Annotated in this window: 447 protein-coding genes, 6 tRNA genes, 3 pseudogenes and 2 riboswitches (1 of these 458 cut by a window edge); of the genes and pseudogenes, 237 read left to right on the top strand and 219 right to left on the bottom strand. The window is 61.3% G+C overall.

The window, feature by feature from the left end; genetic code table 11:
• A protein-coding gene (locus K3752_RS13125) for an FAD-binding oxidoreductase (RefSeq protein ID WP_260063477.1) crosses the window boundary here: on the top strand, positions 1-18 show its 3' portion. 1257 nt of this gene lie to the left of the window's left edge; only the last 18 of its 1275 coding nucleotides appear in the window; the start codon falls outside the window, past its left edge; its stop codon occupies positions 16-18.
• Positions 19-22: 4 nt separating this feature from the next.
• Here K3752_RS13125 and K3752_RS13120 read toward each other — a convergent pair whose 3' ends face one another.
• Positions 23-727, bottom strand: coding sequence for an SDR family oxidoreductase (locus tag K3752_RS13120; RefSeq protein WP_260063476.1), 705 nt, complete (start codon positions 725-727; stop codon positions 23-25).
• A 104-nt stretch (positions 728-831) separates the two neighbouring features.
• Between K3752_RS13120 and K3752_RS13115 the strand changes: the two genes are divergently transcribed.
• A complete protein-coding gene (locus K3752_RS13115) occupies positions 832-1683 on the top strand; it encodes a LysR substrate-binding domain-containing protein (protein ID WP_260063475.1) in 852 nt (283 codons plus the stop codon).
• Here the strand turns inward: K3752_RS13115 and K3752_RS13110 are convergent.
• On the bottom strand, positions 1674-2576 hold the full coding sequence (locus tag K3752_RS13110; RefSeq protein ID WP_260063474.1) for a LysR family transcriptional regulator: 903 nt from the start codon (positions 2574-2576) through the stop codon (positions 1674-1676). The two genes, K3752_RS13115 and K3752_RS13110, sit on opposite strands and share 10 nt — an antisense overlap.
• A 75-nt stretch (positions 2577-2651) precedes the next feature.
• Between K3752_RS13110 and K3752_RS13105 the strand changes: the two genes are divergently transcribed.
• The 11 genes from K3752_RS13105 (at position 2652) to K3752_RS13055 (ending at position 14386) form a co-directional block, all read left to right on the top strand.
• On the top strand, positions 2652-5864 hold the full coding sequence (locus K3752_RS13105; RefSeq protein WP_260063473.1) for a reductive dehalogenase: 3213 nt from the start codon (positions 2652-2654) through the stop codon (positions 5862-5864).
• Positions 5865-5990: 126 nt separating this feature from the next.
• Positions 5991-6857 carry a xanthine dehydrogenase family protein subunit M gene (locus tag K3752_RS13100; RefSeq protein ID WP_260063472.1) on the top strand — a complete coding sequence of 289 codons (867 nt, stop codon included), beginning with the start codon at positions 5991-5993 and terminating at the stop codon, positions 6855-6857.
• Complete coding sequence (locus tag K3752_RS13095; protein WP_260063471.1) at positions 6854-7333, top strand: (2Fe-2S)-binding protein; 480 nt, start codon at positions 6854-6856, stop codon at positions 7331-7333. The genes K3752_RS13100 and K3752_RS13095 overlap by 4 nt, the downstream gene beginning before the upstream one ends.
• A complete protein-coding gene (locus tag K3752_RS13090; protein ID WP_260063470.1) occupies positions 7333-9588 on the top strand; it encodes a xanthine dehydrogenase family protein molybdopterin-binding subunit in 2256 nt (751 codons plus the stop codon). The genes K3752_RS13095 and K3752_RS13090 overlap by 1 nt, the downstream gene beginning before the upstream one ends.
• Positions 9581-9826 carry a MoaD/ThiS family protein gene (locus tag K3752_RS13085; protein ID WP_260063469.1) on the top strand — a complete coding sequence of 82 codons (246 nt, stop codon included), beginning with the start codon at positions 9581-9583 and terminating at the stop codon, positions 9824-9826. Before K3752_RS13090 ends, K3752_RS13085 begins: the two co-directional genes overlap by 8 nt.
• A 474-nt stretch (positions 9827-10300) precedes the next feature.
• Positions 10301-11527 carry an integrase family protein gene (locus tag K3752_RS13080; protein WP_260063468.1) on the top strand — a complete coding sequence of 409 codons (1227 nt, stop codon included), beginning with the start codon at positions 10301-10303 and terminating at the stop codon, positions 11525-11527.
• Positions 11524-12159: a hypothetical protein gene (locus tag K3752_RS13075; protein ID WP_260063467.1), complete on the top strand. Its 636-nt coding sequence runs from the start codon at positions 11524-11526 to the stop codon at positions 12157-12159. The genes K3752_RS13080 and K3752_RS13075 overlap by 4 nt, the downstream gene beginning before the upstream one ends.
• Positions 12160-12238: 79 nt before the next feature.
• On the top strand, positions 12239-12490 hold the full coding sequence (locus K3752_RS13070) for a helix-turn-helix domain-containing protein (RefSeq protein ID WP_170782303.1): 252 nt from the start codon (positions 12239-12241) through the stop codon (positions 12488-12490).
• Positions 12487-12780, top strand: coding sequence for a hypothetical protein (locus tag K3752_RS13065; RefSeq protein ID WP_260063466.1), 294 nt, complete (start codon positions 12487-12489; stop codon positions 12778-12780). Before K3752_RS13070 ends, K3752_RS13065 begins: the two co-directional genes overlap by 4 nt.
• A gap of 87 nt (positions 12781-12867) precedes the next feature.
• Positions 12868-13485 carry a hypothetical protein gene (locus K3752_RS13060; RefSeq protein ID WP_260063465.1) on the top strand — a complete coding sequence of 206 codons (618 nt, stop codon included), beginning with the start codon at positions 12868-12870 and terminating at the stop codon, positions 13483-13485.
• 457 nt (positions 13486-13942) lie between these two features.
• A complete protein-coding gene (locus K3752_RS13055; protein WP_260063464.1) occupies positions 13943-14386 on the top strand; it encodes a single-stranded DNA-binding protein in 444 nt (147 codons plus the stop codon).
• Positions 14387-14822: 436 nt separating this feature from the next.
• Here the strand turns inward: K3752_RS13055 and K3752_RS13050 are convergent, their stop codons facing one another.
• The 3 genes from K3752_RS13050 to K3752_RS13040 all read right to left on the bottom strand — a co-directional run bounded on the left by K3752_RS13050 (position 14823) and on the right by K3752_RS13040 (position 15661).
• Positions 14823-15074 (bottom strand): hypothetical protein, encoded by a 252-nt coding sequence (locus tag K3752_RS13050; protein WP_260063463.1) that lies wholly within the window; start codon positions 15072-15074, stop codon positions 14823-14825.
• Entirely contained in the window at positions 15064-15330 is a 267-nt protein-coding gene (locus K3752_RS13045) for a hypothetical protein (protein ID WP_260063462.1), read from the bottom strand. Before K3752_RS13045 ends, K3752_RS13050 begins: the two co-directional genes overlap by 11 nt.
• Positions 15331-15586: 256 nt before the next feature.
• Positions 15587-15661: transfer RNA gene (locus K3752_RS13040), tRNA-Thr, on the bottom strand.
• 83 nt (positions 15662-15744) lie between these two features.
• Here K3752_RS13040 and K3752_RS13035 point away from each other — a divergent pair.
• From K3752_RS13035 to K3752_RS12995, 9 genes are all read left to right on the top strand, one after another.
• Positions 15745-15900 (top strand): hypothetical protein, encoded by a 156-nt coding sequence (locus K3752_RS13035; RefSeq protein WP_170447007.1) that lies wholly within the window; start codon positions 15745-15747, stop codon positions 15898-15900.
• 6 nt (positions 15901-15906) lie between these two features.
• Positions 15907-17172, top strand: a complete 1266-nt coding sequence (gene murA / locus K3752_RS13030) for a UDP-N-acetylglucosamine 1-carboxyvinyltransferase (RefSeq protein ID WP_260063461.1) — start codon at positions 15907-15909, stop codon at positions 17170-17172.
• Positions 17172-17648, top strand: a complete 477-nt coding sequence (locus K3752_RS13025; protein WP_260063460.1) for a DUF2948 family protein — start codon at positions 17172-17174, stop codon at positions 17646-17648. The genes murA and K3752_RS13025 overlap by 1 nt, the downstream gene beginning before the upstream one ends.
• 1 nt (position 17649) lies before the next feature.
• Positions 17650-18171 carry a GNAT family N-acetyltransferase gene (locus K3752_RS13020; RefSeq protein ID WP_260063459.1) on the top strand — a complete coding sequence of 174 codons (522 nt, stop codon included), beginning with the start codon at positions 17650-17652 and terminating at the stop codon, positions 18169-18171.
• A gap of 58 nt (positions 18172-18229) precedes the next feature.
• Positions 18230-19531 (top strand): histidinol dehydrogenase, encoded by a 1302-nt coding sequence (gene hisD, locus K3752_RS13015; RefSeq protein WP_260063458.1) that lies wholly within the window; start codon positions 18230-18232, stop codon positions 19529-19531.
• A gap of 94 nt (positions 19532-19625) precedes the next feature.
• A complete protein-coding gene (locus tag K3752_RS13010) occupies positions 19626-20105 on the top strand; it encodes a UPF0262 family protein (RefSeq protein WP_093962859.1) in 480 nt (159 codons plus the stop codon).
• Positions 20106-20108: 3 nt separating this feature from the next.
• The gene (locus K3752_RS13005; RefSeq protein WP_170358064.1) at positions 20109-20567 is read left to right on the top strand and encodes a low molecular weight phosphatase family protein; all 459 of its coding nucleotides are present in this window, start codon (positions 20109-20111) and stop codon (positions 20565-20567) included.
• A complete protein-coding gene (locus K3752_RS13000; protein WP_170362805.1) occupies positions 20564-20962 on the top strand; it encodes a ketosteroid isomerase-related protein in 399 nt (132 codons plus the stop codon). The genes K3752_RS13005 and K3752_RS13000 overlap by 4 nt, the downstream gene beginning before the upstream one ends.
• Entirely contained in the window at positions 20955-21548 is a 594-nt protein-coding gene (locus K3752_RS12995; RefSeq protein WP_170529353.1) for a GNAT family N-acetyltransferase, read from the top strand. Before K3752_RS13000 ends, K3752_RS12995 begins: the two co-directional genes overlap by 8 nt.
• Before the next feature lie 55 nt (positions 21549-21603).
• Here the strand turns inward: K3752_RS12995 and K3752_RS12990 are convergent, their stop codons facing one another.
• The gene (locus tag K3752_RS12990; protein WP_170442441.1) at positions 21604-22779 is read right to left on the bottom strand and encodes a peptidase S41; all 1176 of its coding nucleotides are present in this window, start codon (positions 22777-22779) and stop codon (positions 21604-21606) included.
• A 195-nt stretch (positions 22780-22974) separates the two neighbouring features.
• Between K3752_RS12990 and K3752_RS12985 the strand changes: the two genes are divergently transcribed.
• The 6 genes from K3752_RS12985 (at position 22975) to K3752_RS12960 (ending at position 26098) form a co-directional block, all read left to right on the top strand.
• Complete coding sequence (locus tag K3752_RS12985; protein WP_260063457.1) at positions 22975-23850, top strand: carbon-nitrogen hydrolase family protein; 876 nt, start codon at positions 22975-22977, stop codon at positions 23848-23850.
• Between the two features lie 87 nt (positions 23851-23937).
• A complete protein-coding gene (infA, locus tag K3752_RS12980; RefSeq protein ID WP_005978431.1) occupies positions 23938-24156 on the top strand; it encodes a translation initiation factor IF-1 in 219 nt (72 codons plus the stop codon).
• 11 nt (positions 24157-24167) lie between these two features.
• A complete protein-coding gene (locus K3752_RS12975) occupies positions 24168-24746 on the top strand; it encodes a nucleoside triphosphate pyrophosphatase (protein ID WP_260063456.1) in 579 nt (192 codons plus the stop codon).
• Positions 24743-25765 carry a ribonuclease E/G gene (locus tag K3752_RS12970; RefSeq protein WP_260063455.1) on the top strand — a complete coding sequence of 341 codons (1023 nt, stop codon included), beginning with the start codon at positions 24743-24745 and terminating at the stop codon, positions 25763-25765. Before K3752_RS12975 ends, K3752_RS12970 begins: the two co-directional genes overlap by 4 nt.
• Positions 25762-25944: a DNA gyrase inhibitor YacG gene (locus tag K3752_RS12965; protein ID WP_170337460.1), complete on the top strand. Its 183-nt coding sequence runs from the start codon at positions 25762-25764 to the stop codon at positions 25942-25944. The genes K3752_RS12970 and K3752_RS12965 overlap by 4 nt, the downstream gene beginning before the upstream one ends.
• 79 nt (positions 25945-26023) lie before the next feature.
• A tRNA-Phe gene (locus K3752_RS12960) sits at positions 26024-26098 on the top strand.
• A 191-nt stretch (positions 26099-26289) separates the two neighbouring features.
• On the opposite strand, the gene K3752_RS12955 is transcribed toward K3752_RS12960, so the two are convergent.
• On the bottom strand, positions 26290-26730 hold the full coding sequence (locus tag K3752_RS12955; RefSeq protein WP_260063454.1) for a very short patch repair endonuclease: 441 nt from the start codon (positions 26728-26730) through the stop codon (positions 26290-26292).
• Between the two features lie 84 nt (positions 26731-26814).
• Between K3752_RS12955 and K3752_RS12950 the strand changes: the two genes are divergently transcribed.
• Positions 26815-28308, top strand: a complete 1494-nt coding sequence (locus K3752_RS12950) for a DNA cytosine methyltransferase (protein WP_260063453.1) — start codon at positions 26815-26817, stop codon at positions 28306-28308.
• 7 nt (positions 28309-28315) lie between these two features.
• Here K3752_RS12950 and K3752_RS12945 read toward each other — a convergent pair whose 3' ends face one another.
• The 4 genes from K3752_RS12945 to K3752_RS12930 are packed head-to-tail and all read right to left on the bottom strand — an operon-like array spanning position 28316 to position 35512.
• A complete protein-coding gene (locus K3752_RS12945; RefSeq protein ID WP_260063452.1) occupies positions 28316-30406 on the bottom strand; it encodes an AIPR family protein in 2091 nt (696 codons plus the stop codon).
• Positions 30407-30409: 3 nt separating this feature from the next.
• Positions 30410-31357 (bottom strand): PD-(D/E)XK motif protein, encoded by a 948-nt coding sequence (locus K3752_RS12940; RefSeq protein ID WP_260063451.1) that lies wholly within the window; start codon positions 31355-31357, stop codon positions 30410-30412.
• A complete protein-coding gene (locus K3752_RS12935; RefSeq protein ID WP_260063450.1) occupies positions 31350-34088 on the bottom strand; it encodes a Z1 domain-containing protein in 2739 nt (912 codons plus the stop codon). The genes K3752_RS12940 and K3752_RS12935 overlap by 8 nt, the downstream gene beginning before the upstream one ends.
• On the bottom strand, positions 34085-35512 hold the full coding sequence (locus K3752_RS12930) for an ATP-binding protein (protein ID WP_260063449.1): 1428 nt from the start codon (positions 35510-35512) through the stop codon (positions 34085-34087). Before K3752_RS12930 ends, K3752_RS12935 begins: the two co-directional genes overlap by 4 nt.
• 538 nt (positions 35513-36050) lie before the next feature.
• Here K3752_RS12930 and K3752_RS12925 point away from each other — a divergent pair.
• The 6 genes and pseudogenes from K3752_RS12925 to K3752_RS12900 all read left to right on the top strand — a co-directional run bounded on the left by K3752_RS12925 (position 36051) and on the right by K3752_RS12900 (position 40295).
• The gene (locus K3752_RS12925) at positions 36051-36194 is read left to right on the top strand and encodes a hypothetical protein (RefSeq protein ID WP_260063448.1); all 144 of its coding nucleotides are present in this window, start codon (positions 36051-36053) and stop codon (positions 36192-36194) included.
• A gap of 203 nt (positions 36195-36397) precedes the next feature.
• Positions 36398-36925: a hypothetical protein gene (locus K3752_RS12920; protein ID WP_260063447.1), complete on the top strand. Its 528-nt coding sequence runs from the start codon at positions 36398-36400 to the stop codon at positions 36923-36925.
• Between the two features lie 793 nt (positions 36926-37718).
• Complete coding sequence (locus tag K3752_RS12915; RefSeq protein ID WP_260063446.1) at positions 37719-38051, top strand: plasmid mobilization protein; 333 nt, start codon at positions 37719-37721, stop codon at positions 38049-38051.
• Positions 38051-38542, top strand: a complete 492-nt coding sequence (locus K3752_RS12910; RefSeq protein ID WP_260063445.1) for a hypothetical protein — start codon at positions 38051-38053, stop codon at positions 38540-38542. The genes K3752_RS12915 and K3752_RS12910 overlap by 1 nt, the downstream gene beginning before the upstream one ends.
• Entirely contained in the window at positions 38509-39117 is a 609-nt protein-coding gene (locus K3752_RS12905; RefSeq protein ID WP_260063444.1) for a hypothetical protein, read from the top strand. The genes K3752_RS12910 and K3752_RS12905 overlap by 34 nt, the downstream gene beginning before the upstream one ends.
• Positions 39118-39170: 53 nt before the next feature.
• Positions 39171-40295, top strand: a pseudogene (locus K3752_RS12900) (IS3 family transposase).
• Between the two features lie 64 nt (positions 40296-40359).
• Here the strand turns inward: K3752_RS12900 and K3752_RS12895 are convergent.
• The 5 genes and pseudogenes from K3752_RS12895 to K3752_RS12875 form a co-directional block, all read right to left on the bottom strand.
• Positions 40360-41319, bottom strand: a complete 960-nt coding sequence (locus K3752_RS12895) for a bifunctional 2-polyprenyl-6-hydroxyphenol methylase/3-demethylubiquinol 3-O-methyltransferase UbiG (protein WP_260063443.1) — start codon at positions 41317-41319, stop codon at positions 40360-40362.
• 114 nt (positions 41320-41433) lie between these two features.
• Entirely contained in the window at positions 41434-42543 is a 1110-nt protein-coding gene (locus tag K3752_RS12890) for an ATP-binding protein (protein WP_260063442.1), read from the bottom strand.
• Positions 42544-42836: 293 nt separating this feature from the next.
• A pseudogene (locus tag K3752_RS12885) lies at positions 42837-43184 on the bottom strand (integrase core domain-containing protein); the annotation flags it as partial.
• 105 nt (positions 43185-43289) lie between these two features.
• Positions 43290-43364: transfer RNA gene (locus K3752_RS12880), tRNA-Gln, on the bottom strand.
• A gap of 90 nt (positions 43365-43454) precedes the next feature.
• On the bottom strand, positions 43455-44444 hold the full coding sequence (locus K3752_RS12875) for an NADPH:quinone reductase (protein ID WP_260063441.1): 990 nt from the start codon (positions 44442-44444) through the stop codon (positions 43455-43457).
• 90 nt (positions 44445-44534) lie between these two features.
• Here K3752_RS12875 and K3752_RS12870 point away from each other — a divergent pair, with 90 nt between their 5' ends.
• A complete protein-coding gene (locus K3752_RS12870) occupies positions 44535-45443 on the top strand; it encodes a haloalkane dehalogenase (RefSeq protein ID WP_260063440.1) in 909 nt (302 codons plus the stop codon).
• A gap of 9 nt (positions 45444-45452) precedes the next feature.
• On the opposite strand, the gene K3752_RS12865 is transcribed toward K3752_RS12870, so the two are convergent.
• Positions 45453-45926 (bottom strand): SH3 domain-containing protein, encoded by a 474-nt coding sequence (locus tag K3752_RS12865; protein ID WP_260066315.1) that lies wholly within the window; start codon positions 45924-45926, stop codon positions 45453-45455.
• A gap of 182 nt (positions 45927-46108) precedes the next feature.
• On the opposite strand from K3752_RS12865, the gene K3752_RS12860 reads away from it, so the two are divergent.
• The 4 genes from K3752_RS12860 (at position 46109) to K3752_RS12845 (ending at position 53198) form a co-directional block, all read left to right on the top strand.
• On the top strand, positions 46109-47095 hold the full coding sequence (locus tag K3752_RS12860; RefSeq protein WP_260063439.1) for a D-glycerate dehydrogenase: 987 nt from the start codon (positions 46109-46111) through the stop codon (positions 47093-47095).
• Positions 47096-47233: 138 nt separating this feature from the next.
• On the top strand, positions 47234-49027 hold the full coding sequence (ggt, locus tag K3752_RS12855; protein WP_260063438.1) for a gamma-glutamyltransferase: 1794 nt from the start codon (positions 47234-47236) through the stop codon (positions 49025-49027).
• An 89-nt stretch (positions 49028-49116) separates the two neighbouring features.
• A complete protein-coding gene (locus tag K3752_RS12850; RefSeq protein ID WP_260063437.1) occupies positions 49117-50514 on the top strand; it encodes an FAD-binding oxidoreductase in 1398 nt (465 codons plus the stop codon).
• A 176-nt stretch (positions 50515-50690) separates the two neighbouring features.
• Positions 50691-53198 carry an FAD-dependent oxidoreductase gene (locus K3752_RS12845; protein WP_260063436.1) on the top strand — a complete coding sequence of 836 codons (2508 nt, stop codon included), beginning with the start codon at positions 50691-50693 and terminating at the stop codon, positions 53196-53198.
• Positions 53199-53238: 40 nt separating this feature from the next.
• Here K3752_RS12845 and K3752_RS12840 read toward each other — a convergent pair whose 3' ends face one another.
• From K3752_RS12840 to K3752_RS12825, 4 genes are all read right to left on the bottom strand, one after another.
• Positions 53239-53574 carry a carboxymuconolactone decarboxylase family protein gene (locus tag K3752_RS12840; RefSeq protein ID WP_170362836.1) on the bottom strand — a complete coding sequence of 112 codons (336 nt, stop codon included), beginning with the start codon at positions 53572-53574 and terminating at the stop codon, positions 53239-53241.
• Between the two features lie 69 nt (positions 53575-53643).
• Positions 53644-54297 carry a class I SAM-dependent methyltransferase gene (locus tag K3752_RS12835; RefSeq protein WP_260063435.1) on the bottom strand — a complete coding sequence of 218 codons (654 nt, stop codon included), beginning with the start codon at positions 54295-54297 and terminating at the stop codon, positions 53644-53646.
• The gene (locus K3752_RS12830; protein WP_260063434.1) at positions 54297-55361 is read right to left on the bottom strand and encodes an FAD-binding oxidoreductase; all 1065 of its coding nucleotides are present in this window, start codon (positions 55359-55361) and stop codon (positions 54297-54299) included. The genes K3752_RS12835 and K3752_RS12830 overlap by 1 nt, the downstream gene beginning before the upstream one ends.
• Positions 55358-56299, bottom strand: a complete 942-nt coding sequence (locus K3752_RS12825; protein ID WP_260063433.1) for an aldo/keto reductase — start codon at positions 56297-56299, stop codon at positions 55358-55360. Before K3752_RS12825 ends, K3752_RS12830 begins: the two co-directional genes overlap by 4 nt.
• 126 nt (positions 56300-56425) lie before the next feature.
• Here K3752_RS12825 and K3752_RS12820 point away from each other — a divergent pair, with 126 nt between their 5' ends.
• The 3 genes and pseudogenes from K3752_RS12820 (at position 56426) to K3752_RS12810 (ending at position 58754) form a co-directional block, all read left to right on the top strand.
• A complete protein-coding gene (locus K3752_RS12820; RefSeq protein WP_409233602.1) occupies positions 56426-56827 on the top strand; it encodes a hypothetical protein in 402 nt (133 codons plus the stop codon).
• A gap of 3 nt (positions 56828-56830) precedes the next feature.
• Positions 56831-58063: pseudogene (locus K3752_RS12815) on the top strand (HlyD family secretion protein).
• Between the two features lie 70 nt (positions 58064-58133).
• Entirely contained in the window at positions 58134-58754 is a 621-nt protein-coding gene (locus K3752_RS12810; RefSeq protein WP_170435388.1) for a CDP-alcohol phosphatidyltransferase family protein, read from the top strand.
• A gap of 53 nt (positions 58755-58807) precedes the next feature.
• Here K3752_RS12810 and K3752_RS12805 read toward each other — a convergent pair whose 3' ends face one another.
• The 7 genes from K3752_RS12805 to xdhA all read right to left on the bottom strand — a co-directional run bounded on the left by K3752_RS12805 (position 58808) and on the right by xdhA (position 68191).
• Positions 58808-59881, bottom strand: coding sequence for a BMP family ABC transporter substrate-binding protein (locus K3752_RS12805; protein WP_170337473.1), 1074 nt, complete (start codon positions 59879-59881; stop codon positions 58808-58810).
• Between the two features lie 32 nt (positions 59882-59913).
• Positions 59914-60834, bottom strand: a complete 921-nt coding sequence (locus K3752_RS12800) for an ABC transporter permease (RefSeq protein WP_260063432.1) — start codon at positions 60832-60834, stop codon at positions 59914-59916.
• Positions 60835-60836: 2 nt separating this feature from the next.
• Positions 60837-61919 (bottom strand): ABC transporter permease, encoded by a 1083-nt coding sequence (locus tag K3752_RS12795; protein ID WP_170337792.1) that lies wholly within the window; start codon positions 61917-61919, stop codon positions 60837-60839.
• Positions 61920-61981: 62 nt separating this feature from the next.
• Positions 61982-63499 carry an ABC transporter ATP-binding protein gene (locus K3752_RS12790; protein ID WP_260063431.1) on the bottom strand — a complete coding sequence of 506 codons (1518 nt, stop codon included), beginning with the start codon at positions 63497-63499 and terminating at the stop codon, positions 61982-61984.
• On the bottom strand, positions 63496-64431 hold the full coding sequence (gene xdhC / locus K3752_RS12785) for a xanthine dehydrogenase accessory protein XdhC (protein ID WP_260063430.1): 936 nt from the start codon (positions 64429-64431) through the stop codon (positions 63496-63498). Before xdhC ends, K3752_RS12790 begins: the two co-directional genes overlap by 4 nt.
• Positions 64431-66833, bottom strand: coding sequence for a xanthine dehydrogenase molybdopterin binding subunit (gene xdhB / locus K3752_RS12780; RefSeq protein WP_260063429.1), 2403 nt, complete (start codon positions 66831-66833; stop codon positions 64431-64433). The genes xdhC and xdhB overlap by 1 nt, the downstream gene beginning before the upstream one ends.
• Positions 66830-68191: a xanthine dehydrogenase small subunit gene (gene xdhA / locus K3752_RS12775; protein ID WP_260063428.1), complete on the bottom strand. Its 1362-nt coding sequence runs from the start codon at positions 68189-68191 to the stop codon at positions 66830-66832. The genes xdhB and xdhA overlap by 4 nt, the downstream gene beginning before the upstream one ends.
• Positions 68192-68536: 345 nt before the next feature.
• Here xdhA and dnaE point away from each other — a divergent pair, with 345 nt between their 5' ends.
• Positions 68537-72037, top strand: a complete 3501-nt coding sequence (dnaE, locus tag K3752_RS12770) for a DNA polymerase III subunit alpha (RefSeq protein ID WP_260063427.1) — start codon at positions 68537-68539, stop codon at positions 72035-72037.
• Positions 72038-72057: 20 nt separating this feature from the next.
• Here dnaE and K3752_RS12765 read toward each other — a convergent pair whose 3' ends face one another.
• From K3752_RS12765 to K3752_RS12755, 3 genes are all read right to left on the bottom strand, one after another.
• Positions 72058-76149, bottom strand: a complete 4092-nt coding sequence (locus K3752_RS12765) for a translocation/assembly module TamB domain-containing protein (protein ID WP_260063426.1) — start codon at positions 76147-76149, stop codon at positions 72058-72060.
• On the bottom strand, positions 76146-77840 hold the full coding sequence (locus tag K3752_RS12760) for an autotransporter assembly complex family protein (RefSeq protein WP_260063425.1): 1695 nt from the start codon (positions 77838-77840) through the stop codon (positions 76146-76148). The genes K3752_RS12765 and K3752_RS12760 overlap by 4 nt, the downstream gene beginning before the upstream one ends.
• Before the next feature lie 264 nt (positions 77841-78104).
• Positions 78105-79328: a urate hydroxylase PuuD gene (locus K3752_RS12755; protein WP_260063424.1), complete on the bottom strand. Its 1224-nt coding sequence runs from the start codon at positions 79326-79328 to the stop codon at positions 78105-78107.
• 95 nt (positions 79329-79423) lie between these two features.
• Here K3752_RS12755 and K3752_RS12750 point away from each other — a divergent pair, with 95 nt between their 5' ends.
• Entirely contained in the window at positions 79424-80338 is a 915-nt protein-coding gene (locus K3752_RS12750; protein ID WP_170337484.1) for a LysR family transcriptional regulator, read from the top strand.
• 4 nt (positions 80339-80342) lie between these two features.
• On the opposite strand, the gene uraH is transcribed toward K3752_RS12750, so the two are convergent.
• A complete protein-coding gene (gene uraH / locus K3752_RS12745; RefSeq protein ID WP_170337485.1) occupies positions 80343-80699 on the bottom strand; it encodes a hydroxyisourate hydrolase in 357 nt (118 codons plus the stop codon).
• Between the two features lie 202 nt (positions 80700-80901).
• On the opposite strand from uraH, the gene puuE reads away from it, so the two are divergent.
• The 3 genes from puuE (at position 80902) to K3752_RS12730 (ending at position 84298) form a co-directional block, all read left to right on the top strand.
• A complete protein-coding gene (gene puuE, locus K3752_RS12740) occupies positions 80902-82320 on the top strand; it encodes an allantoinase PuuE (protein WP_260063423.1) in 1419 nt (472 codons plus the stop codon).
• Complete coding sequence (locus tag K3752_RS12735) at positions 82317-82805, top strand: ureidoglycolate lyase (RefSeq protein ID WP_170449201.1); 489 nt, start codon at positions 82317-82319, stop codon at positions 82803-82805. Before puuE ends, K3752_RS12735 begins: the two co-directional genes overlap by 4 nt.
• Before the next feature lie 65 nt (positions 82806-82870).
• Positions 82871-84298 (top strand): uracil-xanthine permease family protein, encoded by a 1428-nt coding sequence (locus tag K3752_RS12730; protein WP_093962810.1) that lies wholly within the window; start codon positions 82871-82873, stop codon positions 84296-84298.
• Positions 84299-84338: 40 nt separating this feature from the next.
• Here K3752_RS12730 and K3752_RS12725 read toward each other — a convergent pair whose 3' ends face one another.
• The 3 genes from K3752_RS12725 to K3752_RS12715 form a co-directional block, all read right to left on the bottom strand.
• Complete coding sequence (locus tag K3752_RS12725) at positions 84339-85328, bottom strand: type I glyceraldehyde-3-phosphate dehydrogenase (RefSeq protein ID WP_260063422.1); 990 nt, start codon at positions 85326-85328, stop codon at positions 84339-84341.
• Positions 85329-85382: 54 nt separating this feature from the next.
• Positions 85383-85706, bottom strand: a complete 324-nt coding sequence (locus K3752_RS12720) for a hypothetical protein (protein ID WP_170337821.1) — start codon at positions 85704-85706, stop codon at positions 85383-85385.
• A gap of 110 nt (positions 85707-85816) precedes the next feature.
• The gene (locus K3752_RS12715) at positions 85817-86650 is read right to left on the bottom strand and encodes a bifunctional allantoicase/(S)-ureidoglycine aminohydrolase (protein ID WP_260063421.1); all 834 of its coding nucleotides are present in this window, start codon (positions 86648-86650) and stop codon (positions 85817-85819) included.
• 144 nt (positions 86651-86794) lie between these two features.
• Between K3752_RS12715 and K3752_RS12710 the strand changes: the two genes are divergently transcribed.
• Positions 86795-87184, top strand: a complete 390-nt coding sequence (locus K3752_RS12710) for a hypothetical protein (protein ID WP_170435362.1) — start codon at positions 86795-86797, stop codon at positions 87182-87184.
• A 7-nt stretch (positions 87185-87191) separates the two neighbouring features.
• Here K3752_RS12710 and K3752_RS12705 read toward each other — a convergent pair whose 3' ends face one another.
• Positions 87192-88127 (bottom strand): glyoxylate/hydroxypyruvate reductase A, encoded by a 936-nt coding sequence (locus K3752_RS12705; protein ID WP_260063420.1) that lies wholly within the window; start codon positions 88125-88127, stop codon positions 87192-87194.
• Between the two features lie 129 nt (positions 88128-88256).
• Here K3752_RS12705 and K3752_RS12700 point away from each other — a divergent pair, with 129 nt between their 5' ends.
• The 4 genes from K3752_RS12700 to K3752_RS12685 all read left to right on the top strand — a co-directional run bounded on the left by K3752_RS12700 (position 88257) and on the right by K3752_RS12685 (position 91942).
• Entirely contained in the window at positions 88257-89492 is a 1236-nt protein-coding gene (locus K3752_RS12700; protein WP_260063419.1) for an acyl-CoA dehydrogenase family protein, read from the top strand.
• Position 89493: 1 nt separating this feature from the next.
• Complete coding sequence (locus tag K3752_RS12695; RefSeq protein WP_260063418.1) at positions 89494-90309, top strand: thioesterase family protein; 816 nt, start codon at positions 89494-89496, stop codon at positions 90307-90309.
• A 68-nt stretch (positions 90310-90377) separates the two neighbouring features.
• Positions 90378-91025 (top strand): DUF1007 family protein, encoded by a 648-nt coding sequence (locus K3752_RS12690; RefSeq protein ID WP_260063417.1) that lies wholly within the window; start codon positions 90378-90380, stop codon positions 91023-91025.
• Positions 91010-91942, top strand: coding sequence for a nickel/cobalt transporter (locus K3752_RS12685; RefSeq protein ID WP_260063416.1), 933 nt, complete (start codon positions 91010-91012; stop codon positions 91940-91942). The genes K3752_RS12690 and K3752_RS12685 overlap by 16 nt, the downstream gene beginning before the upstream one ends.
• A 2-nt stretch (positions 91943-91944) precedes the next feature.
• Here the strand turns inward: K3752_RS12685 and truA are convergent, their stop codons facing one another.
• Positions 91945-92712 (bottom strand): tRNA pseudouridine(38-40) synthase TruA, encoded by a 768-nt coding sequence (truA, locus tag K3752_RS12680; RefSeq protein WP_260063415.1) that lies wholly within the window; start codon positions 92710-92712, stop codon positions 91945-91947.
• A 112-nt stretch (positions 92713-92824) separates the two neighbouring features.
• Between truA and K3752_RS12675 the strand changes: the two genes are divergently transcribed.
• The 8 genes from K3752_RS12675 (at position 92825) to K3752_RS12640 (ending at position 103443) form a co-directional block, all read left to right on the top strand.
• On the top strand, positions 92825-94237 hold the full coding sequence (locus tag K3752_RS12675) for a YcjX family protein (protein ID WP_260063414.1): 1413 nt from the start codon (positions 92825-92827) through the stop codon (positions 94235-94237).
• Positions 94234-94677, top strand: a complete 444-nt coding sequence (locus tag K3752_RS12670; protein ID WP_260063413.1) for a GNAT family N-acetyltransferase — start codon at positions 94234-94236, stop codon at positions 94675-94677. The genes K3752_RS12675 and K3752_RS12670 overlap by 4 nt, the downstream gene beginning before the upstream one ends.
• A gap of 3 nt (positions 94678-94680) precedes the next feature.
• Complete coding sequence (locus K3752_RS12665) at positions 94681-95670, top strand: YcjF family protein (protein WP_170337845.1); 990 nt, start codon at positions 94681-94683, stop codon at positions 95668-95670.
• Between the two features lie 60 nt (positions 95671-95730).
• Positions 95731-96441 carry a VIT1/CCC1 transporter family protein gene (locus K3752_RS12660; RefSeq protein ID WP_260063412.1) on the top strand — a complete coding sequence of 237 codons (711 nt, stop codon included), beginning with the start codon at positions 95731-95733 and terminating at the stop codon, positions 96439-96441.
• 107 nt (positions 96442-96548) lie between these two features.
• Positions 96549-99275, top strand: coding sequence for a DUF2339 domain-containing protein (locus tag K3752_RS12655; RefSeq protein WP_260063411.1), 2727 nt, complete (start codon positions 96549-96551; stop codon positions 99273-99275).
• A 166-nt stretch (positions 99276-99441) separates the two neighbouring features.
• Positions 99442-102360 (top strand): isoleucine--tRNA ligase, encoded by a 2919-nt coding sequence (gene ileS / locus K3752_RS12650; RefSeq protein WP_260063410.1) that lies wholly within the window; start codon positions 99442-99444, stop codon positions 102358-102360.
• 83 nt (positions 102361-102443) lie between these two features.
• Positions 102444-102899 carry a methylated-DNA--[protein]-cysteine S-methyltransferase gene (locus K3752_RS12645; protein ID WP_260063409.1) on the top strand — a complete coding sequence of 152 codons (456 nt, stop codon included), beginning with the start codon at positions 102444-102446 and terminating at the stop codon, positions 102897-102899.
• A gap of 76 nt (positions 102900-102975) precedes the next feature.
• On the top strand, positions 102976-103443 hold the full coding sequence (locus K3752_RS12640) for a hypothetical protein (RefSeq protein ID WP_170337856.1): 468 nt from the start codon (positions 102976-102978) through the stop codon (positions 103441-103443).
• A 30-nt stretch (positions 103444-103473) separates the two neighbouring features.
• Here the strand turns inward: K3752_RS12640 and K3752_RS12635 are convergent, their stop codons facing one another.
• The 4 genes from K3752_RS12635 to fsa form a co-directional block, all read right to left on the bottom strand.
• Positions 103474-104169: a phosphatidylcholine/phosphatidylserine synthase gene (locus K3752_RS12635; protein WP_093962794.1), complete on the bottom strand. Its 696-nt coding sequence runs from the start codon at positions 104167-104169 to the stop codon at positions 103474-103476.
• A gap of 92 nt (positions 104170-104261) precedes the next feature.
• A complete protein-coding gene (locus K3752_RS12630) occupies positions 104262-105182 on the bottom strand; it encodes a tyrosine recombinase XerC (protein WP_260063408.1) in 921 nt (306 codons plus the stop codon).
• Positions 105179-105886: a DUF484 family protein gene (locus K3752_RS12625; protein ID WP_260063407.1), complete on the bottom strand. Its 708-nt coding sequence runs from the start codon at positions 105884-105886 to the stop codon at positions 105179-105181. The genes K3752_RS12630 and K3752_RS12625 overlap by 4 nt, the downstream gene beginning before the upstream one ends.
• A 205-nt stretch (positions 105887-106091) precedes the next feature.
• The gene (fsa, locus tag K3752_RS12620; RefSeq protein WP_170337507.1) at positions 106092-106745 is read right to left on the bottom strand and encodes a fructose-6-phosphate aldolase; all 654 of its coding nucleotides are present in this window, start codon (positions 106743-106745) and stop codon (positions 106092-106094) included.
• Between the two features lie 91 nt (positions 106746-106836).
• Between fsa and K3752_RS12615 the strand changes: the two genes are divergently transcribed.
• The 4 genes from K3752_RS12615 to K3752_RS12600 all read left to right on the top strand — a co-directional run bounded on the left by K3752_RS12615 (position 106837) and on the right by K3752_RS12600 (position 111732).
• Positions 106837-109032 carry a primosomal protein N' gene (locus K3752_RS12615; RefSeq protein WP_260063406.1) on the top strand — a complete coding sequence of 732 codons (2196 nt, stop codon included), beginning with the start codon at positions 106837-106839 and terminating at the stop codon, positions 109030-109032.
• Positions 109033-109109: 77 nt separating this feature from the next.
• On the top strand, positions 109110-110342 hold the full coding sequence (locus tag K3752_RS12610) for an MFS transporter (RefSeq protein WP_170337509.1): 1233 nt from the start codon (positions 109110-109112) through the stop codon (positions 110340-110342).
• 68 nt (positions 110343-110410) lie between these two features.
• Positions 110411-111289: a 50S ribosomal protein L11 methyltransferase gene (locus K3752_RS12605; protein WP_260063405.1), complete on the top strand. Its 879-nt coding sequence runs from the start codon at positions 110411-110413 to the stop codon at positions 111287-111289.
• A gap of 98 nt (positions 111290-111387) precedes the next feature.
• On the top strand, positions 111388-111732 hold the full coding sequence (locus tag K3752_RS12600; protein WP_170366671.1) for a hypothetical protein: 345 nt from the start codon (positions 111388-111390) through the stop codon (positions 111730-111732).
• Positions 111733-111838: 106 nt separating this feature from the next.
• Here K3752_RS12600 and K3752_RS12595 read toward each other — a convergent pair whose 3' ends face one another.
• Positions 111839-112060 (bottom strand): DUF1127 domain-containing protein, encoded by a 222-nt coding sequence (locus K3752_RS12595; protein WP_093962786.1) that lies wholly within the window; start codon positions 112058-112060, stop codon positions 111839-111841.
• Between the two features lie 333 nt (positions 112061-112393).
• Between K3752_RS12595 and ruvC the strand changes: the two genes are divergently transcribed.
• From ruvC to K3752_RS12505, 18 genes are all read left to right on the top strand, one after another.
• Complete coding sequence (gene ruvC, locus K3752_RS12590) at positions 112394-112891, top strand: crossover junction endodeoxyribonuclease RuvC (protein WP_149775764.1); 498 nt, start codon at positions 112394-112396, stop codon at positions 112889-112891.
• Positions 112888-113559 carry a Holliday junction branch migration protein RuvA gene (ruvA, locus tag K3752_RS12585; protein ID WP_260063404.1) on the top strand — a complete coding sequence of 224 codons (672 nt, stop codon included), beginning with the start codon at positions 112888-112890 and terminating at the stop codon, positions 113557-113559. Before ruvC ends, ruvA begins: the two co-directional genes overlap by 4 nt.
• 4 nt (positions 113560-113563) lie before the next feature.
• Positions 113564-114583, top strand: coding sequence for a Holliday junction branch migration DNA helicase RuvB (gene ruvB / locus K3752_RS12580; protein ID WP_170366669.1), 1020 nt, complete (start codon positions 113564-113566; stop codon positions 114581-114583).
• A gap of 62 nt (positions 114584-114645) precedes the next feature.
• A complete protein-coding gene (locus K3752_RS12575; RefSeq protein WP_260063403.1) occupies positions 114646-115269 on the top strand; it encodes a hypothetical protein in 624 nt (207 codons plus the stop codon).
• On the top strand, positions 115266-115649 hold the full coding sequence (gene ybgC / locus K3752_RS12570) for a tol-pal system-associated acyl-CoA thioesterase (RefSeq protein ID WP_170449219.1): 384 nt from the start codon (positions 115266-115268) through the stop codon (positions 115647-115649). Before K3752_RS12575 ends, ybgC begins: the two co-directional genes overlap by 4 nt.
• 108 nt (positions 115650-115757) lie before the next feature.
• On the top strand, positions 115758-116453 hold the full coding sequence (tolQ, locus tag K3752_RS12565) for a protein TolQ (protein WP_093962778.1): 696 nt from the start codon (positions 115758-115760) through the stop codon (positions 116451-116453).
• Between the two features lies 1 nt (position 116454).
• Positions 116455-116931 carry a protein TolR gene (gene tolR, locus K3752_RS12560; protein ID WP_260063402.1) on the top strand — a complete coding sequence of 159 codons (477 nt, stop codon included), beginning with the start codon at positions 116455-116457 and terminating at the stop codon, positions 116929-116931.
• Positions 116932-116940: 9 nt separating this feature from the next.
• Positions 116941-118032 (top strand): energy transducer TonB, encoded by a 1092-nt coding sequence (locus tag K3752_RS12555; RefSeq protein ID WP_260063401.1) that lies wholly within the window; start codon positions 116941-116943, stop codon positions 118030-118032.
• Positions 118029-119348, top strand: a complete 1320-nt coding sequence (tolB, locus tag K3752_RS12550; protein ID WP_260063400.1) for a Tol-Pal system beta propeller repeat protein TolB — start codon at positions 118029-118031, stop codon at positions 119346-119348. The genes K3752_RS12555 and tolB overlap by 4 nt, the downstream gene beginning before the upstream one ends.
• Before the next feature lie 87 nt (positions 119349-119435).
• Complete coding sequence (gene pal / locus K3752_RS12545) at positions 119436-119939, top strand: peptidoglycan-associated lipoprotein Pal (protein ID WP_093962774.1); 504 nt, start codon at positions 119436-119438, stop codon at positions 119937-119939.
• A gap of 4 nt (positions 119940-119943) precedes the next feature.
• Positions 119944-120774 (top strand): tol-pal system protein YbgF, encoded by an 831-nt coding sequence (ybgF, locus tag K3752_RS12540; RefSeq protein WP_170529286.1) that lies wholly within the window; start codon positions 119944-119946, stop codon positions 120772-120774.
• 41 nt (positions 120775-120815) lie between these two features.
• Positions 120816-122024, top strand: a complete 1209-nt coding sequence (gene tilS, locus K3752_RS12535) for a tRNA lysidine(34) synthetase TilS (RefSeq protein ID WP_260063399.1) — start codon at positions 120816-120818, stop codon at positions 122022-122024.
• Between the two features lie 76 nt (positions 122025-122100).
• Positions 122101-124017 (top strand): ATP-dependent zinc metalloprotease FtsH, encoded by a 1917-nt coding sequence (ftsH, locus tag K3752_RS12530; RefSeq protein WP_093962771.1) that lies wholly within the window; start codon positions 122101-122103, stop codon positions 124015-124017.
• Positions 124018-124124: 107 nt separating this feature from the next.
• On the top strand, positions 124125-124721 hold the full coding sequence (locus K3752_RS12525; RefSeq protein ID WP_170401721.1) for an MOSC domain-containing protein: 597 nt from the start codon (positions 124125-124127) through the stop codon (positions 124719-124721).
• A gap of 144 nt (positions 124722-124865) precedes the next feature.
• A complete protein-coding gene (locus K3752_RS12520) occupies positions 124866-126542 on the top strand; it encodes a formate--tetrahydrofolate ligase (protein ID WP_260063398.1) in 1677 nt (558 codons plus the stop codon).
• Between the two features lie 57 nt (positions 126543-126599).
• The gene (locus K3752_RS12515; protein ID WP_170337522.1) at positions 126600-126905 is read left to right on the top strand and encodes a chorismate mutase; all 306 of its coding nucleotides are present in this window, start codon (positions 126600-126602) and stop codon (positions 126903-126905) included.
• Between the two features lie 53 nt (positions 126906-126958).
• Positions 126959-127849, top strand: a complete 891-nt coding sequence (folD, locus tag K3752_RS12510) for a bifunctional methylenetetrahydrofolate dehydrogenase/methenyltetrahydrofolate cyclohydrolase FolD (RefSeq protein WP_093962767.1) — start codon at positions 126959-126961, stop codon at positions 127847-127849.
• A 79-nt stretch (positions 127850-127928) separates the two neighbouring features.
• Positions 127929-128792: a LytTR family DNA-binding domain-containing protein gene (locus K3752_RS12505; RefSeq protein WP_260063397.1), complete on the top strand. Its 864-nt coding sequence runs from the start codon at positions 127929-127931 to the stop codon at positions 128790-128792.
• 12 nt (positions 128793-128804) lie between these two features.
• On the opposite strand, the gene pdeM is transcribed toward K3752_RS12505, so the two are convergent.
• From pdeM to K3752_RS12435, 14 genes are all read right to left on the bottom strand, one after another.
• Positions 128805-129467, bottom strand: a complete 663-nt coding sequence (gene pdeM, locus K3752_RS12500; RefSeq protein WP_260063396.1) for a ligase-associated DNA damage response endonuclease PdeM — start codon at positions 129465-129467, stop codon at positions 128805-128807.
• Between the two features lie 44 nt (positions 129468-129511).
• Positions 129512-131923, bottom strand: coding sequence for a ligase-associated DNA damage response DEXH box helicase (locus K3752_RS12495; RefSeq protein WP_260063395.1), 2412 nt, complete (start codon positions 131921-131923; stop codon positions 129512-129514).
• 52 nt (positions 131924-131975) lie between these two features.
• On the bottom strand, positions 131976-133283 hold the full coding sequence (locus K3752_RS12490) for an ATPase (RefSeq protein WP_093962764.1): 1308 nt from the start codon (positions 133281-133283) through the stop codon (positions 131976-131978).
• A gap of 117 nt (positions 133284-133400) precedes the next feature.
• Positions 133401-133946, bottom strand: a complete 546-nt coding sequence (locus tag K3752_RS12485; protein WP_170368829.1) for a prepilin peptidase — start codon at positions 133944-133946, stop codon at positions 133401-133403.
• Positions 133947-133949: 3 nt separating this feature from the next.
• Positions 133950-134801 carry a lipopolysaccharide assembly protein LapB gene (locus K3752_RS12480; RefSeq protein ID WP_170358176.1) on the bottom strand — a complete coding sequence of 284 codons (852 nt, stop codon included), beginning with the start codon at positions 134799-134801 and terminating at the stop codon, positions 133950-133952.
• Positions 134802-134830: 29 nt separating this feature from the next.
• A complete protein-coding gene (locus tag K3752_RS12475; RefSeq protein ID WP_409233601.1) occupies positions 134831-135412 on the bottom strand; it encodes a tetratricopeptide repeat protein in 582 nt (193 codons plus the stop codon).
• Positions 135413-135416: 4 nt separating this feature from the next.
• On the bottom strand, positions 135417-136400 hold the full coding sequence (locus K3752_RS12470) for a type II secretion system F family protein (protein ID WP_260063393.1): 984 nt from the start codon (positions 136398-136400) through the stop codon (positions 135417-135419).
• Positions 136401-136410: 10 nt separating this feature from the next.
• Positions 136411-137379: a type II secretion system F family protein gene (locus K3752_RS12465; protein ID WP_170362931.1), complete on the bottom strand. Its 969-nt coding sequence runs from the start codon at positions 137377-137379 to the stop codon at positions 136411-136413.
• An 11-nt stretch (positions 137380-137390) separates the two neighbouring features.
• Positions 137391-138842: a CpaF family protein gene (locus K3752_RS12460; protein ID WP_170582870.1), complete on the bottom strand. Its 1452-nt coding sequence runs from the start codon at positions 138840-138842 to the stop codon at positions 137391-137393.
• A gap of 27 nt (positions 138843-138869) precedes the next feature.
• Positions 138870-140105 carry an AAA family ATPase gene (locus K3752_RS12455; RefSeq protein ID WP_093962757.1) on the bottom strand — a complete coding sequence of 412 codons (1236 nt, stop codon included), beginning with the start codon at positions 140103-140105 and terminating at the stop codon, positions 138870-138872.
• Between the two features lie 197 nt (positions 140106-140302).
• Positions 140303-140932 (bottom strand): OmpA family protein, encoded by a 630-nt coding sequence (locus tag K3752_RS12450; protein ID WP_170458305.1) that lies wholly within the window; start codon positions 140930-140932, stop codon positions 140303-140305.
• A gap of 16 nt (positions 140933-140948) precedes the next feature.
• Positions 140949-142355, bottom strand: coding sequence for a type II and III secretion system protein family protein (locus K3752_RS12445; RefSeq protein ID WP_170458307.1), 1407 nt, complete (start codon positions 142353-142355; stop codon positions 140949-140951).
• Between the two features lie 196 nt (positions 142356-142551).
• Positions 142552-143433: a Flp pilus assembly protein CpaB gene (cpaB, locus tag K3752_RS12440; protein ID WP_260063392.1), complete on the bottom strand. Its 882-nt coding sequence runs from the start codon at positions 143431-143433 to the stop codon at positions 142552-142554.
• Positions 143434-143919: 486 nt separating this feature from the next.
• A complete protein-coding gene (locus tag K3752_RS12435; RefSeq protein ID WP_222457059.1) occupies positions 143920-144147 on the bottom strand; it encodes a Flp family type IVb pilin in 228 nt (75 codons plus the stop codon).
• Between the two features lie 338 nt (positions 144148-144485).
• Here K3752_RS12435 and K3752_RS12430 point away from each other — a divergent pair, with 338 nt between their 5' ends.
• A complete protein-coding gene (locus K3752_RS12430; protein ID WP_254430689.1) occupies positions 144486-145367 on the top strand; it encodes a lytic transglycosylase domain-containing protein in 882 nt (293 codons plus the stop codon).
• 50 nt (positions 145368-145417) lie between these two features.
• Here the strand turns inward: K3752_RS12430 and K3752_RS12425 are convergent, their stop codons facing one another.
• The 5 genes from K3752_RS12425 to tldD form a co-directional block, all read right to left on the bottom strand.
• Positions 145418-146044 (bottom strand): CoA transferase subunit B, encoded by a 627-nt coding sequence (locus K3752_RS12425; RefSeq protein ID WP_260063391.1) that lies wholly within the window; start codon positions 146042-146044, stop codon positions 145418-145420.
• Complete coding sequence (locus tag K3752_RS12420) at positions 146044-146748, bottom strand: CoA transferase subunit A (RefSeq protein WP_260063390.1); 705 nt, start codon at positions 146746-146748, stop codon at positions 146044-146046. The genes K3752_RS12425 and K3752_RS12420 overlap by 1 nt, the downstream gene beginning before the upstream one ends.
• Positions 146749-146862: 114 nt before the next feature.
• Positions 146863-149478: a type I DNA topoisomerase gene (topA, locus tag K3752_RS12415; protein WP_260063389.1), complete on the bottom strand. Its 2616-nt coding sequence runs from the start codon at positions 149476-149478 to the stop codon at positions 146863-146865.
• Between the two features lie 149 nt (positions 149479-149627).
• Entirely contained in the window at positions 149628-150758 is a 1131-nt protein-coding gene (gene dprA / locus K3752_RS12410; protein WP_260063388.1) for a DNA-processing protein DprA, read from the bottom strand.
• Positions 150759-150985: 227 nt separating this feature from the next.
• Positions 150986-152407 (bottom strand): metalloprotease TldD, encoded by a 1422-nt coding sequence (gene tldD, locus K3752_RS12405; protein WP_170358198.1) that lies wholly within the window; start codon positions 152405-152407, stop codon positions 150986-150988.
• A 176-nt stretch (positions 152408-152583) separates the two neighbouring features.
• Between tldD and coxB the strand changes: the two genes are divergently transcribed.
• From coxB to K3752_RS12350, 11 genes are all read left to right on the top strand, one after another.
• Positions 152584-153495, top strand: coding sequence for a cytochrome c oxidase subunit II (coxB, locus tag K3752_RS12400; RefSeq protein WP_170337536.1), 912 nt, complete (start codon positions 152584-152586; stop codon positions 153493-153495).
• Positions 153496-153577: 82 nt separating this feature from the next.
• Positions 153578-154534 (top strand): heme o synthase, encoded by a 957-nt coding sequence (cyoE, locus tag K3752_RS12395; RefSeq protein ID WP_170337929.1) that lies wholly within the window; start codon positions 153578-153580, stop codon positions 154532-154534.
• The gene (locus tag K3752_RS12390; protein ID WP_170337538.1) at positions 154531-154692 is read left to right on the top strand and encodes a hypothetical protein; all 162 of its coding nucleotides are present in this window, start codon (positions 154531-154533) and stop codon (positions 154690-154692) included. Before cyoE ends, K3752_RS12390 begins: the two co-directional genes overlap by 4 nt.
• Positions 154692-155267: a cytochrome c oxidase assembly protein gene (locus K3752_RS12385; RefSeq protein WP_093962748.1), complete on the top strand. Its 576-nt coding sequence runs from the start codon at positions 154692-154694 to the stop codon at positions 155265-155267. Before K3752_RS12390 ends, K3752_RS12385 begins: the two co-directional genes overlap by 1 nt.
• 22 nt (positions 155268-155289) lie before the next feature.
• On the top strand, positions 155290-156105 hold the full coding sequence (locus tag K3752_RS12380) for a cytochrome c oxidase subunit 3 (RefSeq protein ID WP_093962747.1): 816 nt from the start codon (positions 155290-155292) through the stop codon (positions 156103-156105).
• Positions 156106-156278: 173 nt separating this feature from the next.
• The gene (locus K3752_RS12375) at positions 156279-156956 is read left to right on the top strand and encodes an SURF1 family protein (RefSeq protein WP_260066312.1); all 678 of its coding nucleotides are present in this window, start codon (positions 156279-156281) and stop codon (positions 156954-156956) included.
• Complete coding sequence (thrC, locus tag K3752_RS12370; protein ID WP_260063387.1) at positions 156953-158341, top strand: threonine synthase; 1389 nt, start codon at positions 156953-156955, stop codon at positions 158339-158341. The genes K3752_RS12375 and thrC overlap by 4 nt, the downstream gene beginning before the upstream one ends.
• Positions 158338-159600, top strand: a complete 1263-nt coding sequence (locus tag K3752_RS12365; RefSeq protein ID WP_170358207.1) for a pitrilysin family protein — start codon at positions 158338-158340, stop codon at positions 159598-159600. The genes thrC and K3752_RS12365 overlap by 4 nt, the downstream gene beginning before the upstream one ends.
• Positions 159600-160184 (top strand): GNAT family N-acetyltransferase, encoded by a 585-nt coding sequence (locus K3752_RS12360; RefSeq protein ID WP_093962743.1) that lies wholly within the window; start codon positions 159600-159602, stop codon positions 160182-160184. Before K3752_RS12365 ends, K3752_RS12360 begins: the two co-directional genes overlap by 1 nt.
• Before the next feature lie 92 nt (positions 160185-160276).
• Positions 160277-161095: an MBL fold metallo-hydrolase gene (locus tag K3752_RS12355; protein ID WP_260063386.1), complete on the top strand. Its 819-nt coding sequence runs from the start codon at positions 160277-160279 to the stop codon at positions 161093-161095.
• Positions 161096-161133: 38 nt separating this feature from the next.
• Positions 161134-162552, top strand: coding sequence for an FAD-binding oxidoreductase (locus K3752_RS12350; RefSeq protein WP_260063385.1), 1419 nt, complete (start codon positions 161134-161136; stop codon positions 162550-162552).
• Between the two features lie 38 nt (positions 162553-162590).
• On the opposite strand, the gene K3752_RS12345 is transcribed toward K3752_RS12350, so the two are convergent.
• Together K3752_RS12345 and K3752_RS12340 are read right to left on the bottom strand one after the other, a co-directional pair.
• The gene (locus tag K3752_RS12345) at positions 162591-163073 is read right to left on the bottom strand and encodes a fasciclin domain-containing protein (protein ID WP_170337939.1); all 483 of its coding nucleotides are present in this window, start codon (positions 163071-163073) and stop codon (positions 162591-162593) included.
• 169 nt (positions 163074-163242) lie between these two features.
• Positions 163243-163782 (bottom strand): adenine phosphoribosyltransferase, encoded by a 540-nt coding sequence (locus K3752_RS12340; protein ID WP_170337941.1) that lies wholly within the window; start codon positions 163780-163782, stop codon positions 163243-163245.
• Between the two features lie 209 nt (positions 163783-163991).
• Here K3752_RS12340 and K3752_RS12335 point away from each other — a divergent pair, with 209 nt between their 5' ends.
• Entirely contained in the window at positions 163992-164165 is a 174-nt protein-coding gene (locus K3752_RS12335; protein WP_222457049.1) for a hypothetical protein, read from the top strand.
• A 6-nt stretch (positions 164166-164171) separates the two neighbouring features.
• On the opposite strand, the gene K3752_RS12330 is transcribed toward K3752_RS12335, so the two are convergent.
• Both K3752_RS12330 and K3752_RS12325 read right to left on the bottom strand, forming a co-directional pair.
• Positions 164172-164801, bottom strand: a complete 630-nt coding sequence (locus tag K3752_RS12330) for a LysE family translocator (RefSeq protein ID WP_170362961.1) — start codon at positions 164799-164801, stop codon at positions 164172-164174.
• Between the two features lie 62 nt (positions 164802-164863).
• Positions 164864-165736 carry an S-methyl-5'-thioadenosine phosphorylase gene (locus K3752_RS12325; RefSeq protein ID WP_170358215.1) on the bottom strand — a complete coding sequence of 291 codons (873 nt, stop codon included), beginning with the start codon at positions 165734-165736 and terminating at the stop codon, positions 164864-164866.
• Between the two features lie 216 nt (positions 165737-165952).
• Between K3752_RS12325 and K3752_RS12320 the strand changes: the two genes are divergently transcribed.
• Positions 165953-167587: a SulP family inorganic anion transporter gene (locus K3752_RS12320; protein WP_170358217.1), complete on the top strand. Its 1635-nt coding sequence runs from the start codon at positions 165953-165955 to the stop codon at positions 167585-167587.
• 15 nt (positions 167588-167602) lie between these two features.
• Here the strand turns inward: K3752_RS12320 and K3752_RS12315 are convergent, their stop codons facing one another.
• Positions 167603-168208 (bottom strand): flavin reductase family protein, encoded by a 606-nt coding sequence (locus K3752_RS12315; protein ID WP_260063384.1) that lies wholly within the window; start codon positions 168206-168208, stop codon positions 167603-167605.
• Positions 168209-168280: 72 nt separating this feature from the next.
• On the opposite strand from K3752_RS12315, the gene K3752_RS12310 reads away from it, so the two are divergent.
• From K3752_RS12310 to K3752_RS12290, 5 genes are all read left to right on the top strand, one after another.
• On the top strand, positions 168281-168775 hold the full coding sequence (locus tag K3752_RS12310; protein ID WP_170390634.1) for a GNAT family N-acetyltransferase: 495 nt from the start codon (positions 168281-168283) through the stop codon (positions 168773-168775).
• A gap of 63 nt (positions 168776-168838) precedes the next feature.
• Positions 168839-169588, top strand: a complete 750-nt coding sequence (locus K3752_RS12305) for an EcsC family protein (protein WP_170337549.1) — start codon at positions 168839-168841, stop codon at positions 169586-169588.
• A 112-nt stretch (positions 169589-169700) separates the two neighbouring features.
• Entirely contained in the window at positions 169701-170165 is a 465-nt protein-coding gene (locus tag K3752_RS12300; protein ID WP_170337953.1) for an NUDIX hydrolase, read from the top strand.
• Positions 170166-170237: 72 nt separating this feature from the next.
• Positions 170238-170693 carry a DUF1178 family protein gene (locus K3752_RS12295; RefSeq protein ID WP_170401798.1) on the top strand — a complete coding sequence of 152 codons (456 nt, stop codon included), beginning with the start codon at positions 170238-170240 and terminating at the stop codon, positions 170691-170693.
• A 3-nt stretch (positions 170694-170696) separates the two neighbouring features.
• The gene (locus K3752_RS12290; protein ID WP_260063383.1) at positions 170697-171335 is read left to right on the top strand and encodes an SDR family oxidoreductase; all 639 of its coding nucleotides are present in this window, start codon (positions 170697-170699) and stop codon (positions 171333-171335) included.
• On the opposite strand, the gene K3752_RS12285 is transcribed toward K3752_RS12290, so the two are convergent.
• A complete protein-coding gene (locus K3752_RS12285; RefSeq protein ID WP_170458336.1) occupies positions 171329-171685 on the bottom strand; it encodes a hypothetical protein in 357 nt (118 codons plus the stop codon). The genes K3752_RS12290 and K3752_RS12285 overlap by 7 nt on opposite strands.
• 166 nt (positions 171686-171851) lie before the next feature.
• Here K3752_RS12285 and K3752_RS12280 point away from each other — a divergent pair, with 166 nt between their 5' ends.
• The 6 genes from K3752_RS12280 to K3752_RS12255 all read left to right on the top strand — a co-directional run bounded on the left by K3752_RS12280 (position 171852) and on the right by K3752_RS12255 (position 180662).
• Positions 171852-173090: an aspartate kinase gene (locus tag K3752_RS12280; protein WP_170362969.1), complete on the top strand. Its 1239-nt coding sequence runs from the start codon at positions 171852-171854 to the stop codon at positions 173088-173090.
• A gap of 46 nt (positions 173091-173136) precedes the next feature.
• The gene (ptsP, locus tag K3752_RS12275; RefSeq protein ID WP_260063382.1) at positions 173137-175380 is read left to right on the top strand and encodes a phosphoenolpyruvate--protein phosphotransferase; all 2244 of its coding nucleotides are present in this window, start codon (positions 173137-173139) and stop codon (positions 175378-175380) included.
• 146 nt (positions 175381-175526) lie between these two features.
• On the top strand, positions 175527-176972 hold the full coding sequence (gene zwf / locus K3752_RS12270; protein ID WP_170337966.1) for a glucose-6-phosphate dehydrogenase: 1446 nt from the start codon (positions 175527-175529) through the stop codon (positions 176970-176972).
• A 1-nt stretch (position 176973) separates the two neighbouring features.
• Complete coding sequence (edd, locus tag K3752_RS12265) at positions 176974-178779, top strand: phosphogluconate dehydratase (RefSeq protein ID WP_260063381.1); 1806 nt, start codon at positions 176974-176976, stop codon at positions 178777-178779.
• 4 nt (positions 178780-178783) lie between these two features.
• Positions 178784-179419: a bifunctional 4-hydroxy-2-oxoglutarate aldolase/2-dehydro-3-deoxy-phosphogluconate aldolase gene (eda, locus tag K3752_RS12260; RefSeq protein WP_005977713.1), complete on the top strand. Its 636-nt coding sequence runs from the start codon at positions 178784-178786 to the stop codon at positions 179417-179419.
• A 52-nt stretch (positions 179420-179471) separates the two neighbouring features.
• Positions 179472-180662: an alanine--glyoxylate aminotransferase family protein gene (locus K3752_RS12255; RefSeq protein ID WP_170358242.1), complete on the top strand. Its 1191-nt coding sequence runs from the start codon at positions 179472-179474 to the stop codon at positions 180660-180662.
• Here the strand turns inward: K3752_RS12255 and K3752_RS12250 are convergent.
• The gene (locus K3752_RS12250; protein WP_260063380.1) at positions 180659-181768 is read right to left on the bottom strand and encodes a pyridoxal phosphate-dependent aminotransferase; all 1110 of its coding nucleotides are present in this window, start codon (positions 181766-181768) and stop codon (positions 180659-180661) included. The two genes, K3752_RS12255 and K3752_RS12250, sit on opposite strands and share 4 nt — an antisense overlap.
• A 144-nt stretch (positions 181769-181912) precedes the next feature.
• Here K3752_RS12250 and K3752_RS12245 point away from each other — a divergent pair, with 144 nt between their 5' ends.
• A complete protein-coding gene (locus K3752_RS12245) occupies positions 181913-182695 on the top strand; it encodes a crotonase/enoyl-CoA hydratase family protein (protein WP_170358246.1) in 783 nt (260 codons plus the stop codon).
• A gap of 27 nt (positions 182696-182722) precedes the next feature.
• Here K3752_RS12245 and K3752_RS12240 read toward each other — a convergent pair whose 3' ends face one another.
• Positions 182723-183889, bottom strand: a complete 1167-nt coding sequence (locus K3752_RS12240; protein WP_260063379.1) for a benzoate/H(+) symporter BenE family transporter — start codon at positions 183887-183889, stop codon at positions 182723-182725.
• A 128-nt stretch (positions 183890-184017) separates the two neighbouring features.
• A complete protein-coding gene (locus K3752_RS12235) occupies positions 184018-187179 on the bottom strand; it encodes a valine--tRNA ligase (protein WP_260063378.1) in 3162 nt (1053 codons plus the stop codon).
• Positions 187180-187324: 145 nt separating this feature from the next.
• On the opposite strand from K3752_RS12235, the gene K3752_RS12230 reads away from it, so the two are divergent.
• Together K3752_RS12230 and K3752_RS12225 are read left to right on the top strand one after the other, a co-directional pair.
• On the top strand, positions 187325-189616 hold the full coding sequence (locus K3752_RS12230; RefSeq protein WP_260063377.1) for a xanthine dehydrogenase family protein molybdopterin-binding subunit: 2292 nt from the start codon (positions 187325-187327) through the stop codon (positions 189614-189616).
• On the top strand, positions 189594-190673 hold the full coding sequence (locus K3752_RS12225) for a DUF2235 domain-containing protein (RefSeq protein ID WP_260063376.1): 1080 nt from the start codon (positions 189594-189596) through the stop codon (positions 190671-190673). The genes K3752_RS12230 and K3752_RS12225 overlap by 23 nt, the downstream gene beginning before the upstream one ends.
• A gap of 3 nt (positions 190674-190676) precedes the next feature.
• Here the strand turns inward: K3752_RS12225 and K3752_RS12220 are convergent, their stop codons facing one another.
• The gene (locus K3752_RS12220) at positions 190677-191321 is read right to left on the bottom strand and encodes an NUDIX hydrolase (RefSeq protein ID WP_260063375.1); all 645 of its coding nucleotides are present in this window, start codon (positions 191319-191321) and stop codon (positions 190677-190679) included.
• A 5-nt stretch (positions 191322-191326) separates the two neighbouring features.
• Positions 191327-191905 carry a GcrA family cell cycle regulator gene (locus tag K3752_RS12215; RefSeq protein WP_260063374.1) on the bottom strand — a complete coding sequence of 193 codons (579 nt, stop codon included), beginning with the start codon at positions 191903-191905 and terminating at the stop codon, positions 191327-191329.
• Positions 191906-192031: 126 nt separating this feature from the next.
• On the opposite strand from K3752_RS12215, the gene K3752_RS12210 reads away from it, so the two are divergent.
• Positions 192032-192835, top strand: a complete 804-nt coding sequence (locus tag K3752_RS12210; RefSeq protein ID WP_260063373.1) for an ABC transporter permease — start codon at positions 192032-192034, stop codon at positions 192833-192835.
• Here the strand turns inward: K3752_RS12210 and K3752_RS12205 are convergent.
• Positions 192832-194067, bottom strand: coding sequence for an MFS transporter (locus tag K3752_RS12205; RefSeq protein WP_260063372.1), 1236 nt, complete (start codon positions 194065-194067; stop codon positions 192832-192834). The genes K3752_RS12210 and K3752_RS12205 overlap by 4 nt on opposite strands.
• A 106-nt stretch (positions 194068-194173) precedes the next feature.
• Entirely contained in the window at positions 194174-195058 is an 885-nt protein-coding gene (locus tag K3752_RS12200; RefSeq protein ID WP_260063371.1) for a DMT family transporter, read from the bottom strand.
• A gap of 306 nt (positions 195059-195364) precedes the next feature.
• Between K3752_RS12200 and K3752_RS12195 the strand changes: the two genes are divergently transcribed.
• The 3 genes from K3752_RS12195 to K3752_RS12185 all read left to right on the top strand — a co-directional run bounded on the left by K3752_RS12195 (position 195365) and on the right by K3752_RS12185 (position 197949).
• On the top strand, positions 195365-196552 hold the full coding sequence (locus tag K3752_RS12195) for an aspartate aminotransferase family protein (RefSeq protein ID WP_170435244.1): 1188 nt from the start codon (positions 195365-195367) through the stop codon (positions 196550-196552).
• Positions 196553-196620: 68 nt separating this feature from the next.
• Positions 196621-197547 carry an ornithine carbamoyltransferase gene (gene argF / locus K3752_RS12190; protein ID WP_093963032.1) on the top strand — a complete coding sequence of 309 codons (927 nt, stop codon included), beginning with the start codon at positions 196621-196623 and terminating at the stop codon, positions 197545-197547.
• 57 nt (positions 197548-197604) lie between these two features.
• Complete coding sequence (locus tag K3752_RS12185; RefSeq protein ID WP_170458364.1) at positions 197605-197949, top strand: 5-carboxymethyl-2-hydroxymuconate Delta-isomerase; 345 nt, start codon at positions 197605-197607, stop codon at positions 197947-197949.
• Positions 197950-197963: 14 nt separating this feature from the next.
• On the opposite strand, the gene K3752_RS12180 is transcribed toward K3752_RS12185, so the two are convergent.
• The gene (locus K3752_RS12180) at positions 197964-198569 is read right to left on the bottom strand and encodes a ferric reductase-like transmembrane domain-containing protein (protein ID WP_260063370.1); all 606 of its coding nucleotides are present in this window, start codon (positions 198567-198569) and stop codon (positions 197964-197966) included.
• A 5-nt stretch (positions 198570-198574) separates the two neighbouring features.
• Entirely contained in the window at positions 198575-199063 is a 489-nt protein-coding gene (locus tag K3752_RS12175; protein WP_260063369.1) for a twin-arginine translocation pathway signal, read from the bottom strand.
• Positions 199064-199268: 205 nt separating this feature from the next.
• Here K3752_RS12175 and K3752_RS12170 point away from each other — a divergent pair, with 205 nt between their 5' ends.
• The 3 genes from K3752_RS12170 to K3752_RS12160 all read left to right on the top strand — a co-directional run bounded on the left by K3752_RS12170 (position 199269) and on the right by K3752_RS12160 (position 202250).
• Complete coding sequence (locus tag K3752_RS12170; protein WP_260063368.1) at positions 199269-200111, top strand: phytanoyl-CoA dioxygenase family protein; 843 nt, start codon at positions 199269-199271, stop codon at positions 200109-200111.
• Positions 200112-200213: 102 nt separating this feature from the next.
• Positions 200214-201176: a pirin family protein gene (locus K3752_RS12165; RefSeq protein WP_170417657.1), complete on the top strand. Its 963-nt coding sequence runs from the start codon at positions 200214-200216 to the stop codon at positions 201174-201176.
• 78 nt (positions 201177-201254) lie between these two features.
• Positions 201255-202250 carry a 2-dehydropantoate 2-reductase gene (locus K3752_RS12160; protein WP_260063367.1) on the top strand — a complete coding sequence of 332 codons (996 nt, stop codon included), beginning with the start codon at positions 201255-201257 and terminating at the stop codon, positions 202248-202250.
• Here the strand turns inward: K3752_RS12160 and K3752_RS12155 are convergent.
• The gene (locus K3752_RS12155; protein WP_149775687.1) at positions 202247-202702 is read right to left on the bottom strand and encodes an NUDIX hydrolase; all 456 of its coding nucleotides are present in this window, start codon (positions 202700-202702) and stop codon (positions 202247-202249) included. The genes K3752_RS12160 and K3752_RS12155 overlap by 4 nt on opposite strands.
• 71 nt (positions 202703-202773) lie before the next feature.
• Positions 202774-205224 (bottom strand): ATP-dependent helicase HrpB, encoded by a 2451-nt coding sequence (hrpB, locus tag K3752_RS12150; protein WP_260063366.1) that lies wholly within the window; start codon positions 205222-205224, stop codon positions 202774-202776.
• 126 nt (positions 205225-205350) lie between these two features.
• Here hrpB and meaB point away from each other — a divergent pair, with 126 nt between their 5' ends.
• The 4 genes from meaB to rpmB all read left to right on the top strand — a co-directional run bounded on the left by meaB (position 205351) and on the right by rpmB (position 208077).
• Positions 205351-206328 carry a methylmalonyl Co-A mutase-associated GTPase MeaB gene (gene meaB / locus K3752_RS12145; RefSeq protein WP_260063365.1) on the top strand — a complete coding sequence of 326 codons (978 nt, stop codon included), beginning with the start codon at positions 205351-205353 and terminating at the stop codon, positions 206326-206328.
• Between the two features lie 156 nt (positions 206329-206484).
• Positions 206485-206961 (top strand): hypothetical protein, encoded by a 477-nt coding sequence (locus K3752_RS12140; protein ID WP_260063364.1) that lies wholly within the window; start codon positions 206485-206487, stop codon positions 206959-206961.
• Between the two features lie 88 nt (positions 206962-207049).
• Positions 207050-207742: a Hint domain-containing protein gene (locus K3752_RS12135; RefSeq protein WP_260063363.1), complete on the top strand. Its 693-nt coding sequence runs from the start codon at positions 207050-207052 to the stop codon at positions 207740-207742.
• Positions 207743-207789: 47 nt separating this feature from the next.
• On the top strand, positions 207790-208077 hold the full coding sequence (gene rpmB / locus K3752_RS12130; RefSeq protein ID WP_039532366.1) for a 50S ribosomal protein L28: 288 nt from the start codon (positions 207790-207792) through the stop codon (positions 208075-208077).
• Positions 208078-208146: 69 nt separating this feature from the next.
• Here rpmB and K3752_RS12125 read toward each other — a convergent pair whose 3' ends face one another.
• Positions 208147-208557, bottom strand: a complete 411-nt coding sequence (locus tag K3752_RS12125; RefSeq protein ID WP_260063362.1) for a GNAT family N-acetyltransferase — start codon at positions 208555-208557, stop codon at positions 208147-208149.
• A gap of 531 nt (positions 208558-209088) precedes the next feature.
• On the opposite strand from K3752_RS12125, the gene K3752_RS12120 reads away from it, so the two are divergent.
• Together K3752_RS12120 and K3752_RS12115 are read left to right on the top strand one after the other, a co-directional pair.
• Positions 209089-209439, top strand: coding sequence for a hypothetical protein (locus tag K3752_RS12120; protein WP_170417678.1), 351 nt, complete (start codon positions 209089-209091; stop codon positions 209437-209439).
• A 43-nt stretch (positions 209440-209482) separates the two neighbouring features.
• Positions 209483-209956 carry a copper chaperone PCu(A)C gene (locus K3752_RS12115; RefSeq protein WP_260063361.1) on the top strand — a complete coding sequence of 158 codons (474 nt, stop codon included), beginning with the start codon at positions 209483-209485 and terminating at the stop codon, positions 209954-209956.
• A 101-nt stretch (positions 209957-210057) separates the two neighbouring features.
• Here K3752_RS12115 and K3752_RS12110 read toward each other — a convergent pair whose 3' ends face one another.
• Complete coding sequence (locus K3752_RS12110; protein WP_170443454.1) at positions 210058-210666, bottom strand: HdeD family acid-resistance protein; 609 nt, start codon at positions 210664-210666, stop codon at positions 210058-210060.
• A gap of 52 nt (positions 210667-210718) precedes the next feature.
• Entirely contained in the window at positions 210719-211414 is a 696-nt protein-coding gene (locus K3752_RS12105; protein ID WP_260063360.1) for an NAD-dependent deacylase, read from the bottom strand.
• 27 nt (positions 211415-211441) lie between these two features.
• Between K3752_RS12105 and K3752_RS12100 the strand changes: the two genes are divergently transcribed.
• Entirely contained in the window at positions 211442-211885 is a 444-nt protein-coding gene (locus tag K3752_RS12100; protein ID WP_260063359.1) for a low molecular weight protein-tyrosine-phosphatase, read from the top strand.
• On the opposite strand, the gene K3752_RS12095 is transcribed toward K3752_RS12100, so the two are convergent.
• The gene (locus K3752_RS12095; protein ID WP_260063358.1) at positions 211882-212844 is read right to left on the bottom strand and encodes a LysR family transcriptional regulator; all 963 of its coding nucleotides are present in this window, start codon (positions 212842-212844) and stop codon (positions 211882-211884) included. The two genes, K3752_RS12100 and K3752_RS12095, sit on opposite strands and share 4 nt — an antisense overlap.
• Before the next feature lie 67 nt (positions 212845-212911).
• Positions 212912-213223 (bottom strand): hypothetical protein, encoded by a 312-nt coding sequence (locus tag K3752_RS12090; protein ID WP_093962696.1) that lies wholly within the window; start codon positions 213221-213223, stop codon positions 212912-212914.
• A gap of 345 nt (positions 213224-213568) precedes the next feature.
• Here K3752_RS12090 and lepA point away from each other — a divergent pair, with 345 nt between their 5' ends.
• The 4 genes from lepA (at position 213569) to K3752_RS12070 (ending at position 217282) form a co-directional block, all read left to right on the top strand.
• The gene (lepA, locus tag K3752_RS12085; RefSeq protein WP_170390605.1) at positions 213569-215368 is read left to right on the top strand and encodes a translation elongation factor 4; all 1800 of its coding nucleotides are present in this window, start codon (positions 213569-213571) and stop codon (positions 215366-215368) included.
• Positions 215369-215484: 116 nt separating this feature from the next.
• Positions 215485-216105 (top strand): hypothetical protein, encoded by a 621-nt coding sequence (locus K3752_RS12080; protein ID WP_260063357.1) that lies wholly within the window; start codon positions 215485-215487, stop codon positions 216103-216105.
• Between the two features lie 286 nt (positions 216106-216391).
• The gene (locus tag K3752_RS12075; RefSeq protein ID WP_110644555.1) at positions 216392-216706 is read left to right on the top strand and encodes a hypothetical protein; all 315 of its coding nucleotides are present in this window, start codon (positions 216392-216394) and stop codon (positions 216704-216706) included.
• Positions 216707-216829: 123 nt separating this feature from the next.
• The gene (locus K3752_RS12070) at positions 216830-217282 is read left to right on the top strand and encodes a hypothetical protein (RefSeq protein WP_170358302.1); all 453 of its coding nucleotides are present in this window, start codon (positions 216830-216832) and stop codon (positions 217280-217282) included.
• Between the two features lie 954 nt (positions 217283-218236).
• Here the strand turns inward: K3752_RS12070 and K3752_RS12065 are convergent.
• The 4 genes from K3752_RS12065 to K3752_RS12050 form a co-directional block, all read right to left on the bottom strand.
• Complete coding sequence (locus tag K3752_RS12065; RefSeq protein ID WP_093962692.1) at positions 218237-218374, bottom strand: entericidin A/B family lipoprotein; 138 nt, start codon at positions 218372-218374, stop codon at positions 218237-218239.
• Between the two features lie 73 nt (positions 218375-218447).
• Complete coding sequence (locus tag K3752_RS12060) at positions 218448-219242, bottom strand: iron chelate uptake ABC transporter family permease subunit (protein WP_093962691.1); 795 nt, start codon at positions 219240-219242, stop codon at positions 218448-218450.
• Positions 219242-219985 (bottom strand): metal ABC transporter ATP-binding protein, encoded by a 744-nt coding sequence (locus K3752_RS12055; RefSeq protein WP_170337588.1) that lies wholly within the window; start codon positions 219983-219985, stop codon positions 219242-219244. The genes K3752_RS12060 and K3752_RS12055 overlap by 1 nt, the downstream gene beginning before the upstream one ends.
• Positions 219982-220461, bottom strand: a complete 480-nt coding sequence (locus K3752_RS12050; protein WP_170337589.1) for a Fur family transcriptional regulator — start codon at positions 220459-220461, stop codon at positions 219982-219984. Before K3752_RS12050 ends, K3752_RS12055 begins: the two co-directional genes overlap by 4 nt.
• A 91-nt stretch (positions 220462-220552) precedes the next feature.
• Between K3752_RS12050 and K3752_RS12045 the strand changes: the two genes are divergently transcribed.
• Positions 220553-221614 carry a zinc ABC transporter substrate-binding protein gene (locus tag K3752_RS12045; RefSeq protein ID WP_260063356.1) on the top strand — a complete coding sequence of 354 codons (1062 nt, stop codon included), beginning with the start codon at positions 220553-220555 and terminating at the stop codon, positions 221612-221614.
• A gap of 56 nt (positions 221615-221670) precedes the next feature.
• Here the strand turns inward: K3752_RS12045 and K3752_RS12040 are convergent, their stop codons facing one another.
• Positions 221671-222006 carry a helix-turn-helix transcriptional regulator gene (locus tag K3752_RS12040; RefSeq protein ID WP_093962687.1) on the bottom strand — a complete coding sequence of 112 codons (336 nt, stop codon included), beginning with the start codon at positions 222004-222006 and terminating at the stop codon, positions 221671-221673.
• Positions 222007-222359: 353 nt separating this feature from the next.
• Between K3752_RS12040 and K3752_RS12035 the strand changes: the two genes are divergently transcribed.
• From K3752_RS12035 to K3752_RS12010, 6 genes are all read left to right on the top strand, one after another.
• Entirely contained in the window at positions 222360-222992 is a 633-nt protein-coding gene (locus K3752_RS12035; protein WP_093962686.1) for an ATP-dependent Clp protease proteolytic subunit, read from the top strand.
• 136 nt (positions 222993-223128) lie between these two features.
• Positions 223129-224397: an ATP-dependent Clp protease ATP-binding subunit ClpX gene (gene clpX / locus K3752_RS12030; RefSeq protein ID WP_093962685.1), complete on the top strand. Its 1269-nt coding sequence runs from the start codon at positions 223129-223131 to the stop codon at positions 224395-224397.
• A gap of 64 nt (positions 224398-224461) precedes the next feature.
• Positions 224462-224824, top strand: coding sequence for a RidA family protein (locus K3752_RS12025; RefSeq protein WP_170435205.1), 363 nt, complete (start codon positions 224462-224464; stop codon positions 224822-224824).
• Between the two features lie 79 nt (positions 224825-224903).
• Complete coding sequence (locus K3752_RS12020) at positions 224904-225287, top strand: NADH:ubiquinone oxidoreductase subunit NDUFA12 (RefSeq protein WP_093962683.1); 384 nt, start codon at positions 224904-224906, stop codon at positions 225285-225287.
• Between the two features lie 11 nt (positions 225288-225298).
• Positions 225299-225751 carry an outer membrane lipid asymmetry maintenance protein MlaD gene (gene mlaD, locus K3752_RS12015; RefSeq protein ID WP_093962682.1) on the top strand — a complete coding sequence of 151 codons (453 nt, stop codon included), beginning with the start codon at positions 225299-225301 and terminating at the stop codon, positions 225749-225751.
• Positions 225748-226107 (top strand): DUF2155 domain-containing protein, encoded by a 360-nt coding sequence (locus K3752_RS12010; RefSeq protein ID WP_170358308.1) that lies wholly within the window; start codon positions 225748-225750, stop codon positions 226105-226107. Before mlaD ends, K3752_RS12010 begins: the two co-directional genes overlap by 4 nt.
• Here K3752_RS12010 and aat read toward each other — a convergent pair.
• From aat to K3752_RS11990, 4 genes are all read right to left on the bottom strand, one after another.
• Positions 226071-226703: a leucyl/phenylalanyl-tRNA--protein transferase gene (gene aat, locus K3752_RS12005; protein ID WP_170358310.1), complete on the bottom strand. Its 633-nt coding sequence runs from the start codon at positions 226701-226703 to the stop codon at positions 226071-226073. The genes K3752_RS12010 and aat overlap by 37 nt on opposite strands.
• Before the next feature lie 55 nt (positions 226704-226758).
• Positions 226759-228105 carry an acetyl-CoA carboxylase biotin carboxylase subunit gene (accC, locus tag K3752_RS12000; protein WP_170363005.1) on the bottom strand — a complete coding sequence of 449 codons (1347 nt, stop codon included), beginning with the start codon at positions 228103-228105 and terminating at the stop codon, positions 226759-226761.
• Between the two features lie 9 nt (positions 228106-228114).
• On the bottom strand, positions 228115-228612 hold the full coding sequence (gene accB / locus K3752_RS11995) for an acetyl-CoA carboxylase biotin carboxyl carrier protein (RefSeq protein ID WP_260063355.1): 498 nt from the start codon (positions 228610-228612) through the stop codon (positions 228115-228117).
• Between the two features lie 149 nt (positions 228613-228761).
• Positions 228762-229298 carry a LuxR C-terminal-related transcriptional regulator gene (locus tag K3752_RS11990; protein WP_093962677.1) on the bottom strand — a complete coding sequence of 179 codons (537 nt, stop codon included), beginning with the start codon at positions 229296-229298 and terminating at the stop codon, positions 228762-228764.
• A 220-nt stretch (positions 229299-229518) separates the two neighbouring features.
• Between K3752_RS11990 and K3752_RS11985 the strand changes: the two genes are divergently transcribed.
• The 5 genes from K3752_RS11985 (at position 229519) to K3752_RS11965 (ending at position 235431) form a co-directional block, all read left to right on the top strand.
• Positions 229519-230814: a helix-turn-helix transcriptional regulator gene (locus K3752_RS11985; RefSeq protein WP_260063354.1), complete on the top strand. Its 1296-nt coding sequence runs from the start codon at positions 229519-229521 to the stop codon at positions 230812-230814.
• Between the two features lie 78 nt (positions 230815-230892).
• Entirely contained in the window at positions 230893-231273 is a 381-nt protein-coding gene (locus tag K3752_RS11980) for a response regulator transcription factor (protein WP_093962675.1), read from the top strand.
• Positions 231270-231590 carry a hypothetical protein gene (locus tag K3752_RS11975; protein ID WP_170337599.1) on the top strand — a complete coding sequence of 107 codons (321 nt, stop codon included), beginning with the start codon at positions 231270-231272 and terminating at the stop codon, positions 231588-231590. Before K3752_RS11980 ends, K3752_RS11975 begins: the two co-directional genes overlap by 4 nt.
• Positions 231578-234256, top strand: a complete 2679-nt coding sequence (locus tag K3752_RS11970) for a sensor histidine kinase (RefSeq protein WP_170363008.1) — start codon at positions 231578-231580, stop codon at positions 234254-234256. The genes K3752_RS11975 and K3752_RS11970 overlap by 13 nt, the downstream gene beginning before the upstream one ends.
• A gap of 101 nt (positions 234257-234357) precedes the next feature.
• Positions 234358-235431: a FliM/FliN family flagellar motor C-terminal domain-containing protein gene (locus K3752_RS11965; protein ID WP_260063353.1), complete on the top strand. Its 1074-nt coding sequence runs from the start codon at positions 234358-234360 to the stop codon at positions 235429-235431.
• Positions 235432-235440: 9 nt separating this feature from the next.
• Here the strand turns inward: K3752_RS11965 and K3752_RS11960 are convergent, their stop codons facing one another.
• The gene (locus tag K3752_RS11960; protein WP_260063352.1) at positions 235441-235872 is read right to left on the bottom strand and encodes a TIGR01244 family sulfur transferase; all 432 of its coding nucleotides are present in this window, start codon (positions 235870-235872) and stop codon (positions 235441-235443) included.
• Positions 235873-236141: 269 nt separating this feature from the next.
• Between K3752_RS11960 and K3752_RS11955 the strand changes: the two genes are divergently transcribed.
• Positions 236142-236357 carry a hypothetical protein gene (locus K3752_RS11955; RefSeq protein ID WP_170337604.1) on the top strand — a complete coding sequence of 72 codons (216 nt, stop codon included), beginning with the start codon at positions 236142-236144 and terminating at the stop codon, positions 236355-236357.
• Between the two features lie 9 nt (positions 236358-236366).
• Here the strand turns inward: K3752_RS11955 and K3752_RS11950 are convergent, their stop codons facing one another.
• Entirely contained in the window at positions 236367-236585 is a 219-nt protein-coding gene (locus K3752_RS11950) for a hypothetical protein (protein WP_170339991.1), read from the bottom strand.
• 165 nt (positions 236586-236750) lie between these two features.
• On the opposite strand from K3752_RS11950, the gene K3752_RS11945 reads away from it, so the two are divergent.
• The gene (locus K3752_RS11945) at positions 236751-237017 is read left to right on the top strand and encodes a DUF2312 domain-containing protein (protein WP_093962669.1); all 267 of its coding nucleotides are present in this window, start codon (positions 236751-236753) and stop codon (positions 237015-237017) included.
• Between the two features lie 24 nt (positions 237018-237041).
• Here the strand turns inward: K3752_RS11945 and K3752_RS11940 are convergent, their stop codons facing one another.
• Positions 237042-237914, bottom strand: a complete 873-nt coding sequence (locus K3752_RS11940; RefSeq protein WP_260063351.1) for a hypothetical protein — start codon at positions 237912-237914, stop codon at positions 237042-237044.
• A 434-nt stretch (positions 237915-238348) separates the two neighbouring features.
• Here K3752_RS11940 and K3752_RS11935 point away from each other — a divergent pair.
• Positions 238349-238424: transfer RNA gene (locus K3752_RS11935), tRNA-Thr, on the top strand.
• 138 nt (positions 238425-238562) lie between these two features.
• Here the strand turns inward: K3752_RS11935 and K3752_RS11930 are convergent.
• Positions 238563-239417: a LysR family transcriptional regulator gene (locus K3752_RS11930; RefSeq protein ID WP_311201686.1), complete on the bottom strand. Its 855-nt coding sequence runs from the start codon at positions 239415-239417 to the stop codon at positions 238563-238565.
• A 151-nt stretch (positions 239418-239568) separates the two neighbouring features.
• On the opposite strand from K3752_RS11930, the gene K3752_RS11925 reads away from it, so the two are divergent.
• From K3752_RS11925 to K3752_RS11905, 5 genes are read left to right on the top strand one after another with little or no spacing between them, the layout of a single operon-like run.
• Entirely contained in the window at positions 239569-240981 is a 1413-nt protein-coding gene (locus tag K3752_RS11925; RefSeq protein WP_409233619.1) for an aldehyde dehydrogenase family protein, read from the top strand.
• Entirely contained in the window at positions 240981-241958 is a 978-nt protein-coding gene (locus K3752_RS11920; RefSeq protein WP_260063348.1) for a dipeptidase, read from the top strand. The genes K3752_RS11925 and K3752_RS11920 overlap by 1 nt, the downstream gene beginning before the upstream one ends.
• 44 nt (positions 241959-242002) lie before the next feature.
• Positions 242003-243640 carry a hypothetical protein gene (locus tag K3752_RS11915; protein ID WP_260063347.1) on the top strand — a complete coding sequence of 546 codons (1638 nt, stop codon included), beginning with the start codon at positions 242003-242005 and terminating at the stop codon, positions 243638-243640.
• Positions 243637-244266: a DUF3726 domain-containing protein gene (locus tag K3752_RS11910; protein ID WP_260063346.1), complete on the top strand. Its 630-nt coding sequence runs from the start codon at positions 243637-243639 to the stop codon at positions 244264-244266. Before K3752_RS11915 ends, K3752_RS11910 begins: the two co-directional genes overlap by 4 nt.
• 10 nt (positions 244267-244276) lie before the next feature.
• Entirely contained in the window at positions 244277-245287 is a 1011-nt protein-coding gene (locus K3752_RS11905) for an Ldh family oxidoreductase (protein ID WP_260063345.1), read from the top strand.
• 52 nt (positions 245288-245339) lie between these two features.
• Here the strand turns inward: K3752_RS11905 and K3752_RS11900 are convergent, their stop codons facing one another.
• The 8 genes from K3752_RS11900 to K3752_RS11865 form a co-directional block, all read right to left on the bottom strand.
• Positions 245340-246560: an aminopeptidase P family protein gene (locus tag K3752_RS11900; protein ID WP_170338068.1), complete on the bottom strand. Its 1221-nt coding sequence runs from the start codon at positions 246558-246560 to the stop codon at positions 245340-245342.
• Positions 246561-246723: 163 nt separating this feature from the next.
• Positions 246724-247935, bottom strand: a complete 1212-nt coding sequence (locus K3752_RS11895) for an ABC transporter permease (RefSeq protein ID WP_170338070.1) — start codon at positions 247933-247935, stop codon at positions 246724-246726.
• Between the two features lie 5 nt (positions 247936-247940).
• A complete protein-coding gene (locus K3752_RS11890) occupies positions 247941-249215 on the bottom strand; it encodes an ABC transporter permease (protein ID WP_170358337.1) in 1275 nt (424 codons plus the stop codon).
• A 73-nt stretch (positions 249216-249288) separates the two neighbouring features.
• Entirely contained in the window at positions 249289-250380 is a 1092-nt protein-coding gene (locus tag K3752_RS11885) for an extracellular solute-binding protein (protein WP_093962659.1), read from the bottom strand.
• Positions 250381-250483: 103 nt separating this feature from the next.
• On the bottom strand, positions 250484-251632 hold the full coding sequence (locus tag K3752_RS11880; RefSeq protein WP_174819681.1) for an ABC transporter ATP-binding protein: 1149 nt from the start codon (positions 251630-251632) through the stop codon (positions 250484-250486).
• A gap of 81 nt (positions 251633-251713) precedes the next feature.
• The gene (locus K3752_RS11875; protein ID WP_260063344.1) at positions 251714-252430 is read right to left on the bottom strand and encodes an aspartate/glutamate racemase family protein; all 717 of its coding nucleotides are present in this window, start codon (positions 252428-252430) and stop codon (positions 251714-251716) included.
• Positions 252427-253515, bottom strand: a complete 1089-nt coding sequence (locus tag K3752_RS11870) for a Xaa-Pro peptidase family protein (RefSeq protein WP_260063343.1) — start codon at positions 253513-253515, stop codon at positions 252427-252429. Before K3752_RS11870 ends, K3752_RS11875 begins: the two co-directional genes overlap by 4 nt.
• A gap of 53 nt (positions 253516-253568) precedes the next feature.
• Positions 253569-254612: a pyridoxal-phosphate dependent enzyme gene (locus K3752_RS11865; protein ID WP_260063342.1), complete on the bottom strand. Its 1044-nt coding sequence runs from the start codon at positions 254610-254612 to the stop codon at positions 253569-253571.
• Positions 254613-254849: 237 nt separating this feature from the next.
• Between K3752_RS11865 and K3752_RS11860 the strand changes: the two genes are divergently transcribed.
• Positions 254850-254935 (top strand) — tRNA-Leu (locus K3752_RS11860).
• 32 nt (positions 254936-254967) lie between these two features.
• Here the strand turns inward: K3752_RS11860 and K3752_RS11855 are convergent.
• Complete coding sequence (locus K3752_RS11855; RefSeq protein WP_093962654.1) at positions 254968-255465, bottom strand: hypothetical protein; 498 nt, start codon at positions 255463-255465, stop codon at positions 254968-254970.
• Positions 255458-256210 carry a response regulator transcription factor gene (locus tag K3752_RS11850; RefSeq protein ID WP_260063341.1) on the bottom strand — a complete coding sequence of 251 codons (753 nt, stop codon included), beginning with the start codon at positions 256208-256210 and terminating at the stop codon, positions 255458-255460. The genes K3752_RS11855 and K3752_RS11850 overlap by 8 nt, the downstream gene beginning before the upstream one ends.
• A gap of 604 nt (positions 256211-256814) precedes the next feature.
• Between K3752_RS11850 and K3752_RS11845 the strand changes: the two genes are divergently transcribed.
• From K3752_RS11845 to K3752_RS11820, 6 genes are all read left to right on the top strand, one after another.
• The gene (locus K3752_RS11845; RefSeq protein ID WP_260063340.1) at positions 256815-259169 is read left to right on the top strand and encodes a hypothetical protein; all 2355 of its coding nucleotides are present in this window, start codon (positions 256815-256817) and stop codon (positions 259167-259169) included.
• 133 nt (positions 259170-259302) lie between these two features.
• The gene (locus K3752_RS11840; protein ID WP_260063339.1) at positions 259303-261258 is read left to right on the top strand and encodes a type I secretion protein; all 1956 of its coding nucleotides are present in this window, start codon (positions 259303-259305) and stop codon (positions 261256-261258) included.
• 36 nt (positions 261259-261294) lie between these two features.
• On the top strand, positions 261295-263586 hold the full coding sequence (locus tag K3752_RS11835; protein ID WP_260063338.1) for a type I secretion system permease/ATPase: 2292 nt from the start codon (positions 261295-261297) through the stop codon (positions 263584-263586).
• A gap of 12 nt (positions 263587-263598) precedes the next feature.
• Positions 263599-264939 carry an HlyD family type I secretion periplasmic adaptor subunit gene (locus K3752_RS11830; RefSeq protein WP_170455989.1) on the top strand — a complete coding sequence of 447 codons (1341 nt, stop codon included), beginning with the start codon at positions 263599-263601 and terminating at the stop codon, positions 264937-264939.
• Positions 264940-265013: 74 nt separating this feature from the next.
• Positions 265014-265406: a rhodanese-like domain-containing protein gene (locus tag K3752_RS11825; protein ID WP_260063337.1), complete on the top strand. Its 393-nt coding sequence runs from the start codon at positions 265014-265016 to the stop codon at positions 265404-265406.
• An 85-nt stretch (positions 265407-265491) separates the two neighbouring features.
• Positions 265492-265671 carry a hypothetical protein gene (locus K3752_RS11820; RefSeq protein ID WP_260063336.1) on the top strand — a complete coding sequence of 60 codons (180 nt, stop codon included), beginning with the start codon at positions 265492-265494 and terminating at the stop codon, positions 265669-265671.
• 5 nt (positions 265672-265676) lie between these two features.
• Here the strand turns inward: K3752_RS11820 and K3752_RS11815 are convergent, their stop codons facing one another.
• On the bottom strand, positions 265677-266480 hold the full coding sequence (locus tag K3752_RS11815) for an alpha/beta fold hydrolase (protein WP_260063335.1): 804 nt from the start codon (positions 266478-266480) through the stop codon (positions 265677-265679).
• Between the two features lie 47 nt (positions 266481-266527).
• Between K3752_RS11815 and K3752_RS11810 the strand changes: the two genes are divergently transcribed.
• Positions 266528-266902 carry a hypothetical protein gene (locus K3752_RS11810; protein ID WP_260063334.1) on the top strand — a complete coding sequence of 125 codons (375 nt, stop codon included), beginning with the start codon at positions 266528-266530 and terminating at the stop codon, positions 266900-266902.
• Between the two features lie 72 nt (positions 266903-266974).
• Here the strand turns inward: K3752_RS11810 and glyA are convergent, their stop codons facing one another.
• Positions 266975-268270: a serine hydroxymethyltransferase gene (gene glyA, locus K3752_RS11805; RefSeq protein WP_170337640.1), complete on the bottom strand. Its 1296-nt coding sequence runs from the start codon at positions 268268-268270 to the stop codon at positions 266975-266977.
• Positions 268271-268438: 168 nt separating this feature from the next.
• Between glyA and K3752_RS11800 the strand changes: the two genes are divergently transcribed.
• The gene (locus K3752_RS11800; protein WP_170337641.1) at positions 268439-269200 is read left to right on the top strand and encodes an NAD kinase; all 762 of its coding nucleotides are present in this window, start codon (positions 268439-268441) and stop codon (positions 269198-269200) included.
• Positions 269201-269463: 263 nt separating this feature from the next.
• Here the strand turns inward: K3752_RS11800 and K3752_RS11795 are convergent, their stop codons facing one another.
• From K3752_RS11795 to K3752_RS11780, 4 genes are all read right to left on the bottom strand, one after another.
• Positions 269464-270903, bottom strand: a complete 1440-nt coding sequence (locus K3752_RS11795) for an amidase family protein (protein WP_260063333.1) — start codon at positions 270901-270903, stop codon at positions 269464-269466.
• Positions 270904-270993: 90 nt separating this feature from the next.
• On the bottom strand, positions 270994-272883 hold the full coding sequence (gene prpE / locus K3752_RS11790; protein ID WP_260063332.1) for a propionate-CoA ligase PrpE: 1890 nt from the start codon (positions 272881-272883) through the stop codon (positions 270994-270996).
• Between the two features lie 228 nt (positions 272884-273111).
• Positions 273112-273501, bottom strand: a complete 390-nt coding sequence (locus tag K3752_RS11785; protein ID WP_170401975.1) for a GFA family protein — start codon at positions 273499-273501, stop codon at positions 273112-273114.
• 46 nt (positions 273502-273547) lie between these two features.
• Positions 273548-275821 (bottom strand): NADP-dependent malic enzyme, encoded by a 2274-nt coding sequence (locus K3752_RS11780; RefSeq protein WP_260063331.1) that lies wholly within the window; start codon positions 275819-275821, stop codon positions 273548-273550.
• 143 nt (positions 275822-275964) lie between these two features.
• Between K3752_RS11780 and K3752_RS11775 the strand changes: the two genes are divergently transcribed.
• From K3752_RS11775 to upp, 6 genes are all read left to right on the top strand, one after another.
• Positions 275965-277050: a cupin domain-containing protein gene (locus K3752_RS11775; RefSeq protein ID WP_260063330.1), complete on the top strand. Its 1086-nt coding sequence runs from the start codon at positions 275965-275967 to the stop codon at positions 277048-277050.
• A 106-nt stretch (positions 277051-277156) separates the two neighbouring features.
• Positions 277157-277540: a cytidine deaminase gene (locus tag K3752_RS11770; RefSeq protein WP_170338105.1), complete on the top strand. Its 384-nt coding sequence runs from the start codon at positions 277157-277159 to the stop codon at positions 277538-277540.
• An 11-nt stretch (positions 277541-277551) separates the two neighbouring features.
• Entirely contained in the window at positions 277552-278859 is a 1308-nt protein-coding gene (locus tag K3752_RS11765) for a thymidine phosphorylase (RefSeq protein ID WP_260063329.1), read from the top strand.
• Positions 278856-280067 carry a phosphopentomutase gene (locus tag K3752_RS11760; RefSeq protein ID WP_170522876.1) on the top strand — a complete coding sequence of 404 codons (1212 nt, stop codon included), beginning with the start codon at positions 278856-278858 and terminating at the stop codon, positions 280065-280067. Before K3752_RS11765 ends, K3752_RS11760 begins: the two co-directional genes overlap by 4 nt.
• Positions 280064-281050, top strand: coding sequence for an adenosine deaminase (locus K3752_RS11755; protein ID WP_222456964.1), 987 nt, complete (start codon positions 280064-280066; stop codon positions 281048-281050). Before K3752_RS11760 ends, K3752_RS11755 begins: the two co-directional genes overlap by 4 nt.
• Entirely contained in the window at positions 281047-281679 is a 633-nt protein-coding gene (upp, locus tag K3752_RS11750; RefSeq protein WP_093962638.1) for a uracil phosphoribosyltransferase, read from the top strand. The genes K3752_RS11755 and upp overlap by 4 nt, the downstream gene beginning before the upstream one ends.
• A gap of 6 nt (positions 281680-281685) precedes the next feature.
• Here upp and K3752_RS11745 read toward each other — a convergent pair whose 3' ends face one another.
• On the bottom strand, positions 281686-282699 hold the full coding sequence (locus tag K3752_RS11745) for a hypothetical protein (protein WP_260063328.1): 1014 nt from the start codon (positions 282697-282699) through the stop codon (positions 281686-281688).
• A gap of 145 nt (positions 282700-282844) precedes the next feature.
• Here K3752_RS11745 and K3752_RS11740 point away from each other — a divergent pair, with 145 nt between their 5' ends.
• The 3 genes from K3752_RS11740 (at position 282845) to K3752_RS11730 (ending at position 285375) form a co-directional block, all read left to right on the top strand.
• Positions 282845-283780 carry a DMT family transporter gene (locus tag K3752_RS11740; protein WP_260063327.1) on the top strand — a complete coding sequence of 312 codons (936 nt, stop codon included), beginning with the start codon at positions 282845-282847 and terminating at the stop codon, positions 283778-283780.
• Complete coding sequence (locus K3752_RS11735) at positions 283777-284424, top strand: sulfotransferase family 2 domain-containing protein (protein WP_170358384.1); 648 nt, start codon at positions 283777-283779, stop codon at positions 284422-284424. The genes K3752_RS11740 and K3752_RS11735 overlap by 4 nt, the downstream gene beginning before the upstream one ends.
• Before the next feature lie 186 nt (positions 284425-284610).
• Entirely contained in the window at positions 284611-285375 is a 765-nt protein-coding gene (locus tag K3752_RS11730; protein ID WP_260063326.1) for a Hint domain-containing protein, read from the top strand.
• Between the two features lie 55 nt (positions 285376-285430).
• On the opposite strand, the gene K3752_RS11725 is transcribed toward K3752_RS11730, so the two are convergent.
• From K3752_RS11725 to K3752_RS11695, 7 genes are all read right to left on the bottom strand, one after another.
• Positions 285431-287632, bottom strand: a complete 2202-nt coding sequence (locus K3752_RS11725) for a 3-hydroxyacyl-CoA dehydrogenase NAD-binding domain-containing protein (RefSeq protein WP_260063325.1) — start codon at positions 287630-287632, stop codon at positions 285431-285433.
• A 23-nt stretch (positions 287633-287655) separates the two neighbouring features.
• A complete protein-coding gene (locus tag K3752_RS11720; RefSeq protein WP_170337662.1) occupies positions 287656-288867 on the bottom strand; it encodes an acetyl-CoA C-acetyltransferase in 1212 nt (403 codons plus the stop codon).
• 10 nt (positions 288868-288877) lie between these two features.
• Positions 288878-289516 carry a glutathione S-transferase family protein gene (locus K3752_RS11715; protein ID WP_260063324.1) on the bottom strand — a complete coding sequence of 213 codons (639 nt, stop codon included), beginning with the start codon at positions 289514-289516 and terminating at the stop codon, positions 288878-288880.
• 136 nt (positions 289517-289652) lie between these two features.
• Entirely contained in the window at positions 289653-289865 is a 213-nt protein-coding gene (locus K3752_RS11710; protein ID WP_005981899.1) for a hypothetical protein, read from the bottom strand.
• 56 nt (positions 289866-289921) lie between these two features.
• On the bottom strand, positions 289922-291703 hold the full coding sequence (locus tag K3752_RS11705) for an acyl-CoA dehydrogenase C-terminal domain-containing protein (protein ID WP_260063323.1): 1782 nt from the start codon (positions 291701-291703) through the stop codon (positions 289922-289924).
• Between the two features lie 46 nt (positions 291704-291749).
• A complete protein-coding gene (locus K3752_RS11700) occupies positions 291750-292151 on the bottom strand; it encodes a MerR family DNA-binding transcriptional regulator (RefSeq protein WP_093962630.1) in 402 nt (133 codons plus the stop codon).
• A gap of 283 nt (positions 292152-292434) precedes the next feature.
• Positions 292435-292803, bottom strand: coding sequence for a MerR family DNA-binding transcriptional regulator (locus K3752_RS11695; RefSeq protein ID WP_260063322.1), 369 nt, complete (start codon positions 292801-292803; stop codon positions 292435-292437).
• Positions 292804-292918: 115 nt separating this feature from the next.
• Between K3752_RS11695 and K3752_RS11690 the strand changes: the two genes are divergently transcribed.
• The 3 genes from K3752_RS11690 to K3752_RS11680 are packed head-to-tail and all read left to right on the top strand — an operon-like array spanning position 292919 to position 295180.
• Positions 292919-293338 carry a PaaI family thioesterase gene (locus K3752_RS11690; protein WP_170358398.1) on the top strand — a complete coding sequence of 140 codons (420 nt, stop codon included), beginning with the start codon at positions 292919-292921 and terminating at the stop codon, positions 293336-293338.
• 1 nt (position 293339) lies between these two features.
• Positions 293340-293858: a PaaI family thioesterase gene (locus K3752_RS11685; RefSeq protein ID WP_170358400.1), complete on the top strand. Its 519-nt coding sequence runs from the start codon at positions 293340-293342 to the stop codon at positions 293856-293858.
• A gap of 5 nt (positions 293859-293863) precedes the next feature.
• Positions 293864-295180 carry an MATE family efflux transporter gene (locus tag K3752_RS11680; RefSeq protein WP_170538923.1) on the top strand — a complete coding sequence of 439 codons (1317 nt, stop codon included), beginning with the start codon at positions 293864-293866 and terminating at the stop codon, positions 295178-295180.
• On the opposite strand, the gene arsC is transcribed toward K3752_RS11680, so the two are convergent.
• From arsC to K3752_RS11660, 4 genes are read right to left on the bottom strand one after another with little or no spacing between them, the layout of a single operon-like run.
• Entirely contained in the window at positions 295177-295518 is a 342-nt protein-coding gene (gene arsC / locus K3752_RS11675) for an arsenate reductase (glutaredoxin) (protein ID WP_170581280.1), read from the bottom strand. The genes K3752_RS11680 and arsC overlap by 4 nt on opposite strands.
• Positions 295515-296573: a quinone-dependent dihydroorotate dehydrogenase gene (locus K3752_RS11670; RefSeq protein ID WP_260063321.1), complete on the bottom strand. Its 1059-nt coding sequence runs from the start codon at positions 296571-296573 to the stop codon at positions 295515-295517. Before K3752_RS11670 ends, arsC begins: the two co-directional genes overlap by 4 nt.
• Positions 296570-297001 (bottom strand): DUF1330 domain-containing protein, encoded by a 432-nt coding sequence (locus K3752_RS11665; RefSeq protein ID WP_260063320.1) that lies wholly within the window; start codon positions 296999-297001, stop codon positions 296570-296572. The genes K3752_RS11670 and K3752_RS11665 overlap by 4 nt, the downstream gene beginning before the upstream one ends.
• Entirely contained in the window at positions 296998-297336 is a 339-nt protein-coding gene (locus K3752_RS11660; protein ID WP_170359235.1) for a DUF952 domain-containing protein, read from the bottom strand. The genes K3752_RS11665 and K3752_RS11660 overlap by 4 nt, the downstream gene beginning before the upstream one ends.
• Positions 297337-297443: 107 nt before the next feature.
• Between K3752_RS11660 and K3752_RS11655 the strand changes: the two genes are divergently transcribed.
• Positions 297444-299021, top strand: coding sequence for a bifunctional UDP-sugar hydrolase/5'-nucleotidase (locus K3752_RS11655; protein WP_260063319.1), 1578 nt, complete (start codon positions 297444-297446; stop codon positions 299019-299021).
• A gap of 63 nt (positions 299022-299084) precedes the next feature.
• On the opposite strand, the gene K3752_RS11650 is transcribed toward K3752_RS11655, so the two are convergent.
• Complete coding sequence (locus K3752_RS11650; RefSeq protein ID WP_260063318.1) at positions 299085-300737, bottom strand: tetratricopeptide repeat-containing sulfotransferase family protein; 1653 nt, start codon at positions 300735-300737, stop codon at positions 299085-299087.
• A 55-nt stretch (positions 300738-300792) separates the two neighbouring features.
• Here K3752_RS11650 and K3752_RS11645 point away from each other — a divergent pair, with 55 nt between their 5' ends.
• Together K3752_RS11645 and mnmH are read left to right on the top strand one after the other, a co-directional pair.
• A complete protein-coding gene (locus K3752_RS11645; protein WP_260063317.1) occupies positions 300793-301461 on the top strand; it encodes an SOS response-associated peptidase in 669 nt (222 codons plus the stop codon).
• Positions 301462-301512: 51 nt separating this feature from the next.
• Positions 301513-302565: a tRNA 2-selenouridine(34) synthase MnmH gene (gene mnmH, locus K3752_RS11640; RefSeq protein ID WP_260063316.1), complete on the top strand. Its 1053-nt coding sequence runs from the start codon at positions 301513-301515 to the stop codon at positions 302563-302565.
• Here mnmH and selD read toward each other — a convergent pair.
• From selD to K3752_RS11605, 7 genes are read right to left on the bottom strand one after another with little or no spacing between them, the layout of a single operon-like run.
• Positions 302556-304715, bottom strand: a complete 2160-nt coding sequence (gene selD / locus K3752_RS11635) for a selenide, water dikinase SelD (protein WP_260063315.1) — start codon at positions 304713-304715, stop codon at positions 302556-302558. The two genes, mnmH and selD, sit on opposite strands and share 10 nt — an antisense overlap.
• Before the next feature lie 4 nt (positions 304716-304719).
• Positions 304720-305106, bottom strand: a complete 387-nt coding sequence (locus K3752_RS11630; protein WP_093962618.1) for a Na+/H+ antiporter subunit G — start codon at positions 305104-305106, stop codon at positions 304720-304722.
• A 7-nt stretch (positions 305107-305113) separates the two neighbouring features.
• Complete coding sequence (locus tag K3752_RS11625) at positions 305114-305383, bottom strand: K+/H+ antiporter subunit F (RefSeq protein WP_093962617.1); 270 nt, start codon at positions 305381-305383, stop codon at positions 305114-305116.
• Positions 305380-305877 carry a Na+/H+ antiporter subunit E gene (locus K3752_RS11620; RefSeq protein WP_093962616.1) on the bottom strand — a complete coding sequence of 166 codons (498 nt, stop codon included), beginning with the start codon at positions 305875-305877 and terminating at the stop codon, positions 305380-305382. The genes K3752_RS11625 and K3752_RS11620 overlap by 4 nt, the downstream gene beginning before the upstream one ends.
• Positions 305877-307433, bottom strand: coding sequence for a monovalent cation/H+ antiporter subunit D (locus K3752_RS11615; protein ID WP_260063314.1), 1557 nt, complete (start codon positions 307431-307433; stop codon positions 305877-305879). Before K3752_RS11615 ends, K3752_RS11620 begins: the two co-directional genes overlap by 1 nt.
• Positions 307430-307789, bottom strand: a complete 360-nt coding sequence (locus K3752_RS11610; RefSeq protein ID WP_170337694.1) for a Na+/H+ antiporter subunit C — start codon at positions 307787-307789, stop codon at positions 307430-307432. Before K3752_RS11610 ends, K3752_RS11615 begins: the two co-directional genes overlap by 4 nt.
• Positions 307789-310662: a monovalent cation/H+ antiporter subunit A gene (locus K3752_RS11605; protein ID WP_260063313.1), complete on the bottom strand. Its 2874-nt coding sequence runs from the start codon at positions 310660-310662 to the stop codon at positions 307789-307791. The genes K3752_RS11610 and K3752_RS11605 overlap by 1 nt, the downstream gene beginning before the upstream one ends.
• A gap of 222 nt (positions 310663-310884) precedes the next feature.
• Between K3752_RS11605 and K3752_RS11600 the strand changes: the two genes are divergently transcribed.
• Both K3752_RS11600 and K3752_RS11595 read left to right on the top strand, forming a co-directional pair.
• A complete protein-coding gene (locus K3752_RS11600) occupies positions 310885-311355 on the top strand; it encodes a rhodanese-like domain-containing protein (protein ID WP_170402048.1) in 471 nt (156 codons plus the stop codon).
• On the top strand, positions 311355-312170 hold the full coding sequence (locus K3752_RS11595; protein ID WP_260063312.1) for a PHB depolymerase family esterase: 816 nt from the start codon (positions 311355-311357) through the stop codon (positions 312168-312170). Before K3752_RS11600 ends, K3752_RS11595 begins: the two co-directional genes overlap by 1 nt.
• Here K3752_RS11595 and mdoH read toward each other — a convergent pair whose 3' ends face one another.
• From mdoH to K3752_RS11560, 7 genes are all read right to left on the bottom strand, one after another.
• Positions 312171-314042, bottom strand: a complete 1872-nt coding sequence (gene mdoH / locus K3752_RS11590) for a glucans biosynthesis glucosyltransferase MdoH (protein WP_260066309.1) — start codon at positions 314040-314042, stop codon at positions 312171-312173.
• Entirely contained in the window at positions 314039-315538 is a 1500-nt protein-coding gene (locus tag K3752_RS11585) for a glucan biosynthesis protein (RefSeq protein ID WP_170390553.1), read from the bottom strand. Before K3752_RS11585 ends, mdoH begins: the two co-directional genes overlap by 4 nt.
• Positions 315535-316752 carry an OpgC family protein gene (locus K3752_RS11580; RefSeq protein WP_093962610.1) on the bottom strand — a complete coding sequence of 406 codons (1218 nt, stop codon included), beginning with the start codon at positions 316750-316752 and terminating at the stop codon, positions 315535-315537. The genes K3752_RS11585 and K3752_RS11580 overlap by 4 nt, the downstream gene beginning before the upstream one ends.
• 29 nt (positions 316753-316781) lie before the next feature.
• Positions 316782-318152 (bottom strand): tetratricopeptide repeat protein, encoded by a 1371-nt coding sequence (locus K3752_RS11575; RefSeq protein WP_260063311.1) that lies wholly within the window; start codon positions 318150-318152, stop codon positions 316782-316784.
• 180 nt (positions 318153-318332) lie between these two features.
• The gene (locus K3752_RS11570; RefSeq protein WP_260063310.1) at positions 318333-319517 is read right to left on the bottom strand and encodes a CaiB/BaiF CoA-transferase family protein; all 1185 of its coding nucleotides are present in this window, start codon (positions 319515-319517) and stop codon (positions 318333-318335) included.
• Entirely contained in the window at positions 319504-321123 is a 1620-nt protein-coding gene (locus K3752_RS11565) for a thiamine pyrophosphate-binding protein (RefSeq protein WP_260063309.1), read from the bottom strand. The genes K3752_RS11570 and K3752_RS11565 overlap by 14 nt, the downstream gene beginning before the upstream one ends.
• Before the next feature lie 79 nt (positions 321124-321202).
• The gene (locus K3752_RS11560) at positions 321203-321664 is read right to left on the bottom strand and encodes a DUF302 domain-containing protein (protein ID WP_260063308.1); all 462 of its coding nucleotides are present in this window, start codon (positions 321662-321664) and stop codon (positions 321203-321205) included.
• Between the two features lie 144 nt (positions 321665-321808).
• On the opposite strand from K3752_RS11560, the gene K3752_RS11555 reads away from it, so the two are divergent.
• Positions 321809-322153, top strand: coding sequence for a DUF1636 domain-containing protein (locus tag K3752_RS11555; protein ID WP_260063307.1), 345 nt, complete (start codon positions 321809-321811; stop codon positions 322151-322153).
• On the opposite strand, the gene K3752_RS11550 is transcribed toward K3752_RS11555, so the two are convergent.
• The 9 genes from K3752_RS11550 to cbiE form a co-directional block, all read right to left on the bottom strand.
• Positions 322141-322635 carry a hypothetical protein gene (locus K3752_RS11550; RefSeq protein ID WP_170338190.1) on the bottom strand — a complete coding sequence of 165 codons (495 nt, stop codon included), beginning with the start codon at positions 322633-322635 and terminating at the stop codon, positions 322141-322143. The two genes, K3752_RS11555 and K3752_RS11550, sit on opposite strands and share 13 nt — an antisense overlap.
• 64 nt (positions 322636-322699) lie before the next feature.
• Entirely contained in the window at positions 322700-323398 is a 699-nt protein-coding gene (locus K3752_RS11545) for a CbtA family protein (RefSeq protein WP_170337718.1), read from the bottom strand.
• Between the two features lie 4 nt (positions 323399-323402).
• The gene (locus K3752_RS11540; RefSeq protein ID WP_005981986.1) at positions 323403-323573 is read right to left on the bottom strand and encodes a CbtB domain-containing protein; all 171 of its coding nucleotides are present in this window, start codon (positions 323571-323573) and stop codon (positions 323403-323405) included.
• A gap of 35 nt (positions 323574-323608) precedes the next feature.
• Positions 323609-323818, bottom strand: a riboswitch (cobalamin riboswitch).
• 43 nt (positions 323819-323861) lie between these two features.
• Positions 323862-324605: a precorrin-6A synthase (deacetylating) gene (gene cobF / locus K3752_RS11535; RefSeq protein WP_170443311.1), complete on the bottom strand. Its 744-nt coding sequence runs from the start codon at positions 324603-324605 to the stop codon at positions 323862-323864.
• Positions 324598-325326, bottom strand: a complete 729-nt coding sequence (cobA, locus tag K3752_RS11530) for a uroporphyrinogen-III C-methyltransferase (protein WP_260063306.1) — start codon at positions 325324-325326, stop codon at positions 324598-324600. Before cobA ends, cobF begins: the two co-directional genes overlap by 8 nt.
• Complete coding sequence (locus K3752_RS11525) at positions 325323-326639, bottom strand: cobyrinate a,c-diamide synthase (RefSeq protein WP_260063305.1); 1317 nt, start codon at positions 326637-326639, stop codon at positions 325323-325325. Before K3752_RS11525 ends, cobA begins: the two co-directional genes overlap by 4 nt.
• The gene (gene cobM / locus K3752_RS11520; RefSeq protein WP_260063304.1) at positions 326632-327426 is read right to left on the bottom strand and encodes a precorrin-4 C(11)-methyltransferase; all 795 of its coding nucleotides are present in this window, start codon (positions 327424-327426) and stop codon (positions 326632-326634) included. Before cobM ends, K3752_RS11525 begins: the two co-directional genes overlap by 8 nt.
• Positions 327423-327791 carry a cobalamin biosynthesis protein gene (locus K3752_RS11515; RefSeq protein ID WP_260066307.1) on the bottom strand — a complete coding sequence of 123 codons (369 nt, stop codon included), beginning with the start codon at positions 327789-327791 and terminating at the stop codon, positions 327423-327425. The genes cobM and K3752_RS11515 overlap by 4 nt, the downstream gene beginning before the upstream one ends.
• Positions 327788-328987: a precorrin-6y C5,15-methyltransferase (decarboxylating) subunit CbiE gene (gene cbiE / locus K3752_RS11510; protein ID WP_260063303.1), complete on the bottom strand. Its 1200-nt coding sequence runs from the start codon at positions 328985-328987 to the stop codon at positions 327788-327790. The genes K3752_RS11515 and cbiE overlap by 4 nt, the downstream gene beginning before the upstream one ends.
• Here cbiE and K3752_RS11505 point away from each other — a divergent pair.
• Positions 328986-329735, top strand: coding sequence for a cobalt-precorrin-6A reductase (locus K3752_RS11505; protein ID WP_260063302.1), 750 nt, complete (start codon positions 328986-328988; stop codon positions 329733-329735). The two genes, cbiE and K3752_RS11505, sit on opposite strands and share 2 nt — an antisense overlap.
• On the opposite strand, the gene cobJ is transcribed toward K3752_RS11505, so the two are convergent.
• From cobJ to K3752_RS11465, 8 genes are all read right to left on the bottom strand, one after another.
• Positions 329708-330460 carry a precorrin-3B C(17)-methyltransferase gene (cobJ, locus tag K3752_RS11500; RefSeq protein ID WP_170438064.1) on the bottom strand — a complete coding sequence of 251 codons (753 nt, stop codon included), beginning with the start codon at positions 330458-330460 and terminating at the stop codon, positions 329708-329710. The two genes, K3752_RS11505 and cobJ, sit on opposite strands and share 28 nt — an antisense overlap.
• Positions 330457-331185 carry a precorrin-2 C(20)-methyltransferase gene (locus K3752_RS11495; RefSeq protein WP_170370782.1) on the bottom strand — a complete coding sequence of 243 codons (729 nt, stop codon included), beginning with the start codon at positions 331183-331185 and terminating at the stop codon, positions 330457-330459. Before K3752_RS11495 ends, cobJ begins: the two co-directional genes overlap by 4 nt.
• Positions 331182-331811, bottom strand: a complete 630-nt coding sequence (locus K3752_RS11490; protein WP_260063301.1) for a precorrin-8X methylmutase — start codon at positions 331809-331811, stop codon at positions 331182-331184. The genes K3752_RS11495 and K3752_RS11490 overlap by 4 nt, the downstream gene beginning before the upstream one ends.
• Positions 331811-332938 (bottom strand): precorrin-3B synthase, encoded by a 1128-nt coding sequence (gene cobG, locus K3752_RS11485; protein ID WP_260063300.1) that lies wholly within the window; start codon positions 332936-332938, stop codon positions 331811-331813. The genes K3752_RS11490 and cobG overlap by 1 nt, the downstream gene beginning before the upstream one ends.
• Positions 332935-336228: a cobaltochelatase subunit CobN gene (cobN, locus tag K3752_RS11480; RefSeq protein ID WP_260063299.1), complete on the bottom strand. Its 3294-nt coding sequence runs from the start codon at positions 336226-336228 to the stop codon at positions 332935-332937. The genes cobG and cobN overlap by 4 nt, the downstream gene beginning before the upstream one ends.
• Positions 336229-336234: 6 nt before the next feature.
• Positions 336235-337290, bottom strand: a complete 1056-nt coding sequence (gene cobW, locus K3752_RS11475) for a cobalamin biosynthesis protein CobW (protein WP_170366528.1) — start codon at positions 337288-337290, stop codon at positions 336235-336237.
• Positions 337291-337292: 2 nt separating this feature from the next.
• Positions 337293-337676, bottom strand: a complete 384-nt coding sequence (locus K3752_RS11470) for a DUF1636 domain-containing protein (RefSeq protein ID WP_093962591.1) — start codon at positions 337674-337676, stop codon at positions 337293-337295.
• Between the two features lie 81 nt (positions 337677-337757).
• Positions 337758-337963: riboswitch (cobalamin riboswitch) on the bottom strand.
• 72 nt (positions 337964-338035) lie between these two features.
• Positions 338036-338911 (bottom strand): LysR family transcriptional regulator, encoded by an 876-nt coding sequence (locus K3752_RS11465; protein WP_260063298.1) that lies wholly within the window; start codon positions 338909-338911, stop codon positions 338036-338038.
• Between the two features lie 108 nt (positions 338912-339019).
• On the opposite strand from K3752_RS11465, the gene K3752_RS11460 reads away from it, so the two are divergent.
• The 4 genes from K3752_RS11460 to K3752_RS11445 all read left to right on the top strand — a co-directional run bounded on the left by K3752_RS11460 (position 339020) and on the right by K3752_RS11445 (position 342581).
• Positions 339020-339976 carry an NAD(P)-dependent oxidoreductase gene (locus K3752_RS11460; protein ID WP_260063297.1) on the top strand — a complete coding sequence of 319 codons (957 nt, stop codon included), beginning with the start codon at positions 339020-339022 and terminating at the stop codon, positions 339974-339976.
• Positions 339977-340492: 516 nt separating this feature from the next.
• Positions 340493-341356: a hypothetical protein gene (locus K3752_RS11455; protein ID WP_260063296.1), complete on the top strand. Its 864-nt coding sequence runs from the start codon at positions 340493-340495 to the stop codon at positions 341354-341356.
• A gap of 188 nt (positions 341357-341544) precedes the next feature.
• The gene (locus tag K3752_RS11450; protein ID WP_260063295.1) at positions 341545-342009 is read left to right on the top strand and encodes a helix-turn-helix domain-containing protein; all 465 of its coding nucleotides are present in this window, start codon (positions 341545-341547) and stop codon (positions 342007-342009) included.
• Positions 342006-342581 (top strand): PIN domain-containing protein, encoded by a 576-nt coding sequence (locus K3752_RS11445; protein ID WP_260063294.1) that lies wholly within the window; start codon positions 342006-342008, stop codon positions 342579-342581. The genes K3752_RS11450 and K3752_RS11445 overlap by 4 nt, the downstream gene beginning before the upstream one ends.
• A gap of 54 nt (positions 342582-342635) precedes the next feature.
• On the opposite strand, the gene K3752_RS11440 is transcribed toward K3752_RS11445, so the two are convergent.
• Positions 342636-343232, bottom strand: coding sequence for a DUF6088 family protein (locus K3752_RS11440; RefSeq protein ID WP_260063293.1), 597 nt, complete (start codon positions 343230-343232; stop codon positions 342636-342638).
• A gap of 247 nt (positions 343233-343479) precedes the next feature.
• Between K3752_RS11440 and K3752_RS11435 the strand changes: the two genes are divergently transcribed.
• From K3752_RS11435 to K3752_RS11375, 13 genes are all read left to right on the top strand, one after another.
• Positions 343480-343734 (top strand): helix-turn-helix domain-containing protein, encoded by a 255-nt coding sequence (locus K3752_RS11435; RefSeq protein WP_260063292.1) that lies wholly within the window; start codon positions 343480-343482, stop codon positions 343732-343734.
• A gap of 298 nt (positions 343735-344032) precedes the next feature.
• Positions 344033-344230 carry a hypothetical protein gene (locus K3752_RS11430; RefSeq protein ID WP_054463755.1) on the top strand — a complete coding sequence of 66 codons (198 nt, stop codon included), beginning with the start codon at positions 344033-344035 and terminating at the stop codon, positions 344228-344230.
• A gap of 151 nt (positions 344231-344381) precedes the next feature.
• Positions 344382-347348, top strand: a complete 2967-nt coding sequence (locus K3752_RS11425) for an ATP-dependent DNA helicase (protein ID WP_260063291.1) — start codon at positions 344382-344384, stop codon at positions 347346-347348.
• Positions 347348-349111: a DNA methyltransferase gene (locus K3752_RS11420; RefSeq protein WP_260063290.1), complete on the top strand. Its 1764-nt coding sequence runs from the start codon at positions 347348-347350 to the stop codon at positions 349109-349111. The genes K3752_RS11425 and K3752_RS11420 overlap by 1 nt, the downstream gene beginning before the upstream one ends.
• The gene (locus K3752_RS11415; protein WP_260063289.1) at positions 349104-351758 is read left to right on the top strand and encodes a TnsA endonuclease N-terminal domain-containing protein; all 2655 of its coding nucleotides are present in this window, start codon (positions 349104-349106) and stop codon (positions 351756-351758) included. The genes K3752_RS11420 and K3752_RS11415 overlap by 8 nt, the downstream gene beginning before the upstream one ends.
• Before the next feature lie 481 nt (positions 351759-352239).
• A complete protein-coding gene (locus K3752_RS11410) occupies positions 352240-353118 on the top strand; it encodes an ArdC family protein (RefSeq protein WP_260063288.1) in 879 nt (292 codons plus the stop codon).
• 625 nt (positions 353119-353743) lie between these two features.
• Positions 353744-354052, top strand: coding sequence for a hypothetical protein (locus K3752_RS11405; protein WP_260063287.1), 309 nt, complete (start codon positions 353744-353746; stop codon positions 354050-354052).
• Positions 354049-354252, top strand: a complete 204-nt coding sequence (locus K3752_RS11400) for a hypothetical protein (RefSeq protein WP_260063286.1) — start codon at positions 354049-354051, stop codon at positions 354250-354252. Before K3752_RS11405 ends, K3752_RS11400 begins: the two co-directional genes overlap by 4 nt.
• Positions 354249-354473: a hypothetical protein gene (locus tag K3752_RS11395; RefSeq protein ID WP_409233600.1), complete on the top strand. Its 225-nt coding sequence runs from the start codon at positions 354249-354251 to the stop codon at positions 354471-354473. The genes K3752_RS11400 and K3752_RS11395 overlap by 4 nt, the downstream gene beginning before the upstream one ends.
• Positions 354460-354741 (top strand): hypothetical protein, encoded by a 282-nt coding sequence (locus K3752_RS11390; RefSeq protein ID WP_260063285.1) that lies wholly within the window; start codon positions 354460-354462, stop codon positions 354739-354741. Before K3752_RS11395 ends, K3752_RS11390 begins: the two co-directional genes overlap by 14 nt.
• Before the next feature lie 234 nt (positions 354742-354975).
• Positions 354976-355506 (top strand): hypothetical protein, encoded by a 531-nt coding sequence (locus K3752_RS11385; RefSeq protein ID WP_260063284.1) that lies wholly within the window; start codon positions 354976-354978, stop codon positions 355504-355506.
• Complete coding sequence (locus K3752_RS11380) at positions 355493-357301, top strand: relaxase/mobilization nuclease domain-containing protein (protein WP_260063283.1); 1809 nt, start codon at positions 355493-355495, stop codon at positions 357299-357301. The genes K3752_RS11385 and K3752_RS11380 overlap by 14 nt, the downstream gene beginning before the upstream one ends.
• On the top strand, positions 357294-359186 hold the full coding sequence (locus K3752_RS11375; RefSeq protein ID WP_260063282.1) for a type IV secretory system conjugative DNA transfer family protein: 1893 nt from the start codon (positions 357294-357296) through the stop codon (positions 359184-359186). The genes K3752_RS11380 and K3752_RS11375 overlap by 8 nt, the downstream gene beginning before the upstream one ends.
• Before the next feature lie 46 nt (positions 359187-359232).
• Here the strand turns inward: K3752_RS11375 and K3752_RS11370 are convergent, their stop codons facing one another.
• A complete protein-coding gene (locus K3752_RS11370; protein WP_260063281.1) occupies positions 359233-363387 on the bottom strand; it encodes an NACHT domain-containing NTPase in 4155 nt (1384 codons plus the stop codon).
• Positions 363388-363579: 192 nt separating this feature from the next.
• Entirely contained in the window at positions 363580-364551 is a 972-nt protein-coding gene (locus tag K3752_RS11365) for an HNH endonuclease signature motif containing protein (RefSeq protein WP_234170506.1), read from the bottom strand.
• A 270-nt stretch (positions 364552-364821) separates the two neighbouring features.
• On the opposite strand from K3752_RS11365, the gene K3752_RS11360 reads away from it, so the two are divergent.
• Positions 364822-365685 (top strand): OST-HTH/LOTUS domain-containing protein, encoded by an 864-nt coding sequence (locus K3752_RS11360; RefSeq protein ID WP_234170507.1) that lies wholly within the window; start codon positions 364822-364824, stop codon positions 365683-365685.
• A 101-nt stretch (positions 365686-365786) separates the two neighbouring features.
• On the opposite strand, the gene K3752_RS11355 is transcribed toward K3752_RS11360, so the two are convergent.
• From K3752_RS11355 to K3752_RS11280, 16 genes are all read right to left on the bottom strand, one after another.
• Entirely contained in the window at positions 365787-366785 is a 999-nt protein-coding gene (locus K3752_RS11355; RefSeq protein WP_234170508.1) for a type IV secretion system protein, read from the bottom strand.
• A 19-nt stretch (positions 366786-366804) separates the two neighbouring features.
• Positions 366805-366981 (bottom strand): DUF4177 domain-containing protein, encoded by a 177-nt coding sequence (locus K3752_RS11350; protein ID WP_171105361.1) that lies wholly within the window; start codon positions 366979-366981, stop codon positions 366805-366807.
• The gene (locus tag K3752_RS11345; RefSeq protein ID WP_260063280.1) at positions 366974-367969 is read right to left on the bottom strand and encodes an ATPase, T2SS/T4P/T4SS family; all 996 of its coding nucleotides are present in this window, start codon (positions 367967-367969) and stop codon (positions 366974-366976) included. Before K3752_RS11345 ends, K3752_RS11350 begins: the two co-directional genes overlap by 8 nt.
• Positions 367970-367971: 2 nt before the next feature.
• Positions 367972-369285: a TrbI/VirB10 family protein gene (locus tag K3752_RS11340; protein ID WP_234170510.1), complete on the bottom strand. Its 1314-nt coding sequence runs from the start codon at positions 369283-369285 to the stop codon at positions 367972-367974.
• Positions 369278-369973, bottom strand: coding sequence for a TrbG/VirB9 family P-type conjugative transfer protein (locus K3752_RS11335; protein ID WP_260063279.1), 696 nt, complete (start codon positions 369971-369973; stop codon positions 369278-369280). Before K3752_RS11335 ends, K3752_RS11340 begins: the two co-directional genes overlap by 8 nt.
• Before the next feature lie 3 nt (positions 369974-369976).
• Positions 369977-370627, bottom strand: a complete 651-nt coding sequence (locus tag K3752_RS11330) for a virB8 family protein (protein ID WP_260063278.1) — start codon at positions 370625-370627, stop codon at positions 369977-369979.
• Between the two features lie 4 nt (positions 370628-370631).
• On the bottom strand, positions 370632-371411 hold the full coding sequence (locus K3752_RS11325; RefSeq protein ID WP_260063277.1) for a type IV secretion system protein: 780 nt from the start codon (positions 371409-371411) through the stop codon (positions 370632-370634).
• A complete protein-coding gene (locus K3752_RS11320) occupies positions 371408-372502 on the bottom strand; it encodes a lytic transglycosylase domain-containing protein (RefSeq protein WP_260066306.1) in 1095 nt (364 codons plus the stop codon). The genes K3752_RS11325 and K3752_RS11320 overlap by 4 nt, the downstream gene beginning before the upstream one ends.
• A gap of 46 nt (positions 372503-372548) precedes the next feature.
• A complete protein-coding gene (locus K3752_RS11315; RefSeq protein WP_260063276.1) occupies positions 372549-372707 on the bottom strand; it encodes a hypothetical protein in 159 nt (52 codons plus the stop codon).
• Positions 372700-375066, bottom strand: coding sequence for a type IV secretion system protein B4 (locus K3752_RS11310; RefSeq protein WP_260063275.1), 2367 nt, complete (start codon positions 375064-375066; stop codon positions 372700-372702). Before K3752_RS11310 ends, K3752_RS11315 begins: the two co-directional genes overlap by 8 nt.
• On the bottom strand, positions 375056-375334 hold the full coding sequence (locus tag K3752_RS11305; protein ID WP_260063274.1) for a type IV secretion system protein VirB3: 279 nt from the start codon (positions 375332-375334) through the stop codon (positions 375056-375058). The genes K3752_RS11310 and K3752_RS11305 overlap by 11 nt, the downstream gene beginning before the upstream one ends.
• Before the next feature lie 7 nt (positions 375335-375341).
• Positions 375342-375632: a TrbC/VirB2 family protein gene (locus K3752_RS11300; protein ID WP_114885057.1), complete on the bottom strand. Its 291-nt coding sequence runs from the start codon at positions 375630-375632 to the stop codon at positions 375342-375344.
• Entirely contained in the window at positions 375632-376210 is a 579-nt protein-coding gene (locus K3752_RS11295; protein WP_260066304.1) for a lytic transglycosylase domain-containing protein, read from the bottom strand. Before K3752_RS11295 ends, K3752_RS11300 begins: the two co-directional genes overlap by 1 nt.
• 64 nt (positions 376211-376274) lie before the next feature.
• Positions 376275-376592: a hypothetical protein gene (locus K3752_RS11290; RefSeq protein WP_226892621.1), complete on the bottom strand. Its 318-nt coding sequence runs from the start codon at positions 376590-376592 to the stop codon at positions 376275-376277.
• A gap of 667 nt (positions 376593-377259) precedes the next feature.
• Positions 377260-377625 carry a GFA family protein gene (locus tag K3752_RS11285; protein ID WP_260063273.1) on the bottom strand — a complete coding sequence of 122 codons (366 nt, stop codon included), beginning with the start codon at positions 377623-377625 and terminating at the stop codon, positions 377260-377262.
• A gap of 704 nt (positions 377626-378329) precedes the next feature.
• Entirely contained in the window at positions 378330-378485 is a 156-nt protein-coding gene (locus K3752_RS11280) for a helix-turn-helix domain-containing protein (RefSeq protein WP_233486594.1), read from the bottom strand.
• 377 nt (positions 378486-378862) lie between these two features.
• On the opposite strand from K3752_RS11280, the gene K3752_RS11275 reads away from it, so the two are divergent.
• Positions 378863-379342 carry a hypothetical protein gene (locus K3752_RS11275; RefSeq protein WP_311201677.1) on the top strand — a complete coding sequence of 160 codons (480 nt, stop codon included), beginning with the start codon at positions 378863-378865 and terminating at the stop codon, positions 379340-379342.
• Here K3752_RS11275 and K3752_RS11270 read toward each other — a convergent pair.
• Both K3752_RS11270 and K3752_RS11265 read right to left on the bottom strand, forming a co-directional pair.
• Complete coding sequence (locus tag K3752_RS11270) at positions 379339-382185, bottom strand: UvrD-helicase domain-containing protein (RefSeq protein WP_260063271.1); 2847 nt, start codon at positions 382183-382185, stop codon at positions 379339-379341. The genes K3752_RS11275 and K3752_RS11270 overlap by 4 nt on opposite strands.
• A 40-nt stretch (positions 382186-382225) precedes the next feature.
• Positions 382226-382615 (bottom strand): Arc family DNA-binding protein, encoded by a 390-nt coding sequence (locus tag K3752_RS11265; RefSeq protein WP_260063270.1) that lies wholly within the window; start codon positions 382613-382615, stop codon positions 382226-382228.
• A gap of 33 nt (positions 382616-382648) precedes the next feature.
• Here K3752_RS11265 and K3752_RS11260 point away from each other — a divergent pair, with 33 nt between their 5' ends.
• Genes K3752_RS11260 through xerC form a run of 3 tightly spaced genes read left to right on the top strand, consistent with a single transcriptional unit; the run spans position 382649 to position 384087 of the window.
• A complete protein-coding gene (locus K3752_RS11260; RefSeq protein ID WP_260063269.1) occupies positions 382649-382843 on the top strand; it encodes an Arc family DNA-binding protein in 195 nt (64 codons plus the stop codon).
• Positions 382844-382867: 24 nt separating this feature from the next.
• The gene (locus tag K3752_RS11255) at positions 382868-383059 is read left to right on the top strand and encodes a hypothetical protein (RefSeq protein ID WP_260063268.1); all 192 of its coding nucleotides are present in this window, start codon (positions 382868-382870) and stop codon (positions 383057-383059) included.
• Positions 383056-384087 (top strand): tyrosine recombinase XerC, encoded by a 1032-nt coding sequence (gene xerC, locus K3752_RS11250; protein WP_260063267.1) that lies wholly within the window; start codon positions 383056-383058, stop codon positions 384085-384087. Before K3752_RS11255 ends, xerC begins: the two co-directional genes overlap by 4 nt.
• A gap of 68 nt (positions 384088-384155) precedes the next feature.
• Here the strand turns inward: xerC and K3752_RS11245 are convergent.
• A tRNA-Cys gene (locus K3752_RS11245) sits at positions 384156-384229 on the bottom strand.
• 227 nt (positions 384230-384456) lie between these two features.
• Here K3752_RS11245 and K3752_RS11240 point away from each other — a divergent pair.
• The 3 genes from K3752_RS11240 to K3752_RS11230 all read left to right on the top strand — a co-directional run bounded on the left by K3752_RS11240 (position 384457) and on the right by K3752_RS11230 (position 387517).
• On the top strand, positions 384457-385110 hold the full coding sequence (locus tag K3752_RS11240) for a protein-L-isoaspartate O-methyltransferase (protein WP_170338223.1): 654 nt from the start codon (positions 384457-384459) through the stop codon (positions 385108-385110).
• A gap of 95 nt (positions 385111-385205) precedes the next feature.
• Positions 385206-386624: a TolC family outer membrane protein gene (locus K3752_RS11235; RefSeq protein WP_170338225.1), complete on the top strand. Its 1419-nt coding sequence runs from the start codon at positions 385206-385208 to the stop codon at positions 386622-386624.
• A 74-nt stretch (positions 386625-386698) separates the two neighbouring features.
• Positions 386699-387517, top strand: a complete 819-nt coding sequence (locus tag K3752_RS11230) for a hypothetical protein (RefSeq protein ID WP_260063266.1) — start codon at positions 386699-386701, stop codon at positions 387515-387517.
• A gap of 3 nt (positions 387518-387520) precedes the next feature.
• Here K3752_RS11230 and K3752_RS11225 read toward each other — a convergent pair whose 3' ends face one another.
• Complete coding sequence (locus tag K3752_RS11225) at positions 387521-388978, bottom strand: cobyric acid synthase (RefSeq protein ID WP_260063265.1); 1458 nt, start codon at positions 388976-388978, stop codon at positions 387521-387523.
• Between the two features lie 158 nt (positions 388979-389136).
• The gene (locus K3752_RS11220) at positions 389137-389457 is read right to left on the bottom strand and encodes a DUF6280 family protein (RefSeq protein WP_093962585.1); all 321 of its coding nucleotides are present in this window, start codon (positions 389455-389457) and stop codon (positions 389137-389139) included.
• Positions 389458-389676: 219 nt separating this feature from the next.
• Here K3752_RS11220 and efp point away from each other — a divergent pair, with 219 nt between their 5' ends.
• Positions 389677-390240 carry an elongation factor P gene (gene efp / locus K3752_RS11215; protein ID WP_093962584.1) on the top strand — a complete coding sequence of 188 codons (564 nt, stop codon included), beginning with the start codon at positions 389677-389679 and terminating at the stop codon, positions 390238-390240.
• A 40-nt stretch (positions 390241-390280) separates the two neighbouring features.
• On the opposite strand, the gene K3752_RS11210 is transcribed toward efp, so the two are convergent.
• Positions 390281-391246: an ABC transporter transmembrane domain-containing protein gene (locus K3752_RS11210; RefSeq protein WP_170338230.1), complete on the bottom strand. Its 966-nt coding sequence runs from the start codon at positions 391244-391246 to the stop codon at positions 390281-390283.
• 106 nt (positions 391247-391352) lie between these two features.
• A complete protein-coding gene (locus tag K3752_RS11205) occupies positions 391353-392090 on the bottom strand; it encodes a folate-binding protein YgfZ (protein WP_260063264.1) in 738 nt (245 codons plus the stop codon).
• A gap of 138 nt (positions 392091-392228) precedes the next feature.
• On the opposite strand from K3752_RS11205, the gene K3752_RS11200 reads away from it, so the two are divergent.
• Positions 392229-392762 carry a glycosyl transferase gene (locus K3752_RS11200; RefSeq protein WP_260063263.1) on the top strand — a complete coding sequence of 178 codons (534 nt, stop codon included), beginning with the start codon at positions 392229-392231 and terminating at the stop codon, positions 392760-392762.
• On the opposite strand, the gene K3752_RS11195 is transcribed toward K3752_RS11200, so the two are convergent.
• Positions 392710-393579 carry a hypothetical protein gene (locus K3752_RS11195; RefSeq protein WP_260063262.1) on the bottom strand — a complete coding sequence of 290 codons (870 nt, stop codon included), beginning with the start codon at positions 393577-393579 and terminating at the stop codon, positions 392710-392712. The two genes, K3752_RS11200 and K3752_RS11195, sit on opposite strands and share 53 nt — an antisense overlap.
• 106 nt (positions 393580-393685) lie before the next feature.
• Between K3752_RS11195 and K3752_RS11190 the strand changes: the two genes are divergently transcribed.
• Entirely contained in the window at positions 393686-394456 is a 771-nt protein-coding gene (locus K3752_RS11190; protein ID WP_260063261.1) for an alpha/beta hydrolase, read from the top strand.
• A gap of 14 nt (positions 394457-394470) precedes the next feature.
• Here K3752_RS11190 and K3752_RS11185 read toward each other — a convergent pair whose 3' ends face one another.
• The 3 genes from K3752_RS11185 to parE form a co-directional block, all read right to left on the bottom strand.
• Complete coding sequence (locus K3752_RS11185) at positions 394471-394752, bottom strand: hypothetical protein (RefSeq protein ID WP_170337779.1); 282 nt, start codon at positions 394750-394752, stop codon at positions 394471-394473.
• A gap of 220 nt (positions 394753-394972) precedes the next feature.
• A complete protein-coding gene (locus K3752_RS11180) occupies positions 394973-396019 on the bottom strand; it encodes a GTP pyrophosphokinase family protein (RefSeq protein ID WP_260063260.1) in 1047 nt (348 codons plus the stop codon).
• On the bottom strand, positions 396019-397977 hold the full coding sequence (parE, locus tag K3752_RS11175; protein WP_260063259.1) for a DNA topoisomerase IV subunit B: 1959 nt from the start codon (positions 397975-397977) through the stop codon (positions 396019-396021). Before parE ends, K3752_RS11180 begins: the two co-directional genes overlap by 1 nt.
• 155 nt (positions 397978-398132) lie before the next feature.
• On the opposite strand from parE, the gene K3752_RS11170 reads away from it, so the two are divergent.
• The gene (locus K3752_RS11170) at positions 398133-398741 is read left to right on the top strand and encodes a carboxymuconolactone decarboxylase family protein (protein WP_260063258.1); all 609 of its coding nucleotides are present in this window, start codon (positions 398133-398135) and stop codon (positions 398739-398741) included.
• 45 nt (positions 398742-398786) lie between these two features.
• On the opposite strand, the gene K3752_RS11165 is transcribed toward K3752_RS11170, so the two are convergent.
• Complete coding sequence (locus tag K3752_RS11165) at positions 398787-399665, bottom strand: alpha/beta fold hydrolase (RefSeq protein WP_170338247.1); 879 nt, start codon at positions 399663-399665, stop codon at positions 398787-398789.
• A gap of 182 nt (positions 399666-399847) precedes the next feature.
• Here K3752_RS11165 and ppk2 point away from each other — a divergent pair, with 182 nt between their 5' ends.
• Both ppk2 and K3752_RS11155 read left to right on the top strand, forming a co-directional pair.
• The gene (gene ppk2, locus K3752_RS11160) at positions 399848-400729 is read left to right on the top strand and encodes a polyphosphate kinase 2 (protein WP_254430284.1); all 882 of its coding nucleotides are present in this window, start codon (positions 399848-399850) and stop codon (positions 400727-400729) included.
• 101 nt (positions 400730-400830) lie between these two features.
• Positions 400831-402183, top strand: a complete 1353-nt coding sequence (locus tag K3752_RS11155; RefSeq protein ID WP_170372187.1) for an MATE family efflux transporter — start codon at positions 400831-400833, stop codon at positions 402181-402183.
• Between the two features lie 15 nt (positions 402184-402198).
• Here the strand turns inward: K3752_RS11155 and K3752_RS11150 are convergent, their stop codons facing one another.
• Entirely contained in the window at positions 402199-402600 is a 402-nt protein-coding gene (locus K3752_RS11150) for a hypothetical protein (protein ID WP_170338253.1), read from the bottom strand.
• Positions 402601-402614: 14 nt separating this feature from the next.
• Positions 402615-403817 (bottom strand): pyridoxal phosphate-dependent aminotransferase, encoded by a 1203-nt coding sequence (locus tag K3752_RS11145; protein ID WP_260063257.1) that lies wholly within the window; start codon positions 403815-403817, stop codon positions 402615-402617.
• Positions 403818-403909: 92 nt separating this feature from the next.
• On the opposite strand from K3752_RS11145, the gene K3752_RS11140 reads away from it, so the two are divergent.
• The 3 genes from K3752_RS11140 to K3752_RS11130 all read left to right on the top strand — a co-directional run bounded on the left by K3752_RS11140 (position 403910) and on the right by K3752_RS11130 (position 405123).
• Positions 403910-404302, top strand: a complete 393-nt coding sequence (locus tag K3752_RS11140) for a helix-turn-helix transcriptional regulator (RefSeq protein WP_170337797.1) — start codon at positions 403910-403912, stop codon at positions 404300-404302.
• Positions 404299-404547 (top strand): succinate dehydrogenase assembly factor 2, encoded by a 249-nt coding sequence (locus K3752_RS11135; protein WP_170337799.1) that lies wholly within the window; start codon positions 404299-404301, stop codon positions 404545-404547. Before K3752_RS11140 ends, K3752_RS11135 begins: the two co-directional genes overlap by 4 nt.
• Positions 404548-404625: 78 nt before the next feature.
• A complete protein-coding gene (locus K3752_RS11130; protein ID WP_093962569.1) occupies positions 404626-405123 on the top strand; it encodes a MarR family winged helix-turn-helix transcriptional regulator in 498 nt (165 codons plus the stop codon).
• Here K3752_RS11130 and K3752_RS11125 read toward each other — a convergent pair.
• Genes K3752_RS11125 through K3752_RS11115 form a run of 3 tightly spaced genes read right to left on the bottom strand, consistent with a single transcriptional unit; the run spans position 405117 to position 406971 of the window.
• Positions 405117-405848: a DUF1194 domain-containing protein gene (locus K3752_RS11125; protein ID WP_260063256.1), complete on the bottom strand. Its 732-nt coding sequence runs from the start codon at positions 405846-405848 to the stop codon at positions 405117-405119. The two genes, K3752_RS11130 and K3752_RS11125, sit on opposite strands and share 7 nt — an antisense overlap.
• On the bottom strand, positions 405845-406546 hold the full coding sequence (locus K3752_RS11120) for a DUF1194 domain-containing protein (RefSeq protein WP_260063255.1): 702 nt from the start codon (positions 406544-406546) through the stop codon (positions 405845-405847). The genes K3752_RS11125 and K3752_RS11120 overlap by 4 nt, the downstream gene beginning before the upstream one ends.
• Entirely contained in the window at positions 406543-406971 is a 429-nt protein-coding gene (locus K3752_RS11115; protein WP_170337804.1) for a VOC family protein, read from the bottom strand. Before K3752_RS11115 ends, K3752_RS11120 begins: the two co-directional genes overlap by 4 nt.
• A 178-nt stretch (positions 406972-407149) precedes the next feature.
• Here K3752_RS11115 and thyX point away from each other — a divergent pair, with 178 nt between their 5' ends.
• Positions 407150-408061, top strand: a complete 912-nt coding sequence (thyX, locus tag K3752_RS11110; RefSeq protein WP_093962566.1) for an FAD-dependent thymidylate synthase — start codon at positions 407150-407152, stop codon at positions 408059-408061.
• Between the two features lie 58 nt (positions 408062-408119).
• On the top strand, positions 408120-408413 hold the full coding sequence (locus tag K3752_RS11105) for a hypothetical protein (RefSeq protein ID WP_260063254.1): 294 nt from the start codon (positions 408120-408122) through the stop codon (positions 408411-408413).
• Between the two features lie 82 nt (positions 408414-408495).
• On the opposite strand, the gene K3752_RS11100 is transcribed toward K3752_RS11105, so the two are convergent.
• On the bottom strand, positions 408496-408702 hold the full coding sequence (locus tag K3752_RS11100; protein WP_008758035.1) for a cold-shock protein: 207 nt from the start codon (positions 408700-408702) through the stop codon (positions 408496-408498).
• 213 nt (positions 408703-408915) lie between these two features.
• Between K3752_RS11100 and K3752_RS11095 the strand changes: the two genes are divergently transcribed.
• Positions 408916-409233 (top strand): ArsC/Spx/MgsR family protein, encoded by a 318-nt coding sequence (locus K3752_RS11095; RefSeq protein WP_260063253.1) that lies wholly within the window; start codon positions 408916-408918, stop codon positions 409231-409233.
• Between the two features lie 42 nt (positions 409234-409275).
• Entirely contained in the window at positions 409276-409644 is a 369-nt protein-coding gene (locus K3752_RS11090; protein ID WP_170337812.1) for a hypothetical protein, read from the top strand.
• Between the two features lies 1 nt (position 409645).
• Here K3752_RS11090 and K3752_RS11085 read toward each other — a convergent pair whose 3' ends face one another.
• The 5 genes from K3752_RS11085 to thrS form a co-directional block, all read right to left on the bottom strand.
• Positions 409646-410173, bottom strand: a complete 528-nt coding sequence (locus K3752_RS11085; RefSeq protein ID WP_170358500.1) for a DoxX family membrane protein — start codon at positions 410171-410173, stop codon at positions 409646-409648.
• Positions 410170-410934, bottom strand: coding sequence for a DNA-binding domain-containing protein (locus K3752_RS11080; protein WP_260063252.1), 765 nt, complete (start codon positions 410932-410934; stop codon positions 410170-410172). The genes K3752_RS11085 and K3752_RS11080 overlap by 4 nt, the downstream gene beginning before the upstream one ends.
• On the bottom strand, positions 410931-411788 hold the full coding sequence (locus tag K3752_RS11075) for a DUF692 domain-containing protein (protein WP_260063251.1): 858 nt from the start codon (positions 411786-411788) through the stop codon (positions 410931-410933). Before K3752_RS11075 ends, K3752_RS11080 begins: the two co-directional genes overlap by 4 nt.
• Positions 411789-411861: 73 nt before the next feature.
• Entirely contained in the window at positions 411862-412164 is a 303-nt protein-coding gene (locus tag K3752_RS11070) for a DUF2282 domain-containing protein (RefSeq protein ID WP_005982123.1), read from the bottom strand.
• A gap of 222 nt (positions 412165-412386) precedes the next feature.
• Positions 412387-414345, bottom strand: coding sequence for a threonine--tRNA ligase (gene thrS, locus K3752_RS11065; protein ID WP_260063250.1), 1959 nt, complete (start codon positions 414343-414345; stop codon positions 412387-412389).
• 219 nt (positions 414346-414564) lie between these two features.
• On the opposite strand from thrS, the gene K3752_RS11060 reads away from it, so the two are divergent.
• The 5 genes from K3752_RS11060 to K3752_RS11040 all read left to right on the top strand — a co-directional run bounded on the left by K3752_RS11060 (position 414565) and on the right by K3752_RS11040 (position 418161).
• Entirely contained in the window at positions 414565-415314 is a 750-nt protein-coding gene (locus K3752_RS11060; RefSeq protein ID WP_260063249.1) for an alpha/beta fold hydrolase, read from the top strand.
• Positions 415314-416306, top strand: coding sequence for a carboxylesterase (locus tag K3752_RS11055; RefSeq protein WP_170358508.1), 993 nt, complete (start codon positions 415314-415316; stop codon positions 416304-416306). The genes K3752_RS11060 and K3752_RS11055 overlap by 1 nt, the downstream gene beginning before the upstream one ends.
• A complete protein-coding gene (locus K3752_RS11050; protein WP_093962557.1) occupies positions 416306-416731 on the top strand; it encodes a VOC family protein in 426 nt (141 codons plus the stop codon). The genes K3752_RS11055 and K3752_RS11050 overlap by 1 nt, the downstream gene beginning before the upstream one ends.
• Positions 416732-416751: 20 nt before the next feature.
• Complete coding sequence (locus K3752_RS11045) at positions 416752-417366, top strand: hypothetical protein (RefSeq protein WP_170370989.1); 615 nt, start codon at positions 416752-416754, stop codon at positions 417364-417366.
• 84 nt (positions 417367-417450) lie between these two features.
• Complete coding sequence (locus K3752_RS11040; protein ID WP_260063248.1) at positions 417451-418161, top strand: alpha/beta fold hydrolase; 711 nt, start codon at positions 417451-417453, stop codon at positions 418159-418161.
• On the opposite strand, the gene K3752_RS11035 is transcribed toward K3752_RS11040, so the two are convergent.
• Both K3752_RS11035 and phaZ read right to left on the bottom strand, forming a co-directional pair.
• Positions 418158-418742, bottom strand: a complete 585-nt coding sequence (locus tag K3752_RS11035) for a DUF6151 family protein (protein WP_260063247.1) — start codon at positions 418740-418742, stop codon at positions 418158-418160. The two genes, K3752_RS11040 and K3752_RS11035, sit on opposite strands and share 4 nt — an antisense overlap.
• Positions 418742-420013, bottom strand: coding sequence for a polyhydroxyalkanoate depolymerase (gene phaZ, locus K3752_RS11030; RefSeq protein WP_170337826.1), 1272 nt, complete (start codon positions 420011-420013; stop codon positions 418742-418744). The genes K3752_RS11035 and phaZ overlap by 1 nt, the downstream gene beginning before the upstream one ends.
• Before the next feature lie 111 nt (positions 420014-420124).
• On the opposite strand from phaZ, the gene K3752_RS11025 reads away from it, so the two are divergent.
• The 3 genes from K3752_RS11025 to phaR all read left to right on the top strand — a co-directional run bounded on the left by K3752_RS11025 (position 420125) and on the right by phaR (position 423195).
• The gene (locus K3752_RS11025; RefSeq protein ID WP_260063246.1) at positions 420125-421927 is read left to right on the top strand and encodes an alpha/beta hydrolase; all 1803 of its coding nucleotides are present in this window, start codon (positions 420125-420127) and stop codon (positions 421925-421927) included.
• Positions 421928-422057: 130 nt separating this feature from the next.
• Positions 422058-422504 (top strand): phasin, PhaP, encoded by a 447-nt coding sequence (locus tag K3752_RS11020; RefSeq protein WP_170338288.1) that lies wholly within the window; start codon positions 422058-422060, stop codon positions 422502-422504.
• Between the two features lie 136 nt (positions 422505-422640).
• Positions 422641-423195: a polyhydroxyalkanoate synthesis repressor PhaR gene (gene phaR, locus K3752_RS11015; RefSeq protein WP_170363106.1), complete on the top strand. Its 555-nt coding sequence runs from the start codon at positions 422641-422643 to the stop codon at positions 423193-423195.
• A gap of 48 nt (positions 423196-423243) precedes the next feature.
• Here the strand turns inward: phaR and K3752_RS11010 are convergent, their stop codons facing one another.
• From K3752_RS11010 to K3752_RS10990, 5 genes are all read right to left on the bottom strand, one after another.
• The gene (locus tag K3752_RS11010; RefSeq protein ID WP_260063245.1) at positions 423244-424458 is read right to left on the bottom strand and encodes a DegT/DnrJ/EryC1/StrS aminotransferase family protein; all 1215 of its coding nucleotides are present in this window, start codon (positions 424456-424458) and stop codon (positions 423244-423246) included.
• Between the two features lie 111 nt (positions 424459-424569).
• Positions 424570-425874: an FAD-binding oxidoreductase gene (locus K3752_RS11005; protein ID WP_260063244.1), complete on the bottom strand. Its 1305-nt coding sequence runs from the start codon at positions 425872-425874 to the stop codon at positions 424570-424572.
• A gap of 12 nt (positions 425875-425886) precedes the next feature.
• Complete coding sequence (locus K3752_RS11000) at positions 425887-427245, bottom strand: glutamine synthetase family protein (RefSeq protein ID WP_170366502.1); 1359 nt, start codon at positions 427243-427245, stop codon at positions 425887-425889.
• Positions 427245-427925 (bottom strand): type 1 glutamine amidotransferase, encoded by a 681-nt coding sequence (locus K3752_RS10995; protein ID WP_260063243.1) that lies wholly within the window; start codon positions 427923-427925, stop codon positions 427245-427247. Before K3752_RS10995 ends, K3752_RS11000 begins: the two co-directional genes overlap by 1 nt.
• A 58-nt stretch (positions 427926-427983) precedes the next feature.
• On the bottom strand, positions 427984-429303 hold the full coding sequence (locus tag K3752_RS10990; RefSeq protein ID WP_170358523.1) for a glutamine synthetase family protein: 1320 nt from the start codon (positions 429301-429303) through the stop codon (positions 427984-427986).
• 274 nt (positions 429304-429577) lie between these two features.
• On the opposite strand from K3752_RS10990, the gene K3752_RS10985 reads away from it, so the two are divergent.
• A complete protein-coding gene (locus K3752_RS10985; RefSeq protein WP_170337839.1) occupies positions 429578-429865 on the top strand; it encodes a hypothetical protein in 288 nt (95 codons plus the stop codon).
• A 25-nt stretch (positions 429866-429890) separates the two neighbouring features.
• On the opposite strand, the gene K3752_RS10980 is transcribed toward K3752_RS10985, so the two are convergent.
• The 10 genes from K3752_RS10980 to secG all read right to left on the bottom strand — a co-directional run bounded on the left by K3752_RS10980 (position 429891) and on the right by secG (position 437588).
• On the bottom strand, positions 429891-430697 hold the full coding sequence (locus K3752_RS10980; protein ID WP_005982159.1) for an ABC transporter permease: 807 nt from the start codon (positions 430695-430697) through the stop codon (positions 429891-429893).
• Positions 430694-431581: an ABC transporter permease gene (locus K3752_RS10975; RefSeq protein WP_260063242.1), complete on the bottom strand. Its 888-nt coding sequence runs from the start codon at positions 431579-431581 to the stop codon at positions 430694-430696. Before K3752_RS10975 ends, K3752_RS10980 begins: the two co-directional genes overlap by 4 nt.
• Before the next feature lie 80 nt (positions 431582-431661).
• Complete coding sequence (locus K3752_RS10970) at positions 431662-432411, bottom strand: transporter substrate-binding domain-containing protein (protein WP_093962541.1); 750 nt, start codon at positions 432409-432411, stop codon at positions 431662-431664.
• A gap of 32 nt (positions 432412-432443) precedes the next feature.
• Positions 432444-433220 carry an ABC transporter ATP-binding protein gene (locus K3752_RS10965; protein ID WP_093962540.1) on the bottom strand — a complete coding sequence of 259 codons (777 nt, stop codon included), beginning with the start codon at positions 433218-433220 and terminating at the stop codon, positions 432444-432446.
• A gap of 128 nt (positions 433221-433348) precedes the next feature.
• Positions 433349-434092, bottom strand: coding sequence for a phosphate/phosphite/phosphonate ABC transporter substrate-binding protein (locus K3752_RS10960; RefSeq protein ID WP_260066301.1), 744 nt, complete (start codon positions 434090-434092; stop codon positions 433349-433351).
• A gap of 5 nt (positions 434093-434097) precedes the next feature.
• Positions 434098-434535: a TerB family tellurite resistance protein gene (locus K3752_RS10955; protein ID WP_093962539.1), complete on the bottom strand. Its 438-nt coding sequence runs from the start codon at positions 434533-434535 to the stop codon at positions 434098-434100.
• 20 nt (positions 434536-434555) lie between these two features.
• Complete coding sequence (locus tag K3752_RS10950) at positions 434556-435005, bottom strand: TerB family tellurite resistance protein (RefSeq protein WP_170340012.1); 450 nt, start codon at positions 435003-435005, stop codon at positions 434556-434558.
• Between the two features lie 39 nt (positions 435006-435044).
• On the bottom strand, positions 435045-435338 hold the full coding sequence (locus K3752_RS10945) for a DUF1330 domain-containing protein (protein ID WP_170363112.1): 294 nt from the start codon (positions 435336-435338) through the stop codon (positions 435045-435047).
• An 80-nt stretch (positions 435339-435418) separates the two neighbouring features.
• On the bottom strand, positions 435419-437062 hold the full coding sequence (locus K3752_RS10940; protein WP_260063241.1) for a CTP synthase: 1644 nt from the start codon (positions 437060-437062) through the stop codon (positions 435419-435421).
• Positions 437063-437222: 160 nt separating this feature from the next.
• Positions 437223-437588 (bottom strand): preprotein translocase subunit SecG, encoded by a 366-nt coding sequence (gene secG / locus K3752_RS10935; RefSeq protein ID WP_093962537.1) that lies wholly within the window; start codon positions 437586-437588, stop codon positions 437223-437225.
• A 150-nt stretch (positions 437589-437738) separates the two neighbouring features.
• Between secG and nthA the strand changes: the two genes are divergently transcribed.
• The 6 genes from nthA (at position 437739) to K3752_RS10905 (ending at position 441906) form a co-directional block, all read left to right on the top strand.
• Positions 437739-438353 (top strand): nitrile hydratase subunit alpha, encoded by a 615-nt coding sequence (gene nthA / locus K3752_RS10930; RefSeq protein WP_260063240.1) that lies wholly within the window; start codon positions 437739-437741, stop codon positions 438351-438353.
• Positions 438350-439027 (top strand): nitrile hydratase subunit beta, encoded by a 678-nt coding sequence (gene nthB / locus K3752_RS10925; protein ID WP_260063239.1) that lies wholly within the window; start codon positions 438350-438352, stop codon positions 439025-439027. The genes nthA and nthB overlap by 4 nt, the downstream gene beginning before the upstream one ends.
• Positions 439024-439350: a nitrile hydratase accessory protein gene (locus K3752_RS10920; protein WP_260063238.1), complete on the top strand. Its 327-nt coding sequence runs from the start codon at positions 439024-439026 to the stop codon at positions 439348-439350. The genes nthB and K3752_RS10920 overlap by 4 nt, the downstream gene beginning before the upstream one ends.
• A 218-nt stretch (positions 439351-439568) precedes the next feature.
• Positions 439569-440864, top strand: a complete 1296-nt coding sequence (locus K3752_RS10915; protein WP_170337852.1) for an adenylosuccinate synthase — start codon at positions 439569-439571, stop codon at positions 440862-440864.
• Entirely contained in the window at positions 440864-441106 is a 243-nt protein-coding gene (locus tag K3752_RS10910; protein ID WP_260063237.1) for a DUF2842 domain-containing protein, read from the top strand. The genes K3752_RS10915 and K3752_RS10910 overlap by 1 nt, the downstream gene beginning before the upstream one ends.
• An 86-nt stretch (positions 441107-441192) precedes the next feature.
• Positions 441193-441906, top strand: coding sequence for a YfaZ family protein (locus K3752_RS10905; RefSeq protein WP_260063236.1), 714 nt, complete (start codon positions 441193-441195; stop codon positions 441904-441906).
• 69 nt (positions 441907-441975) lie between these two features.
• Here K3752_RS10905 and K3752_RS10900 read toward each other — a convergent pair whose 3' ends face one another.
• Positions 441976-443712 carry a hypothetical protein gene (locus K3752_RS10900; protein WP_260063235.1) on the bottom strand — a complete coding sequence of 579 codons (1737 nt, stop codon included), beginning with the start codon at positions 443710-443712 and terminating at the stop codon, positions 441976-441978.
• A 124-nt stretch (positions 443713-443836) separates the two neighbouring features.
• Between K3752_RS10900 and K3752_RS10895 the strand changes: the two genes are divergently transcribed.
• Positions 443837-444544 (top strand): thiamine diphosphokinase, encoded by a 708-nt coding sequence (locus K3752_RS10895; protein ID WP_260063234.1) that lies wholly within the window; start codon positions 443837-443839, stop codon positions 444542-444544.
• Here the strand turns inward: K3752_RS10895 and K3752_RS10890 are convergent.
• The 3 genes from K3752_RS10890 to K3752_RS10880 form a co-directional block, all read right to left on the bottom strand.
• Positions 444489-445403: a DMT family transporter gene (locus K3752_RS10890; RefSeq protein ID WP_260063233.1), complete on the bottom strand. Its 915-nt coding sequence runs from the start codon at positions 445401-445403 to the stop codon at positions 444489-444491. The genes K3752_RS10895 and K3752_RS10890 overlap by 56 nt on opposite strands.
• Before the next feature lie 45 nt (positions 445404-445448).
• A complete protein-coding gene (locus K3752_RS10885; RefSeq protein ID WP_254432902.1) occupies positions 445449-445757 on the bottom strand; it encodes a GFA family protein in 309 nt (102 codons plus the stop codon).
• Between the two features lie 133 nt (positions 445758-445890).
• Positions 445891-447264, bottom strand: a complete 1374-nt coding sequence (locus K3752_RS10880; protein WP_260063232.1) for an L-serine ammonia-lyase — start codon at positions 447262-447264, stop codon at positions 445891-445893.
• A gap of 242 nt (positions 447265-447506) precedes the next feature.
• Here K3752_RS10880 and rpiA point away from each other — a divergent pair, with 242 nt between their 5' ends.
• The 6 genes from rpiA (at position 447507) to K3752_RS10850 (ending at position 453709) form a co-directional block, all read left to right on the top strand.
• Positions 447507-448292: a ribose-5-phosphate isomerase RpiA gene (gene rpiA, locus K3752_RS10875; protein WP_170438000.1), complete on the top strand. Its 786-nt coding sequence runs from the start codon at positions 447507-447509 to the stop codon at positions 448290-448292.
• Positions 448293-448411: 119 nt separating this feature from the next.
• Complete coding sequence (gene gor, locus K3752_RS10870; RefSeq protein WP_260063231.1) at positions 448412-449770, top strand: glutathione-disulfide reductase; 1359 nt, start codon at positions 448412-448414, stop codon at positions 449768-449770.
• Between the two features lie 72 nt (positions 449771-449842).
• Positions 449843-450991, top strand: a complete 1149-nt coding sequence (gene hflK / locus K3752_RS10865; RefSeq protein ID WP_170338334.1) for an FtsH protease activity modulator HflK — start codon at positions 449843-449845, stop codon at positions 450989-450991.
• Between the two features lie 3 nt (positions 450992-450994).
• Positions 450995-451891, top strand: coding sequence for a protease modulator HflC (gene hflC / locus K3752_RS10860; RefSeq protein WP_170338336.1), 897 nt, complete (start codon positions 450995-450997; stop codon positions 451889-451891).
• Positions 451891-452085 carry a DUF2065 domain-containing protein gene (locus K3752_RS10855; RefSeq protein ID WP_093962522.1) on the top strand — a complete coding sequence of 65 codons (195 nt, stop codon included), beginning with the start codon at positions 451891-451893 and terminating at the stop codon, positions 452083-452085. Before hflC ends, K3752_RS10855 begins: the two co-directional genes overlap by 1 nt.
• Before the next feature lie 130 nt (positions 452086-452215).
• Positions 452216-453709 carry a Do family serine endopeptidase gene (locus K3752_RS10850; RefSeq protein WP_409233599.1) on the top strand — a complete coding sequence of 498 codons (1494 nt, stop codon included), beginning with the start codon at positions 452216-452218 and terminating at the stop codon, positions 453707-453709.
• The last annotated feature ends 230 nt before the right edge of the window (positions 453710-453939 follow it).

Below are 453939 nucleotides of genomic sequence, written 5' to 3'. Positions count from 1 at the left end.
GTCAAGGCAAGGGTCTGACCAATCAGACCGAGCGGGTGATCCCGCCATCCACCCGGATGTTCTGCCCGGTGATGTAGCCGCCGCCCTCGGAGGCCAGGAACGCGATGACCGAGGCGATTTCGTCATAGCTGCGCCCGTAGCGGCCCATGGGGATCTTGGCCTTGAACTCCTCCTTTTCCGGCAGGCTGTCGATGAAGCCGGGCAGGACGTTGTTCATGCGGATGTTCTCGGCGGCATATCTGTCGGCGAACAGCTTGGTGAACGCCGCAAGCCCCGCCCGGAACACGCCCGAGGTCGGAAAGACCGGATCGGGCTCGAACGCCGCGAAGGTCGAGATGTTGATGATCGACCCGCCCCCCTGCGTCTGCATGGTCGGGGTGACCAGCCTTGTGGGGCGCACGGCGTTCAGGAAATAGACCTCCATCCCCTGATGCCAGTCCTCGTCGGTCAGCTCCAGCACCGGCGCGCGCGGGCCATGCCCGGCCGAGTTTACCAGCACGTCGATCCGCCCCCAATGGGCCATCGCCGCATCCACCAGCCTCTGCAGGTCGTCATTCGACTGGTTCGAGCCGGTTACCCCTACGCCACCCAGCTCGGCCGCCAGCGCCTCGCCCTTGCCGGACGAGGACAGGATGCCCACCTTGAACCCGTCCGCCGCCAGACGCCGCGCCGCATCCGCGCCCATGCCGCTGCCGCCGGCGGTGATCAGAGCCACTTTTTCCGTCATCTTCGTTCTCCGTTTCCATCTGCCGCCAAGATGAAGCGTGGCCCGCCGTTTGACCAATCAGTTCTTCTGCCCTAAGGCTGCAGAAAAACTATTGTGTGAGCGTCATGACTGCTCTTCCTCCGCTGAACGCCCTGCGCGCCTTCGAGGCGTCGGCCCGACACCTGAACTTCAGGCTGGCGGCGCAGGAACTGGGTGTCACCCAAGGGGCGGTGGCGCAGCAGGTCCGGGGCCTCGAGGCGCGGCTGGGCACCCTGTTGTTCGACCGTCTGCCACGCGGCCTGCGCCTGACCGAGGCCGGTCGGCGGTTCCACGCGCCCCTGCGCCGCGCTTTCCGTCTGATCGAAGAGGCGGTCGAAGACCTGTCCGGCCAGCGTCAGATCACCCTGTCGGTCACACCCAGCTTTGCTTCGAAATGGCTGGTGCCGCGGCTGGGCGATTTCACCGCTCACCACCCGGATGTCTCGGTGCAGGTCGATGCGCGCGAGCGGCTGGCCGATTTCCAGACGGACGGGGTGGACATCGCGGTGCGGCAGGGCCGCGCGCCATTTGGCGACGGTCTGGTGGCCGAGCCGCTGTTCCCCACCGAATTCGTCGTCGTCGGCAGCCCTGACCTGGCCGCGCAAGTGACATCGGCGCAGGACCTGCTGGCGCATGTAATGCTGAGCGATTCACACGGCCTGTGGCCCCTGTTTCTGGAACGCGCCGGCGTTCAGGGGCGCCCGAGGATGATGAATTTCAGCCAGACCAGCCTGGCCATCGACGCCGCCGTGGCCGGGCAGGGCTTTGCGCTGGCCAATGCGCCACTGGTCGCGGCCGAGCTGACGGCGCGACGGTTGGTGCAACCGCTGGCGCAGGTGCTGCTGGATGATCTGGGGTTCCATATCGTCACCCCGCGCAAGCCGCGGCAGCCGGATCTGGTGGCGCTGATGCGCGACTGGTTGCGGGCTCAGGCCTGAAGCGTGGCGGCAATCGCCGCGATCCGCCCCCGCAGCCAGCGATGGGCGGGATCGTTGGCGAACCGCTGGTGCCAGACCATGTAGATCGACACCGGCTGACAATCGAAGGGCAAGGGCGCGCAGTCCAGCGCCGCCAAAGGCCCTTGTTTCATCAGCGCCGTGTCGGTCGAGATCAGGTCGCTGCCTTTCACGAAGGCAGGGATCGCGTTGAAATGCGGCAAGGTCACGGTGGGCGGGCGGATCTGGCTCTGATCCACGCCGCGCATCACTGCTCGCGCGTTGCGTCCATCGGGAAACCGCACCTCGACATGATCCGAGGCACAATAGTCGGCCCAGTCGGCGGGCGGATCACGCCGCTCGGCGTCGTAGAACACCATCAGGGGGCTGCTCACCAGCAGCTTCTGAAAGATGTCGGGGCCATCCGGCGGCAGCGGGGTCAGCATCAACTGGCACCGGTCGCTGCGCAGCAGTTCAGGGTCGGGCACGCCCGAGGGCATGAACCCCAGCCGCAGCCGCACCCCATCGGCCCGCGCTGCGCGCAGCAAGTGCGGAAAGATCAGCTCGCGCGGCATGTCGTTGGTGGCGATCTGGACGGTGATCTCTTCGGACAGCGGGTCAAAGGGCCGCTCGTCGGTCAGGGCACGCATACCGTCCAGCACCCTCTGCACCGGGTCTTTCAGCGCCAGCGCCCGCTCGGTCGCGCGCAGCCCCTGGCCCGACCGCACGAACAGCGGATCGCCCAGCACCTGCCGCAGCTTGGCCAACGTGTGGCTGATGGCCGATTGCGTGACGCCCAGGCGGTCGGCGGCCTTGGACACTGAGTTTTCCTCGAGGATCGTCAGAAAGGTGCGCAGGACCTTGCCGTCCAGATCCGTGAAATCAATTTTCTTCATACCGTTTATGATCCGCCATGAATGGTGTTGCTGTTCATGCCGCGCTAGGGGAAGCTTGGCAACAGGAGGCACGCGATGGGGATCCGCTTTTTCTCGGACAAGAACCGACCCGTTCACATGGGTCCTTATCCGCTTGAGCGGCTGCGGCGACAGGATGCGCTGCCCGATCTGTCGGCGCTGGCGCCCATGCCGGTGCTGAGTTTCGACCGCCCCGAAAAGCCCCACAGCATCGTCAACGCAATGGGCGAGTTTCAGGCGATGCTGGACACCATCCGCGATGGTTTCGTCAATCCGGCCCGGGCCGAGATGCCTCACGATCCGGCTGAACGCGCCAACCACCTGAAGGCATTCGGCTATTTCAACGATGCATCGATGATGGGCTGCGGGCCTCTGCCGCCGCAGGCGCTGCTGGACCAGCCCCGGCGCAACCCTGATATCGACCGGTTGGCCCATGCGCTGCAGACCCGGCAGACGAAGACCCTGGCCTCGGGGATCGACGTGATCATGGCCGACCTGCGCGACAGCGTCGCGGCCCAGCCGGGGCCGATCACCGCCCATCGCCATGCCATCGTGTTCCTGTACGAACATCACCGCGACCCCGATCCGGCCGAGCCCGGCGCCGAGTGGATCCTGGATGCGCAGGATCACCGCGCCTGCCTGCTGGCCACCGAAAACGCGGTGGTGATCGCCAATTACATCCGTCTGTTGGGGTATGACGCGCGGGCGCATTCGGTGATGTCCTCGGACGTGGACCTGCCGCGCCTTGCCGCCGCAGCCGGGCTGGTCTGGGCCGAGGATGGCACCGCCGTGGCCCCTTGGCTGGGGCGCCGGTTCGGGCTGGCCGCCGTGACCACCGAGATGGAAATCGCCCATGATCGACCGCTGGCCCCGCGCGACCGGCAGCCGTGGTTCCGCACCCAAGGCCCCGCGTGGTGGCTGGGCGCGGGCTTTGCCAAAAGCGCGCTGGACCGCGACCCTTTCGCCCGCCGCCGCTATGTCGATGGCGCGCACCCGTTCGAGACGCTCAAACGCGTGGACAGCCCGACCACCTATATCGACGAGGCGAACGTGGCCCGCGTACCCAAACGCGCCGACATGTTCGCGCGGGCGCAGTTCGGCGACATGGGCAAACCGCTGCAGGACGCGGCCAAGGGCGGGCACTACGTCCGAAAATCCGCGCCCAGCTTTGCCCAACGTCGCGCGCTGGGGGCCTTCGTCCTGCTGCAGGATGGCGACAGCGCCGAGGTCGCCAGACCCACCGATGCCGAGCGCAACGCGGCGAACATCAAGGCGGCCAGCTATTTCCTGGGCGTCGATGCCGTAGGCCTCAGCCGCTGCCCCGAATGGGCGTGGTATTCCCACGACGCCACCGGCGAGGAAATCGTGCCGCCCCACGATCAGGCCGTCAGCATGATCATCGACCAGGGCTATGAAACGATGGAGGGCGCCTCCGGCGATGACTGGATCAGCGTCGCCCAGTCCATGCGCGCCTATCTGCGGTTCTCGCTGCTGGGCGGGGTATTGGCCCGTCAGATCCGCAACCTGGGCTACAAGGCCAAGGCCCATACGGTGATGGATGGCGAGGTGCTGCAGCCGCCGCTGCTGTTGCTGTCGGGGCTGGGCGAGGTCAGCCGCATCGGCGAGGTCATTCTGAACCCGTTCCTGGGCCCGCGCCTGAAATCGGGCGTGGTGACGACCGACATGCCGATGGCGCATGACAAGCCCATCGACTTTGGTCTGCAGCGGTTCTGCGAAAGCTGCAACAAATGCGCCCGCGAATGCCCCTCGGGGGCGATCACGGCCGGGCCCAAGCTGATGTTCAACGGCTACGAAATCTGGAAATCCGACAGCCAGAAATGCGCCACCTACCGGATCACCACGCCCGGCGGGGCGATGTGCGGGCGCTGCATGAAGACCTGCCCGTGGAACCTGGAAGGGCTGTTCGCCGAACGCCCCTTCCGCTGGGCCGCGATGACAATTCCCGCCGCCGCGCCCGCGCTGGCGAAACTGGACGATGCGCTGGGCCATGGCGGGCTGAACGACACCAAGAAATGGTGGTGGGATCTGGAGCTGCAGCCCGACGGCGCCTATCGCCCCACCGCGCACACGCTGAACCGGCGCGATCTGCAAAAGGATCTGGACCTGAAATACGAGGATCAGACGCTGGCCGTCTATCCCGCCCCGCTTGCGCCACATCCCTGGCCCTATCCGTTCGCAATGGATCGCGAGGCCGGGATCGCCGCCTATCAGGCGATGGTCACGGCCCAGGAATACAAAGCCCGGCTGGCCGCCGGCGACATGTCGGTGTTGCATCGCTACACGATCTCCGGCGACGCCCCGGTCATGCGGGTCGAGGTGACCAAGGTCGAGAAGATGACGCCGGATGTCAGCAAATACGAATTCTCGGCCCCGGACGGTGCGCCCTTGCCGGATTGGACGGCCGGCGCGCATCTGGACGTGTTGGTGGCGCCGGAATTTCTGCGGCAATACTCGATGTCCGGGGACCCGGCCGACCGCATGACCTATCAGATCGGGGTCCTGCGCGAGGATCAGGGCCGCGGCGGATCGGCCCTGCTGCACCGGATCTTCACGCCGGGCCGCAAGGTGTTCGTGTCAAAGCCGATCAATCATTTCCAACTGGATGAGACCGCCTCCCGCACTCTGTTGATGGGCGGCGGCATCGGCATCACCCCGATGATCGCCTTCGCGCATCGCCTGAACGCGCTGGGCCGCGATTTCGATCTGCATTATTCCGTCCCCTCACGGGAAAAGGCCGGGTATCTGGCCGATCTGGCCGCCGCGCCTTGGGCGGATCGTGTGCATCTGCATGTCTCGGACGAGGGCACCCGCGCCGACCTAGACACGATCCTGGCGGGCTATCGCGACGGCTGGCATGTCTATACCTGCGGCCCGGACCGCTACATGGAGGCGGTGATGCAGGCTGCCGAATGTCAGGGCTGGCCCGAGGAGGCCCGGCATCTGGAGTATTTCTCGGTGCCCGAGCAGCCCGACTATGAAAACCACCCGTTCACCCTGCGGCTGGCCCGGTCGGGGCGTGACCTTGAGGTACCCGCCGACAAGGACGCGGCGCAGGTGCTGAACGAGGCCGGCATCCATGTCGACGTGAAATGCGCCGACGGCATCTGCGGCGTCTGCAAATGCGGGCTGATTGCGGGCGAGGTCGAGCATCGCGATTTCGTCCTGTCGCGCAAACAGCGGGAATCGGCACTGATTCTGTGCCAGAGCCGCGCGGCCGAGCCGGGCGGGGTGGTCGAGATCGACCTCTGACCCCGGTCGGAAAGCGACATTTTCAGGCGAAAAAATAGGTCGCGCGGGCCATGGACGCCGCCGCGCGGCTGCTCTAACGTCGCCCCAAACCCAGTGAACCCTGACCAACAGGCGCGAGGTACAATCATGCAATATCACCGCCCCGCCAGCTTTGCCGAAGCTTCGGATCTGGCTGCCCATGCAACGGGCATCACGCGGTTTCTGGCCGGCGGCACCGACGTTCTGGTGCAGCTGCGGTCCGAGATCGTGACTCCCGACACCCTGATCGACATCAAGGCCATCGACGGTGTACACGCCATCACCCGCCACGCCGACGGCAGCTGGACGCTGGGCGTGGCCGTCACCGGCGCCGAGATGAGCGAACACCCCCAACTGGGCCGCGAGTGGCCCGGTGTGGTCGAGGCGATGGACCTGATCGGCTCGACCCAGGTTCAGGGCCGTGCCACGCTGACGGGCAACTTGTGCAACGGCTCGCCCGCAGCCGACTCGGTTCCGGCCATGGTGGCCGCAGGGGTTACGGCGACGGTGACCGGCCCGAACGGCGATCGGGTCATGGCGGTCGAGGACATTCCGACCGGCCCCGGCAAGACCTCTCTGGCACAGGGCGAACTGATCTCGGCCCTGCACATCCCGGCGCGGGGCGCGAGTGGCGGCGACGCCTATCTGCGCTTCATTCCGCGCACCGAGATGGACATCGCCGTGGTCGGCGTGGGCGTGAACCTGCGCGTCGATGGTGACACGATCACCGAGGCCCGCGTTGCGCTGGGGGCCGTGGCGCCCACCGTCCTGCTGGTCGAAGACTGCGCAAAGGCCATCATCGGCACCACGCTGGACGATGCCGCGCTGGCAGCGCTGGCCGCCGCCGCCTCGGCCGCGTGCAAACCCATCGACGACAAGCGCGGCACGATTGAATTCCGCACCGAAGTGACCGGCGTTCTGGCAAAACGCGCCGCGAAAATCGCCTATGCCCGCGCCAAGGGAGAGACCGCATGACCAAACATCACGTCACCACCACTGTCAACGGCGACACGGTCGAATACCTGTGCGACGCGCGCGAAACCCTGCTGGACTGTCTGCGCGACAAGCTGAACCTGACCGGGGCCAAGGAGGGCTGCGGCACCGGCGATTGCGGGGCCTGCTCGGTCACGCTGGACGGGCGGCTCGTCTGTTCCTGCCTGGTGCTGGGGGTCGAGGCCGAGGGCAAGCAGATCGAAACCATCGAAGGCATGGCCGAGGGTGAAACCCTGCACCCGCTGCAGCGCAAGTTCATCGACCATGCCGCGCTGCAATGCGGGGTCTGCACACCGGGCGTTCTGGTCGCCGCCAAGGCGCTGCTGGAAAGGAACCCCGACCCGACCGAGGAAGAGGCCCGCTATTGGCTGGCCGGCAACCTGTGCCGCTGCACGGGTTATGACAAGATCATCCGCGCCGTTCTGGACACGGCCGCCGAGCTGCGGGAGGCTTCGTAATGGCACTCGACGATCGCAAGTCGCACTTCACCTTCGTGGGCACCCGCCCGAACCGTCCCGACGGGTTGGACAAGGTCACCGGCCGCGCACGGTTCGGGGCTGACGTGACCGCGCCGGGCATGCTGTTCGGCGCCATCCTGCGCTCGCCCCACGCCCATGCGCGGATCGTCCGGATCGACACCTCGAAGGCCGAGGCGCATCGGGACGTGAAAGCCGTGGTCACCCGCGCCGATTTCGCCGATGTCCCGTTCAAGCCGGGGCTCGAGGGCGAATTCTGGAACGTTCTCGAAAACGTCATGGCCGGGGAAAAGGCGCTCTATGACGGGCACGCGGTGGCGGCGGTTGCGGCCAGCTCGGCGCTGGCGGCGCGGGATGCGCTCAAGCTGATCGAGGTCGAATACGAGGTCCTGCCCCATGTCACCGACGTGGACAAGGCGATGGCGCCCGACGCCCCGGTGATCCGCGAGGGCGCGGCCGATTATTCGGTACCCGAGGGCATGCACCCCAACGTCGTGCGCTACCACGAAAGCGGGCATGGCGATGTCGAGGCGGGCTTTGCCGAGGCCGATCTGGTGATCGAGGATCACTTCGTCACCGAGGCCACCCACCAGGGGTATATCGAACCGCACGCCTGCCTTGCCTCGCTGGGCGCTGACGGCAAGGGCGAGCTATGGTGCTGCACCCAGGGCCACTGGATCGTGCAGAAAACCTGCGCGGCATTGCTGGGGATCGAAACCGCGCAGCTGCGCGTGACCGCATCGGAAATCGGCGGCGGGTTCGGCGGCAAGACCACCGTGTTCATCGAACCGGTGGCGCTGGCGCTGTCGCGCAAGGCCAACCGTCCGGTCAAGATCGTGATGTCCCGGTCCGAGGTTCTGCGGGCCACTGGGCCGACGGCCTCGGCCTCGATGGACGTCAAGATCGGCATGAAGAAAGACGGCACCATCACCGCCGCCAAGGGCGTGTTCCGCCTGCAGGGCGGTGCCTTTCCGGGCGCGCCGGGCGACATGACCGCAATGTGCGCCTTTGCGCCCTACAACCTGACCAATGTGCGGCAGGTGGGGTATGACGTCATGTCCAACCGCCCGAAACAGGCCGCCTATCGCGCGCCGGGCGCGCCGATGGGGGCGTTTGCGGTGGAGTCCGTCATCGACGAGCTGTGCAAGAAACTGGGTCTCGACCCGGTCGAGGTGCGCCTGAAGAACGCCGCGCGCGAGGGCACCAAGGCCAGCTATGGCCCGACCTATGACCGGATCGGCTTGGTTGAGACACTCGAAGCCGCCAAGGCCCACCCGCATTATTCCGCGCCGCTGAAGCCGGGGCAGGGGCGGGGCATCGCCTGCGGGTTCTGGTTCAACCACGGGGGCGAGACGTCGGTGTCGCTGGCCCTGTCCGAGGACGGCTCGGCGCAGCTGATGGTCGGCACGCCCGATATCGGCGGCTCGCGCGCGTCGATGGCGCTGATGGCGGCCGAGGTGCTGGGCATCCCATACGAGAATATCCGCGTGACCATCGCCGACACCGCCACGCTGGGTTACAACGACGTCAGCCACGGCTCGCGCGTGACCTATGCCAGCGGTCTGGCCACGATCAAGGCGGCGCAGCACGCGGTCGAGAAACTGTGCGAACGCGCGGCGGCCAAATGGGGCATCCCCGTGGACGCGGTGAAATGGGAAAACGGCTGCGCGGTGCCATCCGGCCCCAACGCAGGCGATTTCGACCCGCTGCCGCTGGCCGAGATCACCGCCGACATGGGGCGTACCGGCGGCCCGATCTCGGGCCATTTCGAGGCGACCCCCGAAGGCGCAGGCGTGTCCTTCGGCACCCATATCGTCGATGCCGAGGTCGATCCCGAAACCGGCAAGACCTCGATCACCCGTTACACCGTCATCCAGGACGCGGGCAAGGCGATCCACCCCGCCTATGTCGAGGGCCAGTTCCAGGGCGGCGCGGCGCAAGGCATCGGCTGGGCGCTGAACGAGGAATACATCTATGGCGAGGATGGCCGGCTGCAGAATCCGGTGTTCCTCGACTACCGTATCCCGGTGGCCAGCGACCTGCCGATGATCGACACGGTGATCGTCGAGGTGCCCAACCCGGGCCACCCGTTCGGCGTGCGCGGCGTGGGCGAAACCGGCATCGTGCCGCCGCTGGCAGCCATCGCGAACGCGGTCTCGAACTCGGCGGGCGTGCGGATGCGGCAACTGCCGATGTCGCCGCCGCGCATTCTGGCCGCCCTCAAGGGCAATGGTTGAGGTCCATCTCTGGTCCGGCCTTCGGTCTCTGACCGGGGGCCGGGAAGTGGTCGAGGTCGAGGCCTCGAACACCGGTGAGCTTTTGCGCGAACTGGTGTGCCTTCATCCGCAACTGCAGGCGCCGATCGACGCGGGCGTGTCCGTTGCCGTCAATGGCCGGATCATTGCAGCGGGTCTGTCCGAACCCATTCCCGAAGGTGCCGAAGTCTATCTGATGCAGAGGTTGCGGGGCGGGTAGCCCCGTGAAATCGGCGGGGGAGGACCGGAAGCCCCGGCCTTGAATTCGGCGCTTCGGCCTCACCCCTGGTCCTACCGAAGTACCCCCTCGTTAAAAAAACACCATCAAACGGATCGGCAGGATTGATCCGCTATGTATTGCAATATTGGCATTAGTATTGCGGGAAGGTGTCAGATGTGTGTGATTTCCGGCCAAGTCTGGTTGACGTTGGGGAAGTCGCGCCTGCAAAGGTATTGCGGCGTCGTGCAGCGGAATCCCGGTAAAAGCTGGAAGATGGTGCTGCTGGAGAGAATTGAACTCTCGACCTCTCCCTTACCAAGGGACAGGTGGAAACAGACAGCGCCCGCCACAGCCCCAGAACCCCCTTTTAGCGCAGGCATTTGCGGTCTACATTGCGGACTGAGGGCGACACAGCCCCTCACTCTGGTGCGCCACATGTGCGCCACAGGCCAAACGATGACGACGGATGAGACCATGACGGATACCAGACAGCCCGCGCCCGTGGTGCGCCTGCACCCAGCGGGGCGCAGCAAACCCAAACGCTCTGAGCCGGTGAAATTGACCGCCCAGCGCATCGCCAGGATGAAACCGCGTGCAAAGCCCTATGACGTGCGGGATGCGCAGACACCGGGGCTGATTGTGCGCGTGCAGCCCAGCGGCTCGGCGTCCTACTACGTGAAAGCCCGCATCGGCTCAGGCCGGGGCGCAACGTCTCGCAATGTGCGGATTGGCTCGGTTGATGCGGTCCCGCTGCAAACGGCACGCACCGAGGCTCTGCGGCTGCTGGCAGAAATGCGGCAGGGGATCGACCCAACGGACAAAAGCCACGCGCTGACGCTCTCTCAGCTTATCAGCGCATACGATGATCGCCTGCGCGCCCGTCAGGTGGTAAAGCGCGCCGATGTGGTTTCCTGCCTGCAGCGCAACCTCAGGCGATACCTGAACCGCCCAGCGCTGGCCCTGACACGGGCGCAGATCGTGGGCGTGATGGATGCGATTGAGGCGGGCGGGCATCAAAGCGACTACCTGCGCAAATGCGCCTCTGGCCTGCTGACATGGGCGGCAAACGCGGGGCATGTCCCTGCAAACGTGCTGGCCGGGTATCGCAGGGACAGGGAAACCCGCACACAGAAACTCAACACGCGCCCGAAAGTGACGTTGACCACGCCAGAGGAGATCCGGGGTTTCTGGGTGGCCACGGGCAAACTGGCAAACCCGGTGCATCGGGATCTGCTGCGGTTCATGCTGCTGACCGGGCAACGGCGCAGTGAAACAGCGTGTGTGACGCGCGCCGATGTGGTTGGGGGTGTTTGGACCATCCCCGCCGCGCTGCACAAAATGGGCGAGGCGGTGCGGGTTCCGTTGGGCGCATCGTCGCTGGCCCTGCTGGATGCGCAGCCACAATTGGCGGGGGTCGGGCTGTACTTCCCCGGTCGGCATGGCAAACGCATCAGCGGGTTTACCCAGATCCTGACGCCGTTGCGCGAGGCGCTGGGCAATCCGGGGTTTGGGTTTCACGCTCTGCGGCGGACCTATCGCACGGGGCTGGAGGAATTGGGCGTACCTGAGCGCGTGGCAGAACTGATGATAGGTCATGCCCGCCCCGATCTGTTGGGCCGGTATTCAGAGGCTGATCTCTGGGCGCAGCGGGTCGAGGCGCAGGCCAGATGGGAACGCCATGTGCAGGAGGTGACGCAATGAGCGGGTCTGAGCGCATAGATCTGGACCTGCCGCCCACGTTTGACGCCCTGCGCGTTGGGGCGGCTTATGTGCAGCTGCGCAAAGCTCTGGCTCTGGCAAACGCAGCGTCAGATGCGACAGAGGGCAGGTTGCAGGCGCTGAACGCTGTGATTGGTTTCCTGCAGGATGGGTTTCCCGAGACAGCGGGCGGTGACACGCTGGCCGTGCTTAAGGGCGTGCGGGATGATTTGCTGCGCGACGTGGTTTCTGCGCAGACGCGGGTCGGAGGGCGGGCACCGGTTCCGGCTGATGTGGCGCGGGTCAGGTGTCATGCGATCGCCTGTGTGCGGTTTCTGCAGCGCACCGGCATGACCAAAACCAAAGCGCGGGTGGTGGTCGCTGACACGCTGAGAGGCACGGACTACAGGGCGGGCGGCCAGGCGCTGAAAAACTGGGAAAGCAAATGGATGCCAGAGCAGCATATCCCTGCGCATAGCGCGCTGGCTGCTGCGTCACCAGAGCGCGACGTGGAAGCGATTGAGGCGGCGCTGGTGGGCAATTGGTCCGGCGGGCTGGACCCCGTGACGATTGTGCGCAACGTCATGCGTGCGACGGTCGAGGCGGCGAAAAAAAACGCGCAGAAACCCGAATAGTTACCTTTCCCCCCTCCAAGGTAACCGCTTTTCCGGTCCAGCCTTTGTGCAGACGCAAACTGCATAGAGGAACCAAACCATGCGAGAGGAAATAGCACAGGTACTGCTGCCGGCTTTGGCCACGTCAGGCGGGCAGATTGAACCTGACGTGCTCTACACCAGCGGCCAGCTGGCCAACATCCTGAACGTCAGCCCACGCACGCTGGAGCGCTGGAGGGCGGAGGGCCGAGGGCCTGCCGTGACGCGGCTCTATCCTGGCATGCCGCCACGGTATCGGGGCCTGCACGTGCTGGAGTTTCTGCGCGGGCGTCATGTCGAGGGCGCGGCGTGACTGACACAGCATCAGAGATTGCCCGTCTGCAGGCTGAGAACGCGGAACTGCGCGCTAAGGTGCGTTTCCCCCTCTGGCCGTGCTGCCTGCATCCAGACGCGATGTATTCCACGGATGAGGCTGCAACGGCCATCGGCGTATCTAAGCGCACGATAGACCTTTGGTCGCGCCAGCCGAACGGGCCAAAGGTCACGCGCCTGCGGCCCAACCATCCCCGAAAGTATCGCGGCATAGACCTGCTGACCGCGCTGACCAGGGCGCAGGAGGGATCGAGCGATGTGGAAGGATGAAACGGGCAGGGAGACGAACCCCTGCCCGCGCGCCAAACGTTGCGCCGGAGCGCAGACGGTGCCGCGTCGAAACGCGACAGGTGCAATATGACGGTATCAGGACGCGGTGACAACGGGCGCAAAGCCCAAATGGTGCAGCTGGCCAAATACAATCGGCATGGCTGCCGGGTTCGCGCAAAGCCAAAATACAAAGCCGTGCTGCAACAGATAGCGTGGTGCCACGATACCGGAACCCGGTTCAGCAATGAGGAATGCGCAGCCCGCACCGGCTGGAGTGGTGCCACGGTTGAACGGGTGATTGCGGTTCTGGATGAGGCCGGGGTTGTGACCATCACCAGGGCCGGCTCCAAACATCGCCAGGTCAGGCTGGCCAGCCATTGGCTGGACCAATGGCGCGGGCGGTTTCCACAGGTGGCCAAACTGCGCGACGGAAAACGCGGGAATGAGGTGAAGGAACGGCGTAAATCTGGCGCGTTTGAAGGCGCGGCAGAAACAGCCAACCCCATCCGCGCGGAGGGGGTTGAACCGCCTAAAGCGGAGGGGGTTGCCCCCCCTGAACCGCCTAAAGCGGAGGGGCATAATAGTAATACGGGTGACGCACGCGAGACGGAGGCTCCAAACGGCACCGCAATTCACACCTCGCACGCGGATCAAATCGACCATCCCGGCAGCGCGTGGGAGCCCTACCCGTGGTGGGCGGAATGACGCACCCAGCCGCTCCAGCGCTGCGCTCCTCATGTGGCACGCCCAGCGCCTCAATCCTCGCGCTCTGTCCCTGTGTCGCCGGTTGCGCTGATGCTGGGGAAACGCAGGACGTGTGGATTGCCCTGCGCAACATCTCAACCGCCGCACTGGTGGCCGATGATGCGCAACGCCATCCGCACCCGCTGACCTGTCTCAGCACCGGTGCAACAGAACCCACGGGCGCAACATCGCCGTGTATTCCCTCAGGCCCATCACGGGGCCGGTGCAACGCTGCCACGCGCGCGACGTCTGCGTGTCTGGGCGGAGGGGAAGAAAAAAAAACGAACCACAACGTCAAACGGAGGAAAACCATGACGGACCAAAGCAACGAAACCCACGCAATCATACGCGGGCAATTCACAACGGCAGTCTCTCGCCTGCAGGCCGAGGATGAGGCCGCACAGGAGGCACGGGCGGCATGCTAAGCGTGACAATTGCAGGGCGCGTCTCAAAGGGCGCGAAACTCACAAAGGCGGGACAGAGCGACGTGTGCAATTTCCGCGTATCGGTTGGGCGGGGCGATGATGTGCAGATTGTGGGCTGCAGCCTCTGGGGCAAACGCGCCCTGGCCCTGGCGGAGCATCTGGTGCAGGGCGTGCCGGTCACGGTTTCGGGGGGTCTGTCTCTCGAAACCCACGATGGCAGCACATACCTGACCGTGCGCAGCGTGCAGGACATCGCCATTCTGGACACGGTGGACAACGTGCGGGCCAATCGCGAGCGATACCGCGCCAGGCGCCAGGATGAGCGCAGGCAGGCGGAAATGCCCCTCAGGCAGCCACGGGGCAGGCGCAACCCTGTCGCAGAGGGCGGAGGGCCTGACGGTGATCCGGTGATTGAGGAGCCCTGGCACGATGATTGAGCGCCCAGAGGCCCAATCCTGCGCCGTATGTGGGCGGTCGATTGAGGGGGAGCCAGAGCATCGCCTGCAGCTGCGCCGGGACAACCCCGGGTATCGCTGGATATTGGGTCTGCCTCTGCAGTCGAGGCGGCTGCATCCGTGGCGGCATGACCGCATCAATGTGGTGAGCATCTGCTCTGAGCCCTGCATGCAGCGTGCGGCCAAACGAAACGGGTCTGCCCAGGCGCTGGCGGATCGATGGCATGCGGAGCGAGAAAAAAAACAGACAGCCCGCGAGCGTGTGCGTGAGGGCCAGGCAAACGGGCAGCGCATCAGAACCTGCCCCTGTTGCGGTGAGGCGTTCCCCATCGTGCGCAGAACGGCTCAGTATTGCTCTGCGGCCTGCAGGCGTAGGGCAGCGCGGGAACGGAAACAGAGCGCCCCTCCGCCCGAGCAATCAGGCTGACCGGCGGGGTTTCCTCTGCGCCCAGCCCTGCCGCTCAGCGCGCCGGACAAAGCGCTGCAGGCGGGCCAGGCTGACACCGGCATAGTCAGCGACCAAACGCGCATCCGTGGTTTTGAGCCATGCCTGCGCCTCTGTCTGCACCCGGTCCCGCTCTCGGGCTGCCACGATACCTAAGCCCCAACCCTGCGCAGCTGAGACCTGAGCCAACAGGACGGACAGCCACAAACGCCGCTCAGGTGACATAATCAGACCATCCGGCTTTGCGGTTTGCACGGGGCTGCAGGCCGTGGGGATTGCTCATGCCGATCTGCACCAGCTTTGCGCATCCCAGCTTTCGACCAGCCTCTGCCAGTGCCGCACCTGAATTGACCGATCGGCTGCGTGCCGCTGCATCCTTCCAGGCGGTGATTTCCTGGGCGAGATCTGCGCGCTCTGTGCCTCTGAGTGACCGGAGACGCCTCTGCGCCGCCATGTATTCGCTGTGGCTGGATATGGTCATGCTCTGCCTCCCTCGTGTCTGGTCGCGATCCTGCCGTGATTTGCAACGCTGTGACAGAGACCGCACGGTAAGGATCGTAGGTGCGCACGCTAAGTACCGTAGTGGAACACCCTGCCCGGTTTTTTCCGCACCCGTCTGAAATCGCACAGAGAGTGCCTGAGTACTTCCAGCCGTTTTTTTTGGGGCGTGGTGCGCCACATGTGCGCCACGGTGCAGGGCGTGGTTTGTGGGCGTGGGCGCTAAGGTGCTGATTTCGTGGTGCTGCTGGAGAGAATTGAACTCTCGACCTCTCCCTTACCAAGGGAGTGCTCTACCTCTGAGCTACAGCAGCGCTGTGGGCGGGTGATTAGACTCAAACGAAACGGGGCGCAAGGGTCTCTGGACGGTTTTTTTCGCCTCCTGTAGAGAAAGATCATGGCAGAGAAAAAATCACCCAAAAAACACGGACAATCCGGATCCGCGCGCGAAGATCGGCTCAAGGCTGCCCTCAAGGCAAACCTGGCGCGGCGCAAGGCGCAGGCCAAGGCGCGCAGCGCACAGGATGACCGGCTGGGACAGCACAAGGACTAAGAGCAGATGGATTCGATTCTGGTAACGGGCAACGGGCCGCTTCACGGCCAAATTCCGATCGCGGGGGCCAAGAATGCCTGTCTGACGCTGATGCCGGCCACGTTGCTCAGCGAAGATCCGCTGACGCTGACCAACGCGCCGCGTCTGAGCGACATCAAGACCATGACCGCGCTGCTGCAGTCGCTGGGGGCCGAGGTGTCGGCCCTGCAGGACGGGCAGGTTCTGGCGATGTCCAGCCATGATCTGACCAGTCACACGGCCGATTACGAGATCGTGCGCAAAATGCGGGCCTCGAACCTTGTTCTGGGGCCGCTATTGGCGCGTTTCGGGCAGGCCGTGGTGTCGCTGCCGGGCGGTTGTGCCATCGGGGCGCGGCCGATGGACCTGCATGTCGAGGGGCTGGAAGCACTGGGCGCCGAAATCGAGTTGAAGGACGGCTACCTGAACGCCAAGGCGCCAGGTGGATTGAAGGGCGCGGTGCATGAAATGCGCTTTGCCTCTGTGGGTGCCACCGAGAACATCGTCATGGCCGCAACGCTGGCCAAGGGCACCACGGTTCTGAAAAACGCCGCACGCGAGCCCGAGATCGTGGATCTGGTTCAATGTCTGCGCAGCATGGGCGCGCAGATTCAGGGCGAGGGCACCTCGACCATTGAGATCCAGGGTGTCGACCGCCTGCACGGGGCTACGCACCAGGTGGTCACCGACCGGATCGAGCTGGGCACCTACATGCTGGCCCCCGCCATTTGCGGCGGTGAGGTAGAACTGCTGGGCGGCCGCCTGTCACTGGTCGAATCCTTCGTCGAGAAGCTGACGGCCGCCGGGGTGGATGTCGCCGAGACGAAAAAGGGTCTGAAGGTCTCTCGCAAGAATGGCCGGGTGCGCGCCGTGGACGTGGTGACCGAGCCGTTCCCGGGCTTTCCTACCGATCTGCAGGCGCAAATGATGGCGCTGATGTGCACGGCCGAGGGAACCTCGGTGCTGGAGGAGCGGATTTTCGAGAACCGCTTCATGCACGCTCCCGAACTGGTGCGCATGGGCGCGCAGATCGAGGTACATGGCGGCACCGCGACGGTGACGGGGGTCGAGCGCCTGAAAGGCGCGCCGGTGATGGCCACCGATCTGCGGGCCTCGGTCTCGCTGATCCTGGCCGGGTTGGCGGCCGAGGGCGAAACAACCGTCAGCCGGGTCTATCATCTGGACCGCGGATATGAGCATGTGGTCCGCAAGCTGGAAGGCGTGGGCGCGAAAATAGAACGGATCAAGGGCTGATGGCAGACGCAACATTCGAAGACGGGCGCGAGGCGCCGCTGAACCTTGGCGCATTGGATGCCGAGGACCTCAAGGTGATCGCAACGCTGACGCAGGATGCGGTTTTTCCGGTCAGCGAAATGACCTGGCAACCAACCCGCCGCCGCTTTGCCTTGCTGCTCAACCGGTTCCGGTGGGAGGACAAGGAAGCAGCCGAGCGCCTTGGTCGGGAATTCGAGCGGGTGCAGTCGTTGCTGGTATTCGACTCGGTCCTGTCGGTGTCCAGCCAGGGGGTTGATCGATCCGACAAGGACCTGATCCTCTCGGTTCTTGATATCGAGTTCCACCCTTCGGATGATGGCACGGGCGAGGTGCTGCTTGTGCTGGCCGGGGATGGCGCGATCCGACTGACGGTGGAAGCGGTTGATGCAACGCTCAAGGATGTGACGCGCCCCTATCGTGCGCCTTCGGGCAAGGCGCCTCGGCACCCGGACTGACATGCAGAACAAGCGTGGCATTTCGCAGGCGCTGTCTCCGGGGCAGGCCGGCGTGTCGCTGCGCCGGGCCACCGTGTTCGACGTGTTCGGGTTGAGTCAGGTTCTGGTCCGCTCCATCACCCGACTGTGTGAGGCCGACCACGGAAATCAACCAGACAAGATCGGGGCATGGACAGCCAACAAGGACCCGCAGTCCGTTCGCAACTGGATCATCTCCGGCACCCAGATCTGGCTGGCCGAGCGGAACGGAAATGTTGCCGCCGTCGGTGGGCTGCGCGCACCGGCCGAGATTTCGCTGCTTTATGTCGATCCTGACCACGCAAGGCAGGGGGTCGGTGCCGCGCTGCTGTCCCGGCTCGAGTCTGAACTGGCCCTGTCCGGGGCCACCACTGTTCATTTGATGTCAACCAAGACCGCGCTGGGCTTCTATCGCCGGTATGGCTGGGTCGCGGCGGGGCAGCCCGCGGACTGGAACGGCATTCCCCAATTTCCCCTGCGCAAATCGCTGCACCCCTCGGGCTGAGGGTTGAGGCCCGCCCCGGCGGGCGATAAGACCCGTTCAAACGCCCCGGAGTACTCAAATGCCCGTTTTTCTCGACACGACATCCGCCGATTTCGAATCCGGATTCCTGGCCCTTCTGTCCGCCAAACGCGAAGACAGCCCCGATGTCGACGCCGTAGTGGCGCAGATCATCGCAGACGTGCGGTCACGTGGCGATGCTGCGGTGATCGAGTTGACGGCGAAATTCGACCGGTTGCAGCTGACGCCGGACACGCTGGCTTTCAGCGCCGACGAGGTGACGCAGACCATCGCAACCGTCAGCGACGATGACCGTGCGGCGCTGGAACTGGCCGCCGCGCGCATCCGCGCCTATCACGAGCGCCAGATGCCGCAGGATCAGGAATGGACCGACGGGTCGGGCGCCACGCTGGGCTGGCGCTGGTCGGCGGTGTCTGCCGCGGGGCTTTACGTGCCGGGCGGGCTGGCCTCTTACCCCTCGTCGGTGTTGATGAATGCCATTCCGGCCAAGGTGGCCGGGGTCGAGCGTCTGGCCATCGCGGTGCCCACGCCCGACGGACAGGTCAATCCGCTGGTCTTGCTGGCCGCGCGCCTGTCGGGCGTCGATGAAATCTACCGCATCGGTGGCGCGCAGGCGATTGCCGCACTGGCCTATGGCACGGAAACCATCGCGCCGGTGGACAAGATCACCGGGCCGGGCAACGCCTTTGTCGCGGCGGCCAAGCGGCGGGTGTTCGGCAAGGTCGGCATCGACATGATCGCGGGGCCCTCCGAAATTCTGGTGATCGCGGACAAGGACAACGACCCCGACTGGATCGCGCTGGACCTGCTCAGCCAGGCCGAGCATGACGAAAGCGCCCAATCGATCCTGATCACCGACGACGCCGGTTTCGGCCGCGCGGTGGCCGAGGCGGTGGAAAAACGGCTGGAGACGCTCGAACGACGCGCGATCGCCGGGGCGAGCTGGCGCGACTATGGTGCGGTGATCACCGTGCGCGACTTGGACGAGGCCGCCGCGCTGTCAAACCGCATCGCTCCTGAACACCTGGAACTGTGCGTGGCCGATCCGGCGGCGCTGAGCCGCAAGACCATCCACGCCGGCGCCATTTTCCTGGGCCAGTACACGCCCGAGGCCATCGGCGACTATGTCGGCGGACCGAACCATGTGCTGCCCACCGCACGCTCGGCCCGGTTTTCGTCGGGGCTCAGCGTGATGGATTTCCTCAAACGCACTACGCTCAGCCACATGACCCCTGAGGCCCTGCGGGCCATCGGCCCGGCGGCCGAGCAGCTGGCGCGGTCGGAGAGCCTGGAGGCGCACGGGCTATCCGTGGGCGCGCGGCTCAAGCGGCTGAACGGTTGACGGCCATCTGACCTTGCGTCCGGCCCGTTTCCCGCGTTGTCCCGCGGGCATAGGTGCGCTAGGTCTGGCCTGACCTGAACGGAAGTCGATGACCATGACCCGCATTTCGCATATCGAACTGGACGATCGAAACCTGCCACCGCCCACGCCCGAGATCGAGCAGGAGCGCAAGGTTGCGATCTATGACCTGCTCGAGGAAAATTCGTTTGCCCTGCCCAAACGTGACGACCGGCTGGTGCCCGACGGCCCCTATCACGTGCAACTGTCGATCCGCGACAAGCGGCTGGTGTTCGACGTCACCACCGAAGACAGCCAGAAAGCCGCCGAGTTCCATCTGTCACTGGGTCCGTTCCGGCAGGTGGTCAAGGACTACTTCCAGATCTGCGAAAGCTATTTCGATGCGGTCAAGACCCTGCCGCCCAGCCAGATCGAAACCATCGACATGGCCCGGCGCGGCATCCACAACGAAGGCAGCCGGGTCTTGCAGGAACGGCTCGAGGGCAAGGCTGAGATCGACACCGACACCGCCCGCCGCCTGTTCACGCTGATCTGCGTGTTGCATTTCGGAGGCTGACGGGTGAAGCCTCTGCCGCATTCGGTCCTGTTCTGCTGCGACCACAACGCGGTGCGCTCGCCCATGGCCGAAGGCATCATGAAGAAATTCTACGGCACGGGCACATATGTGCAGTCGGCCGGAGTACACAACGACCTGGAAATCGACGGGTTCAGCATCGCCGTCTGCCAGGAGATCGACGTGGAACTGTCACGCCACCGGTCGCGGTCGTTCGACGAGATGCAGGAATGGGGGGATGACCTGGGATCATTCGACCTGATCGTGGCCCTGTCGCCTGCCAGCCAGCGCAAAGCGCTGGAGCTGACGCGGGTTTTTCACCTCGATGTCGATTATTGGCCAATAATGGACCCTACCGGACTGGGCGAGACGCGCGAGGAAAAGCTACACCACTACCGTCAGACCCGCGATCAGATCATCAAACACCTGAAGGATCGCTGGGGGGAACCTACGGAGATCGCATGACCCAGACCGTACAAGCCTATTTCGATGCCTTCAACGCCGGGGATGTCACCGGCATGCTGGCCTGCCTGTCCGACGACGTGGCCCATCACGTGAACGAAGGCAAGATCCGCGTCGGCAAAGAGAAATTCGCCGAATTCTGCGCGCATATGAACCGCTGCTATCGCGAGACCCTGACCGACATGGTGATCTTCGAGGCCCAGGGCAGCACCCGCGCGGCCGCTGAATACATCGTTAACGGCACCTATCTGGAAACCGATGCCGGCCTGCCCGCGGCCTCGGGCCAGTCCTACCGCCTGCCCGCCGGGTCGTTCTTTGACCTCAAGGACGGCAAGATCACCCGCGTGACCACCTATTACAATCTTGCTGACTGGGTGAAACAGGTGTCGGGTGGCTGAGGTCACGAAGGTCCGCGCGCTGACGGGGCCGGCGCTCGAGGCGGCGCTGGACGACGTGGCGCGCCTGCGCATTTCGGTGTTCCACGACTGGCCCTATCTTTATGACGGCGATCTGGGCTACGAGCGCAAATACCTGCAATCCTACCGCGACAGCGACCGGGCGATCGTCGTCGGCGCCTTTGACGGCGACAGGCTTGTGGGGGCCGCGACCGGCGCGCCGCTGGCCGACCATGCCGAGGATTTCGCCGCCGCTTTCGACGGCACCGGGCTGGACCTTTCGCAGATTTTCTATTGCGCCGAATCCGTTCTGCTGCCCGCCTATCGGGGGCAGGGCGTCGGACATGCGTTCTTTGACCTGCGCGAGGGTCACGCGAGGGACTTGGGCTTTGCCAGATGTGCCTTTTGCGGCGTGCAGCGTCCGGGCGACCACCCGATGCGGCCGGCCGACTATCGGCCGCTCGACCCGTTCTGGCGCGCGCGGGGCTATGCGCCCCTGCCCGGCGTGATCGCCCGGTTTTCGTGGAAGGATCTGGGCGAGGACTCGGAAACCCTCAAACCGTTGCAGTTCTGGATCAGGGATCTGTGAAGCCGCCGCAACGCGTTGTGTGTGCCCGCTGGCACGCGCGACGACAGCCGTTCGTCTAGCCGCGAAAATCTTCGAGGATCCGTCGATAGAACGCTCCCCGTGCTCCAGCGACCGAGGGTCCAGCGACACATTCCCGACCCAGGTTCAATTCTCCCACGGGCACGATTTGCCGCGCGATTTCGGGCGGTGTCGTTTCGTCAGACGTTCCCGTCCTCCAATCGTGAAAGGCGGAGGAGTATCGAACGACCGCTCCGCTCGCTGGCAAGTCAAGCAACCCACCTTCGGCAAAGAACGTCAGTCCGTCTCCCACTTCTTCCCCGATGAGTGTGAGCCTGTCACCCAATCGATGCTTGAGGATGGCGACAAACACGATCGCGGCGGAGAACGTGAATTTGTCGACAAGTACGACCACCCGCTGATTTGCGCTTTGCGCGATTGCGTCGATCAAAGGCATCGTCAGAAGAAAATCACCGCCGGTGTTTCCGCGAACGTCAATCAAAAGCGTTTTGTCAGAGCTAGCGCGCACGCGATCCGCTGCCTCGGATATGGCTTTGCGCAGCGCATCTTTGCCTGGGTCAAAGAAGCTCGGCAGTTGAATTGAAAGCCCAAGTGCCTGCCAATCCTCAATCTCCACAAAGCTCTCGGGTTCCCATGCTGGATCGGCTTTGCCGTGCTCGTTTCTCGGGTAGAGCGTCGACGCAGGAACGGTGTTTCCATTTGCTACTTTCAGATTGGTTGTCTGCCCGTTTTCGTCCTGCACGTGATACTCGGTCATACCGTCGTCGGACGAAAATCCCAGCCGTTCCAACGCGTGCGGCCAAGCCAGGATAATCGGACCGATGACCCGCTTCCTCTGGCGCGTTCCCGCCAGAAATTTGTCCGCCGCGGCCTCGATTTCGCTTACAGCTGCGCCATTGACTGCCAGCAGCTTGCCTTGTGGGGCGATCACCCTTGATGCCGACCCAAGGACTTGGACGGAACGCCCCACGCTCACAAACCGCAGAGGCAACACCGAGATTGCATCATTCGGGATCAGCCTTGTGTGCCCGTTGTTGGGAAGTGCCAGAAGGCGCATCGCCGACAGCAGAAATGCTTCGACCGAGCCCTCAAGTGCGTATCGCCGACTGTCGCTGACACAGCTGTCTATCGCCGCCCTTTCGATCCGCCGAAAACTGGGGTCGTTTGGCAGGACAGTCTCCAGAATGAGCTCCAGGTCATCGATCAGCGACATGGGTCACAGTGCGCATGGACGATCGGCAATGTCCAGATTGGGTGCGGATCCGGCGCTCTCCCGGCCCGGACCCTTGCTTTGAAAGGCTATGCAACGAACCAAAAGATTCTGGTGCAGCGCACAGCCCGATTGGCCTGTACACCGGGCAACAACGGCTATTTACTTCTTCGCAAGAACAGCATTGGAACCCGCATCATGAAAATCGCCACCGCCGCCTATAATCTCGACTGGCTGGACAGCTGGGCGCAGTACGAAGACAAGCTGGACGCTTGGGTTTCGCGGGCCGCAGGGCAGGGGGCTGAACTGCTGGTGTTTCCCGAGTACGGAGCGATGGAGCTTTCGACGCTGGCCGGGGCCGAGGTTGCGGGGGATCTCGAACGCTCGATCCGGGCGGTATCCGAGCGGATGGAAGATGTACAAATCCTGCATCGGCGCCTCTCGGCCCAGTACAATTTGTACATTCTGGGCGCATCCGCCCCGGTTCAGGCCGGCCCAGGCCGCCCGGTGAACCGCGCCGAATTCTACGCCCCCTCAGGCGCGCAGGATCATCAGGACAAGCAGATCATGACCCGGTTCGAGCGCGAAGACTGGGACATCGCGCCGGGCGGACCGTTGAAGATCTTCGAGACGGCGCTGGGCCGGATCGGCGTTCTGATCTGCTATGACAGCGAGTTTCCTCTGCTGGGCCGCGCCCTGTCAGAGGCCGACGTGATCCTTGTGCCGTCCTGCACCGAGGCCCTGTCGGGCTATTGGCGGGTCCGTATCGGCGCGATGGCGCGTGCATTGGAGAATCAATGCGTTACGGTCATGGCGTCGCTGGTGGGTAACAACGACTGGTCTCAGTCCGTGGACGCAAACACTGGGACCGGAGGCGTTTTCGGCCCACCGGACAAGGGCTTTCCACAAACCGGCGTGCTCTCGGAAGGCGTGCTCAACCAGCCCGGCTGGACCTACGCAGACGTCGATCTGTCGGCGATCGCCGAGGTTCGGGCGGATGGCCATGTCCTGAACCGATCCCACTGGACCGAGCAGACGCCCCGAGTCGAATCGGTCACAATGTCGCGGCTTTAAGTGATTCCACCCTTGAAATAAGGCCGAAATAGGCTCATTTAAGCGCCACCTGCGGATTCTGCAGGGCAACGCAAAGATGGAGACAACATGGCCAAGGAAGATACGCTCGAATTTCCCGGTGTCGTGAAGGAACTCCTGCCTAATGCGACGTTTCGGGTCGAGCTGGAAAACGGCCATGAGATCATCGCACATACGGCAGGCAAGATGCGCAAAAACCGCATCCGTGTTCTGGCCGGCGACAAGGTTCAGGTCGAGATGACCCCCTATGATCTGACCAAGGGTCGGATCAACTACCGCTTCAAGTAACGCCTGCCGCAATGGCGTTCATTCTAGGATCGGGCAGCCCCAGACGGCTGGACCTGCTGGCTCAGCTTGGCGTGCAGCCCGACGCCATTTCTGCCCCTGACATTGACGAAGACCCCCAAAGGGGCGAGCTTCCGCTGCCGTATTGCGCGCGCATTGCCCGCGAGAAAGCACATGCCGTGAAGGCGGCCCCGGACGATATCGTCCTGTGCGCCGACACGACGGTTGCGCTGGGTCGACGCATATTGGGCAAGCCCGAGGATGCGGGACAGGCAGCCGAATTTCTGCATGCCCTGTCGGGACGTCGCCACCGTGTGATCACCTCGGTCGCGGTGCGTCGCGGCGATCGGGTGTTGCAGCGTGACGTCGTCAGTCAGGTCAAGGTCAAGCGTCTTTCGGACTTGGAAATCAACGCATATCTCGCTACCGGCGATTGGCAGGGCAAAGCCGGTGCCTATGCCATCCAAGGGCCCGCGGGCGCTTTCATTCCTTGGATCTCGGGCTCGTTCACGGGTATCGTCGGGCTGCCCTTGTCTGAAACCGCAGGACTGTTGCAAGGCATCGGTTACCCCCTGTATCGCGAGGCATCATGAAAGGTCGAACGATCATTCTGGATCACATTCAAGGCCGCGAAGCCGCGGCCCTGATGGTGGATGGCAAACTGGATGATTTCCTGATCTCTGCCGATGCGCACGCCCCCGGAACCATCTACCGGGCCCGGGCCGAGCGGGCGATCAAGGGGCAGGGCGGGATGTTCCTGACAACGCCGGATGGTCCGGCTTTCCTTCGGCAGGTTAAAGGGTTGGCGCAGGGTGAGATGCTGTTGGTGCAGGTCACGGGTTATGCCGAGCCGGGCAAAGCCCTGCCAGTGACGAACCGCATCCTGTTCAAGAGCCGCTATGCCATCGTCACGCCGGACGCGCCCGGGCTGAACATCTCTCGCTCGATCCGCGATGATGATGAGCGCGACCGGCTGCTGGTGATCGCGCATGAGCAGATGGACGGCAGCCCCTTCGGTCTGATCCTGCGCTCCGGTTGCCAGGGCGCGGATGCCGATGAAATTGCCGAAGACATCGCCGCCATGCGAGCGCTGGCCGAGCAGGTCGTGAACGACACCGGAGACGCACCGGAAACGCTGTCCGAGGGCGACGGACCGCATGTCCTCGCCTGGCGCGAATGGGTGGAGCCGGCCGAGGTCTCGACCCAGGCGGGCGGGTTCGCGGACCATGGCGTGCTCGAGGCGCTGGACGCTGCACGTGGCGCATCCCATCCTTTGGCGGGAGGGGCGCATATGTATATCGAACCCACCCGGGCGTTGGTGGCCGTGGACGTGAACACCGGTTCGGATGGCTCGCTGGCTGCGGGGACAAAGGCCAATTTCGCCTGCGCCAAGGAACTGCCGCGTGCCCTGCGCGTGCGCGGGCTGGGCGGGCAGATCACGCTCGACCTTGCGCCGATGCCCAAAAAAGACCGGCGCGGATTCGAAGCCGCACTCCGCGCTGCCTTCAGGGCTGACAGCGAAGAAACGATCCTCGCCGGCTGGACGCCGCTGGGGCATTTCGAATTGCAGCGAAAACGCGGCCGTATCCCATTGTCGGAGGTCCTGAGATGAGCTGCCCGATCTGCGGAGAAGATACTGTCAAACAGTTTCGTCCGTTTTGCTCGAAACGCTGCGCCGACATCGATCTGGCCAAGTGGCTGAACGGCTCCTATGCGGTTCCGTCGCAGCGCGAGGATGACCTTGACGATGAGATTCAGGATGCTGTCGAAATCAAGGATCGCCCGCACTGAAAAAATCTGAAAAAGCCTCTGGACACCGCGTTTGGCAAGTCATAGAAGGCCTGCACCCAACGGCAAACGCCGTTCCCGTGCCCGGGTAGCTCAGGGGTAGAGCAGTGGATTGAAAATCCTCGTGTCGGTGGTTCGATTCCGCCCCCGGGCACCACTTCAAAGCCAAAGATATAAAACGTAAATTCTCCACTCTGAGCGATGCTCATTTGTGCCGGGATTGGTCGAATCCCGGCTTGGGGCAACGCTGGGGCAACAAATCCGCGTGATGCATCTCGGGGCAACGCACGGGCAGATGGGCCGTTCTTACGTGAACGACGTAAGCGTGAAGGCAAGGTGTTGACGTGATCAAAGCTCGCCGTGAATTTCGCCGCTCCATCGAATGAAGTCTGCCAACTCGCGTGTGAGTTGGTCGTCGACACCCGAGCCCACTGTACACTCCCATACGACGAGGGTCCGCCAACCCAGATCATGCAATCGCTGAATGGCCTCGGCGTCCCGTCGCACGTTGGCTGCAAACTTTTCCTGCCAGAACAAAACATTTGACTTGGGGGTGGCTGCTTTCGGGCATCCGGCATGCCGGTGCCAAAAACAACCGTGGACGAAAATCGCACTGCGCCACTTTGGCAGCACGATGTCAGGAGATCCCGGAAGCCTCCGTACATTCACACGGAACCGGAAACCCTGAGCATGCAAAGCTTTGCGCAACAGAATTTCGGGTTTCGTGTTGTTGCCGCGGATGCGTGACATCATCCGTGAGCGGGTCTTCCGGTCAACTGTATCGGTCATGTGCTCAACATATCGCCCACGGTCCGGATTTCGACCTGGAACATCTGTTGAAACCTGGTAGAACCTCCGAAGCAGAGGAAGAGCATGCCAGAAGATTTTGCCATCATCGACCTTTTTGCCGGTCCGGGAGGGCTGGGCGAGGGATTTTCTCAGGCTGGGCGCGACCCGGTCACGCCGATGAAGATCAAGCTGTCGGTCGAGATGGACGACCACGCGATTCAGACGCTCCAGCTGCGGGCTTTTCTCCGTTCGTTCGACGAGTTCCCGCAAGAATACCATGATGCCCTGAATGTCGGTTCGCCGCTGCCCGATTGGGCCGATCTCTACCCGACCAATTGGAACCTCGCGAAGGACGAAGTAAGGCAACGTGTTTTGGGGGATCCCGGGGTTTTCGAAGAACTTGCGGTCGAGCTTGACCGTACCCGCGAAGACTACAACGGCAACACGATCCTGATCGGCGGACCGCCGTGCCAAGCGTATTCACTGGTTGGTCGGGCGCGCAACAAGGGCAAGGCTGGATACGTGCCCGAGGACGACCACAGGCATTTCCTCTACCGAGAATATGTAAGCATTCTGGACAGGCTTCGCCCCGCGGCCTTCGTCATGGAAAACGTCAAGGGAATGCTGTCCAGCCAAGTGGACGGTGGCGGCATCTTCAGCAGGGTTCTCGACGACCTCGAGGTGGCCGGAGACGGCTACCACCTGCTGCCCCTTTCGAAACCCGTCCCTTCGGACGGTTCCCGAGCCGCTGCCCGGGATTTCCTGATCAAGGCCGAGGACCATGGCGTTCCGCAGGCGCGGCATCGGGTGATCATTCTCGGGGTTCGGAGCGACCTCGCCACGAAAATTGAACTCGAAGGACCCATCCTCGGCAGTCCGCAGTCCCCTGTGACGGTGGCTGAAGTTCTGTGCGATCTGCCACAAGTGAGAAGTGGCTTGAGCCGCGGCGATGATGCTGACGCCTGGCTGGCGGCCGTGCAGGCTCAGGCTTCCGCCATTGCGGCTTCGGACGCGGCGCCGCAGGAGGTCCGCGAAATCGCCCGCGCCGTGGCCGGGGCCAATAGATTGCCCCGCCTCCGCTCCAGCAGTCGGCGTAAACGCTCAGGTGAATTGCCCGCGCAGCTTGCGGATTGGCTGTTGGACGACCGTCTTGAGGCCACTCTCCAGCACGAGACCAGAGGGCATATTCCGGACGATCTGGGGCGCTATCTTTTTTCGTCGGCATTTACCCGGGCGTTCGGCAGGTCACCGAAGCTTGCGGAGTTCCCCGAGTTTTTGCAGCCGGCGCACCGAAATCGAGGGTCCGGCGATTTTGCCGACCGCTTCCGGACACAATGCGCGGACCGGCCCTCGACGACCGTCACCAGCCACATTTCCAAGGATGGCCACTATTTCATCCACCCCGATACCATGCAGTGCCGATCGCTGACCGTCCGCGAGGCTGCCCGTCTGCAGACGTTCCCGGACAACTACCTGTTCTGCGGTCCGCGCACCAAGCAGTACCATCAGGTCGGCAACGCCGTTCCTCCCTATCTGGCATTTCAGATCGCAAAGGCGGTGCGGCGGCTGCTGGGCTGACGGCAGTTTATTGCGCCGCAGCAGCCTCGGATTCCCTGAACCCGTTTTCCTTCAGTTTGTTCAGAACCTCGATCGCGAATTGAGACTGTTTTTCCGTCGGTATTCTCGTCGGCATCTTCGAGCAGACGTCCAGCACTCCGTATTCCGATGGCGACAGTAGCTTGTTGGAGCGCCCCCAGGTTTTCGCATCTGCCCAGAACTGAGCTCCGAGTTCAAAGACACGGGTCTGTGCCTCGACGCTTTTCGTCAGGTTCTCGTCATCCGACACGTCGTCATCTTCCGACTTGGCCTCTTCCGGCTCGATCAGAATGTCCTCGAACTCGTCCGGGTAGGACAGTTTCCGCTTGCGGAAGGCCTCCCAGCAGGCTTGCTTCTTCGCCCACTCACTCATGTTCCGAATGCCCTCGGGCGGGTTGGTGATCATTTCCTGCGCCTCGGCGGCTGCCACAAGCAGCGCACTTTCAAGCGCCGCGGGAACGTCTTGCGACCGCCAGACCCGGCTCAGGTCGACCACCAGGTCCCGCTCGGCCGCGTCATGTGCGACCTTGGCGATGGCATAGGTCACGATGTTGGCACGGTAGCCGCCTTCGTACCAGTCCTGGGCGGACACCAGCTTTTCCATCTTGCGGAAGATGATCGCCTTGGAAATTAGATGCCGATACCAGGCCTCGTTGATGCGCGCGCCGTTCTTGCCCCATGCCTTTTCAATGCTCTTGGCAAAGTCGGCAAAGTTCTTCTGTGCGCCCAACGACACCATGTGCGGCTTGCCGCTCCAAGTGTTCTCGAATTTGGCGAGGTCGGTCTTGGTGAAGAACTGGCGTCGGGGAAACTCGGCGTCCCATTTCTTCCGCTCCGCCGGGGTTTTCTTGCTGCGCTCGTCTGCGTACTGCCCCCTCGCCCGTTCGTAGAACCACTTGGTCTCGCGGTACCCGTTGACGCCGGCCGGCGCTAGGATTTTCCGCGAAAGCTCCTCGATCCTGATGTGGAAGGGGTGGTTGGCGAAGAAATCAGCGGCGTTCACCTTGTTCTGGCTGTTGGCGAATTCTGAGATGCGCGGAACGACCGTATCCGAAAGGATCGGTGGAACGACGCTCAATTTCATCTGGACGAAGACGTCCTTAAGACCCTCGCCGGCCAGTTTCCGCGCTGCGTGAATTGACGCCGTCGTCTGGCCACCGTTCACGATCTGAAGATTGTCGGCCTTGGTGATGACCAGCCCGTCTTCGGTCCTTGCAAGCTCCACGCCTTCGGCAGTCGCTGCCAAACCGTTGTTGTAAGCGAGGAACATATGGGGCTCTTCCAAGATGGTCTTTCGGATTCCTTTGTTCACGTTGCTCTTGGCCTGCAGAAAGCTGCGGACATTGGATTCAAGCAGGCGCGCGCCCCACTTGTCGTAGATGGCGGCCAGTTGGGCGCCTGGTATGACCGCGATGTAGCTTTCCAGTGCGGCATCGGATCCTGACGCTTTCAGAACCGGGATTCCGCCGCCGAAATTCTGATCGAAGTCGATGGTCAGGTCGGCGCGCGCCTTGCCCTGCTCGACGAAAGCCTGCAGACGCTTGAGATCCCAGACGTTGTAGGTGACCGGCTTGTCATCGATGGTGCCGGCGGGCATGGCGTCAACCTTGGCCCTGTTGTCCGAGTTCGTGACGAAGATCAGCTTGATCTTCTCGATGCCGTTCCAGCGGGTGCTGATCAAATCGGCCAATCCCGCTCCGAGGCTGGTTTCTTCCAAACTCTCTCTGAACGCCTCGTCCCGGGCGTGCCGGAGAAATTCGACCAATTTTTTGAACTGACCCTTGAGAACTCTGGCGTCTGTCAGCCTGATTTCGTCGGTAATTTTGAAGTCGCAGAGAATAAGCGAAAAAATATTGTCACTGGCTGCGGGGTCACCACCTGACCCGGTGACTTCGAGGTTTACGTTGTTTCGTCCAGTCCCGCTATAGTAGGCATAGTCGCACTGATCGATCTCGCCTGCCTCGGTCAGGATTTCTCCGACCTTCTCGAAAAACGCTTCCTGAGTGTACAGGCCCAACGCATCCGCGTCGCCTTGGATATCCGCGATGAAACTCTGGTGAAACTCTTCAAGATCCGACATTCGTCAACAACTCCGCAAAATCTCATTCAGGTCGTCTGACCGCTCAAAGGTTGCGCAGGCATCCAGACGGATCGCATAGCTCACCTCTTCGACGCCCGGCGGCAGAGGCGGCACCAACTTGGGGAAACCTTCTCCGACTTCGAATGTCCGCACCGCACCCAGATGCCAGCGGCGGTTTTCCTCGACCGTTTCGTCCTGATATCCGGTCGCCGCGAGCCTCTGCTCCCAAAGGTCCAGTGCGCCAATGTCCGCATCGAACAACTCGGCCGTGCTGCGGACGTGATCGGCCAGGTTTTGGCCTTCGTCTCCCAGCAGGGTGTCGACCTCGTGCACCCGCAGGCAGAACCTCGCGCCTTCGATGTCCGACAATTGCGCTTCCGATGAAATGCGCACCTTTGGGTGGGCGGCGCTGCGCCGTGCCTTGATCTCGAAATACAGTCCCGGAAGTTCGAAATCCTTGGCACTGTCCTCGGGACCCTTCCAGGCATCCACGGCCTTTAGCGGTCCGATGTGCTGAACCAGCTCTCTCAGGAAGGCAAGCTCGGCCACCAGACCACGCTGTTCTTCAAGGGACAAGCCGCGCCTGCCGCCGCTGCGTAGCAGGTGATGCCAGCGCAGTGTTCGACTGACTGCGCGCGACAGGGCGTGCTGCGGCTCGGTCGCCTGTTCGGCCGCGGCCGCGACGTCCCGGCACAACGTCTCGAACAGGTCGATGTGGGCCTTTTCCTGCAAGGTGATGCAGTAGGAGTTCCGGCCATCGACGACCCGATAGAATACCCCGATATGCTTTAGCTTGGGCAGCGGACGCACCTCGGAAATGTCATCTGACATCCGCAGGAGTAGGGCGGGCGCGTTGTCAGGCATGCGCACCCAAAAGAAATCATGACGGCCCTTGCTGTTGACGCGCCGCGCCTGGCTGGGGGGCAGTCCGTCCCATGGTGTCTCAGTCATCTTCGAAAGCTCCGTCATCCTCTTCATCCGATCCATAGATTTCGCGGAACTTCTGGGTGTTGATGATGTACTCCACCCGATCGCTCGGCTTGGCGGATTGGGGGAAGCTGATGCTCCAGCCGATAACGGGCCGATCCGGAATCCGGTCCAAGTGTGGGAGACCGCTTTCTTCCGGCGGCCGGACCTTGACGACATGGAGCACGAACAGCGGCTTGTCGCGAACCTGTCTGTATATTCTGTCCGGGAATGAGGGCTGGCGGGATTCAGGCTTTCCGTCCTCTTTCAAGCTCTGGAGGTATTCCTCTTCCGCCTGTTTCGCCTTCACCGGGTCGACACCGATCTTTTCCACGCCACGCGACGCGATACGTGCTCGTCTTTCACTCATTGAAAAAAGATGGTCAGCCAAGTCTTTGTAGCCGACCTTGCGCAATTGGGGCCCAACAATCCAACCGGCAAGCTCGAACGGCTCTGCGTCGCCGGAGACGCTTGTGACCAACACGTCCCACTCCAGTAGTTCATCATGCTTTCGTTCGCCAATGTAGGACCGAATAGGGGCGGTCTGCGTCAGGAACGCCTGTTCGTGGTTGCGCCACCCCAGCAGGAAGTCATCGATCAGATTCACCGAGACTCCTCGAAGAAGGAAACCACCGGTCACCTTTTCGGCTGACGACTGGCGGAAGCTTGCGCTGGCAAGATCCTCCAGAAGTTTTCGGGCGGCGTCTTCGTTGGCTGAAATATCTGCTGGTTTGGCGCTGATCTTGGCCGTCTCCACCCATGCGTTGGACAACCCGATGAGGACATGTTTCTGGCCCGATCCCATCTTGTTGCGCGCGGTCACCAGCAGTGACGCGGGATGGCTGCGCACGGCGAGACCGAAATCGGCGGGCGAGGCCTTGGCCTTTTCCATCTTCTTGAGTTCCAGATGCAGCTCTTCGCTGGCCTCGGCGATGTGGGCGTACCAGTCAATCGCCTCTGACGGCATCCAGATCCGACACAGATCCTCGTACCCGCCGCGATAGCCGAACCAACGGCCCATCTGCATCAGGGTGTCGTACATCATAGTGTTGCGCAGGAACCAAGTGACCGTCAGACCCTCTAGCGTAAGTCCCCGAGACAGAGAGAACCCCCCGACTGCGATCACGGTCTGACCAACGGAAGATTCACCCGAATAGTCCAGCCCATTGGAGCGGCTGTTGACCTCGACGACTTTGGCCGATGCCACGGCGTCCAGCATGGCGCCCTGGATCCGGCTCCAATCCGGTTCGGCTTCCGCGTATTCCCTTTGCCAAGTTTTCTGAAGGGCGGCGATCTGAGGGTCGCGTAGTCCGTCCATGCCACGCGATCCGTTGATCCGTAGGGAGTCGAGAACCGCACCCAAGTACTCGTGCAGACGATTCCGCAACCTGCCCTGAACGTCGGTGAATCGGCTGGCGTTGACGAGCATCGAACAATGAGAAGCTGCTTGACCGCGCAGGTTTCTGATGGTGCGAGCGATCAGAAACGCCCGAACCGCTTCCTTGAGGCTTTCATGCAGTTCATCCACCGTCTGGTCGATCTTGTGCTTGATCGGCAGGATGTCTTCGTTGTCGCGGATGGTGCGCAGCCAGACAGGATCGCCTTCGTCCGGGATGCCGTCGATGAAGATCTTTTTCGCACCGAAGTAGTTCGACGGGGCGTCCAGCCCGACGATGAAATGTTTGGGAAACAGGTCTTCCTTCAGTACGTCGTCGTACTGATCGGGATCGACGAAGATATTGGCGAAGGGCGTCGCAGTGTACCCGACGTAGCAGCTGCGGTGGAACATGTTCAGAAGATCGCGGATCTGACCGTTGATCTTCGTGATCTCTTCTTTGGAATACTTGGTGTTTATCGAAGCGTTGTCGGCCTCGTCGTCGATCAGCAGCATGGGCTGGTCGATCATCTGGTCGTCACCACGGGCGCTGTTCTCGCGCAGCCAGTCCAGCAGGTTCCTCAACGTATTGTGGTTCTTCTTGATCACAAGCACCACGGGAACCTTGTAGGAGTCGATCTGGCTGGTATTGGTGGACGCGGTGTCCTTCTTGAAGTCGAATAAGGTGTTGGTGAGGCTGACCGGAACCTTGCGGTCGTCGAAAAGCCCGACACCGATGGCCCGGTTCCCCTTCTTGCCCTGGGTTGCAAGGCGCCCCGTGTCGCGGCCGATGAAGCCCTCGTCGATCCGCTCCTGGGTCTGGTTGCGCAGGTTGTTGTGGATCCCGGCGATGACTACGACAAGACGATACCCTGCGTCGGCAGCCTTGCAGATGAGCCCGGAGTAGTTCGCCGTCTTGCCGCTCTGGACGTGACCAACCACCATGCCCCGGCGATCCCACTTTTCGGCCAGTCCCGGGTTGCCCAAACGACCGAGGATTCGGTCGGTGATCTGGTCCAGACCGGTGATGACGTCCTGCGGAAGACCGTTTTTGTGCAACAGCTTCTTGTAGCGGTCCCAGTAGTACGGATCGATGCTAGCCTTGGCCTCGTCCAACCAAGGGCGAAAACTCTCGTCGTCGACGGTCGCGCCAAGTCCCATGGTGATGCCGAACCGTTCTTCGATGTCGCGGGCAAGCTGTTCCAACGCCTCGGGGGCGGCGTTCACGTTGAGAGCGGCGTTCATTGTCTTGATGAAGCTTCGAAGATCGTCGCCGCTCTTGCGCTCATGCGCCAGAGACTGGGAAACGACGTCATCCAGATGCTTGAGTTGCGCGCTCACGAATTTTCTCCTTGCTCGATTTCTTCAACCAGTTGCCGGAGGGAATCCTTGTGATTCACGAATGGCTCAGTGGAACATAGGGTCTTGAGGACGTCAGAACCTGTCATGCCGATCTTCAGGAGCTCCCGAATGGCGGTCTCGGCCATTTCGGCCAGTTCGGCGAAATCCGATTTGTCCGACTCGACGCTTTCGGCACCTCCAAGCATGTCGGCATGCAGCGCGGCGACGGGCAGGCCTGACCCTAGAAGCGTGATGCAGGCCCGGAATCCGTGTCGGAACTCTTCGGGCAAAAGATCCGCAAAGCCTTGGATCGACGGGTGCTCGACGTTTGGTCGGTACACGATCCTGCCGTCCTTCTGGATGCGGTTCCACAGCGGCAGGTTTTCTTCTGACACCAGCTTGCGACCGCGACGTTGATACGTCCGCTTGGAAGTTCCTTGGAGCCTTTCGACGATCTTGCGGAGGCGCTCCCGGACTATGGGCGGCATCTGGGCTGACGCCTTGCGCACGTCGATCTTCCAGTCCGCGTCCATCGTGTTGGGAATGTCGACCCTGACGCGTGACAGTTTTGTCAATTCCGTCTGCCGGGCCAAGCCCAACCAACTGCCTGCGATGATCAGGCGCTTTTCCCGGTAGATGTAGAACCCCTGCGACCGCAGATGCCCCTCTGGCCCGCCCAACTCCTCCCATTCGGTCCTCGACATCATCTTGTGATGCGGCAGGGTATAGCATTGGGTAACGACCTCGCCCCTGACCAAAGGTAGTACTTCTTCCGGGTCGACCTGCGTTGCCTTGTGGGTCGTGGCAAAAGGGTCGATCGGCGCAAGAAGCCGACCGTTCAGCAAGAGCCTCAACTTGGGTCGGCTTCCCTCCATGTAGCGGTGGAAGCAAAGGCGCAGGTGCCGCTCCGCGCCTGACAGCGCCTTGTTGATTTCGGCGGACCGTTTGGCTGTGTCGTGCCGGAAATTCGTCGAGAGCCGGTCCAGCTTTCGCCAGAGGACTATGGTTCCGGTTTCGGGCAACCTGTCCACTGCAGGAATACCGTGAGGTTCATCCTCCAGATCAACGTTCCAGACATTCGTTTTCGCGACTTTGTCCAGATCCCAGGTAGCCCCCGACGTACGTCCGTCCCCACGGGAAATTACGGTAAGCTGGCGGCACTGCGAAAAGCTCGCGCTTTTCAACCCCAGCCCAAAGCGACCAAGATCGTGACCTTCACGCTCGGCCAGCGGGTTTTTTGAGCCCGGCCGCATGGCTTCGATGAGTTCCGCCTCGGTCATGCCGGACCCATCATCGACGATCGCTATCCAGGGCTCGTCAGTCGTCGTTTCGGCCAGAATTTCGACCCGCCCGGCACCAGCCGTGATTGAATTGTCGATGATGTCGGCCATGGCCGTTTCCAGGGTATATCCGAAATCCCGCATGCCTTCGATCAGCGATGCGGCATGTGGCGTGGCATCCGCCTGCCTTTTTCCTTTGATTTGCAATTTGCCTTGGACTGATTGCACGGCTTCTTCTCGCTGTCTGTCTTTTTTGTTTTGACATCTGTTTTTTCGTGTCCCGAATTGACACCAGTTCTCGCGGAAGGTGAAGAGGTCATTTCGGTTTCTCTCCCAACGTCGGATCGGGTCACCGTTGTCACAAAGCTCGCCCGGCGATCGCGCGTTCGGCTGCCTTCAATTGCGAAGATGGTAATGCACAGTATGTGAAACCACCTGCCTAAGGTTTGAATGTTCGCCATTTCCTTGCGATCTGGCGCCATATTCCGTGCAGGTTGAGATCAAGAAGCTTTTAAGTGGGGGCTTGGGTGGATGTCTCCGCTGACCACGTGATCCTCGGATCGCTGCAGGCAAATGAAGAGTATTCCGCGATATTCCCAACTATTCCACATGAGCCCGTATTACCCATGCAATTTGACATTTATCCGTTGAAGGACTGCAACTCAGAAAAAAGGAAGCGGATATGAAGAAGCCGAACCACAACGCCGACATCAAGAACCCGAACAAAGGCACCACGGGGCAGAACAAGACCCATGCCACAGCGCAGGGAAATCGCGGCAAGCAGCTGAACCCAAGCAACAAACTTGCAACTTCAAAAAAGCCGTGATCCAAACTGGCCGGGGCCGCGTGTCGGCCTCGGCCATTTCATAGAGAGCAATGACCGAGAAATCAAAATCAACCAAACCCAAGTTCCCAAAAACCAAAGAGCTTGTGCGTATCGCCTTGAATGATGGATTAACCTAAAAAAATATTGCAGACATGTGCAGAGTTAATCAGTCACAGGTGAGCAAATGGAATTCGGGCGAGCGATTGGCCACCCGTGATCAGGTAAGGGAGTTGCTCAAACTATCTGGCGACAAACTCCGACGCGTTCCATTCAAACTCTACCAGACAAGCAGCAATTCTGGTACTTCTGAGCAGTTCGCGCGTGTCGAAGGAAAGTTGATCCTGAGAGAGAAGTTCCGCGCGATATATGGTCCTGCAAAGCGTAATCGTGATGGTTGCACCGCACTGCGTATCTCTGTCCATCATCAAAAAGATGAACACTTTGTTTCTGTGGTCGAATACACCCGTGCACCTGTACCTGATCCGAAGCTGCGCCACCAAGTTCCCACGATCACGGATCGGCATGCATCGTTGTTTTTGAACGGAACGCTTGAGGAGGCGATTAAGGAGCGCAACACTGACGACCTGCTGAGTTGGGTATATAGACTCGGAAGGAGCAAACAATTCGACGATTTACCGGGGCTGGTCCAGCTTCCGTATCTAGTGACGGAATCGCTATTGAACCACGGGTTCAAGTTGCCAAGTATTGTGGAATTCAAGGTTCCGGAATAGTCTGGCGGTCCACAACCAGACGCCCAACCGGGCATTCCGGCACCGCCTGAAACGGAAAAGGTGCGTCAGGTTCGTAAGCAGTACTGCACGCCACGCGGTTGAGCCTTTTGCTTTCGCGTCGCGCACGAACCGTTTTGGACCGAACGGGACGACCCGAGCCAAAGCCTAACCCGCGATGGCAGGCTCCTCCCCAAGGGGCAAGGGGTGGGACAGCCGCCAAGCCGCGAGCCTGGCTCGCCGCTTGGCGGCAACTCTTTCCACCAAACTGTCGTTTTGGGCAGGTCAATCCTCATAACCACTCACGGCATAGTATCCGCCGCTAGAATGCACGCTGGTTCGTCTCATGGCGCGACCCCAATTACTTGGAGAATGGCCAACTGGTGTGTTGAGGGTGCGGCTGCGACGAGGGCCGGATCAATTCGTCACCAAGCTGCCTGACTGCAAGTTGCACCAACGGCAATTGCAGTTGGATCAGGAAGTGCTGCGCTGATCGACCTTTCACAGTGTTCCGAGATATCTCTGCTTCCAGTTCGGCTTCCAGATCGATGGCCGCCCTTGTACTGATGAACGGCTGCGGTACGCGGTTGGGTTTTATAGGCTCAACCATGTCTGGAAGGCGCGGTTCGACGGTGTCTCTGACACTGCATATTCTGTAATCGCTCCTCCGAAATCAGGTTATCCACATCTGTTTTCCGGCAGCCTCTGTTGATCGGTTTTTATTCACATAACTGCTGAGTTGAACGAACGATCAAGGACCCTCAAGTGGGCCCAGATTTTGAGCAGAGGAAGCGGTATGGGGGAGAATCCGGACAAACGCGACGTGCGGTTGAAGGTGAATGTGACGCCAGCAGAGCGGGACCTGCTTGATGCAAAGGCAAAAGCCTCGGGGCAGACGCGTTCAGACTTCATGCGTGAAGCCGCCCTTGGACGCCGCGCGACCGTCTCACCTGAGAAAATACTCGACGGCATCTGGGTCCTGAACCTGGTCTTGGGCCACATCCGGGCCATCGCTGAATTACCGCCGTCCGACGCCCCCGACTACGCCTTGATCCTCCTGGAGCTGCATCGGATCGAAAGTATGATCCTGATGTTTGCCCCCGTTGGTTTCACCGGGGAGGACGGCTGATGTTGATCGGTTGGTCGAAACACCAGTCCAGTGAAAGTCTGCGCCAGCCAGCCTCATATCTGCTGGATCCGGAAGTTCGAAAACCTGTCGGGTCAGCGGAAGTCGTCGAAAGGCGCGTACCCGTGCCGGAACTTCTGGTCGGGCACCCGGCCGTATTCCAAAGCGCCCTTTTCGCGCTTCGCTTCAAGAAGAAATACCGGGTGACGACGCTTTCGTTTCATTGCGACGACATCGACGCCCACGCTTTAAATGAAGGTAATGAAGCGGCCAGGAGACAGGTGTCCGCCGCGATCGGTCTTTTCGTCGAGGTCGCCTTTGCAGGAATTCCGGAACCATTCCGGCCGCCGGTCCTCGTCGGAACGCATACGCATCTTGACCGGCTGGAAATCAACATCGCCATCCCGAGATTTGTCAGGACTGCCGACGGTTCAGTCCGCATCCCCCGAAGCGGAGCAGCGTGTTTCTGTGGGATGCACTGCGCGATGTGCTGAATTTTCATTTCAGATGGCACAGTCCGAATGACGGTACCTCCGCCCAAAAGTTTCGTGGGCCTGACTGGGTTGAGAAGCGCTTGGCCGCCGCTGAGCGGCATGGAAAAACCTTCGATCCCGCTAAGGACCCGAAGCCATTCTTGCTGCAAGCCGCGAGGGTCATCGCGGCGCACCATGTCGCGGATGCTCCGAACCCATACGGCAAGGAGTTTCCGGAGATCGTGGCAGACCTTGGATTTCGCATCGAGCACTTGGACAGGTTCTCGATGAGGCTGGTCCACCCCGATGAACCGCATCCACTGCTTGTCCGTGGCCTGCGCCCCCCGAGGCATCGCGACATCGCGCCGGACCTTGTGGAAGCGCTGGAGCGGCGGCGGCGCAACTGGGCGCTGCGAGCGGAGCAGAATTCGAAACGGTTCTCACAGGGAACATGGTGCGAACCGGAGCCGGATTGGGCGTCGCGGCTGGAAGCGCACGAAGTCAGGATTCCGCCCTGCCACCCTGATTTCGCAGATCGACGCCGTGTCGTGCCGTCAGCGGGGATGCCCTTGCGGGTGAGGCTTCGGGTCTACTGAGCCTCCCCAACTGAACTGGTTCACCCCTATGTTTAGGAAACGGAGGACCAAGAATGGCAAACAAGAGACCGAAGCCTGAAGAGATTGTCTCGAAGTTACGGCAGGTTGAAGTTCTGATGGGCCAGGGCATGTCCCGTCTCGATGCGATCAGGCAGATCGGCGTTGTTGAGCAAACCTATTCCCGCTGGCGCAAGAAGTACGGCGGAATGGGTGTAGATCAATTGAAGGAACTGAAGCGGCTACAGAAAGAGAATGAGCGGCTGAGACGCGCAGTTTCAGATCTGACGCTGGACAAACCGATCCTGACGGAAGCCACAAAGGGAAACTACTGAGCCCGCTCGCCGTCGTGCCTGCATCGATCATGTCCGCAGCCAGCTCAAAGTATCTGAGCGACGCGCCTGCCGCGTGCTTGGACAACACCGGTCCACGCAACGGCGTGTCCCACAAGGTCGCGCAGACGAAGACCGATTGGTGGCCGACATGATCGAGCTGACCCGTCAATACGGCCGATATGGCTATCGCAGGATCGCTGCACTGCTGCGAGAGGCTGGATGGACTGTGAGCGATGGGCGAATTGAACGGCTTTGGCGACGAGAGGGGCTGAAAGTGCCAGTGAAACAACCGAAGAAAGGACGGCTCTGGCTGAACGATGGGTCTTGTGTTCGGCTGAGGCCGGAGTATCGCAACCACGTGTGGTCCTATGACTTCGTGCATTGCCGAACCGATGATGGCAAAGCTTTCCGGACGTTGAACATCCTTGATGAGTACAGTCGGGAATGTTTGGCTATCAGGGTCGAGCGGAAGCTGAACTCGACCGATGTAATCGATGTCCTGACAGACCTGTTCATACTTCGCGGCGCGCCGAGTTTCATACGTTCAGATAACGGGCCGGAATTTGTCGCCCAGGCTGTCCGAGACTGGATCGCCGCCGTTGGCGCCAAGACGGATACATCGAACCTGGCAGCCCGTGGGAGAACGGATACTGTGAAAGCTTCAACGGCAGGTTCAGAGACGAGCTGCTCAACGGCGAAATCTTCTACAGCCTTCGAGAAGCTCAAATTCTGATCGAACAATGGAGGAAACACTACAACACAAAACGCCCCCAAAGTGCTCTGGGCTATCGCCCGCCAGCGTCTGAAACCATCATCCCGATGGATCAGAGGCCGATGATGCACTAACAATCAACTTGGACAAGTCAGATGAGGCTGATCATCGCGTTCAAGTGTCACATCACACGCCGTTTCATGCCAACGCGCTCTTAATCCTTGCTCCCAACTCTGTTGAATGAGGGTCGACGATAGTTATGTCCCTCGACCAGTCCGAACAACAATACCTAATTTCATCCGCAAGCATCTTGGCGAGATATCCGTCGTTCAATAGCTCGTCATATGAGACTGATCCAATCAACGTCGCCGCAGTCAAATTTGGCATATACCGAGCCAATGGATAGCTCTCCACAATAGTGTCACTTGAGATTACTACGGATTGAATAAAAGCTTCGAGGTTGACTTCAGCAGGCTGGCGTTCGAACATATCCGATCGCTCAGCCAATCCCTCGATATGAAGCACATAGCGTGCCAAATTGTCACCGCCTTGATTCAAACTGGGTCCTACTAGAGAAACCTTGCAATCCGGAAACAAAACTCGTCTGACAAACCCCATCGAGAGTTGCCGACAGTGGTCGCCGACCTTGCGCCAACCCGGTACAGGAGTATTTAGCCTAGTCTGATCCTCGGGATCGAAGAGACCGCCTTCAATTACCAGCAAACCGCCCGGCGCAAGATGCCGCTTTATCCTCCTGACAACTTCAATAAAGTCTTCTGAGTAATGAATGGCGCTAGCAATTGTGATGACATCAAATATGCGGCCGCGTAGATCTAAATCTTCAAAACGGAACTCGTAAAATTCTCCTTCGGGTACGGCGCGACTTGCGTATTCCACCAATTTTGGATCGATATCGACCCCTGCAACACTTGCTGCTCCGGCCTCACGGGCAAGCGAGCAAAACATTCCGGAGTTGCATCCAAGGTCCAGAAATCTCTTATTCGACAGATCTGGCAGCTTCAAAGCCGCGAACTTTGAAGTGGTATGCTCCATTCGGGAACGTTGGTATTGAAAGTTGACGCTTTCGCCCTCGCCTTTTTCTCCGTGTAAACGTCTCTCAGCTTTCGTAAAAAACACCTTTCGTATAGCTTTGAACATTTTGTTGCTCCGGTTTTTTTATGGGAGGTATCCACATTAGTCTGGCAATTTTTTGCCAACGGCCAAAAATGTAAAGGTTTTTCTATTAGTTGTCGCGGCATTGGAGCGCGCACGTTACGATCTTTGGCTTATCCTTGTTCGTCTATTGTAACGGCGTATCGCATTCCATCGGGAAATTTTCCAGGGGGCGGCAAGCATCTCACGTCGCCAATTCAGTTCGTTCAGTGTTTCGGACTCAGCAAGGTGGAGCAACTCTTTTGACACAAGTAAACCAAGCTGGTTCGCAGCTTTGTTGCCCTCACCACTTTCAACTGACACTTCCAATCCAGCTTCGGACGAAGCGCGCTCAGTCCAGCAGGCCCAGACCTTATAACCTTCTTGCTGAAAGAACGACATAGCCACGTTTCGGGCCTTTTCGCTTCTAAGATCGATATCAAAGCTGACTAGTTGCTCTCCTGCGGAGAGTCTCATATGTTCGCGGGCTAGTTTCAAGAAACACTGCAAATGATACGGGCTTGCTTCGACGCGTCGGAAAAACTTTGACCACAGTTCGTTTTCGGGAATATCACCAATGAGCCTTAAGATATCGCGCAATTCGGTGCTTTTCGTAGCCGACGCATCAGCGCCCAAGATAGACGTCAATAAATAGTCGGAAGAGGTATGAAAAACATGATGTCGGTTCTTAAGCGACCGCGCCAAAGTGGTTTTTCCGCTACCACTCTTCGCGGTGACAAGAAGCAAGTTTTGCCTCGCTGGGAGCAATCTTAGGATTAAGCAGGGCACCCCATCACTATTTCGATAGTCTCCTACGGATCGAGCCGCAAATTTTGCTAGTAGGCTATCATATATCCAACGCGGCGTCGGCAACACTTCATAACGGCTACTCGGACCGCCGACATTTGAAACATCCCATTCCGGTGCACCCGCTGCGTACGGAATGGAAGCATAGCAATGGCGATTGGAAGCTAATTTTTGATAGACTTGAAGCAGGCTTTGCGCCTGAACCAGAAAATCATTTGGCTCGACGCCTGAAAGGTCTATGGCGAACGCGTCCACGTCTACCACAAGCTTTTGAAGCTCGGCCATTGAGGCGCTTGGTACTGGCGTTATCCTGCAATCCAAGATACTCAAATCACTAGAAAAATCAGGAGTTTTGGGGCCCAGTAGCGCAATTTTCTTACCGCTAAGATGTGCTGGTAGTATTGATGTTGATTCCGCGCTCATGCGCAAACACTTAACTGGACGCTTGCCCGCTATCAAGTGCGTTAACTGCGCGAAAAAGGCGTTGAGCTGATCGGTTGAGCCGAGGACTTAAAGGGATTAAAACCGCTATCTGACTTCAGCTTCCATGGGAAAGTCTAGGTCGCTAAAATATGAGAGGGTTTTTGGCTCATCGTAACCGTCAAGGAGTGGTGATCAGCCCCGCTAGTGTAGTTCAATTTGATTGTTGGTGCGTCGTCGGCCTTTGGTCCATATGGAAGCTTGATCAGCCTCATCTGACTGTTCCAAGTTGATTGTTAGTGCATCATCGGCCTCTGATCCATCGGGATGATGGTTTCAGACGCTGGCGGGCGATAGCCCAGAGCGCTATGGGGGCGTTTTGTGTTGTAGTGTTTCCTCAATTGTTCGATCAGAATTTGAGCTTCTCGAGGGCTGTAGAAGATTTCGCCGTTGAGCAGATCGTCTCTGAACCTGCCGTTGGAGCTTTCACAGTATCCGTTCTCCCACGGGCTCCCAGATTCGATGTAAGCCGTCTTGGCGCCAACGGCGGCGATCCAGTCTCGGACAGCCTGGGCGACAAATTCCGGCCCGTTATCTGAACGTATGAAACTCGGCGCGCCGCGAAGTATGAACAGGTCTGTCATCAGGCAGTCGTCAGGATGCTGTGCAAGCTCGTATGTAACCACGCCCTCAGCCCAACTAAACGAATCTATTCAGGCGCCTGCGTTTAAATGATTTTGCCGAGGATATGGCTGGGGTGGTAGGATTCGAACCTACGATACACGGTACCAAAAACCGCTGCCTTACCACTTGGCTACACCCCAACGGTGAGCGGCTATCTACGATTGTTGGTGACGGTGTTCAAGTGCTTTCCCGCAAAAAATCGAAACCCGCGAAATTTTTTTGCGGGCGATCTATTTGGTCTCCAAGAGCACCGCTCCGGTTCGGTTTCCGGCCTCGACCGCGCGGTGTGCGGCGGCGCATTCTTCCATCAAGTAGACCTTTTGGATCGGGCAGTTCAGCGCGCCATCGGTCAGCGCTTGGTGCAGGTTCGCGACCGCTTCGTTGCGCAGTTCGGCCGGCAGCAAATACACCAGAACCATTTCCAACGTCACCGATTTGAACATGAGCGGGTAAAACGGAAGCGTCGGCGTCATATTCTGGGCCGAGCCATACGCATTGATTCTTCCGCTTTCGGCGATAACTGCAACGTTGGTTTCGACGTTTTGGCCAAACTCCACATCGACGATGCGATCGACCGGACGCCCTTGATTGGCGTCCAGGATCTGTGCTGGCAAATCGGTCGCCGTGTAATCCAGTACCGCATCAGCTCCGGCCTTTGTCACACGTTCGAAGTTGCGTGGACTGGCTGTGGCCAGCACCTTTGCTCCGCCCCATTTGGCCAACTGGACGGCAAGATATCCGACCGTCCCTGCACCGCCGTGAACCAGCAGGGTTTTACCCGATACCGGGCCTCCGGAAAACACGGTGTGGCTGGCGGTCAGACCGGGAATGCCAAGGACGGCACCGGTTTGCTGCGCGACCGAGTCGGGCATGTGAACCGCCTGTGCCGAGGGCAGGGTGATTTGGGTTGCGGCCGTCCCGAAAGCACGGCCCCACTGGCCGTTCCAGATCCAGACCCTTTGACCTACCCGCGAGTCCGGAACGCCTAGTCCGACAGCAGAGATAACACCTGAACCGTCGCTGTGCGGCACGATTACCGGGAAAGGCGGCTTGGTGATCCCGGGCCGTGCCCCCGCACGTGCCTTCACGTCCGAAGGGTTCACTCCGGAATAAGCCAGCGCAACGGTCACTTCGCCCGGGCCGGGGGGTGTATCCGGTAGATCCTGAATGGACAGAACATCGGCGGCGGGTCCAAATGTCTGGTAGGTGACGGCTTTCATGGCGGCTCCGGTTTGTCGCGTCGTGACGTTCACCCTATCGTCGCGGGCCAGGAATGCTAGCCTGTCAAAAAAACCATGGGAGATCAGAGTATGAAGGCGTTGCGCACACCGGACGAACGGTTCCAAAATCTGCCCGACTATGAATTCGCACCCAACTACTTTGAGGTGGATGATACTGAAGGCGGCGCGTTGCGGGTCCACTATCTGGACGAGGGGCCGCGCGCGGCAGCTCCAGTACTGATGATGCACGGCGAACCAAGTTGGTCTTATCTGTACCGTCATATGATCCCGTCAGTCGCCGCCGCAGGCCACCGGGTCATCGCTCCGGACCTTGTGGGTTTCGGCAGATCCGACAAACCCGTCGACCGCGACGACTATACCTATGCGCGGCATGTCTTCTGGATGGGTGAGGTCCTGCGTCAACTCGATCTGCGGGACATCACCCTGGTCTGTCAGGACTGGGGCGGATTGATCGGGTTGCGCCTGTGGGCCGAGATGCCAGACAGGTTCGCCCGGGTCGTTGTCGCCAACACGGCCTTACCAACCGGGGACCAGCCCTTGGGCGAGGCGTTTGCCGCCTGGCGACAGTTCAGCCAGGAGGTGCCGGATTTCCGCGCCGGCCGCATCGTCTACGGCGGAACGGTTTCAAAGCTGACCGAGGCCGAGGTCGCTTCCTATGACGCGCCGTTCCCTGACGATCGTTACAAGGCGGGGGCGCGACAGTTTCCGATGCTGGTGCCTGACCGCCCCGACGACCCCGAGTCTGAACCGAACCGACAGGCTTGGAACGTTATCCGCGGTCTGCAAACTCCTGTCCTGACGGCTTTTGGTGCTGAGGACAGGATCATGGCCGGGGTGGATGGGGTTTTTCAGAAACTTTGCCCTGGTGCGGCGGGACAGAACCATGTTGTGCTGCCGAAAGCCGGTCACTTCCTTCAGGAGGACGTGCCCCAAGAACTTGCGGAAACGGTTCTGGCCTTCATCCGCGAGACGGCCTGAGCAGGGGTCTCACTCCCGGATTTCGTCGGGCTCCACGCCCCAAAGATTGCTTTTGAGGGTCCAGCCGCGATAGCCACCGGCCGAAATGCGGCACCAATCCACCGTGCAGGTACCCAAGCGGGCCACGACGCCTGTTTCGAAATGAGCGTTGACCGGGGATTTGGGATCGGGGCTGGCGTAGACCGGCAGCATGTCCGATTCAATCAGAACCGTGCGGACACCTGACAACAAAGCGTAGTGGACCCATCCGCCGGCCCCGTCGCGATCCTGAACCTTGCGCCAGTTGCCATATTCGGCCGTCACCTGAAGTGGCATGCCGCGTCGCTTGAACACCCAGTCAACACGATGAGTCAGCGAAGGGCCGCGGCGTACGTTCGCCTCGGCCGCCTTCATCGACACGTAGCGCGGCAAAGGCAGGTTCGTCACCTGCCCACGTTTTTCCTGCGCGTGCGCGATTGCGCCTGTCAGGAACAGAAGCGTGATTAGAAATGCCAGAACTGGGCGTTTCGCCCTCAAGAAAGCACTCACTGCCTGCCCGCTGATTTGCCTGTCTGCCGTGTTTCAAAAAAGGTTGGAGCGATGCCCATGGGGTTCTTGTGCCCCGACTGATCCTGCGCCACGATGCCATGACGCGCATCGGAATGCAAAGCGGTAGGAGGGCTGAAGTGCCAAGAGAACGTCTGAGTGTTGTTGTAACGCGACGGTTGCCCGAAGTGGTCGAGACACGTCTGAGCGAGTTGTTCGACGTCCGTTTGCGGGACACCGACACACCGATGACGCGCGACGAGTTGGTCGAGGCGGTCAAACAGGCCGATGTGCTGGTTCCGACGATCACGGACACGATCGACGCGGGTGTTTTGGGCCAAGCCGGAGAGCGGCTGAGGCTGATTGCGAATTATGGCGCCGGTGTCGACCATATCGATGTCGCGACGGCCCGTCAGCGCGGCATCCTGGTCTCGAACACGCCGGGTGTTCTGACAGACGATACCGCCGACATGACGATGGCGCTGATCCTTGCCGTAACCCGTCGGATTCCCGAGGGTCTGTCGGTTATGCAAAAGGGGGACTGGACCGGCTGGGCGCCGACGGCATTCCTTGGCGGGCGGATAGGAGGCCGGCGTCTGGGCATTCTGGGTATGGGGCGGATCGGACAGGCCGTCGCGCGCCGCGCCCGGGCCTTCGGAATGCAGGTCCACTACCACAACCGCCGCCGGTTGCGTCCCGAAATAGAACAGGATCTTGAGGCGACCTTTTGGGAAAGCCTCGATCAGATGGTGGCGCGTATGGACGTGATCTCGATCAACTGCCCATCAACGCCGTCGTCATTTCATCTGATGAACGCGCGACGTCTAAAGCTGATGAAGCCGACGGCGGTCATCGTGAACACGTCGCGGGGCGAGGTGTTGGACGAAAACGCGTTGACGCGGATGATCCGGGCGGGCGAGATCGCCGGTGCCGGGCTGGACGTCTACGAGCACGGAACCGACGTGAATCCCCGACTTCGGCAGCTGCCGAATGTCGTGCTGCTGCCGCATATGGGGTCAGCAACGCTCGAGGGTCGCATCGAGATGGGCGAAAAGGTCATCATCAATATCAAGACGTTTGAAGACGGGCACCGGCCGCCTGATCAGGTCGTTCCCGCGATGCTGTAAGAACACGCCAAGGCATACGGGCTCCTGCTGTTTGCAAGGCAGAGCTTTGCCGTCTTTGGCGGTCGTCCCCACACATGGTTGCGGGGCAGTACGGTGCCGTGCACTGTCAGAATCAGTATTTGGATAAGGAGGTTTATTATGTGCTCCAATTGGTTCCCTACTGTTGTGGCCTGCGCGCTGACCCTGGCGAGCCCAGTGTTTGCCCAGCAAACCGCCGATGAGGTCGCGCCCGAGGGTGCATCCGACGGCCAGGTTCAGGCCTTGACCGACGAGGTGATCGCCGCGCTGAAGGCCAAGGCCGACGGTGTGCCCGTCAAAGCTAAAACCTGGATGGTTGCGGCGGCCAACCCGCTTGCCGTCGAGGCGGGTGCCAAGATTCTGGCTGCCGGTGGAACGGCAGCGGATGCAATGGTCGCCGTTCAGGTTGTCTTGGGCCTGGTCGAACCGCAGTCCTCGGGTTTGGGCGGGGGTGCCTTTCTGGTCTGGTACGACGCGGCCAGCGGACGCCTGACCACCTTGGATGGGCGAGAAACCGCGCCGAGAGAGGCAAGCCCGACCCTGTTTCAAGACGAAAACGGCGAGCCGCTCAAATTCTTCGACGCGGTTGTTGGCGGGCTTTCGGTCGGGACACCCGGCACGCCTGCATTGTTGGAGGAAGCCCATCGGCGCTGGGGGCGTAGCCCCTGGCCCGGTCTGTTCGAGGATGGTATCCGATTGGCCGACGAGGGGTTTGTCGTTTCACCCCGGCTGGCGGGCTTGATTCAGGCCGACGCTGAACGTCTGGCACGCTTCCCGGACACGGCCAACTACTTCCTGCCGGGCGGCGAGCCGCTGGCCCAGGGTCAGCGCCTCACCAACCCAGACTATGCCGAAACCCTGCGCGTTCTGGCGTCCGAAGGGGCTGCGGGCTTTTATGGAGGAGAGATCGCGGCTGACATCGTGCGGACTGTCCGAAACGCTCCGGGTAACCCGGGGGTTCTGTCCGGAGTTGATCTGGCGTTGTATCAGGTGATTGAGCGCGAGCCGATCTGTGCCACCTATCGCAGCTATGAGGTCTGCGGGATGGGTCCGCCGTCCTCGGGCGCGCTGACGGTTGGGCAGATCCTTGGCATTCTCGACAATTACGATTTGGCGGGGATGGGTCCCGAAAGCGCCGAAGCGTGGCGGCTGATCGGCGATGCCTCGCGCCTGGCCTTCGCGGATCGCGGTCGCTACATGGCCGACAGTGATTTCATTCCGATGCCGACGCAGGGCCTGATCGATCCGCCTTATCTGGCCGAGCGTGCCGCGTTGCTGAATGACGCTGGGGCATTGACCGAGGTTGCGCCGGGAAATCCTGAGTTTGACCACGCGCTGAACTGGGCCGACGATGCTTCGATCGAACTGCCGTCGACGTCCCATATTTCGATCGTGGACGCCTATGGAAACGTGCTTTCGATGACCACGACAATCGAGAACGGTTTTGGTTCGCGTCTGATGACCAACGGCTTTCTGCTGAACAACGAACTGACCGACTTTTCCTTCCGGACCCACAGGGACGGGGTTCCGATTGCCAACCGGATCGAACCGGGCAAACGCCCCCGTTCCTCAATGAGTCCGACGATTGTCATGCAGGACGGGTTTCCGATTCTGGCGATCGGGTCTCCGGGTGGCAGCCGGATCATCGGTTATGTCGCAAAGTCTATCATTGCCTGGGCGGACTGGGGTATGGACGTCCAGCAGGCGGTCGCCCTTCCTCATCTGGTGAACCGTTTCGGGACCTATGATGTCGAGGTCGGCACAAGCGCCGAAGGCTTCGCGGATATGTTGGGCGAGCTGGGCTTTGAAGTGAACGCGCGGGATCTGACCTCGGGCCTTCATGCCATCGAAATCCGCGACGGTCTGCACGGCGGAGCCGATCCCCGTCGAGAAGGGATCGCACTGGGCGAGTGATCACGTCGGAGCGTATGGGTATTGCTCCTGTGGCGTGGGCCTTCTAGTCATTGTCTGGGCCTGCGCCACTGCGCCAAGGGAGGGTTGCCATGGTTGAAGCGACAGCATTGTTCCGCAATGCGGCGGGGATCGACACCGCCATCAGCATTCTGAAACAGCGGTTCGGGGACCGGTTGCAGACCGGCGCTTCGGTCCGCGAGCAGCACGGGCACACCACGACCTGGATTGAAAACCAAAGCCCGGACGCGGTGGTCTTTCCCAATTCGACCGAAGAGGTCTCGGACATCGTCAAGACCTGTGCGGCGCACAAGGTTCCCGTGATCCCTTTCGGCACCGGAACGTCGCTGGAAGGCCACGTGAACGCGCCGGCCGGCGGCGTTTGCATCGATCTTGGCCAGATGAACCGGGTCTTGGCCGTGAACGAAGGTGATCTGGATTGCGTCGTGCAGCCCGGGGTCACCCGCGAGGACTTGAATACCCATCTGCGCGACAAGGGCCTGTTCTTTCCGATCGATCCCGGTGCCAATGCCTCATTGGGCGGGATGGCGGCGACCCGGGCGTCGGGTACCAATGCGGTTCGCTATGGAACGATGAAGGACAATGTCCTGAGCCTCGAGGCGGTTATGCCTGATGGCAAAATCATCCGTACCGGTCACCGGGCCAAAAAATCTTCGGCCGGCTACGATCTCACCCGCTTGCTTGTCGGTGCCGAGGGCACGCTGGGCATCATCACGGAGCTGACTTTGAAACTGCACGGCATCCCCGAGGCGATTACCTCGGCCCGGTGTTCTTTCCCGACGGTTGATGCGGCCTGTCAGGCCGTGATGACGACCATACAATTCGGTGTTCCGGTTGCCCGGATCGAACTGCTGGACGCGATGTCGGTCAAGGCGGCCAACGCGTATTCCGGGCTGAAGCTGCCGGAAACGCCGTTGCTTCTTCTCGAGTTTCATGGCTCGGAGGCCGGCGCAGCGGAGCAGGCCGAAACCTTTGGCGAAATCGCCGAGGATTTTGGCGGCACGGGCTTTGTTGCCACGGCCAGCACCGAAGAAAGGTCCAAGCTCTGGCAGGCGCGGCACGACATGTATTGGGCGTCCCTCCAGCTTCGGCCCGGAGCGCGCGGAATCTCGACGGATGTCTGCGTCCCGATCTCGCGCTTGGCCGAATGCGTCACCATGGCTCAGGACAAGGCAGCCGAGTTGGACCTGCTGGCCCCGGTCGTCGGTCATGTCGGTGACGGAAACTTCCACACGCTGGTGCTGATCGACATGGACAATGCCGACGAAGTGGCGCGGGCCAGTCAGTTTGTCGGATGGCTCAACGATCTGGCGATCTCGATGGACGGGACCTGCACGGGTGAGCATGGAATCGGGCAGGGCAAGAAACCGTATCTGGTACGGGAACTTGGGGATGCGACCCGGTACATGGCGGCGATCAAGGCCGCACTGGATCCTGACAACATCATGAACCCCGGCAAGATCGTCTGACCAGGCCGGGAAGGCGCACGCAACCATCGGCTGTTGGTGTATGCCTGTTCGCGGATTCGCGTCCCAACGTGTACGGCAGGTCGGTTTTGCACCGTTTTGCGTCGGATGGACTTGGCGCTGATTGGTCTCGTTCGGCATAAACCTTGCCAAACAGACTCAATCCGGAGAGCGGGCGTATGAAAACCCAAGTCAAAGCACTGGTCGTTGGCGGCGGCGCCGTTGGGACCTCGATAGCCTATCATCTGGCCAAGGCGGGCTGGGATGATGTCATGCTGATCGAGAGGGACGAGTTGACCTCGGGCTCGACCTGGCACGCTGCGGGTCTGCTTCCGCTGTTCAACATGTCCTATGCGACTACCCATATCCACAAATACTCGGTGGATTTCTACAAGACGCTGGAAGAGGAAACCGGCCTGAACGCGGGGTTCGCGGTGGTTGGAAACCTGCGCATGGCGCAGACGCAGGACCGCATGGATGAGTTCATGCTCTATGCCTCGACTGCCGAGACCTGCGACGTCAAATATGAATGGTTGACGCCCGAGCAGATCAAGGAGCGCTGGCCGCTGATCGAAACCTCGGATCTGAAGGGCGCGCTTTACCATACCGAGGACGGTTACATCAATCCGGCCGACGTGACCCAGGCGATGGCCAAGGGCGCCCGCCAGCGCGGTGTCGAGATCGTGCGCAAGATGCAGGCCGATGCCTTCCATTGGAACGGAACCCATTGGGAAGTCACCTGCACCAAGATGGTCGAAAAGGGTGGCAACCTTGTCCCCAGCGACGAGCAGGTAGTCATCACCGCCGAGCACGTGGTGACCGCTTCGGGAAACCATGCCCAGCGTACCGCCAAGCTGCTGGGCATCAAGATGCCCGCGATCCCGGTCGAGCATACCTTCATTGTAATGGACAAGGATCCGGAACTGGTGAAATGGCGTGAAGCCGGCAATCCGGAACACCCGGTCGTGCGCGACGCCGACAACGAATCCTACGCACGTGAGGAGCGCGGCGGCTGGATCCTCGGCATCTACGAGCACGGTGCCCCGGCACGCTTCGAATACGGTGTGCCCGACAGTTTCCGCGCTGACCTGTTCCCTCTGGATCTGGACCGGATCGCCGATCAGTACATGGCCATGGCCGAGCGTGTCCCGTCCTGTGCCGAGTCCGGCCTGAAGGACGATTTCAACGGTCCCATCTGCTATACGCCTGATGGCAACCCGCTGGTCGGCCCGGCGCCGGGCCTGCGAAATATGTGGCTGGCCGAAGGGTTCAGCTTTGGCATCACCGCCGCCGGCGGCACCGGCTATTATCTGGCGCAGATGATGGTCGATGGCGAAGCCGAGATCGACATGGCTTCGCTGGACCCCAAACGCTATTCGTCCAACTGGATGACCACCGAATTCGCCGCGCGCAAGAATGAAGAGTGCTACGAGCACGTCTACATTCTGCACCACCCGGACGAAGAGCGCGAGGCCTGCCGTCCGCTGCGCACCGTTCCGGCTTATGATCGTCAGAAAGCCCGCGGCGCGCAGTTTGGGTGGGTCAACGGTTGGGAACGCCCCAACTATTTTGGCCCGGTCGATGCCCCCGACAACTTCGACAGGGAAAGCCGCAGTTTCCGCCGTGGTGGATGGTGGCAGTTTGCCGTCGAAGAAGCCAAGGCGATCCGCAACGGTGTTGGTCTGATCGACGCGTCAGCCTTCACCAAGCATGTCGTCAAGGGCCCCGGCGCTACGCAGTTCCTCGACTGGTTCACCTGCAACAAGCTGCCCAAGGTTGGGCGCATCAACCTGACCTATGCGCTGACCGATCACGGCACCACCCGCACCGAATACACCATCGTGCGCCTGAAAGAGCACGAGTATTACCTCGTCTCCGCCGGTGCCTGGACCGAGTATGACGCCGACTTCCTGCGCAAGGCGGCCGAGGACAAGATGGACGAGTTCGGCTACATCGAGATCCAGGACGTGACCACCCAGTGGGGCGTTTTCGCCATCGCCGGGCCGAAATCGCGCGACGTGCTGAAAGAGGTCATCAAGGACGCCGAGCCGGAAACCGCCCTGTCGAACAAGCGCTTCCCGTGGCTGTCGGCACGTCAGATCGAACTGGGCATGTGCCCGGTCAACGCGATTCGCGTGGCCTACACCGGCGAGCTGGGCTGGGAACTGCATCATCCGATTGAGATGCAGAACTACCTGTTCGACCTTCTGGAGACGGCCGGCGAGAAGCACGGCATGAAGCTGGTCGGCGCCCGCGCTCAGAACTGGCTGCGTCAGGAGAAATCCTATCGCGCCTTCGGCACCGAACTGGGCCGCGACGCCACCCCGCTCGAGGCCGACCTGCCGCGTTTCGTCGATTTGGACAAGGAGTTCCACGGCAAGGACAAGCTGATCGAAACCGGTGTGCGCGTGAAATGCTGCACGTTGCTGATCGACGGGCCCGAGGATGCCGACCCGTGGGGCCGCGAGGCGCTGTATACGCCCGAAGGTGAGCGCGTGGGGCGTCTGACCTCGGGCGGGTATTCGGTGGCTTTCAAGAAATCCATCGGCATGGGTTATGTAAAGCCCGATCTGGCCGTGGAAGGTACCAAACTGAAGGTCAAAATGCTGGACCAGCTGTGGGATGCGGTCGTGACGTGCGACAGCCCCTATGACCCCAAGAACGAGACCATCCGCAAGGACGGTTGATCGGACAGAGGCCCCGGACAACTCCGGGGCCTTTTTTTGGCTATGCGCTGAGTTCGTCGAAGCACTCCAGCGCCTTGGCTGCGTACATCATCGACGGACCGCCACCCATCTGGATCGCCATGGCCAGAACGTCCGAGAATTCCTCACGCGAAGCGCCGGCCTTGACCAGTGTTTCGGTGTGCAACGAAATGCAGGGTTCGCACCGTACTGCGATGGACATGCCCAAGGCGATGAACTCCTTGGTCTTGAAGTCCAGTGTTCCGCCTTCCTTGACCGATTTCCCGAGCGCGCCGAAAGCGCGGGCGGTATCTGGTATGGCTCCGTTCAGGTTGCGCAATCCGCTGCGCGTTTCAGCAAGCTTGTCTGACCAGGTCATGTCTTGTGCCTCTTTTACATATTACATCTTGCATGTGTATCGGCGGCGTCGGAACGGCTTTGATCTTGATCAGATCGAGGGCTTTTCTGCGACAAAAGCCAGATTGTTCGCAGGCATTGGAACCACTCCGACAACTCGCAGCCCTGTTCTTTCCAGATAGTTGCTGATCTGGCTGTCGTCCTTGTAGCCTATCTCGGGGTCTCGCCGGGTCAGGTCGGCATGAAAGCGTCGGTCGCCGTCGCTGATCAGCTTGCCCTGGCGCATGAACGGTCCGTAGAGAACGAACCGCCCCCCGGGGCCAAGGGCCAATGCGGCCTCGGACAGAACATTCCGGGCTTCTTTCCAGCTGATCAAATGCAGGAGGTTGATCAGAATGATAAGGTTCTGGTTGCCAAAGTTGTGGTGCCACCCGGGCAGGGTTGCGTCCAGCTCGACGGCGGGAATGATGTTTGGCAGGTCCTCCCCATAGGCGTCGATGCTGGCCCGGCGGGCGGGATCGATCTCGCTCGGCTGCCAAGTGAGGTCGGGAAAGATACGGGCAAATGCGGCGACGTGTTGGCCCGTACCGCTGGCCAGTTCCAATGCGTTTCCAGTTGCGATGGGCATCTCAGCCAGCAACGCGCACAAGGCGTCCGTATTTCGGCTGGCCGCAGGAGCGATCATCTTGGCGCCGTCACCCTGAGAGGCGACGCTTGCCGTCGGAGGCAGTTTCCGCCCGCCCATCAGCGTAACCGGGACACGGAAAGCGCGGAAACCATCGCGGCATCCAACTCGGGCGCGCGGCCCAGCGCAAGATCAGCAACCAATCGCGACGCGGCCGGTGCGGTTTGAAACCCGTACCCTCCCTGACCGGCAGACCAGACAAAAGTTTCATCCGACGGGTCGGGGCCCAGAACAAGCGTGCCATCCGGGGCAAAGCTGCGCAGCCCGGCCCAATTGGTCTCGACACGGGTGACCGGGCTGGTCACCATTTCTTCGTATCGGGCCAGGCCCTCGGCCAGCACCATATCGTCGGCATAGGCGTCATGCGGTTCGACCGGGTCGGTCTCGGACGGTGACACCAATAGCTTGCCGGCATCCGGTTTGGCGTACCAGGTCTCACCCGCGCCCAGCATCATCGGCCAGTTTTTCACATCATGGCCCCCAGGTGCCGGCAGCCGGGCCATGGAACGGCGGCGCGGCGTGATTCCGATCGGTGCGATCCCGGCCATCCTTGCGACCTCGTCCGCCCACGCGCCAGCGGCATTGACGATGGTGCGCGCTTGAAAGACCTCGGCCGCTTCCACCAGCCAATGGCCGTCCTTGCGGATCCGCGCCACTTTTTGGCGGGTCAGTACCGATCCTGCGTTGGCGCGAATGGTGCGGGCGAAATCCTGCAGCACGCGGTCGGTGTCGATGTCGTAAGCGCCCTCACTCAGCGCCGCGTATGCGACGGTTTCCGGGTTCAGGACCGGAACATGGACCATCGCATCGGCGACTGAGATTTCTGTCATTCCCAGCTCACTCAGGTCTTTGCGGAACTGCTCGGCCTGATCACTTTTGGCCACCAGCATCAACCCGCGCGGGGTCAGATACTCGTTCGAAAAAAAGAACTCGGCGCTGGCCTTGTTCAGAGCCACGACCGAAGGTGGGCCATAACCTTCTTCGAACAATGCCGCCGATCGCCCCGAGGCGTGATAGCCCAGCGCGTCCTCGGCCTCGAGTACGGTTACCGATCCATGCTCGGACAGACGCGCGCCGGCGCTTAGGCCGGCAATGCCGCCGCCGATGATCAGAAAATCAATCACTGGACCTCCTCCAGCCGGTCCGTCGCCGGTGGCGGTGTCTGGCTGAGCGCCGTGATGCGGGCATAGAGCTCGGCCGGAAGGTCGAACGTCAGAGCAGCCAGCGACGGTGCCAGCTGTTCGGCAGATCTGGCCGATATGATCGGCGACGGGGCAAACGGGCTGGCGGCAACCCAAGCGACGGCAAGCGTCGCCGGATCCACACCGGTCTGATGCCCCAAGAGGGCCAACTCGGCAGCTGTTTCGGCCATCCATTCAGCCCCATAGCGGCTGGCGTATCGGTCATCTTCGGACAGTCGGCCGGCTGCACTGCCATCGGTGTACTTTCCGGTCAGCAACCCGCCACCCAGCGGCGAGTAGGCAAAAACCGAGATACCTTGATCCGCACACATTGGCAGGATCTCGACCTCGGCCTGCCGCTTGACGAGGTTGTACATCGGTTGCAGCGCGTCGATGGTCAGGTCGAAATCCGCGGCGACGCGCACGGCTTTCATCACTTGCCAGGCTGCAAAGTTGGACAAGCCGACATAGCGGATCTTGCCCGCATCTTTGAGCTGGGCAAAACACTCCATCGTTTCGGCAAGATCGGTGTCCGGATCGAACCGGTGCAGGTACAGCAGGTCGACCATGTCCTGACCCAGACGTTTGCGGGACATGTCGAACTGCGCACGGATGTTGGCCGCGCCGGCGCCGCCTGTGTAGCCCGCTTTGGTGGCGATCGTCAGTTGCTGGCGCTGAGACGCGATCATCTGGCCCAGCAACGTTTCCGACGCACCGTCGGTATAGACATAAGCTGTATCGAAATGCGTGATGCCGGCCGCGCGACAGGCGTCGAACATGGCCCGGCTTTGTTCGGCATCGGCGCGGCCCCCGAACTGCATCGTGCCAAAAGTGAAACGGCCAATGTCAGTGCCGTCGGGATTGGAAAGCCTGAGTGTCATGAGAGTGCCTGAAATGAGCCCGGCGAACGGGGGACTTTGATCAATTGTCGTCCCAAGTTTTAATCAGGGTTGAATTTGAGCATCAACCCTTCCAAACATTCACAACCAAAAACGCAGGAGGGCAGGGTGACCACCGCAGACCTACACCCAATGGCCACAGGGCACATTCCGTCATATGTGACCCAGGCGGATGGCAGCGATTTTCTCTTCAATTTCATGGTGATCTTCACAGTTGGTCTGATCCTGCTGATCGGTGTCGCGTATTTTACGTTGCATTCGATCCCCGAGAAGATGGCCCATGAGAACAACCACCCGCAGTTTCAGTTGGTTGGCATCCTGGCGTTGTTGGCCCTGTTTACGCACAATGGGTTATTCTGGGTTGCCGCCATCCTGGTTGCAGGTTTTCAGTTTCCTGACTTTGCTGCGCCCCTGCGCGCGATTGCAGATGCAATTCGGTCGCTGGCACCCGGGGCGTCTCCTCCGCCCGCCGAGCCGGACCCTGAGCCCACCGCTCCGCAGGAGCACTGACGCATGATCGAAACATTTCTGTGCGCACTGGTTACCGTTCTGCCCGACTTTCTGTTCCGACGCTTCGTTCAGGGAAAACGGATTGGTCACGAAATCACGCTGTTCACTATGTGGTACGAACTTCGCTGGGGGCTCACCGCCTGCGCAATCCTTGCGCTGACGGTGATTACCACGCTGTTCTACTTCCATCCGGCAAGCAAAACGGCGGCGTCCTATTTCCGGACCGTGACGATTCTTCCGCAACTGGGTGGGCGCGTGTCCGAGGTCTATGTCACCAACAACCAAATGGTCACCGCGGGCCAGCCGATCTTCCGTATCGAGGATTTCACCCAGCGCGCGCAGGTCGAAGCCGCACATGCCCAGATTGCTCAGATACAGGCCTCGCTGAAGGTTGCTCAGACGGATCTGGCCTAGGCCGAAGCCGGTATTGCAGGCGCGCAGGCGGCGCTGGCGCAGGCGCTTGAGGATTTGGAGCGCAACACCACCCTGCGCGATCAGGGATCCAGCGCAGTCCGCCTGACCGAGATCGAGCGACTGGAGAACCTTGTCGCCGAGCGCGAGGCCAAGGTTCTGGCCGCGCAATCCCAAAAGGCGGCCGTTGTTCAGGAGATCGAAGAACTGATCCCTGCCCAGTTGTCCAGCGCCGAAGCGCAGCTGGATGCCGCTCTGGCCGAATTGGACAAGACGACAATCAGCGCCGGTGTGACGGGCCGTGTCGAACAGTTCGGGCTACGGGTCGGCGATTTTGTCAGCCCGCTGATGCGCCCGGCGGGGATTCTGGTTCCGACGGATTCCGGCCGCGACCGGTTTCAGGCGGCTTTCAACCAGATGTCTGCGCAGGTGATCAAACCGGGAATGATCGGAGAACTTGGCTGTATGACGCGGCCATTTACGGTGATTCCGGTCGTTGTGGTTCAGGTGCAGGATGTGATCCCTTCGGGGCAGATCCGGCCCACCGACGAATTGCGCGACGTTCAACAGAACACAACCCCCGGATCAATCCTCGTGTACCTCGAGCCACTTTATGAAGGGCTGGCCGACAAGGTCCCCCCGGGCAGCAACTGTCTTGCCAATGTCTACACCGACAATCACGACAGGCTTGAACACGAAGATCTGGGGTTTTGGGAAAGGGCATTCCTGCATGTCGTGGACACGATCGGTGTGGTTCATGCGGCAGGTTTGCGATTGCGTCTGATCCTGATGCCGGTGAACACGCTGGTTCTAAGCGGTCACTGATGGCGGGAACGTGAGTGCTCTCGCGCTATTGTGTCTGGAAATGGCGCCTGTCCCCGGTTAACTGGCGCACATGTTTGATGCGCAAATCCGCCCGATCATCGACCCGGCCCTGAACGCTCAGGGCCGTTTTCTCGCGCGGTTGGGCTTTACGGCGAACCAGGTGACGCTGATTGGGCTGGCACTTGGTTTGGTCGCAGCGGGCCTGATCGTGGCCGGCGCGACGTACTGGGCGTTGGTGCCTTTACTGCTGTCGCGCCTCGCGGATGGCCTGGACGGTGCCGTTGCGCGTGCCCGGGGTGGCACCGATTTCGGTGGTTATCTGGATATCACCTGCGACTTTCTGTTCTACGGCGCGATCCCGTTCGCATTTATTCTGGCTGACTCGGCTTCCAATGGCGTGGCCGGTGCTTTCCTTTTGCTGTCCTTCTATTTCAACGGCACCAGTTTTCTGGGCTTTTCGCTGCTGGCCGATCGGCACGGTTTGAAGACCGACGCCAGAGGGCAGAAGGCCCTGTATTTTTCCGGTGGTTTGCTGGAGGGGGCCGAAACGATCGGTTTCCTTGTTCTTTTGTGTCTGGTGCCAGATGCGTTTGCCGCTTTGGCGTGGATATTCGGCAGCTTGTGTTTCCTGACCGCCACATCCCGGATCGTGTTGGCAGCGCGCAGTTTCGGCAACCGTTCCGGGAACTGAAAAAGCCCGCCGTTTCCGGCGGGCTTTGGGTTTGTTGACAGTACATGTCCCACTTATTGCGGGATGTCGCCTTCCAGCCCTTCGACATAGAAGTTCATGCCGGCCAGAGTGCCATCATCGGCCACTTCACCCTCGGCCAGCCAGGCGCTGCCGTCTTGCTTGTTCAGCGGCCCGGTGAACGGGTGATAGCTGCCATCTGCAATCGCGGCTTTCAGGGCCAGCGCCTCTTCCTTGACGTCGGCCGGAACGGCGTCGGAAATCTCGCCAATTTCAACCATGCCTTCCTTGATGCCGTCCCAGGTGTTCACCGACTCCCAGGTGCCGTCCATCACGGCCTGGGTGCGCGCGATGTAGTAGGGCGCCCAGTTGTCGATGATCGAGCTGACGCGCGGCATCGGAGCATATTCGCTCATGTCCGAGGCCTGGCCGAAAGTGATCACGTTGCCGGCTTCTTGTGCGGCCGCCTGCGGTGCGGTCGAGTCCGTGTGCTGCAGGATCACGTCGGCGCCCTGTTCGATCAGAACCTTCGCCGCATCGGCCTCTTTCGCCGGATCGAACCAAGTGTAGGCCCAGACGATCTTGAACTCGACATCCGGGTTCACCTTCTTGGCGTGGATGAAGGCCGAGTTGATGCCGCGGATCACTTCGGGGATCGGGTACGAACCGATGTAGCCGATGATGTTCGACTTGGTCATCTTGCCGGCGATATGACCTTGGACAGCGCGACCCTCATAGAAACGGGCCGAGTAGACCGACACGTTGTCGGCGGTCTTGTAACCCGTGGCGTGTTCGAATTTCACGTCCGGGAATTTCTTGGCCACGTTGATGGTCGGGTCCATGTAGCCGAACGAGGTGGTGAAGATCAGGTCCGCACCTTCCAGCGCCATCTGGGTCATGACGCGCTCGGCATCCGGGCCTTCGGGCACCGATTCCACGTACACGGTTTCGACCTTGTCGCCAAAGTGCTTCTCGACGGCCTGACGGCCCTTGTCGTGTTCATAGGTCCAGCCGCCGTCGCCCACCGGGCCGACATAGACGAAACCGACCTTTGTCTTGTCCTCGGCCACGGCGCCCGTGGCAAGGCCAAGTGCCATGGCGGCGCTTGCCAGAAGTGAAGTGAATTTCATTTAGTTACTCCCCAAGTTGGTACAGTTGGCCCCTAGTGCGAGGCGTGGAAGGTCCGGCCCAGTGAGGCAGGTGCGCTGCTCTTGTCGGCCGAAAGGATCACAAGCACAAGGATCGTGATGATGTAGGGCGACATTGCCAGATACTCGACAGGTATGGCAACGCCCGCTGCCTGCAGATTAAGCTGCAAGACCGTGATTCCGCCAAACAAATAGGCACCCAGCAAGGCACGCCACGGTTTCCAGCTGGCAAACACCACCAGAGCCAGAGCGATCCAGCCGACTCCGGCGGTCATGCCTTCGGTCCATTGAGGGACCCGGATCAGGCTGATATATGCACCGCCAAGCCCCGCACAGGCCCCGCCGAACAGGATCGCCATAATGCGGATCTTGATGACCTTGTAGCCGAGAGCATGCGCTGCATCATGGTTCTCACCCACCGCACGAAGGATAAGCCCGACGCGGGTGTATTTCAGAGTGGCCCATACCGCTGCCGTCAACGCGATCCCGAGATAGAGGATCGGATCATGTTGGAACAGGATCGGACCGATAACCGGAATATCGCTGAGCAGCGGGATATGGATGTCCCCCATGCTGGGCGGTTTGATGCCCACATAGCTTTGGCCCAGAAGGGCACTGAAGCCCAAGCCAAACAGCGTCAGCGCAAGACCGCTGGCCACCTGGTTCGCCAGCGCGAACTGGGTCAGCAGAACGAACAGCAGCGACAACAGCGCACCGCCAACGGCCGCCGCGACAAAACCCAACCATGGCGAGCCTGTCTCGACCGAGATCGCAAATCCGCTGATTGCGCCCACGATCATCATGCCTTCGACGCCGAGGTTCAGAACACCGGCCTTTTCGACGACAAGCTCTCCGATTGCCGCAAGCAGAAGCGGGGTTGCGGCAACCATCAATGAGGCCAGCAAAAGAACAGGATTAATTTCTCCAAGGTCCATGGTCACGCCACCTCGCTACGGGCCGCACGGATGCGGTAGTTGGTCAAAAGATCGAAGGCCAGCAGGAAGAACAGAAGCATTCCCTGGAACACCTGGATGGCCGCAGCGGGCAGCCCCAGCTGGGATTGTGCGATTTCGCCACCGATATAGGTCAGCGCCATCAGGCCGCCGGCCAGCAGGATGCCCACCGGGTGCAGGCGGCCCAGAAACGCCACGATGATCGCGGTAAAGCCGTAGCCCACGTTGAAGTCGATGCTGACCACGCCGGACGGGCCCGAGACCTCGAACATACCGGCAAGACCGGCCAGCGCGCCCGACAGCCCCAGGCAAAACAGGATCAGCCGCGGGGGATTTACGCCGGCAAATCGTGCCGCGCGCGGAGCTTCGCCCGTGAGGCGGATGTGAAACCCCAGCATGTGCCGGTTCAGCAGCACATAGGCAAAGATCACCGCGATAAAGGCCGCGACGACGCCCCAGTGCATGCCTGTTCCGGCAAACAGTTCGGCATTGTGGGCACTTTCATAGGATTGCAGGTTGCGCGAGCCGGGAAACCCGAACCCCTCAGGGTTTTTCAGCAGACCCAGCGACATCGAGGCCAGAAATTGCTCGGCCACGTAAACCAACATCAGGGAAACGAGAATCTCGTTGGTTCCAAACCGAACCTTGAGCAGGGCCGGGATCATCGCCCAGATCCAGCCGCCGAACGCGCCGGCGATCACCATGATGGGAAAGACGTACCACGCATCCAGAGGGTAGAAGGCGAGGCCGGCCGCGGCGCCGAAGATAGCGCCCATGATGTACTGGCCCTCGGCGCCGATATTCCAGATACCGGCGCGGAAACCCAGCGACAGACCAATGGCGATCAGAACCAACGGTGCGCCTTTCACCAGCAGTTGCGGTCGGTAGTAGAATGAGAACTCGCCGAACAGGGGTTCCCAGAAGATGGTTCCGATGGCTTCGACCGGGTTCTTGCCCAGAATTGCAAACAGCAACCCGCCGAAAACCATGGTCGCCAGCACTGCGACCAGAGGGGTGGCATAAGACCACGCCTTGGACGGCTGTGGCCGTTTCTCCAACACTATCATTTGCTCATCCCCCCAAAGTCTTCGTCTTTTTTGGATTATTGCGCCAGAGGCGGCACCGTAGGTTACACATGGGCCACCTCCATCCCATGCGCGCCGCCCATCATCAGACCGATCTCTTCGACGGTCAGGCCAGTTGTGGGTCGCGGAGCGCTGAGGCGCCCTTCGTTCAAGGCGGCGAAACTGTCGGAAATCTCCATCAGTTCATCCAGATCCTGGCTGATGCAGACCACCGCCGTTCCCTTGGCCGCAAGGTCCAGAATGGCCTGACGGATTGCAGCGGCTGCGGCGGCGTCGACGCCCCAGGTCGGCTGGTTCACGACCAGAACTTCGGGGTTTTGCAGGACTTCTCGGCCGATTACGAATTTCTGCAGGTTGCCACCCGACAGCGACCGCGCGGCGTTTTCCGGCCCCGGGGTCCGCACGTCGAATGCCTGAATGATCTTCTCCGCAAAAACGCGGGTGTCGGCCCATTTCAAAAAACCGTTCTTCTCCAGGGACTCGCGCACCGAGCCGGTCAGCAGAGCGTTTTCCGTCAGGCTCATGTCCGGCGCTGCGGCATGTCCCAACCGCTCTTCTGGGGCCGTCAGTACACCCAGTCTGCGCCGGGCCGTCGGACCCAGTTTGCCGATCGGCTGGCCGTTGAAGCGGATCGCATCCGCGTCCGTCAGGATTTCACCGGACAAAACGCCCAGCAGTTCGTCCTGACCGTTGCCGGCCACGCCGCCGATGCCAAGGACTTCGCCCTTACGGACGGTCAGGTGCACGTTCTTCAGCGCGGTCCCGAATTCGGAAGGGGACGGAACCGAAAGCCCGGAAACATCCAGCGCGACGGGTCCGAACTCGCGCTCGGCCCGTTCAGGAGTCTGAAGGGCTGAGCCCACCATCATTTCGGCCATGTCGCGGGCGGATGTTTCGCTGGGTGTGCATTCACCCACGTTCTTGCCCAGCCGCAGAATGGTGGCGTGGTCGCACAGCGTGCGGATTTCCTCCAGCTTGTGCGAGATGTACAGGATCGAGGTTCCCTCCGACCGCAGCTTTTTCAGTGTTTCGAACAGGATATCTACCTCCTGCGGGGTCAGGACCGAGGTCGGTTCGTCCATGATCAGCAGCTTAGGCTCCTGCAGCAGGCAGCGGATGATCTCAACTCGCTGGCGTTCACCGGCGGACAGGTCACCAACCCGACGATACGGATCCAGCGGCAGGCCATAGGTCTCCGAGACCTCGCGAATGCGCGATGCCAGATCACCCATCGGTGGCGGGCTTTCCATGCCCAGGGCGATGTTTTCGGCCACGTTCAGCGCGTCAAACAGCGAAAAATGTTGGAACACCATGGCGATGCCGTCGGCACGGGCCGCGCGCGGCTCGGCCGGCGCATAGGGTTGGCCGCGCAACAGCATCGTGCCGCTGTCCGGCTTGACCAGCCCGTAGATCATCTTCACCAGCGTGGATTTTCCTGCACCGTTTTCGCCCAGCAGGGCGTGAACTTCGCCCTCACCGATGTCAAAGGACACGTGGTCGTTGGCCACGACGCCGGGATAGGCCTTTGTCAGCCCCTGCAAGCTCAGTAGTGGAGTGGTCACGCGCTCTGGTCCTTCTTCAAGTCGTTCTGTCGGGCGGGGCGCAGGATTTGCGCTGCCACACCAACTGCGATCATCTGCGGGTGCTTGCCCAACGATGGGTCACCGATCGGGCAGGTGATCCGGGCGATCTGAGCCGGTGAGTGACCCAGCGCAGCCAGGCGCGAACGGAATCGCGCCCATTTCGTAGCCGAGCCGATCAGCCCGGCAAAGTGAAAACCGTGCGTCAATAGCCGGTTGCACAGTTCCAGATCCAGATTGTGTGAATAAGTCAGCACCAAGTGCTCGGCTTGGACCGGTGCGTGGCGCACGAGGTCGGCCGGGTTCGCTGCCGGAACCACGGTTACACCTGCTGGGATGTCAGCTGGAAACCGGTCGGCGGCGGTGTCTACCCAAGTGATGGCAAGATCGGGGAGAGGCGACAGCACATCCACAAGCGCCCGTCCGACATGACCGGCCCCCCAGATCCACAATTGGCGGGTCGGTGTGTGCACCGGCTCGATCATCCAGCCGTCAAGCAATTGCGGGTCAGGCGCGATACCCTGTGCGCGTGCGGTTGCCAGCAGCCGCTTGACCGACAATGGCATGTCACCACCGGCAGTCGGGCGTGCGATGACGGTATCGTCCAGGGCATCGATGGATTTCAGGTCATAGACCTCGCTCAGCAGTGTTACGGCACCGCCACAGCATTGCCCGAGGTCGGGACCCAGCGCATGGCGGGACAGGCAGGTTGGGCTTTGCTGGACCCGGGCGGCCTCAGTCGCCTGATACTCCAGCGTGCCGCCCCCGATCGTGCCGGATTGCCCGCCCTTCCAGACCAGCATCGCGGCGCCGACCTCGCGCGGGGACGAGCCTCGGATTGCGGCAATGACCACGCGGGTCACCTTGCCATGCGTCTTGACCGCCTCCCTCAAAGTCTCCCGGTCAAATCCCATCAGGTACCTCCACGCATGCGTTGAATGGCGGTCCAGACCTCTTCGGCGGTGGCCGGGGCATTGATCGCAGGATACCCGTCGCCGCAGGCCGCAACCGCGTTCGACAACGCCAGCCAGGCCGAGATGCCCAGCATGAAAGGCGGCTCGCCCACTGCTTTTGAGCGATAGATGGTGTCTTCGCGGTTCTGACCATCCCAAAGCGCAACGTTGAACACACCCGGTCGGTCCGAACAGGCGGGGATCTTGTAGGTCGATGGCGCATGGGTGCGCAGCCGGCCTTTGTCGTCCCAGACCAGTTCCTCGGTCGTCAGCCAGCCCGCACCTTGCACATAGCCGCCCTCGACCTGCCCGATATCCAGCGCAGGGTTCAGCGAAGCACCCGCATCATGCAGGATATCCGTCCGAAGGATGCGGTTCTCGCCGGTCAGAGTGTCCACGGCGACTTCGGTCACCGAAGCTCCATAGGCGAAATAGAAGAACGGGCGCCCGCGTCCGGCGATCCGGTCCCACTCGATCTTGGGGGTCTTGTAGAACCCGGTTGCCGACAGGCTGACACGCCCCTGATAGGCCAGCGCCGCGGCTTCGGCAAAGCTGTAGCTTTCCTCGCCCACACTGACCCGGCCATCGGCAAAGACGACCGCCGATGGATCGGTCTGATGCCGCTCGGCTAGATAGGCGGCCATCCGGTCGCGGATCGTGTCGCAGGCGGCCTTGACCGCCATCCCGTTCAGATCGCTGCCGGACGAGGCCGCCGTGGCCGAGGTGTTGGGCACTTTGGCGGTATCGGTCGCGGTGATCTTCACCATCTCCAGCGGAATGCCGAACCGCGCGGCCGCCACCTGCGCCACTTTCTGGAACAGGCCCTGACCCATCTCGGTGCCGCCATGGTTCAGGTGGACCGAGCCGTCCTGATAGACATGCACCAGCGCCCCGGCCTGATTCAGGTGGGTGAGAGTGAAGGAAATCCCGAACTTGACCGGTGAAAAGGCGATGCCCTTCTTGATCACGCGGTTTTCGGCATTCCACTTCTCGACCGCCGCCTTGCGGGTTGCGTAATCGCAGGACTCCAGCAAGGCTTCGGTCATGGGATGCAGCTCGAAATCGGTGACTTCCATGCCATAGGGGGTGGTGTTCCCACCCGCGGGCACTGGCCGCACCACCGAGCGGCCGGTTTCGACGGCGCCGCGGCTGGTCAGATCCTCATGCGGATCCGGGTGGCCCAGCGGCTTGTCCCGCACCGGTTCTTCAACGCCTGCATGCGCCGGTTCATAGTAGTTCCGCCGCCGCAGTTCGACCGGGTCCAGACCCAGCACATGCGCGGCGTGATCCATCACCCGCTCGATGCCGACCATGCCCTGCGGCCCACCAAAGCCGCGATAGGCGGTTGCGGACTGTGTGTTGGTCTTCAGCCTATGGCTCTCGATCCGCGCGTTGGGCAGAAGGTAGGCGTTGTCGGAATGCAGCATCGCGCGGTCGGCGACCGGCAGCGACAGGTCCTGCGCCCAACCGCAGATGGCGTAGTGCAGGAAGGAAACACCCTGAATGTGGCCGTTTTCGTCAAAGCCGGCCTTGTAGCTGATGCGGAAGGCGTGGCGCTTGCCGGTGATGGTCATGTCATCATCCCGGTCATAGCGCATCTTGCAGGCTCGACCGGTTGCCCGTGCCGCAACTGCGCAGGCCACGGCCAGGGCGTTGCCTTGGCTTTCCTTGCCACCGAACCCGCCGCCCATCCGCCGGGTTTCGACCCGCACCGCGTGCATGGGAACGCCCAAAGCGTCAGCCACCTTGTGTTGAATCTCGGTCGGGTGCTGGGTCGAGGAATGCACCAGCATGTCGCTGCCTTCATTCGGCACCGCCAACGCGGCCTGACCTTCCAGATAGAAATGCTCCTGCCCGCCGATCTCGAACGTGCCTTCGATCACATGCGACGCCTGCGCGATGGCGGCTTCCGCATCACCCTTGGCATAGATGCGGGGGCCGTCCTCGAACCGGCTGTCTGCGGCCAGAGCCTCTTCGATCGTCAGGATCGGCGTTTCCTCGGCATAGTCGATCTTGCCCAGCCGTGCCGCCTTGCGCGCCGCCAGATGGCTGGTGGCGACAACCAGAAACACGGGCTGGCCCACGTAATTCACGGTGCCGTCGGACAGCAATGGTTCGTCATGGATCGAGGGCGAGACGTCATTGGCAAAGGGCAGGTCCTCAGCGGTTATCACCATCACGACCCCCGGGGCCGCGCGGACGTCCGACAGGTCCATCGCCGTGATCCGGCCCTTGGCGATCGGGCTCAGGCCGAACGCCAGATGCAAAGTGCCCTTGGGCGTCGGAATGTCGTCAACATAGCGGGCGGTTCCCGACACATGCAGGGGTGCGGCGTCATGGGGCAGGGGCTTGGTCACGCTCATGCCGACACCTTCAGAACGTTGATCAACTCGCCCTGATCTTCGGCGAAATACCGCTCCAACATCGCCCTGGCCGTCTCCAGCCGGTATTCGGCCGAGGCGCGCATGTCGGTCAGCGGCGTGAAATCCCTGTCAAACGCCGGCAGCGCGGCCTGAACGGTCTCGTGCGTCCAAGGCTTGCCGACCAAGGCGGCCTCGACCGCCGCGGCCCGCTTCGGAATGCCCGCCATGCCGCCGAACGCAATCCGCGCCTGCGTCACGACGCCATCTGACACGAAGATATTGAAACAGCCGCACACGGCCGAGATATCCTGATCGAAGCGCTTGCTCAGCTTGTAGCATTTCAGCCGGTCCGCCTGACGCGCAAAGCTGACCGCCTCGACGAACTCGCCGGGCGCGCGGTCCTGCTTGCCGTAATCGACAAAGAAATCCTCCAGCGGGATCGACCGCCGCGCGTCCCCCTTGCGCAGATGCAGCGTCGCCCCCAGCGCGATCAGGGTGGGCGGGTTGTCCCCGATGGGCGAGCCGTTGGCGATGTTGCCGCCCACCGTGGCCGCATGGCGCACCTGCACGCTGGCGTATCGCCGGATCATCTCGGCATAGGACGGATGCAGATCGGCCATCGCCGCGCCCATGCGGTTCATGTCCACCATCGCGCCGATGTGCACCTCGTCTTCGGTGATCGAGATCTCCTTCAGATCGTCGCAGCCGCCCAGAAAGATCACCGGGTCCAGGTTCCGCAGCTGCTTGGTGACCCAAAGGCCGACATCGGTGGCACCCGCAATCAAAGTTGCACCGGGATGGGCGGCAAAGACCTTGGCCAGTTCGTCGGATGACTTCGGCAGAAGGGGTGAGGACGGCTTGGCTGCAACCGGCTTGTCCTTGACCCAGACCGGCACCGGCTGGTCTTCGACGGCCTGTGCCGCGCGGATGATCGGCGCGTAGCCCGTGCAGCGGCAGAGGTTGCCGGCCAGTTGCGTGTCATGATCCGTCGCGCCGTTGGCGTGGCTGGCCACCATCGACATCACGAAACCGGGCGTGCAGAATCCGCATTGCGAGCCATGAAGGTCCACCATCGCCTGCTGCACGGGATGGGGCTCGCCGTCGGGCCCGCTCGCCCCCTCGACCGTGCGCACTGCCTTGCCGTGCAGTTGAGGCAGAAAAAGAATGCAGGAATTCAGCGCCTTGGCACCGGCCTCATCCGTCACCATGACGGTGCAGGCCCCGCAATCGCCCTCGTTGCAGCCTTCCTTCGTGCCGGTCAGACCGCGATCCTCGCGCAGCCAATCCAGCAATGTGGCCGTCGGATCGACATCCGCCAGCTCCACTGTCTCTCCGTTCAGAAGAAACGTGATATTCATTCTTGAAACCCGTCGCCTTACCCGGTTGCGCCCATGGGTGCTCCTGTCTCGATGCGACGTAGAGATAGAAGCGGGCTTGTAGCTTGCCTGAAGATGTTAGAAACAGCCTGTGCGCGCTGGCAAGAAAAACTGCCTGCCGAATGTACCATTCCTGATCCCATGCCTTGATATGCACCACGTCATTATTATCTAGGCATCTGAATTGAAAGAGATTTTGGTGTTACTCCGGCGGCGTCGGCTGAAGCACCTTCTGGAATCTCCGAATAATGAGCGGCTATTATTTCAGCAATCGGCCCTAACTGTTCCGGCTTTTTCCCGGGTCGCGAGTGCGATAGCCTGCCTCGTATGAGCAGTACTCCTCGATTCATCCACCTCCGAGTTCACACCGAATACTCCCTTCTTGAGGGGGCGGTGCGCCTGAAGAAACTGCCAACGCTGTGCGAGCAGATGGACATGCCCGCAGTTGCGGTGACAGACACCAACAACATGTTCGCGGCGCTGGAATTCTCGGTCACCGCAAGCGGTGCGGGTGTGCAGCCGATCATGGGCTGCCAGGTTGATCTGGCGTATGTTCAAGCGCAGCCGGGGGAAAAACCCAAGCCCCCCGCGCCGATTGTACTGCTGGCACAGTCTGAGACGGGGTACGAGCATCTGATGAAGCTCAGCTCGTGCCTGTATGTGGACAAGGGCGGGCAGTTGCCGCAGGTCACGCTTGAGGAGTTGGCTGCGTATTCCGATGGGCTGATCTGCTTGACCGGCGGACCGGATGGGCCCGTGGGCCGCCTGTTGCAGCAGGGCCAGCGTCCGGCGGCCGAGTTGTTGGTCGATCGGTTGGCCGCGATGTTCCCCAATCGCCTTTATATCGAACTGCAACGTCATCCCGGAGAGGATGGCCAGCCCGAGGCCGAGCGCCTGACCGAGCGCGGCCATGTGGAAATGGCCTATGCCAAGAACCTGCCTCTGGTGGCCACGAATGACGTCTATTTCCCGACCTCGGATATGTACGAGGCGCATGATGCGCTGATTTGCATTGCCGAAGGTGCCTATGTCGACCAGCAGGAAGGTCGCCGCCGCCTGACCGCGCAGCATTACTTCAAGTCGCCGCAGGAAATGGCCACGCTGTTTGCCGACCTGCCCGAGGCGATCGAAAACACGGTCGAGATTGCCAAACGTTGCGCCTTCATGGCCTACAAGCGGGATCCGATCCTGCCGAAATTCGCCGATGACGAGGTCGAGGAGCTACGCCGCCAGGCCAATGAGGGTCTGCAGGCCCGACTGGCGGTGATCCCGCACGCTGTCCCACCCGAGGAATACCAGAAACGTCTGGATTTCGAATTGGACATCATCGAGGGCATGGGGTTCCCCGGTTACTTCCTGATCGTTGCGGATTTCATCAAATGGGCCAAGGATCATGACATCCCCGTCGGTCCGGGCCGGGGCTCGGGCGCGGGCTCGCTGGTGGCCTATGCGCTGACCATCACCGACCTCGACCCGCTGCGCTACAGCCTGCTGTTCGAACGCTTCCTGAACCCCGAACGGGTCTCGATGCCCGACTTCGATATCGACTTCTGCATGGACCGCCGCGAAGAGGTGATCCGGTATGTTCAGCAGAAATACGGCCGCGACAAGGTTGGCCAGATCATCACCTTCGGCGCGCTCTTGTCCAAGGCCGCGGTGCGCGACATCGGGCGGGTGCTGCAGATGCCTTACGGCCAGGTGGATCGCCTGTCCAAGATGATCCCGGTCGAAGGCGTCAAGCCGGTGTCGATCGAGAAGGCCCTGAAAGACGAACCGCGTCTGCGCGAAGAAGCCCGCAACGAAGAGGTGGTCGACCGCCTTCTGACTTATGGCCAGCAGGTCGAGGGGCTGCTGCGCAACGCTTCGACCCACGCCGCTGGCGTGGTGATCGGCGACCGGCCGCTGGACGAACTGGTGCCGCTCTATCAGGACCCCCGCTCGGACATGCCTGCCACCCAGTTCAATATGAAGTGGGTCGAACAGGCCGGCCTGGTGAAATTCGACTTTCTGGGCCTCAAGACTCTGACGGTCATCCAGAACGCCATGGACCTGATCTTCAAGTCCGGACGGCCATTGCACGTGGCGGCCGACGGTCGGCAGCTTTATGAGCCGGCCGAGGGGGCCGAGAACCAGATCAACGCCATCCCGCTGGATGACCCGGCCACCTACAAGCTCTATTCCGCGGCCAAGACCGTGGCGGTGTTCCAGGTTGAAAGCTCGGGCATGATGGATGCGCTCAAGCGCATGAAACCCACCTGCATCGAGGACATCGTGGCGCTGGTCGCGCTCTACCGTCCCGGCCCGATGGAGAACATCCCGACCTATTGCGAGGTCAAGAATGGCCAGCGCAAGATCACCTCGGTCCACCCGCTGATCGACCACATTCTGGAAGAAACGCAAGGCATCATCGTCTACCAGGAGCAGGTGATGCAGATCGCGCAGGTCATGGCGGGCTACAGCCTCGGCGGCGCCGACCTGCTGCGCCGCGCGATGGGTAAAAAAATCAAAGAGGCGATGGACGCCGAGCGCCCGAAATTCGAGGCCGGGGCAGCCGCGAACGGGGTAGATGCCAAGAAGGCGTCCGAGGTGTTCGACCTGCTGGAGAAATTCGCCAACTACGGCTTCAACAAATCTCACGCGGCGGCCTACGCGGTGGTCAGCTATCAGACCGGCTGGCTGAAGGCGAACCACCCGGTCGAATTCATGGCCGGTGTCATGAACTGCGATATCCATCTGACCGACAAGCTGGCGATCTATTTCGAAGAGGTCCGCAAGGGTTTGGAACTGCCCTACGTGCCGCCTTGCATAAACCGGTCGCAGGCAACGTTTGATGTGGTGGATGGCAAGCTGGTCTATGCGCTGGGCGCGCTCAAGAACGTGGGCGTCGAGGCGATGAACCTCGTGGTGCAGGGCAGGGGCGACAAGCCGTTCGTCAACCTCTTTGACTTTGCCCGCCGGGTCGATCTGAAGAAGGTCGGAAAACGGCCGCTGGAGATGCTGGCGCGCGCGGGCGCCTTTGACGAGCTGGACAAGAACCGCCGCCGGGTCTTCGAAAGCCTCGAACAGCTGGTGCAGTATTCGGCGGCGATCCACGAACAGAAGAACTCGAACCAGGTCTCGCTGTTCGGCGAGGCGGGCGACGACCTGCCCGAACCGCGCCTGTCGAAATCGCCCGACTGGCTACCCGCCGAACGGCTGAGCGAAGAGTTCAAGGCGATCGGCTTCTACCTCTCCGGGCACCCGCTGGACGACTATATGCCCGCGCTGAAACGCAAGCAGGTGATGACGCTGGACGAGGTTACCGAAAAGGCACGCTCGGGTCCGTTGATCGCCAAGATGGCCGGTGTGGTCGCCGGGCGACAGGAGCGGAAATCGGCCAAGGGCAACCGGTTCGCCTTTGCCCAGCTGTCCGACCCGACCGGGGCGTACGAGGTGACGCTGTTCTCGGAAACCCTAGAGAAATCACGCGAATACCTGGAAACCGGCGCGCAGGTCGTGCTGACGGCCGAAGCCACGATGGAGGCTGACCAGCTGAAGCTGCTGGCGCGCTCGGTCGGGCCGGCGGATTCAGTCGTGGCCGAGGCCGGCGCGACCGGGCTTCGTATCTTTTTGGACCAATCACAGGCGCTGTCGACGGTCGCCAGCGTTCTCGCGAATGCTGCGGGGGCGGCCAAAAACGCCTCGAAAGGGCCGATCCATTTGTGTCTGCTGGATCCAGGCTTGCCGGGAGAGGTCGAGATGGACCTGGGGCAGGAGTTCCCGATCAATCCCCAGATCAAGGGTGCCATCAAATCACTGGATGGGGTCTTGTCCGTCGAAGAGGTCTAGGGTGGCGGTCCCGCCCAACCCTAGTAGTCACGCTCGAAGAAAATCCCGATGCCGGTATCGCCGCGCCCATCTACGGTGCCGCGCACCGTCACGCTGTCGCTGACGTCCAGGTTCAGGTTCACCTCGGTGTCGCCTTCGGTGTTCACGGTGAAATCGGTGTACAGGTTGTCGCTCAGATAAGCGCCGGCGCCCAGACGCCCGCCGCCGCCCTCGGTCGCGCCGACGTCGACGGTATCTACGCCCGTGGCGTCCCGGACGCCCTTGGTGGCATCGCCACCGGCACCGCTCAGTTGGGCCAGCGACGCGGCCATCTGGGCGATGACAAACGGGGACAGTTCGGAAAAGCGGTTGCCGAACAGCAGCATGGCCAGCGCCTCTTCGGCGGGGCGTTCGGGGTCCGAGAACACATCGACTGTCGGAGAATCCAGAGGGCCCGCGATTTCCAACGTTGCGGTTCCATCCGAAGTGCTGGCCGAGGATTCGAATTCGATATACGGCGTCAGGTCGCCCTGCAGGCTGACCACGCCTTTGGTCAGCGCCAGCCTCCGGCCAAGGATGTCCAGATTACCGCGGATCAGTTCGATCTGGCCCGATGGGATGACGGATTTGGTGGTGCCCTTGATGAAGATCGCACCGCCCAATTCAGCATTCACACCGCGACCTCGCACGAAAACCGCCTTGGGGGCCAACAGGCTGATGTCGAGAGATATGCGAGAGTCCGATTGCGACGTTTTCTCTTTTTCTACCAGCTGCGCCCGTTCCCGAGTGACGTAGCTGGCATTGCTTTCGTTCACGTGTTCGATCTTCGGGATCGGCGCAGCCCCCACCGCGCCTGATGCCGCGGCCAGGTTGATATTGGTCTCGCCAAACGTGATCTGCCCGGCCAGCGAACTGTTCCCTGCCAGGGCGCCCGTCATTGCGATCTGGCCGTTCAACGTGGTCTCGTACAGAAGATTGTCGGTCAGGACGAGATTGTTGATTGCAGTTGTGATCTGCGCGTTGAAAGGCGGTGTCAGGTCGACCGGGCCACTGACCGTAAATCCGCCTCCGGCGCGCATGCCGCCGCGCATCGAAATCGTTGCTCGGCTGTTGGCAAGGTCTACAGTTCCGCCGATATCGGTGATGGTCTGCCCAACGCTGGGGATCGCCATCGACGTCCCTGAGGTGGTGATCCGACCACTCAGCGACTCCAGCGCCGGCTTGCCCTTCAACGCCAGGTCGAACCGGGCCGATCCGTCGATCTTGTTGGGCGTGATGAAGATGTTTGCAATGCCCAAATTGACGCCGCCCTGTGCAGAAATGTCGGCATTGCCCGAGGCTTCGTCGTAGGTTCCTTTGACCGCACTGCTGATCTCGGCCGGTCCGGCGGCATTGGCATCAATGGTCCACACGCCGTTCTGGCGCGTTGCATTGCCTTTCGCCGTCAAGCTGCCCGGAAACTCGGGCGCAAAACGTTCGACCCTATCGAACTTGGCGTCAAAGTCCAGGTCGGCAGAGCCATCCGTATTTACGCTGCCTACCAGATTGGCATAGGACGTCTCCGGGCCGGTCACTCTGACCGTGCCCTCAACTCCGCTGGATGTGGGAGCCACATTCCCGTTCACCTTCAGCGGTCCCGTCAGGGTCTGTGAAACCCGGGCGAGGTCGTCCAACCCGGCGGAGAAGCTCAACCCGCCGCTTTCGCGGCTCAAGATGCCGGATGCGTTGGCGGACAAGGCCGTCCCTGCAAGCCGGAAGTTGCGGAGGTTCAACCCTTCCTCGCCGTTCGATGCGTCGACTGTCAGCGTCGTCTGTCCGGGGATCAGCGCATCCACCGCTTCGATTCCGGTCAAGATGTCCTCTGCATTGATTTTGCCCTGCACGTCGAAGACTTTGCTGCCACGGGCCCCTCGACCGGTCACATCCGCCGTGACCGCGCCCGCCAACGTACGGCCTGCCAGTCCGGAAAAGACGGACAGATCGGGGGCATCGACCTGCGCCTGACCGTCAAAGGCCAGGTTTCCGGTCGGATCGTCGATGGTTGCCGCGACTTGGGCATTCAGCGCGGCTGCGTCAACGGTTGCCTTGCGGATTTCGATCCGGTCACCGGTGCGCGCGCCGTCGAAGTTCAGGACGACGCGCCCGGTCACAAGCGGATCCACCTGATCCAGCCCGGTTTGCAGGTCTGTAGTCGTCACCTGCGCAGTGCCATCAAACTCAAAGGTCTGCACGGTGCCCTTGCCATCCACCTGGGCCTGAACGGTCCCCGCAAGGTCGCGCTTGGCGAGGCCGGAGAATACCGAAAGGTCAGAGGCATTCACCCGGGCCTGGCCGTCGATGGTGAAATTGCCGTTCGGAGTGGTGACCGCGCCATCCGCCTGTGCGTTCAGGGTTTCGCCGTCGATGGTGAGAGCGCGGATCAGGATGCCGTTTGCATCCCTCTTGGCGTCCAGCGTGATGTCCGTCTCGCCCGCGATGATGGGGTCGATATCGTCCCGACCAGTGGACAGGTTTTGTCCGGAAACGGCCAGCTTGCCGTCAAAACTGCCCTCCAACGGCGAGCCCGCCCCCTCGACCCGGACCGATGCCCGGCCGCCCAGATCCAATTTGGCGACCTCAGAGAAACGAGACAGATCGGACGCCTGCATCGTTGCCGATCCGTCAATCTTCAGACCGCTTTCAAGCCCGCTGACGACAGCATCGGCGGTCGCTGAATAGTCGGTTCCCCCAAGTTCGAAACCCGAGAGTCGGAGCGACTTGTCCCGTCCGTATTCGAACAGGCCATCAAGGGTGACGCGATCGCCCACCGCTGTGTTCAGGGCAGGGTCAGCCAAGTCCAAACCATCCAGAGAGGCTTGAAGGTCTCCTGTCAGGTCCAGACCGCCGATCTGAGTCAGGGTGCCCTGTGCGGTCAACCGCGTGTGCGCAATCTGGACTTGGGGTGTGACAACATTATCGGTCGTCAGGCTCAGGTCCCAATGATTGCCGTTTTCGTGGTCGAACAGGGCAGAGAGCTGTGCGGCCTTGACGGATGTGTCTCCTCCACCGAATGGCAGGACCACGTCGTCCCCGGCCGGTGGCGAGATCCGTGCCTGGACGGCTGCCAGTTGCAGCGCCCCGCCTGTTCCAAGGCTGAGCTGCGCTTCCAGTTTCAAAGCTTCGGACGTGATGTCCGCCTCGGTAATCTCCAGCGCACCTTCGGCTCCGGTACGGCCATCGACATACAGACGTGTATCCGTACCGAAGAAGGTATCCATGTTGGCGGCCAGAAATGGGGTCAGGTCGCCGCCCAGGTCGGCGGTAAAGGCAATGCCTTCGTCTGCCGCCCCTTCGGTCTTCTCGATCCCGCGCAGGCGCACCTGGCCCGAGACACGGTCGACATTGTCACTGCTCAGCCCGATATCCGCCGTGAAGTCGGTGATCGGACCGGACCCTTTAGCCGTCAGGCCGATGGGCGGGCTGTCCGGTATATTCAATGCGGTCGAAATCAGCCCACCTGACGCCTCGGAGATGGTCAGGTCCAGGTCGATTTGCCGGCTTTCGTTCTGGAAACCGGCCACAAGATTTATCTGATCGCCGGCCCGGTCCAACCGATTGATGTCCAGCTTGGTGTCCAGCGCGCCATCGGCAAGATTCAGGTTTCCGTCCACTGAAAGGTCTGCTGCAACGCCGATCAGCGGTTCGCCCAGGGACAACTCGTCGACGCGCAGTTCACCGATCTCGATCGCCACGGGCAGTTCGGGCAGTTGAAAGGGTTCGGTCTCGGCGGTGGCGGCCGGTTCGTCTGTGGTGGTCTTGCCGGGTGCGCGTGCGATGTCGATTTCTTCGGCGGTCAGGGCGTTCACGGAAAACCGGCCGCGGATCAGGGCCAGCCGGTTCCAATCCAGCTCGGCGTTCTTGATGGTCAGCCAGACTCCTTCGTCGTCGGCCACCGTGATCTCCTGGATGCGTGCGCGAGAGCTCAGCGCGCCCTCCAAGCCGATGACCCGGATATTGCGGTTGTCCCCGGATAACGTGTTCTGCAGGAAATCGGTCAGCAGACCGCCACTCTCTTCCTCTTGCGCGGCCACGGGGCCGGACAGGGCAAAGGCGGTTGCCCCGACCGCCAGAGGATATGAAAGGTAACGCCTCAAAATGCTTGCCCGATCCCGATATAGAACTGCAGCCCGTTGCCCGTGTCACCTTGCACAGGCACCGCCAGGTCCAGCCTTAGCGGGCCGAAGCCGCCCAGATCGTACCGAACGCCAAGGCCCGCGCCCGCGTGGTACTCGGCGCCACTGCCGATGAACGAGGACGTGTCTACGATACCGTAGTCGTAAAACCCAACAAGAGACAGCTTTTCGGTGACCTTGCCGCGCACCTCGCCCGACAGGCCAAGAAAGGACTTGCCGCCGGCAATGCCCGTGCCGACGGGGACACCAAGGCTTTCATAGGGCTGACCGCGAACGGTGCCCGCGCCGCCGGAGAAGAACAGGAAATCCGGTGTGACACCATCCGCCGGAGGGCCGAGGATCGATCCAAGTTGCACTCGCCCAGCCAGCACGATCCGGCCGCCAGTGCCCAGGCTGGTATAGGCGCGACCGTCGAAAAACAGGCGCAGCCCGGTATCCGTGCCCGAGATGCCGACGAAGGGCATGAACTGGCTGTCCAGGTAATACCCGCGGGTGGCGCTGACCTTGCTGTCGCGTTTGTCCCACTCGGACCGGAACGGAATGATGAAATACCGGAACTTGCGGCCGTCACCATAGGCGTCGTCAGCGTTCGAGATCGAGAAGCCCACAGCCGCCTCGGCATACAACTCGTCCGAGAACGTCCGCCGCGCACCATAGGTCAGCGAGGCAACCGACACGCTGTAATTGTCGGTATTTCGGCGCTCGAGCAGCGCGCTCCAGAAGGTGTTGTCGTCGGGGCCCAGTCGGTCGGGCTGATCCAGACGCAGACCCAACCGCCCGTCGATATCCTCAGACCCGCCGATATTTCGGATAGCGGCCTCAAAGCGCAGCCGTTGAGCGCGGCGGAACACGTTGCGGTGGGTCCAGGTCGCGGTCAGGTCCAAGCCATCGCGCGAGGCCAGTTCGACCCCAAACGTCAGGCGGCGTTTGGGCAAGTCCTCGAAGGTGGCGTCGAAATCCAGCGTGCCGTCCGGGTTCGGCGTGTCCCGTTCCTGGATCGAGACGGTGCTGAACGTACCAGTCCGCCGCAGCCGTGTGCCGACCTTTTGCAACTTTTCGGGCGAGTAGACCTCGCCCGACGGGAAACCGGCGATTTTCTCGATCGAACTGTGGCGGACATCGGTGCCGCCTTCGATATACATCTTGCCGAACTTCAGGCGCGGCCCCTGATCCAGGTCGATCCGGGCGTCCAGCTGGGCCTGTGCGTGCCGGGCGATGATCTGTTGATCGCGCAGTTTCGCTTTGGCGTGGCCCGCGTCCTTCCAGGCCTGAATCCCGGCCGAAGTCGCCTGTTGAATGGCGCCGGTCGTGGCCAGCTTGCCGGGGGCAAACTCTTCGGGCAATTCGGTATCGGGCGCCAAAGGCTGAACGACTGCGGTTCCGAAATTGTACGCTTTGCCGGGGCGAATGGTGATCGTTGCCCGATTGATCTGCGCAGGAACGCTCAGCGAGCTGAGATCTGCCGCTTCTTTCCCGTCCAGCTTGATGCTGACCGACGGGCCGAAATATCCTGCATCATAGAGAATTTGCACGATCGTTCGGTAATCCGACAACGCGGCTGACAGAACTTCAAGCGGCGTGTCCAGCCCCCGGTTGTCGGCAGTCATGACCGAGGACGTTTCCTCAATCTGCTTTTTCAAGTCGTCCGACAATCCTGGCGCTGCAAGCGATGTTTCCAGTGCCATCGCACAGGTCGGGGCGAGGGCAAAAAACACACCCGCACACCAGTTCTTCAGACCGCCCCTACGTCTGCTCGCCTGCATCAAATGGCTCCACCTGTCCCGGGCCGCATTGATTTGCGCTGCTTGTCGCGGCGCCGCGATCCCTTGGAAACAGTTAGACCATCTCAAACCGCTCAGGCAAAGAAATAAACGCGGATTTCCCAGTTCCCATGCGAAGTTGTGGAAAAGCTGCCGCTACAGGCCCGCGTTTCGGAACCAGCGGATAATGGCCTCGCGGTCTTCGGGTTCCATATAGGTGACGTTGGCCGGCGGCATCGCGTGGCTGACTCCAGCCTGCAGATAGATTTGCTCGGCATTGCGCGCGATGTCACCTTCGGTCTCCAGAAGAACACCCTTGGGGGCCCAGAGGATTCCGTCCCAAACGGGCTCGCGCGCGTGGCACATCGAACAGCGCCCCAAGACTACGTCATGGGCTTCTTCAAAGCCGCTGGCCAGCACAAAGCGCTCCTCGAACTGGGTCAGGGGCTGCGCCTCGGCCTCTTCCAGCGGTTTGTACATCGGCGCAGTGGACAGCCACATGATGGCGATGAACAGCAGGGTCGTCACAAGCCAGGTCCAGGTCGGGTTGCCGGCCCGGGCGTGGCGGGTATTGAAGTAGTGCCGGATGGTGACACCCATCAGGAAGACCAGCGCCGCGATGATCCAGTTGTATTCGGTCGCAAAGGCCAAGGGATAGTGGTTCGACAGCATCAGGAAGACCACCGGCAAAGTCAGATAGTTGTTGTGGGTCGAGCGCAGCTTGGCGATCTTGCCGTATTTCGGGTCCGGGGTGCGGCCGTTTTTCAGGTCGTCCACAACGATCCGTTGGTTGGGCATGATGATGAAAAACACATTGGCCGTCATGATCGTGGCTGTGAACGCGCCCAGATGCAGCATCATCGCGCGGCCAGTGAAGATCTGGTTGTATCCCCAGCCCATCGCCACCAGCAGAACGAACAGCAGCAGCATCAGCAGGGTCGGACGCTCGCCCAGGCCCGATTTGCACAGGAAATCATAGATCAACCAGCCCACGGTCAGCGACGCCGCCGAGATCAGGATGCCCTGCCACAGCGCCAGATCGGCCTTCTGTGCGTCGATCAGGTACAGCTCGCCGCCCACCCAGTAGACGATCATCAACAGGGCCGCACCACTGAGCCAGGTTGCATAGCTTTCCCATTTGAACCAGGTCAGGTGGTCGGGCATCCGCTCGGGCGCCACCAGGTATTTCTGGATATGGTAGAAGCCGCCGCCATGCACCTGCCATTCCTCGCCATCCGCCGGGCCGGGAATGTCGCGGTTCAGGCCGAGGTCCAGCGCTATGAAATAGAACGACGATCCGATCCAGGCGATTGCCGTGATGACATGCAGCCACCGCACCGCAAATGCCATCCAGTCCCAGAACACGGCGAATTCATACATGCAAAGCTCTCCGATTGCTTGCCGACACACTAGGCAAACGGGGTTTTCTTCGGTATTCCCGTATATTGTCAAACTGTATCAAAAAAAACGATAAGATGTCCTATCTCGACAATATCCGTACCTTTGTCCGGGTCTATGATCTTGGCAGCATGTCCGCGGCCGGACGCGATCTGCGAATCTCGCCAGCGGTGACTTCGGCGCGGATTTCCCAGCTCGAAGATCATTTGGGTGTGCGATTGTTCCAGCGTACGACCCGAAACCTCAGCCCGACCGAGCAGGGCCGGGCGTTCTACCCCGGTGCGGTTGCGGTTCTGGATGCCGTGAACGAGGCCGAGGCGCAGGTCGTGCACCTGACCGAAGCTCCCCGGGGATCGCTTTTCGTAGCGGCTCCACTGGGGGTCGGGCGACGGCTGTTGGCGCCTCAAGTCCCTGAATTTCTTGCCGACTACCCCGAGATTGACGTGCGGCTGCGTCTGACGGACAGGTCTGTTGATCTCACGACCGAAGGGCTGGATCTGGCGTTCTTCATCGGTCAACCCGAAGACAGCACTTTGCGGATCCGCAAAATCGCGGATTGCCAGCGTGTCTTGTGTGCTGCGCCAGACTATGTCGCGCGCCGGGGCATGCCCCGGACCGGGGCGGAGCTGATCTCGGACCGGCACGAATGCCTGAACCTGCGATTCCCCGGAGCGACCGAGTTCCAATGGCTGCTGCAGACAGCCGAAGGACCGAAACGGTTTGCGGTGTCCGGGCGGTTCGAGTGCGACGATGGCGATGTTCTGACTGATTGGGCGCTGGCTGGGCAGGGGATCGCTATGAAACCCGTTTTTGAAGTGGCCGAGCATCTCAAGGCCGGGCGTTTGGTGCCTGTTGCCGTCGACACGCCACCGGTTTCGGTGCAGATGGCGTGTCTCTACACGCATCGGCGTCATCAGGACCCCAAGGCGCGCCTGTTCATGGATTTCATGATCTCGCGGATCGGCGACGTGGTGCGGACGTCGCAGGTCTGAGGGGTCAGCTGCCCCGGTAGGTCGAATACCCGAATGGCGATAGCAAAAGCGGCACGTGGTAATGCGCCTCGGGGTCGGACATGCCAAACCGGATCGGTATTTGATCCAGGAAAAGAGGGTCTTCAACGGCTTGTCCGGAGGCACGTAGGTAGTCCCCCGCAAAGAAGATCAACTCGTAGATACCGGTCTTGAAAGTCTTTTCCGGCAGGATGGGACTGTCGGTGCGCCCGTCCGCGTTGGTTTCCATCTCAACCAGTTTCCGGTGCGAATTGCCGGACACCCGGTACAACGCGATTTTCAGCCCGTCGGCCGGACATCCGCGCGCCGTGTCCAGAACGTGGGTCGTCAGATAACCTGCCACGAGTTGCTCCTGCTGTTGTCTGCACGTTTCGTCTTCGGATGCCATTTTAGGCAATCCGGTTTGCATTGCCCATCTTGCGGCAAAGGCCATGGCACAGGGAACGCTGAAACAACCGGAAACAGCGTTCGGATTGATTTGATAATCCATCACGGTTTTATGGGATAAACCGAATGGAAGCCTGAAATTGAAGACGGAAAGCAGAATGCAGCCCCCCCGATACCCCCGCGACATGATTGGATACGGAGCCAACCCGCCAGATGCCCAGTGGCCGGGCGGGGCCAAGCTGGCAGTGCAGATCGTGCTGAACTACGAAGAGGGCGGTGAAAACTGCGTGTTGCATGGCGACGCCGCGTCCGAGGCGTTTCTGTCCGAAATCGTCGGCGCCGCGCCTTGGCCGGGCCAGCGGCATTGGAACATGGAATCCATCTATGAATACGGCGCCCGCGCTGGGTTCTGGCGGCTGCATCGCCTGATGGCCGACCTGCCGGTGACCGTCTATGGCGTGGCCACCGCGCTGGCGCGCTCGCCCGATCAGGTGGCGGCGATGAAATCCGCCGGGTGGGAGATCGCCAGCCACGGCCTGAAATGGGTCGAGCACAAGGACATGCCGGAAGACGAGGAGCGCGCCCAGATCGCCGAGGCGATCCGCCTGCACACTGAGGTGGTCGGAGACCGCCCGCGCGGCTGGTACACGGGACGGTGTTCGGACAACACCGTTCGGCTGGTGGCCGAGGAAGGCGGGTTTGCCTATGTGGCCGACACCTACGCTGACGATCTGCCCTATTGGATGCACGTCAGCGGACGCGACCAGCTGATCGTGCCCTATACGCTGGACTGCAACGACATGCGCTTTGCCACGCCGCAGGGGTTCAACTCGGGCGATCAGTTCTTCGCCTATCTCCGCGACAGTTTCGATGCGCTCTATGCCGAGGGGCAGGCGGGCGCGCCCAAGATGTTGTCGATCGGCCTGCATTGCCGCCTGATCGGCCGGCCGGGCCGGGTGATGGCGCTGAAGCGGTTTCTGGACTATGCGCGCGGCTTCTCCGATGTATGGTTCGCGACCCGGTTGCAGATTGCCGAACACTGGGCGGCGCATCATCCGCCGCAGGATCGCCCACGCCCCTCGCAGATGGACCGCGACGCCTTCGTGGCGGCCTATGGCGGCATTTTCGAACATTCGCCCTGGATCGCCGAGCGCGCCTGGGCGCTGGAACTGGGCCCCGCCCATGATACGACGGGCGGGCTGCACAACGCGCTGGCGCGGGTGTTCCGTTCGGCCTCGTCCGAGGAACGCCTTGGCGTTCTGACCGCGCATCCGGATCTGGCGGGAAAGCTGGCACAGGCCAAACGCCTGACGGCCGAAAGCACGTCCGAGCAGGCCTCGGCCGGGTTGGACGCCCTGACCGACGCCGAGCGCGATGCCTTTACTGATCTGAACACGCGCTACACCGAGAAATTCGGCTTTCCCTTCATCATCGCGGTGCGCGACCACGACAAGGCCTCGATCCTGCAGGCGTTCCAGCGACGCATCGAGAATGACCGCGAGGCCGAGCTCACCGAAGCCTGCCGCCAGGTCGAGCGCATCGCCGAGTTCCGGCTGCGCGACGTGCTGCCCTCATGACTCGGATCATTCCTATCGCGCCGCTGACGGCCCAAGCCTTTGCGCCGTTCGGCGACGTGCTCGAGGTTTCGGGCGCACCGGACAAGATCATCAACCAGGGTCAGTGCGGGCGATACCATGACCGGGCGGTTCTGGATTTTGCTGACGGTCGTGCAGGGATCAGCCTGTTCGACGCCAATCCGCGGGCATTGCCCTATCAACTGGACATGGTCGAACGTCACCCTCAGGGCAGCCAGGCTTTTATTCCGATGACGCATCAGCCGTTCCTTGTGATCGTCGCGCCGGATGAGGGCGGCGTTCCGGGCCAGCCGCTGGCCTTCGTGACGCAGCCGGGGCAGGGGGTGAATTATCATCGCGGCACATGGCACGGCGTGTTGACGCCGCTGCACGCGCCCGGCCTTTTCGCGGTAGTCGACCGTATCGGTTCAGGCGCAAACCTCGAGGAGCACTGGTTCGACACCCCTTACGAGGTGGTTGAACGCTAAGACAATTTTGAAGCCGCCGGAGAAGCGGCAAGACCCCCATGAGAAACAGGGAGACAGTTGAGATCATGGCCGAAACTTCGATAGGAACACCCGATCAGCTTCGGGATCCGAATTACACGCCCGCGCTGCACAAGGCGATACCACTAGGCATTCAGCACGTTTTGGCAATGTTTGTGTCAAACGTGACCCCCGCCATCATCGTGGCCGGTGCGGCCGGGTTTGGCTTCGGGTCGAACTCGCCCGATTTTCCCGAGCTGCTGTATCTGATCCAGATGTCGATGCTGTTTGCAGGGCTGGCGACCTTGTTGCAGACCATCACGCTGGGCCCGGTTGGTGCGGCATTGCCCATCGTTCAGGGAACAAGCTTTGCGTTCCTGCCAATCATGATCCCATTGGTGGCCGGCAAGGGCGTCGAGGCCCTTGCCGCGCTGTTCGGAGGCGTTCTGATTGGCGGTATCTTTCACGCCTGCCTTGGGATGTTCATTGGCAAGATCCGCTTCGCTCTGCCGCCATTGGTCACGGGGCTTGTTGTGACGATGATCGGATTGGCACTGGTCAAGGTCGGCATCCAGTATGCGGCGGGTGGTGTTCCTGCGATCGGTACGCCGGAATACGGATCGCTGCTCAACTGGTCTGCGGCACTTGTCGTCGTGATCGTCACGCTGGGCCTCAAGTTCTTTGCCCGCGGAATGCTGTCGGTGTCTGCGGTTCTGGTCGGATTGGCTGTCGGCTATGTCTACGCCCTGATGGTCGGAATGGTGACGTTCGAAGCCATTGGAACAAGCTGGTCGCGGGCCGCTGGTTTCGCGCTGCCGGTGCCCTTCAAATATGGGTTCGAATTCTCGCTGGCGGCGGTGATCGGGTTCTGCCTCATGGCTTTCGTGTCAGCGGTCGAAACCGTCGGTGACGTTTCGGGCATTACCAAAGGTGGCGCGGGTCGCGAGGCCACGGACAAAGAGATCGCGGGAGCGACCTACGCAGATGGTGTTGGCACGGCTGTCGCCGGTATCTTTGGCGGTTTGCCGAATACCTCGTTCAGTCAGAATGTTGGTCTGATCGCGATGACCGGAGTCATGAGCCGCCATGTCGTTACGATTGGTGCGCTGTTCCTGATCCTGTGCGGACTTGTTCCCAAGGTCGGCGCCATCATACGCACTGTTCCGATCGAAGTTCTGGGGGGCGGTGTGATCGTCATGTTCGGCATGGTGGTGGCTGCCGGTATTTCGATGTTGTCCGACGTGGACTGGAATCGCCGCAACATGGTGATCTTCGCAATCTCGCTGTCGATCGGGCTTGGCTTGCAACTGGAACCCGGCGCGGTTCAGCACTTGCCGGACACAATCCGCATCCTGATGACAAGCGGACTGCTGCCCGCAGCGCTGATCGCCATCGTGCTGAACCTCATTCTGCCGCATGAACTGGCCGAAGAATCGACCGAAGAGGTCTCGGGCGGAATGGCCGGTCACGGCGCTGGCAGTTTGCCGCACGACTGAAACCTGTAACTCAGCCCTGCAGCGCCAAGCGCGCTGCGGGCTATTCCGTCTGAGCCATCATCCCGGCGACATCGAGCATACGGGCCGAAAAACCCCACTCATTGTCATACCATCCGAAAACCCGGACCTGATTTTGCCCGACGACACGTGTTTCCGGTCCGGCAATCACCAGCGATTCCGGTCGCGCACGCAGATCGGACGAGACCAGCGGCAAGTCGGTCCAGCCGAGCACCTTTGATGCCTCGACGGCGCGGCTCAATTCGACCGAGAACAGCTCGGGTTCCGTTCCATTTTGCAGGGTTACGACCAGATCGATGGCCGAGACGCTGGCAGTGGGCACCCGCACAGCCGCACCGGAAATACGTCCGGCCAGATGCGGCAGAACCACGTCGATCAGTTGGGTCGCGCTTGACGTGGTGGGTACCATCGACAAGGCCCCGGCCCGCGACCGCGCCAGGTCTCCACGCGGAGCGTCCACCATCGGCTGGCTGTTGGTGTAGCAGTGAATCGTGGTCATGTGCGCTGAGGCGATGCCCCCGATCTCGTCGATCACCTTGGCCAGCGGCGCCAGCGCGTTGGTGGTGCAGGACGCGTTCGATACAATCCGGGCATTGCCCAGCATGTCTTCGTTGGCGCCCAGAACGATCGTTGTCTCGGCGGCCGGGGACGGGCCGGAAATCAGCACCTTGCCAGCCCCTGCCTGCAGGCCCCGGATTGCGACGTCCGAACTGCGCGCGATACCCGTGCAATCCAGCATCACGTCCACGCCGGACAGATCGACATCGGCAAGGTCGTCGCTGTGGCTCAGTGGAATCGAATGTCCATCCACCTGTAAGGCCCCGGCGCTGGTTTCGACCGAACCGGCATAGGGGCCGAACGTGCTGTCGTACTTGAACAGATAGGCACAGGTCTCCAGCGGTGCGATGTCGTTGATCAGCACCACTTGAACATCCGAACCCGCTGGCAGGGCCATGACCTGCCGCAGGATCGTGCGGCCGATGCGGCCGAATCCGTTGATTGCGAGTTTCATGCGCAAGCTATGGCAGGCCGTTTGACCGACCTCAATGCCCGTATGGCGTCGCCGCTATCCGCAGCTGACCTGCGAGAAGAACTGGCCCGAAATATTCTGGTACATGCTTGACCGGATCACCTTGCACCCGGTTGCCTGCTGGATGGCCGCAATGGCCTGAACCGTGCGCAGGCGCGGCGGCGGGCCGAACGGGTTGAGGTTGTTGTTGTCGCGGGTCGCACGATACACGACAGGGGCATCCGCAACCTGCGTCACAGCCCATGTGCGGCTCATGACGGATACGGTTTTGGTCGCTTCCTTTGCCACGACCGGGGCGGTGTCGACGGCGACCATGAGGCCGATCATGGCCAGTGCCGTCAGAGGGGCGCGCAGTTTCATGACCAATCTCCACGAATGAACAAAACGAAATCACCTCTGATTTCAGCAAATTCCGCCGTCCCTGTGAACCCCTGCCGACGCAAAAGCTCGTTTTCAGAACCTTTTGCAGGTCATCGTGTGGACAGTTTCAACGGCATGTGCCGATTGACGTCCTTGTACAGCAGATAACGGAATCGCCCCGGCCCGCCCGCGTAGCAGGCTTGAGGACAGAACGCGCGCAACCACATGTAGTCACCGGCCTCGACCTCGACCCAATCCTGGTTCAGTCGATAGACGGCCTTGCCCTCAAGCACATAAAGCCCGTGCTCCATGACATGCGTTTCGGCAAAGGGGATGACCCCACCTGGTTCAAACGTGACAATGTTCACATGCATGTCATGGCGCAGATCACTTGGATCCGCGAAGCGCGTGGTGGCCCACCGACCTTCGGTGCCGGGCATTGGGGTTGGGGCGACGTCGCGTTCGTTGGTGATGATCGGATCGGGGGCCGGCAATCCGGGTACGGCCTCATAGGCCTTGCGTACCCAATGGAACCGGGCCACGGCGTCAGAGCGGTTGTGCAGGGTCCAATCGGACCCGGGCGGAATGTAGGCATAGCCCCCTGTGTCCAGCACGTGGACCTGCCCCGCAAGGGTCAGGGTAACCGACCCTTCGACGACGAAGACCACGCCTTGAGCCTCCGGGTCCGTCTCGGGCCTGTCGCTGCCGCCGCCCGGCTGGACCTCCATGATGTATTGCGAAAACGTCTCGGCAAACCCGCTGAGGGGGCGCGAAAGGACCCACAGTCGGGTCTGTTCCCAAAACGGCAGAAAGCTGGTCACGATGTCGCGCATCGTGCCTTTCGGGATGACGGCATAGGCGTCAGTGAACATGGCGCGGTCGGTCAGCAGCTGAGTCTGGTCCGGAAGCCCGCCGGTGGGCGCGTAGTAGTTTTGATGAGCCATTCCTGTGCCTCAAGCTTGGTTTCCGGTTACTATGGTCGCATCAGCGGCGGGCCGATAGCACCGGCAGTCCGATAGGTTTGTTCGGCATTATTTGAAGGTCCGGCCGCGGGGGCTTGGCCCTGATTGCATGGATGTATATTCTTGGTGCAGATCAATTTTCACGAAAGCGAGTTTCGCATGACTGTCCGGTTGCCTGCTGCCCTGTTTGCGCTGTTTTTGTCGGGTGTCGTGGGGGCGGTCGATGCCAAGCCTCTGTCCCGGATCATCGCTGAAATGGGGCTGAGCCCGGACGACTATCAGGTTCTGGACGCGACGACGTCTTCGATGCTGGCAGGCGGGACCCCAAGCGTCGGGCAGGAGCGCAACTGGGTCAACGAGAAAACGGGCACCAAAGGCACGGTCAGGATACGGGACGTGAAGGACAACTGCGTTCACTTCCAGCACTTTGTGCAGCCGTCCGGGGCGGCGCCCAACCCGGAAATCCGCACCCGTCAGTGCAAGGATGCCAGCGGCAATTGGATTCTGACGCCGTAATCGCGGCTCAGTAACCGCGGCTGCGGTCAACCTCGTGCAGCAGGGGCTGACCTGCACTCAGCCGCAGAAAGTTCTGGGCAACATCCGCCAACGCATCACCCAGATGCCATCCCGACACATGCGGTGTGATCGTGACCGCAGGGTGCCGCCATAAGGGGCTGTCTTTGGGCAACGGTTCTTGTGCGGTCACATCGAGAACCGCGCGCCCAGGACGACCCCGGTCAAGTGCCTCGATCAAGGCTTCCTCGTCGATCAGGTCGCCACGTCCCGCATTCAACAACTGGCTGCCGTCCTTCATCGCGCCGAGCATTTCTGCGTCAAACAAGCCGATGGTTGCGGGGGTCGAGGGAAGAATCGCGCAGACATGGTCGCAACCGCGCAGCATTCCCGGCAAAGCATCCTGCCCGTGCAGACAGGTCACATCTTCGATTTGCTTGGGCGACCGGCTCCAGCCGATGAGCTGAAACCCGACATCGCGCAGCATGCGGGCGGTACGGCTGCCGATATGGCCCAGCCCCAGAACTCCGACTACGGTGTCAGATGTCAGCACCGGCGCTTTCGGCCGCCATTCGGCCCGCCGCTGAGCGTCCGCGTGAAAGCCCATGTTCCGGTGAGCGTACAGGATATAGGCCAGAAACCACTCTGCGATGCCTTGCGCTGGGGCGTCCGGTTTCAGGCGGGCCACGCGGACATGCGCGGGCAGGGCGCGGTTCGACACGATTGTCTCGACCCCGGCGCCCAACTTTTGCACCAGCTGCAGATTGGGCAGGCGGCTCGCGTGATCGTCCCGCAGGCCGACAACCGCCACCATGGTGACCTCGGCCGGGTCACCAATGGTGCTTGGCGTGCGCACATCGGCCGTTGGTGCATGTCGCCGGACTTCTTCGGCAATCTCGGCATCGCTCATCCAGTCGGACAGCCCGGTATCGATCAACAACGCCATCTGCGCCCCCCTTCCGTTTCAAATTGATTGCAAGTGACGTGCCGTCACGCGGCTGGACACAGTTGCCGCAGCTAAGCCATCCTCGGCGCAAAGGTAAAGCCCGGTTCCGGGATCTACGGAGGATTCTTCATGAACATGTCATTCGTCTTGCGCGAGGAGAACCGGGCGCTGCTGGAGCGGGTCCGCGACATGATCCGCAACGAGATCATGCCCCTGGAAGAGGAATACCATGCCGAGATCAACAACGGCGACCGCTGGCAGTATACCGAACGCCAGGCCGAGATCCTGGAAGGCTTGAAGGCCAAGGCCAAGGCGGCCGGTCTGTGGAATTTCTGGCTGACCGACAGCGACAAGGGGTTTGGCCTGACTACAGTCGAATACGCTTATTTCGCCGAAGAGATGGGCAAGACCCCGCTGGGCGCCGAGGTGTTCAACTGTTCCGCCCCCGACACCGGCAACATGGAGGTGTTCGAGCGCTACGGCACCGAGAAGATGAAAGAACAGTGGCTCAAGCCGCTGCTCGAGGGCGAGATCCGCTCGGCCTATCTGATGACCGAACCGGATGTGGCCTCGTCGGATGCCACGAATATCTCGATGTCCTGCGTGCAGGACGGGGATGACTATGTTCTGAATGGCGAGAAATGGTGGTCGTCCGGCGCGGGCGATCCGCGCTGCAAGGTCTACATCGTGATGGTCAAGACCGGCGGCGACGACCTGCCCAAGCACAAGCGCCAGTCGATGATCGTGGTGCCCGCCGACACGCCGGGGATCGAGATCCTGCGCCCGATGGAAGTGTACGGCCATGACGACGCGCCGCACGGGCACATGCATATCCGGTTCACCGATGTCCGGGTGCCGGCCGAGAACATCCTGCTGGGCGAGGGCCGCGGGTTCGAAATCGCGCAGGGGCGCCTCGGGCCCGGTCGCATCCATCACTGCATGCGCGCGATCGGCCAGGCCGAGATGGCGCTGGAACAGATGTGCAAACGCGCCCTGCAGCGCGAAGCCTTTGGCAAGAAACTGGCGCAGCTGGGTGCCAATTTCGACATCATTGCCGAGTGCCGGATGGAGATCGAGATGGCCCGCCTGCTGTGTCTGAAGGCCGCGTGGTACATGGATCAGGGCGATGCGCGCGCGGCGGCTCCGTGGATCAGCCAGATCAAGGTCGTAGCGCCGCGCGTTGCGCTGAAGGTAATCGACGAGGCGGTGCAGATGTTCGGCGGGCAGGGCGTCAGCCAGGATACGCCGCTGGCCACCGCCTGGACGCATGTGCGCACGCTGCGGCTGGCCGATGGCCCGGATGCGGTGCATCGCCGTCAGGTGGCGCGGGCCGAATTGAAAAAGCATACCCAGGAAAAGATCTGACATGCAGGACGCGGCGATGCAGCCCGTGGTGGGCAAGACCGCTTATTTCCGGGTCGCGCCCGACGGGGCCTTTGTCGGAAATGACCCGGCGCGCGGGCCGTGGTCGGCCGATCACTGTCATGCCGGCCCGGTTGCGGGCCTGATCGTGCGCGCGGCCGAGATCGAGGTCGGCCCCGACAAGATGCTGACCCGCCTGACCGTCGATCTGCTGCGCCCGCTGCCTCTGTCCGGTCTTCGCGTGGCCGCCGAGACCGTGCGCCACACCAAGACGCTGGCCACCACGCGCGTCACGGTGCATGACCTGGACGATACGCTGTGCGCGACCGCCACCACGATGCATCTGGCGCGCCGGGATCTGGGGCCGGTGCCGAATGTGGCGATCCAAGGCCCCGACCTGTCGCAGATCGAAGACGGCCCGTTTCCCATCGGCGAAATGCGGCATGACCTGCCCGGCTTTGCCCATCATTCCGAGGTGGCCTATCCCAAAGGCGGCAACCAGGGGGCGGGGCCGAAAACCATCTGGATGCGCACCCCGCCTCTGCTCGAGGGCGAAACCCCCTCGCCGATCCAGTCGTTGTGCCCGCTGGCCGATTGCGGCAACGGAATTTCGTGGAATGCGCCGACCTCGGAAATGGGGTTCATGAACACCGACCTGACGGTGCAAATCCACCGCGAGCCGATGTCCGACTGGCTCGCCTCGGACTCCGTGTCGCACTGGCAGCCCAGCGGCATCGGGATGTCGCAGTCGGTTCTGTACGATACTCAAGGCCCGATCGGCACGGCGCTGCAGACGCTGGTCCTGTTTCCGCCGAAATGAGCGGCAAAATCCGTGCTTACCGCCGAACCGCGTTGCCAGCGCCGGTCGGGCACCCTATCTTCGCGTTCATGCGCTGGATACCCGCCTTGATCGCCTGTTGCCTGCCGTTTTCCGCGGTGGCGCACCCGCATGTCTTCATCGACACCGGGCTGGAATTCATAGTGGACGAGTCGGGCAACCTGACGCATGTCCGCGTCACCTGGGCCTATGACGAGTTCTACTCGCTGCTGGTGCTTGAGGACATGAGGTTGGATCAGGACGGCGACGGCGTACTGTCCGAGGCGGAAGAACAGCGCCTCGCCGGTTTCGACGCGCAGTGGGTCGAAGGATACAACGGCGATCTGGTCATCCTGGCCGCCGATCAGCCGGTCGCCTTGTCCGGCCCGCTGGAACCGCGCGCCACGACCGAGGATGGCCGCATCGTGACCACCCATCTGCGCAAGGTCGAGGGCGAGCCAGTGGTTGCCCAAAGCCTGTCGGCCAAACCCTATGACGAGACATTCTATACCGCCTACGAAGTGACGCGCCCGGTCACCGTCACCGGGCCTGAAACCTGCCGGATCGACAGGTTCGAGCCGGATATCGACGGCGAACTGGCCCAGATGCAGGCCTTTCTGCTGACCCTGGACGCCGACTACGACCTCGAGGAGAACGATATCCCTCTGGTCGGCGAACGCTTTGCCACCGAGATCCGCGTTTCATGTCCCGCTACCTGATCCTACCGGTCGGCCTGGCGATAGCGCTGCTGCTGTGGTTCTGGGGCAGCGGTGGTTTTGACAGCCTCGCGTCCTGGGCCGCGGGCGAGCAGCGGGAATTCCAGAACCAGATCGCACGAGCCCTTCGGGCCGCGCGGGCCGAACAGCCCGAGGCCGTGGCCACGCTGCTGGCCGTCTGTTTTGCCTATGGGTTCTTCCATGCGGTGGGGCCGGGTCATGGCAAGGTGCTGATCGGAGGGTACGGGCTGGGCCGCAATGTCGCCTTTCTGCGCCTGTCGGCGATCAGCGTACTGTCCTCGCTGGGGCAGGCCGTGACGGCGATCGTTCTGGTCTATGCAGGCGTTCTGGTGTTCCAGATGTCGCGGGAAAGCTTGGTCGGCACCACCGAGCAGATCATGGCCCCGGTCAGCTATGGCGCGATCGCGGCCATCGGGCTGTGGCTGGTTCTGCGATCGCTGCGCAGTTTCGCCCGGCGCGGTCGTGCGGACAGTGCCCCGCATGACCATCACCATCATCATGATCACGGGCATCACCACCACGACGGCGAAGTTTGTTCCGATTGCGGGCATCGTCACGGCCCCACCGCGGAAGAGGTGGCCCAGGTCGGCAGTCTGCGCGAGGCTCTGATCCTCATCGCCGGCATCGCCGCGCGACCCTGTACCGGAGCTTTGTTCGTGCTGATCCTGACCTGGCAGATGGGCATCGCGATGGTCGGTATCGCCGGGGCCTTTGCCATGGCGCTGGGCACCGCGACCGTCACCACCCTGGTTGGCTGGACGTCGTTCGGGTTGCGGGGCGGGTTGCTGGCCTCGGCCTCGGCCACGCGGTTCGCGGCCGTGTTGGCGCCCACGATCGAACTGGTGGCCGGGCTGCTGATCGCGGTGATCGCGGGCGGATTGCTGCTGCGCGCGCTCTGACGTCAGTCGAAAACAGGATCGGGGTAGCCCACCCGCGCCAGGTACAAACCTTGCGGCGGGCAGACCGGCCCGCAGGCCGCGCGGTCGGCGGCCTCGAGCGCATCGCGCACGTCCTGCGGTGTCCAGGCGCCCGCGCCGACCCGTTCAAGCGTGCCGACGAAACTGCGCACCTGGTTGTGCAGGAAGGACCGGGCGCGGACGTGGAAATGCACCTCGGGGCCGGAAAAGCCCTGAACCTGTTCGACGCGCAACTCGTCCAGCGTCTTGACCGGGCTGGCCGCCTGGCAGATCGAGGACCGGAAGGTGGTGAAATCGTGCCGCCCGATCAGCATGTCGGCCCCGGCCTGCATCGCGGTGACATCCAGCGGATGCCCGATCTGCCAGACCTGGCCCTTGTCATGGGTCGCGGGCGCACGGCGTATCAGGATGCGGAACAGGTATTGCCGCTCGATGGCCGAGAACCGCGCATGCCAGTCATCCGCCACGCGCGCGGCCTTGAGAATCGCCACCGGAAACGGCTTGAGGTGATAGTTCAGCGCCTCGGACAGGCGGAACGGGTCCCAATCTTTTCCAAGGTCGCAATGGGCCACTTGCCCCAGCGCGTGAACACCCGAATCCGTGCGCCCGGCGGCCGCGATCGTGTGTGACCCGGGCTGTAGTTTCGACAAGGCCGCCTCGATGGCGCCCTGGACCGAGGGCAGCTCTTTCTGCCGCTGCCATCCGGCAAACGGTTCACCTTGGTATTCGACTTTCAACGCGTATCTGGGCATGGCCTGCTGGTACCCTGCCGGACGCGCCCGGGCAAGGGCAGGCGGCAAAAGCGCTGGCAACCGGGGCAGCGGCTACCTATCTTGGGGCAAACAAGAAATGCGGGGCGGCGGTTTGGTCATCTCATCACTGGCAGACAGTCTTGTGCGCGGCGTCGAATCCGTCGGTGACCGCGTGTCCGAGACGTTTTTCGAACCGGTCGTGCGGCTGGGCGTCACCGGTCTGGCGCGGTCGGGCAAGACGGTGTTCATCACCTCGCTGGTGGCCAACCTGCTGGATCGGGGGCGGATGCCCGGCCTGGTCGCCCAGCAGGAGGGACGCATCAACGCCGCCTACCTGCAGCCGCAGCCCGACGACACAGTGCCCCGGTTCGATTATGAATCGCACCTGTCGGCACTGACCGGGCCTCAGCCCCATTGGCCCGACAGCACCCGCGCCGTGTCCGAGCTGCGCCTGTCGTTCAAGGTCCGCCCTGCCGGGCTGCTGGCTGGCCTGCAGGGGCCACGCACCGTGCATCTGGACATCGTCGACTATCCCGGCGAATGGCTGCTGGATCTGGCACTGCTCGAAAAAACCTATGACGACTGGTCGCGCGAAACGTTGGAGCGGATCGCGCAGCGTCCGGCAGCCGCCGATTTCCTGACCCAGGTCAAATCCGTTGATCCGGCCGACCCCCATGATGAACCCACCGCGCAGGCCCTGTCGCGGGGCTTTGCCGACTATCTGACTGCCGCGCGGGATGCGGGGTTTTATGACTGCACGCCGGGCCGGTTCCTGCTGCCGGGCGATCTGGCCGGGTCGCCGGTGCTGACCTTTGCGCCGTTGCCGGTCGAGAGCGCCGCGCGCCGCCGCAGCCTGCACCGCGAGATGGAGCGCCGGTTCGAGGCCTACAAATCGCAGGTCGTGAAGCCCTTTTTCCGGGATCATTTCGCCCGAATCGACCGGCAGGTGGTGCTGGTGGACGCGCTGGGCGCGATCCACAAGGGGCCGCAGGCGGTCGAGGACATGCGCCGCGCCATGGGCGACATCCTGTCGGCCTTCCGGCCCGGCCGCAATGCATGGCTCAGCCAGCTGCTGCTGGGAAAGCGGGTCGAACGCATCCTGTTCGCGGCCACCAAGGCCGATCACCTGCACCACCTGCAACACCCGCGCCTGACCGCGATCATGGAGGCCCTGACCCGCGAGGCGCGCGACCGCGCCAGGTTCGCCGGGGCCGAAACCGCCGCCATGTCCATCGCCGCGCTGCGGGTGACGACCGAAGAAATCCGCACCCACAACGGCGTCGAACTGCCCTGCGTGCGCGGAACTTTGGAGAATGGAAAACAGGCGGCCTTCTATCCCGGAGAGCTGCCCGAAGACCCCGCCCATCTGCTGGGCCCTGCGCGCAAGGGGGCCGACACCTGGTTGGGCGAGGATTACGGGTTCATGACCTTTGCCCCGGCGCATCTGTCGCTGCGTCCCGGTGACGGCCCGCCGCATATCCGGCTGGACCGCGCCGCGCAGTTCCTGATCGGAGACCGGCTGTGACTGTTACCCTCAGGCCCGCGCGCAGCCTCGACGCCGGGGCGGTCGGAGAGATCCTGCACGGCTTTGCACGCGAAAACGACTGGATGCCCGAGCTGCATTCGGGGGCCGAGACCATCGCCTTTTGCGGGCGGATGATCGAAAATGGATGGGTCACGGTTGCCGAACAGGGCGGCAAGGTCGCAGGCTTTCTGGCCGTGGACGGGACCGAGGTGCATTGCCTGTACCTGAGCCCCGCTGCGCGGAATCAGGGGATCGGCACACAACTGCTGGACAGCGCCAAGGCAGGTCGCCGAGAACTGGCGCTGTATGCGTTTCAGGCAAACACGGGCGCGTGCCGGTTCTACGAACGGCACGGTTTTGTCGAAGTGGCCCGCAGCGACGGGGCCGGCAATGATGAACATTTGCCGGACATTCGGTTCGTCTGGCGGAAAAAGGAGTGACGCATGGCCAAGGGTCCGGTTCTGATCGAGCTTGACGAGGATGCCCCGGCCGCCGACGTGGCGAAGGCCGCGCCGGTACCGGATATCGCGCCACCCCAGGGGCAGGCGATGCAGGCCGCGGCACGGCTGGCCGCGCGCAAGCCGTCGGTTCTGGGCCGGTGGTTCTGGGGGCTGGCGGTTGCGGTCGTGGGGGCGGCGGTCTCTGTCGCTGCATGGAATTTCGCCACCTCGTTGATCGCCAGCGTGCCGGTGCTGGGCTGGATCGTGACCGGCCTGATCTGCGCGCTGGTGCTGGTGGCCCTGCTGATCGCGCTGCGCGAACTGGCCGCGCTGGGCCGGCTGTCGCGGGTGGACGGGATGCGCCGCGCCGCCGATGCCGCGCTGGCCGATGCCGATCTGACGCAGGCCCGGGCCGTGACGCAACGCCTGATCGCGTTCTATCGCGGGCGCGAGGATACGCGCTGGGGCCGCGGCCGTCTGGGCGGCCGGATCGAGGAACAGTTCGACGCCTCGGGGCTGCTAGGACTGGTCGAGGACGAATTGCTGGCCCCGCTGGACGCCGCCGCCAGCCGCGAGGTCGAGGCCGCCGCGCGCCAGGTCGCGACGGTGACGGCGCTGGTGCCGTTGGCGCTGGCCGATGTGGCGACGGCGCTGCTGGCCTCGTTGCGGATGATCCGCCGGATTGCCGAAATCTATGGCGGGCGGGCCGGGTTTCTGGGGGGCTGGCGATTGACCCGAGCGGTTTTCGTTCACCTGGTGGCCACCGGTGCGGTGGCCGTGGGTGACGACCTGCTCGAACCGGTTCTGGGCGGGTCGGTCCTCAGCAAGCTGTCGCGCCGCTTTGGCGAAGGGCTGGTCAACGGCGCCCTCAGCGCCCGTGTCGGCGTGGCCGCGATGGAGGTCTGCCGTCCGCTGCCCTTCTCGGACCGGCACAGGCCGTCGACCCGCGGCATGGTCTCGCGCGCGCTGAGCGGGCTGTTTTCCAAGGGTTGATCTGCCGCAAAGCCAACGGGCCGCTGCACAGGGCACAATCTTCCGGAAGGGAGACCAGCCATGGCGGATCACGGCCACAGCCAACAGGAAATCGCAGACCGGATCGACGCCCCACCCGGGCGCGGGGTCCTGCGCGACGTGGTCTATGGCGGGATCGACGGATCGGTGACCACGCTGGCCATCGTGGCGGGCGTGGCCGGGGCCGGGCTTTCGCCCTTTGTCATCGTGGCCTTGGGCCTGGCCAACGTGCTGGCCGACGGATTTTCGATGGCGGCGGGCAACTACTCGGGGACCAAGGCCGAGCTGGACAATATCCGACGGATCCGCGCCATCGAAGAGCGCCACATCCGCCTCTACCCCGACGGCGAGCGTGGCGAGGTGCTGGAGATCCTGTCCCGCAAGGGCTTGTCGGGCCGGGTGCTGGAACAGGCAACCGACGCGATCACCGCCGATCGGGATACCTGGATCAACCTGATGATCGAGGGCGAATACGGGCTGGGCAGCGTCGATCCGCATCCGCTCAAGGCTGCAGCGGCCACGTTCGCGGCCTTTGTCGTGGCCGGCATGGTTCCGCTCGTGCCGTTCCTGTTGGGGGTTGAGGGCGCGTTTGCAGCCTCGGTCCTGATGACGCTGGGCGTGTTCTTTGCCATCGGCGCGATGAAAAGCCGGTGGTCGCTGGCGCCCTGGTGGCGCTCGGGGCTTGAGACGCTGGCGATTGGTGGAGCGGCGGCGGCAATTGCCTATCTCGTCGGGTCTCTGTTCCATCCCTAGATCACTGGCATCAGATCGCAACAGGCTGAAACCATTCGGGATTTCCAGACTGTCTTACCGCACCTGCACAGGATAGCCTGTAATGCAGATTTGCCCGGAGGTGCGGTTTGGAATCTCTGCTTGTTCTTGTTGGCCTGGTCGTTTTGGCGATGCCGGTATCTATTGTCGTCTTGCTGGTCGGCCATGCCCGTCTGCGGCGGCGGGTCGAGCAGTTGGAGAGTCGGTTGGGTGCCGGGCCGCAACCGGACGCGGAGCGGCCACCACAGACGCAGTCCGCGCCAATCGAAGCACCGACGCCTGAACCGCGACCGGCCCCTTGGGGCCCGCCGAAACAGGAAAGCCCACCGACGCCGGACCAACGGCCTGACGCTGAAGAATCGGCAACTGTTACTGAGAGAGCATCGCCTCCGGCCGCAGTGGTGTTCCGCGCCGAGCGGTTCGACGATCTGAGCGCGTGGCTGCGCGAGAACTGGTTCTATGCCGTATCTGCCCTGTCGCTGGCGCTGGCGGGGATTTTCCTGGTGCAATACGGGGTCGAGAACGGGTTGCTGCCGCCCACCGCGCGCGTGCTGGCTGCCTTGGGCTTCGGCGCGCTGCTGATCGTGGCGGGTGAAGTCGTGCGGCGCCGATACGGCGATGACGAGTCGTCGGCGACCGCCTATCTGCCTTCGGTGTTTTCGGGTGCGGGGCTGGTCACGCTGTTTGGCGGCGTTCTAGCTGCGCGCCAGCTCTATGACCTGATCGGCCCCGAGGCGGCCTTGGCGGGCATGATCGCCATCGCCCTTGTCGGGCTGGTTCTGGGCTGGTTCCACGGCCCGCTGCTGGCGGCGATCGGGTTGATCGGAGCCTTTGCCGCACCTTTCGTCGTGGGTGGAGACTCGGCTGACCCGTCCTGGCTGTACGGATATTTCTTCGTGATCACTGGGCTTGGGCTTGGGATCGACACGGTGCGGCGCTGGGCCTGGGTTTCGGTGCTGTCGCTGGTGGGCGCCTATTTGGCGGGCCTTTTGCTGGTGACGGGTTCGCCGATCACGGAACCGGCTTTCCTCGTCTACGTGGCCGCCGTTGCCGTGATCGCCATTGCCATTCCCGTGCGCCGGATCTGGCCCGATCACGACGGGGCGATGTTCAGTGAACTCCTTGTCAGAAAATCCAGCGGTCCGTGGCCCGAATTTCCGACGCGCCTGGCCTTCGGGGCGGTGATGGCAAGCTCGGCCATTCTGGCACTGCAATGGGCGGATACGAGCGGTGAGTTCTGGCTGGCTGTGATCCTGCTGGCGGGGCTGACTTTCGCCCTGCTGATCTGGGCAAAGGACGCACCGGCCCTGCAGGACATGACCGCGCTGCCTGCCCTGGGGCTGGGTGGTTTCGTGTTCACGCATGGATTTGATGGCGGCGCGGTGGCGCGTGGGTTCTGGCAGACCTATTCCGAAACGCCCGAGGCCGCTTTTCCGTTGGCCGTGACCTGGCTGGTTGCGCTGGGCGCGGTGATTTCTCTTCTGGCGGCATGGCGGTCGTTCCGGGGCGGGCGGTACCCGTTTGTCTGGGCCGGTGCCGCCGCGCTGTACGCTCCGACGCTGGCCATAGCTCTTGAGCTTGGCTGGCGTCCGGCCAGCGTGATCGGCGCCTACCCCTGGGCCTTGCATGCGGTTGCGCTTGCGGCGCTGATGGTGGTGCTGGCCGAGCGCTTTGCGCGTGTGGATGGCGAGGCCCGGATGCGTCCGGCTTTGGCCACGCTGTCGGCTTTGTCCTGCTTGACCTTCGGCTGCGTGATCGTGCTCAGTTCGGCGGCGCTGACTATCGCTTTCGTAGTCACGATCATCGCGGCGGCGGCGCTGGATCGGCGGTTCAACCTGCCACCGATGAGCTGGTTCATCTGGGCCGGCGTTGCCACAGTCACGTTCCGGCTGATCCTGAACCCGGGTCTGGACTGGGCGCTGCACGCGCCGGTTCCGGAAATGGCGCTGGTCTATGGGGCTGCGGTTGCAGGCTATCTTGCCGCATGGTGGATGCTGCGCTCGTTGGACCGCCCAGTCGCCAATGTCATGCTAGACAGTGCAGCGTGGGCGACGGGCGGCGTTCTGGTGTCTCTGCTGCTGTTGCGCTGGCTGGAAGGGCTGGGCGAGGGCGGGGCCGACGACAGCCATTGGGGTTTGGGCCTGCTGTCGGCCATTTGGCTGCTGCTGGCCTTTGCGCAGGTGCAGCGCTTTGCGCTGGGCGGGCGGCTGAACTGGGTTCGGGTCGCACTGGGCGTGTTCTTTGCCGCGCATGGCCTGTTGTGGCTGGCGCTGGCTGCGACAGTGGCCAACCCTGTTTTGCGTTTTGGGGCAGATCCTGTTCTGGGGCCTCCGGTGGTTAACACGCTTGCCATTGCCTATCTGCTGCCGGCCCTCGTCATCGGCCTGTCCGCGTGGCGGATCCCCAAGATGCCGGCGCAGTTGCGGCTGGCCTGTCAGGGGGTGGCCATTGTGCTGAGTGCCTTGTGGCTGGGCCTGACCATCCGGCATTTCTGGCAGGGTGCGGCAGGGATGTATGAAGGCAACGGCGTATCCCAGCCCGAGCTTTATACCTATACGCTCGCCCTGCTGGTGATCGGCGCGGCGCTGTTTTATCAGTCGCTGGCCCGTCGGTCGGACCTGATGCGCAAGGCCGGGCTGGCGGTGATCGGGTTGGCGGTGGCCAAGGTGTTCCTGATCGACATCTCGGGGCTGGGCGGTCTGATCCGTGTGTTTTCGTTGTTGGCCTTGGGGCTGGCGCTGGCGGGTCTGGCATGGCTGAACCGTTGGGCCAAGCTGCGCCATTCGCCGCAGGGGCCGGAAGCTCTGGACCAATAGGCGCAACCGGCCTATAAGCCCGGCCATGCAAGACGTTCTGGCCATTATCATTCGAATTATTTCCCCGGCGCTCTGAGTTTCCGAGACGCCGGGCAAAGGTGCTTGAGTTCATCGCACCGACCGCTTCGATCCAAACACGCCAAGATCATCCAAGGGACGCCTCTCCATGTGCGCCGACACGACCCAGACACCCGACTACAAAGACACGCTGAACCTGCCCCGAACCGAATTCCCCATGCGCGCCGGCCTGCCCAAGCGCGAGCCCGCATGGCTGGACCGCTGGGAGAAGATCGGCGTCTATGACCGCCTGCGCGACAAACAGGGGCGCAAGCCCTTCACGCTGCATGACGGCCCGCCCTATGCCAACGGGCACCTGCATATCGGCCACGCGTTGAACAAGACGATCAAGGACATGATTGTGCGGTCGCATCAGATGATGGGCTTTGACGCGCGCTATGTGCCCGGCTGGGACTGTCACGGCCTGCCGATCGAATGGAAGATCGAGGAACAGTACCGCAAGAAGGGCAAGAACAAGGACGAAGTTCCGGTCATCGACTTCCGCCAGGAATGCCGCAAGTTCGCCGAGGGCTGGATCGACATCCAGCGCGAGGAGTTCAAGCGTCTGGGCATCACCGGCAACTGGGCCGATCCCTACGTCACCATGGACTATCACGCCGAGGCGGTGATCGCGGACGAGTTCATGAAGTTCCTGATGAACGGCACGCTGTATCAGGGCTCGAAACCGGTGATGTGGTCGCCGATCGAAAAGACCGCCCTGGCCGAGGCCGAGGTCGAGTATCACGACAAGGAAAGCTTCACCATCTGGGTGAAGTTCAAGGTGGTGAACACCGGCGACACCACGCTGGACAACGCCTACGTGGTGATCTGGACCACGACGCCCTGGACCATGCCGTCGAACAAGGCCGTGGTATACGGCAAGGACATCTCGTACGGGCTGTACGAAGTGACCGGCCGCCCCGAGGATTGCTGGGCCCGGATCGGTGACCGGTACCTGCTGGCCGACAATCTGGCCGCCGACGTGTTTGCGCGGGCGCGGCTGGACGACACCATGTACCGCCGCCTGTGCGACGTCACGCAGGACGATCTGGCCAAGATCCAGCTGCAGCACCCGCTGGCAGGGGCCGAAGGGTCCAACGGTGAATGGGATGACATCCGCGATTTCCGCGCGGCCGATTTCGTGACCGATACCGAAGGCACCGGCTTCGTCCATTGCGCGCCCTCGCACGGGATGGAGGAATTCGAGCTGTTCCGGGATCTGGGCATGCTGGAACAAGTCATCACCTACAACGTGATGGACGACGGTAGCTTCCGCGCTGACATGCCGTTCTTCGGCGGCAAGTACATCCTGTCGCGCAAGGGCGGCGAGGGCGATGCGAACAAGGCTGTGATCGACAAGCTGGCCGAGGTCGGCGGGCTGCTGGCGCGTGGCAAGATCAAGCACAGCTATCCGCATTCGTGGCGGTCCAAGGCGCCGATCATCTATCGTAACACACCGCAATGGTTCGTGTCCGTCGACCGCAAGCTGGACGACGGCATGGACGAAATGGGTGGCACTATCCGCGAACGCGCCCTGCGCTCGATCGACGAGTTGGTGAAATGGACGCCGCCCTCGGGCCGCAACCGCCTGTATTCGATGATCGAGGCGCGCCCCGACTGGGTTCTGTCGCGCCAGCGTGCCTGGGGTGTGCCACTCACGTGCTTCACCAAGAAGGGCGCTCTGCCCACCGACGCGGACTATCTGCTGCGCAACGCGGATGTGAACACCCGCATCAAGGCCGCGTTCGAAGAACACGGTGCCGATGTCTGGTACACCGACGGGTTCAAACAGCAGGTGCTGGATGGCATCGTGAACCCCGACGATTATGACCAGGTGTTCGACGTTCTGGACGTGTGGTTCGACTCGGGCTCGACCCATGCGTTCGTTCTGCGCGACCGTGAAGATGGCACCGACGACGGCATTGCCGATGTCTACATGGAGGGCACCGACCAACACCGCGGATGGTTCCATTCCTCGATGTTGCAGGCCTGTGGCACGATCGGCCGCGCGCCGTATCGCAACGTGGTCACGCACGGGTTCACGCTGGACGAGAAGGGCAACAAGATGTCCAAATCGCTCGGCAATACCATCGTGCCGGAAGAGGTCGTCAAGCAATACGGTGCCGACATCCTGCGCCTTTGGGTGGCCCAGACCGACTATACCGCCGACCAGCGGATCGGGCCGGAAATTCTGAAAGGGGTCGCCGATAGCTATCGCCGGCTGCGCAACACGATGCGCTTCATGCTGGGCTCGCTGGCCGACTTCACCGAGGCCGACCGGATCGATCCGGCCGAGATGCCGCGTCTGGAACGCTGGGTGCTCAGCCGCCTCGCCGAGTTGGACGAGCAGGTCCGCAAGGGCTATGCCGCGTTCGACTTCCAAGGCGTGTTCAGCGCGGTGTTCAACTTTGCCACGGTCGACCTGTCGGCCTTCTATTTCGACGTGCGCAAGGATGCGCTGTATTGCGACGGGGACACCCCGCGCCGCCGGGCCGCGCGCACGGTGCTGGACATCCTGTTCCACCGTCTGACTACCTGGCTGGCGCCGATTCTGGTCTTCACGATGGAAGAGGTCTGGCTCGAGCGGTTCCCGGGCGAGGACAGCTCGGTGCATCTGGTCGACTTCCCCGACACGCCTGCCGATTGGCGCGATGCCGAGCTCGAGGCGAACATGGCCAAGATCCGCCGTGTACGCCGTGCGGTGACCGCCGCGCTGGAAGTGCAGCGCCGCGACAAGGTCATCGGCTCCAGCCTCGAAGCCGCGCCGATCGTGCATGTCGAGGATGCGGAAACCCGCGACCTGCTGGCGACCTTCGACGTAGATGACCTGTGCATCACCTCGGGCCTGACCGTCACCGCCGACCCTGCCCCGGCCGAGGCGTTCCGCCTGCCCGAGATCGAGGGCGTCGGTGTCGTGTTCGAAAAGGCCGAAGGGGCCAAGTGCCAGCGCTGCTGGAAGATACTGCCAGATGTGGGACGCCACGCCCACCCCGGCGTCTGTGGCCGATGCGATACGGCGCTGAGCTGAAAATGATCCCTGAAACCCCCGCCATCGCGCGGGGGTTTTTCTTGCGGCTTGCGACGCACCCGCCAATCTGAAACTCTGCGCCCATGCCGATGATTGCAGTGGAAACCCAGTTCGGATGCCTCGGGATCGAAGAAGAGGACGGTGCCATCACCAGTCTGGTGTGGGACGGTCACACAACGGGTGAGACGACCCCGCTGCTGATCGAAGCGGCATCACAGATCAGGGCCTATGCCGAGGGCCGGTTGCAAAAGTTCGACTTGCCACTGCGTGTCGTTGGGTCCGAATTCCAGAAACAGGTCTGCGGCTTGATGTCCGCGATTCCTTTCGGTGACACGCGGACTTACGGTGATATCGCGCAGGATCTTGGATGTCCGGCGCAAGCTGTCGGGCAGGCCTGTGGTGCCAACCCGATTCCGGTGATCATTCCCCGTCACCGCGTTCTGGCGGCAAGCGGCCTTGGCGGGTTCTCGGGGCAGGGCGGGGTTGAGGGCAAGGTTGCCCTGTTGCGTCACGAGGGGGCTGCCAGTCTGCTGATCTGACCGCCGGAATCCGGTTGCAATCTTTCGCAAAGCGTCCCAACCTGAGACAGTTTTCGAACCCGAAGGACTGCAATTCATGACTGCGAAAATTGACCCCGCCGCCCGGAAGAAGGCCATCATTGACCAATTGATGGCGTTGGAGGCACAGGAGTTGGCGACGGCGCAGGCGCACCACGATGCCTTTCAGAAAGAGTCCCAATTGGATGACCGGGAAGGCCACGACAAGGATGATATCGCGGCATCGCGCGAAAGCGCAGATCTGGCCGCCGCGTTTGACGGGCCGGTGCATGCGCATCATGCCAAGATTGACGTGATCGAAAACACCGATTTCAGCCTGACGGATACAGTGCAGCCGGGCGCCGTAGTCTGGCTGGGCGATCGGCATTTCGTCGTCTGCGTGTCGACCACCAAGTTCGACGTGGATGGTGAAACATATATGGGGATTTCAACCCAAAGCCCGATCTATCTGGCCATGGCCGGAATGCGCAAGGGCGACGTCTTCACCCATAATGGCACCGAGTTCGAGATTCGGGAAATTCTCTGATCTGTGATTTTCGCCCGTTCGGGCCGCGTCTCAATCGCGGCTCGGCGGCATGATTTGCTGGGCGATCCCCGCCGAGACCAGATACAGGCTGGTCACAACCAGACCCCAATGCGCCCAGCTTTGCGGGTGAAAATCCACCCAAGCGGCCCATCCGGCAAAAAATGTCCATGCGAAGGCCATGGGCAGGGACAGGTTGCGCCAGCGTTCGGTGCGCACGGGGTGAATGAATTTCAGGGGCAGAAACATTGCAACGGCCAGCAACGCCACAAGGACGAGGCTGAACCAGAAGTCGGGCTTCAGCGCAAAGATCACCACCACGACCATGTTCCAGCAGCCGGGAAACCCGGAAAAGGAATTGTCCTTGGTCTTCATCCGTGTGTCGGCAAAATACATCGCGCTGGCGAATGTGATGACGATGATCGCGAACCAGCCGGTCCAGCCGTCCATCAGACCGGATTTGAACAGCGCATAGGCCGGAATGAAGACGTAGGTCAGATAGTCGATGATCAGATCCAGCAGAACACCGTCGAACTCGGGTGCGTTCTTTTTGACGTGATAGTGCCGCGCCAAGGGGCCGTCGATTCCGTCGACGATGAACGAAACGACCAGCCACAGAAACATCAGGCTCCACTTTTCCTCGACCGCGGCCAGCATGGCCAGCATCGCAAATACGGCTCCGGTCGCGGTGAACAGGTGAACGGCTAAAGCTTTGAATCTGAGTGTCATGACCCGTGTCATGTACGATGCGCGCCCGAGATGCAAAGCAAAAAGCCCCCGGTATCGGCGCCGAAATGTGGTTGCTGCAATTCCGCCGCGTCTCAGGCTTTGGGGTGCGCGCGGTTGTACACCTCCATGAGGCGCGCGGTGTCGACCGCTGTATAGGCCTGGGTGGTCGAAAGGGAGGCGTGACCCAGCAGTTCCTGAATGGCCCGAAGGTCTCCTCCGGCCGACAGAAGATGGGTGGCAAAGCTGTGCCGCATCGCGTGTGGAGTGGCCGTTGCCGGAAGACCCAGTTGCATACGCGCTTTGGCCATGACGCCCTGAATCGCCCTTGGATTCAGAGCCTTGCCCCGTACGCCGCGGAACAATGGGGCGGTCGGGCTTTGGGGATGTGGGCACAACTCAAGGTATCGGTCGACCGCTTGGCGCGCAGCGGGGATGACAGGAACGATCCTTTCCTTGTCACCCTTGCCGACAATTCTCAGCGTGTTGGGCAGGGGGGCATCCGCGCCGGTCAGGGACAGGGCTTCGGAAATGCGAAGGCCGCAGCCATACAGCAGGGTCACGACGGAAACGTCGCGGGCGGCAACCCAATCTGACCCGGACTGCAGCTCGACCGTCTCGATCATGGCGCGGGCGGCGTCTTCGGCCAGAGGGCGCGGCAGTTTCTTGGTGTATTTCGGGGCGCGGGTGGACAGGACGGCGGTGGGCTCGAATCCCTCGCGTTCGGCCAGCCAGCGATAGAAGCTTTTGACGGCGGACAATTTTCGCGCCAGTGACCGCGCGCCGACGCCGGATTCGCGTTGCTGTGCCATCCAAGCCCGCATGTCCGAAACGGTGATGCGCTCGAGCGCCGCCAGCCCCTGCCGTTCGCTGTGATGCAAAGTCATGAAAGACAGGAAATCCGAGACATCCCCCCGATAGGCATTGATGGTGTTTTCCGAACGGCCCGCCAAAGCGGTCAACCCCTCCAGCCACAACTGCAACGCATCGCGGCAGGCTGGAGAGATCAGGCTCACGACAGCCAGTGGCGCATCGACCGTTCGAATACGCCTGCAAAAAAGGCCAGCAGATCAGTGCCCAATTGAGGCGAGAAGTGCCTTGGGTCGCGCGCGCCCATGACAATCATGCCCGGCAGACGCCCTTTGCCGAGATCCAGCTGCATACATGCCTCAGATTGCAGCTGGTCCAGTTGATCCCCGTGCACTCTGCGGTTGGGCTGGCGAATTTCGCGCAGGACAACCTCGCGCGCGGGGTGGTTCGGTGCGTTTTCCATGTAGGAATGCACGAAACCCGGTTCCGCCACGGCCAGAACACCGTCCAGCCGGTCGATGCTTGGGTCCTGCTGGACCATCGTCGTTTCCAAGACCAGCGTGATGCGGTCGACGCGGAGGATTTCGGCAACTTCCGTACCCAGCACGCGCAGGAAGTCCTCGAATTCCGTCGGCTCGAGCAGGCGCAGGATGGCGCGGTGAACTTGGTTGGTTCCGGCGAGGTTCTCGTAGGCGGCGGCAATGACCGAGCGATGTGTGTCCTCCAGCCGGTCCAGCCGTGCCTCAAGCCGTTGCATTGCGATGCCGCGCAGGTCGATGATGTTGTCTCCGCGGGCGCGTTCGTTCGCGGCGACCAGCGCCTGCATCAGATCCTTGTCGTCCAGCACGGCGTCCGGCTCGGCCAGAATCGCGGCGCGGAGGTTGTCCTCGAGTTTGGGATTGCTGCTCATATCCTGTCCGGTCTTTTTTTGTTGGGGGCGTTATAGCACGGGTGCCCGGAAATACCTTGGGAAAAATGCACGTTTAGGTGGATTAGGCGCCGTGTGTGGGGGCGTGGCTCCCGCCTGCAGGCATTTGATCAAAGATCAAGCCCCCTGCAGTTGGGCCAGGCGCGGCCCTAGTCGGGGCCGCGCGGTTGTACTTGGGATCAATGGATCACAGAATCTTCTGACCGGTCTTGGCCCAATCTGACAGGAAGGCCTCGAGCCCCTTGTCGGTCAGCGGGTGATCAGCCAGCTTCTTGATCACGGCAGGCGGGGCGGTGATCACGTCGGCGCCAATGCGGGCGCTGTCGGCCACATGGTTCACGCTGCGAATCGAGGCAGCGAGGATCTCGGTTTCGAACCCGTAATTGTCATAGACCTGGCGGATGTCGGCGATCAGGTCCATGCCGTCGAGGTTGATGTCGTCCAGACGCCCGATGAAGGGTGAGATGAAGGTCGCGCCTGCCTTGGCCGCCAGAAGCGCCTGATTGACCGAGAAGCACAGGGTGACGTTGACCATCTGGCCTTCGTCGCTGAGCGTCTTGCAGGTTTTCAGGCCGGCCCAGGTCAGCGGCACCTTGACGGCGATGTTCGGTGCGATCTGCGCCAGCTTGCGGCCTTCGGCGATCATGTCCTCGGCTTCGGTGGCGACGACTTCGGCGGAAACCGGGCCATCGACCAGGTCGCAGATTTCCTTGGTCACTTCCAGAATGTCGCGACCCGATTTCAGGATCAGCGAGGGGTTGGTGGTGACACCGTCCACCATGCCCAGGTCGTTCAACTCGGCGATGGCGTCGATTTCGGCTGTGTCTACGAAGAATTTCATCGGGGCAGTCCTTTGATGGGTTGGCCTTGCTCGCGGATGCCTTTACCTCAAAGAGACCCGTGCTGAAACCCCTGCTGAAGAAAGGCGCGCATTGAGCGACCCGGTGCATTTCGACCAAGGTGAGCTGGTGGCGGTTCTGACGACCCAGCCACTGGACCGGACGTTGGATTACAAGGCGCCCGAGGGGGGGTGTTTCCTGGGGGCCTTCGTCGAGGTGCCGCTGGGCCCGCGCAAGGTTCTGGGCGTGGTTTGGGGTGCGGGGCGCGGTGATTTCGACCGCAGCAAGATCCGCTCGGTCATCCGGGTACTGGACGTGGCGCCCATGCGCGAAGAGATGCGCCTGTTCCTGCAGCGCGCGGCCGACTACACGCTGACGCCGATGCCGGCGATGCTGCGGCTGGCCACCCGCGCGCCCGGGCTGGGCGACCCGCTGTCGATGCGCAAGATCTATCGGCTGGGCAGCGGCACGCCCGACCGCATGACCGATGCCCGGGCCCGGGTGCTGGAGGTGCTGCGTGACTATGGCGGGCTGGCCTTCACCCTGAAGGAACTGGCCGAGATGGCTGGGGTCACCTCATCGGTCGTCAAAGGGTTGGTCAAGCAGGGCGCCGTGCGCGAGGAGGACAGCCCGCGCGACCTACCTTATCCGACGCTGGATCCGGACCGGCCGGGCAAGGCGCTGACACCCGATCAGACCGCTGCCGCCGACACGTTGCGTGCAGCACTGCGCAGCGGAACCTATGGCACCACGCTGCTGAAGGGTGTGACCGGGTCGGGCAAGACCGAGGTTTACCTTGAAGCAGTGGCCGAGGCGCTGCGCATGGGCCGGCAGGCGCTGGTGCTGCTGCCCGAGATCGCCCTGACCGCCGAGTTTCTGACACGGGTCGAGGAGCGGTTCGGTGCGCGCCCGGCCGAATGGCATTCCGGTGCCACAATGACTGAACGCCGCCGGGTCTGGCGCATGGTCGGGCAGGGCGATGGGCAGATGGTAGTCGGCGCGCGGTCGGCGCTGTTTCTCCCGTTCCGCGATCTGGGCTTGATCGTGGTGGATGAGGAACACGACACCTCGTACAAGCAGGAAGATGGCGTGCATTACAATGCGCGCGACATGGCGGTGCTGCGGGCGGCGATCTGCGGCTCGCGCGTGATCTTGGCCAGTGCCACGCCCTCGCTGGAAAGCTGGGCCAATGCCGAGGCCGGCAAGTACGACCGGCTGGACCTGACTTCGCGCTTTGGCGCGGCGGTGCTGCCGGACATGAAAACCATCGACATGCGCGCCGAGAAGATGCAGCCGGGCACCTGGATTTCCCCAAGCCTGCGCCAGGCGGTGCAGGCGCGCATCGAGAAGGGCGAACAGTCGCTGCTGTTCATCAACCGCCGTGGATATGCGCCGGTGACGCTGTGCCGGGCCTGCGGCGAACAGATCGCCTGCGACCACTGCGATGCGCGCATGGTCGAGCACCGGTTCCTAAAACGTCTGATGTGCCATCAGTGCGGCGAGACCAAGCCCATGCCCGAGGCTTGCCCCGCCTGCGGGGTCGAGGGCAAGCTGGCCCCGGTCGGCCCCGGCATCGAACGTCTGGCCGAAGAGGCCGAGGCGACCTTTCCCGACGCCCGCATCGCCATGCTCAGTTCCGACCTGTTCGGCTCGGCCCGGGCGCTGAAGGCCAAGATCGAAGAGATTGCCGAGGGTGACGCAGATATCGTCATCGGCACGCAGCTGGTGGCCAAGGGGCACAATTTCCCGAACCTGACGCTGGTCGGGGTGATCGACTCGGATCTGGGCCTGCACGGGTCCGACCTGCGCGCTGCCGAGCGGACCTTTCAACTGATGCGGCAGGTGGCGGGCCGGGCCGGGCGGGCCGACAAGCCGGGGACGGCGCTGCTGCAGACTTTTCAGCCCGAACACCCGGTGATCCGCGCGATCCTGTCGGGGGATGAGGAAGGGTTCTGGCGTGCCGAGGCCGCCGGGCGTCAGGCGGCCGGGGTGCCGCCTTATGGCCGGATGGCGGGGATCGTGCTGTCCGGCCCCGAGGTCGGGCCCGTCTTTGACATCGGCAACGTATTGGCGCGCAATGACGCGCCGCTGCGGCAGATCGGGGCACAGGTCTTTGGGCCTGCCCCGGCACCGATTGCCCGTATCCGCGGGCGGCACCGGGTAAGGCTGCTGGTCAAGGCGCCCAAGGGGGCACCGATCCAGGACGCCATCGCCCGCTGGATCGCACCTCTGCGCCTGAAGGGAGACATCCGCCTGACCGTCGATATCGACCCGCAGAGCTTCTACTGACTCTGCATCAGCGCAGACCACATGTGCACGGGGGATTTCCTCTCGCCAGCCGGGCGGATTGGGCGTAGAGAACTCTCATGCTGAAACCGATGCCCCTGTCCCAGGCCCAGAGCCTGCCGTTCTGGCGCCGCCCCGTCACGTTGCTGTTCGTGATGGCGCTGACCATGCCGATCGCCTTCAACGCATGGAGCGCACTGCTGAACAACTTCGTGATCGAAGTCGCGGATTTCGACGGGGCAGACATCGGCCTGCTGCACACGGTGCGCGAAATCCCGGGCTTTCTGGCCGTGGGCGTGATCGCGGTGATAATTTTCGTGCGCGAGCAGGTGCTGGCCATGATTTCGCTGGTGCTGTTGGGTGTGGCCACGGCAGTGACGGCATGGTTTCCCAGCCTCGGCGGGCTGCTGTTCGTGACCCTGTTCAGCTCGATCGGGTTTCACTACTACGAAACGGTGAATCAGTCGCTTCAGCTGCAATGGCTGCCCAAGGACCGCGCCCCGCAGGTGCTGGGCTGGCTGGTGGCGATGGGGTCGGCCTCGACGCTGGTGGTCTATGGGCTGATCGTGCTGACCTGGGACCGGTTCGATCTGTCCTACAACACGGTCTTCATGGCGGCTGGTGGGCTGACAGCGGTACTCGCACTGTTCTGCCTGATCGCCTATCCACAATTCGATGCGCCGACACCGCAGACCAAGAAAATCGTGCTGCGCCGGCGCTACTGGCTGTATTACGCGCTGCAGTTCATGGCGGGCGCGCGGCGGCAGATCTTCGTCGTGTTCGCGGGGTTCATGATGGTCGAGCGCTTCGGCTTCGAAGTGCATCACCTGACCAGTCTGTACCTCATCAACCTGATCATCAACATGGCCGCCGCCCCTTTGCTGGGCAAGGCCGTCGCGGTGTTTGGCGAGCGGCGTACGCTGATCTTCGAATATCTGGGCCTTGCCATCGTATTTGCGGCTTATGGCGGCATCTACTGGTTTGGCTGGGGTGTGCTGCTGGCGGCTATTCTCTATGTCATCGATCATGTGCTGTTCGCGCTGGCTTTGGCGCTCAAGACCTATTTCCAGAAAATCGCCGACCCGGCCGATATTGCCCCCACCGCGGCGGTGGCCTTCACCATCAACCACATCGCGGCGGTGTTCCTGCCGGCACTGCTTGGCCTATTGTGGGTCGTGTCGCCGGGGGCGGTGTTCGGTCTGGCGGCGGGCATGGCGCTGATCTCTCTGGCGCTGTCGCTGCTGATCCCGCGCCACCCCGAACCGGGGAACGAGACCATCTTTTCGAAATACGCGCCCGCACCGGCCGAATGACACGCGCGACGCTTGACCTCGGCGGCTGACGGCCCTAGGCGCAAAGGCGGTTTCTGCAGGAGGTTCCCATGCCCACATTCACCGCTCTGACCACCCTGAAAGGCAAAGCCGCGGCCGACAGCCTGGGCGAAGCGATGGAGCGTCTGGAGCCCGAACCCACCGGCGTGGGTGTTTTCGAGGTCGAGGACGGCTCGGGCCTGTGGGAGGTCGGCGGCTATTTCACCGAAAGCCCCGACGAGGCCGCCCTGGCCCTGCTGGCGGCGGCCTTCGAAGCCAAGCCCTTCGTGGTGTCGGAACTGCCGGAAACTGACTGGGTCGCCCATGTCCGGCGCGAGCTGGCCCCGGTCGAGGCCGGGCGGTTTTTCGTCTATGGCAGCCACGATGCCGACAAGCTGCCCGAGGGGCGTATTCCGCTGCTGATCGAGGCAGCGATGGCCTTTGGCACTGGGCACCACGGAACGACGCTGGGGTGTCTGAAGGCGCTGGACAAGCTGATTGAGAATGGGTTCGAGGCCAGCAAGGTCGCCGATATCGGCTGCGGTACGGCGGTGTTGGCGATGGCGGCGGCGCGGATCTGGGAAGGTGACATCCTGGCCAGCGACATTGATCAGGTCGCCGTCGACGTAGCCGAGGCCAACCTGAAGGCCAACGGCATGGCCGGAGCCGTCCGTTGTGTCGAGGCTGCCGGATTTGACCATCCTGACCTCCATGCGGCGGCGCCTTACGATCTGATTTTCGCCAACATTCTGAAAGGACCGCTGGTGGCCCTTGCCCCGGAAATCGCGCAGAATCTGCGCGGAGGCGGACATGCGATCCTGTCGGGAATCCTCAACGAGCAGGCCGACGAAGTGGAATCAGTTTATTCACGAAACGGGTTCAATACGATGGATCGGTCAATGATTGGTGAATGGACGACGCTAGTCTTAACCAAACAGGGCGCAAATTAGACCATTTGCAGGAGTTTTGTGGATTTTTGCCACGGTTTTGACGCATTCTCTTTCTACCGTCATCCAATGAATTTGGGGGGCGGTTTTTGGAGGCTGCCATGACAGGAAAACAACTTGAATTCGATCAGCGCGTTCATCGGCTGACAAAGAAACACAACAAGATGAGCCGTGGCTATCGCGCGACCATGCGCAAAGATGGTCTGGTCGTCATGAAACCCCAGCGGGTACGCTCGGCGGTTCCGGCCAAGGTTCTGTTGCTGTGCCTGTGCGGATTTTTTGCTTTCAAAGCGTTCCTGCTATCCAATCTCGGTCCGACCGGATACCAGTATCGGGTGGATGCCCTGAACGAAGGGACATCGGTTGAACAGGCGGGCGCGTGGATCATGCAGATCGATCCATTGTCGCAGGCCATTTCGACACAGCTGAACAAGATTCTCTACTGAACTCTCTCTCCTAAAGAGCCTTCAAAAGACAAAAACACCGCGTACCTCTCGGTCCGCGGTGTTTCTGTGCTGCCCCGAGGGAGGATAGGGGCGAGAGCGGGTGGTTTCAGTACAGACGGCGGCGGCCAGCAGCGACCTCGTCGATGTCACCGCGGCACAGGCCTATATCTTCCAGTTCACGGTTGCTCAGACCGTTCAATGCATTGCGCGTCACGCGTGCGTCGTTCCAGGCGACAACGGCGTTCACGACGGATGCCAGAAAGGCGCCGATACGGCCGACAAGGCCAAACGAGCCAATCGAGGCGCGGGTTGTGTCAATTGCAGCCATATCCTGCTTCCTTCTGTTCAGTGTTGACGTTTGAATGTCGAATTCCCGGGCCAGTTAGTGATGTCGGATTGACCTTGCAAGTGCTGAAACTGCATGTGTCCTATGCAGTTTTTGCAATGCTTCGAAAATGATGAAAGTCCCTTAAATTATTGGTGAAAACTGCTTTGGGAATGTGTCGGTTTCAGACTTTCTAGGGTCGCAATGCGTCCGAGTTGTCGCGGACGGACCAGGCGTGTCGCATTTGGGTGCCGGATCAATTTTCTTGGAAAATGTTCACGCTTCGTGCTAATCGAGAGAAAAGACAATGAAAACCCGAGCAGGCCGAGGCACAACATGCGAATTCTGGGCATTGATCCGGGGCTGCGAACCCTGGGGTGGGGCGTCATCGAATCACATGGCAGCCGACTGAGCCATGTTGCCAACGGCCTGTGCAAATCCGACGGGGATGATCTGGGCGAGCGGCTTTTGTCGCTGCACAACCAGATCGTCGAGGTGATCGCCGAACATCAGCCCGACCAGGCAGCCATCGAACAGACCTTTGTCAACAAGGACGGCGCCGGGACGCTGAAGCTGGGTCAGGCGCGCGGAGTGGCGTTGCTGACCTTGGCGCAGGCTGGGTTGCCGGTGGGCGAATACGCGCCCAACCGGGTCAAGAAAACCGTGGTCGGCGTGGGGCACGCCGAGAAGGAACAGATTCTGCACATGGTCAAACTTCAACTGCCGGGATGCCAGCCCAAGGGGGCCGACGCCGCGGATGCGCTGGCGATCGCGATCTGTCATGCGTTCTACGGTGCGACACCGCAGGCGCGCATCAAGCAGGTGGCCACATGATCGGCAAACTGAACGGACGCATCGACTACCGCGCGGCGGATCACCTTCTGATCGACGTGCGCGGGGTCGGCTACATCGTCTATTGCTCGGACCGGACCATGGCGGCCCTGCCGGGTGTGGGCGAGGCGGTCTCGCTGTACACCGATCTGGTGGTGCGCGAGGACCTGATGCAGCTTTATGGCTTTCTGTCTCTGGTCGAGAAAGAATGGCACCGGCTGCTCTGCTCGGTTCAGGGGGTAGGGGCCAAGGTGTCGCTTGCAATACTGGGCGCGCTGGGTCCGGACGGAGTCAGCCGGGCCATCGCGCTGGGCGATTGGGGCGCGGTGAAGGCGGCCAAGGGTGTCGGGCCCAAGACCGCACAGCGCATCGTTCTGGACCTGAAAGACAAGGCGCCCGGCGTCATGGCGATGGGCGGCACGGTGACCGAAGCGATGGACGGCCCCGTGGCCGAGGTGGTTGAACCCGCAGACCCGGCGCCAGCCCCGATTCGGGCCCCGAAACCCGGTGCGGGTGCGGCGTCGGCCGGTGCATTGTCGGCGCTGTCGAATCTGGGCTATGGCCCGTCCGAGGCCGCCTCGGCCGTGGCAGAGGCCGCCGCCAACCTGCCCGATGCCGACGAGGCCGAATTGATCCGCGCGGCGTTGAAACTGCTGGCTCCGAAAGGTTGAATGAATGGTTGATGCCGACCCGACCCTGCGCCCGCAGCCTCTGCCCGAGGACAACGACCGCGCCTTGCGCCCGCAGGGGCTGGACGAATTCATCGGCCAGGCCGAGGCGCGGGCCAATCTGCGCATCTTCATCCAGTCGGCCCGCCAGCGGAACGAGGCGATGGACCACACGCTGTTCCACGGCCCGCCGGGCTTGGGCAAGACGACGCTGGCGCAGATCATGGCGCGCGAGCTGGGGGTGAACTTCCGCATGACCTCGGGGCCGGTTCTGGCCAAAGCCGGGGACCTTGCGGCCATCCTGACCAACCTCGAAGAGCGCGACGTGCTGTTCATCGACGAGATTCACCGCCTGAATCCGGCGGTGGAAGAGGTGCTGTACCCGGCGATGGAGGATTTCGAACTGGATCTGGTGATCGGCGAGGGGCCCGCGGCCCGCACCGTGCGGATCGAGCTGCAGCCCTTTACCCTGGTCGGGGCGACCACGCGGATGGGCCTGCTGACCACGCCGCTGCGCGACCGGTTCGGCATTCCCACCCGGCTGCAATTCTACACCGTGGAAGAATTGCACGAGATCGTCACCCGCAACGCCCGCAAGCTGGGCGCGCCGGCCGATGACGACGGTGCGCGCGAGATCGCGCGCCGGTCGCGGGGCACCCCCCGTATCGCTGGGCGGCTGCTGCGGCGGGTCGTGGATTTCGCCATCGTCGAGGGCGACGGACGCATCACGCGCGAGTTGGCCGATGGCGCGCTGACACGGTTGGGCGTCGACAATCTGGGTCTGGACGGGGCAGACCGCCGCTATCTGAAATTGATCGCCGAGAATTATGGCGGTGGCCCGGTGGGGATCGAGACCCTGTCGGCCGCCCTCTCCGAAAGCCGCGACTCGCTGGAGGAAGTGATCGAGCCCTATCTGCTGCAACAAGGCCTGATCCAACGCACGCCGCGCGGCCGGATGCTGGCGCAGAAGGCCTGGACGCATCTCGGCATGCCCGCGCCCAAGGGACAGAGCGACCTGTTTGGTTGAAGCCGCCGGCCTCAGACTTTAAGGCTGGGGCGAGAGAATTTTCCAAAGACGAAGGGCAGGGCGTGACACCCGAAGAGATCCAGGCGTTGTTTACCCGATCCGATGGCGCGTTCCTGTTTGCACGTTGGGGACGGCCCATCGTGCCGATCGTGTTCGGGGTCACGGATGAAACCCTGGCCACGGTCAAAGGCGCGTTCGAGGCGGTCGTTCCGCTGGCCGACCACAAGATGGCCGAGACCGACCCCGAACTGGGCGCCAACTGCATGGTGTTCTTCTTTCGCGAGTGGAGCGAGTTGCCCGAGGTTCCCGACCTGGATCGTCTGATTCCCGACCTTGTCCCGCTGGTTGCACGGCTGGAGGACGCCGGTGCGAACCAGTACCGGATTTTCCGCTTCGACGAAGACGGCGCGATCCGGGCGGCCTTCGTCCTTCTGCGGATGGACCGCGAGTTATCGAAGGTGCCGGCTGAAACCCTGGCCCTGTCGCAGGTCGTTCAGACCATTCTGCTGTGGTCCGACACGGCGTTCCGCGACCGCTCGCCCCTGGCCGTGGCGGGCGACACGACGATCCTTCGGCCTGACATTGCCGGGCTGATCCGCGCCGCCTATGATCCGGTTCTGCCGGCGGTGGCGCAGGATCCGTCGCACGCTCTGCGCCTGTTTGCCCGGATGGAGCGTCCGCAATGAAACACGTCTTTCCCATTCGCGTCTATTACGAGGACACCGACATGGGAGGCGTGGTCTATCACGCCAACTATTTGCGCTATATCGAGCGCGCCCGGTCGGATTGGGTGCGCAACCTGGGCAATGACCAGAACGCAATGCGCGAGGCTGGTATCATCTGGGTCGTGCGGAGGGTCGAGGCCGACTATCTGGCGTCTGCGCGGTTCGATGACGAGCTGCTGGTCGAAACCGAGGTCGTCGCGATTTCCGGCGTGCGACTGACCATGGCTCAACTCATCCGGCGCGGCGAGACCGAAGTCTTTCGCGCGACCGTGACGGCCGTTTGCGTCAATCAGGATGGCCGGCCGATCCGGCTCCCGGCAGAGATTCGCGCATTGCTGTAACAATTTGCTCAGCCCCTGTGGTTCTGTTGGCAATTTGCCCCTAACTACGCTAGCGTTTGGCAAAACAAGGCCAATCAACGGCTGTCAGGCAAAACAAAGAGCAGGTTCATGGAAGCTGAAACGCTGGCGCTGGCGCAGGAGATCGATTTCTCCATGTGGGGGCTGTTCGCCCGTGCGACATTCATCGTGAAAGTGGTGATGCTGATCCTTGTGGTCGCATCCTTCTGGTCATGGTCGATCATCATTCAAAAGCTCATCACCTATCGCAGCGCGCGACGCGAAGCGCAGGTGTTCGACGAGGCGTTCTGGTCGGGCAACCCGCTGGACGAGCTGTTCGAACAGATCGGAACGCAGCCGGATGGCAGTTCCGAAAAGATATTCGCAGCCGGCATGATCGAGTGGCGCCGCTCGCACCGCGCCGACGGTGGACTCATAGCTGGCGCGCAGGCCCGGATCGATCGTTCGATGGATGTGGCCATCGCAAAAGAGGCCGAAGGCTTGCAAAAGGGGCTTTCGATCCTTGCGACCGTGGGTTCGACTGCGCCCTTTATCGGCCTGTTCGGTACGGTTTGGGGCATCATGAACGCCTTCATCGAAATCGCCGAACAGCAGAACACAAACCTGGCCGTCGTGGCACCGGGCATCGCCGAAGCTTTGCTGGCGACCGGTCTTGGCCTGCTGGCCGCAATTCCGGCCGTAATCTTCTACAACAAGCTTAGCGCGGACAGCGATCGCATCGTTGGCGGATACGAGGCTTTTGCCGACGAATTCGCAACCATTCTGTCCCGCCAGTTGGACAGCTGACATGGGAGCGGCGATCCAGCAATCGTCTGGCGGCAACGGACGACGCCGAGGACGGCGGCGCGGGCGTGCGCAGCCGATGGGTGAAATCAACGTCACACCCTTTGTCGACGTGATGCTGGTGCTGCTGATCATCTTCATGGTCGCGGCGCCGCTGATGACCGTTGGGGTTGAGGTTGATCTGCCCAAAACCGCCGCCAGCGCTCTGCCCGGCGACAACGAGGAACCGTTGACCGTCACGCTGACAGCCGACGGGCGGGTTCAGATCCAGACCACCGAGGTGACCCGCGACGAATTGATCGGCAAGTTGCGCGCCATTGCTGCCGAGCGCAGCAGCGACCGCGTCTACCTGCGGGCCGATGGCGCCATTCCTTATGTGCAGGTCATGCAGGTCATGGGTGCGTTGAATGCCGGCGGGTTTTCGAATGTGGGCCTTGTCACCGATACTGGCGGGCCGGCGCTGGACGCGGGCGGAGAGTGAGGCTGCGCGGTGGATACCGGCACCAAGATTTCGGCGATTGCCCATGTGACATTGATCGGATGGGCTCTGTTCGGCGGCACGTTCCGGTCCGAGCCACTGCCTTTTGCAGTGCAGGAGGTGTCGGTGGTTTCGGCTGAGCAATTCGCTGCCCTGACGGCGCAAAGCGATGCGCCCGAAGTTCCGACGCCCCCCAACGCATTGGAAGACCCGATCGTACAACCCCCGGCCCCCGAAGTGCCGGAGCCGTCGGTTGAAGAACAGCCGCGCCCCGAGCCGGTCACGCCACCCGAACCGGAGCCCGAGCCGCAACCCGAGGCAGTTGAGACTCCACCCGAACCCGAAGTGATCGAGCAGCCTCCGGTACTGGATGAACCGGAACCCGAGGTTGCGGTTTTGCCGGCGCTGCCCGAGTCCCAGCCCCGCCCGGCGGACAAGGTGGCCCCCGAACCCATTGCTCCTCCGCCATTGGACGCAAAGCCGGACGATATCGAAACACCGGCGGTTTCGCTGGATGAAGGTGCTGAGATCCAGCAGGAGCAGCAAGACCAGACCGCGCCCGAGGAAGCCACTGACCAGATCGTGACCGAGGCGGAAGAGGCCAAGGACCTGTCGCCACAAAGCTCGCCGCGTCCCCGGGTCCGGCCCAATCGGCCCAAGCCTGCGGAAACCGAACAGACCGCGACCGCCGATCCGGTCGAACAGGCTGCGGAACCCGACGAGGCCGCGATCAATGACGCGCTGGCCGAGGCTTTGGGCGGTTCGTCCGAGCCGTCCGGTCCGCCTCTGACCGGCGGCGAAAAGGATGCGATGCGTCTGGCTGTTTCGCGGTGCTGGAATGTGGGCTCGTTGTCGACCGATGCGCTCAAGACCGTTGTGGTGGTCGGTTTCTCGCTGAACCGCGACGGCTCGATCGTTCCCGGCAGTCTGCAGCTTCTGGATAGCTCTGGCGGCTCGGACGGGGCCGCAAAACAGGCATACGAGGCCGCCCGGCGTGCGATTTTGCGCTGTGGAGCAAAAGGATATGACCTTCCTGCTGACAAATACGAGCATTGGAAGGATATTGAGATCACCTTCAATCCCGAGAGGATGCGGATCAAATGATGAAACTTCTGACCAGCCTCTTCGTTGGCCTGACCCTTCTGTCGGCCCCCGTGTCTGCGCAAACCGGCCCACTTCGGCTGGAATTGGATGAAGGCATCATCGAACCTTTGCCATTTGCGGTGCCCAGCTTTGTACCGGACAGTCCGGCGGCCAGCCGGTTTGCGGCTGACATCAGCCGCGTCATCGCCGAGGACCTGACCGGAACCGGCCTGTTCCGTGAGATTTCGCCGGATGCATTCATCAGCCGTGTCAGCAGTTTCGAAGCACCGGTCCAATTTGCGGATTGGAAGGCGATCAATGCCGATGCGCTGGTCACCGGCGCGGTGAATGTCTCGGGCAATACCCTGTCCGTCCGGTTCCGGGTCTGGGATGTATTCTCGGGTCAGGAATTGGGCAACGGCCTGCAATTTGCCGGTACAACCGAGGGCTGGCGCCGAATGGCGCACAAGGTGGCTGACCAGGTCTACAGCCGCATTACCGGTGAGGGAGGCTATTTCGACAGCCGCGTGGCTTTTGTCTCGGAAACCGGCCCAAAGGATCAGCGCCGCAAGCGGCTGGCCATCATGGACTATGACGGGGCGAATGTTCAGTACCTGACCGACAGTGCCGCGATCGTTCTGGCCCCGCGCTTTTCGCCAACGGGCGACCGGTTGCTGTATACCAGCTATGAAAGCGGCCGGCCGCGGATTTACGTTCTGGATGTTGGCCGGGTCAAGCGGCAGGAATTGCAGACTCAGGAAGGTACGATGAGTTTCTCGCCGCGCTTTTCGCCTGATGGCCGCTCGATCGTCTACTCGCTGACGCAGGGCGGCAATACGGATCTGTGGAAAATGGATCTGGCGTCCGGGCAAAGCGTGCGCCTGACCAACACGCCCGCAATTGAAACCGCGCCCAGCTATTCGCCCGACGGATCGCGGATCGTGTTCGAGAGCGACCGGTCCGGCAGCCCTCAGCTGTACATCATGCCGGCAAATGGCGGTGAGGCGACCCGCATCAGCTTTGGCCAGGGGCGCTATGGGACGCCCGTCTGGTCACCACGCGGAGATTTGGTGGCCTTTACCAAGCAGAACAAGGGCCGGTTCCATATCGGCGTGATGCGACTGGACGGTAGCGAGGAGCGGCTGTTGACCGCCTCGTTCCTGGACGAGGGGCCCACATGGTCGCCCAATGGCCGGGTCATCATGTTTGCGCGGGAAACACAGGGCGCCAGCGGGCGTTCGACCCTGTACTCGGTCGACATTTCGGGCCGAAACCTGCGCCCCGTGCGTACCCCGGACGGTGGCAGTGACCCGTCCTGGGGGCCGCTGTTGAATTAAGAGACCGCCGGTCGGGCTGAAGTTCACAAGGCAGGCTGGCTGTGATAGATAGACGTCAATAAACAAACGGGACAAGAGGCAACAGAAATGAACGTATTGAGCAAGTTTGCGGCTCTGGGCGCACTGGCGCTGGTGGCCGCATGTACCAACAACGATCCCTCGGCTTTGGGCGGTGGCGCCGGCGGCAACGGCGCAATCGTCCCGGGTTCTCCCAGCGACCCACGTTCGCCCGCCTATTTCCAGCAGGCGATCGGTGACCGGGTCCTGTTTGCCGTGGATCAGTCCACGCTCTCGCCCGAGGCGCAGACGATCCTTCAGGGGCAGGCCCAGTGGCTGTTGGCCAATACCGACTACGTCGCCACGATCGAAGGTCACGCGGATGAACAGGGCACGCGGGAATACAACCTTGCGCTGGGCGCCCGTCGGGCGAATGCAGCGCGGGAATACCTGATTTCTCGCGGTGTGGCCGGAAACCGTCTGCAGACGATCAGCTATGGCAAGGAGCGCCCGATCGAAATCTGTAGCACCGAGGAATGCTATTCCAAGAACCGCCGAGCGGTCACCGTGCTGACCGGTTCCACAACGGGGTAACAGGATGAGAATTGCGGGATTGGTTCTGGCGGCGGCTTTGACCCTTGCCAGCGGCGCGCAAGCGCAGGACCAGCAGACTCTGGCCGATATCCGCCAGGAACTGACGGTGCTGCATGTCGAGATCCAACGGCTCAAGCGCGAGTTTTCCACGACAGGCTCGCCCGCGCCGAACCTGTCCGGCAGTTCGATACTGGAACGCGTTGACGCCATCGAGGCCGAGTTGCAGAGGCTGACCCGGCAGACCGAGCAGCTGAATCAGCGTGTTCAGAATGTCGTGACGGACGGAACCAACCGGATCGGAGATCTGGAGTTCCGTCTCTGCGAACTGGAACCCGGTTGCGAGTTCACCGGCGAAGACACACCGACATTGGGTGGAGATAGCGACACAGCGGCCATCACCGCTCCGGTGACGACGCCCGGCGATGCCACTGACGGCGACCAGGTCGAACTGGCCGTAGGTGAACAAGCCGATTTTGATGCCGCGTCGCAAGCCCTTGCGGACGGCGATTTCCAGACGGCGGCCGATCTTTTTGCGCAATTTGACAGCGCGTATCCCGGCAGCCCGCTGGCCCCCGAAGCCAACCTGAGGCGAGGGCAGGCCCTGGAAGGGCTGGGTGATACCCGCGAGGCGGCCCGGGCTTTCCTTGCCAGCTTTACTGGCGATTCCGAAGGGCCGGTGGCCCCCGAGGCCTTGTACGAACTTGGGGCAGCATTGGGCCGGTTGGGCCAGGTTGACCAGGCTTGTATCACGCTTGGAGAAGTCGGCGTCCGGTTCCCGTCGTCGGCCTTTGTGGCCACGGCAACCGAGGAAATGGCGTCGCTGAGCTGTTCTTGAGCTCATCAGCCGACACCCTTCCGAAGCGCGTCAGGGCACTGTTGCCCGAAACGCTTCCGTCGCGACTGGGCGTGGCCGTGTCCGGTGGAAGCGACTCGCTTGCATTGCTGCATCTTTTGGTCCGGATCGCCCGGGATGAAGATGTTCGGCTGTTTGCGGCCACTGTCGACCACGGCCTGAGGCCGGATGCGGCCGCCGAGGCCGCCAGTGTTTCCGAGACATGCGCACATTTGGGCGTGTCCCATGTCACTCTGAAATGGACGGGATGGGACCGGTCGGGAAACCTGCAGGATCAGGCACGGCAGGCGCGCTACGGCCTGCTGCGGGACTGGGCGGTGTCGCAGGACATTCCCGCGGTCGCTCTGGGGCATACCGCAGATGATCAGGCGGAAACCGTGTTGATGCGTCTCGGGCGCGCCGCTGGCGTGCGCGGATTGTCGGCCATGTCTTTTGCGCGCGATCTGGACGGGGTCACGCTATGGCGACCTGTGCTGGGTGAAACGCGTACCGCTTTGCGGGACTACTTGCGGGCTGAGGGGGTGCGATGGATCGAAGACCCTTCGAATCAGGACCTGCGCTTTGACCGGATCAAGGCCCGCGAGGCGTTGGGCCATCTGTCCGGCTTGGGGATTACGGCTGAAACTTTGTCCCGCGTTGCCGCGAACCTCGGGCGTGCGAACCGGGCGCTTGAGCATTTTGCGCAGGAATCCGCCCGCCGTGTTGCGAAAGAGAAAGCCTGTGCGGTGCGTGTGGATCGCGCCGGTTTTGGCGCGCTGCCTGAAGAAATACAGCGCCGGCTTGTTGTCGGGATCCTCCAGCGGATCACGGGTCCGGGGTACCCGCCGCGGCAAAGCAAAGTCGAGCAGGTCGTACAGGCCGTTATTGCGGGACGTTCGTCGACGCTGAGCGGTTGTCAAATCCTGACGGACGGGAATAGTTCGTGGTTTTGCAGAGAGCTGACCGCCGTTTCGGCATGCGTGGCCCGACCGGCCGAACTCTGGGATGGGCGTTGGATCGCGACAGGGCCGGACACGCCCGGAGCACAGATCCGTGCGCTTGGCGAGACCGGGTTGCCACAAGTACCCGACTGGCGCGCGACAGGGGTGCCGCGCATGGTGCTGATGGCCACGCCCGCCGTTTGGCTGGGCGACCAAATCGTGTCCGCGCCATTTGCCGGTTTTTTGAACGGATGGACGTTTGAAATGGACCCGAAATTCCCCGAGCTTTCGGCTTCTTTTTTATCGCATTGAACCTGCTTCAATCATCTCTATTTTAAGAGGCAACCCGGCAGCGCCTCATCTGCCGATGTCTTTTGGGAGAATTTTCTTGGGCAACGCTCGCAATATAGCCTTCTGGGTCGTTCTCTTCCTGTTGATCCTTGCACTGTTCAATCTGTTCAGCGGACCGGGAGGAACCCTCCAGAGCAATGAAAAAACCTATTCGGATTTCGTAAGCGCCGTCGAAGCAGGCGACGTAAAAGGCGTGACGCTGGATGGTGAGCAGATCCGTTACACAACCAGTTCCGGCGGGAATTTCGTCACGATCAAGCCCGGTGATGCCGAAGTCACCAAGCTGCTGATCGAGAAAGACATCCCCGTGCGGGCGGAAAAGCAACAGCAATCGGGTTTCCAGTCTTTCCTGATCACGCTGCTGCCGTTCCTGCTGCTGATCGGTGTCTGGGTCTATTTCATGAACCGGATGCAGGGCGGTGGCAAAGGCGGTGCCATGGGCTTTGGCAAGTCCAAGGCCAAGATGCTGACCGAAAAGCACGGCCGCGTGACCTTTGACGACGTGGCGGGCATCGACGAGGCCAAGGAAGAGTTGGAAGAGATCGTCGAATTCCTGCGCAACCCGCAGAAATTCTCGCGCCTTGGCGGCAAGATCCCGAAAGGTGCGCTGCTGGTTGGCCCTCCGGGCACCGGCAAGACGCTGCTGGCCCGTGCGATTGCAGGCGAGGCCGGCGTTCCGTTCTTCACCATTTCCGGTTCGGACTTCGTGGAAATGTTCGTGGGTGTGGGCGCTTCCCGCGTGCGCGACATGTTCGAACAGGCCAAGAAGAACGCGCCCTGCATCGTGTTCATCGACGAGATCGACGCCGTTGGCCGCCATCGTGGTGCCGGATATGGCGGGGGCAACGACGAACGCGAACAGACCCTGAACCAGCTTCTGGTCGAGATGGACGGGTTCGAGGCAAACGAGGGCGTCATCATCCTGGCTGCAACCAACCGCAAGGACGTGCTCGACCCGGCGCTGCTGCGCCCGGGCCGCTTTGACCGTCAGGTGACCGTCGGCAACCCGGACATCAAAGGTCGCGAAAAGATTCTTGGCGTTCACGCCCGCAAGACGCCTTTGGGTCCGGATGTCGATCTGCGCATCATCGCGCGCGGCACACCCGGCTTCTCGGGGGCTGACCTTGCCAACCTTGTTAACGAAGCCGCGCTGATGGCCGCACGTGTCGGTCGGCGCTTTGTCACCATGGAGGATTTCGAGAACGCCAAGGACAAGGTGATGATGGGGGCCGAGCGCCGTTCGATGGTGCTGACCCAGGATCAGAAGGAAAAGACCGCCTATCACGAGGCCGGCCATGCCGTGGTCGGCATGACCCTTCCGTTGTGCGATCCGGTCTACAAGGCCACGATCATCCCGCGCGGCGGCGCGCTGGGCATGGTGGTCAGCCTGCCCGAGATGGACCAGCTGAACTATCACCGGGACGAATGTGAGCAGAAGCTGGCCATGACCATGGCGGGCAAGGCGGCTGAGGTCATCAAATACGGTGAAGATCACGTCTCGAACGGCCCGGCCGGTGACATCATGCAGGCCAGCCAGTTGGCGCGGGCCATGGTGATGCGTTGGGGCATGTCCGACAAGGTCGGCAACATCGACTATGCCGAAGCGCATGAGGGCTATCAGGGCAACACGGCTGGGTTCTCGGTTTCGGCCCATACCAAGGAACTGATCGAGGAAGAGGTCAAACGGCTGATCCAGCAGGGATATGACCGCGCCCATCAGATCCTGACCGAACACAAGGAAGAATGGGAGCGTCTGGCTCAGGGCCTGCTTGAATACGAAACTCTGACGGGTGACGAAATCAAGCGCGTCATGAATGGCGAACCGCCGAATGAGAGTGACGACGAAAGCGACAAGTCCGATCACGGCAATGCCGCGAGCGTGACGGCGATTCCCAAGACCAAGGTCAAGAAGACCCCGCCCGAGGGCGGGATGGAGCCTGAACCTTCGGCATGACGCAAGAGACCCGGCCCCAGAGCCGGGTCTTTTCTTTTCGGCCTTTTCATCAGGGCAGCGAGCGTTAGGCTGCAGCGAACTTTGATCCGCTGTCGAAAGGAAATAGCATGCCTGTCCTGCGTGAAACCGAATTCAAGGCCCGGGTCGTCTGGTTGGGCCACGTTCCCGCCGGGCAATCCCTGCGGGCTCAGCCGGTGCCGCAGCTCGACCTTGGGTTCTCGGGCGACATTGGCGCGCGTCATGAAGGACTCAATCGACCATCCTGCGTGCGGGTCAAGAACCTGTACCCGGAAGGCACCGAAATCCGTAACGTGCGACAGCTGACGATCCTGGCTGCCGAGGAAATGGCGGCCATTGCTTCTGACATGGGCGTGGACCGTCTGGATCCGGCCCTTTTGGGTGCAAGTATCGTTGTCGAGGGCATTCCGGATTTCACGCATGTTCCGCCCTCGTCTCGGCTGCAGGCGGATACGGGATTGACCCTGACCGTCGATATGGAGAACCGCCCTTGTGTCCTGCCCGGACGTGAAATCGAAGCAGAGTCACCGGGGCACGGCGCCCGCTTCAAACCGGCCGCACAGGGCCGGCGCGGGGTGACCGCTTGGATCGAACGGCCGGGGCTTCTGAGGCTCGGAGACAGTCTGACCCTGTTCGTCCCCGATCAGCGCGCATGGAACCCAAAGCAGACGGCGGTTTCCGATTAGATACGTCCGAACAAGTCCTACGCCGTTTCGCGGCCTGAAAATGTCGGAATCCACATCCATTCAAACCGTACACAACGGTATGGATTTGACAGCACCGACGCGCGGCGTCGGTTTTGCACGGAATTCAATCAGGGATCTTGCCCAATGAGCTACAAATCCGACATTGAAATCGCTCGCGAGGCGAACAAGAAGCCAATCCAGGAGATTGGTGCAAAAATCGGCATCTCGAGCGACGACCTGCTGCCATACGGCCATGACAAGGCCAAGGTAAGCCAGAACTTCATCAACTCGGTCCAGGACCGCGAAGATGGCAAGCTGATCCTTGTGACTGCAATCAACCCGACGCCTGCGGGCGAGGGCAAGACCACCACCACCGTCGGTCTGGGCGACGGCCTGAACCGCATCGGCAAGAATGCGATGATCTGCATCCGCGAGGCCTCGCTTGGTCCGAACTTCGGCATGAAGGGGGGGGCCGCGGGCGGTGGCTATGCGCAGGTCGTTCCGATGGAAGAGATGAACCTGCACTTCACCGGTGACTTCCACGCCATCACCTCGGCCCACTCGCTGCTGTCGGCGATGATCGACAACCACATCTATTGGGGCAACGAGCTGGAAATCGATACCCGCCGCGTCGTTTGGCGCCGGGTCGTCGACATGAACGACCGCGCCCTGCGCCAGATCACGGCCTCTTTGGGGGGCGTGTCGAACGGTTTCCCGCGTGAAGCAGGTTTCGACATTACCGTTGCGTCCGAGGTCATGGCGATCCTGTGCCTGGCCAACGACCTGAAGGATCTTGAAAAGCGCCTGGGCGACATCATCGTGGCCTACCGCCGTGACAAGACCCCGGTTTATTGCCGCGACATCAAGGCCGAAGGCGCGATGACCGTTCTTCTGAAAGACGCGATGCAGCCCAACCTGGTGCAGACGCTGGAAAACAACCCGGCCTTCGTGCATGGCGGCCCGTTTGCCAACATCGCGCATGGCTGCAACTCGGTCATCGCGACCAAGACCGCGCTGAAGGTAGCCGACTATGTCGTGACCGAGGCCGGTTTCGGGGCCGATCTGGGCGCGGAGAAGTTCATGAACATCAAGTGCCGCAAGGCAGGCATTGCGCCGTCGGCCGTGGTGCTGGTTGCAACGGTTCGCGCGATGAAGATGAATGGCGGCGTGGCCAAGGCCGATCTGGGCGCGGAAAACGTCGACGCGGTAAAGTCGGGCTGTGCCAACCTGGGCCGCCATATTGAGAACGTGAAATCCTTCGGCGTGCCGGTCGTCGTGGCGATCAACCACTTTGTCACCGATACCGATGCCGAGGTTCAGGCGGTCAAGGACTACTGCGCCGAACATGGGGTTGAGGCGGTTCTGTCGCGGCATTGGGAACTGGGCTCGGAAGGATCTGCAGATCTGGCAAAAAAAGTCGTTGAACTGGCTGATGCCGGTACCGCGAATTTTGCGCCGATCTACCCTGACGAAATGTCCCTGTTCGAGAAGATCGAGACCATCGCCAAGCGCATCTACCGCGCCGACGAGGTTCTGGCCGATGCCAAGATCCGCAACCAGTTGAAGGAATGGGAAGGCGCCGGATACCGCAATCTGCCGGTCTGCATGGCCAAGACACAGTATTCCTTCTCGACCGATCCGTCGCTGCGCGGCGCGCCCACCGGCCACTCGGTTCCGGTGCGCGAGGTGCGCCTGTCGGCGGGTGCCGGCTTTATCGTGGTGGTCTGCGGTGAGATCATGACCATGCCCGGTCTGCCCCGCAAACCGGCGGCTGAGACAATCCGCCTCAACGACGAAGGGCAGATCGAGGGCTTGTTCTAAGCCGCTGAATAAGACATCTCGTGGTCCGGGGAATCCCCGGGCCATGAGGAGATTGCGATGCCCACTCTGACACTGCCGCAGGACTGTCATTCCATGCAGGAATTGCGGGTTCAGATCGACAAGCTGGACCGCCAACTGATCGAACTGTTGGCGACGCGCGCAACCTACATCGATCGCGCGTCCGAATTGAAACCGGGCGAGGGCCTGCCGGCCCGAATTCCCGAGCGTGTCGAGGATGTGGTGCAAAAGGTGCGTTCGAACTCGGTTGAGGTGGGCATGGACCCCGATCTGACCGAAAGGCTTTGGCGCATCTTGATTGATTGGTCGATTGCGCGCGAGGAGAACGTGCTCGGCCCCGACTGATTGACCGGGCGCCCTTCGCGCCCGATCCGCTTTTTGAAAGAAGGGATCAAAGGATGGTAGCTCAAGTCATCGACGGCAAGGCCTTTGCGGCCAAGGTCCGCGCGCAAGTCGCCGACCAGGTTGCAAAACTCAAGGAAGAAAACGGCATCACCCCCGGTCTGGCAGTAGTCTTGGTCGGCGAAGATCCGGCCAGCCAGGTCTATGTCCGATCGAAGGGCAAGATGACTGTCGAAGTGGGCATGAACTCATACGAGCACAAGCTGGATGCCGACACGTCCGAGGCAGATCTGCTGGCCTTGATCGAGAAGCTGAACAACGATCCCGCGGTGCATGGCATTCTGGTCCAGCTTCCGCTGCCCAAACATCTGAATGAGGATTTGGTGATCAACTCGATCGACCCGGCCAAGGATGTCGACGGGTTCCACATCTCGAATGTGGGTCTGTTGGGCACCGGTCAGAAATCCATGGTTCCCTGCACGCCGTTGGGCTGCCTGATGATGCTGCGCGATCATCATGGCTCGTTGTCCGGCATGGATGCGGTGGTGATCGGCCGGTCGAACATCGTGGGCAAGCCGATGGCCCAATTGCTGCTGGGCGACAGCTGCACCGTGACCATCGCGCACAGCCGTACCAAGGACTTGCCCGATGTCGTGCGTCGCGCCGATATCGTTGTGGCCGCCGTGGGCCGCCCCGAGATGGTGCCTGGCGACTGGATCAAGGAGGGCGCCACCGTCATCGACGTTGGCATCAACCGGATCGAGCGCGATGGAAAAACCAAGCTGGTCGGCGACGTGGATTACGCCAGCGCGGCCGAGCGCGCAGGTGCTATTACACCGGTTCCCGGTGGCGTTGGTCCGATGACCATCGCCTGCCTGTTGGCCAACACTCTGACGGCCTGTTGCCGGTCGAACGGCCTGCCCGAGCCAGAAGGCCTGACAGCCTGACCACTGGCGGCCTTGGGGCGGAGCTTCCGCCCCGGGCCCAACGTGGAGATGAAGCGACCCCCGCCAGCACGCCGCAAACGTGTTTGATTGTCTGACATTTCGTGATAAGCTTGAGTTTCCAGCCGGTTACGAAGTGAATAAGTGGGCGTCTGAGGGACAAGGGCTGGGTCCCGAAAGGCTGCTCATTGATTTTGATATGTTGTCAAAACTGAGCCCATTCATTGCAGAATGCACGCCTCAGAGGGTGGTCGCCGGTATTCTGTTCATCCCGTTGCTCGCCTATACTTTTCCACCGTTCCGAGAAATGGATCTGCCCTTCTCCGTACGTCTGGCGTTCTGGGCAGGAGTGATGATTCTGGCGGTTGTGGCAACGTGGGGGTCTCGGCAGTTGGTGAAGGATCGTCTGGACCATGTCGGACTGACGGTCCGGGACGTGGCGTTTGCCTTGGTGATCCTTGTATTGTTCACGCCTACGTTGTGGATCCTGACGTGGATCCTGTGCGCTGCCAGCGGCCACGATGCCCCCGGTTTGCTGGCGGTTGGCACCTACGGTGCGCTGTTTAGCACAGGTCTGGTTCTGGTCAGCAAAGGCGAAGCCCCGCCTGAAAATGACGAAGTCATCGAAGCACCCCAACCCCGTTTGGTGAGCCGCCTGCCGGACGGTTTTCGTGGTGATATCCTGCGGCTTGCGGTCCGGGATCACTACGTTGATGTGGTGACCACCAGCGGAACCTTTACGATCCGGTCGCGCTTTACTGACGCGATTGCTGAGATGGAGCCGATTTCGGGCCATTGTACCCACAGATCCCATTGGGTTTCGGACGCGGCCATTCTGGAAATTCAGAAAAACAACGGCAAAACCTACCTGCGCCTTCGGAACGATGATCTGGTTCCCGTCAGCCGCAAATACAAACCCAAACTGGAAGAAGACGGTGTGATCTGAACCAGCTGTCGGCTAACGCGGCATCAACGTCAGCTGTGGCTGCGGGCCCGTCAGAATGGCACGGGCGTCCGGCTGCATCAACTGAGACAACGCGGTATCCGAGCTGCGCAGCCCTCCAGTATATGTCCCATAAGCCGGCATGATCACCCGACACCGGTCAAACAAAAATGCCGGGCGCGAGATCATGCGGCCCGGCGCATTGAGCCGGACCTTGGGGTGAAAATGCCCTGAAACTTCGCCTTGCGCGTCGGGTTCCGCTATATGGCGGAAGACCAGCACGTCTTGGCTCCACTCGGCCAGATGGGTGCCGCTCAGCGCGACGGGACCCGGATCATGGTTGCCCTCTATCCAGATCCACAGCCGCCCGGCCTGCAGCGCAGAAATCTCGAGCCGATCTGCATCGCTCAGCGTTTCCGAGGCTTCGAGATCATCGAAACTGTCCCCCAAGCAAACCACCGTCTTGGCGCCGGTCGTGTCCAGATCGGCGGCCAGCCGGGACAGCGTCTCTCGGTTGTCATAAGGGGGCAGGGCCGGTCCGCCCCGCCGAACGACCCGAGATGACTTGCCCAAGTGCAGGTCCGAAACACAAAGAAGATCGTGCGCCGGCCACCAAAGTGCGCCCGATCCCATGGCGCGCAGCCGGGCACCCGCAAACGAAAATTCAAGGCCGTTCATGGTCCGTTCTTTGCCTGTCGGGACGTGATTTGCAAGTCGTTTCTTCAGGCGGGTTCCAGGCCGGCGTCGCGCAACAAACGGGCGCTTTCTTCGGCCAGCAGCCGCTCTTCGGCCGCGCCCTTAACTGGAACCTTTCCCACCTCGAGCAGCAACGGCGCCGCCAGCGGTGACACCCGGTCCAGCCGGATCAGGTCGATCCGGTCGCCGATGCGCGCGATCATGGCCTCGATCCGTCCGAAATCGACCAGCCCGCGCATGGCTTCTTCGCGGGTGATCTGCATCAGCAGGTGGTCAGGGTCGTATTTCAGCAGCGTGTCGTACAGGATGTCCGACGAAAAGGTCGCCTGTCGCCCGCTTTTGCGTTGGCCACCTGTGTTGCGCTCGATCAGCCCGGCGATGGTGGCCGACGCGCGGAAGGTGCGTTTCATCACCGCGTTGCCCGCCAGCCAGTTGTCCAGCCCGTCGCGCAGGGCCTCGATCTGGAACAGGGGGCTGGGGTCGGTCACCGCGTCCAGTCCCCAGATCAGCGTGGCATAGTCGGTCGCGACAAAGCCCAGCGGGGCCAGCCCGGTTTCCTCCATCCGTTTGGTCAGCAGCAGACCCAGCGTCTGTTGTGCGTTGCGTCCGGCAAAGCCGTAGACGCACAGGTTTTCCCGGCCGTCATTAGGAAAGCTCTCGATCAACAGCCGGTCACGCCCGGGCAGCCGCGACATCCGGCGCTGCAGTTCCAGCCATTCACCCGTATGTTCGGGCAGTTGCGGCCAGCCGGGTTGTGCGAACATCCGCAGGATGCGGTCGCTCAGTTGGGTCGAAGTGGCGAACTTGGTGCCCGAGAAGGTGGCGATCTTGGGCTTTTTGTCCGCACGGCGCGTGACCTCGACAACCGTTTCGCGCAGCCCTTCATAGCGCACGATCTGACCGCCGATCAGGAAGGTGTCGCCGGGGGTCAGCGATGCGGCAAAGGCCTCTTCGACCTCGCCCAAGGGTTTGCCGCCCCGGTTTCGCTTCAGCCTGACCTTCAGGGTATCGCTGTCCTGGATCGTGCCCAGGTTCATGCGGATGCGTTGCGCCGCGCGCGGGTCACGCAGCTGCCACAACCCGTCGGGGCGCTGTTGCAGGCGCTGCCAGCGGTCATAGGCCCGCAGCGCATAGCCACCGGTGGCGCAGAACTCCAGACAGGCATCGAAGGCCGCGCGGGACAGATCGGCATAAGGACCGGCCGAGGTGACCTCGGCATACAGGGCATCGGCATCGAACGGCCCGGCGCAGGCCGCGATCAGGATGTGTTGGCACAAGACGTCACGCGGGCCGGGGCCGCGCGGTTCGCCGTCCAGATCGTGCGCGCGTGCGGCCTCCAGTGCGGCGACGCATTCGACCACCTCGAACCGGTTGGCTGGCACAAGCAGAGCCTTGGACGGCGCGTTGTAGCGGTGGTTGGCCCGCCCGATCCGCTGGACCAGGCGCTTGACGTTTTTGGGGGCGCCGATCTGGATCACAAGGTCCACGTCGCCCCAATCGATTCCCAGATCAAGGCTGCCGGTGCAGACGATGGCGCGCAGGTCGCCACGGACCATTGCCGCCTCGACCCGTTCGCGCTGTTGCCGGTCGAGGCTGCCATGGTGGATGCCGATGGGCAGGCCTTCGTCATTGGCCAGCCACAGGTTGTGAAAGAAGATCTCGGCCTGAGCGCGGGTGTTGTGGAAGATCAGCGTTGTCTTGTGCTGCCGGACCTGCTCCAGCACCGCCGGGATGGCATAGGCCGCGCCGCCCCCGGCCCAGGGCGGCATTTCGGCCGTTTGCAACATGGCGATATCGGGGTCGGGGCCGGGGTCGGCCAGAACGATGTCGCAAGGGTCGGGGTGGCGGGCCAGAAAGCGCGCGATAGCGTCCGGGTCCTCGACCGTCGCCGACAGGCCCACACGCCGCAGATCGGGGCACAGGGTCTGAAGGCGGGCTAGCGCCAGCATCAACTGGTCGCCCCGCTTGCTGTCTGCCAACGCATGTATCTCGTCCACGATCACGCGCTGGACGCCCTGAAACATGCGCGGTGCATCTTCGTAGGACGTCAGCAGCGCCAGGCTTTCCGGAGTCGTCAGTAGGATATGCGGCGGGTCTACGCGCTGGCGTTTCTTCTGGGTGGGGGTGGTATCGCCGGTGCGGTCCTCGATCCGGATCGGCAAGCCCATCTCGTCGGCCGGGCCGCGCAGGTTGCGCTTGATGTCGGCGGCCAGCGCTTTGAGCGGCGAGACATAGATCGTGTGCAGCCCCGCGTGCCGCCCCTCGGCCAGTTCGATCAGCGAGGGCAGGAACCCGGCCATCGTCTTGCCGCCGCCCGTGGGCGCGATCAACAGCGTCGCCGGGGCCCGCGCCCGGTCGATCATGGCCTGTTGATGCGGGTGGATGGACCAACCCCTGGCGGTAAACCAGGTGTCAATCCGGGTGGGAATCTGCGTCATATGCGCAGACTAGCTCGCCCGGTGACAAAGCGGAATGCGGTTTGGGCCCGTCTTACTTAACGATTTCCTCGTCCTTGACGAACATGTTCGCCCAGGCGCGGTCGATCAATTCCGGGCTCATTTGATAGGGGATGCCCTCGAATTCGCAGATCGAGATCATCTGATCGATCAGGAAGATCGGCTGATAGTTCGCATAGACATTGTTGATGGTCGGATACTTGACCTTCAGCAGATGCACCAGTGCGGCCTCGTCCAACGGAATGCCGCGCTTGCGGGCCACCATGGCGAAGATCTTCAGGAAGTTTTCCTGGTTCGGGCCGTCGATCTTGATCTTGAAGAAGATCCGGCGAAGCGCGGCCTGGTCGAAGATCTCGTTCGGGTGGAAGTTGGTCGAGAAGATGACCAGCGTGTCGAAGGGAACTTCGAACTTTTCACCCGACTGAAGGCCCAGAATGTCCTTGCCCTCTTCCAGCGGAACAATCCACCGGTTGATCAGGGCCTGCGGCGGCTCGGCCTGGCGGCCAAGGTCGTCCACGATGAAGATGCCGCCGGTCGATTTCAGCTGCAGCGGCGCCTGATAGGTGCGCGCCGTGGGGTTGTAGACCAGGTCCAGCATGCTCAGCGACAGTTCACCACCCGTGACCACCGTGGGGCGTTCACACTGGACGTACCGCGTGTCGAACCGCTTGCGGCGGCGCAGGCTGTTCGGGTCGTCAGCCTCTTGCTCGATCGCTGTGTGCACGATCGGGTCGTACACGGTAATCACCTGACCGGCATATTCGATGGCATACGGAACAAAGACGTTGTCACCCAACGCATCCCGAATTCCGTTTGAAATCGAAGACTTACCGTTACCCGGCGGGCCGTACATCAGGATCGAGCGACCGGCGCTGACCGCAGGGCCCAGGTGGTCAAGCAGGCTGTCCGGCAGGACAAGGTGCCCCATGGCGCCGGTCAGCTGATCGCGCGTGACTTGGATGTTCCGGATCGACTGTCGTTTGACCTGCTCGCGGTAGACTTCCAGCGGAACGGGCATGGCGCCAAAGTATTCGGATTGGCTCAGCGCGTCCAACGCCCGTGCCTTGCCGGCGTCGGTTAGCTGATAGCCCATTTCGTTGCCGCTGTTGGCGTTCAATGTCCCAGTCGCCTCAAGCAGCTTCTGTTCGCGGGCGATGTCGACCAATTCCTGCGTCACCGAACTCGGCAGACAGATCGAGGCGGCGATCTCGCTCACCGTGTCCACATTCTTGCGGAAAACGGTCTTCAGAAGGATGTCCCGCATCATAACCAGCGGAAGCTGCATTTCCCCCAGACCCTTCGGGGCAGGAGGAGCCATAACGGATGAGGTCTGCATGTTCATGAGCGCGGCTCGTCTATCCAGTTGTCAATCCTTGTGTCCCGAAAGGGACCACTTGCGGAAAATCTGGCGCAGCTTTGTGGCAGGACCAAGGCGCGGGCAAGGCGCAGACATGATGGTTTACGAGCCGTTAATTGCGCCCAAAATCAAATAGATGCCAAGACTCGCACCCAAGGCCAGCCCCATGGGGAATTTCTTGCCCTGATCCCAGCTTTCCCAGTTCGGAGCGATCTGGCGCAGGCGGGAGTATTTGGCCAGCCGATGGGTGGCAAACGCGGCCAGCGTCGTGACCATCAGAATCACCATCACCAGCAAGAAATCACCAACCCATACGAACGGAGCCGCAGCCGCGCAGAACTTGGCGTCGCCCGCACCCATGGCGCCTGCGGCATTGAGAAGAATGCCAAAAAACAGCACGACCACCAGATGGAACAGCTGCCAGGCATAGACCGGCAGAGAAAACTGCAAGGGCCCGATGCTGGCCCCAACCCATTCGCCCGACCAAGGTGGCAGCACAATCAGCCCGACCACCACAAAAACCAGCGCCAGAGCTGTGACCGCATGGTTCTTGATCTTCATTTCCCGCATGTCGGTGAACGCGACATAGAAACAGATGGGCAACACAAATGGTAGAAACCACAGGGCTGCCACTGCAGGAATTGCCATGCCTTATGCTTCCTCGAGCGCGCGGAGCGACCGGACCGCTTCGTCGAAATGCTGCGGATGGGTGGCGATGGCTTCACGGAACAGGTTCTTGGCAGTGTTGATGTCACCGCGCTTCACGGCCGAGATGCCCATCGTGTTCAAGAGTTCCGCACGTTCGGTCTGGGACATCGGGATCACCGGCATGGAATAATTCCCCTGGGCCGAGCGGGCAAGAACCAGATTGTTCTTTGCCGTGAACAGTGAACTGTCCTGTCGGATGGCTTCGGTGAACAGGCGTTCGGCCTCAGAGTATTGGCCACGGGTCAACTTGGAATACCCCCAGTTGTTCATCACGCCGGCCGGCCGTGTGGTCAGCCCGATTGCGGTTTCATAGAACTGGTCCGCACGCTTCCAATCCTTGCTGGCGTCTGCCACCAAGGCTTCAAGCCGATAGCGTTTGAACGTCTCGTAGGTCGGGGGGATCTGGTCCAGCGCTGCCTTTGCCGCCTTCCAATCACCACTGCGGACCAACGAGTCCGCATAATCGACGCGATCCGCGTTCGTTGCACCGGACATCGCGGTCACGCGCTTCCAGGCGGCCGATGCTTCGGTGCTTCGCTTGGCGCGGGTCAGCGAAATGGCAAGGCCGCGCTGCAAATCGATCCGATCTGGATTCTTACCGGCTGCTCCACGGAAATAGGTCACTGCCTCGTTCGGGTCAGCCGCATTGAGCATCACGTCGTTGAGGTTCGTCTCATCGATGACGTTCACTTCCTGGAACGTGCGTTCGACTTTTTCCTCTTCGGTTTCTTTTGCGCATGCAGACAGGATCAGCCCGCACACGACGACTGTCGGAATCAGGAATTGTTGGCGCATTTTTGCGTCCCTTACTGCTCTTGCCTCTGTTACTGGTTCTTCCGCAGCAGGAAAGCTCCGTTCCCTTGCTGCTCCAGCGTATATTCTTGTTCTTGTGGTGTATTATTAACAGGATTTTCCATTTTTGCGAGCGCTAAGCGAAGATTGTCACGGATTGCGTCACTTTCGCCATTGTCCAGCGCATAAGCCCTTTGGAAGACCTGCGCGGCCTCGGCATACTCACCTTTTTCCATCAGCAGAACGCCGAGATTGTTCCACGCAACCGACCAATCCGGGTCTTCTTCGACTGCTTGTCGCAAGAGGGGTTCGGCTTGTCCCAGCCGCCTGAGGCCGAGATTGGCAGTTCCGATCGAGGTCAGGATTTCCGGGGTCATTCCTTCCGTTAGGGCCGCGCGGGTGAATGATTCCATGGCCAGTTCGTATTCTTTGGCTGCCATCAATCTGTTCCCGACAGCAATTTCGTCAATCGGCCCACCTTTGGGGTCGACGCCGGGGGCAAAAGGCCCGTTCGAAAGACCTGGGTCCGTACACGAAGCCACCACGGCAAGAACCGCGGTGGCTATCATCAGGCGGTGGAACCCGAAGCGGGCGCACCGGTTGCGTGAGGGCATGGGCTTATTGGCCTCTGTTACCGAACTCCATGATGCCTTTTGCCGAGGGACCGACAAGAATGATCAGCAGCGGCGGCACCGTCAGCATCATTGTGGCAAGGGTCATTTTCGTTGGCAACTTGTTCGCGGCTTCTTCGGCGCGCATGACGCGTTTGTCGCGCATCTCGCCGGCATAAACCCGCAGGGCGTCGGCGATCGACGTACCGAATGTGGCCGATTGGATCATCACCGTCACGAAAGAGCTCACATCCTGGACACCGCACCGTGTGCCGAAGTCGCGTAGAACCTGGTCTTTATCTTTGCCGGCCTTCATTTCATAGGCCACAATCTCGAACTCTTGGGCAATATCGGGGTAGGAGGCTTTCATCTCAGAGGCCACGCGCACGATCGCCTGGTCCAGGGATTGACCGGCTTCCACGCAGACTAGCATCAAATCGAGCGTATCTGGAAACCCAGCGGTGATGTTCTCCTTGCGCTCTTCGACCCGGCGCGTGATCCAGTATTTGGGGATGAAGTAGCCTATAGCGCCCGGCACCAAGACGCGGATCGCCATCTGTTGACCGGACAGCTCCTGTCCGTTCGAAAACATCGTCACCAGGAGAACACCCAAAACGATCCCGGTGATCCCCAACGCAAATTGAGCAAAGTGGAAGAACCGAACGGAGTCTTTCGAGCGGTAACCGGCCTGGCGCAGCTTGAGCTCCATGGCCGAGTATTCTTCTTCATCTTTCGGCTCGAGGAAGGTCGCGAACTTTTCAAGCTGTTCGTTCCGGCCGGAGTTGCGCAACTGATCCTTCTTGCCGCGCTTTTCCTTTTTGGGTGCAGCATTTGCACGCTGCAGCTTCTTCAAGGGATCTTCGGGCTGGTTCAAAAGGATCGGAATGGTCACCAGAACCATGAACAATCCCAGCACGCCTACGACGATCAGCGGGCCGAACTCGCCCAATTGATCCGTCAGCATGTCGTTGATTTGGGTCAGAAATTCCATGGTCGTGCCCTCAGACCTTGATGTTGGTGAGAATGCGCATGACGATCAGGTTCAGCGTCAGCATGATCCCCACGACAAAACAGGCAGGAATGAACCATTTGTGGTCCAGAACCGAGTCATAATACCCGGGGTCCTTGACCAGAATGAAAACCAGGCAAAACAGTGGGAACCCCGACAGGAACTTGCCCGACCACTGCGCCTCGGCCGTGATCGCCTTGACCCTGCGGAACAGACGGAACCGTGCGCGGATCACCTTGGCAAGCCCGTCAAGGATCTCAGCCAGGTTGCCGCCGGACTGCTGCTGGATGCCAACGGCGACCGCGAGAAAGCGCAAATCCTGCATGTCCAGACGTTCGGCCATGTCCTTCAACGCCTCGCCCACGTCACGGCCATAGGCGCATTCGTCGGCAATCACGCCGAATTCGGTCGCAAGCGGATCCTGCACCTCGTTCGCGACGATCTGGATCGTCGAAACGAAAGGGTTGCCGACCCGAAGTGAGCGCACCATCAGTTCCACTGCATCGGGCAACTGCTCCTCAAGCATGCCCATCCGCTTCTTGGCCTTGTGATTGACCCAGGCATAGACAGCGCCGACACCGATTGCGATCGACAGAGCCGCACGTAGGATGGTGTCGGTTCTGGTGCCGATGCTCAGGCCCATGAACGCGACCATGGACACCAGCGCCATGATCATGACCAGTTGCCGCGGGCTGAAGGCAATCGCCGCCTTCTGGGCCTTGTCGGCCAACAGCGAGTAGAGCGGAATGCTCTGCGACTTCATGTGCTGCTGCATTTCCTTGCGCAGCTGCTCCAGAACCTGTTCGCGCCCGACGCCTTTGTCGATCATGTCCAGACGGCGATTGACGCGGCTGTTCAGGCTGATGGATTTGCCAAAAGCCACCAGATAGATACCTTCGACCAGCGCCAGAACCCCGACGAAGATCGCGACATAGATGAGCGCCTCGGTTGGCAGTTGCATGCCCTGATCTCCTACATTGTCGTCGGTTCGTAGATCGATGCGGGCAGGTCATACCCCCACAGACGGAACCGTTCGGAATAGTGGCTGCGAACGCCGGTGGCCGTGAAATGACCAATGATCTTATTGTCGGGCGTTAGGCCAACTCGTTGGAATTTAAAGATTTCCTGCATCGAGATTACGTCACCTTCCATTCCCGTGATCTCGGTGATCGAGGTCATGCGGCGCGAACCATCCTGCAGGCGGCTGGCCTGGACGATCAGGTTCACAGCGCTTGCGATCTGGCTGCGCACGGCCTTGATCGGCATTTCGATCCCGGCCATCGCGATCATGTTTTCCAGTCGCGAGATACCGTCGCGGGCCGAGTTGGCGTGGATCGTGGTCATCGAGCCGTCATGGCCAGTGTTCATGGCCTGCAGCATGTCGATCACCTCGGCGCCGCGCGTTTCGCCCACGATGATGCGGTCAGGGCGCATCCGCAGAGCGTTCTTCAGACAGTCGCGCGGGCTGACTTCGCCTTTGCCTTCCACGTTGGGCGGGCGGCTTTCCATCCGGCCCACATGGGTCTGCTGCAGCTGCAGTTCCGCTGTGTCCTCGATGGTCAGAATGCGTTCTGCGTCATCGATGAAGCTGGACAGCGCGTTGAGCGTGGTCGTCTTACCCGAGCCCGTACCACCAGACACGATGATGTTCAGACGAGTGGAGACGGCGGCCTGAAGATACGCGGCCATTTCTTCGGTAAACGCCCCGAAATTGACCAGGTCGTCGATGCCAAGCTTGTCTTTCTTGAATTTCCGGATGGAAACCAGGGACCCGTCCACCGCGATCGGCGGAACCATGGCGTTGAAACGAGACCCGTCGCGCAGACGAGCGTCAACATAGGGGTTGGATTCATCGACCCGTCGACCAACGGCGGACACGATCTTGTCGATGATCCGCATCAGGTGCTTTTCGTCTTTGAACGATACGTCGCTCAATTCGAGCTTGCCGAAGCGTTCAACAAAGATCTGATGCGGGCCGTTGACCAGAATATCGCTGACCGAGTCGTCTTGAAGCAGTGTTTCCAGTGGACCCAGACCGGTGACTTCGTCGTACAATTCCTTGTTCAACTGGGTCCGGTCTTCGCGATTGAGAACGATGTTCTTGGCTTCCAGAACCTCGCCCGCAATCGCGCTGATTTCGGCGCGCAGTTCGGCTTCGGCCGCGTTTTCCAGAGCCGCAAGGTTCAGGTTTTCCAGAAGTTCCCGATGCAGCTCGATCTTGATTTCGCTCAGCCGTTCCTTGCGCTTGCGTTCGCGGTCGTTGCCCTTGGCTTCCGCGGCGGTTTTGGCCACCGGTTTGCGGGCAATCGCGGTGGACGGCGACGGTGCCGCTGCCGGAGCAGCTGGGGCTTCGGCGGCCTTGGGGGCTTGCGCAGGGGTCGCAACCGGCTGCGCACCTGATGGTTTTTTGTAACGTGAGAACACGGCGGTTTCTCCCCCTAATAGCCTTTGTTATGCCGCTTCGGCGCTGTTGCTGCCGAGGCTGTGCAAGGATTGAGCCAGCTTTGCGATTTCGCGGCGAAGAGGGTTTTTGCCGGCCGAGCTGGCCAAAGGCAGACCATGGTCGCCGCTTTGCATGACCGGCTTGCCGCCGTCCGGCAGTTGCAGGTCGATCGAGATTCCCAGGCTTTCACCCATGCGCTTGACGCGGCTTTTACCGCTCAGATCCGTGAACTTGGGTGCGCGGTTCAAAGCAAAGCGAAGTTTGTTGAACGGCAATTCCTCGGCTTGAAGGGCACGTTTCAGACGCAACGCGTTCTGAGCGGACCGCATATCCAGTTCGATCAGAGCAAAATAGACATGCGCAGCCTGCAAAACGGTCTCGGACCAGTGCACCAGCGTTTTCGGCATGTCGACCACGACATAGTCGTAGTGTTTGCGGGCCATGTCGATCACCCGCTGGATGTCTTCGTGCGTGAGAATATCCAGAGGCACCATGTCGGTAGGGGCCGTCAGAACATCCAGCTTCTCGTCGAATGTCTGCAGAGCCTGCCCAAACACTTCGTCGTCCATGGCCACGGTGTCCGACAGCATTTCGAACACGGTTTCACGGCGGGGCAGGTCCAGATAGGTCGAGATGGTGCCGTACTGCAGGTCCAGATCGATCAGGCAGACCTTTGGTGCATCCTTTTGCGATACGGTTGCCAATTCCCAGGCCAAGTTCACGGCCAGAGTCGTTGCACCGACACCACCGGCCAAGCCCTGAACAACAAACAAAGCGCCTTCTTTCGAAGCTCCTGAGGCCAGCGGGACGGAAACCTGTTGCGGAGTCACGACAGGTTCGGGCGCATTCATGCGGTCGATCGCTTCCTGCAGTTCGTTCTCGGGAAGAGGGTAGGGGACGAATTCATCGGCACCCTTGCGCAGCAACTGATGAAGAGCGGCGGGGGTCACGTCCTCGGCAATCAGGACAACTTTGATCTTCTTTTCCTTGGCCTGGGTGATGATCTCACCCATCAAGGTCAGATTATCCTCGTCCTCACCGTCGATCGCCAGGGCCACGAATTGAAGCGACTCAGCTTCGGGCTGGCTGAAAAAGGCCAGAGCCTCGGCAAAGCCAAGGTCACCCCAGCGCTCGCCCAAAGCGGCTTCCATGTCCTCGATCAGCAGGTCGAAGTTCTGGACATCTCGGCTGATGGTACAGGCCAGAATGCCGGTGTCGTCGTTTTGCGGCGTTGCGCTCGTCATTAACACAATCCTCGTCGTGAGAGCGCAGCAAACGTCGATACAATACCAGTCCGTGTTTCAGCTTGCTGTCGCCCTAAGCGGTCAATTCTGGCCGCATGTCACCCAATTGTTCACAATGTTGCGTGGAAGTGGGGCAAGAATTGGGCGCAAAAAAACCAATTGTAGGGAATTGGGCGACGATGCCGCCCAATTTCTGATTATTGTTCGCTGGTGTCGCCGATGGCCGTTTGGCGAAGCAGCTGGCTCTTGAATGTCGCGCTTTGGATGTACTCGCGATACACGACTTCAGCATACTTGCCGTCCAGGATGTTGGGATGGCGATCGACCAGACCCGACACCTCGGTAACGGTGCGGCGGTTGCGGCGATCCCGATTGGGCGTGGCCACCAGTGGCTGCGTTTTTCCATACGAAACAACGGCTTCCAGGCGCGAGCGAGAAATACCCTGTTGCGCGAAGAAGTTGACGACCGCTTGCGCGCGGCGCAGACCCAGACTGTTGTTGTAGGACTGGGATCCGACGGCGTCGGTGTGGCCGTACACGCGGAAACGTGCTTCGGGGAACTGTTTGATCCAGTTCGCCTGATACAACAGAATCTGGCGTGCTGCGGCATCAAGCTGCGCACTGTCGAAAGCAAAGTTGATCTGAGTCGGAACCTCGGCAGCGAATCGCTGCGCCAGGATCTGGCCATAGGTCAACTCGCCATTCATGACCTGGATGTTGTTCAGCGTTGCGTTGCCGAATGCGCCCTGGTCCACTTCATAGCCGGCCTCACGGGTACAGCTGGCGACAGCGACTGTAAGACCCAGTGTGATGATCCACTTCTGCATTGGTCTGTCCTCCCTATCAATCCAGGACGTAGCCGTAGGAATTGCCAAAGTCTTGCTTGGCGACTTCCGATGCGGCTCCATTTCCAGCCCGTTCGGTTCGAGCCGTTCTGCCATTCACGAAAAGGTCGAATTCACTCGGCGGCTTCACCCGGTCGGTCGGCAGCGCCAGGGCTTCGCCACGGGTCGGGGAAACCAGATGCGCGGTGATGATGATCACCAGTTCGCTCTGTTCGCGTTGGTACTCCGCGCTGCGGAACAATGCACCCAGAACAGGTACGTCACCCAACCACGGGATTTGGTTGCTCAGGTCGGTAAAGTCATCCTGAATCAGGCCGGCGATTGCAAAGCTCTCACCATCCCTCAGTTCGACCGTTGTGCTGGTCTGGCGCGTGATGAAGCTGGGCACTGTGTCACCGTTGATGGTGAAATTCGACCCTGGATCAATACTCGATACCGACGCGGCCATCTCAAGGTTGATCAGATCACCGTCGACGACGCGCGGAATGAAGTCGATTTCGACCCCGAAGGCCTTGTATTCAATGGCAACCACACCGTCATCCTGAGGAACGGGAATCGGCACTTCACCCCCGGCGAGGAAGGTTGCCTCCTGCCCGGACAGCGCCGACAGGTTGGGCTCGGCCAGGCTGCGGGCCAGACCTTTCGCTTCCAGCGCTTCCAGCAGCAGCCGGACCTGGGTGGAACCAGCTCCGAAGCCAAACAGGATCGCGCCAGTATTCGACTGAACAGCCGGGATGTTGTTGGCCAACGCGTTGCTTAGGGAGAACTGGTTGTTTAGCGTGTTGATACCACCGGTCGCGTCACCGCCGGCAAAACCAAGCGAGGCGGACAGGTTCTTGGCGACCGACCGGTTCATCTCGGCAAAACGGACCTTCAGCATGACCTGCTGTACGCCGCCGACATTCATCAGGTTCGACACACGCTCGGGCGCATAGCGCTCGGCCAGTTCCAGAGCACGTGCCAGCTTGGCTGCGCTGGAGACCGTGCCCGAGAGAACGATGCCGTCATTGGCGGTCCGCACTTCGATTCGCTCATTCGGCAGAATCTGGCGCAGGCGCTCTTTGAATTCGGTCACATCGGGCGCAACGCGAACGCGGACGTTCGTGATCAGGTTGCCGGCGCCGTCAAACAGTGTCAGCGTCGTCATGCCTGGTGCCTTGCCCAAGACGTAGATTGTGCGGTCCGAAAGCGATGAGATGTCCGCAATGCCTGCATTCGCGATGCTGAGCTCTGCAAACGGCTGTTCGCTTTCAACCACGATGGCGCGGTTCATGGGCACATCCAGCGTTTCCGCCGTGCCCTTTTTGACCACGCGAAGATTTTGGGCCCAGGCGGAATCGCCGACCGGGCTCAGAACTAGGGCCAACCCCAAAAGGGTCGAACCAATCAAGGAACGTATTGTCATGTGACCTGCCTCTCCGATCACCACTCTATTTTTTTGGGTCTTATGCCCTATGGTGACGAACTCTGCGCGAATTCCGGATTTATTGCAATAATCAAGGGTTTCTGGAATTTTCCTTATGTGGACAATGCGCAACAACCCAAACGAAACGAGCCGCGCATTATGCGCGGCTCGGGCATGGTAACGCTCTGAATGGGCGTCAGTTTGTGCAGGGGATCGGGGTCTCGACGATCTGGTCGCCGCGGCGTGTCCGGATGGTGCAGACCTTCTCGACCTCTTTCTTCGGCGCGGGGGCCGCTTCTTCGATTCCCAACAGTTTGCGCTGGTCAACCTCGATCGCACTTGCGATGGTTTCATCCTGAACCCCGACCAAGGCCAGAGACAGGCGCCCGGTGTTTTGCGCCTGCGCCAAGGCCGCGATCTGTTCCGGCGTGGCGGCAACGGTGACGGTCCGGGCAATGGTCGTGCCGGTGACATCCGATCCTGCCGTCTGATCGACGGCGATCAACTCGATATTGGTCTGGATCAAGCGGGTGATTTCCCCATTGGCCCCTTCGACCGCGCCACGTAAAGATCCCGTCCAGTATACATCAACAACATCGCCAGGGCGGAGAAACCCCGAAACGCCCGAGGCCACGTCGACGCTAATGGCGAATGCTCGCATGCCCTTCTCAAGCCGCGAAGTCAGCCCGGCGACTTCGCCCGGTTGGGTGATTTTGGCCTCCATGATGGCCTCGTCTTTTTCCATGGTGCGCAAAACAAAACGTTCGTTGTTTCCGTTCTCCGGAAAAAGTGCCGTCATGTCAGTAAAGGTGCCTGCCGGAATGGCATTCTCCGGCCACTCGACAACACGAACATCTTGCGGAGTAAGCCGCTCACCGTATTTCAGCGGACGTTCAGAGACGATAACGCCGACGGTCGGAACGACATCGACCTTGGCGTTGGCAAGGGCCTCTTCGGCCAGCTGCCGTTCACGCGCCAAGGCGCTCTGATACTCGGCAATATAGTTGCGGGCCATATACACCGCGCCGCCGGCCAGGGCGACCCCGACGATCAGGACAAGACCAAATACAGCTCGCATGCACATACCTCATTATTGCTCTGCTTCGACCAATACTGGCCTATGCCGGACATTGAAACAGCATATGTGCTAATTGAGAATTGTGTCGAAATGTGGGACAAATATGTTTTTTGCTCGCCATATTTGTCTTTAGGCGCCTCGTGATGTTTAGAGTGGGTGATTTGCTCGAAGATGTGAATACTCGAGACTAACTTACACCAGTAACGTAAACTATCGCACCCATTGCGTGCCCGAAAGCTCAACCTCGATGCAAGTTCGAGGCTGAGTTGCTTGCTTGCGCAGATTGATAGGCAAAAAAAGCGGGGCTTAGTTTCCGCCGGCTGACACTATGCTAACGGCCACACCGGTCATTGTGTCGTCCACATTTCCGGCCAAATCATCGACCCCATCTTGGATCAGCGTGGTTGCTTGTCACCAAGCTTGCTCCGGAATAAAGAAAGCCGCGCCAAATTTGGCGCGGCTGGTACCATCATATTCGACGGCGACTTATTCGCTGGGCGCGGCCGTGCCCGTGCCCAAACCGCCTGCGTCACCATGGGTCACGGTTGCGGACGACAGCGAGGTGTTCACGTTGTCTGCCAAGCCTTGAGCACCGCCCGAGATACCATTGTAAGCAACGGCTGCCAGGCCAACAACGGCTGCGGTCAGAACGACCCAGTCAACAGTTACGGCGCCGTCTTCATCTTTGCGGAAGTTCTTGATGAACTTGATCATGTTACGTCCCTCCTAAAGGATCAAAAAGTCAATAAAACCTCGGGGTCTTTCAGAGCTTCATCTCTCAGTCGGCTCATGACCGTCTCGGTATGGCACTATGTTTGCCTCTCGTGCGTGGCAGGAATTGGGCCAAACAACGAATTTTTTGCCTCAGGCTTAACTTTTTGGTCATTAATCTGGTAACACATTGAAATAAAAAATAAAAAATTCTCCACGCCAACCTGCCACGCGGTTTCGGCGGTGCAAAATTGCGCCAAATGAGGCAAAACCGCCCCAATTCGCTTTGTTTTTCTGGCCTTGCGGGAAGATTCGCGTATCAAATCAACTCAAAAGAACAGATGAGGCAGGCAGAAATGATTTTCCGGGACGCACTGACATGCGCCGGCGTTTTGGCGTTGCTGGTTGCCGTGGCGGCTCCGGCACCTGCTGCGGATATCGAGCCACGCGGCGTTTACAAACGGATCAAGGCTCCCAAAGCGGGGGAACGCCCGCGAGTGACGGTACAGATCAGTCCGCAAGAACACGCATCAGCACCTTCAGCGCCCAGCACGGGCCCCGATTTGGTCGTGCCCGATATCATAGCCCGGACCAAAGTCCCTCCGGCGGCCTTTCCGGACATAATGAAGAAGAAGACCCCCGAGGGCGCGTACAAGGCGTTCTGGGAAAAGGTATCGCCGGATATGACCCGAGCCGGCCCCGGCCGCCTTGACGAAGCCCTGCAGGCTTTGGCGGCGACCCAGATTTCATCTCCGCGGCTGCAGAACCTTCAGAAGATCGTCGAGCAGCGCGGGGTCGATATTCTCCGTACGACTGTAGGAACAAAAGTGTCGCCAGCGCTGGTCCTTGCGGTCATGTCCGTTGAATCAGGCGGTCGCCCCACTGCCGTCAGCTCGGCCGGAGCACAGGGTTTGATGCAACTGATGCCTGCCACGGCCAAGCGGTTCGGCGTGACCGACAGCATGTTGCCGGAACAGAATATCGCCGGCGGCGTGAAATACCTGGATTGGCTGATGGGAGAGTTCAACGACGACCCGATTCTCGTGCTGGCGGGATACAACGCCGGTGAAGGCGCGGTGCGAAAGCACAATGGCGTTCCGCCTTATGCTGAAACGCGCGACTATGTCCCCAAGGTTCTCGCTGCCTTCCAGGTGGCCCGAGCGTTGTGTGCCACTCCGCCGATGCTGATTTCCGACGGGTGCGTCTTTCAGTCCATGAATTAAAAAAGGCCCGCCGATTGGCGGGCCTTTCGGTTTCTCTGTTTGCTCAGAAGTCAGCCGACGATGGTCGCCTCGGTCGCCGCGCGCATGTCTTCTTCGGTGACGCCATCCGCCAGTTCGACGATCTTCAACCCGCCTTCGACCACGTCCAGCACGCCAAGGTTCGTGATGATGCGGTCAACCACGCCCTTGCCGGTCAGCGGCAGGGTGCATTCCTTCAGCACCTTGCTGTCGCCGTGCTTGTTGGTGTGGTCCATCACCACGATGACCCTTCCGACGCCGGCCACCAGGTCCATCGCGCCGCCCATGCCCTTGACCAGCTTGCCCGGGATCATCCAGTTGGCCAGATCGCCTTTCTCGTCGACCTCCATCGCGCCCAAAATCGCCGCCGCGATCTTGCCGCCGCGGATCATGGCAAAGGACGTGGCGCTGTCGAAATAGGCGGTGCGGGGCAGTTCGGTGATGGTCTGCTTGCCGGCGTTGATCAGGTCGGGGTCCTCTTCGCCATCATAGGGGAAGGGGCCCATGCCCAGCATGCCATTTTCCGACTGCAGGGTGATATCCTTGTCGCCCACATAGTTCGCCACCAGCGTCGGAATCCCGATGCCGAGGTTCACATACATGCCGTCTTCCAGTTCCTCGGCCGCACGCGCGGCCATCTGATTGCGGTCCCAGGGCATTACGCTTCCTCCTTCTTGCGGGTGGTGCGCTGTTCGATGCGCTTCTCGTGCTGACCTTGAATGACCCGGTGCACATAGATGCCGGGCAGGTGGATGCAGTCGGGATCCAGCGAACCGCGCGGCACGATCTCTTCCACCTCGGCCACGCAGATCTTGCCGCAGGTCGCCGCCGGCACGTTGAAGTTGCGGGCGGTCTTGCGGAACACCAGGTTGCCGGTGTCGTCGGCCTTCCATGCCTTGACGATGGCCAGATCGGCAAAGATCCCTTCCTCGAGGATGTAGGTCTCGCCGTTGAACTCCTTGTGCTCTTTGCCCTCGGCGATCACGGTGCCGACGCCGGTCTTGGTGTAGAAGCCCGGGATGCCCGCGCCGCCGGCGCGCATGCGCTCGGCCAGGGTGCCTTGCGGGGTGAATTCCAGATCAAGCTCGCCCGACAGGTACTGGCGCATGAACTCGGCGTTCTCGCCGACATACGAGCTGATCATCTTCTTGACCTGCCGCGTCTGCAGCAGGATGCCGATGCCGAAATCGTCGACGCCTGCGTTGTTCGAGGCAAAGGTCAGATCCTTCACGCCAGATTCCTTGATCGCCTGCAGCAGCAATTCGGGAATGCCGCACAGGCCGAACCCGCCGGCCGCGATCAGCATGCCATCCCGAAGTATCCCATCGAGGGCCTCGGTGGCATTGGCATAGACTTTCTTCATGGAAAACTCCCCCAATGACATGGTGATGGGCAGGTTGTGCCGCCACGTCATTGGGAAGTCAATGAAACCTGCGGGCAGGTGGTATTTCTACCTAACCGCCCGCGGGGGCCGGGATCAGCCGGCTTTCTTCTTGGTGGCTTTCTTCTTGGGCGCGGCCTTTTTGCGGGTGCCTTTCTTGGCCGCCTTCTCATTGACAAGTTCCACCGCCATTTCGGGCGTCACGTCCTCGGGCTTGATGTCCTTTGGCAGGGTCGCGTTGATCTTTTCCCACTTCACATAAGGCCCATAGCGCCCGTCCAGAACCTGGATCGCGCCGCCGTCGGGATGCTCGCCCAGTTCCTTCAGCGGTTTGGCCGCATCCCGTCCGCGCCGCCCGGGATTGGCGCGTTTTTCCGCCAACAGTTCGACGGCGCGGTTCATGCCGATCTCGAACACGTCGTTGGGATCCTTGAGGTTGGCATAGACCGGCTTTGCCTCATCCGGCAGCTGATGCATGATATAGGGACCGAAGCGCCCGAAATTGGCGCTGATCATACCGCCCTCGGGGTGTTCGCCAATCTCGCGCGGCAGACTCAGAAGGGTCAGCGCCTTCTCAAGGTCCATGTCATCCTTGCTCCAACCCTTGGGCAAAGAGGCGCGCGGCGGTTTCTTGTTCTCGGGCGTGGCTTCGCCGCGCTGGACATAGGGGCCGAAGCGTCCGGATTTCAGCCAGATCTCATCCTCGCCATCCATGCCCAGCATGCGTTCCTCGCCCTCGGCGCCTTCACCGGCGATGGGGCGGGTATAGGTGCATTCGGGATAGTTCCCGCAGCCCACGAATCCGCCGGTCCGCGAGGTTTTCAGGTGCAGCCGTCCGACCCCGCATTTGGGGCAGATGCGCGGATCCGAGCCATCCTCGCGCGGGGGGTACAACTGCGGGGCCAGTGCCTCGTCCAGTTTGTCGAGCACTTCCGAAATCCGCAGCTCTGACGTCTCGGCGATCGCGGCCGAGAAATCGCGCCAGAACTTGGAAAGCAGGTCCTTGTAGTCGCGGGCGCCGGCGCTCACCTCGTCCAGCTGCTCTTCGAGGTTGGCAGTGAATTCGTATCCCACATACTGGCGGAAGAAATTCAGCAGGAAGATCGTGACGATCCGGCCCTTTTCCTCGGGGATCAGGCGGTTCTTGTCCTTGCGGACGTAACCGCGGTCCTGAATCGTGGTGACGATCGAGGCATAGGTCGAGGGTCGCCCGATGCCCAGCTCCTCCATCCGTTTGACCAGGGTCGCCTCGGTATAGCGCGGCGGCGGCTGGGTGTGGTGTTGCAGCGCCAGAACCGCCTGGTTGTCCGACAGGATGGCCTTCTTGTCCGCGCCGTCGGCGGTGGCCTTGTCAAACTGATCCTTCAGCGTGGTCTTGGCAAAGCGCGCCGGATCACCCTGCATGATCTGGGGCAGGCGCTTGTCATCCTCGTCCTCGACATCGTCGCGGCCTTCCTCGTAGACGCGCATGAAGCCGTCGAACAGCACGACCTGACCGGTGGCGCGCAGGCCCACCTGACCGTCATCGCTGCCGATTTCGACGGTGGTGCGTTCCAGCCGCGCGGCAGCCATCTGGCAGGCGATCGTACGTTTCCAGATCAGATCGTACAGCTTGCGCTGATCGTCATCCGACAGTTTCAGGGCGGCCGCATCCTTGGTCATGTCCGTGGGCCGGATGCATTCGTGCGCTTCCTGCGCGTTCTTGGCCTTGTTCTTGTACATGCGTGGGCTGTCCGGCACGTATTCGGCACCGAACCGGTCCTTGATCGCGTCCCGCGTGGCGGCGACCGCCTCGGGTGCCATGTCGATGCCGTCAGTTCGCATATAGGTAATGTGTCCGGCCTCGTACAAGCGCTGGGCCACCTGCATCGCGTGGCGGGCGCCCATTCCGAATTTGCGGCTGGCTTCCTGCTGCAGGGTCGAAGTCATGAACGGCGCGCTGGGGTTGCGCGCGGCTGGCTTCGCTTCGACCGAGGTCACGCTCAGCGCGCGGCTGGTGATGGCCTGCACCGCCAGTTCGGCCTGGGTGGCGTTGGCGATGTCATGCTTGTCCAGCTTCTTGCCGGCCAAGGTGACCAGCCGCGCCTCATAGGTCTGGCCGCGCGGCGTTTCGAACAGCGCCTTGACCGACCAGTATTCTACGGGCTTGAACGCCTCGATCTCCATCTCGCGCTCGACGATCAGGCGCAGGCAGACCGATTGCACGCGTCCGGCCGATTTCGCGCCGGGCAGCTTGCGCCACAGAACCGGCGACAGGTTGAAGCCGACCAGATAATCCAATGCGCGCCGGGCCAGATACGCCTCGACCAGCGGCATGTCCACCTCGCGCGGGTTCTGCATAGCCTTGGTCACCGCATCCTTGGTGATGGCGTTGAACGTCACGCGGCTGACGGCCGTGTCCTTCTTGATCGAGCGGCGTTTGGTCAGCGCCTCCTGCAGGTGCCAACTGATTGCCTCGCCCTCGCGGTCGGGGTCGGTTGCCAGGATCAGCGCGTTGTCGTCCTTGAGCGCGTCGGCGATGGCCTTGACGTGTTTGCGGCTGTCCGTGCCGACCTCCCAAGTCATCGAAAACTCGTGGTCGGGATCCACCGATCCATCCTTCGGAGGAAGGTCGCGAACATGTCCGTAAGAGGCCAAGACCGTGTAGTCGGGGCCAAGGTATTTGTTGATTGTTTTTGCTTTGGCCGGGGATTCTACAACAACTACAGGCATTTAGTTAAAAACCTCGCTCGACGGATTGGGCGCCTTCTATGGCCGTGCAAAATGTGTAGGGCAAGATGGATTTGTCAATGCACAGTCTGAAAGGCCTGAAATCCGGCCTAATTGAGACCGTTTGCCCGGGTTGGAACCACCTCGGCAGATCAGACGGCGAGGCTCAGCAACCCGCCCGGCTGGCGACGGATCAATCCATCCAGCTCCAGATCGATCAAAGCGGGGCCGATCACGCTGGCGGGCGCATCGACATCCCGGATCAACTGGTCCTCGGCCAAAGGCGAAGGCCCCAACCGTTCCAGGATTCGGGCGTGGAGCGTCTCGGGATGAGTGATTGCCTGCGCGGCGGGCGCCGTGTCGGGGGCAGGTTCGGACGCGCTGCGCAGCTGCGGGGGCATGGCGTCGATCACATCCTGCACGCAGCGCACAAGTGTGGCGCCTTCGCGGATCAGAAGATTGCATCCGGCGGCGCGGGCGTCGAACGGATGGCCGGGCACGGCAAGAACCTCGCGTCCCTGGTCCAGTGCGTCGCGCGCCGTTATGAGGCTGCCGGACTTGGCGGCAGCCTCGACGACGACGACGGCCTGAGACAGACCCGATATGATCCGGTTGCGGCGAGGAAAGTGGCGGGCCTGCGGGGTCACGCCCATTGGTTGTTCGGAGATGCGCAGCCCTCTGGTCGCGATGTCGCGCGCCAGTTCCTTGTTTTCCGCCGGATAGATGATGTCGACGCCACCGGCCATGACTGCAACGGTTCCCGTTTGCAGCGTGGCCAGATGCGCGGCGGTGTCGACACCGCGGGCCAGGCCGGAGACGACTACACAGCCACTCTCACCCAGACCCCCTGCCAGAGCCCGCGCCATCCTGGTTCCCAAGGACGAACAGTTGCGGGCACCAACAAGCGAGATCATCGGGCGCTGAAGCACCGAAACGTCGCCTATTGCCCAAAGCAGAGGAGGGGCATCGTTCAGATCGGTCAGTGCCATAGGATAGTCGGCGGCCCCAAGGCACAAAAGCCGCGCTTTGGCGGCTTTTGCGGCCTTGAGTTCCGCCTCGATGACGCCGGGCGGGCATATTTCATACCCTTCAATTCCGGCAGCGCGTGCTAATTCCGGCAACGCGGCCAGCGCATTCTGCGCCGAGCCATGTTCGTGCATCAGGCGCCGGAACGTTGCCGGGCCAACCTTGCGCGAGCGCAACAGGCGAAGCCAGGAAAACCGGTCCTCTTCCGTGGTGGGTGGGAGTGGGGGGTGATTGGAAGAAAGCTGCTCTTCGGTCATCCGTCGCTCCGCCTGATTGCAGAACTGGTTTACGGCGTGACGGGTTAACAGCTTGTGAATCGCAGAAAATTTTAGCGTGTTCCAGTGTGGGTTTCGCGGAATAGGAGCGCAAATATTTGAAAGTAATAACTTTTCTCAGGTTGTCGTTTTCGGTGCGCTACGGTTCATTCCTTTTGGGCCGGCAGCACGGATTAACCATGGTGCCGGCCGCAAGCACACGATTCGCATCAGGCGGCCGATCCTCCGACCGTCAGCCCCTCCATCAGCACCGTAGGCTGACCCACACCCACGGGCACCCACTGACCGTCCTTGCCGCAGGTTCCCATGCCGGGATCCAGGGCCATGTCGTTTCCTAGGCCCCGGATACGTTTCAGCGCTGAAGGACCGTCGCCGATCAGCGTTGCGCCCTTGACCGGCGCGCCGATCTTGCCGTTCACGACCCGGTAGGCCTCGGTGCAGCTGAACACGAATTTGCCGTTGGTGATGTCGACCTGGCCGCCGCCGAAACCCACGGCCCAGATGCCGTCCTTGATCTCGGCCACCAGATCCGCCGGGTTGGCATCGCCGCCCAGCATGATCGTGTTGGTCATGCGTGGCATCGGTTTGTGCGCATAGCTTTGCCGGCGCCCGTTGCCGGTGGGGGACACGCCCATCAGGCGCGCATTCTGCCGGTCCTGCATGTAGCCAGTCAGGATGCCGTCTTCGATCAGCACGGTGCGCGAGCTCGGTGTCCCCTCGTCATCCACGGTGATCGAACCGCGACGATCCGGGATCGTCCCGTCATCCACCACGGTCACGCCCTTGGAGGCGATCCGCTGCCCCATCAGCCCGGCAAAGGCCGAACTCCCCTTGCGGTTAAAGTCTCCTTCCAACCCATGCCCGATGGCCTCGTGCAGCAGGATGCCGGGCCAGCCGGGGCCCAATGCGACTTCCATCACGCCGGCCGGAGCGGCAACGGCGTCAAGGTTGACCAAAGCAATGCGCAGCGCCTCTCGGACCTTGTCCTGCCAATCGGACGGGTCAATCAGGCCGTCCAGACCAACGCGGCCACCACCTCCGGCCGATCCGCTTTCGCGCCGGCCGTTCTGTTCGACGATGACCGACACGTTCAGGCGGGTCATCGGACGAACGTCGCGTACCATGGTGCCATCGGGGCGGAGGATCTCGACCTCTTGCACGGACGCGGCGATCACGGCGCTGACTTGAACCACCCTGGGGTCCAGATCGCGCGCAAATCCGTCGATTTCGCGCAGAGTCTCGACCTTGACCGGGAAGCTGGCGGATTCGATCGGGTCCGCATCCGTATAAAGCTGCTTGTTTGTGCGCCTTGGCGCGTCGGCCAAAGTGCCTCCACCGTCACCAACCGCCAGCCGGGCGGTTTCCGCAGCACGTTTCAGCGAGGGCATTGATACATCGGTCGAGTGGGCATAACCGGCCACATCACCCTGCACGGCACGCAGCCCGAATCCCTCGGATGCATCGTAGGATGCGGTGCGCAGGCGCCCATCGTCAAAGGCAAGTGTTTCGGATTTCCGACGCTCTACAAACAGCTCGCCGTCTTCGGCCCCGGCGGTGGCCGAGCGCAGTACGGCCAGTGCCTCGTCATGCGGCAATGCGGTCTCGAACGGGCGAAACGGGGCTTGAGTCATGGGTTGCGGCCTTTCGCGTTTGATCCAGATCAAAAATAGCGTCTGTTTGACGCAAGCATTTTGCTTTATCTACCTCCCGGAATATGGTTTTTAACGCGGCCAAAGACAACGGGAGAGGTGTGACCGATTCACACCTGTTCGCCAGAGACGCAAAGATCAAACGATCAGGACAGAAAATGAAGAATGCTTTGATGCTTTCGGGGGTGTTCGCAGCCCTCTCCAGCCTTCCCGCCATGGCTCAGGATCTTGAGATCATCGGCAAGCCGGTCGACGGCGGCATGGGCTTCCAGCCGGCGGCCACCAGCCTGGCCGAAGGGATCCACCGCCTTGACGGTATGATTCTGGTTATCATCACCGCGATCTGTCTGCTGGTCGCAGGCCTGCTGGTATACTGCATCGTGCGCTACAACCAGCGTGTAAACCCGACCCCGGCGCGGTTCTCGCACTACACTCCGGTCGAGATCGCCTGGACCATCGGCCCGATCCTGATCCTGGTCTTCATCGGTGCGTTCTCGTTGCCGGTGCTGTTCAAGCAGCAGGAAATCCCCGAGGGTGATGTCGTCATCAAGGTGACCGGCAACCAGTGGTACTGGACCTATGAATATGTCGATCACGACTTTGCGTTCGACAGCTACCTGCTGGGTCACCCGGCCACCCTGGACGAAGGTGCACGCCCCGCCGATGCGGATGTAACCCCGTTCGTTCTGGACGATGCGATGCGTGCCAAGCTGGCCGATGCCGGCTACAGCGAGGATGAGTGGCTGCTGGCCACCGACACCGCAGTCGTGGTTCCCGTCAACAAGGTGGTTGTGATGCAGGTCACGGCGGCCGACGTGATCCACTCATGGACGATCCCGGCGTTTGGCGTCAAACAGGACGGCGTTCCGGGCCGCCTGGCCGAGCTGTGGTTCCAGGCCGACAAGGAAGGCATCTACTTCGGCCAGTGCTCCGAGCTGTGCGGCAAGGACCACGCCTACATGCCAATCACCGTCAAAGTCGTCAGCGAAGAAGCCTATCAGGAATGGCTGCAGGGCGCGTTGGACGAATACGCCGGCCAGCCGGCATCGTTCCAGATCGCCTCGAACTGACGATCCCGGGGCCTGAGGCCCGTTCGAAACCAAGGACAGGCTGCGCGGGTTTCGCGCAGCTTTCGCACCACAAGGACCTGACATGACCGACGCGAGCATCAATGCCAGCACACTTGCCGCACAATCCCGTGCGGACGAGGCCGGCTTTGGCGACTATTTCGCCCTGCTCAAGCCGCGGGTGATGTCGCTTGTCGTATTCACCGCGTTGGTGGGTCTGCTGGCCGCCCCTGTGCCGGTACATCCGTTCGTCGGCTTTTGCGCCATCCTGTTCATTGCCATCGGTGGCGGCGCCTCGGGCGCGCTGAACATGTGGTGGGACGCGGATATCGACAAGGTTATGAAGCGCACCAAGGGCCGTCCGATCCCGTCGGGCAAGGTTGAGCCCGGCGAGGCGATGGCGCTGGGCCTGGCCCTGTCGGGTCTGTCGGTGATCATGCTGGGCTTGGCGACCAACTGGTTCGCGGGCGCGTTTCTGGCCTTTACCATCTTTTTCTATGTCGTGATCTACACGATGTGGCTCAAGCGCCTGACGCCGCAGAACATCGTGATCGGAGGCGCCGCGGGCGCTTTCCCGCCGGTAATCGGCTGGGTTGCCGCGACGGGTTCGATGACGCTCGAGACGTGGCTGATGTTTGCCCTGACCTTCATGTGGACCCCGCCGCATTTCTGGGCGCTGGCGCTGTTCATGCGCTCGGATTATGACGACGCCGGCGTGCCGATGCTGACCGTAACGCATGGACGCCGCGCCACGCGGACCCATATTCTGGTCTATACCGCATTGCTGGCTCTGCTGGCCGTGGGCACGGCGTTCTCGGGCATCGGTGGGCCGATTTACCTCGCTGTTGCCGTGGTGTTGAACGCTCTGTTCCTGCGGGGGGCATGGGCCATCTCGCGCCGCACCGAAGACGACGCGGAGGCGGACAATTTCAAGGTCGAGCGCAGCTTTTTCAAGCTGTCGCTGCTGTACCTGTTCCTGCATTTCGGCGCGATCCTCGCCGAGGCGCTGCTGAAACCCTACGGGTTGGGAGGCTGGTCATGAGCCTGCGCAAAAGCCATGAGCTGCACCAGCGTCGCTTCGGCCGCAACCTGGGTGTCGGGCTGACGTTGGCGGCGTTCATCGTGATCATCTTCGGCCTGACCATCGTCAAGGTCTCGGGCAGCGATTTCGGCGTGCCCAGCGAGGAGGTTCAGAACTGATGGCTTTGAGCGGACCGCAGAAGACCGTTGCACAGACCGTTGGTCTGGTTGTTCTGATGGGCAGCCTGGCCTGGGCGGCCGTGCCGTTCTACGACTGGTTCTGTCGGGTCACCGGGTTCGGGGGCACCACCGGCGTTGCCGAGGCCACGCCCGACGATATCCTCGACCGGGTGGTGACCGTTCGCTTCGACGCCTCCAAGGCCAAGGACATGCCGTGGGAATTCAAACCCGTCGAGCGAGAGATGAAGGTGCGTATCGGTGAGACCGGTCTGGCCTTTTACGAAGCATACAATCCGACCGACAAGCCGGTTGCGGGACAGGCATCGTACAACGTGACGCCCTATTCCGCCGGCGGATACTTCCAGAAGATCGCATGTTTCTGTTTTGAGGAGCAGGTTCTGGAGCCCGGCGAACGCGTCGAGATGCCCGTAACTTTCTTCGTCGACCCCGAAATGGTGGAAGACCCCGAAGCACAGTATGTTCATACGATCACGCTGTCGTATACATTCTATGAAATAGACCTGCCCGAGGGCTATGCCGCCCTGGATGCGCAGGCAGAAACAAACACGAACTAACGCCTGTAGGTGAGGGACGCTGATGGCACACGCAAAAAACCACGATTACCACATTCTGGCACCTTCGATCTGGCCGCTGATCGGCGCGATCGGTGGCTTCGTCATGCTGTTCGGAGCCGTCCTCTGGATGCACGGCATGACCTCCTTCGTGTTCTGGGGTGGTCTTGTGGCGGTTCTCTACACGATGTTTGCCTGGTGGTCCGAGGTCGTGGCCGAAAGCCGCGCGGGTGATCACACCCCGGTGGTCCGGATCGGGCTGCGCTATGGGTTCATCCTGTTCGTCATGTCCGAGGTGATGTTCTTCTTCGCCTGGTTCTGGTCGTTCTTCAAGCATCGCATGTATCCGATGTACGACTATGCCGGCACCGAATACATCCAGCCTGACATCCACGCGGTGGACCCGTTCCACCTGCCGTTGATCAACACTCTGGTTCTGTTGCTGTCGGGCTGTGCGATCACTTGGGCGCACCACGCGCTGGTTCACGACAACGACCGCAAGGCGCTGATTCAGGGTCTCGCGATCGGTATCGTCCTAGGCATCGCCTTCACCTTCCTGCAGGCCTTCGAATACTACGAGCTGCTGGCCCACGAAGGGTGGGAGTTCGGCGGCGATCAGTTCTACTCGAACTTCTTCATGGCAACCGGCTTCCACGGCGCACATGTGATCATCGGCACCATCTTCCTGACGGTCTGTCTGATCCGCGCGCTGCGTGGCGACTTTACCCCGGAGAAACACGTCGGGTTTGAGGCGGCCGCATGGTACTGGCACTTTGTCGACGTTGTCTGGCTGTTCCTGTTCTTCGCAGTCTACATCTGGGGTCAGGCACCGCTGATGTAACGCCCCGCGAGGCTGTCGAATTGCAAAAGCCGCCCCTCGGGGCGGCTTTTTCTCGATCAGGGGCGCAAGGGATTGCGCCCCGTACAATTGCAAGGTTGCATTTCCTTGCGCACAGACCGTAACAAGACGCCGGCTTGACCCCGAGCCGCTATGACACGCAACAAGGGCCATACATGCGCCGCATCCTGTTTCTGCTGATTTTCGGGCTCGCCGGGCTGGCGGTTCTTGTGTCTCTAGGCACTTGGCAGGTTCAGCGTCTGGCGTGGAAAGAGGGCATTCTGGCCGACATCGAAGCCCGGATCGCCGCCGATCCAGTGCCGCTGCCCGAGGCGGTCGACCCTGAAGCCGACCGTTATCTGCCCGTCGAAGTATCGGGCGAGATGCTGCCCGGCGAAATCCATGTACTGGTTTCGGTCAAACAGGTTGGCCCGGGCTATCGGATCACCGCGCCCTTCCGAACTGGTGATCGCACGATCCTTGTGGACCGGGGCTTTGTGCCCACAACGGCCAAGCAGGCCGAACGCCAGATCGGCCCCATGCAGGTTGTCGGAAATCTGCATTGGCCGGATGAGATCGACGGCTATACCCCCGATCCGGACCGGGCGGGCAACATCTGGTTTGCCCGCGACGTTCCCGCGCTGGCCGATGCGCTTGGGACCGAGCCGATCCTTCTGGTTGCCCGCAGCCAGACCGATCCCGCCATCACGCCGCTGCCGGTGGATACGGCGGGTATTCCCAACGACCATCTGCAATACGCGGTGACATGGTTCGGCCTGGCGCTGGTCTGGGCCGCAATGACCGGATATTTCCTGTGGCGCGGCCGCGCCCCATCAGAAAGTGACGCGCAATGAAATACATCTCGACCCGCGGGCAGGCGCCCGAACTGAGCTTTGAAGAGGCGATGCTGACCGGTCTGGCCCGCGACGGTGGCCTGTACCTGCCTGCCGAAATCCCGGTTCTGAGCCAGGACGAGATCGCCGCGTTGGCCGGGCTGCCCTATGAAGAGATCGCGTTCCGCGTCATGTGGCACTATGTCAGCGGCTCGTTCGCCGGGGATGAGTTCAAAGAGATCATCGCCCGCGCCTATGCCGGGTTCGACCATGATGCCCGCGCGCCGTTGAAGCAGCTGAACGAGAACCATTTTTTGCTGGAGCTGTTCCACGGGCCCACGCTGGCCTTCAAGGATTTCGCCATGCAGCTGATCGGTCAGCTGTTCCAGGTGGCGCTGAAGCGGCGGGGCGAGCGTGTGACAATCGTCGGCGCCACCAGCGGCGACACCGGATCGGCCGCGATCGAGGCTTTCCGGGGGCTGGACGCGGTCGATGTGTTCATCCTGTTCCCGCATGGCCGCGTCTCCGAGGTGCAGCGCCGTCAGATGACCACACCCGCCGACAGCAACGTGCACGCGCTGGCCGTCGATGGCGATTTCGACGACTGTCAGGCCGCCGTGAAGGACATGTTCAACGATTTCGACTTCCGCGACGGGGTCAAGCTGGCGGGGGTGAACTCGATCAACTTTGCCCGCGTGCTGGCGCAGGTGGTTTATTATTTCTCGGCCGCGACCAGCCTGGGCGCGCCACACCGCAAGGTCAGCTTCACGGTGCCCACCGGCAATTTCGGCGACATCTTCGCCGGGTATATCGCCAAGCGGATGGGTCTGCCCATCGACCGTCTGGTGGTGGCGACCAACCAGAACGACATCCTGCATCGCTGCCTGTCCGGGCAGGGCTATTTCAAGGGCGACACCATCCCCTCGATCAGCCCGTCGATGGATATTCAGGTCAGCTCGAACTTCGAGCGCGCGCTGTACTATGCCTATGGCGAGGACGGGCGGGCCGTGGCGCAGTTGATGGACGAGCTGAAACAGGGCGGCTTCCACGTCAGCCAGGGCGCGATGGAGGCCCTGCGCGAAAGCTTCGACTCGGGCCGTGTGTCCGAAGAGGAAACGCTGGCCACGATCAAATCCACGCTGGAACACAGCGCCGAGCTGGTCTGCCCGCATACCGCCGTGGGCATCAAGGTGGCAGAAGACACCCGCGCCGCCGATGTGCCCATGGTTACTCTGGCCACCGCGCACCCGGCGAAATTCCCCGCCGCGGTCGAGCAGGCCAGCGGTGTGCATCCGCCTCTTCCCTCGCGCATGTCCGATCTGTATGAACGTCCGGAACGGGTGACCCGCATCGCCAACGATCTGGGCGCCATCGAGGATCATATCAAAAGGCATATTGCTGAGTGACTGTCAGACTGGACCAACTAACAAACGGCTTTCGGATCGTCAGCGAACAGATGCCGGGGCTGCAATCGGCCGCCATCGGCATCTGGGTGACCGCCGGCGGGCGGCACGAGCGGATCGAACAGAACGGCATCGCGCATTTCCTCGAGCATATGGCCTTCAAGGGCACCGAGCGGCGCTCTGCTTTGCAGATCGCCGAGGCGATCGAGGATGTGGGCGGCTATATCAACGCCTATACCTCGCGCGAGGTGACGGCCTATTACGCCCGGGTGCTGAAGGATGACGTGGCGCTGGCGATGGACGTGATCGGCGATATCGTCCTGAACCCCGTCTTCGACCCGCGCGAGATCGAGGTTGAGCGCGGCGTGATCCTGCAGGAAATCGGACAGGCGCATGACACGCCCGACGATGTGATCTTTGACTGGCTGCAGGAACAGAGCTATCGCGATCAGCCGCTGGGCCGCACGATTCTGGGGCCGACCGAACGGGTCAGCGCCTTTTCGCGCGACGACCTGTCGGCCTTCGTGGCCGAGCACTATGCGCCCGACCAGATGATCCTGTCGGCGGCAGGCGCCGTCGATCATGACCAGTTGATGAAACTGGCCGAAGAGATGTTCGGACACCTGCAACCCCGCAAGGGGCTGCTACCGGAACCTGCGCGGTTCACCGGCGGTGAGGCGCGGCGGGACAAGGCGCTGGAACAAGCGCATTTCGCGCTGGCGCTGGAAAGCCCGGGCTATCGTAATGACGAGATCTATACCGCGCAGATCTATTCGACCGCGCTGGGCGGCGGCATGTCCTCGCGCCTGTTTCAGGAAGTGCGTGAGACCCGCGGGCTGTGCTATACGATCTTTGCCCAGACCGGCGCCTATGCCGACACGGGAACGACCACGATCTATGCCGGCACTTCGGCCGATCAGGTGGGCGAGCTGGCCACCATCACCATCGACGAGATGAAGCGCGCCGCCGAGGACATGAGCCCCGAGGAGGTTGCCCGCGCCCGCGCACAGATGAAGGCAGGGATGCTGATGGGGCTGGAAAGCCCCTCGAACCGGGCCGAGCGTCTGGCCCGGCTGGTGCAGATCTGGGGCCGTGTTCCGCCGCTCGAGGAAACCGTGGCCAAGATCGACGCGGTCAGCACCGCCGACGTCCGGGCCTTTGCCGAAAAGATGGCGGTTCAGGCCCCGGCAGCACTGGCGCTCTACGGACCTGTGGGTGGTGCGCCGACACTGGAGAGGCTGCAGGAGAGGCGCGCGGCGTGATGCTGTTGGGCAGACGCAGGCTGAAACTCGAGACCGAGCGGTTGAGCTTGCGCCCGCCCGTGCATTCCGACTTCAACGACTGGGCCGCGCTGCGGCTGGCCTCGCGCGAGTATCTGACCCCGTGGGAGCCGATCTGGGCCAAGGATCATCTGACCCGCAAATCGTTCACCAACCGTGTCTACTGGGCGCAACGCTCGGTGGCCAATGGCACGGCGGTTCCGCTGTTCCTCTTCCGCAGAACGGATGACATGCTGGTGGGCGCCATCACGCTGGACAACATTCGCCGGGGGCCGGCGCAGGCCGGAACGCTGGGCTATTGGACCGGGCAGGCCTTTGCCCGGCAGGGTTACATGCGCGAGGCCATCGGCGCCGTGGTGCATTACGCCTTTACCCGCCTGGACCTCAGCCGGATCGAGGCAGCCTGCCTGCCGGAAAACGCCGCCTCTCGCGGGTTATTGGAAAGCTCGGGGTTCAAATACGAGGGCGTGGCGCAGTCCTATCTGCAGATCAACGGACGGTGGCGGACGCATGTGCTCTATGCGTCGCTGCGCTCGGACCGGCGCGGGCGGACGGACGCGGGCTAGGCGGCCCGTTCGGCCCTGATCCGGGCGGAACCGTTTCCGAAATCTGGGCCCCGTGACGTGACTCGAGGCGCGGATGCGCTAGACTACTCGACATGCGGAGTATTTTGGCGGGTCTGATCTTGTTGGCAGGGACGGCGTCGGCGCAGGAGCGTCGGCCGAGCCATTGCATCGCCATCGCCCAGAACACCCCTGGAATCCAGTATCTGCACAAGGCGGCGTGGCAGGATCCGGTGCCCGAATTCTCGGTCCGGATCAGCTATGTCGCGCATGCGTCCTTTCTGATCCAGACACCCGGCGGGCTGAATGCCGTGACTGATTTCACCGGCTTCATCGGCGGCGCGGATTTGATCCCCGACATCGTGACGATGAACCACGCCCATGACACCCATTGGACCGCCTATCCCGATCCGGCCATCCCGCATGTGCTGCCGGGATGGGGCGAGTTCGGGCAGGGCATCGAACATTACCTCGATCTAGGCGAATTGCTGGTGCGCAACGTATCGACCGATATCCGGTCCGCTTATGGCGGGGTGGAAGAGCGCGGAAACTCGATCTTCGTGTTCGAGGTCGAAGGCCTGTGCATCGGCCATCTGGGGCATCTGCACCATGTGCCGTCCGACGAACAGTTCGCGGCCCTCGGGCGGCTGGACGTGGTCATGGCGGCGGTGGACGGGGGCACGACCATGCCCTTGCCCGAGATGATCTCGGTCCTTCAGCGGTTGAAAAGCTCGGTCATCATTCCGATGCACTGGTTCTCGGGATATTCGCTGGACCGGTTCCTGGCCGATATCCGATCCGATTTCCCGGTGCGCCGGGACGGGGTTTCGGAAATTGAAGTATCGCTGCGGACCCTGCCGGACCGCCCGACGGTGGTGGTGCTCGAGCCGCGATACCTTATGGAATTGGAATAAGCCTTGCCGTGCGCCTCGGGCTTGGGCATGCAGAGGGTATGCCTTTGAACCCTGCCGATGAAACCTTTGCCGAAACCATCCGCGCCCGCCTGGGTGACGATGTTCTGCGCCCGGTCGAGCCGCGCTATCTGGAAGAGCCGCGCCGCCGCTTCGCCGGGCAGGCGGGTCTGCTGGCCTTGCCCCGCACGGTTGAGGAGGTCGCAGCCTTGGTGCGTTTGGCGTCCGAGGCCCGTGTGCCGGTGGTGCCATACGGCGGCGGCACCGGTCTTGTGGGCGGGCAGATCATGGCGGATGGCCCCGCGCCCCTGATTCTGTCGCTCGAGCGGATGCGCGCGATCCGAGCCGTCTATCCGACCGAAAACATCCTGATCGCCGAGGCCGGTGCTGTGCTGGCCGACATTCAGGCCGCGGCCGAGACGGCCAACCGGCTGTTTCCGCTGTCGCTGGCGGCGCAGGGATCTTGCCGGATCGGGGGGAACCTCGCCACCAATGCCGGGGGCGTCAACGTCCTGCGTTATGGCAATGCACGGGATCTGTGCCTGGGGCTTGAGGCGGTTCTGCCCAACGGCGACATCTGGCACGGGCTGGGGCGGCTGCGCAAGGACAACACCGGCTATGATCTGCGCAACCTGCTGATCGGGTCCGAGGGTACGCTGGGGGTCATCACCGCCGCCTCGCTCAAACTTTTCCCGCGCCCTGCCGGTCTGGGAACGGCGATCTTTCAGGTGACCAGCCCCGAGGCGGCGATCGACCTGCTGTCCCTGGCCCGCGACCATTTGGGCGAAACCGTCAGCGCGTTCGAACTGATCCACAAGCAGGGGCTGGATTTTTTGGCCGAGGTCTTGCCGGACGTGCGGCAACCCTTTGACACACCGCCGGAATGGTCGGTCTTGATCGAGCTGGGATTGCCGGCCGGGCACGAGCCCGAGGCGGCGCTGGAGTCCTTGTTCGTCGCTGCCGAAGCCCGTGGTCAGGTTTCGCACGGCGTCATCGCCCAAAGCGCCGCGCAGCGCGACGCGCTGTGGTCGGTGCGCGAACGCATCCCCGAGGCGAACCGGCTGATCGGTTCAGTGTCCAGCCACGATATCTCGATTCCGATTTCGCGGATCCCCGACTTCATCCGGCAAGGCGGCGAGGCGATTGCGGCCCTCGGACCGTTCCGGGTGAACTGCTTTGGTCATCTTGGGGACGGCAACCTGCACTACAACGTCTTCCCGCCCAAAGGCCACGACCGGGACGCGTTCAATGACCGGCGCGCCGCGATCAAGCGCGCGGTTCATGACCTGGTGCATGAATTTGAAGGATCGGTCAGCGCCGAGCATGGGGTGGGCCGTCTGAAGACCGGTGATCTGGAACGTTATGGTGATCCGGCCAAACTGTCGGCCATGCGCGCCATCAAGGCCGCCTTGGACCCGCTCGGGATCATGAACCCCGGCGCCGTCCTGTCAGCTGTGTGAGTGCGGCCCGAACGCTCCGGGCCGCAGCTGCGCGTCGTTTACGACGCCGGCAGGATAACCTTGTCGATGACGTGGATCACGCCATTGCTGGTTTCGATATCTGCCTGAACGACATTTGCGTCATTGACCATGACACCGTTGTCGAGATCGATCGTGATCTCTCCACCCTGAACGGTGGCGGCGGTCATGTCGTCGGACAGATCACCCGACATCACTTTGCCCGGAACCACGTGATAGGTGAGGATCGCAACAAGCTGATCCTTGTTCTCGGGCTTCAGCAGCGTTTCCACGGTGCCTTCGGGCAGAGCAGCAAAGGCTTCATCCGTGGGCGCGAAAACGGTGAATGGGCCTTCGCCCTTCAGCGTGTCAACCAACTCGGCAGCCTGCACGGCTGCGACCAGAGTGTTGAAGCTGCCGGCTCCGACAGCGGTGTCCACTATGTCCTTGCCGTGGCCGTCGGCCATGGCAGCGGTTGAAAACAGGATACTGGCGACACCGGCAACAGCGAATTTGCGAAACATGATCTACTTCCCTTGTTGAGGATGTCATCGGCGACATCACGGTCTATACGGCGACATGCCGAAAGGAGATCAGGCGTCAGGGGCAAAAAACCGACTGGAAAACGAACGACGCCGCGCTAAGCGCGCGGCGTTTCCAGCGGCAAGTCACGAAATCGTGACCGCTGTCTGTTCACAGCCCTTCGAATTCGCACAAGACATGGACGTCCATGCCCATCTCCTCCAGCACCTTCCGGCCACCCAGCTCGGGCAGGTCGATGATGAAGGCGCAGCTGACGATCTCGCCGCCCAGACGTTCGATCAGCTTGATGCCTGCCGCGGCAGTGCCGCCGGTGGCCAGCAGGTCATCGACGACCAGAACCTTTTCACCGGGCTGGATCGCGTCATCGTGGATCTCGACGATGGCCTCGCCATATTCCAGCTTGTATTCCTCGCTGATCGTGGTGCCCGGCAGCTTGCCCTTCTTGCGGATCGGGACAAAGCCCACGCTCAGCTGGTGCGCGATTGCGCCGCCCAGAATGAAACCGCGCGCCTCGAGCCCAACGACCTTGTCGATGCGCTCGCCGGCATAGGGGTGCAGCATCTGGTCGATGGCCATGCGAAACCCGCGGGGATCGGCAAACAGGGTCGTCACGTCGCGGAACATGATCCCTTCGTGGGGAAAATCGACGATGGTCCGAATGTAATCCTTGACCGTTTTGCTTCTGGACATGGGGCAACCCTTCTTGCGTCAAAACACGGCGGTGTTTGGCGTATCACGGCCAGTCATGCAAGCCACGGCTGCCTTCCTGCGCGTATTTGCTGCGGAACAGATGCGCCCGGACAACCCGCCCTTGGGGGGCTGCGGGTATCGACAAGCGATGCGCTTTGTCTATACAAGGTGCCACGCGCTGATGCAGGCCCAGAATAAGGATGACAGCCGTGGCCAAGGCCGACCTAAAGGGATCCACCAAAAAGAACAGCCAGCTGGTTCTGCGCCTGGACAAGGACGAACGCGACGCGTTCGTTGCGCTGTGCCGCGATCTCGACACCTCGGCCGCGCGCGAGATCCGCAAGTTCATTCGCGCATTCATGGCTGAGAACGCCGGGACCTGACTGCCTTCAGGCCGGGCGACGCAGTACCGCCGTGGCCACGCCCATTCCGATCAGGGTCAACCCTCCGAAACGGGTCATGCCGGTGATGATGCCGGGGCGGCCGATTACGCGGCGCAGCCGGTCGGCCAGCAGCGCATAGGCCAGCGCGTTCAGCCCGGCCAATCCCACGAAAGTCGCAATCAGGATCGCGAACTGCGGGCCCAGCGGCTCGGCCGGGCGCAGAAATTGCGGCACGAAGGCGATGAAGAAGGCGATGGATTTCGGGTTCAGCGCAGTGACAGCGGCCGCATGGCCGAATACGCCGCGGGCGGTAACGTCGCGCGCGGTGGCCACCGCCTGCATCCCGCCGGACGGCGCACTGCGCAGCAGCTTGATGCCCAGCCAGACCAGATAGGCGGCGCCCACCCATTTCAGCACCGAAAACAACGTGGCCGACGCCAGCACCAGCGCCCCAAGCCCCAGCAACGAGGCGGTCATGGCGATCAGGTCCCCCAGCGCAACCCCCGTGGCCGAGGCCACGGCCACGCTGCGCCCTTTGGACAGCGCATAGCTGAGCACCAGCAGAACCGTCGGGCCCGGGATCAGCAAAAGGGCGGTCGAGGCTGCGACAAAGGCCAGCCAAAGTTCAAAATCCATTACACACCTCCGTCAGATCCGCCGCAGCAAGCCTCAAAAAAGCACGTGGCCGTCAAGGCCGCCTACAATACCCGGCCCGCCACCGCATCAAGCTTGGCCAGAACTTGCGGGTCGCGCTTTTCCGGGGCCGTCAAAATCGCATGATCCAGCGCCCGGTCGCAGCCATGCGGGCAGGGCGCGCGGTCCGCTCCCAGCAGGGCGGGCAGGCCTTTGACCAAGACGCGCGCCTTCTCGGCGTTGCCGGTCAGCGTCGCGATGATTGCGTTCACGTCCACTTCGCCGTGATCGGGGTGCCAGCTGTCATAGTCGGTGACCATCGCGACCGAGGCATAGCAAAGCTCGGCCTCGCGGGCCAGTTTGGCCTCGGGCATGTTGGTCATGCCGATCACGTCGCAGCCCCACTGCACGCGGTACATCTTCGATTCCGCCAGCGTCGAGAATTGCGGCCCTTCCATCGCCAGATAGGTGCCGCCGCGATGCACGGTGATGCCGGCCGCCCGGGCGGCGAATTCACAGGCATCGCCCAGGCGCGGGCAGGTCGGATGGGCCACGCTGACATGGGCGATGCAGCCAGTGCCGAAAAAGCTTTTCTCGCGGGCGAAGGTGCGGTCGATGAACTGATCGACGACCACGAAATCGCCCGGCGCCATGTGCTCGCGGAAGGAGCCGCAGGCCGAAACCGAGATCACATCGGTCACCCCCAGCCGCTTCAGCGCGTCGATATTGGCGCGATAGGGCACCTCGGTCGGCGAATGCACATGCCCGCGACCGTGGCGGGGCAGAAAGGCCATCTCGATGCCGTCCAGTGTCCCGGTCAGGATCTGGTCGGACGGCGCGCCCCAGGGCGTTTCCACGGTGACCCATTGCGGCGTTTCCAGCCCGTCGATGTCATAAATTCCCGATCCGCCGATGACGGCAATTTTTGTCTGGGCCACGTTTGTTCTCCGCTGCGATACCTGCCTGAGGGAATTTCTGCGGGCTTGTCGGGCATTTGGCAAGGCTTGCCGGTGTTATTGCGCCGCACAGGCGCCACAAGGGGCGTCGCCTTGCAGTTTTTGCATGACAGCCTGCCATCGATGGGCTAGCAGACAGCGCCGAAGGCGGGTATACGACCGCCTTCGCGCGAACATTCTGACCCACAGGACCAATTCATGCCCCGAGCCTTGCTGGCAAGCTTTGCCAATCGCCTCGCCATTCCCGATCTGAGCTGGATGCCGGACGAAAAGCTGACCCCCGCCCGCCTGCGGATCGAGCTTTTGTCGGGCCTGACCGTCGCCCTGGCCCTGGTGCCCGAAGCGGTGGCCTTTGCTTTCGTCGCCGGGGTTCACCCGCTGGTAGGCCTGTATGCGGCGTTCCTCGTGGGGCTGATCACCGCGCTGATCGGGGGTCGTCCGGGTATGATCTCGGGCGCAACCGGTGCGCTGGCGGTCGTCATGGTGGCGCTGGTGGCGCAGCACGGGGTCGAATACCTGTTCGCCACAGTGGTTTTGATGGGCATCCTGCAGATTATCGCGGGGGCCATGCATTGGGGCCGGTTCATCCGCCTGGTGCCGCATCCGGTGATGCTGGGCTTTGTCAACGGCCTGGCGATCGTGATCTTTCTGGCGCAACTGGGCCAGTTCAAGGTGCCGGGCACCATGGAAAACACCGGCCACGGCATGAGCGGTGGTGAATGGCTGTCCGGGATGCAACTCTATACGATGCTGGGGCTGGTCGCGCTGACCATGGCGGTGATCTGGGTGATGCCGCGCATCACGCGCATTGTGCCAGCGCCGCTGGCGGGCATCGTCGTGGTGGCTGCGCTGGTGATCGGCATGGGGCTGGATGTCCCGCGCGTCGGAGACCTGGCCTCGATCGAGGGCGGCCTGCCGAAATTCCACATCCCCATGGTTCCGCTGACCTGGGAGACGTTTGAGATCATTCTGCCCTACGCCGTCATCCTGGCCGCCATCGGCCTGATCGAATCTCTGCTTACGCTGAACCTGGTGGGCGAAATCACCGGCAAGCGCGGTGGTGCGTCGCAGGAATGCATCGCGCAGGGCACCGCCAACGTCGTCACCGGGTTCTTTGGCGGCATGGGCGGCTGTGCGATGATCGGTCAGTCGATGATCAACGTGAAGTCCGGCGGCCGCACGCGCATCGCGGGGATCGCTGCCGCGCTGTTCCTGCTGGTGTTCATCCTTGTCGGCTCACCCCTGATCGAACAGATCCCGCTGGCCGCGCTGGTTGGCGTGATGTTCATGGTGGTGATCGGCACCTTTGCTTGGAACTCGTTCAACATCCTGCGCAAGGTGCCGCTGACCGACGCCTTCGTCATCGTTCTGGTAACCGTCGTCACCGTGATGGAAGACCTCGCCGTGGCCGTCGTGGTCGGCGTGATCGTTTCGGCGCTGGCCTATGCCTGGAACAACGCCAAGCGCATCCACGCGGTCACCCGCGACTCGGAAACCGAGAAAGGCGCCAAAGTCTACGAGATCAAGGGGCCGCTGTTCTTCGGCTCGTCTGAGGGGTTTGTCGAACTGTTCGATGTCCAAAACGACCCGGAAACGGTGATCGTGGACTTCGCCGACAGCCGTGTGGTCGACCAATCGGCCCTGCAGGCCATCGAAAACATCGCCGCGAAATACGAGGCGGCAGGAAAGCGCGTCATGCTGCGCCATCTCAGCCGGGATTGCCACAAGCTGCTCAAGAAAGCAGGTCACCTGATGGTCGACAGCGACGATGACCCGGATTACGGCCTTGCGGTCGACTATTCTGTTCGAACCGGCGTTCTGGGCGGCCATTGAGCCCCCAAACCCGGCTCAATCGTCTGGACGATTGAGGGAAAACAACTCCGTCACCACCGAGTAGTCGCGATACCCAAGCCGCGACAAGGGTTGAAAGGTGTTGACGTCGAACTTGCCGTCCTTCAGGCAGTCATCGCGCAGGTGCACGCCGACGACTTCTCCGAAAACCACCCGGTTGGCCTGGCCGGGCAGCGTGACGATCTGGGTCAGTTTGCATTCCAGCGCGGCGGGGGCGCCTTCGATGCGAGCGCATGGGATGGTTTCGCATTCCACAGGTGTCAGGCCGGCGTGGGCGAACTCGTCCACCTCTTTCGGAAGGCTGGCCGAGCTTGCGTTCATCGCGTCCCGATGGGCGTGGGCCACCACGTTGACGCAAAAGACGCCGGTCGCCTCGATATTGGCGATGCTGTCCTTTCCGCGGTCCTGGTCGTGTTTCGTGCCGGTGGAGGCAAACATCACCTGCGGCGGCGTATAGGCGACCCCGTTGAAGAATGAATAGGGCGCCAGATTGTTGATCCCATCGGCGCTGCGGGTCGAGATCCATCCGATCGGGCGCGGCGTGATGATGGCGTTGAACGGGTTGTGCGGCAAACCGTGACCGTCTTCGGGGCGATAGAACATCTGATCTCCAAGCGTTTGCTCAAGGCCTAGCGAAGTGCTAGGGCGATTGCCAGAGTCGAAAAGAGGGCCGCGGTGCAGCAGTTCGGGATCAGGCCGGAAGAGCCGGAGGATTGGTGGGAAGTCGAAGCCCTCTACGACCTGTGTTTTGCGCCGGGGCGCGAGGCGCTGTCGTCTTACCGCTTGCGCGACGATGTTCCGCCAGTGCCGGGCCTGTCGATGATTGCCCGTGACGGGCAGGGCATCTTGGCTGGGGCCATCCGATTCTGGCCGGTTCATGTTGGCGCACACGACGCGCTTTTGCTGGGGCCCGTTGCCGTCCACCCGACCCACCAGGGGGAAGGTTTGGGTGGTTTTCTGATCCACGAAGGTATCGAAGCCGGGCGGGCCAAAGGGTGGGACCGGGTCATGCTGGTCGGTGACGCGCCCTATTATTCACGCTTTGGGTTTGCCCGGCTCGAGGGTGTTGAGATGCCCCCACCAACCAACCCGGATCGGGTTCTCGGGCTGGATTTGACCACCGGCGCATGGCACGGAGTGAGTGGTTCGGTGACCCGCTGGACGCGCTGATCTATTGAAACGGCGTTGTGAAATGCCAATGTTTCAGGGTCAGGAGGACCAGGAGGACACCGAATGAATGACGTCGTTCTCGTCGGAGAAATCGACCCCGACGCTGAGTTGGACCGGCTGGCAAGCCACTACCGCAGCGCGGGCGGCAGCGGTATCAGGTTGCTCAATCGTCTGGGTGGATCGGCTGAGTCGCTGCTGGAACAGCTGCCCGGTTCGGTGCGCGATGGGCTGACCGGTGCAACCGAGCAGGCCTTGTGGCTTGCAGTTCGTGCCGCTGACGGATCGCGCCGCGCGGTTCCCGACCAGAAGCCGTGGGTCAACACCGCCATATCGACCACGATGGGCGCCGCGGGTGGGGCTGGCGGCCTGACGACGGCGTTGATCGAGCTTCCGGCGACCACGGCCATGTTGTTGCGCGCAATACAGGGTGCCGCATCGCGTGAAGGTTTTGACCCCTCGGCAAGGAACGTGCAGTTCGATTGCATCCGCGTTTTGTCGGCGGCAGGTCCCTTGGCGCATGACGACGGCGCAGACATGGGGTTCTTTTCAGTCCGACTGACCGTGACGGGCCCCGCTCTGCAAAAGATCATTGCTGCCGTCGCTCCGAGGTTGTCGGTCGTTTTGGGGCAGAAACTGGCGGCACAGACCGTTCCGGTATTGGGGGCCTTGGCCGGAGGCGGCGCAAACTACCTCTACGCCCGGTACTATCAGCAGATTGCCCGTGTGCATTTCGGCCTGCGGCGTCTGGCGATCGATGCCGATATTCCGCATGACGAGCTTGTGCAGCGTCTGCAACGTCGCATGTTGGCCTGACCCACAGTTTCAAAATTGGACAGAACCGCAGGATGTGGTATCCTGCACCTAATCGGCCCGCAAGATAAGTGGCCGAAAACAGGCAAGAAGAACAAACAAGAGGCGGGGCAGCGTGAAAAGCGCAGGGCTGTCACCAGACATTCTGTCCGAAACCGGGGCATTTCCGGTTCTGCCGCAGTCTGCGGCTCTATGCTACCGGCTTCGGCGCGGGGTGCCTGAGATATTGTTGATCACGACCCGGGGGTCGGGGCGGTGGATCATCCCCAAAGGCCGCATGATCGACGGCCTAAGCGGGTCTGAGACCGCAGCGCAGGAGGCCTGGGAAGAGGCCGGTGTGACAGGCCGTTGTGAGACGCGCAGTATCGGACAGTTCTCTTTCGACAAACACCACCGAGATCTGGGGCGGGTGACATGCGTCGTTGATGTCTACCCGTTGCTTGTTACCAAGACGGCGGATCGGTTCCCCGAAGTCGCAGAGCGGCGGCGTAGATGGATGCTGCCGGAAAAAGCAGCGCAAGCGGTTTCGATCGGCGGGCTTTCCGGGCTGTTGCGGTCAAATGCGCTCAATCCTCATTGAACCGCCTCTGTAAAGACTTGATATTGCCATGTCTGTCAGTATCTATTGGCCCACCGACACTTTGGGCGACAGATGATTCAATATTCACTGAAATGCTGCAATGGTCATGCGTTTGACAGTTGGTTCCAGTCTGCGGACGCTTACGACAAGCTGTCCAAGGCTGGAATGGTCTCATGCGCGACTTGCGGCAGCACCCAGGTCGAAAAGGCGATCATGACGCCGCGGGTCCAGTCTGCGCGCTCGTCTGCTGCAATGCCGCGCGCGGAGAACAGTGATCGACCCGAAGTCCAGCGCCAACCGACCAAGGCCGAGATAGAGCGTGTTCTGAACGCCCTGCGCGCCAAGGTCGAGGCGAATTCCGATTATGTCGGCCGCGAATTTGCGCGCGAGGCCCGCAAGATACATCTGGGCGAGGCCCCGGAGCGCGCCATCTATGGCGAGGCCAAGCCGGAAGAGGCCAAGGCCCTGATCGAAGATGGGGTTCCCGTGGCCCCTCTGCCGTTCATTCCAAGCCGAAAGACGAACTGAACCGTGCATCTTGTTATCACCGGCGCCAATCGCGGCATTGGGCGCGCCCTTGCTGAATGCTATCGTGGCCGAGGCGATACTGTCACCGGCACTGCACGGGACGATTCCGCCGATATTCGTCTGGACGTTACCGACCCGGCGCAACAGGCGCAGATGGCGCGCAAGTTGGATGGCCAGCCTGTGGATCTGTTGATCTGCAATGCAGGTGTCTATCTGGACAAAGGCCAGACAATAGATGGCTACCCGGCCGAGATGTGGGACCAGACCTTTGCGGCCAATGTCACCGGGGTGTTTCTGACCATTCAGGCCTTGTTGCCCAATTTGCGTGCGGCGCGCGGCAAGATCGCGATCATCTCGTCGCAGATGGCCTCGCACACACGTGCGCCCGGGGGCAGCTATATCTATCGGGCCTCCAAGGCGGCTGTGCTGAACCTTGGGCGCAACCTGGCGGTGGATCTCAAGGACGATGGCATCGCCGTCGGCATTTATCACCCGGGATGGGTGCAGACGGACATGGGCGGTCAGGCCGCCGACATCACCGTGTCACAGGCCGTTGCCGGGTTGACCGAGCGTTTCGATGCACTGAGTTTGGATTCCACCGGTTGCTTTGAAACCTGGGACGGGCAGGCACATCCTTACTGAGCGGCCAGCGCTGCCGTGGGGATCTCGTAGACTTCACCGGGATCGATGAAGATCACCAGAATTTCGCCCCGCGTTTCCGAAGTGATCTTCGACGTCGAGCTGCTGGAATCCGGCTTTCCATCGGTGAAATAGATGCGGCGTACTTCCCCAGTATCCAACTGAACCGCCAAGGTTGCAGTGCCATCGTCCTTGCGCCGCAACTCGGCAGGGCAATTTTTCAATGGCTGACCCGCCAACGCGGCGCAGGGGACCGTTCCCAACGCGTTCTGGCCGTCCGTTCCGGACAGTGAAGCCACCTGGGCCAGAGCCGGGCCGGACATCAGCGCACAGGCGAAAACAAAACGCAGCATGGTAATCCTCATGGTTTAAATCCTTGACGATACGCTGACATTGCTGCCGGTCCTTGTAAAGCGTTGCGCTGCAGTGTCCTGCCGTTCTATGTGCCCTTGCTCTTGCGTGTTGCCTCGCATAAGACGCTCGGGACCGGAAATCCAAGGCGCGGAGACATTTGCCCCCATGCCCGTACTCGTGATGAAATTCGGCGGCACATCCGTCGCCAACCTCGACCGCATCCGCCGCGCGGCCAAGCGCATCGGCGTCGAGGTGGCCAAGGGCTATGACGTCATCGTTATCGTGTCGGCCATGTCGGGCAAGACCAACGAGCTGGTGGGCTGGGTCGACGAGATCTCGCCGCTGTATGACGCGCGCGAATATGATGCCGTCGTATCCTCGGGCGAGAATGTCACCGCCGGCCTGATGGCGCTGACGCTGCAGGAAATGGACATCCCCGCCCGCAGTTGGCAGGGCTGGCAGGTGCCGCTGCTGACCGACGGCGCCCATTCGGCGGCGCGGATCCAGGATATCCCGACCGACAACATCAACCAGAAGTTCGGCGAGGGCATGAAGGTTGCGGTGGTGGCAGGCTTTCAGGGTCTCAGCCCCGAGGGGCGGATCACCACGTTGGGCCGGGGCGGTTCGGACACCACTGCCGTGGCTTTTGCCGCCGCCTTCGACGCCGAACGCTGCGACATCTACACGGATGTGGACGGCGTCTATACCACCGATCCGCGCATCTGCGAGAAGGCGCGCAAGCTGGACAAGATCTCGTTCGAGGAAATGCTCGAACTGGCCTCGTTGGGGGCCAAGGTGCTGCAGACCCGCTCGGTCGAGCTGGCGATGCGGTACAAGGTGAAACTGCGTGTTCTCTCAAGCTTCGAGGAACAGTCCGACGAGGCCGGAACCCTGGTCGTCGACGAGGAGGAAATCATGGAATCCAATGTAGTCTCGGGTGTGGCCTATTCGCGGGACGAGGCCAAGATGACCGTCGTTTCGGTCGCCGACCGCCCCGGCATCGCCGCGATCATCTTCAACGCGCTCAGCGATGAGGGGATCAACGTCGACATGATCGTGCAAAACATCTCGGACGAGGGGCGCACGGACATGACCTTTTCCTGCCCCACCAACCAGGTGGCGCGCGCCGAAAAGGCGCTGTTGGCAGTCAAGGAGCGTGGCGAGTTGAACTATGCCGAGCTGGTCGCCGACACCGATGTGGCCAAGGTTTCGGTGGTGGGCATCGGCATGCGCTCGCAGTCGGGCGTGGCGGCCAAGATGTTCAAGGTGCTCTCGGATGAGGGGATCAACATCAAGGTCATTACAACCTCCGAGATCAAAATTTCCGTCCTCGTCGACCGGAAATACATGGAACTTGCCGTTCAGGCGCTGCATGATGCCTTTGAACTGGAAAAGGCGGCCTGAGCATCTCGGCCAAGGTCCCGCCTGACACCGCAGAGTAGATCGGGCGATGGCAGACGGAATTGAAACAGAATCCCGCAAGCTGCTGGGGCGGCTGCGCGAGGAGATGGCAAGCGAGGCTGCCGGTCAGGAGCGTCTTGACCGGATAACCCACCTGATCGCCGACAGCATGCGGTGCGAGGTGTGCTCGATTTACCTGTTCCGCGACGACGAAACCCTGGAGCTGTGTGCCACCGAAGGTCTTGCCCCCGAGGCCGTGCACCAGACCCGCATGCGTCTGGGCGAAGGTCTCGTTGGCCGGGTGGCCAAGTTCGGCAAGGTCGTCAACGCCGCCGATGCGCCCTCCGAGAAAGGTTTCCGGTACATGCCGGAAACGGGCGAGGAGCGTTTTTCGTCGTTCCTGGGCGTGCCCATTCAGCGGCTGGGGCAGAAGCTTGGGGTTCTTGTGGTCCAGTCCCGCGCTCAACGCGAGTTTTCCGCGGATGAGGTCTATGCGCTTGAAGTCGTGGCAATGGTCCTTGCGGAAATGGCCGAATTGGGTGCGTTTGTGGGCGAAGGTGCCGCCCTTTCACCACTGCATCAGCAATCCATTTTGCTGCGCGGTGGCCCGGCACAGGAGGGCTCGGCCGAGGGGCATGTCTGGCTGCACGAGCCGCGTGTCGTCGTCACCAACCCGATCGCCGACGATCCACATCGCGAGCTGGAGCGACTGAACGAAGCAGTCGAAGAGCTGCGCGTGGGTGTCGACAAGATGCTTGAAATCTCGCGGGGCGGTGACACCGAACAGCTGCAGGTTCTGGAAGCCTACCGGATGTTTGCCAATTCCAAGGGCTGGATGCGCCGGATGGAAGAGGACATCGCCCGCGGTCTCAGCGCCGAAGCGGCGGTGGAAAAGGAGCAGTCGCAGGCCCGCGCCCGGATGAGCCAGGTCACCGACCCTTATCTGCGCGAGCGTCTGGCGGATCTGGACGATCTGTCCAACCGTCTGCTGCGCATTCTGACAGGGCAGGGCGGGTCGAACGGTAAAGAACTGCCGCCCGATCCGATCCTGGTGGCGAGGAATATCGGCCCGGGTGACCTGCTGGAATATGGCCGTTCGCTGAAAGGTGTCGTGCTCGAGGAGGGCTCGGTCGGTAGTCATGCCACCATCGTCGCCCGCGCTCTGGCCATCCCGCTGGTGGTACATGTGGGCCGGATCACGACCGAGGCTTTGAACGGCGACCATATTCTGGTCGACGGGGATGAGGGCGTCGTGCATCTGCGCCCCGAGGATACCGTCGTCAGCGCCTTCCGCGACAAGATGGCCATGCAGGCCGAGGCGCAGAAACGCTATGCCTCGATCCGCGAAACCCCGACCGTGACAAAGGATGGCGAGCGGATCAATCTGGTGATGAATGCCGGCCTGATGGCCGACTTGCCGTCGCTCAAGACGTCCGGGGCCGAGGGCGTAGGCCTGTTCCGCACCGAATTGCAGTTCCTGATCCGCAACCAGATGCCCAAACGGTCGGAACTGGTGGCGCAGTACAAGCGCGTTCTGGATTCGGCCGATGGCAAGCGCGTGGTATTCCGCACGCTGGATATCGGGTCGGACAAGGTGCTGCCCTACATGAAACATGTCGCCGAGCCCAACCCGGCGCTGGGTTGGCGCGCCATTCGCGTGGGCCTGGACAAGCGCGGCGTGATGCGGATGCAGCTGCAGGCCCTGTTGCGCGCGGCGGATGGCCGTCCTCTGACGGTCATGTTCCCGTTTGTCGCCCAGGCCGACGAATACCGCGAGGCCCGTTGGGAAGTGAACAAGACGCTGGAGCGCGAAAAGCGCTTGGGTCATGTGCTGCCGGAAACGCTGGAAGTTGGGGCGATGCTGGAAACACCATCATTGGCCTTCGCCCCCCAGAAGTTCTTTGACGAGGTCGATTTCATCTCGATCGGCGGCAACGACCTGAAACAGTTCTTCTTCGCCGCCGACCGAGAGAACGAGCTGGTGCGCCGCCGCTATGACACCTTGAATGTCAGCTTCCTCAGCCTGATCGAGCGCATCGTCGAACGGTGCGGAATTTCCGACACGCCGCTGAGTTTCTGCGGCGAGGATGCCGGCCGCCCGATCGAGGCGCTGTGCCTAGCGGCGATGGGCATCCGCACCTTGTCGATGCGCCCGGCCTCAATCGGCCCGGTCAAAAGCCTGCTGTTGCGGTCAAACCTGCAGGATGTCCGCAAGATCATCGCCGACGCCCGCCATCGGGGCGAACAATCGGTGCGTCCGGCGATCATGGAGTATCTGCGCGACAACGGCTGACGCCCGGGTGACCGCGAAAAAAGGCCCGATTCCGAAATCCGGGCTTGCTTTTTGGGCTTGGTCTTTCTATCCAAGCCACGAATGTTAGCGGTAACAGGGTGTCTGGCTGCAGACCGCGCCGGATTGTCCGAAGAAGGGAGCCAGCCATGGTTTCACGCGTAATCCCGGTAGATCCGTTCGATCTGGTCCTGTTCGGCGCGACCGGAGATCTGGCCCAGCGCAAGATCCTGCCGGGCCTCTACCATCGCTTCGAAGTGGGGCAGATGCCCGAAGATGCGCGCATCATCGGGACCGCGCGATCGGATATGGACGATGACGGGTTCCGCGCGCAGGTGCGCAAGTCGATGAAGGAATTCGCTCCGTCCTTCAAAAAGGACGTGCTGGACCGGTTTCTGGCCCGGGTCGAATACGTGCCCGTGGATGCGCTGGGCGAAAACGGCTGGGACAAGCTGGCCAAATCGCTGCGCCCCGACGTGGTGCGCGCCTTTTATCTGTCGGTCGGTCCGAAACTGTTTCCCGGCATCGCACAGCGCCTGCATGATCACGGGCTTGCCACGCCCGACAGCCGCATCGTGGTCGAGAAACCCTTTGGCCATGATCTGGCCTCGGCCAAGGCGCTGAACGAAGGTCTGCGCGCCTGTTTCGAAGAGCATCAGATCTATCGGATCGACCATTACCTGGGTAAGGAAACGGTGCAGAACCTGATGGCGCTGCGCTTTGCCAACTCGCTGTTCGAACCGCTGTGGAACGCGACCCATGTTGATCATGTCCAGATCACCGTGGCCGAAACCGTCGGGGTCGAAGGGCGTGGTGCCTATTACGACCAGTCCGGCGCGATGCGGGACATGGTGCAGAACCACCTGGTGCAACTTTTGTGCCTGACTGCGATGGAGCCGCCCTCGACCTTCTCGCCCAACGCGGTGCGCAGTGAAAAGGTCAAGGTGATCGAGGCACTGGAACCTGTCGCCCCGACCGACATCGCCCGCGGCCAGTACCGGGCGGACAAGGGCGGCGACGGCTATGTCGATCATGTGGGCAACCCCGACAGCCTGACCGAAAGCTACATCGCGCTGAAGGTGCGTGTGGGCAACTGGCGCTGGTCGGGGGTTCCGTTCTATCTGCGCACGGGCAAGCGTCTGCGCGCGCGGGAATCCGAAATCGCGGTGTTTTTCCGCGACCCGCCGCACACGATCTTTCCCAATGTCGGCCCGCTGCACGGCAACGTTCTGGTGATCCGCCTGCAGCCTGACGAGGGCATCACCCTGCGCACCACGATCAAGGATCCCGGCCCGGGCGGCTTCCGCCTGACGGACGTGGCGCTGGACATGAGCTTTGCCGAGGCGCTGGGTGCCGATGTGCGCGCGCAGGACGCCTATGAGCGGCTGGTGATGGACGTGATCCGCGGCGACCAGACCCTGTTCATGCGCGGCGACGAGGTCGAGGCCGCCTGGGCCTGGGTCGATCCCATCATCAAGGGCTGGGAAGAGCGCGGCGACCGTCCCTCGCGCTATGATCAGGGCAGTTCCGGCCCGGAAGACGCATTGATGCTGATGCATCGCGACGGGCGCCGCTGGCGCCAGATCGGAGGTTGAGATGGTTCGCAACGTCATCATCGACGTCACCCAAAGAATAATCGAGCGCAGCGCCGATCCCCGCCGTACCTATCTGCAGCGGATGGAGCAGGCCCGGTCCGAAGGGCCGGCGCGCGCGCACTTGTCGTGCAGCGGACAGGCCCATGCCTATGCCGGGGCAGGGGCCGATCAGCAGACGATGGCCACGACCAGCGTGGGCAATCTCGGCATCGTCACCGCCTATAACGACATGCTGTCGGCGCATCAGCCGTTCGAGCGCTATCCCGAACTGATCCGCCGCGCGGCCCGTGCCGCGGGCGGCACCGCGCAGGTCGCGGGCGGGGTTCCGGCCATGTGCGACGGGGTCACGCAAGGCGAGGCCGGGATGGAGCTGTCGCTGTTCTCGCGCGACGTGATCGCGCTGGCGGCGGCGGTGGCGCTCAGCCACAATACCTTTGACGCGGCGGTGTTTCTGGGGGTCTGCGACAAGATCGTGCCGGGGCTGGTGATCGCGGCGCAGAGCTTTGGCCACCTGCCGGCGGTGTTCCTGCCCGCCGGCCCGATGACCAGCGGCCTGCCCAACGACGAAAAGGCCAAGGTGCGCCAGAAATTCGCCGCCGGCGAAGCCACGCGCGAAGAGCTGATGGCCGCCGAGATGGCCGCCTATCATGGGCCGGGCACCTGCACATTCTACGGCACCGCCAACACCAACCAGATGTTGATGGAGTTCATGGGCCTGCACCTGCCGGGCTCCAGCTTCGTCAACCCCAACACGCCGCTGCGCGATGCGTTGACCGAGGAAGGCGCCCGCCGCGCCCTGTCGCTCAGTGCGTTGGGCAACAATTACACGCCGGTGTGCCAGATCCTCGACGAACGGGCTTTCGTGAACGGTATCGTGGGGCTGATGGCCACGGGCGGGTCGACCAACCTGCTGATCCACCTGATCGCCATGGCCCGTGCCGGGGGCATCGTGCTGGACTGGCAGGATTTCTCGGACATCTCGGGCGTCGTGCCCCTGGTCGCGCGGGTCTACCCCAACGGTTTGGCCGACGTGAACCATTTCCACGCTGCAGGAGGACTGGGGTATACCATCGGCACGCTGCTGGATGAAGGCCTGCTGCATCCCGACACGCTGACCGTGGCGGGGCAGGGGCTGCATCATTACACCCAGGAACCTAAGCTGATCGATGGCGCGCTGGTCTGGGAGGACGGCGCAGGCCACAGCCTGAACGAAAAGATTCTGCGACCGGCCAATGACCCGTTCCAGCCCACCGGCGGCCTGTCGCGCCTGAGCGGAAATCTTGGTACCGGCGTGATGAAGGTCTCGGCCGTGGCGCCTGAACACCAGGTGGTCGAGGCCCCGGTTCGCGTCTTCCACGACCAGGACGAGGTCAAGGCCGCGTTCAAGGCGGGCGAGTTCACCGATGATGTCATCGTCGTGGTCCGCTTTCAGGGGCCCAAGGCCAATGGTATGCCCGAACTGCACTCGCTGACCCCGATCCTGTCGATCCTGCAGGGGCGCGGGCAGAAGGTGGCGCTGGTGACCGATGGCCGCATGTCTGGGGCCTCGGGCAAAGTGCCCGCGGCGATCCATGTCTGCCCCGAGGCGCTGGATGGTGGCCCGGTCGCCAAGCTGCGCGATGGCGACCTGCTGCGCGTCGATGCGGTGCGGGGTCAGCTTGAAATCCTGACCTCCGGCGTACTGGACCGCCCCGTCGCCACCGCCGATCTTTCGACGCATCAATACGGGGTCGGCCGCGACCTGTTCACCACGTTCCGCAACGCCGTCGGCTCGGCCGATGCCGGTGCCAGCATTTTCGGAGCCTGAGCCTATGTCCGCAAAAACTCAACGCACCCGCGAGATCTGCGCATTGGCGCCCATCGTCCCGGTTCTGGTCGTCGATGACGCCGCCCATGCCCGCCCGCTGGCCGAGGCACTGGTGGCCGGTGGCCTGCCCGCGCTCGAGGTGACCTTGCGCACGCCCGCGGCACTGGACGCGATCCGCGCCATGGCGCAGGTGCCCGGCGGGGTCGTGGGGGCCGGCACGCTGGTCACGCCCGACGATGTCCGCGCCGCGAAAGAAGCCGGCGCGCAGTTCGGCGTGTCGCCCGGGGCCACCGATGCCCTGATCGCCGCCTGCGAGGCCGAGGGCCTGCCGCTGCTGCCCGGAGCGGCCACTGCGACCGAGGCGATGCGCCTGCTCGAGCAGGGCTATGACATGCTGAAGTTCTTCCCGGCCGAAGCCTCGGGCGGGGCGCCTGCGCTCAAGGCGATCGGCGCGCCGCTGCCGCAGATCACCTTCTGCCCGACGGGCGGCGTGTCGCCCGCCAACGCGCGCGACTACCTGTCCCTGCCCAACGTGATCTGCGCGGGCGGCAGTTGGGTCGCGCCGAAACAGATGGTGGCGCAGGGCGACTGGGCGGGGATCGAAGCCCTTGCGCGTGAGGCGGCCGCCCTGATGGATTGACCTTGCCGGGCCGGGCGCTAGGGTGGGCGCCATTGCAGGCAGGTTGATCCACATGACAGACAGTATTTCCTTCGCCCAAGGGCGAAATTATCTGGCCATTCCGGGCCCTTCCGTGATTCCGGACGCGGTGCTGCAGGCGATGCACCGCCCGTCGCCCAATATCTATGCCGGTGAACTGGTCGAGATGATGCCCGACCTGACGGCCGACCTGCGCCGCGTGGCCCGTACCCGGCACGAGGTGGCGATCTACATCGCCAACGGCCACGGCGCGTGGGAGGCGGCGCTGTCCAACGTTCTGGCGCCGGGGGAAACCGTGCTGGCTCCGGCTTCGGGGCGGTTCACCCATGGCTGGGCGGAAATGGCCGAGCGTCTGGGCGTCAAGGTCGAGCTGATCGATTTTGGTCCGTCCGACCCTTGGGACATGGACCGGATCGCGCAGGCCCTGCGGGCTGATGCCGACCACCGGATCAAGGCGGTTCTGGCGGTGCATGTGGACACGTCCAGCTCGATCCGCAACGACATTCCGGCGCTGCGGGCGTTGCTGGACGATCTGAACCACCCGGCATTGCTGATGGCGGATTGCATCGCTTCTCTGGGCTGCGACCGGTTCGAGATGGATGACTGGGGCGTCGATGTCATGGTCACCGCCTGCCAGAAGGGGCTGATGACCCCTGCGGGCATGTCCTTCGTGTTCTTCAACGACCGGGCCAAGGCCAAACGGGCCGCGATGCCGCGGGTTTCGGCCTATTGGGACTGGCAGCCACGATCAGAGCCCGACTGGTTCTATCAGTATTTCGGCGGCACCGCGCCGACGCACCACCTGTACGGCCTGCGCGCCGCCCTTGATCTGATCCATGCCGAGGGGATTGAGCAGGTCTGGGCCCGCCATGCGCAGCTGGCCCATGCCGTCTGGGCCGCCTGCGAGAAGTGGGCCGAGGCCGGGGCGCTGCACCTGAACGTCGGCGATCGCACGCATCGCAGCCATGCCGTCACCGCTCTGCGCTTGACCGAGGGTCGCGGCACGCCCCTGCGCAGCTATACCGAGCGGCACCTGGGCTTGACCCTTGGCATCGGGCTGGGCATGGCGGACGAGGAGTCATGTTTCCGGCTGGGCCACATGGGCCATCTGAACGGGCACATGGTCATGGGTCTGCTGGGCGGCATCGAAACCGCCATGGCCGCGTTGGAGATCCCACGCGGGTCCGGCGCGCTCGAGGCTGCGGCGGGGGTTCTGGCAGGCTAGGCGCTGCGCGCGGCCGCCAGCGCCTGCGGCAGGGCGGCGGCAAAGGCGTTCAGGTCGGCTTCGGTGCCGCAACTGACGCGGATGCAGCGGTTCTGCGGGGCTGCAAATGGCATCCGCACGAAGATCCCTTGCGCCACCAGCGCCTCCAGCACCGCCTTGGCAAATGCTCCGTCGCGCCCACAGTCGATTGCCACGAAATTGGTGGCCGAGGGCAGCGGGCTCAGCCCGTTGTCACGCGCAATCGCGACGATCCGGTCGCGGGCCGAGGCGATCTGTGTCTGAACCTGCGTCAGCCAGTCCTGATCGTGCAGGGCGGCCAGCGCCCCGGCCTGCGCCATGCGGTTCATGCCGAAATGGTTGCGCACCTTGTTGAAGGCCGAGATCAACCCGGGCGCTCCGATCGCATAGCCGACCCGTGCGCCGGCCATGCCGTAGACCTTGGAAAAGGTGCGCATCCGGATCACGCGCGGATCATCCGCCGCGACCGGCGCGGCGGTGCCGACGGGCGCGCATTCCACGTAAGCCTCGTCCAAAACCAGCAGACAGCCGTCCGGCAGAGCGTCCATCGCCGCGACGATGTCCGTGCCGCGATGCCAACTGCCCATCGGGTTGTCCGGGTTGGCCAGATAAACCAGCTTGGCGCCGACCTCGGCTGCCTTGGCGAACAGGGCGGCCGGGTCCTCGTGATCGTTGGCATAAGGCACCTTGTGGATCGTCCCGCCATAGCCCGCGACGTGGTAGTTGAAGGTGGGATAGGCCCCGTCCGAGGTCACGACCGCATCGCCCGGACCGACCATCAGGCGCACCAGATAGCCCAGCAGCCCGTCGATGCCTTCGCCGACCACGATGTTGTCGGGGCTGATCCCGTGATGATCGGCCAGCGCATGGCGCAGATCGTGGTTCTCTGGGTCGCCATACATCCAGATGCCGTCAGCGGCCTGCCGCATCGCCTCGATCGCGCGGGGCGAGAGGCCGAACACGCTCTCGTTCGCGCCTAGCCGGGCCACGAAGGGGGCGCTGCGCTGGCGCTCCTGCGTCTCGGGGCCGACGAAGGGCACGGTTGCGGGCAGGGATTGGGCAAGCGGGGTGTATCTGGGTCCGGTCATGGGCGCAGATAATCCCAAGGGCATGGCCGGGGCAAGCCTTGCATGGGGCCGGGGCGTCCGCACCGATCTGCCCTCACGTCGGGCTGGCGTCGGCTGCGGGTTTCGGGGCATGGTTTGCCCGGAACACCAAACCCGGAGGCCCAGATGGCGCGCGTATCAGTCGAATACAGGAACCACATCGCCCATGTCACCCTGACCCGCGGCGACAAGATGAACGCGCTGGATGATGCGATGGTCAAGGCGATCCTGGCAGCGGGGCAAGAGGTCGCCGCCTCGGACGCCCGTGCCGTGGTGCTGTCGGGCGAGGGCAAAAGCTTCTGCGCGGGGCTCGACATGGCCAGTTTTGCGGCCATGGCGCACAAGGACCCGACCGAGTGGTTGATGACCCGCAGCCATGACGACGCCAACGAGATGCAGGAACTGGCGCTGATCTGGCGCCGCGTGCCGGTGCCGGTGATCTGCGCCATTCAGGGCGTGGCCTATGGCGGTGGTCTGCAGATCGCGCTGGGCGCCGATATCCGGATCGCCCATCCCGACGCCAAGCTGGCCGTGATGGAGATGAAATGGGGCATCATCCCCGACATGGGCGGCATGGTCCTGTTGCCGAAACTGGTACGGTCCGACGTGCTGCGCATGCTGACCTATACCGCGCGGCCCATCGGAGCCGCTCAGGCCGCCGACTGGGGATTGGTCACCAGCCTGTCGGATGATCCGCTGACCGAAGCCATCGCGCTGGCTGAGGATATTGCGGGCAAGAGCCCCTCGGCCATCCGCGCCGCGAAACGCCTGATCGAGGTGGCCGAAACCAAGTCGCGCGCCGAAGTTTTGCTGGCCGAATCCGCCGAACAGGTCGAATTGATCGGCAAACCCGACCAGATGGAAGTGGTGATGGCCCAGATGCAGGGCCGCAAGCCCGAGTTCAAGTAAACCTCGCGGGCCGCGGCCAGATCGAACTCAGCCCCGCAGGCGCGTCGTCACCCCATAGGCGATGCCGCCTGCCAGCAGACCCCAGACCGCCGCGCCCAGGCCAAACACGGTGATGCCCGAGGCGGTGATGGCAAAGGTCAGGATCGCGGCTTCGCGCTCGGCCGGAACCTCGAGCGCGGCGAAGGTGGCATTGGCCATGACCCCGATCAGCGCCACGCCGGTCAACGTGCCCATCAGCATCGGATCGGCATGGGCGGCAAACCCGGTGATGGCCACGGCGAACACCCCGAACAGGCAATAGAACATTCCGGCCATGACCGCAGACCAATAGCGCTGATCCCGGTCGGGGTGGCTGTCCTCGTTCGAGCACATGGCGGCGGTTATGGCCGCAAGGCAGGTCGCCGGCGCGCCGAAGGGGGCCGACAGGATGCTGGCCCCGCCCACGGCCGAGAATAGCCGCCCTGCCACCGGGGCATAGCCAAAGCTGCGCATGACCGCGATGCCGGGGATGTTCTGAGTGGCCATCGTGACCACGAACAGCGGCACCCCGATGCCGATCATCGACGCCACCGAAAAGGTGGGCGTGGTCCAGACCGGCGCGGCCAGCAGGTGGTCGGGGCGCACCGACGGGCCGTCAGAGAACAGAACGACGACCAGCGCGGCGGCCAGAACGGCGGCGGGGACCGCCAGCAGTCTGTGTACACGTCCGGCGATGAACCAGGTCAGGATCACCGGCAGCGCCTGCCAGGGGATCTCGACCGCGGCCTTAAACGGGACGATGCACAGCGGCAGCAGCACTCCGCCCAGCATCGCCTGCGCCAAGGAGGTGGGAATCGCCGCCGCCAACCGCCCCAGCGGGCGCCACATTCCGGCCAGCACGGTCAGCGCACCCGCAAACAGGAACGCGCCGACGGCACCCGAGAATCCCGCGGCCGGCGCGGCCGAAACCGCCAGCAGCGCCGCACCGGGCGTGGACCAGGCCACGCTGATCGGTTGGCGGTACCACAGGCTGAGCACGATCGCCGCCAGCCCCATGGCAAGCGCGGCCATCATCAGCCCCGATGCCGCCTGCGGCCCCGAGGCGCCCATGGCGTCCAGCCCCTGCAGGACAATCGGAAACGAACTGAAAAAGCCGACAACGGCCACGACCAGCCCGGTTGAAACGGTCTGCATCGGCGGAATGGGTCTGGACATGGGGGCCTCGGCGGATTGGTCCCGAGATTGCTAGCAACCGTTTGGCCCGGTGAACAGGGCCGGGTGCAAAAAACCCCGCCGGGCGTGCGCGGCGGGGTTTCGTCAAGCGTGTGCGAGGGGCTGACGGATCAGGCGATCTCGGCCAGTCGGGCCAGCGCCTCGTTGATGCGGGCTTCTTCCTCTTCGCGGGCGGCCAGGTTGGCCTTGGCTTCTTCCACCACCTCTTCCGGGGCCGAGGCCACGAATTTGGGGTTGTTGAGACGCCCGCGCAGGCCGCCCAGTTCCTTGGCCAGTTTGCCCTTGGCTTTTTCCAGCCGTTCCTTCTCGGCGCCGATGTCGATGATGTCGGCCAGCGGCAGACCAAAGGACGCGCCGGGCGCGGCGATCGAGATCGTGCCCTTGGGCAGCGTATCGGCCTTGGTCAGGCTGTCGATCCGAGCCAGCCGTTTGATCAGCGCCTCGTTCCGGTCCCAGGCGGCCTGGCCGTGGGCGTCGATCTCGGTCACCAGCATCGGCACGTACAGGCCCGCCGGGACGCGCATCTGGGCGCGGGCCGAGCGGGTGTTCTCGATCACCGAGATCACCCAGTTCATCTCGCGATCCGCGTCGGCGTCGACCAGATCGTCGGCGGCATAGCTGGGCCAGTCGGCATGCACCAGCATCTTGGGCCGCGTGCCGGTCAGGCCCCACAGCTCTTCGGTGATGAAGGGCATGATCGGGTGCAGCAGGACCAGGCACTGATCCAGAACCCAGCGCATGGTGGCGCGGGTCTCGGCCTGGGCCTCGGCATCGTCGCCCTGCAGCAGCGGTTTGGACAATTCCACGTACCAGTCACAGACCTTGCCCCAGACGAAGGCATAAAGCGCATTGGCCGCGTCATTGAAGCGATAGCTCTCCAGCGCGGCGTCGACCTCTTCGCGCACGCGGGCGGTTTCGCCGATGATCCAGCGGTTTACTGCGGCCTTGGGCTGCAGGTCGGCCACGTCCAGTTGCGGGACGGCGTCGGTGAAGACCTCGTTCATCTCGGCAAAGCGGACGGCGTTCCACAGCTTGGTGCCAAAGTTGCGATAACCGGTGATCCGCTCGCGCGACAGTTTCAGCACGCCGCCGATGGCCGCCATCGAGGCGTTGGTGAAGCGCAGCGCGTCGGCGCCGAACTCGTCCACGATTTCCAGCGGGTCGATGACGTTGCCGGTGGTCTTGGACATCTTCTTGCCCTTCTCGTCGCGGACGAGCTGGTGCAGATAGACGGTGTGGAACGGGATTTCGTTCACCACGGCCAGCTGCATCATCATCATCCGGGCGACCCAGAAGAACAGGATGTCGAACCCGGTGATCAGGACATCGGTGGGGAAGTAGCGCTGCAACTCCTCGGTCTGTTCGGGCCAGCCCAGCGTGCCGATGGGCCACAGGCCGGACGAGAACCAGGTGTCCAGCACATCCGGGTCGCGCCAGACCGGATAGACCAGCTTGGTCGGGTCGCGGTCGATGGCGTATTGTGCCAGGCTTTCGGCGAACCGGTGGATCGCCTCGTGCTTGTCGGCCACCTCGATTACCGTGGCGTGGCTGAGCGGGCTGGGAATGTCGGCATTGTCATCCAGGAACTTCCCGGTGACGTCCTCGAAGCTGGCGGCGCACTCCATGACCGCGCCCCGGTGCAGCATGCCGCCTTCGTTCAGCAGCCGGCCCAGTTCGACCAGGTCCAGTTCGCCGTCGTTTTCGTCATCCTTGAAATCCCCGGCGGACAGGTCCAGCCCGTACCAGACCGGAATCTGATGCCCCCACCACAGCTGGCGGCTGATGCACCAGGGTTCGATGTTTTCCAGCCAGTGGTAATAGGTCTTTTCGCCCGATTCAGGGATGATCTTGACCCGGCCGTCGCGTACCGCGTCCAGCGCGGGCCCCACGATCTTTGACGTCTCGACGAACCACTGGTCGGTCAGCATCGGCTCGATCACCACCTTCGAGCGGTCGCCGAAGGGCTGCATGATCGGTTTGCTCTCGACCAGCGGCACCAGCGCGTCGGCGCCCTCGGCATCGGGTTTCAGCGCGGTCGATCCCAGGCGCGGATCATCCGCACGGGTCATCACGGCCAGACCTTCGGCGGTGATCTCTTCGACCACCTTGGCGCGCGCCTCGAACCGGTCGAGGCCGCGCAGATGGTCGGGCACCAGGTTGATCGCGTCGATCTCGTTCTCGGTGAATTCGCGCCCACGGGCATATTCCTGGGCCTTGGCGGCTTCGTCCGCATAGGGCGCGCCGTCGGCCCGCATGTGGCCGCGCGTGTCCATCAGGCGGTACATCGGGATCTTGCCGCGCTTGGCCACCTGATAGTCGTTGAAGTCATGCGCGCCGGTGATCTTCACCGCGCCCGAGCCGAAATTCGGGTCGGGGTATTCGTCGGTGATGATCGGGATCTGGCGGCGGTGCTCTTTCGGGCCCACCGGGATTTCGCACAGCTTGCCGACGATCGGCGCATAGCGTTCGTCCGACGGGTGCACCGCAACCGCGCCGTCGCCCAGCATGGTCTCGGGGCGGGTCGTGGCGATCGAGATGTAGTCGCGCTCTTCCTCGAGCACGATGTTCCCGTCCTCGTCCTTTTCGACATAGGTGTAGGTCTCGCCCCCGGCCAGCGGGTACTTGAAGTGCCACATATGGCCGGCGACCTCGATATTCTCGACCTCGAGGTCCGAGATCGCGGTCTCGAAATGCGGGTCCCAGTTGACCAGCCGCTTGCCGCGGTAGATCAGGCCCTTGTCGTACATGTCGACAAAGACCTTGATGACCGCGTCATGGAAATTGGGGCTGTTTTCGTGGCCCGTGCGCGGGTCGCCGGCCGCGCCGGCCATGGTGAAGGCGTTGCGCGACCAGTCGCACGAAGAGCCGAGGCGTTTCAGCTGCTCGATGATGGTGCCGCCGTATTCGCCCTTCCACTCCCAGACCTTCTCGAGAAACTTCTCACGGCCCAGTTCGTTCCGGCTGGGTTGTTGCGTGGCGGCGAGCATCTTCTCGACCTGCATTTGGGTGGCGATGCCGGCGTGGTCCTGCCCGGGCTGCCACAACGTGTCGAACCCGCGCATCCGGTGCCAGCGGGTCAGGATGTCCTGCAGGGTGTTGTTGAACGCATGGCCTACATGCAGCGCGCCGGTCACGTTCGGCGGCGGGATCATGATGCAAAAGCTTTCGTCGCGCGACTTGTTCGCGCCTGCCTTGAAGGCTCCGGCCTGTTCCCAGGCCTTGTAGATCCGGGCCTCGGCCTCGGCCGCGTTGAATGTCTTGTCCATCGCCATCGGGTGCGTCCTGCGTCATCGATCTTGGGTCAGCGCCTGCAATAGCGAATGGCGGCGGGAAGGGAAAGGGCCAAGCACCTCGCGCACTGGACATCCGCCGCATCAAGGCTAGGGTCGCGGTCTGAAGCAGTGAAAGGGGCGCGTCATGGAAAAGTTCGGCAAGAGCCAACCGGTCACCCGGACCGAGGATCAGCGGTTCCTGACCGGGCAGGGGCGCTACATGGACGATACGGTGCCACCCGGCGCGCTGCACGCGGTGTTCTTTCGCAGCCCGGTGGCGCACGGCGACATCACCGGGCTGGACCTCGACGCCGCCCGCGCCGCGCCCGGCGTGCGGCTGGTGCTGACCATCGATGACTTGATCGCCGCCGGAATCGACCCGGTGCTGAGCGCCACGATCCTTGTCAACCGCGACGGCAGCCGTGCCGCCAATCCCCCGCGCCAAATGCTGGCCCGCGACCGGGTGCGCTTCGTCGGCGAGCCGGTGGCGATGGTCGTGGCTGATACGCCCGCACAGGCCCGCGACGCCGCCGAGCTGATCTGGATGGATACCGCCGACCGCCCCGCCAAGCTGGACCTTGCGCCGGGCGGTGAGCCGCTGCACCCCGAGGCCCCCGACAACCGCGCCTTGGACTGGGCGGTGGGCGACGAGGCCGCGACCCAGGCCGCCTTTGACGCCGCCGCCCATGTCGTGTCGCTGCAGGTGGCCGACAACCGGGTGATCGTGAACTCGATCGAGCCGCGCGGCTGCAATGCGGTCTGGTCCGACGGGCGGCTGCATTTCAGCTATGGCGGGCAGGGTGTCTGGGGGATGAAGGCGCAGCTGGCCGACAAGCTGCGGCTGGACCCTCAGGCGGTCCATGTCACCACGCCAGACGTCGGCGGCGGGTTCGGCATGAAGGCGATGCCGTATCCCGAGTATTTCTCGGTCGCGGTGGCGGCGATGCAACTGGGCCAGCCCGTGCACTGGATGTCGGACCGGACCGAGGCGATGTTGTCCGACCACCACGGGCGCGACCTGACCTCGCTGGCCGAGCTGGCCTTTGACGAGGATCTTCGCATCACCGCCTACCGGGTCCACAGCCGCTGCAACCTGGGCGCCTACAACAGCCATTTCGGTCAGGCGATCCAGACCAACCTGTTCAAATGCGTGCTGCCCGGCGTCTATGACGTGCAGAAAACCTATCTGCGGGTCGAGGGGTTTTATACCAACACCACTCAGGTCGATGCCTATCGCGGTGCCGGCCGACCCGAGGCGATCTATGTGCTGGAACGCGCGATGGATCGCGCCGCGCGGGAACTGGGCGTCGACCCGTGGGAACTGCGCCGCCGTAACTTCATCCGGCCCGAGGCTTTTCCCTATGTCTCGGCCACCGGTGAAACCTATGATGTGGGCGATTTCGGATTGGTTCTGTCCCGCGCCGCCGAACAGACCGCCGGTTTCGCCGCGCGCAAGGCCGCCGACGCCGAACGTGGTCTGATCCGGGGGCAGGGGCTTTGTTACTATATCGAAAGCATTCTGGGTGACCCTTCCGAAGGCGCAAAAGTCGAATTCTGTCAGGACGGAACAGTGAACCTTTATGTCGGGACGCAATCGAACGGGCAGGGCCATGAGACGGTCTATGCCCAGTTCCTGTCGGATCAGACGGGGATTCCGGCCGACCGGATCCGGGTCGTGCAAGGTGACAGCGACCGCATGGCGCAGGGCGGCGGCACCGGCGGGTCGCGCTCGGTCACGGTGCAAAGCGCGGCGACGCTGGTCACGATTGACCAGATGATCGCCGCATTCACGCCCTATCTGGCGGATAAAATGGGGGTCGAGGAAAGTGATGTGACCTTCGACCATGAAACCTTTCGCGCGCCAGGGTCGAACCTGACGCCGACGCTGATCGAAGCGGCCGAGATGGCCTGCGCTGACGGCCGCACCGACCTGCTGCAGCACGAGGCCCGCACGCGGCTCGAGGCGCGCAGCTATCCTAACGGCGCCCATGTTGCCGAGATCGTGATCGACCCGGAAACCGGCACGACGACGGTCGACCGCTATACGGTCGTCGATGATTTCGGCAATCTCATCAACCCCATGCTGGCCGAAGGGCAGGTGCACGGAGGGGTGGCCCAGGGCATCGGCCAGGCGCTGTGCGAGCACGTGGTGCATGATGGTGAGGGGCAGTTGCTCACGGCAACGTTCATGGATTACGCCTTGCCGCGCGCCGCTGACATACCCATGATTAGGTTTACCTCGGCGCCGGTTCCGTCGACCGCCAACCCCATGGGAATGAAAGGATGCGGCGAGGCAGGCACCGTTGGCGCATTGGCCGCGGTTGCAAATGCGGTGCAGGATGCGCTTTGGGATCATGGAGTGCGGCAGGCGGACATGCCGTTCACTCCAGTCAAGGTTTGGGAATTGTTGTCGAATGGTACTGTCGCGGTTCGGTAAGAAGATACTTGGATGGCTCGGCCGCCCCCTGCGGTCCGAGCATTCCGCCGAAACGCGCCACCGCGAACCCATCAGTCATGTCATCATCCTGGACGGAACGATGTCGACCTTGGAGCCCGGGTTCGAGACCCATGCCGGTCAGACCTTTCGATTGTGCTGTGAAATGGGCAATCAGGTCTCGGTCTTCTATGAAGCGGGCGTGCAATGGGAGAGCTGGAAATCCACGCTGGACGTGATGATGGGGCGGGGGATCAATCGCCAGATCCGCAGGGCCTACGGCTATCTTGCCTCTCGGTACAAGCCCGGCGATCGGATCTACTTCATCGGCTATTCCCGCGGCGCCTATGGTGTGCGCAGCCTTGCCGGCGTCATCGATATGATCGGGCTGCTGCGGGCCGAGCATGCGACCGAGCGCAACATCAAGCAGGCCTACCGGCATTATGAGTGCAACCCGGGCGGGCAGGCCGCACAGGACTTTCGCCGGAATTTCTGCCACGACGGCGTCGAAATTGAGATGATCGGCGTCTGGGACACGGTCAAGGCATTGGGACTGCGCCTGCCGCTGTTGTGGCGCATGGCCGAAGAGCGGCATTCATTTCACAACCACCACCTCGGGCCGTCCACCCGGCACGGGTATCATGCGCTGGCGCTGGATGAAACGCGAGAGGTCTTCACGCCGATCCTTTGGTCGACCGCACCGGATTTCCGAGGCCATTGCGAACAGGTTTGGTTCCGCGGCACGCATGGTGACGTCGGGGGGCAACTCAGCGGGTTCGAGCCCGCGCGACCGCTGGCCAACATTTCGCTGGTGTGGATGCTCGACAAGGCCGAGTTGCATGGTCTGCCGCTGCCAGAAGATTGGCGCACCCGCTTTCCCACTGATCCCCATGCACCGTCGGTCGGGACGTGGCGGGGGTGGGGCAAGATCTTCCTGCTGCGCAAGCATCGCACCGTAGGTCAGGACCCGTCCGAACGCCTGCATGTCTCGGTTTCGCCCGACGAACTGCCCAAATGGGTGCACCTGCCGGCAGGGCCGCATTCGCACCCGGCGCAGTAACGGTCAGTCAAACGTCGCCGGGCTGGGTGACTTGCCGTTCGCTTGAAACGCATCGTGGATGTCTTTTTCCAGATTGCGTGTCAGGGACAGGTCCGGCAACGCATCCGGGGCAAAAAACGCCGCTTCGCTGGTTTCGGGGCCCGGTATCGGGGTGGCGGCATCGAAAGGGCTACACAGGAAGAACAGTTTGTAGAAATCCCGTGGATCTGCCGGGTAGGGATGCCGTGCCTTGTGGCGTACGGCATAGAGTGTCTGCGCCGCGACACGCAGACCGGCTTCCTCCAAGACTTCGCGTTCGATGTTCTCCGACGGAGAGCTGCCGATATCGGCAAAACCGCCAGGCATCGCCCACAACCCGTCGCTGCGTTCCCGTACCAGCAGGATACCGCCGTTGCGAATTACGGCGGCGCGGATGTCGATGCTGGGTGTTGCGTATCCGCCCGAGTGGACAGGCATCGCCATTTCGATCTGTGACAAAGGCACCCGACCCAGATCGGCCAGCATCGCGCGGGCCATTCCGGCGATCTCGTCATAGCGTTCGCGGTCGAACGGATCGGTGGTGAAATGCTGGCCGGTTTCGGCCAGCGCTAAAAGCCGTTTGGCCCGGGCCAGCCAGGTATCCTCCATCGCTGTCGGATCCTGGCGCATGGGCCTCAGCGCCGCCGGTCGCGGCGCGAGCTCATGGGTTGGAAGGCGACGCCCACATGTGCCTCGCAATAGGGTTTGCCCGGCTCGGCCGGCAGACCGCAGAACCAGAAATCATCCGTGGCCGGATCGCCCACGGGCCATTTGCAGGTCTTTTCGGTCAGTTCCATCAGGGTCAGCTTCTTGGCCTTCTTCTCGACCTCGTTGACCTTGGCCAGTGCCTCGGGGCTGATTTCATTGGCCGAAGGCTGCGGCGGCAGCGGCTGGCCGGCCGGAATGATCTGGCGGCGCGGCGGTGTGGCCGGTTTCGCCTCGGCGGCCGGCGCGGCTGCCGCGGGGCGGGCCGGCTCGGTCTTGGGGGCGGGTTTGGGCTTGGTTTCGGCCTTGGGCGTGGGGGCTGGTTTTTCCTTGGGCTCGGCCTTGGCCGGTGCGGCGCCGGTGGTCCGGTTCGACAGGCCCAGGCGATGGACCTTGCCGATCACCGCATTGCGGGTGACCCCGCCCAGTTCCTTGGCGATCTGGCTGGCCGACTGGCCTTCGCCCCACATTTTCTTGAGCAGTTCAACGCGCTCGTCTGTCCAGGACATGGGTAGCCTTTCAAAAGCGGGAAAGCGGCCTCGGTCACGGGCCGCCTTCGGAATTCGTCTCAGCGCCCTATTCTAATCACTGCGGGCCGAGTTACAAGCGGTCATCGAATCAGATTGGGGGCAGGAATGCAGAATCTCGCGGATCAGGACATGCGCCGTTTCGGAGCGGTCAACTGGATGGGGTTGTGGACACTGGCCCAGCGCGAAACCCTGCGCTTCCTGGCGGTCTGGACGCAGACCCTGCTGGCGCCTCTGGTCACGGCGGGGCTGTTCCTGCTGATCTTCAACATCGCCGTCGGCCCGGGGCGGCCGGATGTCATGGGCGTGCCCTTCCTGACATTCCTGGCGCCCGGGATCATGATGATGACGGTGATTCAGAACGCCTTTGCCAACACTTCGTCCTCGATGGTGATCTCGAAAGTGCAGGGCAACATCGTCGATACCCTGATGCCGCCGCTGTCCCCGCTCGAGATTTTGCTGGGCTATCTGGCGGGCGGCATCGCACGGGGTGTGCTTATCGCTTTGATGCTGGCCGCTGCGCTGGCGCTTGGCTTGGGGCTGATGCCGCAGCATCCCGCGCTGGCCTTGGTTTTTGTCATTCTTGGGGGTGCGTTCATGGGCACGCTGGGCCTGCTGGCAGGGGTTTTCGCCAACAAGTTCGATCAGATGGCCGCCATCACCAACTTCATCGTTACTCCGTTGGCGTTTCTGTCCGGTACCTTCTACTCGGTCGACGCGTTGCCGCCGTTGCTGAACAGGATCAGCCACGTGAACCCCGTTTTCTACCTGATCGACGGATTGCGATATGGCATGATCGGAGTGTCGGACAGCAACCCGATGTTGGGGATGGCCGTCTGTTTGCTGTCGACCCTGCTGATCTGCGCCGTCATCTGGCAAATGCTGCGGACCGGTTACCGTTTGAAGGCCTAGGCAGCTTCGGACAACGAACCGGGCTGTAGCGGCACGCGGGGGCGTCCCAGCCGCGGATGCAGTCGCGCGGCCACGGACCAGGCGCCCAGCAGTGCAAACCCACCTGCCGCAAAAACACCAGCCACCGGTGTCGCCAGCAACACCAAGGCGGCAACGCCCGGTGTCAGAATTCCCGAAACGTCGCGATAGCTGGAATAGATTGCGGACATCTCTGTCCGCTCGGACGGCTTCACCGCCATCAGGAATGGCAGACCGGCACAAATGTCCAGCACGATCAACCAGATTGACCCCATGACCAGTGCGACGACCGATGCCACCGGCCAGCCCGAGAGAAATGCAGCCAACAGAAAACATGTGGCGCAGGCGGCGAAGCCCGTTCGTACGGCGCTGCGCAGAGACCGGTTCTGGACCCAGCGCAGAATCAGGGGGGCAGCAAACAGCATGGCGTTCGTGGCTGACAAAAGCGTGCCACCCAATTGCTCACCCAACCCGTTTTCGATGGCGAAAATCGGAAGGTAGACCACATAGATCCACCAGCCACAGGACCGGATCATGGCAAACAGATACCCGGCCACCAGCCGTGGTTGGGCAAAGAACCGAGGCAGAAATGACAGCGGATTTTTCGTTGCCCTCCTGGCCTTGGTAATCAGTTTGCCGTTGCCCAGACGCATGGCCCAGAACATGATCAGCATACCAATGGCGGCGGCCGCGCTGATGACGAAAGGGGCCGGCGCCCATAATTCCATCAACATCACACCTGCCATCGGCCCCGCTGTCCAACCCAGCGCGCTGTAGAACATCCGGCTTGTTTCGCAGCGGCCGAGCTCGATCTTGCTGATGTAGTCCAAAACGTAGGCGTTGAAGCAGATGAAAGTCACCACCGCGGCCACGGTGTTCAGCGCAAGTGCCCCGATCACGGCCTCGGGGCTGCCGTCGATGGCCAGCAGAGCGCCGGTGATGAACATAGCGCAGCCGGCTGTGTAGGCCCATCGCCTCGGGACATAACGGATCAGGAACGGCACCATCAGCCCGGCCAATAACGAAACGAGGCCGACCAGAAAGTAAACGAGCGAGACGGACCCGGCGTCGCCCATGGCCCGGTACATCACCAAGGGGAATACGGAAATCAGGATGCCGCGAACCACGGCCTCGAACCCGGCAAGTATGCCGAACTTGCGAACGGAGGGCGCGGGCGCATGACGGACCCATTCCGGGATTCGGCGTTCGTGCATCGGGCAATCTCTCTAACCAACCGCACTCAGGGTGCGTCATGCGGTGTCGGTTTCATGAGAGTTTGCGACATCGGGGTCGCCTGCGGACAAGGCCGTAGAAAAAAATCTAGCGGCGTCTGGTTCGGGCCTCGCGCCAGACAAGGATCAGCGCTCCGGTCAGAATGACCCCTGAGCCCAGCAAACTGACCCAATCCGGAACGACCCGGAACACCGCAAAGTCATAAAGCGCGGCGAATATCAGCGTTGCATAGCTGATCGGTGCTACGAACGAGGCATCTGCCCGGGCCATTCCATTGACGAAGCAGGCCTGCGCGCAAGCCATCAGAAAACCAATGCCGGCCAAAGCCGCCCACTGAGCGGGCGATGGTGGTTGCCAGACGGTTGCGACCGCGATGCTGGCAATCGTCAAGCCCATGGCATTGTTGATGAGCAGGATCTGGATTGGGCTCTCGCGGCCAGACAGCTTTTTGATGAAGATCAATTCCATCCCGATCACTGCCGCCGCCGCCAAGGCAAGCAGAGCCGCGGGTTGAAAGCTGTCGGGGGTCGGGCGCAGCAGGATGATCGCCCCCGTCAAAGCCACCGCCGCCGCCAGCCAGCGCCAAGGCCCAACGGTCTCTTTCAGCAGAGGAATGGCCAGAACCATCGCGAAAACAGGGTTCAGAAACGATATCGCCGTGGCATCGGCTATGGGGATATAGGCGACCGACGCGAACATCAGAGTAATGCCAGTCCATCCGAAACTGGTGCGCCCGATATGCAGACCCCAATGCGGACGCCGTAGTTGGGGACGCAGGACGCCAACTGCCGCCACGATGACCACAAATGCGAACAGGAACCGGCCATGGCTGATCTGCATGGGGTGCAGGGGCGGGCCCAGTGTCTCGGTGCCCAGAGCTTTGGCCAGCAATGTCGTGCCCGCGATGAAAGCGCTGGCGCAGAAGATAAGTACGGCTGCCAGGGCAGGGTTGTGGGCTTGTGGTGAGAACATGGGCCATCGGTGCGCCAGCGTAAGAGAAATGACAAGCCCGAATTGCAAGGCGCCCGACCCGCGCCAGCAAAAAATCCATGTGCGGATACATTTTGCCTTTCCACACTGGGCTGGCCCCGCTATACCGGCGCCCATGATCAAACTCGTGCATATCCTGCTGCTCCGACGTCGACGCATCATTGCGTAACCGGCCCTTTTGATCCTGCGCGCGCGAACCAAATCCGCGCATCTCTCACCAAATCTGTTGACGAACCCGGTCTCAGTGTTTCAGTCACTGGGTTCAAGTTTTCCAAAAAGGATGATCCGATGATCCCGTCCGTTCTGCCGACCTACAATCGTGCTCCGCTGACCTTCGTGAAGGGCGAAGGCGCCTGGCTGACCGAGGCGGACGGCCGACGTTTCCTTGATCTGGGCGCGGGGATCGCGGTGAATGCGCTGGGCCATGCCCACCCGGCACTGGTCGGGGCCTTGACTGAACAGGCGCACGCGCTGTGGCACGTGTCGAACCTGTACCAGATCCCGCAGCAGCAGGCGCTGGCCGACAAGCTGGTGGATCTGACCTTTGCCGACACGGTGTTCTTCACCAATTCGGGCACCGAGTCCTGCGAATTGGCGGTCAAGATGGCCCGCAAATACTTCTACGATCAGGGGCAACCCGAGCGGGTGGAGATCATCACGTTTGATGGGTCTTTCCATGGGCGTTCTTCAGCGGGCATCGCCGCTGCCGGGTCCGAGAAGATGACCAAGGGGTTCGGCCCGCTGCTGCCGGGGTTCGTGCATGTCGCCTTCGGCGATCTGGACGGTGTGACCAACGCGATCAGCGACAAGACCGCCGCGATCATGATCGAGCCGATCCAGGGCGAGGGCGGCATCCGCCCCGTCCCCGATGTCGAACTCAAGGCCCTGCGCCAGATCTGCGACGACAACGGCTTGCTGCTGATCCTCGACGAGGTGCAGTGCGGCGTCGGCCGGACCGGGAAACTCTTTGCCCATGAATGGGCAGGCATCACGCCCGACATCATGATGGCGGCCAAGGGTATCGGTGGCGGCTTCCCGTTAGGTGCGGTGCTGGCTACCGAAGCGGCCGCCAGCGGCATGACCGCGGGCACCCATGGGTCGACCTATGGCGGCAACCCGCTGGGCTGCGCGGTGGGCTGCGCGGTTCTGGACCACGTGGCAACCCCGGCCTTCCTGGACGGCGTCAACCGAAAGGCGGGTCTGCTACGCCAAAAGCTCGAGGGCCTAGTCGCCGATCACCCCGACGTGTTCGAAGAGGTCCGCGGATCCGGCCTGATGCTGGGCCTGAAATGCAAAGCGCCCAACACCGATGTTGTCGCGGCCGGTTATGAAAACGAAGTCATCACCGTGCCCGCGGCCGACAACGTGATCCGCCTGCTGCCGCCGCTGACCCTGACCGAGGATGACATTGCCCAGGCCCAGATCCGCCTCGAGAAAGCCGCCCGGCAGGTTCAAGGCCAACTCGCCTCGGCCTGACGCCCCTATTCCCGAATGCGCCGGGGGTGACGCCCCCGGGCAACCGACAATGAAAAAAGCGAACCGACATGAACCATTTCCTTGATATCCACAAAACCGACGCCGCCGCGCTGCGGTCGATGATCGACCAGGCCGGCGCGATGAAGCAGGCCCGGTTGGGCCGTCCCAAGGCCGCACCCGACGACGAACAGCCGCTGGCGGGCCGCATGGTGGCGCTGATCTTCGAAAAACCCTCGACCCGGACCCGCGTTTCGTTCGATGTGGGTGTGCGCCAGATGGGCGGTCAGACCATGGTGCTGTCGGGCAAGGACATGCAGCTGGGCCATGGCGAAACCATCGCTGACACCGCCCGCGTGCTGTCGCGCTATGTCGACATGATCATGATCCGCACCTTCGACGAAACCATCCTGACCGAGATGGCCGAATACTCGGACGTGCCGGTGATCAACGGCCTGACCGACCGCACCCATCCCTGCCAGATAATGGCCGACGTGCTGACCTATGAGGAACACCGCGGCCCCATCGCCGGGAAAAAGGTGGTCTGGACGGGTGACGGCAACAATGTCTGCGCCTCGTTCCTGCATGCGGCGGGTCAGTTCGGTTTTGACCTGACCTTTACCGGCCCCGCCCAGTTCGACCCCGAGGAAGAGTTCATGGGTTTCGCCCGCCAGAAGGGCTCGAAGATCGTGGTCGAACGCGACCCGTACAAGGCCGTCGACGGCGCTGATCTGGTTGTGGCCGACACCTGGGTTTCGATGCACGATTCCCAATCCGCGAAAGAGCGTCGGCACAACCTGCTGCGGCCCTATCAGGTCAACGCCGAACTGATGGCCCATGCCAAGCCCGACGCCCTGTTCATGCACTGCCTGCCCGCCCACCGCGAGGAGGAAGCGACCTCCGAAGTTATGGACGGGCCGAACTCGGTGATCTTTGACGAGGCCGAAAACCGCCTGCACGCACAGAAGGCGGTGATGCGTTGGTGTTTAGGGGTCTGAAGCCCCCTCAGAAATTCAATGGGAGCCTCTGGTTCTCTTTCATTCTTGGAGGCTCCCATGCCGCACGTCGTTCTGGAATTTTCCGCCGGGCTTGAGCAATCGCACGATTTTCAAGCCATATGCGAAGAACTCTATACGGTCCTCGCCGAGCATGAGCAATTTGACGCGCCAACGCTCAAAATCCGCGCCATGCCGATCCCGTATTCCCACATCGGGACCGATCCGCAGACGTTCATCCACGCCACTCTGTTTCTGATGCAAGGCCGGGACGAGCCGACGCGAACCGAACTGAACGCGATCATTCTGGATGTTCTGACCGCCGCTGCGCCGACGGTTGGCAGCATCACCGTGCGGGATGTAGAGATGAACCGCGCCACTTATGCCAAGCGCCTGGCGACCTGACGTGCTCCCGTCGCCTAGCCCCGCGGTTTCACGTCCCAGACCTGCAATCTGATCAAGGCCCCGACGCAGGCGAACGATACAAGTCCGCACAATGCGGCCTTTGTGACGGTTTCCATTGCGCCCTCGATCAGCACGGCGTGAACGACCGTGCCCAGAATGGTCACCAGCGCAAAACTGGCATGGGCCAAACGCCAAAGGCGGAACCGCCATCGCAGTCGGCCGCGCAGCGCGGCCAGCGCCGCGGCGGCGAACGCTGCCCACATGGCCACCACGCCCCAGGCCGAGAACGGGGTGGGGGACCGGAAAAGCAGAGCATCCACCACATCCGGGGGGCTGGTGATCCACAGTCCGCCCACATGCAGGGCAATCATGGCGATCAGGGTGATCCCGACCCAGCGGTGCAACATTCGGCTGTTCATCGCGGTCAGCCCCAGCAACATGCGCGCGGCCAGCAGCGGCTGTACCAACAGCAATCCCAACCCGATGATCCCGGCAAACCCCGCAGCGACATAGATCGGGCTGCGCCAGGCCAGATACGGGCTGAACCCCGCCACCACCACGGGCACCGCGATGGCCGCGATCAGCGCCAGCCAGACCGCAAGGACGCCTGGGCGTGGCACCTGGTTCAGACCGGTTGCAGAACGAAATGCGCGGCGAGGGTCTTGTCGTGCGCACTGGACATGATCGGGCGCAGGAAGACGGTCTCGAATTCGCCGCTGTCATAGGCCAGATGTCCGTGCGGCTGGCCAAAGGCGGGCACGATCTGCGGCATCTCCAGCCGGAATTCTCCGTTCGCATCGGTCAGGGTGGCGCCGTGGCTTTGCGGGTCGCGCTCGTGGCCTTCGGTTGTGTGCGCCCAGACCTGGATGCGCTGACCGGGCAGGGGCGCGCCGTCGCCGGCCCGCCGTACTGTGCCGGTCATCCAGAAGCCGCCGCCGCCGATCCGGTCGACGATCGGCGCGCCCGGGCGGTAGTTGTTCGATCCGCCTCGCATCGACGGGGTCGGCGCCAACCCACTGGCCCGCGCAGGCAGAATAAGCCCGCTGCCGGCCGTGGCAACCAACGCCGTGCCGGCCACCAACATGGTTCTTCGGTTCAGTGAATCTCCGGGCATCGAAACCTCTCCTGTGCTGACCCGGCAGCTGTTCCAACCGCCACAGTGGAAGCATAGCACGATCACGGCTCATTCCGAGCGTTCCGGGCAAAATCCGGCCAACCAGCGAACGAAAGCGCGTGGAATGGACCGAGGCGGCAAAAGTCTTTGACGCCTGCGCCTTTCAGGTGCGATCCTTCTGGTTGCGTCACCAAGGGGGAAGCCGATGACAGATGCGAGCCTGCTGACCAAGGATGAAATCACCGCCTTCCGCCGCGACGGCGCGGTGGTGTTGCGCCAGAAATTCAGCGCGGACTGGCTGGAGTTGCTGCGCGCGGGCATCGACGCCGATCTGCAAACCCCGACCGAGAACTTCACCCGCCACACCAAGGACCCGGACGCGCCCGCCTATCTCGAGGATTACTGGGCGTGGAGCAAGATCCCACAGTTCGAGGAATTCGTCCGCAACTCGCCCTGTGCGCCAATCGCTTCCGAATTGCTGGGCGCCGCGCCGATCAATCTGGTGATGGACAACTGGTTCCTGCGCGAGGCCGGATCGACCTCTCGCCCGCCATTCCATCAGGACCTGTCCTATTTCGATTTCGAAGGCTCGATGTGCGTGCTGTGGCTGCCGCTTGAACCGGTCAGCAAGGACAACGGGATCGCCTTCGTGCGCGGCTCGCACCTGTGGGACAAGCTGTTCATGCGGGTGCGGTTCGCCGACGGGCACCCCAGCTATGAACCCACGCAGGTTGCAGGCCGCACCTATCACCCGCCACCGGACGTGAATGCCGATCCCGGCGCCTATGAACTGCTACGATGGGATATGGATCTGGGCGACTGCATCTATTTCGACATGCGCACGCTGCACGGGGGGCTGTCCTCGGTCACGCCCACGGAAACCGTGCGCCGCTTCACCCTGCGCATGACCGGGCCGGACGGGGTGATCCGGTATCGCGGCGATTGGGCCAAGGAGGAGCGGGCGCAATTTGAGGCCGCCGGCTATGCCGAGGGCGACCGGATCTCCGGCCCGTTTTTCCCGCAACTCTGGCCCCGCGCTCAGGGCTGATCCGGGGCGCAGCCTGTCTGTGCGCTGATGCACTTTGTCCGCTGGTATTTTGCGCTAGATTGGCAAGAGTGAACATCCCGCCGCACCGGATTGGAGGCCGACATGAGCTGGAACCCCACCCACAGCCCCGAATGCGTCAGCGAAGGTTCGGCGCTGGAAACCCTGATCATCCCGCGCGCCCGCGATCTGGGCGGGTTCGAGGTGCGCCGCGCGCTGCCCTCGGTTAAGCGTCAGTTGGTGGGACCTTTCATCTTCTTCGACCAGATGGGACCGGCCGAGTTCATCACCGATGGCGGCATCGACGTACGCCCGCATCCGCATATCGGGCTGGGCACGGTCACCTACCTGTACCAGGGCGAGTTTGAACATCGCGACAGCCTTGGCACCCATCAGATGATCTATCCCGGCGAGGTCAACTGGATGGTCGCGGGCCGCGGCGTTACCCACTCCGAACGCACCAGCGCCGAAACCCGCGCCAAGCGGCACAGCCTGTTCGGCATCCAGACCTGGATCGCGCTGCCCGAAGCGCACGAAGACATGGCCCCCGATTTCGAACATCACAAGCAGGCCGCGCTGCCGCATATTCAGGATGCCGGTGTCAGCGCCCGGCTGATCCTCGGCTCGGCCTATGGGGAAACCAGCCCGGTCACGATGCTGTCGGAAACCTTCTATCTGGACGTTCAGCTGGACCCCGGCGCCGCTTTTCCGCTGCCCGACGATCACGAGGATCGGGGCGTCTACGTCACCCAGGGCTCGGTCGAGATCGCGGGTGACCGGTTCGAGGAAGGCCGCATGATGGTCTTCCGCCCGGGTGACCGCCTGTCGGTGACGGCCGGGCCGGCGGGGGCGCGGCTGATGCTGCTGGGCGGGGCCACGATGAATGAGGATCGGTATATCTGGTGGAACTTCGTCTCGTCTTCGAAGGACAAGATCGAAACGGCGATCCGCGAATGGAAATCCGCCGATTGGGCCAACGGCGCCTTCCACCTGCCGCCGGGGGATGAGGACGAGTTCATTCCGATCACCCCGGAACTGGAACGCACCAAGCCCCGACGCGCGCGCTGAACGTGACGTCAGCGCCCGCCCGGCTTGCCCGCCCGCGCGATCCCGGCGATCCTTGATGGCAAACGGGAAGGGGACGGCATGAGACTGGTGATCGCGGGCGCGGGCAGCATCGGATGCTATTGCGGGGGGCTGTTGGCCGATGCCGGGCATGACGTTAAGCTGCTGGGCCGGGCGCGGGTGCTGGATCCGATCCGGCAGAATGGGCTGACCGCCACCGACTATTCGGGCCTGCGCAAAACGATCCCCGCCGACCGTCTGACCCTGTCCGATAACCCTGCCTGCCTGTCCGACGCCGATCTGGTTCTGGTCACGGTGAAAACCGGCGCCACTGCCGAGATGGCCCGTTTGATCGCCGCGCACGCTCCGGCCGCGGCCCCGGTCATTTCGTGGCAGAACGGGATGGAAAACGCGCGCACCCTGCGCACCGCGCTGCCCGGGCGGGACGTACGCGCCGGGATGGTGCCGTTCAACGTGGTGCCTGCCGGTCCGGCCACCTGGCATCGCGCGACATCCGGCGACATCGTGATCCAGTCCGGCCCTGGCGCGCTGGCCCGCCGCCTGTCCACGCCCGATCTGCCCGTCACCGAAACCGACGGGATCGAGGCGGTGCAATGGGGCAAGCTGGTCATCAACCTCAACAATGCTCTGAACGCGCTGTCGGGCCTGACCCTGCGCGAACAGCTTTTGAACCGCGACTGTCGCCGCCTGATGGCCGATCAGATGGCCGAGGCGCTGGCGGTTCTGGCCGCCTCCGGGCATCCCGTGGCCTCGACCACGCCGCTGCCGGCCTGGATGACGCCGCATGTCCTGCGCCTGCCCACACCGCTGTTTTCGCGCATCGCGGCACGGATGCTGACGATCGACCCCGCCGCGCGCACCTCGATGGCCTATGATTTGGATGCCGGTCGCCCGACCGAAATCGACAGCCTGCAGGGCGAGATCATTCGCCTGGGCCGCGAAACCGGCACGCCGACCCCGATCTGCGACCGGGTGGCTGGGCTGATCACGCGGGGCGAGACCGGTCCGCTGACCCCCGATCAGATCCGTGCCGGGCTGAGCGGTACCGGCGGTTAGATCCGCAACAGCAGCTTTTTCAGCTCTGGTTCATGGACCCGTTCGGACGCCTCTTGCGGCGAGACCCACTCGCGGGTGCGTTCGTGCATTTCGGGAAATTCGTCGGCTAGGTCGGTGACTCGCAGCCGGTAGACCGTGGTGCAGACCGGATCGATCGCGCCGCTTTTGCGGACCTTGCCGTAGCAGTAGCTGCCGACCGGCTCTGGATCGACCTCGGCGTTGCGCACGCCGGCCTCTTCCCAGGCCTCCTGCGCTGCCGCCTCGGCCCCGTTCAGTCCGTCAATCGGCCAGCCCTTGGGGATGATCCACCGCCCGGTGTCGCGGCTGGTGACCAGCAGCACCTGCGTATCGGGGCCATCGCCACGGGTACACAGCGCCGCGAACTGCACGAGGCGCGGACGCTGAAACAGGGGTTTCAAGACCCCCTCCCAGAATTTGTGCAGCCATGTCATTGCGGGTGCCTGCCGTTTTTTTGTTGTTCTGCCTTCCAGACGGCGAGAGATATCAATCTGACAGACGGTATTCAAGCACCCCTGCGTTTGGCCCGCAGGGTCGGGTCGGCCTGGGTCGGGTCCTCGGGCCAGGGGTGCTTGGGGTATTGCGCGCGCATGTCCTTTCGCACATCGGCATAGGACCCGGCCCAGAACCCCGGCAGGTCGCGGGTGATCTGGATCGGGCGTTGCGCGGGGGACAGAAGGGTGATCTTCAGCGGCTCGCCGCCCACAATAGGGTGCTGGGTGACCCCGAACATCTCCTGCAGGCGAACGGCGATTTCGGGCACCGCCTTGCCATAGTCGATCGGAACCTTGCGCCCCAGCGGCGTGACGAAGGCCGGGGGCGCGCGGCGGTCCAGTTCCTGCATCTGGTCCCAACTCAGCCGCGCCTGAAGGGCGGGCAGCAGGTCGTATCGCTTCCAATCCTCGGCACTGCGCACGCCGGTCAGCATCGGCAGCAGCCAGTCCTCGAGCCTTTCCATCAGCCCGTTTTCCGAGAAATCGGGCAGGTCGACGCCCGCCGCCCGCACCAGCTCGACCCGCGCGGCCAGTCGCGCGGCCTTGCCCTCCAGCCGCAGGCCCAGATCGCGCACGCCGTCCAGCATCGCGCGGGCTACGGACTCGTCGGGCACGTCCTTCCAGATGCGTTCATCCAGCACCAGCGCCCCGAACCGTTCCTGCCGCCGGGCCACCACCCGGCGGTCCCGTTTCGACCAGGCGCAGGTCTCGACCCATTCGATCTGCTCGGCGAACAGCGCGCGGATCTCGGCCTCGGTGATCTGCGCGGCCATGCGCAGCCGGGCCTCGCGCGGGTTGCCGTCCGTGTCGATGGCGACCAGATACGGCGCCGCGGCCAGCGGATCGCCGGGGTCCATCACCACGCCCTTGCCGCCCGACAGCACATAGCGCGGCGCGTCGCCCTTTCGTCGCTGGCCAACCCGGTCGGGATAGGCCAGCGCGGCCATCGCCGCCGGGCTAAGCGGGTCGTCTTCGGTCTTGATCTGGCCGCGCAGCCGTTTCGCCTCGGACCGGATTCGGTCCAGAACGCCGGGATTGGCGGGCCAGACCCGGTTGCGCTGATAGGCGCGCGGATCGCGCAGCGCCTCGAGCCGCAGCGACAGGTCCACCGGCGCGCCCTTCAACGGGTCGCGCTCGGCCATCAGGGCGGCAAGCGGAGCGGCCTGCGCGCCTGCCGTGACCAGCATGTGCCCCAGCCGCGGATGCAGCGGCAGACCAGCCAGTGCGCGGCCATGGTCGGTGATCCGGCCCTTGCCGTCCAGCGCGCCCAGCATCCGCAGCAGCGCGCGCGCCTCGGCCAGCGCCCCCTCGGGCGGCGGTGTCAGAAAGGCCAGATCCTGCGGCTCGGCCCCCCACAGGGCCAGTTCCAGCGCAAGGCCGGTCAGGTCGGCGGCCTCGATCTCGGCGGGTGGAAAGGCGGGCAAGGCGCCTTCCTCACCCTTCGACCACAGGCGATAGCACAGCCCTTCGGCCACGCGGCCCGCGCGGCCCGCGCGCTGGGTCGCCTCGGCGCGGGTGACGCGCTCGGTCACCAGCCGCGACATGCCCGAGCCCGGATCGAACCGCGCGCGGCGGGCCTGGCCCATGTCCACCACCACCCGGATATCCGGAATGGTCAGCGAGGTCTCGGCGATCGAGGTGGCCAGCACCACCTTGCGCCCGGTCTCGGCCGGCGCAAGGGCGGCGCGCTGGGCGGCAAAGGGCAGGGCGCCGAACAAGGGCCGGATTGCGCAATCGCCGGGCAGCCGCCCGGCCAGCGCGGCCTCGGCGCGGCGGATCTCACCCTCGCCGGGCAGGAACACCAGAATGCCGCCGCCGGTGGCGCGGGTCTCGCGCTCGGCCTGACCCACCAGATCGACCAACGCGTCCAGCCGCCGCGCCTGCGGACCCAGCGGGCGGTCCAGCCAGCGGGTTTGAACCGGAAAACTGCGCCCTTCGGATGTCACCAGCGGCGCGTCCATCAACCGCGCCACCGGATCGGCATCCAGCGTGGCCGACATCGCCAGCAGGATCAGGTCGTCGCGCAGCGCGCCGGCGACCTCGAGGCACAGGGCCAGCCCCAGATCGGCGTTCAAAGAACGTTCGTGGAATTCGTCGAAGATCACCGCCCCGACGCCGGGCAGATCGGGCTCGGATTGCAGCATCCGGGTCAGGATGCCTTCGGTCACCACCTCGATCCGGGTGGCTTTTGACACTTTCGCCTCGCCCCGCACGCGATAGCCGACGGTCTGGCCCGCGCGTTCGCCCAGTGTCTCGGCCATGCGTTCGGCGGCGGCGCGGGCGGCCAGCCGCCGCGGTTCCAGCATCACGATCCGCCCGTCGCACAGGCCGGCGTCGCGCATCGCGAGCGGCACGCGCGTGGTCTTGCCGGCGCCGGGCGGGGCCTGCAGCACGGCACGGCCGCGCGCGCGCAGCGCGGCGATCAGGTCGGGCAGGGCATCGTCGATCGGTAGACGGGTCATGCCGCCTTATCGCCAAAGCCCCGGCCAAGGTCCAGAACGCCTGCGTCAAATCCCGCGCCCGGCGGTACTGGACAAATCCGGCCCATCCCCGTCATCTAGGGCAGATTTCGACGAAGGACCCCAGCCATGACCACAGCCGAGCTTGCCGACAGGATCCTCAAGGGCGACCGCCGGGCGCTGGCCCGCGCGATCACCCTTGTCGAAAGCACCCGCGCCGATCACCGCGCCCAGACAGCGCAGCTGCTCGAGGCGCTGTCGGGTGCCGGGCGGCAGGCGCTGCGCATCGGGTTGTCGGGAACTCCGGGGGTGGGCAAATCCACCTTCATCGAAAGTTTCGGCATGATGCTGATCGGGCAGGGGCTGCGGGTGGCGGTTTTGGCGGTCGATCCCAGCTCGGCCCGGTCGGGCGGTTCGATCCTGGGCGACAAGACCCGGATGGAACGCCTCAGCCGCGAGCCGAACGCCTTCATCCGCCCCTCGCCCAGCCAGAGCCATCTGGGCGGCGTCGCCCGCCGCTCGCGCGAGGCCATCGCCCTGTGCGAGGCGGCCGGGTTCGACGTGGTGCTGATCGAAACCGTGGGCGTGGGCCAGTCGGAGACCGTGGTGTCGGAAATGTCCGACCTGTTCCTGCTGCTTCTGGCCCCGGCCGGCGGGGACGAGTTGCAGGGCGTCAAGCGCGGCATCATGGAGATGGCCGACATGATCCTTGTGAACAAGGCCGACGGCGACCTGAAAACCACTGCCACCCGCACCTGCGCCGATTATGCCGGGGCGCTGCGCCTGCTGCGCAAACGCCCGCAGGACCCCGAGGGCTTTCCCAAGGCGATGACCGTTTCAGCGGTCGAAGAGCACGGCCTGGACCAGGCCTGGGCCGAGATGCGGGCCCTGGCCGACTGGCGCAAACAGAACGGTCATTGGGACGCCAACCGCGCCGAGCAGGCCCGCTACTGGTTCGACCAGGAGGTGCGTCACGCGCTGCTCGCCAAACTGGAGACCCCGCAGGCCCGGTCCGAGATGGACCGGCTGGGCGCCGAGGTCGGTTCCGGTCGACTCAGCCCCTCGGTGGCGGCCGAGCGGATGCTGAGGACTCTTGCATCCGGGTAACACCATTGCCCGCGCGGACAGGAAAACTTGGCGCAACGCCCAAGAGTTCTGTAGCCTGAGTGCAGGTGAAATCCTTGGTTGTGGCGCCCAGCACATAGAAAGACCTGAGCGCAGCTGGCTGGACGTGACCAAGCGGAGAAACAGGACCCGCCTCTTATGCCCGATATCTTTGGGACAAACGGCGACGACGATATCGATGTCACCAATGACAACGGTACGCTGAATGGCATCCCTCAGGGTACGCCGATTGATGATATCCGCGCGCGCGGCGGCAACGACATCATCACTGTCACCAACAGTACCATCTCTGGCAGTGTCCGTGGAAATGCCGGGATCGACACGATCACGGTGATCGGCAGCACGATCGGCGGTCAGGTAAGGGCCGGATCAGATGACGACACGGTCACGCTGCAAGGCTCGGTCATTGGCAATATCCGTTTGGGCGGTGGAAATGATGTTCTGAACTTCCGCAGCACCAGCGTGTCCGGCGACGTGCGCGGTGGCAGTGGTGCCGACACACTGAATCTGCCTGCAGGAACCGTGGTCAACGACAGCTCGTTCGGGACATTTACCGTGTCTGCCGGCACCAGCTATTCGTTGACCATCGGCAGTTTCACTCTGCCGTCGGGTTAAAGTCACCTATTCCGCATTTGAAAACGGATCCGGCGTTCCCTGCTTTACCGCTGGCACGAGCATTCTGACTGACCGCGGTCCGGTACAGGTGCAAGACCTGCGCACCGGTGACCTGATCTGTACGGCCGAGAGCGGCAACCAATCCATCCGCTGGATCGGTCGGCGCAGGTTTGATGCGGTTGATCTGAGGGCCAATCCGAAACTGCGCCCAGTCCGTATTTGCACCGGGGCTTTGGGGGCAGGGCTGCCCACGCGGGACCTGTTGGTTTCCCGCCAGCACCGCATGATGGTCGGTTCTCGCATCGCGCAACGCATGTTCGGTCAGCATCAGGTTCTGATTCCCGCGATCAAGCTGACGGCGCTGCCGGGAATATTCGTAGATTGCGCGATCGATAGCATCGAATATTTCCATCTGCTGTTCGATCGGCACGAGATCCTGTTTGCCGAATCCGCGCCGACCGAAAGCCTTTATACCGGCCCTGAGGCGCTGAAGTCTCTGGGACCCGCGGCAAGGACTGAAATCCTTGCGATTTTTCCGGAATTGGCTGATGAGAGCCACGAATCCGAACCCGCAAGGTTGATCCCGATAAACCATCAGCAGACCCGTCTGATTGCTCGTCACCTCAAAATCACAGGCCTTTGCTTGTTGATGTCTGAGCTGTTTCAGGACCATTTTTTGGCAAGGAAAGATTTCGTAGCTGCTGTCTTGACCCTTCCGGCGATTCCCACTAAACGCATCCAACCAGTTTTCGGGCGCGACTTCGGGTTGTGCCCCTTGTGATTTGGCTGCGGATTTATGCCCGGCCTCCAGAAACAAAGGAAGAAACCATGTCGCGCCGTTGCGAACTGACCGGAAAAGGCCCGATGACTGGCAACAATGTCAGCCACGCCAAAAACAGAACTCGTCGTCGTTTTCTGCCCAACCTGAACGACGTGACCCTGCAGTCGGAAACCCTGGGTCGTGGCGTCAAGCTGCGCATCTCGGCCGCCGCGCTGCGCTCGGTCGATCACCGTGGTGGTCTGGACGCGTTCCTGGCAAAAGCCAAGGACGAAGAGCTGTCCGCCAACGCGCTGAAAGTGAAAAAGGAAATCGCCAAGGCGCAAGCCTCGGCCTGATTTTCCCAAAGACTGTTTCGTGGCCCCTGTACCCGTTGGTGCAGGGGCTTTTCGTTTGTCTGTGGGTCCTCAACCTGTCTCAAGCCTGTATTTCAGGAACTGCGCGCCGGAATAGGTCACCGGACCGATATAATGCGCGCCGATACGTTGTAGCGCAGAGAGATTGCGGCGGGACGGTGGAAGCAGAAAAGTGACATAGGGAATACGTTCATCGGCTCGGGCGAATGCGATGGCCTTGCGGGTGATGCGCGTGCCCAGACCGAAGGCATCCGCCGTCAGGACCAGGCCGAAATCCCATTCGCTGCCTTCACGCTGGAAGCCGCCCCAGCCGACATAGCAACCGCCGGACGTGATCGCCCAGTGCCCAAGCCCGTCGCGTTCCCAGCAAGCCTCTTTTGCGTCTATGAAGGCCCGCGCCATCGCGATGTCCCAGGGCCCCGTCAGCAAAGGCAGATGCCGAGCGACGCGGGGATCAGACATGTGCCGTGCGATTTCAGCCGGCTCAATCTGCGGCAGCCTGAGGAACTGAATTTCTGTGTGCGCTTTGAGTGGCATGACCGCGATCTACGCCTGAATTTCCGCCCAAACCAGACCGTCCCGATCACTTTGCCGTTGGACTGGTGTCGCACGCGGTGTCGGTGCGGAAGGCAGAAGGACGCGACTACGTGACATTGTTCACATACAGGGTTTTGAATCTGTTTTATGTATGCGGTTATTCTACGGCGGAGTGTGGTAATGTCTGCGAATACTTCAATTATTATTTCCTTCCTTTCGACTCTTCTGGTTGGCTCATTTTCCAGCTGTGCGCGGATGCAGCGGCGGGTGAACCGGCTGCATACCGGTCTCAACACAGGCCCGGATGATCGCGGAATTCTTTGAAGGTCTCGATCAAGACAAATTCAGGGGTCGGCCATTCAGGCCGGCCCTTTCTTCTTGGTTCGCGCCAAACTGTCTCAGCGTTCACGAAGGCACTTGCAGTCCGTTTCCGATCGGGCCTAAACCTCTGCCAAGATGACCCGTTCCTATCGCCTCGTGTTGCCGTTGCTACTATCGCTGATGCTGGTTCTGACAGGCCAGGGTTTTGCGGCGTCACGGGGATTGAATGCAGCGGTCGGTCAAATGGTGCTTTGCACCGGGAACGGACCTGTGGTCGTCTATATGGACGAGCACGGCCAGCCCACCAAACCACCTCATTTCTGTCCCGACTATGCGCTCAACTTGCTGGGTGCGGTTCTGGATGCCCCCCCGCCGGCACCGAAAGGGCCCGAGCGGGCAAAGTCTGACATACCGCTGCGTTCCGACAGCCTTGTTGCGGCTCCGATCCCGCAGCGACCGGCGCGCGCGCCGCCGGCCCCTGTCTGAGACCCTTCGCAATACAATCAGACAGTCAAAAAGGAGAGGCGAGATGCCCTTCAAATCAATACTGCCCGCTATTTTCGTCGCTGCAATCATGTCCACCGCCGCCCATGCGGAAAGTGTGATCTCGGTTGAGGATGCCTACGCCCGATCCTCGGGGGCTAATGCCAAGGCTGGTGCGGCCTTCATGATGATCCGCAATTCAGGCGACACCGATGATCAACTCGTTGCTGTCAAGTCCGATATCGCTGCACGGGTCGAACTGCATACGCACGAGATTGACGACAACGGCGTGGCCAAGATGATGGAAGTCGAGGAGGGTTTTGCGATCCCCGCCGGCGAGGCGCATATGCTGCAGCGGGGCGGGGACCATGTGATGTTCATGGGGCTCAAGCAGCCGTTTGAGCAAGGCGCAATCATACCCGTCACTTTGGTTTTTGAACAGGCCGGTGAGGTCGTTGTCGAGATTCCCGTGGACCTGGAACGGAAAGACGGCCACGGGCACATGAAGCAATCGAACTGACAGTACGCCTGTCTTCGGGCCGCGATGCGGCCGTCATCCATGCGTCAGGCCGGGTCAAGCCCCGGCCTGTTCGCGTTTCAACTGCCGATCAGCGTTGTTCTTCACTTGTTGACCACGCGCATCGAAACCCGTTCTCCGGCCCGTTTGAAACGTGCGGCCATGAACAGCATGACGCCGGCAAAGGCCAAAGCGGAGAACGCGATTGCCCAGCCCAGTGCGACGACGCCGCTTCCGGGCCAGAAGATCAGCACCAGCCCGATGATAAGGGCCACGATGCCCGAGTTCCGAACGGTCGCGCGTTCGGGGTCCAGCTGATGCATCTGGCCCAGCGAAATCAGCGAGCCGATCCCGATGATCAGCGCCCAGGCGCCCAGCAGGAAGAACGTCAGACGTGCTGTGCCTTCCGGCCAGATCAAAAGGACCAGCCCAATCAAGACCGCCCCGATACCCGCGCCTCCGATCAGTCCCCGCCGCCCGAAGCCAAGCAAGGTCAGGCCGCCATCGAGGATCAGCAGCACCCCTACCAGCCGCAGCAGCAGTGCGATGCTGCCGGTTGGCCAGAACAGCGCGGCGACGCCAACGGCCCCCGCAAGCAATCCGCGCAGCAGGAACGTCCACCACAGATCCGCAAGGGTGTCGCCCAGCGCTTCACGGCTGTCGATGCCTTCGTCGTCAACGATTTCGCCACGGGGGGCTTCAGGCTCGGTCATCTGTTTCTCCTGGTTCAGGTTCCTTTAGCTTAGACCAGCGGGATGACCCGAGTCACCTGCGGCCCAGCAAGTCATCGACCCAGCGTGGCACGATCTGGGTGGCGGGGCCAAGCAGCGTCTGATCGAAGCTGGATGCACCAACCGAAGGCTCGAGGTTCAATTCGACCGTCTGTGCGCCCGCAGCTATGGCTTCGTGCACGAAGGCCGCAGCCGGGTAGACCTGGCCAGAGGTTCCGATGGCGGCGAATATCCCGGCCTGTGCCAGATGGTCGTAAATCTGATCCATGTGGTAGGGCATTTCGCCGAACCACACGATGTCGGGTCGGGCGGCTGCCGCGCCGCAGGCGGGGCACGGTTCGCCCACAGACATTTCCGCTGGCGCAGTCCAGCGATGCCCGCAAGAGGCGCACAGCGCCCCGGACAGGATGCCGTGCATGTGGATAACCCCGGTCGCACCTCCGGCTTCGTGCAGGCTGTCCACGTTCTGCGTTACGATCACCACTTCTCCCGGCCAGTCGCGCTGTAGCCGGGCCAGTGCTGTGTGGGCTGCATTTGGGTCGGCGCCACCCGCCTGCACCCGGCGCGCGTTGTAGAAGCCATGAACAAGGGCAGGGTTTCGGGCAAAACCTTCTGGTGTCGCCACGTCCTCGATCCGGTGCTGGGCCCACAATCCGCCTTCATCGCGAAAGGTGCCCAATCCGCTTTCCGCCGAAATCCCGGCTCCGGTCAAAATCACGATCTTTTCCATTCGCCCTCCACACGCTAAACCCGAGCCATGTCACAGCGTATCCTGTTTGTCTGCCTCGGCAACATCTGCCGTTCCCCTGCTGCCAAAGGTGTTTTCCGTGTCAGGGCGCCTAATCATGCCTGTGACAGTGCCGGAACGTCCGACTGGCATGTCGGGGATCCACCCTATGCGCCGATGCAACACGCGGCTCGCAACCGAGGGGTGGAGCTGAGCGATCTGCGCGCGCGCCAGTTTGCAGTGTCTGATTTCTACAGGTTTGACCTGATCATCGGGATGGACAGCGAAAATCTCGCCAAGATCGAGGCTTTGCGCCCGGCCGACAATCCTACGCCCGTACGCTTGCTGACCGAATTTGCGCCCCACACCGGCGCCGATCATGTGCCCGACCCCTACTATACCCGGGATTTCGACGGGGCGCTGGACCTCATCGAAGCCGCCGTGGATGGGTTGGTGGCATATCTGGACGGCTAGCCGCCGATCACCTTCAACTGTCCGGACAACCAGGGCAGCCGGGCAAGGGCTGGTTCGATCATCTGGCTTTGCATCAAACGGCGCGTCATGCCCGCGACTTCGCGCGGAACCTGATCTGACCAGTCAGACCGCGTGAACAGGGAAATAGTGCGCGAGAACTCTCCGAACGGAGCCGGGTAGACATCCATGCCTTCGTGGAAGCGGGCTGCCCGCATGTATCCCAACGGCGTGGTGATCGCCCAGCCAAGGCCACGCGCGACCATCGCCATCAGGGCCAAGTGCGACCCGATCTCGAACCGCTCTTCGAACTGCAGCTGTTGCCGCGCCAGGTGGCTTTCGATTTGCCGGCTGATCAACTGTTCCCGCGCATAGCGCAGAAAGGGCAGGGTCTCCAAAGCAGCATCTACGCCCCCGTTGGTCACACCGCCCTTCGGCGCGACCAGAATGAAAGGATCCTGGACCAAAGGGTACTCAACCACGCCTTCCAGCACCTCGCCGCTATGGGCAGAGACCGCCAGATGCAGGCGTTGCGAAGCCAGCGCCTCAAAGATTTCGAGGCTGGGGAGGGTTATGAGTTTGAACTTGGAGCGTGTCAGGCTGTCGGCCAGCAACGTGGCAAGGCGCGGGGTCAGGTCATTGTCGAAATCGTCGATCAGGCCGATCGAAAGCGTGCTCAGATGACCCAGGTCCATGACCGACAGCTCGCTTTGGGCCATCTGCAACTCGGCCAATACAGATTCGGCCCGCGCCAGAAAGCTGCGCCCGGCTTGGGTCAGGCGCATGGGTCTGCGCCCGTGATCCACCAGGTCCGTGCCCAGAGCATTCTCGAGATTGCGCAACTGCTGGCTGACCGATGGCTGGCTGAGCCCGGTAATCTCGGCAGCCTGCGCCACCGAACCGGTCCGCGCCAAGGCCTCGAACACTTCGAGACCGCGCAGGGTCAACCCTTTCGTCACCATATGATTTCCCTTTCACTGCGCCATTACTGAGGCGCAGGGCGGGTCAGGTCAAGGATCGCGGTCAGCGTCAGCTGCAGATCGCCTGTGCCATGCGGCCAAAGTTCTGATACCGCTCCCACAGCGCGTCATCGCGGGCGGATTTTGACATCTTCAGCTCTTGGGCCTGATGCGGGTCGGTGAACCACTTGGCCACGGTTTTCTGGTCTTTGTTGGTCAAAGCCTGATCTGCCACCCGCTGGATGCACTTGCACCTGTCGCGTGTCGCAGCCGAACGGTCGGACGCCAAACATGCACGTTTGATCTGCGCCGCTTCGGTCATGGCCGGGGCCAAAGTGGTCAGCGACGTGGCGCATAGCGCGATAATGAGGAACTGTTTCATGCTCATGCCTCGTTTTGCCTGCCCGGAGGAGTCTTGTGTCCCTCTCGGCTTGCGGCGCAGTATCGTCCAAGTTTTCCTGCCGTTCAACAATTTGCTTTCAGAAACTCCGTACCTGAGTCGAAAGTGCCGCGGTTGGCACTAAGGTCGGCCGTGGCATGACCTTCGAGCCCCGTTTTGGACGGTGCAACACGGCCGAGTTCTGTCTACGTACGGTCGCCTGAATGCAGCTGAGGGCTTGGAACGAAGCCAACCGCAGCGTCATGGCCTCATCGCGCTGAAATATGGGGCGTCCGCCGTGCTGTCTCACCTTGACCAGCGCCCGATTTCGAACCATATCCCGACGCTATGACAGACCTCGCTCATATCCGCAATTTCTCCATCGTCGCGCATATCGACCATGGCAAATCCACCCTTGCCGACCGGCTCATCCAAGAGACCGGGACGGTGCAGGATCGCGACATGAAGGAACAGCTGCTTGACAGCATGGATATCGAGCGCGAACGCGGCATCACCATCAAGGCCAACACGGTCCGCATCGACTATACCGCCGACAATGGCGAACAGTACGTGCTGAACCTGATCGACACTCCCGGCCACGTGGACTTTGCCTATGAAGTCTCGCGGTCCATGCGCGCGGTCGAAGGCTCGCTGCTGGTGGTGGACTCGACCCAAGGGGTCGAGGCGCAGACCCTGGCCAACGTCTATCAGGCCATCGACGCCGACCACGAGATCGTGCCGGTGCTGAACAAGATCGACCTACCGGCCTCCGACTGCGACCGCGTGGCCGAACAGATCGAGGACGTGATCGGCATCGACGCGACCGACGCCATCCGCGTCTCGGCCAAGACGGGAGAGGGGATACACGAAACGCTCGAGGCGATCGTGCACAAGCTGCCCGCGCCCAAGGGCGAGCGCGACGCGCCGCTCAAGGCGATGCTGGTCGACAGCTGGTACGACGCCTATCTGGGCGTGATCGTTCTAGTCCGCATCATGGACGGCGTTCTGAAAAAGGGCATGCGGGTCAAGTTCATGTCGAACGGCACCCTGCACCATGTCGACCGCGTGGGCGTGTTCCGCCCCGAGATGCAGATGGTCGACCAGCTGGGTCCGGGTGAGATCGGCTTCCTCACCGCATCCATCAAGCAGGTGCGCGACACCCGTGTGGGCGACACCATCACCAATGACCGCAACGGTGCCGAAACCGCTCTGCCGGGCTTCAAACCCGCGCAGCCGGTGGTGTTCTGCGGCCTCTTCCCCGTGGACAGCGCCGAATTCGAAGACCTGCGCGACGCGATCGAGAAACTGGCTCTGAACGACGCCAGCTTCTCGTTCGAGATGGAAACCTCGGCCGCGCTGGGCTTTGGCTTCCGCTGCGGCTTCCTCGGCCTGCTGCACCTCGAGGTCATCCGCGACCGCATCGAACGCGAGTACGATATCGAGCTCATCACCACCGCGCCGTCGGTGATCTATCACGTCTACATGAAAGACGGCGAGATGATCGAGCTGCACAACCCCGCCGACATGCCCGACATGTCCAAGGTCGACCACCTCGAGGAACCGCGCATCAAGGCCACCATCCTGGTGCCGGATGAATACCTGGGCGACGTGCTGAAACTCTGCCAGGACCGCCGCGGCATCCAGATGGACCTGACCTATGCGGGCAGCCGCGCGATGGTCGTCTATGACCTGCCGCTGAACGAGGTCGTCTTCGACTTCTACGACCGCCTGAAGTCGGTGACCAAGGGCTATGCCAGCTTCGACTACCAGATGACCGGCTACCGCGAGGACAGCCTGGTCAAGATGTCGATCCTTGTGAATGACGAGCCGGTGGACGCGCTGTCGGTCATGGTCCACCGCGACCGCGCCGAGACCCGCGGCCGCGCCATGTGCGAAAAGCTGAAAGAGCTGATCCCGCGCCACATGTTCAAGATCCCGATCCAGGCGGCCATCGGCGGCAAGGTCATCGCCCGCGAGACCCTCTCGGCCCTGCGCAAGGACGTGACCGCGAAGTGTTACGGCGGCGATGCCACGCGGAAGCGGAAGCTGCTGGAAAAGCAGAAGGCCGGCAAGAAGAAGATGCGCCAGTTCGGCAAGGTCGACATCCCGCAGGAGGCGTTTATTTCGGCGTTGAAGATGGATTCCTGATCCAGCTTGAGTGCCCACACGGCGAAACAGTCTAACGCAGTACTCAGAAGTGCGCGCTTGAGTGAAGGTGCGGACTATGCGAAGCTATTGAAACGCAATCATTTTAGGCGTTTCAAATGACTGATTACGATCGACACTTTAAGTTGACTGAAACACGTGACCACGAAATTGTTGTATTTGAAGAGCAATACCGATCTCTTCGTAGAGAAATTTTGGACCGACAACAGAGACGTTTCTTTATTGTTGCTGGGGCTGCATTAGGAATCCCGAGCGTGTCTGGATTGAAAATAGCCGGGGTCATGGAGGGGACATTCTTATACATTGTCCCTTTGGTTGTTGTGGCCATGTCGTTTTTGTTCGTCATCGAAGTAAATGGGATTGCCAGAGCGGGCCGTTTCATCGAATTGCGAATTGAAAATCAATTTAAAAACGTAGCTGGTTGGGAACACTACCTGAAAGATCTAAAAGAGGCCAACGAACTAACGCCTTCGGTGGTCAAAGTTGCGAATTCAAGTTTCTTGGTCTTGATGGCTGTATATTTCGTGTTTTCAACCATAATTTCTACTTCAGGACTTTGGTACCGAGACGTTGGAGTTAGTGGAGATTTCTTTGAGGCTGCACAGACTAGTGGCGCATTCTGGTCTTTGATTTATTTAGTTATCATGTCGGCTACGTTTATTGCTTGGACCTATGGGATGTGGCCGCATTTGAAATTCTCGGCCGAAACTCAGAAGTAACTGTTGGAAATGTGAGGAATTCCTCGCGAAAGGCCAACTGCCGGGCCACTAGGGTCCGCGTAGAGCTGAAAGCGTGCCTCCGGCATGACCCGCCCCCGTCAAACCGAAGGTTTGCCTCCGGCAATACGGGCGGCGCGTTTGCGCCCCGGGACTTCGCCCGTTCGGCCCTGAAACGGTCCGCCGGACCGCTTCCGAGAGGGGCCTCTCCGCAATGTAACCCACTTCACAGCCCCGCCGACCCGCACCTGCTAAGGTTGACCAAACGGAAACCAGCGGCGGAGGCCCCATGTCCATGATACCCATCATCGCGCTTGGATCGGCGGGTCTCTATTCCGTGGCCATGATCTCGATGAAGTTCTGGTGGAAACTTCCCGGCCTCGGGTTGGGTCTGCTGATCGTTGCCACCTTGCTGGCTGCCGCCACGCTGGAACTCGCCGCGCTGCGCGACGAACGGCTGGGCATCATCTATACCGGCATTCTGGGGGCCGAGGTGGTGCTGATCGCCATCGCCTCGTTCTTTCTGTTCGGCGAGTCCTTTTCCTACCGCGAGGGGCTGGGCATCGCCCTCGTCATCGCGGGCACCGCGTTGGCATGGGCCTGAGCCCGTCGGTGAGCGCCGCATGAACCCTTCATGAAGTTTCCCTTAGGTAAGTTGTAACGGCCGCGCGCCCTCCCAATCTGTTTAGCAGGCCAGCAAGGCCCGCCGATCACAGGGAGAGAGCCCATGACCAGATACATGACCGCCAGCGCCGCCGCCGTGGCCGCGACATTGACCATGGGCTCTGCCGCCCTCGCCGATGCCATGCCCGACCTGCGCGGCACGTGGACGGCCAGCCAGACAACGGTGTCGCCTTCGAACGCCAACACCGCCACCGCGCCGCGGTTCAACACCTCGGAATGGGTGCTCGAGATCCAGGCGCAGCACGAAAACGTGTTCTGGGGGCCCAGCATGTGGCGGCGCAATGCCATGGATGACTGGACGATGTACGAGGCCACCGGCTCGATCAGCCAGGATGGCTCGGGCAAGATCGGCATTGTTGAAACCGCTGCTGACCCGACCTCCGGCGTCAATGCGCTGATCGATGCGCGGTATGAGGACGGCAAGATCTATGCGGATTTCCGTAGCCTGCGGACTGGAACCACCTACAGCACGGTTCTGGAACGACAGGTGAACTGAAGCGTTTCCGGCCCAGGCGGTTGTAGGGGGTAGTTGCCGTTGCCCGATTTTGCGGGAGACGGAGAGTAGTAGGTTGCCTCGTCCGGGTCGGAACGCTTCTCAATTCGTGGGCTGCACGTTCGTTCACCGTTGCGTGTGGCGACTCATCGATGTCGATTCGAGCGATATGCCCGTATGCGTCAGGTCAGGTCCGCCAGGAGGGCCGAGATTTTCCCTTTGCACCCGCAGAAATCGCCCAATTGAACGGAGAGAAATCGGCCTTCGGCTTTTCCCAGCGCAACCCAGCCGGATTTCATCATTTCCCGACTTATCCACATCGTCTTCCAGTCGGATATCAACATCTTATCCCCGGCTGATTTTCATGCTGCAGTGCTATTTTCTTGCCGGATGTGAGGGCGAGTGCCATCGTTCAGACATCGCCAAGGTTCATCACGATCCAAGGCGGGACGCAAAGGTCAGGGGGTCCTGGCACCGCAGGCAGATCTTAGGATTTTCGTCGGGTTGCAAGGGCTTACCGGTAGGTGACCAGTCAGGAGGGGCGCAAGCCCGGCTTGAGCGGTCAGCTTCTCAGAAGGCCAGAGCGGGCGGCAGAGCGCCATCAGGTGCTTTGCGGCAGCGAGGTCCCCTCGGGGGCTGAAGCAACTGGATCGGGGCGTCCCTCGGGCGTGTCGACCCGGCAAGGCGTCAGGGGTGTCCGCAAGGGCACATGCAAAGACCGCGTCTGCGCACCTGGCGCCTTTTCCTTTTGCCGATTTCGGTTTCGTACAGGCTTCCACTCACCGCCCGTCAGAACGGGAACGGGGTTCTTGCGCAATTGCACAAGAACCCCGCAGTCGTGTCAGTAATGCATTACCGCGTCTATGCACCTGTGGCAGGGACCATAGTCCGGTCGCCCGGAACTTTCAACCATATGTTGGTAGTGCTGCGCCGCTGTCCGCTAGATGCTGACGGGTGTCAGAGGCTTTCCTGAACGTCCGTCGCCGCGCCCTGGATGGCGTCGCCGGCTTTTTCGATGTCTTTGCCCGCGCCTTTTGCGGTTTCACAGGCCGTCAGGGCCAAAAGGCTCAACCCGATCAGAATAGTGCGGATCATCGATATCTCCTTGGTTGGTCGACTACCAATCGGTAGCACCATTCAGGCAACGCAGACAAACCTTTTTGGGTGATCAACCTTTGCGGAAGATGGGACCAAGGATGGCCGTCGCGACAAAGATCAAAGCGGCCGCGCAAACGATGCTTGGTCCGGCGGGTGTATCCGCCCAATATGCACCGCCCAGTCCACCCAACGCCGCCGTCGAGCCTATAATCGCAGCGGTGAAAGCCATGCTTTCTGGGGTGCGGGCCAAAGGGCGGGCTCCGGCCGCTGGAATGACCAGCAGGGCCGCGATCAGAAGAATGCCGACAACTTTGATGGCGACCGCAACGGCCAGTGCCATCGCCAGAGTCAGCCATAGTTCTTCTCGTTTCGGATCGATCCCGGATGCCTGAGCCAAGTCCGGGTTGAGCGTCGAAACCAGAAGGGCCGACCAGCGCCAGACCATCAACGCCAGAATCGTGGCGCCACCGATCCAGATCGTGGCCAGATCGGGCTTTGTGACGGCAAGGATATCGCCGAACAGAAAGGCATTCAGGTCCAATCGGACATCGGACAGCAACGCCACGGTTACCAAGCCAGCGGCCAGTGCGGTGTGCGCAATCACACCCAGAAGCGTGTCCATGGCGTAACCGCGACCGCGCAGCAGGCTGACCGACAAGCCCATGGCAAGTGCAGCGGAAATGATCGCGGGCAACAGAGGCAGTGAAAAGCTGAGCGCCAGCGCTACACCCAATACGGCCGCATGAGCAGTGGCTTCTCCGAGATAGGCCATGCGCCGCCAGACGACAAAACACCCCAGCGGTGCCGCGGCGATCGAAACACCAAGCCCTGCCAGGGCGGCGCGAACCATGAAATCGTCCAGCATCAGTGCGACGTATCCTGCGCGTGATTGTGATCGTGGGTATGACTGTGCTTGTGTTGGTACAAGGCCATCGTGCCCCGCGTTCCACTGCCGAACAACGCCCGATACTCCGGCGCGTCTGCGACCATGTGGGGTGCCCCTTCACAGCAGACATGCCCGTTCAGGCACAGAACCCGGTCGGACGCGGCCATGACGACGTGCAAGTCATGGCTGACCATGACTATGGCGCAGCCGAGGTCCGTTCGAACCTGCTCAATGCGTTCATAGAAGGCAGCCGCGCCGGGCTGATCAAGCCCCTGGGTTGCTTCGTCCAGCAGCAGCACCTGAGGCTCTTCCAGCAGCGCGCGGGCCAGAAGGACCCGCTGAAACTGACCGCCGGACAGTCGGGTCATCTGTCTGTCACGCAAGTCCGGCACGCCCGCCAGTTCAAGCGCGGTTTTGGCCTTGCTGGCCGAAACCCGTTTCGGCAGGCCAAGGAATCGTTGCACCGTCATCGGCAGAGCGGCGTCCAGCGCAAGTTTCTGAGGTACGTAGCCGATCCGCAAACCCGGAGCGCGCCGAACAGTGCCCTGAGCCGCGGGAACAGCCCCGATCATGGCGCGCAGCAGGGTCGATTTTCCCGAACCGTTCGGACCGACAATGGTGACGATTTCACCAGCGGCGATCTGTGCTGATACGTTGTCCAGAATGAGCCGGCCATCCAGGCGAACCGACAGGTTCTGTAGAGAAATGAGGGGGGTCGTCATGGCTGCGTTCCAATGCAGTCCGGGCAAAGACCTTCGGCCTCGACCACGATCCTTTCAATGGTGAAGCCTGACGTATCGGCGGCAGCACCAAGCCGGCCCTGGGTCAGCTCGGTTTCGGTTTCGGCCACGGCCTTGCACGCCCGGCAAATCAGAAACGCAGGTACGTGGTCGTGCGTGGGGTGGGCGCAAGCCGCATAGGCGTTCATCTGCTCGATACGGTGCACGAACCCATGCTGCACCAGGAAGTCCAACGCACGATACGCCACCGGAGGTTGCGACCCCATGCCTTCGGCGGACAGAACAGCCAGAATGTCATAAGCTCCCATTGCCTTGTGCTGCTCCAACAAGATCTCCAACACGCGGCGGCGCACCGGCGTGAACTGAAGCTTCTGGTTGGCGCATTTTTCCTCAGCCTTGCTCAGCGCGGTTTTCATGCAGTGGTTATGATTGTGATGCCTGAAGCCTACTGTGCTCATGTGCGCTCCGAAATTTTTGGCTTGATATGTTATAACGTCGGCAATATCAAGCCGTCCAGCAATGTAATAACATATCATTCAAGGAGGTGACATGTCCCGAAAATTCTTGTTGCTGGCCGGCGTCGTGCTGGCTGGAAAGGCGGCGGCTGATGCGCCCAACGTTGCCGTCGATATCGCACCGGTTCACGCGTTGGTTGCCCAAGTCATGGACGGTGTTGCCGAGCCTTCCCTGATCATCCCGCCCGGAGCCTCACCTCATGATCACGCCATGCGCCCGTCCGAGGCGCGAGCGTTGCAATCTGCCGACGTGGTTTTTTGGGTAGGCCCTGAGCTGACCCCGTGGATGACGGGACCACTTTGCGCCCTGTCCGAGGGAGCGACGCAGGTTGAGTTGCTGGAGGTGGCCGGAACTGTGCGGCACGACTTCCGCGACTTGGCCGATCATCATGAGGGCGAAGAGGAGCATGCAGACCACGACGATCACGACGATCATTCGGACCATGATGACCATGCGAAACACGATGATCACGAGGATCATGCAGAACACGATGATCATGCGGACCACGATGAACATCAGAAACATGAAGAGCACGCGGATCACGACGCACATGACCATGACCACGGGCATGACCACGACAGTGTAGACCCGCATGCCTGGCTGGACCCGGAAAACGCGCGCGTTTGGGTGCAGGCAATTGCCGAAACTCTGTCAGAGAAGGACCCGGATAACGCTGCGCGGTACCAAGCCAACGCAGAAAAGTCGGTTGAAGGCCTGAGCGCTTTGGAAGCCGAGATACGGGCGGATCTGGCGCAGTCAGAACTGCGGTTTGTCACCTTTCACGACGCCTACCAGTATTTCGAACACCGGTTCGATCTGGCATCGTCGGGCACCGTGAGCCTTGGCGACGCGTCTGCCCCCGGACCGGCCCGTCTGGCCGAGCTGAAAGCCCAGATTGCAGAGGAAGGCATTGATTGTGCATTTTCCGAGCCGCAATACGATACCCGTCTGATCTCCGCCGCGACGGAGGGGATGGATGTGCAAATCCTCGTGCTGGACCCGATCGGTGCCACCCTCGAGCCGGGTCCAACCCTGTATCCGGACCTGTTGCGCGCAATGGGCGCAAGTTTTCAGGCCTGCAGCAGCAACTCCTGAACAAAGAAGGGCGCAACGATCTGTTGCGCCCTTCGCCATTCTATGGGTTTTCTGACTTATTCCTCGTCGCAGAACAACTCGTACACCGTTTCCAGCATTTTGCGAGGCCGGTCATCTGCAAGGCGATAGTAGATCGCCTTGCCTTCGCGCCGGGGCGTGACCAGCCCCTCAAGGCGCAGCCGCGACAGTTGCTGTGAAACGGCGGCCTGTCGGGCGGACAGCAGTGACTCGAGTTCGGTCACCGATTTTTCGCCGGATACCAGATGACAGAGGATCATCAACCGGCCCTCGTGGCTGATCGCTTTCAGAAAATTCGAAGCGCGGGTTGCGTTAGCGGCCATCCGGTCCATGTCGTCGCGCGAGATGTCTTCGGAAAGTTGGGGAAGTGCCATCTTCTTGTCCTTGTTGGCCCCTTGGTGAGTGTGGGGCAGGTGTTCCCTTTGTTAGTTTCGCCTGAGCGAATTGGGTCTCTATACAGAATGATCAGATATTTCCATATGCATGGATCAAAATGGCGTGATGAAAGCGCTGTGAATGGCGGCGAGGCCAAAAAACAGCCGGGTATTTGCGTCGCGAGCGGTTGTGCGCTCTGTTTTGCGGCATCCCGACGATGCGGACTGACCCGTATTTCTCAATCGGCGTCGCGTGTCCGCTGCCCCTTGCAGGCCCCCGAAGGCAACACTAAGACTCATGTAACTTCTCATCGGGTATGGTCCCGGTTCACACCAAAGCAGGCAGGTTCCGAATGTTCGATCCAGTTGACACCTACATGAATACGCTCGTCCCGATGGTCGTTGAGCAGACCAGCCGCGGCGAAAGGGCCTATGACATCTTCTCGCGCCTGCTGAAGGAGCGGATCATCTTCATCAATGGCCCGATCCATGACGGGATGAGCCACCTGATCGTAGCCCAGCTTCTGCATCTGGAAGCCGAGAATCCGAACAAGGAAATCTCGATCTACATCAACTCGCCCGGCGGTGTCGTGACCAGCGGTCTGTCGATCTACGACACAATGCAGTACATCAAGCCAAAATGTTCGACATTGGTGATCGGTCAGGCGGCCTCGATGGGGTCGGTCCTTCTGGCGGGTGGAGAGAAGGGGATGCGCTTCTCGCTGCCGAACAGCCGCATCATGGTGCACCAGCCCAGCGGCGGTTACCAGGGTCAAGCCAGCGACATCATGATTCACGCAGCCGAAACGCAGAAGCTGAAGGATCGTTTGTACGATATCTATGCCAAGCATACCGGACAGTCGAAAAAGGCCATTGAAAAGGCTTTGGACCGTGACAATTTCATGAGCCCGGAAGAAGCAAAAGAGTGGGGCCATATCGACGAGATTGTCGAAAGCCGCTCCAAATCCGAACCGACCGAAGCGTGATGCGGAAACCCCGCACCCACGGGTGCGGGGTGCGATTTTGACATTGTAGCTGCCCCGGTGCTGGCCTAAGCTGCACGGACAGGCGGCAAGCGCGGTCCGGATCCGGGCCGCAGGGATGGAGCCCGAAAGGTAGAACATGGCGACGAATTCAGGCGGCGACAGCAAGAACACGCTCTACTGCAGCTTCTGTGGAAAAAGCCAGCATGAGGTGCGTAAGCTTATTGCTGGACCGACCGTGTTCATCTGTGATGAATGCGTCGAACTGTGCATGGACATCATCCGCGAGGAAACCAAAGCCAGCGGGCTGAAATCCTCGGACGGTGTGCCCACCCCCAAAGATATCTGCGAGGTGCTGGACGACTATGTCATCGGCCAGGCTCGGGCCAAGCGTGTCCTGTCGGTTGCGGTGCACAACCACTACAAACGCCTGAACCACGCGCAGAAGGCCGGTGGTGACATCGAGTTGGCCAAGTCGAACATTCTGTTGATTGGTCCCACCGGGTGCGGCAAGACCTTGCTGGCGCAGACGCTGGCGCGGATTCTGGACGTGCCGTTCACGATGGCTGACGCGACCACGCTGACCGAGGCCGGTTACGTGGGCGAGGATGTCGAGAACATCATCCTCAAGCTGTTGCAGGCCAGCGAATACAATGTCGAGCGCGCCCAGCGCGGCATCGTCTATATCGACGAGGTCGACAAGATCACCCGCAAGTCGGAAAACCCCTCGATCACCCGCGACGTGTCGGGCGAGGGTGTGCAGCAGGCCCTGCTGAAGCTGATGGAAGGCACCGTGGCCAGCGTTCCGCCGCAGGGCGGGCGCAAGCACCCGCAGCAGGAATTCCTGCAGGTTGACACCACCAACATCCTGTTCATCTGCGGCGGCGCTTTTGCAGGTCTGGACAAGATCATCGCGCAGCGCGGCAAAGGCTCGGCCATGGGCTTTGGCGCCGATGTGCGTGACAATGACGAACGCGGCGTGGGCGAGATCTTCCAGGATCTCGAGCCCGAGGATCTGCTGAAATTCGGGTTGATCCCGGAATTCGTTGGACGTCTGCCGGTGCTGGCAACGCTTGAGGACCTGGATGAGGATGCGCTTGTCACCATCCTGACCAAGCCCAAGAACGCGCTGGTCAAGCAGTATCAACGCCTGTTCGAGCTGGAAAACGTCGAACTGGACTTTACCGACGACGCCCTTGCCGCGATTGCCAAAAAGGCGATCGAACGCAAGACCGGTGCCCGCGGCCTGCGTTCCATCCTGGAAGACATTCTTTTGGACACGATGTTCGAGCTGCCGGGCATGAAGAACGTGACCAAGGTGGTCGTGAACGAAGAGGCCGTGACGTCGGAAGCGCAGCCGCTTATCATCTATGCGGATGCCGCGCCGGAATCGGCATCTGCCGGCTGAACTGTTTGAAATTTAATGCAGATACGGCGCGGCAAAGTCCGCGCCGTTTTCATGTGAGGGTGTCATGACGATCCAACGTATTTCCTCGGGGGGTGAGTTCGAAGCCAGGGTCGGCTACTGCCGGGCAGTTGTCGCGGGTGGGTGGGTCCATGTTGCCGGAACGGTCGGGCAGGGCGAAGGCGTCGTCGACCAATGCCGCTCGGCGCTGACGATCATAGGCAACGCCTTGGCAGAGGCGGGCGCCTCTTTTGCCGACGTGGTGCGCGTGACTTATATGCTGCCCGATCGCCGCGAATTTGAAGCGTGCTGGCCGGTCCTGGCCGAGACGTTCGGTGCCAACCCGCCTGTTGCGACGATGATCGAATGCGGCTTGATTGATCCAAAATACCGAATCGAAATCGAGGTCACCGCATTCTTGCCCAAGTAATGGGTGCGCTCTTTGTGGCTCTGGACCTCTGCTCGGCTTTGGTCCATATCTGCATGGACAGAAATGCCGGAGGCAGCCGATGGGAATCCTTAACACTCTTTTGCGGGCCGTGACCTGGTGGAACGGGGCCACTCTGAACACGCAGATCTACACTGCGCGCAAAGGTATCAAGGTGGGTGAGGACGATCAGGGCAACGTGTTTTATCGCAACGCCGATGACAGCAAACGGTGGGTAATTTTCAATGGAGAGGCCGAGGCCAGCCGGATCGACCCGGAATGGCACGGCTGGTTGCACCGCACCTGGGATGAACCGCCGACCGACAAGCCACTGCCACACAAGGCGTGGGAAAAGCCGCATCAGGAAAATCTGACGGGCACCGCGATGGCCTATGTGCCGGCGGGGTCCCTGCGCCGTCCCGACCCGATCGAGCGCAAGGACTACGAAGCCTGGAGCCCGGAATAAGCGAGATCCACATGTCGACCCACAACATGACCGAAGTTCTTGTCGGCGGTGTCGTGCTGGCCAGTGCATTGGCGTTTGGCGTGTATGCCAGCCAGTCCACTGGCTGGTCGCGCGAAAACGGGGGCTATCATCTTGAGGCGTCCTTTCGGTCGCTTGAGGGTGTGGCGGTGGGCACGGATGTGCGCCTCGCGGGTGTAAAGATCGGCACCGTGACCGATGTCGAGTTGAACCCTGAAACCTACCGTGCCGATACGACGATTTCGGTTGCCGAGAACATCCAGATCCCGGATGACAGCGCGATCGTGATCTCGTCCGAAGGCCTTCTGGGGGGCAACTTCGTCGAGGTCATGCCCGGCGGCTCTCCGTTCTATTTTGAGCCGGGCGATCAGATTGAAGACACGCAAGGAGCCGTCAGCCTGATCTCGTTGCTGGTCAAGTTTGTGGCCGGGGATGGCAGCGAATGATGCGTGCCGCCCTGATGGCGCTGCTGTTGGCCGCGACGACGGCCGGCGCGCAGCAGAAGGTTTCCTCGGGACCGGGGGCCATGCTGCGCGGGCTGGACAAGGTCAGCGGTCAGACGGTGGACGTGCAGGTGCCGACCGGTGATACGGTCGAAGTTTTCGGCTTGGATGTCGCCTTGGGTGATTGCCGGTATCCGTCTGAAAACCCGACCGGTGACGCGTTTGCCTATCTTACGATTTGGGAAAAGGGAAAGGCCGACCAGCTGTTCGACGGCTGGATGATCGCCACGTCCCCGGCGCTCAACGCCCTGGATCACTCGCGCTACGATGTCTGGGTAATCCGTTGTATCACCCCCTGAGGGGTCTGACACACCTCGGCGGTGAAATCTGCGCTGGCAGCAGTGGCCTGATCCAGAAGTTGGCGGTATTGCTGTCTGGGGATTTCGATCGCCCCCAACGAAGCCAAATGTGCCGTCAGAAATTGTGTGTCGAACAGTTGAAAACCTGTCTGGCGCAATCGGTCGACCAGATAGGCGAGCGCAATTTTTGACGCATCGGTACGGCGCGAAAACATGCTTTCCCCGAAAAATGCCGCACCCAAGGCAACTCCATAGACGCCACCGACAAGCTCCTCGCCCTCCCAAACCTCAAGTGAATGGGCGCGGCCCGAGTGGTGCAGTTGGGCATAGAGTCTGCGCAGTTCGTCATTGATCCAAGTGTCCGCCCGGTCCGCGCATCCGTCCACCACGGCTGCAAAATCCCGGTTTATGGTCACGGAGAACCCGCAGTTCCGGATGCGTCGCGCAAGGCTGCGGGAGATGTGAAACCCGTCCAACGGGAATACACCCCGCAGCTTTGGATCGACCCAGAAAAGATCCGGGTCGTTCCTGTGTTCGGCCATCGGGAAGATTCCGATGGAATAACCGTGCAACAGCAGATCAGGCGTCAGGCCCATGGCTCACACCGCGGCGACAAGCCCGAGAGCGCGTGCTCTCGCGGCTTGGTCGATACTAGGCCATGTTCTCCGCAAGCCAGTGCTCCAGCCAGTGGATGTTGTAATCGCCGCTGTGGATGTCGGGTTCCTGCAGAAGTGCGTGAAACAGGGGAACCGTCGTGTCCACACCGTCCACGATCAATTCACCCAAGGCCCGATTCAACCGCGCCAGCGCTTCGGGGCGGTCGCGCCCGTGCACGATCAGCTTGCCGATCAACGAGTCGTAGTAGGGTGGGATCGAATACCCGTTGTACAGCGCCGAATCCATCCGGACACCCAGGCCGCCCGGTGCGTGATACGCCGTGATCTTGCCCGGGCAGGGCGCGAAATTCGGCAGCTTTTCGGCATTGATCCGAACTTCGATCGCGTGGCCGTTGATCTCCAGATCATCCTGGCCGAACGACATCGGTTCTCCGGCCGCAACAAGGATCTGCTCGCGAACAAGGTCGACGCCGAAAATGCCTTCGGTCACAGGGTGTTCGACCTGCAGGCGGGTGTTCATCTCAATGAAATAGAACTCGCCATTTTCATACAGGAACTCGATCGTGCCCGCGCCGATATAGTTGATCTTGGCGACCGCATCCGCGCAGACCTTGCCGATTTGGGCGCGTTCCTCAGGAGTGATGCAGGGGCCCGGAGCCTCTTCGAATACTTTCTGGTGACGGCGCTGCAGCGAACAGTCGCGCTCAGCCAGGTGGACCGCATTGCCCTTGCCGTCGCCGAAGACCTGAATCTCGATGTGGCGGGGCGTGGTCAGGTATTTCTCGATATAGACTTCGTCATTGCCGAACGCGGCTTTGCCCTCGGCCCGCGCAGTCATGAAGGCGCTTTCCATTTCGGCCGCGGTCTGCGCGACTTTCATGCCGCGTCCACCACCACCTGCGGTGGCCTTGATGATGACCGGATAGCCGATCTCTTCACCGATGCGCTTGGCTGTCTCAAGATCCGGAACGCCACCGTCCGAGCCTGGTACGCAGGGAACGCCCAGCTCTTTCATGGTGTCTTTGGCGGTGATCTTGTCGCCCATGATGCGGATGTGTTCCGCGGTAGGGCCGATGAACGTGATGCCGTGGTCTTCGACGATCTGAACGAACTCGGCATTTTCGGACAGAAAGCCATAGCCGGGGTGGATCGCCTGGGCGCCGGTGATTTCACAGGCCGAGATGATCGCGGGCATCGAGAGATAGCTCTGGGGGCCGGGTGCCGGTCCGATACACACGGACTCGTCAGCCATGCGCACGTGCATGGCGTCACTGTCAGCGGTCGAGTGCACGGCAACCGTCGCAATCCCCATCTCGCGCGCGGCGCGGATCACACGCAGGGCGATCTCGCCTCGGTTGGCAATCAGGATCTTGTCGAACATGGGCCCGCCTTACTCGATGATGACCAGAGGAGTGCCGAATTCGACAGCGTCGCCATCCCCGACCAGGATCCGCTTGACGGTGCCGGATTTGGGGGCGTGGATGTGGTTCATGGTCTTCATCGCTTCGACGATCAGCAGCGTGTCGCCCTCGGAAACAGATGCGCCGACGGCAATGAACGGGGACGCGCCGGGTTCCGGCTGCATATAGACGGTACCAACCATGGGCGAGGTCACCGCGCCAGGGTGGCTCGCCGGGTCCTCGACGGCAGCGGGTGCTTCGGCGGGGGCAGCAGCGGGGACTGCGACAGGTGCCGGTGCGGCAGCGGGTGCGGGGACGGCAACTTGCACAGGCGCGGCGGTCGGGCTCACTCGGCTGACCCGGACGTTCAGGCTGTCTTCCTCGCCATATTCCCGTTTCACCTGCAACTCAGTCAGGTCGTTTTCGCGCAAGAGTTCGGCCAGTGCCTTGATGAACGTCACATCCGCTTCGTGTCTGTTGTCTGTCATGAGTGTCCTCGAAGGTTCCCCTTTGGCCCGTCTGTCTGCGCGGGCTCTGGTCAATTACGCTGCGTTATAAGGCAACCGCGCGGCCATGAAAAGCGCCGACTGGGGCCGTTCTGCCCCGGTTTCTGACTTATCGGCAGGGTCCACGACGGTCAGAGCGGCGTGCCGGACAGTTTGGCGACCAGTTCCGGCAGCTTGCGCGCGCCGAATTTCTCGAGCAACCGGGCGCGGTAGGCTTCGATGGTCCGGTAGCTGAGCCCCAGTTCGACGCCTATTTCCTTGGCAGACAGGCCGCGACAGGACAGGATCGCGACTTCACGTTCGCGTTTGGTCAATTCGACCAGTGGGCGCTCCTCGGAAATGTCGGAGAAGCTCCAGATTCCATGGCGGAATGGGTCATCGGGTGTCAGCGACCGGCCGCGCGCGCGACACCAGAACAAGTCGCCGTTGCGGCGGCGCATGACCCGCTCGTCCGTGTAGTAGCCGGTGTCCCGCATGACCTGAAGACTTCGTGCGCCAATTCTCTCCCAATCGGCAACGGATGGATACAGGTGCAGCAAAGGCAGGTTGCGGTAGTCGGATTCGTTGCCTCCGAATGTCCGGGCAAACTGCAAATTGCACCGCCGGATGATGCGGTTTTCAAGCTCGACAAGCCCGATAGGTGCGTATTCGAAGGCCGGATCACTCATTTGCCTATCGTGCCGCCAATTCGGCCGGAATTGAAGAGGGCATTGCAGCACAGGATTGCTTTGGCGTCCGAAAGCGATCAGCGCCCGGTGAAAGCTATGACATTGTCAATGTTGTAAAACGACTTTGAAAAGGGCGGCGTAAATCATATAAATACATGAAGTATTCAGAAAATACGGGGTTGTTTCGAGGGCAACTCGAACACGTTTCGGCGGGGGCATCATGCGTGATTCATTGACGGGCAGCCGTATCCGCGAAAGGCGGCAAATCTCGGGCTTGCGTCAGGCCCAGCTGGCGCGTCAGGTCGGCATTTCAGCGTCATATCTGAATTTGATCGAGCACAACCGGCGGCGCATCGGGGGCAAACTGCTGGTCGATATCGCTTCGGCTTTGTCCGTTGAACCTTCGGTTTTGACACAGGGGGTCGAGGCGACGCTGATCGCGGCCCTTCGTGAGGCGGCGGCGGATGCGGTCGGCCAAAAGGCCGAGGTTGAGGCGCTGGATGAATTCGCCGGCCGCTTTCCCGGCTGGGCCGCCGTACTGGCACAGATGCATCGTCGGGTGGTTTCGCTGGAACGTGCCGTGGAAACCCTGTCAGACCGGCTGACCCATGACCCGCACCTTGCGGCATCCATGCACGAAGTCCTGTCCGCCGCAGCAGCGATTCGGTCGACAGCCGCCATCCTGGCCGAACCGGGCGAGATCGAGGCCGAGTGGCGCGACAGATTCCACCGAAACCTGCACCAGGATGCCGAACGTCTTGCCGAAAGCTCAAAAGCTCTGGTCGCCTTTCTGGATGAAAGCGAGGACACCGGCGAGCGGCGTGGATTGCCGATGGAGGAGGTCGAGGCATTTCTGGAGAAGCGCGGGTTTCATTTGCCGGAACTTGAGACAGGACAGGACCCGGTATCCCTCGCGCAGGCCGAGATGGCCTCTTCTGCCTCAAGATCTGTCGCGCGTCAGGTGCTCGACGCCTATGCGGCGGATGCCCGGGCCATGCCGCTGGAAGCGGTTTCGCAGGCATTGGAGGTCGAAGGCGTTGATCCTCTGCGTCTTGCCGCGCGGTTTTCTGTTGACGTGCCGACTGTCCTGCGACGGCTTGCGTTTCTGCCCGAGGATGTCATGCCGCGCCCGGCTGGTTTGGTCATATGCGATTCATCAGGAAGCATATTGCTGTTCAAGCCGGTCCCCGGTTTCGCTATGCCGCGCCACGGTGAAGCCTGTCCTTTGTGGCCAGTCTTCAGCGCGCTGAACCGGCCCCTTGTGCCGATCCGAAAACGCGTGACCCTGTTGGGCCGGACGCCGGCGGATTTCGACTGCTTTGCAATCGCTTGGCCTCAGCCCGTCAGCGCCTTCGGTCAGGAACCTGTGTACAGATCGGCGATGCTGGTGCTGCCGGTCGAAGAGCCCGGCGTGGCCACCGACTTGCCGGTACAGGTCGGCACAAGCTGCAGGATCTGCCCCCGAAAGCCGTGCGACTCGCGGCGGGAGCCGTCGATTTTGAGTGAAGGTTTTTGACAGTTTCCTGACACAGCGATTAATCTGCACTTGGCAGGTGGCTGGAGGTGCGACCGGTCTTGGGGAGGAAGTGAACATATGAGCCGCAAGGTTCTGTTGATCGAGGATGAACCGAACATCACGGAGGCAATCAGGTTTCTGCTGACCCGCGAAGGGTGGCAGGTCGAAACCCATGCCGAAGGTGAAAACGCGGTTCAAACGATACTGTCTGCGCAGCCTGATCTGGTCATTCTGGATGTGATGCTGCCCGGCAAAAGCGGTATGGATGTTCTGCGCGAGTTGCGCGAGCACGAGGAGATGCGCGCCTTGCCTGTTCTGATGCTGACCGCTCGCGGTCAGTCGCGAGACCGCGAGATGGCTGAAAAGGCAGGCGTCAGCCGGTTTATGACGAAACCGTTCTCGAATACCGAAGTGCTGACGGCTGTGCGTGATTTGCACGCGCAGGCGTCACAGTCATGACCACACCGGAAAACGAGCCAGCCCGCCCGACAGGCCCGCGTCCGTCGGTGTTTTTGGAACGGCAGAGTTACCGCCGCCGCAGGCTGGCCGATGCGGCCCGAATGCTGCCCTTTGTCGGCGCGGGTCTGATCTGCATCCCGCTGCTGTGGCCGGATCCGGGGCCGGAAAACTCTGGCGTCCCGTTGTCGTCGGCCATTCTTTATGTCTTTTCATGCTGGGCCGCCCTGATCGTGGTCAGCCTTCTGTTCGGCTTTGCCGCCCGGCGGATGTCGTCCTCGGAGGGGTCCGCGGCAGAGAGTGAGCAATGGCCACGCTGAACGTCCTGATCCTTGTTTGCCTGGGCTACGTCGTGCTTTTGTTCGGCGTTGCGTTTGCAGCCGATCGAATGGCCGCAGCGGGGCGAGGCAAATGGCTGCGGTCACCGTTGATCTACACGCTGTCTTTGTCGATCTACTGCACTGCCTGGACCTTCTATGGCGCGGTCGGCAATGCGGCCCGGTCCGGTCTGGAATTCGTGACGATCTACCTCGGGCCGACCTTGGTGATGATCAGCTGGTGGTGGGGGCTGCGCAAGCTGGTGCGTGTGGGCCGTAGCCAGAGGGTGACTTCGGTCGCCGACTTGATCTCATCGCGCTATGGCAAGTCGAACACCTTGGCCATCTGTGTGACGATCCTCGCCGTGCTGGGGGGCACACCCTATATCGCGCTGCAACTCCAGTCGATAACGCTGTCGTTCTCGATTTTCGCCGAAGCCGACCCTTCGGGCCTTTACCGCGAGGGCGCCAGCGTATTCTGGGTGGCCGCGGGTCTGGCCGTGTTTGCCATTCTGTTCGGCACCCGGAACTTGGATGCCAATGAACGGCACCATGGCGTGGTGACCGCCATCGCGTTGGAATCCGTCGTCAAACTGTTCGCTCTGTTGGCGGTGGGCATCTTTGTCGTCTGGGGGGTGGCCGGAGGCGTCACGCCCATGATGGAGCGGATCGACGCGTCGGAAATCGGGCGTTGGAACGTCGATACCGGACGCTGGATGGCCATTACCTTCCTGTCGGCGGCTGCTTTTGTCTGCTTGCCGAGGATGTTTCAGGTCATGGTCGTCGAGAATGACGACGAAAGCCACCTGAGAACGGCGGCCTGGGCTTTCCCGCTCTACCTTCTTTTGATGAGCCTTTTCGTGGTTCCCATTGCGGTCGTCGGGCTGGATCTGCTGCCGGCCGGGTCAAATCCGGACCTTTTCGTGCTGACGGTTCCTCTGTCACAGGGGAATGACTGGCTGGCGATGCTGTCCTTCATCGGCGGTTTTTCGTCGGCCACGTCGATGGTCATCGTGACGGCGATGGCCCTGTCGACCATGGTCTCGAACCACGTCGTGATGCCGATCTGGCTGAATACGCGCGAGAACGCCAGTTCCATGTCAGGCGATGTGCGAAACGTGGTGCTGATGGCGCGCCGGGTTTCGATTGCCGCCATCATGGCCTTGGGGTTCTTCTACTATCGTATGTCCGGTGGCGGCGCCGCGCTGGCCTCGATCGGCCTGGTGGCGTTTGCAGGTGTGTCGCAGATTCTGCCGGCTCTGGTTGGTGGCCTGTTCTGGCGCGGGGCCACACGGACAGGTGCCCTTGTCGGGCTGAGCGTGGGGTTCTTCCTTTGGATCTACACGCTGTTGCTGCCGGGAATGGGCGGCAGTGTCATGTCCGCCTCGGTCATCGAAAACGGTCCTTTCGGTCTTGGATGGCTGCGTCCGCAGGCGTTGTTCGGCCTTGATGGTTTGGACCCGATGACCCACACGGTGCTGTGGTCGCTGTCACTGAACACGTTGGCCTTTTGCCTCGCGTCTCTCCTGAGCTTTCCCAGCCCGCTTGAACGGTTGCAGGGGGCGCAGTTCGTCAATGTCTTTGATCATTCTGTCGCGCCCGGGGGGTGGACGGGATCCGTTGCCCAGAGTGAAGACCTGATGATCATGACCCAACGGATCCTCGGGGCCGGTCCCGCTCAGGATTTCTTTCAGGCCGAGGCGGAAAAGCAGGGCGTGCGCGGGCGCTGGCCAGAACCTACGCCGGGTTTTCTGGAACGGCTGGAACGCGAATTGAGCGGCTCGGTCGGCGCGGCCACGGCTCATGCCATGATCGGGCAGATCGTCGGAGGTTCGTCCGTTTCGGTCGAGGATCTGTTGGCGGTGGCCGACGAATCCGCGCAATTGCTGGAATACTCCAGCCAGCTTGAGGCGAAGTCGGCCGAACTGAGCCGTACGGCCCGCAAACTGCGCGAGGCCAACGAAAAACTGACCCAGATCTCGCGTCAGAAAGATGCCTTCCTGGGGCAGGTCAGCCACGAGTTGCGCACTCCGATGACGTCCATTCGTGCCTTTTCGGAGATCATGCGGGACACTGACGGGCTGAGCGCTGAGGATTCTCGGCGTTATGCGACAATCATCCATGACGAAGCGCTGCGCCTGACGCGGCTGCTGGATGACCTGTTGGACCTGAGCGTTCTGGAAAACGGTCAGGTCAGCTTGAATATGGGTGATGCCAGCTTGCGGACGGTTCTGGATCGGGCCGTTTCAACGACTATGGCCGGGGCAGACAGCCCTTTGACCATTCTCCGCAATCTGTCTGCCGAGCGCATCGCGTTGCATTCCGATCTGGATCGCCTGGGGCAGGTCTTCATCAATCTGATTTCGAACGCACAGAAGTACTGTGACGCGCCCGAGCCGGTCCTGACGATTTCAGCCCATGATGTCGGCGGCCAGGCGGTGATCGACTTTGTCGACAACGGCAGCGGTATCCCGCCGGACGCCCAGTCGATGGTCTTTGAGAAATTCGCGCGGGTCGGATTTGACAAGGCGGGCGGTGCAGGTCTTGGACTGGCTATTTGCCGTGAGATCATGCACCGGCTTGGGGGAGAAATCACCTATCTGCCCGGGCAGGGCGGCGCAGCGTTCCGCGTGAGCCTGCCATTGCCTCACCGGCAGGCTGCTCAGTAGCGGGCAAGTAAAGGTATTCGTAACGAACAATGGGCTAGACCAGTAGCGAGCAGAATCGAAATTGGCGGACCGTTGCGATGTCAAAGACTGTCAGCGCGGCCTTGGCGCGCAAATTGTTGGCAGGACAAGAGGGGGCGGGTAGCAAATCCCGGGCGCTGCTGCGGGCATTGCGCCTTGCGATTGCCCGCGCCGCGGTCGAACGTTTCAAGCTATCAGCATCCGTCATTGGCGCGAAACAGGCCAGAAGATGCCAGGAAGTCGTCACGAGCGGGCTGGAAGATGGTCAGTTGTTTCTGCTGTTCGCGACCAAAGAGGGCAGGGTAGCCAGTGTTGTCTTGGACGTCGGTTTGGTCTCGGCGGTCATCCAGAAGCAGACAATGGGCGAAGTATTCCCGGACCTGCCCCAGCCTCGCGCCCTCACCGACACCGATGCGGCAATGGTGGTCCCGTTGGTCGAGGACATGCTGGAACGGGCCCGGAAACTGGTCGATGATCAAAGCGATGCAGCCCGCCTGAACGGATATGAGTTCGCTTCACGGGCGGTCGATCGGCGGACGCTTTCTTTGGCACTGGTCGAGGACGGGTATGATGCGTTCGAGTTCAAGGTTGAACTCGAGGGCGGTGTACGGCAGGGAACGGTCCTCATCCTGCTGCCGGAAATTTCAGTGGCCGAGGGGCAGGACGGGCACGCAGATTTGGAACCGCTGAAGACGCTGTCGCAAGCCGCAGGCGTGGTTCGGGCCGAACTCAACGCGGTGATTTGTCGGATGCATCTCCCGCTGACAACGCTGTCGGAGCTGGGCATCGGGGATCTGCTGCCACTTGCGGGAGCGCGACTTGATCGGATCGACATTGCCGCGATTGATCGGACCCAGGCCACTACGGGACGTCTGGGCCAATGTGGCGGTCAACGGGCAGTGCGGATCAACGAGTTTCTGCAGCCGCCCGCCCCAACACGACCCGAAGCGCAGAGCTTTGTCGAGCACAAGCGAAGGGACGCGCCGGCTGAAACAGCAGATGTTGATTTGTCGCGTCAGGACGCCGTTGCCCAAGACCGATCGCATGCGCAATCCGCAGTGGATGAAGACTTCGCGCAAGCAAGCACCGACCGCCTCGCGTCCGAAATATCCGAATTGGCGGGTCTACCTGCTCCTGCGGAACGACCCAACGACTGACGTATGAAATCAGGTGTTCGCCGCCCGCATCTGCACCAATGCCGGGCGCAAACCGTCCAGCGCGTAGCCCGCCTTTGCCGTAGCTTCGAGAATTTCATCGGGGCTCATCTTGTCGCACTGCCCAAGGGCCCAAACGACAGAACAGCGGGTGCCCGAGGCACAGTAGGCAAGAACCGGGCCTTCGCAAGACTCGGCAAGGTCGCGCTGCCGTGCCACGTTCTCGGGCGTCATAGTTTGGTGCGTCAGTTCAAGCACCTCAAACTCGAGACCCGCATCCCGCACGGCCTGGCCGATTACCTCGGATTGCATGGCGGCAGGCACTTCGACATTCGGCCGGTTGCAGATGACCTTGACGAAGCCGGCGGCAACGATGGCGGGCACATCATCGACCGTAATCTGCGGCGAGACGAAATAGCGGGGCGTGATCTGTCGAATCTCCATGCCGATTTCTTAGGTCGCACAGTCAGCCCTGTCCAGTTCCACGGCGTGACCGTTCTTGCGCAATGCATTTTCTTCCACGGCGGCTTTTGCGGATTGATGTCTGTCAAGGCAGTTTGGTCGAAATCAGGTTAATATTCGATCGACTCGCGGCCCAGCGCCGGCCGCCGGATAGCGCGCGGGCGATTTTTTGCTGGGTTTGGGCGGGTCCTGTGTTGGTCTCAATCCTGTTACCTATATCAGGCAGGATGGCAGCATTTGGGAGGATGGCCATGACCACGAACGAGCTTTATTTCGAAGCCGAGCGGCTGGAGCGGAAACTGCACGGGGCAAATCTCGAGACCCGGCTGGCACTGCAGCCCAGCGTCACCAAGGTAATTGAACGCATGCGCGCTCAAGGCATGAGCGTACCATCGCGCTTCCGACGGCTGGACGCTGCCTTGATCGAAGATGCGGTTGAAGCCCAGTTCGACAATATGCCGATTTGACGCCGGCGGTCAGCCGAACGATATGCCAAGAATAACCAGCATCAGTCCTATGACGGACAGGAACAGCGCGCCCATGTTCCAAGGCAGCACCCGCTGAACGGCAGCCCGCAATTCGTCGTCAGTCAAGCCTGATCGACGAGCCTTCATCACGCGCAGAATGCACCAGACCAATCCTGCCAGCCCGGCCAATGACAGGCTGGCGCCTCCCCAGATGAACACGTCGAACATTGCGCCCCGCATCGTTCTGTTTCGCTGCCGATGCGCTTAGCGGATCGTTGCCGGCGGCACAAGGCAAGCAGCCCCATTGTTCGCTTGCGGCTGACCCGCCGGCACGGTATCCGACATGTTGCCCGTGACCCCGGCTAAAGAAATTTCCACTTGGGAGAGACGCATATGGAAGACATGACCGAAGACCAGGCCGCTGCGAACTACCGCGTGACCGCAGGCGAGCTGCGCCAGTTCATCGAACGGTTCGAACGTCTGGAGGCCGAAAAGAAAGACATCGCTGACCAGCAGAAAGAAGTGATGGCTGAGGCCAAGGCACGTGGCTACGACACCAAGGTGATGCGCAAGGTTATCGCGCTGCGCAAGCGTGACAAAGACGATATCGCCGAAGAAGAAGCGGTGTTGGAAATGTACAAGGAAGCCCTAGGCATGTAAGCCTCGGGCCTTCGGAGGCTTCGGTCAGCGACCCAGAAACCGCACTCCCGGCAACTTCTTGAGTCGTTCCAGATCCTGTGTGTAAAGCTCGGAAAACGCCGCGTGGATTTCGGCGCTCCACCCGGGGAAGTCCAGTTCCTCCTCGATTCTGTCCGGCAAGGCGTGCTGCGAAAAAACGGCAGCGAGGCGGTCGTGCAGGAGGGCCGGGTCCGTGTGCCCGACCTGTTGGATCTCTTCAATCTCCCGCTTGCCGTCTGCGTCAACCAGCGAGGACAGCAGCGAAAACTCCTCGGTCAGCGGTATTTCGGCGCTCAGACCGCACAGGCTGCGGATGATGTCCCCCCAGATCAACGGGCACTCCTCATTGGCCCAGACCGTAATGGAAACGGAGGGGGCAAGATCGTGAATATCCTCGATAAGGGTCAGCCAACTCAGGCAACTCAGGTCCGTTGACGCCAGAATGCTCTGGCGGGTTTCGTCCGGCAATGCCATCAATACCTTGGGTATGAAGCTGCCCGGATTCTGCAGCCCGATAAACAATTCGACCTCGTGTTCTTCGAAAGCCTGATCCAGCAAGGCCAGCCGACGACCTGCATGGGGGAAGAATTGGCCGTCCTTTATGGCGCTGTTCAGTTCTCCGATGAAGTCCGCAGTGCTCATGACCACCCGGCCGGTTTCCGGATCATCAGGAATTTGGGCTCTCAAACGCTCGAAGGCATCTGGTGTCAGCTTGCCTTCGTCCAGTGCATTCAGCGGCGTCTTGAATGCCTTCCGGAACCTGCGCGGACCAAACAGCACAATGCCGTTTTCCTGCAATACTTTGGCATTCGCCTTAAGCGATTTGAGCAGGAGCCCCCCGTCTGAATAAACCACACCGGAGTGAATGGCCACATGCATGTCGACCGCTGTCCTTGCCCTTCGATTGAATACGTTTCGGGGTTACAGGTTGAACGATAGACAGTCAAACCTGCCATTCTTTCGCAATGATAAAGATTGCCTGAGAACGTCGAAACTTGATTGTGGTCAACAGGACAGCGCCAGGAACAACCGGGTCGAGATGCCTCGCAACCACCGTTGCGGTGTACCGATCTGCGGCGTCTGTGTTGCAGATGATCGAGGCGATTTGATTTGGCGCCGATTTTCCGCATGTTGTTGCGCAATTCCGTCGCAAACCCGCTTGCCTTTATTGAGGCTTTCACCTAATCACAGCGCCATCGGCTCTATGGGATTACTTGTCTTTCGTTAGCCATGTAATCACAGTGGGTTGAAAAGGTGGGAGTGGTAGCCCGTTCTTGCCTGTGCCTGCAAAGGTATTTGAAAGCGTAATGCTTGCCCCTATAGCTCAGCTGGTAGAGCAACTGATTTGTAATCAGTAGGTCCGCGGTTCGAGTCCGTGTGGGGGCACCATCTTCTCCGAAAACTCAAGAAAGTTTGTACTTGTCTGAACGGCTTTCCGGCGGTGCGGTACGTTGTTTTCTATCCATCGTATTTATTTAACGCATCCCGCTCGCTTGGATGCGCTTGGCAGGGTTGTTCTCTGGGGTCTCAATCGCGAGGCCAATTCAGGATATGGCTGCGACATTCTTCTGCCACTTCTGGGAACTGTGTTCGCTCGCGGGTGTACAGATAGACATCACGAACGTCCGACAAATCCTCGATCGGACGGAAGGCAGTGTTTTCCGGCAAAAACCGTGCGACCGTTTCAGGCAGTATGGTCACCCACCGCCCGGTTGCGACCATGGCGATCAACGAGTGAGTGTTGTGCACCGTGATCGCAGACTCTGCGATTACGTCTTCGAAACCCGGATTTTCAATGAGTTGGCACAGCGAGTTGTGCACGAATCCCTTGGCCGCGACCTGGTTCAGCGTTGGTGGCTCGTGCGCGGTGATCAGGGCGTGATCAGCGGCGGCCACAAGCCCGAACCTGTCCTGAAACAGCGGCTCGGCCTGTATTCCGTTCAACGGGTGATGACCCGAGGCAATCCCCACATCCGCCCGCCCCTCGGCGAGGCTGTCCAAAACCTGTCGGGTGTCGGTGTCCCTCAACTCGATCTTCAGGCCGGGAAAGGTGCCGGACAGGTGGTCAAGCAGCGATGGAAACAGCAGTGCTGCCACCGAAGGGACGGAAACGATCCGGATCAGCCCTTGGGACGCTTTGGCCAGGGCTTCAATGCTTTGGACCGTGTCGTCAAATTGGCGCACCTGATTTTGGGCGAGGGCAAAGACTTCCGTCCCCAGAGGCGACAGCTGGTTCTTTCGCTCACCCAGGAACAAGCGTTTGCCGAGATGTTCTTCAAACTGTTTCAGGGTCATCGAGACCGCAGACTGAGTGCGACCCAGACGGCTTGCGGCTTCGGCAAGATTTCCGGACTGTGCGACTGTGCAAAAGCAGCGGAGCATTTCCAGTTTCAGTGACAAATTTCAGATTTCCTGAAGTTCATTAAATTTGTTTGAGTTTGCCTGATGTCCGGGCAGAGGTCTATTCTGTTCGTGAAACGTACCGGACCCGAGGCCCCTTGTGACAAAATTGAACCTGATTGCCGGCGAGTGGATGGCCGGCGACACCGCGATCGAGAACCGCAACCCCTCTGATCTGACGGATGTGATTGGCCTGTTCGCCCAGGCAAGCGCCGATCAGCTGTCCGCGACCCTTGATCGGGCACGTAACGCGCAGCTGGAATGGGCGGCTTATGGGTTGGAACGCAAGCAGGCGGTTCTGATGAGTATCGGGACAGAGTTGATGTCCCGCGCCGAAGAGTTGGGGCGCTTGTTGTCGCGAGAAGAGGGGAAGCCGTTTGCCGAGGGCAAGGGCGAGGTTTACCGCGCTGGGCAGTTCTTTACGTATTATGCGGCGGAATGCCTGCGCCAGATCGGCGAAAACGCGGACAGCGTACGTGAGGGCGTCGAAATCGACGTGCGCCGCGAACCGGTCGGGGTTGTCGCGGTAATCTCTCCTTGGAATTTCCCGACAGCTACGGCCGCGTGGAAGATCGCACCGGCCTTGTGTTATGGGAATGCCGTAGTGTGGAAGCCGGCCAACCTGACCCCCGCCTCAGCTGTGGCGTTGACCGAGATCATCGAGCGTCAGGACATTCCCAAGGGTCTTTTCAGTTTGGTCATGGGGTCAGGCGGCGCAATCGGACAAAGGCTGGTTGAGAGCCCTCAGGTAGATGCGATTTCGTTCACCGGATCGGTGCCCGTCGGCAAGGGCATTGCCGCAGCAGCCATCCAGAACCTGACCAAGGTGCAGATGGAGATGGGCTCAAAAAACGCGTTGGCCGTGATGGATGACGCGGATCTGGATCTGGCGGTATCACTGGCGCTGGGCGGAGCTTTTGGCGGCACCGGGCAGAAATGCACCGCCACTTCGCGGTTGGTGGTCCATGCCGCGATCTACGACGCGTTTGTCGAGAAACTTGTCGCCGGCTCAAAGGTACTGAAGGTCGGGCATGCCCTTGAGGAAGGCACGCAGATGGGCCCCGTCGTCAGCGAGCAGCAACTGCAAGAGAACCTGGCCTATGTCGAACTTGGCCAATCCGAAGGCGCCGAGCTGGCGTGCGGCGGGCATCGGCTGGAGCTGCAGCATGACGGGTATTACATGTCGCCCGGCGTGTTCGTGAACACGAACAACACCATGCGGATCAACAGGGAAGAGATGTTTGCCCCGCTGACCAGTGTGATCAAGGTCGACAGCTATGATGAGGCTTTGGCGATCGTGAATGACACGAATTTCGGCCTGACATCGGGCATCGTAACCCAGAATCTTGCGCGCGCGACGCATTTCCGGCGTCATGCAAGAACCGGTGTCGTGACCGTCAATTTGCCCACCGCAGGTACTGATTATCACGTTCCTTTCGGTGGCCGGGGCGACAGTTCGTATGGACCGCGCGAACAAGGCAAAGCGGCCGCCGAGTTCTACACCACTGTCAAAACCGCCTATATCAGCGCCGGGACCCCGATCTGATGCGGATTGACGGCCTGCAATATGCCAATTGGTCGGAAAAGATCTTCCGGCAATTGCGGGAAGGGGGCGTGGATGCCATTCACGTCACCGTCGCCTACCACGAGAATTTTCGTGAAACGGTTCAGAACCTCGAGAAATGGAACCGCTGGTTCGAGTTGTTCCCGGACCTGATCATGAAGGGACGATCGGCCAGCGACATCGATACCGCGCGTGACACCGGGCGTACGGCCGTTTTCTTTGGTTTCCAGAACCCATCACCCATGGAAGATGACATTGGGCTGATTGAAATACTGTACGATCTCGGTGCCCGGTTCATGCAGTTGACCTACAATAACCAATCCCTGCTGGCGACCGGCTGCTACGAGGCGGAAGACACCGGTATCACCCGGATGGGGCGGCAGGTGATCAAGGAGATGAACCGCGTGGGATTGGTCATCGACATGAGCCATTCGGCCGACCGCTCGACGATCGAGGCGGCCGACCTTTCCGCGCGTCCGATCGCCATCACCCACGCCAATCCGCATGAATGGGCGCCCGCCCTGCGCAACAAGCGTGACCCCGTCATCCGCGCCGTGACGGAAAGAGGTGGGATGCTTGGGTTTTCGGTCTACCCTCATCACCTGAAGGACAAGTCCGACTGCTCGCTGGAAAGCTTTTGCACCATGATTGCCCGAACGGCCGAAAAATACGGAACACAGCATCTCGGGATCGGAACCGACCTGTGCCAGGACCAACCCGACAGCGTTGTCGAGTGGATGCGTGTGGGTCGCTGGACCAAGGAAATCGATTACGGCGAAGGATCGTCTGCGAACCCGGGTTTTCCGCCGATGCCAAAATGGTTCCGGGACAATCGTGACTTTGACAAGACCGAGGCCGGCCTTCTCGCGGTTGGGATGACCTCGACCGAAGTCGCCGGGATCATGGGGCAGAACTGGTACCGCTTCTTTGCGGATAACTTCGGACCGGTCCAGAATTGACCGGACCGGGGCCGCATATCGCGCGCCGGGATCCGGCAACCGTTATGCGGCTCAGCAGGCTCGGGTCTTTGCACCAGTGCAGGCTCAGCTTCATGCGCGTTCTGACCCGCCGCCTGGCACGCGACAACTGGCGGTTTTCCACGCCGGTGTTCGAGATTGACGAGGCAGGTGTCGGACGGGCCGTCTATGTCGCACAGGGACCCGAACGCGCGTATTCTCTGGTGGCCTTCGCCCATGATCTTCCACCAGAAAAACGGTCGGACCGGGTGATCGCGGATGCTTGGGACGCGACCTTCACCCTATTTGACGGAATCCCTTCCGAAGCCGACCTTGACCGGCTTTCCCGCAATGTTCCGTTGCAGGAGGCCGGCCGGGTCAGCGAAACCGAACTGTCGCTATCCCGGGCCAATCGCTCGGTCCGATTGTGGACGCATGTCGTCGAAGCCCTGGCCGATGGTCGACAGCCGGATCTGGAGCAGATCCAAAAGGTTGGCTACCTGATGCGAACCACGGCCGTGTACGGATCGGGAAAATTCGGGGCCGCGGACCGGGAAAACATTGCAAACCGTCCGGAAACCGAGGGGCCGTTTCAGGCCGAGATGCTGTCGGTCTTCCTCACCCGCGCCTTCGTGCGGGACCTGGTCGAACACATGGCGCGCGCCAAAGGGGGAAGCAAGGCCGTCAGGATGGCCCCTGATATCGCGCGCCGCCTGGGCATAGGGAATTCCACGGGACTGGGCATGGCGCCCTTCCTGATCAATCATCCGGTCCTTCTGAACAACTGGATCATGGCGCGCGAGGAGGCAATCGCCCGGGTTCGAGCCGTGGAAACCGCGACCCAAGAAGAAATCAGTGTATTCCGGTCGGTGTTTGATCGCAGCCAATTGTCGATTGGCCAATGGCATTCGGAACATCCGATACAAGAGCGGAAACTGTCTGCTCTGAAATCGGACCTCGGGGCGATCGCGGGCTTTCTTCGCCATGACGAGCTTACTGGCCGAAGACCGTGGAACCGTCTGGTGGAGTGGTCGGAAACTGTTCTGAGCGAGGAGGGGCAGGAGTTGCTTCTTTCCCTGATCCTCGAACCCTATCCAGACTTGGTGGACGGTTTGTCAGGATGCATGGCAGATTCAAGCCCGCATCTGTACGAGATTGACGGCGCCATGCCGCTAGCCGATGTGCGGCAGGCGATCCGCGACGGTTTCGGTTGGGCGTTGGATCTGGACTGGGGCGCCCGGGAAGCCTGCGCAAGGGTCTGGTATGTATCGGAAGAAAAGCTGGAACCCAGACTGGGTGAGCGCTTTGACGAGCCGGTAGCCGAGTACGAACAACCGCTTGCCCCGGCACGGGATGCGGCAGCGGCATATTCGGCAATGGCCGATTGGGACACAGCCACGACCACCGCGGAATTTCTTCTGCGCCATCCTGAACATCGCCACACGATCCGCCGGGCGCAGATCAGCCGCAAGGCCCCCTACAGCGAGATCCGAGACAACACGATAGGTGCATCGGTTCTGCCGATCGACATGCTCCGCGCCAAACTGTCCTTTTTTGGCGCCACGCATTTCGATCCCCGCTCGGACCGTTGGGTCCGTATCTGCATGTATTCAGGCGCGCCTTACCCAGAGAATCTTTCGCCCGAAAATGCCGATTTCTGGGTTTATCCTGAGGTGCCGGTATGAATCTGTCGCTGAACGAGGTCGAAGGATTGGCAAAACGCGCGGCACGTGGGGCGGGTCATCACTGGGGGCCGGCCGAGGACGCCGCCAAAGCGACCCGCTGGCTGTGTCGTCAAGGTTTTGACGGCGCAGCCGCCTTGTCAGCGGTCCTGCGCCAGGAATTTGCTCTTCGGTTTGTTGCACACACGCCGCAGGTTCTCGGGGCGAATTGGCGTGCGCATGGGCAGATGTGCCCGTTGGGGGCGGGGATGCTGCTGTCAGATTGTTCGGAACATCTGGGCCGCGGGCCGATCGTTCTGCATAACGTTGCGGTTCCGCTGTTTCTCGTGCCGTTCGCTGGCAACGCTGCACGCCGATTGCAGACCACTGTGACCGTCGTCTGCGCTGAACTCAGTGCCACGACGGACGGGGAGGTCGTGGACGCTCCGGATCTTTGGCCGGAAAGCGCCACAAAGGTCACCGTAAGGATCGGCGGTACGCCCAACAAACTGCGCGCCAAGCGGACGCGCGCCCTGCCGGCGTCTGCGGCTCTTGCTTTTTTGAACACTCTGGCTCAACGCACCTATGCCCCCGCAACCGAGGAATCTCGCCGCTTGGGCGCCGGCGCTGGTTTGTCCGATAATGACTGAGGAGGCCGAGATGCCAGAAACCCGAACGTTGTCCCTTGCCGAAATCGAGGATCTGTCGCTGCGCGCTCTGATGGCGGCCGGCACGTCCGAGGACAACGCCCGGCCATTGGCGGTTGCGACCGCCGCGACCGAGGCGGATGGGGTGGCCAGTCACGGGCTGGCCTACATCCCGATCTATTGCGAGCACGTACAGTGTGGCAAGGTGGACGGGCGAGCACAGCCGGTGATGTCCGCCCCAAAACCGGGCGTGGTGGTCGTTGATGCGGCCACCGGTTTCGCGCACCCGGCGATCGACTTGGGGTTCGACGCGTTGATCCCGGCCGCACGCGGGCAGGGAATAGCTGCGCTGGCCATCCGCAACAGTTACAATTGCGGTGTGCTGGGGTATCACACCTATCGCTTGGCTCAGGCGGGCCTTGTTGGTCTGGGGTTCACCAATGCACCTGCATCCATTGCGCCGTCGGGTGGTTCACGGCCCGTCGTGGGCACAAACCCGTTTTCGCTGGCCGTTCCGGGTGCTGATGGGCAACCTGCCGTCTTGATCGACCAAAGTGCCAGCACGATCGCAAAAAGCGAGGTCATGAAGCACGCCCGCGAAGGAAAGCCGATTCCTGTCGGTTGGGCGCTGGACCCCGATGGCAACCCGACAACTGACCCGGCCGTGGGCCTCATGGGCTCGATGGCGCCTTCGGGCGGCTACAAGGGCGTGGGTGTCGCACTTCTGACAGAAGTAATGGCCGCCGCATTGACCGGGGCCACCTTGGGTATCCATGCTTCACCCTTTTCAGGAACCGTAGGCGGCCCGCCAAAAACCGGCCAGTTCTTCATTGCCATCGACCCCGGCGCTACGGCCGGGTCGGGGTTTGCCGCCAGTATCGCGGAACTGGCCGAGGCGATCCGCTATCAGGAAGGAGCGCGTCTGCCCGGCGATGGTCGGCGCGCCAAGCGCCTGCAGGCCAGCCAGGACGGGGTTGGTGTCAGCGTCGCGACGCTGGACAAAATCCACGCCATCCTGGCCTGACACCCGTTTCAGGCGGAAACAGGGGCAAGGCCGATGCCTCGCCCCCTCTGCATCACGCATTGATGATGTTGTGTTCCGGTCCGTACGGAAAGCCGGTGATATTTTCGGCCCCATCCTCGCCTACGACCAGAATGTCGTGCTCGCGATAGCCGCCCGCGCCGGGTTGACCTTCGGGAATCCACAGCATCGGCTCGATGGACACGACCATGCCCGGCTCGAGCACCGTGTCGATGTCTTCGCGCAGTTCCAGGCCCGCTTCACGACCGTAGTAGTGGCTGAGGATGCCGAAGGAGTGCCCATATCCGAACGAGCGGTATTGCAGCAGGCCCTGATCGGCGAAGAACCGGTTGATCTCGGCTGTGATGCCGGAACAGGTCGCGCCGGGTTTGATCAGGCTCAACCCCAGCTCGTGCGCGGCTACATTGGCCTGCCACAGGCGCAGGCTGTCGGCGTCGGGCTCGCCCAGGAACAGGGTGCGTTCCAGCGCGGTGTAATAGCCCGAGATCATCGGGAATGTGTTGAGTGACAGGATATCGCCATTCTGCAAGGCCCGCTTGGTGACCGGGTTGTGTGCGCCGTCGGTGTTCAGGCCCGACTGGAACCAGACCCAGGTGTCGCGGTACTCGGCGTCGGGATAGGCGCGGGCGATCTCGATCTCCATCGCATCGCGGCCGGCCATGGCGATCTCGATCTCGGTGGCGCCTTCACGAATCGCGGCATGGATGGCCGCGCCGCCCACGTCCGCCGTACGTGCGCCGCCTTTGATCAACTCGATCTCTTCGGCCGATTTCACCATCCGCGCGGCCATCGTGTCGGGGGCGATGTCCACAAGCTCGGGCTGGTTCAGCATGGACAGGGCCGTGTCGCGCGCGGCCAGCGTCATGTGGTCGCTTTCGATGCCGATCCGGCGGGCAGTCCCGATCAGGCTGGCTACGGCGCGCCAGTAGTTGTCGCGCTTCCAGTCGGTGTAGATTACGTTGTCTTCGACCGACCGACGCCAGGGCTGGCCCGCGTCGATATTCGCTGACACGGTGGTGCAGCTGTCCTGCGTCACCACGCAGCCATAGGGCCGGCCGAAGGCGCAGTACAGAAAGCCCGAGTAGTAGGCGATGTTCTGCATCGAGGTCAGCAGAACGACCGGGATGTCCCGCTGCGCCATGATGGCGCGCAGCTTGGCCAGCCGGCGGTCGTACTCGGCGCGGCTGAAGGGCAGGGGCGCCTTGTCGCCGTTGTGGCAGGTGAAGAATTCGGGGCGATTTGAAAGGTCTGTCATGTGCTCTCTCGTTTCTTTGCCGGACGTGCAAAGCCCGGCCACATGTCCCGGCGTACAGGACAGGCGGTCTCGGGGTCCGAGAGCCGATCACCCCCTTGGGCGCTGCGACGCCATCGCAGCAGGGGGCGAACAGAGAAATCGTTAGATCAGGCCACGCCGCCGGTCAAGCCGGCGTCAGCCCGCGCAGACGTTCCGACCGCCGCCGCAGCAGCTCGACCGTGGTCAGCAGGGCGATCGAGATGACAACGAGAATCGTGGCCACGGCCAGGATGGTCGGGCTGATCTGCTCGCGCAGGCCGGTGAACATCTGCCACGGCAGCGTCTTTTGGCTGGCCGATCCGACGAACAGCACCACGACCACCTCATCGAACGAGGTGATGAAGGCGAACAGCCCGCCCGAGATCACGCCCGGCAGGATCAGGGGCATCTGAATCTTGAAGAAGGTCCGCACCGGACCCGCACCCATATTCGCAGCAGCCCGCGTCAGCGAACGGTCAAACCCGACCAGCGTGGCGGTCACGGTGATGATGACGAAGGGAATGCCCAGAACGGCGTGGGCCAGGATCACCTTAAGGTAGCCCACAAAGGTCTTGTTCATGCCCAAAGTGCCTTCAAGGAAGCGGCCGATGTCGCTGTAGAAGAAGAACATGCCCGTCGCCGAGATGATCAGCGGCACGATCATCGGAGAAATCAGGATCCCCATGATGGCGCGCCGCCCCGGCACATGCGATTGGCTGAGACCGATGGCCGCCAGCGTTCCCAGCGTTACCGATATGATCGTGGCGATGGGCGCGATGATCAGCGAGTTCTTGAAGCTGCGCTGCCATTCGTTGTTGGTGAAGAAATCCTGGTAATGCTTCAGCGAATACCCTTCGGGGTCCAGCCGCAGCATCTCGGGCGTAAAAGTAAAGAAGTCCTGCGCGTTGAACGACAGCGGAAGAACCACCAGAATCGGCGTGATCAAGAAGACGAAGATTGCGCCGCAGATCACCCGGAACAGGTAGTGATAGAACACCTGCTGCGCCGTCAGATAAGGCAGCAGCTTGCGGCGGTATCGGCCCTCGTACAGCCAGAATGTGAACCATGCGAAAAACCAGCCGCCCAAGAAGCCGAGCACACCGCCCATCGGCCCGGAAACCGCGAAGCCGACGGACGCGAAACCGATGATGTTGATCCAGTAGGCAAGCCTCTCGTTCTTGAGGACCGAGATGTAGATCCAGGCCAAAAGGGCCGTCAGCGCCGCGCCGCCGATCATTCCCAGGGGGACCGAGCCGTTTCCGGCGCCGACAAACATGCCGGCAAACGCGCCGGCCAGTGCGACGCTGGGAAGGACCATGGATAGGGGCTTGCGCGAAATTGGTGTCAGTGCGGCCATGTCGGTTACCCCAGCTTCACGTTATCGATGCCCACGATCTTGTCGTAGACCCAGTAGAGGATCAGAACCACTGCCAGCAGGATCGTCCCCAATGCTGCAGCCAGGCCCCAGTTCAACGACGACGATATGTGATAGGCAATCCGGTTCGAGATGAAAACACCCTTGGTGCCGCCCACGATTTCGGGCGTGATGTAGTAGCCGATTGCCAGAATGAACACGAGAATCGATCCCGCTCCGATGCCCGGGATGGATTGCGGGAAGTAGATCCGCCAGAACGTGGTCCAGTTCGTCGCGCCCATGGATTTGGCCGCGCGGGTGTAGGATGGCGGAATCGTCTGCATCACCGAATACATCGGCAGGATCATGAACGGCAGCAGGATATGCGTCATGGCAATGATCGTGCCGATCTGGTTGTTGATGATGATCAGCCGGGCGTCATCTGCGACCAGCCCGAGCCAGACGAGGGTATCGTTTATGACGCCCTGCTGCTGCAGCATGACCTTCCATGCGGATGTCCGCACCAGAAGCGACGTCCAGAAGGGCAGCAGAACCAGAATCATCAGCAGGTTCGACACGCGCATTGGCAGGGTCGCCAGCAGGTAGCTGACCGGATAGGCCAGCAGGATGCAGGCCCCGGTGATTACCAGCGACATGAACAACGTACGCCCGAACAGCTTGATGAGAATCTGCTTGTCTTCCGGCTGAGCCTGAGCACCTTCCGGGGTGCGCCGCATGTCGATTGCGTTCAGGAAGTAACCGTTGGTGATCGGAACCGCATGGGTTTTGATCACGCGCCACGTCTGCGGGTCCCCCCAGCCGTCGTGGATCTCGATCAGCTTTTCCTTGAACGGACCGTCGGCTTCAGGATCCAACCGTTTGATCTTGCGGCCTGACTGGCGGAACAGCGAAGACATGCCGGTTTCTTCGTAGTTCAGACGCGTGCCAAGCCGGGTGTGTTCCTTGTTTTCGATCGCGACCACCATGTCACGAACGAAGGCATCATAGACGTCCTCGCCCGGCAATTCGCCGCTGGTTTCATCCCAGTTGTCCAGCGCTTCGACCGTCAGGGGCAGGGTTTCCGAGACAATTCCGTTTTCGACTGACCGAAACAGCATCGATGCAATCGGTACGAGGAAGGAAAACAGCACGAACAGAAGCAAAGGCGCGATCAGCATAAGCGCGCGCAGTTTCTGACGTCGCAATGAACGCGCCAGCGATTGCTTGAGCGGCGTTCCGTCCGCTGCCAGCATGGGTCCTGCGGTTTGGCTTGCGTCAGTCATCAGTGCCTCTTGTTTGTGCCCGGGTCAGATGGCGGCGCACCGCCACCTGACGTTTCTTCAGAGATTCAAGCGCTTATTGCGCCAACCACGCCTGGAATTTGGCGTCGATGTCATCGCGGTAGTCAGCCCAGAACTCGTAGTTGTAGAGGAACGTGTTCTTGGCGTTTTCCGGATCGGTCGGCATGTGCGGAGCCATGTCGATTCCCAGTTCGGCATGCTTGCCGACCAGCGGAGCAGACGAAGCGCGAGCCGGGCCGTACGAGATGTACTTGGCCTGATCCGCCAGGCGCTGGGTGTCGGTCGCGAACATGATGTAGTCCAGCGCGCGTTGCTTGCGCTCTTCGCTCAGACCGGCGGGAATGATCCAGCCGTCCAGATCGAAGACCTGCGCGTCCCACAGCATGGCGACGGGCTGCTTCTGCTCTTCGATGACGCTGAACAGGCGGCCATTGTAGGTCGAGCCCATGACGACTTCGCCGTCAGCCAGCAGCTGGGGCGTATCGGCGCCGGCGGACCACCAGACGACGCTGTCCTTGATGGTGTCCAGCTTCTTCAGAGCACGGTCCTGGCCTTCGTCGGTTGCCAGAACGTCATACACTTCGTCCTTCGGGACGCCGTCGCACAGCAGGGCCCATTCCATGTTGTTGATCGGGCGCTTTTCCAGCGACCGCTTGCCGGGATAGGTCTCCAGGTCGAAGACCGCGCAGATGTCGGTCGGCGGGTTGTCTCCGACCATGTCGGTCCGATACCCAAAGGTGGTCGAATACACGATCTGAGGGATGAAGCATTCGCTGACCAGCAGATCGCCGAAGTCTTCCGAAGCCGGAGTTCCGTCCGGCGCAGGCGCCAGCTGGGTATCCGGGTCGATTTCCATCGCCAGACCTTCGTCACACAGACGGATCGCGTCCGCGGCAACCACGTCGACCACATCCCATGTGATGTTGCCCGCCTCGTTCATGGCGCGCAGTTTGGCCACGGCCTCGGCCGAGCTGTCATCGTTCAGGATGGTGACGCCGGTCTTTTCCGAATAGGGCTCGTGATAGGCCTTGAGCTGCGACTTGGAATAGGCGCCGCCCCAGGACACGATCGTCATTTCTTCGGCGGAAACTCCGCCTGCTGCAGTTGCCAGAGCAACAGCTGTCAGCATTGTGGTGGTACGTTTCATATGTAGCTCCCAGTTTTTCCCGTTTTATGATTTGTCGACCAACGCACGGGTTTTCGTCGGTCGGTTCTTTCGGCTTGGGGGCGGATTGCGAAGCCGGGCGCGCCTAGGCGTCCAGAGCGCGGCAATCCTGCGCCAGCCATCCGATCTCGATCTCCTGACCCGGTGTCAGCCTGACGGCGTCAGGGGCATTCCGGGTCTTGACGATGAATTCATCATTGCCGGCCACCGACATGCGGAACCTGAATACATCGCCCATGTAGATGAATTCCTTGACCACAGCCTTGAGCGTATGCGCTTCGGGGCTGAGGCGATCCTTGTTGAATTCCACGCGCTCGGGCCGGATCGAGACCTTGGTCCGTTCCCCCGGTTGGCTCACGTTGATCGGAACCGCATCGATCTCGGATCCATCGTCCAGCGTGACGACGCATTTCCCGCCATCGACGGATTTCAGAACGCCTTCCAGCGTGTTGTTCTCACCGATGAACTGCGCAACGAAACTGTTCTCCGGTTCTTCATAAAGCTGGTCCGGCGGTGCAAGCTGCTGGATCCGCCCATCGTCAAAGACCGCTACGCGATCCGACATGGTCAGCGCTTCGGTCTGGTCGTGGGTCACATAGACGGTCGTGATCCCCAATTCATGGGCCAGACGCGTGATTTCAAACTGCATGTGCTCGCGCAGCTGTTTGTCCAATGCGCCCAGCGGTTCGTCCATCAGAACCAATTCGGGTTCGAAGACCAGCGCGCGGGCCAAGGCGATACGCTGTTGTTGTCCGCCTGACAGCTGCGCAGGTCGGCGGCTGCCGAAGGCACCCATCTGCACCATGTCGAGGGCGCGCTGGACCTTTTCTTCGCGCTCGGACTTGCCGATTTTTCGGACTTCCAGCGGAAAGGCAAGGTTCTCGGCCACCGTCATGTGCGGGAACAGGGCATAGTTCTGGAACACCATCCCGATGCCACGCTTGTGCGGCGGAATGTTGTTGATCGGTCGCCCATCCAACAGAATTTCGCCATGCGTCGCAGTTTCGAACCCGGCCAGCATCATCAGGCAAGTGGTCTTGCCAGATCCCGATGGGCCCAACATTGTCAGAAACTCGCCCTTTGGCATCGCGAGGTTAAGGTCTTTGACGACAAGATTTTCGCCGTCATACGATTTTTGAACGCGTTGAAATTCGACAAACGCGGCGTCGCTAGAAGTGCCGGTCACAAGACCCCCTGTTGCGTCAATTCTTGATCCGGTTGGTCCGGATTTCATTGATCCCTGAGTACATTAAAGACGCAGCAATGTCCGGCTGGCAAGACTCAATGACAAAAACCAATCCCCATTGGGTGGGATTCAGGGATTTTGCGCAGTGTTGAGGCGCCGCATGTGCCACGCAAGGGTCTGATTGCTGGACAGGACCGGTTTGCCGATCTGTTCATGGATCTGCGGGATGGCGTCCAAAGTACGAAGGTTGGTGCAGCTGAGAAAAACAGCTTCGACCGCACTGTCCGAACCCAGCCTCACCGCGGCGTCAACGATGGATTGCGTTGAAATCCGGACGACCTTTGATTCTTCGGAAATCCCAAAGGTGCCGAACACATCCATCAGGACCCCTTGATCGGCGAAGGCCGCGCGAAGCGCCGTGTTGACCTGCTCCACATAAGGGGACAGCAGTGCAAAGCGTGACACACCCAATTCGCGCGCCTGCGCAACCGCGGCGCGCAGCGGGTTGGTCACCGTTTGCACATCACAAGTCTGCTTTATCAGTTCTTCGACCTTTTCCGACCCGATGACCGAGCTTGCCGAGGTGCAGGCGTAACCCACAACCCGGAAGGGGCGCGCCTTGGGCAGTAAATCTGCCGCCGCTGGAAGCGCATGCTTCATGCGAGTCAACGTCTTGGTCGTGACCTGCGGGTCGCTGGTTATGCGCGAGACATAAATGGGTGAAGGGTCGCCGGCAAAAAGCCTGCGGAAATCGCCTTCGATCGTCTCGTCTGTCTGCAGAACGATCAGGCCAAGCGGAGATATGTCCGGGTCATCCGTGTCCAGAGAAAATGGCAGTGTTGTCATACCTCGGGAATCTCCCGTCGTGCCTTGGGGCTCAGGAACCGCGGGGCGCCTTCGGTGACCAGCACATTTTCCTCGTGGACAAGTATTTTGCCACCGACCTCAATACCTGGCTCCAGCGTCAACACCATTCCGGGTTTCAGAACCGTGTGATCCGTTGGGATGAGCGAAGGCCACTCGGTCAATGACATGCCCAATCCGTGGCCCAGGCGCCCGGCTTCGGTCCCGCCGCCGCCACGGGACAGGACCGAGCTCATCGTGTGATACAGGTCCGAGGCCGTCGCGCCCGGTCTGGCCTGCTCGAACGCCGCCTCGGTCGCATCGATCAGCGCGTGGTGCGCCGCGCGCACGGCGGGACTGGCCGGGCCGACTGACCAGTTGCGGTCGAAATCGCAAAAATACCCATCCCAGACCAGCCCGGTATCCAACATAAGCACGTCGCCCGGCTTCAACGGTCGTTGGGTTGCCGGTGAGATCACGTCGCCATATCCGCCTTGGTCGGCCGCGCCGGCAAGATAAGGCACCCAATCGGCGCCTGCGTCGAGACACAACATCTGGAACCGTCGAAAGACCTGATCCAGAGGAACACCGGCCGATGCAATCTCAGGAACCCGCTCAAAAGCCTGTCCCGCGATCAGGCAGGCGGTTTCGATCTTTTTGATTTCGGCTTGAGATTTGACCATGCGCAGGTCGCGCAGAATGCCAAGGTCGCCGGTGATCCTGCGGCGGTCGATTTCGGATTTCAGACGCCCGAAATCTGCAAGCGGCATCCGCAAGTGCGTTTCATGCCCATCGGGACATCCGATCAAGCCGCCGTCCGGAACAAGTTCGCGCAGGGTTTCGGCCAGCAACGATACTCCGTCGTCTGCCAGATCCGGGGCGGACCAGGTGCGGATGTCTTCGATCCAGGTCTGCGCCATCAAGGCCGCGCCAATCGACGGGATCACCGCGACAGGTTTGCCGGTCGCAGGAACGACAAGGAACCAGGGGCGCGTCGGGCTTTCCCAGAACCGGGTCAGAAAGCCGCTGAAATACCGGACGTCGGGCTCGGTCGTCAGCAGCAGGGCGTCCAGGCCATGCTCTTGCATGAGATCCTGTGCACGCGCAGTTCTGTCCGCGAACTCGGCTTGTTCGAACCCTCTCACGAGGCTTGCTCGGTCACGATGCACAAAACGCGGTCCTGTGGTCCGATATTGAGCAAGTTGCGGCTATCGGCATCCAGAACGGCGGCCAGTCCGGCGCCGCCTGACGCAGTCGTTTCGAACCCGGCCTCTGCCATGACCGGAAGCTGAGCGGCCACGGTGTCATCCTCCAGCGTCAGAAACTGATCGGCATCCCGCGCCAGTCCATTCAGTGCAATCAGCGATGGCTCCTTGCAATCCAGCCGTCCCATGATGCTGTCCGGACCGTCTGCAAAAACCGGCGCGCCGGCTTGGATGCTGGCCATCAGCGCCGGGGCTGCGGCCGGTTCGACCACGATGATCTTGGGGTCGTCTCCCCAAGCCTTTCGGAAACATGCGGCAACGGCGCCCGCCATGCCTCCTACTCCGGCCTGCAGCAGGATCAATGTCGGAGGTTCGGGACACTGATCAACCGCCTCGACAGCCATTTGAACGTACCCCTCCATCAAGAGATGGGGCAGGTCATAATACCCTTCCCAAGAGCTGTCTGACAGAAGCGTCCAGTCGTTGTCGTTCGCCGCGCGGCTTGCGGCGCTCATGCTTGCGGCGTAATCGACGCCTTCGCGCACCACTCGCGCACCTTGCGCCGAAAGGCGCTGAGCAAAGCTCTCGGGCACGGTTTCAGAAATGAACACTACGGCATTCGCACCAAAAACGCGCGCACCCGCAGCCATGCTTAGGCCGTGGTTCCCGGCGCTGGCCGTTACATAAGTACGGCCAGCAAGGGATGTGTTGTCGGGTGTCTCGGTGGCTTCGCTCGCTTGGTAGGCGATGACATAGGCCGCGCCCAATGCCTTGAACGACCCGAGATTCATCCGCGTCCGTTCATCTTTGATCCACAGGCGGGAAACGGGCGCCAAACCGGGTGCTTCGGTCAGTGGTGTCACGCCGGAGGCCGGACACAGAGAAAGAAGCTGCGCCAATCGGTTAGAGTTGGTTGAAGGGAAGGGGGCCTGAGAAAGCAGTTTGCCTTTGCCCCGATACGGGTTGGTAACGGTCTTCATCGCGGCCTCCCTCAACGATCCGGCAGACGTCATAGAAATGCAGTCAGTCTGTCAAGGCAAAGGAGTGAAACGCGAGAAATGCACACTTCCTGCTCCCTAGGAAAAGTGGCCGCCTGCCCTGAACCAATCGGCGTTGATCAGGCTGGCGAATTGACCGCTTGCGGTCTTTGCAATCGGTATGGGTGCGTGTAAGTGTTCGGCACGTGATCCGGCGCCGGTGCATCAGACCGGCCGGATGCGGGCGTGATGGAATGGTAGACATATCGGACTTAAAATCCGAAGGCCCTAGCGCCGTGTGGGTTCGAGTCCCACCGCCCGCACCAAACACACTGGTCGACTTGGCCGAGGGCGATCGTCAGACCGGATAACCCAGCTTGGAGATCAGCCGCCAGATGTCCTGGTTCGCCGCCGACAGCTGCGCGACGACATCCTCGATTTCCTGCATCGCCTGTTCGTCGACCGTATCTTCGCGTCCCAGCTTGATGTCGGTTTTTCGATCGGCAATGCGCATCAGGATCGTTTTGGGGTTCCCGGTTTCCTGGTCGAAGGAATAGATGCAGTGGTTGAACTTGTTGCGGATGCCAGACAGACGGCTGAGCCGCTGCGTGTGCTCTAGGATCGGATCACGAACCGAGGCCGGCCTTCCGTCCATCTTTGCCAGACGCTCGACCAGATCAATTCGGGCGCGGGTCGTGTTCAGGGTCAGGAAAATGATGACGGCTACGTCTTTGCTGGTCCCCGAGAGGCCGGCAATCAGATGAATCAGCAGGCTTTCGGTGTTCGTCCAGACATAGTTCAGGCGGCCGACCAAAAGGATCAACCGATCGAACCTGGCTTCGAAGTCGTCAGTCAACCGAGGTTCGGTGCGCGTCCTGCGCCGCCGCCTCAAAGAAGAAATGCGCCGCTGCCGTTCTGTTGCTGACACCGATCTTGCCCGACACGTTGTGCATGTGCAGCTTGACCGTGTGTTCGGTGATACCCAACTGGGCAGCGATCGCCTTGTTGCTTTTGCCTTCGGAGACAAGTTGCAGAACCTGCTTCTCGCGCCGGGTCAGTTTTGACAACAGAGGGCCAGCCGCAGGGGATTTCGGAGTTTCTCGGGCCGTAGTCGCACCTGTCGCGCACGGCTTCGATGCAACGCAATTGGCCACAAATCCCGGCAGGTACAACTCTTCATGCATCAGCAGCCGCAGGATCGCGCGCCATGCGTCCGGAGCGACGTTCATCGGAAGAAACCCGATTGATCCGTACCGGGATCGGTCCCATCGCTCGAAAACGAAACGGGCTGCGTCCTCTTTGCGGTATGCGAAGGCAAGGCATCCCGGCATGGACGATCGGACATAATCGGAGGGACGGGCCAGCAGATCCTCCATCATGATCTGATCCACGACAACAATCTTGCCGGAACCCTCAGCATTGCTGGCTTGGGACAAGAATGCCGCGAGAGATTCAAACCGATGGGCTGCCACACCGAATTCGTGCTGAACGCTTCGCAGGGTTTGGTTGGAGTAGAAGAGCTCTTTCCCAATAAAAACAATCATAAAATCTTCGTTTTCGTCGATCGTGCAGGAACTGTTACTTAATTCGGAAATGCTCATTCTTGTGCCCCCCTAAATACCCCGGATTACGTCCTGAATTGGCCGTTATTGGCCGAGGTGAAACTGAATAAAAACAATCTAAAATCTGTGTTGAGCATACCAGAAAGTTCAGTTTTCGACAACTGTACGGCTTTGGGAATCACCGGGTTTTAGAACTTTCGATTAAGGTCGTTTGACGGTCAGGCCGCTTAAATATCGGGATTCAAATAACTAAATTTTTCCGGCTTTTGTGGCAGGCCAATTCGGCTTCGAACTCGACCCTGAAACGCGTGTTCAAGTAATACATTAAGCAAAACAGCGTTTTAGTGATGTTAATACTTTCTGCCAGCTAGGCAGACGGAACTGCATCTGTACCCTGTGTCGTGCTTCAATTTGCGAAGTGTACTTGTACCTGGCGTGTCTGCGGCCCGCGTATTTTCGCGTGATTTTGAGCAGTCACGGAATCGGCTTGGCCGAGAAAGGGGGGTGACAACACATCATTCGAAAGACAAGGCCGCAGACATGCGCAGTTTCGCGAATGGATGCTCAATAATATTTTTCAACCGCGCCGAATATCGCTTTGTAGATGAATGGCGGTCTGGCGCTTCAAAAATGGAAGATTGTTATGCGACGCAATGTGAACAATACCAATGTCACGACCGTTGACGAAGTTAATGTTGAAAATCTCGATGCTCCGATCTCGGTGGATATGCCCGTCGAAGAAGCAAGTATCGAGGCTGACTTGACCGCGCAGCAACAGCAGCAGGGTCAGGAAGTTCAAAACGCCGTTAACAACGAAGACGAACAGAACCAGGCTCAGGCTCAGGCGACCGAGGTCGCAAACGAACAGGCCCAGGGTCAGGATCAGGGCCAGGCGCAGCAGCAGGGCCAGCAGCAAGGTCAGCAGCAATCGAACGTCAATGGCGGCGATGACAGCAACAGCATCGCAAACTCGATCAACATCGATTTCGGTGAAGGTGAGTGGATCCCGCGCGACGATGACCAGGTCGATCTGGATATCGGTGACTCGGCATCGATCGGTGATGTCATCACGGCCGGAAACGACGTGAATTATGATCCCGGCGATGATCTGAACCTGTCCATCTCGATGAATGGTGACGGCAATGACATGTCGTCGATCAACAACCAGTTGGCCAGCCTGAGTGACGATGACACGCTGGATTCGCCCAGCCTTTCGAATGACGGCTCGTTCTATCAGAACGGCAGCGCGACGGGCGGTTCGGCCTATGCCGAAGAGGGCATTGGTTCCTCCTCCGGCGGCGGTAATTCGGGTTCCGGCGGAACCAGCTACGGCGGTGCCGCAAGCGGCGAGACCAATGGCAGCCACGCATTCGCGTTGGGCGGCCACACCGGCAATGCCGGCGCGGCTTCGCAAGGCGGCAACGGTGCGGCCTCGGGCGGCGCCAACAACACGAGCCTGGGTCTTGGTCTGTCGGGCGCCGAAGCCAGTGGCGAAAGCACGGCTGGCAATGGCGGCAACGCCAACAGCACCTCCAGCGCCAACAACACCGGCAGTTCGAATGCCAACGGCCAGGGAACTGGCGGTGAAGGCGGTAATGCCGGCTCGATCGGTCTTGGCCTTGGTCTGGGACTGTCCGGCGCCAACTCGGAAGGCAATGCCAACGGTGGTGAAAACGCGACCGGTTCGATCGGCGCGGGCCTTGGCCTGGCCGGAAACGAGTCGGGTGCGAACGGCGCCAATGGTGGCAACGGCGAGTCATCGAACTCGGGTTCTGCATCGAACAATAGCACCGGTACGACCGAAGCGAATGAAGCGACGGCCGGAAGCAACACGGGTGCGGGCATGGCTGGCAGCGGCGCGCAAAGTGGCGCCAATGGCACCGGCGGGCCTGGTTCCGGTGGCACGGGTTCCGGCGGCTCGGGCTCGGGTGGTGAAGGTGCTGGCGGCGAAGGCTCTGGTGGCGAGGGATCCGGCGGATTCTCGGCCATGGTCGAAGCAGCCATTGCAGCGCTGAACCAGGAAATCGCGGATGGTGGTCCGGCCTTGAATGCGGCTGATACCGACGCTGCGACCGGTGGCGGCGGAACCACGGGCAACAACCCGGGTACCGGCGGAGCGGGCACCGGTGGTGCTGGAACCGGCGGCGCAGGAACCGGCGGTGCCGGAACCGGTGGCGCAGGGTCCGGCGGAGCGGGCACGGGCGGCAGCTCGGCAGCCAACTCTGGCGCACAGGGCGTCGGTGATCTGGCCGCAAGCGGTCCGAATATCAGCCAGTCGCCCGGTGACGTGAACGGTGCGGCCAGCAACCCGCAGACGTCGACTGGAACCGGCGGATCCGGCGGTTCGAACGCGGCCAATGGCGCGGCAAATGGAACCGGTTCGGGTTCGTCCAGTGCAGAAGGCGCTGGCGGAGCCGGTGGGACCACGACGCCAACGTCCACCTCGTCCGGTAACGGTGCGGGTTCTGCGGATGCGGTCAACACGGCCGGTACCGGTGGTGCGGCAGAAGTCTTTGCTGACGCTGACACAAACGGTTCCGCCGACAGTCTGGCCGAAGCCATCGCGGGATACGGCGGCGCGTCGTACACCGACAACGATGCCAACTCGACCGGATCCGGTAGCGCGACTGGCGCGGCCAGCTCGGGAGCCGGTGGTGCAGGCGGTGCGTCTGCGGCCAATGGTGGTACCAGCGGCTACGCCATGGGTAGCGCCATGTCCGGCGATACCACGGGTGGCGCAGTCACCGGTGGCAGCGCGGCCGGCGCCTATTCAGGTGACGGCGGAGCCGGCGGCAATGGCGGCACCTGGGGTTCCAACAATGGTGGCGACGGTATCGTCACCGGTGAATCCTACGCGTCGGCAGCAGCAGTGGTCGATACCTCGGCCTTCAACCAGACGATCGTCATGGGCGCCAACGTGCTTGGCAACTCGGTCGATACCACGATGGTTGGCGGTTCGATGAGCTCGACCTACGCGAGCGACGACACCGAGGCATAATGCCTGACCCCGGAGGCCGCGATTTCGGCCTCCGGTCTTTGATGAAAACACCGGGGCCGTGTTTCATGGCCTCGGTCCAACTTAACCCAGACCCGGAAATTTTCTGCCGGAAAGGGTGACAGGGATAGTCCAGATGTCACTTGACAGCATTACGGAAACGATCGCGCATTTTATTGGTACTTTTCAGCTCACGATGGAACAGGCCATCCTGCGGCAGCAATACGAGGAGTTTACGGCGCTCCGACGGCTGGCCGAAGTTGAAGGCCTGGAGGATCCGATCAGGATTGTCGTCAAGGCCGATCTGGATCTGAAGCCCAAGGACTACGACCCGCTTCCCTACCGTTTCCCCGAACCGCCCGCGGACCCGCAGTTGCCGCTGCCACCCGCCGGTCCGATGCTCGAGTCGAGCATCCAGATCGGTGACCCGTTGGCGCCGGGCGGATTCGTTCCGCAGTCCGAATTGCCTATCTCGGTCGGGCCGCAATTCTTGATGTTGCAGCCGCAGGTCGTCAGCGACCTGATAGGGTCTGCCGTCACTTACACATTCCAGACATTGGTCCTGCGCGACAATGATACCGTCGGCGCGGGCGACTTCCGCGATGCGGCGATGCTGACAGCGCAGGCCGAGGCCGCGCTGGACGTGGCGCAGTCGCTTCATGCGATGGCGGTGCCTTCACTGGCGATACCGGACTACATGACGCCAGAATACATGGATACGCTGGTCGAACAGATAACGACACCGATGAACGGATCGGTCCAAGGTGTCACGGTTCACCAATTCCAAGGTGAAGACGCGGAAGGCATCATCGTAAACGGTCAACACGTGTCGGAGGCTCCGGTCTGGAGCGATCTTCTGCCGGCCTACCACCAGCCCGAGGAGGCTGAGGAAAATCTGGTGTCACAGTCCTATCCGGCCGAGTGGAGCCAGTCCGAGGGGCCGGAGTCACACGAGGGTCATACCGTTGTCACCGGCGGCAATCTTGCGATCAACGAAGTCGCACTGAACGTCGGTTGGGTGGATGCCCCCTTCATCGCCGTGGGTGGACAAGCGATCAGCCTGACGATGATCAGCCAGGTCGCGCTGGTATCAGATGTTGATGTCGGAAACACCGGCAGCGGCGCGGGCACCAACGTAGTCCAATCCGCCCAGATTGAAACCGAGGCGAATCCTGCGCCGTGGCTTGCCGGAACCTCGGCTGTCGCTGGTGCGGCCGGGCAGCCGTCCTTTTTGACCGTCGATTGGATCCATGGCGATCTGGTGGTTGCCAACTTCCTCAAGCAGGTCATCAACGCCACCGACATCGACCATATCCAGACCGAGATTTCCGCATCTTCGACCATGTATGCGATGGGTGGCAACCAGATGGTCAACGTGGCCGATATTGTTCAACTCGGCAGTTACTATGACTTGATCATGATCGGCGGCGACATGATCTCGGTCGACATGTTGTTCCAGACGCTTGTCCTGATGGATGACGACGTGGTGTCGGGCGGCCTAGCCGGACCTGCCGGAGGTGCGAACGAAAACCTGCTGATGAACCAGGCCTCGGTGATGACCAACGGCCTGGACCTGCAGGAGGCGCTTGAGGAGAACATGGCCGAGGCCATGGCTCTGAATGAGATGAACATGGCCGCGCTCGAGGACGCATTGCTGAACGATCCGATGTTCGCGGGTATGGAGCAGATGCGCGTTCTGAAGATCGACGGAAACCTGCTGCAGGTGAATATTCTCGAGCAGGTCACGATGCTTGCCGATCAGGATGACATTTTCCTGTCCGGTCCGCATGGGGCCAGTACCGAAGTCGTGGCCGGCAGCAACGCGATGCTGAATGCGGCCAACATCAACAAGCTGGGCGTGGACTCCGTGGTCATGGCCGGGCAGGGCGCGTATTCCGAGCTTTTGCTGCACCAGGCCAGTCTCATCGACTTGCCCGAGAATGAGATCAGCCCGGAATTTGCCAACGAAGCCATCGCAATCCTGATGGAGGAGGCAATGACCGCCGGGCAAGCAGTCAGCGGCCCGACCGCTCCTGTCCTGACCCCTGAAGACTTGGACGCCAATGTAGGAATGCAATCCATCCTGACCTGATTTTCCCTTTTTTACGAGTGACCGGAAGGTTTGTTTATGTCGATCGTTTTTTCGTCGCGCCGCACCCGATATGCCAGCCCGCTGGACCGGTCGGGAAGCGGACAGCCTCTGACTTTGCGACCCAGCGACATGGTGTCTGGCTCGTCATTTGCAACGGAACGGCTGACCGCACGGCTAAGGCTGACCAAGGAGATGCGCGTGCCCGTGACCGAGCAGAGCCAGAACAAGGCAGCGCAGGAGGGCCAGGTGACGGCGCAGAAGGAGCAAGAGGTTGCGCGAAATGTTGCGGCTCCGGCACCGGAAGCCCGGGACGAAACCGATCAGAAAATACCAGACGACAACACACTGGAAACAACATTCAGCGCCGCTTCTCCCCGACGGCGCGAAACGCCGGAGACCGTCGCCGTGGAAGGGCGTGCGGGTGACGGCGAAGGGGTGGCCAATGCCGAGGACTCGGAACCGCAAACCGTCGAAAGCCCGACCGCGCGCATGACCCCCTCGTCCCGGTCGGGTGGGACGGATCGCATGGGCACCACTATCGAGGCCGAAGCGAACAAGCCGCTGCTGCGCACTGGTTCAGGCGATGGCGGCGGCAAAGGGCCACCCCAAACTTTTCACAAACGCACGCCGCCCGAAGACTTTCAACGCACCCTTCGGACCTCGATGCGAGCGATATGGCGAAACCTTGCCTTTGTTCTGGTTCTGACCTGCGCCACCAATCTGCTGATCCTGGCGATCCCGATCTACCTGTTCCAGATCAGTGACCGGGTGCTGACCAGCCGCTCGTTGGACACTTTGATCATGCTGACGGCGATCGTAGCCGGGGCAATCATCTTTCAATCGGCTTTCGATGCGGTGCGGCGCTTCATGTTGATGCGCACCGGGGTCGAAGTGGCGGCGCGACTGGGCGCTCCGACCCTCAGCGCCGCGGCGCATGCATCGTTGCACGGGACGGGTCGCGAGTATCAGACGCTGGGCGATCTGCAGCAGATCCGCGGCTTTCTCGTTTCAAGCACCCTTCTGTCCTTTTTGGATGTTCCATTTGCGCCGTTGTTCATCCTTATGATTTTCCTGGTTCACCCCGAGTTGGGCATGATCGTGGTGGTGACGGCCGTGATCCTGATGGTTATCGCGCTGATCAACCAGCGGATGACGGCCAAACCGTTTGCCGAGGCCAACATGGCCCAGTCTCTGGCCAACCAGCATCTGGATTCGATGTCGCGGAACAGCCAGATCATCAACGCACTTGCAATGATCCCCGAGGCGGTTCGGATCTGGGGGCGCGACACCGCCAACTCCCTGACCTGGCAGGTCCGGGCGCAGGACAGAAACGTGGTGTTCGCGGCGATCTCACGCACCGTGCGCCTGCTGACGCAGGTCGGCATTCTGGGATGGGGGGCCTATCTGGCCCTGCAAGGCGAAATCACGGGCGGTATGGTGATCGCGGCCTCGATCATCGCTGGGCGGGCTTTTGCGCCAATCGAAGGGTCAATCGAGGGCTGGAATACATTCCTGCTGACTCGCGGTGCCTACAGCCGCATCAAGGCATTGCTGTCCAATTCGGCGCTTCAGTATGAGAAGCTGCGCTTGCCCCGCCCCGAGGGACGAGTGGATGTTGAACGCCTTCTGTTTGTACCCGGGGGTACCAAACGCGTGGTTCTCAACGGCATCAGTTTTTCGCTCAACCCGGGCGAGACGCTGGCGATCATCGGCAACTCGGGCGCGGGCAAGACCACGCTGGGCAAAACGCTGGTAGGATCGATTCTGCCGACCTCGGGCAGCGTGCGGCTCGACCTGATGGATATCCGAAACTGGGATCCGCGCCAGTTCGGCGAAAGCATCGGGTACCTGCCGCAGGACGTTCAGCTGTTTCCGGGCACGATCAAGGACAATATCGGCCGAATGCGCGCCGATGCCACCGATGAGCAAATTCATGATGCTGCCGTCCTGGCTGACGTGCACAACATGATCGCCACCTTGCCACAGGGGTATGAGACCGTGGTCGCTGCCGATGGCTCGCCCCTGTCCGGCGGTCAGAAACAGCGAATCGCGCTGGCCCGCGCCTTCTTTGGCAATCCACGCATGGTGGTCCTGGACGAGCCGAACTCGAACCTGGATGTCGCGGGCGACAAGGCGCTGGCCCGGGCAATCGAGCAGGCGAGGGAAAACAAGATTACCGTGGTCGTGATCACCCAAAAACCGACGCTTTTGAACGTAGTGGACAAGATCATGCTGCTGACGGACGGGCGGGTCGCCCTGTTCGGTCAGCGTGAGCAGGTGCTGCAGCAACTGAACGGGCCGCGCCAGCAGCCCGAGTTGAAAGAGTAGACGGGGGTAAAGATGAACGAGTTGGTACAAGTAGACGATCCCGCCCTTTGGTACGCCGAGGTTCCGAGATCGATAACCAAGTTCATAGTCGTGGGCACCGTGCTGCTGGTCGCCTGTTTCGGCGGGTTCGGCCTGTGGTCGTTTCAGGCGCCGCTCGCGGCCGCAGTGATTGCGCAGGGCAGCTTTGTGGCCACCGGGCGCAACAAGATCGTCCAGCATCTTGAAGGAGGGATCATCGAACAGATCCTGGTCACCGAAGGCCAGACCGTGCAGGAGGGGCAGGTCTTGATGACACTCGACCAGACCTCGGCCGAGGCAAATGAGCGTGAATTGTTCATCCGCAAGATCCGCCTTCAGGCGATGGTCGAGCGCTTGCTGGCCGAATACGCCGAAAAGGACAATCTGGAGTTTTCACCCGCCCTGATCGAGGCATCCGACGATGTTGAGGTGATGACCATTCTCGACAACCAGCGGCTCAGTTTCGAAGTCTCGCGCAAGACGTTGCTGAATGACATTGCCCTTCTAGAACGCAATATCGAAGCGCTGAAGATCAGGGCCAGCGGCTTCGAGGCGCAATTGGAAAGCATGGAGCGCCGCAAGGCGATCCTTCAGGAAGAATACGAAACCAAGAACGCGTTGTTCGAAAAGGGGCTTGTCCGAAAGGGCGAGTTGAACACCATCCGACGAGTCCAGGCCGAAGCGGACGGGCAATTGGCCCGACTGGCGGCCGAGGCTTCGGAAACCAGCCAGATGCTGCTGAAATACGAAGAGCAGATCGCCCGGACCCGGTCGGCCTATCGCGAAGCAGCGCTGGACGAACTGGGTGTAATCGAGGCGGATCTGGAAAGCGTGCGGGAAAAATCGCGCCAGGCCAGCAGTGTTCTTGCCCGCGCGGTGGTTCGCGCCCCAGTTGATGGCACGGTTGTGCGGCTGCACTATTACACGCCGGGCGGCGTCATCGAGACCGGCAAGCCGATTGCCGAAATCCTGCCAGCTGATGCCCCGCTGATCATCGAGGCCCAGATCCCGCGCACCGATATCGACAGTGTTGTGACCGGCCAGACCGCGACCGTGCGGTTGGTGGCTTTGAATCAGCGCACGACACCGGTTTTGACGGGCGAAGTCTTTTACGTCTCGGCGGACGCGGTTCTGGAAGAAGCCAGCGGAATACCTCAAGAGGTCTATCTGGCCCGGGTGTCGTTGGAGCCTGACGAGATGGACCGGGTACGGGGCTTCATTCCGACCCCCGGCATGCCGGCCGAGATCATGATCCAGACCGAGGAACGCACCTTTGCCGCCTATATCGCCAAGCCGATCGTCGACAGCATGTCTCGGGCCTTTCGCGAGCAATAGGCGCCCACCATAGCGCTTACAAATACAAAGGGCCCCGTGCTAGCATTCGTGAAAATCCGGGAGGGACCGCACGAATGCCATTGACCGTTCAAGAGATGCTTGAGGCCGCGAATTCCGTTGTTCAACGTATCAGCGCCGCGCAAGCCGGGGAGTTATTGCAGCAGGGTGCGCTGCTGCTGGATATTCGCGATGCGCCTGAACTGGAAAAGACCGGTCGCGCCGTCGGATCTCACCATATCTCACGCGGTATGCTCGAGTTTCGTGCCGATCCTGCGCTGCAGTCGCATGACCCCGAGCTGCGGAAGGATCGCCCGATCATTCTGCATTGCGCTTCTGGCGGACGGGCGGCACTTGCGGGCAAGTTGCTCAAGGACATGGGGTATCAGCATGTCTACAACCTGGGTGGGTTCTCGGACTGGGTAAACGGCGGGGGCGACTATGTCGGCCCGGTTGTTTCCGGGATGTAGGGACCCAGCCTGATCTGCATCAAAGCCGATTGTATTCAGCTTCGGCAATCTGAGCGTCAGACGCCATCAACAAGGACGACTGGCCATGATGAGACTTGCAGCGCTACTGTATTCCCTGATCGCGACCGCCTTCGCGGGGACGGCCGTTATCGCCGTGCTGACCGCAGGGATGGTTTCGACCCTGGCCATCGTGGGTGCCGCAGCCGTCGGAGCGGTCGCGGCTTTGCCCGCATCCTGGCTGGCCGCCAAGCGCCTGTACCAATAGAGAGCTTAAGCGGCGTTCAGAAATGTCCGGACAGCAGCTTCGAACTCACGCGGTTTTTCGGCGTGCAGCCAATGGCCTGCGCCCGGAATCTTGGCGAAACGGGCGTTCGGGAACAAGGATTTGATGATTTCGCGGTGACTTGCCTGAACATAGTCCGACTCCGCTCCGGCGAGAAACAGCGCCGGGCCGTCCCAGTGTGAGGTAAAGTTTGGAAAACCCATGATATTCGGCATCTCTTTGGCCAATACGTCCAGATTCAGCCGCCAGCGTTTGCCGGGAACGTCCAGCGACTGAGTGAAGAAGCTCTGCAACGCCTTCTCGACTCCGAGATCGGCCAGTTGCTGTTCCACGTCCGAGCGGCGCGCGACCTGTGTCATGTCCACAGCGCGCATGGCCTCGATATATGGCATTTGCGTATGGCTGTACCGAACCGGAGCAATGTCCGCCACGACCAGCCTGTGGACCATTTCGCAATGCTCGAGCGCCAATGTCATTGCCGACTTGCCACCCATCGAATGCCCGATCACGTCTGCCACGCCGCCCATGCTTTCGATGACCGCAGCCAAATCGCCCGCCAATGCCGGATAATCGTGCCGGTCGTCCCAGAAGCTGTGGGCGTGGTTGCGCATGTCGACCGCCACCACCTGACGTTCATCTGATAGCCGACGCGCGATCACCCCCCAGTTTCGGGCCGATCCGTATAGCCCATGGGCAATCAACAGCGGTGTGCGGGACGTCGGTTCGCCATGTGTGATCGTGTTCAGCATGTCTTTCTGATAGCCTCCGGCGCCCCGGACAACCAGCCCCATTGTGACCGCCTGCGCAGACCGTTAGATTGCCCCGTCAGGAGGGGCGCATGGCTCAGGAAACAGAAATTCAGACCCAGATCGCGCAGACGATATTTCTGTTGCGCAAAAAACTGGGAGCAAAGGGCAAGACCCTGGCCGAGTCGGTGCGCCGCGCCAAGCGCCGCTTGCCGCGCAAGGTATACAAACAGGCAATGGAACTGGCCCGTGCCGAGCCGTTGGTCGAGCATCCCAAGCTCCGGCTGACCCTGGATTCGCCGACCCTGGAAAAGGCGGCGAGGGATGTTCAGTCGCATCTGCGCGCCATCAATCTGGCGGATCGCCGCTGGGGTTGGTTTCTGGGCATGCTCGGGGGGCTGGCCTTCAATATTCTGGCCTTGGCCGCGCTGTTCCTGGTCGTGCTTTGGTGGCGCGGTCTGATCTGATCAGGGCATCTGCCGGCAAAGAAAAATGGCGCCCGCTAAAGGCGCCATTTTGTTGTTTCTGACCTTGTGTCGTCAGAGGTTCGGGTAGATCGGGAATTTTGCGCACAGATCTGCGACCTGCGCTTTGACCCGCGCCTCGACCTCGCCGTTGTTGTCTTCGCCATTGGCGGCCAGCCCATCGACCACCTCGATGATCCAGTCGGCGATTTGACGAAACTCGGGTTCGCCGAAGCCGCGGGTCGTACCGGCGGGCGAGCCCAGACGGATGCCGCTGGTCACGGTCGGCTTTTCAGGATCGAACGGCACGCCGTTCTTGTTGCAGGTGATGTGCGCACGACCCAGCGCCTTTTCGGTCGCGTTGCCCTTGACGCCTTTGGGGCGCAGGTCGACCAGAACCACATGGGTATCGGTGCCGTGGGTCACCGTGTCCAGGCCGCCCTTGATCAGCTGATCCGACAACGCCTGAGCGTTGACGACGACCTGTTTGATGTAGTCTTTGAACGAAGGCTGCAGCGCCTCGCCAAATGCCACGGCCTTTGCCGCGATCACATGCATCAGTGGGCCGCCCTGGATGCCCGGGAAGATGGCCGAATTCACCTTTTTGGCGATCGTCTCGTCGTTGGTCAGGATCATGCCGCCACGCGGGCCGCGCAGGGTTTTGTGCGTGGTGGTCGTGGCCACATGCGCGTGCGGGAAGGGGCTGGGATGCTCGCCCGCGGCGACAAGACCGGCGAAATGCGCCATGTCCACGTGCAGATAGGCGCCTACCATGTCGGCGATCTCGCGCATGCGGGCAAAGTCGATCTGGCGCGGAATGGCAGAGCCGCCGGCGATGATCAGCTTGGGCTGGTGTTCTTTGGCCAGCGCCTCGACCTGATCGTAGTCCAGCATGTTGTCCTGCTTGCGCACGCCGTACTGAACCGCATTGAACCATTTGCCCGACTGGTTGGGCTTGGCACCATGGGTCAGGTGGCCGCCGGCATCCAGGCTCATGCCCAGAATAGTGTCGCCCGGCTGGATCAGCGCCTGGAACACGCCCTGGTTGGCTTGTGATCCTGAATTTGGCTGCACGTTGGCGAATTCGCAACCGAACAGTTGCTTGGCGCGGTCGATGGCCAGGTTCTCGGCGATGTCGACGAACTGGCAGCCGCCATAGTAACGCCGACCGGGATAGCCTTCGGCGTATTTGTTGGTCATGACCGAGCCCTGCGCCTCCATGACGGCTGCGCTGACGATGTTTTCCGAAGCGATCAGCTCGATCTCGTCGCGCTGACGTCCCAGTTCGGAGGTGATTGCCCCAAAAAGTTCAGGGTCACGATCCGCGAGGGACTGGGTGAAGAAACCGGTATCACGAAGGTTGGCGTTCATGGGCGCTCCGCATGGCTGAGGTTGGTTTGGCGGATTTCCTATAGGAAACTGTACGGATGAAAAAGACTTTAAAGCGACGAAATGGCCAGCTGCGGCGTCACGTCTGGCCTAATGGGGAAAGGTATGTTTGTTTCGGAACCAAATGCGCAGCACCGGAAACCGGAAAACATGACCAAGAGAATCGCTTTTCTCGCCAGCGACGTGGATGTCGCGCAGTCGGCCCGCAACAAACTGGTGGCACGCTATGGCAATGCGGCCCCCCGAGATGCGGATGTCATCGTGGCGCTGGGCGGCGACGGGTTCATGTTGCGGACGCTGCACAACACGCAGCATCTGGATGTGCCGGTCTACGGCATGAATCGCGGGACCATCGGGTTTCTGATGAACGAGTTCCACGAAGCCGATCTGATGGAGCGTCTGAGAGCCGCCGAAGAAGAAGTCATCAACCCCTTGACGATGAAGGCCATGGACCAATCGGGACAGGTGCACGAAGCCCTTGCGATTAACGAGGTTTCGTTGCTGCGCGCCGGTCCGCAAGCCGCGCGCCTGAAGATCAGCGTGAATGGCCGCGTGCGGTTGGCCGAACTGGTCTGTGATGGCGCGCTGTTGTCCACGCCCGCCGGGTCGACCGCCTACAACTATTCGGCACATGGCCCGATTCTGCCCATTGGGTCGGATGTTCTGGCGCTGACGGCCATTGCGGCCTTTCGTCCTCGGCGGTGGCGCGGTGCGTTGCTGCCCAGTACGGCGCATGTGCGCTTTGACGTGCTTGAGGCCGACAAGCGTCCGGTGATGGCGGACGCTGATTCCATATCCTTTCCGGATATCGATTGGGTCGAGATTCGGTCGGAACCCAAGATCCGTCACAGGATCCTGTTTGACCCCGGGCATGGCCTGGAAGAGCGTCTAACGATTGAACAATTTACATAAATTCCCAATATTCTCGGGCTTATGTGAAGCAGTTCACAGGAAGCCGACTACCTCTCGGCTATGCTGATCCTGCCCGGAGAACACGCCGCGGTGGGAGTGAGTGGCCACCAAATGGTGTTTTCGGATGATTGCGCAGTTTTCGCGCTGGCGAGGGTGGGTGGTGCTACGCTCGTCATCACAATCCGGGCATATTTTAGCACGTGGACCCCGGGCTCTCAGTCCCGGGGTCAATTATTTTGGGGCATTTGAAAGCGGTTGGTGTTTCAGCCCGTGCTTGCCAGATCGGCCCACAGGTGATCAGCCATACGACCAACCCGGGCTTCAATCGCGACGGCTGCGTCCACGGCAAGGCCCTCGCGCCAGCGCTGCGCCGCGATCTGAACGTTGATTGGTTGGCGCCCGCTCGGCAATTCGGCCAAACGCGCCGGAACGCAGGCGGCGGGCAGGCCCAGAAAGTTCATGGCATAGGAATAGACTGCACAGCCCAGCACTTCGTGCACACCTTCCGAGCCTTCTGTGTCGCGGTCGGGTCTGAAAAAGAGCTGCGGCAGGAAAGGAGACAGCACCAGCGGATAGTCCTCCATGAACAGGGACCATTCCCGCGCATGGTGGCTGCGCTGCGCCAGTGCCCGGATCAGGTCCGGGCCTGTAATCGGTGGGAATTCCTGAAAGTAGGTGGCAAAGATGCGTTGGATGGTCTCGGACCCGGCCGCCTCGACATCGGCTTTCATCAGGGTCAGAACCTCGCCCATTAATGCGCGATAACCAAGCCGTCCACATTCAAAAACGTTCGGAGCGTCGATCTCGTCAACGGTGTACCCGGCATCAACCAGTGCATCACGGGCCGTGTCCAGCGCCTTGTCGACTTCGGGGTGGAGATCGTAACCGAAAGTGTTCTTGGTGAAAGCCACCCGCGGCTGCTGGTCAGGTTCGGCCATGCGCCATGGCAGCGGAACGTGAAACGGATCGCGCGGATCCGGCGCGATGAGGCTGGGCATGGCCAGGTGCAGGTCAACCGCGCTGCGGGTGATCAGTCCTTGCACCGACATCAGTTGCGCCAGCAGACCGCGTTCGGCGGTTTGGCTTGGGTTCCATGCGGGGACGCGGCCAAGGCCCGGCTTCACTGTGACCGCGCCAAGGGCCGCGGCCGGGAACCGCAGGCTGCCGCCGATGTCGTTGCCATGCGCCAGCGCCCCCATGCCCGTCATCACCGCCACGCCGGCCCCGCCCGAGGAGCCGCCGGGCGAAATATGCTGTCCCCACGGGTTGTGCGTGCGCCCATACAGCGGGTTGTCGGTGTCGGCGCGGAATGAGAACTCGGGCGTGTTGGTCCGGCCGATCACCACCGCACCGGCCTTCAGCAGGTTCGACACGACGGGCGCATCGTCAGGGGCAATTACGTCCTTCAGAGCAGCCACGCCATTGGTCGTGGCATGGTCTTTCTGGTCGACATTGACTTTGATCGTGACGGGAACGCCGTGCAGCGGGCCGGTCGGTTCGCCGCGCGCCCGCTGGGCATCGAGGGCGCGGGCGCGCTCCTGCGCCTCGGTGCTGAGGTCTTCGACGACGGCATTCAGCGCCGGGTTCAGCGCGTGCATCCGGTCGATTGCGCTTTGGACGGCTTCGGTCGCGCTCAATTCGCCGGAGCGAGTCAGTTTTGCGAGTTCTGCGGCGCTCAGGCGCCAGATGTCGTCATTTGCCATGTGCCCTCCGTCAAGGGCACAGTAGGCGGTCTGCCAATGGTTGCAACCCTGCAGGGCAGGGCGGGCGGCCCAGGGCCGCCCGATGCCCGGTTACTGGGCGTAACCGATTGATTTCAGGGCTTCGGTGATCTCGTCCAGAATGGCCGGATCGTCGATCGTGGCTGGCATTTTGTATTTCTTGCCATCGGCGATCGACACCATCGTTCCACGCAGGATCTTGCCGGACCGTGTCTTTGGCAGACGATCCACTACGACGGCCAGCTTGAATGCTGCTACGGGCCCGATTTTGTCGCGCACCATCTGCACGACCTCTTTCGCGATCTCGGCATGGTCACGATTGCAACCCGCGTTCAGGCACAGGAAGCCAACCGGGGCCTGACCCTTCAACTGGTCCGATACACCGATGACTGCGCATTCGGCCACATCGGGATGGGCGGCCAGAACCTCCTCCATCGCGCCGGTGGACAGGCGGTGGCCGGCGACGTTGATCACGTCATCGGTGCGGGCCATGATGTAGAGGTACCCGTCCTCGTCGATCATGCCTGCATCGCCGGTTTCATAATAGCCCGGGAAATGCTCGAGATAGGATTTCTTGAAACGCTCCTCGGCATTCCACAGGGTCGGCAGCGTGCCCGGGGGCAGTGGCAGCTTGACCGCGATCGCGCCCAGTTCGCCCGGTTTCATCGGGTGACCGCCTTCGTCCAGGATCTGCACGTCATATCCGGGCATCGGCTTGGCGGGCGAGCCCAGCTTGATTGGCAGTTCCTCGATCCCCAGCGGGTTTCCAGCGATGGTCCAGCCGGTTTCGGTCTGCCACCAGTGGTCGACGACCGGAACCTTCAGCGCGTCCTGTGCCCAAGTGATCGTGTCCGGGTCGGCGCGTTCACCGGCCAGGAACAGGGCCTTGAGGCAGGACAGGTCGTATTTCGCCAGCATCTCGCCCTTGGGGTCCTCGCGCTTGACCGCGCGGATCGCCGTTGGGGCGGTAAAAAAGCTTTTGACCTTGTGCTCGGAAATCACCCGCCAGAAGGTACCGGCATCGGGTGTGCCGACGGGCTTGCCCTCGAACACGATGGTGGTGTTGCCGTGGATCAGCGGGCCATAGCAGATGTAGGAGTGGCCCACGACCCAGCCCACGTCCGAGGCCGCCCAGAACACATCGCCGGGATCGACGTTGTAGATGTTCTTCATCGTCCAGTTCAGCGCCACAAGGTGCCCCGCCGTGGGCCGCACGACGCCTTTGGGCGCCCCCGTGGTGCCCGAGGTGTAAAGGATGTAGGCGGGATCATTGCCTGCGACCGACACACACTCGGCCGGCTCGACACCGTATTGGAAGCCGTGCCAGTTGAAGTCGCGCCCTTCGATCAGCTTGGCCACTTCCTGTTCGCGCTGGAAGATCACGCAGAACTCGGGCTTGTGGCTGGCCATGTCGATGGCGCCGTCCAGCAGTGGCTTGTAATGTACCACACGACCGGGCTCCAGCCCGCAGGACGCCGCGATGATCGCCTTGGGTTTGGCGTCGTCGATCCGCACCGCCAGTTCGTTGCTGGCAAACCCGCCAAAGACCACCGAATGCACCGCACCCAGTCGCGCGCAGGCCAGCATCGCCTCGAGCGCCTCGGGGATCATCGGCATGTAGATGATGACGCGGTCGCCCTTTTCGATCCCCTTGGCCCGCAGCGCGCCGGCCAGGGTGGCCACGCGATTGCGCAGCTCCATGTAGGAGATCTCGCGCTTGGTGTGGGTGATCGGGCTGTCATAGATGATGGCCGTCTGCTCGCCCCGGCCGTTTTCCACATGGCGGTCCACGGCGTTCCAGCAGGTGTTCACCTTGGCATCGCAGAACCATTCGTACAGAGGAGCGTTGTCGTCAAACAGTGCTTTCGATGGTGGTCGGATCCAGTCGATGCCTTTGGCGGCTTCCATCCAGAAAGCCTCTGGGTCATTTTTCCAGCTGTCATACACGTCCTGGTACGCCATGGGTCCTCCTCCCGAAAACTGTCATCTTTGTGTTAGGCGGCTGGGTTCACCCGGGCAAGCGGTGCGCGTGACGGCGCGTCAGTTTATCGCGAAATATTTGCAGAACTGCCCCATTTGTCTTGCAAAGTTTTGCAAATGATCCTTGTTTTCGCGCCTGAGCAGGAAATTATTGCAGAACTTGCAAATCTGCGAAGCGTCTGGTGCAAACGCGGCTTCGTCAGATTCGGATCAGGTCGCCGTTCCGGCATATCGGGGCAGGCTGTCCTCGATGTTCAGCCAGTGCAGATGCTCGGCGTGATAAACGTGAAACCGGGGCGCGGCATCCTCGGGGTTGTCCAACGTGGCGGTGTAGAGATGAATGTTCACCCGGTCGCGGGCATTGCGATATGCCATCGGCGTGCCGCAGGTCCCGCAGAACAGACGTTCAACATCCTCAGACGAGTTGTACACGCGTGGCGGATCCCCTGACCATGCCACCGAGCCGTGCGGCAGCCCGATGAACGCCGTGACTGGGGCGGCGCAATTGCGACGGCAATCCACGCAATGACAGTAGCAGCTCCAGGCGATCTCGGCATCGCTGGCCCATCGCACGGCGCCGCAGTGGCAGTGACCTTTCATGATGACCTCCCTCGGCAGGGCGGCCAGACCGGTCGGGCCGCCGTGGTCAACCGTAATGCGCGACGGGCGTTCCAGCAATTGCCGCCATGTTCAGCAGCCCGCGCGCGGTGATCGAAGGTGTCACGATATGCGCCTTGTTGCCCATGCCCATCAGGATGGGACCGACCTCGATACCGTCGGCCTTCATCTTCAGAATGTTGCGCACACCGCTGGCCGCGTCCGCATGGGCAAAGATCAGAACGTTGGCGGCCCCCTCGAGGCGTGAATTGGGGAAAATCCGCTCGCGCAGTTCGGGGTCCAGGGCCACGTCGAGGTTCATTTCGCCTTCATAGATGAAGTCGCGGGGCTTGCTGTCCAAAATCGCAATCGCTTCGCGCAGGCGTTTGCCGGACCCCTCGGCCTGATTGCCGAACTGCGATTGCGAGCAGAACGCGATCTTTGGCGCCAGCCCGAAACGCCGGACATGGCGCGCGGCGCCCACGGTGATCTCAGCCAGTTCTTCCGGGCTGGGCAATTGCCGGACATGAGTGTCGGCGATGAACAGCGGGCCGTCTTCAAGGATCATGAGGGACAATGCACCATGGGGGCGCAGGTCGCCGTCATTCAGCACCTGCTCGACATAGTTCAGGTGCCACCGATACTCGCCAAAGGTGCCACAGATCATGCTGTCGGCTTCACCCCTGTGCACCATGATTGCGCCAATCGCGGTGGAATTGGTCCGCATGATCGCCTTGGCCAGATCGGGCGTTACCCCCCGACGCTGCATGATTTGGTGGTACGAGTTCCAATAGTCATAATAGCGCGGGTCGTTTTCCGGGTTTACGATCTGGAAGTCCTGCCCGGGGCGGACCGACAGGCCCAGTCGTTCGCAGCGTGCCTCGATCACCTCGGGACGGCCGATCAGGATCGGGGTTTCGGTGGTTTCCTCAAGAATCGCCTGAGCGGCGCGCAGCACGCGTTCGTCTTCGCCTTCGGCAAAGACGATGCGGCGCGAGGCAGCGGCGGCGGCCTCGAAGACGGGGCGCATCAGTAGGGCGGACTTGAAGACCGTCTGGTTCAGCTTTTCCTTGTAGGCTTCGATGTCCTCGATGGGGCGCCTGGCCACGCCGCTTTCCATCGCGGCGCGGGCCACGGCCGAGGACACCACACCCACCAGTCGCGGGTCGAACGGCTTGGGGATCAGGTAGTCTGGGCCGAAGGTCAGCTGTTCGCCCTTGTAGGCGGCTGCGGCCTCGGCGCTGGTGGTGGCGCGGGCCATTTCGGCGATGCCTTCAACGCAGGCGATCTGCATGGCATCGTTGATCTCGGTCGCACCCACGTCCAGCGCACCGCGGAAGATGAACGGGAAACAAAGGACGTTGTTCACCTGGTTCGGGAAGTCGCTGCGCCCGGTGGCGATGATGGCATCGGGGGCGACTTCGCGCGCGGCGTCGGGCAGGATCTCCGGGGTCGGGTTCGCAAGAGCAAAGATGATCGGCTGTTTGGCCATGCGCGCGACCATCTCGGGCTTGAGAACGTTCGGCCCGCTGAGGCCCAGAAACAGGTCGGCCCCGTCGATCACCTGATCCAGCGTGCGCAGGTCGGTTTTCTGGGCGAATTGGTCCTTGTGCGGGTTCATGTCTTCGACGCGACCCTCATAGACCAGCCCGTGAATGTCGCACAGCCAGATGTTCTCGCGCTTGACGCCCAGTTTGACCAGCATGTTCAGGCAGGCGATCCCTGCCGCACCGCCGCCGGTGGACACGACCTTGATGTCCTCGAACTGCTTGCCGGCCACGTGCAGCGCGTTGCGCGCAGCGGCCCCCACCACGATGGCGGTGCCGTGCTGGTCGTCGTGGAACACGGGGATGTTCATCCGCTCGCGGCACAGTTTCTCGACGACAAAGCAATCGGGCGCTTTGATGTCCTCGAGGTTGATCGCGCCGAAGGTTGGCTCAAGCGCGCAGACGATATCGGCCAGCTTTTCGGGGTCGGGTTCGTTTACCTCGATGTCGAAACAGTCGATGCCGGCGAATTTCTTGAACAGGACGGCCTTACCCTCCATCACCGGCTTGGAGGCCAGCGCGCCGATATTGCCCAGCCCCAGCACCGCGGTGCCATTCGAAACCACCGCCACCAGATTGCCACGCGCGGTATACGTCTCGGCGGTCGCTGGGTCGGCCTTGATCTCAAGGCTCGCCTCGGCCACGCCGGGCGAATAGGCGCGCGCAAGGTCGCGCCCGTTGGCCATGGGTTTGGTCGCCTTGATCTCCAGTTTCCCAGGCTTCGGATGCGCGTGGTAATCAAGTGCGGCCTGGCGCAGGCTGGGTGTGTCGGACATGTCAAAACTTCCCGTTTGGAATTTAGTTTAGTGCTAAACTATTTCTTACGCAGGGGAAACCTCGAAATCGCATGACGGCGGATCCGACCCCGACTTGCAAATCCCCCAGCGGCCGCTCACAGTCCCGCGCAGAGGAGACCAGCATGACCGACACCATAGCCGAATTCCGCATTCCGACCCAAGAACTGCGCGACGACATTCCGTTCTACACCAAGGTTCTGGGCATGCGGATGGACATGATCTATCCGGCGGATGACCCGCGGGTCGCGGTGTTTTCGGGGCACGGCCTGCGCCTGCGGGTGGAAAAGGACGCGCCCGAGGCGCCGGGCACCTTGCGCATCCTCACCGATGATCCGGACGGGTTTGCCGGCGGTCAGCGCAGCCTGGTCGCCCCCAACGGCACCCGCATCGAGATCGAAGAGCGCAACCCGCCCATGGTGATGCCCGAGACGGTTCATTCCTTCGTCGTCCGCAGGCTCAAGGATCAGGCGCCCTGGATCATCGGGCGCGCGGGCATGCACTATCGTGACCTGGTGCCGGACCGACTGGGCGGGTCGATCATCGCCAGCCATATCCGCATTCCCGACGGCGGCCCGGTCCCGGACATGGTTCATTTCCACAAGGTCGGGTTCCAGCTGATCTTCTGCATCCACGGTTGGGTCGATGTGGTCTATGAGGATCAGGGCGACAAGATGCGCCTGACCGCTGGCGACTGTTTCATCCAGCCGCCCGAGATCCGTCACCGCGTGCTGGAAGCGTCGGACAACGTGCAGGTGATCGAAATCGGCGTTCCGGCCGAGCATGTCACCGAGATCGACCACCAAATGCAGTTGCCTACGCCGCATTACCGCCCCGAGAGGGAATGGCAGGGCCAGCGGTTCGTCTACAACCGGGCCGAAGGGGCAGAGTGGCAGCCGTTCCGCCTGCCGGGCTATCAATGCCGCGATACGACGATTTCCGAAAACACAAAGGGCGTGGCTGGCGTACAGGTGGTGCGCCGGGGGCAGGGCGACCCGGTCTGGGCCAGCCATGATGCCGATATCCACTTCACCTTCGTGATGAACGGGGCCGTCACCCTGGAAGGTGAAGGCCGTGATCCGTATCGGCTGGAGCAGGGCGATGCCTTCGTCATCCCACCCGGAATGCGAACGCGGCTGGCCGACCCCAGCGAGGATGTCGAACTGCTCGAGGTCACGCTGCCGGGGTATTTCAAGACCGATCTGGGCTAACGCGCGGGTGCGCCGAGATTCCCGCGCCGAGGGGGCTTCAATTCCCCCGCCGATTTCCAGTAGGGTATGGCATTCTGACCAGATGATCAAAAATCGGGGAATCGCCATGTCGTTGAAAGAAGCAGCCCTCAAGGTGCGTGAAAACGCCTATGCGCCCTATTCGAATTTCAAGGTGGGCGCCGCGGTCCGCACCCCGTCGGGCGAAGTCTTCGCGGGCTGCAACGTGGAAAACGTGGCCTATCCCGAGGGCACCTGCGCCGAGGCCGGTGCGATCGCCGCGATGGTCGCCGCCGGAGAAAACAAGCTGGCCGAGGTCTATGTGGTGGCCTCCAGCCCGCAACCGGTGCCGCCCTGCGGCGGGTGCCGGCAGAAACTGGCCGAGTTCGGAGACAAGGACGTGGTGGTCACCATGGCGACGGTGGACGGGATTGAGACCCGCACGACCATCGGCGAGCTGCTGCCCGGCGCCTTCGACGCCTCGTTCATGTAAGGGCCGCGCCCATGGACGCCCGTTCGATTATCGCGAAACTGCGCCGCCGCGAGGTGCCGGATTCCGGCGAACTGGCGTGGTTCGCCCAAGGTCTGGCCGATGGCAGCGTCAGCGACGCCCAGGCCGGAGCCTTTGCCATGGCCGTCTGCATGGGCGGGCTTGGTCCCGAGGGCCGCGCGGCGCTGACGCTGGCCATGCGCGACAGCGGTGAGGTTCTGACCTGGGATCTGGACGGCCCGGTGATCGACAAGCATTCGACCGGCGGGGTGGGGGATTGCGTCAGCCTTGTGCTGGCCCCGGCGCTGGCGGAATGCGGGGCCTATGTGCCGATGATCTCGGGGCGCGGCCTGGGCCATACCGGCGGGACGCTCGACAAGCTCGAGGCGATCCCGGGCGTGTCGACCCAGATCAGCCAGGACCGGCTGGCCCAGATCCTGGCCGAGACCGGCGCCGCTATCGTTGGCGCGACGGCACAGATCGCTCCGGCGGACAAACGGCTCTATGCCATCCGCGACGTGACCGCCACGGTCGAAAGCCTCGACCTGATCACGGCCTCGATCCTGTCCAAGAAACTGGCGGCCAGCCCGGATGCGCTGGTGCTGGACGTCAAGGTGGGCAGTGGGGCCTTCATGAAAACGCTGGACGAGGCGCGCAAGCTGGCGCAGGCCCTGACCGAAACGGCCAATACGGCCGGGTGCCGGACCTCGGCCCTGATCACCGACATGAATCAACCGCTGGCGCCCGCCTTGGGCAACGCCCTGGAAATCGCTGAAGTGATGAAGGTTCTGACCGATGGGCAGCCCTCGCCCCTGGCCGAGATTTCGGCCGAACTGGGCGGTGTTCTGCTGTCTGACGCAGGTATGGTCGGCGACGCGCGGGCCGGGCGGGACATGATCGCCGAGGTGATCCGCGATGGCCGTGCGGCCGAACGGTTCGGACGGATGATGGCCGCGGTAGGCGGGCCGCTGGGGCTGGTTGATGACTGGGCGCGCTATCTGCCCGAGGCCAGCGTGATTCTTGAGGTCACGGCCCAAGACGAAGGCTATGTCACCGCGATGGACGGCGAGGCTCTGGGCCTTGCTGTCGTGGCGCTGGGCGGTGGCCGGCAGGTGGAAAGCGACGCGATCGACCCGGCGGTGGGCCTGTCGGGGCTGGTGCGGCTGGGCGACAAGGTCTCGGCCGGGACGCCGCTGGCCGTGGTCCATGCCGCGCGCGAGGACGCCGCGCAGCGGGCCGCGCAAGCCGTGCGTGCCGCAATGACCCTCGGCCCGGCGCCCGTTCCGGTGCCGGAGCTGGTACAAGAAAGGATCCTCGCATGAGCCGCGCGTTCCTTGTGGTGATGGATTCGGTGGGTATCGGCGGTGCGCCGGATGCTAACCGGTTCTTCAACGGCGACGTGCCGGACACGGGCGCGAACACGGTGGCCCATATCGCGCAGGCCTGCGCCGAAGGGCGGGCCGAGGATGGCCGGTCCGGGCCGTTGCGCCTACCCAACCTCGATGCGCTGGGGCTGGGGGCGGCGGTGCGGCTGGCGTCGGGCGCGGATGTGCCGGGGTTGGAGGCCGACCCGACCGGCCTGTGGGGGTGCGCGCGCGAACATTCGCCGGGCAAGGACACGCCTTCGGGTCATTGGGAACTGGCCGGGCTGCCGGTGCCATGGGACTGGCACTATTTCCCCGACACGGTCCCCGCGTTCCCTGATGATGTGACCCGCGCCGCTGCACAAGCCGCAGCTACCGAGGGCATTTTGGGCAATTGCCATGCCTCGGGCACCACGATCATTGCCGAACTGGGCGCTGAACATATGCGCACGGGTTGGCCGATCTGCTATACCTCGGCCGACAGCGTGTTCCAGATTGCCGCGCACGAGGAGACGTTCGGGCTGGAGCGTCTGTACCAGATGTGCCGGACCCTGGCCCCCATGCTGCACGAGATGAAGGTGGGCCGGGTGATCGCGCGCCCCTTCGTGGGATCGCCCGAACAGGGGTTTGTCCGCACCACCAACCGCAAGGATTTCGCCATCACGCCGCCCGCGCCGGTGCTGACCAACTGGGCGCAGGATGCCGGACGCAAGGTGCATGGCGTGGGCAAGATCGGCGACATCTTCTCGATGCAGGGGATCGACACGCTGGAAAAGGGCTCGGACGCCGATCTGATGGGTCACCTCTCGCGCCTTGTCGACAGCGCCGAGGACGGCAGCCTGACATTCGCAAATTTCGTCGAGTTTGACAGCCAGTACGGCCACCGGCGCGACATCTCTGGCTATGCCCGCGCACTGGAATGGTTCGACGCCGAGATCGGGCGTATCCTGCCCCGGCTGCGCCCGGGCGACCTGTTTCTTCTGACTGCCGATCACGGCAACGACCCAAGCTGGATCGGCACCGACCACACCCGCGAGCAGGTGCCGGTGCTGATCGCCGGTCTGGGGGCCGGGCAGATCGGGCAGGTCAATTTCGCCGACGTGGCCGCCAGCATCGCCCATCACTTGAATATTCCGGCGCAAGGGCCGGGAAGGACCTTTCTATGACCCTCGCAGACCTGCCCAAGATCGAACTGCACCTGCATCACGAAGGCGCGGCCCCGCCCGCCTTCATCCGCCAGCTGGCGCATGAAAAGAAGGTTGACCTGAGCGGCATCTTCAAGCCCGACGGCAGCTATGACTTCCGCGATTTCGCGCATTTCCTCAGCGTCTACGAAGCCGCCTGCGAGGTGTTAAAAACCCCCGAGGATTTCCGCCGCCTGACGCTGGCGATCCTGGAAGAAAGTGCTGCGAACGGGGTGGTCTATTCCGAAACCTTCCTCAGCCCCGATTTCTGCGGCGGGGGCGATCTGTATGCCTGGCGCGACTATCTGGCCGCCATTCAGGACGCCGCTGACGAGGCCGAGCACAAGTTCGACATCACCCTGCGCGGCGTGGTGACCTGCGTGCGCCATTTCGGACCCGACAAGGCCAAGCGCAGCGCGCGCTGCGCCGCCGAAACCGCCGGTGACTGGATCACCGGGTTCGGTATGGGCGGGAACGAGGCCATGGGCCAGCAGGCCGATTTCAAATGGGCTTTCGACTGCGCGCGCGAGGCCGGATTGCGCCTGACCACCCATGCCGGCGAATTCGGCGGCCCCGAAAGCGTGCGCGATGCGGTGCGCGCGCTGGGGGTCGAACGTGTGGGCCATGGGGTTAGGGCCATCGAAGACCCAGATCTGGTACATGAACTGGCCGACCGGGGCATCACGCTCGAGGTCTGCCCGGGCTCGAACGTTGTGCTGGGTCTGTACCCGGATTTCGCAGCCCACCCGATCGCGCGGCTGCGCGAGGCGGGCGTGAAGGTCACGGTTTCCACCGATGACCCGCCGTTTTTTCATACCACCATGCGCCGCGAATATGACATGCTGGCCCAGGCCTTCGGCTGGGACGCCAAGGATTTCGCCGCGCTGAACGACACCGCCCTGAACGCCGCATTCTGCGATGAAGAGACCCGCGCAAGGGTCAGGAAAAGACTGGAGAACACATGAGCGAACATCTGACCGTCGTCGACCACCCGCTGGTTCAGCACAAACTGACGCTCATGCGGGACAAGGGCACCTCGACCGCCTCGTTCCGTCAATTGCTGCGCGAGATCACGCTGCTGCTGGCCTATGAAGTCACGCGCGAGATGCCCCTGACCACGCGCCATATCGAAACTCCGATGGAGGAGATGGACGCGCCGATCCTGGCGGGCAAGAAACTGGCGCTGGTGTCGATCCTGCGTGCGGGCAACGGGATGCTTGACGGCGTTCTGGAACTGGTGCCCTCGGCGCGGGTCGGATTTGTGGGGCTGTATCGCGATGAAGAAACGCTACAGCCGGTGCAATACTACTTCAAGGCCCCCGAAGGCCTTAAAGATCGGCTAGTGATTGCGGTTGACCCGATGCTGGCCACCGGCAACAGCTCGGCCGCTGCGATCGACCTTCTGAAACAGGCCGGTGCCACCGACATCCGGTTCCTGTGCCTGCTGGCCGCCCCCGAAGGCGTGGCCCGCATGAAAGAAGCGCATCCCGACGTCAAGATCGTTACTGCCGCACTGGACCGCGAGCTGAATTCCAAGGGTTACATCATGCCCGGTCTGGGCGATGCCGGAGACCGGATGTTCGGCACCAAATAGGCGCGCCTAGTCGCTGCAGATGTTCTGCAGCCGTACCCAGTCCCGGTCGGGCATAACCTGATCCAAAGGCTGACCCGCCATCGGGTCGGCCTCGATCAGGGGCAGAACCGTTTCGCCGGTGATGTCAACCGCATAGGCATATGGGGTTGAGGGCAAATTGGCGGACGCAAACGCCGCCAGCAGGTCGTCTTCCGGAACTGCGGGGCGGGGTTCGGCCAGAACCTGTTCGGTATACGTGTCCACGATCTGGGGTGTTAGTTCGCCCGTAGTCAGCAGGCGAAACGCTGCAGTGGGCCCAGTTTTGTCCAGGAGATCGTCCAACGGATCATGCAGCCTGGCCCGCGTGCGTTCAGCTATCACGTAACCGGCGGCAACTGCGGGATCTTCACTGTCTTCAACCAGCGCTCGGTTCAGTAGCACGATCCCTCCGGGAAGTGACAGGCTTTCCCGCACCCCGGCCGGCAACACAACGATCCGTCGCACGCCTGTTCTCTGGGCCAGCCTCTGCAGCGCCGGCTGCGCGTCCGCCGAGGCGCAGGCCCGGCCCGAGACCCGTTCAATCCGTTGCAGAATCGTGTTCCCGATGTCCTGCCGTTTGATCTCGGGCACGACCTTTTCGACATGGCTTTGCAGGGCGCCGGGCAGCCAGAACAGCAAGACCGCCGCGACAGCGGCAACCACGCCGCCGACACTGGCCCACCGCAACCGCCCGGGATGCGGGCGCGCCCGTTCGATGGCGCGTTGCAAGCGGTCGATTGCCTCGATCATGGTGGTTTCGGACTGCTCCAGCTCCAGTGTCTCATCCGGGTCGCCGTCTGGATTGAATATTGCGGGGAACTTGCCCGGGTTCTGCCTTTCAAGTGCGGCAAGCGACCAGTGTGTCAGTGCGCGATCGTTGAAATCGGTGATGGTCAACGTCGCCTCGCCGATCGAAACAACCACTTCGCGCCGCTGCTCGTCGGGCGACGGGCGCCACAGACCGGTAGCTTCGATCCGCTGGTATTGTTTCAGTGCCGTCATTTCGATGAGGTCTGCTCGTTTTTTCTTTTGTCGATTTCTAACACGGAGAGATTAATCCGCGCAAACCTGTTGCGTGGTGATTTGGAAATGTGCTCGATAACCGGGACGCGTAGTTTCGGCCAAAGGGCCCGGAGGCCAAGGCCACATGCAGACAGCACATCCTTCTTCGCCGGTTCTTGCATCGGTTCTGATGGTCTCGGCCATGGCAATCATCGGCGTCGTGGACAATTTCGTCATTCGGCTGGCCGAAACGATCGGTCTGTGGCAATTCCACCTTAGCCGGGCCGTGATGATGCTGCCTCTTATAGTTGGACTGTCGTTTTTGGGGTTTGGAGGGCTGCGACCTCAGAGGTTTTGGGCGGTCCTGCTGCGCAGTGTTCTGATCACCCTGGCGATGTTGTTCTATTTCAGCTCACTGGCTTTGATGCCAATTGCTCAGGCCCTTGCGGGGCTGTTCACATCACCGATCTTCGTTCTGTTGATTTCCGCGCTGTTGCTGGACCAGAAGATCGGCCCCTGGCGGGTCCTGGCTGTGCTTATCGGGTTTGTCGGAATCCTCTGTGTATTGCAGCCTGACCCCAATGCCTTTGATGCGACCAGCCTATTGCCGGTGGCTGGCGGCTTTTTCTATGCGCTCAGTGCGATTCTGACCCGAACGCATTGTGCAAACGAAAGCACCGTCGCCTTGCTGGCCGCGATGATTGTCACGCTTGGGCTGGCCGGCGCTCTTGGCCTCGCCGTGTTTTCGATTTTGCCGGTGGTCGGGTCTGACGGCCCGGCCGGTTTTGTGGCCCGGGGCTGGGTCTGGCCGATGGAGGCCGCTCTGCCGTGGGTCGCATTGCAGGCGGTTGGGTCCACGGCTGCGGTATTCATGCTGATCAAGGCCTACCAACTGGGCGAGCCGTCATATGTCGCGGTGTTCGAGTATTCGGTCATGATCTTCGGGCCGGTTTTTGCCTGGGTGGTGATGGGGCAGGGGATCGGGCCGCTGCAGATTGCGGGCATCGCCCTGATCGCCGCGGCCGGCGCAGTGCTGGCGTGGCGGGCGAGCGTGGTTCCCCAACGGGAACCGGCGCAATGATTCTATCAACAGGGCGGACCTACATCTTCATACATATTCCCAAGACCGGGGGAACATCGCTGGCGCTGGCGCTCGAGCAGCGGGCCATGAAGGACGATATCCTGGTGGGCGACACCCCCAAGGCGCAGCGCAGAAACAAACGCAACAGGTCACTGAAGACGGCGGGAAGGCTGTGGAAACACTCCCGTCTGACCGATTTGCGGGGGCTTTTGCCCGACCAGCAGATGCAAGAGATGTTCGTGTTCACGCTGATCCGCAACCCGTGGGACCGGATGGTCAGCTATTACTACTGGCTGAGGGATCAGTCCTTTGATCATCCAGCAGTCCATCTGGCCGGGCGGCTGGACTTTGAGGCCTTTGTTCTGCACCCTAAAATCCAGCAGTCCTTTCGGGAAAACCCGTTCCCATCCTATGTCAGAGACGCCACCGGAACCGATCTTTGTCGCGCATACATTCGGATCGAAAGCTTTCAGCGGGATGCGGCCCCACTGTTCGATCATCTGGGGTTTCGTCTGGACCTTCCGCATGAAAACCGGTCAGCCCGGGGGGCGGAATACGCCAACTACTACTCGGTCCAGGCAAAAAAGGCTGTGTTTGACGCCTGTCGCGAAGACATAGAGAGATTCGAATATCGGTTCGAATAAGGCTGGTCGATTATTTCCCGAATTGCGCGAAACGCTGACAAATACAGGCTTTTGTTTATAAAAAAACGCGACTAATGGGGCGAAAAAGGCCCAAATTGGCCCTAAATATGGCAAAACTAAGTCACTCCCGAAAACTTCGTGCTAGCACAATGGGATAGTTTGAAAGTGCCAAAAGGGGGTCGGCACGTGTTGGAAGTAGTGAGTGTTTCGGGGTTTTCCGAAAATAATATCCAGACCGTACCGGGTGACGCCGTTTCGGTCAGGCGTGGCGGATTGCTGCATGGGACGAAGGTTGCCACCACCAGTGGCTGGAAACTGGCCGAGGCATTGGTCGCCGGGGATCTGGTCAGAACGATGGACAACGGGTTCCAGGAAGTGAAACGCGTGTCCCACGACAGAATAGCCGTACCGGCTGGCGAGGTTCGACCTGACTTTTTGCCCGTGCGCGTGCCGTCCCGCGCGGCATATAACGGTCGCGCGGTCTGGCTGATGCCCGAGCAGGGAATGGCCGTAGCCTTGTCTTCTGATGGCAGCATCGACGAGGGGCTGGCGATCATTCCGGCGCGTCTGCTGAGCGGGCACTTCAGCTTTTCCTCTCGGACACCGGCAGAGGAATTCCAGGTCACATCGCTGTTTTTTGAGCAGGACGAAGTGGTCTTTATCGAGGGTGGCTTTCAAGCCTTCTGTTCCTCGTGCCGCATCCGTTCGCTGTCTGGCCCGTCCCGACGATCCTACGCGGTGCTGGAAGAATCCGAGGCGCGGAGCCTCGTTACATCTATCGCAGAGGCCGGCGAACTGTCGGCCCTTGCAAACCCGTTGGGTGCACTGCCTGCACCCATCCCGCAGGAACCGATCTTTCCGATCCGTCCCCCATCGGGGGTGCGGCGTCCGGGACGTCCGGGGCGGCCCAACGTGCCGGCCTTGTTTCTGCGGCCTGAATGGCAGACCTGACCAAACATCTTAAGAAAGATGCTGGCGCATGGGATCATGCGCCAGCATCACTTGTTCAGGCAGCTTTGGCTTCGGGGTCGAAGCGGCCGTAGAAGGTCTGACCTTTTTCGGCCATCTCGCGCAGTAGCGGCGGGCAGGCGAAGCGGTCACCGTACTTCTCCGACAACTGGTCACAACGCTCGGCCGCGTAGGGCGCACCGATGATATCAAGCCAGCTGAACGGACCACCTGACCAGGGCGCAAAGCCCCAGGCCAGGATGGCGCCGACATCGCCTTCGCGGATGTCTTCCAGAACACCTTCTTCAAGCGCGCGCACGGCTTCAAGAACCTGTGCGAACATCAGGCGTTCCTGCACCTCGATCAGGTCGGGCTGCTGCTCGGCCAGCGGATATTTGTCCTGCAGACCTTTCCAGTAGCCGATGCGCTTGCCATTTTCGTCATAATCGAAGAACCCGGCCTTGGACTTGCGGCCCAAGCGACCCTGTTCTTCCATCCAGAAGATCAGATCGTCCGCCGGGCTTTCCGGGTAGGCGTCGCCCATTGCCGCCTTGGTCGCCCGCGCGATCTTGGCGCCCAGGTCGATCGAAGTTTCGTCGGTCAGCTGAACCGGACCCACCGGGAAGCCCAGTTGACGGGCGGCGTTATCGACCAGAACCGGGCTGACGCCTTCGGTGATCATCCGCGCGCCTTCGTTGATGTAGGGGATGATGCAGCGGTTGCAGTAGAAGAACCGCGCGTCATTGACCACGATCGGCGTCTTGCGGATCTGGCGGACATAGTCCAGCGCCTTGGCCACGGCCCGGTCGCCAGTTTCCTTGCCCTTGATGATCTCGACCAGGAACATCTTCTCGACCGGCGAGAAGAAGTGGATGCCGATGAACTGATCGGGCCGCTTGCTGGCCTTGGCCAGTTCGGTGATCGGCAGGGTCGAGGTGTTCGAGGCAAAGATGCAGTCCTCGGGGATGATCGCCTCGACCTTCTGGGTCATCTCGGCCTTGACCTTGGGATCTTCGAACACGGCTTCGATGATCAGATCGCAGCCCGCCAGCTTTTCGAGGTCCGGCGTGGCAGTGATGCGGGCCAGCATGGCCTCTTTCTTCTCGGCCGTGACCTTGCCACGCTTCATGCCCTTGTCCAGATAGGCTTCGGTATAGGCCTTGCCTTTGTCGGCAGCGGCTTGATCGCGGTCGATCAGCACGACCTCCATACCGGCCTGCGCCGAGACCAGCGCGATGCCCGCGCCCATCATGCCGGCACCCAGAACGCCGATCTTCTTGACCGACTGATCCGGAATAGCCTTCGGACGAACGGCGCCTTTTTCCAGCGCTTCCTTGTTCAGGAACAGCGAACGGATCATCGCGCCCGAGGACGGGTTCATCAGCACCGAGGTGAACCAGCGCGCCTCGATCTTCAGCGCGGTGTCGAAATCGACCAGTGCGCCCTCATAGACCGCGCTCAGCAGGGCCTTGGCCGCCGGGAAGGCGCCTTGGGTCTTGCCGTTTACCATGGCCGAGGCACCCACGAAGTTCATGAAGCCCGCCGGGTGATAGGGCGCACCGCCGGGCATCTTGTAGCCCTTGGCATCCCACGGCTTGACCAGATCGGCATCCTTGGCGTTCAGCACCCATTCCTTGGCTGCGGCCAGCGGATCGGCTGCGATCTCGTCGATGTAGCCTGCGCCCTTGGCCTTTTTCACGTCCAGCATCTTGCCTTCCAGCAGCAGCGGAGCCGCCGCGATGGCGCCCACCTTGCGGACCATCCGGGTGGTGCCGCCCGCGCCGGGGAAGATGCCGACCATGATTTCCGGCAGGCCGTATTTGGCCTTGGGGTTCTCGGCGGCAAAAATGCGATGGGTCGCCAGCGGCAGCTCCATGCCGATGCCGGCGGCGGTGCCGGGCAGGGCGGCCGCGATCGGTTTGCCACCTTTCTTGGTCTTGGGGTCCATGCCGGCCAGCTCGATCTTGCGAAGCAGAGCGTGCATTTTCATCGTGCCTTCGAAAAGGCCCTTGGCCGGGTCGTCGCCCGCCTGTTCCTTCATGACCGCCAGCAGATTCAGGTCCATGCCGCCGGCAAAGGATCCTTCCTTGCCGCTGGTGATCACGATGCCCTTGATCTCGTTATCGGCCAGGGCCTGATCAATGCAGTCGTTCAGTTCGGACAGGCCGTCGAACGACATCACGTTCATGGTCTTGCCGGGGACGTCCCAGGTGATGATGCCAACGCCGTCGGCGTCTTTGGTCAGTGTAAAATCAGCCATTTTTCTTCTCCTGAACCCCGCCGTTACACACGTTCGATGATGGTTGCCGCGCCCATGCCGGATGCGATGCACAAGGTGGCCAGACCGGTTTCCTTGTCCTGGCGCTCCAGCTCGTCCAACAGGGTGCCGATGATGATCGCGCCGGTGGCGCCCAGCGGGTGGCCCATGGCGATCGAACCACCATTGACGTTGACCAGCGCCGGATCGACGTCAAACGCCTGCTGGAACCGCAGCACGACCGAGGCGAAGGCCTCGTTGACCTCGAACAGGTCCAGATCGCTGATCTTCATGCCGGTTTCGGCCAGGATCTTTTCGGTCACCGGAACCGGGCCAGTCAGCATGATGGTCGGATCGGTCCCGATCTTGGCGGTGGCCTTGATGCGGGCGCGCGGCTTCAGGCCGTATTTCTCGCCGAATTCCTTGTTGCCGATCAGAACGGCCGCCGCGCCATCCACGATGCCCGAGCTGTTGCCGGCGTGGTGGATGTGGTTGATCTTTTCCAGGTGCGGGTATTTCAGCATCGCCACCTTGTCGAAACCGGGCATCTGCTCGCCCATCATCTGGAAGGACGGGTTCAGCGCGCCGAGGCTCTGCATGTCGGTGCCGGGGCGCATGTATTCGTCGCGGTCCAGAATGGTCAGGCCGTTGCGGTCCTTCACGGAGATCACCGACTTGGCAAAGCGGTTCTCTTCCCACGCCTTGGCCGCGCGTTTCTGAGACTCGACGGCCAGCGCGTCGGCATCGTCGCGGCTGAAACCGTATTCGGTGGCGATGATGTCGGCCGAGATGCCTTGCGGGACGAAATAGGTCTCCATCGCCAGCGACGGGTCGACCGCGATGGCGGCGCCGTCGCTGCCCATGGGCACGCGGCCCATCATCTCGACGCCACCGGCGATATAGGCCTCGCCCGCGCCGCCTTTGACCTGGTTGGCGGCCAGGTTCACGGCCTCCATACCGGATGCGCAGAACCGGTTGATGGCCAGGCCGGGGATCGATTCATCCAAGTCCGAGGCCAGAACCGCGGACCGCGCCAGGCAGCCGCCCTGTTCCATCACCTGGGTCACGTTGCCCCAGATCACGTCCTCGACGGCGTGGCCTTCCAGGTTGTTGCGTTCCTTGATGGCGTTCAGGGCCACCGCCGACAGGCGCACCGAGGTCACCTCGTGCAGGCTGCCGTCCTTGCGGCCCTTGCCGCGCGGGGTGCGCAGGGCATCATAAATGTAAGCTTCGGTCATACTTCTCTCCTCAAGCTCGATCCGACGGATTGCCGGGCATCAGGTCATAGGGGTGTTTCCATCCAGGCTGCTCGGACAGGCGGGTCAGCCAGGCGTCGATATGGGGCCATTCGGCGCGGTCAAAGCCGAAGGGTTCGGGGTAATACAGGTAGCCGCAGCAGCTGAGATCGGCGTTGGTCACGCTGTCGCCGACGATCCAGTCGCGGCCCTCAAGATGCGCGTTCAGCACCTGATTGGCGGCCTTCAGGCGGCCCTGGTTGAAGGCGATCACATCCGGGTTGCGGTGCTCTTCGGGCAGAAAGTTGATCAGGAACCGGGTCATGCCAGCCATCGAGCTGAACTTGTGGTTGTCCCACAGCACCCAGCGCAGGATGTCATAATTTTCTTCCCGAGTATTTCCGCCGAATTTACCTGACTTTTCGGTGACATAGGCCTGAATCGCGCCCGATTGGCTGGTCCGGAAATCTCCGTCGATCAACACCGGCGCTTCGCCCATTTCGTTGACTTCGGCGCGGTATTCGGGGGTTCGGGTCTGGCCGTTGAAGAAATCGACAAAGACCGGCTCCCATTCCAGCCCCGACATCTCGAGCGCAAGGGCGGCCTTGTACGAGTTTCCGCTTTCTCCGAAGCAATGCAGTTTTATCGTCATGCACTCACCCCTCCCAAGGCGGTTTGTACGGTTTCGTCACGCACGTGTTTCGAGAAAGACCTGACCGCGGGCCGCAGCCGCGTTCGGACTTGTCTTGCTGAAAACACGCCGGGCCTGGGCCAGGCATCGGGGTCGTCTAGCGTTTGCGCGCCTCAAGCTCGGAATTGAAGATACGCAGCCGGTGGGTCAGGTTCTCCTCGTCGATCACGCTGTTGAAGTTCTCGAACAGGAATGACAGCGCCTCTCCTTCGTCCAGCCCGGCCTCGCGGGCAAATCCCTTGAGTTTTCGATACCCGTCCTCGGTCATGGCGACGGGAAAGCGGCGGGTCAGGCGAAAGCGTTTTGGCATGTCATCTCCTCCATGAGCGCTGGTTCCGGGCGGGGTCGCCCGGAACCAGACTGGGATCAGAAGTTCGCCGCGTCCAGTGCCATCACCGTGTCGGCGCCGGTCTGGATCCGAGCCAGGTGCATGCCTGTGGCCGGCAGACGGCGCGCCATGTAGTAGCGGCCGGTGGCGATCTTGGTCTCGTAGAAGTCCTTGTCGGACGCGCCGGCATCCAGTGCTTCCTGCGCGGCCTTAGCCATCTGCGCCCACATCAGGCCCAGGCAGACATGACCGAACATGTGCATGAAGTCATACGAGCCCGACAGAGCGTTGTTCGGGTTGGTCATGCCGTTCTGCATGAAATACATGCCGGCGGCCTGCAGGTCTTTCGAGGCGGCCTTCAGCGGTTCGATGAACGCCTTGTCATAGGCTTGGTCCTTGCCGCTGTTTTCCTTGCAGAAGGTTTTGACCATGTCGAAGAAGGCCATGACATGCTTGCCGCCGTCCTGCGCCAGCTTGCGGCCGACCAGGTCCAGCGCCTGAACGCCGTTGGCTCCTTCGTAGATCATAGCGATGCGGGCGTCGCGGGTGTATTGCGACATGCCCCATTCCTCGATGTAGCCATGGCCGCCATAGACCTGCTGGGCCTGAACGGTCATGTCATAGCCCTCGTCGGTCAGGAAACCCTTGATGACCGGGGTCATCAGCGAGATCAGCCCGTCGGCGTCCTTGTCGCCTGCGCGGTGCGCCTTGTCGATCAGGGTCGCGCCCCACAGGATGAAGGCCCGCGCGCCTTCCACAAAGCTTTTCTGGTCCATCAGGCTGCGGCGGATGTCGGGATGTACGATCAGCGGATCGGCCGGGCCGTCGGGATTCTTGACGCCGGTCACGTCGCGGCCTTGCAGACGGTCCTTGGCGTATTCCAGCGCGTTCTGATAGGCGGCCTCGGCTTGAGCCAGACCTTGCATGCCGACACCCAGACGCGCTTCGTTCATCATGGTGAACATGGCGCGCATGCCCTTGTGTTCCTGACCCAGCAGGTAACCGGTTGCGCCGTCATAGTTCATTACGCAGGTCGAGTTGCCGTGGATGCCCATCTTTTCTTCGATCTTGCCGACCGAAACACCATTGCGCTCGCCCAGGCTGCCGTCTTCGTTCACTAGGTACTTGGGCACGATGAACAGCGACACTCCCTTGATGCCCTCGGGGCCGCCGGGGATCTTGGCCAGCACCAGGTGGATGATGTTGTCGGCCATGTCGTGATCGCCGGACGAGATAAAGATCTTTTGGCCGGTGATCTTGTAGCTGCCATCGCCCTGCGGCTCGGCCTTGGTGCGCATCAGGCCCAGATCGGTGCCGCAATGCGGCTCGGTCAGGTTCATGGTGCCGGTCCATTCACAGCTGACCATCTTGGGCAGATATGTGTCTTTCTGCGCGTCGGTGCCATGCGCCAGGATGGCCGAGGCCGCGCCGTGGGTCAGGCCCTGATACATGGTGAAAGCCTGGTTCGCGGCCGAGAACATCTCGCCCACGGCCGTGCCAAGAACATAAGGCATGTTCTGGCCGCCATATTCCTCGGGCATGTCCAGACCGGTCCAGCCGCCTTCCTTGACCTGCTCGAACGCATCCTTGAACCCGGTCGGGGTGTAGACGACGCCGTTTTCCAGCCGGCAGCCTTCGGTGTCGCCGACCACGTTCAGCGGGTGCAGCAGGTTGACGGCGACCTTGCCGGCCTCTTCCAGAACGGCGCCCGTGAACTCGGGCTCCAGCTCATCGTAGCCCGGAATATCCGAGGCCGAGATTTTCAGAACGTCATGCAGAACGAATTGCGTGTCTTTGGTAGGCGCGTTGTAAACGGGCATTTGAAGCTCCCTTAATTCAGATGTCCGGGTGGCAGGCGGCGCGGAGTTACTCGGCCGCCTTCTTTTCCTGTTTCATCGAGGCGATGACCTTCTCGCCCCAGCGCAACTGCTCCTTCAGATCGTCAATGGCCTGAGTCAGTTCCTCGCGGCGGGCTTCCATGTCCGCCAGACGCTCGCACGCGATTTCATAGGTGCGGGTCATCTGGGTCAGTTGCTGGTCGCCGACATGGTACAGATCCAGAAGCTGACGGATCTCTTCCAGGCTGAAACCAAAGCGTTTGCCGCGCAGGATCAGCTTGAGCCGCGCCCTGTCACGTTTGGTGAACAGCCGTTTTTGGCCCTCACGGATCGGAAACAAAAGCTCTTTGGCTTCGTAGAACCGCAAGGTCCGCGGCGTGACGTCATAGGTCTCGCACATCTCGCGGATGGTCATAAGATCTTCGGTCATTGGTCACCCTCTCGTCGCTGGCGTCATGAGAAAGTTGCGCAGTCGATGGCCGCTTTACAACATGAGATTGACGTTTACGTAATCCAGACGCTGCGTCACAAAGAAATTGACGTAACTTCCGGTCGCGTAAAGCGACGGGTTGGCAATTTTCTTTCCGTTGGGTCAGCCAAATCCACTGTACCCGCGCGGTTCCAATCCGACGGGCAGGCGGCAGGGCGCCAGCCGAAAAATGCAGATTTCCGGTGTAATGAAGGATGGGTTTGGAGGGCTCGAACCGGCCGATTTAGGTCAGCGAGTTGGCCGTTTGATCGCGAAGGCGCTGCAACTCGTCCATGGCTTCGTCCAGTTGTTGACGCTGCTGACGCAGCTCTTCCATCTGGCGGTCGGCCATTTCGACAAAGGTCGCCATCTGGGCCTTGTTGCCTTGATCTTCGTAGATCAACAACCACTGCCGGATTTCCTCAAGTGGGAACCCGAACTTGCGGCCACGCATGATCAGCTTCATCCGCGCACGCTCGCGCGGACCGTAAAACCGGGAACGTCCTTCCCGGTCTGGCTGCAGCAGTTCGATATATTCGTAATAGCGCAGGGTACGCGGAGTCACGTCAAACTCGGCGCACATCTCTTTGAATGACAAACGATCGTCGGACATTCCTGTTCTCCTCGGCTGCAACCTAGGGCGTTGCGCGGACAAGCGCAACAGGCGGGCTTGCCCTTTGCGTCAACACCGGACCATAAAGAAGGCGACGCAACAGGACAGAGCACCAATGGTCGACAAGACAGTACTCGCCCGCCAGTTCATCGAGGCGATCCCCCATGCGCGGGCCCTGGGCCTGACGCTGACCCATATCGGCGAGGGTGAGGCCGAGATCACCATGCCTTACAACGAGGATCTGATCGGCGATCCCCGCACTGGCGTGATTCACGGCGGGGCTGTGTCGGCCAGCCTGGATACTTGCTGCGGGGCTGCGGTCATGAGCCATCCGGCGGCGCCGGGCGGCACAGCAACCATCGATCTGCGCATCGACTACATGCGCGCCGCAACGCCCGGCCAGACGATCACCACCCGCGCGACCTGCTATCACATCACGCGCAATGTAGCCTTCGTGCGCGCAACTGCCATGGACGACGATCAGGATCGCCCGGTGGCCACCGCCTCGGGCGCCTTCACAGTCGAGGGGAAGTGAGATGGCAAGACCCCGTCCCGAACCGATGCAGGTGGTGAAACAGCGCCGCGACGCGGCCCTCAAGGCGCTGGTCGAGGGGGTTCCGTATATCCGGTTCCTCAATATCAGCTTCGACCGGCGCGGAGACGAACTGACCGGAGTTCTGAATTTCGACGAAAAGCTGATCGGCAACCCGTTCCTGCCGGCGATTCATGGGGGCGTCACGGCGGCCTTTCTCGAGGTGACGGCGGTGATCACGCTCAGCTGGGAGCACCTGTTCCCGCGCATCGAAAGCGGTGAGATCGATGCCGAGGACATCATCTCCGATCACAGTATCCGCTTTCCCAAGACCATCGATTTCACGGTGGATTACCTGCGCTCGGGCCTGCCGCGCGATGCCTATGCACGCGCCTTCATCAGCCGGGCGGGTCGGCGGTATGCCTCGGTGCGCGTCGAGGCTTGGCAGGACAACCACGCCAAGCTGTTCGCGCAGGCCGCAGGGCATTTCCTGATGCCGCAAGAGCCTTCGGCCAAGAGCTGAGTAAAATGCGGGACGCCTCGGCACCCATTACGCACAGACGGGTGCTGAAGATCGCGGTGCCGATCGTGCTGTCCAACGCGACGGTGCCGATTCTGGGCGCGGTAGATACCGGCGTGGTCGGCCAGATGGGGCAGGCCGCCCCGATCGGCGCGGTTGGCATTGGCGCGGTCATTCTGGCCACGATCTACTGGGTGTTCGGCTTTCTGCGCATGGGCACGACCGGATTGGCGGCGCAGGCCCGAGGCGCGGGAGACACGGCCGAAACCGGTGCGCTGCTCATGCGCGGCCTGCTCTTGGGCGGCGCGGCGGGGCTGTTCTTTATCGTGGCGCAGGTGGCGGTGTTCGCAGGGGCCTTCGCGCTGTCGCCCGCCAGCCCCGAGGTCGAGGCGTTGACGCGCAAATACCTCGAGATTCGCATCTGGGGCGCGCCCGCGACCATTGCGCTTTATGCCGTGACCGGCTGGCTGATCGCGGTCGAGCGCACGCGCGGCGTGTTCGTCCTGCAGGTTTGGATGAACGGGCTGAACATCCTGCTGGATCTGTGGTTCGTGCTGGGGCTGGGCTGGGGCGTCGAAGGGGTGGCGGTGGCCACGCTGATTGCCGAATGGACGGGTCTGGCGCTGGGTCTGTGGCTGTGCCGCGATGCGTTCGGGGGTAATCAATGGCGCGATTGGGCGCGGATCTTCGACCCCGCCCGCCTGCGCCGGATGATGCAGGTCAATGGCGACATCATGATCCGGTCGGTCCTGCTGACCGGGTCCTTCACCACCTTTCTGTTCGTGGGCGCCGATCTGGGCGACGTGACGCTGGCCGCCAACCAGGTGCTGCTGCAGTTCCTGGAAATCACCGCCTTTGCGCTGGACGGCTTCGCCTTTTCCGCCGAGGCGCTGGTGGGCAGCGCCGTCGGAGCCAAGGATCGGTACCAGGTCCGGCGCGCCTCGGTCATGGCGTCGCAATGGGGCGTCGGTGGGGCGTTGCTGCTGGGGGCCACATTTTTTGTGGCAGGGCCCGCATTGATCGACCTGATGGCCACCGCGCCCGAGGTGCGGATCGCGGCGCGCGAATACCTGATCTGGGCAGCGCTGGCCCCGGTGATCGGCGTTGCCAGCTGGATGTTCGACGGCATTTACATCGGCGCCACCTGGACCCGCGCCATGCGCACCGCCATGATCCAGTCGGTGGCGATCTATGTTGTGGCGCTGTTCCTGCTGGTGCCAACCATGGGCAATCACGGGCTGTGGGCCGCGCTGATGGTGCTCAACACCGCCCGCGCGGTGACGCTAGGCCTGCGCTATCCCCGGCTCGAGGCGCAGGTGGCCTAGAGCAGGGTCAGCAGGTTCTCGGGCGGGCGACCGATGGCGGCCTTGTCGGCGGTGATCCCGACGGGGCGTTCGATGAGGATCGGGTTCTCGGCCATGGCCTGAACCAAGGCCTCTTCCGGCGTATCCTTGCTCAGCCCCAGTTCCTTGAACCGCGCCTCGCCCCTGCGCATCATCTCGATCGCCTGGATGCCCAACCGGGACAGCACCGCACGCAGCTCATCCGCGCCGGGCGCGTCCTCGAGGTATCTGCGAACGGTGACTTCGGCGCCGCGGTCCTGCAGCAGGGCCAGCCCGGCGCGCGATTTTGAACAGCGTGGGTTGTGCCAGTATTCGATCACAGCCAATCCTCTCGTTTGCTGCCGACGGCGTCGGCCACCGACTTGAACCCGTCCCGCGCCAGCAGGGCATCCAGCCCCCGCGCGATCTCGGCCGCCAGCGACAGGCCGCCATAGACCATCGCGGTATAGAACTGCACGGCTGAGGCCCCGGCGCAGATCTTGGCATAGGCCTGTTCGGCCGTGGCGATGCCGCCCACGCCGATCAGCGGGATCTGCCCTTCGGTCAACTGGCTCAGCCGGGCCAGAACGCGGGTCGATTTCTCGAACAGGGGCGCGCCCGACAGTCCGCCGGCCTGATCCTTGTGCGGGCTGCGCAGCCCTTCGCGCGACAAGGTCGTGTTGGTGGCGATGACACCGTCGATGCCCGTGTCACGGGCGACATCGGCGATGTCCCGCAGTTCGTCATCCGTCAGGTCGGGGGCGATCTTCAGAAACACCGGGACCCGCCGCGCCAAGGCATCGCGGGTGTCCAGCACACCTGCCAGCAGGGCGCTCAGCGCTTCTTTCCCCTGCAGGTCGCGCAGCTTTTCGGTGTTGGGCGACGAGACATTCACCGTGGCGAAATCCAGCCATTGCCCGCAATGGGCCAGCACATGCGCAAAATCCCGCGCCCGGTCGGTGCTGTCCTTGTTGGCGCCCAGGTTCAGGCCGATCACCGCGTCCTTGGGGCGGTGCGCCAGACGCCGGGCCATCGCCTCCATCCCTTCGTTGTTGAAGCCGAACCGGTTGATGGCGGCGCGGTCCTCGGTCAGGCGGAACAGTCGCGGCTTGGGGTTGCCCGGCTGCGGGCGCGGGGTCACGGCGCCCACCTCAATGAATCCGAAGCCCGCGCGCGACAGCGGACCCAGAACCTCGCCATTCTTGTCGAACCCGGCGGCCAGCCCCACCGGGTTGGGCAGGTCCAGCCCGGCAAGTTGCGTGCGCAAGCGCGTCGAGGTGACGGGACCGGGCGCCGGGGTCAAACCCGTTTTCAGCGCCTTGATCGACAGGCCGTGCGCGGTTTCTGGGTCCAGGCGATGTAGCGCGGCCAGGGCCAGTTTCTCGGTCAGTTTCATCCGAAGGACGCTCCGGTTGGGGTAGGGGCGGTGCGGATCAGGCGCGAGTCGGCCACCGCCGCCTGCCGGTGAGTGACCGCCGCGCGATAGGCCGGGTCGGTCACCATCTCCAGAAACGCATGGGCCGAGGGGTAACGGGCGATGAACATCTCGTCCCACGCTTCGCCCTTCGGGCCGATCAGCGTTGTCTGGAACGTGCCGCGCCAGATGATCGAGGCCCCCAGCCGCGCGATGATCGGGGCGGTTTCGGCACCATACCGGCGATAGGCTTCTGCGCCGCTCAGCCCCGCGCCGGCCAGGTCGTGGCCTGCGGGATAGACGGCCTTGGCGCGGAACTGCACAAGGTTCAGCATCTCGATCGGGTGATCGCGGTCCAGCGCTTTGAACGCCTCGAACTCGGCGCGGTCGGGGTCGATATGGCCGGTCATTGCATCTCCTTGGGGAAGCGGTGCGCGCCGTTTTCCAGCGACAGCGGCTTGGCCCAGACCACATCCGCCATGCGCATGTTGCGATAGAGATGCGGGAACAAGGCCCCGCCGCGCGAGACCTCCCATCTCAGATCATCGCCCATTTTCTGGGCATCGCAGGCCACGAGGGTCAGGTTTTCGACCCCGGCAAAGTGTTTAGCCGCGGTCTCGGCCGCCTGTTCTGCGGTGGAGAAATGCACAAACCCATCCGCCACATCGATGGGCGCGCCCCGGGTTTCGCCCTGTGCCTGCAGGGCCGCCCATTCCTCGGCCCGGAATATCTTGTAGATCAGCATGGCGCCGTGATGCCCCGCGCGCGGGGTAGAATCAAGCCGCATTTCCCCCTTTGACTCTTTGCCGCCCTCGGCGCACGATCCTGACAATCAATAACAGGGAGTTTCAAATGATTACCCGTTTCCTGACATCCGTGGCGGCCCTTGGCCTGACTGCAGGCATGGCGGCGGCCGACTACAAGCTGACCATTCTGCACACCAACGACTTCCATTCCCGGTTCGAGCCGATCAACAAATATGACAGCGGCTGTGGCGCCGAGGACAATGCCGAAGGCAAATGCTTCGGCGGTTCGGCGCGTTTGGTGACCGCGGTCAACGACGCCCGCGCGCGGGCCGAAAACTCGATCCTCGTGGACGGCGGTGACCAGTTTCAGGGGTCGTTGTTCTATACCTATTACAAGGGCAAGGTCGCGGCCGAGTTCATGAACAAGCTGGGCTATGATGCGATGACCGTGGGCAACCACGAATTCGACGATGGCCCCGAGGTTCTGGCCGGTTTCGTTGATGCGGTCGAATTTCCGATCCTGATGTCGAATGCGAACATCGAGAACGAGGAACTTTTGACTGACCGGATCAAGAAATCGACCGTGATCGAAGTGGGCGGAGAGAAGGTTGGCCTGATCGGCCTGACCCCCGAAGACACCGACGAGTTGGCTTCACCCGGTCCGAATGTCGTGTTCTCTGATCCTGTTCCGGCGGTTCAGGCCGAGGTGGACAAGCTGACGGGGGAAGGCATCAACAAGATCATCGTGCTCAGCCATTCGGGCTATGGCGTCGACCAGCGGGTCGCGCAGGAAACCACGGGTGTTGACGTGATCGTGGGAGGACACTCGAACACCTACCTGTCGAACACTTCGGACAAGGCCGCCGGGCCATATCCGACCGTGGTGAACGGGGTGCAGATCGTTCAGGCCTATGCCTACGGCAAGTTCCTGGGCGAGCTGAACGTGACCTTCGATGACGACGGCAACGTGGTTCAGGCGGTCGGTGAGCCGCTGATCATGGACAACACCGTGACCGAGGATCAGGCTGCCCTGGATCGCATCGCAGAACTGGCCAAGCCGCTGGACGAGATCCGCAACAAGGTCGTGGCCAACGCCGCGGCTCCGATCGAAGGTGATCGGTCGATCTGCCGCGTGCAGGAATGCGAGATGGGTAACCTGGTGGCCGATGCCATGCTGGCGCGGGTCGCCGATCAGGGCGTTCAGATCGCCATCGCCAACTCGGGTGGCTTGCGCGCCTCGATCGACGCGGGCGACGTGACCATGGGCGAGGTGTTGACCGTTCTGCCCTTCCAGAACACGCTCTCGACCTTCGAGATCAGTGGGCAGGGTATCATCGATGCGCTGGAAAACGGCGTCAGCCAGGTAGAAGAGGTCAAGGGTCGCTTCCCGCAGGTGGCGGGGCTGAAATTCACCTGGGATCCGTCGGTTGCTCCCAACGAAGGCCGCGTGACCGAGGTCATGGTGGCCGAAGGTGATGGGTATGTGCCGATCGATCCGGCCAAGACCTATTTGGTGGTGACCAACAACTATGTCCGCAACGGTGGCGACGGGTACAAGATGTTCTCTGGCGAGGACAAGAATGCCTACGACTTCGGTCCCGATCTTGCGGATGTGACCGCTGAATACCTTGCGGCCAATGCGCCCTACACGCCCTATCTGGACGGACGTATCCAGCAGAAGTGATTGCTGACACAAAGAAAGAAAAGGCCGCATCCCCGGATGCGGCCTTTTTTGTTGGGTTTCGGCTTAATCGAATTCGTATTCGGGCCACAACTCGGGGTCGAAACCGTCCAACATGGGCCGGATAAAATCCGCAACCTGACGCCAGCCGCCAACCGATTTGGTCGAGATTTTCTTGCGCACCTGGTCGATACTGGCCGTACGCACCTGTTTCTTGTTTTCTTCCGGGTGCATCATGCTTTCGCGCCATTCGATCCCGCAGAATTCTGCAACCTGCTTGCTGTAGGTCTCAGGGTCGGCCACCAGTTTTTCGTATGGCACCGTAAGGATGCGATCACCGAAGATGGCATCCCAATGCTGCATGTAGCGGCGATACATGTTGGCCGAGTGCGCGATCGAGTTCAGGTTCGATGCGTACCGCATACCGGCCGCTGGAAAACGCCGGATCCATTTCGATAGGCCGACGTCCCGAGGGTCACGCAGCATGTTGATGATCTTTGCGTTGGGGAAGGCTGCCAAAAGAAAACCAACCCGCTGGTAGTTGTGCGGCATCTTGTCGACGAAAGCGATCGAGCCCTCGGGGATCGGGGGCATCAACTCGCTGAAATGCTTGGCGAACTCCGCGGCTTCTGCGTCCGAGAATGCCTTCTTTTCGTTCGAGTATGGCGCCGAAAGGTCGGACCCGAGGTTCAGCTCTCCACATCCCGCGATGTCGGGGGCGGAACTCAGCATCATTTCCATCAAGGTGGTGCCCGACCGAGGCTGTCCGATCACGAAAATCGGCAGGGGCATTTCCTCGATCCCGGAACTTGGGACCGACGTGCTGTCAGGGAACAGGCCGCAGATGCGGCGTAGTTTGCGCTCTTCTTCTTCGAAATCGTATGGGTTTTCGTCGTGCTGCACCCTGTTTGCGACTGCAAACTGCGCAAGGGCGGCCTCCAGCCCACCGATCTTTGATTGAAGCTGTGCCAGCGTGAACTCCAGAGTCGAATTGGGGTGTTTCCGCTTTGCGATCGCGGCCTCGACCCGGGGCAACAATGCTTCGGCCTGTTCGGTGTCTACCATTGACGACAATTGGAACAACGCCGATGCGTGATACGGATCCTTGTCCAAAACACGCCACAAAAGGTCAGTACAGCCCTTCTTGTCGCCGGCTTGGTGCAGGTCCACTGCTCGGCGGAAGGCGATTTCGATGTTGTCGGGATCCAGCTCGTATGCGCGCGCAATATCGGCCGAGGCCGCATCCACGAAGCCGACGCGCCCATAGGCCCTGCTGCGGGTGGACAGCAGCTTGGGGTTGTCCGGATCGGTCATCAGGCGCTTGGTGGCGTTCTCGATGATGCTGCGCCAGTTCTTGCCCTTGAGCGTGATTTCATCGATCACCCGGACGATCTCGCGGTTGCCGGGCATCTTTTCGGCCATCTTTTCGGCATAGGCCAAGGCGCGTGCGATCTGGCCGGTCTGCATCAGGGCATTCGCAATGTTTTCGACGAATTGCGGGTCGTCCGGTTTCAGGCGGGCGGCTTCCTGGAAATGCGGCAGCGATTTCTTGTACTGCTTCATCTCGGTCAGAACGAACCCGGCAATCGCGTGGTAGTCCGCGTCTTTCGGGAATTTCTTGATGCCGAGGGTAGCTTTCTTCAGAGCCTGAGAAAGCTTGCCGGAGTCCAGATCCGCCACCGCCTTGGCCTTGAGGGAATTTGGTGCTTGATTTGTCATCTGACTGCGCGAGACCCTGTGCCTGATTGAAACTTTTGTTGTTGGTTCATTACCCATGTGCGGACGGTTTGCAATAACTCTTCCCAACGATGCCATGGCGCAGCTGTTCGTTGCGCGGCCTTCAAACACTTTGCCGGCGGTGCCGAACTACAACATCTGCCCGACAAATCAGGTGCATGTCGTGCGCGCCAGAGAGGGAGGGCGGCAGTTGGACCCGCTGCGATGGGGTTTCTTGCCACATTGGTATAAAACCCAAAACGACGGTCCGCTGCTGATCAACGCCCGCGCCGAAACCCTGGCCCAGAAACCGGCATTTCGCGCAGCTTGCCGTGATCGGCGTTGCCTGATCGTGGCCACGGGTTTCTACGAATGGACCAAGACCCAAGACGGTGCGCGGCTGCCTTGGTACTTCCACCGCAGCGATGGTGCGCCCATCGCCTTTGCCGGCATCTGGCAGAACTGGGGCGAGGGTGAGGCGCGGCAGGCGACCTGCGCGATCGTCACGACCGCAGCCAACGACAATGTGCGTGCGGTTCATCACCGAATGCCGTTGATCATCGAACCGGCGGATTGGGCCTTGTGGCTGGGCGAGGTCGGCAAGGGGGCAGCCCGCCTGATGAAACCCGGCGCCGAGGATGTGTTGCAGTTTCACAGGGTCGGCACGGCCGTAAATTCCAACCGGGCCAGTGGGCCGGACCTTATCGCGCCCGAAGCGGATGAATGACATCAGCGGGGCCTTCTTTTCTTTTGCCATCCTGCGCGCTAAACCCCTGTCATGGCCCTGAAATTCTCAAACCTGTCGCAGCTGTACGCGCATCCGTTCGATACGATCATCGATGTGCGCAGCCCGGCAGAGTTTGCCGAAGACCATCTGCCCGGCGCCATCAACCTCCCGGTTCTGGACAATGAGGAACGCGCACGTGTCGGCACGATCTACGTTCAGCAGAGCCCGTTTCTGGCGCGCAAGCTGGGGGCCGCGTTGGTGTTTCGCAACGCCGCCACCCATATCGAGACGCAACTCAGCCACCACGAGGGCGGTTGGCGCCCTTTGGTCTATTGCTGGCGTGGCGGTCAGCGGTCAGGATCCTTCACCTGGATGCTGCAGCAGATCGGCTGGCGAGCCGAGGTGATCGAGGGCGGATACCGCAGCTATCGGCGTCTGGTGAAGCAGTACCTCTACGATGATCCGCTGCCGTTCAAGCTGGTGGCGTTGGATGGCTACACCGGCACTGCAAAAACGGAACTTCTGGCCCAGTTGCAAACGCGCGGGGTGCAGGTTCTGGATCTCGAAGCGTTGGCCAATCACCGCGGTTCGCTGCTGGGCGAACAACCCGGCGGACAACCCAGCCAGAAAGCCTTCGAATCTGCCTTGGCCTCGGCCATGTGCGCCCTTGATCCGGCACGGCCCGTGTTGGTCGAGGCCGAGTCGTCAAAAATCGGTTCGTTGATCGTGCCCCCAGCGGTCTGGCAGAGCCTGTGCCAAGCGCCGCGAATCCTTGTCACGGCAGATATCGAGGCGCGAACGGACTATCTGGTCGCTGCCTATGACGACATTCTGTCCGATGCCGAGCGTTTGCAGGACCGCCTGTCGCCGCTGCGGTTTCACCGGGGGCATGATGTCGTGGATGCGTGGATGGCTCAGATTGCCGAGGGCAACAAGAAAGCTCTGACGCGCGCCTTGATGGAGCAGCACTATGACCCGGCTTACGAAAAGTCGCGGAAAAACCACCAGTTTGATGTGATTGCGCGCGTGCATGCCACGTCCTTGACTACAGACGGGCTGGATCAGGTCGCGTCGGAAATTGAAGGGATTGTGGCTCAGCTCTGAAGGCGCAGGCCGGGTGTGTCGCTCAATACACCGATGACTGCAGCCGGGTAACCAGCGGCACGTAAATGGTCGCAGATATTTAGAGCGTCGTCGGCCGAAACGGCAGCCAGCAACCCACCTGCGGTCTGAGGATCGAACAGCAGATCGGCTTTGCCGTCAATTGGAACTTCGGGCGCGATGGAACGATTGTCGTTGAACAAGCTGGACCGGACACCTTGCTGGCTGAGCTCGAGCGCCCCCTCCATGACCGGGACTGCGTCGAGATTCAGGACTGCGCCGCAGTTGGATGCCTCGCACAGTCCAACGAGATGCCCGGCCAGTCCAAATCCGGTGACGTCGGTCATGGCATGGGCTTGGGCCAGAATGCGTGCGGCGTCACCCTGCGGCCGCGTCATGTGGTCATAGGCGGACACTACCCACTCGCCGTTGGCTTGCCCTGCCATTTCTGCGGCCATCAGGACTCCGCTGCCAATAGGTTTGGTCAGGATCAACACATCACCGGGCCGCCCACCCGAAAGGGTGATCGGATCAGACTGGCACAAACCCGTGATGGTGAAACCGATGGTAAGCTCATCGCCCATCGAGCTATGGCCGCCGACGATCTCAGCGCCGGCGCTGCGCATGACTTCGGTCGCGGTTGCCATGATTTCAGCCATGGTGCGGTGTTGCAGCTGGGAGGACATGCGCGGCAGGATCAGAGTGGCCGTCGCGGCCTGTGGGGTCGCACCCATCGCCCAGATGTCCCCCAGTGCGTGAATGGCCGCGATGCGGGTCATCAGAACAGGGTCCGGAACGAAGCTGCGCAAATGATCTGACGTCAGCACCTGCCGGACACCTCCAAAGGTCAACATCGCTGCATCATCGCCGGGTAGGGGCGTGATATCCGGACGGTCGGATCGCGGTACTGCGGACAGCGCGGCCTGCAAGGCGCCTCGACCTACCTTGGCGCCGCAACCGCCGCACATGGGCTTGTCGCCCAGAGCGTCGCGCAGTCCATCCGCATGGTGACGGGGAATTGCGGGGGCTGACATCTGGGGCAGTTCACGAAAGCGACGCATGAACTTCTGGTCGATATGGTTTTTCCACCGCCACATCACAGGTCCGCTGAATGACGTCCCAAAGCGCTCGGCCAGTGCCGAGCGTTCCCCCAGCGAGACCAGCTTCAGGTAATCCTTCTGCGGCTTGTACCGGCGCATGGATCCAGCCCCGAGGGCTGCGCGCAGGTTGTTGAACAGAACAGGAGCCTCTCGCACGGCAAAGACACCGGCCTTGGGGCGCGGCGTGTCATCCAGATGAGCGCAGTCGCCGACTGCGAAGACCGATGGATCGCTGGACTGCAAATACCCGTTCACTCGGATAAAGCCGTCGTGCAGGTCCAGTCCGGTCTGGCCGATCCAGTCATAGGGACGGGCGCCCGCCGCGCCGGTTGTGAAATCAGCCGTGATGTGACGCCCATCGGTCAGTTGCACGCCCTCGGGTGTGATCTGCGCAATTTCGGCCTGTTCGATGCAATCGATGCCAAGCTGTTCCATCGCCCGCCGAATGGTCTGGGCGGCTTTGGGGTTTATCGCGGTCAGGATATGCGCCTTGTCTATCAGAGTGACCGTTGCTTGCCGACCCTTGGCGCGCAGAGCATGGGCCATGGCCATCGCCAGTTCGACGCCCGCGACGCCGCCGCCAATGACCGCCACCGAAGCAGGGTCGGTTGCCACTAGATACTGGGCCCATTTTGAGGCAAAGGGACCAAGAGGTTTTGCCGGGATGGCATGTTCCGTGAACCCGGGCAAAGACGGCATGTCCGATGTTATTCCGACATTGATCGAGGCGACATCGAAAGCGACATCAGGGTGATCGGGCACATTCACCAGCCGCCGGTTCAGGTCCAGGCCGATCGCGGCACCCAGAATGATCCGGGCCCCCGCAAACCGCGCCAGCCGGATCAGATCGATGTCCAGGTCGCGGCGGGCATAGTGCCCCGCGACATATCCGGGCAACATCCCGGAATAGGGCGCGGTCGGGCCAGGATTGATCACGGTCAACCGCGCGCCGGGCAGGGGGTTCATCCCCCATTTCCGAAGGTAATGCGCGTGCGTATGACCTCCGCCCACCAGAACCAGATCGCGGGTAAGTGGCAACGAAGGTGTTTTCATGAAGTCAGTTCGCGCTGTGATCCGGGACGTCTTCGACCTGCTCGACCGCGTGGGTGGCCCAAAGCTTGTCTTCGCCCGCGTCCGGCAGATCCTCGGGGGCTTCATGGCGGTGAATGTGCCACTTGGCAATGAACAGAGCCGTGATCGGAGCCGTCAGAAACAGGAACAGCGTGATCAGCAGTTCATGCATGGAAAGGCGCTGTTCGATCAGGATCGAATGAAAGATCGAGGCCAGCAACACACCGCCCACGCCCAGCGTGGTGGCTTTGGTCGGGGCGTGCAGCCGCGACATCGGATCCTTCAGCTTGATCATGCCGAACGACCCGACAAAGCCGAAAATCCCTGAAACGATCAGGAAAAATGCAATCAGAAGCTCGAAGATGAATTCCATGGCGGCCTCACTCGATGATGTTGCCGCGCAGCATAAAGCGCGCATAGGCCACGGTCGAAACAAAGCCCAGCATGGCGATGATCATGGCGGCTTCGAAAAAGATCTCGGTGCCCAGATGCAGGCCGTACAGGATCATCAAGGCGATGGTGTTGATCACCATCGTATCGAGAGCCAGCACTCGCGTTCCCACACCGTCGGCGGTGATGATCCGCCACAGGCACATCATGATCGCGGCCCCAAAGCAGGCAAAGGCAAAGTAGATTGCATATTCGATCATTCGAAAATCTCCTTCAGGCGGCGCTCGTAACGCTGCTTGATCTGGTCTCGTACCGCGCCCGGATCCGGAGCGTCCAGGCAATGGACCAGCAGACAATGCCCTTGGGCCGAGAGGTCGCAACTGACGGTGCCCGGCGTCATGGTGATGGTTCCAGCCAGTACCGTGATCGCTTCGGGTGTGCGCAGTTCCAGTGGGATCGAGATCCAGTTCGGCTGTCTGTCCGCGTCGCGTTTGAACAGGATGATGCGTGCCACGGTCACGTTGGCCACCACGATGTCCCACAGAACCACGATCATGTACTCAACGACCATGGGCCAGTTCCGCAGGACGGGCCGGTCGGGCCAGTAGGGTTGGGTGATGAAGGGAATGATGATCCCCAGGAGCAACCCAAACACCAACGAGTTCAGCGAGGGTGCGTTGGCCAACAACACCCAGACCAGAGTCAGCAGGAAGCTCAGATGAGGGTGGGGAAATATCCGGCGCAGCAGTTTCATCAGTCTTCCCTTCCCAATACGGCCGAGATGTACTGTTCCGGCGCGAACAGTTGCGCGGCGGTCTTGCGAGTGTAGTCCAGCGAAGGTCCGGCGAACAGGGTCAGCAGGACGAGGCCCAGAACCACTCCGAACACCGAGGTGAACGCCAGCCCCGGCTGCGGTTCAGGCGCGGGCCGGTGCGGGGGTTCATCATCGTTGGTGGCCTCGGTTTCGGGTTCCGGTTCGATCTGGGTGCTGGCGTCATAGCTTTTCCAGAAGATCAGGGACCCGGCGCGAGCCAGTCCCACGATGGTGACGAAGGACCCGATCAGAACGACCGCCCAGACTGCGGTGGCATCCGGCGCATACCAAGACGCATCCAGCACCAGAAGCTTGCCGATGAACCCCGACAACGGCGGCATGCCCGCCATCGCTATGGCTCCTACGAAGAACAGCGCCGAGATCCGCCCGCTTTGCGGCATCGGCGGGCGGGGCGCAATGGCCCCTCCTCGACGTTCCATCACCAGATCGGCCACCAGGAACAGCAGTGCGGTCGCAAGGGTTGAATGGTAGACGTAGTACAGAGCGGCGGCTGTGGCCGTCTCGGTGAACAAGGAAATAGCCACCAGCAGCGTTCCCATCGAGGCGATGGCGCAAAACGCAACCATGCGCGCGATGTGCCGCGTGCCCAGAATACCGATCGAGCCGATGGCAAGGGTCACCAGCGCGGCAGGTTGTAGCCAGTCACCAACCAGTCCTTCGGTGACGGCAACATCCGGGCCGAATGCCAAAGTATAGACCCGCAGGATCGAATAGGCCCCCACCTTGGTCATGATCGCAAACAGTGCGGCAACTGGCAGCGGCGCGTTGGCATAGCTGGCCGGCAGCCAGAAATGCAGCGGCAGGACAGCGGCCTTGATGCAGAAGACCAGCAGCAGAAGAACCGCACCCACGCGCAACAGGGCGGTGTCTTCGACCGGAATTTCCGCGACGCGCACCGCTAGGTCGGCCATGTTCAGGGTACCGGTAACCGAATAGATCGTGCCCAATGCAAACAGGAACAGAGTTGACCCCAAGAGGTTGTAGGTGACGTATTGCACCCCGGCCTTCAGGCGTACCGCGCCGCCGCCATGGGTCATCAGGCCGTAGGAGGCGATCAGCAATACCTCAAAAAACACGAACAGGTTGAACGCGTCGCCGGTCAGGAAGGCGCCGCAGACACCCATCAGCTGGAATTGGAACAGCGGATGAAAGTGGTTGCCGCGTTCGTCCCATCCGGACGCGATGGCGTACAGCACGACAGGCAAGGCCAGCAACGCCGTCAGCAACACCATCATCGCGGACAACCGGTCAAGGACCAGAACAATGCCAAACGGGGCCGGCCAATCACCCAGCTCGTAGACATGAATCTCGCCGCCCGCTGCCTGCGCAGTGATGGTCAGTGCGATGCCGAGCAGACCCACCACACCGGCGACTGAAAAGATACGCTGCAGGTCCAGATGGTACCGCAGAACCATGATGATGAAGGGGGCCAGGATCGCGGGCAGGACGATCGGCGCAACGATCCAGTGGTTCATGCGTCTTCTCCTGCGTCATCCACGCTGTCCTGCGCGGCCATGTCTATATGGTCATCCTTCGAAGACAGGTAGGCGCCCAGAGCGATCATCACGATCACAGCTGTCATCCCGAACGAGATCACAATCGCCGTCAGAACAAGGGCCTGCGGCAATGGATCGGTATAGGGAACCTCTTCGTATTTGTTCAGAACTGCAGGCGCGTTCACGGCCAGCCGTCCCGTGGCGAACAGGAACACGTTGACCGCATAGGTCAGCAGAGACAGGCCCAGGATGACCGGAAAGGTCCGACGGCGCAGGATCAGAAAGATCCCTGCGGCGGTCAGAACGCCAACGGCCGATGCGACGAGTGCTTCCATCAGCCCTGCTCCTTCGCTTTTTCTTGTTCTTCGGCCAGATCATCCCGCAACGGGTTGATGTCCATCGGGAATTCCTGCGCCATGCCCGGCCGCCACGCGAACCGCGACAGGCTGTCAAGAGCCAGCATTACGGCGCCCAGAACGGCCAGGAACACGCCTGTGTCGAACAGCATGGCCGTGGCCCATTCGAACTCTTCCAACGGTGGCCAATGCAGATAGCCGAAATCGCTGGTCAGGAAGGGCCGCTCGTTGAACCAGGCGCCCAAACCCGTGGCCGCGGCGATCAGAACGCCCCAACCGATGGTGCCATGGTAGTAGAACCGCTGCCGTTCGATCGCCCAGGTATAACCGCTGGCCATGTACTGCATCAGGAAGGCGATCGCGACCACCAGACCGGCGATGAACCCGCCTCCGGGCTGGTTGTGCCCCCGGAAGAAGATGTAGGCGCCTACCATCAGGGCAATCGGCATCATCACACGTGTGGCAACAACCATCATCAGCGGGTGCGAGTCACCTGACTGGGGCCAGTGCGGTTTGCGGTTCAGCAGGTAGGCCCGGACGCTTGTGCCCAGCACGGCCTCGGTCAGGGCAAAGATGATCAGGGCCGCGATCCCCAGCACGATGATCTCGCCGAAGGTATCAAATCCCCGGAAGTCCACCAGGATCACGTTGACCACGTTGGTGCCGCCGCCACCCTTGTAGGAATTGGCCAGGTGGAACTCCGAAATCGTCGGGAAGGCGAAATCGCGCAGCATGAGCGCATAGATCAAGCCCCCGGCGCCGATGCCGGCCACCACCGAAATGGTAGCATCACGCCAGCGCCGCGCTGCGCTGCTGTCCCATGGGGTCTCGGTCGGCAGGAAGTTCAGCGACAGCAGCAGCAGGATCATCGTGACGACTTCGACCGAGATCTGCGTCAGGGCCAGATCAGGCGCGGACAGATAGTTGAAGGCCATCGACACGATCAGGCCGACGACACCGATCAAAACAAGCGATAGCAACCGGTTGCGGTGGAACCACATGATGCCCATCGTCGCCACGATCAGGCACAGCCAGCCGATGATAGGAATGATCGGAGCCGGCAGCGGAACCCGCGTTTCCACGCCAATCGTGCCGGTCGAATAGGCATAGTATCCAAGGCCGACAGTAAAGGCGATCAGGATGATCGCGTAGCGGCTGATGACACCGTTGTGCAGCTCGTCCGTGATCCAGCGGCTGGCGGCGGTCAATCCGCCGATCACGGCGTCGAAGATGGTCTTGGCCTCGGGGCGGGGCAGGATATTCCAGACGTGCTCGCCGCGCCGGTGCAAAGCCAACAGGAAGAGGCCGCCAAAAGTTGCGACGATCGACATGTACAAGGCGGGCGTGAACCCGTGCCACAGCTTCAGTGAATAATAGGGCAGCTTTTCGCCACCGATGACCGCGGAAGACACAACCGCAACCAAGGGGCCGACGATGGCGGCCGAGTTCAGGCCGATCAGCACGACCAGCGCGACCAGGAATGCCGGAGCCAGCCACAGCCCCACCGGCGGGTCATGCGGGTGCGCAGGGTAATCCTCGCGTTCAGGGCCCAGGAAGACGTGGGACACGAACCGGAAGGAATATGCGGCAGAGAAGATCGCGGCTACCAGGGCAAGGGCTGGCACCAGATAGTGCGAGTTTCGCCAGACCGTGTGCACGGTTTCTTCCAGCATCATTTCCTTCGACAGGAATCCGTTCAAAGGTGGAATCCCTGCCATGGACAATGCGGCGATTGTTCCAATCGAAAAGGTGATCGGCATCAAATGGCGCAGGCCGCCCAGGCGCTTGATGTCCCGGGTGCCGGTTTCGTGGTCCACGATCCCGGCGGTCATGAACAGGGCGGCCTTGAAGGTGGCGTGGTTGATGATGTGAAAGATGGCGGCCACGACCGCGATCTTGGTGCCAAAGCCCAGCAGCATCGTGACCAGCCCCAGATGCGACACCGTCGAAAAGGCCAGCAACGCCTTGAGGTCATCCTTGAACAGCGCGATCACCGCGCCGATCAGCATGGTCACCAGGCCGGTGGTGGCGACGATGTAGAACCACGCCTCGGTTCCGGCCAGAACCGGCCACATGCGCGCCATCAGAAACAGGCCAGCCTTCACCATCGTGGCCGAGTGCAGATAGGCCGAAACCGGCGTTGGAGCGGCCATTGCATGCGGCAGCCAGAAATGGAACGGGAACTGGGCCGACTTGGTGAAACATCCCAGCAGGATCAGTATCAACGCCGGCAGGTAGTAGGGCGAAGACTGGATCAGTTCGCGGTTCTGGAGGATCACGCTCAGGTCATAGGACCCCACGATATTGCCGAGGATCAGCATCCCCGCAATCATCGCCAGCCCGCCGGACCCGGTGACCGCCAGCGCCATCCGCGCGCCCTGGCGGCCTTCGGGCAGGTGTTTCCAATAGCCGATGAGCAAGAACGAACTGAGCGAGGTCAATTCCCAGAAAACCAGCAAAAGCAGTATGTTGTCGGACAGAACGATACCGACCATCGCGCCCTGGAACAGCAGGAGATAGGTATAGAATTGCCCCATTGGGTCTTCACGCGACAGGTAGAACCGCGCGTACAGGATGATCAGCAGACCAATGCCAAGGATCAGCAGCGCGAACAGAAATCCCAGCCCGTCCAGCATGAAATTGGCGTTCAACCCCAGCCCCGGAATCCAGTCGAACCGCGCGGTGACCACCGTGCCGTTCATGACGTCCGGGATATGAATCAGCAGCCCCATCAAGGCCAGAAACGTGGTCAATCCCGCTGCCGATGCGGCTGCGTTGCGCCCGGCGCGGATCAGCAGGGCGGGAAAGACAGCTCCGAGGAAGGGAAGGGCCGCGATAAGGAATAGGGACAACTGCGATACTCCGGGCTGAGCGGTCAGGGTGCTGTTGATTTTGTAAGGATAATTTATTGACTGTCCAGCTATTGCAAGTTTTTCACCTTGCACTACTCCCCGCGTATTTTTGGCCAAAGCCTGCGCGAAAATGACGCGAACTTGATCCGTACCCGGCTTTTCGGCGCAGCGTCGGAGGCGGACCCGTGATAAAACCGGCTTGGAGAAACCGGAGGGTGCACATTGGCGATCACAACCAGGCTCAGCCGCAGAGGCGTGTTCCTTGGGGGCGCGGCCGCTGTTCTCGCGGGTTTTGCGATCCGTGAATACCGTCTGATCCCCGAAGACTTTTCTGGCGGTACGTTGACCGTCGCTCAGGCGCACGAAAAGGCTGTTGCGGGGGAAATCCTGTTGCTCGACATTCGGACCCCGCGCGAATGGCGGGCCTCAGGCATCGGGCAGGGCGCCCAACCGCTGGACATGCGCCGTGAAGACTTTCTGGATGTGTTGGATCGCCTGTCTGGCGGTGACAAGGGGCGGCCGATTGCCTTGATCTGCGCCCGTGGTGTGCGGTCAGCGCGGCTTGGCAACAGGTTGACCGAGGCAGGCTACGGCAACATTCTTGACGTGCCCGAAGGGATGCTGGGGTCAGCCGCAGGTCCGGGCTGGGTGCGGGCCGGGCTGCCGGTGCAGGCGTATTCGGAGGGGGCGTGATGAGGCTCAGGGATCTGTTGGCTGTGTTGGTCGCAACCGCCGCAACTCCGGCAGTGGCCGCGTGTGGGCAGGATCAGGGTGTTTGCGAGACTGCAACCGGAAGCTATCGCATCGAGCTGCCGGAAGAAAGCAACCCGCCATTGGTCGTGTTCCTGCACGGGTACGGCGGCAGCGCGCAGGGGACCATGAAAAACCGCGGCATGGTCGAACCCTTGCTGGCGCGGGGATACGCGGTCATGGCACCCGAGGGGGCCGAGCGCAACGGGCGAAAGAGCTGGAACTTCTATCCGGGTTGGGACGGGCGTGACGAAGCCGCGTTCCTGAAGGAAGTTGTTGCGGATGCGGTCCAACAGTTCGGGGTAGATGACCACCGCGTGGTGCTGGGGGGATTCTCGGCCGGCGGCTTCATGGTGAACTATCTGGCCTGCGCCGATCCCGAGGCATTCTCGGCCTACGTGCCTGTCTCAGGCGGATTCTGGCGTCCGCATCCCGAAAGTTGTGCGGGGCCCGTGCGCCTGTTCCACACACATGGCTGGACCGACAACGTGGTGCCGCTGGAGGGGCGCGCACTGGGCGGCGGTCGGTTCCTTCAGGGCGACATCTTCGCCGGGCTTGAAATCTGGCGGCAGGCCAACGAATGCGCCGACAACCGTCCGGACGGGTTTTCAACGACAGGCCAATTCATGCGCCGCAAGTGGACCGCCTGTGCTGACGGCAGTGCATTGGAGTTCGCTCTGTTTCCCGGCGGTCATACAGTTCCGCGGGGCTGGGCCGACATGATGCTGGATTGGTACGAAGGGTTGCCCGGCGGGTGATCATTCCGCCGGGGTCATGGTTCCTTTGCCCTCGATCAGGCGTTTCAACTCGTTGCGATGCGAACGTGCCGCCCGCGTGATGGCGGGCTCGTGGAAATCCTCGGGCATGCCGACCATGCGACGCGCTGCTGCCGCAGATACGCCGCTGAGTGCGGAGAGCGGTACCGCAAAGGTCAGGCTGATGGCGATCGGAGCCAACCAGACCGAGACCAACCCGGCCAGGATACCCGCGCTCAGCGCGAAGCCGCTGATGGTTTCGAGCGCGTGACACACGATCAGCGTCCGCAGCCCATAGGCGCCGCCATCCCGTGCGTGCGGAGTCCAGCCTTTTTGCACACCGATAAGGGTACGGAACACGGCGATCATCTGCTGCACCATCAGGATCGGTGCGTACAGGATCGACAGCACGACCTCGAACAGGAATGACGCAAGAAACCGGGTCCGGCCGCCGAAATCTTCATAGCGAACACCGCTGAGGGGCAATGCCAGTGCACCCAGAATCTTGGGGGCCAGCAGCATCGCGTACATGACAAGGATGATCAGAACATGCCGCGTTTCGGTCATTTCCGGCCACTGGGGGAACATCGGATTGTCGGGGCTGAAATAGTGCAGCACCGAAGCATCCTTGCCCTGACCGATCAACGCCCACATGACCAGCAGTGCGAACCACAAGGGTGACATCAGGTATCCGACGGCGCCGTGGAACAGATGAAACCGCGACACGGCCCGAAACCCGGTCGAGCCGAGCAGACGCAGATGCTGCAGGTTGCCCTGGCACCAGCGGCGGTCGCGTAGGGCGTGGTCGATCAATGTCGGCGGTGTTTCCTCGTACGAGCCTCGGATGCGCGGCAGAAAGCGAACGCCCCAACCGGCGCGGCGCAGCAACCCGGCCTCGACGAAGTCGTGGCTCATGATCAGTTGTTCCTGGCCCGAGAGCGAGCGCAGCTTGGGCAGACCCGCACAGGTCGCAAAGGCCTTGGTGCGGATGATGGCGTTGTGGCCCCAATAATTGCCTTCCTGGCCACACCAACGGGACAGGCCCTCGGCGAACGCGATGCCGTACACACCATTGGCGAACTGCTGCATCCGTGCAAAGACGGACTGGGCACCGATCAGTTGCGGATAGCTTTGGATCAGGCCGGCGCCGGGATCGCGGGCCAGCGCGTCGGTCAGCCGCGCGATCGCGCGCCCGGTCATCAAGCTGTCGGCGTCCAGAACCAGCATTGCATCCCAAGCGCCACCCCAGCGGCTGACCCAATCAGCTATATTGCCGACCTTGCGGTCCGTATTCTGTTCCCTGCGTCGGTAATACAGCTCAAGACCCGGGGCCAGCGTGGTACGCAGCGCCTCGATGCTGGCCTGTTCCTGGGCCGCGATTTCCGGATCGCGGGTGTCGGACAGGATGAACATCGCATAGTGATGCTTGCCCCCTCGGGCGCGCAGTTCTTCGAGCATCGTGCGGGCATTGCCCAACACGTTCCACGGCACTTCGTTGTAGACGGGCATCAGCAAAGCGACCCGCAGTGGCTGCGCGCGACCCTGCCGTACCGGGCGCTCTTGCCGGGCCAGAGAGATCATGCCCAGCAGGACGGTGCAGACCGTGAAGGAAATCCAGAAGAAATTGAACGAAATCAATGCCAACAGGATGGCTTCGACCACGTTTATCCCTTCGGCGTCGAACCAGTCCGCCATGACCCACAACAAAGCAACCGAGGCGGCCATGGCCGGGGAAAACGCCAATGCGCGCCATAGGCCCGCCGACGAGCGGCGGGCATCCGCAGGCGCTTGGGCGTCCCGAAACCCGGCGCCAAAGTCCTGCTCCGGCATTGCCAGCGGTGCCTCGGGTGGCATGATTTTCAGGTCCGGGTTCATGCTGTCCATCTGTACATCCAGACTTCCGAGGCAGGCTCGTCACCCAGCCTCAGTTGCGCGCGCAATTCGACGTGGTCGCGGTCGCCGGGTTGAAACGAAAAGGCCAGACGCAAACCGCCCGTATCCGGGTTGCGTTGCAGAACCCCGTCCGAGGTTTCCGCATGAGGCGACTGCACGAACACGCTGAGGGCGTCCGGATCGTCGAACAACTCGCTGGCTTCGAAGTCGATCACCGCAAGCCGTCCTTCGCCAAAAGTGTTCTCGCCCATTGCGGTGTTGATCACTCGCGGCATGGCGGTCCGCTGAGGTTCCTCGCCCCAGATCAGGCGGTACGACAAGTCGAGCTGAGCACCGGCAGCGACCGGTTCCGCGGGACGCCAATAGGCGACAATGTTGTCGTAGATCTCCTGATCGGCCGGAATTTCGACCAAAGTGACCGTACCTTTACCCCAATCGCCCATCGGCTCGACCCAAAGGCCGGGGCGCTTGTGGTATTGCGCCTCGAGGTCGGCATAGTCGGAAAACGCGCGTTTGCGCTGCATCAGTCCGAACCCGCGAGGATTCATGTCGACGAATGAGGACACCTGCAATCTCTTGGGATTGGCGAGCGGGCGCCAAATCACTTCTCCCGCCCCGTTTCGGATCATCAGCCCGTCGCTGTCGTGCACGGCCGGACGGAAATCGTCGAACCGGTTGTGATTGGTCTGATCGAACAGGAACATCGACGTCCCCGGAGCGATCCCAACATGGGGAAGTTCTTCCCGAGCAAACAAGGTTGCCTGCACCTCCATGATGCAGTCAGCGCCGGCCGAGATATCGAACCGATAGGCGCCGGTCACACTGGGGCTGTCCATCAGGGCGTGAACGATCATGTTGCGCTGGCCGGGCTTTGGGCGCTCCAGCCAAAATCGGATGAAATCCGGAAATTCTTCGCCCTCGGGATCCCCGGTTTTTAGTGCAAGACCACGGGCCGACAGACCATAGACCTCGTGCAGGCCGATGGCACGGAAATAGCTGGCTCCCTGAAACACGCAGAACTCGTCCGTCTTGCCAGGGCGATGCATCTCGGTGCGCAGCCGGAAACCCGAAAAACCCAGCGTTTCGTCTACGGGCAGATCGGGGACATCCTCGGCCCGGTCGAACATCTCGAGGTCGAAGGCAACCGGCGCGGTCATCCCGTTCTCAACCGCCGAGACCTGAACGGTTCGCGGAAAGTAGAGGCCGGGGGTGAAGAAATCGACGTTGAACGGCGTATCGGTCCCGTACCAGAGCGCACGGTCCAGCCGGAAACGGATGGAGCGGTACTGTTCGTAAGTGAGGTCCTGCCACGCCTGCGGAACGGTTTCGCGCGCCTCGTAGGGGCGGCTGGCCAGATCGCGGGCAAGGGCGATGATGTCGGCCCGATCGAATGGCACCTCGCCACCGGTGGCAAAGGTGGCCGGGGCGAAGGCCAGCGCCGTAGTCGACGCAAGGAATGCACGACGCGTGAACTTCATGACTTCGATTTCCATGGGTGTGATTTGAACCAAGCGGCCAGATAAGCCACGCCGATGATCAATGCAAATCCAATTAGATTTGCGGCCAGAACGGTGGCAAAATCCCGCCCAAATTCGTCGAGGAAAACGCCGATAAGTCGTGCTGCTGCCATGGAAAATACAAATACCGCCAAGGACTGCTGGCCCACTTTGGTGATCTGCTTCAGGATCCATCGCCACAGCTGCGCGCCGATCGTGTTGCCGGTGGCGATCAGGCGATGCCCATGTTGCCCTGCAGCCACCCACCCCAGGTAGGCCAGCGACAGGAAGTGCATGTACCGGAACAGGCCGAAATCGGTTTTTTCGCGCAGCTCGCTTGTCAGGGGCCAGACCTTTCGGATGTTCTCGGCAAGATCCGGGGCGGCCGCCTGGACCCACAAGAACACTTTCCACGATCCGAACGGGGCTGAGAGGACAAGGAACAATGCCGCGGCCCAGATCAGTGTCTTGGAAACCGGCGGCGCAGGAATCCAGCCCCGCATGAATGCAAAGCCCGTGAAAAACAGCAACTGCCATCCAAACGGGTTGAAGAACCACTGGCGGTCCGACCACGGTTCGGCCGGAAGCGCCAGCATACCGGTCTGCGCCACCAGCCAGATCGCGACCGAGACCAACCCGACCGCCCAGATGCTGAGGCGCGACAAGCCCATGAACATCGGCATCATTGCCAGAACGACCAGGTACATCGGCAGGATGTCGAAATAGTTCGGCACATAAGTCAGGGTGAACAGCCCCACCATCTGTGGCATCGGGTCGTTGAAGAAATGCTGCAGGTTCAATCCCGAGACATAGCTTTTGTCGAAGGCTCCGGACAGATCCAGTGCTGCCATGGACATGGCGACAAAGAAAAACAGGCAAATATGGGCCCAGTAGACCTGCCAGATGCGGAAGCTGACCCGGGCGGTACCCATCCACCAGCCCTTGCGTTCGAACGCGCCGCCAAAGGCGATCGCCGAAGCCATGCCCGAGCAGAAAACAAAGATTTCAGTCGCGTCCGAGAATCCGAAACGGGCCGGGATCCATCTGGCCCAAGGGTCGTTCGGGATGTGCGCGATCAGGATGATGAACATCGCAATACCGCGATAGAAATCCAGCCGCGGGTCGCGGGTTGTGGCAGCGGGGGCGGAGGATGCCGCCACCGGCGCAAAATCAGAAGCGGGCGATGCGGTCGCCATTCGTTTCTCTGTCCTTTGTGGTCGTCTTGTTATTCAGCCGGTACGCTTTGCACACCGGATTGGTCGCGGGCCGAACTGATTAGAGCGCGGCGCGCGAGGGCGTAATTGTCTTCGGTGCCGGACCGTTTGGCCTTGCGGTCGTCCAAAATGCGCTCGACATCATCGAGGCGTCCGGCACGCAGGCCGGAATCGATTGTAATGCGTTCAAAAACATCCCTCTGGGCGTGACTGCCGCCGGCCAATTGCATCGAATTTCGCGCATTTGCAAGATGCTCGAAGGCTTGGAGATAATCGCCTTTTCCAAATGCCTCAAGGCCAATGGCGGCGGCCAAGCCCGGGTCGGCCATGCGACGTGCCGTGTCGGTTGCGGGCTGTTGGGAGTCCTTGTGAATGCGGGCCAATAACTTGGCGGTCGAGTCGGGCCTGTTGTCACCAGTCAGTGCCAGAAGGTAATGCAAATCGGCGAAAATCAGACAGCTGTCTTCGGTGCGGGCGGCGCTCAGGTCGGCCAGTTCTTCCCATCGGGTGCCAATGTCCACCCCTTCAAGCTCGAGCCGCGACAACAGCGAGGTCGCATTCGAAATATCGCGATAGTCATCTGTCTTGTCCTGGCGAATCTCGTCGTCGTACAGATCAAGCACCTGGTCGATCTGACCCAGATCCAGATGCATCAACGCCTTGTGCCACCACACGTGATAGCGGAAGTTGTTGCAGTGGGACCAGGCAGCCTCGCGCCCGGCCAGCCAGTCCAGACCGGATTGCGCATTGCCCGTCATTTCGTGCACGTGGGCGACTGCGTGCAGGCCCCACGCGTCGTCGGAAACCATCCACAGAGCCTGCCGCCCTGCGATTTCGGCCTTTTCGTAGGCACCGGTTTCTTCCAACGCAAAGGAATGGCACCCAAGCAGGTATCCACGACCGGGGTGATCAGGCGCATAAGCTGGCAGAACCCGTTCGATCGAGCGTCGCATCCCTGCGGAGTCACCCAACACGAAACGGGTCGCGTGGCTGAGTTTCATGGCCAGCGTGTCATCAGGGTGGCTGCGCAGAATTGCCTCGAAGGTTTGCACGGCGCGGGTGGGCTGGCCTGCCAGCCAGTGATCCAGGGCCTCAAGATACAATGTCTCGCGGGCCGAAATCGGCTGCTCAGCGGCCGCACTCTTTGCGGCGGCGGCGGCCTGATGGGCGACCTCCATCATTTCCCTGCGCCCCAACAGAACCATGAACAGCCCCTTGATGGCATGTCCAAGCGCAAAGCCCGGTTCAAGCTCAAGCACCTTGCCCAGATGCTGAGGTGTGACCGCTGCGTGCGCCATGAAACCAAGCAGAACACCATTCCACGCTTCGGCGCTGTCCGGGTGGGTCAGGGTGTTCATCTGTCCGAAAACATCTTGCTGCATGCTTGGGTCCAATCTGGTTGCAAAAACTCACACTCTTGGACTTAGCAGAGTGTGCAGACGGGACGTAACAGTATCGGGCCTGCTCTCGAATTGGTGAAAGCTTGTGTTCGCAAAAAGCGAAAAAAATCGCCGATTCAATGACATGTTTCAGCGACTTGCCGCCGAAAAAGGCAGAGTGTTTCAATCCTCGAAGGGGTTTTCCGCGTTCAGAACCGCTTGCGTGTCAGCGCCGAACTCGGGCGGAGCAGAGCGATAGGTCACCGGGCTGCGGGACAACTTCAATGGATTCCCGATCAGCCGCACCGGGCCGGGCCGGGCTGGCATATCCACTTGCATCCCCCGCGCCGCCACCTGATCCGAGGCAAAGACCTGATCCAGCGTCTGAACCGGCCCGACCGGCACTTTCAGCGCCTCGAGGCCATCGATGACGGCCTTGGTCTCCAGCCGCTGTAGCGCGGGCCGCAGAACGGCGTTCAATGCGTCGCGGTGTTCCAGCCGGGCCGGGTTGGTGGCGAACCGCGTATCGTCGGGCAGGTGACCCAGCTTCAGAAAGCCGCAGAAACGCCGGAACTGGCTGTCATTTCCCACGGCCAGAATGACGTGTCCATCGGCGGTTTCATAAACATCGTAGGGCACGATGTTGGGGTGCCCATTCCCGCGCCGCTGTGGAACCTGGCCCGAGGTCAGATAGTTCACGCCCTCGTTGATCAGCCATGCGATCTGGCTGTCGACCAGTGCGATGTCGATCTGCTGGCCTTCGCCGGTCTGATCCCGGTGGCGCAGCGCCGCCAGAATGCCGACGGTCGCGTACATGCCGCACATCACGTCGGCGATGCCCACGCCGACTTTCATAGGGGCTCCATCCGGTTCGCCCGTCAGCGACATGATCCCGCCATAGCCCTGCGCCATCAGGTCATAGCCCGGCTTGGCCGCGTTCGGGCCGGTCTGGCCGTAGCCCGAGATCGAACAGTAGATCAGCCCCGGAAAGTCCCGCGAGAAGGTTTCATGGTCCAGCCCGTATTTGGCCAGCCCGCCGGGTTTGAAATTCTCGATGAGGATGTCAGCATGAGAGGCCAGCCGCCGGATCTGTGCCTGCCCCTCTGGCGTGGCGATATCGATGGCGACGGACTTCTTGTTGCGGTTCGCGGCCATGAAATAGGCGCTCTGATCGGTCGGGTTGCCATCCGCATCGGTGACATAGGGCGGCCCCCACTGGCGGGTATCGTCGCCACCGGTGGCCGGGTTTTCCACCTTGATCACGCTGGCGCCCAGATCGCCAAGCAGTTGCGTGCAGGTCGGGCCGGCCAGAATGCGCGACAAATCCAGAACCTTGACGCCCTTCAGCGGCCCTTCAGATGCGGCCATCATAGCCTCCGCGGTCGATCTCGGCGGCGATCACCGTGAACGTGTCGGCGGTCATCGCGGCCTGCAGCGCCGCGCGCAGTTCGGCGCGGTTGCGCACGGTATGGCCGTTGCCGCCGAACGCCCGGCCCATCGCGGCATAGTCATGCCGGTCGAAATCGACGCCCCGGTTGCCCATCTGGCGCTGGCGCTGTTTCAGCTCGATCAGTGCCAGGCTGGCATCGACAAAGACCAGAAAGATCGGGTTTCCGCCCATTTCCGCGGCGGTCGACAACTCACCGGCCACCATCAGGAACCCGGCATCGCCGGAAAAGCTGATGACCGGGCGGTCGGGTTCGACCAGTTTCAGGCCGATCGCCATCGGAACGGCGCACCCCATCGTACACAGCGCCGAAGACTGGATCAGGCCGCGCGCCTCGGAGCATTGCCACATCTGGCTGAGAAGGATGCGGTGCGCGCCGCTGTCGGCGGTGGCCAGTGTTTCGGGGGGCAGGGTGTCGCGGGTCTCGGCGATCACGGCGGCGGGGCCCCAGTCGTCATCGATGGGAAAGGCCGCGGCCAAGGCGGCCTTGACCTGCGCCGGTTGGCCTTGGGGCCAAGTCGGTCGCGCAGGGTTGCCCTTGGCGATCGCCTCGAGCGTGGCGCCGGTATCGGCCACCAGGTTCAGCCCTGCCTGGTGCATGTAGTGGTCATTCACCATGGCCGAAATGTCGATCACGCGTTTCTCGTCCGGGTCCCATATCTCGCGCCAGCCGGGGCGCATTTCGATCGGGTCATAGCCCAGGCACAGGATCAGGTCGGCCTGTTCGACCAGCGGCACAAGCTGCGTGTCGGCCAGGGGTGACAGGCCCGCGCCACCCAGGCACAGCGGGTGATCCTCGGGCACCACGCCCTTGGCCTTGTAGGTCGTGACGAACGGGATGCCGAAATGTTCCAGAAACGCCCGCACCACGCTGCGCGAGTCGTCATACAGAACGTCCAGCCCGATGATCGCCAGCGGACGCTCGGCCTCGGCCACCCAGCGGCGGGCCTTCTCCAGGCATGTGCCCTCCGGCGCGACGCGGGCGGCCCGGGTCAGCCGTCGGCGCTTGGCGATAGACACCCGGGTATCGGCGACCGAGATCGGTACGTCGATATGCACCGGCCCCGGTCGCGCCTGCGTGGCCAGCGACACGGCTTTGTCGGCGATGATGTCGGCGCCCTTGGCCGTCAGGGTGAACGTGCCCTTGGTGATCGAGCGATAGACCTGCGCGTGATCCATGACCTGATGGGTGTAAGTCAGCGCCTCGTCGGCATCGACGCAGCCGGTCAGCACGATCATCGGCACCCGGTCCTGCAGCGCGTTGGCCACGACATTGATGCCGTTCATGGCCCCAGGACCCAGAGTCGCCACCAGAATCGCCGGCGCGCCATCGCGATGGTGCACCGCCTCGGCCATGAAACCGGCCGAGTTTTCGTGCTTGGTCAGGTGAAAGGTGATCCCGGCCTGTTCCAGCGCATCGACCAGGGTCAACACCTCGCCTCCGGGCATGCCGAAGGCGTGGCGGCACCCGGCCTCGTACAGCCGTTGCGCCAGAAGGTCCGCAGCGCGGGGGGACAGGTCCTGCATCGAACAAGCTCCGTAAGTTCCGTTGCGCAGCAGATTGCGGAGGTTCCGGGCCGGCGCAAGCCGCATCACGTCAGTGTGACTATTTGACAGCCGTCTGGGCGATGGCGGCGAATTTGGCGTCCAACTCTGCGGCAATCGCGGGCAAGGCGTCGGATCCATCGGTGTAGGGGGCAAAGACCAGGCTGGGCGTCTTGTAGGACAGCGTCGCGGCCCCGTCCTCGTTTTCCGTGACGTACAGGCGGATCGGCGCCTCGATCATCGCGGGCACCGATTGTTCCAGAACCCGCACCGCATAGTCGTTGTTGAAGACGCCGATCACCCGATTGCCCGGAATGGTGATGCCGCGCGCGGCGGCGGCCTTGGTGGGCCCGGCCTGCGTTACCACGATCAGACCGTTTGCCTTGACCGCTGCGATCGTGTCGGCCACCAGCGCGTCATGGGTCTTGGTCGTCGGGTGGACGGCCCAACCCGGCCGTGGTTCGATATCGGCAGCAAGCGCGGGCAGCGCCAGCAGGCCGAGGAAAAACATAAGACGTTTCATCACGGGCTCTCCAGGTCGTGGTTGGCCCAAGTCTTCCCGAATTCCCGGGTGCGTACAGTCACAATATCGTGGGCGGCGGGCTTGCGCCGGGGGTGCGAAACCCGCACAAGCGACAGTGTGAAACGGAAAAGGCAGGCGAGTGGCATGCGTGTTTTGATCTGCAGCAGCTGCGCGGGCGAGCGCGACTTGCCGGCCGAGCGTCAGGCCGTATCGGACGCCCTGCGCGCTGCGGGCGTGGACGGGCAGGTCGAGATCGCCGAGCACGCCTGTTTCAGCGGTTGCAATGAGCCGACCGTGGTGGCGATGCAGGGGCAAAGCCTGGCGTCCTACGTGTTTTCGGGGATCGATCCGGTTGCCGATGCCGATGACATTGCGGCGACCTGCCGGACCATTCTGAACAGCCCGAATGGCTGGATCGAAGACGCCCGGCCGTGCGGGCGGCTTCGCTTGTGTCTGCGGGCGCGGATCCCCGCGTTTCAGTCCACCTGAACCGTGACCGAGGCGCTGACCGGCACCCCATCCACGGCCAGCGGGCTGTGGCTGTTGGCGTTCAGCGAGACCTCGATGGTAGTGTCGCCCTTGGGCAGGTCCGAAATGTGCATCCAGTTGCCATAAAGCCGGGCCAGCTTGACGCCGTTTACATAGACATGCGCATGGCCTTCGCCGGGCTTGTTGTCCAGCGAGGCGTTCTCCGGCGAGAAGCGGAAGTTTTTTGGCATCACATGCAGGTTCCAACCCGCCATCGGGTCGGGGGAGACGGCGATCTCCAGCCCCGGCGCGTCCGGTCCGGCGGGCAGGTTGATGGCGGCGCTGTGGTCATGGGCCATGGCCTCGGCGTGATGGCCGCCATGTTGGGCGGGGTCGGAATGGTCGTGGCCATCGAAGGTGACGCCGTTGGCCGCGGCCAGCACGAACCCGGCACCCCCACCAAAGACCAGACCGATCGCGAAAAGAGCAAGCGAGCGTGTCATCATGTTTCCTTGAAAAGCAAATGACCCGCCGGTTGGGCGCCGGCGGGTCGTGGGATTTCGGGGATCAGGCCGCGGCTTCGACGCGCTTGCCCTCGCTTTGCCAGAAATACCCGGCAAACGAACCCAGCAGCACCCAGGCCACAAGGCCGACGCCAAAGGCGCGTGCTGCGAACAGGGCCCCGATCTCGGTCGGAACCGGCCCGGTGAACACGTCGGGTTCCGGCGCGCCGATCAGGTGCGGGGCCATCAACAGCACGGCCGCAACCAGATAGCTGACGATGTTGCCACCAAAGGCGATCAGCCACATGGCCACACCAGCAGCCGCGACGGTTGCCCACCACCAGATCTGCCGCGCGAACACGTCGGCTGCGGCAACACCCGGAACCTCGGGGGCCAGGGTGAAGCCCGGCGCCAGGTGAAAGGCGATGAAACCGGCAAGCCCCCATAGCACGCCCGTGCGCCCGTCAACCGGGTGGCCTTGCGCCTCGGCCAGCGACATCAGGGCGACCAGAACCAGCGCATAGCCGGTATAGGTCAGCATGGTGAACACCACGCTCAGCCCGTCGCGGGTCAGGTCCGAGAACATGCCCGGCAGTTCGGGATGGGCCGAGACGGCTTCGGCTCCGAAATGCACCAGCTCTCCGGATTCATAGAGTTCAGCATGCAGCAACACGGGTTGCACGAATACCAACTGCAGCAGGGCGACGATCAACCCGGCTGCAGCACCAGCGAACAACGCGCTGGTCAGAATGCGACTGAACATTGGTTTAGTGGCAGGGGAAGCCGGTTGCGTGGCGCACGTCATGCGCGGCGTCATGCAGCGCCGATGCCTGAACGTGACCAGCCAGGGTGATGATCCCCAGGCCCAGGGCTGCCGCGAACACTGCCGAAAGAATGCCAGCGCGTGCCGTTGATGCGGTTTGCGTTTGTGTCGTCATTTTCTGTCCTCCTGTGCCGCCGCACCCGACGGCCGGTGTTTCATTGTTCGCCTGGCAGGTCTCCTGGCTTGCGGGTCAGCGCCTCTGTTCGCCTTCCCCCCGAACGGATCGGGAGTGGCTGGTTGAACAGGGCTCACCGCTTACAGTCGCGGGGGCGGCTTCGGATTTGACCTGCGCGCAGGCCGCACCAAATTCCCTCTTAGCATCCGGATGTCTCCGGCAGGACCAGACCCGTCCATTTAGACGTGAATGCCGCTGTGGCGCAATCGCCATTTGCGACCTTTCGCGTCAATTCCCGCGCTTTTTCAGAACATAGATATCCATGATCCACTCGTGCCGGGCGCGGGCCTCGGTGCGGGTGCGCAGGATCTCATCGGCCACATCGGCCAGCGGACCTTTGATCAGGATCTGCTCGGGCATACCAACGTAAGCCCCCCACCAGATGTCAAAATCGGCCATGTCCAGCGTCTGGAACGAACATTCGCCATCCAGCATCACCGCAACCGTATCGGCGTCGCTGGGCCAGCCCTCGTCGCGGATGCGCCGGCCGGTGGTCACCAGATAAGGCGCGCCGATCTCGTTGATTGGCATGGCATGGGCCGCCGTCAGCGCCTGCAGCGCCGTGATGCCGGGGATCACCGTGGCGTTCGGCTGCGGGTCCAGCCGCGCCGCGATTCGCAGCGAACTGTCATAGAGCGACGGGTCGCCCCAGATCAGCAGGGCGACGGTGCGCGCCTTGGGGTGCCGGGCCATCGCCTCCTGCCAGCGCAGGGCGATCGCGTCGTGCCATTCATCCACGCCGCGCAGGTAGCCATCTTGCGACCGGCGCTCGGGGATGTCGAAATAGGCGATTTGGGGCGGTGTGCCGGTGACCTTGCGGATGATTTCCTCGCGCACGCCGGCCAGATCGGCCTTGTTGGCGCCCTTGCGCGGGATCAGGATCAGATCGGCCGCGCGGATCGCCTGCGCGCCCTGAAAGGTCACGTGGTCCGGGTTGCCGGTGCCGATTCCGATCAAGACCAGATCAATCATCGTCGAACTCCGCCAACGGACCATAAAGGATCAGCGCTGGCGCGGTGCCGATCTCGGAACCCAGGCGCTCGGCCAAGGCACCGACGGTGGACCGGTGCAGCGACTGCTCAGGCGTCGAGACCGACTCGGCCATCAGCGCGGGGGTCTCCAGCGGCAGCCCATGCGCGTGCAGCGCGCCGGCTAGCAGTGGAAAGGTGCGCTTGCCCATGAACACCACCGTCGTCGCACCCGGGTCGGCCAGCGCGGGCAGGTTCAAGTCCTCGGGAAGCTTCCCGCTGACATCGTGGCCGGTGACGAATTGCACCCGCCGCGCGGTCAGGCGCCGGGTCAGCGGGATGCCCGCAGCCGCAGCCGCCGCAATGGCCGAGGGGATACCCGGAATGATCTCGTACGCGATCCTGGCAGCGCGCAGTGCCACCAGCTCCTCCTCGAGGCGTCCGAACAGGCCGCCATCGCCCGATTTCAGCCGCACGATCCGCTGGCCGGTCTGGGCGTACTCGACCAGCAGGCGGCTGACATGGTCCTGCTTGGGCGAGGGCCGCCCGGCGCGCTTGCCCACGCCCACAAGGTCGGCCTCCTTGCGCGCATGGCTCAGGATCGGCCCGCTGCTGAGATCGTCGAACAGTACCGCATCGGCCTTTTGCAGCCGGTCCACGGCCTTGAGGGTCAACAATTCCGGGTCGCCGGGACCGGACCCGATGAAGGAAACGAAACCGCTCATGCGCTGGCCTCTGCGATCAGATGGAAGAACGTACCGGTGACATGTCCGCGGCGCGATCCGGTCTGCGGACCTTCGGCGCCTTCGGCGTCAAAAACCCGTGCCAAGGGCGCGTCGGGCTGCTCGACGATCGAGGAATAGTGGAACTCGTGCCCCCGCAGCGCGGTCCCGGCCGAGAACCCGGGCATGTCGGCCAGCAACTCGGCTCGGCGATAGCCCAGGTTGAACTTGCGCTTCTCGTACGAAGTGACAAGGCCCAGCAGCCCGGCCATCCGGTGGCGGGTGCCGTCCTTGTCGATCAGCCCTTCGCCCAGGGCCATGTAGCCGCCGCATTCACCATGTACGGGCCGCGTTTCGGCATGTCTGCGCAAGCCGGTCAGGAACCGCTCTGCCGCAGCCAAGGTTCCGGCGTGCAGTTCGGGGTACCCGCCGGGCAACCAGACCAGATCGGCATCCGGGGCCGGCGCCTCGTCCGCCAGCGGAGAAAACGGCAGGATCTCGGCCCCGGCCGCCCGCCAGCCTTCCAGAAGGTGCGGATAGGTAAAGGAAAACGCCGCGTCCCGGGCCAGTGCGATCCGTTGCGCCGGAGGGCGCGGCAGCGCGGCCGACGACGGCCCCATCGGGCCCGAGGAGGCCGCCCGCTTGATCGCCTCCAGTTCCACATGCTCACGCAGAAAGGCCGCGTAGCCGGCAATCGCGCTTTCCAGATCGGGGTGCTCGACCGCTTGAATCAAACCAAGATGCCGCTCAGGCAGGGTCAGGTCGCCGCGCCGGGGCAGGACGCCCAGAACCGGCAGGCCCGCGCGCTCCATCCCCAGACGGGTCAGGCGTTCGTGGCGCGGGCTGGCGCAGCGGTTCAGAATCACGCCGGCAAAGGGCAGGTCGGGGTTGTACATCCGGAACCCCAGCGCCGTGGCCGCAGCCGATTGCGCCTGTCCGCCCACGTCCAGCACCAGAACCACCGGCCAGCCCATGCGCAGCGCGGTTTCGGCGCTTGACCCGTGGCCCAGTTCTCCCGGCTTGGCGACTCCGTCGAACAGGCCCATCGACCCTTCGGCCACCACGATGTCGGCGCCTTGGGCCTGCGCCGCAATCGCGCCCAGCAACGGCGCGCCCATCGCCCAGCTGTCCAGGTTGAACGAGGCCCGCCCCGCCGCCGCCCGGTGAAAGGCCGGGTCGATGTAGTCGGGACCGCTCTTGAAGGGCTGCACCGTCAGCCCGTCCTCGGCCAGCGCGCGCAGCAGGCCCAGCATCACCGTGGTCTTGCCCGTGCCCGAGGATGGGGCCGAGATCAGCAGTCCGGGCGGGTTAGTCATCGCCGTGACTCCAGCTTGACCACGGGCTGTCGGCGCTTTGCGGACGATAGCGACGGTCATAAGTCTTGGAATACAAGCAGCTTTCGTCGAAGCCTTCACCGGCCAGCGCCGGCCCGACCAGGATCAGCGCGGTGCGCGAGATGCTTTCGTCCAGCGAGTCCTTCAACGTGCCCAGCGTGGCGCGGATGATTCGCTCGTCAGGCCAGCTTGCGCGGTACACCACGGACACCGGGCAATCGACGCCATAGGCGGGGGTCAGGTCGGCCACCACCTTTTCCAGATTGCCGATCGACAGGTGGATGGCCAGTGTGGCGCCGGTGCGGGCGAAGTTTTCCAGCGTCTCGCCTTCGGGCATGGACGAGGCGCGCCCCGGGGTCCGCGTCAGCACCACCGATTGCGCCAGCCCGGGCAGGGTTAGCTCGGTGCCCAAAGCGGCGGCGGCGGCGGCAAAGGACGGAACGCCGGGGGTCACGCTGACTGGAATGCCCATCTGTTTCAGGCGCCGGATCTGTTCGCCCATCGCCGACCAGACCGACAGGTCGCCCGAATGCAGCCGGGCCACGTCCTGACCGGCGTCATGGGCGGCTTGAATTTCGGCCATGATCTGATCCAGATCCATCGGCGCGGTATTCACGATCCGGGCGCCTTCGGGGCAATGAGCCAGGATTTCTTCGGGCACCAGCGACCCGGCATACAGGCACACCGGGCAAGCGGCGATGATGTCGCGTCCGCGCAGGGTCAGAAGGTCGGCGGCGCCCGGTCCGGCGCCTATGAAATGAACGGTCATGTCTGTCCTCCGATGGCGACCGCGCAGGTGGCAAGCCGGTCGTCCGAGATCTGTCGGGGTGAAAGCAGCCGCGCGCCCGGTCCGGCGGCGGCGAGGGCGGAAGCTTCGGCCACGCTGCCGGTGCCATGGGTGGCGCGGCTGCGGGGCGAGCAGGTAAGGGTACGTTGCCCGGCCAGATCGGCCGGGTCCACGAAATGCAGGGGCAGGGCGCAGGCGGCGGCAAATTCGGCCAGCGCCGGGTGGCCGGCCTTGTCTGCGGCGGTGGCCAGCGCGTCCACCGCCTGCCCGGCAGTGGCGCGGTCGAACGCGGCCCGCAGGCTGGCGCAGGTCGCGGTGGACGAAAATCCAAGCCCGGCCACGATCATAGGGTCACGCTCCACTGAACGACCGGATAGGCCGATTTCCAACCGCGCCGTGGGCCGAGGTCGCCGGCCTGCGCCAGTTCGATCCGCAGCAGGTCGCCGCCCAGCTTGGCGTGCCAAATGCTCAGCAATGCTTCGCTTTCCAGCGTCACGGCGTTGGCCACCAGCCGGGTGCCCGAGGGCAGGTTGGCCGCAAGCCAGTCCAGCAGCGCGTCGCTCAGCCCACCGCCGATGAACACCACGTCAGGCAAGGGCAGGCCGTTCAACGCGTCAGGCGCCCGGCCATGGATGACCTGCAACCGATCCTGCCCCAGCGCGTCGGCATTGGCGCGGATGCGCGCGACGCGGTCTGCGCGCGGCTCGATCGTGGTGGCCGTCAGGGACGGGTCGCACATCAGCCATTCGATGCCGATCGATCCGCTGCCGCCGCCGATGTCCCACAGATGCTCGCCCCGCGCAGGCGCCAGCGCTGACAGTGTCAGCGCGCGCACCGGCCGTTTGGTGATCTGCCCATCGGTTTCGAAAATCTCGTCGGGTTTGCCAGAGGCCAAGGGCAGCTCACGCCCGTCGCCCGCAACCTCGAGCGCCACGCAGACCGGATGCTCGAACGAGTCCAGCAGGGCTTCGGTCAGGGACATGCTGCGCGCGCGTTCCCGAGGGCCGCCGAGGGCCTCCATCACGTGCAGGGTCGTTTCGCCGAACCCGGTCTCGGTCAGATAGCGGGCCAGCTCGGCCACAGCGGCCCCGTCACGCAGCAGGACGATGGCGCGCAAGCCGCGCGACAGGTGCGGACGCAGGCGGGTCAGGGGGGCGGCGTGCAAGCCGAAGGTGGCAACGTTTTCCAACGGCCAGCCCAATCGTGCGGCCGCCAGAGAGAAGGTCGACTGCCCCGGCCGTGCCACCCACTCCCAAGGGGCGAAATTGCGCGCGATCACCGACCCGGCGCCAAACCAGAACGGATCACCCGAGGCCAGAACCACCGTGCGGCGGCCCTTCAACCCCTGCAGGATGGGCAGCCCGTCGGCGAACGGCACCGGCCATTCGATGCGTTCGGCTCCGGTTTCGGGAACCAGTGACAGGTGCCGGGGCGGGCCCATGATGACCTCGGCGCGCTCCAGCTCTTGACGGCTTGCGGGCGACAGGCCATCCAGTCCATCCTCGCCCAAGCCCAGAATGGTCAGCCACGGAGTTTCAGACATGCCCAACCTCCTGATCCTTGGCGGCACGACCGAGGCCAACGCATTGGCCCGCGCCGTGGCGGATTTGGGTGTGGCGGCAACCTATTCCTATGCGGGCCGGGTCGACAACCCGCGGCCGCAACCGCTGCCTACGCGCGTAGGTGGCTTCGGCGGGGCCGAGGGTCTGGCGCGTCACGTCCGCGACACCGGCGTGACCCATGTGATCGACGCCACCCATCCCTTTGCCGCGCAGATGAGCCGCAATGCCATCGCCGCCTGCCAGCAGACGCAGACGCCGCTGGCCGCGCTGACCCGCGCAGAATGGACGGCCGCGCCCGCCGACCGGTGGCAACACGTGCCCGACATCGCCGGCGCCGTCGCCGCGCTGGCCGGTCCGCCGCGTCGGGTGTTCCTTGCGGTGGGGCGCATGCATCTTGAGGAATTCGCGGCGCAGCCCCAGCACCACTATCTTCTGCGGCTGGTCGATGAACCCGGCCCGCTGCCCTTCGCCGATTGCGACGTGGTCGTGTCGCGCGGGCCTTTTACGGTTGAAGAAGACACGGCGCTGATGCGCCGGCACCGAACTGAACTGGTGGTGTCCAAGAACGCCGGCGGCACCGGCGCGCGCGCCAAGCTGGACGCCGCGCGAGCGCTGGGCATCCCGGTGCTGATGATCGACCGGCCCAGGCTGCCCCGCCGGGTCGAGTTGACGAGCGTGCCGCGGGTTTTGGACTGGCTGGCTCATTCCGGCGTGGACCTTGGCGTATAGACGATGGGGCCTATGGGCCGGTCGATGACGCGGGTCAGCGACGAGCCGACGATCACCACCGTCTGCATGTCGGCCATGTCGGGCGTTGCCTCGGCCAGGGTCGCGATGTGGATCGCCTCGTCTGGGCGACATACGGCGCGGGCGAACAGGATCAGGCGCTCGGGCTCGCATTCCTGTCGCAGGATTTCCAGTGTCTTCACAAAGCCTTCAGGCCGCGACTTCGAGCGTGGATTGTAGAAGGCCATTGCGAAATCGGCCTGCGCGGCCAGCCGCAGGCGTTTCTCGATCACGGCCCATGGCTTGAGGTTGTCGCTGAGGTTGATGGCGCAGAAATCATGGCCCAGCGGCGCGCCCGCCCGGGCTGCCGCGGCCAGCATGGCGGTGATGCCGGGCAGAACCTCGACAGGGATTTCACGCCAGGTGTCCGGGCCGGTTTCCAGCGCCTCGAACACGGCGGCGGCCATGGCAAACACGCCCGGATCGCCCGACGAGACCACGACCACCCGCTTGCCCTCGGCCGCCATGCGCAGCGCGTGCTGCGAGCGGTCGATCTCGACTCGGTTGTCGCTGGCGTGCAGGGTCAGGCCCGGCCGTTTGGCCACCCGCGCGACGTAGGGAATATAGCCCACCACATCAGTCGCCTCGGCCAAGGCGGCGGTCACCTCGGAGGTCACCAGCGCCTCGTTTCCGGGGCCAAGCCCGGCGATCTTGACCCAGCCGCTCATGGCCGCCGCCCCTGTCCGTGCACGATGATGATCGAGAAATAGGGTGTGACCTCGGTGCAGGCGTCGCTCAGCTTGCGAACGGTCTGGTTGGGCATCTGCGCGTATTCCACGATCCAGGCCCGGTCGAACAGGCCCGCCGTTTTCAGCGCGCGTTTCACCTTGTCGATGTTGCGGCCGATCTTCATCACCACCAGCGCGTCGGTGCGCGCCATGCGGTCTGCCAGAACATCTTCGGGAAGGGTTCCCATCAGCACCGTGAGGATGTCGTCGCCCCAAGTGATCGGATCGCCCGAGGCCGTCCAAGCGCCTGACATGCCGGTGATCGCCGGCACCACCTCGACGGGCACGACGTCGCGCAGGCGGCTGTAGAGATGCATGAACGAGCCGTAAAAGAACGGATCTCCCTCGCACAGCACCACCACGTCCTCGCCCTGATCGGCCAGTTCTTTCAAGCGTGCGGTGCAGCGTTCGTAGAACTCGGCCAGCAGAGCGTTGTAGCGCGGATCGGTGACCGGGATCTCGGTCGTGACGGGGTATTCCATTGGGAACTCGACCGCATCGTCGCGGATCATCCCGTTGACGATCTTGCGCGCCTGCCCGGTTCGGCCGGGCTTGCGGAAATAGGCCACGTGTTTCGCGCCGCGCAACAGGCGGTCGGCCCGGACGCTCATCAAATCGGGATCGCCGGGGCCGAGGCCCACGCCATAGATCGTGCCCATGGTCATTCCGCCCGGCTTGCGATGGCGTTGATCGCGGCAACGGTGATGGCGCTGCCGCCCAGGCGGCCCTTGACGATGCAGCTGGGGACGGGCTGGGCCTCCCAGAGGGCGTCCTTGGATTCGACCGCACCGACAAAGCCCACGGGGCAGCCGATGATCGCGGCGGGGCGGGGGCAGTCGGGGTCCTCGAGCATGTTCAACAGGTGAAACAGCGCTGTGGGCGCATTGCCGATGGCCACCAGCGCACCCTCCAGATGCGGGCGCCACAGTTCCAGCGCGGCGGCGGATCGGGTGTTGCCCATCTTCTCGGCCAGCGGGCGCACGCGGTCGTCGTGCAGGGTGCAGATGACTTGGTTGTCGGCGGGCAGGCGAAAGCGGGTGACGCCTTCGGACACCATCCGCGCGTCGCACAGGATCGGCGCGCCGTTTTCCAGCGCGGCGCGGGCGGTGCGCACGAAGCCGTCCGAGAAATGGATGAATTCTTCCAGCCCGACCATCCCGGCGGCATGGATCATGCGGACGGCGACCTGTTCTTCGTCGGGGTCGAAACGGGCCAGATCGGCCTCGGCCCGGATCGTGGCGAAGGATTGCTTGTAGATCGCCGCGCCGTCGGTTTCGTATTCATAAGGCATCAGGTCAGGTCCATGGTCTTCAGTGTTTCGGGGTCCAGCCCGCGCTGGAGGGGCTCATCCCCCGCGCGGCCGTGTTTTACAAGATCAAATCGCCCGTCGCGGCCCACCAGCGTCAGATCGGCCGCGCCCATGCGTGCGCAGCCCTTGGCGCAGCCCGAGACATGCAGGCTGCCGGACACGCGCAGGGCCAGTGCGCGGGCGATGGCCCGGGTTTCGGCCTGCGCCTGCGGACAGAATGGCGCGCCGGGGCAAGCGTCGGTGGTCAACAGAGGGTCGGCGCCGTCCGTCACGAAGGCCGGGGCGGGGATCGCCGCCCCGCCTTCCAGCAGGAACAACCGCCAGGGCGTGACGCGCAGGGCGGCGGCGCCCGTGGCCTGGACCAATGCACGCAACTCGGCGGCGGGCAGTTGCCCGAAGGCCGCGCCGTAGATTGGGCCGATTGCGCTGTTGCCGGGTTGCAGCGCCGGTGCCGTGGGGCCGGGGGCGGGGCCCTGCCATTCCTTGGGCAAAGCCTGCACCGCGATCAGGCGGGCCATGCGGCGGGTGTCAGAAGTGAAACGTTCCGCAAACCACCGGGCCAGATCGATCAGGCGATCAATCGCCTCATCTTCGGTCACCAAACGGCCGGTCTCGGCCCCGTCGGCGCGCAAGATCAGCCCCGAAGGTCCCCGCTCCAGCCGGATATCGGCCGAGTCCCCGGCCAGCAGCCGTGCCTCGCCGGTATCCACCGCAAAGCCGAACTTGGCGGGCAGGGCGGGCAGATCGCCTAGCCGGTCGATCAATGCCTGTGTCAGGCGCGCGGTTAGGTCGCCCGGCTGATACAGCGGCGACACAAGAATGTTGCGCCGGGTCTCGATGCCCGGTTCGGCGTCCAGCAGGTTCAGCGCCGACATCTCGGCCAGCAGCGCCTGGTGGTCGGCCTCGGCCACGCCGCGCAGTTGCAGGTTGGCGCGGTTGGTCAGGTCGATGGTGCCGTTGCCGAACCGCAGGGCCAGATCGCACAGCCCCAGCGTTTGGGCTGCGCTCAGCCGGGCCAGACGCGGGCGTACCCGCACCACCAACCCGTCGCCGGACATCATCGGGCGATGCGCGCCGGGGCACCAGCCCTGGACGACCGGAGCGCTCATCCCAACCCCTCCAGATCGGCGCGGATCGAGTTGCGGCGGGTGTTCCACAGCCCGGCCTCGTACAGCGCGCGGAACCGGTCCTGCATGGCCTGATGGGCCTGCGGATTGGCCTGCTGCAAAAAGGCGTCCACCTCCGGGTTGCCGAGGGTGGCATCGTGATAGAGGTCGAACAGGTGCGGGGCGACGCTGCCTGACAGATGCGCGAAAGACGCCATGTGATCCAGCGTCGCGGCGATCTCGGCCGCGCCGCGGAAGCCGTGGCGCTGCATTCCGGCAATCCAGTCAGGATTGGCGGCGCGCGCATGGACCACGCGGCTGATTTCCTCGGGCAGGGTGCGGGCGCGGGGTGTTTCTGGGCGGGTATTGTCTAGGTGGTACAACTGGGCCTGCCCGCCGGTCAGCTTTTTGGCGGCGGCAAAGCCGGCCTCATGCGTGGCATAGTCATTGGCCAGCAGAAGGTCGGTCTCGGTCAGGTCCTGCAGGTGCACGAAGCTGTCGGCCTGCGCCACGCGCTGGGTGATCCCGTCGGGGTCGTGGGCAATGTGCTCGCCCTCGAACGCAAAGGCACTGGCGTCCAGCCAAGCCTGACCGGCCTGCGCGCGCGCCTCGTCGGTATAGATTTCCGACAGGTGGGTCATGTTAAGACCATAGCTGCCCGGCGCCGGGCCATAGACGCGGGCGGCGGGAGCGTAGCCGGCATAGGGGTTCCAGTCGGGCGCCTCGTCGCGTTCTGACAGCGCGCGGACCGCCTGACCAAACAGCGCCGACAGGGTCGGAAACACGTCGCGGAACAGGCCCGAGACGCGCAGGGTCACGTCCAGCCGGGGGCGCTCCAGGTCGGTGATCGGCAGAACCTCGATGCCCGATACGCGCTCCGACCCCGGGTCCCAGATCGGTTTGACGCCCAGCAGGTGCAGCGCCATGGCGAATTCCTCGCCCGCCGTGCGCATCGTGGCCGAGCCCCACAGATCGACGATCAGGCCCTTGGGGTAGTCGCCTTCCTCCTGCAGGTGGCGGCGCACCAGTTCTTCGGCCAGCTTCACGCCCTGCGCATAAGCCGCGCGTGTGGGGACGGATCTCGGATCGGTGGTGAACAGGTTGCGCCCCGTGGGCAGCACGTCGGTGCGCCCGCGATAGGGCGAGCCGGATGGCCCGGCCTCGATCCGTTTGCCGGCCAGAGCATCCAGCAGGGCCTGGCGTTCGGCCTGGGCCGAGGCAGCGGCGTCGAAATTGCCCGCAACCTGCGGCGCGCGGCCGAAGACATGCAGCCCGTCGCCGAACTGGCTTTCCTTGATGTCGCAGACGAAACGGTCGATGCGGGTGATCGCCTCGGCGGTGCTGGTGGCCTGATCCAGCCCCAGATCGGACTCGAGCCCGATGGCCTGCGCTTCGTCACGGATATCGGCCTGCAGCCGGTCGCGCCGCTTGGGGTCCAGCCCGTCGGCGTTCGAGAACTCGTCCAGCAGCGATTCCAGCCGCACCATGCGGTCGGGCGTGCTGCTTTGCTTCATCGGCGGAGGAATGTGGCCCAGCGTCACCGCCCCGATCCGGCGCTTGGCCTGCGCGGCCTCGCCCGGGTCGTTCACGATGAACGGATAGGTCACCGGCAGATCGCCGATCAGCGCCTCGGGCCAGCATTCCGCCGAGAGCGCCACCGATTTGCCCGGCAGCCATTCCAGCGTTCCGTGGGCGCCGATATGGATCAGCGCATCGGCGCCCAACCCGTGCCGCAGCCACAGGTAGAAGGCTACGTAGCCGTGCCGGGGCGTGCGCGACAGGTCGTGGTATTCGTCGTCGCGCAGTTCCGGAGTGCCGCGTTCGGGCTGTAACGCCACCAGCGCCTTGCCGCGCCGAAGCGCGGTGAAGTGGAAGGCCCCATCGGCACAGGTCGGGTCGTCCTCGGGTGCGCCCCAGACGGTTTCCAGATTGGCGCGCAACGCCTCGGGCAGTTGCGCCAGCGCCGCGCGGTAGGCCGAGACCGGCCAGGAAATCCGGGCGTCCAGCAAGGTATCGGCAATCGGTTCGGCGGGGGCGGTGTCATAGCCGGCGCCCTGCAGGTCGGACAGGATCGCCTCGGCCGAGGCCAGCGCGTCCAACCCCACCGCATGGGCCATCTGCCAGTCTTTGCCCGGATAGGTGGACAGGACCAGCGCGGGGACCTGTTGCGCCTTTGGCTTCTCGGCCAGGTCCACCCAGGCCATCGCCCGGTCGACGATGGCGGTGATCCGGTCGGGCTCGGGCCGGTGGGTGAAACGGGAATATTCCAGTTGCGGGTCGCGCTTGCCCGGCTCCTTGAACGAGGCGACACCGGCTGTGATACGCCCGTCCACCTCGGGCAGGACCACATGCATGGCCAGATCGGCGGGCGACATGCCGCGTTCGGCCTCGGCCCAGGCCTTGCGGCGCGAAGTGGCCAGCGCGACCTGAAATACCGGCACGCCCGCCACGTCCAAGGGCGATGTGCCCGACGCGCCCTTGCCCGAAAACGAGGTGGCATTGATGATCGCCGAGGGCGTCATCTCGGGGATAATCTCGGCCAGCCATTCCGCCGCCGCAGGCGCCTTGAGCGAGGGCGCGAACAGCCCTACCGCCTGATGACCCCGCGCGCGGATTTCTCGGATCAGGGCCGCGACCGGCGCGGTATCGGCCGCGGTCAGGTAGGCGCGGTAGAACGTCACGATGATGCGCCGACCTTCGCCCGCGAATGCGTCCTCGGGCGCAATCACGCCGCGATCCGGGCACCACGCGCCGCATTCGGGCAGAGTCTTGGCCCCCATCACCGGCCCGGCATAGAGCCCCGCCGCCAGCGCCATCTGCGCCAGCGCCGCCTGCGCGGCCACCTCGCCGCCGGTGTCGCACAGATGCGCCAGCCGCCGCAGGGTCGAGACCGGCAGGGTGGAATAGTCGTCCAGCCGCGTATCCTCGCGCCCGTCGGCGGGCAGCACCGCCAGCGCGATGCCCTTGGCCTGCGCCAGCGCCAGCACCTGCTGCAACCCGTAGGACCAATAGGGCACTCCGCCGATCAGCCGGATCAGGATGCCCTTGGCACCCTCCAGCGTCTGCTCGACATAGGTATCGACCGACAATGGGTGCTTCAGCGCCGTCAGGTTGGCCAGCCGCAACGAGGGCATCCGCCCCTCGGGCCCGCCGCCGCGATGCCAGCCGGCCGCGAAAGCACCCAGGTCGCTGTCCGAAAAGGACAGCACCACCAGATCCGCCGGGCTCTGGCCCAGATCGGTCGGGGTCTCGGTTTCTTCGAGCCCGTGGTTTTCGCGGAAGACGACGTGCATCGGTGCTTACTCGGCGGCCTCGGTGACGCCCGTCAGGATGCCGCGGATCGCGGCCTCGTCGATGTCGTCATGCTCGGCGATGACCACAAGGCGCGAGCGGCGCTCTTCCTCGGGTTTCCACGGGCGGTCATACTGGTGCCGCACCCGCGCGCCGACCGCCTGGACCAGCAGGCGCATCGGCTTGCCCTGAACGGCGGCATAGCCCTTGACCCGCAGGATGTTCAGCTCGTTCGCCAGACGCTCGATATTGGCGACCAGCTGCGCCGGGTCGGTCTGTTCTGGCAGCTCGACCACAATGCTTTCGAAATCGTCATGTTCGTGGTCGTCATGGCCATCGTGATGCGAGGGGCGGGCGTCCATGTCGTCCTCGGCTGCGGCCTCCAGCCCCAGCACCACGCGCACGTCCACCGCACCCTCGGCCACTTCGACCACGGGCAGGGGGCGGGGCGCCTCGGCGGCGATGATCTCGCGCGCCTTGGCCACGCCTTCGGGGCCGGCCAGGTCAGGCTTGGTCAGCAGGATGATGTCGGCGCACGAGATCTGATCCTCGAACACCTCGGACAGGGGCGTTTCGTGGTCGATCGAGTCATCGGCCATGCGCTGGGCATCCACCGCCGCGACATTCGGGGCGAAGCGGCCTGCGGCCACGGCCTCGGCATCGGCCAGAGCGATCACGCCGTCCACGGTGATCTTGGAACGGATGTCGGGCCAGTCGAACGCCTTGAGCAGCGGTTTCGGCAGGGCCAGACCGCTGGTTTCGATCAGGATGTGATCGGGGCGCGGGTCGAGCGCCATCAGCGCCTCGATCGTGGGGATGAAGTCATCGGCCACGGTGCAGCAGATGCAGCCATTGGCCAGTTCCATGATGTTTTCCGCCGGGCAGTCGGGGATCGCGCAGCTTTTCAGGATTTCGCCATCGACGCCCACGTCGCCGAATTCGTTGACCACCACGGCCAGCCGCTTGCCCTGCGGGTTTTGCATCAGATGGCGGATCAGCGTGGTCTTGCCCGAGCCGAGAAAGCCGGTGATGACGGTGACGGGAAGTTTTTCGAGGGTGCTCATGCTCAGGCTCCAATCGGGGGAATGCGGGCGGCGCAGTTCTTGCGGAAATGTTCAGGGCGGTCGCGCCATTTCACAAGGCCATCATCGGCGGCCAGATATTTGGTGGCGCCTTCGACGATGATCTCGACATGGTCGGATTCGTTCAGGTTTTCATAGACGAAGGTCCAGCGCGACGGCCCGCCGCGCAGAACGATCGAGCAGCCCTGATCGCAGTTCGACAGGCATTCGACCGGCTTCAGGGTGATGCCCTCGGGCAGGTCGGCAGCGGCCAGCGCCTTGTGCAGCAGCGTGCCGGGGCGTTGGGCGTCATCCTCGATGGGCAGCCCGCGTCGGCAGGTGGTGCAGACCAGCAGTTCAACTGGTGTGGTCTCGGTCACGTCTCTCATCCCCCCTCACTCGGTTGTCGGGGGACGGGGTATGCGCGGGCCACGTTGCGGACATGGGCCCGACACCGGAACACCCCGTCCGGTTTGTCTTCGGGCGTTGGCAGGTCTCCCGGCTTGCGGATGTCAGAGCGGCGCTCTGTCGGATGTCCCGCCTTCCCGGCCAGCAGCCAGTGGCATTTGGGCACCCTCTCCGGTCACGGTCGCGGGGGCGGCTGCGTTTGACGGAAAACCGCTGACGCATTCCCTTTTCATCTGCTTGCACAGACACCAACGCAAGCGACATGCGGCACGGGCAGGGGGGTTGTCAAGCGCGCGGGGCCAAGTGCCTCGCGTCGGATCGAAAAAGCGACTTGCCGGGATCAATCCGCGGCATCGCCGGCCAGCCGGTCGCGCAGCCAGGCCAGGAACAACTGGGCAGGGATGGACGGAGGCGCCGCGCTGACGCTGCGGATCAGATAATGCGACTGGGCAAAGGGAATCGCCGGCCCCGCAACCCGGATCGGCGCGCCCTGGGCGATGGTGTTGCGCGCGAACCGCTCCAGAACGGTGGCATAGCCAGCGCCGGCCATCACCAGTTGCAGCGCCGTGACGGTCGTATCCGCCGAATTACGCGCGGGGCGGTCGGGCAGGTCGGTGCCCGTGGCCTCGAAGTACCGCGCCCAGTTGTCCTCATACCCCAGAATGTGAATCAACGGGCCGTTTTGCAGGTCTGGCGCCGGGTCCTGCGCCCGGCAGACGGGCACCAGCCGTTCCGAGCACAGCTGTTCGGCCGCAACTCCGGGCCAGTCGCCATAGCCCAGCCGGATTTCCACGTCCACATCCGCAGGCGCGGCCGAGTCGTTCCAGATATGCGACACCAGCCGCACCGGGATCTCGGGGTGCTGGGCGCTGAACGCGGGCAGCTCGGCCGCGATCCAGTAGGTCATCGTCGATATCGCCGCCCGGATGGTCAGCGCCTGCCGCGAGGCGGGGCCGAACAAGCTGTTGGTGGACAGCGCAATATCCGACAGCGCCCGGCGCACGGTCAGCGCATAGGACTGGCCCAGCTCGGTCAGCGACAGGTGTCGGGCGTTGCGGGCAAAAAGCGGCTGCCCGAGGTCCGCCTCGAGCGAGCGGATATGCAGCGACACCGCCGTCTGGGTCAGGCCCAGTTCCTGCGCGGCGGTGGTGAAATTCAGATGGCGGGCGGCGGCTTCGAAGCTGCGCAGCCAGGCCGGATTGGGCAGGCGGTCCATTCAGCACCAAAATATTTTGCATTTAGATTGACTTATTATTCGTTTCTTTTGTCGATGGGCAACGGAAATACTCGTGCCAACGAAATTGCGCCTGCGGGAGGGCAGAACATGAAGGTCGGTTTCATCGGTTTGGGCAATGTGGGGTGCAAGCTGTCGGGGTCGCTGCTGCGCAACGGTATCGACCTGACGGTACACGACCTGAACCCCGATCTTGTGGCGGAGTTCGCCGCCAAGGGAGCAAAAGCCGGTGAAAGCCCGGCCCAGATGATGCGCGATTGCGATGCGGTCATCACCTGCTTGCCGTCGCCCGCTGCCTCGGACGCAGTGATGCAGCAGATGCTGCCCGAGGTTACCCACGGTAAGATCTGGATGGAGATGTCCACCACCGACGAGGCCGAGGTCAAACGCCTGGGGGCCATGGTGATCGAACGCGGCGGGGCGGCGGTGGACTGCCCGGTTTCGGGCGGGTGCCACCGGGCGGCCACGGGCAATATCTCGATCTTCGCGGGCTGCGACCGGGCCACGTTCGAGCGTATCCTGCCGTTCCTTACGACCATGGGCCGGCGCATTCTGCATACCGGCGATCTGGGCACGGCCTCGGTTCTGAAGGTGCTGACCAACTATCTGGCCACTGCCAACCTGATCACCTGCGCCGAGGCGCTGGTGACCGCAAAGGCCGCCGGGATGGACCTGAACACCACCTACGAGGCGATCAAGATCTCGTCCGGCACGTCCTTCGTGCATGAAACCGAAAGCCAGGTGATCCTGAACGGCTCGCGCGATATTTCCTTCACCATGGACCTGGTGAAAAAGGATATCGGCCTGTTCCAGGAGGTCGCCGACCGCGCCGGCGTGCCGTTGGAGATGAACCCGTTGATGATTAAGATCTTCGACGACGCCATCGCCCGCTATGGCGCGCGCGAGCTGTCGCCCAACGTCATTCGACGGCTCGAGGATGCAACCGGGCTGAGCATTACCGCGCCCGGTTTTCCGGCCGAGATGCAGGACGATGAACCAGAAGAGCCGGGGTATGAGGTGATTCCTCAAGGCCGAAGCACGGTTTGAGCCGACGGTCAGCGCAAGGCACGCCCTTTCCGGGGGGGCTCGCATGTACCGACCGCGTCGCTGGTGACCCAGCGCGGACTAAATCCTTGCCCGGAAATTACTGGTTAGCTCGGCTGCGCTAACCATCTCCGCGCGTATTTTGGCGTTTCGTATCAACAAACTGGTCCAGGCGACTATCACAGGACCAGAGAACAGCGATGCAATGCGAGGCTGGAAAGTTGGAGGCGAGTACCGGAATCGAACCGGTGTACACGGATTTGCAATCCAGAAAGAGCGCGAGCGAAAACAACGGCTTAAGGGTGCAAAACACCCCCTGACAAAAAGTGAACAAAAAGCGAAAGTTTCAAAGCCAAATTCGCCGGTTCAAAACGAAAAAGGCCCCGTCACAGCGGCAACTGTGAACCGGGGCCAAATAGAAAAAGCCTGTCAGCTTCCGAAACACGTTAGCACAGGCCAGCGCCGCACCGCAAACGCTCAGTCGCCTTTTTCGTGGCCTCTGAAAGGCGAGGTGGTCCAATGAGCTGGCGCATCGCAAATGAGTGCGCCGAGCGCCGCTTTGGCAGCGCTGCGCGCAAGCAGATCATCATGTTCCTGGCCGACAAGGCGAGCGATGACGGCTCGGGAATCTGGTGTTCCAAGGGGACGATCCAGCGCCACACAGAGCTCAGCGAGAGCACGGTCAAGCGCACCATCATCGACTTCCTGCGTGAAGGTATTCTGATCGAGACAGGGCGGCGGCACTGCAAGAACGGCTACACCGTCATTTACCGCATTGTTCTGGATCGCGTGGCCGCGCTCGAACCCACGGCCGAGCCCGACATCGACACGGGGGTCACTGTGAACCCCGTCCAGCCTGAACCCGGTACGGGGTCCACGGTGAACGGGGTACGGGGTTCACGGTGGACCCCAAACCATCCTAAAACCATCCATAAACCACCTACGCGCAGGCGCGAGGCGGCGGAGGAGGTTGAAGATTTTGAATCTGAGAAGATCTTGGCGACCTATCCCGAAGACAGGATCCGAGACCGGCGGACCAGTCTGCGCCTGATCGCAGCGGTTGTGAAAGCCGGTGTGGAGCCCGATGACCTGCGTCAGGCGGTTAAAGCCTATGCCAAGGAAAGCGAAGGCTACACGCGCAGCAAGGTCTGTTTCTCGGACAACTGGTTCAAGATGCGCCGGTGGGAGAAGGGACTGGCCCAGATCCAGGCAGACCGCGAGAAGGCGCGAGAAGCCGAAGTCAAAGGGCGCGCCAGCCTCGCCGAGTGGATCCACGAGCGCCATCCTCTGTGCCGCCACATCACCAACCGGCAGATCGAGGATTTGATCGCTTCAAAGCTAGTGACGCCTGAGCAGGTGCGCGCTGCGGGGCTGCAGGTGTGAGCGAAGCGGTGATCGGAGGCGATGTGGCTTGGCTCGGAAGTGAAGCTTTTCTGTTGGCGAGAGGGTCAACCAACCTAGGAGGTTCTTCAAATTGTGAACGAAGCGTTGCTTGCATTTACGTTTATTTCGTTTATTTTGAATATTTCGAATGGGGCGCAAGATCCCATCGTAGGAAAAGGAGAGAACCCATGATGATGCAAGCAAATGAGGCGTTCGCAGAACGTTTGCCGGATCAGGTTGAAATTGAGAATGCTGACAGTCTTCGCCGCATCCTTGCCTCGCAAGTGAACGGTGATGAGGCCGTTGAGCTGAGTTTGGCATTTGGCGAGAAGCAGATTGAACCTGTGACGTTGGCTCCAGCTCTCGCGGCATCCTTGATGGAGTTGTTGCGGTTGGTTTCAAGCGGCAGAGGGTTTCGGATGATCCCTGTGGATGCAGAGCTGACCACCCAGCAAGCGGCCGATTTGTTGAACGTATCGCGCCCACACCTCGTGAAACTGCTAGAAGACGGGGAAATCGCCTTCTTCAAAACAGGTCGCCATCGCCGTGTGAAAGCAGCAGATCTGTTTGAATACAAAAAGAAACGCGACACTGATCGCTCTGACGCATTGTCTGACCTCGCGGCAATGGACATGGAGAACGATCTTTTATGAGTGACTATGCCGACCGTTTCACGGCACTGATTGACGCAAATGTCCTGGCGTGCGCGATGCGCAGAAACATAATCTTGTCGCTGGCCGAGGCCGGTTTTTTCCGGCCGCGGTGGAGCGATAGAATTATGGATGAGACTGCCGGTGCAATAGCCAAGATTACGAAGGGCGGGGCTGACACTAACAAGCAGCGTTCCGCTATGGAGCGCGCTTTCCCCGAAGCGTGCGTTACTGGGTATGCTGGGCTTGAGGCTGGTTTGCAGTTGCCGGATCCTGATGACCGCCATGTTCTTGCTGCAGCGATCACAACATCCGCTCAGGTAATTGTGACGGAAAACCTTAAGGATTTCCCAAGCGAAGCACTCGTCCCTTTTGACATCGATGCAATATCTGCAGACGAGTTTATTTCTGATGCAATCGAACTTGACCCACTCGCAGCTGTAGTTGCCCTGAGGAAAATGCGTGAGCGGTTCAAAAATCCTGACATGGACGCAGAAGCATTATTGCTGCGGATCAAGGCTCGAGCGCTATTTCAAACCGCTGAAATTTTGCACGAATACGTAGAGCTACTTTAGGCTTATGCGACGGTAGATCGCACTGGAGACGGTCTCCAGCGAACACGTTGATTTCTATCTACGCTCTACAATCTGTTGCACGACAGGGTGCATCCATGCAGGGACGTGCCTGCTTTGCTTTACCAAGAGCTTCCGATCATTGTCGTCCAGTGCGCGTGCAAGGCGGTCGACGATTTGACTGTCTACACGGTCCTTGCCGACATAACGCAACGCCTGGAAGACAACCCCAGTCTTATGTCCTGCGCCGACCAATGTTTTGGGGGATGCCTTGCGGAACTGGATGACTTGCCGCCCAACTTTCTTAGTGCGGGTTGGGCCGTCGGTCATATAGGTCGGCTTGGATGGTACCTGAGTGGAAAGGCCCAACTGATTGGCAGCCATCGAAGGAGAAGGTTGCAAGATCTGACCGTCCTTTCGAGCAACAGCTTTTGCGATGTCATCGGCGGAAGGCGACAGAAATCCGAAGCGCGGGCTCTTCTTCGGGTAGTCATACAGCCCCCGCGTCAGTCGGCGGATCACACCCTGATCAGCAAGGCGTGACAGGGCCTGATCTACGCTTGCGCGGGATCCGATGTCGAGAAAATCGGTCGGCGCAAAGATTGCGCCACGACCTTTTCCGATGATGCGTTGCTTGATGTTTGACGTAATCATGTTCGAACTCCTTGTCAGAAAATATGGTATGTTTTTCTGAAAGTCAACGGACCATGGAACAACCCCTCGGTAGGTGCAACCTGCATAGGGCAAAAAGGAGAACTGGTGCAAAATTTACGCTACAGCGCAAAAGTAGGAAAATTACGCTGCAGCGTAAGTTGTCGTGGGCTAGACTGCTACGTTTATGATCTTTAGATCATATATAGGATCTATGATCTAGGCATCATAGGCGGCGCTGGAGGCAGGCTTGAAGAACTTCGTTCGAATTCCCCGAGATCTTGGACATGCGATCCGTCAGGCTCGTCGAGAGAAAAACTTAACGCAGGCCGATCTCGCCACGCGCAGCGGTGTTTGGCAGGAAACGATATCGAAAGTTGAGGCCGGGCGGGGCGGTACAAAGCTCGACACGATCTTGGCGCTGTTGGCAGCCCTCGACCTAGAGCTTTTGGTCAGAACACGCAGCAAGGGCACTGCATCTGATTTTGACAACATATTCGACTGAAGCCCCGCAGTGACGGAGTGACCGCCATTAAGCCGCAGCGGTTTTTCTTGGTCCTCAGCTCTTGTGACGCAGCATGACGACTCCGTTCAGTATGTGAGTGCCGAACTCAGATCCTCAGCGCCGTGTTTCTGATTGCTGAACATAAGCGGGCAGCCGTGCCGGACGCGGTGCAGGCCCCGCTTCAACAAGAAAATTCCCCTGCGCCAGCGCATTCCTCGCGAGGCAAGTTTCTCGCTGACAGCCCCTTGGTGCCAGCTTTGGTCATGTTCATCGAAACACTCAAAATGAGGATCAACAAATGGCTACTCAAACTCTGAAACTGAACGTCAAATCCGGCGAAAAAGACGGCAAGAACTTCTGGGACCGCTGCGGCGTCCTCTTCGTCAACACCGACGACAGCGGCAACATCACGTCGATCAACGTCAAGCACAGCATGTTTCCCGACGTTGAAATGGTCGCCTTCCCACGCCGCGATGAAGAACCGGTCACCGAATGACCTCAGCGCCAGGGCGGGTTTCCCGCCCTGGCTTTTGGGGAAAGCTTTACGAAACCAAGTCGAGAAAGGGCTTTTCATTGAAAATTCATTGGCCTGCCGATTGAAGTTGGGCTGGCCGAATGCTGGGTTTTCGGCGACAATCTAGGCGTGTGTGGCAGTTCGAGTCGGGCTGAGTATCGATTTAAGCCAGCGCCATTTAGTTGCAGCAAGTTTTTTAGGAGCCAGAACAATTTCAAGTTCGCTAGCAAACGAAAGTCAAAAGCGTGCGATTGAATGCTCAGATGGGCCAGTCTTAATTATCGCAGGCCCGGGCTCAGGAAAAACGTACACCCTTGTGGAACGCGTTGTCGCATTGATCGCGGCCGGACAAGCCACGGCTGAATCTCTATTGGTCGTAACTTTCACAGAAAAAGCGGCTCAAGAGCTAACAACCCGCATTTCAAACCGATTGATGTCCGCCGGGCTTAGATTCAACGTCAACGAGATGTACATTGGTACTTTTCATTCTTTATGCCTTCGCATCTTAAAGGATCATAGCGAGTTCACGAGGCTAAAGCGCAGTTTCAATCTTCTCGACCAATTTGATCAGCAATACTTCCTCTACCAACGCCTCAAAGAGTTCAAAGGCATCGAAGGAGTAACCGAACTAATCGGCGAAGACCGGTCTGGGCGTTGGTATCAATCGACACAGCTCCTAAAGTGGCTGAACAAAATCACGGAAGAGACGCTGGACATCAAGGCGCTTGAAGGTTCAGAGCAAGCGTCGCTTCAGGCGCTAGCCGAGTGTTTCGTGACCTATCAGCAGCTCTTGGATGAGGCGAATGCGCTAGATTTTTCGGGAATTCAGTTCGAAGCTTTGCGGTTGTTGAAGGAAAACCCCGATGTCTTGGAGGGCCTGAAATCCAAGTTCTCCCACTTGATGGTCGATGAGTACCAAGACACGAACACAATTCAGGAGCAGATACTCTTTCTCTTGGCTGGTGACACGAAAAACCTGTGCGTCGTAGGCGACGATGATCAGGGTTTGTACCGGTTTCGAGGTGCGACCATTCGGAACATTCTGGAGTACCCCAGCAATTTTGCGAAGGGCGAGTGCGAACAAGTATCCCTTACGGTCAACTATCGCTCTGACCCCAAAATTATCGACTTCTACAACTCTTGGATCGCCGATGAAGAATGGAGCGATGAGGACGCGCAATACCGATATGACAAGGTTATCGAACCGCGCCCCGACGATTTTGCGGACGTCAGCTCGGTTCTGAAAATCACTCAAACTGACGACAATGACTTTCAGGACGAGGTCTATGAGTTCTTGCGCCATCTTGAGGAGTCTGGCGAACTGACAGACTGGAACCAAGTCGCATTTCTGTTCAGGTCCGTGAAAAACGACAAGGTTCTCGCGCTTGCCCGACACCTCGAGGCCAATGGTATCCCTGTCTACTCGCCGCGCTCCAATCTCTATTTTGAACGCGAAGAGATCAGGTTGATGATCGGTGCGCTGATCTTCCTGTTCCCGCAGTTTGCTGATGTCCGGCAAGAGCGTGCAGACCTCGAGATGCGTGTTTGGGAGTACTATGACGAGCAGTGTTTCAAGCTGTTCGTTCAGGAACTGCGCAAACCAGAGAATAAGCGGTTGCTGGAATGGGCGCGCCCTCTGGCCAAACGGCATCTAAACCTGACCGCCGACGCTGACTATGCGTTTTCCGGGCTTTTCTACCAGCTCCTGCAGTTTCCTCTCTTCAGCCGTTTTCTGGAAGAAGACCAACTGACCGGCGTTGATAAGGGACGCGCGGCTCGCAACCTTGCGACGTTTTCCCAGCTGTTGGTGAAGTTCGAATATCTTCACTACATAACGGTTCTGAACCCACGCTTCTTGGACCAAAATATCCGGGATCTGTTCAACCGCTACCTCAAATTTTTGCACGAGGGCGGGATCAACGAGTACGAGGATGACAGCGAATACGCACCAAGTGGGTGCGTCTCCTTCTTGACCATCCACCAGTCCAAGGGGCTCGAGTTCCCGATTGTGATCTGCGGATCGCTCGAGGCGACGCCGCGCAAACAGTGGACTGATATTGATGAGCTTCTTGAACCCTACCTAAACAAGCCACCGTTCGAACCGATGGAGCGGACCAAGTTCTTTGACTTCCGACGGCTCTACTACACCGCCTTTTCGCGGGCGCAGAACCTTTTGGTGCTGGCCACCGAGGTCAAAGAAGGGCGTGGGCGGTCTCCGTCGCGGTACTTCGATGACTTCTTCCACGATCTGCCCCATTGGCGCGATCCAAAATTTGTAGTCGAAAACTTCGACTTCGAACAGGTCAAGGATGTGAACCTCAAACGTGAGTATTCCTTCACATCGCACATCACGTTGTTCGAGAATTGCGCCGAACAGTACCGGTTCTTCAAAGAACTTGAGTTCCAGCCGATCCGCGCCGGGGCGCAGCTCTTTGGTACATTGGTGCACCAGACGATTGAGGACGTGCACAAAGCCGTCTTGCGCGGCGAACCGCACCTGGTCACAGTGGATCAGATCAAGCTCTGGTTCGACACGAACTACCACTACTTGTCCAAGCGCGAGCGACAGTATCTGGCCCCTCAATCGCTCAGAGCGGCGCAAAGCCACGTTGAGCGGTATGTGGACCGCGAGCGGAAGCACTTTGACCGGCTGAAGGAGGCCGAGGTCGACATTTCGCTGGTTAAGGACAGCTACATCTTAAAGGGTAGCGTGGACCTGATCAGGGGCGAAGGCGGGACGGTCGAGCTGATCGACTTCAAATCCGAGCGCAAGCCAGACATGGAAAAAGACCGCAGCCGTCTGCGCCAATATCAGCGTCAGCTTGAGGTTTACGCGCACCTGGTCGAGGAGCGGACAGGCGAGACGGTCAGCAAGACGCATCTCTACTATACCGGCGAGCAGGACAGTAACCCGTTTATTTCGTTCGAAAAGGACGGTAAAGCTATTGGCAAAACTATCGCATCGTTTGACGCTGTCGTGGACCGGATTGAGGGCCGCGACTATGCGATCAAGGAGCGCCCGGCAAAGCTGTGTGAGAACTGCGATATGCGGGCCTATTGCGATATGAAAAATTGGAAATTCAAGGCGGGCGGTGCGTGATGGCTGACGAACAAAAAGATATGGATTTGGGGCCGGTCGCGGCGGGAGAGGTCTCTTCTGTCGAGGGGTACAAGTTCCAGCCTATCAAGGGCTATCCGATGCTCAATTGGCGCGGCAAGCGACCCTTCACCTCGACCCAGTTCTATCCGGCGCAGCTGAAGGAAACCTATGGCGAAGAGGTGGACGGTTGGCGCAACAAGATCTTCTGGGGCGACAACCTTCAGGTGATGAGCCACCTTCTGAAAGAGTTCAGGGGTAAGGTGGACCTGGTCTATATCGATCCGCCATTTGACTCGAAAGCTGACTATAAAAAGAAGATCAAACTGCGCGGCGAAAAGGTCCTAAACGATTCCGGAAGCTTTGAAGAAAAGCAGTATTCTGACATCTGGACCAATGACGGTTATCTTCAGTTCATGTATGAGCGCCTTGCGGTCATCCGGGAGCTTTTGTCTGAACGAGGTGTACTGTTCGTTCACGTTGATCCTGGCGTCTCGCATTCAATAAAGCTGATGCTCGATGAGATCTTTGGACACACAAACTTTCTCAACGAAATCATCTGGAGCTACCGTCGATGGCCTTCGACTTCCAAGAAATATCAGAGCATGCACGATGTAATTTTTTTCTACAGGAAGACTTCTTCCGAAAATCGTGTGTTCCATGTCGAATATGAGGGGGCGTCCGAAAGCTACATGAAGCGGTTCGGCGGAAAGACGCAAATTCTTGATCCAGAAAGTGGCACCCGGAAAATCACTTCAGAAGAAGAAACAAAAGGCATGCCCATGCGTGATGTGTGGGACATCTCAGTTTTGGCTGGCAACAAACCGGAAAGGGTTGGGTATCCGACGCAAAAGCCTGAAGAGTTGCTTGAACGTATAATCGCAAACAATAGCCCTGATGACGGTTTAGTCTTTGACTGTTTCATGGGTTCGGGCACCACCCAAGCAGTCGCAGCCAAGTTGGGGCGTCGCTTTATCGGAGCCGACATCAATTTGGGGTCCGTCCAAACCACCACCAAACGTCTCATCAAATTGATCGAACAGCCCAAGGAACTTGGCGACACCACGATGCCCGGATTTGAGGTGTACAACGTCAACAACTACGATGTGTTCCGAAACCCGGTAGAGGCCAAGGGCTTGTTGGCGGAAGCGCTTGAAATCCAGACTATTGAAACCAGCTCCATCTACGACGGCGAAAAAGACGGGCGCATGGTCAAGATCATGCCGGTCAATCGCATCGCAACCAAGGCAGACTTGTCCGAGCTGATCGCTGGCTTTGACTATAAGGCCTTTGATCGCCGCCAAAACGCGAGCCCGAACCAGCCGGTCGAAAAAATTCTGCTCGTCTGCATGGGGCACGAGCCCGATCTGAAGGCGCAGCTCGAACTCGAAGTGAAGCCCCACAAAATCGATGTGGAGGTCGTGGACATCCTGCGCGACAAATCGCAGCTCGAATTCAAACGCGACTCCGAGGCACGCTTGGCCATCAATGACGGCCATTTGGAAATCGAACGCTTCTACCCGATGAACTTGCTGCAGAAGCTCTCGCTCCAGAAGGAACAAGTCACCGATTGGCGCGAGATGGTCGAAAGCATCATGGTGGACTGGAACTACGACGGCGCGATCTTGCAGCCGGTTGAGTTGGACGTGCCCGAAAAGAACGAGTTGGTCAGCGGCCGCTACAAGGTGCCCGAGGACGCAGGCACGGTGCGCGTGAAGATCACCGATCTGTTGTCGGAATCCTGGGAAGGCAGCATCGATGCCTAAAAAGACCGACGCCGCCCTTGGCGAATTCGCCTTCTTCAAGTTCCTTCTGACGTTCTACCAGCAGAACAAGAAGACAATCCGGCGCAGCTATCGCGACCTGTCGAAGAAGTTCCTCGACTTCAACGATCCGGCCAATGCCCATGCCTACCTGCGCACACCGCAGTTTGAGGCGCTCGAGATCTATGTCTTTCTGAAAGAGTTCCTCGACAACAAGCGCATCGAACAGATCTTTAAGGACTGGTACGAGAAAGAGGGCGTCTTTGCCGATCGTGCCGAGGGTGGCGTGGCCTCGGACGACGGCCAAATTAGCCTCTTCGAGGACTTCTCCCAGAAGCAATATGAGGACGTGTTCAAGGCGATGCGCAAGAACGCGCGGGCCTATCCTAACTACATCTTCGCGCTGACCATGGGCACGGGCAAAACCATCCTGATGGCCACGTGCATCTTCTACGAGTTCATCCTGGCCAACAAATGGAAGAAAGACCCGAAGTACTGCCACAACGCGCTGGTGTTCTCGCCTGATAAAACGGTGCTTTTGTCGCTCCGTGAGCTTGAAACCTTTGATCTGTCCAAGGTCGTGCCGCCGGAATACGTGAACTTCCTAACCTCCCACATCCGGTTCCACTTTCTGGAAGAGGCGGGCACGTCGCTCGACACGCTCGACCAGTCCATGTTCAACGTCATCGTGTCCAACACGCAGAAGATCATTCTGAAGCGGAAGAACAAGGAAAAGACCGCCATCGATGATCTGTTCGGCGCGACGCCGGATACGTTCAGGGAAAGCGGAAGCGTCTATGCCGACGCCGCTGACCTGTACGACTTCGACACGCCGGAAGAGGAAGGCGAACTGACCACCAACCAACGGTTTGAGAAGCTGACCCGCCTTGGACAGCTGGGCATCTACGTGGACGAGGCCCACCACGCCTTCGGCAAGAAGCTGGCCAAGGACATGGGGATCGGCGCGAAGGAAACCGACAACAGCTTGCGCACGACCATCGACAAGCTGGCCTCTCGCCTCGAGCGGGCAGGAACGCGCGTTGTCGCCTGTTTCAACTACACTGGAACGCCATATATCGGCCAAACCGTACTGCCCGAAGTCGTCTACGCCTACGGTTTGAGTGACGCGATCGCCAACGAATACCTGAAGAAGGCTGATTTGCACGGCTATTCAAACACCAAGTCGGAAGAGTTCCTGCGCATCGCCATCGATGACTTCCTTACCAAGACTGACGGATTGCGACCGGAAGGTTTGCTGCCAAAGATGGCGATTTTCGCCACCACGATTGATGAGGTGCGCAACGAGCTCCAGCCGCTCGTCGCAAAAATCCTAGAAGAGAAAGGGCTCCCGGCCGACAGCATCCTGGTAAACCTCGGAGACGACAAGACCACGAACGACGATATTCGCGAGTTCATTCGTCTTGATACGCCGGGTTCCAAAAAGCAGTTCATCCTGCTGGTGAACAAAGGGCGCGAAGGTTGGAACTGTCGTTCGCTATTCAGCGTCGCGATGTTCCGCACCCCAAAGTCGAAGGTCTTTGTTCTTCAGGCCACGATGCGTTGTTTCCGTGCAATCGGTGAAACCCAGCATACCGCTCACGTATATCTTTCCGCTGACAACCTTCAGATTCTAAACGACGAGCTCAGCCAAAACTTCAGGCTTTCTGCGGACGACCTGAACAATGCAAACAGCCACAAGCAACGTTACGACATCCTGGTTAAAGAACCTGTGGAGCGGATCAAGCTGCAACGCGTTCGCCGTTCGTTTGAACTGATCGAAAAGGAGCTGCTTCCAAATCAGGAGCTTGGCATCAATCGTGCTGATAAGAGCGCTTGGCAAATGCTGACCGGGAAATACAACCTTCTTGAGACCGTACAAAGCGGCATCGAACCCTCTCAGATTGGCAAAACGGCATCCTCCAAGACCATCGACCGGACGGAACTGAGGCAGAAAGTCGAGTTCTCCGAGATCATGCTTGTCTCCGAAGTCGCGAGGTATTTGGGGCGTAGCCCGTTGGAAATCGAAGCTATCCTACAATCCACCGGTGAAGGCATCGAGAACATCCTCGACGCGATCAATGAGTACAATGAATTGCTCTACGACGTGGTCATCCCGCGTCTCTTCGGGCTCTTGTATGATTTGGAGCAGCACGAGCTCACGGAGGAGCATGAAGTCGAACTCGTACGAGTGCCGGAGAATGGCTCATACTCGGTAATGGCTGATCCCAAGTTGGTGGTGAGAGATGAAGATGTCGACGATGAGCTTGTTTCCTCGAAATCGTTTCACCTTGACACATATGCTTTTGACTCGCGGCCGGAGCAGACGCTCTTTTGGGATTTGATCCGGGAAGGAGCCGTTAAAAAACTTTACTTCACCGGGATGCTGACCCATGGCCAGTCCGAGTTCTTCATCCAGTATGTGGATCCCGAATCAAGAATGGTCCGGAGCTACTATCCTGATTTTCTGTTCGAAAAAGGCGACGGGACTTATGTGATCGTTGAGGTCAAAGGTGATAACATGATCGACGATCCGATCGTGCAGGCTAAGCGTGAGTATGCTGAGCAGATGGCTGACGCATCCGGTATGGAATATGCGATCATTAAAGGCACCGACGCCGAAGCTCACAATTTCAGATTCTTGATGAATTAAACGCCTGCCAGAGCGCTGGCGCTGTCTTTCGCGCTTTGAAGAACTTTTGCTAAGTAATTGTCTTTGGAGCCCGCGCCTTCACGCGCGGGCAACTTGACTCAGTAGACTGCACCGAGGCTCAACGGGCCCTGGGCCCGCTCACCCCGATCCAGACATCATCAATTTTGTTTGGTCCGCCCAACATCTCTGACCGTGGCGGTCAACCTTGGGCCATCGCCAAAATAAGCCACCAATTTCCCCTGTCTCGCGGGCGAGCCATTCCTCGCGGAGCAAATTGGCGTCTGATTTCGGCGCAGACATTTTCTTCGCAAATGTGGCCGATTGACAGCCCCGTTCAGGGCCGTGGGTCGGGCTTTGCCCTCTCCCACTCTGTTCCGCCGAATACATGCGTATTCGGTCAGATCAGGTGGCCGAGGCGCAGCCCATCGGCGGAAGGGGGCGCGAAGCCTCACCCGCGTCACTTTGATCGAGGAGGCCACAAATGGCACCGAAGTTTGATGTTTATGCCCACGTCACCGACACCATTATTGCAGAGATCGAGGCAGGCACGCCGCCATGGCGCAAGCCGTGGACAGGGAGCGCGACCGGCGTTGCCCTGCCGACCCGACACAACGGCGAGGAGTATCGCGGGATTAATATCCTGATGCTCTGGGTCATGGCGGCTAAGCATGGCTATGTTTCGAGCCGCTGGATGACCTACAAACAGGCGCAAGAGCTGGGTGGGCAGGTCCGCAAAGGTGAAACGTCGTCGACCGTGGTCAAATACGGGACGTTCACCCGAGAAAATGAGCTGGGTATTGAAGAAGAATTGCCCTATGCGCGCGCATACCGCGTCTTCAATGCCGATCAGATCGAAGGTTTGCCGGAGGATTACTACATCCGGCCCGAGGCCCCGCGCGATCTTGGCACTGAGGCTGATCCCGAGCTTGAGGCGTTTTTTGCTCGCACGGGTGCGGAGATCGTGACCACCGATGAGCCGCGAGCCTATTACAGCCCGGCCAAGGATCACATCCATATGCCGCCCGTAGCGACCTTTCATAGTGCGAAAGGGTATTTTGCGACCCTTGCCCATGAATCAATCCATTGGACCGGTAGCGAAAAGCGGCTGGAGCGGATCAAGAAATTTGCGAACCGCGAAGCCTATGCCTTTGAGGAGCTGGTGGCGGAAATTGGTGCTTGTTTCCTTGGTGCTCAGATTGGCGTCGCGCCGGAATTCGACCAAAGCGCCGCCTATGTTGAAGGGTGGTTGGAAGCTCTCAAAGAGGACAAGCGGGCGATTTTTCGCGCGGCGTCCGAGGCACAGAAGGCAGCCGATTTTGTCTTAGCAGCCGCAGGTCAGTCGAAAGCGGCCGCAGCATGAGCGGCCCCGCAATCTTACCCCCAATGACGTGCCGCAAATGCGGCGCGTCAAACCCAGTGATCTTTCTCGCGCCGGTCATCGTGAAAGGCAGTTGTTCGTGCATTTGCCTAGATTGCGCCGAGGCCCGTTCATGGCTGGATCCGGACGGCAACTTGAAAGCAGGTGTTGAGCTTTGAGCACCTGCGGCCCGCTTCACGTGGCGGGGCGCAGGCATTTTTGATCGGGATGATAAATTGTGGCCCGTGCTGCTGCGCACGGGCCGCTCTGAGAAACGGACTGTGCGGAGGATCGACTGGCTTTCAGCCCGCTCACCTCCTTCAGGCTTCTTTCAATTTGATTGGTCCGCCCAACATCCCTGTCACGTCCCGTCAATGGGCAAGCGCCGCGCGGGCGCGTCGTCAAAGCCTGCAACCCGTGTCCTCGCGCGAAGGCGCGCTGCGGGCCGCACCAGTTGCTGGCTTTGACCCATTGACTGGCCGCGTCAGGGGCGTGGGTCGGGCTGTGCCCCCACCCACTCTGTTCCGCCGAATACATGCGTATTCGGTCAGATCAGATTGGCCGGTGTGCAGCCCATTGGCGGAAGGGGAGCCAAGCCCCAACCGCAGCACCCAAAAGGAGGCCACAAATGGCTCACAAATATCAGCCCCCGAAATTCTGGACCTGCGACTGTGATCGCACGACCGGCGGTCATATCATCGACGGACTCTATAGCACCTGCGTCTATTGCAGGAAGCATCGACACGAGCTGAAAGAGATCGTTGTTCCGTCAGGTTTGGGCGGTGTGTTCTGCGTCGAGATCCTCAGCGTCGAGGATGACTGCGCCAAGGTGAAGGTTGCCAAGAGCTCGAACGGCTTTGACGCGCTGCCGCCCTTCACGGTGCCGTTCAAAGACGTCGCCCCGCGTTGGAAGCACAAGGCGGGAGAAATCCGATGACCCCTGACCATCACAGCGATGATTTTGCGACGGCGCGTCTGGAAGATACCGTGAGTTTGCGAAGCGCCGCCCGTGAGGCCCGCGCCACGCTTTACGCGGTGTTGAACCGGCTGGAGCTGAACGATCTGGACGGCGAGGAACAGCCATATATCGACGATTGTCTTGGGGCTCTCGCAATTCTTGAGGAGGCGTTGCGATGACCTTGGAAGACATCAAAGCAGCAATGGACGCGGGCAACCGCGTTCATTGGGTCAACAGCGGGTATGTGGTGACGCGTGATCGCCTCGGGCAGTATCTCATCACCTTCACGCGGAACGGGTCGGCTATCGGCTTGACCAGTCGGGATGGCACCCGCCTGAACGGCGAGCCTGACGAATTTTTCATCGGGGAAAGTGCAGAGGTTTGGCATGGAATATTCTGACATCAGGCAGGCGGCCCGAGAGGGCCGCGCCAGCGTGCATCTTCACGGGTTCTGCAATCTGCCTGATGGCGGGCAGGAGTATTGTGATGATCCAGAACTGATTGATGGCTGGGCAATCTATGTCCGAGTTGAGACCCCGGACGACCCGCAACAGCCCTTTGATCTGCAAGAGCTGCCCGATCATCAAACCTATGCCAGCGCTGAAAGCGCGGCCCGCACAATAGCGCTGCAATTGCTTGGCGATGCTGAGGCGTGGAACCACGATTAGTGGTGCCATGCCTAGCGCATGTGGCCAGGCTTTGCCCGGCGGTCGCAGCGTAGGGCTGCTCCAAACGGAATACAGGCAGTTGATGCAATATTATAGTATTGAATCAATTATGGCGAAATGCCATAACAGAGCTGCCTGTATGATGTTGGCAAGAAATAGGGGTGATTACTTCACATGGGCCTACCGCGCGCACCACGGCACAAGCGACTGACGCAAAACCAGCGTTTTGCCATCGTGCGCAAGCGTGCCGAGGGGGTGCCGATCGAGGATCTGGCCCGCGAATTCGGCGTCACGACCCGCAGCATCTTCTACACGTTGAAAGCCGATCAAAGCCGCAAGCTTGATGCGCGCGTGCGCTCCGAACTGGTGAATGTCCGGCTCACGCCAAAGGAGTTGGCGGGCTTCGATGCGGTACTGACGCGGCATGATATAACCAGCCGCGCCGAGGGGCTGCGGCGACTGATCCATGCCTCAAACGATCTTTTTGTTCCCGACGATGAGCTGGCCAATCAGATGCAGGGGTTATCGGCCTCGCTCAATCGCACCGGCAACAACATCAACCAGATTGCACAGCGCCTGAATGAAGCAAAGCGCCAGGGCAAGACGCCGCCTTACGGCAATTCTGCCCATGGCCAGGTGCGCGCTCTGGCCGGGCTGATCTTCGATATCGCTGACCAAGTCCAAGACATGGCGCAGCGCCGACGCAGCGTGCTGTCCGGCGAGGTTGCCCGAGTTCTGGGAGGCTTTGCCGATGGCCCGCAATAGCGCCGTTGCCGCCGCGCAGGAGGCCTTCTTCGATCGCGACTGGAGCCGCATTCGCGGCAGCGTGCCGCGCGCCCGTGCCAAGCAGATGGCCCGCGCCGCCATGGGGCATTCCCCCGCGATCTTCAAAGCCATTCGCGACGGCGGCACGCACAACAAGACTCAGCTGCGCAACCAGCTGGAATACCTGACCACCAAGTCGAGCTTCATCATCGACAGCCGTGGCACCTATGACGGCCAAAGAGTGCTGTCAGCCAAAGAGATCGAGCAGGTCACACGCCGGTTTTCAGCGCAGTGGAATGAGGGGTTTCATCCCAAGCTGGGACATACCTCGCATCTCTTGATGGCTTTCCCAATTGGCACGCGCGGTGAGGATGTTGCCGAGATCACGCGCGAGATCTGCGAGCGGTTCTTTCAGGGTGAAGGCAGCCATTTTGACTACATCGCCGCCGTGCATGAGGACCGGGATCACCCGCACGCCCATATCGTTCTGAACCGGCGCAGCAAGGACGGTGAATTCTTCTTTCTGAAAGAAGGGCACCATTTCAACTACGACAGTTTTCGCGAAGCGATGGTGGAGGTGTCGGACCGCCATGGGCTGCGCCTTGAGGCGACCCGAAAGCTTGATCGTGGGGTCACGACGAAAAGTCCAAGCGTTATAGAACAGCGTCGCGCGGAAGCCACGGGCCAGAGGTTGGCCGCGCGTGAGCGCGTGGGGCCAGAGCTTGATCGTGCCTTGGCTGAGGTGGCGCAGAACGCGCGGTTTTATCGCGGATTGGCGGCCGAAGCCTCGCGTGAGAACCAGCATGACATTGCAGCAGCCTTGGGCAAGGCCGCGACGCTCTTGGCGCAGGGCAAACCGATTGACGCAGATGGAAAGGTATATGGTATGGTCGAAGAACAGCATTCGTTTGATGAGGTCGTGGATGCCTTTCACGACAAGATCAACCAAGCTGAACGCATTGTGGCGGATGCCCCGGTAGAGCGGCGCGCGGCGCTCGAGCATGAGCTGAACGACATCTATCGTTCACTGTCACATCTGAGCCCAATGGGAGCGCAGTCCCACACCTTGCTCGAAGATGCGTCCAAGAGTGGGATCTATTCGGCCGCGAATATACGGGCCGAGGCCCAAGGCGCTTTGCAGGATCCAGCTCTGGCAGAACGTCTTCAGCACGCTTTGAAGGGCACCGGCATTGACGCGCAAGAGGTGGCACGTCGTGTTGAAATCGGCGCGGGCAATGCCGCGCTGGAGCGGCAATGGCTTGGTCAGGATTTGAAAGCGATTGCCGAGAAGGAAGGCTATGACCTGTCTCGCGCCGATGAGCTTGAGAAAGCAATCGATCGCCTTGACCAGGTGCACAGTGATCTGGGCCGTGTGTTGGCAGATGCCGAGGTTCTTAAAGATAGTGGGACGGTGGAGATTGACCGGCAGGAAGCCATCATCGACCGGCTGCCGCCGACCACTGCTGAAATCCTGAGCCGAATGAGGGAAGACCCGACCGCAGATCCTTTCATCAGCGATTTGGAGCGCGAGACCTTGCGAGCCGAGCTGGAAGAACTAGTCGGCGAAGAAAGCACCCCTGACTTGGCGATCGGCGATGAGACCACGCTGGAGGAACATATAGAAGACCGCCTGGACCGGCTCTATGCGGCCAAAGCCTATCTGCAGAGTGATGCCGCTCTGGCGAGCAGCGTGGCGATGGAGCACGTCCTCGACGAGATCGCCAATGAAGAAATAGACGCCCGACGCGAGCGGCATGTCGATAGCGATGGCGAAAAGGGCGTGACGCATGGGTAAGGCGCGGATCGCACTCGGCGTCATGAGCTTTGCTCTTCTGGGCGCGGTGCTGGGGTATGTTCTGGCGTCGGCCTTTCTGACGTTCCGCTGGTTCGGGGTTGGAGCGGAGATCGATTTCTTGATGCTGGCACGCAGCTATGGGGTTCTTCGAATGACCCATCCGGCCGATATGCATATTGTTCATTTGATCGTGGGGATCAGCACTGGTGCCGGTGTTTTGCTCAGTGCGGTGTTGATGAACGATGCACTGACCAAATTTGGGGAAACCCACTGGCAGCAGATGTCCGAGATGAAGCGGAACGGCTTTTTCGGAAAGCCCGGTCACGGCTTTGTCCTCGGCAAAATGGGCAAGCCCAAGAGTCGAAAGCCCTTTGTCATGTCCAAGGTCTTCCCCCATGCCTTGATCGTGGCCCCGACCGGTCGCGGGAAGACGACGGGTTTCGTCATCCCGAACCTTCTGACCTATCAGGGCAGTGCGGTGGTGCTCGACGTAAAAGGCGAGAATTTTGAGGCGACGGCACGCCACCGGGCTGCGCAGGGTGACAAGGTGTTCAGGTTCGCCCCCACTGACTGGAAGGATGCCCGCTCGCACCGGTACAACCCTCTGCTGCGGATATCGGCGCTGGAAAACGTCGACCGCCAGCAGATGGAGCTGCAACTCCTGGCCTCCCTGTTTCTGCAAGCAGATAACGACCGCGTCCAAGGGCTGCTCGACGGTGGCATCGACTTATTTGTGGCGGCAGGGCTTTTGGCATTCGAGCGAAAGCGGCCAACCTTGGGCGAGATCTACCGCATCACAGCGTCAGGCGGTGACAAACAGAAAGAGTATCGCCGCCGAGCCGACGAAGTCGTCAATCCGGCCGCCAAGCTAATCTTCATGCGCATGGCCTCGACCAACAACGACACGCTGACGTCCTACCTGTCGCTCTTGATGACATCTGGCCTCAAACAATGGTCGAACCCTGCCATCGATCGCGCAACTGCGACCTCTGACTTCGATTTCCGCGATATCCGAAAGACGCCGTTTTCGGTCTATCTTGTGGTCGAACCGCTGATGGTGAAACCCCTCGCGCCACTGATCCGCCTTTTCTTCGCAGATTTGCTGGCATCGTTGCAGGACCATGAACCCGGCAAGGACGAGCCTTGGCCTGTGATGATCATGCTCGATGAGTTCAACCGCTTGGGCAAAATGCCCATCGTTTTGGACAGTATTGAAACACTGCGATCCTACCGTGCGAACCTCGCGATCGTCACACAGACAATCCCGGCGCTGGACGAAATCTACGGCGAAAATGCCCGGCGTGCCTTGCAGGGCAACGCGGGCATCAAGCTCTATCTGACCCCCTCAGATGAAAAGACCATCGAAGAGCTCAGCAAAGCCGTTGGCAAAACTACCAAGCGCGTTGTGACCCGCTCACGGTCGGTCGGCCGCAACCCATTCGCGGGGCGCAGTATGTCTGAACGGACGGAAGAGACGCCTTTGTTACCTGAGGATGAGGCCCGTCGCATGGATCTTGATGACATCGTTCTGGTGGTCGACGCGCAAATGCCCGTGCGCGCCAAGCGGATCAAATACTATGAGGATCGGTTCTTTAAGCAGATCTTCGACAAGCAAACCGGCGATCTGCCATATCCGTCAGCTGGTGACCAGATGCGCGGGCTGCAAGGGCAGATCAAGGCGCTGGAGGCTAAGATTGGAGCGCTTGAGATGCCGAAAGCGGTTTCAGGTGACGGCTCTGGAGGTGGTGAGAAACGGCGCGATGAGATTGAAGAATTGGCGTCCGGTAGTCAAAATGCTCAGTCAGATGAACAGGCCAGTTTGGGTGATTATCAGGCCGGCACTGAAAGGGTGGAACGGTTCATGGAAGAGGCTGCTCGGAGATAACGGGCCGATTCCAGACTTTCGCTGCAGGTGCAAATTCACTTCTAGGCTAAGAATTCTTAGTTGGTTCGACGTCAAGAACGATGACGTCAAATCGCTCCCGTTGTTCCTGCGACAGCATTTCCTTCAAGGTTCGTTCCAAATCTTTTGCGTTGGAAGGTTTAGCGATTCCTGCTGGTGCCTTTGGTAGCGCTCCGGCGCTCAATCCAAACCAAAAAACCAGATAGATACCGAAGCCGTCCGCACCTGGATCATCGGCATAGTCTTGAAGTTGCTCCGTAACTGCCGTCCACAATTCAGTGTTGTAATGGCGCTTTGCTTCTATTGGCAGGTTTCTTCCAGCCCCGGTTGCAAGGAGAATGTCTGCCCTTCGCCCACCAGCTCGCTGCGCTTCTGACAAAGCCAAATCAACGGAAAAGCTTTCCAACTTTGGCCGAATGACGGTCAAGGCCTGGTCTCGGCAGACATTTTCGATTTTTGGATTTACAGCCTTCCCGTTTTTGTCGGTATTCCAATAGCCACTCCAAGCAGGAAGATCTCCTCGGCTAATCTCTTCCTGATAGCCCCTGAGGACCTCAACCATGACGGCGCGGAGGTCTGATGCGTTGATAGGGGGACCTCCGGCCAATGTCTCTTGGACCTGCTTTGTTGATGGATGATTGAAAGTGTCATCCCTTATTTGCTTCAAGTTGTTGGAAATCGCGTGGCGGAGTTCACTTTCCCAGGCTTTCAGAACAGGCAAATCACGCAGCTGAGTGAGCGTTTTTCTTGCTTCTCGATCGGCGATTTCAGCCAAGCTGTTGATTGAGTGCTGAATGGTATCTCTAGGGCCGAACATGTCGCCAGCAGGCGAGAATTCTGGTCCAAGAATTTCAACCACGGCTCCGTGATAAGAGAGTCTGTCATGTGTTCCAGCGAGTGGGAACGACTTAGTGACGGTTTCATTGACGTTTGAAAGCTCTGCCAGAGCCTTGCCGGCCTTTGCGAAGGTACTCAGAAATTGTTTTCTCCACTCGCAAGGGGAGATTGCAAATGCAACCATTGACCAGACTTGCTTATTTTCCTTTGAGACGGCGTTATCTGACATTTTCGCTTTACAGACTTTCAGAATTTCCTCGGCAGGCCACTGATGTACAGTTGCTTTGACCAATGATCTCAGAACTTTGGGAGGGAAATCATGGCTCTTGTCAAACAACTTAGACAACGCCAGGGACGCAGTTTTTGATCGTGTTTTGCCGCAGGAGAAGTCATGAACCAAATCGATGTCGATTGTATCGTCACCTTGTTTTAGCGCGATACGGGCGTCCAGCTCTCCCAGCCAAAAACTGACCAGCAAGTCGCTTGCAAGCTCGCCCTCATGATCCAGCTTGCGAAGTGCCCAGCCTTTCAACTGGCTCCGATGCTCTTCGTCTTCGCAAAAGAACCTATTCAGGAGGACCAATAAGGCGGCTTCAAGGGGTAACTTATCCAGCGCCTGAACGTTCTCTTCCTTCATGTGAATGCTTACCGCTGCTACGACGGCGGTTTCCATGCAGTTACGGCTTTGTTTCGCCCGTAAGCGCCCAAGCTCGGACACAGAGATACCGAGCCCTATTTCAGCTCGACGCATGAAACCGGCTATGATCGAGTCGGAAATTTCAGCTGTGAAATGGTTTTGGAGGTTGTCTGTCGACCACTCGCGCTTCAAGCTATCCACAAAACCGAAATAGACCATCGCTGCATGGTCGAGGTTACCTTCTCCGGACCTTAGAAGCGAGTGGCCCTTGTCCCAGTTTTCGATTCTCTTTGCTCGATCACTCTCGGCCTCCAACGCTCGCTCAGCTTTGTTTGCCGCTTGCCTACCCATGTGTTCAGGAATTTTGCAGCTCACCAAACTGGAAAGAATTACTCCCTCACCAAGATTCTTTTTGATTACGTAATAGGCGTCCCAGTAGACGGGCGCTGGACCATCCAATCTTCTGCAAACATCTGCAACGGCTGCGAGCAGTCTCTTATCGGCATCTTCGATGGGTTTCGCATCCACCAACGCAATGAAATCACTACCAAATAGCTTCGAGTAGAAGCCTCGGGCCAACGCCCGTAGACTTGCCATTGAACTCTGCTTTTCTTTCGGTTTGACCCAAGGAGAAATCAGCCCTCGAATGCACTTTTCAGATGGAGCCCGACCGGTCGCTTCCGTGAAGTTGAAATATGGCATCCATGGCCCGTCGTCCGGAGTTACCGAGTTCAAGACTTCTTTGAATAGCATAGTTTCATTGTCAGGGGCCTTGTCCAGCCATTCGGCGACCGCTTTCTTCGTCTCCCTTGAATCATTGTTCCAACGATTATGGCCAGCATTCTTCAGCCACTTCCAAAGAGTATTCGCAGTCAGTAGCTCCTGAGATCGGATCGTTGCTGATAAGATCCGGTCCAGATCATGAGAGATCCCATAGCTTTTTCTACGTTTATCGGATTTGGGTCTCCAACTTTCGACGGGCACGTCGAAGAATTCCACAATTGGATCAGCCTCCAAGCGGCGCACCAGGCGCGAAAGACGTCCAATTGTGTTGTCTTCTTCCGATATTTCGTAGTCAGTGAATATGGAAATTACGTCTGAAAAACCTAGATCCCCCGCGTCAAAGCGTGCTGCGATGTAAGCGCGTAGATTTTCTCGTCCGTTTGAGGGAGGCTCTGTGTCTAAGTCGTCAAACAGGGATCGCATTGCTGCCTGGGGCCGCGCTTCTCCGTTCATCCATGCGTCAAAAGCTCTCCAGCGCTGCCACTCGGCGCGCTTGGGGTCCAATGCTATGCTTCGCAATAGCGGCCGCAAGCTTTCCACAGGTTTGCCTGTCGTGAGGATATCGTAAACAGTAGCAAGTGAGTGACCTGGTCCGGCATTGCCGTTCAATATAGCCTTCAGGGTGGGTGCCAAGTCTTCGCCTGCCAGGGTATTTAGCGCGGTATCGCCCTCACTATGCGAACGAAAGAACGGATCATCCCTATCGAGTGAGAGGAGTAACTGTTTACGTGTTTTGGCAGAAAAGGCACCGGCGTCCCCATAGGCCACGACCGTCAAAGGGTCCTTGGCACATAGAACTGCGGCGAGATCTTGCTTGCCCAGCTTTTCCAAATGAGCAGCCAGCCAAGCATATATCCCCCGCAGTTCGGTGGGGGATTTTTGATCTGTGGAGCAGATAAGAGCCAGTACGCGAGATAAAGGAACACGCGAAATGTGCGAAGTACCTACGGCCCTCTTCGCCAGAAATCGTGCTGCAAGAAACTCGGCTACACTTCGGTGGATGGGCTCAAACTCTTCACCCTCTCCGGTAAACAAAGGCGTGTCGAGCGTCTCGTCGACAAGAGCCTTTTCTAAACCTATCTCATCGGTTCGTTGGAGTTCAGTTGCATCGATGGTGCTTGGAAGCATGGCATTTGACGACCAAAATGCACGGGCGCCCGTAACAAGTAGCAGAGCGCTAAGCTCTTCTGCTGTGCTCAGTATTTCAGAAGCAGGTTTTGCAGGTTGAAACCGACGTTCTTCATTGTTTTCGTGGCACAATTGGCTGGTTGCAGCTTCGAAGACATCATACCTAGTTTCGGGCCAATCGCCCTTTGCGGACACTACCTTTTCCAGTAGAATAAGGCTAAGTGGGTTTTCAAGGAACGCACCGGCACCCTTCTTTAATCCTTCGTCGTAGAATTGTTCAGGGCTTTCTATCCCAGTGGATGCGAGTATCGTAATCGCCTCTTCCCTCTCAAGGGGTAGCAACCTTGCAACGACGATGTCATCAGTATGCCCATACTGCTCATTGATTGCGTTTAAATCTGCGTCCTTACGCCAATCCTGTGATCGGCAGGATAAAAGCCAACCGTTTGGGCATTTTTTTTGCAGCGATATCGCAAGAAAATTGGCTTTATCTGCGGCGGAACCGTCAGAGCGATATTCGTCAAGAGCATCAAGATAAGCTCTCTCAGAGAAACAGTTTTCAGTCGGCGAATTTACCAGAGTTCTAACGTTGATCTTTTGAGAATGCGTGTCTTGAGCTTCTTGTCTCAAGACAGCAGATTTTCCCATACCAGGTTCGCCGATCAAGACCACGCGTTTGAAGCGTCGAAGGTCGCGAACAGAACGAATCAAGTGGGCGTCTTTGCTGATACCCTCAACAACGCTTACTCGGCGATCCAATGCGACTTGAGATGTTTTGGTATTCAAAAGTCGATCCACTCGAATTGTTCCATTGTCGGCCATAGCTCTACCGTTGCATGAAACCCCGTTGCAACAACCTTGTAGCGACGTTGTTCAGGCGCGATACTGGAGTGGGGAAGGACTAACGTCGTGTCCAGCACCTTCCGACGCTGCGGCGCAGCAATAGGGCGACTATCAAATGGCCGCTAAGGGCTCACTGCGTGAGGCCAACTAGCAGTAGTCATCGAATGTTTCGCCACGTTCCCAAGGCAAGCCTTGAGCTTCAGTCAGGGCCTTTTCCGCTCCGTCGCGCATAAAAAACGTGCCCTGGCTCTCATGAACAAACATTCCTTTTTCAAAGGTGATTTTTGAGATTGACCATGGTTTGATGGCGTCCTCGCCGTGTTCGCCGAGCAAGTAGATGGCATTATCTCCGCCAATCATCGCCACGTCTCCGACCTTTGTTTCTCCCCAAGGGGAAATTACTGCAACCGCCCCCTTCACCAAGCGGGATAGGTATTCTTTGAGTGGCTGTTCGGCTGCAGTGCCGGGACAAAGAGGAAATTCAGCTGGCACGCGCCAGTTGCGTTGAAGGGCTCCAACCGTCTTGGATGCGACCAGTTCTTCAACTGGTTCTTCAACCGTCGCTTGGCCCCGGCCAAAAACCCAGTCCCCAAGCCGGCCTCCTGTTGAGGCTTTTTCGGACGCTGCCCAGCTAAGCATTCGCTGCCGACTGTATTCGGCTTCTGATCGCGAGACATTCCTCATCCACTCGAAATCTGCGGTGAGTGTCCCATTCTTCGGATTTCGCGGGTCAGCGAGAAATTCCTCGATGCTGCCATACAAATTCTGGATCCGCTTCGCAGTGATCGGGTTGAGGAGAATATTCTCCAGGCGCGTGACCCATCGTAGGTTTTCAGGACGGTTGTTTCGGCGGTTTGTATCGATGTGATCTACCACATGACTCTTACTCGGTTGTTCTCCATGAAATGCCGTCGCAACAATCCGATGAAGTTTATGATCCGAGATGGTCATATAGCCATCGCTTTTGCTTGGATTTCCAAACGTCCAAGTCTCATCAAGCGGTCGCTTCCTCTGATCTTGCCGTGCACGGCGAAGGACCGAACCATTATCGCGAACGCAGTAGCTTTCCCCACGATAAATACACTCAACTTCCGTGTTGAAAATTGCCAGTCCTTCCACGATCGGGCTCCTTCTATAATCTTTCAGCATATCACGCGGGACATCTTCCACCCTGAAATCGAAATGGTGTGTTGAGATCACGGCATCAAGGTTGAAAGGCGAGTTTGGCTGCTTGGCAACGCAGCATCAAGCTCGGACTCAATGTCCGTAGGGGCCGGTAGAATTGGGCTTGGGAATGATTTCGGGTGGGAGATAGGATGCTAAGGCATCGCGTATAAGTTTGAAATATGGTTGATATTAGCGGGGCAGAGATCGGATTGAACTATGAAGATGTTAGACGACGAAGACCTGCAAACACTTCAGCATGAAGTGCAGCGGTTGCTGGGTCGGTGCATGTTACGGCTACAACAGTATGAGCGGCTGATTAAAGCCATGGTGGCGCATCAAAAGGTCTCAGGACCGTTTCATGACTTGGAGCGGGCAAAGGCAACGCAGATTGACGAAGCGGCCCGCAAGACGCTCGGCACCTTGGTTGGTGATCTTCTTGGATCGTATATTGTTGCCGATGAGATCGACCCTCCCGAAATGACGACAACCAGTTCTCCAGAGAACGTCAATTGGTTCGCCATGCAGATGTCACTTGGCTTGCCGGATGCAGAGTTCGTCCGCGTTGAGAGTGATCTGAGAGAAATGGTAGTTCTAAGGAACAATTTGGTTCATCACTTTCTCGACCAGCACGACCTCTGGAGCCCGGATGGATGTCGTGCCGCGCAAGATGCATTGATCATGGCATACGATCGTATCGACCATCACTTCGGACAACTTCGTGAATGGGCCGAAGACATGGACAAAATACGGCATACGATGTCAGAATTCTTGCAGTCGAAGGAATTCGAAGAGCTATTTGTCAATGGAATTGCCCCCGACGGAAAAGTAAATTGGGAGGCCTCGGGCATTGTGAGCGCGTTGCGAGAAGCATTCGGTGCGTTAGCTGTCGGTGGGTGGGTACCTGTGGCTGCAGCTGGCAAATGGGTTGCCAAGCGTTACCCCGATCAACTGCCCGCCAAGTATGGATGCCTCAGTTGGCGACAGGTTGTGCATAACGCACCCATCTTAGAGCTTCGGTATCTTGAAATGGATGGACAGCGCACCGCTTGTTATCGTGAGAAGGATAGTTCCGCGACGCAGCAATAATTTCGCTAACGTTGCATGATAACTATGTTTTATCCCACAGTCGCTTTGAAGTCTGCATGGCTACAAGTTCGATCTTGTGATTGCAGGGTAAGTGCGGAAACCTATTCTAGACGCTTCGCTCGATCTGCCACCCTCTGAACCATCGAAACGGTCGCACCACCTGCCTGACGTATCCCAGCCCCAGCGATTTCAGCATTTGACCTTGTCCCAAACCGTGCTCGCGCCCGGGACCCCTTGGTGCCGACCAATCCCTTGGCGAAGCCGCCGGGCCCCGGAATGCTTGGCGGTCCGGCCATCATGAAATTGCCCGAGATTGAACGGACGATCAGGGGGGTGGCGATGATCATGCCGCCAGCGAGGAACATCATCATGAAGAAGGGCACCAGCGCGCCGATGTTGCTTGCGCCGGAGGGATCTCCGAGTTCAGTCATGAGCGAGCGGGACATGCCGACGACGGTGGAAAACACGCCTGCGATTACGAGGGGGTAGAGCGCGTAGGACACCGTGCTGGACAGCCAGCGGTGGAAATAGTCTTTGCTGACGTCGAACAGCGAAAGCGCGATCATGATGGGAGCGATGCCGATCATGAAGGCCAGCATGATTTTCGCGAAGATCAGGACAAGGCCGCAAAGCGCGCCGATGACGCCGAGGAGGAAAGCGCCGATCGCGCCGATCATGGCTCCGGCCATCCAATGCATGTTGTCACCGGCCGCGTTCAGATAGTCGCCAAATTCTTCGATGAGATCGTCGAAGGCCTCGGCAAAGTAGGATGCGCCTGCACCGCCGCCGCCAAGCCCGGCCACCATGCCGCCCGCGAGCTGGTCGAGCCCGCTGATGAGGGCGCTGGCTACTGCGTTGAATTGGACCCAGTTCATCGCAAAGAGGGAGATCAGCATGAGCTTGAGGGCGAACCAGAAGGCGGTCCGCCCATCCATGGATTTGTACTGAAACACCATGTTGAGGAAGACGCCGATCACCGCGAGCGTCGAGGCCACAGCAATGACGCCGCCAAGCTGCCCGGCGACGTTGCCAAACGTGGTCTGGGCCGCGTCTTCCAGAAAGTTGTCGGTTGTCTCTACCATCCAGGTGACGACGCCCATCGGATCTTCCTCGGTCTGTTTAGGCGCTCGCGCCGGTGCGACGTTTCAGGAAGGCCTTCAGGATGTGTTCGCCGTCAAAATCCGGCACGACCGAGACCAGCTCCCAGCCATCCTGACCAAGGGCCGTCAGCTGCGCTTCGATTTTCGGTGGCTTGGTTTTGGCGGTATTGATCAGTTCAATTTTGTATTCAAACATGGGCTGTTTCCTTTAAATGGGCCGGATCGACCGGCAGGTAGAATTCGGTAATGCCGCGCGCGCCTTCATGGCGACCGGCCTGGATGATCACGTCGATCGAGCGAGTAATGTAGTCGTTCATGTCCTGGTAGGTCATGGGCACGTCAGTTTTCAGGGCGGCGATGGCGAGACGCTGAACCGCCAGCTGAGGTGTTTCAGCGTGCAGCGTGGTCAGTGAGCCACCATGGCCGGTGTTGATGGCCTCGAGAAATGTCATGGCCTCCTTGCCGCGTACTTCGCCTAAAACAATCCGGTCCGGCCGCATCCGCAGGGTAGAGGTCAGCAGGACATCGGCGCTGCGCGTGGCTTCGTCGCGGTCAGACATCAGCGTGACGATATTTGGCTGCGTCGGTCGCAGTTCTGCGGCTTCTTCGATCGTGATGATGCGTTCGTCTGTGGGCACAAAAGAGAGGATTTTGCGTGCTGTGACGGTCTTGCCGGTCGAAGTTCCGCCGGACACGATCATATTGAGCTTGTGGGTGACGCAGAACTTGATCGCGGCGTCGATGTCGCCGGTGGCCACGACATCGCGCAGCTCAGCATTGCGCTTGCGTCTTGCACCCTCGTTGCCGCGTTCTTTGCCAAAGAGATAGGCCAGCTTGATCTGTCCCAATGGAAGGTCAGCGAAGAACCGCAGAGAAATCGCGTAACCGCCATCAACGGCCGGAGGCTGGATGACTTGCGCGCGGATCGGGCGGTCACGGTAGGTGATGCTGACCGAGACGATGGGTTTCGTTCGGCTGAGCGTGGTGTTCGCGGCCGAAGCAATCTGATTGCCCAAGTCTTTGATCTCGTTCGGCGAGAGCCGTCGATTGACGGACCGCATAAAGTGATCACCCTGAAACTCGGCCCACAGCGTGCCGTCAGGATTGATGCAAAGCTCGATCAGCTTTGGATCGCGCGCCTCGGGGATCTTGTCCATCGAGCTTTGAAGGTAACTGGCCGCCATGATCAGAAAATCTCCAGATCACGATCGACCATCACGGTGACGCGGGCACCTTGATCGACATAGATCACGGGTGAGACGGAAAGGTATTCGCCAATCACGCTTTGCGTGCTGTCTTGCAGGTCTTCGCCAATGCCCTCGAGCACATCTGAGGTGATCTCATCTTCGGTGTTTTGGGCTGCCACAGCGGGCAGGGCTCCGATCAGCGATATCAGGGCGGCTGACCCAAACCGGGTGCCAAAACGGCTGTCGACGAAGCCGGTCGTGCCGGACCGCCCCAGTTCATCACCACCGAAGGCGCTGATTTCAACGGTCTGGTTGCTGGGCAGAATGATCCGGTCCCATGCGATGGTTACGCGTTGCTGCGCGATGTCGAGGCCGGATTGATACCTCCCGATCAGACGCGCGCCGCGCGGGATCAGGATCCGCGAGCCGTCATAGGCGTGGATATCTTCAGACACCATCGCGCGGACCTGACCGGCGAGCGAGCTGTCGATCGCTGTCTCGAGCACCGCCTGGATCATCGTGCCTTGAACGACCGTGTTTGACGGGTTCACGATCAACTGGGCTTGCGTCACCTCAGCGGGTTCAGCGCCATTGCGGACAAAGTCTGTGTCGCCATCAAGCCGCCGTTGCTGCGCGGCGGTTTCACTGTTGCCGCCTCCGGTGCCACCAAAGGCGATGATCGGGCTGGCAATGCGGGCTTGGAGTTCCTCAAGTTCGGCTTGTCGCCGCCGTTCCAGCTCCTGAAGGCGCAGTTCTTCGGCCGTGGGGCCGGTTGGTGCGGGCGTGCGAGGGGTTTCCAGGCGTGCAAGCTCTAGATCGTTCTGCAGTCGCTGGATTTGTCGCGCACGTTCTTCCAACTCTTCGCGCAAGGCGGCCTGCGTTGCTTCTGCCTCGCTGCGCAGGGCATCGATCTCTGCGCCCAAGGTATCCAGTGCCTCGAGGTCGACAGTTGGGGCTTCAGGTGCAGGTGCGTTGCGCATGGCTTCGAGCTCGCGCCGCATGGCGTCCATTTGCGCGCGCAGCTCTTCTGTTTCGCTGTCTGGTTCTGGCTCCGGTGGTGGGGAAGTGTCGATCGGTGCAGGCGTGGGCTCGAGCGCACCAAAGCCCGGTCCCGCTGCTTGGAATTCATCCGGGGAGGCGGTTTCCAGGCTGTCGGGTTCAGAACCGCCAGAGAACAACAGCAAGAGGCCGCCCAGAGCGGCGATTGCCCCAATGCCTAGGGCAATAGTGACAACGGACGGTCGCGATTTTCGGTTTTGTGGTTTACCTTCAAGCGCTTCGAGGCGCTTCTTAAGCTCAGCTGTTTCACTCATCGTGGTTTGCCTCGCTCATCTCTTGGACGCAGATCTCGTCCTCCCCAAGCCTGAGAACCCATCGATCGCTGACACCTGAAACACGGATCACGCCGTCTGGCCGCGCGAACGCATTCACGCTGCGCTCATTACCGCCGGACCAACGAAAGATCGCAGGCAGCGGCGCGTTCGCGGCAAAACGGAAGTAGGTGAAGGTGCCGTCGTCCCAAATCTCACGCGGGGTGATCTCGGACCGCGCGTTGACGCCATAGGCATGGTTTGCTGGCGCAGTGGCAACCACACGCGGTTGTCGTGGTGCCGAATCTGGATAGGTGAAGCGGATCACATAGAAGGTCGGCGAACTCGCCTCTGTCACGTTGAAATAATAGCTGCGCCGGTTGGTGTAGACGGTGATGTTGGTATGTGCGCCGCGTGTAACGGGCTTGATCGCAAAGGCCTGGCCTCCGGGCACGCCGTCCAAAAGGAACCCTTCGGTGTCGCCTGCAATGATCGAGCGGATAGTCTCACCCTGGCCGAACTCAATGCTGGTCACATGGGTCAGGCTGGTGCGGATCCGGTAGACCTGCCCATCCTGGTAGGTGGCCAGCCGGACGCGGGTATCATAGGGGCCTTGTCGCGGCTGGGTTTCCGCATTGGCAGTGCCAGCAAGCGGTACAAGGAAAGCGAGGATCAGTAACAAGCGGCGCATGGGTTACTCCAAACGATCCGAGCGGATCGCGTATTCAGTGACGGTGAAGCCGAAAGGGTTCTGCCAGACATCGTCGATCGAACGGCTATTCTCGGGCCGAAACTCAAACATCAGGGTTGCGGTGAAGAGCCCGTTTTGAGTGCCGCGCGGTGAATTTAGCCGCTTGCGTAGGCGCACCTGGGCACGATTGGCGCTGATATGGGTGATCGAGAGCACCTCGACCTCAAGCCGCGCATCTGTGCCATAGCTGTCCGGCGGATAGGCCTCATGGCCGCTGGTCCAAAGCGCGCGCAGTCCTGCAGCGGCCGCGCCGTCCGACTGGTCCAGGACCCGCCGCACGCGCACATCATTGTCGAGCTGATTGTACGTCTCTCGATCGATGACATAGCGGTAGACCTGTGCCTCAATGATAGCGGGGCGTTCCGTGAGTGAGACCGCTTCAACCATAGCATTGGGGAGGGCCATGCCGGTTTCGCTATCAAAGGGCACGATCATGGGCGGCGGGTCCACGTCGAACAGAGCGACAAGAGCAGCGGTGAGACAACCTGCCATGCCAAACGCCATGCCTGTCAGCCCCAGTTTCTGCCACATAAGTTCGCGCCGTCGTGCGCCGTAGACGAGCTCCTCTTCGATGATTTCTGCCTCGCTGTTCATGGCATCAGTCCGCGCGAAGCTCTGGCAAGGTGAAGTCCATGTAGCGGCGCTCTTCGGCCAGCGTCGCGGCATCGACCACGCCTGATTGGCCCGCGCCGACGGTTTGAATGGCTTCGAGCTCCCACATGCGTGTCATGGCGATGGCCAGCTCGGCCGTGACGCGGGTGTTGTGGTCCACGGCTTCTTTGAGCGTTTCCATATCGGGGATCAATGTGACCAGCTGCTCAACGCGTTCGAGAGATTGCGCGGCCTCTTCATAGCTGTTCTCGGCCGCCGCTGACATCATCGCCCCAGTGCCCGCTTGGCTGGCAATGCGCTCAGCCCCCGGATTGCCGCTGCTGGCCATGTCGGACAGGCTGTCTTGGTCAAAACCTGCATCCTCCAAGGCTTGCGTCATGCGGCCTTCCATCTGTGGGGCCGCATTGCCGATCAGGCCGCTGAAGTCACCGCTTTGGATTTGCCGGATGGTGCCAAGGAGATCACCGAATTCCTGATCGAGAAGCCCGTCGAGATCACCACCCATGGCCATTTCGATGATATCGGTCGCGCCGGTCAGGGCTGCGTAAGTCTCGTTGAGCGTGTCGAGTTGCTGCTGAACCAGGTCGAGTTGTTCGAGAAGCGTGTCGAGCTGGTCGGTCTGGATCCCGAAATCCTCCAGCATCTGCTGAAGCTGGCGAATTTCCTGCGCGATGTTGCGTGTGTCGACTGTCGGAACGCCTTGGGCAGATGCAGGGGACACAGCCAACAATGCGCAGGTGGCTAGGGCAGAAAGAAAGCGGATCATCGAAGTGCCTCCAGATCAAATTGCATGAAGTCTTGTTCGCGCGCCTGAGCGGCCGCCATGGCCAGTTCTGCGGCGCTAAGCGGGCGGGTATGGGCGGCCTTGAGCCGTGTGCGGATCGTGATCAGGCGGGCGAGTTCGGCCCGCGCATAGGTGTTAAGCGACATGGCCGCGTGAATGTCATCTGTCTCGCCAATGCGGGTAATGATGTCCTGCACGCGCAGCGCGGCCGCTTGCACCGAGACCAAGGAGTAATCGCCATAGATCCCTGCACCGAACGAGGTCAGGCTCATGGTGGAGTTGGCGAGCAAAACGGGATCAATCGTGCCAAGCGCATCAACGCCGCCGACACGGGCAAGGTAGAGATTGTAGCGCTCAGGGATCACCTGAACGTAGTGCTGGGTCTCGGCAAAGGGTGGCACGCCGCCGTAGCGCTGAACATTGCCAGGACCAGCATTGTAAGCCGCCAGACCGTGAATGACGTTGCCATCAAACATGGCCAGCATCTGCGCCAGATAGCGCGCGCCGCCGGTGACCTGGATGTAGGGGTTCTCATAGTAGGCCGGGTAAATCCCGAGATCCTGCGCGGTGCCGGGCATGATTTGGGTCAGGCCGAATGCGCCGACAGGGGAGCGCGCGCCGATGGAGAAACGGCTTTCTTGCCAGATCAGCGCCTGCAGGAGGCAACGCCATTGCTTGGGCGACAGGCCCGCCGCGCGCACGCCAGACATGTGGTGCGTTTCCTGAGCCGCTCGAATGATCAGCTGTTCGATCGATCCCGAGGCATCGCCGAACATCTGTGCCGCACCAGGGTTTGGGTCAACCGGACCATAAAGCGTGTCTGCGGCGCTTTCAGGCGATGAACCAGCTTCCAGGCTTGCGACCAGTGCGCCGGAATTTCCATTGCCAAGTGTTGCTGCGTCGAGGATGTCCTCCAACGCCTGGAGTTGTTCTTGCTCGAGCTCCTCAAGTTCTTCTTCTGTCGTTAGCCGATCCCGCTGCAGTGCCAGATCTTGTTCGCCCTGCTGCAACACGCGCTCACGCTGCAGGAACATGCCTGCATCAAACGTCGGCACGCCTTGGGCAGAGGCCATTGGTGTGGCGAACCAAACCAAGCCCGCAATGATATGCAGGCGGTGCTTACTCACCGAGACCACCAACCGGCCCGAGCAGCTCGAAATTGCAGTTACTGCGGCTGACCTCGGCAAAGGAGTTGAAGCATTCCGCTTCAGACGGCCGGTATTCCGCGCAGGCTGTCAGGGTCAAAAGGGTGAGGGTCAGCACGCAAAGTCTACGCATCAATCTGTCTCCAAAAATCGGGGTCTTGGCGGTAATCCGCGCCAACCAGCGCTTCGCCTTTTTCCATGCCGCCAAGGATCGTGAGGTAAGGGCCAAGGGCGCTTAGATCGGCGTCAATCACCACCGAGCCCTGATCATCACGCACCAGCGCCAGACGGGAGTTGCTGCCGGTGCCGAGCAAAACACTGAGCTCTTTCTCAGAAAGGTCCAACATGGTGTAATCGCTGGCCGTGGCGCGGATGTTGGGAAGCAAGAGTTGCGTCGGCACGGCCTCGACAATCGTCTTGCCGGTGCGTGTTTTCTCGAGCTGGCTTGCGTATTGGGTCATCATCACGACGACCGCGTTCTGTTTGCGCGCCGTGACCAGCCAGTTGCTCAGCCGGTCGGCAAAATACGGGTTGTCGAGTGCTTTCCAGGCCTCATCGATGATGATCAACGTCGGCTTGCGGTCCTCGATTACACGCTCCACCCGCCGAAACAGATAGGACAGGACCGCCATGCGTTCTTTCTCGCTTTCACTGTCGAGAATGCCGGTAAGGTCGAACCCGACGACATCACCATCGAGCGAAAAAGTATCCTCAGAGCTTTGCCCGAAAATCCAACCGTAGCGGCCGTCTGCGGTCCATTCCTGGATCCGCTCGAACAGATCCCCTTCATCCGCCCCGGCCACAAAGAGGGATGCCAGGTCTTGCCAGTTGCGCAGGTCGGCATCGCTCGCCCCGGCGTTCTGGCGCACCACTTCCTGAATGCGATTGATCTGGACCGGGCTGAGGGGCTTGTCGGCGCGATGCAAAAGGGTGGCCAGCCAATCGGACAGCCAAGCTTGACCGCGCCCGTCGATTTCTGTGCGCAGCGGGTTGAGGCCGGTCGCTTCACCTGCCTTAATGGCGCTGTAGCGCCCGCCACTGGCCCGCACGGCCATTTCCATACCCGCGCGATAGTCGAAAACGAAAACGCGCGCGTCGCAGCGACGGGCTTGGGTCATGAGGAAGGCCGACAGCACTGACTTGCCAGAGCCAGGGCGGCCGAGGATCAAAGTATGTCCACCTGTTGGCTCTTTGTCCGGCTGACCCGCCTCATGATAGTTGAACAGAAAGCCCGAACGCTCAGGCGTCGGGAACAGGGTAATCGGTTCGCCCCAAGGCACTTCTTGTCCGGGTTTGCCCAGTTGACCGCGATGCAGCGCAGCGAGGTCAGCAAAGTTCGTATTGGTGATTGCGGCCTTGCGGCTGCGCATCTGCCCATTGCCCGGATGCTGCGCGAAATAGTGGGTGCGGGCCGCAAAGCTCTCGTTCACCAGATTAACGCCTTCACTGGCGGCGATGTTGCGCACCTCGGCAGCGATGGCTTCCAGCTTTTCCTCGGTCTCGGCGAAAACCGTCACCGTCATGTGATGGTCGCCGAAGCTGAGGCGCTTGGATTCAAGATCGTCCAGCGCGTCGACCAATTCTTCGGCGAGGGAAATCGCGCCGTCATCGCTGGCCTTCATCAGGCGTTGTTGGCGCTTGATCCGGCTTGCCATGATGTTGCTGTTGATCGGTGTGAAGGAATGCGTGACGACCATGTCGACGGGCAGGTTCAGCTCATCGAACATGGTGCAGTTGGTTTTGGCCGGATAGGTCTTGATCGCAAAGCTGGTGCCAAACCGCTTTCCCGCCGTCCCGTCGTCGAGCGTAAAGCCACGCCCCTGAAACGTGACGCGGGTGTTGGCCACATCTTCGGCAATGACGCCAAAGCGGGATTTTGCGAAGAGGGGGTGTTCCTGTCCGATGTTGAGCGCCCCGAGGAAACCCAGCAGTTCGCCGCTTTCCGCCCCAAGCAAGCGCGGGTTCATCTCTGCAAAAGACGAAAGCAGAAAACCGACGACTTCCTCGAGCTTGCGCAGTTGTTTAGCTGTCTGGTCTTTCATCTGTGCGATGGAGTCTGAACGTTTCAGGCGCAGCCGCCCGCCGAGGGGCGGACGTTTCAGCACAGTGAGCGTGAGCGTTTTGTCCCGCAGGCCTGCTTGCGCCATGGCTGTTTGCCAACGGTTATCCAGCGCTTTCGCAAACCCTTCTTCGGGCACCGGCGGCAGCGCGGTCTCAATCGCCTTTGAAACCTTGTGTACGTAGAAACTGTAGTCCGACCCGATCTGCGCGATGATCGCTGCGAAGAGCGCTCGGATCTTCTCCAGGTGCGCGTCATCGCAGGTCATGCTGTTGACGCCATCGAGGCGGATGCATTGGAACAGAGCATTGCCGCGCGTGCGGATCGTCATGTCGTTCACAAGACTGACATAGGGCAGCATGCTGGCCATCGGGCGCTCTTTCCGCGCCCAGTCCGGTAGCGTCGCAAGATCATCCGAGGGGTTATGGAGCATAGCTGTCCCCCGAATGGATCTTGCGATTTGGCGTCGGGGGCGTTTCCTGCAGCACTGTTACCATCACCTCAAGAAAGGCAGGATCCCAATCCGCCGCTTTCCACAACGCAGGATAGGCGAGAGCGGCAATGATGATCACCGGCCAGCTCTGGATCCAGAGAAACAGCAACACAAACCCGAAGAGCCAAACCATGGCATACATGATCGGCAAGCCGATGAGCTTTGGCGGCCGGACCAGACCGAGGAAGAGGCGGGTTTGCGTTGCCATGCCGGATTTATGCGCCCCAGATGGCGGTCACGATGGTCGGCGCAGCTGCGATGCCTGCGATAGCGACCAGCACCCAAAGGGCTTGGCGGAAATCCAGAATGCCAAAGAGCCAGGAGAGGAACACGCCAATCAGGGCCAGGGTGCCGATGACAATGCCCAAGGGGCCGGTGATCGTGTCGACGATGCCCTGCAAAAGGTTCTGGACCGGCGAAAGGTCGATGCTCTGCGCCAAGGCGGGATTGGCAATCATTAGACTGGCCAGAGCCAGCGACAGGATCGTGCGGAATTGAATGTGCATCAGGAGGCTCCAGTCAGTCGGTCACGCACGGCCATAACGCGGCGCACGTGATTTTGGGTTTCTCGGTAGGGAGGGATGCCGCCATAGCGCGCGACCGCGTCTGGTCCTGCGTTATAGGCGGCGAGCGCGAGTTCGGGCGTGCCGAACTGCGCCAGCATCATCAAAAGGTAGCGGGCGGAGCCATCGAGGTTGGCCTGCCAGTCATGCGGATCCACACCAAGCTGCGCGGCCGTCGCAGGCATCAGCTGTCCAAGGCCAATCGCGCCTGCGGAACTGAGTGCATTCGGGTGATAGGCGCTTTCGATCTCGATATTGGCTTGGAAGAGCGCCTGCCATTCCGTCACCGACAGACCGGCGCGACGCAGTGCAGGATGCCCGCCGTATCGATGCGCGGTACTTTCAAGAGCTGCGAGGATTTCGGGGCGGGGAACTGCCCGGGCGGGTGCAGGTGAAGACGCCTCAGGTTCAGGCCCTGTGAAAACGATCAGCTCTGGTGGGTTTGCACCAATCCCATCGACATAGCTTTGTGCAAAGCCTGATTGGGGGGATTTGGTTTCCAGCTGGCCATCGGCCCGCATGGAAAGCACGAAGCCTTCAGAATACGCGGGTGCAGCGATGATCCCTGCAAGGACGGCAAGTGGCTTAGCCCGCGTCGTCCAACTTGTGAGAGGCGATCTTACCTTCGAACATGGGGATCGAGACGATCGAAACGCCAAGCCCGGCGAGGAAGCTGGATAAGCCGTTGATTGTCTTGAATTCCCGAGCTGCCATGTTGTTGCGCGCCGTGACGAGCAGGCGACGCGTCTCGCCATCTGGCGAGACGCAATGCACGGTCCAAACCCCGGACCACTGAGCACCTGTACGTTTGGGCGTAACCCGGCACACAACATCCGCCGAATGACCCTCGGCAAGCAGCGTGCGCAGCCCGTCTTCACTGACAACATTGGGGGCGTCTTGCATCAAATTCATAGGATCGAGCCTTGCAGAATTGTGCATTGGCCCGGCAGTCCCTCATGGACTACCGAACCGATACAATATTATAACTTTGCAATCAATAGGTGCAGTTTGTGTTATTGCGCCTTTCATGCGTTGAAACGAATTTACTGCAACGGAGTGGCTGAGCCAAGATAATATGGAGCTTTTGAAACAAACATGGGTGATTATAGTCGTTCTGAGCTGGGGTTCTGCCGCGATTGCGGGCACTTGCCTGCCGCCTGCGCCGCCTTGGATGCCGAACACTGCCAGCGACGTGCGGGCATATGCTGACTTGTTGAGGCGCGATGCGGAGACCTATTTTACCGATGTCGAACGATACTTCCGTTGCCTAGATCAGCAGAGGCGAGAGGTCTTCGAACAAGCGCGCGTGGTCAGTGGGGACTATGCGCGCGTTCTCGAGTTTCTGGACGAGGTGAGGAATTGACACCCGTCCTCACCTAGAGAAAGCTGCCATTCAATAAGGCAGCGGCGAAGGTCCGCAGTGCGGGACTTTCTGCCGTTCGCTGCGGGTGCGCCAATGTCTGCTTCTGGAAAACGGACGCGGTCAAAAACGGTGATTTGTGACCGCAGCCACCACACAACTATAGCGAGAAACACCAGAAGTCAGAGATGAATCCTGCCAAGCTAATAATCAGCCTGTCACAGTGTAGGGTGCGTTGTGAACGGTCGGCTCGATGGGGTTGCCATCGTTGTCCGTGGCATGGCGCTCGAAAACCTTAAAACCGGGCGGCAGGATGGTCCCTGGGCGGGCTTCAGAGACGAAGATGTGCTTGCTGTTGTCGGGGTTCACCGAGATCGATGCTGGATCGTCAAGCGTCCCGATATAGATGCCGAGGCGGTCCGGCCAGCGCTCGAAAGTCAACGCTAGCTTGGTTCCACATTCAGAGCAGAAGTGGACCTTTATTTCCTTTCCGCTGCCATCCGACGGAAGCTTATAGATGGTGGGAGAGCCGCGTGTGAAGGTGAACGTCTCACGTTCGAAGATCGGCTCGATCATTCGATCTGAGCCGGTCGCGGATTGACAGAACTTACAGTAACACACTGTCACCCAGAGCGGGTCACTTCCCGTGTCGTACTCCACGTTTCCGCACAGGCAGCGCCCAGTATGACCAAGGGGCATGTCTGACACCTTTCTAGTGACTCGATACCTCGTCAGGCTAACCTAACAAGCCACCGCCAGAAAACTTTTTTTCAGGTTTGCTTGGCTGAGAACCGCTCTCCCTCGAAGGGCAACAGCCATACGTAGTGCACTCTGCGCGGCGACTGCTCTTGTTCGTCATCACCGGGTATTACAACCTAGTGTTGTTTTGGGGTATTCTGGACTGGCGAAAACGGTGGTTTCTGTCACTTCGCGATACCCCATCCAAATCGTAGAAAAATCCTGTGCCACAAACCCTTGGCAAAACTCGGTTTGGTTTTGTCACGTTTGTGGCCGTTGCTTGGAGACCGGACATTCGTGTGCGGCGCAGCATCGGTCAAAGTGGGCTCTTTCCGGCCGTTAGCTGCGTTTTGCACCAAGGTCCGGTTCAGCGGGATGATCTGAGCGGTGTGGTGTTTTAGGATGGCCGCCATCGTATAGCGCGGCCTGCGTCTCGCCGTTATCCCACTGATACAGAAGACCGATTTCTTCGCCTGTCTTGATACACGTAATGCGGCCGATCGCTTCGGCCGTTGTGCGAACACTCTCAAGTTTGGGCAAAACTAGCCCCTCTCGTTAAACAATTCCTTAGGATCGACCTCGAGGGCATCCGCGATCCGCTCCAGAACATCGATTGATGCTGAATTTTTGGCGAGTTCAATCTCGCTGATATAGCTGCGATCGATGTTCGCGGCCAAAGCTAGCTGTTCTTGGCTCAATCCTCTGGAACTTCTTAGATTCCGGACATTTAACCCTACTCGTTCCCGTAATTTCATGGCCTGTAATCGGCCAGATCACAAGAACCGCTCTACGGAATATATTCCACAAAGCGCGCGCGAACATCATAAACGCTATGCTCGCATATGGTGTGATGGTCAGGGTTGGAGGTAATGTGTCAATAATGCAGTAATGTAATCATAAGGCATTTATTGATATGAGGAGTAGACTTTTCAGAAACTGGACAGGCGGAGCTGTTGTGGCTGTACTCTCAGCCGTGGCCCCGCAGGCGGCTAAGGCCTATCAGGTTGACTGCGCCATTCTGCTTTGCCTGGCTGGTGGGTGGCCCGCGTCAGCAGAATGTGCCCATGCCCGCGCCGTGTTTATCCGCCGGATCACGCCCTGGCCAATTGAGCCGCCTTTGCAAATCTGGCGTTGCCCGATGGGTGTTTCTGAGCGCGCACCGCTGCAAAGCACAGCCCCGAAAATCTGGGAGGCCAGCAACCAAACAGGTCAGACGCTCGGCCAAATCATCCTGGCTCAGGTGGTCGAAGACGGTGCCGATATCGACATCAGTGGCCTGGAATTTGATTTCGTGCGCTCGATCCGCGTCTGGGATGTTCGGCACTACAGTCATCGCGAACGTGGTCGCGACGATGATTGCTCTGAGAGTTACAACATGCGCCTCGGGACCTACGGTACGCAGGGAGAGTTCAGCTGGCAACGAACGACACCAGCCGCCGCCCCACAATGGGTCCTACCGTCACGGCGCTGTTCGTCATCAAATTGGCGGCGCGGAGTAGGTGTGGAATGGGAAGATCACGAAGGCAATCATGGATATGAATGGGTGGCCTACTAGTGTCCAGTGCCCCTTTTTCCTTTCCCGTTTTGCCGTTTGGTGACTTGTGCTGTTGTTCGACAACGAGGGAAGGAAGAGCACCCAAGGAACGGTTCGTCGTCTGGCCCCATTCGGAGAACCATGTTGCCTTGATTGCATGTTGGGCATTTCGCCCCTTCAGCTATGGGGTCTTTTAGTCGAATGGATTTCACTGCAGAAGCGCTGCCTCTACCAACCGTAAGTAGTCGCTTGGTATAATCACATTCTGGATGCGCGCTGCACGCTTCAAACGGTCCAAATCGTCCGGTCTTTTGGCTGAGTGTGCCAGCCCCGCATTTTGGGCAGACCTTCAAAGTAGCCTTTTCGCTTTTGATCTCGGTGTGCCCGTTTTTCGCGAGCTCGACGACAAATCTCGAAGGCTTGTCCTGCAATGTGTAGATGCGCGTTTGTCGGCGGGCGCGTGTCAGGGCAACATAGAAAAGGCGGCGCTCCTCAGCCAGTGGGAAGTCATCGGGCTCTGGCATCGCGAGCTGCAATGCAGGGTCGTCGACGATTTGGCTTGGAAATCCCATCAAGCCTTCGGTGACGTTGAGAAGCATCACATAGTCAGCCTCGAGGCCTTTTGCGGCATGGGCAGTAGAATAACTGAGCTCAAGTTGATCGCCATAGGCGCGCTTCCAGCTGTTGAAGCTGGCGGGCTTATCCTTGTGATAACGGCCCAAGAGCATGATGGTGACTTTGTTGCCGTCGGGCACGTCAAGCTGGCCATTTATGGCGGCACCATGCAGCTGCCTAAGATCTTTCTCGATGCGCTCAAGAGCGCCACTCATCGTCTCAGCTGCAAATGTATGAAGTCCGGCTCTTTCATAAGTGTTGGTGGTTTCAACGGTCTTTCTTATTTGAATGGGATTCTTCTGGATGAAGTCGCTGGATGCTTCGCACAAAACCTGAGGGCATCGGAACGTTTTGCTTAGTGTGAGCTGTGTAGCGTTCAGGAATGTTCGGTCGAAACCGGTCATGACAGAAATATCGGCACCAGCGAAACGGTTGATCCCTTGCCAGTCATCGCCAACAACGCACAAGCTTGCGGAAGTCCCTGCGCTTTCTTTTAGGGCTTTGAGTAAACGCAACTTAGCCTGAGAAACATCCTGAAACTCGTCCGCAAGAACCATGTTGAAGGGGCTTTGATATGTCCCTTCTTTCAGGTGCTTGATTGCATCGAGCAACATGTCATCGAAATCGATGCAGTTTTCGACAGCAAGACGCCGCTGCCATTCCTCGGCGACCCTTTCGTAAAGTTTAACGAAGCGCGTTAGCCGGTCGCGGTGGCCACGCTCATGATCAGCAATCTTCTGGTGCAAGTCCCTCGGGCTCAGTCCATTGCTTTTGACATGCTGCTGGAAGGCACGGATCGTCGAGGCTAGTTGCTTGGTTGGAATTGGCTCTTGGCCGGTGGATTTGCGGCTTTCGTCGAACTCTAGAACTTCGCCGTGTTTCTCCAGTTCGAATTTCAGCCGATCTAGGTCGTTACCGTTTCGCAAGCCATGCGAGGTGGTTTCGAATAGCTGGGTTCCTCTTTCGTCGTGTAGCTCCCTTTTCCAGAGGACACCCGAAACATAGTCGCCGGAAAAATGGGCCGGTGCCTTGCCATACGCGTCAAGCGCAAAATGCTCGTGGTAGAGGTTCAAACGGGGGTAATAGAAGTCAGGATGGTATTGGGAGTGCTCTGCTGTGGCAGTGTCGTGTTCGTATGCACGTTCGTACTCATATGGCACGCCGTGGTAGAAGAGAAAATCGCAGATCATGCGCTCTTCTTGGCTCTTAACCAGTTTCCCGTCTGCCGTTGGAATGCTGCCTCTACCTATGACGTCGGTTTCCGGTTGCTTGAGGTACTCCCACTCATCGATGCCGCGACCGTAGACCGTTCTGAACAGATCCCAGTCAAGCCGGAAGCGGGGATCGCGTTGGCGAAGGTCTTCTACAATTTCTGAGATGGCTTGAATGTCTTTGCCTGGTTCAACCCAGTCAGCCAACCTTGGCTTTCGTCCGGTGCTCTTTCCGATTACCTCCAGGCCGAAAGCATTGAATGTCTTTACATTAATGCGTTGAACGTTGGGAAAATCACCAAGGCGTTCTTTGATGCGACCTTCCAGTTCGTCCTTTACAGATCGGTTGAACGCAAGAATCAAAATCTCCTCAGGTGGGACCAAGCCTTCCTTTAGCGCATACCCAACACGTGCAACGATAGTTGATGTCTTACCGGATCCTGCAGCAGCAACGATTTGGAGCGCGCTGTCCATGCAGATGCAGCAATCCATTTGCTCATCGGTGAGCGGGTTCCGCTCGATTGACGAAAAAAAATCGCTCAACCGTTCTTTCTGTTTTTTCCCAAAAGCGGCGTTAGCCGCATCAAACTCTTTTGCAAGAGCCTTCTGAAAATGCGGATACTGCGAAGTGGGTTCAGCTTCTTCGCTCCCGTTCTTAAATGGTGGAAAGCGTCGGACAATGTTCTCAGCTTCACCTTTGGGGATCCATCTGTTCGGTTCAATGGATGTTGACCAAGCGCTGCGCCAATCGGAATACTCTGAACTGGGCCCAATTGCTGGGACTCTTTTTGGAACGACCCTCGTTGAAGGGGGGGATCGCTCCACTTCTTGGTCGCCACCGCCCCAGCCATTGATTTTGTTGAACCAGCTACCCAACGCCACTGTGATAGCAAGAACATGCGGCATAGCCGCGATCAAACAAATTGGATTTAGGCAAAAGCCGAAGAATAGCAGTTGATTGAGGACCATCACAACTATGAAGGTCCAAGTATAGGTTGAGGCAACGTGTTTCGTGCGCTGCCAAAGTGTTTTGGGCATTTTTTTCTCGGCAGATTCTAGAGGTTAAACGTTCAATTCGCTAACCATTGCCGCCTTTCTGATTGCTCTGATGAATCGCCTCCATCCGAGCGGTAATGTCGCTCGCGATGCTCTCGTACAGCGCCGCTTGGCGCTCTCTCGCTGAGCCCGGTTTAGGCGTTCTGCGTCGTATTCTTTTGGCAAGCCAAAAAAGAAGCCTTGCAGCAGGATCGGTGACGTTTTCCGGTACAGGGGCCGGATAGTTTTCTTCGAGGAGGGCAACGACCTCAGCATTCATGCTGCGATGGTTGGCCTCAGCCGCGAGGCGTATTCGATCGCGCAGGCCGTCGGGCAGCCGCACGATGAATTTATCCTGATTTTGAGAGCTTTGTTCTGGCATGGTGGCACTGTGCCATAAAAAGAGATTGACGCAATAGTGGCTAAATGCCACTAACGGGATGTGATTTCAACCTGGAGGCGTTTCATGACCAATCGTAAACCAATGCAACTTCGGCTTCCGCAAGAGCTCAAGGAGTGGATCAAGGCGGAGTCCGATCGCAATGGCAACTCCCAGAATTCCGAGGTGATCCGCGCAATTCGCGCGGCAAAAGACAGACGTTCTGCACTTGGTGCATTTGGGAAAATCACTATAGATCAGGGTGATAATGCGCGTTGTTAACGAGGTGAGAGAGGTATCGATAAGATGACGAAAGCAAGTGCACAGACGAAAGCGAAACAAGCGGCCTCAGCTTTTATCCGCGAGGCGCGGGAGGCAGGTTGGCAACGCGCGAAGTTCGAGATCAAGCCAGATGGCAGTGTCATCGTCGATGCCAACATGGTCGCGCCAGAGGCAGCTGACGACTTTCTCAATAGTGAGTTGAGAATGGGCGAATGACCCGAAAGACCCTGCCAAAATACGTTTACAACGACAGGGGGTACCTTCGGTTCATCCGGCGGTCGCGTGGCATCTCCGTCATGATGCACGAGGAAGCGGGCACGCCGGAATTTTGGGATCACTACAATCGCTTGCTAAAGGGAAAGCCAGCGCCTGCGCCGGTGAAACGCAATTTTGAGGCGCTGATCCTTAGCTACTACGAGAGCGACGCCTACAAGAAGCTGAAGCCCCGGACGAGATCCGACTATCGGCGGTACATCAGCCACATTCGTGAGATCTGGGCCGACAAAGACCCGGCGAGGATCGAAACCCATCACATCTACGAATTGCACCGCGCCAATGCGGATCACTGGCGGCAAGCCAACTACCTTGTCCAGGTCATGGTCGTCTTGATGAATCACGCCCGGTTGATTGGCTTCATCAAGAAAGAGCACGGCAATCCGGCGAAGGGTATTCCGCTTTTCAAGCAGCAGAGCGACGGCTGGGAGCCGTGGCCAGATGATGTTCGGGAAGAGTTCGAAGCGCTGGCTTCAAAACGGGCGCGGCTGGTCTACGAGCTTTGCGTTGGCACAGGCCAGCGCATTGGCGATGTCGTGAAGATGAAGTGGGACCACTTCTCCGATGAAGGATTCGATTTCACGCAGGGCAAAACCGACAAGCCTCTTTGGATCCCGCTCACCGACCGCCTGAAAACCCACCTCGAAGGCATTGCGCGAACAGACGGCACTGTCGTGACCGACACCAAGGGGCGGCCAGTGAGCTACCGGATCGTTGCAGAGGAAATGCGCACCATCAAAAAGAAGATGAAGCACGAGAAGGCGAGCTACTACAAAACGCACGGGCTGAGGAAAAATGCGACGATCGAGCTGTATCTGGCTGGATGTGATGACGAAATGGTCAAGGCGGTCACCGGCCATTCAGGCGTTGAGATGCTGAAAAAGTACGGTGGGCCGATCCGGCAAAGAGAGCTCGCCAAGCGCGCTCAAGAGGCAAGAAATCAAATGGAACGAAGCAAGACCGAAACGTGAAAGTTTCAACGGTTGTTTCAAAAATGGCAGTGAAGGAGAGTAAGGATGACGCAAGTCATTGATTTTATTGGAGGCGAGTACCGGAATCGAACCGGTGTACACGGATTTGCAATCCGCTGCGTCACCACTCCGCCAACTCGCCTTTTCAAGCAATTTCAATTACTTGACGTGGTGCAGGCGCGGTTCTAGCAGCTTTCCCGAACAACGTCCAGAGGGTTGCTGAAAATTCCGCCGACCACGGCGTTGGATGGTCGGTCAGCGCAGTGGCAACTTTTGTCGCGGCCTGCAATTTTTGCCGGGCTGGCCGTTGCCGGGCGGGATCGGATGTGGCAAAAGCCGAGCAACCATGGGAAATATACGAGCGGTCACATGACGGATTTCGCAGCCCGACGCCACACGATGGTAGACACTCAGATCAGGCCCTCTGATGTCACCAAATTCCCGATCATCGATTCAATGCTGAAGGTCCAGCGCGAGAATTTCGTGCCGGATGCCAGTCGCGAAGTGGCCTATGCTGGCGACCTGATCGATCTGGGAAACGGGCGCTGCCTGCTGGAGCCGAGGACTCTGGCGAAGATGCTGGATGCATTGAATATTTCGAATGACGAGGTGGTTCTGGATATCGCCCCAGCGTTCGGATACTCGACCGCCGTGGCCGCGAACATGGCGCAGCTTGTGGTGGGCGTCGAGGATGACGAGGCCAACGCAGCCGACGCGCAGTCCCGCCTGATGGAGGCGGATATCGACAACGCGATCATTCATGTCGGACCTTTGGAGCAGGGGGCTGCCGAGCATGGCCCTTATGATGTCATCATCATCCAGGGCGGTGTGGAACGTCTGCCCGATGCCCTGCTCGATCAACTGAAAGATCATGGCCGCATCGCCTGCCTGTTCGTCGAAGGCAATCTGGGCACCGTTCGCATTGGTCGAAAGTCCGATGGGCGGGTGACTTGGCGTCATGGCTTCAACGCAAACGCCCCGGTACTGCCGGCGTTTTCGGCCGAGTGTGCATTTTCGCTATAGTCGATCAGCGGTTTTCCGCGGTCCCTTGATTAGTTGAAAACAAAGGCGCAAACTGCCTGCGGGCTTGCGTTATTTTGATTTGAGAGGATTTGGGTATGCTTGGAACGGCTGGAGGGAAGCTGGTCAAGGCAGTCGCTCTGACGGCGGGAATCGCGCTGAGCGTGATGCCGGGGCGCTCGGTTTTGGCGGACAATCTGACCGACGCGTTCATCGGTGCATACAACACAAGCGGGCTGTTGGAACAGAACCGCGCCTTGCTGCGCGCAGCCGACGAAGACGTTGCAATCGCGTTGTCGGCCCTGCGCCCGATCATCAACTGGACCGTCCGTGTCAGCCAGGATTACGCCAAGACCCGCGCCGGAACTGTGGTGTCGACGGTCGAACCATCGCGCTTCTTCTCGGGGTTAACGCTGAGCCAGCTGGTCTATGACGGCGGTGCATCGATTCTCGGGAAACAGTCGGCTCAGGAAACAGTTCTGGCAACCCGCCAGGCATTGATCGATATTGAGCAACAGGTTCTGTTCCGCGCAACGACGGCTTATCTGAGTGTTCTGCTGCAGGAAGAAACGGTTCAAATTCGCCAGAACAACGTCAATCTCTCGGGCGAGGAACTGCGGGCCACGCAGGACCGTTTTGAAGTCGGTGAGGTCACCCGGACCGACGTCGCGCTGTCCGAAGCGCAGTTGGCAAGCTCGCAGGCTGATCTGGCCGATGCACGAGGCGACCTGAGCACCGCTCAAGCGGAATACGTGAACGCCGTAGGCAAACAGCCTGGTCGTACTGCGGGCCAGCCGCGTCTGCCGAAGCTGCCCGGTTCATTGGCCGAGGCCATCAGCCTGGCACAAAGAAACCACCCGGCAATCCTGTCGGCGCAGCATCAGGTGCGTGCCTTGGATCTGACCGTGCAGCAGCAGCGCGCGGGCCTTGGTCCGAATGTCAGTCTGAACGCGGACGCGGGGATCACCGAAAGCTATGACAACGACGACTATACCAACGATGCGTCCATCTCGTTGAATTTCAATCAGCCCATCTATGCCGGTGGTCGATTGGCGGCCAACGTGCGCCGCGCAATGGCTCAGCGGGATGCATCGCGCGCCAACCTTCTGAATGTGCAGAAAGACATCACTCAGGGTGTGACGGACGCCTATGTGCGCTTTGAAACGGCCACTGCCAGCCTGCGGGCATCCGTCGAAAGGGTACGCGCGTCGCAGGTCGCCTTTGACGGGATTCGCGAAGAGGCCACCTTGGGGGCTCGGACCACGCTGGACGTTCTGACCGCTCAGCAGGATTTGCTGGACGCACAATTGGCCGAAGTTGCCTCGCGGACGGAACGGTCGCTGGCTGCCTATCAGTTGTTGCAGGCACAAGGTCTGTTGACGGCCGAGCGCCTTGGACTGGCGGTCCAAATTTATGACCCGACGCTCTACTATAACCTGGTCAAAAAGGCGCCAGCACAGATCAGCAAGCAAAGCCGCGACCTGGATCGAGTTCTCAAAGCTTTGCGGCGCGAGTGATCAGCCACACTATCTGTTGTTAGGTTCGACCGGATTGGATACACTGGTCCAAAAGGTCAGAGCGGTAGAGAACAATGACGGATAGCAGTGTCAAAGCAGGTGTCGAAGACGTATTGTCGTCGATCAAGCGTTTGGTCAGCGAAGAAGGGCGCAAGGTCCCGAACCTGATCAAAGCGACTGCGGCCCGCAAGCCGGGACGCCTGGTTTTGACGGATGCCCTGCGGGTTGGCACACCGCCCGAGGATCCAAAAGCACCTTTGAAACTGGCCCAAAAGATCTCGGCTGAGGCGGCCTCGCAGCATGCTGCGAATGTCGAGGCGATGCGCCCGGCCAACGACCTGTCACAACCTATGCGGTTGCGGTCTTGCGATATCGTTCGCCCCGGAACTCCGGCAATCAATGACATTGGCGGTGAGTCTTCGGATGATCGCGAAGGCCGCAGGGATCTGGCCGGAAGCCTGAGCGCCAAGATCGCGGCTCTTGAGGCTGCGATTGCGCGGACCGAAGATCAGTGGGAGCCTGACGGTGAAAGCGACGACGCTTATTCCGGCACGCGCACCGACACGGTCAGTTGGGCCTCGGACACCGGGTTTTCGGCATCAAAGGATGCGGCTGCGTCCGAAGCTGAGATGGACGCTGACAGCGACGAGGAAACAACGCCTGCCACGTTTATCCGCGACAACCGGGATGCCTCAGAGGCCGAAGTAAAGCTGGATCAGGAAACGCCGGCGATGGCGACCGGCACGATGGATGAAGACGAATTGCGCGAGTTGATCGCAGACATCGTCCGTCAGGAACTGCAGGGCGCGCTGGGTGAACGTATCACCCGCAACATTCGCAAGCTGGTGCGGCGCGAGATCAACCGCGCTTTGGCCGCTCAGAATTTGGATTGACGCTCAGCCGAACCGAGGCTCGGCTGCCAGTGACAGCAGGGCATCAAGGTCCATATGCTGTTCAAGGTGATAGGCCAACGCCTCCAACGTTTGCTCAACACTGTCTTCGTATGCCAGTTCCGACCTGGCGCCAAACCGCTGCAGATACGACGCGCGGAAGGCGTCTGACGCGAAAATGCCGTGTAAATAGCTTCCCAAAACGCGCCCGTCTCTCGATGCGGCGCCTTCCGGGCGACCCTCCACCTGCAACCACGCACGGGCAGTATCCGGACCTTGGGTGCGTCCCATGTGGATTTCGTAGCCGGTTACAGGCTCGCCGCCGGGCAAGGCCTGCGCTGATCGCAGTTCGACCCGCTTTTCCCCGGACATAACCGTTTCCACGTCCAGCAAACCCAGCCCATCGACGCTGCCGGGTCTGCCGTCCACTCCATCGGGGTCGGCGATCACCCGGCCCAGCATCTGATACCCGCCGCAAAGGCCAAGAACATGGCCGCCCCGCCGAACGTGTGCATACAGGTCGATGTCCCAACCCTGTTTGCGGAAAAAGGCCAAATCTCCAATCGTGGATTTGCTGCCCGGCAGAATCACCAGATCCGCGTCACCGGGAAGGGGGCGGCCAGCCGGAATGATCTCGACCGAAACACCCGGCTCGGCGGAGAGCGGGTCCAAATCATCGAAATTCGCCATGCGCTCCAGTTGCGGCACCGCAACCTTGCAGGTGCCGCCGGCGTGCGAGCGGATATCCATCATGTCTTCCGCCGGCAGTTTCCAGGCGTCCTCAAACCAGGGAACGACGCCCAGGCAAGGCCATCCGGTGCGTGCCGCAATGTCGTCGCGCCCGTCATCAAACAGGCTGACGTCTCCCTTGAAGCGATTGACCGCAAAGCCGCGGATCATTGCAAGGTCAGCGTTCTCCAGCACTGCATGGGTGCCTACGATCTGCGCTATGACGCCGCCCCGGTGAATGTCTCCCACCAGTATGACGGGCACATTTGCGGCGCAGGCAAAGCCCATGTTGGCGATGTCGCCTGCTCGCAGGTTGGTCTCGGCCGGACTGCCGGCGCCCTCGAGCAGCACAAGGTCGGCATCTTGGCAAAGCCTGGCAAAGCTTTCGAGCGCAGCGTTCAGAAGTTTGGATTTGTCCTTGCGATAGTCCTTGGCCCGCATCGTTCCCGCCCGCTTGCCCTGAACGATCACCTGCGCACCGGTATCGGTTTCCGGCTTCAGAAGGATTGGATTCATGTCCGTATGGGGCGCGCGCCCCGCCGCCCGGGCCTGCAGCGCCTGGGCGCGGCCAATCTCGCCTCCGTTTGCCGCCACTGCGGCGTTGTTGGACATGTTCTGCGGTTTGAAAGGGGCAACCTTCAACCCTCGCCGCGCAAAGGCCCGGGCCAGCCCGGCCACAAGCATCGACTTGCCGACGTTGCTGCCGGTCCCCTGAATCATGATCGCGCGAACCATCTGAGCCTCCTGCGGATGTTGGCAGATGACCGCATTTATTCAGCCGACGAAAGCGTGGATCGGGCCATTTGCACGACGAATGCGACCATTCCGCTGCGTACAGGGCAAAAAAAAGCGCGCCGAAAGTACCGGCGCGCGTTTTTGGGTCGGGCAAAGCCTTAGGCGGCTTCGGCCTGCTGGGCAGCGTTGCGGCGTTCGCTTTCTTCGCGCGACAGGGCGACGGACGTACGCACGCCACGGCCAACGAACTCCATCAGTCCGTGGACAACCCGTTCGTTCGGGTCGATGCCAGCGCAGGACAGCACTTCGCGCCCATCGCGCGAGCGTGCCCAGCGGGCGATTTGTTCCGGGCCATTGCCGTATTTCTTGTCATCGGCGATGGCATCATCGAGTGCAGCCAGCACAACGGCCGCGAAAAGTTTGCGGGCACGGTTGCCTTGCTCATTGTTAAAGGCGGTGCCGTCAACGAAATCTCTCATCTCGTTTTCCTTGTTGTTCTTGCTCTTGTAATTTTCGGCGTGGCGGTCCTTATGACCTATTTAGTGCGATTCGGATACACCTAATTTGCATAGTTGCGTTGCGTCATTTGCATGGCTCTCTGCAGGTGCAGCACTAGGTTTCGTTGTATTGCATGGATCGGTCCCGCCAGATATAGGGACGACAACTGACGCATCAACCATGTGTGAAGGAAATATGTCATGCCCAAGATCAATGGGAACGAAATTCGCCCGGGCAATGTGCTTGAGCATAACGGCGGTCTGTGGGCGGCGGTCAAGGTCGATCACGTCAAACCGGGCAAAGGCGGTGCTTTTGCACAAGTAGAATTGCGGAACCTGCGCAACGGTTCGAAACTGAACGAGCGGTTCCGTTCAGCGGACAAGGTCGAGCGTGTTCGGTTGGAGCAGAAAGACCAGCAGTTCCTGTATGAAAGCGACGGGATGCTGGTATTCATGGATGCCGAGACCTATGAACAGATTGAATTGCCTGCAGATTTGCTGGGTGACCGTCGTCCGTTCCTTCAGGACGGAATGACCATCGTGGTCGAATTCTATGAAAGCGAGGCGCTGAACGCGACGCTGCCTCAGAAAGTCGTCTGCAAGGTCGTCGAGACTGAACCGGTCGTCAAAGGTCAGACTGCGGCGAACTCGTTCAAGCCGGCGGTTCTGGACAACGGGGTCAAAGTCATGGTGCCGCCGTTCATCGCGCAGGACGAGATGATCGTCGTGAACACCGAGACCATGGAATATTCCGAGCGCGCGTAACGTTGCGTCATACTCGGAGAAAGACCAAGAAACCGCGCCGCTATTCGGCGCGGTTTTTTTCTTGCGAGGCGGCCCCGCCCCGGCGGTAGCGGGCGCGGTCGGGGCCGAACAGTTCCAGCAACAGCTCGAACTTGATGCGATTGGCGCTGACCTGCCGGTAAAAAGCGATGAGAAACCCGGTCGGCCCCTGGATCCGGGCCAGACCGCTGGTCGCGGCGACGACGGTTCCCACGTCGGTTTCTCCCTGCAGAACCAGCCATCCGCCCAGCATCAGAACACCGACGGTGCCTGCACCGTTGATCACGCTCAGCAGAAACTTGGCCGACAGTTTCCACAGGAACATCCGCCGCCGGGTGTCGTAGATCGCGTCGAATTGGTCGTGCACCTCTTGAGTCACGGCCTCGATGTTTTCGATCGTCAGATGGTCGGTCGCGCTACGCAATATGCGGACGCGGTCCGCCACGAACACGTTCACCTTTCTCTGCGAGACGAGAACGATAAGGATCTGCGGTGCGATCATCGAAAGGGCAATCAGTCCCAGCCAGGGTTGCGTCGACGAGATGTAGCCAATCACGCTGACCAAGGTTCCGATTTGTACGACCGGGTCCGAGAACGCGCCGCCTGCGAATTTGCCCAGTTCTTCGGCTTCGGCAGAGATGGCCGTCGTCATGGTTCCCTTGCGGACATTCTCGCCCGACTCGTCCACGTCCACGGTGCGGGCCAGCAAAAGCTGACGGATCCGACGGATCATGTCTTCGCCCAATGTCCCCGCGCGATACCCCAGCACCCACTTCAGAGCGAGGCTCAGCAGGATCACCCCCATCATGCCGGCGCCCAGCAGCAGAAGATGGGGCGCCTCGATATTGTCCGAGGTCAGATGGTTGATGATGTCCCGTTGAAACTCCAACGGGGCCGCGGCAAGAGCCGCGACCGACAAGGACAACAGGATCAGTATGACTTGCCGTCCGGCGCTGGCGCGCCAGATGGCTGAATACAGTTGGAGCATGCAGGCACCCGATCAGCCAAGTGCCTCAAGTCTTACCGTGTGGCCGGGTCGGATAAAACGTTTGCAAAGCAGCCCGGTCGGTGGTCGTGCCGGTTGGGCAACAGGCTCACTCCAGCAGACACAGGCGGGCGTCTCCGGCCTGCATGTCGTCGCCCGCCCGATCAAGGCGCAGATAGGCGATGGCCTGTCCGTTCGATTGCGTGAACAGCGTACCAGCTGGCTTTCCCGCCGAGAGGATTTCGGAGCCGACCGGAGCCGCGCCGTCGATGGCGACAACCCGCAGCCCCTTGCGCAACTGGGTCTTGTGCTTCATGCGAGCGGTAACCTCTTGCCCGACATAGCAACCCTTTTTGAAATCGACACCGTTGAGCGGCTCGAATCCGGCCTCGAGGATATACGTGTCCGGTGTCAGCTCGATCCCGGTTTCCGGGATGCAATGACGCACCCGAATTGCGTCCCAATCCGTTCCATCATCGGCTTCGGGAGCGTCAGAATATGCGCGCCAGCCCATATCGGGGTGACGAGGATCGGGCAGAGCGCCCTCGGGTGCGGGCCCGGTTCCGCGTTGCAGGTGCAAGTTGGTTTCCTCGATACGCACGTCCGCCCGCAGCTTGTACATGTTCAGCCGCTTGATAAGTGCATCCGCCATCCACTCAGCCACGTCCAGCAGCACCGAGTCGCCATCTCGTTTCAGAAAGAAATCGACCAGGTACTTGCCCTGTGGGGTCAGTATGGCCGCGTAGACAAGACCATCGTCCAGCTTGCGGGTGTCATTGGTGACCAGACCTTGCAAGAAGCTGTCGGTATCCGTGCCGGTCAGGCGCAAAATGCGGCGGGTGCTCATTTTTGGGTCCTCGTCATTGCCCTGAGAGCGGTGATATAAGCGAACCCGTTGCCAAGACCAGAGGTTTCGAACGTGTCCGCCCCGATCAGTATCGTGATTCCGACATTCGATTCCCAAACCGAACTCGCGCGCTCGCTGATGACCCTGATGGAAGGTCTGCACGCCGGTCTGATCCGTGAACTTGTCATCGCCGATGGCGGGTCGACCGATCATACGTTGCGTATTGCCGATGAAGCAGGTGCCCGGATCGTTGCCGGGACCGGGTCCCGTACCGCGCAGCTGCGCGTGGGATGCGACGCCGCGGTGGGCGACTGGTTGCTGATCATCCTTCCAGGGACCGAGCTTGAGCCCGGATGGACCGACGCGGTGGCCGAGCACCTTGTAACGCGGCGTCCGGGTGTGTTCCTCCTTGGGTTCCGGTCCTCAGGCCTGATGCCGAGTTTGACGGCAGGTTGGGCCAATCTGCGCAGCTGGGTCTTTGGACTGGCGTCTGGTGATCAGGGTCTGCTGCTGCCGGCGCAATTGTACAAGGCCGCCGGCGGATATCCGGATCAACCGGGGAAGGAGGAGGCGTTCATGCGCTCTCTGCCGCGCGCGACTCTGTTGCGGGCGCGTGCCATTACAGGTGCCGGGCGCCGTGGTCGGACGCGTCCTGAGGCGCCACCTCAGTAACCCCGGTCCCAGATGCTTCAGGGGGTGGCTGCCGCACCGTCGGCTCGGCGATGAGGTTGGACCGCAACTCGACAACAGATTTGCCCAACCGGAATGGTGCCGCAAAGCTGACAAGACACAGCGCGATGATCTGTAGCACGAGAATGTGGGCGTTTTCCTGAAGATACTCCCACTCTCCCTTCAGTTTGGCGACCTGAGCGATCAGGTCATCATAGCTTTGCGCGAGGATCATATAGTCTCCGGCGATTGCCGGCACTTTCCGCCGCATGTTGTCGATCGCGGTCTGCGTTTCTTCGTCCAGCGTGGTGAATACCAGGAATTGCTCGATGTCGAAGGCATCGGCCTTGGCGGCCATGTCCTGAATGTCATCCATCTGGCCTCGGGACCGTGCGCCGAAGATGAAGTTCAGGCCCTGCAGCGGCGCAACTTCGTTGGTGACGGCGATGAACAGCGGCAGGTCGGCGTTGCTGGCGGTCGAGGCCGACAGGAACTCGACCTTGTCGCACAAAACCGCCGTGTCCGGATCGTAGGCCGGATCGCAGAACCGCAGCCGGAACCGCGCAGCGTCGCGATCGAAGGCCAGTGTCGCCGCATAGGCAACGTCGATCTGCCTGTCCAACCTTGAGCTGTCGGATTTGTAGAGCCCAGCCATGACCGCCACCAGCGCGCCCAGCCCACCCAACACGACCCACACGAGGTCGGCCAGCTTCCATGCCCGGTGGCCCGCTGGTTTGCGAAACAGGAACGCGGTGCCAATCGATCCGGCCAGAAAGAACAGCAACAGCAGGGGCAGCTGATAGTCGGTGATGAAGCTCATGCACCCGAGTTTAAGTGGTCAGTCTTCCCACGCAACAGCGATCACGTGCAGTTGTAACGCGTGTCAGGATGCCCATACTCGGGTCAGGAGCCGGAGGGAGAACGTGATGACCAAAGAGATTGTGCTGATCCACGGGGCGTTTGCCGGGCCGTGGTGCATGGCGGACAATGCGGAGTTCTTCCGCGCCCGTGGATGGACGGCGCACACCCCGGCGCTGAGATTCCATGGCGGCGATCCCGCAGCCGAGCCCGATGCGGGTCTGACCGACACCAGCGTTCTGGATTATGCCAACGACATTGCCGAATTCGTCCAGGGGTTGGACAGCAAACCCGTGATCCTCGGTCATGCCATTGCGGGCGTCGTTGCCCAGCAGGTTGCGTCTCGCGGGTTAGCCAGCGCCATCGTGTTGATCAACCCGAACGCGGCCTGGGGCACCCTGCCGGAAACCGATGACGAACGCGCCGTGCCGCGCGCCTTGATGGAGGGCGGGGCCTTCTGGAAGCAGCCCATGCGCGTCGACTTCGACTTGATGGCCCCATTCGCATTGAACAAAATGCCCGAAGCCCAGCAACATGCGGTGTTCGATCAGCTTGGCCCGGAAAGCGGGCGGGTGATGTTCGAGATGTTTTTCTGGATGTTCGACGATCACCACGCGATGAAGGTTGATATCGACAAGGTCGACTGCCCGGTTCTGATCGTTTCAGGCTCGGAGGACAGGGCAGTGAACCCCAACACCTGCCGTTCCTTGGCGAAACTCTATGGCGACCGCGCGACCTTTCTGTCCGCAGAAGGTCACGCGCATTTTCTGTTCATGGAGCCCGGTTGGGAAAAGCCAGCCGCACAGATCGCGGACTGGCTGGACCAGAAGCTGGGCTAGGGGCCGTTCAGGCTTTATTTGCTGACCTGAAACGTGCTCTGAGGCCGCCAACGCAGCACGCCGTCGCTTTCGCGGTAACAACGCAACAGGCGTTCCTGCACCGTGCTCACCGTGCTGGTGACGGTGTTGTCACCGACCATCAGCACAAAGGCGTCCTCGGAATAGGCCATGCCGTCGTAATAGCAGAACCGGGTCTCGGCGCCGTCGGGGATGGGGGATGCGGTGCTGAGCATCTGCTGCGCGGGGGCTGCCGAGGCCATCAGGGTCAGGGCCAGCCCGAGGGTCAAAGTTTTCATGTCGTCCTCCCGTTCGGATATCCGTTTTTCAAATTGGGTCTTGGACGCTCGGAACCTCAAAGCTCGTTCTTGGATGACGGGTTGAGGGTTAGTGTGATCGGGATCAAAGGGTTAGGCAAGGGGGGGCTAAAGGCCTTCACTCTAAACAAATGTAGCCCGAATTAACCACTCATTTCGAAATAGAGATATTGAAGTTATCGTCGCCATACTTTCATTAGTTTTAAGGTTCGGCTACTTCGTGCCAATAGATTGGATCAAAATCTGCCCCGAAAAAATTTAATGTATCGAGAACATTCTCGTAGCCGCACACGCCTTCTAGATAGTCAATTTCATCTCTCATGAATGTGAAGCCACCATTATAAGCGTCCTTTAAGAACCTGTCCAAGTCTTTGGTCATCATTGCATCGCGATATGTGCCAAAAAGCGAGAAAGGCTCCCCGACCAAAGATATTTTTTCGATAGTTTCGTCGAGTAACTTTCTCAGTTCCGAGTTTGTTCGAATCCCGAAATTCTTGAGTTCTTCGATAACTCGATCTTTGGGTGCCATAACTGGTTCAATCTCTCGATCATACTTCTTTGCAAAATCAACCAGTAGTGCTTCAGCGGAAGTCACGGTGATTTCATCCTCCAAAACTCTCACATTGTTTTCGGAGATCATTTCACCATAGACCTGAGCTTCGCTGACGATGTTGGAGAATTCATTGTCCAGTAACTCCAAAGCTCCTGCAAGGATCATGAGTCTTCTTTGAAGGTTCTCCGGTAAAATATTTCTGCCCTTGTAGTTTTGCTTGTGCTCGATTTCGGCCCAAGTGTGTTCCAGTGCAGTCCTGATTTGTATTTCAAACTTGTTTTCAAAAAGGTTTTTGTACTCGGGTACTTCTTTTCTGCTTTCCCCAAGGCTGCAAACTAAGTGTAACGATCTGTAACCGACTTGATCGACAGACTTTTTTCGCTTGTCGACGCAGTTCGCCTCATCTATTTCAAAGCAGTTTCGAAGTGCTACTTCAGCCCGTTCTATATCACTTTCAAGATAAACGATAACACGAAGCCCAACTAGGTCAGTCATTTCCATTTCGGGGTTGGCGTACTTTTTGCTTCGCTGCTTATTTTCGGCGCTAGTCAAGTCTTTCACACGATGCGTTACATCGAGAAAAGGAATATTCTCCTCTTCGAGAGCGTGGCGGGTAATTCTTTCCGCCGCTTCTTCCAATTTTTTTAGTTTTCCAGTGTTATGAGAAAGGAAAGTCTTAAATTCGTGGAGGTCCATCAAACATCCAACTCCTCAACAAACCGCGCGTTCTCCTGAATATATTGGAACCGCAGTTCGGGTTTCTTGCCCATCAGGCGCTCGACCAGGTCTCCGGTCTCGCCGGGTTCGTCCTCGTCGATGGTGACGCGGATCAATTTCCGCGACTTGGGGTCCATCGTGGTTTCTTTCAGGTCCTTAGCGTCCATTTCACCCAGACCCTTGAAGCGGCTGACGTCGATCTTGCCTTTGCCGCCCAGACCTTTCTCCAGCCATTCGTCGCGCTCGGCTTCGTCTAGGCAATAGACACGCTTGGCGCCTTGGGTCAGGCGGTAGAGCGGTGGGCAGGCCAGGTACAGGTGGCCCGCGTCGATCATCGGGCGCATCTGGGTGAAGAAGAACGTCATCAGCAGCGAGGCGATATGCGCGCCGTCCACGTCGGCGTCGGTCATGATGATGACCTTGTCATAGCGTAGATCGTCGAGGTTGAACTTGCTGCCCAGCCCCACGCCAAGCGCCTGCGTCAGGTCATTGATCTCGGCGTTGGTGCCCAGTTTCGAACTGGCCGCGCCCAGTACGTTCAGGATCTTGCCACGCAGGGGCAGCAGGGCCTGTGTCTTGCGGTCGCGGGCCATCTTGGCCGAGCCGCCAGCCGAGTCGCCCTCGACGATGAATAATTCGGTGCCGTCGCGTGTTGAACTACTACAGTCCACCAACTTGCCGGGAAGACGGAGTTTCTTAGTGGCGGACTTGCGTTGTGTTTCCTTCTCGGCCCGTCGGCGCAGGCGTTCCTCGGCCCGCAGGATGAGGAAGTCCAGAATGGCGCCGGCGGATTTGGTGTCGGCGGCCAGCCAGTTGTCGAAATGGTCGCGGACCGAGTTTTCGACCAGCCGCTGCGCCTCGACCGTGGCAAGACGGTCCTTGGTCTGGCCGACGAATTCGGGTTCACGGATGAAACACGAAACCAGCGCGCAGCCGCCGGTGATCAGGTCATCGCGGGTGATCTGGGCGGCCTTCTTGTTGTTGATCAGTTCACCGTAGGCCTTGATGCCCTTGAGGATCGCGGCCCAGAAGCCCGCAACATGAGTACCGCCTTCGGGCGTGGGAACGGTGTTGCAGTAGGACTGGATGAAGCCATCGCGCGACGGCGTCCAGTTGATCGCCCATTCCACCTTGCCGGGGGTGCCGAATTTCTCGTTGAAATCGACGGTTCCGGCGAAGGGCTGTTCGGAATAGGTCGAGGAGCCGTTCATCGTCTCCTTGAGGTAGTCCGACAAGCCACCGGGGAAGTGGAAGGTGGCCTCGGTAGGCGTCTCGCCGTCGTCGATGGCGGTTTTCCAACGAATTTCAACGCCCGAGAACAGGTAGGCCTTGGAGCGGATCGACTTGAACAGGCGGGCGGGTTTGAACCGGTGGTGGCCGAAGATTTCGGGGTCGGCGTGGAAGGTGACGGTGGTGCCGCGCCGGTTGGGAGCCGAGCCCACCTTTTCGACCGGACCCAGCGGGATGCCGCGCGAAAAGCGCTGTTCGTACAGCTCCTTGTTGCGGGCCACTTGAACGACCATCGAATCCGACAGCGCGTTGACCACCGAGGCGCCCACGCCGTGCAGACCGCCCGAGGTCTGGTAGGCCTTGCCCGAGAACTTGCCGCCCGCGTGCAGGGTGCACAGGATCACCTCGAGCGCGGATTTGTCGGGGAACTTCGGGTGCGGGTCGATCGGAATACCGCGGCCGTTGTCGCGCACGGTCAGGGCGTAATCGTCGTGCAGTTCCACCTCGATACGGTTGGCGTGACCGGCAACGGCCTCGTCCATCGAGTTGTCGAGGATTTCGGCCACCATGTGGTGCAGTGCCCGTTCGTCGGTGCCGCCGATATACATGCCGGGGCGTTTGCGCACGGGCTCCAGACCTTCGAGTACCTCGATCGAGGAGGCGTCGTAGGTGGTGGCGGATTCGGGCGTCAACAGGTCGTCGGGCATGGGTGCTGCTCTTGTTTTTGGGTTTGGCCCATTATGGCAGGTGATGTGGGTCGGGGGAAGAGGGACGCGAGGTGTTGTATCAATCTTGCGGTCGGTGGCGGGTTGCAAAACGGGTGGTTTCCCGCTGAGATGCGGAAATCTTGGAGGAGCAGGTGATGAGCTGGATCAAGACGATACCATTCGACGAGGCCCGCGGTCGGTTGAAGACGCTGTATGACCGGGTCACGGGGCCTGGGAACAATGTGGACAACATCATGATGGTGCATTCCCTGCGTCCACATTCGATGGAAGGTCACATGGCGCTCTACAAGAACGTGCTGCACCATTCGGGAAACTCGGTTCCCAAGTGGTTTCTGGAAGTGCTCGGGGTCTGGGTCAGCTCGTTGAATCGCTGCGGCTATTGTGTCGAGCATCATTTCAGCGGGTTGCAGCGACTCTTGGGCGACGAGCAGCGCGGTTTGGCCATCCGCGCGGCGATCGAGGTGGAAACACCCGAGACGGCGCCGTTGGACCCCGCACAGGTGGCGGCGATGGAATACGCCCGAAAACTGACCGAGAACCCGGCCGACCTGGTGGCGGCGGATATTGACGCGTTGCGATCTGTTGGCTGGGACGATGGTGAGATCCTGGAGATCAATCAGGTTTGCGCCTATTTCTCCTATGCCAACCGCACCGTTCTGGGGCTTGGCTGTTCGACCAAGGGCGACATTCTGGGGTTGTCTCCGAACAATTCGGACAATCCGGATGACTGGGGCCATCGGTGAAGGGCGCTGCCTCTTGCGTCCTTCGGCGTCGGGCGAAGAGTTGGCTCAGTTGTCCTGAACCCAATCGAGAATAGCGTCGGCCACCGCCTGAGGTTTCTGGTGATGCAGCCAATGGTCTGTACCGTCGATCTGCATGCGGGTCAGGTTGGGAGCGAACTCTTCCAGCCCATCGGTGCATTCGGGAAGCAAGGCTTTGTCCCGCGGCCCCCACAGAAGCAAATGCGGGCAGCGGACCCTCAGCCTGTCAACGGGCAGTTCCGGCAGGTCCGTGCAGGGCGCGCCTGGCTCAGCCACCACAAGGGGTGAGGCCCGGTACCAGTTCAGCATGGCGTCGAGCCGTTCCGGGCGGGCCCATTCGGTGCGATAGTCGCCCATGCGCGCGTCGCTCATCCAGTCCAACCCCATGCCATGCCGAAAGAATTGTTCGAGCTTGGCGAAGTTGTCGGCCGAAAGAAATTCGGCTGCATCGGGCGCGCGCAGGCGGTTGATGTATTGAGAGGCCTCGGATTGTTTGCCTCCTGCCGCAAGTTCGCGCTGGAACGGGACAGGGTGAACACCGTTGGCGATGATCAGGCGGCTGACCAACTTGGGGTGGAACATGGCAATTCCGTAAGCCACCGAGGCGCCCCAATCATGTCCCAGCACAGTGACGGGGTCGCCAACCTGCTCGATCAGCACGGCCATGTCCGACACCAGCTTTGACAGCGCATAGTTCGAAATACCCTCGGGGGCCCAGCTTTGACCATAGCCACGCTGGTCCGGCGCGATGCAGTGAAAGCGGTCCGACAGGTGCGGGGCCAGGTCGGACCACGCGCCGCCATACTCCGGGAAACCGTGCAACATCAAAAGCGTAGGCAGGTTGGGATCGCCCCAGCGGCGGACGAAGAACGGGTGGCCGTTGAGGTCGAAGAATTCGCTGTCCATGCGGGATGCCCCTGACTGAGTTCACACCTGCAGAGTTTTCGGAGCCGTCGCCGAAGTCAACTTGATACGGATCAACGCGGAAAAGATGCAGATCTGCTAGGCGTTTCGGCGGACAGTGACACAGGAGAGAGCATATGGACGCAGTGATCCGAAAAAAGACGACCGCAGCCCCCGTGGCCGTCATGGCCAAACCGAACGCGGACACCGAAGCGCCCACCCGCGAAAAGATCCGGCAGGCCTTTGAAAGCGGGGAGTATCCGTATCGCTCGAAATTGTCCCGGGCGGCCTATGAAAAGCAGAAGGCCCAGTTGCAGGCCGAATTGTTGAAGGTGCAGTTGTGGGCGCAGGAGACCGGGCAGAAGTTCGTGCTGCTGTTCGAGGGTCGCGACGCCGCCGGCAAGGGCGGCACCATCAAGCGGTTCATGGAGCATCTGAACCCGCGTCAGGCCCGGGTGGTGGCGCTGAACAAACCGACCTGGGAGGAGAAGGGCCAGTGGTATTACCAGCGCTATATCCAGGAATTGCCCACCGTCGGCGAAATGGTGTTTTATGACCGGTCCTGGTACAACCGGGCCGGGGTCGAGCGGGTAATGGGGTTCTGCACCCCGAACGAATACCTCGAGTTCATGCGCCAGACGCCCGAGTTGGAGCGTATGATGGTTCGGTCGGGAATCCAGCTGTACAAGTACTGGTTCTCGGTCACGCGGGACGAGCAGCTGCGCCGTTTCAAAAGCCGAGAGACAGACCCGCTGAAGCAGTGGAAACTGTCGCCCATCGACAAGGCCAGTCTGGACAAATGGGACGACTATACCGAGGCGAAAGAGGCGATGTTCTTCTATACCGACACCGCCGACGCGCCTTGGACCATCGTCAAGTCGAACGACAAGAAACGCGCCCGGCTGAACTGCATGCGGCATTTCCTGTCGACGCTGGACTATCCGGACAAGGATCATGACATCGTGGGCCAGCCCGATCCATTGATCGTGGGGCAGGCACATCATGTGGTCCACCGGTCGGATCACATCCTTGGTACGGCGATCCATCCCGAGGCGCGCGTCACCTGATTGGTCCGACGGGCGTCATCGAGGTCTCGAAGTGAAATTTCAGAGATCTCCCCTTGCCCCGGCTCGGGGCCGCGCATATGGCTGGCGGGATGAGAAAGGTCATGACATATCCCGCTCATTTCCGGGCCATTGCTGTGCTGGGGCTGCCGTTGATCGGTGGTCATCTGGCGCAATTCGCCATTGGCCTGACGGATACGATCATGCTGGGCTGGTATGGCGTCGAGGCACTGGCCGCGGTGACGCTGGCCAGCAGCTTTTACTTTGTTCTGTTTCTTTTCGGAGGCGGATTTGGCCTAGCCGTCATGCCGATGGTCGCGACCGCGGCTGCCGAGGAAGATGAAACCAGCATTCGCCGCAGCACCCGAATGGGTCTGTGGCTGTCGCTGCTGTATGGCATGCTGGTCATGCCGCTGTTGTGGTGGTCCTACCCGATTCTGATCGCCACGGATCAGGATCCGCAAGTGGCGCAAACCGCGTCCGAGTATCTGCGGGTCGCGGGCTGGGGCCTGTTCCCGGCGCTGGTGGTCATGGTTCTAAAATCCTATCTGGCCGCTCTGGAGCGCACGCAGATCGTGCTGTGGATCACCGTCGCGGCGGCAGTGGTCAACGGACTTACGAATTATGCGCTGATCTTCGGCAACTGGGGCGCGCCGGAACTGGGCGTGATGGGGGCCGCGATTGCGTCGGTGGTCACGCAGAGCGTGTCGCTGGTGGCCGTGATCATTTACGCGGTGAAAGTCCTGCCGGAACATAACCTGTTCCAGCGGTTCTGGCGCCCGGATTGGGAAATGTTGCTGAGCGTCCTGAAGCTGGGTGTGCCCATCGGTCTGACCTTGTTGGCCGAAGTGTCTCTGTTCGCCATGTCCGCCTTCATGATGGGTTGGATCGGGCAGGTGCCGCTGGCGGCGCACGGGATTGCGCTGAACCTGGCGTCGGCGACGTTCATGGTGCATCTGGGCCTGTCGAATGCAGCAACGATCCGGGCCGGCAACGCGCTGGGCCGCAAGGATCGACCGCATCTCGAGAAAGGCGCAATTGCGGTCACTGGCATGTCCCTTGTGGTGTCAGTGCTGACAATCATCCTGTTCCTGACCTGCGCCGAGCCGCTCATCTCGGTATTTGTCGAACCGGACGACCCGCAGCGCCCCCAGATTCTGGCCATCGGGACCGGTCTGCTGGCCATGGCGGCCCTGTTCCAGTTGGTGGACGGCGCGCAGGTAATCGCTCTGGGCCTTCTGCGGGGGTTGCAAGACGCCAAGGTGCCCATGGTTATGGCGGGCCTCAGCTATTGGGTCGTGGGGATCCCCGCATCCTACTACTTTGGTTTCGTGCAAGGCATGGCCGGGATCGGAGTTTGGCTTGGCCTTGTTCTGGGCCTGGCCTGCGCGGCAGTCATGCTGATGGGACGGTTCTGGCTGCGATCCGTCCGCGTGGTTGGTGCGCCCGCCGCATAGCGACAACCGGCAGGCTCAGCCCTTGTCCAGCCGATCGGCCTTCTTGCGCACCAGTACCGTGCGCAGGTCGTGCATCGCCAGCAGCAACCGGTCCGTAATGTCTTCCAGCTGGGTATCGGTCGCCTTGGACTGGGCCCACTGCGTGGTCAGGTTCAGGTGATCGATCGTGCGGTGGATGTCGTCGACGTCGCGCCGCGCAAGCAGGGCTTTGCGTTCGTCCATCCAACGGGCGATTTCGACTTTGTCGGCTTCGGTCAGGGTACCCTGACCATGCGGCTTGACCTCGCCGTTGCGGATGTTGATCACCGCGATCTGGTCCATTTCGATCCGGCGCTGCCGGTTCTCCGTGTCGATCTTGAACACGACCGCGCCGTTCTCGCGGACGCGAAAGTAATATTCGGGCAGTGCTGCGGACATGTTGAACCTCGGTCTTAGCTCAGGGACGCGCAGAACCGCTGGATGCGGGTGCAGGCCTCGGTCAAGGCTTCGTCTGAAGTCGCGTAGCTGACGCGGAAATTGGGGCTGAGGCCGAACGCCGCTCCAAACACTACGGCTACGTCGGCTTCCTCCAATAGGGCAGTCGCGAAGGCCTCGTCGGTGTCGATGACCGTGCCGGCCGGCGTGGTCTTGCCGATCAACCCGGCGATGGACGGATAGACGTAGAATGCGCCCTCGGGAGTGGGGCAGGTGATGCCGTCAATCTGGTTCAGCATCCCGACCACAAGATCGCGTCGGCGTTTGAAAGTTTCATTGTTCGGGGCAAGGAAGTCTTGGGTGCCGTTCAGGGCCTCGACCGCGGCCCACTGGCTGATCGAGCAAGGGTTCGACGTGGATTGCGACTGGATCTTGCGCATGGCCGCGATCAGCTCGACAGGGCCTGCGGCATAGCCGATACGCCAGCCGGTCATGGCATAGGCCTTGGAGACACCGTTGCACGTGAGCGTGCGATCATACAGCCCGGGTTCGACTTCGGCTGGCGTGCAGAACTCAAACCCGTCATAGGCGAGGTGTTCATACATGTCGTCCGACATGATCCAGACATGAGGATGCCGCATCAGAACATCGGTCAGAGCCTTGAGCTCGACGCGGCTGTACCCGGCTCCAGTTGGGTTCGACGGCGAGTTGAAGATGAACCATTTGGTGTTTGGCGTGATTGCGGCTTCCAACTGGTCTGGGGTCAGCTTGAAGCTGTTTTCCAGTGTGGTCTCAACCACGACAGGCGAACCGCCCGCAAGCAGCACCATGTCCGGATAGCTGACCCAGTAGGGGGCGGGAATGATCACTTCGTCGCCCGGATTCATCGTCGCCATCAGCGCATTGTACAGCGTCTGCTTGCCACCTGTTCCGACCGAGATCTGTGCGGGCGTGTAGTCCAGCCCGTGGTCACGTTTCATCTTGGCGCAAGCGGCCTGTTTCAGCTCGGGAATGCCGTCAGGCGCGGTGTATTTCGTTTTACCGGCGGCGATTGCGGCAACGGCTGCGTCCTTGATGTTCTGCGGCGTGTCGAAATCGGGCTCACCTGCGCTGAGGCCGATGACGTCCCGTCCGGCGGCCTTCAACTCGGCGGCTTTGGCCGTCATGGCAATGGTCGGCGAAGGTTTGACGCGCGACAGTGTCGCAGACAGAAAGCTCATGGTGGGCCCCGGTTTGTATGTTGCTCAGGACTGTCATAGGGTGCCGCCGAAACACGATCAAGCGATATGCTTTTGAAGAACTGGAGAGTTTGATGAGCGACGAAACCGACTGGTTCGGACCCGAGGCCGCGACATTCGGAGACCGCGTGGCCGGCGCGCGCGAAGCCGCCGGCATGACCCAGACCCAACTGGCCCGTCGGCTGGGTGTCAAGAAGTCCACTGTGGTGGCCTGGGAGAATGACCTGTCAGAACCGCGCGCCAACAAGCTGTCGATGATGGCAGGTATGTTGAACGTGTCGATCATGTGGCTGCTGACCGGTGAAGGCGAGGGTATGGATGCTCCGGATGTTGCGGAAGCCGCGGATATGGAGCTGGCGCCGCTGGTCGCGGAGTTGCGCGCCATCCGAGGCGAGATGCGTGCCAGTTCCGAGCGCCTTGCGCGGGTCGAGAAAACGCTGCGGCTGAAGCTGGAGAAAGGCGAATGAACGACATCCGGATCAAGCGGCTGAAGATGCGGTCGATGCGGCGTGGCATCAAGGAAATGGACATCATTCTGTCTGCCTATGCCGACCAGCGGCTTGAGCGGATGTCTGCGGCCGAGTTGGACCTGTACGAAGCTTTGTTGCACGAAAACGATCAGGACCTCTACCAATGGGTAACCGGGCAGGTCGCCGCCCCTGAACACTACGCGAGCATGATCTTCGATATCTCGCAAGTATTTCAAAAATAATGGCAAAACAGACTTAACAGATTCTTCGGGATTTCGCGTCAAAGTTTCCTGAGCGGCGCGATTTAATCGGAGGATCGGATGAGTTTGGAATTGCAGGTCTCCGCACCCGGAACCAAAGGGTTCATGTCCAGCTATCTTGAGGCGCTGGCATTGGTTGAACGTCTGCATCGGTTGCTTCTGGACGTCATAAAGGACGAGTTCGAGCGGGTCGGCGTTCTGGAAATCAACGCGGTGCAGGCGCTGCTGCTGTTCAACATCGGTGACCACGAGGTGACTGCCGGTGAACTCAAAAGCCGCGGCTATTATCAAGGCAGCAATGTCAGTTACAACCTCAAGAAACTGGTCGAGATGGGGTTCATGCATCACCAGAGATGCGAGATTGACCGACGTTCGGTGCGGGTGCGTCTGACACCTCGGGGGCGGGAAATCCGTGACATCGTGGCCGATCTCTTCTCGCGCCACGCCGAAGGGCTGCAGGCCAAGGGTGTCCTGGGCACCGAAGGGATCGAAGAGATTACCAGCGCTTTGCGCCGGGTCGAACGGTATTGGACGGATCAGATCCGGTACATCTACTGACTACCGCCGTTCAATGGCAAAACTTGGGACAGGGTCAGCGAATCCAGCTCTCTGATCAGCTTGCGCGTCATCGCGTCTTCGTAGGCTTCAAATCCCAAAGCGGTTTCGACGAAGGCTCCGGGCCCCAGAATGACCCAAGCGTTGTAATAGGCCGACAACTCTCCGATTTGCACGTACCGCTTGTCCCCGGTGCTGGGATCATCGGCTCCGATCACGAGCCCATTGATCGTGATGCCGGTTGCCTGCAGTTGGGCTTTGGCATCTCTGGGATGGAGGCCGACATTGTGCTTGCCATCTCCTGAGAGGTCCAGCGTCCGCTTCAAGCAGGCGGCTTGGGCATCCAACAAATCAGCCCCGTACTGCATGGCAGACCCCACCGCTGTGCCCTGAGGTGCCGATGACCGACGCGTGGATTGCAGACGTTGCGCAATCCCGGACAAATCGGTCGGGGACCGAATGTCGGTCCAGCCGACCAACAGCCGCTGGAAACCTGCTTCGCTCCATTCGAAAACGGCGATCCGAACGGGGGCTTCGGGATTCGACAGGATCAGCCGTTCCACCTCCGGCCGTTGCAATGCAGCGGCCAAGCCGTCCAATTGAAGTCGGTATTCGTTGCTGTCGACTGAGCCTGAAACATCCAACCCAAGCGCCAGGGCTTGCCGGCATTGAGCAGCGGCCGGGCTGCCCAAGGCCAAACAGCACAGAGCCAGCGCACGAATGATCATTCTGCGTTGCGCCCCAACGCGCCGACCTGAAGGCTGGTCAATTCCCGTTCCAGCTTGCGTCGCATGGCGCGCTCAAAGTCTTCGAACCCTTGCGCGATTTCCAGAAAGGCGTTTGGCCCATGCAAGACGTTGTTCTTAAAAAACGGGATGAGGAACAGCTCCCCTTCGAAATCCGCCGCATTTATGACCAACCCATTCACGGTTATGCGGTCGAAGGGAAAGTGGCGATAGGCGATCTGCGGACCGTAGCCGTCATTGTTCGAGCCGTCCCCTGACAGGTCAATCGTTTGATAAAGGCATTGCGGAGCCTGCTCCATCAGCGAGGCCCCGAAAGCCAGAGCATATCCCATGGCGGTGGCCGAGCCGCTGTCAGATCTTTGGGACTCGCTCACCTTTGTCGCAGCAACAAGTAGATCAGCCTCGGTCTCGATGAGGCGCCAGGGAAGGACGATGTACTGGGCATCGCGACCGCTCCACTCATAAACCGTCAGGGCTACGGGCAGCGGCGAGGAAAAGAACGCCTTCCGGACTTCCGGAGCGATCAAGGCTGAAGCCAGGCCCTGCCGCTGCAGGGCGTCTTCTTTGGCGTCGACCGAAACGGAGATATCCAAGGCAAGCGCCAAAGCCAGCCTGCAGTTTTGGGCCTCAGCAGAGCTGGCCAGAACGGCCAGCCCCAGTCCTGTCAACCAGCGGATCACCAGTGGCCGGTGCTTTCCATGCTGGCCCAAGGTTCGGCCGGGGGCAAGGCATCGCCATTCTGCAGCAGTTCAACCGAAATGTTGTCAGGCGAGCGCACGAACGCCATACGCCCATCGCGGGGAGGGCGGTTGATGACGACGCCATTGTCGGCAAGGTGCTGACAGGTCTCGTAAATGTTGTCGACCCCATAGGCCAGGTGGCCGAAATGGCGGCTGTCGCTTGGCAAACCTTCATCACCATCCCAGTTCCATGTCAGCTCGATCGGCCTGTCCTCCTGACCCGGAGGGGCCATGAAGATCAGCGAAAACCGCCCTTCCTCGCTGTCGTAGCGGCGGGTTTCCTGGAGTCCCAGCAGCTTGTAGAAGGCCATGGATTTTTCCAAATCCTTCACGCGCACCATGGTGTGGAGGTATCTCAGCCCCATCTCGGCGATCCTTTCGGTGTTGATGATTGTGTGCAGCTTAGCGCGCTGCAGGGGCGTGTCGAGGGGGCGGTCGCAGAGAAACCAAAAAATGCGCGACGCAGCACACATATGGCGGTTTCAGTGCTGATGTTGCCGATATATAGTGGTCGGCGACTCATTTCAAAAACGAGGTATGTCCATGCCGCTGTCCGCCGAACAACTGGCCGAGATCGAAGAGCAACGCGCACAAACGCAGTCGACCCGCCGTGTTGTGGCTCCGGGTATGGAACAGCACCTTTACACTGCGCATCCTGTTCTGGACCATGGTTTCGTGCGGGTCATCGACTATATGGGCGATGATGCTGCGATCTGCCAAGCGGCCCGCGTGTCCTACGGCAAAGGTACGAAGTCCGTACAGAATGACGAGGGGTTGATCCGCTATCTGATGCGCCACTGGCATTCGACCCCGTTCGAGATGTGCGAAGTGAAACTGCACGTGAAACTGCCGGTCTTCGTCGCCCGTCAGTGGATCCGCCACCGCACGGCGAACGTGAACGAATACTCGGCCCGTTATTCGATCCTTGACCGAGAATTCTACATTCCCGCGCCGGATCAGCTTGCGGCGCAATCAGCGATCAACAATCAGGGGCGGGGCGAGGCGCTGCAGGGCGAAGAGGCTGCGCGCGTGCTGGACATTCTCAAGGCCGACAGCGCCCGCTGCTATGACAATTACGAAGCGATGATCGGCCAAGATGGCCAGCAGGGTCTGGCGCGCGAACTGGCGCGGATGAACCTGCCGGCAAACATCTACACGCAGTGGTATTGGAAGGTGGACCTGCACAATCTGTTCCACTTCCTGCGCCTGCGGGCAGATCCGCATGCGCAATACGAGATCCGCGTCTATGCCGAAACCATGTGCAAGATCGTAGCCGACTGGGTACCGTTCGCGTACAAGGCGTTCGAAGACTATCGCCTGGGTGCGGTCAACCTGTCGGCGCAGATGGTCGAAGCGCTGCGTCGGATGCTGAAGGGCGAGCAGGTGACGCAGGAAAACTCGGGCATGACTGCGCGCGAATGGCGTGAGTTCGAAGCGGTGATCCGCGAAGGCTGATCGCCACCTGTTCGGATTGTCATGATCCTGTTACACTTTGGGCATGACGTTCAGCTTGATGTTTAGAACTGCAGCGATCGCTTTGTTGCTGGGCCAGCCAGCGTATGCAAAGTCGCCAATCGCTGAGGTGATCTGCGAGCCCACGGCGCGGATGCATGACAAACTGCGCCACCAATTTGGGGCGCAGCAGACCGCCTCTGGTGTTCGCGGACCCGAGCAGATCATGGAGGTGTGGACCAGCCGTCGCGGTGACTGGACCCTTGTCGTAACCTATGCGACCGGGACGTCCTGCATTGTGGCCATGGGCGACAACTGGACAAACCGCATCGAGACCGACCCGACGCGAGGCTAGACTATCCGGGAAGAGGGTGGACAACGGCCTGTCAATTGGCCGTTGACCTTGTTTCGTCGCACCCGCCAGTTGGCGGGCCCTTTTACAATGGCTTCAAATCAGCCGCCATTTGGCGGCCGTCACGTCCGTCCTGCAACTCGTACGAGACTTTCTGATTGTCGGCGAGTCCGGTCAGGCCGGATCGTTCTACGGCCGAGATATGAACAAACACATCCTTACCCCCTTCATCGGGGGCAATAAAACCATAGCCTTTGGTCGTATTGAACCACTTCACGGTGCCGGTTGGCATTTCCCGTGTCTCCTTCTCCTTGCGCGTCACCCAGCAAATCGGCAGGGCATAGTCAAAGCGACCACAAACCCACGCAGTTCCGAACGAACGAGACGGCGTAAATTGTGTGTTTCGCCTTTTTCAACATTGCACGGTGAAGTAAAAAATCAAGGAATACTGGGTTAACCTATTCGTTTTGCCCGAAATTGCTGCAACGACCGGAGTAGATACACTATGCGCCTTTTTGGCCTGAAGACCTGCGATACCTGCCGTAAGGCACTGAAATCATTTCCTGATGCCGAATTCATCGATGTCCGAGGCGCGGGTGTTCCTTCGGAGGTGTTGGCCAAAGCGTTTGACCAGTTCGGCGAAGCCTTGCTCAACACCCGCTCGACAACCTGGCGTGGATTAGACGACGATCAACGCTCGCGACCGCCGCTGGAACTGCTGGCGGATCATCCTGCCCTGATGAAACGTCCGCTGATCGAATGGGACGGGCACTTGTTCTTGGGCTGGACCCCGCAAACCCGCACAGCCCTTGGCATTGCTTGATCGGGTGACTATCTGAACCGGCGCAACAATCAGGAATACTTCATGCGAAACGCAGCGATGATATTGGGTGTCATTGCCGGTCTGGTCGGAATGATCGTCGGTTTTTTTGGGTACGGGTTTGTCGAGCTTGTGGATCGTTACGGCGAGATCGAGGGGCTCGCAGAACAGGTGGACAACCCCCAGCTTATCAAGACGGCATCGCTTCTGGCGCCGTTGCTGGCGATTGCCGGGGGTGCCATGGCGCATGCGCGTGCTCTGTTGGCCGGTGTGTTGTTGCTGATTTCCGCGGCGGGGATGTACTACGCCTTTGGCTTCGGCGTGTTCACCATGTTCCCGATTGCCTTCGCCGGCGTTGCGGGGCTGCTTGGGATCGCCGCGGGCAAGCCGGACGAACCCAAAGCGCATTTCTAGATCATTTCAGGCGCAGAACCCGGTCGAGCGAGAGCGGGCCCGCGCCGTTGATCACGATCACCACGAACAGGAAGGTCCACATAACCCGCTGATCCATCAGGGTTATGGTGTTGTCGAACAGACCGCCCAGCTTGACCCCGTGCCCGGTGACATCGGTGAAGGTCTGGACCCAGACGAACCCGATCATGCCCAGGGCGGCAAGGCGGGTCAGCAGCCCCACCAGCAGCAACGCAGGCAGGATGAATTCGGCCCAGGTTCCGGCGACGGCAACGGGCCAGGTAAAGAACCCAAGCTGCGAGCTGTCGTAGCCGACGGCCTCCATCGCCTTGGGGAAGATCTGGACATAGGCCCCATCCGAGGGGAACAGAAACCCGAAAAACCCGCTGCCCAGCTTGGTCATGGCCGAGTTCCAGTAATAGACCAGAAGAACCGCTATGAAAGTCAGCCGCGCCACGGTCGGTGTCAGCCAGTTCGAGGCGTGGTCCAGCTTTCCAAGTGCGGAATTATGCATTGAGATCAGGGCAGTCATGTTTCCGGCCTTTCGATAGTCATTGAAGTAATTGCACTGCCCTGCAACAGCAGTGCCAGGGTGGTTCCCAGGTCGAACGCGGGAGTCCGGGCGGTGGTTGCCTCGAAGGCCTGACCAATGGTCTGGCCGGCCTGCATGGCGGTGATCCAGTCGACCCCGCCGGGCGGCAGCAGGTGTGGCGACGGGTCGAATTCGGGGCGCGTGATCAGCACGTCCTGCGCACCGGGCTGAGGCTTTGGCGCGCCGTCTTCGGTGTTGAACCGCCAGATGGAGTGGATGGGCCAGTCGGATCGGATCAACTGCATGGCCGGGGCAAAGCCCAGCCGGGCCTGCATCAGGTCTTCGGGCGGCAGGGCGGCCAGCGCGTCGGGCGCGATCGGTTGGCTGTCGGCGGCGTGGTAGGACCGGCGCAATGCCAACTCCAGCCGTGCCACGTCGGGCAGATAGCCAAGATGCACCAGTTGCTCGGTGTCGGCGAGGAATTCGGGGAAGTTCTCGCCATAGAACATCATCAGCGGAGAGCTAGGCGGGTTCCGACGCAGATAGATCCCGGCCAGACCGTCCATATTCTGCGGACCCAGCAGCTTGGTTATGACCGAAAATGCCTGGTGCATGGCCTCGGTCAGCGACACGGCCACGTTGTTGCGGTAGACGCTGAAGCGGCGTCCGGCGGGGCGGGCCTGATCGTCCAGCAACCCCTCGGGCACGGGGGCCGTCGGGTCCAGCAGGGCCGCCCGGAATTCTGATTGCGAAACGCTCATGCCGGGATCCGGTCCAGCGCGGATTGCGCGCGTTCGGCCTCGGAGCGCAAGGTGGGCCAGTCGGGCACGTCATTGTCCCATTCGATCAGCACGGGTTTGGGGCCTGACTGGTCGAGCACATAATCCAGCAACGCCCAGACCGCATCGACGACGGCGCGGCCGTGGCTGTCGATCAGCAGGGGTTGGCCGTGATCGTCCTGATCCTCGTCATGGCCCCCCAGGTGGATCTCGCCAACCTGGTCCAGAGGGTAGGCGTCGATATAGGTCTGCGGGCTGTATTTCAGATTGGTGGCCGAGACGAAGACGTTGTTGACGTCCAGCAGCAGGCCACATCCGGTCCGGAGCGCGACCTCGCGCAAGAAGTCGGGTTCGGACCACGTGCTTTCAGCAAAAGCGAGATAGCTGGAAGGGTTTTCCAGCAGCATCTGCCGGCCCACCGTCTCCTGTACCTGATCGATATGATCGCAGATGCGGGTCAGTGTGGCGTCGGTGTAGGGCAGGGGCAGCAGATCGTTAAGGAACTGGCTGTCATGGGTGGACCATGCCAGATGCTCCGAAAAGCTGGCCGGTTTCAGCCAGCCCACAAGATGCTTCAGGCGGGCCAGGTGCTCGGCGTCCAGCGGGCCTTCGCCACCGATGGACAGGCCCACGCCGTGCACGGAAATGGGAAGCCGTTCGGACAGGTGACGCAGCTGCGCCAGCGGTCGACCGCCGTCGCCCATGTAGTTTTCGGCGTGAATTTCCAGCCAGCCGACCGGGCCGGGCTGGTCAAGGATCTCGGTGTAGTGCTGCGGCTTGTAGCCGACCCCGGGCGCGGCGGGCAGCCGTTGCATTCTGCGGGCGTCATCCAACATCGCGTGATCCTTCTCAGCAAGAAACAGGGCGGGCTGTTTGGTTTAGCCCGCCCCTGACATTCCTTCCCGTGCCTTATGCCGGCAGATCGCGTTCCAGCGGCTCGAGCGAGCCTTTGCGGGGCGTTCCGTCCGCGGATTTGGGCAGCTCGATGTCGGCGCAGGTGCCTGCATCGACCAACGTCCAGGCGTTGCCTTGGTAGTCCACGGTCGAGGTGCCGGCACACGTGGTGCCCGGTCCGGCGGCGCAGTCGTTCTGGCCTGCCAGCGATACGCCATAGCATTTTTCTTTGGCCTGAGCGGCGGCGGTGGTTGCAGAGCCCGCAACGGCTGCGGCAACGGCGCTTGCGATTACGAGGGTTTTGGCGGTGTTCGACATCTCAGGTAATCCTTTTCGTGATTGCGTATGTCTGCTTGTGACAGTGACAAAGGTAACGGCTGACACTGCTCTATTGAATTCACGAGCCCGTGTCTCACGGCTGTGTCAGGGAGCGTTAATGCCCCTTGCAAGTTAACACACTGTAATAAATTAGGAAATCCAGAAATGTTTCAATCCGGCCCCGTGCTGGGGGCCGGATTGGCGGCAAGACTGTGCCGATTGTTACAGAAGATCGGGGGGCGTTGCCGCGTGCGCCAGCTCTTTTGTTACAGCCTCAAGCGGCTGGACCTGGGTCTGCTTCTCGCCCAGGCGGCGGACGCTGACTGTGCGCTCTTCGACCTCACGGTGGCCGACGGCCAGGATCACCGGCACCTTGCCGACGGAATGTTCGCGGACCTTGTAGTTGATTTTCTCGTTGCGGATGTCGGCCTCGGCCCGGACACCGGCAGCCTTGAGCGTTTCGACCACTTCCAGAACATAGTCATCGGCCTCGGAGGTGATCGAGGCCACGACGACCTGGCGCGGCGCCAGCCAGAAAGGAAGTTTGCCGGCGTGTTCTTCGATCAGGATGCCGATGAACCGTTCGAACGATCCCAGGCAGGCGCGGTGCAGCATCACCGGACGGTGTTTGGCACCATCGGCGCCGATATAGGTGGCGTCCAGCCGTTCGGGCAGGACGAAATCCACCTGGAAGGTGCCGCATTGCCAGTCACGTCCGATCGCGTCGGTCAGGACGAATTCCAGTTTCGGCCCATAGAAAGCACCTTCGCCGGGGTTCAGTTCCGGCTCGACCCCCGCTGCGCGGGTGGCGGTCAGCAGGGCCTCTTCGGCCTTGTCCCAGACCTCGTCCGAGCCGGCGCGCTGTTCGGGGCGGTCCGAGAATTTGACCTTGAAACTGTCAAAGCCCAGATCCTTGTAGACATCGGTCAGAAACCCGATGAAGCGGGCACATTCGTCGCCGATCTGGTCCTCGGTCGAGAAGATATGCGCGTCGTCCTGGGCAAAGCCGCGGACCCGCATGATGCCATGCAGCGCGCCCGAGGGTTCGTAGCGCGCGCAGGATCCGAACTCGGCCATGCGCAGCGGCAGGTCGCGATAGGATTTCAGGCCCTGCTTGAAGATTTCCACGTGGCAGGGACAGTTCATCGGTTTGAGCGCGTTTACTGCCTTTTCGCGGGCGTGTTCCTCGTCAACTTCGACGATGAACATGTTTTCCTGGTACTTGTCCCAGTGGCCCGAGCGTTCCCACAGCTTGCGGTCGACCACCTGAGGGGTGTTGACCTCGACATAGCCGCCGCGGTGCTGGGCACGCCGCATATAGTCCTGAAGCTGGGTGTAGATGGTCCAGCCGTTGGGGTGCCAGAAGATCTGGCCCGGGGCCTCTTCCTGCATGTGGAACAGGTCCATCTCGCGGCCCAGCTTGCGGTGGTCGCGCTTGGCGGCCTCTTCCAGCATGTGCAGGTGCGCCTTGAGCTTTTCCTTGCCGGTGAAGGCAACGCCATAGATACGCTGCAGCATCGGGCGGTTGCTGTCGCCACGCCAGTAGGCGCCGGCGATGGACATCAGCTTGAACGCGTCGCCGGGTAGTTGGCCGGTATGCTGCAGGTGCGGGCCGCGGCAGAGATCCTGCCAATGGCCGTGCCAATACATGCGCACCGGCTCGTCACCCGGAATCGCCTCGATCAGTTCGACCTTGTAGGGCTCGTTGTTGGCCTTGTAGAACGCGATGGCACGCTCGCGGTCCCAGATCTCGGTGGTGACGGGATCGCGCTTGTTGATGATCTCTTTCATCTTTTTCTCGATGAGGCCGAGATCTTCGGGCGTGAAGGGTTCTGCGCGGTCAAAGTCGTAATACCAGCCGTTTTCGATGACCGGGCCGATGGTGACCTTGGTGTCGGGCCAGATTTCCTGCACCGCGCGGGCCATCACGTGGGCGAAGTCGTGGCGGATCAACTCGTTGGCCTGGGCCTCGTCCTTCATCGTATGGAGAGCGATTTCGGCATCCTGTTCGATGGGCCACTGCAGGTCCCAATGCTGGCCGTTGACGGTGGCCGAGATGGCCTTTTTCGCCAGCGAGGTGGAGATGTCGGCAGCGACCTCGGCCGGCGTGACGCCTGCCGCGTAGGATCGGGAATTGCCATCGGGGAAGGTAAGAGAGACGGATTTTGAATCCAGGGCCATGATCTGGCTCTCCTCGTCGGTTTGGCGCCCACTGAACGCCCGGTTGCGGGTTATGGTGTCGGGTCCGTGTGGCAGGTGGTGGGGTCCGTGTCAAGCGTTGGCGGGCAGAGGGCTCTGCTCCAAGCGTGCCGCGGGATATCTGCCTCCAGATGACGGAGGGGCGGGAATTGCACTTGGGCGCGGCGCGTGCATGATGCTGGAAAAGCATGTGAGGATTTCATGGCAGCAACGACATTTCTGGAAACGCCGCAGGGGCGGCGGCTGGCCTATCACAAGAGCGAAGGGGCCGGGCCCGCGGTCGTTTTCTTGGGTGGCCTCAAGTCGGACATGGAGGGCACAAAGGCGGTGCATCTCGAGGACTGGGCGCGGGCGCGTGGGCAGGCCTATCTGCGGTTCGACTATTCCGGGCATGGCGAAAGTTCCGGCCGGTTCGAGGAAGGGTGCATCGGGGATTGGCATGAGGACACGGTTGCGGCGGTCTCCGCGCTGACCGAAGGGCCGCTGATCGTGGTGGGTTCGTCCATGGGCGGCTGGCAGGCGTTGCTGCTGGCGCGGGCCATGCCCGAGCGGATCGCCGGAATGGTCACGATTGCGGCAGCGCCGGATTTCACAGAGGACGGTTATTGGGCCTCGTTCAGCGACGAACAGAAACAGGCGCTGGAGACGGTCGGGCATGTTGAACTGCCTTCGGACTACATGGAGCCCTACATCATCACCAAGCGGATGATCGAGGATGGGCGGACGCGGCTGGTGTTGCGGTCGCCCTTGAACCTGCCGTTCCCGGTACGGTTTCTGCAAGGCACGGCGGATACGGCGGTTTCCACCGAGACGGCGGTACGGCTGCTCGACCATGCCAGCGGTCCGGACATGCGGCTGTTACTGGTCAAGGATGCGGATCACCGGTTTTCGGACGGGCCGTGTCTGGGGTTGATCGAGGATGCGGTTCGCGACGTGATGGGGGCAAATTGATGCGTCGGCTGGGGCGGTTTCTAGGGCGGGCCTTGCTGGCGTTGGTGGTGGTCGGCGGGCTGATCTACTGGTTCGGCCCGCGCGAAGAGGTGGATCTGCACCCGCGGTTCGATCCGCGCAAGTTCGGCGAGGGGGTTCAGGTCTATTTCGAAAGCATCGAGTCCGCCTATGACGATATCGTACCGGGCGTCGAAAAGCGGGTGATCTGGCAGGACGGATTCAAAGAACGGCGCGCGCCCTATTCGGTGCTTTATGTGCACGGGTTCTCGGCCTCGTCCGAGGAAATCCGCCCGGTGCCCGACAGGATCGCTGAGGCGCTAGGGGCCAATCTGGTCTATACGCGCCTGCAGGGGCACGGGCGCGACGGGCTGGCAATGGCCGAAGGGACGGCCTCGGGCTGGATGCGGGACATGGCCGAAGGCCTGGCCGCCGCCCGCGCCGTGGGCGACAAGGTTATCGTGATCTCGACCTCGACCGGGGGAACCCTGGCGGCAGCCGCGGCGTTGGACCCCGAACTGAGCAAGGACGTGGTCGGGATGGTGTTCATCTCGCCCAATTTCGGGGTGCAGGCGGCCGGATCCTGGATACCGTCACTGCCTTGGGCGCGCAGCTGGCTGCCGTTGCTGATGGGGGAAACCCGCGAGGTGTCGGGCCCTGATCCGGAAAAGAACCTTTATTGGTCGTCCTCTTATCCGTGGGAGGCGGTGGTTCCGATGTCTGTTCTGGTCGATACCGTCTACGAGCTGGATTTTTCGGGCGCACTGGTGCCGGCTCTGTTCTGGTTCGCGGATGACGATCAGGTGGTTCGGCCCGACCTGACTCACAAAGTTGCAGAAGACTGGGGGGCACCTGCGACCGTTCAGACCGTAACTATGGGGTCGGGTGACGACCCGCAATCGCACGTCATTGCCGGACGGCTGATGTCGCCGGGGCAGACCGATGCGACGGTGGCCGGTATTCTGCAATGGCTGAACGGTTTGGGGGTGGAGTGATGGAGCAACGCGTCAGCCTGATCACGATCGGGGCCGAAGATCCCGAAGCCGCAGCCCGCTTTTACGAGGCGCTGGGCTGGCGCCGCACCGACAGCCCGGACGGGGTGATCGTTTTTGACCTGATCGGCCAGACGCTGGGTCTGTACCCATTGACCGCGCTGGCCGAAGAAATCGGGGTTGGCGTTGAAACCCTAGGGCGCGGCGCGATGACGCTCAGCCACAATTGCCGGTCCAAGGAGGGTGTCGCCGAACTGTTGCAAGCTGCCGAGGCAGCGGGGGCCGAAATCCTGAAACCAGCCTCAGACGTGTTCTGGGGCGGGCACCATGGGTACTTTCGGGCACCGGATGGTACGATCTGGGAAGTTGCGTTCAACCCGTACTCGGCCCTCGCGCCGGATGGGGCCTTTCGCTGGAACGGGTATTGAATATGCGCAGACCGGGCAGCATGTGGAGCCTCGAGACCCTGGGCCGCGTGCGCCTGTCGCGCCATTTCTTCATGCGCGATTTCCTGTATTCCGAGATCGGGAACTTTCACGAAAAACAGAACCTGCCGGACAACCCGGATCTGGCCATCGAAACCGGCCGTGCATTTTGCGAAACCCTTCTGGATCCGTTGGAGGAAACATTCGGGCGTGTTGCCGTCCGGTCTGGATACCGGTCACCTTCGCTGAACCGGTTTGGAAACGAGAACAAGTTGAACTGCGCCCGCAACGATCATCCACTTGAATGCCACATCTGGGACCGGGGAACAGGCGAGGCGCGAATTGCCGGAGCCTCGATCGTGATCCCATGGTTTGCCGACCGTTACGCACAGGGCAGGGACTGGCGCGATCTGGCCTGGTGGATGCACGATCATCTCGATTATTCCGAGATATGGTTCTTTCCCAAACTTTGCGCCTTCAATCTGGTGTGGCGGCCCACCCCACTGCGCCGGATCGACAGCTACATTGCGCCGCGTGGCAGCCTGCTCCGGGCCGGCGCCGATCCGGATGAGACCCTGAGCGAACGCCGTCGGCGCTATGCGGACTTTCCCGAATTTCGCGCAATCCGCTATCCCTAAAGTTTTTCTTGCCCGTCTGCGCCGAAACTCTCATCCTGATCAACAAAACGGCCGAGCCGATCGGCCAGTACAAGGAGGCCCTGCGTGATCGAGCCGCTGGTCTTGTTGCCAGGATTGATGTGCGATGCACGGCTGTTTCAGCCGCAGACAACCCGGCTGTCTCAGACCAGGCCGGTGATGGTCGCGCCGATCGGCGGCGGTGATCGGATCGAAGAGATTGCCTCGTCGCTTTTGGACCAGTTGCCCCACCGCTTTGCGTTGGCTGGTCTGAGCATGGGGGGCATTGTCGCGCTGGAACTGGTGCGCCGGGCCCCGGAACGCGTGACCCGCCTTTGCCTCATGGCGACGGATGCGCAGGCCGATACCCCCCAGATCGCCGCTGACCGCGAAGAGCTGATCGTTGCGGCGCAGGCTGGCCGTCTTGAGGATGTCATGCGCAAGGTTCTGGGCTCGGACACGCTGGCCCCCGGACCGCAGCGGATCCCGATATTGAACGACATGCTGGAAATGGCGCTGGAGCTGGGGCCGGAACTGTTCGTGCGCCAAATGCGCGCTCTGCAGCGCCGTCCGGATCAGCAGGGCACCTTGCGGCGAATAAAGGTGCCGACCTTGGTTCTGTGCGGGGCACATGACACTTTGACGCCGGTCAGAAAACACAGCTTCATGGCCGAGTTGATCCCCGGGGCAGCCTTGCATGTGGTGGACATGGCGGGTCATCTTCCAACGCTTGAAGCGCCGAGTGAAACCACCGACGCGCTGTCCGACTGGTTGGACATACCCGTGCGGGCTTTCTAGTCGTACAGCGCCTTGCGTTCTTCAAGGCTGATGACATGCGGAGCCACAACCGGATTGCCGGTTGCGACGTCGAAGAACGGAGTCTGCTTCCAACGACCGGAAAGGCGCGCCGCAATGACTCTGCGGATCATGCCGAAAACAGCAGGAGCCACATTTTCGTGCTTCCATTTGCCATTCGCCTGCGGGACATGGGCGCGGGTCTTCACAGGCCCCAGAGGGGATGGATCGGAAAACCTGGCGACATCAAATCCGGCAAAGGGGAATTTCATGCTGCTGGTGGTGGTCGCCAAAGGCGCGTTGCAGCATTTGGCGTACCATCGAAACAGACCTTTGGGTCCCAGCCGCATCACGGCCAGGTTCTCGGCGCCTTTGGTGATGCGGATATATTCGGGCGACATCTGAAAAATGTCTACCGGCCCCGGTGCGGGGTCAGGTTGACCAAAATACAGCTGTCCGGCGCGGCAATCTGGGCAGAAACAGACGACATGGGTGCCACTGGACACCCCTTTGGCCGTGATCTCGCCGCTAAGCTCACCGCAGTTGCAGGCGAACGGAAGGGCAGGCGCCGGGTCTGCGGACATCAAGCAACCTTGTTGCTGTTGGCCGCGCGGCGGCGCGGTTTGCGGCTGTTTTCGTTCATGAAGTCTATGACCAGCGGGCGGATATTGTCACGCCAACTGCGTCCGGCGAAGATACCGTAATGGCCCGCTCCGGGTTCGACATGGCTGGCCTTCTTGCTGTCGGGCAGGCCGGTGCACAAGTCCAGCGCTGCGATACACTGGCCGGGGGCCGAGATGTCGTCATTGGCGCCTTCGACCGTCTTGACCGCCACATCCGTGATTTTGCCGATGTCGACTTTGTGGCCAGCCACGATGAACTCATTCCGGGCGATCTCACGGTTCTTGAACACTCGCTCGACCGTCGAGAGGTAGAACTCTGCCGTCATGTCCATCACGGCCAGATATTCATCGTAGAAACGGTTGTGGGCGTCATGATCCGACGCCTCACCCCGCATGACCCGCTGGATCTGGTCGGAGAAAGCCTTGCCATGGCGCTCGGCATTCATCGACATGAAGGATGCCAATTGAAGAAGCCCGGGATAAACCATGCGTCCCACGCCCTTGTATTTGAAGCCCACCCGCTGGATCATCGTTTCCTCAAGCTGGCCCATGGTCACCCGGCGGCCGAAATCGGTGACTTCGGTCGGGGTTGCGTCAGGGTCAACCGGGCCACCGATCAGCGTCAGCGTGCTGGGCTGCGCCTTGGGGTCGGTTTCGGCAAGGTACGCCGTCGCCGCAAGGGTCAGGGGCGCGGGCTGGCAGACAGCGACGACATGCGTGTCCGGCCCCAGCTCCTTCATGAAATCGACAAGGTACAGGGTGTAGTCCTCGACATCGAACTTGCCTTCGGACACGGGGATGTCGCGCGCGTTATGCCAATCGGTCACATAGACTTCGCAATTGACCAACAGGCTCTTGACGGTCGAGCGCAGCAGGGTGGCGTAGTGTCCGGACATCGGCGCAACCAACAGCACCTTGCGCGGTTGCTCTTTGCGGCCATTCACGCGAAAGTGGACCAGATCGCCAAACGGGCGTTCAAGCACGGAGGTGACATCCACCAGATGATCTTTGCCGTCTTCGCAGGTAAACGTTCGGATACCCCAATCGGGTTTCACGACCATGCGTTGAAACGTGCGTTCGGTTACTTCGCCCCACGCGGCCATCCAGTTGAATGCCGGGTTGGGGATCATGGAAAACTGGGGGTAGGACGCCATCGCGCTTGCGGTTGCACCAAGCCATTGGTTGGTGTTGCGCATGGTTTCCATCAGGTCGTAGGTCATCATGTAACGCACGGGAATGGCCTCCTAAATGTCAGCCTGAGAGTTCGGACCATTCGTCGCTTTGCCCCCCGGTGCCCACGACGATATTCTGCACAGCAGCGAGGTTAGGGGGGATTTGTTAAAATGACAACAAGTGAAGGCCACATGCCCGACTTAAGCGACGAACACGTTGAACGCCTTAAGGAAAACATGCTGAAAGTCGAAGATCTGTCCAAGCGGCTGATCGAGGTGATGGCGTCGAAAAAAGCTCATACTCCCGCGCTGGACGGCCCGAATCAGGAACTTTTTGCAAGAGCAGCAACTGCTTATTGGGCCGAGGCCCTGCAGAACCCGGCCAAGTTGTTGGAACAACAGCTGGAATACTGGGGCAAGTCCGTCCTGAATTTTGCTGCGGCGCAGCAGGCCCTGATGGCGGGTGAAGGAGAAGCGGACGAGGCTCCTAGCAAGGATAAACGTTTCTCGAACCCGCTGTGGGATACGAACCCCTATTTCCGTCTCGTCCGTCAGCAATACCTGACAAATGCCGAAGCCATCGCGAACGCGGTGGAGTCGGTCGAGGACTTGGACGCCAAGGACAAGCGGCGGCTGAAATACTTCTCGCAGCAGATTGTCGACATGATGTCGCCGACGAATTTCCTGCCGACCAACCCCGACGCTCTGCAGAAGGCGATCGAAACCGATGGCCAGTCGCTGATCCAGGGGCTGGAGAATCTTGTTGCCGATCTCGAAGCGAATGATGGCGAGTTGATCGTCAAGCTGGCGGACGAAAACGCGTTCAAGGTGGGCGGCAACCTGGCTACAACGCCCGGCGAAGTCGTCTATCGGAATCGGATGATGGAACTGATCCAGTACAGTCCCGCGACCGAGACAGTCTATGAAACCCCCGTCGTTCTGTTCCCGCCCTGGATCAACAAGTTCTACATCCTGGATCTGAAGGCACAGAACAGCCTGATCAAGTGGATCACCGATCAGGGCTATACCTTGTTCGTCGTCAGCTGGGTCAATCCGGATGCCAGCTATGCCGAAACGGGAATGGAAGACTACGTTCAGGACGGTTTCCTGACGGCGGTCGAAGAGGCCAAGAAGATCTGCAAGGTCAAACAAGTCAATGCGGTCGGGTACTGCATTGCCGGAACGACCTTGAGCCTCACTCTGTCGCTTTTGAAGCAGCGCGGTGACAAGTCGATCAAATCCGCCACGTTCTTTACGGCGCTGACCGATTTTTCGGATCAGGGCGAGTTTACCCCCTTCCTGCAGAATGATTTCATCGACGGGATCGAGGAAGAGGTGAACAAGGAAGGTGTGCTGCGGTCATGGATCATGGCGCGCACGATGTCGTTCCTTCGGTCTCGCGACCTGGTCTATGGACCGGCGATCCGCAGCTACATGCTGGGCGAGACGCCACCCGCCTTTGACCTGTTGTACTGGAATGGGGACGGCGCGAACCTGCCCGCGAAAATGGCTGTGCAGTATTTACGTGGCTTGTGTCAGCGCAACGAGTTCGCCTCGGACGGGTTCGAATTGATGGGCCACAAGCTGCATGTTCGCGACGTGGATGTGCCGTTGATGGCGATCACCTGCGAGACGGACCATATCGCCGCGTGGAAAGACTGCTATCGCGGCGTGCAGAAAATGGGGTCGCGCAGCAAGACCTTTATCGTTTCGGAATCGGGACATATTGCAGGCATCGTCAATCCGCCCAGCAAAAAGAAATACGGTCACTATACCAACACCGATCTCAAGGCGGATGCCGATACCTGGATGAAAGAGGCAAGCTTCCACGAAGGCTCGTGGTGGCCCCGCTGGGAGGCTTGGTTGAAGAAGCGGTCTGGCAAGCAGGTTCCGGCACGCGAACCGGGTGATTCGAGCCACCCACCGTTGGCTCCGGCGCCGGGAACCTATGTAGTCGCCAAACCAAAGTCTTGATTTCACATTGAAACTAAAAAATTCTGCGTCGCAGCAACAAAAAACTTGAAATGCTGCGTCGCAGCAATCATATTGTCCTCAAGCTGATGAAACCCGGGGTGGGCCCGGACCGGCTGAAAGGATTAGGACAATGGCAAAGACCCAAGACTTTACCGCGATCATGAAAGACATGATGGGCGCGTTCCCGGTGGACACCTCCGCCGTTGAAAATGCATTCAAATCGACCGCTTCGCTGAACGAAAAGCTGTCGGGCGTTGCTCTGGAAGCTGCCGAGAAATCGGCTGAAATCTCGAACAAGTGGACCAAGGAAACTCTGGCCAAGCTGAGCGAGATGTCGAAAGCCAAAGCAGAGCCGGCCGACTACGCCAAAGCAGCAACCGATTTCGCCAGCGCTTCGGCTGAAGTTGCTGCCGAGAACCTAGCTGCTTTCGCTGAAATCGCCAAGAAAGTTCAGTCGGAAACCGTCGAGCTGCTGATGGCTGCTGGCAAAGAAGCTGCGGAAGAAACCACCGCGGCCGTCAAGAAAGCCACCAACGAAGTGACCGCTGCTGCCAAGAAAGCAACGGCTGCCAAGTAAGCAAGATCCGCGAAACGCACCCATCCCTCCCAAATTGGTGCAATCGCTAAGGGCAGGTCCATTGACCTGCCCTTTCTTTTTGTTCTGCAGTCGCATAACCTCTGCTGCAACGCATCATCCTTGGGGAGGGTAAACGGTGTCGGACAAAGATAAACCTCTGCTGATCAAGCGGTATGCCAGCCGTCGGCTGTACAACACCGAGACCAGCGACTACGTCACGCTCGAGGACATCGCTGGGTTCATCCGCGACGGGCGCGAGGTTCAGATCATCGACCTGAAAACCGGCGACGACCTGACACGACAGTATCTGCTTCAAATCATTGCCGAACATGAAAGCCGGGGTGAGAACGTTCTGCCTGTGAACGTGCTGAATGACCTGGTGCGCAGCTACATGGTGCCGGGCGGGGGCATGATGCCTCAATTCCTGCAATCCAGCTTTGAGATGCTGCGCGAAAGCCAGGCCAAGATGATGGAAAACATGAATGCGATGAACCCCATGAGCAGCATGCCCGGGTTCGAAGCAATGCAGGCGCAGCAGCAGGCGTTCCTCAAGGCCATGACTGGCGGGTTGTCGGGCAATTGGTCCGGGCCCGACAAGGACGAAGAAGGCAAGTCCGAGTCCAAAGAAGACCTGGACGACATCAAGAAACAACTGGCCGAGTTGCAGCAGAAGCTTTCCAAGCTCAGCTGATACCAGACAGGCCCGGACGACCCGGGCCTTTTCTTTATTGTGTTGGGGTCAGGTGCCGAAGGCCACTTCGGGCGCGGTAACCTCGCCGACCGAGGCCAGGATGATGTCGGCGATTACATCCAGTTCCGCGCGGGTCAGGCGCACCGGCAGGCGCACGTCACAGGCCGACATCAGCATTGCGCGCGTTCGAGGCAGCTCGACCTGCTCTGGCAGAAACTGCCAGTTCCAGAAGGCGCGGGCATTGTCCTCGCTCAGACCAAAGACCTGCACCTTGACGCCGCGGCCCTCGGCGGCAGCGGCAAATGCCTTGATCTGGTCTTTGTCCAGGTCGACCAGGTTGAACTGGATCGAATCCGGCGCGCGTCGCTCCGGTGTCAACGGGTCGGGGACGTGGATATGCGGTGACGAGTTCAGGCGCTGCGCGACATAATCGTGGTTGGCCAGCCCGTCCCGCACCCGCCGCGCCAGTTCGGGCAGTTGGGGGCGGATCACCGCGGCGCTGAGATTGCTCATACGCAGATTGTAGAGCGGCAGCTTGTTCTGCCATCGGGCAAAAGCTTGCTCCAGATCGGGCGTATTCTGGCCGTGCGGGCCTTTGTGCTTCTTCCAATTGTGCTCATAGGCGCCAGACATGATCACGGCGCGGGCGACCAGGTCGGCGTCGTCGGTGACAAGGATGCCCCCTTCGCCCGCGTTGATCATCTTGTAGGATTGGAACGAGAAACACCCCACCTTGCCGATGGTGCCGATGTTGCGGCCATGCCAAGTGGTGCCCAGCGAATGGGCCGCGTCCTCGATCACCGGGATGTCGCGCGCGTCGCACAGCGCCATGATCGCGTCCATGTCCGAGGTATGGCCGCGCATGTGGCTGATGATCACCGCTTGAACGTCGTCGAGCTTGGCCGCGAAATCGTCGATGTCGATGCGGTAATTGTCGCCCACCTCGCACAGGACCGGATCGCAGTCTGCATGCACCACCGACGAGGGCACCGCGGCAAAGGTAAAGCCCGGGATCAGCACCCGCGCGTCCCGCGGCAGCCCCAGTGCCTTGAGCGACAGGAACAGAGCCGCCGAACAGGATGACACCGCCAGCGCGTATTTGCTGCCCAGCAACTCGGCGAACTCGGTTTCAAGCAAAGCAACCGGCGCGTCCTGCGGCGCGGTATAGCGGAACAGGTCCCCGGATTGCATCAGGGACTCGATCGCGTCTTTGGCGGTGGCAGGGATGGGTTCGGCGTCATGGACGTTGGGTGGCAGCGTCATATTTGATAATCCCAAATTCTATGTTTGGAAAAGATAAAATGAAAAGCTGAGCAAACCAAGCTTTCATTCGCCTGTTGGGCGAAATTTCACCGAACCGTCACAAGTGGTGGGTCAAAAGCCCAGCCGATCACGCAGGGCATACCAAGTCATCGCCAGCACCAGCAGAGGGCTGCGCAGGGCCGAGCCCCCGGGAAAAGGCAGAGCAGGCACGCGGGCCATCGTGTCGAACCCTTCGGCCTGGCCCTGGATGGCCAGCGCCATCAACTGACCGGCATGGGTCGCAGTGCCGACCCCATGACCGGAATAGCCCGAGGCCGACAGGATGTTCGGCGCCAGGCGTGTCAGGTAGGGCATTCGCCGCATGGTGATGGCCAGCGTGCCGCCCCAGGCATAGTCGATCCGAACATCGCGCAGATGCGGAAAGATCTCGGTCATCGGTTTGCGGACCTTGGCGGCGATGTCGGATGGAAAGCGATAGCCATAGCTCTCGCCACCGCCGAACAACAGCCGCCCATCGGCGCTGAGCCGGAAATAGTTCACCACGAATTTCGTGTCGGCAACCGCCACGTCTTGGGTCAGAACCTTTGCGGCCTCCGCGCCCAGCGGCTCGGTCGCGGCGATGAAATTGTTGATCGGCATGACCCGCGCAGCGACCTTGCGGTTCAGATTGCCTAGATAGCCATTGCAGGCCAGAACCAGATGGTCGGCCGTGACCGAACCCTGTTCGGTGCGAACGGTGACGCGTGGGCCTTCCTCGATGCCCAGAACCTCGGTGTTTTCGTGCAGCGTCAGGCCGGCGGCCAAGGCGGCCTCGGCCAGGCCAAGCGCATAGTTCAGCGGGTGCAGATGGGCCGCGCCCATGTCCAGATATCCGCCCGCATAGGCCGGCGAGGGGCAGAGCGCGCGCCCGGCTTCGGCATCCAGAAGCTCGATCTGGTCATAGCCATAGGCGGTTTTCAGGTGATCTGCGTGAGCGTGCAATTCGGCGCGTTCGCCGTCGCTGAAGCCCAACGTGGCGATGCCCGGTTTCAAGTCGCAATCGATGCCCTGGCGTTCGATCAGCGATTTGGTCAGCGTCTTGGCGTCTTCGGCCAGATCCCACAGCTTGGCCGCGTCGTCGCGCCCCACCAGCTTCTCCAGGTCTTCCTGATCCATGCGCTGGGCGCTGCCCAATTGGCCACCATTGCGCCCCGAGGCGCCGAAACCCACGCGATGCGCTTCAAGCAGGACCACCTTGAACCCGGCCTCGGCCAGGTGCAGCGCGGTCGAAAGACCCGTATACCCTCCACCCACGACGCAAACGTCAGCGGTGACATCGCCGCGCAGCGGCTCGGTCGAGGTTCGCGGGTGCGCGGTGGCGGCATACCAGCTGGGCGGGTAGGTGCCGCGTTTGTCATTGCTGTACAGCAGGTTCATGGCGCACATGGCTCAGACGTTCAGCAGCAGGTGTTCACGCTCCCACGGCGATATCACCTGCAGGAACTCCTCGTACTCGGCGCGTTTGACGATGCTGTAGACGCGGGCGAACTCGGCGCCCAGAACCTGATGCAAGGCTTCGGCCTCGTCGAACAGATCCAGCGCGTTGCCCATGACCTGCGGGATGTCGCCGTCACCTTCGTAGGCGTCGCCATAGAACTGACGGCGCGGCCGGTCCTGATTGACCAGGCCAAGATAGCCGCAGGCCAGCGACACGGCGATGCCCAGATAGGGGTTGCAATCCATCCCGGCGATGCGGTTTTCCACCCGGCGGCTGTCGGGGCCTGACAGTGGCACGCGGATGCCCGTGGTGCGGTTGTCGCGCGCCCATTCCAGGTTGATCGGGGCGGCGTGGTCCTTGACGTAGCGCCGGTACGAGTTGACGTAGGGCGCCATCACCGCCAGCCCGGCGGGCAGGTGCAGTTGCAGACCGGCGATGAAGTTGTAGAACGCGTCCGTCTCGCCGCCCTGAGGCCCTGAGAACAGGTTCTTGCCCGTCTCCATGTCGATGATCGAGTGATGGATGTGCATGGCCGATCCCGGTTCATCCTCGATCGGTTTGGCCATGAAGGTGGCAAAGCAGTTGTGGCGCAGCGCAGCCTCGCGGATCAGGCGTTTGAAATAAAACACCTCGTCGGCCAGCTTGACCGGGTCGCCATGGCGCAGGTTGATCTCAAGCTGACCGGCGCCGCCCTCCTGGGTGATGCCGTCGATCTCGAACCCTTGTGCCTCGGCGAAATCATAGATGTCGTCGATCACAGGGCCGAATTCATCCACGGCGGTCATGGAATAGGCCTGCCGCGCGGCAGCCGGACGGCCCGAGCGGCCCATCATCGGCTCGATCCCCTTGGCCGGGTCCACGTTGCGGGCAACCAGAAAGAACTCCATCTCGGGCGCGACAACCGGTTTCCACCCTTTGTCCTTGTACAGCTGGACCACGCGTTTGAGCACGTTGCGCGGGCTGAACGGAATCGGATCGCCGTCGCGGTCATAGGCGTCATGGATCACCTGAAGGGTCCAGTCACCGGTCCACGGTGCCGCCGAGGCCGTGCTGAAATCGGGCTTGAGGATCATGTCGCGTTCGATGAACCCATCCTCACCCGCGGCCTCACCCCAGTCACCAGTGATGGTTTGGTAGAAAATGCTGTCGGGTAGATGGAAATAGGCCTGCTTGGCGAATTTCGATGCCGGAACTGCCTTGCCGCGGGCAATCCCCGGCAGGTCTGAGATGATGCATTCGACCTCGTCCAGCCGGTGCCCTTCGATGTAATCCCGTGCTGCTTGTGGAAGTTGGTCTGTCCAGTCGGCCATCAGGCCCTCTCTTTCTTCAGGAACTTTGCCATGAAACGCCCGATATTGGCGTTGTCATCCGGAGCGTTCCATCGGGTTTTTGCGTCGTCCATCAGGGCGTCGGGCACCACGCCTTTACCGCGTGTCTCCATGAGGCCCTGAATGAAATCGTTGGAGTATTCGGGATGTGCCTGCACCGTCCAGATCGTGTCCCCGTAGGCAACCATCGCGTTCTTGCAGAACGCGTTGCTACCCAATAGCTGGGCGCCGTCGGGCAAGGCCGTCACCTGATCCTGGTGCCATGCGTTCAATGACACCTTGCGCCCGTCATAGTCATACTCCGTGCGTCCGATCGCCCAACCCTTGCCGAACTTTTCAACCTTGCCGCCCAACGCCTGAGCGATGATCTGGTGGCCGAAACAGACCCCGATCAACGGTTTCCGTGCCGCTTGGATCTCGCGGATCAATTGCTCGAGCTTGGGGATCCACGGATGATCTTCGTAGGCGCCATGACGCGAGCCGGTGATCACCCATCCATCGCAATCGCTTGCGCTGTCGGGGAACACATCATCCACCACCGCATAGGTCACGAACTCGAAATCGTTGCCGTCCAGAAGCTGTTGAAACATCAGGTCGTAGTCGCCGAACGATCGTTCCAGCGGTTCGGGCGCGTGGCCGGTCTGCAGTATGCCGATTTTCATGAGTCACCAAATTTGATCAAATTCAATCTACCCGAGTCTCGATCCACGGGCAAGAGGATCATACGGACTCCAGATAGCTCAGCCAGTGACTGTCGGGGTCCATGTCGGCAAAGCGTGCGGATTCCTGCCTTTTGGTCATCACCATGTTTCGGATCAGATCCTCGGAGAAGATGCGCGCGATGATCGGGTCCGTCTCGAATGCCGAAATGGCCGAATCCCAGTCCCCCGCCAATTGCAGTAGCCCTTCGATCTCGTAGGCATTTCCCGTGATCGGGGGCGGGGGTTGAAGGCCGTCCTCGATGCCGATCAGAGCCGCGCCCAGAACCGCGGCCAGCATCAGATAAGGGTTGATGTCGCCGCCGGCCACGCGGTGCTCGATCCGGCGGGCAGCGGGCGCACCGCCCGGAATGCGGATTGCCGCGGTCCGGTTCTCATAGGCCCAGGCCGCGCCTGTGGGGGCATGGGCTCCGGGCACGAGCCGCGTGTAAGAATTGCCATGCGGAGCAAAGATCAGCGTGCTGCCGGGCATGGCGGCCAGACAGCCGGCGACGGCAGAGCGCAGGATTTCGGTCCCTTCACGCCCGCCATTGTCAAACACGTTGCGTCCCTGGTCATCCAGCACGGAAAAATGCACATGCATTCCGTTCCCAGCATCATCGGCATAGGGTTTGGCCATGAAGGTCGCGGTAAAGCCGTGCTTGCGGGCCAACCCACGGGTCAATGCCTTGAAAAGCCACGTATCATCGGCGCAGCGCATGGCATCCTGATGGTTCAGATTGATTTCGAACTGGCCGATACCGCTCTCTGAGATTGCCGTCTGGGCGGGAATCCCCATTTCGGCGCACCCGTCATAAAGTTCGGTGAAAAAGGCGTCGAAGGCGTCCATTTCGGCCATCGACAGCACCGCCTCGCCGCGTAGCCGACGGCCGGTGACCGGATTGTGCGGGGGCTTTGGTTGCACATCCGAGGAGTCAAGCAGCGTGAACTCCAACTCGGTCGCGGCAACAACTTTCCATCCGCGCTGGGCATAGCGCGACAGGACTGCGGCCAGCGCGTGGCGGGGGTCGCTGGCAAAGGGGGTGCCGTGATCGTCGTACAGGCACATCGGCACCAGCGCCGTGGGTGTGGTCAGCCAGGGCATCGGCACCGGGCCGCGCTCGGTCGGGCGCAGTACGCCATCGGCGTCGCCGGTTTCGAACACCAGCGGGCTGCCCTCGATATCGGCGCCCCACAGATCGACGTTCAGCGCCGAAAACGGCATGCGCACCGCGCCGCTGTCCAGCTTGTCGGCGTAAGACGGGGGCACGCGTTTGCCGCGCATCTGGCCGTTCAGGTCACAGGCGGCGACGCGAAATGTATGCAGGGCGGCAAGGTCCATCTGGGGCTCCGTAGCTGTGCTGCGGCAAACCTAGTCGAGCTTTTTGCCCTTGTCACGATATTTGATCAAATTATTCAGGCAACAATCTCGGGCACGGCAGGAATAAACGAAACATCAGGATATGTACCCATTCCAGCACCTGCATTGCACGGTTTTTACAACTTCGATCGGCCGGCTCGGATCAACACTCGGTTGCGTATTTGTGGGAATCGCGAGGGCTGGGTTACGCTTTGATCCGCAGTCAGGAAAGTTTTCACAAGAAAGGAATGTTCGGATGTCGGAAAGAGATGTTTACGTCGAAAAAGCCAAGGCCATGCTGGACCAGTGGAACGCCGAAATCGACAAGACCAAGGCAAAGATCGACGAAGCCGCGGCAGACAGTAAAATCCAGTACCAAAAGCAATTAGAAGAGATGCGGGCGCAGCGGGACAAGGCCGAAGCCGAATTGAAGGAAATGCGCAAGGCCAGTGACGCAGCCTGGGCCGATATGAAAGCCGGGTTCGACAAGGCATGGGACAACATGTCCGAGGCTTTTGACGCTGCGATGGCGCGCTTTAAGTGAAACGACAGTTAAAGGTCTTGGCGCCTCAGCGCGCCAGGTTCAGGCGGAACCGCATCTTGGCCTTGCGCGCCACCGGCAGGTGCCGGTTCAGCCGCTTGTTGATCAGGCCGAACACGCCCACGATCACCAGCGTCAGCAGGATGAAATAGAACGCCAGGATCGGGTAGGGGACGAATGGATTGAACGTCTTGTCGGCGAAATAGCTGGCATAATACAGCGCGTCCCCGCGTTGCTGCCAGGCTGGGAAGGCCGAGAAGAAGACCAGCGTTGTGGCATGGAACAGGAAAATCGCCTCGTTCGTGTAGGCGGGCCATGCCAGCCGCAGCATGGTAGGCCACACGATCCGGCGGAAGCGCGACCAACCCGACATGCCATAGGCATCGGCGGCCTCGATATCTCCCTTGGGAATCGACCGCAGCGCACCATAGAAGATCTCGCCCGAATAGGCGGCGGTGTTCAGGAAAAGCACGATCAACGCCCCCAGCCAGGCCGAGGTGAAGGCGTCGAACATCGGGTAGGTCTTCTTGAGCGACAGGAACAGGAAGTAGGCAAAGAAGAACTGGATGAACAGTGGCGAGCCGCGGAAGATGAAGATGAACCATTCGGAGGGTTTGCGCAGCCACTTGCGGCTGGACGCCTTGCCCAGGGCCACGGCCGTGGCCAGGAAGAACCCGGTGGCCAGTGCCATCACGCCGAAATAGATGTTCCAGATCATCCCCGAGCCGATCAGGGTGAACTGTTCGCACAGGGTGAAATCGCTGCGCGGCAGCAGGCGCTCGCCGATGCCGATCGAACGCAGGCCGTAATCCTGGATGGTCTGCAGGCAGCTCATGCGGTGGTCTCCTTGCGCAGCAGCTCTCCGCCCGATGTGGCCTGGCCATGCGACAGGCGGCGCATCAGCCGTTCGAGGCCGATCTCGGAAACGCGGGTCATGCCAAGGTAGAAAACCAGCAGGAACAGGAAGTACCACATGCGCCAGTCGCCATGCGGATAGGCGGTGAATTTCGAGGTCTTGGTGCCGCCCAGCTCGCGCGCCCAATAGACGATGTCCTCGACCCCCAGCAGGAACAGCAGGGGCGTGGCCTTGATCAGCACCATCCACAGGTTCGACAGGCCGGGCAGGGCATAGACCCACATCTGCGGCACGAGAATGCGCCAGAAGGTCTGGCGGCGGGTCATGCCATAGGCCTCGGCGGTTTCAAGCTGCGCAAGCGGCACGGCGCGCATACCGCCGAACAGAACGTTGGCGGCGAAGGCACCGAACACGATCGAGAAAGTGATGACGGCCAGGAAAAAGCCGTAGGTTTCGTGCACCCATTCCGGTGCGGTGCCCAGCGGCAGCTTGGCGGCGGGGCAGACGAGAAAGTCGTTGCCCTGGCGGATCGGATCGGTCCAGTCGGGACACAGCACCTGATGCCGCATCCACTCGAGCCCCTGGTCCAGGGCGATCACGAAAAACAGGAAAAACGCAATATCGGGCACACCGCGCACGATGGCGATATAGCCTTTGCCCAGCCAGCCCAGCGGCGGGAAATGCGACCGCGCCGCCATTGCCCCCGCAAAGCCGAAAGCCAACGCCACCGGGGCCGTCACCGCCAGCAAGGCCAGAACCTTGATGAACGACAGGTAGAACGACCAGTGCACGCCGTTGGTCAGATAGCATGAAAACCAGCGGAACGTGCCGAGCGTGTCGGGATCAGCGCAGTAGGAAAACATGGGGCGTCTTTCGAACGTCGGGTCCGGCGCGGGCCGGGGTGGGTTCGGCGCGTGTGGCGCCGAACCGCAGGACCGGATGCTTAGTTGGTGACGACCGAGCCGTCAGGTGCGTAGGTGGCGGTGTCTTCACCAAACCACTTTTTCAGCATCTCGTTCAGGGTGCCGTCCTCTTTCATCGAGGTGATGGCGGCATCGAACTTGCCGCGCAGTTCGGCATCGCTTTCGCGCAGGCCCATGCCAACGCCACCGCCGAGCGGAACCGGATCGCCGACAAAGACCAGTTCGCCATTCGATTCCTCAACCAGCGGCACCAGGTAGTCGCGGTCGGCCAGAACGGCATCAGCCTCACCGTTGCGCACGGCGGCGATGGTTTCCTCGGGCGTTGCGAATTCAACCAGAGTTGCGCCCGACTCGGCCACGTGGCCAGCCTGGATGGTGGCGGTCTGTGCGGCGACGACGCCGCCGGTCACGTCAGCATCCGCCGAAGTTGCGACATAGGCCGAAGCGGTCGGCGGATAGTAGTCCTGGGTGAAGTCGATGACCTCGTCACGCTCGGCCGTGATCGACATGCCCGCGATGATGGTGTCGTAGTTGCCCGAGACCAAGTTCGGAATGATCGAATCCCAGTCGTTCTTGACCCATTCGCATTCCAGCTGAGCGCGTTTGCACAGCTCGTCGCCGACCTCACGCTCGAAGCCGTCGATCTCGCCGGCGTCGTTGATGAAGTTGTACGGAGGATAGGCGCCCTCGGTGCCCATGCGGACCGTGTCGGCCATGGCCATACCAGCGCCAAGCGCCAGCGCTGCAGTGGTCAGAATCAGGTTTTTCATTGGTAACTCCCCTGTTTGGTTCTGTCCTGATTTTACGCCGCCTTTGTGGCGGAGAGAAAGCCCCGAAGCCTTTCGGATTCGGCAGCAGTGAAAATATCTTCGGGCGAGCCTTCTTCTTCAATCAGGCCCTGGTGCAGAAACACCACGTGGCTAGAGATGTCGGCCGCCATCTGCATGTCGTGCGTGACGATGATCATGGTGCGGCCTTCGGCGGCCAGATCCTTGATCACCTTGATCACTTCCTGTTCCAGCTCGGGATCCAGCGCCGAGGTCGGCTCGTCGAACAGCAGCGCCTCGGGCTCCATGCACAGGCCTCGCGCGATCGCGGCGCGCTGTTGCTGGCCGCCCGACAGTTGCGCGGGATAGGCGTCGCATTTGTCGCCGATGCCAACTTTGTCCAGGTATTTGCGGGCGCTGTCCTCGACCTCGTGCCGGTCACGGCCCAACACGGTGATCGGGGCTTCCATCACGTTCTGCAGGATGGTCATGTGAGCCCAAAGGTTGAACTGCTGGAACACCATCGACAGGTTGGTACGGATGCGCAGCACCTGCTTGGGATCGGCGGGGCGGCGGTGATCGCGGGTTCCCGTCCAGCGCACCGGCTCACCTTTGAACAGGATTTCGCCCTCCTGGCTGTCTTCCAGCAGGTTGCAACAGCGCAGGAGGGTGGATTTGCCCGACCCGGATGATCCGATCAGCGACACCACGTCGCCGCGATGGGCGGTGATGTCCACTCCTTTGAGGACTTCGAGATTGCCAAAGCTTTTGTGCAGGTTCTTGATCTCGATGACGGGAGTGCTGTCTGTCACGGGTCGTCCTGGTGTTGTTGATTGCGTTGGTGCGGTACTAGGGCCGAAAAACAAGAGCAATGCAATGCGCAAATGACAAGTTCAAGTCCCGAAACCTCCGATTCGGCCACGGTCAGTGGTCAAATTGGTCAGCTTTCAGGCAGCAACGCCGCAGGCGATGGCGGGTTGGGAACGGCAAGGTAGAGATCGGCTGCAATGTCGATCAACCCGCGGATGTGTAGCGCTGCGCGATCTGCCGGGGAAAGGTCTGAGATCGCGGCGCGAACCGCGGTGGCGACCGGGACCGGATCGCGCGTGATCGCAGTGATGTAGGGCAACGCCGGGGTGGGGCGCGTGGTTGCCACCGGGCGCAGGCGCTTGCCCAGATCGGTATGCTCTTGCAGCAGCACCCATGTCAGCGCGTCCAGCGATGCGAAATCGGCATGTCCATCGGCCACGGCCTGCGCCGACAAAGCGTGTCCACCGGTTTCCAGCAGGCGCGCCGGAGCAATGCCCAGTTCGGACAGATGCGTGACCGGCGCGGCCCAACCCGATTGGGACAGCGCCTCGTTATAGGCAAAAATGCCGGCCGCCAGTTCAGGCAGATCGCGCGCGTCATCGGCGTGGGCCACGAAAACCGAGCAGTAGTGTCCCGGCGGACAGCCCGGCAGGTCATAATCTGGAGTGCCGACCAGATGCACCTTGCCGTGCAGGCGCGTGCGATAGGGCATGCCGCAGGTCTGGGCAAAGACAAGGTCAGGGTCCTGCCAGATCTCCCAGAAATCGCGATCACGGGTCAGATGGTTCGGACCTTCGCCCAAATGTGCGCGAATCAAACTCCAAAAGCGATCGTTGGCCGGTTGCAAAGCGGGCATGTCGTACATGCCCAGCATCGCCGTCACGATTTGGCGGCCTTCTGCCGGGCTAGAGCTGAATCCACGTCGCTGACGCCCAGGAGGCTGACGACCAGCCGCAGCAGCGAGTCCTCGTCCTGCGAGCGCTGACCGTCAGCCAGCGCCACCGACCACAGCGCCTGAACCACGCCGAGGCGATGGTCGTACGGCACCGCATCCTTGATCGCACGGGTAAAGCGGACGGTATCAGGGGCCTCGGCCTCCAGATCTTCGGCCTGGGCGCGCAGCCCTGCGGCCTCGAACGGGGACAGGCCGTAGCGCTCGGCCAGAACCTTGTCGATGCGCGACATCTCGGTATCGGCATAGTCATCATCGGACCGGGCAAGGCGAACCAGCAGGGCGGCCAAGGCCAGCCGGGCGTCGTCATCGGTCAGTGGGTCGGGTTGCGGCTGGGTCAGCCGGGACAGGAAGGCGTTGAACATGGCCTAGATATAGCCGTCACTCAGCCCGCGTCCAAGCGGCTTTGCACCCGTTCGCGCGCGGCCTGGCTGTCATTGTAGCTGAGGCCCATTGCGATACGCGCTTCTTCGACGATCTTGATCTCGCCCTCGTCCGAATTGCCGTCGGCCAGCACAACCTCCCAAAGGGCCTCCATCGCGGCCAGACGTTCGTGCAAATCCGTCGTTTCGCGGATCAGTTTGCCGAAGGTATCCGTGTCGGGGGCTGCGGCGTGCAGCTTCTCGCAGGTGGCGCGCACCTTGGCGGCTTCGATCGCGTTGTGCTGGTACAGCCGTGCCAGGATGCGGTCGATCAGGCTGATTTCCTCGATCTTGTAGTCGCGGTCGGCCTGCGCAACACGCACCAGCAAAGCGCCAAGCGCCAGTTCCGCATCGGGGTCCGGCAGCGTGGTCTGTTGAGGAGGGCGCAAAGCCTGCAGGAAGTTCTTTAGCAGTGGCATTGGGGAATCCGTATTTCTGTCACCGTGTCCGTGCTAGGCGTCATACCCTTCGATGATCACCAGATCACCGGATGAAACTGGATCGCGCAAGGCTTTTGCCTTTTGGTACAGGTCGCTTTCATAGCAGGCCAGGGCGGCCTCGTAGCTGGGAAATTCGATAACGACGGTTCGCGCCCGCGCTGCGCCTTCCCGCACCTGACGATCTCCACCGCGGACCAGAAAACGGGCACCGTATTCGGCAAACGCCTCGCCATTGGCAGCGATGTAGGTCTTGTAGGTCTCCATGTCGTCTACATCGACATGGGCCACCCAGTATCCTTTGCTCACGCGGTCTGCTCCTTTTGTCCGTTCCGGCTCAAACTGAACCGGAACGCTTTGCAAAGCAAGACCAAGCCGTACAGTCCGCCTCAGACCAGACGTGACGTGTCCTTGGCCGCGCGAACGAAGTCGCGGAACAACGGGTGCGGATCGAAAGGTTTGGATTTCAGTTCCGGGTGGTACTGCACGCCGATGAACCACGGGTGATCCGACCATTCGACGATCTCGGGCAGGCGTCCGTCGGGTGACATCCCCGAGAAGTTCAAACCCGCTTTCTCAAGCTGTTCGCGATACTTGGTGTCCACCTCATAGCGGTGGCGGTGTCGTTCTTCGATCTGGGTGCTGCCATAGACCTCGGCCACTTTCGAGCCTTCGGTCAGAACCGCGTTGTAGGCACCCAGACGCATGGTGCCGCCCTTGTCGTCACCAACCTTGCGTTCGATCTTGGCGTTGCCCTGAACCCATTCCTTGAGGTGATAGACCACCGGTTCAAAGCGTTTTTTGCCAGCCTCGTGGTCGAATTCCTCGGACCCCGCGCCGGAAATGCCGGCCACGTTGCGCGCGGCCTCGATCACTGCCATCTGCATGCCCAGACAGATGCCCAGATACGGCACCTTGTGTTCGCGGGCATATTGCGCAGCCTTGATCTTGCCTTCGGTGCCGCGCTCGCCAAAGCCGCCGGGCACCAGAATGGCGTGGAACCCTTCCAGATGCGGGCCGGGGGCTTCGGTGTCGAAGATCTCGGCATCGACCCACTCAACCTTGACCCGGACGCGATTGGCCATGCCGCCATGGGTCAGCGCCTCGGCGATGGACTTATAGGCGTCTTCCAGCTGGGTGTACTTTCCGACGATCGCGACCTTCACTTCGCCCTCGGCGTTGTGGATGCGGTCGCTGACGTCTTCCCACTTCGACAGGTCGGGCTTGGGCGCCGGGCTGATCTGGAATGCGTCAAGCACGGCCTGATCGAGACCTTCGCGGTGATAGGCCAGCGGCGCGTCGTAAATGGTCGAGAGATCCTGCGCGGCGATTACCGCGTCGGGGCGCACGTTGCAGAACAGGGCCAGCTTTTCGCGCTCTTTCTGCGGGATCGGTCCTTCGGAACGGCAGACCAGAATGTCGGGCGCCAGGCCGATTGAGCGCAGTTCCTTGACCGAGTGCTGGGTGGGCTTGGTCTTCAGCTCGCCAGAGGCCTTGATGTAAGGCAACAAGGTCAGGTGCATGAAAATGCACTGGCCGCGCGGTTTGTCCTGGCTGAACTGGCGGATGGCTTCAAAGAAGGGCAGGCCTTCGATGTCGCCCACGGTGCCGCCGATCTCGCACAGCATGAAATCGACCTCGTCCTCGCCGATGGCGATGAAGTCCTTGATCTCGTTGGTCACGTGCGGGATCACCTGAATGGTCTTGCCCAGATAGTCGCCGCGGCGTTCCTTTTCCAGAACGTTTGAATAGATCCGCCCCGAACTGACCGAGTCGGTCTTTCGTGCGGCAACACCCGTGAAGCGCTCGTAGTGTCCCAGGTCCAGGTCGGTCTCGGCCCCGTCGTCGGTGACGAAAACCTCACCATGTTCGAACGGCGACATCGTGCCGGGATCGACATTCAGGTAGGGATCCAGCTTGCGCAGCCGAACCGAGTATCCCCGAGCCTGCAGAAGCGAACCCAGAGCAGCGGACGCCAGCCCTTTGCCCAAGGATGAAACAACACCACCAGTGATGAAAATAAATCGTGCCATGTTTCTTCGGCTGCCCCCGTGAGACGTCAACATCAACTGCCCGGCGGTTCCAAAAAACCGCAGCATCACGGGACTTCACGTATAAAGGATTCGCGCAAAAAGCGCAAGAGAACCGCAAGATGCTGTTGTGGTTCTCTTTCAGATTTCTAGGTTTTGTGGATCAGTCGGCCTGTGGGATCAGCGGCGCGTTGTCGCCCTGCGCCGGCGGCAGCAGGTCCTCGGCCGAGGGAACAGCAGGTGTGCTCTCTTCGGTCGCGTCCTGAGCCGGAACGCCAAGTCGGTCGATGACCGAGCTTCCAGCCGATTTTTCCGCGGCAAGAATCGTCAGGGTGATCGAGGTGACGATGAAGCAGGCTGCAAGGATCCAGGTCACCTTTGCCAGTGCCGTCGTTGCCGAACGTCCTGCAATGGCGCCACCGCCGCCGCCACCCATGCCCAGGCCACCGCCTTCGGACCGCTGCAGCAGAACAACGGCGATCAGGCCCAAAGCCAAAAGAAGGTGGATGATGAGAACGACGTTTTCCATGGTGTTCCTGTGCGGCGTGGCGTGTATCGCCGGGTACTTAAGCAAGTTTGAGGCCGGGGGCAAGCCACGAGTTGCCATCACCGCCGGGGATTGTGCCGAACAGGCCAAATGGGGCTGGACACACGGCGGTGCCTGGCTCAGGCTGCGGCCATGCCACATGACGACCACGACCACCCGCACGCGTTGCTGCCCCCGGACCCCGCTTTGCGCGTCAAAGCGCTTGAGACGATCCTGACCCGCAAGGGTTTGATCGACCCGGCCGCTCTGGACGAGATCATCGACACCTATCAGAACCGGATCGGTCCGCAGAACGGTGCGAAGGTTGTCGCCAAAGCTTGGGCTGACCCGGAGTTCAAACGCGCCCTGCTGGACGACGCCACGCCTGTGCTCTCTGAGATGGGATTTTATGGCCGGCAGGGCGAACATATGGTCGTGGTCGAGAATACTCCCCAGACGCACAACATGGTCGTTTGCACCTTGTGCAGCTGTTACCCATGGCCGCTGTTGGGTATTCCCCCGGGCTGGTACAAATCTGACGCATACCGCGCCCGTGCCGTGCGCGAGCCGCGCCGCGTCCTGGCTGAGTTCGGAGTTGAACTGCCCGAAGGTACAGCGGTTCGTGTCTGGGATTCGACCGCCGAAATACGGTATCTGGTTTTGCCCATGCGCCCGGAAGGCACTGACGATCTGAGCGAAGGGGACCTCGCCGCGCTGGTCACGCGCGACAGTATGATCGGTACGGGTTTGCCGAAGGTGCCAGCATGACCCGTGTCCACGACATGGGCGGGCGGTTCGGCGACGGGCCGGTGCGTCCCGAGCCTGAAGACGCGCCGGTTTTTGCCGAAGACTGGCACGCGCGGGCCCTTGCCGTGACACTGGCTGCGGGCGCGTTGGGCCAATGGAACATCGACACGTCGCGCCATGCGCGGGAAAGGCTGTCCCCCAAGGACTATGCCCGGTTCAGCTATTACGAGAAATGGATTTCGGCCCTGGCCGACCTTTTGGTCGAGACCGGAGTTCTGCGGATCGAGGATCTGCGCGGGCAGGGCGTTGACGAGCCACATCCGCTTGCTCCGCGAAAACTGCCGGCAGATGCGGTGGCCAGAGTTCTGGCCAAAGGCGGACCGGCCGATCGCCCGTCGAATACCCCTGTCGCTTTTGAGGTCGGCCAGACCGTTCGCACGCTGCGCCCTTCTGCCAATCGTCTTGTTGATGGGGGACACACGCGGCTGCCCGCTTACGGCGCGGGCGCGACCGGACGAATTTTGCGGTTTCACGGCACACATGTCTTGCCGGACGCCAGCGCGCATGGCCTGGGTGAAGCGCCCGAGCCGCTTTATGCCGTTGCTTTTCCCGCGTCGGAACTGTGGGCCGATCCCGAACACCCGGATGACGAGGTGATTCTGGATATCTGGCAAAGCTATCTGGAACCCGCATGAGCATCTGTCCCGATCACAATGCCCCAAGTCCGGTTTTTGAGAACCCCTGGCACGCTCAGGTGTTTGCGGTGACGGTGGCGTTGAGCGAGGTCGGCCGGATTTCCTGGACCGATTGGGCCGCCCGGTTCTCCGAGACTTTGCGGCGCCACGGGCTGAACCGCGAGCTGGACGGGGGCGATGACTATTTCATGGCCTGGCTCGAAACGCTCGAGTCGGTTTTGGCCGAGCAGGAAACGGCATTGCCCGAAGAAGTCCACGTAATGCGCGTAGCTTGGGAGGCGGCGTATCTGAAGACGCCTCACGGAATGCCGGTACGCCTGTAGCGCAAGTTGACTTTCAAGGTGTTGCCCGTTCCGGGCCTTTTCCAGTTGTGTTCCCGGCCAGATGAACAACGGCGCGGACTCCGTCCGGTGGCCATGATCCCCGACAACAGCATTGCGCGTCGGCGCGATTGGTGGCTGCGGCGAATTACCGGTTTCCCTGTTGCCTGCGCCCCGCTATATGAGCCGGGTTTGGTAATTCAGCGCAAAAAGGACCGGATATGGCCAATGTGGTTGTTGTCGGCGCCCAATGGGGTGACGAAGGAAAAGGCAAGATCGTCGACTGGCTCAGCGAGCGGGCAGACGTGATCGCGCGTTTTCAGGGCGGGCACAACGCCGGGCATACGCTGGTCATCGATGGCGAGGTCTACAAGCTGCATGCACTGCCGTCTGGTGTGGTGCGTGGTGGCAAGCTGAGCGTGATCGGCAACGGCGTTGTCCTGGATCCCTGGCATCTGCTGAAAGAGATCGAAACGATCCGCGCGCAAGGCGTAGAGATTACGCCTGAAACGCTGATGATCGCCGAAAACACACCCTTGATCCTACCGATCCACGGCGAGTTGGACCGCGCGCGCGAGGAAGCAGCGAGCAAGGGCACCAAGATTGGCACGACCGGGCGCGGGATCGGCCCGGCCTATGAAGACAAGGTTGGTCGCCGCTCGGTGCGTGTGGCCGATCTGGCGGATGAGGCGACTCTGGAGGCTCGGGTCGATAGGGCGTTGCAGCACCACGACCCGCTGCGCAAGGGTTTGGGTATCGATGCCGTGGATCGTGACGCATTGATCGCCCAATTGAAGGAAATCGCTCCGCAGATCCTGCCTTTCGCGGCTCCCGTTTGGAAAGTGCTGAACGAAAAGCGCAAAGCGGGCAAGCGCATCCTGTTCGAAGGCGCTCAGGGTGCCTTGCTGGATATCGATTTCGGCACGTATCCGTTTGTGACCTCTTCGAATGTGATTGCAGGGCAGGCGGCGACGGGCGTGGGGATCGGTCCGGGGTCGATCGACTTCGTTCTGGGTATCGTGAAGGCCTACACTACTCGTGTTGGCGAAGGCCCGTTCCCGACCGAACTGCACGACGCCGACGGGCAGCGACTGGGAGAGCGCGGACATGAATTCGGCACCACGACAGGCCGCAAGCGGCGCTGCGGCTGGTTCGACGCCTGCCTCGTGCGGCAAACCTGCGCCACAAGCGGCGTCAACGGAATTTCCCTGACCAAGCTCGATGTTCTGGACGGGTTCGAGACGCTGAAAATCTGTGTCGCTTACGAACTGGACGGCAAGCGTTTGGACTATTTGCCCACGGCTGCGGATCAGCAGGCGCGGTGCACGCCGATCTATGAAGAAATGCCGGGCTGGAGCGAGTCCACCGAGGGCGCGCGCAGCTGGGCAGACTTGCCGGCAAACGCCATCAAATATGTCCGCCGGGTGGAAGAACTGATCGAATGCCCGGTGGCGCTGCTGTCTACCAGCCCGGAGCGGGACGACACCATCCTGGTGACCGACCCGTTTGCCGACTGATGACAGGCGCGGACAAACCCGGCCTCAGCTACAAGGCCCGCAGACGGTGGTCGCTGGTTCTGTTGCTGGTGGGGCTGCCGCTGTACATTGTAGCAGTGGTCACCATCGTGAACTGGCTGGACCGACCATCGATCCTGGTCGAACTGCTGGTCTATGTGGTTTTGGGTGTTCTGTGGGCGCTGCCATTCAAATTTGTGTTTCGTGGCGTTGGCAAAGAAGACCCGGATCAAGATCAGCAATAGGCCAGACCGTTGTAAGAAACCTGCCGACGTGACAGGCTTGTCCGAAAAACAGTTTCGGTAAGCACAAGTCGGCAGGTGGATCCTTGATGAAATATGCTGTTTTGGTCACATTGACCAGTCTCGCAACCCTGAGTTCGGGCGCCGTCTGGGCTGATGATTGGGAGTTCGTCATTGCCCCTTATCTCTGGGGGCCGGATTTCAGAACTTCTCTGGACATTGGGCCGAACCCTCCGGTTGATGGCAGCAAATCCATCTTCGACATTCTAAACAGTGCATTTCTGATCGCGGGCGAGGCCCGGAATGGGCGTTGGACGATCGGAGCCGAGTTCAACTATCTGAATTTGGGCGACACCGTTTCCATCGGACCATTCAGCAACGCCGCGAGCTGGGAGCTGGACGGGATCATGACCTCGCTTGCGGGCAGCTACGCGGTGGCAGAGGACAGCCAGTCCCGGATTGAGGTGCTGGGCGGGCTGCGCCATTGGGATCTTGATCTGTCGACAACCGTGGCCGGTTTCACGGCAAGCACTGACCAAAGCTGGACAGATCCAATCATTGGGGCACGATACTCTCGCGCGCTGAATGAGCGTTGGAAGCTTGCGGCCATGGGCAACATCGGTGGTTTTGGCTATGGGTCGAAATTCCAGTGGGAAGCCCTCGTTCAAGCCAATTGGAGCTGGACCGAGACCATCGATGTTGCAGCCGGCTACCGTCATCTGAGCGTTGATTTTGAGGACGGCCGCAACGTTGTCGATCTTATACTTACTGGCCCATACGTGGCGTTGGCGTTCAAGTTCTGAGCTTTTTCGTAAAATGCAAAAAAGGCCGGAGAGGATCTCCGGCCTGTCTTGGGCAGTTGGGGGGTCTTGTCAGCCCGCGGCGCGCTTGTCGTCGGGGCGGAAGCCGATCTGGTTCGAGGCGGCAAAGCGCCCTCCGCCGGCTTTTTCGATCTTTCCATCGCGCAGAAGCTGGCCGAACGAGCGCAAGCTTTCTTCGCGGTTGAACTCATCCTGCTTGAGTGAACGCACCTTGTTCATCAGCTGCGGACGCGAGAACTGCTCCTGACCTTCGATGAAAGACAGGTAGGCCGCCGCCGCCTCCAGCAGGTCGGGCAGGGATTGTGCGCCCTGCTCCTGAGCGAAATGGGCAAAGCCGCCTTCTTCGGATGGGTCGTCGTCTTGTGCTGCGGTCACGCGGCGCGGGGTGACCGGACCGGCGTCCGCGTCCTGCGTATCGATGCGCTGCTCGGCAACCAGCTTGAGCGGCGCGGCCGTATCCGACTCGGGGCGCATGCTGGTGACATGGATTTCGGGACGACGGGGGCTGACGACCGAGGCCAGGTCTCCACGATATTTCTGGTTTTCGTCCTCATCCGCATCGCGGGCCTTGCCGCCTTCAGCTTCGGTGGCTGCTACAGCTGTGCGCAGGTGGGAATAAGTTTCCCGCTTGTCCGAAGTGGCCGGGTCGTCCATTTGGGCGTCGGCCTTCTCCATCAGGCGCAACACGTCCGAGTCCACGTCCTGAGGCTTGTTTGCGTCGCGTTTCGAGCGCGCATCCATTTCCGCTTCGATTTCCGAGATCTCACCCAGGATGCTCTCTTCGTCTTCGGCAGTCAGGACGCCGTCTTCCGCGAGTTCAGAGACTTCCTCATCGGCATCTTCGGGCTGATCACCCAGAATGTTGAGGATGTCGTCAGCCTCGGGCTCCGAGTCGGTGTCCTCTTCAAGATCAGCAAAGAGAATCTCGGACGAGGCTTCTTCATCACTGGCGGCCTGGTCGTCTTCGGACGTTTCTTCCGCCGCGGCTTCCTCAGCCTCTTCCAGATCAGCTTCAACTTCCGGAGCATCCTCGGCGCCTTCATCAGCCTCCGCTTCGACTTCCGATGCTGCCGAGAATTCTTCTTCCGCTTCGAATTCGACCGCGGCCTGAGGTTCTTTCTCGGCCAGGTCGACAAACGGGTCCGTGGGCTGTTGTGTGGCTTCTACCGGAGCATCTTCCTGCGCCACTTCTTCGGTTGCATCCAGATCGTCGGGGCTGAGCGCTCCGGCTTCGAATGCGGCCGAGATGGCGTCAATCTGGGGCTCGGGCGAGGCTAGAAAACCGCTGTCTTCGTCTTCGCTGTAGGCGGGGGGCGTTTGGTCATTATGCGAGACGACCGCGCGGATGCGCTGCAGTTTGGCGGCGATGCTGTCGGCGCTTTGGGGGGCTGCGGATTCGACCGGCTCCGCATCGGCAAAGAACGGGGCAGCACCAGCCGCTGGTGCCGTGTCGACCACGCTCAGGTCAGGGCTGGCGGGCGCTGGTGTGCTGGCTGCGGGTGCGGTTTGTTGCGGGGCCGCATCATGGGCTTCGTCCGTGGCGCGCAGCAGCAGTCCGGTGTCGTTCTGCTTGGCTTCCACACGGCGCGAAGCGTCACGCTGAGCGATACGGGTCAACATTTCTGCGTCTGGTTGCGGAGGCTCGGAGCCGAAATACCTGTCATCCGCGGCAAGATCGCGGAAGTATTCGGCAATCGCCTTCATCGTCTCAAAGGAATCTTCAAAGCCTTCCAAAGTGCATGAGAAGGTTCCGTAGGAAACGGTCAATACCTTGTTGTTCTGTACCATCAGACGCACGTCCTCTACAAACTACACAGAGCCAACCCGCGCGACGCTGGGCGCGTCTGTCAGCTCGAACCTGATCTAAAGAACCTATCATTTTGTGGTCTCAATGTGTCCAAAAGCGGGAAAAATGGTCAATCTTGGAAAAAACGGCGAAATTGTTCATTCCAAAAGACCAATTGCCCTGTTCGGAGGAGGGGAAATCGGCCCCGATGACTTGAATCTGGCGCTGAATCGCGTCAACGGCGCTGTTGCTGCGGATGGCGGGGCCGCCGCATTGATCGATTCGGGGTGCGTTCCGGATGCGGTGATCGGCGACTTCGATTCGTTGGAACGCGCCTATCTTGCACGGGTACCAGAGGACCGTTTGTTTCCGATCCGGGAACAGGACAGCACTGATTTCGACAAGGCCCTACGCAATATCCGCGCGCCGCTGGTCTTGGGCGTCGGGTTTCTCGGAGGTCGGCTGGACCACCAACTGGCGGTGCTCAATACGCTGGTTTGCCACCAAGACAGGCCGTGCGTCCTGCTGGGCGCACGCGAAGTGGTCTTTCACGCCCCGCCCAGCATATCACTGTCGCTCACGCCGGGCGACACAGTGTCATTGTTTCCATTTCAGCGGGTAACCGGACGCAGTTCGGGGTTGGAATGGCCGATCGACGGGCTGGTGCTTGAGCCGGACGGGCGGGTCGGAACATCGAACCGTGCGCTGGCTCAGGTTACGCTCGAGGTCGACGGACCCGGGTTGCTGGTCATGGTGCCGCGCGGTGCTCTTGATGCTGTCATGCAGGCGTTTGCGTCGGGGCAGACCGGGCGCTGGCCCGCTCGCGCAGGATGACATAAAGCCCGGCCGCGATCGTGATGGCGATCCCCAGGGCCGCCGGGCCGTTTGGCAGATCGTGAAAGATGAGCCAGCCGATCAAGGTCGCCACCGGAATTTCCAGATATTGCATCGGCGCCAGTGTTGCCGAAGGCGCGAACCGCAGCGCCCATGTCATCAGCAGATGTGCCACGGTTCCCAGAACACCGATGGCCAACAGCAACCAATGAGCGTTGTCTTGCGGCAGGGTCAGTGCCAGATCCGGAAGACCTGTCAGGGCCCCGATCGCAAGCACTGGAGCCAAGACCGCGGTGGCCAGCAGCCCGGACACGGCCTGCAGGGCAATTGGATCGGTTTCTTTGGCAATCTGCCGGGTCACCAGCATGAACAGGGCAAAGACGACAGCCACGATCAGCGGCAAAAGGGCCGGAGCACCAACCTCGGCAAAGCTGGGCTGGATGACCAGCAACGTGCCAGCAAAGCCGACAATGCAGGCGATCAGACGACGATGCCCGACTTCTTCACCCAGCACACACTTGCCCAGCAGCAGCATGATGAATGGCATGACAAAGGCGATGGCGACGGCATCGGCCAGCGGCAGATACTGCAGCGCACTGAACATCGCTGCGATTCCGACAATGTGCAGCAGAGTGCGCAGCACGGTCAGCCGCAGCACGCGCCCGCGCATTCGCCAGGTCCGACCCGTCAGCGCCACCAGCGGGATCAGGATGGCCGCCTGCACCGCAAAACGCACCAGCACAAGAACGCCAAGCGGAGTGGTTTCTCCCAACAGCTTGGCCAAGGCATCGCCCAGCGGTGCAAGCACGCAGAAACCAAGCATCAAAACGATGCCGAAGACGGGACGATCCTGTGTCATGGGCGCGACGCTAGACGTTTCCCGAAGAATGGGAAAGGCCCGTCGTCAGCCCTCGGGCAAGGGCTGCACCTTTGTGTAGTCCGGACCGAAGCAAGTGGGCAGCCCGTCGCCCAGTTCGAGCCACGTCAGTTTCTCTTCATAGGCGACATGCAGCGTTGGCCGCAGGGCTTCGGGGTTCTCCAGTGTCGCTACATAAAGGTGCAAAACGTCGGACATCGTAGTGGATCGGAACGAGATCGGCGTTCCGCAATGCGGGCAAAAGCTGCGCTCGACACCGGGGGAAGAGTTGAACCGCTTCGGTTCCTCTCCGGTCCAACGCCACTGTCCGTCGCGGACCCCAAAATATGTGGTCATCGGCGCGGCACACTGGCGGCGGCAGCTGTCACAATGGCAGGAAACACAAGACAGGACCGGAGGGTCGACCTCGAACCCGATTCTGCCGCACAGGCAATGTCCGCGCATTGAGCTGCCCTCCCGGTTCGATCCCTCAGCAGTTTGGCACGTTGACGGCCAGTCCGCCCAGCGAGGTTTCCTTGTACTTCTCGTGCATGTCATGGCCGGTCTGGCGCATGGTCTCGATCACCGCATCCAGCGGCACGAAATGCTGCCCGTCTCCGCGCAGGGCCAGCGACGCCGCCGAAACCGCCTTGATCGCACCCAGCCCGTTGCGCTCGATGCAAGGCACCTGAACCAGCCCGGCGACCGGGTCGCAAGTCATGCCCAAGTGATGCTCCAGCGCGATCTCGGCGGCGTTTTCCACTTGTTCCGGTGTGCCGCCCATCACTGCGCAAAGACCCGCCGCGGCCATTGCGGCCGCGCTGCCGACCTCGGCCTGGCAGCCAGCCTCGGCACCCGAGATCGACGCGTTGTACTTCACCAGACCGCCGATAGCGGCGGCGGTCAGCAGGAAATCCTCGATATGGCTTTCTGACGCGCCGGGAACGTGATCGAGGTAATAGCGCAGCACCGCCGGCAGTACGCCCGCCGCGCCGTTGGTGGGGGCGGTGACGACCTGACCGCCGGCGGCGTTTTCCTCGTTCACCGCCATCGCATAGACGCTCATCCAGTCGTTGATCGTGTGCGGCGCGTTCAGGTTCATGCCGCGCTCGGCCATCAGCGCATCGTGGATCGCCTTGGCGCGGCGCCGAACCTTGAGGCCGCCGGGCAGGATGCCTTCGGTGCTCAGCCCGCGCTCGATACAGGCGTTCATCACCTCCCACAGGCGAGCGGTGCCCTTCGCGAAACTGTCGGCGCAGCCGCGCGCGATCTCATTGGCGCGTTTCATTTCGGCGACCGTCTTGCCGCTGCTGCGCGCCATTTCCAGCATTTCGGCGGCGGTCTTGAACGGGAAGGGCACCGGCGGGCCGTCATTGGTGTCCTTGCCTTCGGCCAGTTCTTCTTCGGTCAGGACAAAGCCGCCGCCGACCGAGTAATAAACCTGCCGCAAGATCACGTCGCCCTGCGCGTCGGTGGCCATCAGGATCATGCCGTTGGCATGGCCGGGTAGTGTGTTGTCGTAGTCGAAGATCAGATCGGCCTTTGGGTCGAACTGAAGGGTCGGCAGACCCTCGGGTGTGACAGTGCCGGTTTCGGCAATTGCGGTCAGTGCCGCTTCGGCACGGTCGTGGTCATAGCTGTCGGGGACAAACCCAGCCAGCCCCAGGATCGTGGCGCGGTCCGTGGCGTGGCCGACGCCGGTGAAGGCCAAAGATCCATGCAGAGACGCGCGCAAGCCAGCGAATTCGAATGGCGATGCGCGCATCAGATCGAGGAACCGCGCGGCCGCCACCATCGGCCCCATCGTGTGGGACGAGGATGGGCCAACGCCCACTTTGAACATATCGAAGACGGATAGAAACATGTCTGGTCGCTGAGCCTTGTCGCGAGTTGGCGGCCGGGCCGGTTTGAAGCGCCCGAACCGCTAGGAAACTGTATGCGCTTTATTTACACAACCGAGCCGACCACTGAAGATTTGATTGCGACGTTTCCGATGGGAAACGCGTATTCGTGTATCGATTATTGCGCCGGTCCCGCGGATTTTGGGCCTCGCAGTCGGGCAGGGCTTTCCGTATAAGTTCCCCAAAGAACTGAGGGGAAGCCGCAATGACAGCAGAGTTGTCACCCATCGACCGGGCCAAGAGTGTCGCCGCCTATCGCGCGGCCGAGATGGTCGAAGACGGGATGCGCGTGGGTCTGGGTACCGGATCGACAGCGGCATGGTTGGTGCGTCGTCTGGGAGAGCGGGTGCGGGACGAAGGTCTGCGGATAAAAGGCGTTCCGACGTCGACGGCTACGGCGCAGCTTGCGCGCGAGGTCGGGATCGAGGTTGTTTCGCTGGATCAGGCGGGTTGGCTGGACGTGACGATCGATGGCGCCGACGAGTTCGACGGTGAATTGAACCTGATCAAGGGCGGCGGCGCGGCGTTGCTGCAGGAAAAGATCGTTGCGACGGCCAGCGACCAGATGATCGTGATCGCCGATGCAGGGAAAGAGGTCGAGGCGCTGGGCGCGTTCCCGCTGCCGGTCGAGGTCATTCCATTTGGCTGGCAGACCACGCGCACGCTGATCGAGGAGTTGCTGGACACGATGGACGTACTGGGTACTTCGGCGACCCTGCGGATGAACAGCGAGGCGCCGACCGTGACGGATGAGGGCAATCACATACTCGACCTGCACCTGCAACGCATCGGCAACCCGAGGCAACTTGCACTGGTGCTGAACCAGATACCGGGTGTGGTCGAAAACGGGCTGTTCATCGACATCTGCGACAAGGTCGTGATCGGCCACGGCGACGGCCGGGTCGAGCTGCGCGACTTCAACAGCGGTACGATCGAGCTGGATCGGTTGGGCGACGAACACGACAACCTGTTTTCGGACCTGGCCGACTGAGCCAACCGCGCACCCGCCTTCACAGCGGTGTGCGATTTCCGGGCCAAGGGGTTGGCACGATCATTCACGCCCCCAAATACTCAGGGCAATTTCAGGCAGGCTGACAAAAGGAACGCGGCATGAGCTTTGACTATGATCTTTTCGTCATTGGAGGCGGCTCGGGCGGTGTCCGCGCGGCGCGTGTGGCGGCGGGCGAAAACGGCGCCAAGGTCGCGCTGGCCGAAGAGGACCGTTATGGCGGAACCTGCGTGATCCGTGGCTGCGTTCCCAAAAAGCTGATGGTGTTTGCCAGCGAATACGCGGGAATGGTCGAGGACGCTCGTGCCTATGGCTGGGACATTCAGCCGGGCGATTTCGACTGGCCGCAGTTCCGCGGCAAGCTGCATGCCGAACTCGACCGGCTGGAAGGCATCTATCGCAATATCCTCAAGAACAACGGTGTCGAAACCTTTGACCAGCGCGCGAAACTGCTCGATCCGCATACGGTCGAGCTGGCCGACGGAACTCGAAGGACCGCCAAGCACATTCTGATCGCCACCGGCGGGCGTCCCGTGGTGCCCGAGTTTCCGGGCTCGGATCTGGCCATCACCTCGAATGAGATCTTCCACCTTGAGAAACTGCCCGAGACCATGCTGATCGTCGGTGGCGGCTATATCGCCTGCGAATTCGCCGGGATCATGAACGGCATGGGCGTCAAGACCACGCAGTTCTATCGCGGCGCGCAAATCCTGCGGGGTTTCGACGACGAGGCGCGCGGCCTGATCTGCGAAGAGATGTGCCAAAACGGGATCGATGTGCATCTGGGCACCAATGTGCTCGAAATGAAAAAGCAGGGCGACAAGATCTGGGTCAAGGCGACCAACGGGTCTGAACAGCTGTTCGATGTGGTTATGTATGCCACGGGCCGGGCGCCGAATGCCGATGATCTTGGCCTTGAGGCGCTGGGCGTCGAACGTGGCCGCAAAGGGCAGATTGTCGTGGACGAATACAGCCAGACCGCGGTGCCCTCGATCTATGCCATCGGGGACGTGACCGACCGGGTGAATCTGACGCCGGTCGCCATCCGCGAGGGCATGGCTTTTGTCGAGACCGTGTTCAAGGGCAACCCCACCCCGGTGGATCATGAGCTGATCCCGACCGCGATCTTCACCCAGCCCGAGATGGGAACCGTGGGCCTGAGCGAGGAGCAGGCCGCCGAGCAGGAGCCGATCGAGGTCTACGCGACCTCGTTCAAGCCGATGCAGAAGGCGTTCGCGGGCGGCACGCAACGGGTGTTGATGAAGCTGATCGTCAGCCAGGCCACCTGCAAGGTGCTGGGCTGTCACATTGTCGCCCCCGGCGCGGGCGAAATGATCCAGTTGGCGGGCATCGCGGTCAAAATGGGCGCGACAAAGGAAGATTTCGATCGCACGGTTGCGGTTCATCCGGTGATGGCCGAAGAACTGGTAACCATGCGGCAACCCGTGCGTACCGCTTGATTTGCAACCGCGCGCACACAGGTTACAAGTGATCCCGTAAGAACACGGGCCAAAACAAGGGAAATGAAACACATGGCGGGCAACAGCGGAGGCCCCTGGGGGGGCGGAGGCTCATCCGGTGGCGGAGGAAACCGGGGAAACAATGGGGACGGGCGACGCCCGCCCGAAGGCGACGGGCCGCAGATCCCCGAGATCGACGAGTTGATGAAAAAAGGCCAGGAGCAGCTGCGCGTGCTGATGGGCGGGCGCGGCGGCGGGGGCCGAGGCGGCAACGGATCCGGCCAGGGCGGCGGTGGCGGCCCGGCAATTACCAAGGGCACCATCCTGCTGGGCGGGGTTGCCGCCTTGGTTCTGTGGGGCTTTGCCAGCGCCTACACAGTCAAGCCCGAAGAGCAGTCTGTTGAGCTGCTGTTCGGTCGCTTTACCGGAATCGGCACCGAAGGTCTGAACTTTGCCCCGTGGCCTGTTGTCACGGCCGAAGTCATCCCGGTGAAGGTCGAACAGACCGAAACCATCGGATCTGGCGGTCGCGGTTCGGACGCCGGTCTGATGCTGACGGGCGACGAAAATATCGTCGATATCGATTTCCAGGTGGTCTGGAATATCTCGAATCCTGCGGACTACCTGTTCAACCTGCGCGACCCGAAACAAACTATCCAGGCCGTGTCTGAGTCGGCCATGCGCGAGATCATCGCGCAGTCGGACCTCGCGCCGATCCTGAACCGCGACCGTGCTATCATCGCCGAACGGCTTGAGGAACTGATCCAGTCGACTCTGGACAGCTACAACTCGGGCATCAACATCGTCCGTGTGAACTTTGACGGCGCCGACCCACCGGAACCGGTAAAGGATGCCTTCCGCGAGGTTCAGTCGGCTGGACAGGAACGCGACCGGCTGGAGAAGCAGGCCGATGCCTATGCGAACCGGGTTTTGGCCGGCGCGCGTGGTGAAGCCGCGCAGGTGCTGGAAGAGGCCGAAGGCTATCGGGCACAGGTCGTGAACGAAGCTCAGGGTGAGGCCAGCCGGTTTGGCGCGGTTCTCGAAGAATACTCGAAAGCTCCGGATGTGACCCGCAAACGTCTGTACCTTGAACGGATGGAGCAGGTTCTGGGCGACGTGGACAAGATCATCTTGGATGACAGCGCAACAGGCCAGGGGCAGGGCGTCGTGCCTTATCTGCCGCTGAACGAACTGCGCCGCAACTCGGGTGAGGGGAACTAAGACATGCGTAAATCAACCTTTCTCCTACCTGCCATTTTCGTGGTTATTGTGATCGCCCTCTCAGCGATCTTCATCGTGGACGAGCGTGAAAAAGCGCTGGTTCTGCAATTCGGTCGCGTGATCGACGTCAAGGAAGACCCGGGCCTGGCCTTCAAGATTCCGGTCATTCAGGAGGTCGTGCGCTACGATGACCGTATTCTAAGCCGCGAGGTCGGGCCGCTGGAAGTCACGCCGCTGGATGACCGCCGCCTGGTGGTCGACGCCTTCGCGCGCTATCGGATCACCGATGTGCGGCAGTTCCGTGAGGCCGTGGGTGCCGGTGGCATCGACACAGCGGAGCAGCGTCTGGATTCGATCCTGCGCGCCAAAACCCGCGAGGTTCTGGGTTCGGTAAGCTCGAATGACATTCTCAGCTCGGACCGGGCGGCGCTGATGCTGCGCATTCGCAACGGCGCGATCGCCGAGGCCCGCGATCTGGGCCTTGAGGTGATCGACGTTCGCCTGAAACGTACCGACCTGCCGCAGGCCAACCTCGAAGCGACCTTTGCCCGGATGCGCGCCGAGCGGGAACGCGAGGCGGCCGACGAAGTGGCGCGCGGTGAAGAAGCTGCACAGCGGATCCGTGCCCAGGCTGACCGGACCGTGGTCGAACTGGTCTCCGAGGCCCGCCGTGAGGCGGAGATCGTTCGCGGTGAGGCTGATGCCGAACGGAACGCGATCTTTGCCGAAGCCTATGGCAAGGACCCGGAGTTCTTCGAGTTCTACCGCTCGCTTTCGGCCTATGAGAACGCTCTGAAAGGCGGCAACAGCTCGCTGGTGCTCAGCCCGGATTCCGAGTTCTTCAACTACCTCGGATCTCCGCAAGGCCGTTCGGCGCCCGCCGCGCCGGCCTCCCAATAATGGGTATGATCCTGCTGGCCTTCGGGCTGGTGTTGATTGTCGAGGGGCTGGCCTATGCGCTGGCCCCTTCGCTTGTCGAGCGGATGCTTGAGGCGTTGCGCAGCATCCCCGAACCGGCCCGCAGACTGGTCGGACTTCTGTGTGTGGTCAGTGGCTTCGTCCTGTTGTGGACGGCCAATCGGCTGGGGTTTTGATCGGTTGAAGTAAACTGGCAGTGAATTCCTCAACTTCCCGAGTTGCGGGCGGTCACAAACTGACTACATTGTTTCCCAGCAAGCTGCTCAGGCAGCCACCAACAGAACAATGTCGACAAGGAGAGACCAAGTGCAGGCAGTAGCACACAGTGTATCCGTCCGCCGGGACGATGTGGTGACGATGGCGCGGCTTTTGTGGCTGGCCTTTGCCGCGGTTTCCCTTTTGTTGCTCCAGACGTTGGCTGCACAGGCCCGTCAGGAAAGCCTGGCGCCGCTGGTCAACCGGATCAGCCCGGCCGTGGTCAACATCACCACGACGACCCTGATCGAGGGGCAGTCGGGCGCGCAGGGGATCGTTCCCGAGGGTTCCCCGTTCGAGGACTTTTTCCGCGAGTTCCAGGACCGCAATGGCGACCAGGACAATCGCCCGCGCCGCAGCAACGCCTTGGGATCGGGGTTCGTGATTTCCGAGGATGGCTACATCGTCACCAACAATCACGTCATCGCAGAGGCGGATGAAATTCTGATCGAATTCTTCCCCGGCGATGGTCAGCCCGTAAAGGAGCTGCCGGCCAAGGTTATCGGAACGGATGAGAAAACGGACATTGCGTTGCTCAAGGTCGAGGCGTCGGGTCCGCTGAAATACGTCACTTTCGGCGACAGCGACACAGCGCTTGTAGGGGACTGGGTGGTTGCCATGGGCAACCCGCTGGGCCAGGGGTTCTCGGTATCTGCCGGGATCGTGTCGGCGCGCAATCGCGAGCTCAGCGGTTCCTATGACGACTATATCCAGACGGATGCGGCCATCAACCGGGGCAACTCGGGCGGTCCTCTGTTCAACATGGACGGTCAGGTAATCGGTGTGAACACCGCGATCTTGTCGCCGAATGGCGGGTCGATCGGTATCGGGTTCTCGATGGCGTCGAACGTGGTGTCCAAGGTTGTCGATCAGTTGCGGGAATTCGGCGAAACCCGCCGCGGCTGGCTGGGTGTCCGCATTCAGGACGTGACCGAGGATATGGCCGAGGCGATGGGCCTGGACAAGCCGGGCGGCGCGCTGATCAGCGATGTGCCGGACGGCCCTGCCAAAGAAGCGGGTCTGCTCGCAGGGGATGTGATTCTCAGCTTTGATGGTGTCGAGGTGAAGGACACGCGCGGATTGGTGCGGCAGGTCGGTGAGACACCGGTCGGCAAGTCCGTGCGCGTGGTTGTTCAGCGGGACGGCAGCACTCAGACCGTGCTTGTCACTCTTGGGCGTCGCGAGGATGCCGAGCGTGCGGAAACCGGCGATGATGATGGTGCGGAAGAGGCGCCGCTGGACGAGAATGCAGACATCCTTGGCCTGACGATTTCGCCGCTGACCGACACGTTGCGCGAAGATCTGGGTCTGGACGCGGACGCAGATGGTCTGGTTGTGACGGATGTGGATGAGGCCTCCGAAGCCTACGCCAAAGGCCTGCGGGCAGGCGACCTGATCACCGAGGCTGGTCAGCAGAAAGTGTCGTCGATCTCCGATCTCGAGGATCGGATGGACGAGGCTCGGGAGGCGGGGCGCAAGTCCCTGCTGCTGCTGGTGCGCCGTGGTGGCGATCCGCGCTTCGTCGCGCTGAGCCTCGAAGAGTAGGGCAGCCAGTTTGGTCAAAATGATCGGCCGGGGCAGATGCTCCGGCCGATTGTCGTTTTGGCTGCAGAAATCAAAAGAGCCACACGCCGGGGAGGCGCGTGGCTCTGGTGCAGGGAGATGCCAGTGGACAGATATCGGGGATGATACTCTGGCACCCTACGGTAACAATTCATTACCTAATGGAAGCGAATCCCGTTGTATGTGAAGCGGATCACATCCGGGTCATTTTC

Source organism: Ruegeria sp. B32, assembly GCF_025141855.1.
Taxonomy (GTDB): Bacteria; Pseudomonadota; Alphaproteobacteria; order Rhodobacterales; family Rhodobacteraceae; genus Ruegeria; species Ruegeria arenilitoris.
The sequence above is the reverse complement of the archived record's forward strand: the minus strand, read 5'-3'. Positions and strand labels throughout refer to the sequence as shown.

Coding starts and splice junctions, on each gene's coding strand:
- K3752_RS11890 (WP_170358337.1), bottom strand. CDS start 249,215: ATGACTGACGCAAGCCAAACCGCAGGACCCATGCTGGCAGCGGACGGA.
- K3752_RS11080 (WP_260063252.1), bottom strand. CDS start 410,934: ATGAGCGTTTCGCAATCAGAATTCCGGGCGGCCCTGCTGGACCCGACG.
- K3752_RS11380 (WP_260063283.1), top strand. CDS start 355,493: ATGGCCCGCAATAGCGCCGTTGCCGCCGCGCAGGAGGCCTTCTTCGAT.
- K3752_RS11720 (WP_170337662.1), bottom strand. CDS start 288,867: ATGACCGAAGCTTACATTTATGATGCCCTGCGCACCCCGCGCGGCAAG.
- accB (WP_260063355.1), bottom strand. CDS start 228,612: ATGACAGACAACAGACACGAAGCGGATGTGACGTTCATCAAGGCACTG.
- K3752_RS11760 (WP_170522876.1), top strand. CDS start 278,856: ATGAGCCGCGCGTTCCTTGTGGTGATGGATTCGGTGGGTATCGGCGGT.
- K3752_RS12355 (WP_260063386.1), top strand. CDS start 160,277: ATGCGGAGTATTTTGGCGGGTCTGATCTTGTTGGCAGGGACGGCGTCG.
- cobN (WP_260063299.1), bottom strand. CDS start 336,228: ATGCACGTCGTCTTCCGCGAAAACCACGGGCTCGAAGAAACCGAGACC.
- ileS (WP_260063410.1), top strand. CDS start 99,442: ATGTGCGCCGACACGACCCAGACACCCGACTACAAAGACACGCTGAAC.
- K3752_RS11430 (WP_054463755.1), top strand. CDS start 344,033: ATGGCTACTCAAACTCTGAAACTGAACGTCAAATCCGGCGAAAAAGAC.
- K3752_RS11670 (WP_260063321.1), bottom strand. CDS start 296,573: ATGAAACTGACCGAGAAACTGGCCCTGGCCGCGCTACATCGCCTGGAC.
- K3752_RS11975 (WP_170337599.1), top strand. CDS start 231,270: ATGACCACACCGGAAAACGAGCCAGCCCGCCCGACAGGCCCGCGTCCG.
- K3752_RS11270 (WP_260063271.1), bottom strand. CDS start 382,185: ATGCCCAAAACACTTTGGCAGCGCACGAAACACGTTGCCTCAACCTAT.
- K3752_RS11070 (WP_005982123.1), bottom strand. CDS start 412,164: ATGTCGAACACCGCCAAAACCCTCGTAATCGCAAGCGCCGTTGCCGCA.
- K3752_RS12915 (WP_260063446.1), top strand. CDS start 37,719: ATGGGGGAGAATCCGGACAAACGCGACGTGCGGTTGAAGGTGAATGTG.
- K3752_RS12035 (WP_093962686.1), top strand. CDS start 222,360: ATGTTCGATCCAGTTGACACCTACATGAATACGCTCGTCCCGATGGTC.
- K3752_RS11765 (WP_260063329.1), top strand. CDS start 277,552: ATGGACGCCCGTTCGATTATCGCGAAACTGCGCCGCCGCGAGGTGCCG.
- ybgF (WP_170529286.1), top strand. CDS start 119,944: ATGAGAATTGCGGGATTGGTTCTGGCGGCGGCTTTGACCCTTGCCAGC.
- K3752_RS11900 (WP_170338068.1), bottom strand. CDS start 246,560: ATGACAGACCTTTCAAATCGCCCCGAATTCTTCACCTGCCACAACGGC.
- efp (WP_093962584.1), top strand. CDS start 389,677: ATGCCCAAGATCAATGGGAACGAAATTCGCCCGGGCAATGTGCTTGAG.
- K3752_RS11840 (WP_260063339.1), top strand. CDS start 259,303: ATGTCACTTGACAGCATTACGGAAACGATCGCGCATTTTATTGGTACT.
- K3752_RS11950 (WP_170339991.1), bottom strand. CDS start 236,585: ATGTTCGACGTGTTCATCTGGGGAGGCGCCAGCCTGTCATTGGCCGGG.
- K3752_RS12245 (WP_170358246.1), top strand. CDS start 181,913: ATGGCGCGCGTATCAGTCGAATACAGGAACCACATCGCCCATGTCACC.
- K3752_RS12445 (WP_170458307.1), bottom strand. CDS start 142,355: ATGACAATACGTTCCTTGATTGGTTCGACCCTTTTGGGGTTGGCCCTA.
- K3752_RS10955 (WP_093962539.1), bottom strand. CDS start 434,535: ATGTTCAACGCCTTCCTGTCCCGGCTGACCCAGCCGCAACCCGACCCA.
- K3752_RS11505 (WP_260063302.1), top strand. CDS start 328,986: ATGCCCAACCTCCTGATCCTTGGCGGCACGACCGAGGCCAACGCATTG.
- K3752_RS12605 (WP_260063405.1), top strand. CDS start 110,411: ATGCCCACATTCACCGCTCTGACCACCCTGAAAGGCAAAGCCGCGGCC.
- mnmH (WP_260063316.1), top strand. CDS start 301,513: ATGGCCCTGAAATTCTCAAACCTGTCGCAGCTGTACGCGCATCCGTTC.
- K3752_RS11690 (WP_170358398.1), top strand. CDS start 292,919: ATGGTCGACAAGACAGTACTCGCCCGCCAGTTCATCGAGGCGATCCCC.
- K3752_RS10900 (WP_260063235.1), bottom strand. CDS start 443,712: ATGGTACAGAACAACAAGGTATTGACCGTTTCCTACGGAACCTTCTCA.
- K3752_RS11460 (WP_260063297.1), top strand. CDS start 339,020: ATGAAGGTCGGTTTCATCGGTTTGGGCAATGTGGGGTGCAAGCTGTCG.
- K3752_RS12200 (WP_260063371.1), bottom strand. CDS start 195,058: ATGTTCTCACCACAAGCCCACAACCCTGCCCTGGCAGCCGTACTTATC.
- K3752_RS12940 (WP_260063451.1), bottom strand. CDS start 31,357: ATGACTGAGACACCATGGGACGGACTGCCCCCCAGCCAGGCGCGGCGC.
- K3752_RS12320 (WP_170358217.1), top strand. CDS start 165,953: ATGCCCCGAGCCTTGCTGGCAAGCTTTGCCAATCGCCTCGCCATTCCC.
- K3752_RS12205 (WP_260063372.1), bottom strand. CDS start 194,067: ATGCACGAACGCCGAATCCCGGAATGGGTCCGTCATGCGCCCGCGCCC.
- K3752_RS11255 (WP_260063268.1), top strand. CDS start 382,868: ATGACGAAAGCAAGTGCACAGACGAAAGCGAAACAAGCGGCCTCAGCT.
- K3752_RS11810 (WP_260063334.1), top strand. CDS start 266,528: ATGGCTCAGGAAACAGAAATTCAGACCCAGATCGCGCAGACGATATTT.
- K3752_RS11400 (WP_260063286.1), top strand. CDS start 354,049: ATGACCCCTGACCATCACAGCGATGATTTTGCGACGGCGCGTCTGGAA.
- K3752_RS11865 (WP_260063342.1), bottom strand. CDS start 254,612: ATGAAGACCGTTACCAACCCGTATCGGGGCAAAGGCAAACTGCTTTCT.
- K3752_RS11410 (WP_260063288.1), top strand. CDS start 352,240: ATGGCACCGAAGTTTGATGTTTATGCCCACGTCACCGACACCATTATT.
- K3752_RS11330 (WP_260063278.1), bottom strand. CDS start 370,627: ATGAACAGCGAGGCAGAAATCATCGAAGAGGAGCTCGTCTACGGCGCA.
- nthA (WP_260063240.1), top strand. CDS start 437,739: ATGCCACATGACGACCACGACCACCCGCACGCGTTGCTGCCCCCGGAC.
- K3752_RS11350 (WP_171105361.1), bottom strand. CDS start 366,981: ATGTTTGAATACAAAATTGAACTGATCAATACCGCCAAAACCAAGCCA.
- cobJ (WP_170438064.1), bottom strand. CDS start 330,460: ATGAGCGGCTGGGTCAAGATCGCCGGGCTTGGCCCCGGAAACGAGGCG.
- K3752_RS11615 (WP_260063314.1), bottom strand. CDS start 307,433: ATGAACCACTGGATCGTTGCGCCGATCGTCCTGCCCGCGATCCTGGCC.
- K3752_RS13095 (WP_260063471.1), top strand. CDS start 6,854: ATGACCAAACATCACGTCACCACCACTGTCAACGGCGACACGGTCGAA.
- K3752_RS11695 (WP_260063322.1), bottom strand. CDS start 292,803: ATGTCCGACGATCGTTTGTCATTCAAAGAGATGTGCGCCGAGTTTGAC.
- K3752_RS10940 (WP_260063241.1), bottom strand. CDS start 437,062: ATGGCACGATTTATTTTCATCACTGGTGGTGTTGTTTCATCCTTGGGC.
- K3752_RS11310 (WP_260063275.1), bottom strand. CDS start 375,066: ATGCTCCATAACCCCTCGGATGATCTTGCGACGCTACCGGACTGGGCG.
- K3752_RS12010 (WP_170358308.1), top strand. CDS start 225,748: ATGATGCGTGCCGCCCTGATGGCGCTGCTGTTGGCCGCGACGACGGCC.
- K3752_RS11540 (WP_005981986.1), bottom strand. CDS start 323,573: ATGACGACACAAACGCAAACCGCATCAACGGCACGCGCTGGCATTCTT.
- K3752_RS12375 (WP_260066312.1), top strand. CDS start 156,279: ATGCGCCGCATCCTGTTTCTGCTGATTTTCGGGCTCGCCGGGCTGGCG.
- K3752_RS11555 (WP_260063307.1), top strand. CDS start 321,809: ATGCGTGTTTTGATCTGCAGCAGCTGCGCGGGCGAGCGCGACTTGCCG.
- K3752_RS12050 (WP_170337589.1), bottom strand. CDS start 220,461: ATGAGCACAGTAGGCTTCAGGCATCACAATCATAACCACTGCATGAAA.
- K3752_RS12455 (WP_093962757.1), bottom strand. CDS start 140,105: ATGACGAGCGCAACGCCGCAAAACGACGACACCGGCATTCTGGCCTGT.
- K3752_RS11705 (WP_260063323.1), bottom strand. CDS start 291,703: ATGCCCGTTTACAACGCGCCTACCAAAGACACGCAATTCGTTCTGCAT.
- K3752_RS11075 (WP_260063251.1), bottom strand. CDS start 411,788: ATGTTGGATGACGCCCGCAGAATGCAACGGCTGCCCGCCGCGCCCGGG.
- K3752_RS11745 (WP_260063328.1), bottom strand. CDS start 282,699: ATGACGGCACTGAAACAATACCAGCGGATCGAAGCTACCGGTCTGTGG.
- K3752_RS11125 (WP_260063256.1), bottom strand. CDS start 405,848: ATGATCATTCGTGCGCTGGCTCTGTGCTGTTTGGCCTTGGGCAGCCCG.
- K3752_RS10970 (WP_093962541.1), bottom strand. CDS start 432,411: ATGAAAAACCTGATTCTGACCACTGCAGCGCTGGCGCTTGGCGCTGGT.
- K3752_RS11580 (WP_093962610.1), bottom strand. CDS start 316,752: ATGGCGACCGCATCGCCCGCTTCTGATTTTGCGCCGGTGGCGGCATCC.
- K3752_RS13105 (WP_260063473.1), top strand. CDS start 2,652: ATGGGGATCCGCTTTTTCTCGGACAAGAACCGACCCGTTCACATGGGT.
- xdhA (WP_260063428.1), bottom strand. CDS start 68,191: ATGAATATCACGTTTCTTCTGAACGGAGAGACAGTGGAGCTGGCGGAT.
- K3752_RS12470 (WP_260063393.1), bottom strand. CDS start 136,400: ATGGAATTTCTGACCCAAATCAACGACATGCTGACGGATCAATTGGGC.
- K3752_RS11660 (WP_170359235.1), bottom strand. CDS start 297,336: ATGCTGATCTACAAGATATTCCGGGCCGAGGAATGGGCGGCCCTGCAG.
- K3752_RS11825 (WP_260063337.1), top strand. CDS start 265,014: ATGCCATTGACCGTTCAAGAGATGCTTGAGGCCGCGAATTCCGTTGTT.
- K3752_RS12480 (WP_170358176.1), bottom strand. CDS start 134,801: ATGCGCCAACAATTCCTGATTCCGACAGTCGTCGTGTGCGGGCTGATC.
- K3752_RS11515 (WP_260066307.1), bottom strand. CDS start 327,791: ATGATCGTGGCCGGGCTTGGATTTTCGTCCACCGCGACCTGCGCCAGC.
- K3752_RS11725 (WP_260063325.1), bottom strand. CDS start 287,632: ATGGCTGATTTTACACTGACCAAAGACGCCGACGGCGTTGGCATCATC.
- hflK (WP_170338334.1), top strand. CDS start 449,843: ATGGCGGGCAACAGCGGAGGCCCCTGGGGGGGCGGAGGCTCATCCGGT.
- K3752_RS12475 (WP_409233601.1), bottom strand. CDS start 135,412: ATGCCCTCACGCAACCGGTGCGCCCGCTTCGGGTTCCACCGCCTGATG.
- K3752_RS12235 (WP_260063378.1), bottom strand. CDS start 187,179: ATGGCGATGGACAAGACATTCAACGCGGCCGAGGCCGAGGCCCGGATC.
- upp (WP_093962638.1), top strand. CDS start 281,047: ATGAGCGAACATCTGACCGTCGTCGACCACCCGCTGGTTCAGCACAAA.
- K3752_RS11645 (WP_260063317.1), top strand. CDS start 300,793: ATGTGCGGACGGTTTGCAATAACTCTTCCCAACGATGCCATGGCGCAG.
- K3752_RS11010 (WP_260063245.1), bottom strand. CDS start 424,458: ATGACGCTGCCACCCAACGTCCATGACGCCGAACCCATCCCTGCCACC.
- selD (WP_260063315.1), bottom strand. CDS start 304,715: ATGAAAACACCTTCGTTGCCACTTACCCGCGATCTGGTTCTGGTGGGC.
- K3752_RS11355 (WP_234170508.1), bottom strand. CDS start 366,785: ATGGGCGTCGTCACCTGGATGGTAGAGACAACCGACAACTTTCTGGAA.
- K3752_RS11785 (WP_170401975.1), bottom strand. CDS start 273,501: ATGAAAGGTCACTGCCACTGCGGCGCCGTGCGATGGGCCAGCGATGCC.
- K3752_RS12045 (WP_260063356.1), top strand. CDS start 220,553: ATGTCCCGAAAATTCTTGTTGCTGGCCGGCGTCGTGCTGGCTGGAAAG.
- K3752_RS11235 (WP_170338225.1), top strand. CDS start 385,206: ATGCTTGGAACGGCTGGAGGGAAGCTGGTCAAGGCAGTCGCTCTGACG.
- K3752_RS12340 (WP_170337941.1), bottom strand. CDS start 163,782: ATGTCCAGAAGCAAAACGGTCAAGGATTACATTCGGACCATCGTCGAT.
- K3752_RS11990 (WP_093962677.1), bottom strand. CDS start 229,298: ATGAGTGATCCGGCCTTCGAATACGCACCTATCGGGCTTGTCGAGCTT.
- K3752_RS11240 (WP_170338223.1), top strand. CDS start 384,457: ATGACGGATTTCGCAGCCCGACGCCACACGATGGTAGACACTCAGATC.
- K3752_RS11440 (WP_260063293.1), bottom strand. CDS start 343,232: ATGATTACGTCAAACATCAAGCAACGCATCATCGGAAAAGGTCGTGGC.
- K3752_RS11490 (WP_260063301.1), bottom strand. CDS start 331,811: ATGCCTTATGAATACGAAACCGACGGCGCGGCGATCTACAAGCAATCC.
- K3752_RS12665 (WP_170337845.1), top strand. CDS start 94,681: ATGGCCAAGGGTCCGGTTCTGATCGAGCTTGACGAGGATGCCCCGGCC.
- fsa (WP_170337507.1), bottom strand. CDS start 106,745: ATGAAATTCTTCGTAGACACAGCCGAAATCGACGCCATCGCCGAGTTG.
- mdoH (WP_260066309.1), bottom strand. CDS start 314,042: ATGAACCCGGACCTGAAAATCATGCCACCCGAGGCACCGCTGGCAATG.
- K3752_RS11550 (WP_170338190.1), bottom strand. CDS start 322,635: ATGACACGCTCGCTTGCTCTTTTCGCGATCGGTCTGGTCTTTGGTGGG.
- K3752_RS11895 (WP_170338070.1), bottom strand. CDS start 247,935: ATGGCCGCACTGACACCAATTTCGCGCAAGCCCCTATCCATGGTCCTT.
- K3752_RS11190 (WP_260063261.1), top strand. CDS start 393,686: ATGACCAAAGAGATTGTGCTGATCCACGGGGCGTTTGCCGGGCCGTGG.
- glyA (WP_170337640.1), bottom strand. CDS start 268,270: ATGAACGCCAACCTTCGTGATACCGGTTTCTTCACCCAGTCCCTCGCG.
- K3752_RS12295 (WP_170401798.1), top strand. CDS start 170,238: ATGATTCAATATTCACTGAAATGCTGCAATGGTCATGCGTTTGACAGT.
- K3752_RS11630 (WP_093962618.1), bottom strand. CDS start 305,106: ATGGAATTCATCTTCGAGCTTCTGATTGCATTTTTCCTGATCGTTTCA.
- K3752_RS11885 (WP_093962659.1), bottom strand. CDS start 250,380: ATGAAACGTACCACCACAATGCTGACAGCTGTTGCTCTGGCAACTGCA.
- K3752_RS13075 (WP_260063467.1), top strand. CDS start 11,524: ATGAGCGGGTCTGAGCGCATAGATCTGGACCTGCCGCCCACGTTTGAC.
- K3752_RS11735 (WP_170358384.1), top strand. CDS start 283,777: ATGATTCTATCAACAGGGCGGACCTACATCTTCATACATATTCCCAAG.
- aat (WP_170358310.1), bottom strand. CDS start 226,703: ATGGGCCTGACGCCTGATCTGCTGTTGCACGGTTATTCCATCGGAATC.
- K3752_RS12280 (WP_170362969.1), top strand. CDS start 171,852: ATGCCCGTACTCGTGATGAAATTCGGCGGCACATCCGTCGCCAACCTC.
- K3752_RS12895 (WP_260063443.1), bottom strand. CDS start 41,319: ATGTTCAAAGCTATACGAAAGGTGTTTTTTACGAAAGCTGAGAGACGT.
- K3752_RS12715 (WP_260063421.1), bottom strand. CDS start 86,650: ATGGCTCATCAAAACTACTACGCGCCCACCGGCGGGCTTCCGGACCAG.
- K3752_RS10885 (WP_254432902.1), bottom strand. CDS start 445,757: ATGACCACATATTTTGGGGTCCGCGACGGACAGTGGCGTTGGACCGGA.
- K3752_RS11925 (WP_409233619.1), top strand. CDS start 239,569: ATGGCCGGCGACACCGCGATCGAGAACCGCAACCCCTCTGATCTGACG.
- K3752_RS10880 (WP_260063232.1), bottom strand. CDS start 447,264: ATGTTTCTATCCGTCTTCGATATGTTCAAAGTGGGCGTTGGCCCATCC.
- K3752_RS11770 (WP_170338105.1), top strand. CDS start 277,157: ATGTCGTTGAAAGAAGCAGCCCTCAAGGTGCGTGAAAACGCCTATGCG.
- gor (WP_260063231.1), top strand. CDS start 448,412: ATGAGCTTTGACTATGATCTTTTCGTCATTGGAGGCGGCTCGGGCGGT.
- K3752_RS11360 (WP_234170507.1), top strand. CDS start 364,822: ATGTTAGACGACGAAGACCTGCAAACACTTCAGCATGAAGTGCAGCGG.
- K3752_RS12660 (WP_260063412.1), top strand. CDS start 95,731: ATGGCGGATCACGGCCACAGCCAACAGGAAATCGCAGACCGGATCGAC.
- pal (WP_093962774.1), top strand. CDS start 119,436: ATGAACGTATTGAGCAAGTTTGCGGCTCTGGGCGCACTGGCGCTGGTG.
- K3752_RS12040 (WP_093962687.1), bottom strand. CDS start 222,006: ATGGCACTTCCCCAACTTTCCGAAGACATCTCGCGCGACGACATGGAC.
- K3752_RS12975 (WP_260063456.1), top strand. CDS start 24,168: ATGGCGTTCATTCTAGGATCGGGCAGCCCCAGACGGCTGGACCTGCTG.
- K3752_RS11020 (WP_170338288.1), top strand. CDS start 422,058: ATGGCAAAGACCCAAGACTTTACCGCGATCATGAAAGACATGATGGGC.
- K3752_RS11205 (WP_260063264.1), bottom strand. CDS start 392,090: ATGAGCACCCGCCGCATTTTGCGCCTGACCGGCACGGATACCGACAGC.
- K3752_RS11115 (WP_170337804.1), bottom strand. CDS start 406,971: ATGGGGCTGAGATACCTCCACACCATGGTGCGCGTGAAGGATTTGGAA.
- K3752_RS11150 (WP_170338253.1), bottom strand. CDS start 402,600: ATGTCCGCAGCACTGCCCGAATATTACTTTCGCGTCCGCGAGAACGGC.
- tolB (WP_260063400.1), top strand. CDS start 118,029: ATGATGAAACTTCTGACCAGCCTCTTCGTTGGCCTGACCCTTCTGTCG.
- K3752_RS12255 (WP_170358242.1), top strand. CDS start 179,472: ATGACAGACAGTATTTCCTTCGCCCAAGGGCGAAATTATCTGGCCATT.
- K3752_RS12390 (WP_170337538.1), top strand. CDS start 154,531: ATGAGCCTGCGCAAAAGCCATGAGCTGCACCAGCGTCGCTTCGGCCGC.
- K3752_RS11135 (WP_170337799.1), top strand. CDS start 404,299: ATGAACGACATCCGGATCAAGCGGCTGAAGATGCGGTCGATGCGGCGT.
- K3752_RS13110 (WP_260063474.1), bottom strand. CDS start 2,576: ATGAAGAAAATTGATTTCACGGATCTGGACGGCAAGGTCCTGCGCACC.
- K3752_RS11710 (WP_005981899.1), bottom strand. CDS start 289,865: ATGCCAAAACGCTTTCGCCTGACCCGCCGCTTTCCCGTCGCCATGACC.
- K3752_RS13060 (WP_260063465.1), top strand. CDS start 12,868: ATGACGGTATCAGGACGCGGTGACAACGGGCGCAAAGCCCAAATGGTG.
- eda (WP_005977713.1), top strand. CDS start 178,784: ATGTCCGCAAAAACTCAACGCACCCGCGAGATCTGCGCATTGGCGCCC.
- cobW (WP_170366528.1), bottom strand. CDS start 337,290: ATGAGCACCCTCGAAAAACTTCCCGTCACCGTCATCACCGGCTTTCTC.
- K3752_RS13035 (WP_170447007.1), top strand. CDS start 15,745: ATGGCAGAGAAAAAATCACCCAAAAAACACGGACAATCCGGATCCGCG.
- K3752_RS12965 (WP_170337460.1), top strand. CDS start 25,762: ATGAGCTGCCCGATCTGCGGAGAAGATACTGTCAAACAGTTTCGTCCG.
- K3752_RS10910 (WP_260063237.1), top strand. CDS start 440,864: ATGACAGGCGCGGACAAACCCGGCCTCAGCTACAAGGCCCGCAGACGG.
- ruvC (WP_149775764.1), top strand. CDS start 112,394: ATGCGAATTCTGGGCATTGATCCGGGGCTGCGAACCCTGGGGTGGGGC.
- K3752_RS11130 (WP_093962569.1), top strand. CDS start 404,626: ATGAGTTTGGAATTGCAGGTCTCCGCACCCGGAACCAAAGGGTTCATG.
- thyX (WP_093962566.1), top strand. CDS start 407,150: ATGCCGCTGTCCGCCGAACAACTGGCCGAGATCGAAGAGCAACGCGCA.
- parE (WP_260063259.1), bottom strand. CDS start 397,977: ATGCCCGACGACCTGTTGACGCCCGAATCCGCCACCACCTACGACGCC.
- K3752_RS11145 (WP_260063257.1), bottom strand. CDS start 403,817: ATGAGCTTTCTGTCTGCGACACTGTCGCGCGTCAAACCTTCGCCGACC.
- rpiA (WP_170438000.1), top strand. CDS start 447,507: ATGACAGCAGAGTTGTCACCCATCGACCGGGCCAAGAGTGTCGCCGCC.
- K3752_RS12170 (WP_260063368.1), top strand. CDS start 199,269: ATGACAGATGCGAGCCTGCTGACCAAGGATGAAATCACCGCCTTCCGC.
- K3752_RS12735 (WP_170449201.1), top strand. CDS start 82,317: ATGACTCGGATCATTCCTATCGCGCCGCTGACGGCCCAAGCCTTTGCG.
- K3752_RS11290 (WP_226892621.1), bottom strand. CDS start 376,592: ATGCAAGACGCCCCCAATGTTGTCAGTGAAGACGGGCTGCGCACGCTG.
- K3752_RS12185 (WP_170458364.1), top strand. CDS start 197,605: ATGCCGCACGTCGTTCTGGAATTTTCCGCCGGGCTTGAGCAATCGCAC.
- K3752_RS11450 (WP_260063295.1), top strand. CDS start 341,545: ATGATGATGCAAGCAAATGAGGCGTTCGCAGAACGTTTGCCGGATCAG.
- K3752_RS12110 (WP_170443454.1), bottom strand. CDS start 210,666: ATGACCGAGCCTGAAGCCCCCCGTGGCGAAATCGTTGACGACGAAGGC.
- K3752_RS11100 (WP_008758035.1), bottom strand. CDS start 408,702: ATGCCAACCGGCACCGTGAAGTGGTTCAATACGACCAAAGGCTATGGT.
- tolQ (WP_093962778.1), top strand. CDS start 115,758: ATGGAAGCTGAAACGCTGGCGCTGGCGCAGGAGATCGATTTCTCCATG.
- argF (WP_093963032.1), top strand. CDS start 196,621: ATGAACCATTTCCTTGATATCCACAAAACCGACGCCGCCGCGCTGCGG.
- K3752_RS12105 (WP_260063360.1), bottom strand. CDS start 211,414: ATGGAAAAGATCGTGATTTTGACCGGAGCCGGGATTTCGGCGGAAAGC.
- K3752_RS11375 (WP_260063282.1), top strand. CDS start 357,294: ATGGGTAAGGCGCGGATCGCACTCGGCGTCATGAGCTTTGCTCTTCTG.
- K3752_RS13055 (WP_260063464.1), top strand. CDS start 13,943: ATGCTAAGCGTGACAATTGCAGGGCGCGTCTCAAAGGGCGCGAAACTC.
- K3752_RS12610 (WP_170337509.1), top strand. CDS start 109,110: ATGCTGAAACCGATGCCCCTGTCCCAGGCCCAGAGCCTGCCGTTCTGG.
- cobF (WP_170443311.1), bottom strand. CDS start 324,605: ATGATTGATCTGGTCTTGATCGGAATCGGCACCGGCAACCCGGACCAC.
- thrS (WP_260063250.1), bottom strand. CDS start 414,345: ATGGCCCTGGATTCAAAATCCGTCTCTCTTACCTTCCCCGATGGCAAT.
- K3752_RS13115 (WP_260063475.1), top strand. CDS start 832: ATGACTGCTCTTCCTCCGCTGAACGCCCTGCGCGCCTTCGAGGCGTCG.
- K3752_RS11140 (WP_170337797.1), top strand. CDS start 403,910: ATGAGCGACGAAACCGACTGGTTCGGACCCGAGGCCGCGACATTCGGA.
- K3752_RS11960 (WP_260063352.1), bottom strand. CDS start 235,872: ATGGAGATTCGACAGATCACGCCCCGCTATTTCGTCTCGCCGCAGATT.
- K3752_RS12795 (WP_170337792.1), bottom strand. CDS start 61,919: ATGATAGTGTTGGAGAAACGGCCACAGCCGTCCAAGGCGTGGTCTTAT.
- zwf (WP_170337966.1), top strand. CDS start 175,527: ATGGTTTCACGCGTAATCCCGGTAGATCCGTTCGATCTGGTCCTGTTC.
- ruvB (WP_170366669.1), top strand. CDS start 113,564: ATGGTTGATGCCGACCCGACCCTGCGCCCGCAGCCTCTGCCCGAGGAC.
- K3752_RS12420 (WP_260063390.1), bottom strand. CDS start 146,748: ATGAAGAAAGTCTATGCCAATGCCACCGAGGCCCTCGATGGGATACTT.
- K3752_RS12070 (WP_170358302.1), top strand. CDS start 216,830: ATGACCAGATACATGACCGCCAGCGCCGCCGCCGTGGCCGCGACATTG.
- K3752_RS11445 (WP_260063294.1), top strand. CDS start 342,006: ATGAGTGACTATGCCGACCGTTTCACGGCACTGATTGACGCAAATGTC.
- accC (WP_170363005.1), bottom strand. CDS start 228,105: ATGTTCGACAAGATCCTGATTGCCAACCGAGGCGAGATCGCCCTGCGT.
- K3752_RS11390 (WP_260063285.1), top strand. CDS start 354,460: ATGGAATATTCTGACATCAGGCAGGCGGCCCGAGAGGGCCGCGCCAGC.
- K3752_RS11970 (WP_170363008.1), top strand. CDS start 231,578: ATGGCCACGCTGAACGTCCTGATCCTTGTTTGCCTGGGCTACGTCGTG.
- K3752_RS12025 (WP_170435205.1), top strand. CDS start 224,462: ATGACGATCCAACGTATTTCCTCGGGGGGTGAGTTCGAAGCCAGGGTC.
- K3752_RS11220 (WP_093962585.1), bottom strand. CDS start 389,457: ATGAGAGATTTCGTTGACGGCACCGCCTTTAACAATGAGCAAGGCAAC.
- dprA (WP_260063388.1), bottom strand. CDS start 150,758: ATGACCGAAGAGCAGCTTTCTTCCAATCACCCCCCACTCCCACCCACC.
- cobG (WP_260063300.1), bottom strand. CDS start 332,938: ATGAGCGCTCCGGTCGTCCAGGGCTGGTGCCCCGGCGCGCATCGCCCG.
- K3752_RS12240 (WP_260063379.1), bottom strand. CDS start 183,889: ATGTCCAGACCCATTCCGCCGATGCAGACCGTTTCAACCGGGCTGGTC.
- K3752_RS11495 (WP_170370782.1), bottom strand. CDS start 331,185: ATGACCATGGGCACGATCTATGGCGTGGGCCTCGGCCCCGGCGATCCC.
- K3752_RS12525 (WP_170401721.1), top strand. CDS start 124,125: ATGCCTGTCCTGCGTGAAACCGAATTCAAGGCCCGGGTCGTCTGGTTG.
- K3752_RS11575 (WP_260063311.1), bottom strand. CDS start 318,152: ATGCAGCAAGATGTTTTCGGACAGATGAACACCCTGACCCACCCGGAC.
- prpE (WP_260063332.1), bottom strand. CDS start 272,883: ATGGCGTACCAGGACGTGTATGACAGCTGGAAAAATGACCCAGAGGCT.
- K3752_RS12450 (WP_170458305.1), bottom strand. CDS start 140,932: ATGCAGAAGTGGATCATCACACTGGGTCTTACAGTCGCTGTCGCCAGC.
- ybgC (WP_170449219.1), top strand. CDS start 115,266: ATGAAACACGTCTTTCCCATTCGCGTCTATTACGAGGACACCGACATG.
- K3752_RS12755 (WP_260063424.1), bottom strand. CDS start 79,328: ATGTATGAATTCGCCGTGTTCTGGGACTGGATGGCATTTGCGGTGCGG.
- K3752_RS13000 (WP_170362805.1), top strand. CDS start 20,564: ATGACCCAGACCGTACAAGCCTATTTCGATGCCTTCAACGCCGGGGAT.
- K3752_RS12730 (WP_093962810.1), top strand. CDS start 82,871: ATGGCCGAAACTTCGATAGGAACACCCGATCAGCTTCGGGATCCGAAT.
- K3752_RS13020 (WP_260063459.1), top strand. CDS start 17,650: ATGCAGAACAAGCGTGGCATTTCGCAGGCGCTGTCTCCGGGGCAGGCC.
- infA (WP_005978431.1), top strand. CDS start 23,938: ATGGCCAAGGAAGATACGCTCGAATTTCCCGGTGTCGTGAAGGAACTC.
- K3752_RS11210 (WP_170338230.1), bottom strand. CDS start 391,246: ATGCTCCAACTGTATTCAGCCATCTGGCGCGCCAGCGCCGGACGGCAA.
- K3752_RS12250 (WP_260063380.1), bottom strand. CDS start 181,768: ATGACCGGACCCAGATACACCCCGCTTGCCCAATCCCTGCCCGCAACC.
- ppk2 (WP_254430284.1), top strand. CDS start 399,848: ATGGCCAAACCGAACGCGGACACCGAAGCGCCCACCCGCGAAAAGATC.
- K3752_RS13085 (WP_260063469.1), top strand. CDS start 9,581: ATGGTTGAGGTCCATCTCTGGTCCGGCCTTCGGTCTCTGACCGGGGGC.
- K3752_RS11000 (WP_170366502.1), bottom strand. CDS start 427,245: ATGGCCGACTGGACAGACCAACTTCCACAAGCAGCACGGGATTACATC.
- K3752_RS11230 (WP_260063266.1), top strand. CDS start 386,699: ATGACGGATAGCAGTGTCAAAGCAGGTGTCGAAGACGTATTGTCGTCG.
- K3752_RS12465 (WP_170362931.1), bottom strand. CDS start 137,379: ATGCAACTGCCAACCGAGGCGCTCATCTATGTCGCGATCTTCGTCGGG.
- edd (WP_260063381.1), top strand. CDS start 176,974: ATGGTTCGCAACGTCATCATCGACGTCACCCAAAGAATAATCGAGCGC.
- K3752_RS12970 (WP_260063455.1), top strand. CDS start 24,743: ATGAAAGGTCGAACGATCATTCTGGATCACATTCAAGGCCGCGAAGCC.
- K3752_RS10990 (WP_170358523.1), bottom strand. CDS start 429,303: ATGGACCTTGCCGCCCTGCATACATTTCGCGTCGCCGCCTGTGACCTG.
- K3752_RS11225 (WP_260063265.1), bottom strand. CDS start 388,978: ATGGTTCGCGCGATCATGATTCAGGGGACCGGCAGCAACGTCGGCAAG.
- K3752_RS12345 (WP_170337939.1), bottom strand. CDS start 163,073: ATGTTTCGCAAATTCGCTGTTGCCGGTGTCGCCAGTATCCTGTTTTCA.
- ruvA (WP_260063404.1), top strand. CDS start 112,888: ATGATCGGCAAACTGAACGGACGCATCGACTACCGCGCGGCGGATCAC.
- K3752_RS11565 (WP_260063309.1), bottom strand. CDS start 321,123: ATGCAGGACCTGTCCCCCCGCGCTGCGGACCTTCTGGCGCAACGGCTG.
- K3752_RS10980 (WP_005982159.1), bottom strand. CDS start 430,697: ATGAGCTGCCTGCAGACCATCCAGGATTACGGCCTGCGTTCGATCGGC.
- K3752_RS12100 (WP_260063359.1), top strand. CDS start 211,442: ATGTCACAGCGTATCCTGTTTGTCTGCCTCGGCAACATCTGCCGTTCC.
- K3752_RS13050 (WP_260063463.1), bottom strand. CDS start 15,074: ATGTCACCTGAGCGGCGTTTGTGGCTGTCCGTCCTGTTGGCTCAGGTC.
- K3752_RS11155 (WP_170372187.1), top strand. CDS start 400,831: ATGACATATCCCGCTCATTTCCGGGCCATTGCTGTGCTGGGGCTGCCG.
- K3752_RS12750 (WP_170337484.1), top strand. CDS start 79,424: ATGTCCTATCTCGACAATATCCGTACCTTTGTCCGGGTCTATGATCTT.
- K3752_RS13120 (WP_260063476.1), bottom strand. CDS start 727: ATGACGGAAAAAGTGGCTCTGATCACCGCCGGCGGCAGCGGCATGGGC.
- K3752_RS13010 (WP_093962859.1), top strand. CDS start 19,626: ATGACCCGCATTTCGCATATCGAACTGGACGATCGAAACCTGCCACCG.
- K3752_RS10855 (WP_093962522.1), top strand. CDS start 451,891: ATGGGTATGATCCTGCTGGCCTTCGGGCTGGTGTTGATTGTCGAGGGG.
- K3752_RS11700 (WP_093962630.1), bottom strand. CDS start 292,151: ATGACCGAAGATCTTATGACCATCCGCGAGATGTGCGAGACCTATGAC.
- clpX (WP_093962685.1), top strand. CDS start 223,129: ATGGCGACGAATTCAGGCGGCGACAGCAAGAACACGCTCTACTGCAGC.
- K3752_RS11525 (WP_260063305.1), bottom strand. CDS start 326,639: ATGACTAACCCGCCCGGACTGCTGATCTCGGCCCCATCCTCGGGCACG.
- K3752_RS12635 (WP_093962794.1), bottom strand. CDS start 104,169: ATGACACTCAGATTCAAAGCTTTAGCCGTTCACCTGTTCACCGCGACC.
- K3752_RS11090 (WP_170337812.1), top strand. CDS start 409,276: ATGCGAAACGCAGCGATGATATTGGGTGTCATTGCCGGTCTGGTCGGA.
- K3752_RS11980 (WP_093962675.1), top strand. CDS start 230,893: ATGAGCCGCAAGGTTCTGTTGATCGAGGATGAACCGAACATCACGGAG.
- K3752_RS12825 (WP_260063433.1), bottom strand. CDS start 56,299: ATGACACTCAGGCTTTCCAATCCCGACGGCACTGACATTGGCCGTTTC.
- K3752_RS11295 (WP_260066304.1), bottom strand. CDS start 376,210: ATGCGGGCCGATGGCCAGCTGGAAACCAAATCCCCCCAATCAGGCTTT.
- K3752_RS12805 (WP_170337473.1), bottom strand. CDS start 59,881: ATGAAATTCACTTCACTTCTGGCAAGCGCCGCCATGGCACTTGGCCTT.
- K3752_RS11560 (WP_260063308.1), bottom strand. CDS start 321,664: ATGAAACGTCTTATGTTTTTCCTCGGCCTGCTGGCGCTGCCCGCGCTT.
- K3752_RS12910 (WP_260063445.1), top strand. CDS start 38,051: ATGTTGATCGGTTGGTCGAAACACCAGTCCAGTGAAAGTCTGCGCCAG.
- cpaB (WP_260063392.1), bottom strand. CDS start 143,433: ATGCGAGCTGTATTTGGTCTTGTCCTGATCGTCGGGGTCGCCCTGGCC.
- dnaE (WP_260063427.1), top strand. CDS start 68,537: ATGAGCAGTACTCCTCGATTCATCCACCTCCGAGTTCACACCGAATAC.
- K3752_RS11340 (WP_234170510.1), bottom strand. CDS start 369,285: ATGAGTGAAACAGCTGAGCTTAAGAAGCGCCTCGAAGCGCTTGAAGGT.
- ggt (WP_260063438.1), top strand. CDS start 47,234: ATGTGCTCCAATTGGTTCCCTACTGTTGTGGCCTGCGCGCTGACCCTG.
- K3752_RS11880 (WP_174819681.1), bottom strand. CDS start 251,632: ATGAAATCCGGACCAACCGGATCAAGAATTGACGCAACAGGGGGTCTT.
- K3752_RS11795 (WP_260063333.1), bottom strand. CDS start 270,903: ATGGCAAATGACGACATCTGGCGCCTGAGCGCCGCAGAACTCGCAAAA.
- K3752_RS10985 (WP_170337839.1), top strand. CDS start 429,578: ATGTCGGAAAGAGATGTTTACGTCGAAAAAGCCAAGGCCATGCTGGAC.
- K3752_RS11715 (WP_260063324.1), bottom strand. CDS start 289,516: ATGACGATAAAACTGCATTGCTTCGGAGAAAGCGGAAACTCGTACAAG.
- K3752_RS12495 (WP_260063395.1), bottom strand. CDS start 131,923: ATGACGCAGATTCCCACCCGGATTGACACCTGGTTTACCGCCAGGGGT.
- K3752_RS13045 (WP_260063462.1), bottom strand. CDS start 15,330: ATGACCATATCCAGCCACAGCGAATACATGGCGGCGCAGAGGCGTCTC.
- K3752_RS12215 (WP_260063374.1), bottom strand. CDS start 191,905: ATGTCCTGGACAGACGAGCGCGTTGAACTGCTCAAGAAAATGTGGGGC.
- K3752_RS12090 (WP_093962696.1), bottom strand. CDS start 213,223: ATGAAACAGTTCCTCATTATCGCGCTATGCGCCACGTCGCTGACCACT.
- K3752_RS11945 (WP_093962669.1), top strand. CDS start 236,751: ATGGAAGACATGACCGAAGACCAGGCCGCTGCGAACTACCGCGTGACC.
- coxB (WP_170337536.1), top strand. CDS start 152,584: ATGAAGAATGCTTTGATGCTTTCGGGGGTGTTCGCAGCCCTCTCCAGC.
- K3752_RS11055 (WP_170358508.1), top strand. CDS start 415,314: ATGCGTCGGCTGGGGCGGTTTCTAGGGCGGGCCTTGCTGGCGTTGGTG.
- K3752_RS11005 (WP_260063244.1), bottom strand. CDS start 425,874: ATGAACCTGCTGTACAGCAATGACAAACGCGGCACCTACCCGCCCAGC.
- K3752_RS12065 (WP_093962692.1), bottom strand. CDS start 218,374: ATGATCCGCACTATTCTGATCGGGTTGAGCCTTTTGGCCCTGACGGCC.
- hflC (WP_170338336.1), top strand. CDS start 450,995: ATGCGTAAATCAACCTTTCTCCTACCTGCCATTTTCGTGGTTATTGTG.
- K3752_RS11620 (WP_093962616.1), bottom strand. CDS start 305,877: ATGAAACTGCTGCGCCGGATATTTCCCCACCCTCATCTGAGCTTCCTG.
- lepA (WP_170390605.1), top strand. CDS start 213,569: ATGACAGACCTCGCTCATATCCGCAATTTCTCCATCGTCGCGCATATC.
- K3752_RS12425 (WP_260063391.1), bottom strand. CDS start 146,044: ATGCCCTGGGACCGCAATCAGATGGCCGCGCGTGCGGCCGAGGAACTG.
- K3752_RS11915 (WP_260063347.1), top strand. CDS start 242,003: ATGCGGCTCAGCAGGCTCGGGTCTTTGCACCAGTGCAGGCTCAGCTTC.
- K3752_RS13090 (WP_260063470.1), top strand. CDS start 7,333: ATGGCACTCGACGATCGCAAGTCGCACTTCACCTTCGTGGGCACCCGC.
- K3752_RS11195 (WP_260063262.1), bottom strand. CDS start 393,579: ATGAGCTTCATCACCGACTATCAGCTGCCCCTGCTGTTGCTGTTCTTT.
- nthB (WP_260063239.1), top strand. CDS start 438,350: ATGACCCGTGTCCACGACATGGGCGGGCGGTTCGGCGACGGGCCGGTG.
- K3752_RS11420 (WP_260063290.1), top strand. CDS start 347,348: ATGGCTGACGAACAAAAAGATATGGATTTGGGGCCGGTCGCGGCGGGA.
- K3752_RS11625 (WP_093962617.1), bottom strand. CDS start 305,383: ATGATCGAATATGCAATCTACTTTGCCTTTGCCTGCTTTGGGGCCGCG.
- K3752_RS12520 (WP_260063398.1), top strand. CDS start 124,866: ATGAGCTACAAATCCGACATTGAAATCGCTCGCGAGGCGAACAAGAAG.
- K3752_RS12055 (WP_170337588.1), bottom strand. CDS start 219,985: ATGACGACCCCCCTCATTTCTCTACAGAACCTGTCGGTTCGCCTGGAT.
- K3752_RS12020 (WP_093962683.1), top strand. CDS start 224,904: ATGGGAATCCTTAACACTCTTTTGCGGGCCGTGACCTGGTGGAACGGG.
- K3752_RS12080 (WP_260063357.1), top strand. CDS start 215,485: ATGACTGATTACGATCGACACTTTAAGTTGACTGAAACACGTGACCAC.
- K3752_RS12330 (WP_170362961.1), bottom strand. CDS start 164,801: ATGGATTTTGAACTTTGGCTGGCCTTTGTCGCAGCCTCGACCGCCCTT.
- K3752_RS11025 (WP_260063246.1), top strand. CDS start 420,125: ATGACAACAAGTGAAGGCCACATGCCCGACTTAAGCGACGAACACGTT.
- xdhC (WP_260063430.1), bottom strand. CDS start 64,431: ATGGGATTTGACCGGGAGACTTTGAGGGAGGCGGTCAAGACGCATGGC.
- K3752_RS10975 (WP_260063242.1), bottom strand. CDS start 431,581: ATGTTTTCCTACTGCGCTGATCCCGACACGCTCGGCACGTTCCGCTGG.
- K3752_RS12840 (WP_170362836.1), bottom strand. CDS start 53,574: ATGACCTGGTCAGACAAGCTTGCTGAAACGCGCAGCGGATTGCGCAAC.
- K3752_RS12140 (WP_260063364.1), top strand. CDS start 206,485: ATGCCCGATATCTTTGGGACAAACGGCGACGACGATATCGATGTCACC.
- K3752_RS11905 (WP_260063345.1), top strand. CDS start 244,277: ATGCCAGAAACCCGAACGTTGTCCCTTGCCGAAATCGAGGATCTGTCG.
- K3752_RS10960 (WP_260066301.1), bottom strand. CDS start 434,092: ATGCTGGGCATGTACGACATGCCCGCTTTGCAACCGGCCAACGATCGC.
- K3752_RS11955 (WP_170337604.1), top strand. CDS start 236,142: ATGACCACGAACGAGCTTTATTTCGAAGCCGAGCGGCTGGAGCGGAAA.
- K3752_RS12210 (WP_260063373.1), top strand. CDS start 192,032: ATGCAGAATCTCGCGGATCAGGACATGCGCCGTTTCGGAGCGGTCAAC.
- K3752_RS11650 (WP_260063318.1), bottom strand. CDS start 300,737: ATGACAAATCAAGCACCAAATTCCCTCAAGGCCAAGGCGGTGGCGGAT.
- K3752_RS11165 (WP_170338247.1), bottom strand. CDS start 399,665: ATGGACAGCGAATTCTTCGACCTCAACGGCCACCCGTTCTTCGTCCGC.
- K3752_RS11815 (WP_260063335.1), bottom strand. CDS start 266,480: ATGGGGCTGGTTGTCCGGGGCGCCGGAGGCTATCAGAAAGACATGCTG.
- xerC (WP_260063267.1), top strand. CDS start 383,056: ATGACCCGAAAGACCCTGCCAAAATACGTTTACAACGACAGGGGGTAC.
- hrpB (WP_260063366.1), bottom strand. CDS start 205,224: ATGACCCGTCTACCGATCGACGATGCCCTGCCCGACCTGATCGCCGCG.
- K3752_RS11405 (WP_260063287.1), top strand. CDS start 353,744: ATGGCTCACAAATATCAGCCCCCGAAATTCTGGACCTGCGACTGTGAT.
- K3752_RS11260 (WP_260063269.1), top strand. CDS start 382,649: ATGACCAATCGTAAACCAATGCAACTTCGGCTTCCGCAAGAGCTCAAG.
- K3752_RS12125 (WP_260063362.1), bottom strand. CDS start 208,557: ATGTCTGATCCCCGCGTCGCTCGGCATCTGCCTTTGCTGACGGGGCCC.
- K3752_RS11800 (WP_170337641.1), top strand. CDS start 268,439: ATGACCAAGAGAATCGCTTTTCTCGCCAGCGACGTGGATGTCGCGCAG.
- K3752_RS12230 (WP_260063377.1), top strand. CDS start 187,325: ATGGAAAAGTTCGGCAAGAGCCAACCGGTCACCCGGACCGAGGATCAG.
- K3752_RS12115 (WP_260063361.1), top strand. CDS start 209,483: ATGCCCTTCAAATCAATACTGCCCGCTATTTTCGTCGCTGCAATCATG.
- K3752_RS12380 (WP_093962747.1), top strand. CDS start 155,290: ATGGCACACGCAAAAAACCACGATTACCACATTCTGGCACCTTCGATC.
- K3752_RS11415 (WP_260063289.1), top strand. CDS start 349,104: ATGCCTAAAAAGACCGACGCCGCCCTTGGCGAATTCGCCTTCTTCAAG.
- K3752_RS11170 (WP_260063258.1), top strand. CDS start 398,133: ATGAGCTGGATCAAGACGATACCATTCGACGAGGCCCGCGGTCGGTTG.
- K3752_RS13070 (WP_170782303.1), top strand. CDS start 12,239: ATGCGAGAGGAAATAGCACAGGTACTGCTGCCGGCTTTGGCCACGTCA.
- K3752_RS12925 (WP_260063448.1), top strand. CDS start 36,051: ATGAAGAAGCCGAACCACAACGCCGACATCAAGAACCCGAACAAAGGC.
- K3752_RS12985 (WP_260063457.1), top strand. CDS start 22,975: ATGAAAATCGCCACCGCCGCCTATAATCTCGACTGGCTGGACAGCTGG.
- meaB (WP_260063365.1), top strand. CDS start 205,351: ATGACCACAGCCGAGCTTGCCGACAGGATCCTCAAGGGCGACCGCCGG.
- K3752_RS11940 (WP_260063351.1), bottom strand. CDS start 237,914: ATGCATGTGGCCATTCACTCCGGTGTGGTTTATTCAGACGGGGGGCTC.
- K3752_RS11845 (WP_260063340.1), top strand. CDS start 256,815: ATGCGACGCAATGTGAACAATACCAATGTCACGACCGTTGACGAAGTT.
- K3752_RS10905 (WP_260063236.1), top strand. CDS start 441,193: ATGAAATATGCTGTTTTGGTCACATTGACCAGTCTCGCAACCCTGAGT.
- K3752_RS12225 (WP_260063376.1), top strand. CDS start 189,594: ATGGTACTGTCGCGGTTCGGTAAGAAGATACTTGGATGGCTCGGCCGC.
- hisD (WP_260063458.1), top strand. CDS start 18,230: ATGCCCGTTTTTCTCGACACGACATCCGCCGATTTCGAATCCGGATTC.
- K3752_RS12285 (WP_170458336.1), bottom strand. CDS start 171,685: ATGCTGCGTTTTGTTTTCGCCTGTGCGCTGATGTCCGGCCCGGCTCTG.
- K3752_RS12435 (WP_222457059.1), bottom strand. CDS start 144,147: ATGATCAAGTTCATCAAGAACTTCCGCAAAGATGAAGACGGCGCCGTA.
- K3752_RS12725 (WP_260063422.1), bottom strand. CDS start 85,328: ATGAAACTCGCAATCAACGGATTCGGCCGCATCGGCCGCACGATCCTG.
- K3752_RS11755 (WP_222456964.1), top strand. CDS start 280,064: ATGACCCTCGCAGACCTGCCCAAGATCGAACTGCACCTGCATCACGAA.
- K3752_RS11105 (WP_260063254.1), top strand. CDS start 408,120: ATGTTTAGAACTGCAGCGATCGCTTTGTTGCTGGGCCAGCCAGCGTAT.
- K3752_RS12700 (WP_260063419.1), top strand. CDS start 88,257: ATGAACATGTCATTCGTCTTGCGCGAGGAGAACCGGGCGCTGCTGGAG.
- truA (WP_260063415.1), bottom strand. CDS start 92,712: ATGCCCAGATACGCGTTGAAAGTCGAATACCAAGGTGAACCGTTTGCC.
- K3752_RS11930 (WP_311201686.1), bottom strand. CDS start 239,417: ATGCTCCGCTGCTTTTGCACAGTCGCACAGTCCGGAAATCTTGCCGAA.
- K3752_RS12955 (WP_260063454.1), bottom strand. CDS start 26,730: ATGACCGATACAGTTGACCGGAAGACCCGCTCACGGATGATGTCACGC.
- murA (WP_260063461.1), top strand. CDS start 15,907: ATGGATTCGATTCTGGTAACGGGCAACGGGCCGCTTCACGGCCAAATT.
- K3752_RS11665 (WP_260063320.1), bottom strand. CDS start 297,001: ATGACCGGCCATATCGACCCCGACCGCGCCGAGTTCGAGGCGTTCAAA.
- K3752_RS11060 (WP_260063249.1), top strand. CDS start 414,565: ATGGCAGCAACGACATTTCTGGAAACGCCGCAGGGGCGGCGGCTGGCC.
- cobM (WP_260063304.1), bottom strand. CDS start 327,426: ATGACCGTTCATTTCATAGGCGCCGGACCGGGCGCCGCCGACCTTCTG.
- K3752_RS10895 (WP_260063234.1), top strand. CDS start 443,837: ATGGTCAATCTTGGAAAAAACGGCGAAATTGTTCATTCCAAAAGACCA.
- K3752_RS12625 (WP_260063407.1), bottom strand. CDS start 105,886: ATGAGCAGCAATCCCAAACTCGAGGACAACCTCCGCGCCGCGATTCTG.
- K3752_RS11085 (WP_170358500.1), bottom strand. CDS start 410,173: ATGACTGCCCTGATCTCAATGCATAATTCCGCACTTGGAAAGCTGGAC.
- tldD (WP_170358198.1), bottom strand. CDS start 152,407: ATGACTCAAGCCCCGTTTCGCCCGTTCGAGACCGCATTGCCGCATGAC.
- tolR (WP_260063402.1), top strand. CDS start 116,455: ATGGGAGCGGCGATCCAGCAATCGTCTGGCGGCAACGGACGACGCCGA.
- K3752_RS11910 (WP_260063346.1), top strand. CDS start 243,637: ATGAATCTGTCGCTGAACGAGGTCGAAGGATTGGCAAAACGCGCGGCA.
- K3752_RS11585 (WP_170390553.1), bottom strand. CDS start 315,538: ATGAAGTTCACGCGTCGTGCATTCCTTGCGTCGACTACGGCGCTGGCC.
- K3752_RS12360 (WP_093962743.1), top strand. CDS start 159,600: ATGCTGTTGGGCAGACGCAGGCTGAAACTCGAGACCGAGCGGTTGAGC.
- K3752_RS11780 (WP_260063331.1), bottom strand. CDS start 275,821: ATGTCCGACACACCCAGCCTGCGCCAGGCCGCACTTGATTACCACGCG.
- K3752_RS11545 (WP_170337718.1), bottom strand. CDS start 323,398: ATGTTCAGTCGCATTCTGACCAGCGCGTTGTTCGCTGGTGCTGCAGCC.
- thrC (WP_260063387.1), top strand. CDS start 156,953: ATGAAATACATCTCGACCCGCGGGCAGGCGCCCGAACTGAGCTTTGAA.
- K3752_RS10890 (WP_260063233.1), bottom strand. CDS start 445,403: ATGACACAGGATCGTCCCGTCTTCGGCATCGTTTTGATGCTTGGTTTC.
- K3752_RS13025 (WP_260063460.1), top strand. CDS start 17,172: ATGGCAGACGCAACATTCGAAGACGGGCGCGAGGCGCCGCTGAACCTT.
- K3752_RS12120 (WP_170417678.1), top strand. CDS start 209,089: ATGACCCGTTCCTATCGCCTCGTGTTGCCGTTGCTACTATCGCTGATG.
- K3752_RS12305 (WP_170337549.1), top strand. CDS start 168,839: ATGAATGACGTCGTTCTCGTCGGAGAAATCGACCCCGACGCTGAGTTG.
- K3752_RS12835 (WP_260063435.1), bottom strand. CDS start 54,297: ATGGGCGGGCGGAAACTGCCTCCGACGGCAAGCGTCGCCTCTCAGGGT.
- K3752_RS12095 (WP_260063358.1), bottom strand. CDS start 212,844: ATGGTGACGAAAGGGTTGACCCTGCGCGGTCTCGAAGTGTTCGAGGCC.
- K3752_RS12385 (WP_093962748.1), top strand. CDS start 154,692: ATGGCTTTGAGCGGACCGCAGAAGACCGTTGCACAGACCGTTGGTCTG.
- K3752_RS11300 (WP_114885057.1), bottom strand. CDS start 375,632: ATGCACATTCAATTCCGCACGATCCTGTCGCTGGCTCTGGCCAGTCTA.
- K3752_RS12875 (WP_260063441.1), bottom strand. CDS start 44,444: ATGAAAGCCGTCACCTACCAGACATTTGGACCCGCCGCCGATGTTCTG.
- K3752_RS12160 (WP_260063367.1), top strand. CDS start 201,255: ATGAGACTGGTGATCGCGGGCGCGGGCAGCATCGGATGCTATTGCGGG.
- K3752_RS12155 (WP_149775687.1), bottom strand. CDS start 202,702: ATGACATGGCTGCACAAATTCTGGGAGGGGGTCTTGAAACCCCTGTTT.
- K3752_RS12075 (WP_110644555.1), top strand. CDS start 216,392: ATGTCCATGATACCCATCATCGCGCTTGGATCGGCGGGTCTCTATTCC.
- K3752_RS11345 (WP_260063280.1), bottom strand. CDS start 367,969: ATGGCGGCCAGTTACCTTCAAAGCTCGATGGACAAGATCCCCGAGGCG.
- K3752_RS12695 (WP_260063418.1), top strand. CDS start 89,494: ATGCAGGACGCGGCGATGCAGCCCGTGGTGGGCAAGACCGCTTATTTC.
- mlaD (WP_093962682.1), top strand. CDS start 225,299: ATGTCGACCCACAACATGACCGAAGTTCTTGTCGGCGGTGTCGTGCTG.
- K3752_RS12645 (WP_260063409.1), top strand. CDS start 102,444: ATGCCGATGATTGCAGTGGAAACCCAGTTCGGATGCCTCGGGATCGAA.
- K3752_RS11035 (WP_260063247.1), bottom strand. CDS start 418,742: ATGTCCGCAGACCCGGCGCCTGCCCTTCCGTTCGCCTGCAACTGCGGT.
- K3752_RS12515 (WP_170337522.1), top strand. CDS start 126,600: ATGCCCACTCTGACACTGCCGCAGGACTGTCATTCCATGCAGGAATTG.
- K3752_RS12220 (WP_260063375.1), bottom strand. CDS start 191,321: ATGCGCCAGGATCCGACAGCGATGGAGGATACCTGGCTGGCCCGGGCC.
- K3752_RS12060 (WP_093962691.1), bottom strand. CDS start 219,242: ATGCTGGACGATTTCATGGTTCGCGCCGCCCTGGCAGGGCTTGGTGTT.
- K3752_RS12485 (WP_170368829.1), bottom strand. CDS start 133,946: ATGGCAATTCCTGCAGTGGCAGCCCTGTGGTTTCTACCATTTGTGTTG.
- K3752_RS11740 (WP_260063327.1), top strand. CDS start 282,845: ATGCAGACAGCACATCCTTCTTCGCCGGTTCTTGCATCGGTTCTGATG.
- K3752_RS10915 (WP_170337852.1), top strand. CDS start 439,569: ATGGCCAATGTGGTTGTTGTCGGCGCCCAATGGGGTGACGAAGGAAAA.
- K3752_RS11470 (WP_093962591.1), bottom strand. CDS start 337,676: ATGAGAGACGTGACCGAGACCACACCAGTTGAACTGCTGGTCTGCACC.
- K3752_RS11680 (WP_170538923.1), top strand. CDS start 293,864: ATGCGGGACGCCTCGGCACCCATTACGCACAGACGGGTGCTGAAGATC.
- K3752_RS11595 (WP_260063312.1), top strand. CDS start 311,355: ATGAGGCTCAGGGATCTGTTGGCTGTGTTGGTCGCAACCGCCGCAACT.
- K3752_RS11095 (WP_260063253.1), top strand. CDS start 408,916: ATGCGCCTTTTTGGCCTGAAGACCTGCGATACCTGCCGTAAGGCACTG.
- K3752_RS11305 (WP_260063274.1), bottom strand. CDS start 375,334: ATGGCAACGCAAACCCGCCTCTTCCTCGGTCTGGTCCGGCCGCCAAAG.
- K3752_RS13080 (WP_260063468.1), top strand. CDS start 10,301: ATGACGGATACCAGACAGCCCGCGCCCGTGGTGCGCCTGCACCCAGCG.
- K3752_RS12595 (WP_093962786.1), bottom strand. CDS start 112,060: ATGGCTGCAATTGACACAACCCGCGCCTCGATTGGCTCGTTTGGCCTT.
- K3752_RS11985 (WP_260063354.1), top strand. CDS start 229,519: ATGCGTGATTCATTGACGGGCAGCCGTATCCGCGAAAGGCGGCAAATC.
- K3752_RS12490 (WP_093962764.1), bottom strand. CDS start 133,283: ATGAACATGCAGACCTCATCCGTTATGGCTCCTCCTGCCCCGAAGGGT.
- K3752_RS11200 (WP_260063263.1), top strand. CDS start 392,229: ATGACCCTGATGGAAGGTCTGCACGCCGGTCTGATCCGTGAACTTGTC.
- K3752_RS12195 (WP_170435244.1), top strand. CDS start 195,365: ATGATCCCGTCCGTTCTGCCGACCTACAATCGTGCTCCGCTGACCTTC.
- K3752_RS11655 (WP_260063319.1), top strand. CDS start 297,444: ATGATTACCCGTTTCCTGACATCCGTGGCGGCCCTTGGCCTGACTGCA.
- puuE (WP_260063423.1), top strand. CDS start 80,902: ATGCAGCCCCCCCGATACCCCCGCGACATGATTGGATACGGAGCCAAC.
- K3752_RS12640 (WP_170337856.1), top strand. CDS start 102,976: ATGACTGCGAAAATTGACCCCGCCGCCCGGAAGAAGGCCATCATTGAC.
- K3752_RS11870 (WP_260063343.1), bottom strand. CDS start 253,515: ATGCAAGAGCATGGCCTGGACGCCCTGCTGCTGACGACCGAGCCCGAC.
- ptsP (WP_260063382.1), top strand. CDS start 173,137: ATGGCAGACGGAATTGAAACAGAATCCCGCAAGCTGCTGGGGCGGCTG.
- K3752_RS12870 (WP_260063440.1), top strand. CDS start 44,535: ATGAAGGCGTTGCGCACACCGGACGAACGGTTCCAAAATCTGCCCGAC.
- K3752_RS12800 (WP_260063432.1), bottom strand. CDS start 60,834: ATGGACCTTGGAGAAATTAATCCTGTTCTTTTGCTGGCCTCATTGATG.
- K3752_RS11835 (WP_260063338.1), top strand. CDS start 261,295: ATGTCGATCGTTTTTTCGTCGCGCCGCACCCGATATGCCAGCCCGCTG.
- K3752_RS10920 (WP_260063238.1), top strand. CDS start 439,024: ATGAGCATCTGTCCCGATCACAATGCCCCAAGTCCGGTTTTTGAGAAC.
- K3752_RS12165 (WP_170417657.1), top strand. CDS start 200,214: ATGAGCTGGAACCCCACCCACAGCCCCGAATGCGTCAGCGAAGGTTCG.
- K3752_RS11685 (WP_170358400.1), top strand. CDS start 293,340: ATGGCAAGACCCCGTCCCGAACCGATGCAGGTGGTGAAACAGCGCCGC.
- K3752_RS12705 (WP_260063420.1), bottom strand. CDS start 88,127: ATGGCGTTGTTGATCGATACCGGGCTGTCCGACTGGATGAGCGATGCC.
- K3752_RS12315 (WP_260063384.1), bottom strand. CDS start 168,208: ATGTTCTATCGCCCCGAAGACGGTCACGGTTTGCCGCACAACCCGTTC.
- pdeM (WP_260063396.1), bottom strand. CDS start 129,467: ATGAACGGCCTTGAATTTTCGTTTGCGGGTGCCCGGCTGCGCGCCATG.
- K3752_RS11850 (WP_260063341.1), bottom strand. CDS start 256,210: ATGAGCATTTCCGAATTAAGTAACAGTTCCTGCACGATCGACGAAAAC.
- K3752_RS11320 (WP_260066306.1), bottom strand. CDS start 372,502: ATGGCCTCTGCCCAAGGCGTGCCGACGTTTGATGCAGGCATGTTCCTG.
- K3752_RS11180 (WP_260063260.1), bottom strand. CDS start 396,019: ATGGACCTCCACGAATTTAAGACTTTCCTTTCTCATAACACTGGAAAA.
- K3752_RS11820 (WP_260063336.1), top strand. CDS start 265,492: ATGATGAGACTTGCAGCGCTACTGTATTCCCTGATCGCGACCGCCTTC.
- secG (WP_093962537.1), bottom strand. CDS start 437,588: ATGGAAAACGTCGTTCTCATCATCCACCTTCTTTTGGCTTTGGGCCTG.
- K3752_RS12350 (WP_260063385.1), top strand. CDS start 161,134: ATGCCTTTGAACCCTGCCGATGAAACCTTTGCCGAAACCATCCGCGCC.
- K3752_RS11465 (WP_260063298.1), bottom strand. CDS start 338,911: ATGGACCGCCTGCCCAATCCGGCCTGGCTGCGCAGCTTCGAAGCCGCC.
- K3752_RS12690 (WP_260063417.1), top strand. CDS start 90,378: ATGCGCTGGATACCCGCCTTGATCGCCTGTTGCCTGCCGTTTTCCGCG.
- K3752_RS12175 (WP_260063369.1), bottom strand. CDS start 199,063: ATGCCCGGAGATTCACTGAACCGAAGAACCATGTTGGTGGCCGGCACG.
- K3752_RS11395 (WP_409233600.1), top strand. CDS start 354,249: ATGACCTTGGAAGACATCAAAGCAGCAATGGACGCGGGCAACCGCGTT.
- K3752_RS11775 (WP_260063330.1), top strand. CDS start 275,965: ATGACCGACACCATAGCCGAATTCCGCATTCCGACCCAAGAACTGCGC.
- K3752_RS11335 (WP_260063279.1), bottom strand. CDS start 369,973: ATGCGCCGCTTGTTACTGATCCTCGCTTTCCTTGTACCGCTTGCTGGC.
- K3752_RS11045 (WP_170370989.1), top strand. CDS start 416,752: ATGTGGAGCCTCGAGACCCTGGGCCGCGTGCGCCTGTCGCGCCATTTC.
- K3752_RS11315 (WP_260063276.1), bottom strand. CDS start 372,707: ATGCGTAGACTTTGCGTGCTGACCCTCACCCTTTTGACCCTGACAGCC.
- K3752_RS12930 (WP_260063449.1), bottom strand. CDS start 35,512: ATGCGGGATTTCGGATATACCCTGGAAACGGCCATGGCCGACATCATC.
- xdhB (WP_260063429.1), bottom strand. CDS start 66,833: ATGAGCGTGACCAAGCCCCTGCCCCATGACGCCGCACCCCTGCATGTG.
- K3752_RS11325 (WP_260063277.1), bottom strand. CDS start 371,411: ATGATCCGCTTTCTTTCTGCCCTAGCCACCTGCGCATTGTTGGCTGTG.
- cobA (WP_260063306.1), bottom strand. CDS start 325,326: ATGAGCGGTTTCGTTTCCTTCATCGGGTCCGGTCCCGGCGACCCGGAA.
- K3752_RS12945 (WP_260063452.1), bottom strand. CDS start 30,406: ATGTCGGATCTTGAAGAGTTTCACCAGAGTTTCATCGCGGATATCCAA.
- K3752_RS12430 (WP_254430689.1), top strand. CDS start 144,486: ATGAGGCAGGCAGAAATGATTTTCCGGGACGCACTGACATGCGCCGGC.
- K3752_RS11610 (WP_170337694.1), bottom strand. CDS start 307,789: ATGGAAGCACTCGTCGCATCGGCCGTTGGCGTTCTGACCGCCGCAGGG.
- folD (WP_093962767.1), top strand. CDS start 126,959: ATGGTAGCTCAAGTCATCGACGGCAAGGCCTTTGCGGCCAAGGTCCGC.
- K3752_RS12600 (WP_170366671.1), top strand. CDS start 111,388: ATGACAGGAAAACAACTTGAATTCGATCAGCGCGTTCATCGGCTGACA.
- topA (WP_260063389.1), bottom strand. CDS start 149,478: ATGCCTGTAGTTGTTGTAGAATCCCCGGCCAAAGCAAAAACAATCAAC.
- K3752_RS11285 (WP_260063273.1), bottom strand. CDS start 377,625: ATGATCGAGCCGATCTTCGAACGTGAGACGTTCACCTTCACACGCGGC.
- K3752_RS12890 (WP_260063442.1), bottom strand. CDS start 42,543: ATGAGCGCGGAATCAACATCAATACTACCAGCACATCTTAGCGGTAAG.
- K3752_RS11185 (WP_170337779.1), bottom strand. CDS start 394,752: ATGAAAACTTTGACCCTCGGGCTGGCCCTGACCCTGATGGCCTCGGCA.
- cyoE (WP_170337929.1), top strand. CDS start 153,578: ATGACCGACGCGAGCATCAATGCCAGCACACTTGCCGCACAATCCCGT.
- K3752_RS12845 (WP_260063436.1), top strand. CDS start 50,691: ATGAAAACCCAAGTCAAAGCACTGGTCGTTGGCGGCGGCGCCGTTGGG.
- K3752_RS12950 (WP_260063453.1), top strand. CDS start 26,815: ATGCCAGAAGATTTTGCCATCATCGACCTTTTTGCCGGTCCGGGAGGG.
- cbiE (WP_260063303.1), bottom strand. CDS start 328,987: ATGTCTGAAACTCCGTGGCTGACCATTCTGGGCTTGGGCGAGGATGGA.
- K3752_RS13100 (WP_260063472.1), top strand. CDS start 5,991: ATGCAATATCACCGCCCCGCCAGCTTTGCCGAAGCTTCGGATCTGGCT.
- K3752_RS12685 (WP_260063416.1), top strand. CDS start 91,010: ATGTCCCGCTACCTGATCCTACCGGTCGGCCTGGCGATAGCGCTGCTG.
- K3752_RS10995 (WP_260063243.1), bottom strand. CDS start 427,925: ATGAAAATCGGCATACTGCAGACCGGCCACGCGCCCGAACCGCTGGAA.
- K3752_RS12850 (WP_260063437.1), top strand. CDS start 49,117: ATGGTTGAAGCGACAGCATTGTTCCGCAATGCGGCGGGGATCGACACC.
- rpmB (WP_039532366.1), top strand. CDS start 207,790: ATGTCGCGCCGTTGCGAACTGACCGGAAAAGGCCCGATGACTGGCAAC.
- K3752_RS12810 (WP_170435388.1), top strand. CDS start 58,134: ATGTTTGATGCGCAAATCCGCCCGATCATCGACCCGGCCCTGAACGCT.
- K3752_RS11455 (WP_260063296.1), top strand. CDS start 340,493: ATGAGCTGGCGCATCGCAAATGAGTGCGCCGAGCGCCGCTTTGGCAGC.
- K3752_RS11830 (WP_170455989.1), top strand. CDS start 263,599: ATGAACGAGTTGGTACAAGTAGACGATCCCGCCCTTTGGTACGCCGAG.
- K3752_RS11570 (WP_260063310.1), bottom strand. CDS start 319,517: ATGGCCGCATCTGAAGGGCCGCTGAAGGGCGTCAAGGTTCTGGATTTG.
- K3752_RS11050 (WP_093962557.1), top strand. CDS start 416,306: ATGGAGCAACGCGTCAGCCTGATCACGATCGGGGCCGAAGATCCCGAA.
- K3752_RS12990 (WP_170442441.1), bottom strand. CDS start 22,779: ATGTCGCTGATCGATGACCTGGAGCTCATTCTGGAGACTGTCCTGCCA.
- K3752_RS11875 (WP_260063344.1), bottom strand. CDS start 252,430: ATGACAACACTGCCATTTTCTCTGGACACGGATGACCCGGACATATCT.
- K3752_RS12720 (WP_170337821.1), bottom strand. CDS start 85,706: ATGAAACTGCGCGCCCCTCTGACGGCACTGGCCATGATCGGCCTCATG.
- K3752_RS11920 (WP_260063348.1), top strand. CDS start 240,981: ATGCGGATTGACGGCCTGCAATATGCCAATTGGTCGGAAAAGATCTTC.